Origin of the sequence: Streptomyces sp. R11 (genome assembly GCF_041051905.1) — a bacterium.
GTDB lineage: Bacteria > Actinomycetota > Actinomycetes > Streptomycetales > Streptomycetaceae > Streptomyces.
Genome location: NZ_CP163432.1, coordinates 3,934,067 through 4,352,500 on the forward strand (window position 1 = coordinate 3,934,067; position 418,434 = coordinate 4,352,500).

Annotated in this window: 396 protein-coding genes, 2 tRNA genes, 2 rRNA genes, 13 pseudogenes and 1 riboswitch; of the genes and pseudogenes, 187 read left to right on the forward strand and 226 right to left on the reverse strand. The window is 70.2% G+C overall.

Features of this window, described 5'->3' with window-relative positions:
- Positions 1–29 precede the first annotated feature (29 nt).
- Positions 30–1,037, forward strand: coding sequence for a helix-turn-helix transcriptional regulator (locus AB5J55_RS17815; protein WP_369271638.1), 1,008 nt, complete (start codon positions 30–32; stop codon positions 1,035–1,037).
- A gap of 179 nt (positions 1,038–1,216) precedes the next feature.
- Here AB5J55_RS17815 and AB5J55_RS17820 read toward each other — a convergent pair whose 3' ends face one another.
- Both AB5J55_RS17820 and AB5J55_RS17825 read right to left on the reverse strand, forming a co-directional pair.
- Positions 1,217–1,891, reverse strand: a complete 675-nt coding sequence (locus AB5J55_RS17820) for a TetR/AcrR family transcriptional regulator (protein ID WP_369271639.1) — start codon at positions 1,889–1,891, stop codon at positions 1,217–1,219.
- A 367-nt stretch (positions 1,892–2,258) separates the two neighbouring features.
- Positions 2,259–3,257: an RNA polymerase sigma factor RpoD/SigA gene (locus AB5J55_RS17825; RefSeq protein ID WP_369271640.1), complete on the reverse strand. Its 999-nt coding sequence runs from the start codon at positions 3,255–3,257 to the stop codon at positions 2,259–2,261.
- Positions 3,258–3,426: 169 nt separating this feature from the next.
- Between AB5J55_RS17825 and AB5J55_RS17830 the strand changes: the two genes are divergently transcribed.
- Positions 3,427–3,957 (forward strand): N-acetyltransferase family protein, encoded by a 531-nt coding sequence (locus AB5J55_RS17830; protein WP_369271641.1) that lies wholly within the window; start codon positions 3,427–3,429, stop codon positions 3,955–3,957.
- A gap of 22 nt (positions 3,958–3,979) precedes the next feature.
- Here the strand turns inward: AB5J55_RS17830 and AB5J55_RS17835 are convergent, their stop codons facing one another.
- Positions 3,980–4,768, reverse strand: coding sequence for a dioxygenase (locus AB5J55_RS17835; RefSeq protein WP_369271642.1), 789 nt, complete (start codon positions 4,766–4,768; stop codon positions 3,980–3,982).
- A gap of 118 nt (positions 4,769–4,886) precedes the next feature.
- Here AB5J55_RS17835 and AB5J55_RS17840 point away from each other — a divergent pair, with 118 nt between their 5' ends.
- On the forward strand, positions 4,887–5,423 hold the full coding sequence (locus AB5J55_RS17840; protein WP_369271643.1) for a MarR family winged helix-turn-helix transcriptional regulator: 537 nt from the start codon (positions 4,887–4,889) through the stop codon (positions 5,421–5,423).
- 121 nt (positions 5,424–5,544) lie between these two features.
- On the opposite strand, the gene AB5J55_RS17845 is transcribed toward AB5J55_RS17840, so the two are convergent.
- On the reverse strand, positions 5,545–7,086 hold the full coding sequence (locus AB5J55_RS17845; RefSeq protein ID WP_369271644.1) for an MFS transporter: 1,542 nt from the start codon (positions 7,084–7,086) through the stop codon (positions 5,545–5,547).
- A 155-nt stretch (positions 7,087–7,241) separates the two neighbouring features.
- Positions 7,242–7,886 carry a TetR/AcrR family transcriptional regulator gene (locus tag AB5J55_RS17850; RefSeq protein ID WP_369271645.1) on the reverse strand — a complete coding sequence of 215 codons (645 nt, stop codon included), beginning with the start codon at positions 7,884–7,886 and terminating at the stop codon, positions 7,242–7,244.
- Between the two features lie 265 nt (positions 7,887–8,151).
- Between AB5J55_RS17850 and AB5J55_RS17855 the strand changes: the two genes are divergently transcribed.
- Together AB5J55_RS17855 and AB5J55_RS17860 are read left to right on the forward strand one after the other, a co-directional pair.
- Positions 8,152–9,432, forward strand: a complete 1,281-nt coding sequence (locus AB5J55_RS17855; protein ID WP_369271646.1) for a M6 family metalloprotease domain-containing protein — start codon at positions 8,152–8,154, stop codon at positions 9,430–9,432.
- A gap of 451 nt (positions 9,433–9,883) precedes the next feature.
- Positions 9,884–11,553 (forward strand): annotated as a pseudogene (locus tag AB5J55_RS17860) (IclR family transcriptional regulator C-terminal domain-containing protein).
- A 211-nt stretch (positions 11,554–11,764) separates the two neighbouring features.
- Here the strand turns inward: AB5J55_RS17860 and AB5J55_RS17865 are convergent.
- Positions 11,765–12,370, reverse strand: coding sequence for an NADPH-dependent FMN reductase (locus AB5J55_RS17865; RefSeq protein ID WP_369271647.1), 606 nt, complete (start codon positions 12,368–12,370; stop codon positions 11,765–11,767).
- Between the two features lie 204 nt (positions 12,371–12,574).
- Here AB5J55_RS17865 and AB5J55_RS17870 point away from each other — a divergent pair.
- Positions 12,575–12,647 (forward strand) — tRNA-Arg (locus AB5J55_RS17870).
- A 603-nt stretch (positions 12,648–13,250) separates the two neighbouring features.
- Positions 13,251–13,331 (forward strand): hypothetical protein, encoded by an 81-nt coding sequence (locus tag AB5J55_RS17875; RefSeq protein ID WP_369276219.1) that lies wholly within the window; start codon positions 13,251–13,253, stop codon positions 13,329–13,331.
- 138 nt (positions 13,332–13,469) lie between these two features.
- Here AB5J55_RS17875 and AB5J55_RS17880 read toward each other — a convergent pair whose 3' ends face one another.
- The 7 genes from AB5J55_RS17880 to AB5J55_RS17910 form a co-directional block, all read right to left on the reverse strand.
- A complete protein-coding gene (locus tag AB5J55_RS17880) occupies positions 13,470–13,874 on the reverse strand; it encodes a hypothetical protein (RefSeq protein ID WP_369271648.1) in 405 nt (134 codons plus the stop codon).
- Complete coding sequence (locus AB5J55_RS17885; protein ID WP_369271649.1) at positions 13,871–14,329, reverse strand: hypothetical protein; 459 nt, start codon at positions 14,327–14,329, stop codon at positions 13,871–13,873. The genes AB5J55_RS17880 and AB5J55_RS17885 overlap by 4 nt, the downstream gene beginning before the upstream one ends.
- Positions 14,330–14,415: 86 nt before the next feature.
- Positions 14,416–15,258, reverse strand: coding sequence for a helix-turn-helix domain-containing protein (locus tag AB5J55_RS17890; protein ID WP_369271650.1), 843 nt, complete (start codon positions 15,256–15,258; stop codon positions 14,416–14,418).
- The gene (locus tag AB5J55_RS17895; RefSeq protein WP_369271651.1) at positions 15,255–15,788 is read right to left on the reverse strand and encodes a DUF6879 family protein; all 534 of its coding nucleotides are present in this window, start codon (positions 15,786–15,788) and stop codon (positions 15,255–15,257) included. The genes AB5J55_RS17890 and AB5J55_RS17895 overlap by 4 nt, the downstream gene beginning before the upstream one ends.
- Before the next feature lie 2 nt (positions 15,789–15,790).
- Positions 15,791–15,994, reverse strand: coding sequence for a hypothetical protein (locus AB5J55_RS17900; protein ID WP_369271652.1), 204 nt, complete (start codon positions 15,992–15,994; stop codon positions 15,791–15,793).
- A 166-nt stretch (positions 15,995–16,160) separates the two neighbouring features.
- Positions 16,161–16,520, reverse strand: a complete 360-nt coding sequence (locus AB5J55_RS17905) for a hypothetical protein (protein ID WP_369271653.1) — start codon at positions 16,518–16,520, stop codon at positions 16,161–16,163.
- A gap of 11 nt (positions 16,521–16,531) precedes the next feature.
- Positions 16,532–17,842, reverse strand: a complete 1,311-nt coding sequence (locus AB5J55_RS17910) for a hypothetical protein (RefSeq protein ID WP_369271654.1) — start codon at positions 17,840–17,842, stop codon at positions 16,532–16,534.
- A 1,003-nt stretch (positions 17,843–18,845) separates the two neighbouring features.
- Between AB5J55_RS17910 and AB5J55_RS17915 the strand changes: the two genes are divergently transcribed.
- A complete protein-coding gene (locus tag AB5J55_RS17915) occupies positions 18,846–19,364 on the forward strand; it encodes a hypothetical protein (RefSeq protein WP_369271655.1) in 519 nt (172 codons plus the stop codon).
- A gap of 773 nt (positions 19,365–20,137) precedes the next feature.
- Positions 20,138–20,649: pseudogene (locus AB5J55_RS17920) on the forward strand (diacylglycerol kinase family protein); the annotation flags it as partial.
- A 345-nt stretch (positions 20,650–20,994) separates the two neighbouring features.
- Here AB5J55_RS17920 and AB5J55_RS17925 read toward each other — a convergent pair.
- Together AB5J55_RS17925 and AB5J55_RS17930 are read right to left on the reverse strand one after the other, a co-directional pair.
- Positions 20,995–21,564, reverse strand: a complete 570-nt coding sequence (locus tag AB5J55_RS17925) for a potassium channel family protein (RefSeq protein WP_369271656.1) — start codon at positions 21,562–21,564, stop codon at positions 20,995–20,997.
- Positions 21,561–22,139: a hypothetical protein gene (locus tag AB5J55_RS17930; RefSeq protein ID WP_369271657.1), complete on the reverse strand. Its 579-nt coding sequence runs from the start codon at positions 22,137–22,139 to the stop codon at positions 21,561–21,563. Before AB5J55_RS17930 ends, AB5J55_RS17925 begins: the two co-directional genes overlap by 4 nt.
- 66 nt (positions 22,140–22,205) lie before the next feature.
- On the opposite strand from AB5J55_RS17930, the gene AB5J55_RS17935 reads away from it, so the two are divergent.
- The 5 genes from AB5J55_RS17935 to AB5J55_RS17955 all read left to right on the forward strand — a co-directional run bounded on the left by AB5J55_RS17935 (position 22,206) and on the right by AB5J55_RS17955 (position 26,870).
- Positions 22,206–22,673 (forward strand): AI-2E family transporter, encoded by a 468-nt coding sequence (locus tag AB5J55_RS17935; RefSeq protein WP_369271658.1) that lies wholly within the window; start codon positions 22,206–22,208, stop codon positions 22,671–22,673.
- Between the two features lie 37 nt (positions 22,674–22,710).
- A complete protein-coding gene (locus tag AB5J55_RS17940) occupies positions 22,711–23,232 on the forward strand; it encodes a hypothetical protein (protein ID WP_369271659.1) in 522 nt (173 codons plus the stop codon).
- Positions 23,233–23,460: 228 nt separating this feature from the next.
- Complete coding sequence (locus AB5J55_RS17945) at positions 23,461–24,771, forward strand: cation:proton antiporter (protein WP_369271660.1); 1,311 nt, start codon at positions 23,461–23,463, stop codon at positions 24,769–24,771.
- A gap of 207 nt (positions 24,772–24,978) precedes the next feature.
- Positions 24,979–25,305: a carboxymuconolactone decarboxylase family protein gene (locus AB5J55_RS17950; protein ID WP_369271661.1), complete on the forward strand. Its 327-nt coding sequence runs from the start codon at positions 24,979–24,981 to the stop codon at positions 25,303–25,305.
- Positions 25,306–25,439: 134 nt separating this feature from the next.
- Positions 25,440–26,870: a DUF2252 domain-containing protein gene (locus AB5J55_RS17955; RefSeq protein ID WP_369271662.1), complete on the forward strand. Its 1,431-nt coding sequence runs from the start codon at positions 25,440–25,442 to the stop codon at positions 26,868–26,870.
- A gap of 551 nt (positions 26,871–27,421) precedes the next feature.
- On the opposite strand, the gene AB5J55_RS17960 is transcribed toward AB5J55_RS17955, so the two are convergent.
- From AB5J55_RS17960 to AB5J55_RS17980, 5 genes are all read right to left on the reverse strand, one after another.
- The gene (locus AB5J55_RS17960; RefSeq protein WP_369271663.1) at positions 27,422–28,192 is read right to left on the reverse strand and encodes a transposase; all 771 of its coding nucleotides are present in this window, start codon (positions 28,190–28,192) and stop codon (positions 27,422–27,424) included.
- Between the two features lie 40 nt (positions 28,193–28,232).
- A complete protein-coding gene (locus AB5J55_RS17965; RefSeq protein WP_369271664.1) occupies positions 28,233–28,487 on the reverse strand; it encodes a MafI family immunity protein in 255 nt (84 codons plus the stop codon).
- A gap of 160 nt (positions 28,488–28,647) precedes the next feature.
- A complete protein-coding gene (locus tag AB5J55_RS17970; protein WP_369268656.1) occupies positions 28,648–29,418 on the reverse strand; it encodes a transposase family protein in 771 nt (256 codons plus the stop codon).
- A gap of 129 nt (positions 29,419–29,547) precedes the next feature.
- Positions 29,548–30,009, reverse strand: coding sequence for an ArsI/CadI family heavy metal resistance metalloenzyme (locus tag AB5J55_RS17975; protein WP_369271665.1), 462 nt, complete (start codon positions 30,007–30,009; stop codon positions 29,548–29,550).
- Between the two features lie 28 nt (positions 30,010–30,037).
- Complete coding sequence (locus AB5J55_RS17980) at positions 30,038–31,402, reverse strand: NAD(P)-binding domain-containing protein (protein WP_369271666.1); 1,365 nt, start codon at positions 31,400–31,402, stop codon at positions 30,038–30,040.
- 204 nt (positions 31,403–31,606) lie between these two features.
- Here AB5J55_RS17980 and AB5J55_RS17985 point away from each other — a divergent pair, with 204 nt between their 5' ends.
- Entirely contained in the window at positions 31,607–31,984 is a 378-nt protein-coding gene (locus AB5J55_RS17985; RefSeq protein WP_369271667.1) for an ArsR/SmtB family transcription factor, read from the forward strand.
- A 72-nt stretch (positions 31,985–32,056) separates the two neighbouring features.
- On the opposite strand, the gene AB5J55_RS17990 is transcribed toward AB5J55_RS17985, so the two are convergent.
- Together AB5J55_RS17990 and AB5J55_RS17995 are read right to left on the reverse strand one after the other, a co-directional pair.
- A complete protein-coding gene (locus AB5J55_RS17990) occupies positions 32,057–32,446 on the reverse strand; it encodes a TSUP family transporter (protein ID WP_369271668.1) in 390 nt (129 codons plus the stop codon).
- The gene (locus AB5J55_RS17995) at positions 32,391–32,597 is read right to left on the reverse strand and encodes a DUF6000 family protein (protein WP_369276220.1); all 207 of its coding nucleotides are present in this window, start codon (positions 32,595–32,597) and stop codon (positions 32,391–32,393) included. Before AB5J55_RS17995 ends, AB5J55_RS17990 begins: the two co-directional genes overlap by 56 nt.
- On the opposite strand from AB5J55_RS17995, the gene AB5J55_RS18000 reads away from it, so the two are divergent.
- From AB5J55_RS18000 to AB5J55_RS18015, 4 genes are all read left to right on the forward strand, one after another.
- Positions 32,568–32,732, forward strand: coding sequence for a hypothetical protein (locus AB5J55_RS18000; protein WP_369271669.1), 165 nt, complete (start codon positions 32,568–32,570; stop codon positions 32,730–32,732). The genes AB5J55_RS17995 and AB5J55_RS18000 overlap by 30 nt on opposite strands.
- Positions 32,733–32,841: 109 nt before the next feature.
- Positions 32,842–33,561, forward strand: a complete 720-nt coding sequence (locus AB5J55_RS18005) for a hypothetical protein (RefSeq protein WP_369271670.1) — start codon at positions 32,842–32,844, stop codon at positions 33,559–33,561.
- A gap of 358 nt (positions 33,562–33,919) precedes the next feature.
- A complete protein-coding gene (locus tag AB5J55_RS18010) occupies positions 33,920–34,252 on the forward strand; it encodes a hypothetical protein (protein WP_369271671.1) in 333 nt (110 codons plus the stop codon).
- Positions 34,253–34,681: 429 nt separating this feature from the next.
- Complete coding sequence (locus AB5J55_RS18015; protein ID WP_369268656.1) at positions 34,682–35,452, forward strand: transposase family protein; 771 nt, start codon at positions 34,682–34,684, stop codon at positions 35,450–35,452.
- 246 nt (positions 35,453–35,698) lie between these two features.
- Here AB5J55_RS18015 and AB5J55_RS18020 read toward each other — a convergent pair whose 3' ends face one another.
- Complete coding sequence (locus AB5J55_RS18020) at positions 35,699–36,214, reverse strand: hypothetical protein (RefSeq protein ID WP_369271672.1); 516 nt, start codon at positions 36,212–36,214, stop codon at positions 35,699–35,701.
- 108 nt (positions 36,215–36,322) lie between these two features.
- Between AB5J55_RS18020 and AB5J55_RS18025 the strand changes: the two genes are divergently transcribed.
- Positions 36,323–37,090: a transposase gene (locus AB5J55_RS18025; RefSeq protein WP_369271673.1), complete on the forward strand. Its 768-nt coding sequence runs from the start codon at positions 36,323–36,325 to the stop codon at positions 37,088–37,090.
- A gap of 217 nt (positions 37,091–37,307) precedes the next feature.
- Here the strand turns inward: AB5J55_RS18025 and AB5J55_RS18030 are convergent.
- Both AB5J55_RS18030 and AB5J55_RS18035 read right to left on the reverse strand, forming a co-directional pair.
- Positions 37,308–37,496, reverse strand: a pseudogene (locus AB5J55_RS18030) (DUF6000 family protein); the annotation flags it as partial.
- 184 nt (positions 37,497–37,680) lie between these two features.
- Positions 37,681–38,448 (reverse strand): hypothetical protein, encoded by a 768-nt coding sequence (locus AB5J55_RS18035; RefSeq protein ID WP_369271674.1) that lies wholly within the window; start codon positions 38,446–38,448, stop codon positions 37,681–37,683.
- An 814-nt stretch (positions 38,449–39,262) separates the two neighbouring features.
- On the opposite strand from AB5J55_RS18035, the gene AB5J55_RS18040 reads away from it, so the two are divergent.
- From AB5J55_RS18040 to AB5J55_RS18065, 6 genes are all read left to right on the forward strand, one after another.
- On the forward strand, positions 39,263–39,466 hold the full coding sequence (locus tag AB5J55_RS18040; RefSeq protein WP_369271675.1) for a hypothetical protein: 204 nt from the start codon (positions 39,263–39,265) through the stop codon (positions 39,464–39,466).
- A 347-nt stretch (positions 39,467–39,813) separates the two neighbouring features.
- Entirely contained in the window at positions 39,814–40,080 is a 267-nt protein-coding gene (locus AB5J55_RS18045) for a hypothetical protein (protein WP_369271676.1), read from the forward strand.
- A gap of 121 nt (positions 40,081–40,201) precedes the next feature.
- The gene (locus AB5J55_RS18050) at positions 40,202–40,504 is read left to right on the forward strand and encodes a hypothetical protein (protein ID WP_369271677.1); all 303 of its coding nucleotides are present in this window, start codon (positions 40,202–40,204) and stop codon (positions 40,502–40,504) included.
- 400 nt (positions 40,505–40,904) lie between these two features.
- Positions 40,905–42,146, forward strand: a complete 1,242-nt coding sequence (locus AB5J55_RS18055; RefSeq protein ID WP_369271678.1) for a PP2C family protein-serine/threonine phosphatase — start codon at positions 40,905–40,907, stop codon at positions 42,144–42,146.
- A 465-nt stretch (positions 42,147–42,611) separates the two neighbouring features.
- The gene (locus AB5J55_RS18060; protein ID WP_328881042.1) at positions 42,612–42,833 is read left to right on the forward strand and encodes a hypothetical protein; all 222 of its coding nucleotides are present in this window, start codon (positions 42,612–42,614) and stop codon (positions 42,831–42,833) included.
- A 48-nt stretch (positions 42,834–42,881) separates the two neighbouring features.
- Positions 42,882–43,085 (forward strand): hypothetical protein, encoded by a 204-nt coding sequence (locus AB5J55_RS18065; protein WP_369271679.1) that lies wholly within the window; start codon positions 42,882–42,884, stop codon positions 43,083–43,085.
- Positions 43,086–43,092: 7 nt separating this feature from the next.
- On the opposite strand, the gene AB5J55_RS18070 is transcribed toward AB5J55_RS18065, so the two are convergent.
- Entirely contained in the window at positions 43,093–43,998 is a 906-nt protein-coding gene (locus AB5J55_RS18070) for a hypothetical protein (RefSeq protein WP_369271680.1), read from the reverse strand.
- Between the two features lie 221 nt (positions 43,999–44,219).
- On the reverse strand, positions 44,220–45,092 hold the full coding sequence (locus tag AB5J55_RS18075; RefSeq protein WP_369271681.1) for an alpha/beta fold hydrolase: 873 nt from the start codon (positions 45,090–45,092) through the stop codon (positions 44,220–44,222).
- A 107-nt stretch (positions 45,093–45,199) separates the two neighbouring features.
- On the opposite strand from AB5J55_RS18075, the gene AB5J55_RS18080 reads away from it, so the two are divergent.
- Positions 45,200–45,766: an ABATE domain-containing protein gene (locus AB5J55_RS18080; RefSeq protein ID WP_369271682.1), complete on the forward strand. Its 567-nt coding sequence runs from the start codon at positions 45,200–45,202 to the stop codon at positions 45,764–45,766.
- Positions 45,767–45,886: 120 nt separating this feature from the next.
- Here AB5J55_RS18080 and AB5J55_RS18085 read toward each other — a convergent pair whose 3' ends face one another.
- The 3 genes and pseudogenes from AB5J55_RS18085 to AB5J55_RS18095 form a co-directional block, all read right to left on the reverse strand.
- Positions 45,887–46,720, reverse strand: coding sequence for an SAM-dependent methyltransferase (locus tag AB5J55_RS18085; RefSeq protein ID WP_369271683.1), 834 nt, complete (start codon positions 46,718–46,720; stop codon positions 45,887–45,889).
- Positions 46,721–46,873: 153 nt separating this feature from the next.
- Positions 46,874–47,514: pseudogene (locus tag AB5J55_RS18090) on the reverse strand (response regulator transcription factor).
- Positions 47,478–48,068: pseudogene (locus tag AB5J55_RS18095) on the reverse strand (sensor histidine kinase); the annotation flags it as partial. The pseudogenes AB5J55_RS18095 and AB5J55_RS18090, both read right to left, overlap by 37 nt.
- 4 nt (positions 48,069–48,072) lie before the next feature.
- Between AB5J55_RS18095 and AB5J55_RS18100 the strand changes: the two are divergent.
- The 3 genes and pseudogenes from AB5J55_RS18100 to AB5J55_RS18110 form a co-directional block, all read left to right on the forward strand.
- Positions 48,073–48,843: pseudogene (locus AB5J55_RS18100) on the forward strand (winged helix-turn-helix domain-containing protein); the annotation flags it as partial.
- Positions 48,844–48,853: 10 nt separating this feature from the next.
- Positions 48,854–49,357 carry a glutathione peroxidase gene (locus tag AB5J55_RS18105; RefSeq protein WP_369271684.1) on the forward strand — a complete coding sequence of 168 codons (504 nt, stop codon included), beginning with the start codon at positions 48,854–48,856 and terminating at the stop codon, positions 49,355–49,357.
- 66 nt (positions 49,358–49,423) lie between these two features.
- Positions 49,424–50,296, forward strand: a complete 873-nt coding sequence (locus tag AB5J55_RS18110) for a MerR family transcriptional regulator (protein ID WP_369271685.1) — start codon at positions 49,424–49,426, stop codon at positions 50,294–50,296.
- A 141-nt stretch (positions 50,297–50,437) separates the two neighbouring features.
- Here the strand turns inward: AB5J55_RS18110 and AB5J55_RS18115 are convergent, their stop codons facing one another.
- The 3 genes from AB5J55_RS18115 to AB5J55_RS18125 all read right to left on the reverse strand — a co-directional run bounded on the left by AB5J55_RS18115 (position 50,438) and on the right by AB5J55_RS18125 (position 52,849).
- Positions 50,438–50,629 carry a DUF397 domain-containing protein gene (locus AB5J55_RS18115; protein WP_004000436.1) on the reverse strand — a complete coding sequence of 64 codons (192 nt, stop codon included), beginning with the start codon at positions 50,627–50,629 and terminating at the stop codon, positions 50,438–50,440.
- A 215-nt stretch (positions 50,630–50,844) separates the two neighbouring features.
- Positions 50,845–51,702, reverse strand: a complete 858-nt coding sequence (locus AB5J55_RS18120; protein ID WP_147999839.1) for a helix-turn-helix transcriptional regulator — start codon at positions 51,700–51,702, stop codon at positions 50,845–50,847.
- Between the two features lie 391 nt (positions 51,703–52,093).
- Positions 52,094–52,849, reverse strand: coding sequence for a GPP34 family phosphoprotein (locus tag AB5J55_RS18125; protein WP_362388045.1), 756 nt, complete (start codon positions 52,847–52,849; stop codon positions 52,094–52,096).
- 253 nt (positions 52,850–53,102) lie between these two features.
- Between AB5J55_RS18125 and AB5J55_RS18130 the strand changes: the two genes are divergently transcribed.
- Together AB5J55_RS18130 and AB5J55_RS18135 are read left to right on the forward strand one after the other, a co-directional pair.
- On the forward strand, positions 53,103–55,715 hold the full coding sequence (locus AB5J55_RS18130; protein ID WP_369271686.1) for a D-alanyl-D-alanine carboxypeptidase: 2,613 nt from the start codon (positions 53,103–53,105) through the stop codon (positions 55,713–55,715).
- A gap of 197 nt (positions 55,716–55,912) precedes the next feature.
- Positions 55,913–57,769: an MFS transporter gene (locus AB5J55_RS18135; protein ID WP_369271687.1), complete on the forward strand. Its 1,857-nt coding sequence runs from the start codon at positions 55,913–55,915 to the stop codon at positions 57,767–57,769.
- 14 nt (positions 57,770–57,783) lie between these two features.
- Here the strand turns inward: AB5J55_RS18135 and AB5J55_RS18140 are convergent, their stop codons facing one another.
- A complete protein-coding gene (locus AB5J55_RS18140) occupies positions 57,784–58,623 on the reverse strand; it encodes a hypothetical protein (protein WP_369271688.1) in 840 nt (279 codons plus the stop codon).
- 93 nt (positions 58,624–58,716) lie between these two features.
- Here AB5J55_RS18140 and AB5J55_RS18145 point away from each other — a divergent pair, with 93 nt between their 5' ends.
- Complete coding sequence (locus AB5J55_RS18145) at positions 58,717–59,502, forward strand: SDR family oxidoreductase (RefSeq protein ID WP_369271689.1); 786 nt, start codon at positions 58,717–58,719, stop codon at positions 59,500–59,502.
- A 126-nt stretch (positions 59,503–59,628) separates the two neighbouring features.
- Complete coding sequence (locus AB5J55_RS18150) at positions 59,629–61,209, forward strand: sodium:solute symporter family protein (RefSeq protein ID WP_369271690.1); 1,581 nt, start codon at positions 59,629–59,631, stop codon at positions 61,207–61,209.
- A 139-nt stretch (positions 61,210–61,348) separates the two neighbouring features.
- On the opposite strand, the gene AB5J55_RS18155 is transcribed toward AB5J55_RS18150, so the two are convergent.
- The 3 genes from AB5J55_RS18155 to AB5J55_RS18165 all read right to left on the reverse strand — a co-directional run bounded on the left by AB5J55_RS18155 (position 61,349) and on the right by AB5J55_RS18165 (position 64,111).
- Positions 61,349–62,464: an ADP-ribosylglycohydrolase family protein gene (locus tag AB5J55_RS18155; RefSeq protein ID WP_369271691.1), complete on the reverse strand. Its 1,116-nt coding sequence runs from the start codon at positions 62,462–62,464 to the stop codon at positions 61,349–61,351.
- A gap of 164 nt (positions 62,465–62,628) precedes the next feature.
- The gene (locus AB5J55_RS18160) at positions 62,629–63,450 is read right to left on the reverse strand and encodes a helix-turn-helix domain-containing protein (RefSeq protein ID WP_369271692.1); all 822 of its coding nucleotides are present in this window, start codon (positions 63,448–63,450) and stop codon (positions 62,629–62,631) included.
- 226 nt (positions 63,451–63,676) lie between these two features.
- Entirely contained in the window at positions 63,677–64,111 is a 435-nt protein-coding gene (locus AB5J55_RS18165; protein ID WP_369271693.1) for an ATP-binding protein, read from the reverse strand.
- 114 nt (positions 64,112–64,225) lie between these two features.
- Between AB5J55_RS18165 and AB5J55_RS18170 the strand changes: the two genes are divergently transcribed.
- The 3 genes from AB5J55_RS18170 to AB5J55_RS18180 are packed head-to-tail and all read left to right on the forward strand — an operon-like array spanning position 64,226 to position 65,858.
- A complete protein-coding gene (locus AB5J55_RS18170; protein WP_369271694.1) occupies positions 64,226–65,038 on the forward strand; it encodes a Scr1 family TA system antitoxin-like transcriptional regulator in 813 nt (270 codons plus the stop codon).
- Positions 65,035–65,226 carry a DUF397 domain-containing protein gene (locus tag AB5J55_RS18175; RefSeq protein WP_369271695.1) on the forward strand — a complete coding sequence of 64 codons (192 nt, stop codon included), beginning with the start codon at positions 65,035–65,037 and terminating at the stop codon, positions 65,224–65,226. Before AB5J55_RS18170 ends, AB5J55_RS18175 begins: the two co-directional genes overlap by 4 nt.
- Positions 65,223–65,858 (forward strand): class I SAM-dependent methyltransferase, encoded by a 636-nt coding sequence (locus tag AB5J55_RS18180; protein ID WP_369271696.1) that lies wholly within the window; start codon positions 65,223–65,225, stop codon positions 65,856–65,858. Before AB5J55_RS18175 ends, AB5J55_RS18180 begins: the two co-directional genes overlap by 4 nt.
- On the opposite strand, the gene AB5J55_RS18185 is transcribed toward AB5J55_RS18180, so the two are convergent.
- Positions 65,794–68,994 carry a tetratricopeptide repeat protein gene (locus AB5J55_RS18185; RefSeq protein ID WP_369276221.1) on the reverse strand — a complete coding sequence of 1,067 codons (3,201 nt, stop codon included), beginning with the start codon at positions 68,992–68,994 and terminating at the stop codon, positions 65,794–65,796. The two genes, AB5J55_RS18180 and AB5J55_RS18185, sit on opposite strands and share 65 nt — an antisense overlap.
- A 109-nt stretch (positions 68,995–69,103) precedes the next feature.
- On the opposite strand from AB5J55_RS18185, the gene AB5J55_RS18190 reads away from it, so the two are divergent.
- On the forward strand, positions 69,104–69,610 hold the full coding sequence (locus tag AB5J55_RS18190) for a DUF2165 domain-containing protein (RefSeq protein ID WP_369271697.1): 507 nt from the start codon (positions 69,104–69,106) through the stop codon (positions 69,608–69,610).
- 51 nt (positions 69,611–69,661) lie between these two features.
- On the opposite strand, the gene AB5J55_RS18195 is transcribed toward AB5J55_RS18190, so the two are convergent.
- The 3 genes from AB5J55_RS18195 to AB5J55_RS18205 all read right to left on the reverse strand — a co-directional run bounded on the left by AB5J55_RS18195 (position 69,662) and on the right by AB5J55_RS18205 (position 73,906).
- Positions 69,662–70,213 carry a hypothetical protein gene (locus AB5J55_RS18195; RefSeq protein ID WP_369271698.1) on the reverse strand — a complete coding sequence of 184 codons (552 nt, stop codon included), beginning with the start codon at positions 70,211–70,213 and terminating at the stop codon, positions 69,662–69,664.
- Between the two features lie 90 nt (positions 70,214–70,303).
- Positions 70,304–72,916, reverse strand: coding sequence for a bifunctional FO biosynthesis protein CofGH (locus AB5J55_RS18200; protein ID WP_369271699.1), 2,613 nt, complete (start codon positions 72,914–72,916; stop codon positions 70,304–70,306).
- A 141-nt stretch (positions 72,917–73,057) separates the two neighbouring features.
- Positions 73,058–73,906, reverse strand: a complete 849-nt coding sequence (locus AB5J55_RS18205; protein WP_369271700.1) for an LLM class F420-dependent oxidoreductase — start codon at positions 73,904–73,906, stop codon at positions 73,058–73,060.
- A 216-nt stretch (positions 73,907–74,122) separates the two neighbouring features.
- On the opposite strand from AB5J55_RS18205, the gene AB5J55_RS18210 reads away from it, so the two are divergent.
- Complete coding sequence (locus AB5J55_RS18210; RefSeq protein ID WP_369271701.1) at positions 74,123–75,646, forward strand: CehA/McbA family metallohydrolase; 1,524 nt, start codon at positions 74,123–74,125, stop codon at positions 75,644–75,646.
- Positions 75,647–75,679: 33 nt separating this feature from the next.
- Here the strand turns inward: AB5J55_RS18210 and AB5J55_RS18215 are convergent, their stop codons facing one another.
- Positions 75,680–76,507, reverse strand: coding sequence for an endonuclease/exonuclease/phosphatase family protein (locus AB5J55_RS18215; protein WP_369271702.1), 828 nt, complete (start codon positions 76,505–76,507; stop codon positions 75,680–75,682).
- A 111-nt stretch (positions 76,508–76,618) separates the two neighbouring features.
- On the opposite strand from AB5J55_RS18215, the gene AB5J55_RS18220 reads away from it, so the two are divergent.
- On the forward strand, positions 76,619–77,011 hold the full coding sequence (locus AB5J55_RS18220) for a nitroreductase/quinone reductase family protein (protein WP_369271703.1): 393 nt from the start codon (positions 76,619–76,621) through the stop codon (positions 77,009–77,011).
- 15 nt (positions 77,012–77,026) lie between these two features.
- On the opposite strand, the gene AB5J55_RS18225 is transcribed toward AB5J55_RS18220, so the two are convergent.
- The 6 genes from AB5J55_RS18225 to AB5J55_RS18250 form a co-directional block, all read right to left on the reverse strand.
- Positions 77,027–77,824 carry an alpha/beta fold hydrolase gene (locus AB5J55_RS18225; RefSeq protein WP_369271704.1) on the reverse strand — a complete coding sequence of 266 codons (798 nt, stop codon included), beginning with the start codon at positions 77,822–77,824 and terminating at the stop codon, positions 77,027–77,029.
- Between the two features lie 62 nt (positions 77,825–77,886).
- Positions 77,887–79,350 carry an aldehyde dehydrogenase family protein gene (locus AB5J55_RS18230; RefSeq protein ID WP_369271705.1) on the reverse strand — a complete coding sequence of 488 codons (1,464 nt, stop codon included), beginning with the start codon at positions 79,348–79,350 and terminating at the stop codon, positions 77,887–77,889.
- The gene (locus AB5J55_RS18235) at positions 79,347–81,077 is read right to left on the reverse strand and encodes an amidohydrolase family protein (protein WP_369271706.1); all 1,731 of its coding nucleotides are present in this window, start codon (positions 81,075–81,077) and stop codon (positions 79,347–79,349) included. Before AB5J55_RS18235 ends, AB5J55_RS18230 begins: the two co-directional genes overlap by 4 nt.
- Before the next feature lie 122 nt (positions 81,078–81,199).
- On the reverse strand, positions 81,200–82,318 hold the full coding sequence (locus tag AB5J55_RS18240) for an LLM class flavin-dependent oxidoreductase (protein WP_369271707.1): 1,119 nt from the start codon (positions 82,316–82,318) through the stop codon (positions 81,200–81,202).
- Between the two features lie 117 nt (positions 82,319–82,435).
- The gene (locus tag AB5J55_RS18245; RefSeq protein ID WP_369271708.1) at positions 82,436–83,206 is read right to left on the reverse strand and encodes an SDR family NAD(P)-dependent oxidoreductase; all 771 of its coding nucleotides are present in this window, start codon (positions 83,204–83,206) and stop codon (positions 82,436–82,438) included.
- A gap of 12 nt (positions 83,207–83,218) precedes the next feature.
- Positions 83,219–84,127 (reverse strand): LLM class F420-dependent oxidoreductase, encoded by a 909-nt coding sequence (locus tag AB5J55_RS18250; protein WP_369276222.1) that lies wholly within the window; start codon positions 84,125–84,127, stop codon positions 83,219–83,221.
- 314 nt (positions 84,128–84,441) lie between these two features.
- Between AB5J55_RS18250 and AB5J55_RS18255 the strand changes: the two genes are divergently transcribed.
- Complete coding sequence (locus AB5J55_RS18255) at positions 84,442–85,320, forward strand: hypothetical protein (RefSeq protein ID WP_369271709.1); 879 nt, start codon at positions 84,442–84,444, stop codon at positions 85,318–85,320.
- 52 nt (positions 85,321–85,372) lie between these two features.
- Here AB5J55_RS18255 and AB5J55_RS18260 read toward each other — a convergent pair whose 3' ends face one another.
- Positions 85,373–86,614: an amidohydrolase family protein gene (locus AB5J55_RS18260; RefSeq protein ID WP_369271710.1), complete on the reverse strand. Its 1,242-nt coding sequence runs from the start codon at positions 86,612–86,614 to the stop codon at positions 85,373–85,375.
- Between the two features lie 200 nt (positions 86,615–86,814).
- On the opposite strand from AB5J55_RS18260, the gene AB5J55_RS18265 reads away from it, so the two are divergent.
- Both AB5J55_RS18265 and AB5J55_RS18270 read left to right on the forward strand, forming a co-directional pair.
- A complete protein-coding gene (locus AB5J55_RS18265) occupies positions 86,815–89,778 on the forward strand; it encodes a BTAD domain-containing putative transcriptional regulator (RefSeq protein ID WP_369271711.1) in 2,964 nt (987 codons plus the stop codon).
- 194 nt (positions 89,779–89,972) lie between these two features.
- Complete coding sequence (locus AB5J55_RS18270) at positions 89,973–90,134, forward strand: hypothetical protein (protein ID WP_369271712.1); 162 nt, start codon at positions 89,973–89,975, stop codon at positions 90,132–90,134.
- Positions 90,135–90,293: 159 nt separating this feature from the next.
- Here AB5J55_RS18270 and AB5J55_RS18275 read toward each other — a convergent pair whose 3' ends face one another.
- Entirely contained in the window at positions 90,294–90,668 is a 375-nt protein-coding gene (locus tag AB5J55_RS18275) for an ATP-binding protein (RefSeq protein ID WP_369271713.1), read from the reverse strand.
- Complete coding sequence (locus tag AB5J55_RS18280) at positions 90,665–90,892, reverse strand: hypothetical protein (RefSeq protein ID WP_328881000.1); 228 nt, start codon at positions 90,890–90,892, stop codon at positions 90,665–90,667. Before AB5J55_RS18280 ends, AB5J55_RS18275 begins: the two co-directional genes overlap by 4 nt.
- 138 nt (positions 90,893–91,030) lie before the next feature.
- Between AB5J55_RS18280 and AB5J55_RS18285 the strand changes: the two genes are divergently transcribed.
- From AB5J55_RS18285 to AB5J55_RS18300, 4 genes are all read left to right on the forward strand, one after another.
- Positions 91,031–91,885, forward strand: a complete 855-nt coding sequence (locus tag AB5J55_RS18285) for a helix-turn-helix domain-containing protein (protein ID WP_369276223.1) — start codon at positions 91,031–91,033, stop codon at positions 91,883–91,885.
- Positions 91,866–92,072 (forward strand): DUF397 domain-containing protein, encoded by a 207-nt coding sequence (locus AB5J55_RS18290; RefSeq protein ID WP_328880999.1) that lies wholly within the window; start codon positions 91,866–91,868, stop codon positions 92,070–92,072. Before AB5J55_RS18285 ends, AB5J55_RS18290 begins: the two co-directional genes overlap by 20 nt.
- A gap of 171 nt (positions 92,073–92,243) precedes the next feature.
- The gene (locus AB5J55_RS18295; protein ID WP_369271714.1) at positions 92,244–93,239 is read left to right on the forward strand and encodes an endonuclease domain-containing protein; all 996 of its coding nucleotides are present in this window, start codon (positions 92,244–92,246) and stop codon (positions 93,237–93,239) included.
- Between the two features lie 179 nt (positions 93,240–93,418).
- Positions 93,419–94,786: an O-antigen ligase family protein gene (locus tag AB5J55_RS18300; protein WP_369271715.1), complete on the forward strand. Its 1,368-nt coding sequence runs from the start codon at positions 93,419–93,421 to the stop codon at positions 94,784–94,786.
- 294 nt (positions 94,787–95,080) lie between these two features.
- Here the strand turns inward: AB5J55_RS18300 and AB5J55_RS18305 are convergent, their stop codons facing one another.
- Positions 95,081–96,679: a FadD3 family acyl-CoA ligase gene (locus AB5J55_RS18305; protein ID WP_369271716.1), complete on the reverse strand. Its 1,599-nt coding sequence runs from the start codon at positions 96,677–96,679 to the stop codon at positions 95,081–95,083.
- Positions 96,680–96,774: 95 nt separating this feature from the next.
- Here AB5J55_RS18305 and AB5J55_RS18310 point away from each other — a divergent pair, with 95 nt between their 5' ends.
- From AB5J55_RS18310 to AB5J55_RS18320, 3 genes are read left to right on the forward strand one after another with little or no spacing between them, the layout of a single operon-like run.
- The gene (locus tag AB5J55_RS18310; RefSeq protein ID WP_369271717.1) at positions 96,775–97,932 is read left to right on the forward strand and encodes a lipid-transfer protein; all 1,158 of its coding nucleotides are present in this window, start codon (positions 96,775–96,777) and stop codon (positions 97,930–97,932) included.
- A gap of 7 nt (positions 97,933–97,939) precedes the next feature.
- On the forward strand, positions 97,940–98,356 hold the full coding sequence (locus AB5J55_RS18315) for a Zn-ribbon domain-containing OB-fold protein (protein ID WP_369271718.1): 417 nt from the start codon (positions 97,940–97,942) through the stop codon (positions 98,354–98,356).
- On the forward strand, positions 98,353–99,129 hold the full coding sequence (locus AB5J55_RS18320) for an enoyl-CoA hydratase/isomerase family protein (protein ID WP_369271719.1): 777 nt from the start codon (positions 98,353–98,355) through the stop codon (positions 99,127–99,129). Before AB5J55_RS18315 ends, AB5J55_RS18320 begins: the two co-directional genes overlap by 4 nt.
- A 1-nt stretch (position 99,130) precedes the next feature.
- Here the strand turns inward: AB5J55_RS18320 and AB5J55_RS18325 are convergent, their stop codons facing one another.
- The 3 genes from AB5J55_RS18325 to AB5J55_RS18335 form a co-directional block, all read right to left on the reverse strand.
- The gene (locus AB5J55_RS18325) at positions 99,131–99,640 is read right to left on the reverse strand and encodes a hypothetical protein (protein WP_369271720.1); all 510 of its coding nucleotides are present in this window, start codon (positions 99,638–99,640) and stop codon (positions 99,131–99,133) included.
- Positions 99,641–99,817: 177 nt separating this feature from the next.
- Entirely contained in the window at positions 99,818–102,187 is a 2,370-nt protein-coding gene (locus tag AB5J55_RS18330; RefSeq protein ID WP_369271721.1) for a PQQ-binding-like beta-propeller repeat protein, read from the reverse strand.
- Between the two features lie 234 nt (positions 102,188–102,421).
- Positions 102,422–103,171: a VOC family protein gene (locus AB5J55_RS18335; protein WP_369271722.1), complete on the reverse strand. Its 750-nt coding sequence runs from the start codon at positions 103,169–103,171 to the stop codon at positions 102,422–102,424.
- 122 nt (positions 103,172–103,293) lie between these two features.
- Here AB5J55_RS18335 and AB5J55_RS18340 point away from each other — a divergent pair, with 122 nt between their 5' ends.
- The gene (locus AB5J55_RS18340; protein WP_369271723.1) at positions 103,294–103,941 is read left to right on the forward strand and encodes a TetR family transcriptional regulator; all 648 of its coding nucleotides are present in this window, start codon (positions 103,294–103,296) and stop codon (positions 103,939–103,941) included.
- 69 nt (positions 103,942–104,010) lie between these two features.
- Here AB5J55_RS18340 and AB5J55_RS18345 read toward each other — a convergent pair whose 3' ends face one another.
- A complete protein-coding gene (locus AB5J55_RS18345; protein ID WP_328880988.1) occupies positions 104,011–104,463 on the reverse strand; it encodes an Lrp/AsnC family transcriptional regulator in 453 nt (150 codons plus the stop codon).
- Positions 104,464–104,545: 82 nt separating this feature from the next.
- Between AB5J55_RS18345 and AB5J55_RS18350 the strand changes: the two genes are divergently transcribed.
- Positions 104,546–105,172, forward strand: coding sequence for a LysE family translocator (locus AB5J55_RS18350; protein ID WP_369271724.1), 627 nt, complete (start codon positions 104,546–104,548; stop codon positions 105,170–105,172).
- 3 nt (positions 105,173–105,175) lie between these two features.
- Here the strand turns inward: AB5J55_RS18350 and AB5J55_RS18355 are convergent, their stop codons facing one another.
- Positions 105,176–105,667 carry a nitroreductase family deazaflavin-dependent oxidoreductase gene (locus AB5J55_RS18355; protein WP_369271725.1) on the reverse strand — a complete coding sequence of 164 codons (492 nt, stop codon included), beginning with the start codon at positions 105,665–105,667 and terminating at the stop codon, positions 105,176–105,178.
- The gene (locus AB5J55_RS18360) at positions 105,664–106,950 is read right to left on the reverse strand and encodes an acyl-CoA dehydrogenase family protein (RefSeq protein ID WP_369271726.1); all 1,287 of its coding nucleotides are present in this window, start codon (positions 106,948–106,950) and stop codon (positions 105,664–105,666) included. Before AB5J55_RS18360 ends, AB5J55_RS18355 begins: the two co-directional genes overlap by 4 nt.
- 91 nt (positions 106,951–107,041) lie before the next feature.
- Between AB5J55_RS18360 and AB5J55_RS18365 the strand changes: the two genes are divergently transcribed.
- From AB5J55_RS18365 to AB5J55_RS18375, 3 genes are read left to right on the forward strand one after another with little or no spacing between them, the layout of a single operon-like run.
- Positions 107,042–108,214, forward strand: a complete 1,173-nt coding sequence (locus tag AB5J55_RS18365; protein ID WP_369271727.1) for an acetyl-CoA acetyltransferase — start codon at positions 107,042–107,044, stop codon at positions 108,212–108,214.
- A 22-nt stretch (positions 108,215–108,236) separates the two neighbouring features.
- Entirely contained in the window at positions 108,237–108,662 is a 426-nt protein-coding gene (locus AB5J55_RS18370) for a pyridoxamine 5'-phosphate oxidase family protein (protein ID WP_369271728.1), read from the forward strand.
- A 36-nt stretch (positions 108,663–108,698) separates the two neighbouring features.
- On the forward strand, positions 108,699–109,367 hold the full coding sequence (locus AB5J55_RS18375; protein ID WP_369271729.1) for a pyridoxal 5'-phosphate synthase: 669 nt from the start codon (positions 108,699–108,701) through the stop codon (positions 109,365–109,367).
- A gap of 71 nt (positions 109,368–109,438) precedes the next feature.
- Here the strand turns inward: AB5J55_RS18375 and AB5J55_RS18380 are convergent.
- The 5 genes and pseudogenes from AB5J55_RS18380 to AB5J55_RS18400 form a co-directional block, all read right to left on the reverse strand.
- Positions 109,439–109,630, reverse strand: a pseudogene (locus tag AB5J55_RS18380) (serine/threonine protein kinase); the annotation flags it as partial.
- Between the two features lie 109 nt (positions 109,631–109,739).
- Positions 109,740–110,612, reverse strand: a complete 873-nt coding sequence (locus AB5J55_RS18385; protein WP_369271730.1) for a GNAT family N-acetyltransferase — start codon at positions 110,610–110,612, stop codon at positions 109,740–109,742.
- 183 nt (positions 110,613–110,795) lie between these two features.
- Complete coding sequence (locus tag AB5J55_RS18390; RefSeq protein ID WP_369271731.1) at positions 110,796–111,410, reverse strand: GNAT family N-acetyltransferase; 615 nt, start codon at positions 111,408–111,410, stop codon at positions 110,796–110,798.
- Between the two features lie 23 nt (positions 111,411–111,433).
- On the reverse strand, positions 111,434–111,832 hold the full coding sequence (locus AB5J55_RS18395; protein ID WP_369271732.1) for a Zn-ribbon domain-containing OB-fold protein: 399 nt from the start codon (positions 111,830–111,832) through the stop codon (positions 111,434–111,436).
- A gap of 10 nt (positions 111,833–111,842) precedes the next feature.
- Positions 111,843–112,292 carry a DoxX family membrane protein gene (locus tag AB5J55_RS18400; RefSeq protein ID WP_369271733.1) on the reverse strand — a complete coding sequence of 150 codons (450 nt, stop codon included), beginning with the start codon at positions 112,290–112,292 and terminating at the stop codon, positions 111,843–111,845.
- Positions 112,293–113,011: 719 nt separating this feature from the next.
- Between AB5J55_RS18400 and AB5J55_RS18405 the strand changes: the two genes are divergently transcribed.
- The 4 genes from AB5J55_RS18405 to AB5J55_RS18420 all read left to right on the forward strand — a co-directional run bounded on the left by AB5J55_RS18405 (position 113,012) and on the right by AB5J55_RS18420 (position 119,187).
- A complete protein-coding gene (locus AB5J55_RS18405) occupies positions 113,012–114,217 on the forward strand; it encodes a flavin-containing monooxygenase (protein WP_369276224.1) in 1,206 nt (401 codons plus the stop codon).
- 176 nt (positions 114,218–114,393) lie between these two features.
- Complete coding sequence (locus AB5J55_RS18410) at positions 114,394–115,926, forward strand: flavin monoamine oxidase family protein (protein WP_369271734.1); 1,533 nt, start codon at positions 114,394–114,396, stop codon at positions 115,924–115,926.
- Between the two features lie 143 nt (positions 115,927–116,069).
- Entirely contained in the window at positions 116,070–118,295 is a 2,226-nt protein-coding gene (locus AB5J55_RS18415) for an acetate--CoA ligase family protein (RefSeq protein ID WP_369271735.1), read from the forward strand.
- A gap of 70 nt (positions 118,296–118,365) precedes the next feature.
- The gene (locus tag AB5J55_RS18420; protein ID WP_369271736.1) at positions 118,366–119,187 is read left to right on the forward strand and encodes an enoyl-CoA hydratase/isomerase family protein; all 822 of its coding nucleotides are present in this window, start codon (positions 118,366–118,368) and stop codon (positions 119,185–119,187) included.
- A gap of 9 nt (positions 119,188–119,196) precedes the next feature.
- Here AB5J55_RS18420 and AB5J55_RS18425 read toward each other — a convergent pair whose 3' ends face one another.
- On the reverse strand, positions 119,197–119,949 hold the full coding sequence (locus AB5J55_RS18425; protein WP_369276225.1) for a hypothetical protein: 753 nt from the start codon (positions 119,947–119,949) through the stop codon (positions 119,197–119,199).
- Positions 119,950–120,231: 282 nt separating this feature from the next.
- Between AB5J55_RS18425 and AB5J55_RS18430 the strand changes: the two genes are divergently transcribed.
- A complete protein-coding gene (locus AB5J55_RS18430) occupies positions 120,232–120,849 on the forward strand; it encodes a flavin reductase family protein (RefSeq protein ID WP_369271737.1) in 618 nt (205 codons plus the stop codon).
- A gap of 69 nt (positions 120,850–120,918) precedes the next feature.
- Here the strand turns inward: AB5J55_RS18430 and AB5J55_RS18435 are convergent, their stop codons facing one another.
- A complete protein-coding gene (locus tag AB5J55_RS18435) occupies positions 120,919–122,223 on the reverse strand; it encodes an MFS transporter (RefSeq protein ID WP_369271738.1) in 1,305 nt (434 codons plus the stop codon).
- A 71-nt stretch (positions 122,224–122,294) separates the two neighbouring features.
- Here AB5J55_RS18435 and AB5J55_RS18440 point away from each other — a divergent pair, with 71 nt between their 5' ends.
- Entirely contained in the window at positions 122,295–123,314 is a 1,020-nt protein-coding gene (locus AB5J55_RS18440) for a GlxA family transcriptional regulator (RefSeq protein ID WP_369271739.1), read from the forward strand.
- On the opposite strand, the gene AB5J55_RS18445 is transcribed toward AB5J55_RS18440, so the two are convergent.
- The 4 genes from AB5J55_RS18445 to AB5J55_RS18460 form a co-directional block, all read right to left on the reverse strand.
- Positions 123,222–123,569, reverse strand: a complete 348-nt coding sequence (locus AB5J55_RS18445; protein WP_369271740.1) for a hypothetical protein — start codon at positions 123,567–123,569, stop codon at positions 123,222–123,224. The genes AB5J55_RS18440 and AB5J55_RS18445 overlap by 93 nt on opposite strands.
- 109 nt (positions 123,570–123,678) lie before the next feature.
- Positions 123,679–124,728, reverse strand: a complete 1,050-nt coding sequence (locus tag AB5J55_RS18450; RefSeq protein WP_369271741.1) for a Zn-dependent alcohol dehydrogenase — start codon at positions 124,726–124,728, stop codon at positions 123,679–123,681.
- A complete protein-coding gene (locus tag AB5J55_RS18455; protein ID WP_369271742.1) occupies positions 124,728–125,879 on the reverse strand; it encodes an acyl-CoA dehydrogenase family protein in 1,152 nt (383 codons plus the stop codon). The genes AB5J55_RS18450 and AB5J55_RS18455 overlap by 1 nt, the downstream gene beginning before the upstream one ends.
- Before the next feature lie 82 nt (positions 125,880–125,961).
- The gene (locus tag AB5J55_RS18460; RefSeq protein ID WP_369271743.1) at positions 125,962–126,873 is read right to left on the reverse strand and encodes an SDR family NAD(P)-dependent oxidoreductase; all 912 of its coding nucleotides are present in this window, start codon (positions 126,871–126,873) and stop codon (positions 125,962–125,964) included.
- A gap of 96 nt (positions 126,874–126,969) precedes the next feature.
- Here AB5J55_RS18460 and AB5J55_RS18465 point away from each other — a divergent pair, with 96 nt between their 5' ends.
- Entirely contained in the window at positions 126,970–127,896 is a 927-nt protein-coding gene (locus AB5J55_RS18465) for a cyclase family protein (protein WP_369271744.1), read from the forward strand.
- 401 nt (positions 127,897–128,297) lie between these two features.
- Here the strand turns inward: AB5J55_RS18465 and AB5J55_RS18470 are convergent, their stop codons facing one another.
- The 3 genes from AB5J55_RS18470 to AB5J55_RS18480 all read right to left on the reverse strand — a co-directional run bounded on the left by AB5J55_RS18470 (position 128,298) and on the right by AB5J55_RS18480 (position 131,280).
- Positions 128,298–128,774, reverse strand: coding sequence for an ATP-binding protein (locus tag AB5J55_RS18470; RefSeq protein WP_369271745.1), 477 nt, complete (start codon positions 128,772–128,774; stop codon positions 128,298–128,300).
- A gap of 493 nt (positions 128,775–129,267) precedes the next feature.
- Entirely contained in the window at positions 129,268–130,143 is an 876-nt protein-coding gene (locus AB5J55_RS18475; RefSeq protein WP_369271746.1) for an acyl-CoA dehydrogenase family protein, read from the reverse strand.
- Between the two features lie 3 nt (positions 130,144–130,146).
- On the reverse strand, positions 130,147–131,280 hold the full coding sequence (locus tag AB5J55_RS18480; RefSeq protein WP_369271747.1) for an acyl-CoA dehydrogenase family protein: 1,134 nt from the start codon (positions 131,278–131,280) through the stop codon (positions 130,147–130,149).
- Between the two features lie 156 nt (positions 131,281–131,436).
- Here AB5J55_RS18480 and AB5J55_RS18485 point away from each other — a divergent pair, with 156 nt between their 5' ends.
- Positions 131,437–132,945 (forward strand): class I adenylate-forming enzyme family protein, encoded by a 1,509-nt coding sequence (locus tag AB5J55_RS18485; protein ID WP_369271748.1) that lies wholly within the window; start codon positions 131,437–131,439, stop codon positions 132,943–132,945.
- 3 nt (positions 132,946–132,948) lie between these two features.
- On the opposite strand, the gene AB5J55_RS18490 is transcribed toward AB5J55_RS18485, so the two are convergent.
- Together AB5J55_RS18490 and AB5J55_RS18495 are read right to left on the reverse strand one after the other, a co-directional pair.
- Positions 132,949–133,461, reverse strand: a complete 513-nt coding sequence (locus tag AB5J55_RS18490; protein WP_369271749.1) for an EF-hand domain-containing protein — start codon at positions 133,459–133,461, stop codon at positions 132,949–132,951.
- Between the two features lie 175 nt (positions 133,462–133,636).
- Positions 133,637–134,017, reverse strand: coding sequence for an STAS domain-containing protein (locus AB5J55_RS18495; protein WP_328880941.1), 381 nt, complete (start codon positions 134,015–134,017; stop codon positions 133,637–133,639).
- Between the two features lie 347 nt (positions 134,018–134,364).
- On the opposite strand from AB5J55_RS18495, the gene AB5J55_RS18500 reads away from it, so the two are divergent.
- Together AB5J55_RS18500 and AB5J55_RS18505 are read left to right on the forward strand one after the other, a co-directional pair.
- A complete protein-coding gene (locus AB5J55_RS18500) occupies positions 134,365–134,949 on the forward strand; it encodes a sigma-70 family RNA polymerase sigma factor (RefSeq protein WP_369271750.1) in 585 nt (194 codons plus the stop codon).
- Positions 134,950–135,053: 104 nt separating this feature from the next.
- Positions 135,054–136,325 carry a zf-HC2 domain-containing protein gene (locus tag AB5J55_RS18505; protein ID WP_369276226.1) on the forward strand — a complete coding sequence of 424 codons (1,272 nt, stop codon included), beginning with the start codon at positions 135,054–135,056 and terminating at the stop codon, positions 136,323–136,325.
- A gap of 168 nt (positions 136,326–136,493) precedes the next feature.
- On the opposite strand, the gene purU is transcribed toward AB5J55_RS18505, so the two are convergent.
- Both purU and AB5J55_RS18515 read right to left on the reverse strand, forming a co-directional pair.
- Positions 136,494–137,375 (reverse strand): formyltetrahydrofolate deformylase, encoded by an 882-nt coding sequence (purU, locus tag AB5J55_RS18510; protein WP_369271751.1) that lies wholly within the window; start codon positions 137,373–137,375, stop codon positions 136,494–136,496.
- An 82-nt stretch (positions 137,376–137,457) separates the two neighbouring features.
- Positions 137,458–137,958: a hypothetical protein gene (locus AB5J55_RS18515; protein WP_369271752.1), complete on the reverse strand. Its 501-nt coding sequence runs from the start codon at positions 137,956–137,958 to the stop codon at positions 137,458–137,460.
- A gap of 117 nt (positions 137,959–138,075) precedes the next feature.
- Between AB5J55_RS18515 and AB5J55_RS18520 the strand changes: the two genes are divergently transcribed.
- Positions 138,076–139,383 carry an ABC transporter substrate-binding protein gene (locus tag AB5J55_RS18520; RefSeq protein ID WP_369271753.1) on the forward strand — a complete coding sequence of 436 codons (1,308 nt, stop codon included), beginning with the start codon at positions 138,076–138,078 and terminating at the stop codon, positions 139,381–139,383.
- 40 nt (positions 139,384–139,423) lie between these two features.
- Here AB5J55_RS18520 and AB5J55_RS18525 read toward each other — a convergent pair whose 3' ends face one another.
- Both AB5J55_RS18525 and AB5J55_RS18530 read right to left on the reverse strand, forming a co-directional pair.
- Complete coding sequence (locus AB5J55_RS18525; protein WP_369271754.1) at positions 139,424–141,277, reverse strand: hypothetical protein; 1,854 nt, start codon at positions 141,275–141,277, stop codon at positions 139,424–139,426.
- Positions 141,278–141,479: 202 nt separating this feature from the next.
- Positions 141,480–142,865 carry a transcriptional regulator gene (locus AB5J55_RS18530; RefSeq protein ID WP_362387929.1) on the reverse strand — a complete coding sequence of 462 codons (1,386 nt, stop codon included), beginning with the start codon at positions 142,863–142,865 and terminating at the stop codon, positions 141,480–141,482.
- 318 nt (positions 142,866–143,183) lie between these two features.
- On the opposite strand from AB5J55_RS18530, the gene AB5J55_RS18535 reads away from it, so the two are divergent.
- The 3 genes from AB5J55_RS18535 to AB5J55_RS18545 all read left to right on the forward strand — a co-directional run bounded on the left by AB5J55_RS18535 (position 143,184) and on the right by AB5J55_RS18545 (position 146,268).
- Entirely contained in the window at positions 143,184–143,846 is a 663-nt protein-coding gene (locus AB5J55_RS18535) for a bifunctional DNA primase/polymerase (RefSeq protein ID WP_369271755.1), read from the forward strand.
- Between the two features lie 65 nt (positions 143,847–143,911).
- Positions 143,912–144,679, forward strand: a complete 768-nt coding sequence (locus AB5J55_RS18540; RefSeq protein WP_369271756.1) for an ABC transporter ATP-binding protein — start codon at positions 143,912–143,914, stop codon at positions 144,677–144,679.
- Positions 144,676–146,268 (forward strand): transporter, encoded by a 1,593-nt coding sequence (locus AB5J55_RS18545; RefSeq protein ID WP_369271757.1) that lies wholly within the window; start codon positions 144,676–144,678, stop codon positions 146,266–146,268. The genes AB5J55_RS18540 and AB5J55_RS18545 overlap by 4 nt, the downstream gene beginning before the upstream one ends.
- Before the next feature lie 133 nt (positions 146,269–146,401).
- Here the strand turns inward: AB5J55_RS18545 and AB5J55_RS18550 are convergent, their stop codons facing one another.
- Both AB5J55_RS18550 and AB5J55_RS18555 read right to left on the reverse strand, forming a co-directional pair.
- Complete coding sequence (locus AB5J55_RS18550; RefSeq protein WP_369276227.1) at positions 146,402–147,289, reverse strand: alpha/beta fold hydrolase; 888 nt, start codon at positions 147,287–147,289, stop codon at positions 146,402–146,404.
- Between the two features lie 685 nt (positions 147,290–147,974).
- Entirely contained in the window at positions 147,975–148,667 is a 693-nt protein-coding gene (locus tag AB5J55_RS18555) for a metal-dependent transcriptional regulator (RefSeq protein ID WP_062703554.1), read from the reverse strand.
- 243 nt (positions 148,668–148,910) lie between these two features.
- Here AB5J55_RS18555 and AB5J55_RS18560 point away from each other — a divergent pair, with 243 nt between their 5' ends.
- Positions 148,911–149,666: an SIS domain-containing protein gene (locus AB5J55_RS18560; protein ID WP_369271758.1), complete on the forward strand. Its 756-nt coding sequence runs from the start codon at positions 148,911–148,913 to the stop codon at positions 149,664–149,666.
- A gap of 44 nt (positions 149,667–149,710) precedes the next feature.
- Here AB5J55_RS18560 and AB5J55_RS18565 read toward each other — a convergent pair whose 3' ends face one another.
- Together AB5J55_RS18565 and pdxH are read right to left on the reverse strand one after the other, a co-directional pair.
- Positions 149,711–151,141, reverse strand: a complete 1,431-nt coding sequence (locus AB5J55_RS18565) for a PAS domain-containing protein (RefSeq protein WP_369271759.1) — start codon at positions 151,139–151,141, stop codon at positions 149,711–149,713.
- 478 nt (positions 151,142–151,619) lie between these two features.
- Complete coding sequence (gene pdxH / locus AB5J55_RS18570) at positions 151,620–152,288, reverse strand: pyridoxamine 5'-phosphate oxidase (RefSeq protein WP_369271760.1); 669 nt, start codon at positions 152,286–152,288, stop codon at positions 151,620–151,622.
- Between the two features lie 288 nt (positions 152,289–152,576).
- On the opposite strand from pdxH, the gene AB5J55_RS18575 reads away from it, so the two are divergent.
- Together AB5J55_RS18575 and AB5J55_RS18580 are read left to right on the forward strand one after the other, a co-directional pair.
- Positions 152,577–153,677 carry a citrate synthase 2 gene (locus AB5J55_RS18575; protein ID WP_369271761.1) on the forward strand — a complete coding sequence of 367 codons (1,101 nt, stop codon included), beginning with the start codon at positions 152,577–152,579 and terminating at the stop codon, positions 153,675–153,677.
- Between the two features lie 251 nt (positions 153,678–153,928).
- Positions 153,929–155,395, forward strand: a complete 1,467-nt coding sequence (locus tag AB5J55_RS18580; RefSeq protein WP_369271762.1) for a serine/threonine-protein kinase — start codon at positions 153,929–153,931, stop codon at positions 155,393–155,395.
- 16 nt (positions 155,396–155,411) lie between these two features.
- On the opposite strand, the gene AB5J55_RS18585 is transcribed toward AB5J55_RS18580, so the two are convergent.
- The 8 genes from AB5J55_RS18585 to AB5J55_RS18620 are packed head-to-tail and all read right to left on the reverse strand — an operon-like array spanning position 155,412 to position 165,499.
- A complete protein-coding gene (locus AB5J55_RS18585; protein WP_369271763.1) occupies positions 155,412–156,035 on the reverse strand; it encodes a TetR/AcrR family transcriptional regulator in 624 nt (207 codons plus the stop codon).
- The gene (locus AB5J55_RS18590; RefSeq protein WP_369271764.1) at positions 156,023–156,757 is read right to left on the reverse strand and encodes an enoyl-CoA hydratase family protein; all 735 of its coding nucleotides are present in this window, start codon (positions 156,755–156,757) and stop codon (positions 156,023–156,025) included. Before AB5J55_RS18590 ends, AB5J55_RS18585 begins: the two co-directional genes overlap by 13 nt.
- Positions 156,754–158,331: a 4-coumarate--CoA ligase family protein gene (locus AB5J55_RS18595; RefSeq protein ID WP_369271765.1), complete on the reverse strand. Its 1,578-nt coding sequence runs from the start codon at positions 158,329–158,331 to the stop codon at positions 156,754–156,756. The genes AB5J55_RS18590 and AB5J55_RS18595 overlap by 4 nt, the downstream gene beginning before the upstream one ends.
- Positions 158,332–158,368: 37 nt before the next feature.
- Positions 158,369–159,508: an acyl-CoA dehydrogenase family protein gene (locus AB5J55_RS18600; protein WP_369271766.1), complete on the reverse strand. Its 1,140-nt coding sequence runs from the start codon at positions 159,506–159,508 to the stop codon at positions 158,369–158,371.
- A gap of 55 nt (positions 159,509–159,563) precedes the next feature.
- Positions 159,564–161,405: a biotin carboxylase N-terminal domain-containing protein gene (locus AB5J55_RS18605; protein ID WP_369271767.1), complete on the reverse strand. Its 1,842-nt coding sequence runs from the start codon at positions 161,403–161,405 to the stop codon at positions 159,564–159,566.
- A 4-nt stretch (positions 161,406–161,409) separates the two neighbouring features.
- Positions 161,410–163,008, reverse strand: coding sequence for an acyl-CoA carboxylase subunit beta (locus AB5J55_RS18610; RefSeq protein ID WP_369271768.1), 1,599 nt, complete (start codon positions 163,006–163,008; stop codon positions 161,410–161,412).
- Positions 163,005–164,708, reverse strand: coding sequence for an acyclic terpene utilization AtuA family protein (locus AB5J55_RS18615; RefSeq protein WP_369271769.1), 1,704 nt, complete (start codon positions 164,706–164,708; stop codon positions 163,005–163,007). Before AB5J55_RS18615 ends, AB5J55_RS18610 begins: the two co-directional genes overlap by 4 nt.
- Positions 164,705–165,499, reverse strand: coding sequence for a TIGR03084 family metal-binding protein (locus AB5J55_RS18620; protein WP_369271770.1), 795 nt, complete (start codon positions 165,497–165,499; stop codon positions 164,705–164,707). The genes AB5J55_RS18615 and AB5J55_RS18620 overlap by 4 nt, the downstream gene beginning before the upstream one ends.
- Positions 165,500–165,740: 241 nt before the next feature.
- On the opposite strand from AB5J55_RS18620, the gene AB5J55_RS18625 reads away from it, so the two are divergent.
- On the forward strand, positions 165,741–166,688 hold the full coding sequence (locus AB5J55_RS18625; RefSeq protein WP_369271771.1) for a hypothetical protein: 948 nt from the start codon (positions 165,741–165,743) through the stop codon (positions 166,686–166,688).
- Between the two features lie 291 nt (positions 166,689–166,979).
- On the opposite strand, the gene AB5J55_RS18630 is transcribed toward AB5J55_RS18625, so the two are convergent.
- The 3 genes from AB5J55_RS18630 to AB5J55_RS18640 form a co-directional block, all read right to left on the reverse strand.
- Positions 166,980–167,942: a DMT family transporter gene (locus AB5J55_RS18630; protein WP_369271772.1), complete on the reverse strand. Its 963-nt coding sequence runs from the start codon at positions 167,940–167,942 to the stop codon at positions 166,980–166,982.
- 145 nt (positions 167,943–168,087) lie between these two features.
- Positions 168,088–169,212, reverse strand: coding sequence for a lipid II:glycine glycyltransferase FemX (locus tag AB5J55_RS18635; protein WP_369271773.1), 1,125 nt, complete (start codon positions 169,210–169,212; stop codon positions 168,088–168,090).
- A 196-nt stretch (positions 169,213–169,408) separates the two neighbouring features.
- Positions 169,409–172,291 carry an FAD-binding and (Fe-S)-binding domain-containing protein gene (locus AB5J55_RS18640; protein ID WP_369271774.1) on the reverse strand — a complete coding sequence of 961 codons (2,883 nt, stop codon included), beginning with the start codon at positions 172,289–172,291 and terminating at the stop codon, positions 169,409–169,411.
- Between the two features lie 181 nt (positions 172,292–172,472).
- Here AB5J55_RS18640 and serC point away from each other — a divergent pair, with 181 nt between their 5' ends.
- A complete protein-coding gene (gene serC / locus AB5J55_RS18645; RefSeq protein WP_328880914.1) occupies positions 172,473–173,591 on the forward strand; it encodes a phosphoserine transaminase in 1,119 nt (372 codons plus the stop codon).
- Between the two features lie 57 nt (positions 173,592–173,648).
- Here the strand turns inward: serC and AB5J55_RS18650 are convergent, their stop codons facing one another.
- The 4 genes from AB5J55_RS18650 to AB5J55_RS18665 form a co-directional block, all read right to left on the reverse strand.
- Complete coding sequence (locus tag AB5J55_RS18650) at positions 173,649–174,743, reverse strand: serine hydrolase domain-containing protein (RefSeq protein ID WP_369271775.1); 1,095 nt, start codon at positions 174,741–174,743, stop codon at positions 173,649–173,651.
- Between the two features lie 137 nt (positions 174,744–174,880).
- Positions 174,881–176,431 (reverse strand): cellulase family glycosylhydrolase, encoded by a 1,551-nt coding sequence (locus AB5J55_RS18655; protein ID WP_369271776.1) that lies wholly within the window; start codon positions 176,429–176,431, stop codon positions 174,881–174,883.
- Between the two features lie 128 nt (positions 176,432–176,559).
- On the reverse strand, positions 176,560–177,381 hold the full coding sequence (locus tag AB5J55_RS18660; protein ID WP_369271777.1) for an ABC transporter permease: 822 nt from the start codon (positions 177,379–177,381) through the stop codon (positions 176,560–176,562).
- A complete protein-coding gene (locus AB5J55_RS18665) occupies positions 177,378–178,367 on the reverse strand; it encodes an ATP-binding cassette domain-containing protein (RefSeq protein WP_369271778.1) in 990 nt (329 codons plus the stop codon). The genes AB5J55_RS18660 and AB5J55_RS18665 overlap by 4 nt, the downstream gene beginning before the upstream one ends.
- Before the next feature lie 101 nt (positions 178,368–178,468).
- On the opposite strand from AB5J55_RS18665, the gene AB5J55_RS18670 reads away from it, so the two are divergent.
- On the forward strand, positions 178,469–179,281 hold the full coding sequence (locus AB5J55_RS18670) for a TetR/AcrR family transcriptional regulator (RefSeq protein WP_369271779.1): 813 nt from the start codon (positions 178,469–178,471) through the stop codon (positions 179,279–179,281).
- Here AB5J55_RS18670 and AB5J55_RS18675 read toward each other — a convergent pair.
- Together AB5J55_RS18675 and AB5J55_RS18680 are read right to left on the reverse strand one after the other, a co-directional pair.
- A complete protein-coding gene (locus AB5J55_RS18675; protein ID WP_369271781.1) occupies positions 179,278–179,637 on the reverse strand; it encodes a hypothetical protein in 360 nt (119 codons plus the stop codon). The genes AB5J55_RS18670 and AB5J55_RS18675 overlap by 4 nt on opposite strands.
- 712 nt (positions 179,638–180,349) lie before the next feature.
- Entirely contained in the window at positions 180,350–181,324 is a 975-nt protein-coding gene (locus tag AB5J55_RS18680; RefSeq protein ID WP_369271782.1) for a WD40 repeat domain-containing protein, read from the reverse strand.
- Positions 181,325–181,456: 132 nt separating this feature from the next.
- On the opposite strand from AB5J55_RS18680, the gene AB5J55_RS18685 reads away from it, so the two are divergent.
- Positions 181,457–182,131, forward strand: coding sequence for an SGNH/GDSL hydrolase family protein (locus tag AB5J55_RS18685; RefSeq protein WP_369271783.1), 675 nt, complete (start codon positions 181,457–181,459; stop codon positions 182,129–182,131).
- Here the strand turns inward: AB5J55_RS18685 and AB5J55_RS18690 are convergent.
- On the reverse strand, positions 182,119–182,865 hold the full coding sequence (locus tag AB5J55_RS18690) for an aminoglycoside adenylyltransferase family protein (RefSeq protein WP_369271784.1): 747 nt from the start codon (positions 182,863–182,865) through the stop codon (positions 182,119–182,121). The genes AB5J55_RS18685 and AB5J55_RS18690 overlap by 13 nt on opposite strands.
- 115 nt (positions 182,866–182,980) lie before the next feature.
- Between AB5J55_RS18690 and AB5J55_RS18695 the strand changes: the two are divergent.
- The 3 genes and pseudogenes from AB5J55_RS18695 to AB5J55_RS18705 all read left to right on the forward strand — a co-directional run.
- Positions 182,981–183,211 (forward strand): annotated as a pseudogene (locus AB5J55_RS18695) (Uma2 family endonuclease); the annotation flags it as partial.
- Positions 183,212–183,224: 13 nt separating this feature from the next.
- A complete protein-coding gene (locus AB5J55_RS18700) occupies positions 183,225–183,887 on the forward strand; it encodes a 1,4-alpha-glucan branching protein (protein WP_369271785.1) in 663 nt (220 codons plus the stop codon).
- A 30-nt stretch (positions 183,888–183,917) separates the two neighbouring features.
- Complete coding sequence (locus AB5J55_RS18705; RefSeq protein ID WP_369271786.1) at positions 183,918–184,907, forward strand: aldo/keto reductase; 990 nt, start codon at positions 183,918–183,920, stop codon at positions 184,905–184,907.
- A 145-nt stretch (positions 184,908–185,052) separates the two neighbouring features.
- Here AB5J55_RS18705 and thpR read toward each other — a convergent pair whose 3' ends face one another.
- Positions 185,053–185,625 (reverse strand): RNA 2',3'-cyclic phosphodiesterase, encoded by a 573-nt coding sequence (gene thpR, locus AB5J55_RS18710; protein ID WP_369271787.1) that lies wholly within the window; start codon positions 185,623–185,625, stop codon positions 185,053–185,055.
- Positions 185,626–185,650: 25 nt separating this feature from the next.
- On the opposite strand from thpR, the gene AB5J55_RS18715 reads away from it, so the two are divergent.
- Positions 185,651–186,169, forward strand: coding sequence for an N-acetyltransferase family protein (locus AB5J55_RS18715; protein ID WP_369271788.1), 519 nt, complete (start codon positions 185,651–185,653; stop codon positions 186,167–186,169).
- Positions 186,170–186,216: 47 nt separating this feature from the next.
- Here AB5J55_RS18715 and AB5J55_RS18720 read toward each other — a convergent pair whose 3' ends face one another.
- Together AB5J55_RS18720 and AB5J55_RS18725 are read right to left on the reverse strand one after the other, a co-directional pair.
- Positions 186,217–187,572: an MFS transporter gene (locus AB5J55_RS18720; RefSeq protein WP_369271789.1), complete on the reverse strand. Its 1,356-nt coding sequence runs from the start codon at positions 187,570–187,572 to the stop codon at positions 186,217–186,219.
- Positions 187,573–187,596: 24 nt separating this feature from the next.
- Positions 187,597–188,034 (reverse strand): MarR family transcriptional regulator, encoded by a 438-nt coding sequence (locus tag AB5J55_RS18725; protein WP_328426930.1) that lies wholly within the window; start codon positions 188,032–188,034, stop codon positions 187,597–187,599.
- Positions 188,035–188,189: 155 nt separating this feature from the next.
- Between AB5J55_RS18725 and AB5J55_RS18730 the strand changes: the two genes are divergently transcribed.
- Entirely contained in the window at positions 188,190–188,372 is a 183-nt protein-coding gene (locus AB5J55_RS18730) for a CopG family antitoxin (protein WP_369271790.1), read from the forward strand.
- Between the two features lie 26 nt (positions 188,373–188,398).
- Here AB5J55_RS18730 and AB5J55_RS18735 read toward each other — a convergent pair whose 3' ends face one another.
- A complete protein-coding gene (locus AB5J55_RS18735) occupies positions 188,399–189,850 on the reverse strand; it encodes an NCS2 family permease (protein WP_369271791.1) in 1,452 nt (483 codons plus the stop codon).
- Positions 189,851–189,999: 149 nt separating this feature from the next.
- Here AB5J55_RS18735 and AB5J55_RS18740 point away from each other — a divergent pair, with 149 nt between their 5' ends.
- Complete coding sequence (locus AB5J55_RS18740; protein ID WP_369271792.1) at positions 190,000–190,296, forward strand: DUF2530 domain-containing protein; 297 nt, start codon at positions 190,000–190,002, stop codon at positions 190,294–190,296.
- A 103-nt stretch (positions 190,297–190,399) separates the two neighbouring features.
- A complete protein-coding gene (locus AB5J55_RS18745; RefSeq protein WP_369271793.1) occupies positions 190,400–192,796 on the forward strand; it encodes a cation-translocating P-type ATPase in 2,397 nt (798 codons plus the stop codon).
- A gap of 99 nt (positions 192,797–192,895) precedes the next feature.
- Here AB5J55_RS18745 and AB5J55_RS18750 read toward each other — a convergent pair whose 3' ends face one another.
- The 3 genes from AB5J55_RS18750 to AB5J55_RS18760 form a co-directional block, all read right to left on the reverse strand.
- On the reverse strand, positions 192,896–193,795 hold the full coding sequence (locus AB5J55_RS18750; protein ID WP_369271794.1) for a hypothetical protein: 900 nt from the start codon (positions 193,793–193,795) through the stop codon (positions 192,896–192,898).
- A gap of 225 nt (positions 193,796–194,020) precedes the next feature.
- A complete protein-coding gene (locus AB5J55_RS18755; RefSeq protein ID WP_369271795.1) occupies positions 194,021–194,956 on the reverse strand; it encodes a hypothetical protein in 936 nt (311 codons plus the stop codon).
- A gap of 200 nt (positions 194,957–195,156) precedes the next feature.
- Positions 195,157–195,675 (reverse strand): FG-GAP repeat domain-containing protein, encoded by a 519-nt coding sequence (locus tag AB5J55_RS18760; RefSeq protein ID WP_369271796.1) that lies wholly within the window; start codon positions 195,673–195,675, stop codon positions 195,157–195,159.
- Between the two features lie 217 nt (positions 195,676–195,892).
- On the opposite strand from AB5J55_RS18760, the gene AB5J55_RS18765 reads away from it, so the two are divergent.
- A complete protein-coding gene (locus tag AB5J55_RS18765; RefSeq protein ID WP_369271797.1) occupies positions 195,893–196,249 on the forward strand; it encodes a DUF6086 family protein in 357 nt (118 codons plus the stop codon).
- 84 nt (positions 196,250–196,333) lie between these two features.
- On the opposite strand, the gene AB5J55_RS18770 is transcribed toward AB5J55_RS18765, so the two are convergent.
- On the reverse strand, positions 196,334–199,471 hold the full coding sequence (locus AB5J55_RS18770; RefSeq protein WP_369271798.1) for a sacsin N-terminal ATP-binding-like domain-containing protein: 3,138 nt from the start codon (positions 199,469–199,471) through the stop codon (positions 196,334–196,336).
- 198 nt (positions 199,472–199,669) lie between these two features.
- Between AB5J55_RS18770 and AB5J55_RS18775 the strand changes: the two genes are divergently transcribed.
- Complete coding sequence (locus AB5J55_RS18775; protein WP_369271799.1) at positions 199,670–201,799, forward strand: RNase A-like domain-containing protein; 2,130 nt, start codon at positions 199,670–199,672, stop codon at positions 201,797–201,799.
- 21 nt (positions 201,800–201,820) lie between these two features.
- Positions 201,821–202,477, forward strand: a complete 657-nt coding sequence (locus tag AB5J55_RS18780; RefSeq protein ID WP_369271800.1) for a contact-dependent growth inhibition system immunity protein — start codon at positions 201,821–201,823, stop codon at positions 202,475–202,477.
- 414 nt (positions 202,478–202,891) lie between these two features.
- Here AB5J55_RS18780 and AB5J55_RS18785 read toward each other — a convergent pair whose 3' ends face one another.
- Both AB5J55_RS18785 and AB5J55_RS18790 read right to left on the reverse strand, forming a co-directional pair.
- Positions 202,892–203,623 (reverse strand): hypothetical protein, encoded by a 732-nt coding sequence (locus tag AB5J55_RS18785; protein WP_328426920.1) that lies wholly within the window; start codon positions 203,621–203,623, stop codon positions 202,892–202,894.
- 123 nt (positions 203,624–203,746) lie between these two features.
- Positions 203,747–203,965 (reverse strand): DUF397 domain-containing protein, encoded by a 219-nt coding sequence (locus tag AB5J55_RS18790; protein ID WP_369271801.1) that lies wholly within the window; start codon positions 203,963–203,965, stop codon positions 203,747–203,749.
- Positions 203,966–204,048: 83 nt separating this feature from the next.
- On the opposite strand from AB5J55_RS18790, the pseudogene AB5J55_RS18795 reads away from it, so the two are divergent.
- Positions 204,049–204,598 (forward strand): annotated as a pseudogene (locus AB5J55_RS18795) (Uma2 family endonuclease).
- Between the two features lie 43 nt (positions 204,599–204,641).
- Here AB5J55_RS18795 and AB5J55_RS18800 read toward each other — a convergent pair.
- Positions 204,642–205,568, reverse strand: a complete 927-nt coding sequence (locus AB5J55_RS18800) for a DUF3027 domain-containing protein (RefSeq protein WP_369271802.1) — start codon at positions 205,566–205,568, stop codon at positions 204,642–204,644.
- Positions 205,569–205,892: 324 nt separating this feature from the next.
- Here AB5J55_RS18800 and AB5J55_RS18805 point away from each other — a divergent pair, with 324 nt between their 5' ends.
- The 4 genes from AB5J55_RS18805 to AB5J55_RS18820 all read left to right on the forward strand — a co-directional run bounded on the left by AB5J55_RS18805 (position 205,893) and on the right by AB5J55_RS18820 (position 209,492).
- Positions 205,893–207,320, forward strand: a complete 1,428-nt coding sequence (locus AB5J55_RS18805) for an MFS transporter (protein WP_369271803.1) — start codon at positions 205,893–205,895, stop codon at positions 207,318–207,320.
- Between the two features lie 81 nt (positions 207,321–207,401).
- A complete protein-coding gene (locus AB5J55_RS18810) occupies positions 207,402–207,899 on the forward strand; it encodes a DUF2771 domain-containing protein (protein ID WP_369271804.1) in 498 nt (165 codons plus the stop codon).
- A gap of 14 nt (positions 207,900–207,913) precedes the next feature.
- On the forward strand, positions 207,914–208,642 hold the full coding sequence (locus AB5J55_RS18815) for a futalosine hydrolase (protein WP_369276228.1): 729 nt from the start codon (positions 207,914–207,916) through the stop codon (positions 208,640–208,642).
- On the forward strand, positions 208,632–209,492 hold the full coding sequence (locus AB5J55_RS18820; RefSeq protein ID WP_369271805.1) for a 1,4-dihydroxy-6-naphthoate synthase: 861 nt from the start codon (positions 208,632–208,634) through the stop codon (positions 209,490–209,492). Before AB5J55_RS18815 ends, AB5J55_RS18820 begins: the two co-directional genes overlap by 11 nt.
- 112 nt (positions 209,493–209,604) lie before the next feature.
- Here AB5J55_RS18820 and AB5J55_RS18825 read toward each other — a convergent pair whose 3' ends face one another.
- Positions 209,605–209,988, reverse strand: a complete 384-nt coding sequence (locus AB5J55_RS18825; protein WP_328426909.1) for a cold-shock protein — start codon at positions 209,986–209,988, stop codon at positions 209,605–209,607.
- Between the two features lie 165 nt (positions 209,989–210,153).
- On the opposite strand from AB5J55_RS18825, the gene AB5J55_RS18830 reads away from it, so the two are divergent.
- A complete protein-coding gene (locus tag AB5J55_RS18830) occupies positions 210,154–210,405 on the forward strand; it encodes a hypothetical protein (RefSeq protein WP_369271806.1) in 252 nt (83 codons plus the stop codon).
- Here AB5J55_RS18830 and AB5J55_RS18835 read toward each other — a convergent pair.
- The 3 genes from AB5J55_RS18835 to AB5J55_RS18845 form a co-directional block, all read right to left on the reverse strand.
- Positions 210,381–211,025, reverse strand: a complete 645-nt coding sequence (locus AB5J55_RS18835; protein ID WP_369271807.1) for an HAD family hydrolase — start codon at positions 211,023–211,025, stop codon at positions 210,381–210,383. The two genes, AB5J55_RS18830 and AB5J55_RS18835, sit on opposite strands and share 25 nt — an antisense overlap.
- A gap of 77 nt (positions 211,026–211,102) precedes the next feature.
- Positions 211,103–212,116 carry a hypothetical protein gene (locus AB5J55_RS18840; protein ID WP_369271808.1) on the reverse strand — a complete coding sequence of 338 codons (1,014 nt, stop codon included), beginning with the start codon at positions 212,114–212,116 and terminating at the stop codon, positions 211,103–211,105.
- 75 nt (positions 212,117–212,191) lie between these two features.
- Positions 212,192–213,802, reverse strand: a complete 1,611-nt coding sequence (locus AB5J55_RS18845; protein WP_369271809.1) for a substrate-binding domain-containing protein — start codon at positions 213,800–213,802, stop codon at positions 212,192–212,194.
- 210 nt (positions 213,803–214,012) lie between these two features.
- Here AB5J55_RS18845 and AB5J55_RS18850 point away from each other — a divergent pair, with 210 nt between their 5' ends.
- Together AB5J55_RS18850 and AB5J55_RS18855 are read left to right on the forward strand one after the other, a co-directional pair.
- The gene (locus tag AB5J55_RS18850; RefSeq protein WP_369271810.1) at positions 214,013–216,550 is read left to right on the forward strand and encodes a helicase-associated domain-containing protein; all 2,538 of its coding nucleotides are present in this window, start codon (positions 214,013–214,015) and stop codon (positions 216,548–216,550) included.
- Positions 216,551–216,902: 352 nt separating this feature from the next.
- Entirely contained in the window at positions 216,903–217,121 is a 219-nt protein-coding gene (locus AB5J55_RS18855; protein ID WP_369271811.1) for a hypothetical protein, read from the forward strand.
- Here the strand turns inward: AB5J55_RS18855 and istB are convergent.
- A complete protein-coding gene (istB, locus tag AB5J55_RS18860; RefSeq protein WP_369271812.1) occupies positions 217,099–218,316 on the reverse strand; it encodes an IS21-like element helper ATPase IstB in 1,218 nt (405 codons plus the stop codon). The genes AB5J55_RS18855 and istB overlap by 23 nt on opposite strands.
- Before the next feature lie 130 nt (positions 218,317–218,446).
- On the opposite strand from istB, the gene AB5J55_RS18865 reads away from it, so the two are divergent.
- Positions 218,447–220,090, forward strand: coding sequence for a DNA repair helicase XPB (locus AB5J55_RS18865; RefSeq protein ID WP_369271813.1), 1,644 nt, complete (start codon positions 218,447–218,449; stop codon positions 220,088–220,090).
- A 5-nt stretch (positions 220,091–220,095) separates the two neighbouring features.
- On the opposite strand, the pseudogene AB5J55_RS18870 reads toward AB5J55_RS18865, so the two are convergent.
- Together AB5J55_RS18870 and AB5J55_RS18875 are read right to left on the reverse strand one after the other, a co-directional pair.
- A pseudogene (locus AB5J55_RS18870) lies at positions 220,096–221,097 on the reverse strand (glycosyltransferase 87 family protein); the annotation flags it as partial.
- A 109-nt stretch (positions 221,098–221,206) separates the two neighbouring features.
- Positions 221,207–221,386 (reverse strand): hypothetical protein, encoded by a 180-nt coding sequence (locus tag AB5J55_RS18875; RefSeq protein WP_328880869.1) that lies wholly within the window; start codon positions 221,384–221,386, stop codon positions 221,207–221,209.
- Positions 221,387–221,731: 345 nt separating this feature from the next.
- Here AB5J55_RS18875 and AB5J55_RS18880 point away from each other — a divergent pair, with 345 nt between their 5' ends.
- Positions 221,732–223,780: a UvrD-helicase domain-containing protein gene (locus AB5J55_RS18880; protein WP_369271814.1), complete on the forward strand. Its 2,049-nt coding sequence runs from the start codon at positions 221,732–221,734 to the stop codon at positions 223,778–223,780.
- A gap of 225 nt (positions 223,781–224,005) precedes the next feature.
- Here AB5J55_RS18880 and AB5J55_RS18885 read toward each other — a convergent pair whose 3' ends face one another.
- On the reverse strand, positions 224,006–224,701 hold the full coding sequence (locus AB5J55_RS18885; RefSeq protein ID WP_369271815.1) for a copper homeostasis protein CutC: 696 nt from the start codon (positions 224,699–224,701) through the stop codon (positions 224,006–224,008).
- 273 nt (positions 224,702–224,974) lie between these two features.
- On the opposite strand from AB5J55_RS18885, the gene AB5J55_RS18890 reads away from it, so the two are divergent.
- From AB5J55_RS18890 to AB5J55_RS18905, 4 genes are all read left to right on the forward strand, one after another.
- The gene (locus tag AB5J55_RS18890) at positions 224,975–225,637 is read left to right on the forward strand and encodes a hypothetical protein (RefSeq protein ID WP_369271816.1); all 663 of its coding nucleotides are present in this window, start codon (positions 224,975–224,977) and stop codon (positions 225,635–225,637) included.
- Between the two features lie 28 nt (positions 225,638–225,665).
- Positions 225,666–226,784, forward strand: coding sequence for a GNAT family N-acetyltransferase (locus tag AB5J55_RS18895; protein WP_369271817.1), 1,119 nt, complete (start codon positions 225,666–225,668; stop codon positions 226,782–226,784).
- Between the two features lie 40 nt (positions 226,785–226,824).
- Positions 226,825–227,256, forward strand: a complete 432-nt coding sequence (locus AB5J55_RS18900; protein ID WP_369271818.1) for a PPOX class F420-dependent oxidoreductase — start codon at positions 226,825–226,827, stop codon at positions 227,254–227,256.
- A 93-nt stretch (positions 227,257–227,349) separates the two neighbouring features.
- Positions 227,350–227,823: a carboxymuconolactone decarboxylase family protein gene (locus tag AB5J55_RS18905; protein WP_369271819.1), complete on the forward strand. Its 474-nt coding sequence runs from the start codon at positions 227,350–227,352 to the stop codon at positions 227,821–227,823.
- 83 nt (positions 227,824–227,906) lie between these two features.
- Here the strand turns inward: AB5J55_RS18905 and AB5J55_RS18910 are convergent, their stop codons facing one another.
- Positions 227,907–228,176: a DUF4031 domain-containing protein gene (locus AB5J55_RS18910; protein WP_328426892.1), complete on the reverse strand. Its 270-nt coding sequence runs from the start codon at positions 228,174–228,176 to the stop codon at positions 227,907–227,909.
- 4 nt (positions 228,177–228,180) lie between these two features.
- A complete protein-coding gene (locus AB5J55_RS18915; RefSeq protein WP_369276229.1) occupies positions 228,181–228,579 on the reverse strand; it encodes a hypothetical protein in 399 nt (132 codons plus the stop codon).
- Positions 228,580–228,642: 63 nt separating this feature from the next.
- On the opposite strand from AB5J55_RS18915, the gene AB5J55_RS18920 reads away from it, so the two are divergent.
- The 3 genes from AB5J55_RS18920 (at position 228,643) to AB5J55_RS18930 (ending at position 231,479) form a co-directional block, all read left to right on the forward strand.
- Positions 228,643–229,563 carry a MurR/RpiR family transcriptional regulator gene (locus tag AB5J55_RS18920; RefSeq protein WP_369271820.1) on the forward strand — a complete coding sequence of 307 codons (921 nt, stop codon included), beginning with the start codon at positions 228,643–228,645 and terminating at the stop codon, positions 229,561–229,563.
- Positions 229,564–229,645: 82 nt separating this feature from the next.
- Positions 229,646–230,593 carry an N-acetylmuramic acid 6-phosphate etherase gene (murQ, locus tag AB5J55_RS18925; protein WP_369271821.1) on the forward strand — a complete coding sequence of 316 codons (948 nt, stop codon included), beginning with the start codon at positions 229,646–229,648 and terminating at the stop codon, positions 230,591–230,593.
- Between the two features lie 43 nt (positions 230,594–230,636).
- On the forward strand, positions 230,637–231,479 hold the full coding sequence (locus tag AB5J55_RS18930; RefSeq protein ID WP_369271822.1) for an aldo/keto reductase: 843 nt from the start codon (positions 230,637–230,639) through the stop codon (positions 231,477–231,479).
- Here the strand turns inward: AB5J55_RS18930 and AB5J55_RS18935 are convergent.
- Positions 231,476–231,739 carry a hypothetical protein gene (locus AB5J55_RS18935; RefSeq protein ID WP_369271823.1) on the reverse strand — a complete coding sequence of 88 codons (264 nt, stop codon included), beginning with the start codon at positions 231,737–231,739 and terminating at the stop codon, positions 231,476–231,478. The genes AB5J55_RS18930 and AB5J55_RS18935 overlap by 4 nt on opposite strands.
- Before the next feature lie 117 nt (positions 231,740–231,856).
- Between AB5J55_RS18935 and AB5J55_RS18940 the strand changes: the two genes are divergently transcribed.
- From AB5J55_RS18940 to AB5J55_RS18955, 4 genes are read left to right on the forward strand one after another with little or no spacing between them, the layout of a single operon-like run.
- A complete protein-coding gene (locus AB5J55_RS18940) occupies positions 231,857–232,696 on the forward strand; it encodes a Scr1 family TA system antitoxin-like transcriptional regulator (RefSeq protein ID WP_369271824.1) in 840 nt (279 codons plus the stop codon).
- The gene (locus tag AB5J55_RS18945) at positions 232,680–232,883 is read left to right on the forward strand and encodes a DUF397 domain-containing protein (protein ID WP_369271825.1); all 204 of its coding nucleotides are present in this window, start codon (positions 232,680–232,682) and stop codon (positions 232,881–232,883) included. Before AB5J55_RS18940 ends, AB5J55_RS18945 begins: the two co-directional genes overlap by 17 nt.
- Positions 232,884–232,909: 26 nt before the next feature.
- Complete coding sequence (locus tag AB5J55_RS18950) at positions 232,910–233,434, forward strand: DinB family protein (protein ID WP_369271826.1); 525 nt, start codon at positions 232,910–232,912, stop codon at positions 233,432–233,434.
- 48 nt (positions 233,435–233,482) lie between these two features.
- Positions 233,483–234,058 carry a hypothetical protein gene (locus AB5J55_RS18955; RefSeq protein ID WP_369271827.1) on the forward strand — a complete coding sequence of 192 codons (576 nt, stop codon included), beginning with the start codon at positions 233,483–233,485 and terminating at the stop codon, positions 234,056–234,058.
- 19 nt (positions 234,059–234,077) lie between these two features.
- Here AB5J55_RS18955 and AB5J55_RS18960 read toward each other — a convergent pair whose 3' ends face one another.
- From AB5J55_RS18960 to AB5J55_RS19030, 15 genes are all read right to left on the reverse strand, one after another.
- Positions 234,078–235,553 carry an MFS transporter gene (locus AB5J55_RS18960; RefSeq protein WP_369271828.1) on the reverse strand — a complete coding sequence of 492 codons (1,476 nt, stop codon included), beginning with the start codon at positions 235,551–235,553 and terminating at the stop codon, positions 234,078–234,080.
- 192 nt (positions 235,554–235,745) lie between these two features.
- The gene (locus AB5J55_RS18965) at positions 235,746–237,005 is read right to left on the reverse strand and encodes an aminotransferase class I/II-fold pyridoxal phosphate-dependent enzyme (RefSeq protein ID WP_369271829.1); all 1,260 of its coding nucleotides are present in this window, start codon (positions 237,003–237,005) and stop codon (positions 235,746–235,748) included.
- A 119-nt stretch (positions 237,006–237,124) separates the two neighbouring features.
- A complete protein-coding gene (locus tag AB5J55_RS18970; protein ID WP_369271830.1) occupies positions 237,125–238,507 on the reverse strand; it encodes a condensation domain-containing protein in 1,383 nt (460 codons plus the stop codon).
- Between the two features lie 44 nt (positions 238,508–238,551).
- Positions 238,552–240,114 carry an amino acid adenylation domain-containing protein gene (locus AB5J55_RS18975; protein ID WP_369271831.1) on the reverse strand — a complete coding sequence of 521 codons (1,563 nt, stop codon included), beginning with the start codon at positions 240,112–240,114 and terminating at the stop codon, positions 238,552–238,554.
- Positions 240,107–240,394, reverse strand: coding sequence for a phosphopantetheine-binding protein (locus AB5J55_RS18980; protein ID WP_369271832.1), 288 nt, complete (start codon positions 240,392–240,394; stop codon positions 240,107–240,109). Before AB5J55_RS18980 ends, AB5J55_RS18975 begins: the two co-directional genes overlap by 8 nt.
- A gap of 59 nt (positions 240,395–240,453) precedes the next feature.
- Positions 240,454–241,206 (reverse strand): thioesterase II family protein, encoded by a 753-nt coding sequence (locus tag AB5J55_RS18985; RefSeq protein WP_369271833.1) that lies wholly within the window; start codon positions 241,204–241,206, stop codon positions 240,454–240,456.
- Positions 241,207–241,259: 53 nt separating this feature from the next.
- The gene (locus AB5J55_RS18990; RefSeq protein ID WP_369271834.1) at positions 241,260–242,042 is read right to left on the reverse strand and encodes a hypothetical protein; all 783 of its coding nucleotides are present in this window, start codon (positions 242,040–242,042) and stop codon (positions 241,260–241,262) included.
- A 59-nt stretch (positions 242,043–242,101) separates the two neighbouring features.
- Positions 242,102–242,758, reverse strand: coding sequence for a hypothetical protein (locus AB5J55_RS18995; RefSeq protein WP_369271835.1), 657 nt, complete (start codon positions 242,756–242,758; stop codon positions 242,102–242,104).
- Positions 242,759–243,266: 508 nt separating this feature from the next.
- Positions 243,267–244,037 (reverse strand): dihydrodipicolinate synthase family protein, encoded by a 771-nt coding sequence (locus AB5J55_RS19000; protein ID WP_369271836.1) that lies wholly within the window; start codon positions 244,035–244,037, stop codon positions 243,267–243,269.
- Between the two features lie 19 nt (positions 244,038–244,056).
- A complete protein-coding gene (locus AB5J55_RS19005) occupies positions 244,057–245,223 on the reverse strand; it encodes an aminotransferase class I/II-fold pyridoxal phosphate-dependent enzyme (protein WP_369271837.1) in 1,167 nt (388 codons plus the stop codon).
- Between the two features lie 62 nt (positions 245,224–245,285).
- Positions 245,286–246,152, reverse strand: coding sequence for a hypothetical protein (locus tag AB5J55_RS19010; RefSeq protein ID WP_369271838.1), 867 nt, complete (start codon positions 246,150–246,152; stop codon positions 245,286–245,288).
- Positions 246,153–246,277: 125 nt separating this feature from the next.
- Complete coding sequence (gene blsE / locus AB5J55_RS19015; protein ID WP_369271839.1) at positions 246,278–247,270, reverse strand: cytosylglucuronate decarboxylase; 993 nt, start codon at positions 247,268–247,270, stop codon at positions 246,278–246,280.
- 51 nt (positions 247,271–247,321) lie between these two features.
- Positions 247,322–248,143: a phosphotransferase enzyme family protein gene (locus AB5J55_RS19020; RefSeq protein WP_369271840.1), complete on the reverse strand. Its 822-nt coding sequence runs from the start codon at positions 248,141–248,143 to the stop codon at positions 247,322–247,324.
- Positions 248,140–249,327, reverse strand: a complete 1,188-nt coding sequence (locus tag AB5J55_RS19025; RefSeq protein WP_369271841.1) for a DegT/DnrJ/EryC1/StrS family aminotransferase — start codon at positions 249,325–249,327, stop codon at positions 248,140–248,142. Before AB5J55_RS19025 ends, AB5J55_RS19020 begins: the two co-directional genes overlap by 4 nt.
- Positions 249,311–250,648 (reverse strand): hydroxymethylcytosylglucuronate/cytosylglucuronate synthase, encoded by a 1,338-nt coding sequence (locus AB5J55_RS19030; protein ID WP_369271842.1) that lies wholly within the window; start codon positions 250,646–250,648, stop codon positions 249,311–249,313. The genes AB5J55_RS19025 and AB5J55_RS19030 overlap by 17 nt, the downstream gene beginning before the upstream one ends.
- Positions 250,649–251,107: 459 nt before the next feature.
- Here AB5J55_RS19030 and AB5J55_RS19035 point away from each other — a divergent pair, with 459 nt between their 5' ends.
- The 4 genes from AB5J55_RS19035 to AB5J55_RS19050 all read left to right on the forward strand — a co-directional run bounded on the left by AB5J55_RS19035 (position 251,108) and on the right by AB5J55_RS19050 (position 254,931).
- Positions 251,108–251,638 (forward strand): nucleoside 2-deoxyribosyltransferase, encoded by a 531-nt coding sequence (locus AB5J55_RS19035; RefSeq protein WP_369271843.1) that lies wholly within the window; start codon positions 251,108–251,110, stop codon positions 251,636–251,638.
- Between the two features lie 14 nt (positions 251,639–251,652).
- On the forward strand, positions 251,653–252,801 hold the full coding sequence (locus AB5J55_RS19040) for a hypothetical protein (RefSeq protein WP_369271844.1): 1,149 nt from the start codon (positions 251,653–251,655) through the stop codon (positions 252,799–252,801).
- A gap of 257 nt (positions 252,802–253,058) precedes the next feature.
- Positions 253,059–253,661 carry a hypothetical protein gene (locus AB5J55_RS19045; protein WP_369271845.1) on the forward strand — a complete coding sequence of 201 codons (603 nt, stop codon included), beginning with the start codon at positions 253,059–253,061 and terminating at the stop codon, positions 253,659–253,661.
- 13 nt (positions 253,662–253,674) lie between these two features.
- Positions 253,675–254,931 carry an MFS transporter gene (locus AB5J55_RS19050; protein ID WP_369271846.1) on the forward strand — a complete coding sequence of 419 codons (1,257 nt, stop codon included), beginning with the start codon at positions 253,675–253,677 and terminating at the stop codon, positions 254,929–254,931.
- A 21-nt stretch (positions 254,932–254,952) separates the two neighbouring features.
- Here the strand turns inward: AB5J55_RS19050 and AB5J55_RS19055 are convergent, their stop codons facing one another.
- On the reverse strand, positions 254,953–255,726 hold the full coding sequence (locus AB5J55_RS19055; RefSeq protein ID WP_369271847.1) for a phosphotransferase: 774 nt from the start codon (positions 255,724–255,726) through the stop codon (positions 254,953–254,955).
- A gap of 250 nt (positions 255,727–255,976) precedes the next feature.
- On the opposite strand from AB5J55_RS19055, the gene AB5J55_RS19060 reads away from it, so the two are divergent.
- Together AB5J55_RS19060 and AB5J55_RS19065 are read left to right on the forward strand one after the other, a co-directional pair.
- Positions 255,977–257,767 (forward strand): amino acid adenylation domain-containing protein, encoded by a 1,791-nt coding sequence (locus AB5J55_RS19060; protein WP_369271848.1) that lies wholly within the window; start codon positions 255,977–255,979, stop codon positions 257,765–257,767.
- A 34-nt stretch (positions 257,768–257,801) separates the two neighbouring features.
- Complete coding sequence (locus AB5J55_RS19065; RefSeq protein WP_369271849.1) at positions 257,802–259,652, forward strand: hypothetical protein; 1,851 nt, start codon at positions 257,802–257,804, stop codon at positions 259,650–259,652.
- A gap of 79 nt (positions 259,653–259,731) precedes the next feature.
- On the opposite strand, the gene AB5J55_RS19070 is transcribed toward AB5J55_RS19065, so the two are convergent.
- The 9 genes and pseudogenes from AB5J55_RS19070 to thrC all read right to left on the reverse strand — a co-directional run bounded on the left by AB5J55_RS19070 (position 259,732) and on the right by thrC (position 269,733).
- Positions 259,732–260,742, reverse strand: a complete 1,011-nt coding sequence (locus AB5J55_RS19070; protein ID WP_369271850.1) for a LuxR C-terminal-related transcriptional regulator — start codon at positions 260,740–260,742, stop codon at positions 259,732–259,734.
- Positions 260,743–260,880: 138 nt separating this feature from the next.
- Positions 260,881–261,990 carry a hypothetical protein gene (locus AB5J55_RS19075; RefSeq protein WP_369271851.1) on the reverse strand — a complete coding sequence of 370 codons (1,110 nt, stop codon included), beginning with the start codon at positions 261,988–261,990 and terminating at the stop codon, positions 260,881–260,883.
- Between the two features lie 40 nt (positions 261,991–262,030).
- Entirely contained in the window at positions 262,031–262,948 is a 918-nt protein-coding gene (locus tag AB5J55_RS19080; protein WP_369271852.1) for a pyridoxamine 5'-phosphate oxidase family protein, read from the reverse strand.
- Positions 262,949–263,175: 227 nt separating this feature from the next.
- Positions 263,176–263,876, reverse strand: a pseudogene (locus tag AB5J55_RS19085) (LuxR C-terminal-related transcriptional regulator).
- Between the two features lie 150 nt (positions 263,877–264,026).
- Complete coding sequence (locus tag AB5J55_RS19090; protein WP_369271853.1) at positions 264,027–265,154, reverse strand: NADH:flavin oxidoreductase; 1,128 nt, start codon at positions 265,152–265,154, stop codon at positions 264,027–264,029.
- A gap of 282 nt (positions 265,155–265,436) precedes the next feature.
- Positions 265,437–267,059: a chaperonin GroEL gene (gene groL, locus AB5J55_RS19095; protein WP_369271854.1), complete on the reverse strand. Its 1,623-nt coding sequence runs from the start codon at positions 267,057–267,059 to the stop codon at positions 265,437–265,439.
- 371 nt (positions 267,060–267,430) lie between these two features.
- Positions 267,431–267,637: a cold-shock protein gene (locus tag AB5J55_RS19100; protein WP_007493268.1), complete on the reverse strand. Its 207-nt coding sequence runs from the start codon at positions 267,635–267,637 to the stop codon at positions 267,431–267,433.
- Positions 267,638–268,087: 450 nt separating this feature from the next.
- Entirely contained in the window at positions 268,088–268,363 is a 276-nt protein-coding gene (locus tag AB5J55_RS19105; RefSeq protein WP_148000006.1) for a MoaD/ThiS family protein, read from the reverse strand.
- A gap of 83 nt (positions 268,364–268,446) precedes the next feature.
- Complete coding sequence (gene thrC, locus AB5J55_RS19110) at positions 268,447–269,733, reverse strand: threonine synthase (RefSeq protein ID WP_369271855.1); 1,287 nt, start codon at positions 269,731–269,733, stop codon at positions 268,447–268,449.
- Between the two features lie 18 nt (positions 269,734–269,751).
- Positions 269,752–269,909: riboswitch (SAM riboswitch) on the reverse strand.
- Positions 269,910–270,068: 159 nt separating this feature from the next.
- On the opposite strand from thrC, the gene AB5J55_RS19115 reads away from it, so the two are divergent.
- Together AB5J55_RS19115 and AB5J55_RS19120 are read left to right on the forward strand one after the other, a co-directional pair.
- On the forward strand, positions 270,069–271,013 hold the full coding sequence (locus AB5J55_RS19115; RefSeq protein WP_369271856.1) for a glucosyl-3-phosphoglycerate synthase: 945 nt from the start codon (positions 270,069–270,071) through the stop codon (positions 271,011–271,013).
- 108 nt (positions 271,014–271,121) lie between these two features.
- Positions 271,122–272,624 (forward strand): trehalose-6-phosphate synthase, encoded by a 1,503-nt coding sequence (locus tag AB5J55_RS19120; protein ID WP_369271857.1) that lies wholly within the window; start codon positions 271,122–271,124, stop codon positions 272,622–272,624.
- A gap of 279 nt (positions 272,625–272,903) precedes the next feature.
- Here the strand turns inward: AB5J55_RS19120 and otsB are convergent, their stop codons facing one another.
- The 3 genes from otsB to AB5J55_RS19135 all read right to left on the reverse strand — a co-directional run bounded on the left by otsB (position 272,904) and on the right by AB5J55_RS19135 (position 275,641).
- On the reverse strand, positions 272,904–273,743 hold the full coding sequence (gene otsB, locus AB5J55_RS19125; protein ID WP_369271858.1) for a trehalose-phosphatase: 840 nt from the start codon (positions 273,741–273,743) through the stop codon (positions 272,904–272,906).
- Positions 273,744–274,038: 295 nt separating this feature from the next.
- Complete coding sequence (locus AB5J55_RS19130; protein ID WP_369271859.1) at positions 274,039–274,290, reverse strand: DUF3263 domain-containing protein; 252 nt, start codon at positions 274,288–274,290, stop codon at positions 274,039–274,041.
- A gap of 58 nt (positions 274,291–274,348) precedes the next feature.
- Complete coding sequence (locus AB5J55_RS19135) at positions 274,349–275,641, reverse strand: ABC transporter substrate-binding protein (protein WP_369271860.1); 1,293 nt, start codon at positions 275,639–275,641, stop codon at positions 274,349–274,351.
- 98 nt (positions 275,642–275,739) lie between these two features.
- Between AB5J55_RS19135 and AB5J55_RS19140 the strand changes: the two genes are divergently transcribed.
- From AB5J55_RS19140 to AB5J55_RS19150, 3 genes are all read left to right on the forward strand, one after another.
- On the forward strand, positions 275,740–276,684 hold the full coding sequence (locus tag AB5J55_RS19140) for an ROK family protein (protein ID WP_369271861.1): 945 nt from the start codon (positions 275,740–275,742) through the stop codon (positions 276,682–276,684).
- 131 nt (positions 276,685–276,815) lie between these two features.
- On the forward strand, positions 276,816–277,922 hold the full coding sequence (nagA, locus tag AB5J55_RS19145; RefSeq protein ID WP_369276230.1) for an N-acetylglucosamine-6-phosphate deacetylase: 1,107 nt from the start codon (positions 276,816–276,818) through the stop codon (positions 277,920–277,922).
- Between the two features lie 144 nt (positions 277,923–278,066).
- Positions 278,067–278,996, forward strand: a complete 930-nt coding sequence (locus tag AB5J55_RS19150; protein WP_369271862.1) for a 1-phosphofructokinase family hexose kinase — start codon at positions 278,067–278,069, stop codon at positions 278,994–278,996.
- Here the strand turns inward: AB5J55_RS19150 and AB5J55_RS19155 are convergent, their stop codons facing one another.
- Together AB5J55_RS19155 and cdgB are read right to left on the reverse strand one after the other, a co-directional pair.
- Positions 278,997–279,959 carry a CBM35 domain-containing protein gene (locus AB5J55_RS19155; RefSeq protein ID WP_369271863.1) on the reverse strand — a complete coding sequence of 321 codons (963 nt, stop codon included), beginning with the start codon at positions 279,957–279,959 and terminating at the stop codon, positions 278,997–278,999. It abuts the gene before it with no gap.
- A gap of 120 nt (positions 279,960–280,079) precedes the next feature.
- A complete protein-coding gene (gene cdgB, locus AB5J55_RS19160) occupies positions 280,080–281,738 on the reverse strand; it encodes a diguanylate cyclase CdgB (protein WP_369271864.1) in 1,659 nt (552 codons plus the stop codon).
- Positions 281,739–282,119: 381 nt separating this feature from the next.
- Between cdgB and AB5J55_RS19165 the strand changes: the two genes are divergently transcribed.
- Together AB5J55_RS19165 and AB5J55_RS19170 are read left to right on the forward strand one after the other, a co-directional pair.
- On the forward strand, positions 282,120–282,689 hold the full coding sequence (locus tag AB5J55_RS19165; RefSeq protein ID WP_369276231.1) for a flavin reductase family protein: 570 nt from the start codon (positions 282,120–282,122) through the stop codon (positions 282,687–282,689).
- A 66-nt stretch (positions 282,690–282,755) separates the two neighbouring features.
- Positions 282,756–283,262, forward strand: coding sequence for a GNAT family N-acetyltransferase (locus AB5J55_RS19170; RefSeq protein WP_369271865.1), 507 nt, complete (start codon positions 282,756–282,758; stop codon positions 283,260–283,262).
- Here AB5J55_RS19170 and AB5J55_RS19175 read toward each other — a convergent pair.
- The 3 genes from AB5J55_RS19175 to arfB form a co-directional block, all read right to left on the reverse strand.
- A complete protein-coding gene (locus tag AB5J55_RS19175) occupies positions 283,249–284,214 on the reverse strand; it encodes a sigma-70 family RNA polymerase sigma factor (RefSeq protein WP_369271866.1) in 966 nt (321 codons plus the stop codon). The two genes, AB5J55_RS19170 and AB5J55_RS19175, sit on opposite strands and share 14 nt — an antisense overlap.
- Before the next feature lie 85 nt (positions 284,215–284,299).
- Positions 284,300–284,500: a hypothetical protein gene (locus AB5J55_RS19180; RefSeq protein ID WP_369271867.1), complete on the reverse strand. Its 201-nt coding sequence runs from the start codon at positions 284,498–284,500 to the stop codon at positions 284,300–284,302.
- Between the two features lie 80 nt (positions 284,501–284,580).
- A complete protein-coding gene (arfB, locus tag AB5J55_RS19185; RefSeq protein ID WP_369271868.1) occupies positions 284,581–285,018 on the reverse strand; it encodes an alternative ribosome rescue aminoacyl-tRNA hydrolase ArfB in 438 nt (145 codons plus the stop codon).
- Positions 285,019–285,177: 159 nt separating this feature from the next.
- Between arfB and AB5J55_RS19190 the strand changes: the two genes are divergently transcribed.
- The 3 genes from AB5J55_RS19190 to AB5J55_RS19200 all read left to right on the forward strand — a co-directional run bounded on the left by AB5J55_RS19190 (position 285,178) and on the right by AB5J55_RS19200 (position 287,353).
- Entirely contained in the window at positions 285,178–285,753 is a 576-nt protein-coding gene (locus tag AB5J55_RS19190) for a TerD family protein (RefSeq protein WP_107906089.1), read from the forward strand.
- A 142-nt stretch (positions 285,754–285,895) separates the two neighbouring features.
- Positions 285,896–286,873, forward strand: a complete 978-nt coding sequence (locus AB5J55_RS19195; protein WP_369271869.1) for a GNAT family N-acetyltransferase — start codon at positions 285,896–285,898, stop codon at positions 286,871–286,873.
- Positions 286,874–286,879: 6 nt separating this feature from the next.
- Positions 286,880–287,353, forward strand: coding sequence for a hypothetical protein (locus AB5J55_RS19200; protein WP_369271870.1), 474 nt, complete (start codon positions 286,880–286,882; stop codon positions 287,351–287,353).
- A gap of 31 nt (positions 287,354–287,384) precedes the next feature.
- On the opposite strand, the gene AB5J55_RS19205 is transcribed toward AB5J55_RS19200, so the two are convergent.
- Positions 287,385–288,791, reverse strand: a complete 1,407-nt coding sequence (locus tag AB5J55_RS19205; protein ID WP_369271871.1) for a M1 family metallopeptidase — start codon at positions 288,789–288,791, stop codon at positions 287,385–287,387.
- 75 nt (positions 288,792–288,866) lie between these two features.
- Here AB5J55_RS19205 and AB5J55_RS19210 point away from each other — a divergent pair, with 75 nt between their 5' ends.
- Entirely contained in the window at positions 288,867–289,367 is a 501-nt protein-coding gene (locus tag AB5J55_RS19210; RefSeq protein ID WP_369276232.1) for a hypothetical protein, read from the forward strand.
- A 280-nt stretch (positions 289,368–289,647) separates the two neighbouring features.
- Here the strand turns inward: AB5J55_RS19210 and AB5J55_RS19215 are convergent, their stop codons facing one another.
- Positions 289,648–290,367 carry a pentapeptide repeat-containing protein gene (locus AB5J55_RS19215; protein WP_369271872.1) on the reverse strand — a complete coding sequence of 240 codons (720 nt, stop codon included), beginning with the start codon at positions 290,365–290,367 and terminating at the stop codon, positions 289,648–289,650.
- Between the two features lie 204 nt (positions 290,368–290,571).
- On the opposite strand from AB5J55_RS19215, the gene AB5J55_RS19220 reads away from it, so the two are divergent.
- From AB5J55_RS19220 to AB5J55_RS19230, 3 genes are all read left to right on the forward strand, one after another.
- A complete protein-coding gene (locus AB5J55_RS19220) occupies positions 290,572–291,741 on the forward strand; it encodes an FAD-dependent oxidoreductase (RefSeq protein ID WP_369271873.1) in 1,170 nt (389 codons plus the stop codon).
- Positions 291,742–291,813: 72 nt separating this feature from the next.
- Positions 291,814–292,794, forward strand: a complete 981-nt coding sequence (locus tag AB5J55_RS19225; protein ID WP_369271874.1) for a zinc-binding dehydrogenase — start codon at positions 291,814–291,816, stop codon at positions 292,792–292,794.
- Positions 292,795–292,850: 56 nt separating this feature from the next.
- A complete protein-coding gene (locus tag AB5J55_RS19230) occupies positions 292,851–294,347 on the forward strand; it encodes an MFS transporter (RefSeq protein WP_369271875.1) in 1,497 nt (498 codons plus the stop codon).
- A gap of 91 nt (positions 294,348–294,438) precedes the next feature.
- Here the strand turns inward: AB5J55_RS19230 and AB5J55_RS19235 are convergent, their stop codons facing one another.
- Positions 294,439–295,845: an NAD(P)/FAD-dependent oxidoreductase gene (locus AB5J55_RS19235; RefSeq protein WP_369271876.1), complete on the reverse strand. Its 1,407-nt coding sequence runs from the start codon at positions 295,843–295,845 to the stop codon at positions 294,439–294,441.
- 54 nt (positions 295,846–295,899) lie between these two features.
- Here AB5J55_RS19235 and AB5J55_RS19240 point away from each other — a divergent pair, with 54 nt between their 5' ends.
- On the forward strand, positions 295,900–296,787 hold the full coding sequence (locus AB5J55_RS19240; protein WP_369271877.1) for an aminoglycoside phosphotransferase family protein: 888 nt from the start codon (positions 295,900–295,902) through the stop codon (positions 296,785–296,787).
- A 58-nt stretch (positions 296,788–296,845) separates the two neighbouring features.
- Here the strand turns inward: AB5J55_RS19240 and AB5J55_RS19245 are convergent, their stop codons facing one another.
- From AB5J55_RS19245 to AB5J55_RS19270, 6 genes are all read right to left on the reverse strand, one after another.
- On the reverse strand, positions 296,846–298,090 hold the full coding sequence (locus AB5J55_RS19245; protein WP_369271878.1) for a wax ester/triacylglycerol synthase domain-containing protein: 1,245 nt from the start codon (positions 298,088–298,090) through the stop codon (positions 296,846–296,848).
- A gap of 27 nt (positions 298,091–298,117) precedes the next feature.
- Positions 298,118–299,326 carry a beta-ketoacyl synthase gene (locus tag AB5J55_RS19250; RefSeq protein WP_369271879.1) on the reverse strand — a complete coding sequence of 403 codons (1,209 nt, stop codon included), beginning with the start codon at positions 299,324–299,326 and terminating at the stop codon, positions 298,118–298,120.
- On the reverse strand, positions 299,323–299,616 hold the full coding sequence (locus tag AB5J55_RS19255) for a phosphopantetheine-binding protein (RefSeq protein ID WP_369271880.1): 294 nt from the start codon (positions 299,614–299,616) through the stop codon (positions 299,323–299,325). The genes AB5J55_RS19250 and AB5J55_RS19255 overlap by 4 nt, the downstream gene beginning before the upstream one ends.
- A 26-nt stretch (positions 299,617–299,642) precedes the next feature.
- Positions 299,643–300,932 (reverse strand): WS/DGAT domain-containing protein, encoded by a 1,290-nt coding sequence (locus AB5J55_RS19260; RefSeq protein WP_369271881.1) that lies wholly within the window; start codon positions 300,930–300,932, stop codon positions 299,643–299,645.
- A gap of 74 nt (positions 300,933–301,006) precedes the next feature.
- Complete coding sequence (locus AB5J55_RS19265; RefSeq protein ID WP_369271882.1) at positions 301,007–301,288, reverse strand: hypothetical protein; 282 nt, start codon at positions 301,286–301,288, stop codon at positions 301,007–301,009.
- 74 nt (positions 301,289–301,362) lie between these two features.
- Entirely contained in the window at positions 301,363–302,163 is an 801-nt protein-coding gene (locus AB5J55_RS19270) for a hypothetical protein (RefSeq protein WP_369271883.1), read from the reverse strand.
- A gap of 421 nt (positions 302,164–302,584) precedes the next feature.
- Here AB5J55_RS19270 and AB5J55_RS19275 point away from each other — a divergent pair, with 421 nt between their 5' ends.
- From AB5J55_RS19275 to AB5J55_RS19285, 3 genes are all read left to right on the forward strand, one after another.
- Positions 302,585–303,070 (forward strand): hypothetical protein, encoded by a 486-nt coding sequence (locus tag AB5J55_RS19275; RefSeq protein ID WP_369271884.1) that lies wholly within the window; start codon positions 302,585–302,587, stop codon positions 303,068–303,070.
- 211 nt (positions 303,071–303,281) lie between these two features.
- Positions 303,282–303,578, forward strand: a complete 297-nt coding sequence (locus AB5J55_RS19280) for a hypothetical protein (RefSeq protein ID WP_369271885.1) — start codon at positions 303,282–303,284, stop codon at positions 303,576–303,578.
- Between the two features lie 280 nt (positions 303,579–303,858).
- Entirely contained in the window at positions 303,859–304,164 is a 306-nt protein-coding gene (locus AB5J55_RS19285; protein WP_369271886.1) for a hypothetical protein, read from the forward strand.
- 147 nt (positions 304,165–304,311) lie between these two features.
- Here AB5J55_RS19285 and AB5J55_RS19290 read toward each other — a convergent pair whose 3' ends face one another.
- From AB5J55_RS19290 to AB5J55_RS19310, 5 genes are all read right to left on the reverse strand, one after another.
- Entirely contained in the window at positions 304,312–304,662 is a 351-nt protein-coding gene (locus AB5J55_RS19290) for a hypothetical protein (RefSeq protein WP_369271887.1), read from the reverse strand.
- Between the two features lie 335 nt (positions 304,663–304,997).
- Positions 304,998–305,309, reverse strand: a complete 312-nt coding sequence (locus AB5J55_RS19295) for a hypothetical protein (RefSeq protein WP_369271888.1) — start codon at positions 305,307–305,309, stop codon at positions 304,998–305,000.
- Between the two features lie 172 nt (positions 305,310–305,481).
- The gene (locus AB5J55_RS19300; protein ID WP_369271889.1) at positions 305,482–305,844 is read right to left on the reverse strand and encodes a hypothetical protein; all 363 of its coding nucleotides are present in this window, start codon (positions 305,842–305,844) and stop codon (positions 305,482–305,484) included.
- A 333-nt stretch (positions 305,845–306,177) separates the two neighbouring features.
- Positions 306,178–306,414, reverse strand: coding sequence for a hypothetical protein (locus AB5J55_RS19305; RefSeq protein WP_369271890.1), 237 nt, complete (start codon positions 306,412–306,414; stop codon positions 306,178–306,180).
- 232 nt (positions 306,415–306,646) lie between these two features.
- A tRNA-Thr gene (locus AB5J55_RS19310) sits at positions 306,647–306,721 on the reverse strand.
- 217 nt (positions 306,722–306,938) lie between these two features.
- Here AB5J55_RS19310 and AB5J55_RS19315 point away from each other — a divergent pair.
- From AB5J55_RS19315 to AB5J55_RS19325, 3 genes are all read left to right on the forward strand, one after another.
- Positions 306,939–308,030, forward strand: a complete 1,092-nt coding sequence (locus AB5J55_RS19315) for an ABC transporter ATP-binding protein (protein WP_369271891.1) — start codon at positions 306,939–306,941, stop codon at positions 308,028–308,030.
- Positions 308,031–308,264: 234 nt separating this feature from the next.
- Positions 308,265–308,723, forward strand: a complete 459-nt coding sequence (locus AB5J55_RS19320; RefSeq protein WP_369271892.1) for a hypothetical protein — start codon at positions 308,265–308,267, stop codon at positions 308,721–308,723.
- Positions 308,724–308,825: 102 nt separating this feature from the next.
- Positions 308,826–309,557 (forward strand): NDP-sugar synthase, encoded by a 732-nt coding sequence (locus AB5J55_RS19325; RefSeq protein WP_369271893.1) that lies wholly within the window; start codon positions 308,826–308,828, stop codon positions 309,555–309,557.
- Between the two features lie 336 nt (positions 309,558–309,893).
- On the opposite strand, the gene AB5J55_RS19330 is transcribed toward AB5J55_RS19325, so the two are convergent.
- The 6 genes from AB5J55_RS19330 to AB5J55_RS19355 form a co-directional block, all read right to left on the reverse strand.
- Positions 309,894–311,540 (reverse strand): DoxX family membrane protein, encoded by a 1,647-nt coding sequence (locus AB5J55_RS19330; RefSeq protein ID WP_369276233.1) that lies wholly within the window; start codon positions 311,538–311,540, stop codon positions 309,894–309,896.
- Between the two features lie 134 nt (positions 311,541–311,674).
- The gene (gene rlmB, locus AB5J55_RS19335) at positions 311,675–312,616 is read right to left on the reverse strand and encodes a 23S rRNA (guanosine(2251)-2'-O)-methyltransferase RlmB (RefSeq protein ID WP_369271894.1); all 942 of its coding nucleotides are present in this window, start codon (positions 312,614–312,616) and stop codon (positions 311,675–311,677) included.
- A gap of 99 nt (positions 312,617–312,715) precedes the next feature.
- A complete protein-coding gene (cysS, locus tag AB5J55_RS19340) occupies positions 312,716–314,116 on the reverse strand; it encodes a cysteine--tRNA ligase (RefSeq protein ID WP_369271895.1) in 1,401 nt (466 codons plus the stop codon).
- A 121-nt stretch (positions 314,117–314,237) separates the two neighbouring features.
- Complete coding sequence (gene ispF, locus AB5J55_RS19345) at positions 314,238–314,759, reverse strand: 2-C-methyl-D-erythritol 2,4-cyclodiphosphate synthase (RefSeq protein WP_369271896.1); 522 nt, start codon at positions 314,757–314,759, stop codon at positions 314,238–314,240.
- On the reverse strand, positions 314,749–315,525 hold the full coding sequence (gene ispD, locus AB5J55_RS19350; RefSeq protein WP_369271897.1) for a 2-C-methyl-D-erythritol 4-phosphate cytidylyltransferase: 777 nt from the start codon (positions 315,523–315,525) through the stop codon (positions 314,749–314,751). The genes ispF and ispD overlap by 11 nt, the downstream gene beginning before the upstream one ends.
- Before the next feature lie 286 nt (positions 315,526–315,811).
- The gene (locus tag AB5J55_RS19355; protein ID WP_003953493.1) at positions 315,812–316,294 is read right to left on the reverse strand and encodes a CarD family transcriptional regulator; all 483 of its coding nucleotides are present in this window, start codon (positions 316,292–316,294) and stop codon (positions 315,812–315,814) included.
- A gap of 623 nt (positions 316,295–316,917) precedes the next feature.
- On the opposite strand from AB5J55_RS19355, the gene AB5J55_RS19360 reads away from it, so the two are divergent.
- Positions 316,918–317,625: a DUF461 domain-containing protein gene (locus tag AB5J55_RS19360; RefSeq protein WP_369271898.1), complete on the forward strand. Its 708-nt coding sequence runs from the start codon at positions 316,918–316,920 to the stop codon at positions 317,623–317,625.
- Between the two features lie 145 nt (positions 317,626–317,770).
- On the opposite strand, the gene AB5J55_RS19365 is transcribed toward AB5J55_RS19360, so the two are convergent.
- A complete protein-coding gene (locus AB5J55_RS19365) occupies positions 317,771–318,451 on the reverse strand; it encodes a response regulator transcription factor (RefSeq protein ID WP_015659563.1) in 681 nt (226 codons plus the stop codon).
- Entirely contained in the window at positions 318,448–319,791 is a 1,344-nt protein-coding gene (locus AB5J55_RS19370; RefSeq protein WP_369271899.1) for a sensor histidine kinase, read from the reverse strand. Before AB5J55_RS19370 ends, AB5J55_RS19365 begins: the two co-directional genes overlap by 4 nt.
- Positions 319,792–320,147: 356 nt before the next feature.
- Between AB5J55_RS19370 and phoU the strand changes: the two genes are divergently transcribed.
- The 3 genes from phoU to AB5J55_RS19385 all read left to right on the forward strand — a co-directional run bounded on the left by phoU (position 320,148) and on the right by AB5J55_RS19385 (position 322,493).
- On the forward strand, positions 320,148–320,849 hold the full coding sequence (phoU, locus tag AB5J55_RS19375) for a phosphate signaling complex protein PhoU (protein WP_369271900.1): 702 nt from the start codon (positions 320,148–320,150) through the stop codon (positions 320,847–320,849).
- 143 nt (positions 320,850–320,992) lie between these two features.
- Positions 320,993–321,157, forward strand: a complete 165-nt coding sequence (locus AB5J55_RS19380; protein ID WP_369271901.1) for a hypothetical protein — start codon at positions 320,993–320,995, stop codon at positions 321,155–321,157.
- Between the two features lie 373 nt (positions 321,158–321,530).
- The gene (locus AB5J55_RS19385; protein ID WP_369271902.1) at positions 321,531–322,493 is read left to right on the forward strand and encodes an alpha/beta hydrolase; all 963 of its coding nucleotides are present in this window, start codon (positions 321,531–321,533) and stop codon (positions 322,491–322,493) included.
- A 67-nt stretch (positions 322,494–322,560) separates the two neighbouring features.
- Here the strand turns inward: AB5J55_RS19385 and AB5J55_RS19390 are convergent, their stop codons facing one another.
- Both AB5J55_RS19390 and AB5J55_RS19395 read right to left on the reverse strand, forming a co-directional pair.
- A complete protein-coding gene (locus AB5J55_RS19390) occupies positions 322,561–323,052 on the reverse strand; it encodes a hypothetical protein (protein WP_369271903.1) in 492 nt (163 codons plus the stop codon).
- Between the two features lie 149 nt (positions 323,053–323,201).
- On the reverse strand, positions 323,202–323,963 hold the full coding sequence (locus tag AB5J55_RS19395) for a phosphoglyceromutase (RefSeq protein ID WP_062723775.1): 762 nt from the start codon (positions 323,961–323,963) through the stop codon (positions 323,202–323,204).
- Positions 323,964–324,138: 175 nt separating this feature from the next.
- Here AB5J55_RS19395 and AB5J55_RS19400 point away from each other — a divergent pair, with 175 nt between their 5' ends.
- Positions 324,139–325,401: an MDR family MFS transporter gene (locus AB5J55_RS19400; protein WP_369271904.1), complete on the forward strand. Its 1,263-nt coding sequence runs from the start codon at positions 324,139–324,141 to the stop codon at positions 325,399–325,401.
- Between the two features lie 8 nt (positions 325,402–325,409).
- On the opposite strand, the gene AB5J55_RS19405 is transcribed toward AB5J55_RS19400, so the two are convergent.
- Positions 325,410–325,847 (reverse strand): DUF2000 family protein, encoded by a 438-nt coding sequence (locus tag AB5J55_RS19405; protein ID WP_369271905.1) that lies wholly within the window; start codon positions 325,845–325,847, stop codon positions 325,410–325,412.
- A 49-nt stretch (positions 325,848–325,896) separates the two neighbouring features.
- Between AB5J55_RS19405 and AB5J55_RS19410 the strand changes: the two genes are divergently transcribed.
- A complete protein-coding gene (locus AB5J55_RS19410; protein WP_369271906.1) occupies positions 325,897–326,703 on the forward strand; it encodes an AraC family transcriptional regulator in 807 nt (268 codons plus the stop codon).
- On the opposite strand, the gene AB5J55_RS19415 is transcribed toward AB5J55_RS19410, so the two are convergent.
- The 3 genes from AB5J55_RS19415 to mshA all read right to left on the reverse strand — a co-directional run bounded on the left by AB5J55_RS19415 (position 326,682) and on the right by mshA (position 330,381).
- Entirely contained in the window at positions 326,682–328,385 is a 1,704-nt protein-coding gene (locus AB5J55_RS19415) for a glycosyl hydrolase family 28-related protein (protein WP_369271907.1), read from the reverse strand. The two genes, AB5J55_RS19410 and AB5J55_RS19415, sit on opposite strands and share 22 nt — an antisense overlap.
- 165 nt (positions 328,386–328,550) lie before the next feature.
- Positions 328,551–329,051, reverse strand: coding sequence for a YbjN domain-containing protein (locus AB5J55_RS19420; protein ID WP_369271908.1), 501 nt, complete (start codon positions 329,049–329,051; stop codon positions 328,551–328,553).
- Positions 329,044–330,381, reverse strand: a complete 1,338-nt coding sequence (gene mshA, locus AB5J55_RS19425; protein ID WP_369276234.1) for a D-inositol-3-phosphate glycosyltransferase — start codon at positions 330,379–330,381, stop codon at positions 329,044–329,046. The genes AB5J55_RS19420 and mshA overlap by 8 nt, the downstream gene beginning before the upstream one ends.
- A 439-nt stretch (positions 330,382–330,820) precedes the next feature.
- Here mshA and AB5J55_RS19430 point away from each other — a divergent pair, with 439 nt between their 5' ends.
- The 3 genes from AB5J55_RS19430 to AB5J55_RS19440 all read left to right on the forward strand — a co-directional run bounded on the left by AB5J55_RS19430 (position 330,821) and on the right by AB5J55_RS19440 (position 334,624).
- On the forward strand, positions 330,821–331,639 hold the full coding sequence (locus tag AB5J55_RS19430; protein WP_369271909.1) for a class I SAM-dependent methyltransferase: 819 nt from the start codon (positions 330,821–330,823) through the stop codon (positions 331,637–331,639).
- 246 nt (positions 331,640–331,885) lie between these two features.
- Positions 331,886–332,968, forward strand: coding sequence for an NlpC/P60 family protein (locus AB5J55_RS19435; RefSeq protein ID WP_369271910.1), 1,083 nt, complete (start codon positions 331,886–331,888; stop codon positions 332,966–332,968).
- A 354-nt stretch (positions 332,969–333,322) separates the two neighbouring features.
- Positions 333,323–334,624, forward strand: coding sequence for a PP2C family protein-serine/threonine phosphatase (locus tag AB5J55_RS19440; RefSeq protein WP_369271911.1), 1,302 nt, complete (start codon positions 333,323–333,325; stop codon positions 334,622–334,624).
- A 214-nt stretch (positions 334,625–334,838) separates the two neighbouring features.
- On the opposite strand, the gene AB5J55_RS19445 is transcribed toward AB5J55_RS19440, so the two are convergent.
- The 3 genes from AB5J55_RS19445 to AB5J55_RS19455 all read right to left on the reverse strand — a co-directional run bounded on the left by AB5J55_RS19445 (position 334,839) and on the right by AB5J55_RS19455 (position 336,771).
- The gene (locus AB5J55_RS19445; RefSeq protein WP_369276235.1) at positions 334,839–335,171 is read right to left on the reverse strand and encodes a DUF2516 family protein; all 333 of its coding nucleotides are present in this window, start codon (positions 335,169–335,171) and stop codon (positions 334,839–334,841) included.
- Between the two features lie 141 nt (positions 335,172–335,312).
- The gene (locus AB5J55_RS19450; protein WP_369271912.1) at positions 335,313–336,011 is read right to left on the reverse strand and encodes a hypothetical protein; all 699 of its coding nucleotides are present in this window, start codon (positions 336,009–336,011) and stop codon (positions 335,313–335,315) included.
- Positions 336,012–336,081: 70 nt separating this feature from the next.
- Positions 336,082–336,771, reverse strand: a complete 690-nt coding sequence (locus AB5J55_RS19455; protein WP_369271913.1) for a helix-turn-helix domain-containing protein — start codon at positions 336,769–336,771, stop codon at positions 336,082–336,084.
- Positions 336,772–336,963: 192 nt separating this feature from the next.
- Here AB5J55_RS19455 and AB5J55_RS19460 point away from each other — a divergent pair, with 192 nt between their 5' ends.
- Positions 336,964–337,854: a GNAT family N-acetyltransferase gene (locus tag AB5J55_RS19460; RefSeq protein WP_369271914.1), complete on the forward strand. Its 891-nt coding sequence runs from the start codon at positions 336,964–336,966 to the stop codon at positions 337,852–337,854.
- Here AB5J55_RS19460 and AB5J55_RS19465 read toward each other — a convergent pair.
- Positions 337,819–339,036 carry an MFS transporter gene (locus AB5J55_RS19465; protein ID WP_369271915.1) on the reverse strand — a complete coding sequence of 406 codons (1,218 nt, stop codon included), beginning with the start codon at positions 339,034–339,036 and terminating at the stop codon, positions 337,819–337,821. The two genes, AB5J55_RS19460 and AB5J55_RS19465, sit on opposite strands and share 36 nt — an antisense overlap.
- A gap of 152 nt (positions 339,037–339,188) precedes the next feature.
- Between AB5J55_RS19465 and AB5J55_RS19470 the strand changes: the two genes are divergently transcribed.
- Both AB5J55_RS19470 and AB5J55_RS19475 read left to right on the forward strand, forming a co-directional pair.
- Entirely contained in the window at positions 339,189–340,124 is a 936-nt protein-coding gene (locus AB5J55_RS19470; protein ID WP_369271916.1) for an NAD-dependent epimerase/dehydratase family protein, read from the forward strand.
- A gap of 160 nt (positions 340,125–340,284) precedes the next feature.
- Complete coding sequence (locus AB5J55_RS19475) at positions 340,285–341,175, forward strand: NAD(P)-dependent oxidoreductase (RefSeq protein WP_369271917.1); 891 nt, start codon at positions 340,285–340,287, stop codon at positions 341,173–341,175.
- Here the strand turns inward: AB5J55_RS19475 and AB5J55_RS19480 are convergent.
- Positions 341,138–341,725, reverse strand: coding sequence for an HAD domain-containing protein (locus AB5J55_RS19480; protein ID WP_369271918.1), 588 nt, complete (start codon positions 341,723–341,725; stop codon positions 341,138–341,140). The two genes, AB5J55_RS19475 and AB5J55_RS19480, sit on opposite strands and share 38 nt — an antisense overlap.
- Positions 341,726–341,928: 203 nt before the next feature.
- Here AB5J55_RS19480 and AB5J55_RS19485 point away from each other — a divergent pair, with 203 nt between their 5' ends.
- A complete protein-coding gene (locus tag AB5J55_RS19485; protein ID WP_369271919.1) occupies positions 341,929–342,768 on the forward strand; it encodes a nitroreductase/quinone reductase family protein in 840 nt (279 codons plus the stop codon).
- Between the two features lie 28 nt (positions 342,769–342,796).
- On the opposite strand, the gene AB5J55_RS19490 is transcribed toward AB5J55_RS19485, so the two are convergent.
- The 4 genes from AB5J55_RS19490 to AB5J55_RS19505 all read right to left on the reverse strand — a co-directional run bounded on the left by AB5J55_RS19490 (position 342,797) and on the right by AB5J55_RS19505 (position 349,102).
- On the reverse strand, positions 342,797–344,800 hold the full coding sequence (locus tag AB5J55_RS19490; RefSeq protein ID WP_369271920.1) for an AAA family ATPase: 2,004 nt from the start codon (positions 344,798–344,800) through the stop codon (positions 342,797–342,799).
- A gap of 50 nt (positions 344,801–344,850) precedes the next feature.
- The gene (locus AB5J55_RS19495) at positions 344,851–345,474 is read right to left on the reverse strand and encodes a TetR/AcrR family transcriptional regulator (RefSeq protein ID WP_369271921.1); all 624 of its coding nucleotides are present in this window, start codon (positions 345,472–345,474) and stop codon (positions 344,851–344,853) included.
- A 237-nt stretch (positions 345,475–345,711) separates the two neighbouring features.
- On the reverse strand, positions 345,712–347,835 hold the full coding sequence (locus AB5J55_RS19500; protein WP_369271922.1) for a phosphotransferase: 2,124 nt from the start codon (positions 347,833–347,835) through the stop codon (positions 345,712–345,714).
- Between the two features lie 394 nt (positions 347,836–348,229).
- The gene (locus AB5J55_RS19505; protein ID WP_369271923.1) at positions 348,230–349,102 is read right to left on the reverse strand and encodes a GntR family transcriptional regulator; all 873 of its coding nucleotides are present in this window, start codon (positions 349,100–349,102) and stop codon (positions 348,230–348,232) included.
- Positions 349,103–349,275: 173 nt separating this feature from the next.
- Between AB5J55_RS19505 and AB5J55_RS19510 the strand changes: the two genes are divergently transcribed.
- Entirely contained in the window at positions 349,276–349,458 is a 183-nt protein-coding gene (locus AB5J55_RS19510; RefSeq protein ID WP_369271924.1) for a hypothetical protein, read from the forward strand.
- Here AB5J55_RS19510 and AB5J55_RS19515 read toward each other — a convergent pair.
- Together AB5J55_RS19515 and AB5J55_RS19520 are read right to left on the reverse strand one after the other, a co-directional pair.
- Complete coding sequence (locus AB5J55_RS19515; RefSeq protein ID WP_369271925.1) at positions 349,449–350,168, reverse strand: HAD family hydrolase; 720 nt, start codon at positions 350,166–350,168, stop codon at positions 349,449–349,451. The two genes, AB5J55_RS19510 and AB5J55_RS19515, sit on opposite strands and share 10 nt — an antisense overlap.
- A 29-nt stretch (positions 350,169–350,197) precedes the next feature.
- Entirely contained in the window at positions 350,198–351,076 is an 879-nt protein-coding gene (locus AB5J55_RS19520; RefSeq protein WP_369271926.1) for a winged helix-turn-helix domain-containing protein, read from the reverse strand.
- 153 nt (positions 351,077–351,229) lie between these two features.
- Here AB5J55_RS19520 and AB5J55_RS19525 point away from each other — a divergent pair, with 153 nt between their 5' ends.
- On the forward strand, positions 351,230–351,418 hold the full coding sequence (locus AB5J55_RS19525; protein ID WP_369271927.1) for a hypothetical protein: 189 nt from the start codon (positions 351,230–351,232) through the stop codon (positions 351,416–351,418).
- 38 nt (positions 351,419–351,456) lie between these two features.
- Here the strand turns inward: AB5J55_RS19525 and AB5J55_RS19530 are convergent, their stop codons facing one another.
- Complete coding sequence (locus AB5J55_RS19530) at positions 351,457–352,371, reverse strand: winged helix-turn-helix domain-containing protein (protein WP_369271928.1); 915 nt, start codon at positions 352,369–352,371, stop codon at positions 351,457–351,459.
- Between the two features lie 174 nt (positions 352,372–352,545).
- On the opposite strand from AB5J55_RS19530, the gene AB5J55_RS19535 reads away from it, so the two are divergent.
- Positions 352,546–352,725, forward strand: coding sequence for a hypothetical protein (locus tag AB5J55_RS19535; RefSeq protein WP_328426638.1), 180 nt, complete (start codon positions 352,546–352,548; stop codon positions 352,723–352,725).
- Positions 352,726–352,950: 225 nt separating this feature from the next.
- On the opposite strand, the gene AB5J55_RS19540 is transcribed toward AB5J55_RS19535, so the two are convergent.
- Together AB5J55_RS19540 and AB5J55_RS19545 are read right to left on the reverse strand one after the other, a co-directional pair.
- Positions 352,951–354,216, reverse strand: a complete 1,266-nt coding sequence (locus AB5J55_RS19540) for a GNAT family N-acetyltransferase (RefSeq protein ID WP_369271929.1) — start codon at positions 354,214–354,216, stop codon at positions 352,951–352,953.
- Positions 354,217–354,377: 161 nt separating this feature from the next.
- Positions 354,378–354,989, reverse strand: coding sequence for an aerial mycelium formation protein (locus tag AB5J55_RS19545; protein WP_369271930.1), 612 nt, complete (start codon positions 354,987–354,989; stop codon positions 354,378–354,380).
- A gap of 159 nt (positions 354,990–355,148) precedes the next feature.
- Here AB5J55_RS19545 and dtd point away from each other — a divergent pair, with 159 nt between their 5' ends.
- On the forward strand, positions 355,149–355,574 hold the full coding sequence (dtd, locus tag AB5J55_RS19550; protein ID WP_369271931.1) for a D-aminoacyl-tRNA deacylase: 426 nt from the start codon (positions 355,149–355,151) through the stop codon (positions 355,572–355,574).
- Positions 355,575–355,879: 305 nt separating this feature from the next.
- Positions 355,880–356,002, forward strand: a complete 123-nt coding sequence (locus tag AB5J55_RS19555) for a hypothetical protein (RefSeq protein WP_369271932.1) — start codon at positions 355,880–355,882, stop codon at positions 356,000–356,002.
- 3 nt (positions 356,003–356,005) lie between these two features.
- Here AB5J55_RS19555 and AB5J55_RS19560 read toward each other — a convergent pair whose 3' ends face one another.
- The 6 genes from AB5J55_RS19560 to AB5J55_RS19585 all read right to left on the reverse strand — a co-directional run bounded on the left by AB5J55_RS19560 (position 356,006) and on the right by AB5J55_RS19585 (position 360,814).
- On the reverse strand, positions 356,006–356,971 hold the full coding sequence (locus tag AB5J55_RS19560) for a folate-binding protein YgfZ (protein ID WP_369271933.1): 966 nt from the start codon (positions 356,969–356,971) through the stop codon (positions 356,006–356,008).
- 10 nt (positions 356,972–356,981) lie between these two features.
- The gene (locus tag AB5J55_RS19565) at positions 356,982–357,461 is read right to left on the reverse strand and encodes a Fur family transcriptional regulator (protein ID WP_369271934.1); all 480 of its coding nucleotides are present in this window, start codon (positions 357,459–357,461) and stop codon (positions 356,982–356,984) included.
- A gap of 16 nt (positions 357,462–357,477) precedes the next feature.
- Complete coding sequence (locus AB5J55_RS19570) at positions 357,478–358,053, reverse strand: FABP family protein (protein WP_369271935.1); 576 nt, start codon at positions 358,051–358,053, stop codon at positions 357,478–357,480.
- A 243-nt stretch (positions 358,054–358,296) separates the two neighbouring features.
- Positions 358,297–359,226, reverse strand: a complete 930-nt coding sequence (locus AB5J55_RS19575; RefSeq protein ID WP_369271936.1) for a hypothetical protein — start codon at positions 359,224–359,226, stop codon at positions 358,297–358,299.
- A complete protein-coding gene (locus AB5J55_RS19580; protein WP_369271937.1) occupies positions 359,223–360,104 on the reverse strand; it encodes a hypothetical protein in 882 nt (293 codons plus the stop codon). The genes AB5J55_RS19575 and AB5J55_RS19580 overlap by 4 nt, the downstream gene beginning before the upstream one ends.
- Positions 360,101–360,814, reverse strand: coding sequence for a hypothetical protein (locus AB5J55_RS19585; protein ID WP_369271938.1), 714 nt, complete (start codon positions 360,812–360,814; stop codon positions 360,101–360,103). The genes AB5J55_RS19580 and AB5J55_RS19585 overlap by 4 nt, the downstream gene beginning before the upstream one ends.
- A gap of 132 nt (positions 360,815–360,946) precedes the next feature.
- On the opposite strand from AB5J55_RS19585, the gene AB5J55_RS19590 reads away from it, so the two are divergent.
- Positions 360,947–361,309, forward strand: coding sequence for a DsrE family protein (locus AB5J55_RS19590; RefSeq protein WP_369271939.1), 363 nt, complete (start codon positions 360,947–360,949; stop codon positions 361,307–361,309).
- 43 nt (positions 361,310–361,352) lie between these two features.
- Here the strand turns inward: AB5J55_RS19590 and AB5J55_RS19595 are convergent, their stop codons facing one another.
- From AB5J55_RS19595 to AB5J55_RS19630, 8 genes are all read right to left on the reverse strand, one after another.
- Positions 361,353–361,616: a DUF3099 domain-containing protein gene (locus AB5J55_RS19595; protein ID WP_369271940.1), complete on the reverse strand. Its 264-nt coding sequence runs from the start codon at positions 361,614–361,616 to the stop codon at positions 361,353–361,355.
- Between the two features lie 88 nt (positions 361,617–361,704).
- Entirely contained in the window at positions 361,705–361,992 is a 288-nt protein-coding gene (locus AB5J55_RS19600) for a DUF1416 domain-containing protein (protein WP_328426615.1), read from the reverse strand.
- Between the two features lie 74 nt (positions 361,993–362,066).
- Positions 362,067–362,906 carry a sulfurtransferase gene (locus AB5J55_RS19605; RefSeq protein ID WP_369271941.1) on the reverse strand — a complete coding sequence of 280 codons (840 nt, stop codon included), beginning with the start codon at positions 362,904–362,906 and terminating at the stop codon, positions 362,067–362,069.
- Between the two features lie 124 nt (positions 362,907–363,030).
- On the reverse strand, positions 363,031–363,111 hold the full coding sequence (locus tag AB5J55_RS19610) for an Ms5788A family Cys-rich leader peptide (protein WP_350751515.1): 81 nt from the start codon (positions 363,109–363,111) through the stop codon (positions 363,031–363,033).
- Between the two features lie 226 nt (positions 363,112–363,337).
- The gene (locus AB5J55_RS19615; RefSeq protein WP_369271942.1) at positions 363,338–364,075 is read right to left on the reverse strand and encodes a DUF2993 domain-containing protein; all 738 of its coding nucleotides are present in this window, start codon (positions 364,073–364,075) and stop codon (positions 363,338–363,340) included.
- Positions 364,076–364,284: 209 nt separating this feature from the next.
- The gene (locus AB5J55_RS19620; RefSeq protein ID WP_369271943.1) at positions 364,285–365,520 is read right to left on the reverse strand and encodes a hypothetical protein; all 1,236 of its coding nucleotides are present in this window, start codon (positions 365,518–365,520) and stop codon (positions 364,285–364,287) included.
- A gap of 2 nt (positions 365,521–365,522) precedes the next feature.
- On the reverse strand, positions 365,523–365,777 hold the full coding sequence (locus tag AB5J55_RS19625) for a MoaD/ThiS family protein (protein ID WP_030052141.1): 255 nt from the start codon (positions 365,775–365,777) through the stop codon (positions 365,523–365,525).
- Positions 365,778–365,814: 37 nt separating this feature from the next.
- Positions 365,815–366,711, reverse strand: a complete 897-nt coding sequence (locus AB5J55_RS19630; RefSeq protein WP_369271944.1) for an alpha/beta hydrolase family protein — start codon at positions 366,709–366,711, stop codon at positions 365,815–365,817.
- 180 nt (positions 366,712–366,891) lie between these two features.
- On the opposite strand from AB5J55_RS19630, the gene AB5J55_RS19635 reads away from it, so the two are divergent.
- The 8 genes from AB5J55_RS19635 to AB5J55_RS19670 all read left to right on the forward strand — a co-directional run bounded on the left by AB5J55_RS19635 (position 366,892) and on the right by AB5J55_RS19670 (position 374,877).
- Positions 366,892–367,671 (forward strand): winged-helix domain-containing protein, encoded by a 780-nt coding sequence (locus AB5J55_RS19635; RefSeq protein ID WP_369271945.1) that lies wholly within the window; start codon positions 366,892–366,894, stop codon positions 367,669–367,671.
- A gap of 117 nt (positions 367,672–367,788) precedes the next feature.
- On the forward strand, positions 367,789–368,811 hold the full coding sequence (locus tag AB5J55_RS19640) for a LacI family DNA-binding transcriptional regulator (protein WP_369271946.1): 1,023 nt from the start codon (positions 367,789–367,791) through the stop codon (positions 368,809–368,811).
- 235 nt (positions 368,812–369,046) lie between these two features.
- Positions 369,047–370,111, forward strand: coding sequence for a S1C family serine protease (locus tag AB5J55_RS19645; RefSeq protein WP_369271947.1), 1,065 nt, complete (start codon positions 369,047–369,049; stop codon positions 370,109–370,111).
- A 30-nt stretch (positions 370,112–370,141) separates the two neighbouring features.
- On the forward strand, positions 370,142–370,366 hold the full coding sequence (locus tag AB5J55_RS19650) for a hypothetical protein (protein ID WP_369271948.1): 225 nt from the start codon (positions 370,142–370,144) through the stop codon (positions 370,364–370,366).
- Positions 370,367–370,441: 75 nt separating this feature from the next.
- Positions 370,442–371,179 carry a response regulator transcription factor gene (locus AB5J55_RS19655; RefSeq protein ID WP_369271949.1) on the forward strand — a complete coding sequence of 246 codons (738 nt, stop codon included), beginning with the start codon at positions 370,442–370,444 and terminating at the stop codon, positions 371,177–371,179.
- The gene (locus AB5J55_RS19660; RefSeq protein ID WP_369271950.1) at positions 371,176–372,609 is read left to right on the forward strand and encodes a sensor histidine kinase; all 1,434 of its coding nucleotides are present in this window, start codon (positions 371,176–371,178) and stop codon (positions 372,607–372,609) included. The genes AB5J55_RS19655 and AB5J55_RS19660 overlap by 4 nt, the downstream gene beginning before the upstream one ends.
- A 112-nt stretch (positions 372,610–372,721) precedes the next feature.
- On the forward strand, positions 372,722–373,948 hold the full coding sequence (locus tag AB5J55_RS19665) for a pectinesterase family protein (protein WP_369271951.1): 1,227 nt from the start codon (positions 372,722–372,724) through the stop codon (positions 373,946–373,948).
- A gap of 230 nt (positions 373,949–374,178) precedes the next feature.
- Complete coding sequence (locus AB5J55_RS19670; RefSeq protein ID WP_369276236.1) at positions 374,179–374,877, forward strand: carbonic anhydrase; 699 nt, start codon at positions 374,179–374,181, stop codon at positions 374,875–374,877.
- Positions 374,878–374,898: 21 nt separating this feature from the next.
- Here AB5J55_RS19670 and AB5J55_RS19675 read toward each other — a convergent pair.
- The 3 genes and pseudogenes from AB5J55_RS19675 to AB5J55_RS19685 form a co-directional block, all read right to left on the reverse strand.
- Positions 374,899–375,381 (reverse strand): annotated as a pseudogene (locus AB5J55_RS19675) (ATP-binding cassette domain-containing protein); the annotation flags it as partial.
- Between the two features lie 119 nt (positions 375,382–375,500).
- On the reverse strand, positions 375,501–376,751 hold the full coding sequence (locus AB5J55_RS19680) for a DUF2993 domain-containing protein (RefSeq protein WP_369271952.1): 1,251 nt from the start codon (positions 376,749–376,751) through the stop codon (positions 375,501–375,503).
- A gap of 81 nt (positions 376,752–376,832) precedes the next feature.
- On the reverse strand, positions 376,833–378,647 hold the full coding sequence (locus tag AB5J55_RS19685) for a bifunctional UDP-sugar hydrolase/5'-nucleotidase (RefSeq protein WP_369271953.1): 1,815 nt from the start codon (positions 378,645–378,647) through the stop codon (positions 376,833–376,835).
- 152 nt (positions 378,648–378,799) lie between these two features.
- On the opposite strand from AB5J55_RS19685, the gene mshD reads away from it, so the two are divergent.
- The 12 genes from mshD (at position 378,800) to pstB (ending at position 391,601) form a co-directional block, all read left to right on the forward strand.
- Positions 378,800–379,726 carry a mycothiol synthase gene (gene mshD / locus AB5J55_RS19690; protein ID WP_369271954.1) on the forward strand — a complete coding sequence of 309 codons (927 nt, stop codon included), beginning with the start codon at positions 378,800–378,802 and terminating at the stop codon, positions 379,724–379,726.
- A 102-nt stretch (positions 379,727–379,828) separates the two neighbouring features.
- A complete protein-coding gene (locus tag AB5J55_RS19695) occupies positions 379,829–380,233 on the forward strand; it encodes a GntR family transcriptional regulator (protein ID WP_369271955.1) in 405 nt (134 codons plus the stop codon).
- Positions 380,230–381,117 (forward strand): ABC transporter ATP-binding protein, encoded by an 888-nt coding sequence (locus AB5J55_RS19700; RefSeq protein WP_369271956.1) that lies wholly within the window; start codon positions 380,230–380,232, stop codon positions 381,115–381,117. Before AB5J55_RS19695 ends, AB5J55_RS19700 begins: the two co-directional genes overlap by 4 nt.
- Complete coding sequence (locus AB5J55_RS19705; protein WP_369271958.1) at positions 381,114–382,109, forward strand: ABC transporter permease; 996 nt, start codon at positions 381,114–381,116, stop codon at positions 382,107–382,109. Before AB5J55_RS19700 ends, AB5J55_RS19705 begins: the two co-directional genes overlap by 4 nt.
- The gene (locus AB5J55_RS19710; protein ID WP_369271959.1) at positions 382,106–383,050 is read left to right on the forward strand and encodes a hypothetical protein; all 945 of its coding nucleotides are present in this window, start codon (positions 382,106–382,108) and stop codon (positions 383,048–383,050) included. The genes AB5J55_RS19705 and AB5J55_RS19710 overlap by 4 nt, the downstream gene beginning before the upstream one ends.
- Positions 383,051–383,333: 283 nt before the next feature.
- A complete protein-coding gene (locus AB5J55_RS19715; RefSeq protein WP_369271960.1) occupies positions 383,334–385,571 on the forward strand; it encodes an RNA degradosome polyphosphate kinase in 2,238 nt (745 codons plus the stop codon).
- A complete protein-coding gene (locus tag AB5J55_RS19720) occupies positions 385,552–386,730 on the forward strand; it encodes a CHAD domain-containing protein (RefSeq protein WP_369271961.1) in 1,179 nt (392 codons plus the stop codon). The genes AB5J55_RS19715 and AB5J55_RS19720 overlap by 20 nt, the downstream gene beginning before the upstream one ends.
- A 55-nt stretch (positions 386,731–386,785) precedes the next feature.
- Complete coding sequence (locus tag AB5J55_RS19725) at positions 386,786–387,208, forward strand: NUDIX hydrolase (protein WP_369271962.1); 423 nt, start codon at positions 386,786–386,788, stop codon at positions 387,206–387,208.
- A gap of 245 nt (positions 387,209–387,453) precedes the next feature.
- Entirely contained in the window at positions 387,454–388,581 is a 1,128-nt protein-coding gene (gene pstS, locus AB5J55_RS19730; protein WP_369271963.1) for a phosphate ABC transporter substrate-binding protein PstS, read from the forward strand.
- A gap of 141 nt (positions 388,582–388,722) precedes the next feature.
- Entirely contained in the window at positions 388,723–389,730 is a 1,008-nt protein-coding gene (gene pstC / locus AB5J55_RS19735; RefSeq protein WP_369271964.1) for a phosphate ABC transporter permease subunit PstC, read from the forward strand.
- The gene (gene pstA / locus AB5J55_RS19740; RefSeq protein WP_369271965.1) at positions 389,727–390,782 is read left to right on the forward strand and encodes a phosphate ABC transporter permease PstA; all 1,056 of its coding nucleotides are present in this window, start codon (positions 389,727–389,729) and stop codon (positions 390,780–390,782) included. Before pstC ends, pstA begins: the two co-directional genes overlap by 4 nt.
- Positions 390,783–390,824: 42 nt before the next feature.
- Positions 390,825–391,601 (forward strand): phosphate ABC transporter ATP-binding protein PstB, encoded by a 777-nt coding sequence (gene pstB / locus AB5J55_RS19745; RefSeq protein WP_369271966.1) that lies wholly within the window; start codon positions 390,825–390,827, stop codon positions 391,599–391,601.
- Positions 391,602–391,909: 308 nt separating this feature from the next.
- On the opposite strand, the gene AB5J55_RS19750 is transcribed toward pstB, so the two are convergent.
- Positions 391,910–392,908 carry an anion permease gene (locus AB5J55_RS19750; protein WP_369271968.1) on the reverse strand — a complete coding sequence of 333 codons (999 nt, stop codon included), beginning with the start codon at positions 392,906–392,908 and terminating at the stop codon, positions 391,910–391,912.
- Between the two features lie 9 nt (positions 392,909–392,917).
- Positions 392,918–393,538: a DUF47 family protein gene (locus AB5J55_RS19755; RefSeq protein ID WP_362388253.1), complete on the reverse strand. Its 621-nt coding sequence runs from the start codon at positions 393,536–393,538 to the stop codon at positions 392,918–392,920.
- A 239-nt stretch (positions 393,539–393,777) separates the two neighbouring features.
- Here AB5J55_RS19755 and AB5J55_RS19760 point away from each other — a divergent pair, with 239 nt between their 5' ends.
- On the forward strand, positions 393,778–394,143 hold the full coding sequence (locus AB5J55_RS19760) for a metal-sensitive transcriptional regulator (RefSeq protein ID WP_369271969.1): 366 nt from the start codon (positions 393,778–393,780) through the stop codon (positions 394,141–394,143).
- Positions 394,144–394,151: 8 nt separating this feature from the next.
- Here AB5J55_RS19760 and AB5J55_RS19765 read toward each other — a convergent pair whose 3' ends face one another.
- Both AB5J55_RS19765 and AB5J55_RS19770 read right to left on the reverse strand, forming a co-directional pair.
- On the reverse strand, positions 394,152–394,328 hold the full coding sequence (locus AB5J55_RS19765; protein ID WP_369271970.1) for a hypothetical protein: 177 nt from the start codon (positions 394,326–394,328) through the stop codon (positions 394,152–394,154).
- 110 nt (positions 394,329–394,438) lie between these two features.
- The gene (locus AB5J55_RS19770) at positions 394,439–395,281 is read right to left on the reverse strand and encodes a hypothetical protein (RefSeq protein WP_369271971.1); all 843 of its coding nucleotides are present in this window, start codon (positions 395,279–395,281) and stop codon (positions 394,439–394,441) included.
- Positions 395,282–395,846: 565 nt separating this feature from the next.
- On the opposite strand from AB5J55_RS19770, the pseudogene AB5J55_RS19775 reads away from it, so the two are divergent.
- Positions 395,847–397,429: pseudogene (locus tag AB5J55_RS19775) on the forward strand (FAD-binding oxidoreductase).
- A gap of 47 nt (positions 397,430–397,476) precedes the next feature.
- Here AB5J55_RS19775 and AB5J55_RS19780 read toward each other — a convergent pair.
- Positions 397,477–398,187: a phosphatase PAP2 family protein gene (locus tag AB5J55_RS19780; protein ID WP_369271972.1), complete on the reverse strand. Its 711-nt coding sequence runs from the start codon at positions 398,185–398,187 to the stop codon at positions 397,477–397,479.
- A gap of 197 nt (positions 398,188–398,384) precedes the next feature.
- Complete coding sequence (locus AB5J55_RS19785) at positions 398,385–399,407, reverse strand: bifunctional lytic transglycosylase/C40 family peptidase (RefSeq protein ID WP_328880727.1); 1,023 nt, start codon at positions 399,405–399,407, stop codon at positions 398,385–398,387.
- Positions 399,408–399,561: 154 nt separating this feature from the next.
- Here AB5J55_RS19785 and AB5J55_RS19790 point away from each other — a divergent pair, with 154 nt between their 5' ends.
- Complete coding sequence (locus AB5J55_RS19790; RefSeq protein ID WP_369271974.1) at positions 399,562–399,909, forward strand: DUF1330 domain-containing protein; 348 nt, start codon at positions 399,562–399,564, stop codon at positions 399,907–399,909.
- A gap of 73 nt (positions 399,910–399,982) precedes the next feature.
- Here AB5J55_RS19790 and AB5J55_RS19795 read toward each other — a convergent pair whose 3' ends face one another.
- Complete coding sequence (locus AB5J55_RS19795) at positions 399,983–400,735, reverse strand: PIG-L family deacetylase (protein ID WP_369271975.1); 753 nt, start codon at positions 400,733–400,735, stop codon at positions 399,983–399,985.
- A 129-nt stretch (positions 400,736–400,864) separates the two neighbouring features.
- On the opposite strand from AB5J55_RS19795, the gene AB5J55_RS19800 reads away from it, so the two are divergent.
- Positions 400,865–401,281 (forward strand): hypothetical protein, encoded by a 417-nt coding sequence (locus tag AB5J55_RS19800; RefSeq protein WP_369271976.1) that lies wholly within the window; start codon positions 400,865–400,867, stop codon positions 401,279–401,281.
- A gap of 26 nt (positions 401,282–401,307) precedes the next feature.
- Here AB5J55_RS19800 and AB5J55_RS19805 read toward each other — a convergent pair whose 3' ends face one another.
- Positions 401,308–402,240, reverse strand: a complete 933-nt coding sequence (locus AB5J55_RS19805; RefSeq protein ID WP_369271977.1) for an oxidoreductase — start codon at positions 402,238–402,240, stop codon at positions 401,308–401,310.
- A gap of 90 nt (positions 402,241–402,330) precedes the next feature.
- Between AB5J55_RS19805 and AB5J55_RS19810 the strand changes: the two genes are divergently transcribed.
- A complete protein-coding gene (locus AB5J55_RS19810; protein WP_369271978.1) occupies positions 402,331–402,933 on the forward strand; it encodes a TetR/AcrR family transcriptional regulator in 603 nt (200 codons plus the stop codon).
- A 152-nt stretch (positions 402,934–403,085) separates the two neighbouring features.
- Here AB5J55_RS19810 and AB5J55_RS19815 read toward each other — a convergent pair whose 3' ends face one another.
- Positions 403,086–404,045, reverse strand: a complete 960-nt coding sequence (locus tag AB5J55_RS19815) for an alpha/beta hydrolase (RefSeq protein ID WP_369271979.1) — start codon at positions 404,043–404,045, stop codon at positions 403,086–403,088.
- Between the two features lie 172 nt (positions 404,046–404,217).
- Between AB5J55_RS19815 and AB5J55_RS19820 the strand changes: the two genes are divergently transcribed.
- The 7 genes from AB5J55_RS19820 (at position 404,218) to AB5J55_RS19850 (ending at position 412,346) form a co-directional block, all read left to right on the forward strand.
- Positions 404,218–404,676: a MarR family winged helix-turn-helix transcriptional regulator gene (locus AB5J55_RS19820; RefSeq protein ID WP_369271980.1), complete on the forward strand. Its 459-nt coding sequence runs from the start codon at positions 404,218–404,220 to the stop codon at positions 404,674–404,676.
- A 363-nt stretch (positions 404,677–405,039) separates the two neighbouring features.
- On the forward strand, positions 405,040–405,348 hold the full coding sequence (locus tag AB5J55_RS19825; RefSeq protein WP_003991275.1) for a hypothetical protein: 309 nt from the start codon (positions 405,040–405,042) through the stop codon (positions 405,346–405,348).
- A 225-nt stretch (positions 405,349–405,573) separates the two neighbouring features.
- The gene (locus AB5J55_RS19830; RefSeq protein WP_369271981.1) at positions 405,574–406,407 is read left to right on the forward strand and encodes a hypothetical protein; all 834 of its coding nucleotides are present in this window, start codon (positions 405,574–405,576) and stop codon (positions 406,405–406,407) included.
- Positions 406,397–407,734: a hypothetical protein gene (locus tag AB5J55_RS19835; protein ID WP_369271982.1), complete on the forward strand. Its 1,338-nt coding sequence runs from the start codon at positions 406,397–406,399 to the stop codon at positions 407,732–407,734. Before AB5J55_RS19830 ends, AB5J55_RS19835 begins: the two co-directional genes overlap by 11 nt.
- Entirely contained in the window at positions 407,731–409,287 is a 1,557-nt protein-coding gene (locus AB5J55_RS19840) for an SCO6880 family protein (RefSeq protein WP_369271983.1), read from the forward strand. The genes AB5J55_RS19835 and AB5J55_RS19840 overlap by 4 nt, the downstream gene beginning before the upstream one ends.
- Positions 409,288–409,293: 6 nt before the next feature.
- Positions 409,294–410,709 carry an ATP-binding protein gene (locus AB5J55_RS19845; protein WP_369271984.1) on the forward strand — a complete coding sequence of 472 codons (1,416 nt, stop codon included), beginning with the start codon at positions 409,294–409,296 and terminating at the stop codon, positions 410,707–410,709.
- Between the two features lie 8 nt (positions 410,710–410,717).
- Positions 410,718–412,346, forward strand: coding sequence for a type IV secretory system conjugative DNA transfer family protein (locus AB5J55_RS19850; RefSeq protein WP_369271985.1), 1,629 nt, complete (start codon positions 410,718–410,720; stop codon positions 412,344–412,346).
- 43 nt (positions 412,347–412,389) lie between these two features.
- Here AB5J55_RS19850 and AB5J55_RS19855 read toward each other — a convergent pair whose 3' ends face one another.
- Positions 412,390–412,953: a GNAT family N-acetyltransferase gene (locus AB5J55_RS19855; RefSeq protein WP_369271986.1), complete on the reverse strand. Its 564-nt coding sequence runs from the start codon at positions 412,951–412,953 to the stop codon at positions 412,390–412,392.
- Between the two features lie 86 nt (positions 412,954–413,039).
- Between AB5J55_RS19855 and AB5J55_RS19860 the strand changes: the two genes are divergently transcribed.
- A complete protein-coding gene (locus tag AB5J55_RS19860) occupies positions 413,040–414,290 on the forward strand; it encodes a sensor histidine kinase (RefSeq protein WP_369276237.1) in 1,251 nt (416 codons plus the stop codon).
- The gene (locus tag AB5J55_RS19865) at positions 414,287–414,967 is read left to right on the forward strand and encodes a response regulator (protein ID WP_369271987.1); all 681 of its coding nucleotides are present in this window, start codon (positions 414,287–414,289) and stop codon (positions 414,965–414,967) included. The genes AB5J55_RS19860 and AB5J55_RS19865 overlap by 4 nt, the downstream gene beginning before the upstream one ends.
- A gap of 53 nt (positions 414,968–415,020) precedes the next feature.
- On the opposite strand, the gene rrf is transcribed toward AB5J55_RS19865, so the two are convergent.
- Positions 415,021–415,137 (reverse strand): 5S ribosomal RNA (gene rrf / locus AB5J55_RS19870).
- 85 nt (positions 415,138–415,222) lie between these two features.
- A 23S ribosomal RNA gene (locus tag AB5J55_RS19875) occupies positions 415,223–418,344 on the reverse strand.
- Positions 418,345–418,434: the final 90 nt, after the last annotated feature.

The following is a 418,434-nucleotide window of genomic DNA, read 5'->3' on the forward strand; positions in this document are numbered from 1 at the left end:
TGTCCTACTTGTAGGGGATCCTCGGATGCATGACGACGGATACTCCGGCACGGCTCCTGACTCTTCTCTCCCTGCTTCAGACGCCCCGCGAATGGCCCGGCGGCGAACTCGCCGACCGGCTCGGGGTGTCCAGGCGTACGGTGCGGCGGGACATCGACCGGCTGCGGGAGCTGGGATATCCCGTGCAGGCGACCATGGGTGCCGACGGGGGCTACCGCCTTGTCGCCGGCAAGGCGATGCCGCCGCTCGTCCTCGACGACGAGGAGGCCGTGGCGATCGCGGTCGGGCTGCGGGCGGGGGCCGGGCACGCGGTGGAGGGGGTGGAGGAGGCGTCCGTGCGGGCGCTGGCGAAGCTGGAGCAGGTGCTGCCCTCGCGGCTGCGGCACCGGGTGTCCACGCTGCAGGCCGCGACCACGCCGCTGACCAGTGGGGACGGGGCGAGTATCGCGCCCGAGACGCTGACCGTGATGGCGGCGAGCGTGGCGGGGCAGGAGCGGTTGCGCTTCGCGTATCGGGCGGGGGACGGGACGGGGTCGCGGCGGCTGGTCGAGCCGTATCGGCTGGTGTCGACGGGGCGGCGCTGGTACCTCGTCGCGTACGACCTCGACCGGGGGGACTGGCGGACGTTCCGGGTCGACCGGGTGAGCGAGCCGTTCGCCACGGGGGCGCGGTTCGCTCCGCGGGAGTTGCCCACGGGCAGTGCGGCGGAGTATCTGCGGCAGTCGATGTGGCGGCGGCAGGGGACGTACGAGTTCGCGGTCACGTTCGCCGCGTCCGCCGAGGTGGTGAGCGCTCGGTTGCCGGGGTGGCTGGGGGTGCCCGAGCCGCTGGGGGCGGAGCGGTGTCGGTTGCGGGGGACCACGGGTGATCCCGTTGAGTGGATGGGGGTGCGGTTGGCGATGGTGGGGTGTGAGTTCGTGGTGGAGGCGCCGGAGGAACTGGTGCTGTGCGTACGGGAGTTGGGGGGGCCGGCTGGGGCGGGGGGGGGGCGCCCGGGGCCGGGTGAGTGGAGTGCCTGCGACGGCCCGCTCGGGTGAGTGGGGGTGCGGGTAGCGCCTGCGGGTGTGGGGTGGTCGGGGCCGTGCCGGGGGTGTCCGTCCTCGGCCGGGCGGTTGCTGTCGGGCAAGAGGGGCTGTCTCTTGACGCCCGCCGCTGCGGGCGGACACCTCCCGGCACGTCCCCTTGCCGCCGTACGCGGGTGCCGCGCCGACTCACCTCAGCTTTGCGGCTGTACGTCGTCCCATGGGAAGTCCCTCAGCGACTCCAGGTTGTGCATCGCCAGGGCCGCCGGGCCCTCCGGGCCCTCGGGTGGGGCGTCGCCCGCTGCCCAGGCTTCTACGGCCACCCGCATTGAGGCGGCGGCCACCGCGGCTGCGAAGTGGAGGGAGGGAGAGGGGCGTTCGGCAACGTTGTCGTCGTTGCCTGGGCCCGCTGCTCTCGCGGCCAGTACCTCCGCCAGTGTCGTCTCCGACTCGTGGCAGACCTCCGCCCATACCTTTCTGAGCGCGGGGCTTGAGATGGCCAGGCGGACCAGGGTGCGGACCCAGTCCCAGGAGGCTGCTGAGACTGCCGTGCCGGGGGTGAGGGTGTGGAGGGCCGCGTGCTCCAGGGCCTGGGGCAGAGGGAGGTCGGGTGGGGCCGCGCGGACTGCTTCCGACCAGCGGGCGGCGCCGGCCGCGTAGAGGGGGGCCACCGCCTCTTCCTTGGTGGCGAAGTAGCGGTAGAAGGTGCGCGGGGCGATGCCGGCGGCCTGGGCGATGTCCTCGGCTCGGGTGGACTTCAGGCCGCGTTTCACGAAGAGGCCGGCCGCGGCGCGGGCGATCTCCATACGGGTTGCTGCCTTGCGCCGCTCCGTGAGGGACGGGGAGGAAGCGGGGGTGGGACTGCTCACGTTCGGCAGGCTATGCCCATGTGACACAATCTGCCATTCGGGTGGGCCACCCCGTGGTTCAGGTACGGGGTGGCCCGCCCTTCCAGGCCTGCCCCGATGTGAGAAAGAGCCGGGCCCGGCACCCAGGGGGGTTGGGCGCCGAAGCCCGGCTCGGGGAAAGTCCCGGCGCCGGGGGGAGTGCGTCGGGACTTGGTCGGTGGGACCCGGTGCGTTGCGGGTCAGTGTCCTCGGAGGCTGAACTCCCTTGCCTTGAGGTCTTGTTCCCGGGGTCCTGTCGGTTGAAAGCGGCGTTACGCGCCATGTTTGCGCGGTCTTTCGCCACCCGGCGTACGCGGCCGCACCCTATGCACGCCCTGTGCCCGTGACGTTACGCGGCGGCGTCGAAGCCGGTGCTGCGCGCCAGCTTCTTCAGCTCCAGCAGGGCGTGCTTCTCGATCTGCCGGATGCGCTCGCGGGTGAGGCCGTGTTCCTTGCCCACCTCGGTCAGGGTGCGCTCGCGACCGTCCTCGATGCCGTACCGCATCTTGATGATGGACGCCGTGCGCTGGTCGAGGCGGCCGATCAGGTCGTCCAGCTCCTCGCTGCGCAGGAGGGTGAGGACCGACTGCTCCGGGGAGACCGCGGAGGTGTCCTCCAGCAGGTCGCCGAACTGGGTCTCGCCCTCGTCGTCCACCGACATGTTCAGGGAGACCGGGTCGCGGGCCCAGTCCAGGACGTCCACCACGCGGTCCGGGTTCGAACCGAGCTCGGCGGCGATCTCCGCGGGCTCCGGGTCGCGGCCGTGTTCGCGGTTGAACTCGCGCTGCACTCGGCGGATGCGGCCCAGCTCCTCGACCAGGTGGACGGGGAGGCGGATGGTGCGGGACTGGTCGGCTATGGAGCGGGTGATCGCCTGGCGGATCCACCAGGTGGCGTACGTGGAGAACTTGAAGCCCTTGCGGTAGTCGAACTTCTCCACCGCGCGCACCAGGCCGGCGTTGCCCTCCTGGATCAGGTCGAGGAGGGGCAGGCCGCTGCGCGGGTAGCGGCGCGCCACCGCGACGACCAGGCGGAGGTTGGAGCGGATGAAGATGTCCTTGGCCCGCTCCGCGTCGGCGACCAGGGCTTCCAGCTCCTCGCGGGTGGCGTCCGCCCTGGCCTCCTCGTAGCCGTCGAGGACCTGCCTTGCGAACACACCCGCCTCGATGATCTGTGACAGCTCGACCTCTTTGGCTGCGTCGAGAAGCGGCGTGCGCGCGATCTCGTCGAGGTACATGCCGACCAGGTCGCGGTCCGCGATCTCGCCGCCATGGGCGCGAACACTGCGTGCCTTGTCGACGGTCTCGCCGGTGGCGGACTGACGACGGGCGACGGCACGGGTTGCCATGCGTGCTCCCTTGCGATGTGGGCGGGCGGGTGATTCGTAAACGCTTGGGACTCTTCTCGAGTGCCCTGCATCCGATGGAAACAACGACTGGAATCAGGACAGAATTCCCAACCCACCCCCATATTTTTCTGATCTTGCAGTACCCTGTCCGGCCACACGAGGAGGCCCGATGCCGTCGGCACGTACAGAGGTGCAGGTCAGACCGGGAGTCGAGAGTGACCTCGAAGCCCTCACCGACATCTACAACCACTATGTACGTGAGACGCCGATCACATTCGATACCGCGGTCTTCACGCCGGAAGAGCGCCGCCCTTGGCTGCTCTCCCACCCTGAAGACGGCCCGCACAGGTTGATGGTTGCCACGGAGAGGGCTCCCGGGGGCGACTCACAGCGGATTCTCGGCTACGCCACATCCAGCGCCTTCCGGCCGAAGCCCGCCTACGAGACCTCCGTCGAGGTGACCGTCTACGTCGCGCCGGACGCCGGCCGGCGAGGTGTCGGCACCCTCCTCTACAAGGCCCTCTTCGAGGCCCTGGCCGTGGAGGACGTGCACCGCGCCTACGCTGGTATCGCCCAGCCGAACGAGGCGTCCACCCGGCTGCACGAACGGTTCGGCTTCCGGTACGTCGGCACGTACCGCGAGGTGGGCCGCAAGTTCGGCCGGTACTGGGACGTCGCCTGGTACGAGAAGGAGCTGTGAGCCGGGCCGGAAGGCCGCACCCTCAGCCGAACTGCACCGAGCGCTTCGCCAGCCCCATCCAGAACCCGTCGATCACCGACTTCTGCGTCGCCTCCAGCTCACCGGCCGCGTCCGCCGCGCCCATCGTCACGAACAGCGGGGCGAAGTGCTCGGTGCGCGGATGGGCGTAGCGGCCGGCCGGAGCCTTGTGCAGGAAGTCCAGCAGGGCGTCCCAGTCGCGGTTCTCCAGCGCCCGGCGGCCCCAGTCGTCGAACTCCACCGACCACGCGGGTATTCCGCCCTGCCGCAGGGCGGCCAGGTTGTGGGTGAAGAAGCCGGAGCCGACGATCAGCACGCCCTCGTCGCGCAGGGGCGCCAGCTTGCGGCCGATCTCCATGAGCCGCACCGGGTCGAGGGTCGGCATGGAGATCTGCAGCACGGGGATGTCGGCGGTGGGGTACATCTCGACGAGGGGGACGTACGCGCCGTGGTCGAGGCCGCGGTCCGGGATGTCCTGCACGGGGATGCCGGGGGCGCGCAGCAGCTTGCGTACGGACTCGGCGAGTTCGGGAGCGCCGGGGGCCGCGTACTTGACCTGGTAGTAGTGCTCGGGGAAGCCCCAGAAGTCGTAGACGAGCGGAACGGTCTCGGTGGCGCCGATGGCGAGCGGGGCCTCCTCCCAGTGGGCGGAGACCATGAGGATCGCCTTGGGGCGCGGCAGGTCGGCGGACCAGGCGGCGAGCTCGGCGGGCCAGACCGGATCGTCCGCGAGTGGCGGGGCGCCGTGGCTGAGGTAGAGGGCGGGCATGCGCTCCTGAGTGGCGGCGGACATGACGGCGGCTCCCTCCGGGACTTGAAGCCATTTGCTTCAAATCTAAAGCTTCTCTACCCAAAAGACGGTACGCCGCGGTAGTTAAAATTTCAAGGAGAGCTCTCGTACAGTGGAGTACATGAATACGGCATCGACCTCCGCGCCACCCTCGCCCGACCCCGCATCCGCGGCGCAGCCGCGCTGGCTCACCGACGAGCAGCAGCGCGTCTGGCGCACCTATCTGGATGCGACCACCCTGCTCGAGGACCATCTGGACCGTCAGCTGCAGCGGGACGCGGGCATGCCGCACATCTACTACGGGCTGCTGGTCAAGCTCGCCGAGTCCTCGCACCGCCGGCTGCGGATGACCGAGCTGGCGATGTACGCGAAGATCACCCGCTCCCGTCTCTCGCACGCCATCGCCCGGCTGGAGAAGAACGGCTGGGTCCGGCGCGAGGACTGCCCCGACGACAAGCGGGGCCAGTTCGCGGTGCTGACCGACGCGGGCCTCGAGGTGCTGCAGCAGACCGCGCCGGGCCATGTGGAGGCCGTGCGACAGGCGATGTTCGACCGGCTGACCCCGGAACAGCAAAAGGCCCTCGGAGAGATCATGCGGATCGTCGCCGAGGGCCTGCAGCCCAGCGAAGCGGGTGCGGACCTGCCCTGGCTCCGCTGAACCGCTCATTCAGGGAGCCGGGGCAGGTCCTGGGGGTCGTACGTACGGAGCGTCCCCATCCCCGTACGTACGCCTGGCCCGAAGGGGTGGGCCGACGGTGGCCGTCGGCCTCGGTGCGGCGTCAGTGCGCGACGACCGGCACCGGCACCTCGTCCTCGGCGCCCTCCTCGGAGGACGCCACCGTCGTGCCGCCCGGGCGGCCGGCGTTGACGAAGGTCAGAGCGATGACCGCGGCCGCGACCAGGATGCCGACGGCGAACCAGATGGCGCTGGTGTAGCCCTGCACCATGGCCTCCAGCTGGACCAGCTGCTGCTGGGACCGGCTGGTGGCACCGGCGATGTGGTCGGCGACGTACGCCGTGGTGGCCGAGGCGGCGATCGTGTTCAGCAGCGCCGTACCGATCGCGCCGCCCACCTGCTGCGAGGTGTTCACCATCGCGGAGGCGACACCGGCGTCCTGCGGCTTGACGCCCTGCGTGGCCAGCGACATCGCCGGCATGAACGCGGTACCCATACCGAGGCCGAGCAGCAGCATCGCCGGCAGCAGGAGCGCGGCGTACGAGGAGCCGATCTCCAGCTGGGTCAGCAGCAGCATGCCGAGGGCGGCGACCAGGAAGCCGGGGCCCATCAGCAGCCGCGGCGCGACCCGGGTCATCAGTCGGGTGCCGATCTGGGTGGAACCCGTGATCATGCCCGCGATCATCGGCAGGAAGGCGAAGCCGGTCTTGACCGGCGAGTAGCCCTTCACGATCTGCAGGTAGTAGGTCAGGAAGAGGAACAGGCCGAACATCGCGATGATCGCGAGGCCGAGTGAGAGGTAGACACCGCCGCGGTTGCGTTCGGTGACCACGCGCAGCGGCAGCAGCGGGGCCTTGACCTTGGCCTCGACCAGGACGAAGGCCGCCAGCAGCACACCGGAGGCGACGAACATGCCGACCGTCAGGGAGTCGCCCCAGCCGTTGGACTCGGCGCGGGTGAAGCCGTAGACCAGCGCGACCAGGCCGAGGGTGGACAGGATCACGCCCGGGATGTCGAGCGCGGAGCGGTTGCGGGCGCCCTTGGGCTCACGGATGACGAACCAGGCACCGGCCGCGGCGAGAACGGCGAACGGGATGTTCACGAAGAACGTCCAGCGCCAGTCCAGGTACTCGGTGAGGAAACCGCCGAGGATCAGACCCACGGCACCGCCACCACCGGCGATCGCACCGTAGATACCGAACGCCTTCGCACGCTCCTTGGCGTCCGTGAACATCACGGCGAGCAGCGACAGCGCGGCCGGGGCGAGCAGGGCGCCGAAGACACCCTGGAGGGCGCGGGCGCCGAACATCATGGCCTCGTTGGTGGCCGCGCCACCCAGTGCGGACGCGGCGGCGAAGCCGGCCAGACCTATGACGAACGCCCGCTTGCGGCCCCAGAGGTCGGCGATACGGCCGCCGAACAGCAGCAGACCACCGAAGGCGAGGGCGTAGGCCGTGACGACCCACTGCCGGTTGCCGTCGGAGATGCCCAGGTCCTGCTGGGCGGAGGGCAGGGCGATGTTCACGATGGTCGCGTCGAGCACGACCATCAGCTGGGCCAGTGCGATGAAGACGAGCGCTTTCCAGCGGTTGGGATCGACGGCACCGAGGGTGCCGCCGGGAGCCTTTACGGCCGTTTCAGACATGGGTCTACCCACTTCGGGACTTCGTGACGGAAAAAGTGAAAGAAAAGGGGACGGCTCGTCGGCTGTGACGGCCGGTGAGAGTTGGTGGCTTTGCGATTCGGTCTATCGGCTGCTGTGGTGCTCTGATGACTGCCGTTGTGCTCTGAACTGATCGGTCAGGCCTGGCGCAGGTCCTCCATGGTCAGCGGCGTGCCCGGCAGGGCGGAACGGGCCGGGGCCCGCAGTCCGTCCAGGAACAGCTGCAGATGGCGGTGGACGTAACGGTCGGCGATGTCGCAGCCCGTTCCGGCCGGGGGCCGGCTGAGCTGGGCGGCGGCGATCATGAGGTCGCCGACGTCCACGTCGGAGCGGAGCTGGCCGGCCGTCTTGGCCCGGTCCATGATCGCCCCGATCAGCTGCTCGACCCGCTCCCGCGAGGCCTCCAGATCCGGGTGGTGCTGGTCGAACGTGCTCTGGACCATCGGGCACAGCGCACTGATCCGCTCATCGGCGGCCGTGTGCACGAAGCGCTCCAGAGCCTCGAAGGCATCCCCCGTCTGAGCGAGCGCGAGCTCGGCCGCCGCGGCCGTACGGTCCATGACGGAGCAGACGACCTCGCGGACCAGCGCGTCGCGGTCGGGGAAGTTGCGGTACACCGTGGCATTGCCGACGCCGGCCCGGCGGGCGATGTCGTCCAGCGGCACATCGGGGCCGAGCTCGACGAACATCTCCCGGGCGGCGGTGACGATCCGCTCCCGGTTGCGCAGGGCGTCGGCGCGCGGCCGGGTCGCCTTGCGCGGTGCGGGGGTTGCGGTCTGCACGGCGTACTCCTGAGTTCTGCTGGTGGCGATCCGGGGAGGCTGTCCCCGTTTCGCTCGGACACATGACTAAACGGGGAGGGGATCCCCGGTTATTTCCCAAACCCTCAATGAATCTCTTGTGACCTGAGTCACAATCTCGCTCGCCTCCCGCGGCCGCGGACCCACGTTCGGTCTCCTTCAACGCGCGCACGCGCAGCCCCCGACACAGGGTGATCGAGAGGGTGCAGTACGCAGTCGGCGGCTGCCATGGACGAGAGGCCCATGCATGCAGCCGAGCAGTCGGATACGCCCCCGCCGTGTGGCCGCCCTTGCCTCCGTGACCGCCCTCACCCTGGCGGTCAGCACCTCGGCAGGCACCGGGCACCTCACGGCGGGGACCTCCACGGCGGCCGGAGCGAGCCCGATCCCACCGGGCCACTCCGCGGCTCTCGGCCCTTGCATGATCAGCGGCCGGCCGACGGTCCAGATGTCGGAGGGAGTACCGACACCGCGCGGTTACGCCCGCTCCACCGGAACCGTCCGCGCCCTCACCCTGATGGTCGACTTCCCCGACGCGCCCGGCACGGGCAAGGCGCTCGACCGTTTCGCGGAGTTCTTCCCGCAGACCCAGAAGTGGTTCCGCACCAGTTCCTACGGCCGCCTCGACTACCGCCCCGACACCCCGATACCCCGCTGGCTGCGCATGCCCAAGTCGTTCCGGGCGTACGGCATAGAGCGCGGCGCGCCCTTCGACCCCGGGTACCGGCAGCTGGTCCAGGACCTCGTGGTCGCGGCCGACCCCAAGGTGGACTTCCGGTCGTACGACTTCCTGAACGTCCTGGTGACCCCGAACGCCGGCCCGTCGGCCCTGGACACGGTCCTGTCGGTGACCTTCGCGGGCAACACCGAGGCCCCGGTGGCCGACGGCGTCTCGGTGACCAACGCGTCCTTCGTCTACTCCCGCCAGGACGACGGCTCCGGTACCTACCACCGCACCGGCTACCGGGTCCTCCCCCACGAGAACGGCCACGTCTTCGGCCTGCCCGACCTGTACACCGCCGAGGGCGGGGGCGCGGTCGGTCACTGGGACATCATGAGCGAGGACTGGGGGGCCAACAACGACCTCCTCGGCTGGCACAAGTGGAAACTCGGCTGGCTCGACTCGGCCCAGATACGGTGCGCGGCCACCCCCGGCAAGGCCGAGTACACCCTCACCCCGCTGGCCCGCACGGGCGGCCCCAAGCTGGTGTTCGTCCCCCTGAACCGCCGCACCGGCTACGCCATCGAACTACGCACCCGCGAGGGCAACGACGAGGCCGTCTGCCGCCCCGGCATCCTGATCTACAAGGTCGACGCCGACGTCGACACCGGCATGGGCCCGGTAAAGGTCCTCGACTCCCACGAGGACAGCGGCGGCTGCACCCGCAGCCCGAACGTCCACGCCGAACTCTCGGACGCGACGTTCGTGCCGGGGGAGGAATTCCGGGCGAGGAGAGGGGGGTGCGGGTGGCGGTGGTGGGGGCGGATTTGGCGGGGGGGGTATCGGGTGCGGGTTTCGCGGGGGTAGGGGACTTGGGGGTTGGGGGGTGTTGGGGATGGGGGCTGTTGGCTTGCGGGGGGGGTGGGCGCTGGGCTTGAGGATCCGGTGCTGGCGGTCGGGGCGCTGGGCTTGAGGATGGGTGCTGGCGGTCGGGCGCTCGGCATGAGGATGGGTGATGGCGGTCGGGGCGCTCGGCATGAGGATGGGTGCTGGCGGTCGGGGCGCTCGGCATGAGGATGGGTGCTGGCGGTCGGGGCGCTCGGCATGAGGATGGGTGCTGGCCGGTCGGGGCGCTCGGCATGAGGATGGGGTGTGGCGGTCGGGGCGCTCGGCCATGAGGATGGGTGCTGGGGGGCCTGGACATGGGGGTGGACCGAGTCGCCGCCGTACGCGCGCGTGAATCGAACCGAATCGGTTCGCATTACGGTTAGGCCTGCCGCGACCGCCGTACCGGAGAGCCGATGCCAGCGAAGACGACCTGGACGACCGTGCCGTGCCGGTGGAGGCGGTCACGCCGCTGATCCGTGGGGTCGGGGTGCTGTGGCGGCTGACGGAGGCGGGCGGGACGCTGAGCGCGAGCGGTCTGGAGCGGGCGACCGGACTCGCACGCTCCACGGTGGACCGGATCGCGTCCACGCTCGCGCGCATGGGATAACGTCCGCCTCGACGGCCGCGACGTGATCCTGGCGCCCCGAGTGATGGAACTGGGGCAACGCCTACCTGGCCGCCCTCGGTCTGCCCCGCCTCTCTCACCTCCCACGCGGACGCCCTCGCGGACGAGTTGGACGAGTCGGTGTCGCTGGCGGTCGCCGACCGCGACGGCATCCGCTTCATCCACCAGGCGACCCGCCGCCGCGCGATGTCCCTCAGCTTCCGCATCGGCGACCTGCTCCCGGCCGAACGCACCGCGCCGGGCCCGCTGTTCGCAAACCGAGTGGACGGCCGCGGCAGTGGCAGGCCTGGCGCGAGCGCCGGGCGGCGGGACCCGGAGGACCGCGGCTATCCCGCCGTACCGCCGCAACCGCACCCGTCCCCCGACGAGGACTTCGAACGCCGGTCGGCGCGGGCGCGGAAGGACGGCTGGGCGCTGGACGACCAGTTGATCGAGCCGGGTCTGGTCGCCGTGTCCGTACCGGTGAGGGACCCCCGGGCGGGCGGCGGTATCGCCTGCGTGGCGAACGTCGTCAGCCACACCAGCCGACACACGGCCGCGGACCTGCGCGACACGCTCCTCCCCCGCCTGCGGGCCACGGTGGCGAAGATCGGAGCACGAACTGCGCGAGGCGCCGCAGCCGCAGTCGCAGCGCGGGGCGGCGCCGGCGGGGCTGGCGGCCTGGACCGGTGCCTCCAAGCAGGAACTGGGCAGGGAGTTCGTCGAGTCGCTGGCCCGCGGGCTGACCGTACTGACGGCCTTCGGCGAGGGCCGGGCTGAGCTGACACTGACGGACGTGGCACGGGCGACAGGACTGGCGAGGGCCACCGCACGCAGGGCCCTCATCACCTACGAGCACCTGGGCCTGGTACGCCAGTCCGGCAACCGCGCCTTCGCCCTGACCCCACGCGTACTGTCTCTTTGGCTTCCCACCCCTGTCCGCACCTCCCTCCCCCAGATCGCGGCCCCGCACCCTGACCGAACTGGCCACCCGCGGCCACGAGTCGACGTCCCTGTGCGGTGCTGACGCCGTCGGGCGACGAGATCCAGTACACGGCCCGCGCCGCGACCGGCCGCGTGATGAGCGTCGACGTCACGGTGGGCACGCGGCTGCCGGCGTACGCGACATCGCTGGGCCGGGTCCTACTGGCGGATCTCCCGTCCGCAGACCGCCACTTGGGCCCCCTCGCCCCCCTCACACCGCACACCACAACCGACCCCGCGACCCTGACGGCCACGCTGGACGACGTCCGGACGCAGGGATACGCCCTGGTCGACGAGGAGTTGGAGGCCCGGTCTCCGCTCGGTGGCAGTACCGGTACGCGACCGCACCGGCCGCGTCGTCGCCGCCGCCCTGAACGTCGCGATGCATGCGGCTCGGCGGTCGGTGGAGGAATGCGTGCGGGAGGTGCTTGCCGGAGTTGGTGGGGGCGGCGGGGCGGGTGGAGGGGGATCTTCAGGTGGCGGGGAGGTTTGCTCGGGTGGGGGTGAGGTGAGGGGGGGCTGGGGTTGGGGGGTGTGATGGTCGAGGGCCGGGGGTTGAGGTGTGAGGTCGAGGGCGGGGGTTGAGGTGTGAGGTCGAGGGCCGGGGGTTGAGGTGTGAGGTCGGGGGCCCGGGGTTGAGGGTTGAGGGTTGGATCAGGTGGCCGGGCTCGGGGTTGAAGCCGGCGGCCAGGGGGCCGGGGGCCGGGGGGATGATCGGGCGCCTCAGCCGTCGTACGGCCTGGCGGCCCGGCCCTCCCGCAGGGTCAGCCCCCACCAGGCGAGCTGGTCCAACAGCACGGCGGCAGCCTTGGCGGTGCCGTCCTGGTCGTGCGGGCGCCCCTCGTCGTCGAACTGCTCCCAGGCCATGTGGAAGCTGACGGTGTCGCGCAGCGTGACCGCGTGCAGCTCTGCGAAAACCTGCCGCAACTGCTCAACCGCCCGCTGACCGCCGGCCATACCGCCGTACGAAACGAAGCCGACCGGCTTGGCTCGCCACTCCCGGTAGACGTAGTCGATGGCCAGCTTGAGGGAGGCGGGGTAGCCGTGGTTGTACTCGGGCGTCACGACAACGAACCCATCGAGCCCACCGATCCGCTCGGCCAGCGTCGGAGCATCGCCGGGCCCCGCGGCCCGCTCCAGCGTGAGCTTGAGCTCGTCGGCGAGGGCGGGCTCGGACAGATCGATGACATGCGTCTCCATGTCATCACGCCGCCCGATCTCGGAGACGAACCACTGGGAGACCTTGTCGGCGAAACGGCCGGGGCGGACGCTGCCGATGAGGACGCCGATCCTGAGTGGGGGCTGGGATGACTGGTGGGTCCGGGACATGGAGGTGCCTCGTTTCGGTAGCCGGGAGTGACCGCGATCGGCCCTGTGTGGGGCCCGCGCAAGAAACGTAAAATCTCAAGTCAACTTGAGGTCAAGGGCGACTGAGGCCGGGACCCGAGGAAGATCGACAAGGCGCGCCGCCGATCCCCCACAACCGGGGCGAACCCCGAGGGACGCATCCGCTACGCTGTCAGGGCACCTTCCGCCTTCGTAGCTCAGGGGATAGAGCACCGCTCTCCTAAAGCGGGTGTCGCAGGTTCGAATCCTGCCGGGGGCACAGCTTGCGTAGCAGGTCAGGGCGTTACAGGCCCCTCGTTCAATTCGAACGGGGGGCCTGCTTCATGATCGAATGCCACATGGATGCCACATCCCCACACGATCTTGTCCGGCCTCACCCATTCGGGGACTGGACTTCGTGCACGCGGCACGTAGAGACGCGCCGACGGGAAGGGCTGGTACCTCTCCCCACGCGCGCCAGTGACGCGCTTCCCGTACTCCTGTGAGATCCGGCGGGGAGGCCGGCCTAACGGGCGAAGGCCCTCACCGGGATTATCGATGAGGGCCTTCGTACGTACCAACGTAGACCGCCCCGGGGGCATTCACTCCCGGGGCGGGACGCCTTGACTGAGTCTTAGCGTCTAACGACCGAAAAGGCGGAGACGCGTACGCCAATCCGGTCGCTCCTGTAATCCGGGGGTGACCGCCCGTCCCGCTGCCGGCGCCGTCGGCGGTGCAGCCCCAGCCAGGCAGAGACAACGAGTCATGATCGTTACAACTTGGGCGGGTGCCCCTCGATCCCGAACCCGACTGGTTACTCCCACGGCGACGGGAGATCGGGGCGCGCATCCGGACAGCTCGGCTCACGGCCAACCTGACTCAGGTGCAACTCGCCGAGCACATCGGCCGCGACCACCGCACCGTGCACCGATGGGAGTACGCCGAGCGCGTACCCAAGGGCTAAAATGCTGCTCGTCGCGGCCACCGTCGGCATGCCGATCGAGGAGCTGGTCAAATGAGCGGTCGCCCCCGCGGGGGAATGTCCGGGGACGACCGCCCGTCCCGCTGCCGGCGCGGTCGGCGGTGCAGCCGGGAGCAGGGGCTACATGCGGGTACCGATCGCGACCCGGTCGTTGGCCGCGAGGACTGGCAGGGCCCTCATCAGGATGAGCAGGCGGCGCTCGTCCAGGCTTTCGAGGGCGGTCAGCGGCGTGATCCCGATGCCCACCATCGACAGCACCAGGCCCAGGAACGCCCGCTCCTCCTCATTGAGGCCGAGGGTGTAGACGCGCCCCATCAGCCCCTCCCAGTTGGCCTTGAGGCGTCCGGCCTTCTTGACGACGAGGGCCGCGCGCACGCTGTCCCGGGCGAGAATCCCGCCCTCCTCGGCCATGGCCTGGGCGGCTGCCCGGCCACGACCGCTCTGGGCTGATTCGACGAGCAGCTGGCCGAGCGTAGGGACGTCCGTCTCATTGGCTGGCTCTGTTCGGGTCTCGTTCATCGTCACGATGCCTCCGCGGGGACTCGGTACCCGCCAGGGCCGAACGCGGCGGCGAGTACGACAGGGTCAGTGAGTTGCCCGGAGCCGTCAGGGTGCGTGATCCACATGCGACCCTCGACCTGCTGACCGGTCGGCGGGCAGTCCAGGCACCAGCCCGCCGGCTTCACTACCAGCCCCCGCACGTCGGCCAGTTCCTCGGCCGCATCCAGGGGGACCAGCCACCACAGCGCATCCATCAACTGGTCAGCGAGGACCGGCCCCCGCTGCTCTGCGCGGATTCGGACCAGCTTCGGATACCCGGACGTGAGCCGGGCCTCGGCGACGAGCCACTCCTCACCGGAGGGGATGGGGGCGAGTGTCTTGGCGTCCCATACATCTCGGACGAGGTTCGGGTGCGGGCAGCAGTTGGCGAGCCACGTGTCCCCGGCCTCGTACTGCTGGGTGAACGTTAGTAGGGCCATGACCTGGACCGTAGGCAGGGCCATTGTGGCAACGCGTGCCGATTGCGCGCGATTGCGAACGTGCCCGGGGAGTTGAGGCGGATTGCCTACGTGAGCTCGAGGGCGGCCCGTGCGCGGGCGATGAGCCGGTGGGCCTGTGCTCCCTCCACGGCGCTCTTGTCGAGGCGATCCCACACCCGCCCGTACAGGGCGACGTCGTCGTCGGATTCGAGCGTGAACTCGGTGTTGATGGTCTCCACGATCACGCGGTCCTCGTCGAAGATCCAGAACCCGTGTTTGGGGGTGAGCGTCAGCTGGACGCCGAACGGGATGATGCCGAGTGAGACGGAACTCATGCCGATCAGGCCGACCAGTCTGTCCAGTTGCCCCGCCATAGCCTCAGCCGGACACACCAGGGCGTGCAGCGCGCCCTCCCAGATGAGGACGCGGAAGAGCTTGCCCGGCTGGTAGAGCACTTCCTGGCGCTGCATGCGGGCGTTCACGGCCGCCTCGGTATCGCGAGGCGACTGCATGAGCTCGGCGTTGTGGATCAGCAGATGACGGGCGTACTCCGGGGTCTGGAACAGTCCCGGAATGACGGTGGCCTCGTACCCGCGGATGATGGCGGTCTGCCGGTACTCGACGACGTACCGGTCCTGCACGGCGCGGTGCCCCTTGGTCAACTGGCGGCGCCAAGAGCGCTGCTGGGACTCCATCCCGCGCAACCGGCTCTGAAGGTCGGCGGCCTCGGCCGGGGCGCCAGCGGCCTGCGCCCACGCATCGAGGTCGGCGGCTGTGGCGGTCTGCTTGCCGGTCTCCAGCCGGGAGACCTTCGAGCGCTGCCAGCCGAGGCGCTCGGCCATGTCCTTGCCGTTGAGGCCGGCCTCGGCGCGCAGCTCTCGGAGCCGCGCGCCGAGGGCGACCCTGGCGCTCTGAAAGTCCGTGCTCACACAGACGAACGTACCTGCGCCCACACCTCAGCAGTAGGGACAGCGGCGCGCCACGCAGCGTCGCGCGCCCGGCAGGCGGCGAGCACTTCCGCGGGGTCGTCGACCAGCTCGACGCCGGTGGTGGTGTCGGTGTCGTCGATGTGCATGCGGACCAGGGTGCGCGAGTCGAACAGCCACAGGTCGTAGTCCGGCAGGTCCAGCTGTACAGCCTCGGCGCGGGTGAGTACGCGGATGTCCTCACCCGCGGCCACGTTCCCAGCCGCTGTCGCCATGAGGAACCGCTGCCCGTCCGTGGGCGGCTCGTCGATGATGCGCACACGGGAGAACCGGGCACCTCGCCCGGCCTTCGCACGCACGTTGACGTTCCACGGATGGTCCGGCTCCGGCTCCGGGAGGACACCGCGCATGAACGCCTGGAACCGGGCTCCCTCCCGGTCGGAGGCGTAGGCGCGGCGCGTCTCCAGCCGGAAGGCGGTGTGCTCGAACTCCGTGAACAGGTGGGTGATCTCCTCGAAAGGGATCAGCGGCACGGTTACTCCTTGGGGGCGAAACGGGTGAGCAGCTCGCGCGGGATGACGACGAACGTCTCATGCTCGCCGACGTCGCGCAGCTGCGCGAGGTGCTCAGGGTCGGTGAGGTGGTCGCCCTGGACGACGATGTCGCCAGTCTCCTCGACCTCGTACAGCGTGGGGCAGTTCCCGTGCTCCGATGTGGTGCCGATGAACCTGAGCGTCATGTCGCCCTCCATCTGGGGTGGTTGGGGACCAGCATGCGCGAGCGGCCCGGAGTGCGGGCACGGATTGCGGCAGATTGCTCGGGCTGCACGGCAGTCCTTGGCTGGCGCGCAATCGGGCATGACAAAGCGGCCCCGCCCTCCGGGAAGAGCGGGGCCGCTGTGGCGGTCAGGCGGTTGTGTTGTCGGTGACGAGTCCGAGGTTGGCGAGCGCTGTGAGTAGGGATGCCAATGCGGCGTTGCCGCCTCGGGAGCCGGTGACGACCGGTTTCGTGGTGGCTGCGGCGCCGTAGAAACCCAGCGTGGTGCCGAGGTGGCGGAGCATCAGGGTCACAATCACCGAGTCATCGGTGGTCCACTCGTTCGCTGCGGAGCGGCGCCAGTTGGTATCGCGCGCCGTCGATCCGGATCCCGCCTCGATAGTGCCGTTGGCGAGGATCCGCCACCGGTCGAACGTATCCCCTGTGACGCCTCCGCCGAACGCGGGAGTCCCGGCCGCAGCCACGTTGTTAGTGACGGTCCCGGTCATCGTCCCGCCCGTCAGCGGCAGGAAGGTCCCGCCACCCACGTGCCGGGGGTCCCGCTGGTGGTGCACAACCACCACGTCCCAGCCGAGTCCTGCACGGTGTCGCCAGCTGTCCACGCGCCCGCGGTAGGGGCGCCGGCCGCGGTGCGGCGGCCCATGATACGGACCGCTGCCAGGCCACTGCTCGCGACATCGACGGGCCCGGTGTAGTGGCCGCCCGCGAGAAAGGCATTCCCCTGCTCGATGTTCTGCACGCGGACCAGGCAGTCGCCAACGACGGTGTCAAGGTTGGAGACGTCGCTCGACAGAGTCGCCACGGCGGCCGTCGTCGCCGCGCCGATCGCAGCCGGGCTGACCGGGTCCGTGCCGCCGCTCGCGTGGGAGCTGGCGTGCGCCGTCGGTGTGCGGGCGTTCGTTGTGGTCGGGTCGTCGGAGCGCAGTGCCACGTCCGGCCCCGCCCCGGCCGCGCCGAGCGGCGGCTGAGGACCAGCTGGCCCCTGCGGCCCGGCCGGGCCGGGCGGACCTTGCACGAGGACGTACTCCCCGTCGTCCGCCCCGGCCGGGGTGAGGTCGGCGATGTCGACAGTGCCGAGCGCGGCAGGCAGCGAGATGTATAGGGCGTCGTCGCCCGTCTCGACGCGGTACGTCCAGCCCGTCGGCGTGAACCCTGCGGCGTCTGTCGCCACAAGCTCACGGGTCCAGTGACCAGCGGCGTCGGGGGTGACGACGGGATCGTTGTCGACGACGACGTCATGTTCGGCGGAGCCGACGCGTCCCGGCACGGGCCGGATACGGATGGGTACCGGGTTGCCCGCGCCGTCAGCGAGGGTCTGGTGTCCGGTCAGGGTGACGGCCGGTCCGGGCGGTCCTTGCTCACCCCGCGGTCCCTGCTCACCTGCTGCACCCTGCTCCCCCTGGGGACCTTGCTGACCTTCCGGTCCGGGCGGGCCCTGCTCGCCGGGCTCACCCGGTGTGCCGTCCGTACCGTCGGTCCCGTCCGTTCCGGGCGTGCCGGCCTCGCCCGGAGTACCGTCCTGCCCATCGCGGCCAGGGGTGCCCGGCTCACCCTTCGGGCCGGGAATCGGCACCAGCACCTCGGCCCGGTCGGGCAGGTCGTCCACTGCCACAGACGGGTCAGGTGCGACGGGCGTCTTCCCCTCGCCCTTAACCTGCTCCCGCAGCTCGGCTACCGCTTCCTCACGCGCGGTTGCCTCGGCGTCGATGCGGCCCCAGATGATGACGACCGCGCCGGACAGGGCGACCAACCAGCACAGCACCGCCACGGGGCGCCAACGGCGGGCCAACGCCCGCTCTGTCCGGGTCACGCTTGTCCTCCGAGTTGGATAACCAGAGAGCGGAGCCGGGCGATCTCCGCCTGATCTACGGCATGTTGTGCGCTGAGCTGCGCGCGCTCTGCTTTCAGCTCGGCGCGCTCAGCCTTGAGTTCGGTTCGCTCCTCTTGGAGGTCGCCAGTCAACGAGGTGTAGCCGGTAAGGGCGTTCTCGCCCCTCCTGCCGAGGTACGCCACCAGCCCGCCGACGACCACGCCTACGCCCACGAGGAGGCTGCCGAGGGTGGTGGGTCCAACAGGTGTCTCCTAGACGCCGCGCGCCAGAGGCGCTGTTCTTTGTGCCGAACGCCCGCGCCATCATGCGCTTCAGCAGGGTGCCACCGGCAGCGATCCCGGCCGCCGCCATCGTTTCCCAGAACGAGGCGCGGAACATGTCGGCCGGGCCCGCGGCGACCGCGATGCCGCCCGCGGCGACAACGGCTGTCGCGAGGGTCCGCTCAGCGAGGTCTCTCGCGTACGTCTTCGCCGTCTTCACGACGGTCTCGGCGTCGGGCAGGTTGATGCTGCTGGACATAGGTTCCTCACTTGGATTCAAGCCCCGTCGGTCCGGCGGGGAATGGGTAGTCCCGCCACCGCAGCCCGCAGGCCCCAACGCAGCCCCCAGCCGTCGCGCACTTGGGATAACAGGACTTGACAGCACCCCTAAGGTCCCTCAGCTCCCCCATGCTTTACAGCCCCTCAGTGCTTGAGCTTCCATCCCCTTGGCCACCGGCACCAGGTCGTTCGTACAGTGGCGCGCTCCACCTGGACGCCATGAACCACGCCCGCTCCACGGTGTGTGGGCCGACGGCGACGGGATAGAAGCCGAGGTGAGTAGTGGGTTGAGGCATGGAGGATCTGTCACCGTCGGGGATTGTTGCACTTGGCCAGGTCACGACTGCGACCATTGAGGAGTGACTTCAACTCCCCTATGGGTACCGCTAGTAGTCGCTGGTGTCGGCGTCGTAGCGACGCTGGTCGCAGGGACCGTTGGCGCTTTGATCACGCAGCGCTGGTCAGACCGCCGCGAAACAGTCGCCTGGGAGCGGGAGCGACAGCGCGAACGCGAAAGCTGGGCTCATGAGGACGAGGCCCGCACGTTCGAGCACCGCCGACGGGCGTATGTGGAATTCTATGAAGCGGTAAAAACGCTGGCCAGGACCGCCTACAACCATTGCTACGGCTTCACAGAAGAGCCTGAGCTGGAGGAGGGCTGGCAGTCTGATGCTTTCGCCAAGCTCGCGCAGTTGCAGTTCTACGCCGATCGGGCCGTAGCCGCTGCTGCTTCCGCTGCCTACAGCGCCGCCTGGTCGTGGGGTCAGTACGGTGTACACGATGCTCCCGACGACCCTAGCTTCTACGAACGGCAGCAGAAGTTCGACGATGCTGAACTTGAGATGCTCCTCCTTATGCGAGAGAGCCTGTCGATTCCGGAAGCTGACCTGACACTTCCACCTCCTGGCTACAGCTACCAGGGGGACCAAGGCGGAGACGGGCATCGGGGGGGCCATGGCTGATGACAGTGACGTCCTTATTGAGTTCTGGAAGTCGCAGTGTGACCAGGCGCGGCAGGTGGAGAACCAACGCGCGGTCCTGACCAACATCGTGATTCTGGTAGCAGCGGCCGGGCTGGGGTTCATCGCACAACAAGGGCTGCGACCCTCAGTCCTGGTCGTCACGGTTCCCATGACGTTGCTTGGGTCGTACGGGGCATTGGCATGCATGAAGTACCGGGAGCGGAATGCTCTACACAACGCACAAGCCGTTAGCCTCCGGAAGAAGCTTGACACTCTGCACCCCGCCGTTTCTATAGGTGCAACGTGGGCCGAGGTCCAACGCGATCAACAAGCGAAGTTCCCTCGGCTATTCAGAGTGCGTCTATTCATGCTGTGGGTGGCTCTTCACACAGGCATCGCCGTGGGGGGCTGCTTGTTGAGCGTTTGGGCGCTGCTGCTGTAACCGGCCCAGCCCCCAACCGCTCGAACCGTGACACCGGCTCTGCCGTTCTTCCCCGTGCCACAACCGCGCCAGATGGGGCGGGGACTCACGGGCAACCGCGGTCGCCGACGGGGCGGCAGAAAGTAGACGCCGAAGTCATTATCCCGCAGGTCAGGCTTCAACTCGCCCCACCTCGCTTCTAAAGCGGGTGTCGCAGGTTCGAATCCTGCCGGGGGCACCAGCCGAAAGGCCCCGGACCGATCATGGTCCGGGGCCTTTGACATCTACTTCTGACATCAGCGGGGTCGGTCACTGACGACCGGGCCGCCGCTTTCGCAATAGCCGGTCCACCTACGCAGCGGTGGTGCAAAGTCCCGCCTACCGCGACGACAAGGTCCGCACCATCCTCCAGACGCTTCCCGACCTGCTGACCCACGGACGCGGGCCCCGGCTGACCGTCCACGCTGCGGACACAGCCATCGACGGACCCCAGGCCGCGCTTGTCAGCAACAACCCCTACGGGATGGGCGACCTCGCCGGCCTCGGACGCCGTGAGGTCCTGGATTCAGGTGCCCTCGGCGTCCTGGGCGTCGACGTCGACAACGCCGCGCAGGCAGCCGAGTTGCTCGCGAAGAGGCACGTGCCCGGCCTCACCAGCCTGACCGCCCAGGAGGTCGTCATCGACGCGGACGAGCCCGAGTTCGAGGCCGGGGTCGACGGTGAGGCACTGACCCTGCCGACGCCCGTACAGTGCACGATCCACCCCCGGGCTCTGCGCGTACGCGTACCACGCCACCGGCCCGGCGTTCCCCGGACGAGGGCCGACATGGACTGGCGGCGACTGGGAAGCTGGCACTGAGTTGAGGAGCCGTCGTCCTTCCGGACGTGATCGGTAGGCCCGTCTGCGAACGCCACCGACTGACCAGCCTGCAACGAGGTCGGTTGCGCGCCGAACAGGGCGTGGTGGTCAGCCGGAGGTCCCCGGCACGACTCAGGGCGTTTTGCAGCGGACCGCTTCGCACTCATGTTCCTGTTTGGTGCCCGTGCTGCTTCGACCGGGCTGGGCGGGTTCGTTCTTTCGCCCCGTGGCCTTCTCGGTGCTGCGACCGTCCGCGGTGAGGCTGTCCGGGTCGGTGCGGTCGGCACGGCCGGCGGGGCCGCTTGCTCGATACTGCCCTGCGCTGCTGACCCACGCTCCTAGCGGTGGATCTATTCGGGGGGCTGTGCGCCGGAGACGCCTCCCGGTTTTCGGCTCCGACCGACAGCGCCCATGATGATCTTGATCGCAAGCCCGAGGATGACGAGATCAGCGATCATCTGCCCGGTGACCACGAGCCGAGCAGCCTCGCTCTTGGCCGTAACGTCACCGAACCCGACCGTCGCGAAGACGGTAACGGCGAAGTACAACCCGTCGGCGTGCGTCAGTGGCCCGCCGAAGTTGCTGGCCGACATTGCCGCCATGACGACATAGGTGCTGGCGAACAGCAGCAGGAAGAACGGAACACTGGTGGTCAGGGCTTCGACGGCCCGCAGTCCCGGGAACGTTGACCGGAAGATCGAGCGCACTTGAAACGCGACCAACCCGGTGAACACGATCAGCCCGACCACCAGCATCGTGACGGCGAACCAGGCCGAGGAATGGTCCAGGGGCAGCAGAAAGTACAAGGTCACCAGCGCGGTGGCGGATCCCGCGATCCGCAGAACAACCCGCACGATCATGCGGCGCGGGAGTCTGGCCTCACGCCGGGTGTCCGGCCCGGGGCCGGCGCTGTCAGTCACTGGTCGCGGTGTGTGGGGGAGGGCTCACCGACAGCGGCGCGCAGCCAATCGTGAGCACTACCGGGGTCGAGGGTGGCGAGAAACTCTGTGAGCGAGCCATCCCAGCTCTCTTTCGCACGTTCGGCCGCTGCAGCAGCGACCATCTGCCGTGTGTCCGTGTCCTTGCAGCGAACCAGCGTGATGGCGGCATCGGGGCCGGCTTGCGCGAGGATCCTGTGGGCTTGCTGCGCGTTGGATCCGACGTGACCTTTGCGCACTCCAGCGGCGTGGGCCCCGACCCTTGCCCCTTTCAGCGTCGCGAACAGACCCATGAATCCGACCATCCATGCGAGGGAAAGGCGGAACAGGGCGTTCACGAAACCGTTGGCCGTCAGCACGCGAGACTGGGTCACCCTCAGCGAGCCGTCGGCGTTTCCTCTGATCACAACAGCAGTCGTGCCGCCCGTGCGGGCCTTCCTGCGGAAACCTCGCCCGAGTGACACCAGCATGCGTTCGGCGCGATGGCGGTTGTCGAAGCTGGCGATGACTACCGATTCCTGCCCAGGTTGCGCGACCGAGGTGGTCTCCGACGTCATGGGGAGTCCTTCGCAGCCGAGGGACCGAGATCAAGACCTGGCTGAGGGCACAGCCACGCCTGCTCGATGGGCTTGCTGTCTCATTTTAGCTGCTCAGAAGCCCTTCGCTCTATCGATCATGCACCGGTTCGAGCGTGGCGGCTCGGCCGGGTGCTTCTCGCGCTGATCGACGCCGTGCTCATCTTCACCGGACTGGTGATCCTCGGCGTGCCCGGGGCTGCCGGGCTGCTCGCCCTGGCCGATGGCGGCACATGGCACGGCTTGCGGGCCCTGGGTGTGGTCGTGGCCGTCCAGGCCATGGAGGGGAACTTCCTGCAACGGTTCATCCAGAGCCGCACGGTGTCCCTGCGCCCGGCCACGGTGATGACCGCCAGCGAGGCAGGTGAACGGGATGCGGGGAGTGCCGCGGTTCCACACCCGAAGGCTCAGGTCAGCAGACCCGGGTTTCCGAGTGCCGCCGTCGCTGCCAGAGCCGGCGTCCGCTACGTCACCCGGGTGCGGCGTCCTGCTGGTACGGCTGGCCGGGTTGGCTGACGCTGGACGGAAAAGTGCCGGCGAGGTGGGAGAAGCAATGGAGCGCCAGACCAACCGATGTGTTGCTGTCGGGGTGGCCGTCATGCTCGGCTGGGCCGGTCTGACCGGCTGCTCGTCGGACGACGAGTCTCCGATCTCCCCCGCCTCCTCGGCGGCTTCTGTTGTGAAGTCGGGGGCGTCGGAGCTTGCCTCTGCGGCCAGCAGCGCGGCAGCGTCCGCGGTGGCTTCTGCGGCCGCTTCCGCGGAGGCGGCTGCCTCGTCTGCGCTGAATGAGGTGAAGGGCGGCCTGGACGCCAAGTCGGACGTCACCCTGGGCAGCGTCGCGACGGACTCCGACGGCAAGGCAGAGGTCCCGGTGACCATCGCCAACCACGACTCGAAGTCGAGGAGCTACATCATCGTGGTCAATTTCAAGGACCAGTCGGGCAACTTGGCCGACGTGGTCGTCCTCGACGTCTCCCAGGTCGCCGCAGGCAAGACCGCCAAAGCCACAGCTCGGAGCAACCGCGACCTGACCGGCACGGTGACCAGCGAGGTCCGCGACGCATTGCGGTACTGACACCACCCAGCCGACCCGTCGGGCGGTGACGCAGGCGGGCCCGCGACGCGTGTCGGTGCCGCACTCGGGATCCGGCCTCGCGCCACACTGATCCTTGATCGGCCGTCGCGGTGCCCGAGGCTCCGATGCCCCCGTGCAAGAGCAGGTGCGAGGTGAGCGGGTCCGCGCAGCACGCTCCCTCTGCTCCGTGGGCAACGGCTGTGCGTTGCTACAGGAAGCGTGGGCGTCATGAGTGGTGGCAGCGCATGGACCGGAGCCGCGGTCGCGGCCGTCACCGCAGGCTACGCACTGTTCTCGCGCCGCCTGGCCTCGACGCCGGTGTCGGCTCCGATGGTGTTCACCGGCTTCGGCGTGCTCATCGGACCGATCGGGCTCGACGTTCTCGACCTGGGCCACGACGCCGGCCCGGTACTGACGTTGATCGAGGCCGCCCTGGCCCTGCTGCTCTTCACCGACTCGATGACGGTACGACGACGCGACCTGCGCACGGGCGGCTTCCTGCCCCTGCGTCTGCTGGCGATCGGCCTGCCGTTGAGCATCGGAGCGGGGTGGCTGCTGGCGTGGCCCTTGTTTCCCGGCCTGACCCTCTGGGAGTTCGCGCTGCTGGGCGCGGTTCTCGCCCCCACCGATGCAGCGCTCGGCAAGACCGCCAGTTCCAGCCCACGTGTCCCGGCTCTGGTGCGCCACGGGCTCAACGTCGAAAGCGGGCTGAACGACGGCCTGGCGCTGCCGTTCTTCCTCATGTTCCTCGCCGCGATCCCCGGCACGATCGCCTCCGAGGAGGGCGTGGAGGGAGTGTTCTGGCGGGCACTGGCGGTCAGCACCGCGGTGGGGCTGACCTTCGGTTGGGTCGGAGGGTGGCTGCTCACCCTCGCGCGGGCCCGGGGCTGGGTGACGGGTGAATGGCAGCAGGTGGTGGTCCTAGCGGTGGCGTTCTGTGCGTACAGCGTGGCGACGGCCATGGACGGGAGCGGCTTCATCGCCACCTGGATGGGCGGGTTCGCGTTCGGCGTCGCACTGCGCCAGGGCGAGCCGACAGGTGCGGAGTCGGCCAAGGAGCGGCCCGCCGGCCTGGCCGAGTACGCGGGCGGGTTGCTGGGGACCCTGAGCTTCCTGGTCTTCGGCGCGGTCCTGCTCGGCCCCACACTGGAGCACCTCGACTGGCGGATCCTCACATACGCCGTGCTCAGCCTGACGGTGGTCAGAATGCTCCCGGTGGCCCTCGCGCTGGCCGGCACCGGCATGCGGCTTCCTACTGTGGCCTACGTCGGCTGGTTCGGACCCCGCGGCCTGGCCTCCGTGGTCTTCGGGCTCCTCCTGGTGGAGGACCACGTGCCCGGGATCGAACTGATGGGCCGGGTCATCGCGGTCACCATCGGCCTCAGCATCCTGCTGCACGGTATGTCGGCCCCGTACTTCGCCGACCGCTACGGGAACTGGTACGACGCCGTAAAGACCACCACCCCCGGCCTGCGCGAGGCCCAGGACGCGTCGGAAGGCTTCGGCAGACAGCACGGCGGCTCACGACGCCTGCGCTGACCGGGCGGGACCTGTCGGCGCGGTCCGCCACCGTCAACCCGGGTGGCCACGGTCCCGCATCCGGCCGGATGATCACCGGCGCGCCCTCCCTCAGGCGCCAGGCCCGGATGAGTTCTAGGGTTGAGGGAGTCCCGAGGGCGCGGAAATCCGTTCCCTCCGTCCGCCTCCTCCACTCGGGCCCTGAAACAGACCAGGAGGGCATGTGACATGTCCACTGCATCGGAAACCCCAGTCCTGGACACCCTCGCCGCCATGACGGTCGACTCGATCGAGCGATGCGGGCTGGCCCCGGACATGCTCCTGCTCACGCGTATCGCGGCACTCGCAGCCTCGGACGCCCCGCCGATCTCCTACGCGGCCCATATCGACCCTGCCCTCAGGACCGGCGTGACCGCAGACCAACTGCAGGACGTCCTGGTCGCCATCGCGCCCATCGTGGGCACGGCCCGCGTCATGACGGCAGCGGGCAACATCGCCGCAGCGCTCGGCATCGCCATCGCAGTCGCCGATGCCGAGATCGAGACACAGGGCTGAGGAGCAGACACCTACCCGGCATCGACGATCCGTACGGCCGGCATCGGGCAGAAGGTCACAGAGCTGCCCCTTCTGCCCGACGTGCCCCGTGCCGGGCGTCCCTACGGCCGCAGGTCCAGGCAGGAGGGTCTTCGATGTCCCAGAACGCGACCACGGCCATGCGCGCCACACCTCACACCACGCCCGAGGATCGCGCAGCTCTCGGCAAGGCGGCGCGGCGCCGCTCGCCGCGGTCGGGCCACGGCGTGTTCAAGCCGTATCCCGACCGGCCGGACCCGCTGGCGATCCTTCAGGCGCAGTCCGCGGCACGGGTGCCCGAACTCGTCCCGATCCGCTACGGCCGGATGATGGAGTCCCCGTTCCGCTTCTACCGGGGCGCCGCCGCGATCATGGCGTCCGACCTGGCCGACACCGCGGTCTCGGGGGTCACGGCACAGTTGTGCGGGGACGCGCACATGCTGAACTTCCGTCTGCTCGCCTCGCCCGAGAGGCAGTTGATGTTCGACATCAACGACTTCGACGAGACGCTGCCGGGCCCCTGGGAGTGGGACGTCAAGCGACTCTCGGCGAGTCTTGTCATCGCGGGCCGGGAGAACGGCTTCGACGACGACGAGCGCGCCCGCATCGTGAGCTCCACGGTCCGCTCGTACCGCGAGGCGATGATCCGCTTCGCGGGCATGGGCAACCTCGACGTCTGGTACGCGAAGATCGACGCGGACCTCCTGGAGTCCCTGGCCACGGGCCGGCTTCACAAGCGTGGCCAGAAGAACCTGGCCCGCGCCATGGCGAAGGCTCGTACCCGCGACAGCCTGCAGGTTTTCGACAAGCTCACAGAGATGGTCGACGGCGAGCCGAGGATCGCGGCGGATCCCCCGCTGCTCATCCCGGCCGGCGACCTGCTGCCGGACGTCGAACGCAACGCGCTGGAGCGCCAGTTCCGCGGTCTCATCGAGCGGTACGGCCGCACTCTCGCCTCCGACCGGCGCGCACTCCTGGCGGATTACCGACTGGCCGACGTCGCCCGCAAGGTGGTCGGCGTCGGCAGCGTCGGCACCCGATGCTGGATCTTCCTCCTGCTCGGCCGGGACGACCAGGACCCGCTCTTCCTCCAAGCCAAGGAGGCCGACACCTCCGTACTCGCCGAACACGTCGGCACCAGCCGGTACCGCAACCAGGGAGAACGGGTGGTCTCGGGCCAGCGGCTGATGCAGGCCACGAGCGACATCTTCCTCGGCTGGGAACGGGTGGACGGCATCGACGGCAAACAGCGCGACTTCTACGTCCGTCAACTGCGCGACTGGAAGGGCATCGCCATGCCCGAGAGGATGCGACCGAAGGACATGCAGGCATTCGGCGAACTGTGCGGGGTCACCCTGGCCCGCGCGCACGCCCGGTCCGGCGACCGCATCGCGATCGCCTCCTACCTGGGCAGCGGCGACTCGTTCGACCGGGCACTGGCCACCTTCGCCGAGGCATACGCCGACCAGAACGAACGCGACCACCAGGCCCTGGTCGACGCCGTGCACGCGGGCCGGCTACCCGCGGAGGAGCTACCGACTGCCTGACCCGGGGGCACGCTCGGCTCGCCCTGCCCGCTCCGCAAGATCGGCTGGGTTGAAGTGACTCACTCCTATCAGGGCTACAAGCGCTGCGGCCTCGCCTCATCCGCTCTTCGGTCCCTGCGCCACGCCTATCCCGGAGTCCAGTGGCACGCGGCAGGCGGGCACTTCCGCGAGGCCGAGCCCTTCTGGGATTCCGTCAGCCTTGACGTTCCCGGCAGTTGCACCGAGCGGAAACGGTGTCATCACATCGAACCCCGATGAGCACGATGCGCGTGCACGCGACCTCACACCAGGGCCGTGGATAGAGGCCTCAACCGCAGGAGTCCGGTGACGCGGGCTGCACCACAACCGCACCAGAATGTGCGGGGACCAGCGGCGAATCACGTGAAAGCCAACGCCAGCGGCGAGACCACACCCCCGATCGTATGCCCAGGTCAACGCCCGAACCACCCCCAAGTGATCGCAGCTTCCCAAGCTGAGAGCGCGAGTTCGCCCAGCTAAGCGATGTCCCGTAAATGATCGCTAGCGCGCTGGGTGATCTGTGTGTTCCTCAGTCACCCGGCGAGGATCAGGTTGTGCAGGCGAGCGATTCCGAGCATTGCGTGGTGGACGCCGTCGCCCTTGAGGCGGCAGTCGCGCAGGATCCTCCAGGTCTTCATGCGAGCGAAGGCATGCTCAACGCGGGCCCGGACTTTGCGGTGGGAAGCGTTGTGTTCCTCTTTCCAGCCGGGGAGTTCGGGCTGGCCCTTCTCGCGGCGGTGCGGGATGACCAGACCGGTGCCCCGGTAACCGCCGTCCGCGATCACCGTGGTCTTCCCAACAGCATCCTTGGCGCCGGACAGTTCCCATGCCTTGCAGTCGTTGCGGTTGCCGGGCAGCGGCCGGCCGACGGCGACGACGAAACGGGTGTCGGCGTCGATGACAACCTGGTGGTTGGTCGAGTAGCGGTAGTTCTTCGACTGCTCGGCGATGGTGTGGTCGCGGGTGGGGACCAGGGTGCCGTCCACGATCAGAACGGCGTCCTTGCGGAACCGCTTGCGCTGCTGGAGCGCGAGCGACGGACCGAGGTGGTTGATGATGCGGTTAGCGGCCGACTTGGACACCCCGAACAGCGGCGCCAGCTGCCGCAGCGTCAAGTTGGTCCGCCAGTACGCAGCAACCAGCAGAACCCGGTCCTCCAGCGGCAGACTCCACGGCCGACCCTTGCGGACGGAGTCCGCACCCTCGCGCCGCAACATGGTGATCAACTTGCCGAACTGTCGCAGGCTCAGCCCGGTGAACAGGGCTATCCAAGACGGCTCCGCCGCCGTAATCACACCAGCCACGGCAAGGATCATCCTCCGTCAAGATCGCCAGTGGCGGAGGTCAGTCGATCAACAACTCGTCAAGGCGCTGGACGGAATGCGGCGTGTCCATCTCATCGGCCATAGCTACCAGGCTCGCGTGGTACTGCCGGGTGATGGGTAGAGCGTCCTCGTAGATCCATGAGCACATGGTGTCGAACGCCAACGCCTCCTCACCATGTGACAGCAGATGGCGCACATCCGTGATGACCGCCTCCGAGGTCAGCGGCGAGTCCTCAAGCAGCGCCGCCACCCGCGCGCGATACGAAAGGCTCACGAGCTGCCCCCATGCCATGGACGAAGGGATCGGTGACCCCACATCCTCGCTGGGCAGCCGGTGGCTGTCGACTCTCCTGATCAGTTACGGGACAGCCCTTAAAGGGTGTTGCACAAGGCCGTGTTTGGGCAGGTCAGGGCGTGTGACTGCGGTCTTCTGGTCATGATGCGAGGGCGAGGTTGTGCATGTGGGCGACGGCTTGGACGGCGTGGTGGAGGCCGTCGCCGTGCTGTCGGCAGTCGCGGAGGATCTTGTGGTTCTTCATGCGTCCGATCACATGCTCCACCCGGGCACGCACCTTGCGGTGGGCGGCGTTGTCCGCTTCCTCGCCTGCCAGCAGGGGCCGGCGCGGGCGTTTGCGGTGCGGCACGACCATCCCACAGTTGAGGTAGGCGCCGTCGCCCAGGACGGTCACGCCCTGGCAGTGCTGGGCCAGGCCGGAAGCGCGCCAGGCGTGGGCGTCTGCCGTGGTGCCCGGTGCCGGTCGGGCCGCTGCGATCACGAGGCGGGTGTCGGCGTCGACGATGACCTGCACGTTCGCGGAGAAGCGGTAGTTGCGGCTGGACGCGCCGACCTTGCGGTCGCGGACCGGGATCAGGGTGCCGTCCACGATCCACAACCGGTCCGCGGCGTCGGCAGGGCGGGAGACGGGTTCCAGTGCGAGCAGCGGACCGAGACGTTGGATCACCCGGCACACGGTGGACGAGGACACTCCGAACAGCGGTCCTAGTTGCCGCATGGTCAGGTTCGTCCGGTAGTACACCGCGACCAGCAGCACCCGCTCCGCCAGCGGCAGGCTCCACGGCCGGCCCTGCATCGTGCCGTTGCCACCGCGCTCCCGCACTGCCTTGAGCAACCGCGAAAACTGCGTCAAGCGCAGCCCCGTGAACGTCTCCACCCACACCCGTTCAGCCCTCAACACCCCAGCCATACAACGGAGATGCCCTGATCACGGCCTTGTGCAACACCCTTTAGGCAGCAAGAAGGGCCGCGCGAGGCCGTGACCGGTCCCCCGTGCCGGTCACGGCCTCGCTGGTGTGAAGGTCGGTCAACGCCCGGATCAGCAGCAGCCGCCCGCAGCGACCGGTTCCTTCGAGTCGGTGTCGGCCGAGGCAGGGATGCAGCAGGTGCTGTCCTGCTGTTTGGCCAGGGAGTTGGCGTCGGCCTTGACAACGTAGACCTCCCAGGGTTCCTGGCCGGGGCCGTGGACCCAGACTTTGTCCTGGAGGGCGTAGCAGCAGGTGGTGTCGTTCTCCTCGGTCGTCGCCAGGCCGGCCTCGCTCAGGCGGGCGGTGGCGGCGTGAACGGCCTCCGTCGACGCCACTTCGACGCCGAGGTGGTCCAGGCGGGTGTCCTGGTCCGGGGTGCCTTCGATCAGGACGAGCTTGAGCGGGGGCTCGGTGATGGCGAAGTTGGCGTAGCCATCGCGGAGTTTGGCGGGCTCGGCGCCGAAGAGTCGGCTGTAGAAGGCGATGGACGCGTCGAGATCCGGGACTCGCAGGGCCAGCTGTACACGGGACATGGCGATCCTCCTTGTGCAGGTGTGGGGGTCAGCAGCCGCCGGACGTGGATGCCGGGGCGCCGACTCCGATCTGGAGGGTGGTGGGGGCGGCGCAGCATCCGCCGCCGGACTCCTCGGAGTTCTCCGGCTCGTCGAACAGGCCCGCGCCGCCGCACACGCCCGTTTCCGGGAGGGTGAGTTCGACGCGCTCGGCGGCCTCCTGGTCGCCTGCGATGGAGGCGGTGATGGAGCGGACCTGCTCGTATCCGGTCATGGCGAGGAACGTCGGGGCGCGGCCGTAGGACTTCATGCCGACCAGGTAGACGCCCTGTTCCGGGTGGGAGAGCTCGTTGACGCCGTGCGGGTAGACGGTGCCGCAGGAGTGGACGTTGGGGTCGATGAGCGGGGCGAGTGCGGTCGGGGCCTGGAGGCGCTCGTCGAGGCCGAGGCGGAGCTCGCAGAGGAAGCCCAGGTCGGGGCGGAAGCCGGTGAGAACGATGACCTCGTCGACCGGGTCGAGGCGTCGGCCGTCCTCCGCGACGAGGACGAGCAGTTCGCCGTCGCGTGCCACCGCCTGTGTACGGAAGCCGGTTACCGCGCTCGCGTGGCCGGCTTCGACGGCGGCCTTGGCTCGCAGGCCGAGTGCGCCGCGGGCGGGGAGCTGGTCGGCCTCGCCGCCGCCGAAGGTGTTGTCACTGATTCCGCGACGCAGGATCCACACCGCGTGTGTGCCGTCGTTCTCCTTCGCGAGGTCGGCGAGGAGGGCGAGGGCGGTGAAGGCGGAGGCGCCCGACCCGACGACAGCGGTGCGCTTGCCCGCGTACCGGGCGCGAACGGCCGGGTCGCTCAGGTTGGGGACGCGGTAGGTGATGCGGTCGGCGGTCTTCTTCTCGCCGAGGGCGGGCAGGCCGTCGGCGCCCATCGGGCTCGGCACGGACCAGGTGCCGGAGGCGTCGATGACCGCGCGGGCGGTGATCCGCTCCTCATCCCCGTCGGAGGACCGGATGTGCACGGTGAACGGCTGCTCGTCGCGGCCGGAGTCGACGATACGGTCGCGGCCGGCGCGGGCGACGCCGGTCACTGTGGCGCCGTAGCGGACCTTGTCGCCGAGGATGTCGGCGAGGGGCTGGAGGTAGCGCTCGGCCCAGTCGCCGCCGGTCGGGTAGCTGGAGGCGTCGGGGCGGATCCAGCCGGTCGGGGCCAGGAGCTTCTCGGCGGCCGGGTCGACGAGTTCGCCCCAGGTCGAGAACAGCCTCACGTGCGACCACTCGCGTACCGCGCTGCCCGCAGCCGTGCCGGCCTCCAGGACCAAGGGTTCGATGCCGCGCTCGACGAGATGGGCAGCGGCAGCCAGGCCGATGGGACCGGCGCCGATGACCACGACGGGCAGCTGGTCGGTGGTGAGCGCGTTCACGAGATTCCCCTTTGTTTCGACATCCGTCGATCTCTTGCGCTGCCAAGCATTACACCTGTATCGATGAGCGTCAACATAGACATTCATCGAATCTAGAGACCAGCATGGAACGGCTCGGCGTAGCGGCGCTCGGGACACGCCACCTCCAGGACCTGAGACTTCCGACCCTCGCATCACTAGTTCGACATGTGTCAACATAGATGCATGTCGAATGCGAAGGTGCTGCCGCTGTTGGAACCCGCCCCCGGCGAGGCTGTGGCGGCGTGCTGCCCACCGGTCACCGAGCGCCCCTTCACCGCGGAGGAGGCCGAGACGGCTGCACGGATGTTCAAGGCGCTCGGCGACCCGGTGCGGCTTCGGCTTTTCTCGGCTGTGGCCTCGCACGAGGGCGGCGAGGCATGCGTGTGTGACATCTCCGACGTGGGCGTCTCCCAGCCGACCGTCTCCCACCACCTGAAGAAGCTCAAGGAAGCCGGGCTGCTCACCTCCGAGCGGCGCGGCACCTGGGTGTACTACCGAGTCGAGCCGACGGTCCTCGCGGCGATGGGGCAGCTGCTGATCAAGGCCGCGCCAGCCGCCTGAGCTGCGGTAACGCAGGGGCGATGTCGCAGGCTCAGTCGTGACGGACCAGTTTGGCCGCGGAGATGAGCAAGATCAGGGCCAGGGCGGGAATGAGGACCAGGTCCGGAACACGCCGAGCAACAGCCCACCCAGCATCGCGCCTGCGATCGAGCCTGCGGCCATGACCAAGGTGAAGCGAAGGTTGGCGCCCAGCACCGCGAAGCTGCCGTCACGGCTGTAGCGGGCGAAAGCCACCAGCATGGTCGGCAAGGACACCAGCAGTGACAGGCTGCCTGCCGTTTTGATGTCCACCGCGAACAGCAGGACGATCGTCGGGATCAGCAATTCACCCCCGGCCACGCCCATGATCGCCGCCACCACTCCGATCCTGACAGCAACTCCCCAAGCTGATGGTGCTGAGCGGCGATCACCCTGATTCTTCAAGGCCATCGTCGTAGGCCGTGCAGTGTCTGGCGCTCTCATCGACGAAAGCGCAGAGCTGACCGATGAACTTCCGGTAGCTCTCGGGAGCGCCGCAGTCCTTGGTAGGCGGTCCGTTGATCCACTGCTGCCAGAGGCCGCCCGGCGTGAGGAATCGGGCCGCATGGTCGGCACCGATCCTGGCATCGAGCAGGAGAAGCGTGCCAAGGGCGGCTGCCCGGTCCTAAAGGGTGTTGCACAACGGCGATCTCGCTCAGATCCAGCCACCGACAGCAAGGTCAACTGCCCGAATATGCATGCCTTCCTGCCGTCTTGGAACGCCGCATGAAGGAGACCCGGAAGATCGACCAGGCGTTGTGCAACAGCCTTTAAGGCTTGTCCCGCAATGCGCATGAGGTGGCAGGGGCAGGCGTGGGAGCAACAGCCATACTCAACGTGTGACGATCACGGATGCTGACGATCTGCTGCCAAACCCATGGGATCTGTTGGCGGGGGCCGACTGGGCTTTGCTCGAGCATGCCTGTGGGTCGGCCGCAGGAACCCCTGCTCTGCTGGCCGGACTGTTGGCGGACGACGCCGGCGCGCAGGCCAGGGCTCTGCGGCACCTCAACGACCCGGTGCATCACCAGAACACTATCTACTCCGCGACCGTGCCTGCGGCACTGTATGTGGCGGCGATCCTCAGCGACCCGCGCACGGGCACCGTTGTAGCCGACCGTGACGGCCAAGCCCTTCCGCTGCGCGCTGCCTTGTTGGCCTGGGTGACGTCGGTGGCCATCGAGGTCGACAGCGAGGCAGAGGCGAAAATGGCAGATGTGGGGCTTTGCCTGGAGGAGCATCCAGAGTCCGTCCAGGTCCGGGCACTGCGTCCCAGGCTCTTCCAGGCTGTCTCTGCTTTCCTCCACGCTCCAGACCTTGCTGTTCAGGAAGCGGCCATTGCTGCGGCTGTTTCGCTCCTGGACGCCCCGGAGCTCGTTCAGCAGCGTGCCCTTCTTACGCCGCTGGTCCGTGATGTGTTGGTCTCCAGCGACAACCGTTCGTATCGCTTCATTGCTGGCCGTGGTCTCAAGTCCTGGGGAGAAGGCACAGATGTGCTGCCTGACGATCAAGACGCAGATCTGTGGGCGGGCGGCTGCAGCAGCGGACCGCCCTTTTGACCGCGATCTCCACGGAGGGGTGATCGCCTCTCCTCGGCCAGTGTGATGCCATGATCACGCTGTGAAGGGCTCCGCCCGCGGGTCTACCGGATGACGATCTGGGCGGGTGGCAGCGAGCAGCACGCAGCCACGTCCTGGCCCGAAAGGCTCAGCCCTCGCTCTCCTTCACCCCCATCCCCTCGGCCTGTGCGCGAGGGGAGCGTTTCTCGAGGACTGCCGTGACCATCGTGCGCAGCACACCGGGCCTCGCCGTGTCCATGCTCGGGAGCCCTGACATCTGTCAGGGTCCCTCCCGCCTGCCTGTCTCCTAGCCTTTCGCGCAGGACGCCCGGCACAGGGCGGAACAGAAGGGCAGGACATGAAGATCCTCTGGAAACGCGCACTCGTCACCGGAGCAGCGGGGATCGCTCTCGCTGGCGGAACCGGTCTTGTGACCGCCTCACCCGCGGCGGCCGCGGAGGGAAATGTGCTGCAGTGCAGGGCCTGGGTCGCGGACAATCGCGCCTACGGCGAGTGCTTCAACCCCGGGACGCAGCTGCATGCGTTCTCCGTACACGCCATCTGCGGCTGGTCCCCGGACGCTTACTCGAATTGGTACTACGTGACGCCGGGCGGGACCACCACTGTCAGTATCGGCTGCGGCCCGTTGAGCACCGGCGTCGGCGGCGCGGCCATCGAGTACGGCGGCTGAGCGTCCCGGAACACCCAGATCCATCAAAAGCCCCCTAGACGGTCGATGAAGATCTTGGGTTATGGCCCTGCCACGTGAGCGGCAGGGCCAGACTCGTCATGTGGCCATAGGCGAGTGGGTCGGCGAGATGGTCGGGCCAAACGTGTGGGAGACCTGACGGGATCTGGTCCCGGCCGGGGGCGTGTTCGCGTTCCCGACCGAGCATCGTAGCGAGCTCTTCCCGGCTGAGATGTCCGCGGACACGTATCCGTCGACGAACGGACGCCCGAACGTGCCGCCACAGACCCTGCTTCCGCCACGATCATCTTGCAGGCCCTGCACAGGCTGTCGGACTTCGAAACGGCCCAGGAACTGCGGTTCTCCCGTTCGCTGTCACTCTCTTCGACTAAAGGGTGTTGCACAAGGCCGTGATCAGGGCATCTCCGTTGTATGGCTGGGGTGTTGAGGGCTGAACGGGTGTGGGTGGAGACGTTCACGGGGCTGCGCTTGACGCAGTTTTCGCGGTTGCTCAAGGCAGTGCGGGAGCGCGGTGGCAACGGCACGATGCAGGGCCGGCCGTGGAGCCTGCCGCTGGCGGAGCGGGTGCTGCTGGTCGCGGTGTACTACCGGACGAACCTGACCATGCGGCAACTAGGACCGCTGTTCGGAGTGTCCTCGTCCACCGTGTGCCGGGTGATCCAACGTCTCGGTCCGCTGCTCGCACTGGAACCCGTCTCCCGCCCTGCCGACGCCGCGGACCGGTTGTGGATCGTGGACGGCACCCTGATCCCGGTCCGCGACCGCAAGGTCGGCGCGTCCAGCCGCAACTACCGCTTCTCCGCGAACGTGCAGGTCATCGTCGACGCCGACACCCGCCTCGTGATCGCAGCGGCCCGACCGGCACCGGGCACCACGGCAGACGCCCACGCCTGGCGCGCTTCCGGCCTGGCCCAGCACTGCCAGGGCGTGACCGTCCTGGGCGACGGCGCCTACCTCAACTGTGGGATGGTCGTGCCGCACCGCAAACGCCCGCGCCGGCCCCTGCTGGCAGGCGAGGAAGCGGACAACGCCGCCCACCGCAAGGTGCGTGCCCGGGTGGAGCATGTGATCGGACGCATGAAGAACCACAAGATCCTCCGCGACTGCCGACAGCACGGCGACGGCCTCCACCACGCCGTCCAAGCCGTCGCCCACATGCACAACCTCGCCCTCGCATCATGACCAGAAGACCGCAGTCACACGCCCTGACCTGCCCAAACACGGCCTTGTGCAACACCCTTTAAAGGGTGTTGCACAACGGCGTGACCGCTAGATTCCCGCCATGATCCGGCCTGCCAGACTCTTCGCTTTGTCCGGTTTCCTGCCGACTGGCAGCGCACATTGATCTTGCTTGCGAGCTGCTGCCCGATCTTCCCGGCCCTTGTGCAACACCCTTTAAAGGCTGTCCCGCAACCCTCCTGCGCGGTGTCAGGATTCGTTGCAGTCCCGTGTGGCGGCCAATTCGCGCTGCTGGGCGTCGGTAGCCTGACGCCACTCGTCCGCGACGTCGCGGGTTTCATCCAGGGCTGGATCACGACTCCCGTCGGGTGCATAGGCCGGGGATCGATCTGCACGTAGCGGCACGTGGGCGCAGTACCACGCCCGCTTGGCGCCTGCTCGCTCCGCTTCCGTGCCCGTCCGGAGATAGCCGAGCAGTGCCGTCAGGACCCGACGGCGCCCGAATGCGTAAACCGCCGGCTCGACGAACCAGCGGCAGAAGCTGGGGTCCGGGTCGTAGACAGCTGCGGCCATGAGCGGGGCGAAGAACTCCTCAGACAGGCCGGCGCTCTCCAGCAGCGGCTTGCGGACCGCATGTGCCAGGTGCCGAGCACGGCGATCTTCCGGCATGTCTGCCCCGGTCCCCAGGTCTAGCAGTCGAGCCACTTCGGCGGCGCAGGACAGGAATGAACGTGCTGCCTTCTCATGGCGGTCGTCTTCGGCCATGACACGATTCTGGACTGATCAACGCCTATGTGACACCAACGCGTTGGTCTCCGCTTCGTGATCTACAGCCTGTCGTTAGCTGCTTCTCCAAAGTGAAACGATCACTTTGTGGCTGGTGTGATCACGGCGTCGATGCCGTCCTGGATAGAGCCCTTCACCGGGCTGACCCCGCGCTGCTTCGCCAAGCTGGTAGCCGAGGTAAGACGCCAGCAAGTTGCAGATCGACAGCGCGGGCGTCCCTGGAGCCTGCCGCTGGAGGACCGAGTCCTGCTGGTCACGGCATACTGGCGCACGAACTTGACGATGCGACAGCTGGGACCGTTGTTCGGGATTTCCCAGTCGGCCGCAGACCGGATCATCGACCACCTCGGTCCGCTGTTGGCACTCCGGCAGCGAAGGCGGTTCCGTAAGGACACTGTGCTCATCGTGGACGGAACCATGGTGCCGACCCGCGACCGCACGATTGCCGAGCAGTCCAAGAACTATCGCTACTCCACAGCCCACCAGGTCGTCATCGACGCCGACACGCGCCTGGTCGTCGTGGTCGGTCGGCCCTTGCCCGGGAACCGGAATGACTCTCGCGGTTGGGAAGAGTCCGGAGCTAAGGCTGCTGTCGGTACCACCATGACGATCGCCGACGGCGGCTACCAGGGGACCAGCCTGGTCATCCCACACCGACGCGAAAAGGGGAGCGACCTGCCAGCCTGGAAGAGGGAACACAACCGGTCCCACAAGCGAGTTCGCGCCCGCGTCGAGCACACCTTCGCCCGAATGAAGGGCTGGAAGATCTTGCGCGACTGCCGCCTCAAGGGCGACGGCGTCCATCTCGCCATGCTCGGCATCGCCCGACTGCACAACCTCGTCCTCACCGGATAGGCAACGACCTTCGCATGGCAGCCGAGCCCGCCCGCACCAACTCGAAGATCACTTACGGGACAACCTTTAAAGGCTGTTGCACAACGGCGATCTCGCTCAGATCCAGCCACCGACAGCAAGGTCAACTGCCCGAATATGCATGCCTTCCTGCCGTCTTGGAACGCCGCATGAAGGAGACCCGGAAGATCGACCAGGCGTTGTGCAACAGCCTTTAGCAGAGGTCGGGGCGCAGCAGGTAGCGGTCGAGGTAGGCGACCAGGAGGCCAGCGTCTGCGGAGGCGCCGAAGGTGGCAAGAGCTACGCAGTATGCCTGCCCTGCGTAAGGTCCTTCGCTGGCGAGCAGGAGTTCGCCGAGGCGTTCACGGAATTCGGTCCTGTGGGCAACGGCGATGAGCCAGGCGGCCGTAGCGAGCGAGGTACAGCAATCGCAGCAACTGACGATGACCGACAGCCATTCTGCCGGAGCAGAATGGGGTCGAACTCCTAAAGCGGGTGTCGCGGGTTCGAATCCTGCCGGGGGCACCAGCCGAAAGGCCCCGGACCGATCATGGGCCGGGGCCTTTTGACTGCAGGTGTGACGGCTGTGGCTCTCAGCGCACGTCGACGAAGTCGCCTGTGGCGCTGACCGCCGAAGTGGTGGACGTGCCTGCGAAGGACCAGCGCCAGTAGCCGTCTGCCGCTGCCGTGACCTTCGTCGACAGGTTGCCTGTCGAGTTGGTGTAGACCGTCTTCAGGGTCGTGTAGGTCGTGGTGCCCGCCTTGCGGAACTGCAGCTTCACGGGCTGGTTGGTGTAGCCCGCGTAGACGCGCTTGTCCCAGTTGGCGCGGGCCAGCTTGCCCGTGACCGTGATCGCCTTGCCCTTGGCGACCGGCTCGGGACCGGCATTGACACTGAGTGTGCCCCGCCGCAGGACCGAGTGCTTGGTGGCGCCGCCGTTGTTGTAGAGGTCGCCGTCCTTGGACTGGAGTTGGACGGTCACGTCCCACCTGCCCGCGAGGGTGTTGCGGGGCACGCCCCAGCCCGAGTCGAGCTTGAAGGTGAGCTTGCAGGTGGAGGTGGTGGCATTGACCGCGGTGCAGGTCGGGGCGCCGTGGTACGACCAGTAGTCGTCGCCGACCTCCCGGTCGATCTGGAGGAACGCGAGGTCCTTGCTGATGCCAGAGTCGTCCGAGGCGGTCACCGAGATGGTGAACGACTCGCTCTGGGAGGTGCCGAGGACGATGGGCTTGCCGCCGTTCACGGACAGCTTCTGGATCACCACGCCGGTCTCCGTCGCGTAGGCGGCCGGGGCGGTGACGGCGGAGGCGGAAAGCGCCAGGGCGCCGGTCAGGACGGCACCTATGGATTTCATGCGCATGAATCCCCAATTGGTTCGGGCCTGCCCCGGCCGTGATTCCCCCCCGGCCGCAGGCATGGCAGATGGGGCGAGAATAGGGCACCCGCGCAGCTCAGCCGACGTCGGAGTGCGGACCCCGACCCCCTTGTCCGATGCATCGCAAGGCGTAGGCGGCTGCGGGCTTGTGTTCGCAGGAGGCGTTCGAGCGCCGTACGCCCTCGACTACGGGCGACAGGAAGGTCTCACACCCGCTGGCTGATCAGGCGGGCGCTTCTGTGAGACACCCGCTGACCAACTCGTCGATCCATGGGACTGCCGTCAAGCTGCGGGCAGAGGGTTGCAGCGGCGCCAACTCCACCCTGCCCGTGAATCGGCCACCCACTTGACCGGCGAGCCAGTGGACGCGGGCGATCTGGTCGCCGTTCCGGTCTCGGGCGTGAACGTGGACGGTGTGGTCCTGCGACGGTTCGTCCTGGTAGAGGTCCCGGCAATTGACCGTCGGCGTGAGGTAGGCGTACTTCTGCGAGATCGCTTCCAGCCCGGCTTCGGGAACCGCAGGCCATGCGTCACCTGCCAACCGGGCTGCGCTGGACGGGATTCCCCCCGAGTTGCACATCTGAATCCGCCCCCCCGGGCAATGCCTTGGGTGATCGCGCCACTCGATGCGAAAAACTCGCATCACCCATCCGAGGGACCGTGAGCCTAGTCCGATGCGCCCAACATAGGTCCTGACAAAAGAGGCGCCACTATGGGTCTCAAGCAGGAGGCCCGCACCACCGAACGGGCTTGGCGGCAAGATCGGTGGGGCGGGCACTGAGTACCAGGAGGTACCGCTATGAGTGTGACTCCGACCCGCTCCGTACTGTCAATCGCTCGCCCGAGGGACTGGGCGGCCCTGCTCATCGTCATCGTGATCGTCTATGTCCCGACGACGCAGATCCAGGACATCCTGACCAGCCTGATCGCCCTGTCAGGAGTACTCGTCTCGGGCTCGGCAGTAAGGGCCGTATCAGCGCGACAGCCGCTGTCGACCACCTGAGACCGAATGGGCTCGATCGGGCCGGCACGGGGTCCCACCCGGAAAGCCGGGAGAAGGGCCGGCGTTCCCCTTGCGTGCCCGATCGAGCAGGCGGTGTGTCTGGTTCTGCTGTGGCGTGCGGTCCGAGCAACACGCGTGCCACTAATGCTGCGACCGCCCTGCAGACAGTGCAGATTCGCCCACAGCGGCGAGGGCGGTGAGGACGGCGGCGGCAGGCCAGGTCACGGTCTCTTGTGCTCCGTATTCCGGCTGACCCAGCACCGTGCGATCCGCGCGGCGCCTTCGGTGGCGCGCCACGTGGTGAAAGGGGACGCTGGGTGCGGGGGTACGTGATGGAAAGGCACCCCATGGCCGAGACCAGCGCAGACCACAAGGCTCACACGCCGTTCTTTTCCCGCCCCGGTGTCCGCCGCCTCATACCGTTCGCTCTGATCACCGCGATCGCTCTGGTCTTCATCTTCGAGAACAGCGCGAGCGTCGAGATCCGCCTTCTCATCCCGAAGGTGACCATGCCGCTGTGGGGTGCCCTTTTGATCGCCTGGGGCCTCGGCATGCTGGCCTGCGCCTTCACTGTGCGTCGACGGCCGAAGCGGCATTCACGACAGCAGCGGTAAAGGTGCGCGGGTGTTGCACGAATGGCCCGCCCCGAAGTGCCTGGTAGGCCCGAGCTACTTAGCGTCGTCGTGCGCGCCCCGCGCAGAGGGCAGCGCGGCGCGGCTATTGAGAGGCACCTTCATGGCAGTCGTGATGACTTTCGTCTGGCCCGAGATCACGCCCGAGTTGTACGACGCGGTGCGCAAGCGGGTGCGCTGGGAAGAGGAGTCCCCGGACGGGTGCGTGCTGCACGTGGCGTGGTTCGCGGCCGATGGCTTCCACGTGCTCGACATCTGGGAGTCGGAGGAGCACTTCGCCCGGTTCATCGCCAGCCGGATCGAACCTGTACTCAAGGGCGAACTGGGGGTGAAGAGCGACCCCCAGCCGGAGTTCTTCCCGCTGCACAGGCGCTTCGTCGCCCCGGGCGTCAGCGGTGCTGCCTGACGCCCGCGCCAGCGAACTCCGTCCGCTCTCCCGTGCCAGGGCCCGGGCCTTCGTCGCCGTGCGAGGACCCCGGCGCGCCACGCTGCGCCCCCTTGGCTGACGACCGTTACGGGCCCTCACCTTCCCTCACGCCGGCCGGGAAGTCCGCTGTCGCTGGTCCATGGACGCGCAGCACCCGGCTTCGGGCATGCACGGGTGCTACGTAGCGCCTGCTGGAGAGCGAGGAGGGCCTCCCGGAGCCATGTCCCCTCGCCCCAAGCCTCTTGTGGCGGCGGGCGTTTGGGGGCGACATGCTCGTTGCCTCGGGGCACCGCGAGCCGGGACACCGGGCAAACACCCTATGGACAGAGCCGCCCATTGAGCGCCCCATCCCTCCGGGACGAAGGGAAACAGAACAGCGATGACGGACGGTGGGCGGAAGCCGGACCGGAGCGGGGTGGACCGGTCGGAGGGGTTTGGCGAACGACTGCTGGGTGTGCTGCTGGACCGGGCGCACGAGATGCCGCCGGAGTTGATCGCCCCACTCGTCGCGGAAGAGGTGGCCAGAGTCGGGGGGCGGGACGTCTCCATCCTCCTGCAGGACTACGAACAGGTGCTGCTGGTGCCGCTGCCGGGCCGGAGGCTGAGGGTCGGCAGCCCCGAGCCGGTCGAGGACTCCCCGGCCGGCGAGGCGTTCCTGAGCCGCAGAGCGGTGGAGGTGCCGCAGGACGGCAGTGTGCGGATGTACCTGCCGCTGCTGGACGGCAGCGACCAGATCGGCGCGATGGCCGTCACTCTGGACGACGTCGATGACGACGACCGGCGGTTGCTCCGCAGACTCGCCGGTCTGGTCGCGGACATGATCGTCACCAAGGACGCCTACACCGACCTGTTCTTCCAGACCCGTCGCAGCGCCCCGATGAGCGTGGCCGCGGAGATCCAGTGGTCGTTGCTGCCCCCGCTCTCGATGACTGTTCCGCAGGTTGAGGTGGCCGGAATCCTGGAGCCCGCCTACGACGTGGCCGGCGACAGCTTCGACTACGCCCTCAACGGCGACATCCTTCACGTGGCCATGATCGACGCGATGGGCCACGGGCTGGACGCGGCGACCATGGCGACGGTGGCCATCGGCGCCTATCGCCACACGCGACGGGCCCATACGGACCTGTCCCAGGTGTACGCGTTCATGGACAGGGCCATCAATGAGCAGTTCGGCCACGACCACTTCGTCACCGCACAGATGATGTTTCTGAACATCGCCACAGGCAGGCTGCATTGGGTCAACGCCGGCCACCCGGCTCCGTTCCTGATCCGCGACCGCGCTGTGGTGGACCGACTGGAGAGCCCGACGACCTTGCCGGTCGGCTTCGGCGGTGAGACGCCGATGGTCAGCGAGCGGATGCTGCAACCCGGGGACCGGCTGCTGTGCTTCACCGACGGCCTGATCGAGGAGCACCAGACCGGCGGGGAACAGTTCGGTGAGGAGCAGCTCATCGAGTGGACCAACCGCGTCCTCCGCGACCGCACCGAAGTACGGGCGGTGGTGCGGGCGCTCTCCCACGCCCTGAAGCAGGAACGTGGCGGCAGCACGAGCGACGACGCGACCATCTTCCTCATCGAGTGGCGGGGCGGCGACGCCGATCATCTCGCCGCCCTCGATTGAGCCCGCTATATCCAATGACCCGTCTCTGTAGAGCTACGGACCGGACGGGCGCCCCTCCCCAGCCTCACTCCCGAAACGGGTACCGCAGGTTCGAAGCCTGCCGGGGGCACAGAGATGCACCAGCTCAGAGGAGCTTCCGTCCGTCGGGCGGATCGGCGCGCCTGGACGACAGCCCCGCGTGGGCCGGGCTTGGCCTGGGTCTGTATCCGGGCTTCCCCACTGCACCCGGGCTTCGCGGCCGGGCACCGGCGCCCGGCGCTGATCTACACGATTCGGGCGTGACCCGACTGGCCGCTGATTCTTGGGGGCGAGCGACTCCAGAGGGCCTCACCAGATGAATCCCCTGGTCAGCGGCATTGAGCTCCATCTCATCCGAAAGGTGATCGCTCCCGTCCGCGTCCGTGCCGGGCATTGGACGTGGACAGGGGCAGCGAAGGGGTTGCTCGTAGGCGCATACTGGGTCCGATGACAAAGCCTGCTGCTCCGAAGCGTCACTTGCCCACCAGCCCCTTCAAGGCCCCGGTCGCGCCTGCACCCAAGCACTTCGCAGTGGGCGACAAGGTCACCCACGACATGTACGGCCTCGGTCGTGTGATCGGTATCGAGGCCGGAATCGCCGCGCTCGTCGATTTCGGATCCACGCCGATACGGATCTTGAGCCCGTACGCCAAGATGACCAAGCTGTAGTACCGCTCTGTGCCCGGACACGGCACAGCAGGTCCCCCGCAGGGACCTGTGACGAAGGAGAGACCTCTCATCGAACTGACCTCGCTGTTCTCCGCTCCGGAAGGGCAGCCCCGCCGTTCCGACGCGGCATCGCCGCCTCCGGCGACCAACCCCTTCCAGGCCCCGGACTTCGGGGAAGACGAGAGCTTCCCGCTCGACGACGCACAGGAGCCCGCCTCGGGCACGCGTGCCACCGGGCCCAAGGCGGCTTAACAGCGCTTCACGGGCTCTCCGCCTCCAGCCCCTCCACCTCACCCGCAGCTCCCTCCGCCCGCCGCCGAACCTCGCGAAGCCGGCGGTCGGCTGTGCGGGCCTCGTTGCGGGCCTCCTGTTCGGCGGTGCGGGCCCGTTGGTGTTCGGTTTTGGCGTGTTGTAGCTCGGCGGTCAGTTCGGTGACGCGCTGTTGCGTCTCGTCGAGGTGCTTCTTCGCTGCGAAGGCCTGGCGGGTTGCGGTTGCCGTCTCGTCTTCCTGAGCCCGGAGTTCTCGTGCGGCCTTGTCGGCGGCCTTGCGGGCCTGGGCGAGGCGGCGGCGGTGTTCCTTGTCGGCCTTGGTGTCGCGAGGGGTGGGCCGCCGAGTGCGGGACTCAGCGGTCGGAGACGGTGGGGTACGGCGGGCGGTCGCGGGGGCCGTCACCGCCGGGAAGTCCGTCGCCGAACTGAAGGGCTTGGTGAGTCTGCCGCTCGCCCATGCGCGGGCCGCCTCGGGGTCCGCGAGGGCGGCGTGCAGGGTGCTCTCGACCTCGTGGCGGGCGGCGTCGCTGATCGGGTGGCCCGCCTGAGCGGCGAGTTGTCCGGCCTGCCGGGACAGCTCGCCGATCAGGATCCGTTGCTGTCGGCCGAGCTCGCGCAGCTGCGCCCCGTCCAGGTCCTGGTGGGCCTGCCTGAGGCCTTCGCCGAGGCGGAGCAGCGGCTCGACCTCGCTGCGGCGCTCGCGGACCAGGAGGTTGCTGGCCCAGGCCGACAGGCTCGGGCGGCGTAGCTTGCCGATCTCGGTTGCCAGGGCACGGTCACCGGACGTGCGCGCTGCGGCCGCCCGTGCGGCGCGGGTGGGGATGAACTCCTCCGGTCGCAGGCCGTACAGCTCGTCGGCGACAGCGTCCAGGTCCACGTCCCGGTCCCGGTCCATCGGCATCCCTCCCTGCGTCCCTCCTCCCTGCGCCCCTCGCCACGTCACAGAGGTCAACAGAGACCCGTGTCGATTTTCGCACCTTTAGCGCCTATTTGCGGCAACGGTCGAACGGCGGGCACGGGCATCGCAGACACGCGCATGGCAGGCACCAGGCATGACGGGCGCCGGCATGGCGGGCACCGGGCACGGCCGGCACCGGCACGACCGGCCCGGTCACCTCACTTCCAGGCGCGGTCCGCGAAGTCCGCGATCAGCGGGGCGATCTCCCCCAGGTGGGTCTCCAGAGCGAAGTGGCCGGTGTCGAGGAGGTGGAGTTCGGCGTCGGGGAGGTCGCGGAGGTAGGCGCGGGCGCCCAACTCGGTGAAGAAGGGGTCGCGGGCTCCCCAGGTGATGAGGGTGGGCGGGGTGTGGCGGCGCAGCCAGGCGTGCCAGGTGTCGTAGCGCTCGACGTTGGAGTGGTAGTCGAAGAGCAGGGCCTGCTGGGCGTCCTTGCGGCCCGGCTGGTCCAGGAAGTGCTGGTCGAGGGTCCAGCCGTCCGGGGCGACCAGGTCGGGGGTGGCGACGCCGGTCTCGTACTGACCGCGGGTGGTCTGGAGGGTGAGCATGTCCTGGATGGCGTCGTGGGCGCCGGGCGTCTGCGGGGTCAGGCTGAGCAGGTCGCGGGCCATCTCCGAGAGGCCCTCCTCGTACGCGTTGCCGTTCTGGACCACCAGTCCCGCTATCCACTCGGGGTGGCGTTCGGCGATACGGAAGCCCACGGGGGCGCCGAAGTCGAAGACGTACATCACGAAGCGGTCCAGGCCCAGGCGCTGGACGAAGGCCTCGGTGATGTCGGCGAGCCTGTCGAACGAGTAAGTGAAGTCGTCGGGGGCCTGCGTGTGGCCGGAGCCGGGGTAGTCCGGGGCGATCAGCCGGTAGTCCGCGCCGAGCGTGTCGATGAGGCCGCGGAACTGGTGGGAGCCGGATGGAAAGCCGTGCAGGAGGAGCAGTACGGGGGCGTCGGTGCGGTCGGGGAGGGACTCCCGGTAGAAGACGCGGACCCCCTCGATCTCCAGGTGGCGATGGACGGTGCGGGCGGTTGCAGCAAGCACGCCTGACCCCTTCCTAATTGCTTCTTCGGCGGTGGATGCATTAGTTACAGCTCCGGTATAACCCTGAGTCGACTAACGCGTCAACCTGCTCATGTAGCATTAGCCCTATGAGCGATCCCCAACCGCTGACCGGAGAACCCCTGGCCCTGGACCTGGTCAACACCCGCACGGCCGTCGGCGACCTGCTGACCACGCCGCGCGACCTGCGGGCCTGGTGGGAGCTCCAGGACGACCGCCTCCCGGAGGCCGTACCGCAGGAAGGCACCGGAGTCACCGCCGCCGACCTGGCCGCGGTGCTCGCCGTACGGGAGCACACCGCCCGCGCCCTCGATCACGTCCGCCGGGGCGAGCAGCCCCCGGCCGCGGACGTGGCGGCGCTCAATGACGCGCAGCGGGCCGCGCCCGCGATCCACGAGCTGGCGTGGGACGGGTCGGCGGTGGTCGCCACGCGGCGGCGAGAGGGGGCGCCGGGGCTGCGGCTGGCCGCCTGCCTCGCGGAGGCTGCCGCCGAGCTGCTGGCCGATCCGGCGGTCGCCAGGATCCGGAAATGCGAGGCCGACGACTGCGTGATGGTCTTCCTTCCCACCCATCCGCGCCGCCGCTGGTGCTCGGCCGCCCGCTGCGGCAACCGGATGCGCGTCGCCCGCCACTACCAGCGCCACAAGACCGGCTAGGCGACCGAAGCCGGAGCAAGGCGGCCGGAAACGCGCGCACCGCGCCTCAGAGCCTCCGCGCCTCAGAGCCGGCGCACCACACCTCAGAGCTTGCGCACGTCAGAGCTTGCGCACCGCGCCTCAAAGCTTGCACCCCACCCCGCAGTACGCGTCGACCGCCGCCGTCGCCGGGTCCGTCGGGCCCTGGGTGTCGGGGCGCCACTCGGGGACCTGGACGATGCCCGGGTCCACCAGGTCCAGGCCGTCGAAGTAGGCGGCGATCTCGCCGATGCTGCGTACGTGGTACGGCACGGCGCCGCTCGCGTTGTACGCCTGCGACGCGGCGATCATGCCCTCGCTGGTGGCCGTGCTGTCGCTGACCACCAGGTGACTGCCCGAGGGCAGGCCGGCCAGGAGGCGCCGCACCAGGTCGCACGCCAGGTCGTGGTCGGCGACGTGGCCGAGGGTGTTGAGGATCATCAGGGCGACCGGGCGGGAGAGGTCGAGCGTGGCTCCGGCGGCCTCCAGGACGGCCTCGGGGTCGTACAGGTCGGCGTCCAGGAACGTCGTCATGCCCTCCGGGGTGCTGGTCAGCAGGGCGCTCGCGTGGGCCAGCACGACGGGGTCGTTGTCGACGTACGCGATCCGGGCGTCCGGGGCCACGCGCTGGGCCACCTGGTGGGTGTTGTCGGCGGTCGGCAGGCCGGTGCCGACGTCCAGGAACTGCCGTATGCCCACCTCGCCGGCCAGGTGGCGTACGGCACGGCCCAGGAAGTGGCGGCTGGTGACGGCCACGTCGGCCAGCCCCGGGAAGATCTTCTTGATCTCGTCCCCGATCCGCCGGTCGACCTCGTAGTGGTCCTCGCCGCCGACGAAGTAGTTCCAGAAACGGGCCGAGTGCGGCTTGGCGGTGTCGATCCTGGCCCGGGCCTCCGCAGCGGCGGCGCCGATCGGGGTGGTGGGGTCGTCGGGCACGGTGGGGCCTCCTGCGGGGTCGGTGGGGGACGTCGCCGGTGATTCAAACAGCAATCAACGTAGGCCAACTCGCCGTGCCCATAGGGAAGTTGAGCAGATACGCCTCACACACCGTGAAGTTTTGGCCACACCCCCCGGCCCTCCGGCCGCCCCTCACTGATCCAGATACGCCAGCACCGCCAACACCCGCCGATTGTCGGCGTCCGCCTGCAGCAACCCCAGCTTGGTGAAGATGTTGCCGATGTGCTTCGCGACGGCCTTCTCCGTGATGAACAGGCCTTGCGCGATACCCGCGTTGGAGCGCCCCTGCGCCACCCACTCCAGAACCTCGCGCTCGCGTTCGGAGAGGCTGCCCACCGCCTCGTCGCGCTCCTTGCGGACCAGGAGCTTGGAAATCACCTCGGCGTCCATCGCGGTGCCGCTCTCGGCCACCCGGCGGATGAAGTCCAGGAACTGGGCGCCGTTGGTGACCCGGTCCTTCAGCATGTAGCCGACGCCCCGGCCGCCGTCCGCCAGCAACTCACGCGCAGCGGCTCCACGTACTGCGACAGCAGCAGGACCGGCAGATCCGGCATCCGCTCACGGGCCGTCAGCACAGCCCGCAGCCCCTCGTCGGTGAACGTAGGCGGCAGCCGGACGTCGACGACCGCGACGTCCGGCCGCTCGCTGACGAGCGCGTCCAGCAGTTCCGTACCGTTGTCCACGGCGGCGACGACCTCGTGGCCGTGGGCGCCGAGCAGGCGGATGAGTCCGTCCCTCAGGAGGAAGTGGTCTTCGGCGAGGGCAATACGCACGGCAGCTCCATCGTCACCATGGTCGGTCCGTTGACGGGGCTGCTCACGGCCAGCACCCCGTCGAAGGTGGCGAGCCGGTGCTCGATGCCCCGCAGGCCGCTGCCGCGCGAGGCGTCGGCGCCGCCGTGCCCGTCGTCGGTGACGGTGACGCGCAGCATTCCGCGATCGTAACGAAGTTCGATCCACGCCCGTTCGGCGCCGGAGTGCTTGGCGACGTTGGTGAGGATCTCCGAGACGGCGAAGTACGCGGCGGACTCGACCGGCATCTCGGGGCGGCCCGGCAGGTCGACCTCGACCTCGGTGCGGACCGGGCAGACCATCGCCAACGCCCGTACCGCGTCCGCGAGTCCGCGGTCGGCGAGGACCGGCGGGTGGATGCCGCGGACCAGGTTGCGCAGTTCCTCCAGCGCCTTGGAGGAGGACTCGCGCGCCTCGATGAGCAGGGCGCGGACCGCCCCGGGGTTGGTCTCCAGCAGGTGTTCGGCGGCGTTCAGGGTCATGCCCATCGCCACCAGGCGGGCCTGGGCGCCGTCGTGCAGGTCGCGTTCGATACGGTTCGCCGACTTCCTCACCCCGACCCCGAGGGACGGCGAGACCATCGAGGAGGGCGTCGCACGGGTGCGCGCGGCCGGCCCCCGCCAGGCCCGCGCCAACCTCACCGTCTCCCTCGCCGGCCCCCTGCCCGCCGTACTGGACCGCGACGACCTGCCGGAACGCGCCGCCGCGCTCCTCGAGTGCGTCTGGACCGAGACCGTACGGCCGGACTGGGACCGGCGCCGGCGCGTCCTGGAGGCGGACGTGGTCGCCCGGACCGCGCAAGTGAGCCGGGGCGCTGGGCGGCCTGGACTCTCCCCCAGAGGGGGACCCCCAGCGCCTTGGGCGCACCCGCCGGCTCGGTGACAACCGGCTCCAGGTGAACCTGCACGAGTACCCGCCCCGCGAGATCTCCGGCGCCGAGCTCGTCTTCGTGCCGGTCACGCCGAAGGGCGGCTGGGTGCCCTGGGAGGCGCCCGAGCGGTACGCCGTGGTCTACCCCTGTGCGGGCGCGCTCACCGACCCCGGCGCCCGGAGCGTCCCCGCGGGCCTCGGCGCGCTGCTCGCGCCCGCGCGCGCCGAGGTGCTCGTCCTCCTCGACTCCCCGCTCAGCACCACCCAGCCGGTCGCGGTGACCGGGCAGGGGCTGGGCTCGGTCGGGCGGCATGTGCGGGTGCTGCTGGACGCGGCGCTGGTGGAGCGGCGGCGGGCGGGGCGGTCGGTGCTGTACGAGCGGACGGCCGCGGGGACGTCCTCGTCGAGGCCCGGCACCTGCCCGACACGTACCGGAGTTAGCATCCGTTTCATGACGACCACTGACAGCAGCTCCCCCCTCGACGTCGACATCGATGCCCTCCAGGGCGGCACCGCCGATCTCGCCCAGTACGCGGGCAAGGCCGTGCTCATCGTGAACGTGGCCTCCAAGTGCGGCCTGACCCCGCAGTACTCCGGCCTGGAGAAGCTCCAGGAGCAGTACGCGGAGCGCGGCTTCACCGTGCTCGGCGTGCCGTGCAACCAGTTCCTCGGGCAGGAGCCCGGCAGCGCCGAGGAGATCGCCGAGTTCTGCTCGGCGACGTACGGCGTGTCCTTCCCGATGACCGAGAAGGTCGAGGTGAACGGGGAGGGCCGGCACCCGCTGTACGAGCGGCTCGTCGGCCACGCGGATGCCGAGGGGCACACCGGGGACATCCGCTGGAACTTCGAGAAGTTCCTGATCGGCCGCGACGGCAAGGTCGTCGCCCGCTTCTCGCCGCAGACCGAGCCGGAGGCGGCGGAGGTCGTGGCCGCGGTGGAGTCCGCGATCAAGTAGCACGGGTTGACCTTGCCCCTGGGGCAGAGCCGAGCGTCCTTGTCGCCGGGCGGAACAGGCCGCCCGGTGACGGAGGATGAGGCCGTGGACGACGAACTGCTCACCATCGGCGCGTTCGCCGCGCGGGCCAGGCTGTCGGCCAAGGCCCTGCGGCTGTACGACCGCCTCGCACTGCTGGCCCCGGCGCACGTCGACGAGCTCAGCGGCTACCGCTACTACCGCGCCGACCAGGTCGAACGTGCCCGTCTGGTGGCGCTGCTGCGCCAGCTGGACATGCCGCTCGCACGGATCGCGGAGATCGTCGAGGCCCCGGACGGGGCCGCGGCGGCCGCCCGGCTCGACGTGTACTGGGCGGATGTCGAGGCGCGGGTGGCGGGGCAGCGGACGCTGGCCGAGTACCTCCGTGGACGACTGTCGGGGAGGAGCTCCGAGATGTACGGGAAGTTCGTGGTCGAGACGGTCGAGGTGCCCGAGCAGGTGCTGATCACCGAGACGCGGCATGTGCTGGCAGGTGAGTTGCCGGCGTGGATCGGAACGTCGCTGGGCCGGCTGGAGTCGGCGGCGCAGGAGTGCGGCGGCATCACGGCGCCACCGTTCGTCGTCTACCACTCCGACGTGTCGACGGAGAGCGACGGGCCGGCCGAGTCGTGCGTGCCGGTGGCCGACGAGGCGGCGGCGCGGGCGTGGCTCGAGAAGCAGGGCCGGACGCGGGAGACGACGGTACGGGTGGAGCCGGCCCAGCGGCTCGCCTACACCCGGATCACCAAGGCGCAGGTGGCCCATCCGCAGATCCTGGCCGCCTTCGAGGCGGTGGAGGAGTGGATGGCGAAGGAGGGGCTGTGGCAGGCGGGCCCGTGCCGCGAGGTGTACTTCGTTCAGGACTGGGACGGTGCCGGGGCACAGGACCCGGTGTGCGACGTGGCGTTCCCGGTGAGGTGATCCGGCCCGCCCTCGGGTGAGGGCACGGCCGAGCCCTCTCGGCAAGGACGGCGGGCTGGTCGAGAGGGCTCTTCCTGTGGTGCTTGTGCAGTTGTCGATCGTGCGGTCGGTTGAGGGGTGAGGATCAGCTAGACCCGCCCCTTACGCCTTGACCGACGCCACGAAGGTGTTCCACGCGTCCGCGGGGAACGCCAGGACCGGGCCCTCGGGAACCTTGGAGTCCCGTACCGCCATGGCCGCAGCGACCGGTGACTTGACCTCGACGCACGCGCCGTTCCCTGTGGAGTACGAGGACTTGGTCCACGTGTCCGTGGCACCCTGACGAATTGCCATGTTTGCTCCGAATTGCCAGATGTTGAGTTGCTGTCACCGCGCCGCGTGTCCGGATCGGACCCCGCAGCGCGATTCGCGCCAACCTTGTTGCTCGGTGGCGTGATCGACGCTACTCGCCAACATCGGCCGACGAAGCGACTATTCACTCGGCTGGGTGGCATATTCCAGTGGAGTCTTCCGCCCCGGCCCGGGGACGGTGTACCGTACGGCGCTTCTCAACGCGCGTACTCCTTGGCGATGTCCGCGATGAACTGCCGCGACTGCTCCACGTTCAGGGCCTGCGCCCTCAGGTGCTCGTACATCACGCTGTACTTCTGGACGTCGTTCGCCTTCTCCAGGTACAGGTCGCTGGTGACGCCCTCGATGTAGACGACGCTGGAATCGGCCGCGTCCGGGAACTCGAGGATCGCGTACTGCCCGTTGAGGCCCGGGTGGGCGCCCATGTCGAAGGGGATCACCTGCACGGTGACGTGCGGCAGCTGGGACTGCTCGACGAGCTGCTCCAACTGGTCGCGCATGAGGGAGCGGTTGCCGACGACCCGGCGCAGGGCGGCCTCGTCCAGGACGGTCCACAGCCGGAGCGGGTTCTCCTCGGTGGAGATTCGTTCCTGTCGGCGCATCCGCACCTGGACCCGCTTCTCGATCTCGGTCTGGGCCGTCTCCGGCAACGCCCCGGCGATCAGGGCCTCCGCGTACTGCTTCGTCTGCAACAGCCCCGGAACGACCTGCGGGTCGTACACCCGCAGACTCGCCGCGTCCGTCTCCAGCCCGATGTAGACGCTGTAGGGGATGTCGCCGAAGGAGTGCCACCATCCTTGCTGGCGCGAATCCTTGGCCATCTGCATCAGGGAGTCGACGATCCGGTGGTCCTCCACCTCATAGACCCCGCACAGATCGCGGACGTCGCGCTGGCTGATGCTGCGCCGGCCGTTCTCCAGCCGGCTGATCTTCGACTGCGACACCAGCAGCCGCTCGGCCACTTCTTCGGCCGTCATGCCCTTGAGCTCCCGGAGCCTGCGCAGCTCCTGGCCCAGCCGGCGTCGCCTGACGGTGGGATTGACATTGGACGCCACGGGACGTGCACCTCCGGCTGCCTGCCTGCGATTGCCACTTTGCGTATCTGCTGTTGAGCAGACTGCCACCAAGGTGCTTACTACCGCTGGGAAACGGTGGATATGCGCTGGATACACGCCAGTTCGCCAGGACCCCCGCACATGCGGCCGCGCGGGGCGGCGGGACCGATGCCGTCGTCCGGGCATCCGGTCCCGTCACCCCGCGCGGACCAGCGGCTCCCGAACCGGTCTCGGTGACTGCGGTGCGGCGCTGCACGTGGCGTGCGAGTGCGTGCGAGTTCGAGCGTGTGAAGCGTGGCGGTGCGTGGTGGTGCGTGGTGCGTGGTGCGTGGTCGAGCAAGCCGGGCGCGGAGCCCGGGTGATCCGGTGGTGCGGGTCGTGGAACTGCGGCTCAGTGGGCCACGACACGCGCCATGGATCCGCGGCGCGGCTGCACCGGAACACCGCGGGCGGGTTCCGCTGCGGCCCTGCCTCCGGGGGCGGCCTGACGGCCGGCCGGGGCCGGGCTGCGGCGCGGCTGTGCCGCCGCACCGTTCTGGACGTCCATCACTGCGTGCGCGACGAGACCGCCCATGGGGTCGTGCCTGATCAGGTCCCTGAGCCGGGACCGGGACGACCGTCCCTCGTTCCCCGGATACAGGTGCTTGCCGAGGCCGACCGCGTGTGCCAGTGCGGCGAGTGCCGCGGTCCGCGGGTCCGGCGGTACGCCGGTGCGGATCGCGGAATCCAGCCGGGCCCTGATCTCCCGGCTGATGGCGTTGTCCGTCGCCTGATAGCGAGTCGTCGGCAACACCCCGCACATCTGACCGGCCACGGCATGCACCATGCCGCACCGCTCCAGATGCGAGAGGTAGGTCTGGCGCAACCCCAGTCGGGGCCCGCCGATCCAGTGGACGGCACGCACGGGAGCGCCACGCCTTCGCAGCAACTCCAACGCACAGTCCAGTGTTGGATCTCCAGTCGGCCGTGGGGCTACCACGGCGATACGATCCCCGTCTGGGGCTATCCGTCCGGCCAGCGCCAGCTCCACTAGCTGTGCTCCGGCCAGACCGAGGTCGAGCGACTGCGGCTGTGCGGTGGTACCCGTGGTCGGGTCCAACGCCAGCAGCAGAAGCTCCTCCGGAAGTGTTCTGCGGCTCCTGCCCATCCATGCCTCCCCGCGTGGATGAAAGACAGGGTGACCCCTCTCACATTCATCTGTCGAGGGTGCGTGACCGGTTCGTAAGGGAACCGGTAGGTATGTCGTTCTCGTCTACCGGATGAGTTGAGTGCCGCGCACAGGACACTGGTACATGGTTCGGACAGCGGCACGGGGGGTCGTACGGGCACGGTGTCCGAGTGACGGCTCACTGTTCGGACGCCGCACGGAGGCCGTGCGGCGGCACATGGAGGAGGCATCGGTGGCGGGCGAGTCCCCCGACAGGTCGAAGCAGCGCGAGTCGTCGGCAGAACCGACGTCGGGGAGCGCGGTCCCGGTTCCCGAACCCGAGGGTCCCACCCGGCAGGACGCCGGCGAACGACGCGACCCACGCCTCGCGGTGGCCCGCGAGGCCACGGCGCCGCGCGGTGGCGTCGATACGGCGACGAGGGTCCTGTCACGAGAGGACCTGGACGCGGTGAGGACGCGGCTGGAGGAGGCGGGGGGCACCGCCGAGGACGCCGAGGGCGAGGACGCTGCCGCGGGCAGCTCCGAGGGCGCGGACACGGTGGCTGACGACGCCGCGAGCGCGGACGCTTCGGCGGACAGCACCGAGGACACGGACGCTTCGGCCGACGACGACGCGAGCGAAGACGCTACGGCCGACAGCACCGAGGACACGGACACCGCGGCCGACGACGACGCGAGCGAAGACGCTACGGCCGACAGCACCGAGGACACGGACACCGCGGCCGACGACGACGCGAGCGAAGACGCTACGGCCGACAGCACCGAGGACACGGACACCGCGGCCGACAGCACCGAGAGCGGGGACGCTTCGGCCGACGACGCCCGCGAGGCGGGGGCGGTGGTCGGGGCCGCGGAGGCGGAGAGCGAGTCCTCCTCGACCGTCGAGGGTGCGGAGCCCGCGGCCGGGAAAGACGCGGGGAGCGCGGAGGACATCTCTGCGAGCGCCGACGCGACGGACGCCGACGGCTCGCCCGCCGAGGGTGACGATCGGCTGAGGGCGGCCGTGGCGGCTTGGGTGGCCTCCTCGGACGACGACGAGGCCGAGGGTGAGGACAAGGGCGCCGCGGACGACTCGGGTGAGCCCTCCGATGCCTCCGAGGCTTCCGACGCCCACGAAGCCGCTGACGCCGACCCGGACGACTCCCCAGAGTCCGCCGAGGGCAGTACGCCTGACGCACCCGCAGCCGCAGCCGCCGACGGCGAGGACGCCCCCGCGGGGCCCCCCGCAGCCGACGACGAGAGCCGCACGGGTGGCGCGGGTGGGAACACGAAGGCCGAAGGCGAAGCCGAGGCCAAGGCCGTCGATCAACCCACCGCCATCTTCAAGACCGTCCGCCCCGCCAAGCAGCCCCCGGTGGACCAGCCCACCACCACGCTGAAGGCCCCCGCGCCGGAGACCCCCTCCGAGCGCACCAGCAAGTTCGTCGCACTCAAGCCCGACATCAAGCCGGACGCCCCCAAGGCCCCGACCTCGACCCCGACCCCGGAAACGCCGAAGGCCCCCGCGCCGGACGCCACCGCCGTGGTCCCCCAGATCGGCCCCGAGCGCACCACCCAGCAACCCCTGCCCCCCAGGCCCCCGCTGGACCTGCTCGCCGAGCTGACGAACACGCCGCCGCCCCCGGACACCCCGGTCCGCACGGCCATCCGGCGGGTCAAGATCTGGACCCCGCTGGTCCTGCTGCTCGCGATCGTCTTCGCGGTCGTGCAGAACGTGCGCCCGCTCCCGGACCCCACCCTCGACCTCACCGCGAAGGACAGCTACACCTTCGACGGCAGCAAGGTCGACATCCCCTGGCCCACCGCGGGCCAGGCCGCGCTGGACGTCGACGGCATCGGCAGCTTCGGCTCCTCCGGTGACCAGAAGCCCGTTCCGATCGCCAGCGTCGCCAAGGTCATGACCGCGTACGTCATCCTCCGCGACCACCCCCTCAAGAGCGGCGCCGAGGAACCGAAGATCAAGATCGACCAGGCCGCCGAGGACCAGTCGGACGCCGGCCAGGAGTCCACCGTCGACGTGACCGCCGGCGACGAGATCTCCCAGCGCGAGGCACTGGAGAGCATCCTGATCGCGTCCGCGAACAACGTGGCCCGTCTGCTGGCCCGTTGGGACGCCGGTTCGGAGAAGGCGTTCGTCGAGAAGATGAACGCCGCCGCCGAGGACCTCGGCATGACGAACACGACGTACACCGACCCGTCCGGGCTCAACAACACCACCGTGAGCACGGCCGTGGACCAGGTGAAGCTGGCCAAGGCGGCCATGAAGTACCCCGCCTTCCGCGAGGTCGCCGCGATGATGTCGTACGACGACTACAAGGGCAAGAACCACGGCAACTGGAACCAGTTGGTCGGCAGGAACAACGTCGTCGGCATCAAGACCGGCACCACCACCTCCGCTCTCGGCAACCTCGTGTTCGCCGCGAAGAAGGAGATCGGCGGCGAGACCCGCACCATCGTCGGCGCCGTGGTGCGCCAGCCCGACACGGGCAGCGGCATCCTCGCCGCCGCTCTCGACTCGGGCGACAAGCTCATCCGCGCCGCGCAGGACACGCTGGAGTCGGCGACGATCCTGAAGAAGGGCGACGTCGTCGGGTACGTCGACGACGGCCTCGGCGGCCGCACCCCGGTCGTCGCCACCAAGGACGTCACGGCGGTCGGCTGGTCGGGCCTGAAGGTGAAGCTGACCTTCGCCTCCGACCCGGTACCGCACACCGCGACGGCCGGCACCAAGGTGGGCACGCTCACCGTGGGTGACGGCAGCAGCGGCGCGGTCAAGATCCCGGTCGCCCTCCAGTCGGAGCTCACCGAACCGGGCTTCACGGACAAGCTGACCCGCATCGCCTGACGCGGGGGCGACATCACGGCACCCTGACGCAGCCCGCCGACAGCGCCTGTCGGCGGGCTGCGTGCTAGCGTCACGAATCGGGCAGGTCGTCGCCCACAAGGCGCGGCCGGGGAACCTTCAGGGACATGGCCGACAACACGCGGGAAACGGGACGCGGCCAGAACAGAAGACGGGACAGCACGGGGAGTGCCTCACACGTGGCCACTGCGGAGCCGACACGCGCCGACGACGCCGATCCGGGACGGGGAGCCGGCCCGCGAATACGCGTACCCGCGCCACGCTCGGGAGATGGTCCGAGCCGCACGGAGGACAGACCGCCCTCGCGTCTGACCGCCGCTTTCCTCACCCTGCGTGAGCGCCTGCTGCGCCACCCGGTGCTGTCGATCACGACCCTGGCCGGGCTCCTTCACATCCTCTGGTTCTTCACGTTCGCAAGCAGCGGGGGCGACCTCGCGGCCCAGGACGCGTGGGCCGAGTTCGTCGGCCGGCATCCGGACTCGGCGTACAACCTCGCCTGGTACGGCGGTATGCACCCGGTGTCGTACAGCGTGGTGTCGCCGTATCTGATGTCGGTGCTCGGTGTCCGTACGACGATGATGATCGCGGGGACGATCTCCGCGGGTCTGCTGACGCTGGTCCTGCTGCGCAGCCGGGCGGTGCGCAATCCGCTGTGGGCCTCGTTCGCCGGGGTCCTCGGGCTGACCGCCAACGCGATCTCCGGGCGGGTGACGTACGGGCTCGGCACGATGTTCGCGCTGGGCGCGGTCGCCGTCGTGTTCTGCTGGCCGTACCGCTGGCGCTACAAGCGCTGGGCGAAGGCGCTGTGCGCGGCGCCGCTGGCCGCGCTCGCGACCATGTCGTCGCCGGTCGCGGGGCTGTTCGTGGGCTTCGTGGCGGTGGCGCTGTTCCTCCAGAAGCGGCGGCCGGGCGCGTGGGCGCTGGGGCTGGCGCCGGCGGCCGTGGTCGCGGTGTCGGCGTGGCTGTTCCCCTTCTCGGGCACCCAGCCGATGGTGATCGGCTCGGTGCTGCTGCCGCTGCTGTTCGCCGTCGTCACCTTCTTCCTCGTGCCCGAGGAGTGGAAGACGGTCCGGCTGGTGTCCGCGGTCTACGGCCTCGCGGTCGTGCTGGTCTGGGTGGTCAGCTCGCAGATCGGCTCCAACATCACGCGCCTGGCGATGCTGTTCGCGGGGACGGCCCTGGTGGCCGTGCTGCCCTACACGGTGCCGCGCTCACGCAAGTGGTACACGGCGGTGCTGGCCCTGCTCACCTTCGCCGGGTGGATCGGCTACAAGACGGTCGACGACATCATCCACGCCGCCCCCGCCGCCTCCTGGGCGCGCGAGCTGGCGCCGCTGGTCAACGAGCTCCAGGAGGTCGGCGCCGAGAAGGGCCGGGTGGAGGTCGTGCCGGCCCGCTCGCACCGCGAGGCGTCCGCGCTCGCCCCGTACGTCAACCTGGCCCGTGGCTGGAACCGCCAGGCCGACATGGAGCGCAACCCGCTCTTCTACGACGACACCCTCAACTCCGCGAACTACCGCGAGTGGCTCAAGCGCTGGGCCGTGCACTACGTGGTGCTGCCCAAGGACGAGCCGGACGGTTCGGGGGCGGAGCGTGAGCGGGAGCTGGTGCAGCGCGGGCTGCCGTATCTGAAGCAGGTGTGGGGCGACGCCAACTGGCAGCTGTTCGAGGTGACCGCCCCGGCGCCGCTCGCCGAGCCGAACACCGTCGTCGAGCGGGCCGAGCAGGGCGAGATGACGATGCGGGTGAGCAAGCCGGGGCCTGTCCTCATCCGCATCCCCTACTCGCCGTGGCTGAGCCTCGTCGACGCCGACGGCAAGAAGCTCGACCCGCCGAAGGAGACGGAGGCGTCCAAGAGCCGTCCCGAGGGCCGGCCGAAGTCGTACGACAACGTCAACGGCTGTCTGATGGAGACGGAGGAGGACGCGCTCGGCGACAAGTGGACGATGCTGCTCGCTCCGCGGGCGGGCGAGTACCGGCTCGCGGCGCCGTACGCGTTCTCGCGCGGGACGACGTGTCCGGAGGAGCTGCGCTGACCGGCCTGCGCTGATCAGCGCAGGTCGGCCACATACCGGTCGGTGCCGGGCACCGTGGGGATGAACGGCGCCACGAGTTCCACCCGCCCCAGCCCGGCCTCCTCCACCACCGTGTCCGGGCCCGTGAAGTGGGCTTCCCAGCACTCCCTCGGGTCCGCCTCCAGGAACCACAGCAGGGTCAGACGGGTGTCGACGCCCTCGACCTGCTTGACGTACGACATGCGGTCGAGCGGCAGGGGCGTGGGCCGGAAGATCGTCACCATCGCCGTCGGGGAGCCCGCCAGACGTTTGGGGAGGTGACGGGAGCGCAGCCACTCCAGCAGTTCGGTGCGCTGCTCCGGTGAGTCGGCGTCGATGACCTGCACCACCAGGCCCGCGTAGGGGTGGTCCAGGGCGTGGAAGTCGCGGGGGCCCGCCGCGCCGTCGCGGTACACCGTCGCCTCGTGGTCCTGGAACGCCGTGAAGACGTGGGTGCGGTCCTGGTAGACGCGGGCGTCGCGGTTGAGGCGCTTGTTGATGCCGACGGTCCAGCGCATGTGGTCGGCGTAGCGGCCCGCGGTGATCCAGTACGTGGAGATGTAGCAGCCGGCGGTCACCGGCTGGGCGATCGCCGACTTCTCGGGGTGGCGCAGGAGCTGGAGGTCCCTCGTCGCGACCCAGCGGCGGCCGGCGTACATCCAGGGCATCGCCATCGCGCCGGCGTAGTAGTGGTCGTCCTCGTACCAGCGGTTGTAGGCGTACTCGTGGCCCGGGTGCGGTTCGACCATGGTGATCAGGGCGTGGCCCGGGTGGACTCCGTACGGGCCGACGGCGGCCAGTTCGGCGTACGTCTCGCTGCGGGTGTCCTCGCTCATGCCGTTCCCTTCCTTCCGGTGGCTTCCGTCCTCCCTCGGACGCCCATACTCTGACGCTCCGTCAGATAATCCGCCAGAGCCTGGGAGGCCTTGATGTCACTGCTCAACGGCAAGACCGTCGTCGTCTCGGGAGTCGGCGCCGGGCTGGGCCATCAGGTCGCCGCAGCGGTCGTACGGGACGGCGGGAACGCCGTGCTCGGGGCGCGCACCGAGGCGAACCTGGCGAAGAGCGCCGGCGAGATCGATCCCGACGGGGCGCACACGGCGTACCTGGCGACCGACATCACCGACGAGCGGCAGTGCGAGGCGCTGGCCGCGTTGGGGCGGGAGCGGTTCGGCGGGATCGACGGCGTGGTGCACGTGGCCGCCTGGGACTCCTACTTCGGCGGGCTGGAGGACGCCGACTTCGCCACCTGGCAGTCGGTCATCGACGTCAATCTGCTGGGCTCGCTGCGGATGACGCGGGCCTGTCTGCCCGCGCTGAAGGAGGGCGGCGGGTCGGTGGTGTTCATCGGGACGCAGTCCGCGGTCGCCGCCCCCTCGCAGGTGCGGCAGGCGGCGTACGCGGCCTCGAAGGGGGCGCTGACGAGCGCGATGTACTCGCTGGCGCGGGAGTTGGGCCCGCACCGGATACGGGTGAACACCGTGCTGCCGGGCTGGATGTGGGGGCCGCCGGTCCAGGCCTACGTGCAGTTCACCGCGCACACCGAGGGCGTCGAGGAGTCCGAGGTGCTGGGGCGGCTGAGCGAGCGGATGGCGCTGCCCGACCTCGCCACGGACGGGGATGTGGCGGACGCGGCGGTGTTCCTGGCCTCGGACAGGGCGCGGGCGATCACCGGACAGTCACTGCTGGTCAACGCAGGGGAGCTGATGCGATGAGTTCACATAGATGAACCAAGACCAGTATGCCGAATGATTTTGCCTCCCCTTGACCTGACGCCAGCTTGTCGTGTTCACGCGACAGCGCCCACGATGAGCGCCGGGCTGAACCCTGGGAGGGCGCACATGAACGGTCTCGACTGGGCCGTGCTCATCGGCTATTTCGGCGTGATGGTGGCGATCGGCGTCTGGTCGCACAAGCGGGTGGACAACGTCAGTGACTTCTTCACCGCGGGCGGCAAGATGCCGTGGTGGCTGTCCGGCATCTCGCACCACATGTCCGGATACAGCGCGGTGATGTTCACCGGGTACGCGGGCATCGCCTACACCTACGGCGTCACGTCCTTCGTCACCTGGTCCTTCCCCATCGCGCTGGGCATCGCCATCGGGTCGAAGCTGTTCGCACCGCGGATCAACCGGCTGCGGTCGCGGCTGCATGTGGCGTCTCCGCTGGAGTATCTGAAGAACCGATACGACCTGAAGACCCAGCAGGCGCTGGCCTGGTCCGGCATGTTGCTGAAGATCGTGGACGTGGGCGCGAAGTGGGCCGCGATCGCCACCTTGTTGTCGGTGTTCACGGGTGTGTCGCTGAACCAGGGCATCCTCATCACCGGCACCATCACGGCCATCTACTGCACCATCGGCGGCCTGTGGGCGGACGCGCTGACCGAACTCGGCCAGTTCATCATCCAGTTGCTGGCCGGCGTCGCGATGTTCATCGCGGTCATCATGGAACTGAACGACAAGGGCATCGGCTTCTTCGAAGCCTGGGACCGGCCGGAGCTCCAGGGCCACGGTGAGCCGCTGGTCGGGCCGTACGGAACCGTCTTCCTGCTCGCGTTCCTCTTCATCAAGCTCTTCGAGTACAACGGCGGCATGCTCAACCAGGCCCAGCGGTACATGGCCACGGCCACCCCGCGGGAGGCGGAGCGGTCGGCGCGGCTGTCCGCGGTGCTGTGGCTGGTCTGGCCGGTGGTGCTGTTCTTCCCGATGTGGATGTCGCCGCTGCTGGTCGAGTCGCAGAAGGCGGACGGCTCGGACTCGTACGGGCTGATGACCGAACAGCTGCTCCCGCACGGCCTGTTGGGCCTCGTCATCGTCGGCTTCTTCTCGCACACCATGGCCATGTGCTCCTCCGACGCCAACGCGATCGCGGCCGTGTTCACCCGGGACGTGGCGCCGGTGCTGTCGAAGCAGGCGCGGGCGTGGGGCGAGCGGTCCGGCCTGATCGCGGCCCGGGTCACCACGGTCGTCTTCCTCGGCCTGTCCATGGCGGTGGCGACCCAGGTCAACTCCCCCACCTTCAAGGACATCATCACCGTCGTGATCAAGTGGGTCGCCGGACTCATGGGCCCGATCGCCATCCCGATGATGCTGGGCCTGCTGCGCCAGTTCCGCCGCTCCGGCCCGACGGCGGCACTGACCAGCTGGTCGATGGGCCTGCTCGCCTTCTGGCTGGTCAACTACCCGATCAGCTGGCAGATCGAGGGCGGGGTGCCCCTCCAGTACCAGGTCTCCATCCCGCTGGCCGTGTCCTTGGTCCTGTACATCCTCATCGGCTTCATCAAGCCGGAGGACACCCCGGAGCGGCTCGCGATCGTCGAGCGGATCAACACGGACGGGGACGGGGGCGCCGCGGCGGCGGTGCCGGCGCAGGCGGACGCGGACACGGACGCGAGGGAGGACGTGGTCCGCACGAAGGACTGAGGGGCGGGAGGCCCCGGGAAACGGGCAGAGCCGGGCCCAGGGGAACGGGCACAGGCAAGGGCGGTCACCGCGCACAGGTGGCCGCCCTTGCCGCTGCCCGCCGCCGGGACGGCATACCCGAAGGAAGCTGCGCATCCGCTCAGCCGCGCGGATACCTCGCCAGCCACCCCGGGGACGCTCCCGCCGGGCTGTGCAGTGCTGGGCCCTGGGTCATTTCCATGGCGAAGTCGTCGGCGAGTTCGAGGATGGTGGGGCGGCCCTCCAGTTCGGCGAGCCAGGCCGGGGGGAGGGCCGTTTCGCCGTGGAGGGCGCCGAGGAGGCCGCCGGTGAGGGCGGCCGCGGCGGCGGAGGGGCCGTCGTGGTTGACGGCGAGGCAGAGGCCGTGGCGGACGTCCTCGCCGACCAGGGCGCAGTACACGGCGGCCGCAAGCAGCCCGTCCGCCGAGCCGTCGGCCGCGAGTTCCTCCACCCGGGCCGGGGTGGGCATGCCCTGTCGTACGGCACCCAGCGCGTGCTGCAGCGCGTCCGACACGGGCTCGTGTCCGGGCCGCACGGCCAGCAGCGCGAGCGCCCGCTGCACGGCCCCGTCGAGGCTCTCCCCGCAGGCGAGCCCATGCACGATCACCGCGTACGCGCCCGCCGACAGGTAGGCGACGGGGTGGCCGTGGGTCTGCGCCGCGCACTCCACGGCGAGCTGCACGACGAGTTGCGGCTCCCAGCCGACGAGCAGTCCGAAGGGCGCGGAGCGGGCGGCGGCCTCAGGCCCGAGCTCGGTGGCGTTCTTGGGCGCCTCCAGGGTGCCCATGGCCTCGTCGCCAAGGCCGAGCAGGAGCGCGCGGGTGGGGTCGCGGCGGGCGTACAGCCACTCCTCGCGGGCCAGCCAGCCGTCGTCCTTGCGGCGCTCGTCGGGGCCCCAGTCGTGTTGCGTGGCGGCCCACCGCAGATACGCCCGGTGCAGATCGGTCGGCGGATGCCAGGCCCCGGTGTCCCGCCGGACCTGCGCCCTTATCAGCCCGTCCACACTGAACAGCGTGAGCTGCGTGAGGTGCGTCACGGCACCGCGCCGCCCGTAACCGAACCCCAGATCCAGGAGACCCTCGGCGCCGTACTGCTCCCGGATCTCGTCCAGCCCCAGCCCGTCGACCGGCGCCCCGAGGGCATCCCCGACGGCCACGCCGAGCAGCGTGCCGCGCACCCGGCTGCGGAAGTCCTGCTGCTCGGTGCGGCCCCAGACGGCGCCGGCTATCGCACCCATCAGGACCTCCCCGTTGCAGCGACCGTGTGTACGACGGTTCGCCACTGTAATCGACCGGGGACGGTCGGTTCAGGGGGCAGATCGGAATGCGGAATGTGCCCGAGGTGGACCTGAGTGGTCCGGAGTGATCAGTTATGACCCGTACAGGGCTGACGTCCGACTCTCTACGCCGCCACACCCACCGGACGGCAGTCCCGGCAGCGGCCCGGGCCTGGTGAACGGAACGCCCGGTCGCATCCCTCGCAGGTCTGGAGTGGGTCCGGGCGGACGGGGGTCGGGGGGTGTGCCGGGGCGGGGAGCGGTGGTGGCAGCAGCGCTCGGAGGCGGTGGGCGAGGAACGCCGCCGGGTTGAGGATGGGGTCCTTGGGCAGGGCGTTCGTCAGGGTGCGCTGCACGGAGGTGGGCGGGACGCCCCTGTCCAGCCAGGCGGAGACGGCCGGGGCCAGGCGGTGTACGTCACGTTCGGCCAGCAGCAGGCGGGGGTCGTGGGCGCGCAGTCCCGCGAGGACATCCAGGGCGGCATCGAGGACGGCATCGGAAGCGGCACTGGATGCGGAGGCCGACGTCTTCGAGCCGGGGGACAGCGGAGCCGGGCGGGGTGCGGCGGGCTCCATCGCGGCTCGGGCCGCGGCGACGCCCGGCCTGTTGTACGAGATCGTCCGGGTCACGACTCGCCCCGATTGAAGACGCTCCTTGGTGCGTGCCAGGTATCCGTGTGCCTCCAGCTCCCGCAGGGCGGCGGCGACACGGATCTCCCCCTCCGGGAACTTAGCGGCCAGCGTCTTGATCCCGACCGGGGTCCGGGCGGGCAGCGACTGGATGTGGACCGCCAGCCCGATCGCCGTCAGGGACAGCTCGGGGTGCTGGGCGAGGTGGTTTCCGACCACGACGAACTGGTCGTGGTGGGGTTCGTTGACGTGCTCGACGCCTCCGGCGGAATGGCCGGACTTGGCGCGCGCGGGCGCGCTAGGCTGAATCTCAGTCATTGGGGAAGGTGTCGACTTCCTCGGTGTCAGGCCCTCGCATTGGGATGCCAGTCCCGGCGGGGGCCGATTCATGTGTGCGGTTGTCTCTGGGTGACGCTGCACCACCAAAACCCCTGCGCGCCAGCCGAGTTGGCGATATTCACCCCTGCGGGTGATCGACGGGGGCGGTGGGGGTGGGTTCGGTTCTTTCCCCGGTTCTTTGGTCTTTGCGTCGGGAGCCGCCGGGTCACACCCCTCCGCGATCCGGTGTCACTTCAGCCCACACGGTCTTGCAGTTGGCCGGGGCCTGATCGACGCCCCAACGGTCCGCGTACGCCGCCACGATCAGCAGCCCTCGACCCGACTCCCTCTCGCCACCCGCCGCGTCCCGGACCTGCGGGATCCGGTCGCCCCGGGCGTCGGTCACCTCGATGCGGAGGGGGCCGTCGGTGTGCAGCTTCAGCCTGAGCCGGAAGTCCCGTCCCGGGACGCGGCCGTGGAGTACGGCGTTCGACGCCAGCTCGGCCACGACGTGCACCGCACCCTCGAACGGCATGCCCCAGTCGTCCAGTTGGCGCTCGGTGAGCAGGCGCGCGAGTCGAGCACCTCTTCGAGTCGCGGACAGCTGAACCGTGAAGTGGCGCGTGGGGCAGGTGACTTGGGCGAGGGATTTCTGGCTCATGTCACCCAGCGTGGCGAACCGACTCCTACGCTGAACAGCGATGGCCTCCGTACGGAGCGTGACTGTACGGATGGCCGACGGGGTCGTACGGCTCGTACGTCGGGAGGGGAAGACGTGGAGGACGAGGAAGCCGAGGCCGTTCTCAGGACGGTCGGCCGGCAGATCAGGATGTGGCGCGAGGCCGCCGGGATGACCCAGGCCGAACTGGGCGCCGCCATCGGGTACGGCGAGGAGATGGTCTCGTCGGTGGAGCGGGGCCGGCGGATTCCCAAGCCGGACTTCCTGGACAAGGCCGATGAGGTGTTGGGGGCGGGCGGGAAGCTCTCGGCGATGAAGGACGACGTGGAGAGGGCCAGGTATCCGAAGAAGGTTCGTGATCTGGCCAAGCTGGAGGACGAGGCGGTCGAGTTGGGCGCCTACGCCAATCACAACATGCACGGCCTGCTCCAGACCCCGGAGTACGCACGGGCGTTGTTCGCCATGCGCCGACCCGCGCTCTCGGAGGAGGAGATCGACCGCCAAGTCGCCGCCCGCATGGCGCGGCAGCGCGTTTTCGAGCGGATGCCCGCCCCGCTCCTCACTTTTGTCCAGGAAGAGGTAACACTGCGGCGGCCTGTCGGAGGCAGAATGGTGCTACGACAGCAGCTCGAACACTTGTTGGAGATCAGTGCGTTGAGGCACGTCGCGATTCAGGTGATGCCCACGGACCGTGAGGACCACGCAGGAATGGGCGGGCCGATCAGGCTGCTGAAGCTCCAGGACGGCAAGACCTTGGGGCACTCCGAGGCACAGCTGCACAGTCGCGTGATCAGCGATCCCCGGGAGGTCCAGATCCTGGATATGCGCTATGGAATGATCCGGGCGCAGGCTCTGACGCCACGTGAATCGCTGGCCTTCATCGAGAAAGTCCTGGGAGAACAAACATGACCTCCACCCTGGAGTGGTTCAAGAGCAGCTACAGCAGCAACGACGGCCCTGATTGTGTCGAGGTCGCCATATCCCCCGCCGACGCCGGTGTCCACGTCCGCGACTCAAAGGACATGGACGGCGCACGGCTCGCATTCGAAGCGAGTTCCTGGGCGGAGTTCATCGGCAGCATGAGCACGATGCCGTGACCGACGAGTCTCAGGCACAGCGCGCCGCTGCCGTCTTCGACGCGCTGGGGCTCGCCTACGAGAGGGCGTTCGCGGGCTCGGAGACGCACCGGGCGTCGCTGGCCTGGCTGGTCGGGCGGCTCGAACCGGGCAGCAAGGTGCTGGACGTCGGTTGCGGGACCGGGCGCCCCACGGCCGAGACGCTCGCCGCGGCGGGCCATGGCGTGCTGGGGATCGACGTGTCTCCCGTCATGGTGGACCTCGCCACCCGGCAGGTGCCCGACGCCGCCTTTCAGCACGCCGACATCCAGCAAGTCCCGCTCCAGGACGGTGCGTTCGACGCGGTCTGCGTGTACTTCTCCCTGCTGCAGATGTCCCGCACCACGCAGGAGACTCTCGTGCGGCGGCTGGCACGGGCGCTGAGAGCGGGAGGCAGCATGGTGCTGGCGACCGTCCCGGCGGACGTGGAGGACGTCGAAGTCGTCTTCATGGGGCAGAAGGTGCGGGCGACCAGCTTCGCGGCCGAGGACTTCACCGGCATGGTCGCCGCGGCGGGACTGACGGTGCTGTCCGCGGAGACCGTACTGTTCACGCCTGACCATCCCGATGCCGGGCACGAGCCTCATCTGTTCCTGCACTGCGTGCGGGAGTAGCCGGTTCGGCCGCCAGGTGACGGAGCACGGCGGCCCGCTGGTCCGCGGCCCAGGCGTACGACGGATTGGCTGCCAGCACCCGGTCCAGATCCGCGAGCGCCTCCTCGTGGCGGCCCAGGTTGGCCAGCGAGGCGCCTCGGCTCGCGCGGGCGGAGTTGTAGTCGGGTTCCCGGGCGAGCGCGTGGTCGTAGTCGGCGAGGGCGTCCTCGTCGCGGCCGGCGGCGCGCAGGGCGTCACCGCGCTCGCAGCGGACCCAGGCCCAGTCGGGGTCCACCGCCACGGCCCGGTCGAGGTCGGCCAGCTGCCGTACGGGGTCGCCCATGGCTCGGTGGACCCGGGCCCGGCGTGTCAGGGCCCAGGAGTAGTCCGGCTTCAGCCGAACGGCCCCGTCAAGGTCCGCGAGCGCCTCGTCGAGATCCTCGCGACTGAGCCGGGTGGCACCGCGGGAGGCCAGCGCGAAGGCGTCGGCGGGGTTCAGCTCGAGGGCCCGGTCCAAGTCGCTGATCGCCTCGTCGTGGCGCCCCAGCACACGGTGGTACTCCCCGCGCAGGGCAAGGCTGCGGGGGTCGTCCGGAACCAGTTCGAGGGCCCGGTTCAGGAGGGCGACGGCCGCGCGCCGATCACCGGCGAGGTCCTGGGCGATGGCTCGGGCGCGGTAGGCACGGGCCGCCACGACGGGGTCCAGCGCGACCCGCCAGCCGGCATCGGCGGACGCGGCCTGCCAGGGGGTACCGGGCGAGGTCGTGGAGTGCGGCAACGCCTGGGCACGCTGATCCTGCGGCTCGGCCTGCGACGGCCGATCAGTTCGCTGCCCCGGCGGCTCGATCTGCGACGACTGGGCACCCTGACCCGGCGGCTCGATCTGCCACGGCTGGGCACGCTGACCCGGCGGCTCGGCCTGCCACGGCTGGACGCCCTGACCCTGCTGCTCGATCTGCGACCCCTCAGTTCGCTGCCCCGGCGGCTCGATCTGCCACGGCTGAGCGCCCTGACCCTGCGACTCGGCCTGCGGCCCCTCACTACGCTGCCCCGGCGACTCCGCCCCCGACGGCTGAGCACCCTGACCCTGCGACTCGGCCTGCGGCCCCTCACTACGCTGCCCCGGCGACTCCGCCCCCGACGGCTGAGCACCCTGACCCTGCGGCCCCTCACTACGCTGCCCCGACGGCTCGACCCGCGACGGCTGAGCACCCTGACCCTGCGATGCGGGCTGTTGCGTCCCACGTGACTGGGCGCCGGCCGAACTGCCCGGCCGGGTGGTCGCCGTGTCGTCCGCGGTGGCGGACCGCCTCCTGGCCAGCGATCCCCTTGCGGCGCCCCCGGTAACGGACCCTGCGGCCCCCAGCGAGGAAGCCGCGGCGCCCAGCCCGGAAGCCCTCGCGCGCCTGCGCCCGACAGCCCCCGCGCCCCTCCAACCGTAGCCCCCCACACCACTCCGCCCGGCTGCCCCCGCACCCAGCCCGGTGGCAGCCGCAGCCGCCATGCCGTACCCCGTGCCGGCCGCCCCCGCCCCCGCGGGCACCGGCGTCCGCTCGAAGCCCGTCGCCCGTAGTACCAGTTCGAGGGCCGCGGGCGTTCCGCCGCTGCCGAGGGCCGTCGCGAGCCGTCGGCCCCACTGGGACACCGCCCGGGTCTCGGCGTCCGATCCGGCCTCCACCAGGACCCAGGCCCACCGCTCGGCGACGGACTCACCCTGCTCGCAGGCGTCGACGACATCCCCGAGGACGCTCGTCAGCGCCGCCCGCTCCCCGGCGCACAGCAAGTGGTACAGCTCCGCCAGCCGAAGCTCCCGCCACGCCTCGTCCGCCCACAGCTCCTCGGCGTCCCTTCCGGCTTCCGCCTCGGCCCGCCATTCCCGGAACACGGCGGCGAGCGCCTGCTGCCGGGCCGCCCAGGTCCGGGGCGCCTCCTGCCGCTGCAACCGCAGCATCGGCGCCCGTACGACGTCGTGGTACCGGACCAGGCCGCCCCGCTCGCTGACGAACGGCAGTCCACGCAACCACGCGTACAGCCCGTCCAGTTCGGCGTCGGAGTCGGAGGCGCCCACGACCGCCCGGAACACATCCGCGTCCAGCCGCCGGGGCAGCGCGCACGCCAGCGCGACCGACCGCTGCACCGCGTCCTCCGCCCGCTTCAGGAACCACTCGACGGCCGTGGCGCTGGGGTCCCGCACGTCGGCCGGATCGGTGGGGCGGCTCTCCGCGAGGGTCGACACCAGCACCGGCAGGCCACCGGTCAGACGCAGCACCTCCCCCACCACGGGCTCGGCCACCACTCCCCTGCCCGCGAGCAGGTCGCGCGTCTCCGCCTCCGTGAACGGCAGGAGCGGAACGTCGGTCATGAAGTCGCCGAAGCCGCCCCAGCGGGTGGCGTCGAAGGGGAGTTGGCCTGCCGTCACCACGACGACCGTGGCCGGCAGCGGGCCGTACAGGTCCGAGGTCATCACGGCGTGCAGCCACGCGTCGAGGAACCGGCCGGTGCGCTCGTAGGTGTCGAAGAACAGGACGATCCACGGCACGGCGGAGGCAGCCTGGGCGAGTTCCTCCAGCAGCACCGGAGTGAGCACGCTCTCGGGGGCGAGTACGAGTCGGGCGTCCTCGTGGGTGCGGAAGCGGGCACCGAGTCCGGACCGCAACCGGTCCGCGCCCTGGGCGAGTTGTGCGGCGTCGACCGCCCCGGCGAAGGCGCCGACACCGGGCACCATGCCCAGTCCCACCAGGCCGGCCCGCGCCACCGCCATGCTGCCCGCCGAGGGTGCAGGCGGCTCGGACGGCGGCGCGGTGATCGCCGCCAGCTCCGCCTCGTGCCTGCGCTCCCGATGCGCGGCCAGCAGCCGGTCCAGATCCTTCAACCGCCGTCCCTGCGCGGCGAACTGCCGGCTCATCGCCTCCAGCGACTCCGGCACACTTCCCGCGTTATCGTCCACGAACGCGGTCAAGGCGCCGCGCTCCCGGGCGACTTGCTCCAGTTCGCGCAGCAGGAAGGACTTGCCGACACCGGCGTTTCCGTGCACGTGGAAGAGGAACCGGTGTCGCTCGTCCTCCGGCGGGATGTCCAAGTTCGCGCGGAAGGCCGCGCGTTCGGCACCGCGGCCCACGAATCCGGCACGACTGCGCCGGCCGATCAGCTCCTGCATCGACGGCCGCGCCTGTCCCACGCGTGGATCCTCCCGCTCGGCTGCCCTACGCCATCATTCTGGCTCAATGCCTATGGAGCACAGGGCCTCCACAGGGAAGATGACCATCATGTCAACGACACCCCCACGCAACGCACTCCATCTCGCGGCCACCCTCCTCACCGCGACCGTCGCCCTCTACACGGCCCTCGTCGCCTTCGGGAACATCACCGACTTCGGGACCAACCAGCAGTTCGTGCGGCACGTCCTGGCGATGGATACGACGTTCAAGGACGAGGACCTGATGTGGAGAGCCATCACCAGCAAGGGCCTTCAGGACGCTGCCTACGTCGCGATCATCGTCTGGGAGACCGTCGCCGCGCTCGTCCTCATATACGGCACCTGGCTGTGGCTGCGCCGCGACGACCTCAGTGCCCGGCGCTTCTCCACCTACGGTCTGCTGATGCTGATGCTGCTGTTCGGCGGCGGGTTCATCGCGATCGGCGGGGAGTGGTTCTCGATGTGGCAGTCGGCGGACTGGAACGGGCTCGACGCGGCGACGCGGGTGTTCCTGCTGAGCGGGGTCGTGCTGCTGGTGGTCAACCTGGCGTCCGGCAAGGAGAAGTCCGCCGGCTGAGCGGCCGGCCACCGGCTGACCGGGATCACCACTGCTGGAGCGGGATCGCCGCTACTTGACCACGACCACCGTCGTGCCCGTCTCCCCGAACGTCCACAGCGCCGCCCCGTCCGCCGCGCGCATCCGGACCCCGCCGGTCTGTTTGCCCGCGGCGGGCGGGGGCGAGGAGCCGTCGACGGCGTTGGAGAAGGCGATGGAGATGCCGGACTTCGCGGCGAAGTAGATGATGTTCTCGATCTGCACGCCGTCCGAGCCCGTGGTGGCCTCGTTGCGCGAGGACACCGTGTAGGTGCCGGGGTCCGGGTTCACGGTGCCCGGCCAGACGGTGAAGGTACGGCGGCTCGCGTCGCTCGCGTCGACCAGCCAGACCCGTTTCTCGGCGAGGGAGTAGACGACCCGGCGCCCGGTGCCCGAGCCGTCCGGTACGGCGGCGGGGGCGGCGGACTTCGTCGGGGCGGGAGTGGCCCCCGCCGCCGCCGACGCGCTCGGGCGGGCCGCCGCGGCCGTCGGGTGCGGCCCCTTGTCGGCCTGCATGGCGAGGACGGTGACGGCGGCTATCGCGCCCACCGTCAGACCGGTCACCCAGACCTTGGGAGCAGGCACGGGCACGCATCTCCTCAGCTACGGAACCCCTCCAGCGGGGGTCGGATCATCGTACCGACCCCCGCGACACGGTCCTGTGCCGTCTCCGTCTCAGTCCAGCACCGGCAACAGCTCCGGCAGGTGCCCGTCCGAGGCCGCCGCCGCCCGCTGCCGTTCCTGCGACACCTCGCCGTACAGCGTGGTGCGGGGCCTGGCCGGGCGCCCGGCCGCGTCGGCGACCGCCACCAGGTCGCGTACCGACTTGTACGAGCCGTACGACGACCCCGCCATCCGCGAGATCGTCTCCTCCATCAGCGTGCCGCCCAGGTCGTTCGCGCCCGAGCGGAGCATCTCCGCCGCGCCCTCGGTGCCCAGCTTCACCCAGCTGGTCTGGATGTTGGGGATCCAGGGGTGGAGCAGGAGACGGGCCATCGACGTCACCGCCCGGTTGTCCCGCATCGACGGGCCGGGCCTCGCGATCCCCGCCAGGTACACCGGCGCGTTGGTGTGGATGAACGGGAGTGTCACGAACTCCGTGAAGCCACCCGTGCGTTGCTGGATGCCGGCCAGGGTGCGCAGGTGGCCGAGCCAGTGGCGGGGCTGGTCGACGTGGCCGTACATCATCGTGGACGAGGACCGGATGCCGAGTTCGTGTGCCGTGGTGATCACCTCGATCCACGTCGCCGCCGGCAGCTTGCCCTTGGTCAGGATCCAGCGGACCTCGTCGTCGAGGATCTCGGCGGCGGTGCCGGGGACGGAGTCCAGCCCGGCTTCCTTGGCCGCCGTCAGCCACTCGCGGACGGACATGCCGGTGCGGGTGGCGCCGTTGACGACCTCCATGGGCGAGAAGGCGTGCACGTGCATGCCGGGGACCCGCTCCTTCACCGCCTTCGCGATGTCGAAGTACGCCGTCCCGGGCAGGTCCGGGTGGATGCCGCCCTGCATGCAGACCTCCACCGCGCCCACGTCCCAGGCCTGCTGGGCGCGGTCGGCCACCTGGTCCAGGGAGAGGGTGTAGGCGTCCGCGTCCGTCCTGCGCTGGGCGAAGGCGCAGAAGCGGCAGCCCGTGTAGCAGACGTTGGTGAAGTTGATGTTGCGCGTGACGATGTACGTGACGTCGTCGCCGACCGCCGATTTACGGACGTCGTCGGCGACCTTGCACAACGCGTCCAGCGCCGGGCCGTCCGCGTGCAGCAGCGCCAGCGCCTCCCCGTCGCTCAGCCGGGTCGGGTCGTCGGCCGCGGTCGCCAGTGCCTTGCGCACATCCGTGTCGATGCGCTCCGGCGCCATCCCGGGCGCCGCCGCCTCGCGCAGGGCACCCCAGTCGCCGTACACCTCGTCGAAGTCGTCGCGGCGGTCGGACGTACGGCCCTCGGTGTCGATCGTGGAGTGCAGATCCGTACGGCCGGAGGCGACGAAGACCTCCTCCGGCTCCTGCCACGGGTGTCCCTGGACGACGGCGTCCGCACGCGCCAGGCCCGTCTCCGGGTCGGCGAGTGCCCGGACGTGCGGGCGCAGTCGCGGGTCCAGCCAGGGCTCGCCGCGCTGGACGAACTCCGGGTAGACGCAGAGGCGTTCGCGCATTTCGAAGCCGGCCGCCGCCGAGCGCTCGGCGAGCTCCTCGATCTGCGGCCAGGGGCGCTCGGGGTTGACGTGGTCGATCGTGAGCGGCGAAACGCCGCCCCAGTCGTCGATGCCGGCGTGGATGAGGCGCTCGTACTCGGAGTCCACCAGGTTGGGCGGGGCCTGGAGGCAGGCGCTCGGGCCCATGATGTGCCGGGCGACGGCGACCGTGGCGACCAGTTCGTCGAGTTCCGCGTCCGGCATGCCGCGCATCGCGGTGTCCGGCTTGGCGCGGAAGTTCTGGATGATCAGTTCCTGGATGCCGTGGTAGGCCCGGGAGACCTTCCGGAGCGCGAAGAGGGACTCGGCCCGCTCCTCGTACGACTCCCCGATCCCGATCAGGATCCCGGACGTGAAGGGGACGGAGGAACGGCCGGCGTCCTCCAGGACGCGCAGCCGGACGGCCGGCTCCTTGTCCGGGGAGCCGTGGTGCGGGCCGCCCGGCTCGGACCACAGGCGGGTCGCCGTCGTCTCCAGCATCATGCCCATGGACGGGGCGACCGGCTTCAGACGCTGGAAGTCGGTCCAGGTCATGACGCCGGGGTTGAGGTGCGGGAGCAGGCCGGTCTCCTCCAGGATGCGGATGGAGATGGCGCGGACGTAGGCGATGGTGTCGTCGTAGCCGTGCGCGTCGAGCCATTCGCGGGCCTCGGGCCAGCGGTCCTCGGGCTTGTCGCCGAGGGTGATGAGGGCTTCCTTGCAGCCGAGGGCCGCGCCCTTGCGGGCGATGTCGAGGACCTCGTCCGGCGACATGAACATCCCGTGCCCGGCGCGGCGCAGCTTGCCGGGGACGGTGACGAAGGTGCAGTAGTGGCACTTGTCCCGGCACAGCCGGGTGAGGGGGATGAAGACGCTCTTCGAGTACGTGATGACACCGGCCCGGCCCGCCGCGTCAAGGCCCGCGTCCCGCACCCGGCCGGCGGACGCGACGAGGTCGTCGAGGGCCTCGCCGCGGGCCTGGAGCAGTACGGCCGCCTCGGAGACGTCGAGGGCGACGCCGTCACGGGCGCGTTTGAGGGCGCGACGCATGGAGTTCTCGGTCGGGCCGGTTCCGCCGGGGCGGTCGGTGGGGCCGGTTCCGGAGGTCTCGGGAGTCGTCATCCTTCGAGCATACGGTCGAGCTCCGCCAGTTCAGCGGGGCCGGGGTTGGTTCTGGGGAGCCGCGGTACGTTGCCGGGTGCGGGCCGGTCGTGGCTGGTCGCGCAGTTCCCCGCCCCCTGGGTTAGCTGCCCGCCCAGTCGGCTACACGTACTCGGCATACTCGTCCAACACCCGCAGAACGTCCGTCTCCGTCGCCGGAGGCAGCTGCACCACGACCTCCTCGATGCCGAGTTCCGCGTAGTGCCCGAGCTTGCCGGGGGTGGGGAACACGGCATACGGCACCACCTGGAGGGCGTTCGGGTCGCGGCCGGCGTCGGCCCAGACCGCGCGGAGCCGGGGTAGAGATTCGGACAGTCCGCGGCCACCGATCGGCAGCCACCCGTCGGCGTACTCGCTGATATGCGCGAACAGCTTCGGGCCGGCCGCTCCGCCGATGAGCGTGCGGGGGCCGTTGACCTTGGGGGCGCGCGGCTTCTGTACGGGTTTGGGGTAGGCGAGGCTCGCCCGTGCGGCGTCGAACTCACCGTCGTACGCGGTGGGTTCGTCCGCCCACAGGGCCCGCATCAGGGCCATCCGGTCCCGGACGAGGTCGCGGCGGGTGGCCCACTCGACGCCGTGGTCGGCGGCCTCCTCCACGTTCCAGCCGAAGCCGAGGCCGAGCGTGAAGCGTCCGCCGGACAGGTGGTCCAGGGTCGCGATCTGCTTGGCCAGGTCGATCGGGTCGTGCTGCGCGACCAGCGTGATGCCGGTGCCGAGGCCCAGCTGTTCGGTGACGGCGGCGGCCTGGCCGAGGGCGACGAAGGGGTCGAGGGTGCGGCCGTACTCGGGCGGCAGATCGCCGCCGGCCGGGTACGGGGTGGTCCGCTCGACGGGGATGTGGGTGTGCTCGGGCAGGTACAGCCCCGCGAACCCGCGCTGCTCCAGCTCACGCGCGAGCCGGGTCGGGGTGATGGTCTCGTCGGTGAGGAAGATCGTGACGGAGATGCGCATGACTGCATCTGTACCGTGCGGATGCCGCAATGTCGATACCGACCGGTCGGCACATACGGTTCTCCCCCTTCGGGCGCCCCGCGGAGCTTGGACAGCTCCCGATTGGCTGCCGATTCCCTTCCCTTGCACGGCAGTTCACGGCTGAATACCAGAGTTGCACGCACCACCCTGCACCACCCATGCCAAGTCCTTCACGACGACCTGGGGAGCAGCAGCATGTGCGAGGACGAGTACGCGGGCGCCGGCCTGGGAAGACGCGCTCTGTTCGTGACGGGCGCCGCCGCCGCGCTTACGTTGGGAAGCGTGACCTTCGCCAGAGGTGCCGACGACACCCAGGACGCCGAGACCCGTACCGTGCGGGGCACCCTGCCGCCCGGGTCCCCCGACTTCGTGTATCTGCCGGTCGAAGTGCCGTCCGGGGTGCGGGAGATCAAGGTCTCCTACTCCTACGAGAAGCCGTCCGTCCCCGCGGGCACCCCGGGCAACGCCCTCGACATCGGCATCTTCGACTGGCGCGGCACCGAGCTCGGCGGCCGTGGCTTCCGCGGCTGGTCGGGCGGGGCGCGCACGGAGTTCTTCATCCGGGCGGACGAGGCGACGCCGGGGTACATCCCGGGGCCGGTCCGGGAGGGCACCTGGCACATCGCCCTCGGCCCGTACACGGTGGCCCCGCAGGGGCTGCCGTACGAGGTCACCATCACGCTCGCCTACGGCGAGCCCGCCGAGCCCGTCGAGCCGACGTACCCGCCGGAGCGGGCGAAGGGGCGGGGGCGGGCCTGGTACCGGGGCGACTGCCATCTGCACTCCTGGTACTCAGACGGCCGCCGTACGCCCGCCGAGATCGCGGCCCTCGCGCGCGCGGCCGGCCTGGACTTCATCAACAGCTCGGAGCACAACACGCACTCGGCGCACGCGCACTGGGCCGACGCGGCGGGCGACGACCTCCTGATCATGCTCGGCGAGGAGGTCACGACCCGAAACGGCCACGTCGTGGCGCTCGGCATCGACCCCGGCACCTTCATCGACTGGCGCTACCGCGCCCGGGACAACCGCTTCGGCAAGTTCGCCCGCCAGATCCGCAGGTCCGGCGGTCTCGTCGTCCCCGCCCACCCGCACGCCACCTGCGTCGGCTGCAACTGGAAGTTCGGCTTCGGCGAGGCGGACGCGATCGAGGTCTGGAACGGGCCGTGGACCCCGGACGACGAGATGGCCCTGGCGGACTGGGACAGCACGCTGGTCGCGTCCGTGCGCTCGGGTTCGGACGCGTGGATCCCGGCGATGGGCAACAGCGACGCCCACCGCGACCCCGACCCGGTCGGCACGCCCCAGACGGTCGTGCTGGCGGACGACCTGACGCGGGAGGCGATCCAGGAGGGAATCAAGGCGGGGCGGTCGTACATCGCCGAGTCGAAGAACGTCTCGCTGACCTTCGGTGTGTCCGGTGGCAAGGGCGAGCACGCCGGCATCGGAGAGCGCCTGGAGGTCCCCCGCAGCACGCCGGTCACCGTCCGCCTGGAGGCCACGGGCGCACCGCGCTGCACGGTCCGCTTCGTCACCGACCAGGGCGTCCTGTTCACGAGCCCCCCACTGCCGGTCTCTGGCTCGGGTGTCGTGGAATGGCGCACGACCCCGGCCTACGCGGCCTACGTACGGGCGGAACTGCGCCACGAGACAGCGGTGGGCCCGCTGCCGGGGGCACTGGCGGCGGTCACGAACCCGATCTTCCTGGGGCGTTCGTAGGAGCTGTCGGCCCGTCGGCCGGGCGACCTGCTGTCAAGGCGTGGGCTCGGTCGCGAGGTCGGCGACCACGGCCGCGTGGTCCGAGGGCCAGACGCCGTCGACGGGGGCGGCGCCCGCCCGCCGGACGTCACGTACGTGGCCCAGGCCGTCCCTGCCGGGCGGGCCCACGTGGATGTAGTCGATCCGCACGCTCGGCTCCCGGCTGTCGGCGACGTACGGGTTCGAGCGGTCCCAGGTGGCGGCGGGGGCGTCCGGGGCGGCGTACTGCCAGGCGTCGAAGAAGACCTGGCCGGGTACGACCGGCGCGGTCCGGTAGCCGCCGAAGAGGCGGACCTCGTCGGAGTCGGGCCAGGCGTTGAAGTCGCCGGTGACGACCGTCGGAAACGGCGTGTCGCCCCGGTTCTCGGCGACGAACTCGGCGAGCGCGGCCACCTGTCGGCAGCGTACGGCCGAGCCGTGCAGGGCGGAGGTGAGGTGGGTGGTGCAGAAGGGGATGTCGTACGAGGGGGTGGCGAGGCGGGTGAACAGGGCGAGGCGGCCGTCGTCGACGGCCGGGGGCGCCGGCAGCCGCAGGGTCCGCTGAGCGACGACCGGCCAGCGGCTCAGCACGGCGTTCCCGATGTCGACCGTGTGGTCGCCGATCCGCCGGCGCCAGCGCTCGGGGGCGGGGGACGGGGCCCACGCCCAGTGCATGCCGAGTTCGGCGGCCAGCCACTCGGCCTGATTCTCGCGGTCGTCGGCCCACACCTCCTGCAGGCCGACCACATCGGGGCGCAGATCGCGCAGTTCGGCGAGAATCGCCTTCTGCCGGGCCTCCCAGGGCCCGAAGCGCCACCACAGGTTCCAGGTCACCACCCGCATGGGCCACCGTCTCTCATAGAGGAACCGTTCGAGTCCCCACCGTTCGTTCGATCTCCCGTGAGAGACATTGAAGAGCATCAGCACCGCCACGAGTCAGGAGAACGGCACACCATGTCCAGCCGCGCAGCGACGAAATACCGGAACGTCACGGCCTTCCAGCGGCGGCTCAACGCCGTGATGCGCCGCCTGCCGACCCAGACCCTGCTGGAGACCGCGGGCCGCACCTCCGGCCTGCCCCGCCGCACCCCGGTCGGCGGACGCCGGGTCGGGGACTCGTTCTGGCTGGTGTCGGAGTTCGGGGAGCGGTCGCAGTACGTGCGCAACATCAAGGCCGACGCGCGGGTACGGGTGCGGATCAGGGGACGGTGGCACACGGGCACGGCGCATCTGCTGCCCGACGACGACCCGATCGCCCGCCTGCGCGGCCTGCCCCGCGTCAACAGCGCCGGAGTGCGGGCGTTCGGGGCGGATCTGCTGACGATCCGGGTGGACCTCACCGACTGACGCGTACGGCGCCGGTCAGGCCGACGCCCGTTCGCACAGCTCCGTCACCAGCCGTGCGACGTCCCGCGGCGCCCGCAGCGTGGGGAAGTGGTCGCAGTCCGGGTGCCGGACCAGCCGGCAGCCGGGGATACGAGCGGCCATCGCCTCGTTGCAGCGGATCACCTCGGGCTGGTCCCGCTCGCCGAGCAGGAGCGTGCAGGGCAGGTCGAGTTCGCCCAGCCGGTCGAAGGCCCGCCCGCCCTCGGTCTCGTGGCCGTAGGTCGTGAACCAGGCGGGAATCGCCGCCCGCAGCAGGGGCTCGGCCTCGGTGTCGGGGTCGGCGCCCGCCGCGCCCCAGGTCCGCAGTGCGAAGGCGACCAGGCCGTCCATGTCACGGGCGGTGGCCAGCCGGCCGATCTCCTCGGTCACCTCCGGCGTCTCCAGGCCCTCGTAACCGTTGACGCCGGGCACCAGCAGACCCAGGGCCGCCACCTGGCCGGGGTCGCTCAGGGCCAGGTCGATGGCGGTTCTGGCGCCCATGCTGGAGCCGACCAGGACCACCCGGGTCAGTTCGAAGTGGTCCAGGACGCTCCTGAGGTCGTCGAGCTGGGTGTAGGAGACGGTGGGCGCCGGTGACCGGCCGAAGCCGCGGGCGTCGTACCGGATCACCCGAAGACGTCCGGCCGCCAGGCCGGTCAGTACGGGCTCCCACAGCCGGGAATCGCCGACTCCCGAGTGCAGCAGCACCACGGGCGGTCCGGCCGCGGCCCCGCCGTCCGGGCCCGCGTCGTCCACCCAGACCTCGCCGCCCTTGACCTGCACCATGTGTCCCATACGGATGACCCTGCCCGGTATACGGCTCCGGTGACAGCCTGCGTCCGGTCAATCCCCGCGGCTCACCCCGGCCACACGATCGCCTGCACCTCGCTGTAGGCGTGGAGCGCATACGAGCCGACGTCGCGGCCGACCCCGCTCTTCTTGAACCCGCCGAACGGCGCCTCCATGTTGCGGCCGACGGTGTTGATCCCGACACCGCCGGCCCGCAGCCGGCGGGCCACCCGGAAGGCGCGGGCCACGTCGCCGGACCAGACGTAGTCGATGAGGCCGTAGTCGCTGTCGTCGGCCAGGGCCACGCCCTCGTCCTCGTCGTCGAAGGGGATGACGACGACCACCGGGCCGAAGATCTCCTCGCGGGCCACCCGCATGTCGTTGGTGCAGTCGGCGAGCAGGGTCGGCGTGACGTAGAAGCCGGTGTCGAGGGAGGGACGTTCGCCGCCGGCGACGACCACCGCGCCTTCCTTGCGGCCGAGTTCGACGTACGACTCCACGCGGTCGCGGTGTGCCGCCGAGATCAGCGGGCCGACCACCGTGTCCGGCTCCCGGGGGTCGCCGACCTTCAGGCGTCCCGCGTAGCCGGCCAACTGCTCGACCAGCCGGTCGTACAGGCCCCGTTGGGCCAGCACCCGCGTCGGCGCCGTGCAGATCTGCCCGCTGTAGAAGGAGAACGTCGTCCCGATCCCGGCCACGGCGGACCCGAGGTCAGCGTCGTCGAGGACGACCGCCGCGCCCTTCCCGCCGAGCTCCATCAGCTGGCGTTTCATGTCCCGCCCGCAGACCTCGGCGATGCGCTGCCCGACCGCCGTGGAGCCGGTGAAGCTCACCATGTCGACGTCCGGGGAGGAGACGGCCGCCTCGCCGACCTCCACGGAACGCCCGCAGACCACGTTCACCACACCCGCCGGAGCCCCCGCCGCCTCCAGCGCCTCCGCCATCCGGTAGACGGACAGCGGATCCTGCGGGGCGGGCTTCACGACCACGGTGTTGCCCATGGCCAGCGCGGGCGCGATCTTGCCCGCCGGGTTGGCCCACGGGTTGTTGTACGAGGTGATGCAGGTGACGACCCCGACGGGCTGGCGGACGGCCAGCGCACCCATCACACCGGCCTTCCCCATCGGCCCCGCCTCGTTGATCTGCGGCGGGATCGCCCACTCGGCGGGCTCCACGCGCGCGTAGCGCCGGAACCGGGCCGCCCCGACGCCCACCTGCATGCCCCGGGCCGTCCCCGTGGTCGCCCCGGTCTCGGCCTGGGCCAGTTCGGCATACGGCACCAGGTGGCCGCGGATGATGTCCGCCGCCCGCCCCAGCACGGCCGCCCGTTCCTCGGGCGACGTACGCGACCACGGCCCGAAGGCCTCGCGGGCCGCGGCGCAGGCCGCGTTCACCTGATCCCGCGAGGCCTCCGGAGCCCACCCGACGGTCTCCTCGGTCGCCGGATCGACGACGGCGTAGTACCCGCCGTCCGGCTCCAGCCACGAGCCCCCGACGAACAACCGCTGCCGGTCGACCGGCTTGTGGCTCATCGGGTGGCCACCGTCCTGGTGTCCCGCCCCGAGCGCAGCACGCGCCCCGGCACGGCCCCGGTCACCACGTCGTCGCGGATCGCCTCGACGCCGTTGACCCAGACCGCCCGCACACCGATCGCCCTGGAGTCCAGCCGCGGGCTGTCACCCGGCAGGTCGTGCACCAGGGTTGCCTTGCCGGCGTCGATCCGCTCCGGGTCGAAGAGGACCAGGTCCGCATGGAAGCCCTCCTGGACACGTCCCCGGTGACGGAGGCCGAAGAGCCGGGCGGGGTCGTCGGTGAGCATCCTCACCGCCTGCTCCAGGCCGACCAGTTTCCGCCCGCGCAGACAGTCCCCGAGGAACCGGGTCGTGTACGGCGCCCCGCACATCCGGTCCAGATGCGCCCCGGCGTCCGAGCCGCCCAGCATGACGTCCTCGTGCCGCCACGTCTCGGCGCGCAGCGCCCAGGAGTCGGGGTCGTTGTCGGTGGGCATCGGCCACAGGACCGTACGCAGATCGTCCGCCGCGCAGATCTCGACCAGGCACTCGAAGGGCTCCTGCCCGCGCTCGGCCGCGATGTCCTGAACGACCCGTCCGGTCAGCCCCCGGTTCGCCTCGCTGTAGGTGTCCCCGATGACGTACCGCCCGAAGTGGGTGAGCCGCCGGAAGACTCCCGCCTCCTTGGACCGGGCCCGCAGCAGCATCTCGGCCCGTACGTCCGGGTCTCGGAGCTTGGCGATCCTCTCCTTGACGGGCAGCCCCAGGACCGGCCCCCACCCGGGGATCAGGTTCAGGGCGCAGAAGGTTCCCAGCGACATGTTCATCGGCGTGAGGATCGGCATGGTGAGCGCCACGATCCGGCCACCGGCCTTGCGGGCGCGCTCACTTGCCTCCAGCTGCCTGGGCACCCGCTCGGGAACCGCCGCGTCGATCGTGAGCACGTTCCAGTTCAGGGGGCGGCCGGCGGCGGCCGTCATCTCCACGAAGAGGTCGATCTCGTCGTCGCTGAACTGGTCCAGGCAGCCCGCCACGATGGCCTCGATCTGCGTGCCCTCGTGCTCCCCGACGGCCCGTGACAGGGCCAGCAGCTCGGCCGGTCCGGCGTGCCGGGAGGCCACCGGCTTCCCGTCGCCGTCGGAGTGCGAGGTCGACTGGGTGGTGGACAGCCCCCAGGCCCCCGCCTCCATGGCCTCCCGCAACAGCCCCACCATCGCGGCAAGCTGCTCCGAGGAGGGCTGCCCGCCCACCGCGTCCGGCCCCATGACGTATCGGCGCAGCGCGCAGTGCCCCACCATGAACCCCGCGTTGACGGCGATCCGCCCCTCCAGGGCGTCCAGATACTCCCCGAAGCTGCTCCAACTCCAGGGCGCCCCCTCCTCCAACGCCACCAGCGACATGCCCTCGACCTTGGACATCATCCGCCGCGTGTAGTCGGCGTCCTCGGGCCGCGCAGGGTTGAGGGGGGCCAGGGTGAACCCGCAGTTCCCCCCGGCGACCGTGGTCACCCCGTGGTTCAGGGACGGGGTGGCATACGGATCCCAGAAGAGCTGGGCGTCGTAGTGGGTGTGGGGGTCGACGAACCCGGGGGCGAGGATCAGCCCGGCGGCGTCCTCACTGGTGCGGGATTCCTCGGTGATCGTGCCGATGACGGCGATACGGCCATCGCGCACACCCACGTCGGCGGTGTAGGCGGGCGCGCCCGTCCCGTCGACGACGGTCGCGCCTTTGATGACGTGATCGAGCATGACGGTTCCTCCTCAGATTCCGAGTGCGGGCCGCGCCCGTTCAGGGCGTGGGGCTGTATCGATATGCGGCTCCGCCGCGTGGGCGCGACCAGCCCCCACAAACCCGCACCCGCCAACGGCGATCAGACACCCCTGCGGAACCGCGAAGTCCGATGCACGGGATCCGTGTCGATCTTCGGAATCACGTGCTCCCCGATCAACCGAATCGTCCGCAGCGTCTCCTCCTTCGGCACCCCCACCGGCAGCCCGAAGCTCAACTGATCGGCCCCGGCCTGCTCCCACCGCTTGCACTGCGTGAGCACCTCGTCCGGATCCCCGCAGATCAGCAACTCCTCCTCGATCAGCAACTCCACGAACTCCGGCGTGTACGGGGGCAGCGTCTCCGGCCACACCGGGAACCCCTCGGGGCGGGGAAACGTGTCGTGGTACCGGAACACCAGCGACGGCAGATAGTGCAGCCCGCCGTTCACGGCGGTCTCGATCGCCTCGGCGTGCGTCGGCGCGCAGATGGCCGTGGTGGTCACCATCACGTTGTCGTTGACGAAGTCACCGATCGGCTCGGCGTTCACGACAGCCGTCTTGTACTGCTCCAGCACCCACTCCATGTCGGAGACCTTCTGCACGCTGAAGCCGAGCACCCCGAGCCCCTTCTTCGCGGCCATCGCATACGACGGCGGCGATCCGGCGGCGTACCACATCGCGGGGTGCGACTTCCCGTACGGCTTGGGCAGCACCTTGCGCGGCGGCAGCGACCAGTGCTTGCCCTGGAAGCCGGTGTACTCGTCCTGGAGCCACATCTTGGGGAACTCGGCGATGGTCTCTTCCCAGATCTCCTTGGTGTAGTTCATATCGGTCACGCCCGGTATGAACCCGAGGATCTCGTGCGACCCTGCGCCGCGCCCGCTGCCGAACTCGAAGCGGTTCTCGGTGAGGTGGTCGAGCATGGCGACCTTCTCGGCCACCTTGACCGGGTGGTTGACCTGGGCGAGCGGGTTGAAGATGCCGGACCCCAGATGGATCCGCTCCGTCGCGTGCGCCAGGTACCCCAGGTACACGTCGTTGGCGGAGAGGTGGGAGTACTCCTCCAGGAAGTGGTGTTCCGACGCCCAGGCGTACTTGAAGCCGGACTTGTCCGCCTGGATGACGTATTCGGTCTCCTCCATCAGCGCCTTGTGCTCGGCGAGCGGGTCGGTTTCGGCGCGCTTGCCCACGTATCCCTGTACAAAGAGCCCGAATTCCAAGGAGGTTCACCGTCCCCACATAGTTTCTGACGTACCGTCAGATTCACTTTCCGCCGACTGTGGCACCGCTCCCGTGCACCGTCAATAGCTGACTGGCCATCAGATGAGGGCGGTGCATCAGATGACGCTCACCCCGGCCAGCCAGCCGCCGTCGATCACGAACGGCTGGCCGGTGATGTACGACGAGTCGTCCGACATCAGGAACAGCGCGAGCCGGGCCACCTCATCGGGCCGCCCGATCCGCCCCAGAGGCACGAGCTTGCGGTAGAGCCCGTCGAGGGCCTTCGAGGTCTCCTCGGGGTCCGCGCCCGGGTCCAGATGGGCCGGGTTGGACATGGCGGTGTCGATCGCGCCCGGGCACATCGCGTTGACCCGGATGCCGCGCGGCGCCAGTTCCAGCGCGGCGACGCGGGTGAGGCCGAGGATGGCGTGCTTGGTGGCCGCGTAGGTGCCCACGGCCGCCATGCCCGTCACGGCCGTGTAGGAGGCGGTGTTCACGATGGTGCCGCCGTCCTCCATCTCCGGCGCGACCGTCTTGACGCCGAGGAAGCAGCCGACCTGGTTGACCCGCACGACCTGCATGAACTCGTCGAGGGGCGTGTCGACGAGGGAGTTGAAGCGCAGGATGCCGGCGTTGTTGACCAGCCCGTCGACCCGGCCGTACGCCCTCTTGGCGGCGGCCACCGCGGCCTGCCAGTCCGTCTCCTCCCCCACGTCGAGATGCGCGTACAGCGCGCCGATCTCCTTCGCGAGTGCCTCGCCCTGCTCGTCGAGCACATCGGCGACGACCACCTCGGCGCCCTCCTCCCGGAAGAGCCGCGCCTCCTCCTCGCCCTGTCCGCGTGCCGCGCCGGTGACGATCACGACCCGGCCGTCCAGCTTGCCCATGGCTCACTCCAGTCACTGGTCGAGGTACGGGGCGACCTCGGCCCCGAAGGCGGTCATCTGGTCCACGAGTTCGTCCCGGCTCCGGCAGCGGAAGCGCACCTGGATCTGGTGCACGCCCATCGCGCGATAGGCCCGCAGGGACTCGGCGAGCGCCTCCGGCGCACCGGTGATCGTCCGCCGGCCCACCTCCCAGCCGGGCCGGCCCACGTAGAGCGGCTCGGTGATGGCGCCCACGACGATCGGCTCCTCGATGCCGGCCTCCGCGCGCAGCCGCCGCAGCGTGGCGATCTGCTCCGGCAGCCGGTCGCGCGGGTCGCCCTGCGGCAGCCAGCCGTCGCCCTTGAGCGCGGCCCGGCGTACGGCGGCTGGCGAGGATCCGCCGACCCAGACGGGTAGGCGCGGCTGGGCCGGCCGGGGCAACTGGCCGAGTCCCTCGAAGTCGTAGAACTTCCCGTGGTGCTCGGGGAACTCCTCCGGCCCGAGTGCGGCGCGCAGGGCGTCGATCGCCTCGTCGAGGACGGCCCCGCGCTGCCGGAAGTCGTGCCCGAGCGTCTCGAACTCCTCGCGCACATGCCCGGCGCCGACACCGAGGATCAACCGGCCGCCCGACAGGTGGTCCAGCGTGGCGTACTGCTTGGCGGTGGCCAGCGGGTGGCGCAGGCCGACGACGGCGACATGGCTGAGCAGCCGGACGCGCTCGGTGACGGCGGCGAGGTGGGCGAGGGTGGCGACGGGGTCGTACCAGATCGTGCTCATCGCGGGCGCGAGGCGGCGCGGAACGCCGACGTGGTCGCAGCTCGCGATGTAGTCGAAGCCGGCCCGGTCGGCGGCGACGGCGATCGCCCTCAGGTCGCCCGGGCCGGCGGCGGCTTCCCAGGGCTCGGCGTAGATCGTGCTCTGGGACTGGATCGGGAGTTGCATCCCGAACAGCGTCCGCCCGTCCGGCGGGACTTGGATGGACACGCACCCTCCTCGATCTGACGAACCGTCATATCTGTTCCGGGCGTCATCGTCGGGGCTGGCGCCGCAACAGACAAGGGGTGGAGGCGGAACTGCTGCGGCCCTCGCGGGGCGCTCGCCGGACCGGTGGAATGTCGCGAACTTCGTCCGATTGACCGCGATCCGTCGTGTTCGTGTCTCAGGCACGTCACCGGGTGAGGGCGGTCGGCGAGGGGTTCGTACTGGGCGGTGGCTGCCCGGGAGGTCCGGGCGCCGGGACAACGGGGAGACCGAGAATGATCCGCAACCGCATCGCCGCGATCGCCGCCACCACCGCCGCCGCGGCCCTGCTGCTGACCGCCTGCAACGGCACCGGCAACGCCGCGTCCGCCGCCCGCGAGGGGGCCGCCGCCGCCCAGGGGAGCCTGAGCTTCACCAGCGGTTCGGCCAAGCAGAACAATGCGGCCCCCGGCACCGGCGACTGGGCCAACAGCCCGGGGAAGCCGGCGAGCAAGCCGGTCGCCAAGAAGTGGGTGCAGCTGAGCGCGGCCCGGGCGGGCGACCTGAACCCGGTCGTCGTCAACGGCGCCGGCTTCACCCTCTACCGCTTCGACAAGGACACCGCGAACCCGTCCCGGTCGAACTGCGCCGGCGAGTGCGCCACCACCTGGCCGCCGGTCCTGGTCGCCCCCGGCGGCAAGATCTTCATCGACGGTGTGGACAAGTCCGACGTGGGCGTCGTCAAGCGCGCCGACGGCAACCTGCAGGTGACCGTCGGCGGCTGGCCGGTCTACCGCTTCAGCAAGGACCTCAAGCCCGGTGACACCAACGGACAGGGTGTGGGCGGCACTTGGTTCGGCGTGACGCCGGACGGCCAGAAGGCGGGAGCCGGGCAAGAGGACGGCGCCGGCGACGAGCAGGGTGGTGTGGCCCCCGCGACCAGCGTCACCCTCTCCGACGAGCGGAACTTCGGCGACCCCTCCGAGGGGCTGGCCGGTGCCGGATGCCAGAACGTCGGCCGCGACGACTCCGCCTCCTCCCTCCAGGCCGCCGGCACCCTGAAGATCTGGTCCGAGAAGGACTGCAAGGGCGACTCCAAGGTGGTTCAGGGCAACATCGCCGACCTGGCCTCGGTCGACTTCGACGACAGGATCTCGTCGGTGTTCCTCGGCTGACGCCGGCTGCCACGAGTTGCGGCCGCGGCCCCTTGACGGGACCGCGGCCTGCTCATGCCCTCCCGGGCCACAGCCCGTCGTCCGTCAGGCCCAGCAGATCGATCGCGTTGCGCCGTACGATCCGCTCGACCACGTCCGCGTCCAGGTGCCCCATCTGCGCCTCGCCGACCTCGCGCGACTTCGGCCAGGTGGAGTCGGAGTGGGGGTAGTCGGTCTCGTACAGGACGTTCCCGACGCCGATCGAGTCCAGGTTCCGCAGCCCGAACGCGTCGTCGAAGAAACAGCCGTAGACGTGGTCGGCGAACAGCTCGGACGGCGGCCGGTGCACCTTGTCGGCGACCCCGCCCCAGCCACGGTTCTCCTCCCACACCACATCGGCGCGCTCGAGGATGTACGGGATCCAGCCGATCTGCCCTTCGGCGTACATGACCTTGAGGTTCGGGAAGCGCTCGAACTTGCCGCTCATCAGCCAGTCGACCATCGAGAAGCAGCAGTTGGCGAAGGTGATGGTGGAGCCGACGGCGGGCGGGGCGTCGGCCGAGGTGGAGGGCATCCTGCTGGACGAGCCGATGTGCATGGCGACGACCGTGCCGGTCTCGTCGCAGGCGGCGAGGAACGGGTCCCAGTAGTCGGTGTGGACGGACGGGAGCCCGAGGTGCGGGGGTATCTCGGAGAACGCGACGGCACGCACGCCGCGTGCGGCGTTGCGGCGGACCTCCGCTGCCGCCAGCTCGGCGTCCCAGAGGGGGATGAGGGTGAGCGGGATGAGACGGCCCTGCGCGGCGGGGCCGCACCACTCCTCCACCATCCAGTCGTTGTACGCCCGGACGCCCAGCAGGCCCAGCTCGTGATCCTGCGCCTCGGTGAAGGTCTGGCCGCAAAAGCGGGGGAAGGTGGGGAAGCAGAGCGCGGACTGGACGTGGTTGACGTCCATGTCGGCGAGGCGGGCGGGGACGTCGTACGACCCCGGGCGCATCTGCTCGTAGGTGATGACCTCCAGCTTGATCTCGTCCCTGCTGTACCCGACGGCGGTGTCGAGGCGGGTCAGCGGCCGCTGCAGGTCCTCGTACACCCACCAGTCGCCGATCGGACCGTCGTCGCCCGGCCGGCCCATGACGGGCTTGAACCGCCCGCCCAGGAAGGTCATTTCCTTCAACGGCGCGCGAACTATGCGCGGGCCGGTGTCCTGGTACTTCTTCGGAAGCCGGTCCTGCCAGACCGTGGGCGGCTCGACCGTGTGGTCGTCGACGGAGATGATCAGGGGAAACGCGGTCTCGGTGTCCATGTCCGCCACGGTAGCGCCGATCTGACGGTCCGTCAGCTATGCAGAGGCGGCCCCGGGTGCGGCGGGGAGTGCCCAACGCCGTGCGGAGAGCACGTGAGGACCTTGTGATATCCCGCGCGCCTGGCTGTGATCACCCCCTCCACAGCTGACGCAACTGCCATGAACAAGGCAAACTGGCGGGGATGTAAACGGGTCCTAGGGGGACTGCGATGGACGGGGTACCGCGAGTGCCGGAGCAGAGGCGTCCTGGCTCCTCGACAGATACGGCGGAGCAGGCGGGTGCGCTGCGCTTCGGTGTGCTCGGCCCGGTACGCGCGTGGCGCGGCGAGGAACAGCTCCCCACCGGTTCTCCCCAGCAACGCGCCCTGCTCGCGGCCCTCCTGCTGCGCGAGGGCCGCACGGCGACCGCGGCGGAGCTGATCGACGCCCTGTGGGGCGAGGAGCCGCCCTCGCAGGCGCTGGCGGCGGTACGAACGTACGCCTCCCGGCTGCGCAAGGTGCTGGACCCCGGGGTCCTGGTGAGCGAGTCGGGCGGCTACGCGGTGCGCGGCCTGGCCGAGGGCGCGCTGGACCTGGCGGCGGCCCAGGAGCTGGCGGCGGAGGCGGAGAAGGCGCGCAACGCCGGGGATCTGTGCCATGCCCGGGAGGTGCTGGGCCGGGCGCTGGCGCTGTGGGACGGGGAGGTGCTGGCCGGGGTCCCCGGGGCGTACGCGGAGGCCCAGCGGGTCCGCCTGGAGGAGTGGCGGCTGCAGTTGCTGGAGTCCCGCCTCGACATGGACCTGGAGCAGGGCTGCCACGCCGAGGCGGTCTCGGAGCTGACGGCGCTGACGGCGGAGCACCCGCTGCGGGAGCGGCTGCGTGAGCTGCTGATGCTCGCGCTGTACCGCAGCGGGCGGCAGGCTGAGGCGCTGGCGGTGTACGCGGACACCCGCCGCCTGCTGGCGGACGAACTCGGCGTTGACCCACGTCCGGACCTGAAGGAACTCCAGCAGCGGATCCTGCAGGCCGACCCCGGCCTCGCGGAACCGTCGGCTCCGGTGGCCGACCCGCCGGTGATGCCGGTACGTCCCGCCCAGCTTCCGGCGACCGTGCCCGACTTCACGGGCCGTTCCGCCTTCGTCTCCGAGCTGAGCGACGTCCTCGCCTCGTCCGAGGGCCGGGTGATGGCGGTGTCGGCGCTGGCGGGCATCGGCGGGGTCGGCAAGACGACACTCGCCGTGCACGTGGCACACCAGGCCCGCTCGGCCTTCCCCGACGGGCAGTTGTACGTCGACCTGCAGGGCGCCGGCCCGCGGGCGGCGGAGCCGGAGACCGTGCTGGGGTCCTTCCTGAGGGCCCTGGGCACGGCGGACTCGGCCATTCCGGACTCACTGGAGGAGCGCTCGGCGCTGTACCGCTCGGTCCTGGACGGCCGCCGGGTCCTGGTGCTGCTGGACAACGCCAGGGACGCCGCCCAGGTACGACCGCTGCTGCCGGGCACCGAGGGCTGCGCGGCGCTGGTGACCTCCAGGGTCCGCATGGTCGACCTCGCGGGCGCCCACCTGGTCGACCTGGACGTGATGTCCCCGGACGAGGCGCTGACCCTCTTCACGAAGATCGTCGGCGAGGAGCGGGTGGCGTCCGAGCGGGAGGCGGCGCTGGACGTGGTCGCGGCGTGCGGCTTCCTGCCGCTGGCGATCCGCATCGCGGCGTCCCGCCTCGCGGCCCGCCGCACCTGGACCGTCTCGGTCCTCGCCGCCAAGCTCGCCGACGAACGCCGCCGGCTGGACGAGCTCCAGGCCGGCGACCTCGCGGTCAAGGCCACCTTCGAACTCGGCTACGGCGCCCTGGACCCCGCCCAGGCCCGCGCCTTCCGCCTCCTGGGCCTCGCGGACGGCCCGGACGTCTCACTGCCGGCGGCTGCGGCCGTACTGGATCTACCGGTGGCGGAGACGGAGGACCTGCTGGAATCACTCGTCGACACGTCACTGCTGGAGTCGGCGGCGCCCGGGCGGTATCGGTACCACGATCTGGTGCGGCTCTACGCGCGTGCGTGCGCCGAGCGGGACGAGTGGCCGCCGAGTGAGCGGGATGCGGCGCTGTCGCGGCTGCTGGACTTCTATCTGGCCACGGCGGCGGGGGTGTACGCGATCGAGCGTCCGGGGGATCGGCTGGTGGATCATCTGGAGCACGGGGAGTTCCCGGGCCTGCGCTTCAGCACGCGCCACGAGGCTCAGGACTGGCTGTACTCCGAGGCGAACTGCCTGCTGGCCTGCGCGGGTCAGTCCGTGCGCAGCGGCAACCTGCGCAGGGCTGTCGATCTCCTCTGGGCGGCGAAGGACCTGGCCGAGTCGGGCGCCAACTCCCGTGACTACGAGGCAGCGGCGACGGCCGCTCGCGATGCCGCTCAGGCGGCGGGCGACGTCCAGGCGGAAGGGCGCGCCCGGACGACGTTGACGGACGCCCATCTGGCGGCAGGGCGATTCGCCCAGGCCGACGAGGAAGTGAGCCGGGCCGCGGCTCTGGCACGGCAGATCAGCGATCCAGCCCTCAACAGCTGGGTGCCGAATCATCGCGGCGTGATCGCGGTCTACCGAAGCCGGCACGCCGAAGGGGCCGCCCATCTTCAGGAGGCCCTGACCAACTTCCGGGCGGACGGCAACCTGGCGGGTGAGGCCAACGCGCTGTGCAACCTCTCCCGTTCGCACCTTGCCATGGGACAGACGAAGAGCGCGATCGAGCTCGCGCGACAGGGCGTCAGTGTCTACGACCGCCTGGGCCACACCCTGCGGGGCGCCAACGGCCGCTACGCCCTGGGGCTGGCTCTTGCCCAGGCAGGAGAACCCACTCATGCCGTCGAGCAGTTGAGAGAGGCGCTTGAGGTCTTCCGAGACAGTCGCCAGCGCCTCTGGGAGGGCATGACGATCTTCCGGATCGCCGAGATACTGCTCACCGAGCGAAAGCCGGCCCAGGCCGCCACGCTCGCCGAACAGTCACTCGCCGTACTCCGCGACATCGGCGGGGACTGGCGGCGAGGGAACGTGCTCACCGTCCTGGGGCGCGCCCTGTACGGCATCGGGCAGCTCGACCGTGCGCAGGCCTGTTGGCGTGAAGCCCTGTCCATCTACGAGGATCTGGGCTCCCCGGAGGCCACGGAGGTCCGAGGCCTGCTCAGCCCCGTCGCCGCCGCTTAGCCCACCCGGCCTGCGTTCATCGTTCGTTTATCGCCTCCCGGCACTCTGAATGCCGTCGATCCGTCGCGTCGGGGGGCAGACGGATCGTCATGGAGGCCCACCGTTAAGGTGAACGGCCCTGACCAGCCCGTCCGGCGGCCCTCGGGGGAGTCGCCGGGCGGGCCTCGTCACCCAAGCCACAGGAGTTGAACAGCATGGCCGAAGAGAAGAAGTCCAACGGCACCGTCAAGCCGCTCGACACCCACATCACCGATGCCGACGACGGCACCGTCAAGCCGCTCGACACCCACATCACCGATGCCGACGACGGCACGGTCAAGCCGCTCGACACCCACATCACGAGCGAAGAGGCCTGACGGACCAGCACCCCACGGGAATCGGCCGCGGCGGCGCGGAGGGGAAGCCGCCGCGGCCGAGGCGTGTCAAGGGGCAGGCGCAGGCCAGCAACGCCAAGCCGTAAAGCGACTCCTCACGGATGGGGCCGAGCCCAAGCTCGGCCCCATCGCCGTGTCGTCTCACCCCTCACCACCCACCTCGCACCACACCGTCTTGCCCGACTCCCCCTGCACCACACCCCACCGCAACGCCACAGCGTCCAGCAACGCCAGCCCCCGGCCGGACTCGTCATCCCCCTCGGCGTACAGCAGAACGGGCCAAGCGCACGGGTCAGCGTCGGCGACCTCCACCCGGATGCAAGGGCCCGCGCGAGCCACGCGCACGGAAACAGGGGTGCCCTCCCCCACATGGCGGACGACATTTCCCACCAGCTCGGTCACACACAGCTGCACCTCGCCGCCGATGTCCCCAAACCGCTCCCGCACCGCGCGCCGCAACTCGGGCACCGCCTTGGACAACGCGAGCAGATCGACCTCCAGGCCCGCATCGTTCACCGGCCGGCCGCCTTGCGCAGCGCCGCGGCCAGCTGCCGTGCGGTTTCCGTGTTGCAGTTGCCGAGGGCGATCAGGCCGACCGGAGCGTGGTACGCGCCTGCGAAGGTCGGCAGGTCCACACGGAGAGACGGGAGGGTGATGTCGTGGGCGGCGAGAGCGTCGCGCAGTTCCTCGATGCATAGGGTGATGTCGTAGGCGGTGGGGGGATTCTGACGTGGCCTCATGCACGTACGCCTTCCTGTGCACTCTGTGACGATTCACTCACACAGTGACGCGGCGCGACGTACCGTGAAAGAGGTTCAGGTTCCCGAGCGTGAACTGTGGAACAGAGCACGGCACTTGTGGAGTGGGGGCGGCAGATCATGGTGCGGCGCAAGGACATCGACGGCTCGGAAAGCGTCCCGTGCTTCTACGGCAAGGAGTTGCGGTGGAAGCGGGAGAAAGCAGGGCTCACACTTCAGCAGTTGGTCGAGGGTAGCTTCTACGGCCAGAGTCACCTGAGTGAGATCGAACGCGGCGAGCGCCGTATGCCACGCGATCTGGCCGAGCACGTGGACCAGGTGCTGCAGACCGACGGCTTCTTCGAACGCCGCTGCGAGGACGTGCGTAAGGCCCGACGGAAGGGACACGCCTCGTACTTCGAGAAGGTGCTGGAGGCCGAGAAGCACGCCGAGGCCATCGAGGAGTGGTGCCCGACCCTCATCCCCGGTCTGCTTCAGACCAAGGCCTACGCACACGCGGTCGTACGAGCGACACACCCTCTCGAAGCGCAGGAGAAGACGGACGCGAAGGTGAACGCCCGTCTCGAGCGGGCCCACCTCTTCGACGAGGACCACGCGACACCCGAGTACTGGGCGATCCTGCACGAGTCGCTGCTGCGGCTGGCGATCCTTCCGCCGGAGCAGATGGCCGAACAGCTCGACCACATCGCGGCGTTGGCGCGTCGTCGCCGGATCACTCCACAGATTCTTCCGTGGAACTGCGGGGCGCATCCTTTCATGCTCGGCATGGCCAAGCTCATGACCTTCCCTGATGCCCCTCCCCTCGTATACACAGAGTCCCTCCACACTGGGGACACCATCGACGATCCGGCCCTCGTGAAGGAGTACCGCAAGTCGTACGATCGGCTCAGGGCCGCCGCTCTGCCGCCGGAGGCGTCCCTCGCCATGATCGAGGAAGCGGCTGAGGACTACCGAAATGGCAAGCACCGCCTTTGACCTGAGCACTGTGCGCTGGAGGAGAAGCAGCTACAGCAACGGCAGCGGCGGAGACTGCGTCGAGGCCGCCGAGGGCCTCCCCGCCATGGTCCCCGTCCGTGACTCCAAGACGGCCGAGGACGAGGGCCCCGTGCTCGTGTTCCCCCTGTCCGCCTGGACGGCCTTCGTCGCGGAGATCAAGCGCTGACGCGGTGTGACTGGCAGGTCCGTGCCACGCGGGTGACGTGATGGCCCAGGAACTGGCGCTGTGGTGGAACACAACTGCCTTTCTCCCGCTCATCTCCGGTTCCTCAGGACTTCGCCGCCGGGTTATCCACAGGGCTGGGCGGGAGGGGTCCTGCCTTCGGGACAGTGGGGCGTGGAACGCAAGGACTTGAGGGCGCTCGTCGACGGCGGTGTGTTGCTGACCTCGCGGGCGCTGGAAGCCGGCTGGCCTCGGGCGTCCCTGTTCCGGCGGCTCCGCTCGGAGGGGTGGGCCCCCGTTCAGGGCGGGGCATGGGCAGAACCGGGGAGGCAAGTCGACCTCGTCGTACGGCTGAAGGCGGCCCAGCTGGTCAGGCGGCAGCTCGTCGTGAGCCATGGCTCGGCTGCTCGCCTTTGGCAGATCGAGACGCTGGACGGCGGGAGGCCGGGCCGCGGGAGGCCGGCCGAGGATCCACGGCGTCCATTCCCTCTGGAATTCACCGACCCCGGGCTCAGCGCCCGGCAGGGCTTCGCCGGGGTACGGGTCCACCGCATCCCCCTCCCGCAGGTCGAGGTCGTCGAGCGGTCCGGCCTGCGCGTCACCGAGGTCCCTCGCACCCTCGCCGACCTCCTCCGAGCCGGCCCGAGGGACGATGCGCTCGTTGCTGTGGAGTCCGCGCTCACCTACCGCAGGGTCGGCGGCGCACGCCGCGCCCCGCTCATCGCGCCGGCCACCCTTGCCGTGGCCTTGGAGGCCCCGCTTCTCGGTGCCGGCAGGGCCCAGGAGTGGCTGGTGCTGCTCGACCCCCGTTCCGGCTCACCCGCGGAGACGATCGCCCGCCTGCGCATGCACGACGCCGGCCTCCATCCCGAAACTCAGGTCGAGGTGCGTACCCCCGACGGCCGTCGCCGCTATCTCGACTTTCTCTTCAGGGCTGAGGGACTGGCGATCGAGATCGAGGGCTACGCCTATCACGGCACTCGTGACGCCCATCGCCGTGACGTGGCCCGCTTCAACCAGCTCGCCCGGAGTCCGGACGTGCGGAGCCTACTGCGCTATACCGCCGAGGACGTCTTCCATCGGCCTCTACAGATGATCCGCGAGATCCGTGCCGCACTGAATACCGGTGGAGGCCGCTTCGGTCCTGGTCCGTGCGACCCGCCAGGTTGATTGGCGGATCTGTGTCAGCGTCAGTCCCAATTGCCCACTCTGGCGGGATGCTCGGTGGGACTCTCCTGCCAATCGCCCCCCTCCCGAGCCCGAGGGGGATCCGGCAGCCGTCAAGGATCCCCGGGCCGTTCGCCCGTCCGCAACCCGCCCGTCGTACCCGCCCGCCACGCTCGGGTGCCATGGCATCCGACCAGAGCTTGCCGGCCGGTCCCGGGCGGCCGTCGGCGATTGTCAGGTTCGTTCAGTTCGTGCCGCTGGGCGCGGTGGCCGTCGTGCTGCTCGACTCCGGCACCGACTTCTTCCCCGACGACCCCGTCGAGTCGGTCGTCGGGATCGTCACGCCGACGCGGCTCGCCCTGCTGGCCGGCCTGATCGCCCTCGTCGTTCCCGTACGGGGGCGGCCGCGGGCCCGGCTGCGGGACTTCCGGACGCGACTGGACGTGCCGATCGGCCTGCTGGTCGTGGCCGCGGGGGCGGCGACGTACCACGGCGGGCACGCCACGGCGCCGCTGCGCGGCCTGCTGACCGCCGTGTGCTGCTACTACCTGGTGGTCGGAGTGCGCCGTACGCAGACCGAGTCGTGGCGGGCGATCGGGATCCTCGCGCTGGCCGGCGTCGCGGCGGCCTCCACCACTGCCTTCTCCCAGGTGACCAACGAGACGCCGACCGGCTTCTGCCGGACCGGGCTGCTGACCGACGTCGCCTGTGACGCGGGCGGCGACGGCATCCTCATCCGGGCCACCGGGACCTTCTCCAACCCGAACCTGCTGGCCGCCTTCCTGGTACTGCTCCTCCCCTTCGCGCTGCTCGCCGCCGTGTGCGTGGACGAGCGCACGGCCCGTACGGCGATCGTGGTGCTGGTCGTCATCGGATACGGGGCCCTGCTGGCCACCTTCTCGCGGGCCGGGTACGTCGCCGCCGCCGCCGGGCTTCTCGTGCTCGGCGGCGCCTACTGGCCGGCGCCCCGGCTCGCCGACCGGGCACGGCGCCGGCTGTTCGCCGCCCTGGGTGCCGTGGCCCTGCTCGTGGTGGCCGGCGCCATCTGGGCCGTGTCCCGGGCCGGGAACTCACTGGGTGTGCGGGGACAGGCCTGGGAAGCCGCCCTGCAGATCGCCGCCGACAATCCCCTCGGCGTCGGACTCGGCCGCTCCGGCGCCGTCATATCCGCCACCGCGCCCGGCGACCGGGTCTTCGTGCACGCACACAACCTCTGGCTCAACCGGCTGGTGGAAACGGGGCCTCTCGGGCTCCTCGCCATGACCGCCGTGGCCGTCGTCGCCCTGTCCTGCGCGGCCCGCGCCGCCCGCGCCAAGTCGGTCATCGGGACGGTCGGACTGGCCTCGCTGACCGGGTTCTTCCTGGCGAGCATGATGGACCACCCGGCCAACCTGGACCGGATCGATGTCCTCCTGTGGTGCGTGCTCGCCGTCGTCCTGGCCGAGGCGCCGGCCGGGTGGCGCCGCGGCTCCGGTGCGCCCACGACCGTGGTCCCGGCGCAGGCGAAGCGGCCCCGGCACGGGCCCCAGCGCGTCGGTGCGGCGAGCTGAGGGTCGGGACTCGGGCGGCCAGAGCCTCTTGCCGGGCGACACTCCGGCTCCGATCCCCTTCCGGCCGGCCGTCCCCGCCTGAGTCCACGGACGGCCCCTGCCGCCGAACGGCCGGTGCGGCAACAGGCGGCTCCTCGTTCCGCGTGCGTGGCGGCATCCGAGGCCTGCGGAACTGCCGCCACGAGCCGCGTGCGCGTACGGCGGAGTCGATCACGTCGGGAACATGGTCCGGCAGACCCTTCAGAGCGAAGCCGCGGTGCGGGCTCGGGCTCCGCCCGAGGGCCGCCCGCGGTCCTACCCCGCGCGGCGCCCCGCCTTGCCCCGCAACTCCCCCTTCACCACCTTGCCGCTCGCGTTCCGCGGCAACTCCCCCAGGAACTCCACCGTCCGCGGCACCTTGTAGTTCGCCATCTCCCGCCGCGCCCACGCGATCAGGTCGTCCCCGGTGAGCACCGCACCGGGCCGCCGCACCACGTACGCCTTCCCGACCTCGCCCAGCCGCGCGTCGGGTACGCCGATCACCGCCACGTCCGCCACATCGGGATGCAGGCCCAGGAGCTGTTCTATCTCCGCCGGGTAGGCGTTGAAGCCGCCGACGATGTACATGTCCTTGATGCGGTCGGTGATGTGCAGGTTGCCCGCCTCGTCCAGCACGCCCACGTCGCCCGTGCGCAACCAGCCGTCCTCCGTCAGCACTTCGGTGGTGGCCGCCTCGTCCTCGTAGTAGCCGCGCATCACGTTGAAGCCGCGGACCAGGACCTCTCCGGGTGTGCCGGCGGGCGCCGGTACGCCCGTCGGGCCGACCACCCGCACCTCCGTGCCCGGGATCGCGCGGCCCGACGTCGACGCGATGACCGACGGGTCGTCGCCGCGCCGGCACATGGTCACGATGCCGCTGGCCTCGGAGAGGCCGTATGCCGTGAGGACCGTCTCGACGCCGAGTTCCCCGCGCAGTCGCTCCACCAGTTGCAGGGGCACGACCGCCGCGCCCGTCACCACGAGCCGCAGCGCGGAGAGGTCGTGGGCGTCGCGGGCCGGGTGGTCCAGGAGGGACTGGTGCAGGGTGGGCGGGCCCGGCAGGACCGACACCCGTTCCGCCGCGATGTTCGCCAGAGCCGTGCCGACGTTGAAGACCGGCTGGGGGATCATCGTCGCGCCCCGCATCAGGCAGGCGATCACCCCGGCCTTGTAGCCGAAGGTGTGGAAGAACGGGTTCACGATGAGGTAGCGGTCGCCCGGCCGCAGTCCCGCCAGGTCGCTCCACACCTCGTAGGCACGCAGGGTCTGTGCGTGGGTGATCACCGCGCCCTTCGGGCGGCCCGTCGTGCCGGACGTGAAGACGATGTCCGAGGGGCAGGAACCGTCCACGGCCTCGGCACGCGCGCGCACGTCCGCGGCGCTCACCCCGTCCCCGCTGGCCAGGAAGTCCTTCCAGGTACGGAAGTCCGCCGGGGCGTCGTCCGACAGCACGACGACCTGCTCCAGCTCCGGCAGCCCCGGTCCCTCCGCGACCGCCCTGCGCAGGGACGCCACATACGACGTTCCCAGGAACGTGCCCGTCACGAACAGCAGCCGCGCCCCGCTGCGCCGCAGCACATCGGCCGCCTCGGTGCCCTTGAAGCGGGTGTTCAGCGGCACCAGCACCGCCCCGGCCGACACCGCGCCCAGCGCCGACACGATCCAGTCGAGCGTGTTGGGGGCCCAGATGGCGACCCGGTCGCCCGGCGCGACGCCGTTCGCCAGGCAGGCCGCCGCCGAACGCTCGACGCGGGCGCCCAGTTCGGCGTACGAGATCCGCGTACGGCCCTCGACCACGGCCTCGACGTCCGCGTACCGCTCGGCCGCGGACCGGACGAGTTCCGGGATGCTGGCCCACTCCAAGTCACCGCGCACCACAGCCTCCAGACCCAGTAGCTGACTGACCGTCAGATTAGCTGTAGCCTGACGCCCTGTCAGCAGCCGCTTCAGCATGCGGAGGTGCTCGCAGCATGACCGGAGTCAACGGACTCAAGGACGCCACCGCGATCGTCGGCATCGGACAGACGCCCTTCGCCAAGCGGCTCGGCGAGGACGAGAGAACCCTCGCCTGCCGTGCCGTCGTGGCCGCCCTGGACGACGCCGGAATAGCGCCGGGCGAGGTCGACGCGCTCGCCAGCTACACCATGGAGGAGACCGACGAGGTCGAGCTGGCGAAGGCCGTCGGCTTCGGCGACCTCACCTTCTTCAGCAAGGTGGGGTACGGGGGCGGCGGTTCGTGTGCCACCGTCGCGCATCTCGCCGCCGCCATCGCCGCCGGGCAGGCGACGGTCGGGGTCGCCTGGCGGTCCAGGAAGCGGGGCAGCGGGCCCCGGCCCTGGCGCAACACCACCGCCCAACTGCCCACGCCCGCCCAGTGGACCCGGCCGTACGGCCTCCTTCGCCCCGTCGACGAGATCGCCATGCTCGCCCGCCGCTACATGCACGAGTACGGCACGACGCGGGATCACCTCTTCAACGTCGCCCTCGCCTGCCGGAACCGGGCCAACCAGAACCCCGCCGCGGTGATGTACGAACGGCCCCTGACCCGCGAGATGTACATGACCTCCCGGTGGATCAGCGAGCCCCTGTGCCTCTTCGACAACTGCCTGGAGACCGACGGCGCCCTGGCGTGCGTGATCGTCAGCCGGGAGCGTGCCCGGGACTGCCGGCACACCCCCGTCTATGTCCACTCCGCCGCCCAGGGGCTGCCCGCCCAGCACCACGGCATGGTCAACTACTGGAACGACGACCCGCTCACGGGGCCCGCGTGGACCGCGGCCCGGCACCTGTGGAAGCACGCCGACTTCACTCCGCAGGATGTGGACGTCGCCCAGATCTACGACGCGTTCACCGCGCTCATACCGCTCTCGCTGGAGGGGTACGGCTTCTGCGGGCGGGGCGAGGGCGGGGCGTTCACGGAAGGGGGCGCCCTGGAGATCGGCGGGCTGCTGCCCCTCAACACCGGGGGCGGCGGGCTCAGCGAGGCCTACGTCCACGGCTTCAACCTCATCAACGAAGGCGTCAAGCAGCTGCGCGGCACCAGCACCGCACAGGTCCCCGACGCCGCCACCTGTCTCGTCACCGCCGGCGAAGGCGTCCCCACCTCCGCGCTGCTCCTGAGGAGTTGATCGAAGGATGCTCTCCCCCGTCACCGACCCCGACGGCGCCCCCTTCTGGCAGTACGCCGCCCAGGGCGAGCTGCGTGTCCAGGCCTGCGCCGACTGCGGCGAACTCCGCTTCCCGCCCCGCCCCTGCTGCCCGCACTGCCAGTCCTTCGCGAGCGAGTGGCGGCAGGTCGGCGGGCACGGCCGGATCTGGTCGTACGTCGTCCCCCACCCGCCCCTGCTGCCGGACTACGCGGAGCAGGCGCCGTACAACGTCGTGGCCGTCGAACTCGCCGACGCGCCCCGCATCCGCATGGTCGGCAACCTCGTCACGGAACCCGGCGCCCCTCTCAACTCCCTCCCCCTGGACCGGATCCGCATCGGCGCAAGGGTCCAGGCCGTCTTCAGCGGGGCCGGCCTTGTGCAGTGGGTCCTGGAGCGGCCGTGAGCCCCGCTGTCAGGACCGAGACCGACAAGGACACCGGCGTCGCCGTCGTCACCCTCGACCGGCCGGATCGCCTCAACGCCATCGACCTCGCCATGCGTGACGAACTTGTGGCTGCGTGGCGGGCGTTGCGGTTCGACGACACCGTACGGGCCGTCGTGCTCACCGGGGCCGGGGAGCGGGCCTTCTGCACCGGGCTGGACCGGGAGGCCGTCGTCCCGCAGCCCAACTCGCCGTACATGACCGACGATCCGCTGCTGCGGGTCGGGCCGAAGGCGAACGACCTGTGGAAGCCGGTCGTCGCCGCCGTACGGGGCATGGCGTGCGGAGGCGCCTTCTACCTCCTGGGCGAGGCGGACTTCCTCGTCGCCGACCCGAGCGCCGCCTTCTTCGACCCGCACACCACCTACGGCATGGTCAGCGCCTACGAGTCGATGCTGACGGCGCTGCGCATGCCCTACGGAGAGGCCGCGCGGATGGCGCTCATGGGGAGCACGGAGCGGATGTCGGCGCGGCGGGCGCACGAGATCGGGTTCGTGTCGGAGGTCACCGAGCCCGGCGGGGCATTGGCCGCCGCGGTCGACTGTGCCGCCGTCATCGCCGGGTATCCCCCGGAGGGCGTGCAGGGGACCGTACGCGCGCTGTGGGCGGCCAAGGAGGCCGCCCTGGCCCACGCCTTCGCGCAGGCACCGCACCTGATCGCCCTCGGCAACCTGCCGGGCGAACGGCAGACGGAGCTGTTCCGGGCGCGGGGCCGCGAGTTCAGGACAAGGTGACCTAGTAGTGGTCGGACATGCGCATCGCGTCGCCCAGCTCGCAACTGCCGCCCGCGACGCTCTGCCTGGCGACGACGTCGATGGTGTCGGTGGCGCCGGCGTCGACGGTCAGGATTCCGGCGTTGGCCGTGTCCACCGCTGTGCCGGCCGAGTCCTTGAAGGTGACGGTGAACGTGTAGGAGTACGTCGTTGTCGTACTGCTGTTGGTGGCGCGGACGCGCGCGACGAGCCCCTTGGCCGCGTCGTACTCGCACTTCTCGATCTTCACGTCCGCGGTGTCCTCCGCGGACGGTCCCTCGCTCTCCACACCGCCACTGGATGACGAGCCCGTGTCGTAGTCGTCGTCATCGTCGTAGTACGTACTGCCGTCACTCGTGCCGCCCGAACTGCTCGACGAGCTGCTGGAGTTCGAGTTGCTGTCGCAGCCGCCGCCACTGGAGTGCCGTGCGCCCGTCAGGGCCACGACGACCCCCACGCAGACGGCCACAGCGCGGACATGGCGAAGCTTCACGTGGTCAACCCCCGTTGTCGTGATCGTGAGCACGTCACGTTAGCAGCGGCCGCATGGCAGGAACCGCTTACCCGGCGTAGCGTCTCGTGCAAGAGCGGTGAAGATGGCCGCCCTTTGTGGACGGCCGCCGTCCGGATCCCTTCCGTGCGCCGGTACGACGGCCGTCACAAGCGATGCCTACGCGGTGCGGGCTGTCCCCGTGCCCTTCTCGGCGTCCAGGGCGTACACGCAGCGGTCCTTGCTGCACGCGTACACGACGCCGTCCTGGACCACGGGCGAGCCGGTGATCTCGCCGCCGGTCGCGAGCTTCCAACGCAGCCGGCCGTCGTCGGCCTTCAGGGTGTACAGCAGGTGGTCGGTGGAGCCGAAGTGGATCCGGCCCTCCGCCACCGAAGGCGCGCCCACGATGTCGCCGCCCGCCTGGAAGCGCCACTTCGGCGTCCCGGTGACCGCGTCCAGGGTGTAGAGCCCCTTGCCGCTGCCGACATGGACGTGCCCCCCGGCCACCAGCACCGGATCGATCGAGGCGCGGGCCTCGGTGGCGATGCGCCAGCGGTCGCGGCCGTCGGTGGCGTCCAGGGCGTAGACCGTGCCGAGGTAGTCCGCGAGGTACACGCCACCGCCGGTCACCGCCGGGCCCGGCACGAAGGCCGGCGGGCACAGGAAGACCGCCGGGGCCTCGAAGTGCCAGCGGACCAGGCCGCTCACCACGTCGAGCGCGAGCACCCTCGTCCCCGCGGACACGTACACGTAGCCGTCGTGCGCCTGCGCCACCCGCACCGGCACCCCACCGCAGGAGGCGGCGTCGCCGATGGGGTACGACCAGCGCTCGTCGCCCGTCCGGGCGTCCAGGGCCTTCAGCCGGGCGTCCTGCCAGACGTACACCGTGCCGTCGTACAGCGCCGGTCCGGCCTCCGGGGACTCGAAGTCGCTCTGCGCCCCGGTGATCTCCCACAGTTTCTGGCCGTTGGATGCCTCCCAGGCCTGGACACCGCCGCCGCGCGTGCCGGTGATGACCGTGCCGCGCTCGGCCTTGAGGGAGTACACCCACGCGTCCGTCTGCAGACGCCAGAGGTCGGCGCCCTCGCGGCAGTCCAGGGCGAACAGGGTCGGGCCGTCGGAGGCGTGGATACGGCCGTCGGCGACTGCCATCGACCAGGCGACGTCCCGGGTCTTGAAGCGGCGGCGGCCGGTGGCCACGTCCAGGGCGTGCACCTCGAAGGAGGTGACGTAGACGAGGTCGTCGGCGACGGAAGGGGTGCCCCAGACGTCGTTCGACATGCGAAAACGCCAGGGCCGCCAGCCGGCCGCCGGTTCGGGGGCCACCGGCGGCGGTGCCGGTACGGCGGGGCCGACGGCAGGGTCCGTGCCGTTGACGCCGGGGCGGGGCTTGGACCAGGAGGCGACAAGGCCGGCTTCCGGCGGGGGCGCCTGCATGGCGGCGGCGCGGGCGTCGGCGACGCGGGGGCCGGGGCCGATCGGGACCGCGCCGCCGGCCAGCCGCACCGGGCCGGTGTCGGGGGCGCCGATCGGTACGGGCGCCGGCTGCGGGCCCGGAACCACCGGGTCGCGCGGGGGCGGGGGCGGAACCGGCGCGGGGGCGTTGCGGCCGCCGCTGCGGCCGGAGGACGGCGCGGGCTTGGCCGCCGGGCGGCCGCCTCGGCGCGTCTCGATCAGGCTCACCGCCCGCTCGGGCAGCCATGCGGACGCCGTACCGCTGTCGTCGGTGCCGGAGCCGAAGAGGTGGGGGGCGAGCTGGGCCTGGAGGTCGGCCGGGTTGGGGCGGGCCGTGGCCTCCATCTGCATACAGGACTCGATCAGCGGGCGCAGCTCGTCCGGGAGGCCTTCGAGGTCGGGGCCCTCGCGCAGCAGCATGAACACCGTCTCGACGGGGTTGGCGCCGTGGAAGGGCGGGTGTCCGGTGGCGGCGAACACCAGCATCGAGCCGAGCGAGAAGACGTCGCTCGCGCCGGTCACGCTGCGGGAGTCCTTCGCCTGCTCGGGCGACATGTAGGCGGGGGTGCCGACGGCGACGTTGGTCATGGTCAAACGCGTGTTCGACACGCCGGACGCGATACCGAAGTCGATGACTCTCGGGCCGTCCTCGACCACGAGCACGTTGGACGGCTTGAGGTCGCGGTGGACGAGACCGGCGCCGTGGATCGACTGCAGGGCCTCCGCCACGCCCGCCGCCAGCCAGCGCACCGCCTGGGCCGGGAGCGGCCCGCACTCGTTCACTATCTCCTCGAGGGAGGGCGCGGGGACGTACGCGGTGGCCAGCCACGGCACGGCCGCGCGCGGGTCGGCGTCGACGACCGCGGCCGTGTAGAAGCCGGAGACCGCGCGGGCCGCCTCCACCTCACGCGTGAAGCGGACGCGGAACAGCTGGTCCTCGGCGAGCTCCGTACGGACCGTCTTGATCGCCACGCGCCGCCCGGACGCCGAGCGCGCAAGATAGACCAGCCCCATGCCGCCGGCACCCAGCCGTCCGAGCACCTCGAACGGCCCGATCCTGCGCGGATCGTGCTGCGTCAGCTGATCCACCACTTTGCCTGCCACCTCCCCGTACGGGCCCCGTCACCCGCTTATGTACGCGACCCCGTGCAGCGTCTCACCACCGCACCGCCTCGGCGGCACGCACCCCGATTCTTCCTGTCCGGAGGCGTGGTGGCGAACCCGCGGGCGGAACGGGGTGTCTTGGGACAAAACCACAGCCTGCCACCCCACGGAAGCGCGGTTTCGCATAGTGGGACGCCTGAGCCACCGGAGGCAGGAGTGCCGTCACTCCTGGGGGACCCGCTCCAGAACGGCGAAGGACGCCCCCTGATCGTCGGTCACCACGGCGGCCCTCCCGTACGACGTTTCGAAGGGCGGCACCTGGATCCGCCCGCCGAGCCGGTTCACCGTGCCGAGGATCTCGTCGCAGTCCGTGACCCGGAAGTGGACGAGGAAGTGGGGCGGCATCATCGCCGAGAACCGTTCCGCGACCGCCGCCCGCCCGAAGTCCGGCTTCGCGTCCGGCCCGAACAGGGCGTCGGTGAAGAGCCCGCCGTAGAAGTCGTTGGCGACCTCGATGTCCCGCGCGTACAGCTCCACCCAACCGAAGGTGCCGACCTCGTGCCGGCGCCCGAACCCCGGGTGCTCGCCCTCCTGCCACAGCCCGAAGACGGCGCCCTCGGGGTCGGTGACCAGCGCGGCCGTCCCGAGATCCGCCCCGACCTCCACGGGCGCGGTGACCACCTGTCCCCCGGCGCTGCGGATCCGCCCGGTCAGCGCCCGCGCGTCCGGGGTGGCGAAGTACACCGTCCACACGGTGGGCATCCGCCCGTCCGTCTTGCGGGAGAGGGCGGCCACACGCTCGCCGTACAGCCGGGCCCATACGGTGGAGTCGTAGGCCTCCTCGAAGTCCCACCCGAAGAGCTCACCGTAGAAGCGCTTGCCCGCCTGCACATCGGCGAGCTGCGCCTCGACCCAGCACGGAACGCCCTCCGTGTATCCCGTTCCGTTCGCGGATGCCCTGTTTTCGGCCATGCGGCAAAAGTAACGGTGTCCTACGCACCTCGCAGACCAGGCACACCAGCCTCGCGATCCCCGTGCACCCCATTTGCAGTCGGCCGAATCGCGCCCCGATCACGCCTCGGTAAGCTGACGACATGACAGGACAAGTGCGTACCGTCGACGGCCGCGTGGCCGGTCGGCGTGGGCAGGCGACCCGGCAGAAGCTGCTCGACTGCCTCAGCGAGATGCTCAGCTCCTCCCCGTACCGGGACGTCAAAGTCATAGATGTCGCCCGGAAGGCGGGCACTTCGCCCGCCACCTTCTACCAGTACTTCCCGGACGTCGAGGGTGCCGTCCTGGAGATCGCCGACCAAATGGCCACCGAGGGTGCCGGGTTGACCGAGCTCGTGGAGGGCCGCAGCTGGGTCGGCAAGGCCGGCTGGCAGACGGCGCAGGAACTCGTCGACGGTTTCCTGGAGTTCTGGCGGCGAAACGACGCGATCCTGCGGGTCGTCGACCTCGGTGCGTCCGAGGGGGACAAACGCTTCTACAAGATCCGCATGAAGATCCTGAACTCGGTCAACAACTCCCTGGCCGAGTCGGTCACTCAGTTGCAGGCCAAGGGCAAGGTCGACAAGGACGTCAACCCGGCGGCGGTCGCGGGTTCGATCGTCGCGATGCTCGCGGCGGTGGCCTCGCACCAGAAGGGTTTCCAGACCTGGGGCGTCAAGCAGGCCGAACTCAAGCCGAACCTCGCCCTGTTGGTGCATCTGGGTGTGACCGGAAAGAAACCGACGAAGTAGCTCCCCGATTTTGAGCAAGTCCTGTCTGGCAGGCGGTGGTTCACCCGACGTGGGCCGCCGCCTGCCGTCCTATGCGGGCAGCGGACGGTCCCGTACGACGTGCTTCATCACCAGCGTCGAGGTGAGCCGCTGCACCCCCGGCAGGGTCGCCAGCCGCTCGTCGTACAGCCGCTGGAAGGCCGCGAGGTCGGCGGTGGCCACCCGCAGCAGGTAGTCGGGTTCGCCGAACAGCCGTTGCGCGTCCAGGACATGGGGGATGTCCGCGATCGCCCGCTCGAACTCGGCAACCGTGTCCCGGTCCTCCTGCCGCATGGACACGAAGACCAGCGCCTCGAAGGTCAGCCCCACCGCCGCCGGCTCCACCACGGCCCGGTAGCCGCTGATCGCCCCCGAGCGCTCCAGTTCCCGCAGCCGCCGGTGACACGGCGAGACGCTCAGCCGCACCCGCCCGGCCAGCTCGGTCACGGTCAGCCGCCCGTCCTGCTGCAGCTCAGCAAGAATCTTCCGGTCCACGTCGTCCATAGAGAAGATATTTGCCCACAACTCGCGATCATGAGCAAACTTCGACAACACTTTCGGGCCATTCCCGCCTAATGTCCCCACTATGGACTCCGGGCTGCTCCTTTCCTTCCTCGCCATCGACCTGCTGCTCGTCTGCGTGCCGGGCGCCGACTGGGCGTACGCGATCTCCGCCGGGCTGCGCGAGCGGTCACCGGTGATGGCGGTGACGGGTCTGGTCACCGGGTACGCGCTGCACACGGTCCTCGCGGTGGCCGGCCTCGCGGTGCTGGTGGCGAGCGAGCCGGGTCTGCTGACCGCGCTGACGGCGGCCGGCGCCGCGTACCTGGTCTGGCTGGGCTGGAGCGTGCTGCGCCGCCCGGGCACGCCGGGGACCTCCGAGGAGGCCGCGGCCCCGAGCAGTCCGGCCCGCGTCTTCCTGCGCGGCGCCACGATCAGCGGCCTGAACCCCAAGGGCCTGCTGCTCTACCTCTCGGTCCTGCCCCAGTTCCTGGTGGCGAAGGGCGACCACCTGCCGGTCCCCGCCCAGACCGCCGTACTCGGCCTGCTCCACATGGCGTGCTGCGCCGCCGTCTACCTGACCGTGGGCCTGGCCGCCCGCGCCGTCCTCGGCGCCCGCCCGGCCGCGGCGCGGGCAGTCACCCGCACGTCCGGGGCGGCGATGCTCGGAATCGGGGCCTTCCTGCTGGTGCAGCGCCTGGCGACGCTGTAGCGGTCACGGCGGTGCGGGATCCTCGCCCCGGCGGACGATCCTGAAGAGCCGGATCTCCCGCTCCACCCGGGCCTGATACGTGGCGTACGGCGGCCAGAACCCGAGCACCGTCTTCCAGGTGGCGGCCCGCTCCTCGCCCTCCAGCAGCCTGGCCGTGACGGGGATGTCGGTGCCCTTCCAGCTCACCTCGGCGTCCGGGTGGGCCAGCAGGTTGGCGGTCCAGGCCGGGTGGCCGGGACGGCCGAAGTTGGAGCCGATGAGGATCCAGGTGCGGCCGCCGTCCTCGGGCATGCACGCGAGCGGCGTACGGCGCGGCAGCCCGCTGCGGGCGCCCGTCGAGGTCAGGATCACGCCGGGCAGCATCTGGGCACTGAGCAGCACTTTCCCGCGGGTGAGCCGGTGCACGGCACGGTCGAGCGCGGGGATCAGATGGGGAGCGACCTTGGCGAAGCCCCGGGTCGAGGACACCTTCTGCACGAGCCGCACGCCGATCACACCGCCACCTCCCGCGCCCCGGGCGTCTCGAAGAGCCGGGCTCCGGCGGCGGCGTGCGCCCGCAGCCGGTGCACCGGCCCGAAGAGCAGCTCGTCGCCGGCGGCCCGCTTGAAGTACAGGTGCGCCTCGTGCTCCCAGGTGAAACCGATGCCGCCGTGCAGCTGGATCCCCTCGGCGGACGCGATCCGCAGCGCTTCCAGGGCCTGCGCGAGGGCGAGGCGCCCCGCAGGTGGGGCCGCGCTGGGTTGTTCGTTGTCCGCGGGTCCGTTGTGGCCGGTCGCGCCCGCGCGGCGGAGCCGCACATCGACACGGGTCGCGCCCCTCAGGGGCGTGGCAGCCCAGGCTGCGTAATAGGCCGCCGAGCGTGCCGCCTGCACCTGCACGTACACATCCGCCAGCCGGTGCTTCACCGCCTGGAACGACCCGATGGCCCGCCCGAACTGCTCCCGCTGTCCGACGTACTCCACGGTGCGCTCCAGCGCCCGGTCGGCGGCGCCCACGGCCTCACAGGCGAGGACGGCGGCGACCGCGTCCCCCGCACCGGCCAGGGCGCTCAGCACGTGAGCACCGTCCTCCTCGCCCAGCAACTCGGCTTCCACGTCCCGCAGTTGCACCCGCCCCTGCGGCCGGGTGGCGTCCAGGGCGGTCTGCCGCACCCGGACGACCCCCGCCGCACCCCCCGGCACCAGGAACAGCAGCGTGCGCGACCGGGCGAATCCCCCGGCGTGCGCGGCGACCACCAGCAGCCCCGCGCTGTGCCCGTCCAGCACCTGGTCGACCTGCCCGTACAGCCGCCAGCCGCCGTCCACCCGCCGCGCCTGCACGCCGCCGGCACGTCCGCCGCCGGCCCAGTCACCCCCGTTGCCTCCGGTCAGGGCGAGCGCGGCGGCCAGCGCGGTGCCCGGGACCGCGAGGGTGGCGGTGAGCGTGCCGGAGGCCAGGCGGGGCAGCAGGGCGGCGCGCTGGGTCTCGGTGCCGAGGGCGGCGACCAGGGGCGCGGCGAGGACGGCGGTGGCGAGCAGCGGGGAGGGCGCCAGCGCGCGGCCCGTCTCCTCGCAGGCGAGGGCGAGTTCGGTCGCCGTACCGCCGATGCCGCCGTACGCCTCGGGAAGGGCGAGCCCGGGCAGGCCGAGCTGCTCGGCGAGGGCGTTCCACAGGGCCGGGTCGTGTCCGGCGGGGGTGTCGACGGCGGCGCGCAGTTCGCGGGGCCCGCAGCGGCTGTGGAGCAGCTCGCGGAGGGTGCGGCGGATCTCGTCCTGCTCGGGGGTGAAGCTGGCGTCCATGACTCTTCCCTCCGTATCTGACGGGCCGTCATATTAGGAGGGTCGCAACGATATGCACAGAGGTTGGCCACAGAGAGGTTGGAGGCCTCGCATGACTCCCGGGAGCCGGAAAGTCGCCGTGGTCGGGGTGTCCCTCTCCGACTGCGGCCGGGTGGACGACGCGACCCCGTACGCCCTGCACGCCCAGGCGGCCCGCCGCGCCCTGGCCGACGCGGGGCTCGGCCGGGAGGTGGTGGACGGCTTCGCGTCCGCCGGGCTCGGCACTCTCGCCCCCGTCGAGGTGGCCGAGTATCTGGGGCTGCGCCCCACCTGGGTCGACTCCACCTCCGTCGGCGGCTCCACCTGGGAGGTGATGGCCGCCCACGCGGCGGACGCGATAGCGAGGGGGCACGCGAACGCCGTCCTTCTCGTCTACGGCTCGACGGCCCGCGCCGACATCAAGGCGGGGCGGCGGACGGGGAACCTGTCCTTCGGCTCCCGGGGCCCCCTGCAGTTCGAGGTTCCGTACGGTCACACGCTCATCGCCAAGTACGCCATGGCCGCCCGCCGCCACATGATCGAACACGGCACGACCATCGAGCAGTTGGCGCAGGTGGCGGTCCAGGCGAGGGCCAACGCGGCACTGAACCCGGACGCGATGTTCCGCGACCCGATCACCGTCGACGACGTCCTGGACGGGCCGGTGATCGCGGACCCCTTCACCAAGCTGCACTGCTGCATCCGCTCCGACGGCGGGGCGGCGGTGCTGCTGGCGGCCGAGGAGTTCGTACGGGACTGCCGTACGGCTCCGGTGTGGGTGCTCGGCACCGGGGAGCACGTCTCGCACGCGGCGATGTCCGAGTGGCCCGACTTCACGGTGAGTCCGGCGGCGGTGAGCGGACGGCTCGCCTTCGAGCGGGCCGGGGTGCGCCCGGAGGAGATCGACTTCGCCGAGATCTACGACGCGTTCACCTACATGACCCTCGTGACGCTGGAGGACCTCGGCTTCTGCGGGAAGGGCGAAGGCGGGGCGTTCGTGGAGAAGGGGCGGCTGCTGGTGCGGGGCGGGGAGCTGCCGGTCAACACGGACGGGGGCGGCCTTTCGGCCCAGCATCCCGGGATGCGAGGGCTGTTCCTGCTGGTGGAGGCGGTGCGGCAGCTACGGGGCGAGGGCGGGGAGCGTCAGGTGCGGGGGCCGGGCGGAGCGTTGCCCCGTCTGGGTGTCGCTTCGGCGACCGGGGGATGGTTCTGCTCGTCGGGGACGTTGGTACTGGGGAGGAATTGAGCCGATCGAGAGGACTGCAGGCATGGCCCTGACCCGAGAAGAACGCGAACAGTTCCTTGCCGAGCCCCATGTCGCCGCGCTGTCCGTCGACGCGGGCGCGGGGCGCGCTCCACTGACCGTGCCGGTCTGGTACCAGTACGAGCCCGGCGGCAACGTATGGGTCCTGACCGGGCTGGATTCCCGGAAGAACCAGCTGATCCAGGCGTCCGGCCGATTCACCCTGATGGTGGACCGCGTCGAACCCACCATCCGGTACGCGTCGGTCGAGGGCCCGGTCATCGACACGACCCCCGCCACCCTGGAACAGCTCCGGGAGGTCTCGGCCCGCTATCTCCCGGCCGAGAAGGTCGACGGCTACGTCGACTTCGCCTGGAAGAACCACGGCGAGCAGATCGTCATCCACATGCGGCCCGAACGCTGGGTGTCGTCCGACCTGGGTCAGCTGTGAGCCGGTACGGCCGCCGCGGCACGTGACAATCGATGCATGGGAGATGACCTTCTTCATGAGCTGCTGAGGTCGCTGCGGGTGTGGGACGCGGCGGTCACCGAGCTGCCTGCCTTCGACCCGGCCACCGCACCCGCCGACCCGCTCGCCCTGTTCACGGCCTGGTTCGCCGAGGCGGTGGCGGCGGGGCAGGTGGAACCGCACACCATGTCCCTCGCCACGGCCGGCGAGGACGGCCTGCCGGACGTGCGGACGGTGATGCTGCACGGCGCGGACGCCTCCGGCTGGTCCTTCGCGACCCACGCCGACAGCCGCAAGGGCCGCCAGCTGACGGCCCGCCCGTACGCGGCACTCGGCTTCTACTGGCCCGCCCAGGGCCGCCAGGTGCGGGTGCGGGGCCCCGTGACGGCCGCCCCCGCCCAGGACGGCCAGGCCGACCTGCACGCCCGCTCGACCGGCGCGCTGGCGGCGGCCCTGACCGGCCGCCAGAGCCAGGTCCTGGGGTCACTGGAGGAGTTGGCGCGGGCCTCCGAGTCGGCCTGGGAACGGGCAGGCCGCGAGCCCGACGCTCCCGTGCCGACGTGGACGCTGTACCACCTGCGCCCCGACGAGGTGGAGTTCTTCCAGGGCGACGCGAGGCGTCGGCATGTGCGGCTCGACTACCGGCGGACGGAAGGCGGTTGGGCCAAGGAGCTGCTGTGGCCCTAGAGGCCCGGCGGGCGCGTCAGGCGGGGTACTACTGCGCCTGCTCCCGTAGGTCGGATTCCGTTGACCGCGGTGTCACGGCGAGTGCGCTCGTGGAGCCGCTGGACCTCGTCGTCGTGCAGGTGCGGCGGGACGTGCAACTTCTTGAGGGCGACGTGCCGGTTGAGCAGTTCGTCCTCGGCCCGCCACACGGTGCCCATGCCGCCGCGTCCGACGCGCTCCACCAACCGGTAGCGGTTGGCAACGAGCCGCCCCAGTTCGGACACCCTCCCCAGATCGGACACCGCGAGACCTACTTCTGCCCGTACACCTGAGCACTCTTCGAACAGATTGCAGATGCACCTTAGCGGGCGTGGATTCGACGGCCCGGGACGCCTAGAAGCCCCGGGTCCCGCGGAAGTCGTACGCCGCGAAGTCGGCCACCGCCCGGTAGCCGATGCGCTGGTAGAGGCTGTTGCTCGTCTGGTTGGCGAGGTCCGTGAAGAGCAGTACCTCGCGCACCCCGGAGGCGAGCACGGCCCGGCTGACCTGGGCCGTGGCCGCGCCCGCGTAGCCGCGTCCGCGCAGGTGGGCCGGGGTGTAGACGGGGGCGACCCGGACCTGTCCGGCGACCACCGGGGTCACGCCGGCCATGGCGAGGGGGGTGCCGTCCGCGTCCTCCCAGAAGGTGATGCCTCCGTAGGAGATCCGTGAGTCGGCCCATGCTGCGGCGTCACGGGCGGCGTGGTCGCCGACGGCCTCGATGAACTCCTCGTACCAGCACGTCAGTTGCTCCCGGTCCTCCTTGCCCGCGACCCGCGCCCGGCCCGCCGGGAGGGGCTGCGGCAGGGTCAGGTTGCCGAGTCGGTACAGGCGTTGGCTCTGGCTGACCGAGGCCCGGCCACCCGCGTGCCGGCGCCAGGCGGTTGCGAAGGCCTCGGCGGTCTCGCGGGCCGCGATCACACCGGGGACCGAGTGACCCAGGGCGACCAGGTGGGCGGCGAGGGAGTCGGCCTCGTCGGGGGTGAGCGGGGTGACGTTCAGCCGGTAGGGCGGGGTGCGGAAGTAGGCGGCCCGTACCTGCCCGCCCACCTCCAGCACCCCGAAGACCGGCGCCTCGTCGCCGTACGCACGCAACCCGCTGGTGCGCAGCGTCTCGGTCACCGTCAGGACGACGGTGTGCAGATCGGGGCGTGAGCGCAGAAAGCCACCGGCGTGGGCGAGGAAGCCGGTGAGATCCTGGGTGCAGTACCAGTCGTCCGGGCGCATACCTCATGATCCCGCGCCCCGGCGCCGACTGTGCACCCTTTTCCGCTGTGGACACCAAGCCGACACAAGACCCCACTCCCAGGCGGGGGTTGAGAGGCTCGGGGTTCACGGGTCTACGGGTCCACAGGTTGACGTCCGGGTCGGGATCGCGGTCCGGTTCCGGGGTTGGATGCGGGCCGAGGCCTAGGCCCTGTCCGGGTCCGAGTCCGTCGCCAGTCGTGCGTGCAGATGTACGTCCCGGTACGCATCCTGCCGCCCCGCCTCCCACATCGCGCCCCGCAGGGTCCCCTCGTACCGGAACCCGCACCGCTCGGCGATACGGCAGGAGGAGTCGTGCCCGACGGCATGGCCGAGTTCGAGCCGGTACAGGCTCAGGCCCGGCTCGGCGAGGGCCCACTGGGTGACGAGGGTCAGCGCGTGGGTGGCGACACGGCGGCCGCGGGCCTCGGGGAGAACCCAGTAGCCGACGCGGGCGGAGCGCATGACCCGGTCGATGAGGTTGACGCCGATGTGCCCGAAGGGGGTACCGGTCGACGCGTCGGTGACGCAGTACGACACGGAGGAGCCCTCCCGCATGTTCCGTGCCGTGTCGCGGAGGGATTCCAGGGCGCTGGCGGGATCGGTCCCGATGCTCAACGGCGTGTTCCAGCGCCGGAACTCCGGATCGCTGCGGCCCCGGAACCAGGTCGCGGCGTCGGCCTCGGAGTCCGGGTCCCAGGGGCGCAGGCGCAGGCCGTGGCCGTGCAGGTCGGGGTGGGGGTGCGGGTGGCCGGCGGGGCGTATGTCGGTGTGAGGCATACGGCCATTGAAACCCGCGCCGGTCAGCCGGCAGCGCGGAACACCGGTACGCCCTCCCGGAAGACCACCGACAGCTGCATCCCGGCCCGCAGCCGCCCGGGGTCCCCGCAGTCCACGACCTCGGTCATCATCCGCGGCCCCTCGGCGAGATCGACGACGGCGGCGACGTACGGCGTCCGCTGCCCGAAGGGCGGCAGGTCGTTGCGGTGCACGACGGACCAGGTGTAGAGGGTGGCCCGACCGCCGGCCGGCTCCCACGTCACGTCCTCGCTCCAGCAGTGGGGACAGAACTCGCGGGGGTAGTGGTGGGCGCGCGCGCAGGCGCGGCACCTGCGGATGAGCAACTGCCCCTGCGCCGCGGCGTCCCAGTAGGTGCGGGTGAAGGCGTCGGCCTCGGGGATGTCGTACCGCTGCCCGCTCATCGGAGGTCCCTCATCGGAACAACCCCAGCGCGCTGTCCACCGACCACGACTGCCACGACATCCCGAACAGCGCGACCACCGAGATCAGCGCCATCATCGAGTTCTGCCCCTGCTCACCCCAGTCGTGGATCATGAGGGTGAAGTAGAGGACGTTGAGCAGCAGCCCGCCGACGAGGGCGATCGGGGTCAGGAACCCGAGGATGAGCCCGAGCCCGAGGGCGAGCTCCGCGTACAGCACGACGTACGCCATCGTCCGCGGCCGGGGTGACACGACGGCCTCGAAGCCGGACCGTACGGCGTTCCAGCGGTGCTTGGCCGCCACCTCCGCAGCCCAGGAGATCCCCGCCCCCTCGAACCAGCTCTTCTTGTCCTTGTGCCGCCAGCTCTCCAGCCACCACAGCCCGAGGCCTATTCGGAGCACGGCCAGCCATTCCGCACCTGTGAGCCAGATCGCGTCCATGGATCTGACGGTACGTCAGATAAGAGGAGCCTGACAATCGCCTGTGCACCCCTGATGAGTCCCACGGATTGTTGGCAATCTCGTCCACAGTTCGGCTGGGTTCACAGACGCAAGCCCAGGACACCGAGTGAGCCGAGGGCAAGCGGGTGGCGAGCGACATCCCCGCCACGTTGCGCCTGATGAACCCGATGTCCTTCCTGGTCTCGAAGCCCAACCCCCACCGCACCAAGCACTGGTGGATCCGCCTCGGCACCAACGGCTCCGACACCTCCCACACCGTCTCCACCAACCTCGCCGCCGCCGCACACACCCTCGGCGACGACGTGAGCCATCTCTACTACTGGGACGAGGGCCACGGCGCCAACTCGGACCCGGGCGACTTCATCGCGCGGGTCGCCGGGATCAGCGGCCGCAAGACCGAGCGCGCCACCGGTCGGCCCCCTCGGGCAGCCCTTCCGCGGCCGGGCGGCCGGCCCCTCAGGACGCGGTACCGGTTTCCCGTCATGACTCCGGCCACCGCCCCGGGACGCCGAGCTCCCGCCTACCTGCGGGGCCCGGCGTCCTGCCATGCCCCCCATCCCCAACCCCCACGCCACCCCCACAACCAGGAGACCTACGCCACAGATCCCACCCGCCCCTCCTACAGCCGTGATCGATCCGCAACCAATTCCGGGCTTGACCGAGACCCATCAACCGGCTGCGTGATTACGCTCCCGAACATGGCCGACTCCATAGCGTCCCCGACCCCCACGGACCGCCCCGTCTACGTCATCGGCGGCGGCCCCGGCGGACTCTCCGTCGCGCACACGCTGCGCGCTCGGGGACTGCGTGCGGTGGTGCTGGAGAAGTCGGACCGGGTCGGGGCCTCCTGGCGGCGCCACTACGACCGGCTCCATCTGCACACCACCCGACGGCTGTCGGGCCTGCCCGGGCTGCCGATTCCGCGTCGGTTCGGGCGCTGGGTGGCCCGGGACGACGTGTCGCGCTACCTGGAGCGGTACGCGGAGTTCCACGACCTGGAGATCGTCACCGGCGTCGAGGTCTCCCGCATCGAGCCCGCCCCCGACGGCTCCGGCTGGCTGCTGCACGCCACCGGCGGCCGTGAACTGACCGGCGCCGCCGTCGTCGTGGCCACCGGCCACAACCACACCCCGCGCATCCCGGACTGGCCCGGCCTGGACACCTACAGCGGTGAGTTCCTGCACGCCGGCGAGTACCGCAACCCGGCCCCCTACGCCGACCGCGACGTCCTGGTCGTCGGCATCGGCAACACCGGTGCCGAGATCGCCGTGGACCTGGTGGAGGGCGGCGCCTCGCGGGTGCGGCTGGCCGTGCGTACGGTGCCGCACATCGTGCGCCGCTCCACCGCCGGGTGGCCCGCCCAGCGCACCAGCATCCTCGTACGGCGGCTGCCGGTCGGTCTCGTCGACCGGCTCGCCAAGCCCGTGGCGAAGCTGAGCGTGCCGGACCTGTCGGCCCAGGGGCTGCCGCGCCCCGAGACCGGGCTCTACAGCCGGGTCAAGGAAGGCGCGATCCCGGTCCTCGACGTCGGCCTCATCGACGCCGTACGCAAGGGCCGTATCGAGATCGTGGCCGCCGTCGACGGCTTCGAGGACGGGAAGGTCCTCCTCGCCGACGGCACTCGCGTCTCGCCGGACGCCGTCATCGCGGCCACCGGTTACGTCCGTGGACTCGAAGGCCTCGTCGGCCATCTCGACGTACTGGACAGCCAGGGCAGACCAGTCGTCCACGGCGCCCGCGCCCCGAAACACGCGCAGGGCCTCTACTTCCAGGGCTACACCAACCCCATCAGCGGCAATCTCCGCGAAATGGCGATCGACGCGGAGAAGATCGCGAAGGCAGTCGCCCGCGGCGCTGACGGTGACAGGGACGGCGGCCGACGGGTCTCCCGACTGCCGGTCTGACGCTGGGCCCTCCGGCCTCTTCCTCCCTCGAACACCTCAACTCCCTTACGTGGATCCCGCGTTACTTGAGAGCCAGAAGTTACGCAAGGGCTGTACCGCGCCACCGCACGGAGCCAGAATGTGAGCCCTGTTCACCTTTCCGGCTCCACTCCCTCTCGCAACGACGGAGGACGCACGTGGCAAGCGAAAGACAACACCCCCGGGTTTCCGGGGCTTCTCCCGCCCCCAAGACCCCCAATCTCTCCCGCCGCTCCCTCCTCGGCAGCGCCGCCGCCGCAGCCGGTGCCGCGACTCTCACCGCGACCGGCGCCGGCACCGCCTCCGCGGCCACCCGCGACGTGGATGTCGCGATCGTCGGCGCCGGCCTGGCCGGCCTCACCGCCGCCCGCGATCTGGTGGCAGCCGGCAAGTCGGTCGTCGTCCTGGAGGCCCGCGACCGCGTGGGCGGCCGGGTGCTGGGCCTCGACCTGGCGGGCGGCGGCGTCACCGAGGGCGGCGGTGAGTTCATCGGCCCCACCCAGGACCGCATCAGGGCCCTCGCCGACTCCCTCGACGTTGAGACCTTCACCACCTACAACACCGGCAACAACCTCCTCTACAAGGACGGCAGGAAGACCCCCTACGCCACCGACGGCATCCTCGGCGCGGTCCCGCCCATCGACGCGGCCGGCCTCGCCAACGCCGCGATCGTGCAGGCCACGCTCAACGACCTGGCCAAGAAGATCCCGGTCGACGCGCCCTGGACGGCGGCGAAGGCCGACGAGTGGGACCGGCAGACCTTCGAGACCTGGCTGCGCGCCAACGCGGTCATCCCGTCGGCCAAGTTCCTCTTCGACGTGGCCTGTACGTCGATCTTCTCGGCCGAGCCCCGTGAACTCTCCTTCCTGTTCGTCCTCTTCTACATCGCCGCCGCCGGCAACGCGTCCACCCCCGGCACCCTGGAACGCCTCACCGAGACCGCGAACGGCGCCCAGGAACTGCGCTTCGTCGGCGGCTCGCAACTGGTACCGGTCAAACTCGCCGCCACCCTTGGCGACCGTGTGGTGCTGAGCGCCCCGGTGCGCACGATCGTCCGGTCCGGCGGCAGTTACGTCGTCACGGCCGACGGCATCACCGTCACCGCCAGGAAGATCGTCGTCGCCGTGCCCCCGCCCCTCGCTGCCCGCATCACCTACGCCCCTCTCCTCCCCGCCGCCCGCGACCAGCTCACCCAGCGCCTGCCGATGGCCTCGGTCGGCAAGGCGATCGCGATCTACGACACCCCCTTCTGGCGCGCCGACGGCTTCAACGGCCAGGTCGTCAGCGACACCGGCGTCATCAGCTCCACCTTCGACAACTCCCCGCCCGACGCCTCCTACGGCGCCCTGATGGGCTTCATCGAGGCCGACGAGGCCCGCAAGCTGGACGCCGCGAGCGAGGCGGAGGTCCGGGCGGCCGTGCTGAAGGACTACGCGACGTACTTCGGTGAAAAAGCGGCCTCCCCCACCTCCTTCGTGCTGCAACGCTGGAACAACGAGGCCTACACCCGCGGCGGCCCCGTCTCCATCGCCGCCCCCGGCGTTCTGACCCAGTACGGCCCAGCCCTGCGCAAGCCCGTCGGCGGTATCCACTGGGCCGGGACGGAGACCTCCACGCACTGGATGGGCTTCATGGACGGGGCGGTGCGGTCGGGAGAGCGGGTGGCGAAGGAGGTGCTGGCGGTGCTGTGAGCGGAGGCCCGCAGACCGGCGCCCCGACATCGATCCCGACATCGCGTCCAACTTTGTGTGCACAGCCGTTCCTGACATGGCGTCAGTTCCTTTAATCTGACACTGCGTCAGTTAATCGCTGTCACACAGGAGCGGGCGGACCGATGCTTGGATCAACCCACGGCACCCTCACCACCGACTCCCGCCGGGCCCGGGTCATCGCCTGTGGCGAGCAGCCCGGGCCCGCCGTCCACGGCCGGCCGGCCGAGGTCGACGATCTCGACGTCAGCGGCCGTCCGCTGTACTCCGACGTGCCCGATCTGGGCCGCTTCTTCCGGCCGGAGTCGGTCGCCGTGATCGGCGCCTCGGACGCCGAGGGCCGGCCGAACACCGGCGTCACCCGCCAGCTGATCGCCTGGTCCGAGCGGGTCGGCGCCCGGCTCCACCCGGTGCATCCGAGCCGCGCTTCCGTCTTCGGCATCCCCTGCTTCCCTTCCGTCGCCGACCTGCCCGAGCAGATCGACCTCGCCGTACTGCTGGTCGCCGACCCCCTTCCGGTGGTCGAGGAACTGGCCGAGGCCAAGGTGAAGTTCGCCGTCGTCTTCGCCTCCGGGTTCGCGGAGACCGGCGAGGAGGGCGCCGCCGCACAGGACCGGCTCACCACCGCCGTCGAACGGTCCGGCATGCGGCTGCTCGGCCCGAACACCAACCTCAACGCCTTCGAGCGGTTCCGGGACGACCTGGAAGGTCCCGCGATCGCCCTGATCACGCAGTCCGGCCACCAGGGCCGCCCCGTCTTCGCCCTCCAGGAGCTCGGCATCCGCCTGACCCACTGGGCGCCCACCGGCAACGAGGCCGACCTGGAGACCGCCGACTTCATCTCCTACTTCGCCGAGCAGCCCGACGTGGGCGCCATCGCCTGCTACGTCGAGGGCCTCAAGGACGGCCGCTCCTTCCTCCTCGCCGCCGATCGCGCCGCCCGCCGCAAGGTGCCCGTCGTCGCCGTGAAGGTGGGCCGCACCGAGACCGGAGCCCGCACGGCCGCCTCACACACCGGCAAGCTGACCGGCGCGGACACGGTGGTGGACGCGGCGATGCGGCAGTACGGGGTGATCCGGGTCGACGGCCTGGACGAACTCCAGGACACCGCAACCCTGCTGGCCCGCGCGCGGCCGCCCCGCGCCGACGGCGTCGTCGTCTATTCGATCTCGGGCGGCACGGGCGCGCACTTCGCCGACCTGGCGACCGAGGCGGGGCTGCCGCTGCCCGTGCTTTCGCAGGCCAAGCAGGCCGAACTGCACGAGTGGATACCCGAGTACCTGAGCGTGGCCAACCCGGTCGACAACGGGGGGCATCCGGTCGGGGACTGGCGCGGCCGGAAGATCATCGACGCGATCCTCGACGACCCGCAGGTCGGCGTCCTGATCTGCCCGGTCACCGGGCCCTTCCCACCCCTCAGCGACCGGCTCGTCCAGGACCTGGTGGACGCCGCCGAGCGGACGGACAAGCTGGTGTGCGTGGTGTGGGGGTCGCCGGTCGGCACCGAGCCGGCGTACCGCGACGTCCTGCTCGGCTCCTCGCGCGTGGCCACCTTCCGGACGGTGGCTAACTGCATCACCGCCGTCCGCGCCTACCTCGACCACCACCGCTTCGTCGCCGGCTACCGCTCCCCCTTCGACGAGGCCCCGCGCATGCCCTCGCCTTCCTTCCGCAAGGCGCAGGCACTGATACGCCCGGGCGAGCAGCTGAGCGAGCACTCGGCGAAGCAGCTGCTGCGGGCGTACGGGATCCGCGTCCCGCGCGAGCAGTTGGTGACCAGCGCGGCGGCGGCCGTACGGGCCGCGGGACTGGTCGGCTACCCGGTGGTGATGAAGGCGTCCGGCGCACGGATCGCCCACAAGACCGAGCTCGGCCTCGTCAAGATCGGGCTGACCTCCGCCAGCCAGGTCCGGGACGCCTACCGCGAGTTGACGGACATCGCCCGCTACGAGGACGTCTCCCTGGACGGTGTCCTGGTCTGCCAGATGGTCGAGCGGGGCGTCGAGATGGTCGTGGGCGCCACGCACGACGAGCTGTTCGGACCGACCGTGACGGTCGGGCTCGGCGGGGTGCTCGTGGAGGTGCTCGGCGACACCGCGGTACGTGTGCCGCCCTTCGGGGAGGAGCAGGCCCGCGACATGTGCGCCGAACTGCGCGGGCGGGCCCTCCTCGACGGGGTCAGGGGGCGGCCCCCGGCGGACCTCGACGCACTCGTGGAAGTCGTCCTGCGTGTGCAGCGCATGGCCCTGGAACTGGGGGACGGCCTCGCGGAGCTCGACATCAATCCGCTGATGGTGCTGCCCAGAGGGCAGGGCGCGGTGGCGCTGGACGCGTTGGTGGTGTGCAGCTGACATGAATGCCGACCGCAGGGATACCGACGGCAGGAATGCCGACCGCACGCATACCGACGCTGAGATGGACATGCCCGACTCCCCCCGTGTGCCCGGAAATTCCGTCGATTCATTGGTACAGCACGCCACTGACAACCAGGTCGGCCGCATCACCCTCAACCGCCCCGAAACCCTCAACGCCATCACCCCTGACCAGCGAGAACGCATTATCGAGCTGCTCGCGGACGCCTCCGCGGACCCCGACGTACGGGCCGTCGTACTGACCGGAACGGGCCGTGGATTCTGCGCCGGCGCGGATCTGCGGGGCGGGTCCGCGGCCGGTGAACGGGTCCCCGGCGATGTCGCCCGCACGATCCGCCTCGGCGCCCAGCGGCTGATCTCGGCCGTGCTCGACTGCGAGAAGCCGGTGATCGCCGCGGTGAACGGCACCGCGGCGGGCCTCGGCGCGCACCTCGCGTTCGCCTGCGACCTCGTACTGGCCGCCGAATCCGCCAAGTTCATCGAGGTGTTCGTACGACGCGGCCTCGTTCCCGACGGCGGCGGCGCCTACCTCCTCCCCCGCCTCGTCGGCCCCCAGCGGGCGAAGGAACTGATGTTCTTCGGCGACGCGCTCACCGCCGGCGAAGCGGAGCGGCTCGGCCTCGTCAACCGGGTGGTACCCGACGCGGAGTTGGACAAGACGGCCAGAGACTGGGCGGCCCGCCTCGCCACCGGCCCGACCCGCGCCCTCGCCCTCACGAAACAGCTCGTCAACACCTCCCTCGACTCCGACCGCACCACCGCCTTCGCGGCGGAGGCGGCCGCGCAGGAGATCAACATGGCGACGGAGGATGCCCGGGAGGGGGTGGCGAGTTTCGTGGCGCGCAGGAGCGCCGAGTTCAGAGGGCGGTGAGTGCGGGACTCAGTCCCGCACCAGGATCCACACCTCACCGGCGTCCGGGTCACCGAACTGGGCGAAGAGCTCGGGGGCCCCCTCCGTGCCACCGATCTTCCAGTACGTCTGCCGCCCGCATCCGCTCTCGAGTCGGACCACCACGGCCTCACGGTCACCGAATTTGCCTGTCGACCAGTTACCGGTGCCGTCGCACACGGTGTAGGGCGGGTCGGCGAGCCGGTCGCCGGACTCGGACTCGGACTCGGACTCGGTGGGCAGCTTGGTGAGCTCGGCCTTTCCGCCGGGTTCCAGCCGCAGCGCGGTTCCGTCTGCGCCACGCCAGACCCCGGTGAGCTGCCCGGCGGACAGCACGGGGGGCTGGTACCCGACGAGCCCCGTGAGGGTGCCCAGCACACCGCCGACGAACACCACCAGGAAGAGGGTGACGGAGGCGAACAGCGAGGGGAGCCACACGGCCCAGAACCCCTGTGGGCGGCCCTTGACCCGCGCGCGTCTGCGGAGGTACCCGAGGCCGAGCACCGGCATCACGCCGAGGGCAGCGAGGAGAGCCGCCGTGGTGGTGAACGGCCAGCCCCACAGCAGGCCGGCAAGTACCGCCCAGACCAACGCGAGCGCCACGGTGCACACCAGGTGCCAGGCCCATACAGGTCCGCGTACGTGACGAGCGGTGAGACGCGCGAGATGGTCCGCAGGCACGATGTGCGCGACGGCGTGCACGAGGCCGACGAACGGCATCACCAGCGGCGCCACGAAGAGCACGAAGCCCAAGGCGAGAAGATAGATGAGGCCGTACGAGCCGCCGTGGTCGCCGCCCTGCTGTGTCCCGAACCACCAGATGAGGCCGATCGCCGGAAACTAGCGCACACCGCGCCGGCCGCGTTCAGTTCGGCAAGCGACCGGATCGCACCGTCGGGTCTGTCACCCTCCGGGTCATCATCAGCTCCGTTTCCCCACCCCATACGCGCAGCGTACGCACGGTACGCCTGCGGCTTCGCACACCCCTTCCAATCTGACATACCGTCAGCTTCAATGGATGGCGTGATGGGACACGCAGGAATGGCCGCCGCCGCCGTCCGCTACCTCAGGTCGGCCGACGCACCGCCCGTGGAGGCGCTGCCGCGCCCGGCGCTGCGCTGTGTCGGTGAGGACGAGCGGGCACCGGTCCCGCAGGCCGAGTTCCGGCGGGTGCTCGGGAACTTCGCGTCTGGGGTGGCCGTTGTCACGGCACCTGCCACCGACCCACAAGTCACCGCCGACGCCCCCCAGGGCGCCGCCCCCGCCGGTTTCGCCTGTCAGTCCTTCTCCTCCCTCTCCCTCGACCCGCCCCTGGTCGCCTTCATGGTCGGCCGTACGTCGACGACGTGGCCGCGCATCGCCCGCGCGGGCGTCTTCTGCGTCAACGTCCTGAGCGCCGGCCAGGGCGAGTTGTGCCGTGCCTTCGCGATGAGCGGCACGGACAAGTTCGCCGGGGTCACGTACGACGCGGCCCCCGTGTCCGGCTCGCCCCGCCTGGCGGGCACGCTCGCGTGGATCGACTGCACGATCCACGCGGTGCACACGGGCGGCGACCACCTCATCGTCGTGGGACGGGTGGACGCCCTGGGGGCGAGCGACGGCGACGAGGCGCCGCTGCTCTTCCACAAGGGGCGGTTCCTCTAGACCGGCCGCCGCACCGACGCACCGCCGGTCGACCCATCCGGCACGCCACGGCCGCCCCTGGCAAGGCCGTCACGCCACCGCCACCACCGGCGAAGCCGGTCGCCGGATCACCAGCGCCATCAGCGCCGCCGCAGCGCACAGCGCGCCCGAGGCGTACCAGACCATGTCGTACGTCCCGAAGACGTCCCGCGCGACCCCGCCGAGGAAGGCCACCAGCGCGGCGCCGACCTGGTGGGAGGCGAGGACCCAGCCGAAGACGATGGCGCTGTCCTCGCCGTAGTGCTCCCGGCACAGGGCGACGGTGGGCGGGACGGTGGCGACCCAGTCGAGGCCGTAGAAGACGATGAAGAAGAGCATCGACGGGTGGACCGTGGAGGAAAGCAGCATCGGCAGGAACAGCAGGGAGATGCCGCGCAGGGCGTAGTAGACGGCGAGCAGTCGGCGGGACTCGAAGCGGTCGGTGAGCCAGCCGGAGGCGATCGTGCCGACCACGTCGAACACGCCGATGACCGCGAGCAGCGAGGCGGCGGCCGGGACGGGCATGCCGTGGTCGTGGGCGGCGGGCACGAAGTGGGTCTGGATGAGACCGTTGGTGGAGGCACCGCAGATCGCGAAGGTGCCGGCGAGCAGCCAGAAGGGGCCGGTGCGGGCCGCCGAGAAGAGCACCGTCACCGCCCGGCGCGCGGCGCCTCGTGCGGGGGGCGGCTTGGGCACGAACTCCTTCGCGCCGTACGGCTCCACGCCCACGTCGGCCGGGTGGTCGCGCAGCAGCAGCCAGACGAACGGGACCACCGCGAGGGCCGCGAGGGCGACCGTGACGGCGGCCGGGCGCCAGTTGCCCGCCTCGACCATCAGGGCCAGCACGGGCAGGAAGATCAGCTGGCCGGAGGCCGAGGCGGCGGTGAGGATGCCGGTGACCAGACCGCGCCGCTCGGCGAACCAGCGGTTGGTGACCGTCGCGGCGAAGGCCAGCGCCATCGAACCGGTACCGAGGCCCACCAGCAGGCCCCAGCACAGCAGCAGTTGCCAGGCGGCCGTCATCCACACCGTCAGGCCCGAGCCGATCGCGATCATCGTGAGCGCGACCGCGACCACGCGCCGCATGCCGAAGCGGTCCATCAGGGCGGCGGCGAAGGGGGCGGTCAGGCCGTACAGGGCGAGGTTGATGGAGACGGCGGCCCCGATCGTGCCGCGCGACCAGCCGAACTCCTCGTGCAGCGGGTCGATGAGCAGCCCCGGCACGGAGCGGAATGCGGCGGCCCCGATGATCGTCACGAAGGCGACGGCGGCGACGAACCAGGCACGGTGGATACGGTTACGACGGGGCTTCGGCGGGGTCCGGTCGACGGCGGCGGCTTCGGTTGTCTGCGTCACGACAACGAGCTTCGGGCCTGCGCCGCCGCGGATCCATTGGCCCGAAGGACAGCATTCGTTAGGATCGGGCCATGAGCCGAGAGCCGGAGTTCCGACCGCATCGCGTGGCCGTCCTCGCCCTGGACGGGCTGCTCCCGTTCGAGCTGGGCATCCCGCACCGCATCTTCGGCCGCCCCAAGGACGCCGAGGGACGGCATCTGTACGAGGTCGTCACCTGCTCGATCCGGCCACCCGGCCCCGTCAGGACGGACGCCGACTTCGACATCCAGGTGGGCAGCGGCCCGGAGGCGCTGGCCACCGCCGACACCGTGATCATCCCGGCGTCGTACGAGCTCGGCCCGGTCTTCGAGGAGGGCGTCCTCACCGACGAACTGGCCGCCGCGCTCGCCCACATCCGCCCCGGCACCCGGCTCGCCTCCATCTGCACCGGCGTCTACGTCCTCGCCGCCGCCGGCCTGCTCGACGGCCGCCCGGCCACCACGCACTGGGCCGACGCAGAGCGCTTCCAGCGACTGTTCCCGAAGATCAAGGTCGACGCGGACGTCCTGTTCATCGACGAGGGCGACGTGCTGACCTCGGCCGGCGTCGCGGCCGGGATCGACCTGTGCCTGCACATGGTCCGCCGCGACCACGGCACGGCGATCGCCAACGAGGTGGCCCGCCGCACGGTCGTACCGCCCCATCGGGACGGCGGCCAGGCCCAGTACATCCACCGCCCGGTCCCCGACCCGCAGCAGGCGTCCACGACCAACGCCCGCGCCTGGGCGCTGGGCCGCCTCCACGAGCCGATCCAGCTGCGCGACATGGCCGAGCAGGAGTCCATGTCCGTGCGGACCTTCACGCGCCGCTTCCGCGAGGAGGTCGGCGTCAGCCCCGGCCAGTGGCTCACCCAGCAACGCGTCGAACGCGCCCGGCACCTCCTGGAGTCCACCGACCTCTCGGTCGACCAGGTGGCCGCCGACGCCGGCTTCGGCACGGCCCAGTCGATGCGCCAGCACCTACAGACGGCGCTCGGCGTCACGCCCACCAACTATCGCCGCACCTTCCGCACCGGAAGCCAGACCGACGTCCAGGTCGCCGGCCGCACTTGAGCCGTCCCGCCGCGCCTCGCCCCACCAGCCGAGCGCCGTCAGGAGCAGGGTGAGCGCCACGCCGGCCACGATCGCCGTGGACGGCGTCACCACCTGGAGCAGGCCGCCCGCGAGGGAACCCGTCGCCGCGTAACCCGCACCGGCGGCCGCGTACATCACGGAGTAGCCCGCGGCCAGAGCGACCGGCATACGGGAGGCGACCGCGGTGCAGGCCCAGATCAGGACCTGCTTGGAGGCGACGTCTCGGTAGGTCATGAGATGACGGTAGGTGCCGCCGCTGACAACGCGGCAGCCGATTTCCGGGCCTGTGGAAAACGTCGTTCAGCCGGCCCCCGCAAGCGAACCGCCCCGCACAGACCGGAGCTCAGAAGGTGAGCACCCCCCGCGCCACCTTCCCCGCCTCCGCATCCGCCGCCGCCCTCTCGAACTCCTCGACCGGATACGTCTGCGTCACCAGCTCGTCCAGCAGCAGCCGCCCGTCCCGGTACAGCTCCGAGTACAGCGCGATGTCCCGCTGTGGCCTGGACGACCCGTACCGGCAGCCCAGGATGGACTTGTCGAGGTACATGGAGGACACGACGAAGGAGGCCTCGGCGCCGGCCGGCGGAACGCCCAGCAGGATTGCCTGCCCGTGCCGGTCGAGCAGGTCGACGGCCTGCCGTATGAGCTCCACCCGCCCCACGCACTCGAAGGCATGGTCCGCGCCCGTGGGCAGCAGTTCCCGCACGCCCTCCGTCGAGGTCAGGAAGTCCGTCGCCCCGAACTGCCGCGCCACCGCCTCCTTCGCCGGATTCGCGTCCACGGCGACGATCCGCAGCGCACCCGCGAGCCGCGCGCCCTGAAGGACGTTGAGGCCGATACCGCCGGTACCGATCACGAGCACGCTGTCCCCGCGGTCCACCTTCGCCCGGTTGAGCACGGCGCCCACGCCCGTCAGCACCCCGCACCCGATGAGCGCGGCCGAGGGCATGGGAATGTCCTTCGGGATACGGACCGCCTGGACGGCCTTCACCACGGTTCGTTCCGCGAAGGCGGAGTTGGACGCGAACTGGAACACCGCCTGCTCACCCCGCCGGAACGGCCGCCCCGGCCGCCCGATCGCATGCCGGCACATCGTCGGCCGCCCCCGGTCGCACTCCGCGCACGTACCGCAGTTGGCGAGCGTGGACAGAGCCACATGATCCCCGGGCTCGACATGGGTGACTCCCACACCCACCGCTTCCACGACTCCCGCGCCCTCATGGCCCAGCACCACAGGAACCGGGAAGGGTATGGTCCCGTCCACCACGGACAGATCGCTGTGGCACAGCCCGGCCGCCGAGATCGCGACCAGGACCTCGCCGGGCCCCGGTTCCCGCACCTCCAGATCGTCCACGACCTGCACCTGCTTGCCGTCGAACAGCACCCCGCGCATCAAACGACCCCCTTGGGCTCCCTGGGCAGACCGAGCACGCGCTCGGCGATGATCGTGCGCTGAACCTGATCGGACCCGCCGTAGATGGTGTCGGCCCGGGAGAAGAGGAACAGCTGCTGCGCCTCGTCGAGTTCGTACGGCGCCGAGGGCGACCACTCCCCGGGCCCGACCCCGGCAGCCGCGCCCCGCACCAGCACCGCCAGTTCCCCGAGCCGCTGATGCCAGCCACCCCACAGCAGCTTGGCCACGCTGGGCGCGCCCGCGTCCCCGGACCGCCCCAGGGTGCGCAAGGCGTTCCACCGCATCACCCGCAGCTCGGCCCACTGCCGCACAAGCCGCTCACGCACCACGGGATCCTCGACCGCCCCCGACTCCACGGCCGTCCGCACCACCTGCCCCAACTCGGCGGCGAATCCGACCTGCTGGGCCAGTGTCGACACCCCCCGCTCGAACCCGAGCAGACTCATCGCGACCCGCCAGCCACCGCCCTCGCCCCCCACGACGTGCTCCACGCGGGCGTGCGCCCCGTCGAAGAACACCTCATTGAAGTCGCTGGTCCCCGTCATCTGCCGAATGGGCCGCACCTCGATCCGCCCCGGCTGGTCCATCGGCACAAGAAGAAACGTCAGCCCGTGATGCCGACTCGATTCGGGATCCGTACGGGCCAGCACAAAACACCAGTCGGCCTCATGGGCCAGAGACGTCCAGATCTTCTGCCCGGTGACCCGGTACACCCCGTCCGGCCCGAGCTCGGCCTTGGTCCGAACCCCCGCCAGATCCGACCCGGCGCCGGGTTCGCTGTACCCCTGGCACCACAACTCGTCCCCCGCCGCGACCGCCGGCAGAAACCGCGCCTTCTGCTCCTCGGTCCCGTGCGCGACAAGCGTCGGCGCCAGAAGCTTCTCCCCGATGTGCCCGGTCCTCGGCGGCGCCCCCGACCGCGCGTACTCCTCGGCCCAGACGACCTGCTGGGTGAGGGTGGCGCTCCGGTTGCCGTATCCGCGCTCGGTCCAACCGAGCCCTATCCACCCGGCTTTGCCGAGCGTCCTTTCCCAGCTGCGACGATCCCGAGCGTCCTTGGCGTACTCATCGAGCCACGCCCGCGCTTCCGCACGAAACGCTTCGTCCTCCGCCGTGAACCCGAAGTCCATTGGGGTCTCCTCGTCATCTCCGGCATCTCCGGCATCTCCGGCATCTCCGGCCAGGAACAACGCCCCTTGTTCAGGGGAGCTCTCAGGCGTTGGGCCGCGCCCCCTCCGCCGCAGCCCGAGCCATCGCCTCCACCCGCTCCAGCATCGGCATCGGGTCCACCCCGACCGACCCCGGCAGGCACTCGGCAATCCGCTCCGGCGTCCAGCCCCCCTCGGCATACGCGGCACGCAGCTCCCGCGGCTGTGCCCATACCGCGATCTTCGGCCCGGCGACCGTGTAGACCTGCCCGGTCACCCCCTGCTCCCGAGCCCCGTCCGAGAGCAGGTAGACGACCAGCGCCGCGACGTCCTCCGGCTCCCCGATCTCCGCCAGTTCCATGGGAACCCCGGCCGACATCCGCGTACGAGCCACCGGCGCCACCGCATTGGCGGTCACCCCGTACCGGTGCAGGCCCAGCGCGGCGCTCCGCACGAGCGAGATGATCCCGCCCTTCGCGGCGCTGTAGTTGGCCTGCGACACCGACCCCTGATGGTTCCCGCTGGTGAACCCGATCAGGGTCCCGGACCGCTGCTCGCGCATGACCGCCGAAGCGGCCCGGAACACGGTGAACGTGCCCTTCAGATGAGTGGCGATCACCGGATCCCACTCCTCCTCGGTCATGTTGAACAGCATCCGTTCACGCAGGATCCCGGCGACACAGACGACCCCGTCGAGGCGTCCGTACGACGACAGCGCGACGTCGACCAGCCGCTGCCCGCCCGCCATCGTGGAGATGTCGTCGGCGACGGCGACCGCTTCCCCGCCCGCCGACTCGATCTCCTTGACCACGGCCTCGGCGACCGTGCTCGTGGGCGAGCCGCCCTCCACCGACACCCCGTAGTCGTTGACGACGACCCGCGCACCCTCGGCGGCGGCCGCGACCGCGACCGCCCGGCCGATGCCCCGCCCGGCGCCCGTGACGGCGACGACCTTGCCTGCCAAGAAGTTCCCCATGCCCCGGCCCCTTCCCGCAGTTTCTGACGGTCCGTTAGATTCGACTTGATTCTACGACCCGTCAGATACGCGGAGACAAGCCCCCGGGGAGGACTCATGTCACTACCGGACGCGTTCCACGACATCGCCAAACGCGTGAACAACTGGGGCCGTTGGGGAGCCGACGACGAGATCGGCACCTTGAACCTGATCACCGACGAGGTGGTCCGCGAGGCCGCTGCCTGCGTCCGCACGGGCCGTCGGATCCCCCTCGCACTGCCCCTCCAGCAGGACGGCGTGCAGACCGGGATGATCCCCGGACGCATCAACCCGCTGCACGCCATGGTGCAGATCAACCAGGAGATCTTCGGCCCGGGAACCGTCGCCTGCAGCGACGACGCCGTGACCATGGGCCTGCAGACCGCTACCCACTGGGACGCGCTCACCCATGTCTCGCACTCGGGCCGGCTGTACAACGGCCGTCCCGCCGACACCATCACCCCGCACGGCGGCGCCGAGTTCAGCGGCATCGACAAGGCGCGGCACATCGTCTCGCGCGGGGTACTGCTGGACGTGGCGCGCGCGCGTGGCGTCACGCGACTGGACGGGGAGCACGCGGTCACGCCGGAGGACCTGGAGGCGGCCGAGGAACTTGCGGGCACGCGCGTGCGCCGCGGCGACATCGTGCTGGTGAGGACGGGGCAGGTCCAGGTCTATCTCGCCGGCGACAAGCACGCGTACGGCTATCCGTCGCCGGGCCTGTCGATCCGTACGCCGGAGTGGTTCCACGCGCGCGATGTGGCGGCCGTCGCGAACGACACCCTCACGTTTGAGATATTTCCGCCCGAGAAAGATGATTTGTGGCTGCCCGTGCATGCGCTGGACCTGGTGGAAATGGGGATGATCCAGGGTCAGAACTGGAATCTCGAAGAGTTGTCCACAGCCTGTGGACAAGAGGCCCGCTATGCGTTCCTGCTGTCGGCGATGCCCGAACCCTTCGTCGGCGCCACGGGGACTCCGGTCGCACCCGTGGCCGTGCTCTGACGAGGTCGGCTGGCGGCGCGGCTTCCCCAATCGGCTCCACCCGAGCGGGAGGTGCCCCCATCCGCCCCGAGCACGGCACCGCGCGCCGCCATCCGACTCCGGCGTACCCGCCCCTGCCCTCCTGACCCCCGGGAGAACCGACGCCGAATCACGACCCACACTCGGCAAGGACCTCCGTCACCGAAGCCCTCGTCGTCCCCTCGCGGCGAATCGCTGACCACCAGCGTGATCAACCCAATACGCGGCGTCAACACCCAGTCGGCGATTTGTTACTTACGCCCTATTTGCAGGAGACGCGCATGGAAGCATGTCCAGGCGCACCGATGCTCCCCCCGAGCAGGAGGCACAGCGCGTTCTGCAACCGTGCACCGGATCCGGCGGAATTGCAGCCATGTGCGCCGTCACACCGCTTCGTACGCGAGCCCTTCGTAGGCCGAGGCCCCGCTCCCGTAGGCGGACGTCGCCCCCTGCGCCTTCGCGCCACGGTCCAGTTCGCACCAGATCCGCTTGCCGGCACCCTCGGAGCTCCAGCCCCACCGGTCGGCGAGGCCGTCGACGAGGGCGAGTCCACGGCCGCCCGTCGCGTCGCCGTCGACACATCGGGGCACGGGCGCACGGTCACTGCGGTCGGCCACCTCGAGCCGCACGGTGGCGCAGCCCTGCGCCGCTCCCTGCAGCGACAGCCGGAGCACGGCCGGACAACCGGTGTGCACCACGGCGTTGGTGACCAGTTCGGAGACGAGCAGGATCAGCGTCTCGGCGAGCGGCTCGTCAGCCTCTATCCCGGAACCCGCGAGCCGCGAGCGGGCCCACCGCCGGGCTCGTCCCACCTCAGCGGGATCGGGCCGGATCTCCAGCTGCACTTGAAGCACCTGCACCGCTCACACCATCCGAACCGGCGGACACATAGCCCCGCGCCTCACGAGGGCCACGATCCTAGCCATTCTTTTCATGGCCAGAACAATGGCCAAAGCCAGGGTCACGGAACGTGAATCCCTTAGCTGACAGCATGGTTGACGTACAGTCACCCCAACAAGCGCTTCGGGCATATTCCAGCGCGAAGGAGTACCCCTGCGGCATACTGTGCGACGCTTGTCGTGGGGAGTCGAACAGGCGGGGACAGAGCGCCCTCCCGCCCCGCAAGCAGCGGCGAGCACCGCCGGATCCGGGGCCGCCTCAAGGGCAACTCCGGGATGGCTCGTGCTCGGAACCACTCGCATCTCACACAAGGTACCGGAGCGGACGGCCGACTCCAGGCCGTGACGAGTCACACGTAGGACACAACCCGATATCAACGCTCCGTAATTCCGGTATGCCACAATCCGCGACACTCGCGCAGGCGCCTTCGGCGATGTCGCAGACCAGGAGCGCTTAGATCGGCTGTGCGAGGAGTTCGGCGGCCAGACTCTCCTCACTCACCGTAGTGTCGCCCGCACGGTGAGTCCGGACCCACGCACGCTTGAGATGCAGGTGGAGCTCGAACTCCCAGGTGAACCCCATGCCGCCGTGCACCTGGAGGCAGTCGCGGGCGCCGCGCACGGCGGCCTCGTCGGCGAGCAGCCGGGCGGTGTGGATGTCGGCCGGGTCGGCCGTGACGGCCGCCGCGTAGACGGCGGCACGGGCCGTCTCGGCGCGCACGAGCATCTCCGCACACAGGTGCTTGATCGCCTGGAAGGCTCCGATCGGCTGCCCGAACTGCTCACGCGTCCGGGCGTGTTGCACGGCCAGCTCGCACGCGCGTGTGGCGCCGCCCAGTTGCTCGGCCGCGGTAAGGAGGACGGCGACGGGGTCCACGGCGACGACCCCGGGGACCCGGTGCAGGGGCGTCAGCGGGTCCACCGACCGCAGGGGTGCGGCCCCCGCCGCGTCCCCCCGTACGACGTCCGCCTGCTCCAGCCACTCCACCAGCCCGTTGCCGACGGCCGCCACGACCGCCTTCCCGGTGGCCGCTCCAGGCACCGTCCCGGCCGCGAGGTGCGTCGCCACGAGGGGCCCCGGCAGCAGCGTCCGCCCTGCCTCCTCGAAGGCCAACACCGCCTCGGGCAGCCCGAGTCCGACGCCGCCTTGCGCCTGCGGCAGCCGCAGTGCGAAGAACCCGGCCGCGCCCAGCTCCCGCCACAGGGCACGGTCCAGACGGCCGGGCTCCTCGACGCCGGACCTGAGCTCCTGCGGGCCGAAGCGCCGCGCCAGCAGCTCGCGCACGCCGCCCCGCAACGCGAGCTGGTCCTCGGTCAGTTGGAAACGCATCCGTCACCGCCCCTTCGGCAGTCCGAGGATCCGCTCGGCCACGATGTTGCGCTGGATCTGCGAGGTGCCGGCGGCGATCGTGTACGACAGCGAGGACAGCCGGTCGAGCACCCATGACCGGTCCAGGTCCAGCGAGTCCGGGCCCAGTACCTCGGCCGCGGTGTCGTAGAGCTCCTGACGGGCGTGCGAATACCTCAGTTTGAAAACCGAACCCCCAACGCCGGGCACCCCACCGGTCCGCTCCGCCTCGCTCACGTTCCACTGCGTCAGCCGCCACAGCGCCCGGAACTCGGCGTTCAGCCGCCCCAGCCGCCGCCGGAGCGCCGGATCGTCCCAGCGCCCGTTCTTGCGTGCCTCGACGGCGAGTTCGCGCAGTACCCGCCGGCACGCGACGACCTCGCCGACGAAGGCCGTACCGCGCTCGAAGGAGAGGGTCACCATCGTCACGCGCCAGCCGTCGTTCTCGGCCCCGACCCGGTTGGCGACCGGCACCCGCACCTCGTCGAGGAACACCTCGGCGAACTCGGCCGACCCGGCGAGGGTCTTCAGCGGCCGCACGGTGATGCCCGGCGCGTCCATGGGCATGGCCAGCCAGCTGATGCCGCGGTGCTTGGGCGCCTCGGGGTCGGTGCGCACCAACAGCTCGCACCAGTCGGCCACTTCGGCATGGGAGGTCCAGATCTTGGACCCGCTCACCACATAGTCGTCGCCGGCCCTACGCGCGCGCGTGCGCAGTGCCGCGAGGTCGCTTCCGGCGTCCGGTTCGCTGAAGCCCTGGCACCAGACCTCGTCACCGCGCAGGATCGGCGGCAGCCAGCGGGCCCGCTGCTCGGCGGTTCCCTCGGCGGCGATGGTCGGCCCCGCGTGCAGCAGCCCGACGAACCCGGCGCCCACATAGGGCGCGCCCGCCTTCTCGGTCTCCTCCAGGAAGATCAGCCGTACGGTCGGGGAGGCGCCCCAGTGGACGTCGCCGTACCCGGCGTCGTGGAGCATGCGCTGCCAGCCGAGGTCGTAGGCGCGGCGCCCCGGCCAGTCGTCGGGGGACGGCTTCGGCGGCAGCTTGGGCAGCGCCTGGCGCAGCCACTCCCGCAACCGGGCGCGGAACTCCTCTTCCTCGGGTGTGTACGCCAGGTCCACGGACCGGTCCCCCTCCGCCGGAAGAGCACGTATCTGACGTTCCGTCAGATTCCATCACCACAGGAAGGCTAGACCCGCACCCCTGGACCGACAAGGCGGTGAGCCCTACGCTCTGCCCACGATCTGACTGACCGTCAGCTGATGCAGGGGGCTGTCATGAACGACACCGCTCACGCCCTGAGTTCCTCTCACACCCTCTGGGACCTGGTCACGGGCCGCGCCGACCGCACCCCCGACCGCCCCGCCCTCCTCCAGGAGGACCGCGAGCTGTCCTTCGGCGCCCTGCGCGCGCGTGCCGAGCGCGTGGCGGCCGGCCTCTACGACATGGGCGTACGCCCCGGCACGGTCGTCGCCTGGCAGCTGCCCACCCGTATCGAGACGGCCCTGCTGTCCTTCGCCCTGGCGCGCCTCGGTGCCGTGCAGTCGCCGGTCATCCCGTTCTACCGGGACCGCGAAGTGGGCTTCGCGCTGCGGGAGTCGAAGGCGGAGTTCTTCGCCGTGCCGGGCGAGTGGCGCGGCTTCGACCACACGGAGATGGCACGGCGACTGGGCGCGAAGGGCGTCTTCGAGGCGTACGACACCCTGCCCGACGGCGATCCCGCGGTACTGCCCCCGCCACCCGCCGAGGGCACCTCGGTGCGCTGGATCTACTGGACCTCGGGGACGACGTCCGACCCGAAGGGCGTCCTGCACACCGACCGCTCACTGATCGCGGGCGGCTCCTGCCTGGCGCACGCCCTGCGCCCCACGTCCGCCGACGTGGGCTCGATCGCCTTCCCGTACGCCCATATCGGCGGCCCGGACTACATGGTGATGCTGCTGCTGTACGGCTTCCCCGCGGTGATGTTCGAGCAGTTCGCGCTGCCGGACGCGCTGGAGGCGTATCGCCGGCACGGGGTGACGATGGCGGGCGGGTCCACGGCGTTCTACTCGATGTTCCTGACGGAGCAGCGCAAGCTCCCGGCCGGCGAGAAGGCCGTCCCCTCGCTGCGGCTGCTGGCGGGGGGCGGGGCGCCGAAGCCGCCGGAGCTGTATCACGCCGTGGTGCGTGAGATGGGGGTGCAGCTCACCCACGGTTACGGCATGACCGAGGTACCGATGATCACGATGGGGGCGCCGGACGACACGGCGCAGAACCTCGCGGCGACCGAGGGGCGGCCGCCGCGGGAGATGGAGATACGGATCGTGGACGGGGAGGTGCGGCTGCGCGGGGAGGCGGTGTGCCGGGGCTATCTGGACCCGGCGCAGACCGCCGCGGCCTTCGACGAGGAGGGGTTCCTGCGGACCGGCGACCTCGGGCGGCTGACGGACAGCGGGCATCTGGTGCTCACCGGCCGCCTCAAGGACGTGATCATCCGCAAGGGCGAGAACATCTCGGCGAAGGAGATCGAGGACCTGCTGCACCGGCATCCGGCGGTCGGGGACGTGGCGGTCATCGGCCTGCCGGACGCGGCGCGCGGGGAACGGGTGTGCGCGGTCGTGGAACAGCCGCCCGGCGCCGACGAGCTGACCCTGGAGGCGCTGACGTCGTATCTGCGCGGGGAAGGGCTGTCGACGCACAAGCTGCCGGAGCAGCTGGAGGTGGTGGACGCCCTTCCACGCAACGAGACCCTGCGCAAGGTGCTCAAGTACAAGCTCAGGGAGCGCTTCTCGAAGTCCGTCTAGATGTCACTCGGGAACGGTGAAGTAGCGGGCGAACGCGGTGACGGTCTCGTCCTCGGTCACCTTGCCGTCGCCGTCCGTGTCGAGCGTGGCGGCCGCCGCCTGGGCGACGTCCTGCGCCACACCGAGGCAGCCGAGCACGCGCGCGGTGTCGGTGACGGTGGCGGATCCGTCGCCGTCGGGGTCGGCCACGGCGAGGGCGGCGTGCAGGAAGGGGCGGGCGATCTCGGCGAACCGGTCCGGGTTGTCGCGCAGCCGCTTGACCGCGCCGTTCACGAACTCCTCGCGGGTGATGCGCTGGTCACCGTCCCGGTCCGCGATCCCGGCCATGCCCTGCCAGAACGCCTCGGCGCCGATGTAGAGCGCCTGGCCCTTGTCGGAACGGGCGGCGGTGTCGAACTCGGCGAGCACGGCCTTGGCCGCCGCGTTGAAGTCCTCGCGGTCGATGTAGCCGTTGCCGTCCTGGTCGAAGCCGGCGAACCGGGCCGCGATCCTGCGCTCGTACTCGCTGCTGACCATGTCTTATCAGGCCGCCTTACGTCATGTGGGGTGCATCTGCCACGGAGCGTACGACGCCGGGGGCCGCCCGGGCGCCGGAAAGCGGCGGTTGTGCCAAGACCGGGGGAATTTTGGGACAACGGTGTGGCACTTCCGAGGGCTTTCGGCAGGCCGACCTCAGGGAACCGGGGGCTGCTCAGGCCGACAGCGGCCGAGCGTCGTCCGCGACCGCCGCCGCCACGTCCGGGTACACCTCGAAGAGCCGGCGTACACCCAGCGCCCCCAGCACGCGGTTCACGTGCGAGCCGTCCACCGCGCCCTGCGCCGGGAGTATCAGCCGCAGGCTGCCCTGGCACGAGCGGATCAGCCGACGGGCGGCGATGAGGACGCCGACACCGCTGGAGTCGCAGAACAGGACCTCGGAGAGGTCCAGGACGAGGCTGTGGCGCCCCTCGGCCACCACGTCATGGATGTGCTGACGCATCACCGGCGAGGTCACCAGATCCAGCTCGCCCGACACCTGGAGCACAGCCCAGTCGCCTCGCTCGCCGCCGGTCACTTTCAACGTCACCACCACGCCCCTCGCTCGCCGAACCGGAAGCGATACCTACGCTTCCTTGCAGCCCGGCTGCCCAGCGGCTGTTCCCTGAAACACCGTCCGGAAAACGGTCACCGATCAGAAAAGGCTTGTTTCAATCGCATTCGATCCTGTTCGATCGAGTCTGATCGCACGATGGTCGGGTAGCCGACGAGTGCGAAGGCCGGGCGCGAGCTCCTCTATCACGAGTGCGAGGTACGTCACCAGCCATGACCGTTCAAGGGGCGCACATTGCGACAAAGGGGCGTGCGCTGTCAGACGTGCCGACTACATTCGGGGGGACGAAGGACGCACGCTGGACGGGGCGGACCGGTGAGGGGGGCCTGATGGCGAAGAAGGACGCACTGCCCCGCTGGGACCGCAAGATGCAGCAGCGTCTGGCGCGCGGCGAGGCGGCGGCCCTCGGCGAGCTCTACGACCGGTTCGCCTCGCTCGTGCACGGCCTCGCCCACACCGTGCTGGGCGACGAGCATGCCGCCGACCACATCACCCGTGATGTCTTCGCCCACGTCTGGGAGCACCCGGACAGCTACGACCCAAGGCAGGGCCCGCTGCGCTCCTGGGTCGCCACGCTGACCCACCGCCTGGCCGTGCAGCGGCTGCGCGCCACCGAGACCGCCGCCCTCGTCCAGGCCGGCCGGGGCTCCACCGAGGAGTTGGAGCGCAAGGTACGGCACGCCTCGGTCGCCGCCCGCGCCGACTACATCGTCCAGTCCATGCCCGTCCCGCTGCGCGCCGCCCTGGAGCTGGCCTACTTCCAGCGCCGCGACTACCGCCAGACCGCCACCGACCTCGGCGTCACCGAGGACGAGGCCCGCCGCCGCCTGCGCCTGGGCCTGCAACTGCTGTCCACCGCCCACGACGCGGGAGCCGCCCCCGGGGCGCCACCGGGATACGGGGGCGCGGTGTGAACGAGGCGCACGACAACTCCTCCCATGACCCCACCCCGGACAAGGATCATGAAAAGCACCAGGAGGAGAACGGCTTCGGAGAGGTCACCCGCGGAGCCGCCGGCATGAGCAGCGGCAACGGCGACGACCGGCACCCCACCCCGCAGCCGACCCCTGACCAGCCGCCCCGCATACCGCTCCCCCGCGCCTCCGTCGAGGACACCGGACGCCCTCTGCCCGCCCTGGAGGACCTCGGCGCTCCCACGCGCCCGGCCCCGCTCGTCCTCGAGCACCGCGTCCTGAAGGCACTCCTCGGCGCGTGGGCGCTGGCCGCCTGCTCGCCGGAGGAGACGGCGGCCGTGGAGGAGCACCTCGGCGACTGCGGTTCCTGCGCGGACGAGGCACGGCGGCTGCGCGAGGCCGTGGGCCTGCTGCACCCCGCCGAGAGCCTCGACCTGGACCCGGCCCTGCGCACCCGCGTCCTGCAGGGCTGCCTGGATCGCCGGCCGCCGCGCATCCCGGTGCCCGAGTGGGCGTCGCCGTACGACGCCGAGACGGCCCGCCTCGACGCCCTGCTGCAGGACTTCGGGGACGCCGAGTGGCACGCGCCCGTGCGGCTGCGGTGGTTCGAGAAGGACGAGCCGACGAGCCGCCGTACCACCGTTGCCGGCGTCATCGCCCATCTGCTGACGGTCGACGGGCTGGTGGCGCTCGCGCTGGGTCTGCAGGACCCGATGGGCGACGTCGCCGCGGACCGGCCGACCCCGTCCGGGCGCACGGAGGCGTACTGGCGGGCCTCGCACTTCCCGCCCACCCGCGCCGTGCGCGCACCCTGGCGCGAACAGACCCACGCCCTGGTCCGCACGGTGTCCTTCGCGGGCGGCGGCACCGGCAAACTGTCCGTGGCCTACGGCGACTTCGAGCTGCCGCTGCGCGACGCGATGCTGGACCGCGCCTTCGAGTGCTGGGTGCACGCGGAGGACATCGCCGACGCGGTGGACTATCCGTACGAGGCGCCGGTCGGCCGCGATCTGCACCACATGGTCGATCTGGCGGCCCGCATGCTGCCGACGGTGCTGGCCGCGCGGCGGCGGGCGGGGTTCGCGGCGCCGCCTGCCGACCGGCAGCGCCATCTCGTCCCAGCGGGAGAGCCTGGCCGTAGCCTGCGCCTGGAGATCGAGGGCTCCGGCGGTGGCGAGTGGCTGATTCCTCTGGACTCCCCGGCGGCGGTGGGCTCCGCCGAGCACGAGGTGGCCCACGTCGCTCTGGACGGGGCGGAGTTCTGCCGGCTGGCGGCGGGGCACGTGCCTCCGGCGGAAGCGGCGGCTGGGCAGGTCGGTGACCGGGAGGCGATCAGGGATGTGCTGTTCGCTGCGGCGAGCTTGAGCCGGATGTAGGGGGCGGCTGCGGTTTCGTCGGCGGCTGCGGGTAGTTCGTGGTTGCTCGCGCAGTTCCCCGCGCCCCTGAAGGCGCGTGCAGTGGACGCACCTCTTAGGGGCGCGGGGAACTGCGCGACCAGCCATCGACTGGCTGCAGCCGCCGGCGAGACAGAAGCCCCCGAGCTCCTAGGCGAACACGACCGTCCGCCGCCCGTTCAGCAAAATCCGCCGCTCCGCATGCCACTTCACGGCCCGAGCCAACGCCTGGCACTCCACATCGCGCCCGATCGCCACCAGCTGGTCCGGCGTGACGTCGTGCCCCACCCGCTCGACCTCCTGCTCGATGATCGGCCCCTCATCGAGATCCGCGGTGACGTAGTGAGCCGTGGCGCCGATCAGCTTGACGCCCCTGGCGTGAGCCTGGTGATACGGCTTCGCGCCCTTGAAACTCGGCAGGAAGGAGTGGTGGATGTTGATGATCCGCCCGCTCAGCTGCTTGCACAGGTCGTCGGAGAGGACCTGCATGTAGCGGGCCAGCACGACCAGCTCCACGCCCTCCTCGCGCACGATCTCCAGCAGCTGCGCCTCGGCCTCGGACTTGTTGTCCTTCGTCACCGGGATGTGGTGGAAGGGGATGTCGTACGACCCCACCAGCTCCGCGAAGTCCGTATGGTTGGACACCACCGCGGCGATCTCCACCGGCAGCGCGCCGATCCGCGCCCGGAACAGCAGGTCGTTCAGGCAGTGCCCGAACTTGCTGACCATCAGCACGACCCGCATCTTCTCCTCGGCCCGATGGATCTGCCAGTCCATCTGGAAGGAGTCCCCGATCGCCGCGAAGCTCGCGCGCAGCTTGTCCACCGTCACCGGCGACTCCGCCGAGAAGTGGACGCGCATGAAGAACAGTCCCGTGTCATGGTCACCGAACTGCTGGCTGTCCTCGATGTTGCAGCCGGTCATGAAGAGGTAGCTCGACACGGCGTGCACGATGCCCTGCTTGTCGGGGCACGACAGGATGAGGACGTACTGGTCGGCGGGGACCGCGGCTCGGGTGGACTGCTGGTTCATGCAGCACAGGGTCCCATATCCGGCCCCCTCGGCGGGCAGTCGTCCCGTTACGCGGACCGCTCAGCGGGCCCGGGCAGGTTCCTCACGCGGAGCGCGTCATGATCCGCAGCACCTCGAGGGTGCGCGGCGGGGCATCCGGGTCCTCGCCGTCGGCCATGGCCATCCGGACATGCGCGTCCCGCGCCGCCCGCACCGCCTCCGGCCACCCCTGGTTCTCGACGTACGCGGAGACCGCCGCGTCCGGGCCGACCTGGTGCATGATCCGCAGCACGCGCAGCACGGCGGTGTCGACGAGCGCCGCCTCCTGCGAGTCCCGGAAGATCGTGCCGACGTACTTCTCGGCGGACCAGTTGTCCAGCCAGGTGTCCTCGACGAGGCGGTACACGGCGTCGGTGACGTCGCCGTACCCGTCGACACCGGCCAGCCAGACGTCCCGCTGGAACGTCTGGTCGGAGAGCATGTGCAGCGCGGAGCGCACATTGCTGCGCCAGCGCCACCACGGCATGTCGTTGAGTGGCATGCCGCCCATGGTGGAGGAGCGACGGGCGCGACGGGAAGAGCTATCCGAACCTTGCACGGTCATCGATCGTACGTTCTCCTTCACAGCGGCCTCACCAGCCCCCGTAATTCACCTTCCGGTCACCCCGTGATAACCGAGGGTGATGCCGCGGTTTGTTGTGTGGCGGAATCGTGCGTGTCCATGACCGGCAGGCGACGCACCCGCAGCACGCTCCTCCCCACGATCACCGACCGGCCCGTCAGAGCAGCGGCTCGCTCCGCGGCTGCCGTGGTGGCGTGTGCGTCGCTCGCGGTCGGATGCGGGGTCATCCCCGGTGCCACGGGGGGCTCCGGGGATGACACGATCACGGTCATGACCTGGGCCCCGGAGGGCACCAAGGCGACCAACAAACCCGGCATGCCCGCCTTCGCGCAGGCGTACGCCCGCTGGATCAACGGCCACGGCGGCCTCGGCGGCCGCAAGCTCGAGGTCCTCACCTGCAACGACCGCAACGACAGCGTGGCCGCGGCCCGGTGCGCCGACCGTGCGGTCGAGGAGAACGTCGTCGCGGTCATCGGCTCCTACAGCCAGTTCGGCGAGACCTTCCTGCCCTCGCTGGAGAGCGCCGGAATCCCGTACATAGGCGGCTACGGCGTCACCAACGCCGAGTTCACCAGCCCGCTGTCCTACCCCGTCAACGGCGGCCAGCCCAGCCTCCTGGCGGGCCTCGGCAGGGAACTGTCCCGCTCGTGCGGCCCGGTGGCGCTGGTCCGCCCCGACAGCATCGCGGGCGACGAGCTGCCGCCGCTGCTCGACTCCGGGCTCCGGGCGGGCAGGCACCCGTCCTCGGCCGACCAACTGGCCGCGGAGGACGCCACGGAGTACGGGAGCCAGTCGGAGCGGGCGCTGGAGTACGCCACCACCGACCTGGCGGCGAAGGGCTGCGTGGTGCCCGCCCTCGGCGACCGCACCAGTACCTTCATGGACTCCTTCCGGCGCTCCCGCGAGGACTACCGCGACGTGCGCACCGCCACCGTCCTCGGCAGCGTCGACCAGACCGTGATCAACACGACCGGCGGGGCGTCGGTGTACGACGGTTCGTACATCTCCGGCTGGTACCCGGTCACGAGCGACCCGCGCTGGGACGCGATGAAGAAGGTGATCAGCGAGCAGGCCTTCGGCGACAACCGCATCGACCCCGCGGACGCCGGCGTGCAGACCACCTGGATCGCCTACACGGTGTTCAAGAAGGTCGTCGAGTCGCTGGGCGACGGCGAAGTGACCGCCAACTCCGTACGCGGGGCACTGAACAAGGGCCTGAAGGTCTCCACGGGCGGGCTCACACCGGCCCTCCAGTGGAAGTTCCAGGACGTCCTGGCCACCGTCGGCTATCCCCGTCTGGTCAACCGCAAGGTGACCCTCCAGGTCGTGCGGGACGGTCAGCTGGTGGCGGCCCGCAAGGGCTTCATCGACGTGACGAGCACGCTGCAGAACGCCGACGTGAACTGACCGCCCCGCCCTTCCGGGCGGTCGACGACCCCGCCCCCTACTACAGCTGGGTGGGCTGTCGCTCGGCCAGGCCGTACTTCTTGGCGATCGTGTTCCACAGCTGCGCGGCCGTCTTCTTCTCCGTGCTGGCGGTGCCGCTCGCGCGGTTGCCGGCCTGGGTCTGCCCGGTGGAGCGGGCCTGGCCCTTCTTGCAGAGCTGCCCCTTCTTGGCCGCCACCTGGTCCGCCCACGCCGCGTAGTGGTTGTCGGCGGACGCCGACGCCTGCCACGCCTTGTTCAGCGCGCTCGTCAGCTCGGTGTGGCTCGGGAGCTGGTCGACGGCGAGCTTGGACAGGTCGGTGACCAGCTGGTTGCGCTGCTTGGCCGCGCCCCGCAGGTCCGTGGCGGCCTGAGGGAGGTTGCTGCAGGACTTCACGTCGGCCACCGCGTTGATCACGGCGGTACGGCTGTCGCCGCTGTCGGCCAGCAGCTTGTCCAGGGCGACCGCCTGCTGCTCGGCCGGATCGTCGGACGGCGACGCCGAACCCTCGGTCGCCGGGGCCGTGGCGGAGACGGGCTTGTTGTCGTCGCCCTTCGGATCGTCCCCGCCCCCGCCGGCGAGCATCGCGCCCGCACCGATGCCGAGGACGGCGATCCCGATGCCGACGGCCGCGATGAGCGGCACCTTGGATCCCGTACGGCCGCCACCGCGGCCTCCGCGGCCGACGTCGTCGGTGCCCGGGCCGGACGGGCCGGGCGGGAAGTACCCCGACCCGTGCCGGCCCTGTGGCTGCGGTTGGGGATGCTGGATACGCGGCATCTGCTGGGTGGCACCGGCCGGGGCCGCACCGGCCGGCTCGCTGCGGAAGAGGTTGTCGAAGTCGGACAGCGGCTGCCGGCCCTGCCCCGCCTGCGGCGCCGCGCCCGGCTGACCCGTCACGGGCGGGATGAACTGCGTGGCGTCGGCATCACTCGCGGCAGCGGCCGGCAGCGGCCCGGCACCGCCCTGAGGACCGGCACCGCCGCCCTGCCGGGCCCGCCCCAGGATCTGCGTGTGCTCACTGGGCGCCTCGGGCGGCAACGCCCCGGGCCCCACCGGCGGGATGTACTGCGTCGCCCCTTCGTCGGCGGCGGGTGCGGCGACGGGAGGTATGTAACGGGTGGCCTGGTCCGCGCCCCCTGGGGCGGCGGCGACCGGCGGTATGTACTGGGTGGCGCCCTCGTCGGCCGCAGGCATCGGGGCCGCGTAGCCTCCCGAACCGGCCTGCGGGAAGGGCGCGTCGGCGCCCGGGGCTCCGTACTGCGTGCCCGGGTCACCGTGCCCGGCGGACGGCAGCGCGGCGCCCTGGCCGGGAGCGCCGTACGTCTGCGCACCGGCGGGCGGCAGCGCCCCGTGCGTGCCGTGCTGCCCCTCGGGCGGCAGCGGCGCGCTCGCGTACCCCTGACCGCCCGCGGGCGGCAGCGGCATCGACGACGGATCGCCGTGCCCGTACGGCTGCTGCGGCGCGGGCAGCTGCGACCCGGCCGGGCCGCCATGGCCGTACGACGGCGCGCCCTGCACGCCCCCGGCAGCGTCCGGCGCAGCGCCCCACTGCTGCGGGGGCGGCGACTGGTACTGCTGTTCCTGCCCGCCCCAGGACTGGTCGGGCGGGGTGCCCCAGGCCTGGCCCGGCGCGGCCGGCGGCGGAGCCGGGTGCTGGTTCTGGTCGGGTCCCCAGGGGGTGCCCCAGGCCTGCCCGCCGGGCGGTGCCGAGGGCGGGGGTGCGGTCGGCGGCGTGGCCGGTACCGACGTCGGCCGGCCGGCCTGCGCGCCCGTCATACCCGGCAGCAGCGGCTCACCACCGTCCGAGGGCAGCACGATGCCTTCGCGCGCGGGTCGCGCCGAGGGCTCCTCGCCCCGTCCACTCTGCGTCACCGGGACTCCTACTAATGGGGGACCTTGTGAATCGTCGGGTCACGCTACCGGCTCCGCCGAGCCGGGTGCCACGCCGCCCAGGACGTGACCTGGGTCCCTGTGACCGCCGTAACAATTCCGGGCCCCCATCCGCTATATACGTCCCCCTTTCGTCACCGTCGCCTTCATTTCCCTGCCGTTCACGCCCTGGTACCCCGCGGTTTCACGCCGCCGCCGGAAGGTCCAGCCGCGCCCCGAACTCCCTGACCACCGGCTCGTCCCGGTACGGCTCCAGGCGCTGCTGGAAGTCCTCCAGATACTCGGCGCCCCGGTTGGACCGCAGGGTCTCCAGCAGCTCCACGGCCTTCAGACCGGTGTGGCAGGCCTGCTCGACCTCGCGCTGCTGCACCTGTGCTGTGGCGAGCAGCACATAGCCGATCGCCCGGCGCCGCGCCTTCGTCTCCGGGAGGCCGGCCAGCGACTCCTCCGCGCGCCGCGCCGCCGCCTCGGCCTGGCCGAGGTCGCGGTGGCAGTGCGCCAACTCGTCGGCGAGATAGGCCTCGTCGAAGTGCGCGATCCACGCCGGGTCGTCCCCGGACTCCGGATCGGCCGTCTCCAGCGCGGTCACAGCACGTCCGGACGCCACCTGGGCGGCCCGTGCGTCGCCCATCAGCGCATGCCCTCGCGCCTCGGCCGCGTAGAACATCGCCTCAGCGCGCGGTGTCACGCGCCCCCGCGCCCCCTCCTGCGCCGCCCTCGCGAGCTGCGAGATCTCGCGCGGATTCCCGAGCTGCGCGGCGAGGTGACTCATGGAGGCGGCCAGCACGTACCCGCCGTACCCCCGGTCTCCCGCCGCCTGCGCCAGCCGCAGCGCCTGGATGTAGTACCGCTGGGCGAGCCCCGGCTGCCCGGTGTCGATCGCCATGTACCCGGCGAGCTCGGTCAACCGCGCGACGGCGGCGAAGAGTTCCCGCCCGATCGCCTCCCGGTACGACCCGGCCAGCAGCCCGGAGACGACACTGTTCAGGTAGTGCACGACGACCGGGCGCACATGCCCGCTGCCGTACTGATGGTCCAGGTCCACGAGCGCCTGAGTCATCGCGCGCACGGCCTGCACATCGGACTGCCCCACCCGCGGCCCCGCCGAGCGCGCCACCTGTGAGTCGGGCGACGAGATCAGCCAGTCGCGGCTGGGCTCGACCAGCGCGGACGCGGCGACGGACGAGCCGGACAGGAAGTCCCGGCGTCCGACGTCGCTGCGCCACAGCTCGCAGACCTGCTCGATGGCTCCCAGTACCGTCGGCGAGAACTGGAGACCGACGCCGGACGCGAGGTTCTTGCCGTTGGCCATGCCGATCTCGTCGATCGTGACCGTACGGCCCAGCTTGCGGCCGAGCGCCTCCGCGATGATCGCGGGCGCCCGTCCCCGCGGCTGCTGTCCGCGCAGCCAACGGGCCACGGACGTCTTGTCGTAGCGCAGATCGAGTCCGTGCTCGGCACCGCACATGTTGACCCGGCGGGCCAGCCCGGCGTTCGAGCAGCCCGCTTCCTGGATGAGCGCCTGCAGCCGTTCGTTCGGCTGTCGCGCGACGAGAGGCCTTGCGGCCATGGCGTACCCCCTGTGGCTGCGGTGCCTGCCCACGCACCGAGTTGATGTGTCTTCCACCACCGAATCCCACCCCGGGGCACTGGCTGTGCACCGCAAGATTCCGGCCGTGAAGATCAATGCCCCGTCGGCATACCGAAAATGCGAGGCTTGTGAGGATTGCCGGGGTAATGGCGGAAGCCGACCCCACAGTGGGCTACCCAGCTCCGACCACGGATCCTCCCGCGCGCCCCCACACGTGCACCCATGCGCCCCAGATGAGGAATCAATGCTCCTCCCCCGCGCGCGCTACGCCCGTAACTACAGGTGGGTGCGGGAGTTGTGTTCAGCGTGGAAGAGACGATCCCGGCCACCGAAGCCGCACAGATTCCGAAGCAGCGCGGCGAAACGCTGCTGGAGACCGCCGTTCGCTACGCCGAGGAGCGTCACTGGGACGTGTTCCCCGGGACCTGGCTGGAAGCCGTGGACGGCGTGCAGCTCTGTTCCTGCGGCGACACCGCCTGCCCCGCGCCCGGCGCGCACCCCGCACGCCCGGACTGGGCGACGCAGGCGACCGGGAGCGCGACGGTCGCCCGCCGGATGTGGCAGAAGCAGCCGAACGCGTCGATCCTGCTGCCGACGGGGCGCACCTTCGACGCGATCTCCGTCCCGGAGACGGCCGGGTTTCTCGCCCTGGCCCGTATGGAGCGGATGGAACTGACGCTGGGACCGGTGACGTTGACGCCGGACCGCCGGATGCACTTCTTCGTGCTGCCGGGGGCGTCGGTGAAGGTGGCGGAGCTGGTGCGCAAGCTGGGGTGGTCGGTCGGGTCGCTGGACCTGGTCGCGCTGGGCGAGGGGGCGTATGTCGCCGGGCCGCCCACGCGGTTCGGGTCTCGGGGGGCTGTGCAGTGGGCCTGTCGGCCCACGCCGGCGAACCGGTGGCTGCCGGATGCGGAGGAGTTGATCTCGCCGCTCGCGTATGCGTGTGGGCGCGACAGGTAGTACGGCGACTGCGGGTTGTTTGTGGCTGGTCGCGCAGTTCCCCGCGCCCCTTTAGTTTGGCCATCATGACGTCGGCCGTAAGTGTGCGTGGGCTCTGGAAGCGGTTCGGGCAGCAAGTTGCCGTTGCCGGGATCGATCTGGAGTTGCCCGCGGGGAAGTTCATCGGGCTCGTCGGTCCCAACGGCGCCGGGAAGACCACGACGCTCTCGATGGTGACCGGGTTGCTGCGGCCCGATCAGGGGTCCGTCTCGGTCGTCGGGCACGACGTCTGGCGGGACCCCGTCGAGGTGAAGGCGCGGATCGGGGTGCTGCCCGAAGGGCTTCGGCTCTTCGAGCGGCTCTCCGGGCGGGAGTTGCTCGCGTACACGGGGCGGTTGCGCGGGCTTCCCGGCGCCGAGGTCGACAAGCGGGCCACCCAGCTGCTGGACGTACTCGATCTGGCGGGGGCCCAGCACAAGCTGGTCGTCGACTACTCGACCGGTATGCGCAAGAAGATCGGCCTCGCGGGGGCGCTGCTCCACAACCCCGAAGTGCTCTTCCTGGACGAGCCGTTCGAGGGCGTCGACCCGGTCTCCGCCCAGACCATCCGGGGCGTCCTGGAGCGCTACACCGCCTCCGGTGCGACCGTCGTCTTCTCCTCCCACGTCATGGAGCTCGTCGAGTCACTGTGCGACTGGGTCGCCGTCATGGCCGCCGGGCGCATCCGGGCCCACGGCCCCCTCGCCGAGGTCCGCGGCGACGCGGCCTCGCTGCAGCAGGCGTTCCTCGAACTCGTCGGCGCGAACGCCCGCGACACCGGGTCCGACCTCGACTGGCTGGGCGGGGCCCGATGAGCGCCGACGTGACCGCAGTCGTCGTACGGCTGAAGCTGTCGCTGCTGCGGAACGGCCTGCGCCAGTCCGGTGGCCGGCGGGCCGCCTACATCGCCTCGGCCGTCGTGGTCCTGCTCTTCGCGGCGCTGCAGCTGCTCGGCCTGATCATGCTGCGCGGCACAGCGCACGCCGACTCGGTGGTCGTGCTCCTGGTGGCCGTCCTGGCGCTCGGCTGGGCCGTGATGCCGCTGTTCTTCCCCGGCGGCGACGAGACCCTGGACCCCACCCGGCTGGTGATGCTGCCGCTGCGCCCCCAGCCCCTGGTGCGGGCACTGCTCGCGGCCTCCCTCGTCGGCATCGGCCCCCTGTTCACCCTGTGCCTGTTCACCGGTTCGGTGATCGCGCTCGCGCGGGGCGGATTGGCGTACGTCGTCGCCGTCATCGCCGTCGTGCTGGCCCTGTTGGTGTGCGTGGCGCTCGCGCGGACCGTCGCCACGGCCAACATCCGGCTGCTGACCAGCCGTAAGGGACGCGATCTGGCGGTGCTGAGCGGGCTGGTCATCGCGATCGGGGCGCAGGTGGTGAACTTCGGGGCGCAGCGCCTGGGTTCGTCGGGGCTCGCACAGCTCGATCCGGTGGCGGATGTGCTGCGGTGGGTGCCGCCGGCGTCCGCGATCGGGGCGGTGGAGTCGGTGAGCGAGGGGGCGTACGGAACCGGTCTTCTCCAACTTGCCCTGAGTGTCGGCGCGTTGGTGGCCCTGATCGTCGTATGGTCACGCCACTTGAGCAAGCTGATGACATCCCCCGACGGTTCCACTCTCCAGGCGGTCACGGAGTCCGCCGTACGCGAACGGAACTCGACGGGCCTCGGCCGCCTCCTCCCGCCCGGCCGCACCGGCACCGTCATGGAACGCAGCCTGCGCTACGTCTGGCGCGACCCGAAGACCAAGGCGGCCTGGGTGACCTCGCTCGCCATCGGCCTGATCGTGCCCCTGTTCAACGCCCTGCAGGGCACCGGCTCGATCTACTTCGCCTGCTTCGCGGCCGGGATGCTCGGCATCCAGATGTACAACCAGTTCGGGCAGGACACGTCCGCGTTCTGGATGGTCGCGATGACGATCTCGTCCCCGCGGGACGCCTACGTCGAGCTGCGCGGCCGGGCGCTGGCCCTGCTGCTGATCACCCTCCCCTACGCCACCCTCGTCACCGTCCTGACGACAGCACTCCTCGGTGACTGGCCCAAGCTGCCCGAGGCCCTCGGCCTCTCCTTCGCCCTCCTCGGCGCCATGCTGGCGACCGGCGCGTGGACCTCGGCCCGCTTCCCGTACTCCATCCCCCAGGAGGGCTACAAGAACGTGGCCCCCGGCCAGACGGCCCTCGCATGGATCTCGATCTTCGGCGGCATGATGGCGGCGGCCCTCCTGTGCGCCCCCGTGATCGCGGTGACGATCTGGCTCAACGTGAGCGACGGCGGGGACGACTGGACCTGGCTTCTGTTGCCGGGCGGAGCGGCGTACGGGGCGGCGCTCACGCTGCTGGGCCTACGGCTGGCGGCTCCGAGGACGGCAGGACGCCTGCCGGAGATCCTGACGGCGGTGAGCAAGGGGTGACGGGGGCTTGATGGCGCAGAAGGCCTGCAACGCCCCCTGAGGGGCGCGGGGCTGTTTCGATATGCGGCTCCGCCGCGTGGGCGCGATCAACCACGTTCGACCCGCAGCCGCCGCCGAGCAGAAGGCCCCGAGCTCACAGGCGCCCGGAGTCCCCCGCGGAGCGCACCGCATCCAAGAACGGCTCGATCGCCGCGCGCCACCCCTCGGGCTGGTCGTAGTGCACAAGGTGACCCGCGTCGGCCACCTCCGCATACTCCCCCCGAGGCAGCACCCGCACCATCTCCTGAGCCTCGGCCCGCCCCAGCTCGCCATCCAGCCCACGCACAACCAGCGCCGGACACCGAACCTGGGCAAGCTCCTCCCAGTGCGCGTCGAACACCCACGTCTCCCGGGACCTGAGCATCTGGTCCGGATCGAAAACGGGCCGCCACCCGTCCTCGCACTCGTGCATCACCTCGGCGTAGAACTCGCCCCGCGCGGGATTCGGCCGCTCGACCCAGGGGTCGTCCTCGCCGAACCACTTGCGCACATCGGCCAGCGTGGCGAAGGGCACGGGCCAGGCCTTGAACCAGTCAGCCCACTCCCGCTGCGAGGCAGAGCCGAGCGCGGACGCCCGCATGTCGCAGATGATCACGCCCCCCACCAGGTCGGGCCGCCTCGCGGCGAGCTGCCAGGCGGTGAGCGCGCCCATGGCGTGGCCGATGAGGACGACGGGGGCGAGGCCCAGCTGCTCCAGGGCCGCCTCGGCGTCGTCGACGTACGCCTCGCGCGTGAAGGAGGCCTGCGAGGGCTTCTCGCTACGGCCGTGGCCGCGCTGGTCCAGCGCCACGGCACGGTGCCGCTCCGAGAGCCAGCGGGCGGTGGACGTCCAGTGCGAGGCGCGGCCCATCAGGCCGTGCAGTAACAGCACACCGGGCGTGCGCTCATGTTCCCTGGCGGGGTCGGTCTTGGGAGGGTCGCCGAACTCCCAGGCCGCGAGACGTACGCCGCCCGCGCCGGTCACGTCGATGCGCCGCACCATTGGTCCTGGCACCCCCCTAGCTCCGCTCGGACCGCTCGAGCCGACCGGTCCTGTGAACCGCGTCCTGCTTGCCGTACCTGTCGTGCCTGCCGTATCTGCCGCCGCTCCCGCGAGCACCACGTGCCACCTGCGTCGCACGCGTCGTGAATGCCCCCGGACGCGATGTGCATGTCCTGTGTGTCTGACGTGATCTTATGCGCACACTTCTGAAGCGCACGTTCCGCCTGACCTGTCACCGCAGACTATCGAACCCCTATTCGAAAATACGGCACTCGCGGCCAACACCCCTCATTCGAGTGACCCCCTTCAAGGATTGATCGCCGGCGTCGAGGGGAGATCTTCAGCGGGAGGCGGACCGCTCGGGGAAACCGGTCCGAGGGGATTGACCCTGAGAGCTCGGGGCTCCGGGTCAGCACAGGGGAGGACAGGCCCCGGCGCCATGTGGCGCCGGGGCCCTCTCCACACTCACGGCACATCGTCGCGCCCCCTCCCCGGCCGGACGCATCGCTGACGATGCCGGCCCAGAGATCTCAGGTCATATGCCTCATGCGACAGCCTCGCACGCGAATCGCCGGAGCGCTGCGATTCGACCTACTGGATCTTGGAATGGGCGAGATCCAGAATCGCCACAACTCCCGCTTGTTCACCGGGAGTTACACACCCGAGAAGCGAGAACGACCTGTCGTCAGCGCTTGGCGACGAACACATGGGAGGCGACGTCCGCCTCCAGCTCGGCCGCCTCGCCGCCGCTGCCCACCAGCACGCCACCCGCCGACTCGGTCACACTCACCACCGAGCCGGGCTGCACGCCGGCCCGACGCAGCGTGTACATCAGCTGCGCGTCCGTCTGGATCGGCTCACCGATCCGCCGCACGACGACCGTCTTGCCCTCGACGCCCGGGTCGAGGTCGGCCAGCGAGACCATGCCCTCGTCGAGGAACGGATCGGCACCGTCCTTCTCGCCGAGCTCCTCCAGACCGGGGATCGGATTGCCGTACGGCGACTCGGTCGGGTGCCGCAGCAGCTCCAGCACGCGCCGCTCCACGGCCTCACTCATCACGTGCTCCCAGCGACACGCCTCGGCGTGCACCTGCTCCCACTCCAGCCCGATCACGTCGACGAGCAGGCACTCGGCGAGGCGGTGCTTGCGCATGACGCGGGTGGCCAGCCGCCGGCCCTCGTCCGTCAGCTCAAGATGCCGGTCGGTCGCCACGGACACCAGCCCGTCACGCTCCATCCGCGCCACCGTCTGGCTGACGGTCGGGCCGCTCTGGTCCAGCCGCTCGGCGATACGGGCGCGCATGGGGACCACACCTTCCTCCTCCAGCTCGAGGATGGTGCGGAGATACATCTCCGTGGTGTCGATCAGTCCGGACATACGTGCCCCTCGATTAGCTCTGCGATTAGCTCAGCCGGAAGCGAGACAGCTCCACGGCGCGTGCGCTGGCCCTGCATTCAATTCTGCCGGATACCACTGACAACCGTGCCGCGCCGTTGAAACCAGCGGGTTACACGAGGGTATGCACCCGGCCCGGCCACCGGCGGCACACCGTATTGACACCACACTGGTCCAGACCGCACGGTGATCCGCAACACACGCCCACCCCCGAAGGGGCCCCGCATGAGCGACAGCAAGCCGGCCGACCAGTTCTTCGACGCCGCCATCGCCCTGCTCCAGCGGGCCCGCGACCAGGAGGCCGAGAACATCGAGGCGGCCGGCACCCTGCTCGCCGACACCGTCGCCGCCGGCGGCCGCCTCTTCGCCTTCGGCGCCGGTCACTCCTCCCTCGCCGCCCAGGACGTCGTCTACCGCGCGGGCGGCCTCGCCCTGATGAACCTGCTCGCCGTCCCCGGCGTCGTAGGCGTGGACGTCATGCCCGCCACCCTCGGCTCAGCCCTCGAACGCGTCGACGGCCTGGCAAGCGCGGTCCTGGACAGCTCCCCCCTCCGGGACGGCGACGCGCTCGTCGTCATCTCCCTCTCCGGCCGCAACGCCCTGCCCGTGGAGATGGCCATGAAAGCCCGCGCCCTGGGCGCGGTGGTCATCGGCGTGACCTCGGTGGCGTACGCCTCGGAGACGAGTTCCCGCCATGTCTCCGGCACCTACCTCAAGGACCACTGCGACATCGTCCTCGACTCGAAGATCGCGATCGGCGACGCGGAACTCACGCTCGACACCATCCCGGCCCCCTTCGCCCCCGCCTCCACGGTCGTCACCACGGCCCTCCTCCAGGCCGTCATGGCCACGGCAGCGGCCTCCCTCGCAGACCGCGGCATCGAGCCCCCGCTCCTGCGCTCGGGCAACGTCGACGGCGGTCACGACTGGAACGGCAAGGTGTTCGAAAAGTACGGCGACCGGATCTTCTACCGGCAGTAGCGACCGTCAGTAGCGACGCCGCACGACTAGACCCGCCCCACGACCTAGTCCCGCCCCACAACCCCCGCCAAATCCAGAGCGGCAGCGATCCGCACCGCCACATCCTCGGCATACACCGCATCGCTCCGCTCGAACGCACTGCGCCCGGCGCCCCGCAGAAACGTCACGACCCCCACCGTGCGCCCCCGACTCCGCAGCACCGCGCACAGCGCGTGCACCGAGTCCGCGGGCCACTGCCGCCCCACGGCCCACTCCCGAGCCCGCTCCGTCGGCATCCGGCCCGCATCGGCCCGCACCGACCCGGCCCGGGTCACGCACTGCAACGCCGGATGCCCCTCGGCGTACCGAACCGGCAGGCCGGCCTCGCCACCGAGCAGACTCGGCCCCGGCGCGCCCGAGGGCGTCACGGCGACCCGAACGAGTCGTACCGGCTCCGCGGCCTCCGCATCCGGCACCGCCCCGCCCGCGACCCGGTCGATCAGCGCGTGGTCGGCGAATCCGGCCAGCGCGAAGTCCAGGTGCACGGTCGCCGCGTCCGCGGGGTCCTCGCACTCCGCGGCGGCCCGCGCGGCCCGATGCAGCTGGTTGGTCCGGAACCGCAGCAGCGCGGCCTCCTGCTCCGCCTGCTTGGCGTCGGTCATGTCCTGGAAGAGCCAGCCCACCCCCAACGGCACCGGCTCCTCCGCGAGCGGAGAGGCCAGCCGTACGAAGCCGCACCGCCAGCACCGCCGCCGCTCGCCCTCCGGCGTCCGAACGCTCACCCAGATCTCGGCCGGCGCGGGCGGCGCACCCTCCGCCAGCACATGCGTGAGCGCGCTCTCCAGCTCCTCGACGCCCTGGGCGAGCAGATCCCCGAGGGGCCGCCCGAGCACGGACGTACGGCCGATACCCAGTGCCCGGGCCGCGTGCGCGTTCACCACCGCGGGCCGCAGATCGGCGTCGACGAGCACGACGCCCCACGACGCGTCCTCGAACAGCGCCTCGCTCAGCGCGATCGACCGCTCCAGATCGATCTGCGTGTGCACCTCACTGAAGGCGCAGTACACCCCGGCGGGCTTCCCGTCGGGCCCGCGGACGGCCGCCGACTGCGTCCGTACGAGAACCCGCCCGCCGTCCTTGGTCAGCAGGGCGAACTCGTGCACCTGCCGTCCCGGAGCGTGCATGGCGGACATCAGCCGCCCCTCCACCTCCTCGGCGTCGGCCTCGCGCACCGCCCACCCGGCGAACCCGTGCCGTCCCACGGCCTCGGCCGCACTCCACCCGAGGATCCGCTCCGCCTCACGGTTCCAATGGGTGACGACCCCGTCCGCGTCGAAGGCGCACAGGGCCGCGTCCATCCCGTCCAGCAGCGCGGCCAGCAGATCGGAACCGCCTGCCGAACCCTCGGAACCAGCCGACGAACCCTCCGGACCGTCCCGCTCGGGTTCGTCCGGTCCCAGCTCGTCGGTGGTCCCACTACGCCGGGAAGCACTCACCTGGACCCCCTGCCAAGCTGCGTCCGCACGTACGACGCGTCGGTTCGCTCACTCGCAATCATCTAACTGGAACGTGACGCAGCACACACCGAGTTCCCACAAGATTGAAGGAATCGTTGTGTGGCGGAAATCGGAAGATCAGACATGAGGCACGCTTCCCCTCCTCGCGTGCACCTCAATCTCGATGGAAAAAAGAGGTTGATCGGGGGCCGACATGCTTCCTAGGGTGTGGAGCACACGAGAAGGGAGGTGGTTCGGCAGATGTATGAATACCGGACGCGTGAGGTGGCTGCGGGCTAGCGGCCCGTCACCCCACCCAGTGCGGTGCCGGACCCGCACGTGACAGACGCGTGCAGCCGGCCCAATCCCAGGCAGTCACCCGACCCGCGAGCTCGCCGGTACGTCCGGCCGGCTCCTCCGCCACGGCGGAGGAACCCGAGCTCGCGGGTCGTCTGCGTCCAGGGCAGGCGCGCCGACCTCACGGACTCAGCCGCTCGACCCGCCAGCTCCCGTCCTGCTCCGCCACGTACCGCAGCCGGTCGTGCAGCCGGTTCTCCCGCCCCTGCCAGAACTCCACCGACTGCGGTGCCACCCGGAAGCCGCCCCAGTTCGGCGGCACCGGCACCTGATCGCCCTCGGGATAGCGCGCGGACAGTTCGGCGTACGAGGCGTCGAGGTCGGCGCGGGTGGCGATGACGGAGGACTGGGCGCTGGCCCAGGCGCCGAGCTGGGAGCCGTGCGGGCGGCTGCGGAAGTACGCGGCCGTCTCGTCGCGCCCGGTGCGCCGCGCCACGCCCGTGACGATGACCTGGCGGGCCATCGGATGCCAGGGGAAGAGCAGGGAGAGGTACGGGTTCTCGGCGAGGTCACGGGCCTTGCGGGAGTCGTAGTTGGTGTAGAAGACGAAGCCCTGCTCGTCGAAGTGCTTCAGCAGCACCGTGCGCGAGCTGGGCCGCCCCTCGGCGTCCGCGGTGGCGACGATCATCGCGTTCGGCTCGAAGAGGTGGGCCTCGGACGCGGCCTGCTTGAACCAGCGCGCGAACTGTTCGACCGGCGTGGCGGCCAGGTCGTTCTCGGCGAGGCCCTCGGCCCGGTACTGCTTGCGCATCGCGGCGGGGTCGAGGGGGACGGCGTCTCGGTCGGTCACGCGGTCATCCTGCCGTATGGGGCGGGCGCTGTACTGCGCGGTGCCTTCCTTCGGCGCACATGGCACTGAGTGCCGCAAGACCCTCCCGAAGATGACACTCAGGGACTATCGTGCTGTTGTCGTCGCGGTTGGGTGACCGCCGGCCGCACGGGGCATCACAGGGGTACACCCCGGACCGCGAGTCCCCGTGACCGTGGATCCAACGGGGCGTATGTCCCTCTCTGTCGAGGACACGTGGTCGTTCCACCCACAACCCCATCCGTCGCACACATCACGAGGAGCCGCCTGATGTCCGACTTCGTACCCGGACTCGAGGGAGTAGTCGCGTTCGAGACGGAGATCGCCGAACCGGATAAGGAGGGCGGCGCTCTGCGGTACCGGGGCGTCGACATCGAGGACCTGGTCGGCCATGTCTCGTTCGGCAACGTCTGGGGGCTGCTCGTCGACGGTGCCTTCCGGCCCGGTCTGCCGCCCGCCGAGCCGTTCCCGATTCCCGTGCACTCCGGCGACATCCGCGTCGACGTCCAGTCCGCGCTCGCCATGCTGGCTCCGGTGTGGGGGCTGAAGCCCCTCCTGGACATCGGTGAGGAGCAGGCCCGGGAGGACTTGGCCCGAGCCGCCGTCATGGCCCTCTCCTACGTCGCCCAGTCCGCGCGCGGTCAGGGCCTGCCCATGGTGCCGCAGCGCGAGATCGACAAGGCGCAGTCCGTCGTCGAGCGCTTCATGATCCGCTGGCGCGGCGAGCCCGACCCCAAGCACGTGGCCGCCGTCGACGCGTACTGGACGTCCGCCGCCGAACACGGCATGAACGCGTCCACCTTCACGGCCCGCGTCATCGCGTCGACCGGCGCCGATGTGGCCGCAGCGCTCTCCGGTGCCGTGGGAGCCATGTCCGGCCCGCTGCACGGCGGTGCCCCGTCCCGGGTCCTGCACATGATCGAGGAGATCGAGCGCACCGGCGACGCCGAGGCGTATGTGAAGCAGACCCTCGACAAGGGCGAACGCCTGATGGGCTTCGGCCACCGCGTCTACCGCGCCGAGGACCCCCGCGCGCGGGTGCTGCGCCGCACCGCCCGGGATCTGGGCGCACCCCGCTTCGAGGTCGCCGAGGCGCTGGAGAAGGCGGCGCTGGAGGAACTGCACAATCGGCGCCCGGACCGGGTTCTGGCCACGAACGTGGAGTTCTGGGCAGCCATCATGCTGGACTTCGCGGAGGTTCCGGCGCACATGTTCACGTCCATGTTCACCTGCGCCCGTACGGCCGGCTGGTCGGCGCACATCCTGGAGCAGAAGCGCACCGGCCGCCTCGTGCGCCCGTCCGCGCGCTACATCGGCCCGGGCCCGCGCGACCCGCGCGCGGTCGAGGGCTACGCCGACATCGCGCACTGAGCCGTGCATTGATCCACGCACTGACCCATGCACTGATCCACTGATCCCGAACGGTCGTCACGCGGAGCCGATCAACTCCGCGTGATGCCGCTCGGCCTCCGGTGACACCGGCATTCGGCATACGGACCGTGACTGATCCACTCCGCCAGTATGCTGGGGCGGCTGCGGCGCCTTCCACCATCACCCGTTCCCACGTGGTGAGTTCATGCCTGCGGCGATCGAGACGTCCCACGGCATGAGGATGAGAACAGGTGCTGATAGCGGGCCGTTACCGGCTGAGCGAGTCGATCGGGCGCGGTGGGATGGGGGAGGTCTGGCGGGCCTACGACGAGACGCTCGGCCGGCCCGTGGCCGTCAAGCTCCTGCTGCCCCAGGACTCCGATCCCACCGCCACGTCCCGGTTCCGTCTCGAGGCGCAGACGGCGGCGCGGATCGCCCATCCGAACGTGGTCGGCGTCCGGGACTTCGGCGAGCACGAGAACCGGCTCTTCCTGGTGATGGAGCTCGTCGAGGGCGACAGCCTCGCGCGCGTGGCGTCGCAGTTCGGCGCACTGCCCGCCGAACGCGTCGCGCGCATCGCCGCCCAGGCCGCCGCGGGCCTGGCCGCCGCGCACCGGCAGGGCATCGTCCACCGGGACATCAAGCCCGGCAATCTGCTCCTGGACGCCGACGGCACCCTCAAGATCGGCGACTTCGGGATCGCCCGCTTCCTCGACGACCCCGGCGCGGCACTGACCGCCACCGGTCAGATCGTGGGCACGAGCCTCTATCTCGCCCCCGAGCGGGCGCTGGGGAAGCCGGCGGGCCCGGCCTCCGATGTCTACGCGCTGGGCTGCGTGCTCTACCAACTGCTCACCGGACGCCCGCCGTTCCACGCCGACACCGCCGTCGCGATCCTGCACCAGCACCTGGACGCCGTGCCCGTACCGCCCCGCGAACTGGGCGTCCCGGGGCTTCCGCCCGCCTTCGAGAGCTACCTCCTCGGCCTGCTCGCCAAGGACCCCGAGCACCGGCCCGCCGCCCAGCAGGCCGCCGACTGGTTCGCCGACGGTGCCTGGTTGGGACGCCCCGAGCCACTGCCCGACGCAACGTCACCGTCCCGGAGGCCTGCGGTCGCGCCGGCGTCCGCCGCCGGGTCGCAGGTGGGCGACACCAGCAGTCCGACCACGTACATGCTGCCCTCCGCCCAAGGGCCGGCCGCCACCGGAAGATCGGGATCCCGGTCCCGGTCGCGATCGCAGTCCCGTTCCCGGTCCGGACCCCGGGCACCGAGCGCGGCGCGGCCCGGGGCCCTCGCGCTCCTCGTGCGCCGACCGCGGGTGGCGGCCACCGCGGCCGCGGCGGTGCTCTTCGCGGCCGCGATGCTCCTCGGCATGCTGTGGTTCTCCCCCGACAACACCGCGACGGAGGGCACGGACTCCGAGGCCCCGCCGAGCTCGCCCGCCTCCGCGTCCACATCCCCTCCGGTCTCGGTCCCGCCCCCGACCGCCTCCCCGATCCCGGCGGCGGAGACGGGCAGGGCCCCTGCCGAAGAGCAGGAAGAGTCGGATGAGGCGAGGCAGGAGGAGGAGAGGCGGAAGGAGGAGCTGCGGGAGCAGGCCAGGCAGGAGCAGGAACGGCTGGAGCAGGCCGAGCGCGAGCAGCAGGAGCTGGAACAGCAGCAGCAGCGCGAAGCGCCGCAGGACGACGACGGCGACGACGGGAGCGGCGACGACTGACTGCCGCCGGCGGGCCTCAGCCCAGCGCCTCCTCCAGCAGCAGCGCCCACTGCGTCACCACGCGGTCGCGGCGGGCCGCGTCGTCGGTGAGGAGGTTGGCGAGGCCCAGGCCGCGAGCCATGTCGAGCAGGCCCTGGACCGTCTCCCGCACGCCGGGGCGGGATTCGTCCGCGCCCAGCAGGTCAACGGCTATCCGGTGGGTCTCGCGGCCGACTCGGGCCTCCAGCTCCGTGACCCGAGGCCGTAGCTGATCCTCGTTGGAGGCGGCCACCCACAGGTGCAGGGCAGCGCGGAACAGGGGGCCCGTGTAGAGGTCCACGAGGGCGGAGACGATCGCGCGCCGGTCGCCCGCCGCACCCTGCGGGAACAGGGCGCGCAGGGCCGTCGAGCGTTCCTCGGCGACGTACTCGACCGCGGCCGTGAAGAGGTCCTCGCGGGTCGGGAAGTGGTGCTGGGCGGCGCCCCGGGAGACGCCCGCGCGTTCGGCGACGACGGAGACCGTGGAGCCCGCCCAGCCGTGTTCGGCGAGGCAGGCCACGGCGGCTTCCAGGAGGCGTTGCCGGGTGGCGCGGCTGCGGTCCTGCTTCGGAACGCGGTCGGCGCGGTCCGCGCGGTCGCCGACTGCGGTCACACCAGCCATGCGGGATCCCGTCTTTCGAGGAAGGCCGTCATCCCCTCACGGGCCTGGGGGGAGGAGAACAACCGGGCCGAGAGCGCGGTCAGGTCCGCCGCGTCCCGGTCGAAGGCTTCCAGCACCTTAGCCGTGAGCAGCGCTTTCGTCTCGGCCAGGGCCTGGGGGGAGGCCCGGCGCAGCCCGTCCAGGATGGGGGTCAGCGCCTCGTCGACGTCCTCGCCCGCCGCGGTCAGGAGGCCGATGCGGGCCGCCTCCGGCGCCGTGAAGCGTTCGCCGGTGAGGTAGTAGCGGGCCAGGGCGCGGGGGTCCGTACGGGGCAGGAGGGGCAGCGAGATCACCGCGGGGGCGACGCCGATGTGGACCTCCGAGAAGGCGAAGGTGGCCTGATGGGAGGCGGCCGAGATGTCGCAGGCGGCGAGCAGGCCCAGGCCGCCCGCGCGGACGTGGCCGGTGACGCGGGCGACGACCGGTTTGGGCAGTTCGACGATCTTCCTCAGCAGCGCCACCAGCGCGTCCGGCGGGGGCGGGTCGCGCAGGTCCGCTCCCGCGCTGAACGTGTTGCCGGTGTGGGTGAGGACGATCGCGCGTACGTCGGCGTCCTTGGCGCAGTCCGTCAGCGCGTCCGTCAGCTCGCCCACGAGGGCCGCCGAGAGCGCGTTGCGGTTGTGCGGGGAGTCGAGGGTGAGGGTCTCGACGCCCCGCGCGCGTGTACGCCCGATCAACGTCACTTGTCCTCCCTGAGTGCCCGCAGTTCGCGGCGCAGGATCTTGCCGGAGGCGGCCCTCGGGACGCCGTCTGTGAAGGTGACCTGGCGGACGCGCTTGTAAGGGGCGACCTGTTCGGCGACGTACATCATGACCTCCCCTTCGGAGAGGTCCGTGGCGGTCGGCTGGCGGACCACGTACGCGTGCGGGACCTCGTTGCCGTCGTCGTTGTAGACGCCGATGACCGCCGCGTCGGCGATGCCGGGGTGGGTGAGCAGGAGGGCCTCCAGCTCGGCGGGGGCCACCTGGAAGCCCTTGTACTTGATGAGTTCCTTGACCCGGTCCACGACGAACAGCCAGCCGTTCTCGTCCGCATGGCCCACGTCGCCGGTGTGCAGCCAGCCGTCGGTGTCGATCATCGCGGCGGTGGCGTCGGGGCGGCCGAGGTAGCCCTTCATGACCTGGGGGCCGCGGATGAGGATCTCGCCGGACTCGCCGGCGCCGAGGTCCTTGTCGGGGTCGTCGAGGGAGACGATGCGCATCTCGGTGCCGGCGATGAGCTTGCCGACGGTCCCGGCGGGCGCGTCGTGCATGGCGGCCAGGGGGACGACGTGGGTGCCGGGGGACAGTTCCGTCATGCCGTACGCCTGGCCGACCGGCGGCAGGCCGAGGCGCTGCGAGCAGGCGGCGGCGAGCTTCGCGTCCAGCGGCGCGGCGGCGCTGACGATGTACTTCAGCGACGACAGGTCGTAACTCGCGACCAGGGGATGCTTGGCGAGGGCCAGCACGATGGGCGGGGCCACGTACAGGCCGGTGATGCGGTGGTTCTGGATGGCCGCGAGGAAGGTCCCCAGGTCGAAGCGGGGCAGCACGACGACCGTCGCGCCCAGCCTCAGGGGCGCGTTCATCAGGGCGGTCAGGCCGTAGATGTGGAAGAAGGGCAGCACTGCGAGGATGCGGTCGCCGGGGCCGGCGGATATGGCGGGTTCGAGCTGGGCGAGGTTGGTGGCGATCTGGCGGTGCGTGAGCATCACGCCCTTGGGGATGCCGGTCGTGCCGGAGGAGTACGGCAGGGCCGCGACGTCCGCCACCGGGTCGAGGTCGACCTGCGGTTCGGGGGCGGCGGACGCCAGCATGTCGATGAGCGACCGGTGGCCGGGCGCGCTGTCGCACACGAAGATCTCCTGCACGCCGCCCGCGAGTTCGGCGGCCCGGCGTGCCGTCTCCAGCAGCGGTGAGACGGTGACGATCCAGCGGGCCGCCGAGTCCTTCAGCTGCTTGGCGAACTCCTCGGGCGTGGCGAGCGGGTGCACGGTCGTGACGGAGGCACCCGCGCGCGTGGCCGCGTAGAACGCGGTCGGGAAGGCGATGGTGTTGGGGCTGTGCAGCGCGAGGACGTCGCCCTTGCGGACGCCTGCCTCGGCCAGGCCGGCGGCCACGCGCCGGTGGAAGCGGTCGAGTTGCTCGTACGTGAGGGTGGTGCCGTCCGTGCCGTCGATGAGCGCGGGAGCGTCACCGAACTCGGCCGCCCGGCCCAGTACGAAATCGTGGATGGGGAGTTCTACGGCCGGGACGTCTGCGTACTCGCTGCGGAACACGGTTCCTCCTCGCGACACGGTGCCGACAGGGTGCCCTTCAGTACGACTTGGGCAGGCCCAGGGTCTGGTGGGAGACGTAGTTGAGAATCATCTCCCGGCTCACCGGAGCAATACGAGACACGCGCGCCGCGGTTATCAACGAGGCGAGGCCGAATTCGCGGGTGAGCCCGTTTCCGCCGAGGGTGTGCACGGCCTGGTCGACGGCCTTCACGCAGGCCTCCCCGGCCGCGTACTTCGCCATGTTGGCGGCCTCGCCCGCGCCGACGTCGTCGCCCGCGTCGTACAGGTAGGCCGCTTTCTGCATCATCAGGCGGGCGAGTTCGAGGTCGATGTGCGCCTGGGCGAGCGGGTGCGCGATGGCCTGGTGGACGCCGATGGGGGCCTTCCAGACGGTGCGGTCGCGCGCGTACTCGACGGCACGCGCGAGGGCGTACCGGCCCATGCCGATCGCGAAGGCGGCCGTCATGATGCGTTCGGGGTTGAGGCCGGCGAAGAGCTGTAGGAGCCCTGCGTCCTCGTCGCCGACCAGGGCGTCGGCGGGGAGGCGTACGTCGTCGAGGGTCAGCTCGAACTGCTTCTCGGCGGCGTTGAGTTCCATGTCGATCTGCCGGCGCGTGAAGCCTTCGGCGTCACGCGGGACGATGAACAGACAGGGCTTGAGGTTGCCGGTGCGGGCGTCCTCGGTGCGGCCGACGATGAGGGTCGCGTCCGCGATGTCGACGCCGGAGATGAAGACCTTGCGGCCGGTGAGGAGCCAGTCTCCGGTTTCCGGGTCGCGGCGTGCGGTGGTGGTGATGCGGTGGCTGTTGGAGCCGGCGTCGGGTTCTGTGATGCCGAAGGCCATGGTGCGGGTGCCGTCGGCGAGGCCCGGTAGCCAGTCACGCTTCTGTTCGTCGGTGCCGAAGCGGGCGATCACTGTGCCGCAGATGGCGGGTGACACGACTATCATGAGGAGAGGGCAGCCTGCGGCGCCCAGTTCTTCGAGGACGAGGGAGAGTTCGGCGATTCCGCCGCCTCCACCGCCGTATGCCTCCGGCAGGTTGACGCCGAGATAGCCGAGTTCGGCGGCTTCGGACCAGAGGGTTTCTCGGTCGTAGGTGCGGCCGTGGCGCTTGCCGAGGGCTGCTACGGCGGCTCGTAGGGCCTTGTGTTCTTCGGATTCGAGAGTGGTGGGCATGAGACTCCTCCCGGGTGCGGGTTGTGGGTGGCTGGTCGCGCAGTTCCCCGCGCCCCTAGGTTTCTTGCACCACCGCTAGCAATGAGCCGACCGTCACCTGCTGGCCAGGTACTACATGCAAGGCGCTCAGCGTTCCTGTGACCGGCGCCGCGATCTTGTGTTCCATCTTCATCGCCTCCAACCACAGCAGGGGCTGTCCGGCCTCCACGGCCGTCCCCTCCGTCAGGCCGTCGGCGACGCGGACGACCGTCCCCGGCATGGGCGCAAGGAGGGAACCCGGCGCATGCTGGGCCGTCGGGTCCGGGAAGCGGGGCAGGGCGGTGAGGCGGGTGGCGTTGACGTGGATCTCGTCGCCGTAACGGGCGATTTCGAAGTTCCTGCGTACGCCATCCACTTCGAGTACGACCAGGGCGGCGTCGGCGTGCAGGACGCGCACCCCGTCCGCCTCGAGGCCCGCGCGGTTGTGGCGGTAGTGGACCTCGTACTCCTCGCCCGCCATGACGTAGCGCTTGGCCTGCGGCCGTGAGGGCACGTTGCGCCAGCCGCCGAAGCGGGAGCGGCCGTGGGCGTCGGCGAGGGCGGCGGCCAGGGGGGCGTGCGGGTCCGGGGTCGGCTCGGTGAGGTCGGTGAGATGGCGGTCGTAGAAGCCGGTGTCCATGCGGGCGGACGTGAACTCCTCGTGGCGCAGGGAGCGTACGAGGAGGTCCCGGTTGGTGACCGGGCCGTGCAGCGTCGACCGGTCCAGGGCGCCGGCGAGCTTGCGGACCGCCTCCGCGCGCGTGGGTGCGTGGGCGACGAGCTTGGCGAGCATGGGGTCGTAGTGGACGCCGATGTCGTCGCCGTCGGTGAAGCCGGTGTCCAGCCGGACGCTGTCGGGTACGGCGAACCGGTGCAGCGTGCCGGTCTGCGGGGCCCAGTCGCGGGCCGGGTCCTCGGCGTAGAGGCGGGCCTCGACGGCGTGGCCACGCGCGCGTGGCGGGTCGTCGGCGAGGGCGTGGCCTTCGGCGACTCGGATCTGCTCGGCGACCAGGTCGATACCGAAGACGGCTTCCGTCACGGGGTGTTCGACCTGGAGGCGGGTGTTCATCTCCAGGAAGTGGGCTTGGTCGCCGGCCACCAGGAACTCGACCGTGCCGGCGCCGACGTAGTCGACCGCGCGGGCGGCGCGTACGGCCAGCGCGTGCAGCTCGTCGGTGAGGTGCGCGGAGAGTCCGGGCGCCGGGGACTCCTCGATCACCTTCTGGTGGCGGCGCTGCAGGGAGCAGTCCCGGGTGCCCAGGGCCCAGACCGTGCCGTGGGTGTCGGCGAGGATCTGGACCTCGACGTGGCGGCCGTTCTCGACGTACGGCTCGACGAAGACCTCACCGTCGCCGAAGGCGCTCGCGGCCTCGGAGCGTGCGCTGTCCAGGGCGGCGCTCAGGTCCTCCAGGCGGCGCACGATCCGCATGCCGCGCCCTCCGCCGCCCGCGGCCGCCTTCACCAGGACGGGGAGGTCGGCCTCGGTGACCTCCCCCAGAGGGGCCAGCCCCATCAGCTCCTTCGCCCGCGTCTTGGACGCCATCGCCTCGATGGCCTCCGGCGGCGGGCCGATCCAGGCCAGTCCCGCGTCGAGGACGGCGCGTGCGAAGTCGGCGCTCTCGGAGAGGAAGCCGTAGCCGGGGTGCACGGCGTCCGCGCCGGACGCCACGGCCGCCTTCACGATCAGTCCGGCGTCCAGATACGTGTCGGCCGGCGCCGCTCCCGGCAGCCGTACGGCCGTGTCGGCCACGCGCGCGTGGAGGGCGTTCGCGTCGGCGTCCGAGTACACGGCCACCGTCCGGATTCCCGACTCACGGCAGGTGCGGAAGACGCGGCAGGCGATCTCGCCCCGGTTCGCCACCAGAACAGAAGTAATCATTGCCTCACATCCGGAAGACGCCGAAGCCACCGCGTGCGCCCTCGTAGGGGGCCGTGTGGATGGCGGACAGGCACATACCGAGGACGGTGCGGGTGTCGCGCGGATCGATGACGCCGTCGTCGTACAGCCGCCCCGACAGGAACATCGGCAGCGACTCCGACTCGATCTGCTGCTCCACCATGGCGCGCAGCGCGGCGTCCCCCTCCTCGTCGTACGGCTGCCCCTTGGCCGCCGCGGACTGCCGGGCGACGATCGACAGCACGCCGGCGAGCTGTTGGGGGCCCATGACGGCCGACTTGGCGCTGGGCCAGGCGAACAGGAAGCGGGGGTCGTAGGCGCGGCCGCACATGCCGTAGTGGCCGGCGCCGTAGGACGCGCCCATGAGGACGGAGAGATGGGGCACGCGGCTGTTGCTGACCGCGTTGATCATCATCGCGCCGTGCTTGATGATGCCGCCCTGCTCGTACTGGCTGCCCACCATGTAGCCGGTGGTGTTGTGCAGGAAGAGAAGAGGGATGTCGCGCTGGTTGGCCAGTTGGATGAACTGGGCCGCCTTCTGGGACTCCTCGCTGAACAGGACCCCTTGGGCGTTCGCCAGCACGCCGATCGGATAGCCGTGCAGGGCGGCCCAGCCGGTGGTCAGGCTCGTGCCGTACATCGGCTTGAACTCGTCGAAGTCGGAGGCGTCGACGATCCGGGCGATGACCTCGCGCGGGTCGAAGGGGGTCTTGAGGTCGCCGGGGACGATGCCGAGGAGTTCGTCGGCGGAGTACTTGGGGGGTTCGGCGGGGCCCGGATCGCCGTACGCCTTGCGGTGATTGAGCCGGGCGACCACGCGCCGCGCCTGCCGCAGCGCGTCCGGTTCGTCCACGGCGAAGTAGTCCGCGAGGCCCGATACGCGCGCGTGCATCTCCGCGCCGCCCAGCGACTCGTCGTCGCTCTCCTCGCCGGTCGCCATCTTCACCAGGGGCGGACCGCCCAGGAACACCTTGGCGCGCTCCTTGACCATGATCACGTGGTCGGACATGCCGGGCACGTACGCGCCGCCCGCCGTCGAGTTGCCGAAGACGACCGCGACGGTGGGGATCCCGGCCGCCGACAGCCTCGTCAGGTCCCGGAAGATGGCTCCGCCAGGGATGAAGATCTCCTTCTGGGACGGCAGGTCGGCGCCGCCCGACTCGACGAGGTTGACGACGGGCAGCCGGTTGGCGAGCGCGATGTCGTTCGCGCGCAGGGCCTTCTTCAGCGACCAGGGGTTGCTCGCTCCCCCGCGCACGGTCGGGTCGTTGGCCGTGATCAGGCACTCCACGCCCTCGACGACACCGATGCCGGTGACGAGGGACGCGCCGACGGCGTAGTCGCTGCCCCAGGCAGCCAGCGGGGACAGCTCCAGGAAGGGCGTGTCGGGGTCGAGGAGCAGCTCGATGCGCTCGCGGGCGAGCAGCTTGCCGCGCTTGCGATGCCGTTCGACGTACTTGGGGCCGCCGCCGGCGAGCGCCTTGGCGTGCTCGGTGTCGAGGTCGGCGAGCTTGGCGAGCATGGTCTCGCGGTGGGCCCGGTAGTCGGGTCCGTTGGTGTCCAGGGTGGAGGGCAGGACGGTCACAGCAGACTCTCCGGGATGTCCAGATGACGGGAGCGCAGCCATTCGCCGAGGGCCTTGGCCTGCGGGTCGAAGCGGTGCTGGGCGGCGACGCCCTCGCCGAGGATGCCCTCGACGACGAAGTTGAGGGCGCGGAGGTTGGGGAGCGGGTGCCGGGTGACCTTCAGCTGACGACTCTCGGGGATGAGCTCCTGGAACCGCTCGACCGTGAGCTCGTGTGCGAGCCAGCGCCAGGCGTCGTCCGTCCGCACCCACACACCGACGTTGGCGTTCCCGCCCTTGTCGCCGCTACGGGCGCCGGCGACGAGGCCGAGCGGGGCGCGACGCGTCGGCTCCGCGGCGAGCGGTGGCTCGGGCAGCGGTGGTTGCGGCGCTTCCTCCAGTACGAGGGTGTCGTGGGCCGGCGGCACCGGGATACGACGGCCGTCGTGGAGGACGGCCACATGGTCGACGGCACCATGGGGGACGTACACATCCTCGAAGACCCCATACGGGGTGCCCTTTCCCGGTGGCGACAGCACATGGAAGCCGGGGTAGCTGGCGAGCGCCAGCTCCACAGCGGCTCCGCTCAGCACCCGGCCGACCTTCTCCTGGTCCTGGTCCCGGACGACCAGCCGGAGCAGCGCACTCGCGGTCTCCTGGGTCGAGGCGTCGGGCTGGTCGGTGCGGACGAGGTCCCAACGGACGTCGGCGGGACGTGACTTGGTGAACGCCTCGCTCATCTGCCGCCGCACAAGGGCGGCCTTCGCCTCGATCTCCAGTCCGGTCAGCACGAAGACGACCTCGCTGCGGAAGCCTCCGAGGCGATTGAGGCCGACCTTGAGGGTCGGGGGCGGGGCCTCGCCCCGTACGCCGTCGATACGGACCCGGTCGGGGCCGTCCTGGCTGAGCCGTACGGTGTCCAGCCGGGCGGTGACGTCCGGTCCCGCGTACCGGGCGCCGCCCGTCTCGTACAGCAGCTGGGCCGTCACCGTGCCGACGTCCACGAGGCCGCCGGTGCCGGGGTGCTTGGTGATGACGCAGGTGCCGTCCTCGTGGAGCTCGGCGAGCGGGAAGCCGGGGCGGGTGGCGCCGCCCTCGTCGAAGAACGCGTAGTTGCCGCCGGTCGCCTGTGCCCCGCACTCCAGCACGTGTCCGGCGACCACGGCGCCCGCGAGCCGGTCGTGGTCGCCGGGGCCCCACCCGAAGCGGGCGATCGCGGGGCCTGTGACCAGGGCCGCGTCCGTCACCCGCCCGGTGACGACGATGTCCGCGCCCGCGCTCAGACAGGCCGCGATGCCGAAGCCTCCGAGGTACGCGTGGGCGGCGAGGCTGCCCGGATATCGGTCCTTGAGGTCGTCTCCCTCGACATGGGCGACGCGTACGGGAATGCCGAGCCGGTCCGCCAACTTCCTTACGGCGTCGGCGAGTCCGGCCGGATTGAGCCCGCCCGCGTTGGCGACGATCCTGACGCCCCGCTCCTGCGCGAGCCCCAGGCACTCCTCCAACTGGCGCAGGAAGGTGCGGGCGTATCCGGCGCCGGGGTCCTTCAGCCGGTCCCGGCCGAGGATCAACATGGTCAGTTCGGCGAGGTAGTCGCCGGTGAGGACGTCCAGTTCGCCGCCGGTGAGCATCTCGCGCATGGCGTCGAAGCGGTCGCCGTAGAAGCCGGAGGCGTTGCCGATGCGCAGGACCGGCCCGGCCGATGGCGTGGGCGAGGTCACTGGGCCGCCCCCTTGGGCGCGCGGCCCGCGCCGGGCGGGCCCGCGAAGACCTGGGCGATGTCGAACCAGCGGTCGGCGTCGGGCCCTTCGGCGCGCAGGGCGAGGTCGTGGCGGTGGGCGCGCTGGGTGACCAGGAGGCAGAAGTCGAGGGCGGGGCCGGTGACGCGCTGCGAAGCGTCTTCGGGGCCGTATGCCCAGACCTCGCCGGAGGGCGCGACGAGTTCGACGCGGAAGGGGTCGGGAGGCGCCGGGAGCCCGTGCACGCCGAAGGCGAAGTCGCGGGTGCGTACCCCGATCCACACCACATGCCTGAGCCGGTCGGTGGGGGTGCGCACCACACCCAGCGCTTCGGCGACATCCAGACCGTGAGCCCAGGTCTCCATGAGTCGGGCCGTGGCCATGGAGGCGGCGGACATAGGAGGGCCGTACCAGGGGAATTTGATGCCGTGCGGTGCCTCACGCAACGCCGCGTCGAGGGCGGCCCGCCCTTCCCGCCAGCGCGCCAGCAGTTCGGCGGGCGGCAGCGCGGCCCCCTCCTCCGCGCCTTCGTCGACGAACGACCCCGGCGTCACCAGCGCCTTCTCCACCAGCGCGTGGAACGCCTCCACGTCGGTCACCGCCAGCAGCGCCGAGTGGTCCGTCCAGGCGAGGTGCGCGATCTGGTGGGCGACGCTCCAGCCGGGCGCCGGAGTCGCGAGCGCCCACTGCTCGGGGCTCAACTCGGCCACCAGTTGCTCGAGTTCCTCGCTCTCCTCGCGCAGATCGTCGAACACGGGCGTCGGATCGGACACGGGGCGCTCCCCTCGGGGCACGGCGGTGTGCGTGGGTGGTGCGGCGTGGTGCGGCGTGCTGCTCGGTGGTGCGGCGTGGTGAGGAGCATGGCAGCGCGCGCGAAAACAAGCAAGCATGCTTGCATTAATTGAGAAGTGTTCACCAGGGGAAGGGTGTCTGTGCGGCGTGCGATCAATACACTCGGCCGTCGCGCGTGTTGCTTCAGCAACGCATCGCTCACATCTCGGGGGAATCACAAGAATGAGCAACTGGAATCCGGGCGGGCAGCCACCCTTCAACCCGCAGGGCCAGCCGCCCCCGCCGCCGGCCGGAGGGTATCCGCCCAACGCGCCGTACCCGTACCCGCCGCAGCCCAACGCGCCGTACCCGTACCCGCCGTATCCGTACCTGCCGGCCGCCCCGCCCGGGCCCCTCACGCGGCTGTGGCGGCAGATCGGTCCCGTCCCCGTCGCACGCAGGGTGTTCAAGCCGTCCAGGCCCGGCATCGTCCAGGACCCGGTCGTGGCCCGCATGCAGCGGATCCGCACCTTGGTGGGGCTGGCGGCGGTCGTGTGGATGTCGGTCACCTACAAGCTCGCCGACTCGGTCAGGGTCGCCGACTCGGTGGGCAACGTCGCGAGCGACCGTCTGAACCAGTCCTGGATCAGCGTCCTGGTGCTCTGCGTGACCTTCCCGGTCGTCGTGGGCGTCCTGCTCGCCCAGGCCTCCGCCTCGGCCCGGCGGGAGCTGCTGCGCCGGGCGGCGAAGTGCTTCGGCGCGATGGTCGCCCTGGTGGCCGCGGTGTTCGTGTTCCCGGCCTCCGTGCTCACGGGCTTCGTCGAGGGCCGTTTCGCGACCAACCCGGTGATGACCGTCCTCACCTACACCGGCATCCTGCTCACCTTCGTGTGGGTGCTGCCCTTCGTCATCGCGGGTATCGGCCTGGCCCTCCTCCACGTGTTCCGCACCGCGGACATCCACGAGACGATGCCGCCGCTGCTGGCCATGACGCTGGTCTGGGAGATGGCCCTGATCGACCTGTTCACGGGCGCCTACACGGGCGTGCCGGTACCGGTCCGGATCCTGTTCATGCTCGGCGCCCCCCTCTCGGTGACGGCAGTGGGCCTGTGGGAACTGCGCCGACTGCGCGCCCATCACGGCATCGGCCTGCAGGGGCTGCTGATGCGGCAGGGGCCGGGGCAGGCGTGACGGTGGGGCGGCAAAAGCCGGCCCGAGCGGGGAAGGACCGCAGGGCCGCGACCCCGCCAAGCTCCTCCCCGCCGGCGCCTGCCCCGCCTGATCTGCGTCCCCGCCGCGCCCATGCACGCCGCCCCGCCCCGGTGACAGCCGCCGACCTGCAGGAACTGCGCCAACCGCGCGCGCACCATGCCACCGGTCGACAGAGACTGCTGATGTGCCAAGGCCAAGGCCCGGGACAGGCACGACACCGGTGCCGCAAGCTCGCCCCGACGGCCAAGGGCCGCCGGGCCGCGATCTCGCCTAAGCCTTCTCCGCCGGCGCCCTCCCCCGCCGCACCTGCGTCCGTACCGCGCCCATGCTCGCCGCGATGACCAGGGCGATGGCCAGGGCCTGCAGGGCGGAGAGGGACTGGTTGAGGATGAGGAAGCCGGCGGTGGCGGCGACGGCCGGTTCCAGGCTCATCAGGATGGCGAAGGTCGCTGCGGGGAGGCGGCGCAGGGCGAGGAGTTCGAGGGTGTAGGGGAGGACCGAGGAGAGGATGGCCACGGCCGCGCCCAGGGCGAGGGTGACGGGGTCGAGGAGCTTTGTCCCCGATTCGGCGATGCCCAGGGGGAGGAACAGTACGGCTCCCACCCCCATCGCCAGCGCCAGGCCGTCGGCCTGGGGGAAGCGTCGGCCCGTGCGGGCGCTGAAGATGATGTAGGCAGCCCACATGGCGCCCGCAGCCAGGGCAAAGGCGACACCTATGGGGTCGAGGCTGCCGAAGCCTCCGCCGCCGAGCAGGAAGACCCCGCCGAGGGCGAGTGCGGCCCAGACGACGTTGACCGCCCGGCGCGAGGACAGCACGGAGAGGGCGAGCGGGCCGAGCACCTCGAGGGTGACCGCGGGGCCCAACGGGATGCGGGCGACAGACTGGTAGAAGAGGCCGTTCATCGCGGCCATCGTGATGCCGAAGACGACCACCGTGCCCCAGTCCGTGCGGGAGTGGCCGCGCAGCCGGGGGCGGCAGATCAGCAGCAGGACGACCGCCGCGACCAGCAGCCGCAGCGCCACCACACCGAGCGCCCCGGCCCGCGGCATCAGGCTCACCGCCAGGGCGCCGCCGAACTGCACGGAGATCCCGCCGGCGAGCACCAGCCCGACGGGCCCGAAGGAGCCCCAGCGGCGCGGGCCGCCGGGCGTCGGCTCGGGAACGGCCCGGCCGCGGGTCGGCGAGGACGTGGCGGCTGCGGCGGCGACGGCTGCGGCATCAGGGGTACTCACGGGCGTTCCAGTACTCGGCTCGGGGGACTACGGTGTTCAGCGGGCTGTACCGCACAGTCCAAGGTAGTGGACATCGTCAGGTGTGTGAACCTGTTATGCCACTGTCCCAGAGTATGGACGGGCGGGCTCCGCCGACCCCGCCGAGCTACCGCCGTGCCATGTACAGATCCAGCGCCTTGTGCAGCAGCCGGTTGAGCGGGAAGTCCCACTCCCCCAGGTACTCGACGGCCTCACCACCCGCCCCCACCTTGAACCGCAGCAGGCCCAGCAGATGGTTGGACTCCTCCAGGGTGTCCGTGATGCCGCGGAAGTCGTAGACGGCGGCGCCCAGCTCGTGGGCGTCGGACATCATGCGCCACTGCATGGCGTTGTTGGGCTGGACCTCGCGCTTGTGGCTGGTGGAGGCGCCGTAGGAGTACCAGATGTGGTCGCCGACGGTGAGCATGGTGGCGGCGGCGAGGGTGTCGCCGTCGTGGTGGGCGAGGTAGAGCCGCATCCGGTCGGGGTGCTCGGCGGTGAGCGCGGTCCACATGCGCTGGAAGTAGGGCAGGGGGCGCGGGATGAAACGGTCGCGCTCGGCGGTCTCGGCGTAGAGCTCGTAGAAGGCGGGCAGGTCCTCGTAGCCGCCGCGCACGACCTTCACTCCGGCCTTCTCGGCCTTCTTGATGTTGCGCCGCCACTGCTGGTTGAGGCCGCGGTGGATGTCGTCCAACGACCGTCCGCCGAACGGCACCTGGCACACGTACCGCGGCTGCCCGGCCGCGAAGCCCTCCTCGCCGCCCGGCTCGGCCTGCCGCCAGCCGGCCCGCCGCAGCCGTTCGGCGATGTCGAGGGCGTCCTGTTCGTACGACGTCGGCTCCGCGTCCCCCAGCCGCCGGGCGGCCGGGTCGGCGATGGCCGCCTTCACCGCCTCGGTGCTCCAGCGGCGGACGACGACGGGTGGGCCCATCTTGACCGAGAAGGCGCCCTGCCGCTTGAGGTGAGCGAGCAGCGGTTCGAGCCAGCGCTCGCACAGGTCGGGGGCGTACCAGTCGACGAGCGGGCCCTCGGGGAGGTAGGCGAGGTACTTCTTCAGCTTCGGCAGCGGGCGGTAGAGCACGAGTCCGGCCCCCACCGGCCGTCCCTCCTCGTCGAACCATCCCAGGCTCTCCGCCCGCCAGTCCGGCTTCACATCTCCCCAGGACGGGACCTGCATATGGCTCGCGGACGGGCGGGCCGCGACGAACGCGAGATGTTCGTCGCGGGAGATGGACTGGACGCGGAGGGCCATGTGCGGGACTCCCTGTGGGCGGCAGTATCGGTGTCCGGCCAGCGTATGCAGCCGTCCCCGGCCCCGCGCGCGGAGCGCCGACGCGCGCGAGCCGCCGCGCTCCCGCGTCCAGCCCAGGCCGCCGACCCACCGGGAACACCCGATCCCCGGCCGTCGAGCCCCGCCACCCCGTCCGGAGAGCACTCGCCACCCCCGGTCACCCGTCCCCCTCCAACCGCTCCGCCAGCACCTCCGCCAGATGCCGCCCCGGCACACCCGTCAGCTGCTCCAACTGCGTCCGGCAGGAGAACCCGTCCGCCAGCACCACGGCGTCCTCCCCCGCTCCCCGCACCGCCGGCAGCAACCGCTCCTCCGCACACGCCACCGACACCTCGAAGTGCCCCTTCTCGAACCCGAAGTTGCCCGCGAGTCCGCAGCAGCCGCCGCTCAGGTCCCCGGCGAGCCCGGCCGCCTCGCGCAGCCGGCGGTCGGCCGCGTCCCCCAGGACCGCGTGCTGATGGCAGTGCGTCTGTCCGACCGCCGGCCGGTCCACGCGGGGCGGCGTCCAGTCGGGAGCGTGGCGCTCCAGCGTCTCCGCGAAGGTCAGGACGCGGTCGGCCAGGAGACGGGCCCGTGGGTCGTCGTGGAGGAGCTCCGGGAGGTCGGCGCGCAGGGCGGCGGCACAGCTCGGCTCCAGGACCACGACCGGGGCGTCCGTCGCCAGCACCGGTTCCATGAGGTCGAGCGTGCGCCGCAGCACCGCGCGGGCACGGTCGAGCTGGCCGGTCGAGAGGTACGTCAACCCGCAGCAGACCCGCTCCCGACCCCGTAGGAGGGACACCGGATCCAGCGCCACGGTCACCTCCGCACCGCCGCTCCCGGGCGGCGTCGTCAGCCGCACCGTCGGCGGGAGCGCCACCCGCAGTCCGGCGGCCTCCAGCACGCGTACGGCCGACTGCCCCACGGACGGCGTGAGGTGCTCGGTGAAGGTGTCCGGCCACAGGATGACCAGGTCACCGACCGAGTCGGCGGGAGGCTTCTCCCGCCGCTCCCACCACCGGCTGAACGTCCGCGCCGCCAGCCGCGGAATCCCCCGCTCGGGAGCGATCCCGCCGAGCTGTTTCGCCACCCGGGCCAACGGCCGTACGGCGGCCAGGGCGTTGACCAGCGCCGCGGTACGCGTGCGTGCCACGATGCGCAGCCACCGGGGCAGCCGCCCCATGCTGTGGTGCGCGGCCGGGCGGCGCCGTCCCTCGTAGTGGTGGTGCAGGAACTCCGCCTTGTACGTGGCCATGTCGACCTCGACGGGACAGTCGGACCGGCACCCCTTGCAGGCCAGGCACAGATCGAGCGCGTCCCGCACCTCCGTCGACCGCCACCCGTCGGTCACCAGTTCCCCGGCGAGCATCTCGTGCAGCAGCCGGGCACGCCCGCGCGTGGAGTGCTCCTCGGCGCCGGTGGCCCTGAAGGACGGGCACATGACCGCGGGGCCGCTCGCCGACGTCGTACGGCACTTGGCGACCCCGACGCAGCGCCGTACGGCCGCCGAGAAGTCCCCGCCGTCGGCCGGGTAGCCGAAGGCGACGTCCACGGGCTTGCTCGGCAGTACGGAGAAGCGGAGGTGGGAGTCGAGGGGGGCGGGGCGCACCAGCATCCCCGGGTTGAGCAGATCATCCGGGTCCCACACCCCCTTGGCCCGCTCGAAGAGGGCGACCATCTCCTCCCCGTACATCTTCGGCAGCAGCTCGGCGCGCGCCTGCCCGTCCCCGTGCTCCCCCGACAGCGAGCCCCCGTGCGCCACGACGACCTCGGCGAGTTCCTCCGAGAAGCGCCGGAAGCGACCGACACCCGCCTCCGTCAGCAGGTCGAAGTCGATACGGACGTGGATGCAGCCGTCCCCGAAGTGCCCGTACGGCGTCCCGCGCAGCCCGTGCGCGGTCAGCAGCGCGCGGAAGTCCCGCAGATACGCCCCTAGGCGCTCGGGCGGCACCGCGCAGTCCTCCCAGCCGGGCCAGGCCTCACTGCCGTCCGGCATCCGGGTCGCCGTACCGCTCGCGTCCTCCCGGATGCGCCACAGGGCCCGCTGCCCGGCCGGATCGGTGACGACGACCGCGTCGACGACATCGGCGGCCCGCACGATCCCCTCCGCACGCGCGCGTGCCTCGCTCTCCGACTCCCCGCCCGTCTCCACGAACAGCCACGCCCCGCCCCGCGGCAGCACGGCGGAGGCCGACTCCGGCACCAGGTCCTCCGCCATGCCCTCCACGGTCAGCGGCCCGTACGGCAGCAACCCGGCCGCGGCTTCCGCGGCGGCGCTCTCGTCGGGGTACGCCAGCACGGCGAGCGCACGCGCGCGTGGCGCCTCCACCAGCCGTACGGCCGCCTCGGTGAGGATCCCGAGGGTGCCCTCGCTCCCGCAGAAGGAACGGGCGACGTCGGCGCCGTTCTCGGGCAGCAGGGCGTCGAGCGCGTATCCGGAGATACGGCGGGGCAGTTCGGGGAAGCCGGTCCGCAGCCGGGTCAGGTCCCCCTCCACCAGGTCCCGCAGCCCCTGCGGCGCACCGGCCCACCCCTGCCCGAGCCGCAACCGCTCCCCACGCCCGCTGATCACGTCCAGCTGCCGCACGCTGTCCGCGGTCGTCCCCCACGCCACCGAGTGCGAGCCGCAGGAGTTGTTGCCGATCATTCCGCCGAGCGTGCAGCGGCTGTGGGTGGAGGGGTCGGGGCCGAAGCGGAGTCCGTGCGGGGCGGCGGCATCCTGGAGCCGGTCGAGGACGAGGCCGGGCTGGACGACAGCGGTACGGGTGTCCGCGTCCAGGGACACGAGCCGGTTCATGTGCCGGGTGAAGTCCAGCACGACACCGGTGCCGGTGGCCTGTCCCGCGATCGAGGTACCTCCGCCGCGTGCCACGACCGGCACCATGTGGTCCCGGCACACCTCCAGCACGGCGGCGACGTCGTCGGCGTCCTGCGGCGCCACCACACCCAACGGGACGCGTCGGTAGTTGGACGCGTCCATGGTCGTCAACGCCCGGGAGGTGACATCGAACCCGACCTCGCCCCGGACGACGGTACGCAGCGCAGCTTCGAGATCCGTCATCCCTCCAGCAAACCAGCCGACGTCCGGCATTCCAGCCCGTCCGGCGTTTGAGGACGAGGCCGTTCAGGCCGAAGCGGGGGTCCGGGGGCGGCAGCCCCCCAGGTCCGACGCCCGCCGAAACGCCGTCTCACCCGACGGACGAGGTTTCACCAAGGTTTCCCGAAACGGCTACGCTCCCACCGTGGCTGAGATCCAGATTCCCGCTGACATCAAGCCCGCCGACGGACGTTTCGGCGCGGGCCCCTCCAAGGTGCGGACGGAAGCGCTGGACGCGCTGGCCGCCACCGGAACCTCCCTGCTCGGCACCTCCCACCGCCAGGCCCCGGTCAAGAACCTGGTCGGCCAGGTGCGCGAGGGCATCAGCGAGCTGTTCCAGCTCCCCGACGGCTACGAGGTCGTCCTCGGCAACGGCGGCTCGACCGCCTTCTGGGACATCGCGACGCACGGCCTGATCGAGAACAAGTCGCAGCACCTCACCTTCGGCGAGTTCAGCTCCAAGTTCGCCAAGGCCGCCAAGCTCGCCCCCTGGCTGGCCGAGCCGGACGTCATCTCCGCCGACCCCGGCACGCACCCGGAGCCGGTCGCCGCGGCGGGCGTCGACGTCTACGCCTTCACCCACAACGAGACCTCGACCGGCGTCGCCATGCCGATCAAGCGCGTGGCAGGTGCCGACGAGGGCTCGCTGGTCCTGGTCGACGCCACCTCCGGCGCCGGCGGCCTCCCGGTGGACGTGTCCGAGACGGACGTCTACTACTTCGCCCCGCAGAAGTCCTTCGCCTCCGACGGCGGCCTGTGGATCGGCGTCTTCTCCCCGGCCGCGATCGAGCGCGCCGAGCGCGTCCACGCATCGGGCCGCCACATCCCGGAGTTCTTCTCGCTGCCCACGGCGATCGACAACTCCCGCAAGAACCAGACGTACAACACCCCGGCCCTGGCCACCCTCTTCATGCTCAACCAGCAGCTGGAGTGGATCAACGGCCAGGGTGGCCTGGACTGGGCCGTCCGCCGCACCGCCACCTCCGCCCGCACCCTGTACGGCTGGGCCGAGGACATCAAGTACGCGAACCCGTTCGTCACCGACCCGGCCAAGCGCTCGGCGGTCATCGGCACGATCGACTTCACGGACGAGATCGACGCCGCCGCCGTCGCCAAGGTCCTGCGCGCCAACGGCATCGTCGACACCGAGCCCTACCGCAAGCTCGGCCGCAACCAGCTGCGCGTCGCGATGTTCCCGGCGATCGACCCCGCGGACGTCGAGGCGCTGACGAAGTGCGTCGACTACGTCATCGAGAAGCTGTAGTCGTTCTGCTACGACGACGAAGGGCGCCCGGCGAACACCGGGCGCCCTTCGTCGTACTCAGGCCGCGCCGAGCTCACCGAACAGGCGGAAGGTGAGGGCGTCGACCGGGCGGGCGGCGGTCGCGGTCTCCTCGCTGAAGGTGTTCACCATCATCACCACCGCCGTGCCGCTCTCCCGGCTGAACGCGGCGCAGGTGCTGAATCCGCCGGTGCCGCCGTTGTGCCAGGTCATGGTGCGGCCGTCGGGCAGCCGGCTCAGGTGCCAGCCGAGCCCGAGCCGCAGGTTCCGGTCCACCGTGAACCGGGGCCGCTGGGTCAGTTCGATGGCGTCCCGCAACGGCGAGCGCTCGGGCCGGAGTTGGGAGCACAGGAAGCGCACCATGTCATCAGCGGTGCTGTACATCGACGTCCCGGCCGCGCTGAGAACCTGGTCGTGCCAGTCAGGAACGGGCTCTCCGTCGAAATGCCCGACAGCCTTGCGGGACTCCATGTCCGGCCGCAGGGTCGTAGTGGTGTCCACCATGCCGAGCGGCGCCGCCACCCGGTGCCGCAGCATCGAGTCGACGTCGTCGAAGGCCAGCGCCTGGCCGAGCAGACCGAACCCAAGGTTCGAGTACGCGTGGACCTCACCCGGCTCGGTGCTCAGCTCCGTGCTGCGCAGTCCGGCGGCCAGGTCGTCGAGCGTGTAGTGCGCGTAGGGGTCGTACGGATCCGCCCCTGCGAGCAGGTTCGGCGGCAGGGAGGGCAGACCGGAGGTGTGGGTCGCCAGGTGGGCCAGGGTGATCCGCCGAGTCCCCTTGCGCGGTATGGGGAACCGGGCGGGCAGCACGAGTGGCGCGTCCAGGCGGGCTGCGCCCGTGCTCACGGCGCGCGCGAGTGCCGTGGCGGTGAGCGTCTTGGCTATGGAGCCGAGTTGGAACACCGTCCTGCCGTCCGGCGCCGCCCGCCCCACCGCCGCGCCCGCGCCCTCGACGTGTGTGCGCCGACCGTGGATGACTCCGCAGATCACACTGGGACTGCCTGCTGCCAGCGCCTGGTCCAGGTATCGCCTGACGAGCTTGGGCAGTGCGTCGTCGGCGGCTGCGGCGTTGCCGGGCAGCAGCGACGCGCCTGCCGCCGTCGTCGCCACGCCAAGAAACTTCCTTCGGTTCATGGATTGCTCCCCCGTCGAGATCACCAGCCGTTTCCACGAGATTACGTCATTACGTAATACCGAATCAAGCGCGATGATCCGACGACGAAGGGCACCCGGCAATCACCGGGCGCCCTCCTCGCGTACGGCCACCTTCCCTATGCGGCCGTACAGTTCACGCTCGGCGCACCCCCGCCCCCGGGCGCACCCCCGAACCCGAAGCTCACCGAACCGCCCACCGGGACCACCCCGTTGTGGACGGCGTTGGACGCGGTCACGGTCGCCCCTGTCTGGGCGTACGTCGCGTTCCACATGGACGTCACCCGCTGTGGTCCGCCCCAGGTCCAGGTCACCTTCCAGGAGTTGACCGGAGCCGTCCCCGTGTTGGTGACCTTCACCTCGGCGTTGAAACCGCCACCCCAGTCGCTGCTGACGGTGTAGACGGCGCTGCAGGCGGCCTTGCCTCCGCCGGGGTCGGGATCCGGGTCCGGGTCGGGGTCACCCCCGCCGCCGCCCGGGAATCCCGGCGCCTTGATGCTCGCCAGGTAGCCGTCCTTCACGGTGTCCACGGTCTGCCAGTCGTCCTTCAGGATCCCGCCCGTGTCACCGGAGTTGGGATTCCAGGACCAGAACGTCCAGTGGAACGAGTCCGCGCCGTACGCCGACGTCGACCGCAGGTACGTCACCAGCGCGGCCAGCCACTTCTGGTCCACCGTCGACTGGAGGGTCGTACCGAACTCGCCGAGCCAGACCGGGGCGATGTTCTGCTTGAAGAGGTAGCCCCAGTACCTGTCCCAGACGCCCGGCATGTTGTCGGGGAAGGACGGGTCGGTGAACCAGGGCTGCTGGGCCACGCTGGTGGCGTAGTCGTGGGCCGAGTACACGAGCCGGTTCGGGACGTCCAGCTGGACCGGGTACCGGGCCACGCCCATCAGGTTGCCGCCCCACCAGCCACTGACACCCTCGTACGACTGGACGCCCTCGACCATGATCAGCAGCTGCGGGTTGACGGACAGGACGGCGTTCCCGGCCCGTTGGGCCGCAAGGCGCCAGTCCCTGGTCGTGTCGCCGCAGCCCCAGCAGGCGGGGTCGTGGGGCTCGTTGTGCAGGTCGATGCCGACGACGGTCGGGGTGCCGGCGTAACGCGCCGCCAGCGCCTTGAGGTTGGCGATCCACGTCGACTCGGGCACGGACGCCGTGTACCAGAGCGCCGACTGGCCGCCCGCGTCGGGGCGATGCCGGTCGAGGACGATCTTCAGGCCGGCCTGACCGGCGTACGCCACGATCCGGTCCAGGACCTGCAGGGACGTCAGCCCCTGGAGGTCGGCATTCTTGCCGTCGGCGAAGTTGATGCCGTCCGGCATGGTGCCGGGCTTGAGGATGTCGTCACTGAAGGGCAGGCGCAGGGTGTTGTAGCCCAGCGACCTCATCTGGTCGAGCATGCTCTTGTAGTCGCGCGTCCACAGGCCGTGGACGACGTGGTTGCCGGTCTCGAAGCCGAACCAGTTGATTCCGGCGATACGGACCGGCTGCCCGGCCGCGTCCAGGATCTGCCGCCCGCTGGTGTGCCAGTAGCCGGCGCCGGCCTCGGCGGTCGCTCGAACGCCCGCCGACGCACCCGCCGCACCGGCCGACTGCGCACCGGCGCCCAGCGGTAACAGCAGAGCCACCGCGGCAGCGCACAGCGCTCTTCGCAAGCTGCGGAACATGTCCCTTGTTCCTCTCGGGAAGGCGCGGCCCCGAAACCGTTGGGAGCGCTCCCACGCACCGCGCACCTCCCAGGAAACTAACGCGCCATGGGCACGTCAAGGAGGTGCGCGGCATCCGCCCGTCCGAGTCAGCGGCTCAGCTTCTGGAACCTCCGCACCGCCAGCGGCAGGAAGATCGCCGTCAGGATCACCGGCCACACCCCCGCCATCAGCAGCGCGTGCTGCTCCACCCAGGAGTCCCCGCTCCCGGCCGGCACCCCGAACAGCTCACGGCTGGCCGCCGCCGTGGACGAGATCGGGTTCCAGGCCGCCACCCAGCCCAGCCAGTCCGGCATCAGCTGCGGCGCGACGTAGATGCTGGAGATCATCGTGAGCGGGAAGGCGACGGCGAACAGGCCGCCCGCGGCCTCCGGGTTGGGTACGAGCAGGCCCAGCCACACACCGATCCAGATCAGCGCGAACCGCAGCCACAGCAGCAGCCCGAACGCACCGAGGAAGCCGAATCCGCCGTCCGGGCGCCAGCCCATCGCGAAGGCGGTCAGCATCATGATCGCCAACTCCGCGCAGGCGGCCAGCAGATCGGTGATCCCGCGGCCGGCGACGACGGCCGACGAGGCCATGGGCATCGAACGGAAACGGTCGATGACGCCCTTCGTCGAGTCGTAGACGATGAGCGTCGCGGTGTTGATGAAGCCGAACGCCATCGTCATCACGAACATGCCCGGCATCAGGAAGTCCTTGTAGTCCCCGCCGCCGGGCACCTTCATGGCGCTGCCGAAGACATAGCCGTAGAGCAGGACGGACAGGATCGGGAAGCCCAGCTGCCAGGCGATGTTGACCGGTTGACGCTGATAGTGGGTCAGGCCGCGGCGGACGATGTTCCAGACGTCGGCGAGGGTCCAGTACAGCCGGCCGCGCGTGGCCGGGACGGTCAGGTCTACGGCGGTCATGCGACGGCCTCCTTCTCGGTCTTCTCGGTGCGGTGTCCGGTCAGGCGCAGGAAGACGTCGTCCAGGCTCGGCCTGCGCAGCCCGATGTCCTCGACCTGGACGCCCTCGTCCTGCAGCGTCCGCGCGACCTCCGTCAGGGCGGACACCCGGTCGGTGACCGAGGCGTGCACCCGCGACTCCTGCTCGTCCGCCTCGGGTTCGCCGTCCGAGACACGGGCGACCACCTTCACCACGCGCGCGATGTCGGACCGCTCGGCGACGACGACCTCGATACGGTCGCCGCCGACGAGGTTCTTCAGCCCGTCGGGGGTGTCGTCCGCGATGGCCCGGCCCTGGTCGATGACGGTGATGCGCGAGGCGAGCTTGTCGGCCTCCTCCAGGTACTGCGTGGTCAGCAGTACGGTCGTGCCGCTCGCCACCAACGCCCTCACGGAGGCCCAGACTTCACCGCGGCTGCGCGGGTCCAGTCCCGTCGTCGGCTCGTCGAGGAAGAGAACGGACGGGGCGAGGATCATCGAGGCGGCGAGGTCGAGGCGGCGCCTCATGCCACCGCTGTACTTGCCGACGCCCTTGTCGGCGGCGTCGGTCAGGTCGAACTGCTCCAGCAGCTCGACGGCCCGCAGTTTGGCCCGCTTGCCGCCGAGGTGGAAGAGCCGGCCGAACATCTCCAGGTTCTGCCGGCCGGTGAGCACCTCGTCCACGGCGGCGTACTGCCCGGTCAGCCCGATCCGTGCGCGCACCTCGCGCGGCTGCCGGGCCACGTCCAGCCCGGCCACCGTCGCCCGGCCGCCGTCCAGCCTGATCAGCGTGGACAGGATGCGTACGGCGGTGGTCTTGCCTGCGCCGTTCGGGCCGAGCAGGCCGTGCACCGTCCCCTCGCGGACGGCCAGGTCGAAGCCGTCGAGGGCACGCTTCTCGCCGTACCGCTTCTCCAGCCCCTCGGCCCGCACCGCGTAGCCGTCTCCGCCGTGTCCGTCGTCGCCCATGGGTCCCCCTCTCGATAGCCGAGCATCGCTAACTGAGTACACCGTACCCGATTACGCGTACACCGTACCCAATTTTTTTCGGAGGACTTAAGGTGAAGTGCATGACGAGCGGCAAGGGCGGCACCAGCGGTACGCAGACCAGCGGCAGCGGCGACATCGCGCGCACGATGGAGCTGCTGTGGGACACCGGCCGACGCCCGAGCCGGGGGCCCAAGCCGACCCTCACACTGGACCAGATCGTGGAAGCGGGCGTCCGGGTCGCGGACGCCGAGGGCCTGGAGTCGGTGTCCATGCGCCGCATCGCCACCGAGCTGGGCACGGGCACGATGTCGCTGTACCGCTACGTCCCCGGCAAGGCCGAGCTGCTCGACCTGATGCTGGACCGCGTCCAGCGCCCCTCGGAGAACCCGGCCGACCTCGGTGACGCCGGCTGGCGCTCGGCCCTGGAGGCCCTGGGTCGTGCGACCCTCGACCTCTACCGCCGCCACCCCTGGCTGCTCCAGGTCAACCAGTCCCGCCCGATCCTCGGTCCGAGCGCCCTCGACGGCATGGAGAAGGTCCTCGACCGCATCAAGCCGATGGGCCTGACCGATCCCGAGCTGATCTCCGCGATCATCATGATCGACGGCTACGTCGTCGGCGCCGCGCGCACCCAGCTGTACGCGCAGGAGGCGGAGCGCCGCACGGGCCTGACCGACACGGAGTTCTGGGAGGCCCAGGCCCCGATGCTGGAGAAGATCATGGCCTCCGGCCGCTACCCGCTGCTCGCCTCACTCGACGAGAACACCTGGGGCAACGAGTTCGACCACTTCGAGTTCGGCCTGCAACGGATCCTGGACGGACTCGAGGTCTTGGTCGCCCGGCGCGCCGGAACGGCCGGCGGGGCCGACAGCGAAGTGAAGGGGCAGCTCTAGGGACGCGCCATCGACGGCTCCGGCAGGCCCGGCAGGGCTTCGTGTCCAGCGAGGCTGAGCCTGACGCGGGTGTGGTCTTCCGCCTCGACGAACACCTGTTGCCCCCAGTGGGCGGTGAGGCGGTGCGCGACGGCGACCAGGCGGCGGCGGTCCTCCAGCGTGTACGCCGGGAAGCGCACCCAGCCCTGGTCGGCGATCCGGTTGCCGAGTTCGCTGAACAGGACCGACCGGACGCGCTGCTCTTCCTCGTCGGTGAGCGGCATGATGATGCTCTCGCTCTCCGCGGGCCGCGACCGGACGTTGTAGAGATCTCGAATCACGGCGCGGCTCGCAATCTGCTCGGGTCCGTTGGTCAAGGTCCGTTGCGCAGGGTCCATTTCGCGCGAGCTTGCCCACCGCGCGTCCTGTCGGCAGCCCCAGGGCGAGGCTGGGCCGACGGCTCCGCGAGCATGGCGATGAAGCTCAGGAGGCCCGCGGGGACGGCGACCAGGACGGCGTACCCGACCCGGTCGGCCACCCTCTGCCGCCGCGAGGGTTCCCGGCGGTGCTGCTCGCCGCGTCGGTCGCCCCGCGCGGCTTGATCGCCTGGTACGCGAAGAGGCACCGTGCTGCCCGCGCACCGTGAGCCGGACGGTGAGCCGGCCGGTGTGCACATCGCCCATGTACTTCCACTCGGAGCCCTTCTTGACCACCCGCGTGCGGTACTCCAGGGGGTAGGCGCGCAGCAACTTCTCGCACACCCTGAGCCGCGACCCACGCCCCAGCCGAGGCAACAGGAAGATCAGCACGAACATCCCGGCCGGGACGCCGAACACGGGCGGCGCGGCGTCGTACCCGCCCCAGTGCGCCACGAACGGCACCCGCGATCAGCCCGGCAGCGAGCGCAAGGCGCGCGGCGGTGTGCCGGTGGAGCAGCGTGCGGTTGTGTCTGAGCGCCTGGGCGATGTCGGGTGCCACGGGTGGGCTGTCCATGCTGAGCGCGAGGATCCTTCGAGCAAGATCGGCGGCCGGGGCCGGGTGACGTTATCGGGGCCCGTCTGCCCGTTCACCGATCGTGCGTGCTCTCCCTCATCCCCTCCGCAAGAGCCGCCGCAACCCGAACACGACCACACACGCGACGACCACGGCGATGGCACCGACCTTCAGATCGCCGGTCCGCCCGTTGTCCCCGCCGTCGTCGGACGAGGCCGAACCGCCGCCGCCCGAAGAGGAGTCGGAGGGGCCGGTGTCCCCGGGGGCGTCGTTCGCGACGACGGAGCTTCCGGCGCCCTCGCTGCCGAGCATGAGCTTGGTGCCGTCCGTCGAGTAGCTGGCGGACTCGCCCTGCCCGAGGGGCACGCTGATGCGCTCCAGCCGCTTGAGCTTGCCGCCGTTCCAGTCGTAGGCGACGCCGCCGAAGTAGCCGCGTACGGCGAGGGTCTTGCCGTCCGGGGAGAAGGCCGCGTCGGTGGCCCACATGTCGACGGGGACGGCGGGCTTGAAGACGTTCGTGCCGGAGGCGGAGAGCTCGGCCGGGCCCTCGTACAGGTGCCCGCCGTCCTCCTGCTTGTCGATGATGTAGACGCGGCCGGTCTTGGGGTGCACGACGAGCGACTCGGCGTCACGGGTGCCGTCGGAGTACTTCACCACGTACTGCGTGGCACGGATCGCCTGGTCCTTCAGCGTCTTGGGCTCGGGGAGGCGGTAGACCCACACATAGGGCCACTGCACACCGTCGTTGTCGCCGATGTCGCCGACGTAGAGCTGGTTGTCCGGGCCCATGGAGATCGCCTCCACGTCCCGCGGGGTGCCCACCCCGGTCATGGTGATCGTCGCGACCGTCTCGCCGGTCCTGCTGTCCACCGCGTAGAGGAAGGCGCCCGTGTCCTGGTCGTTGTGCGTCCAGTAGATGCCGGGGTGCTGTCGCGACGCGGCGAGGCCGCTGGACTCCGTGATGCGCGGGTCCTTGATCGTGAAGTCCTCGTCGCCGTCGGCGGCTGAGGCGGGCAGGGTGAGCGCACCGGTGAGGAGGACCCCGGCGAGAATGGCGAGCGGTCGACGCATGCCCCAAGCCTGCCATTCGGCCAGACCGTTCGGAGGCCGGGTCGGCGGGGGCGGCCCTGGGATGTGGGGGCGTGTCGGGCTTCACACCCCGCCCGGCCATACCGATGGGTAGCGATCGTCCATCATGAGCGGATGCTCAGGTTCATGCCCGTCGGCGACTCCCAGACCATCGGCAGCGCCGGCGAACACACGTGGCGCTACCGCATGTGGCAGCACCTGCGTGAGACGTACGGCGGCCCCTTCGCCCTCGTCGGCCCGCGCGAGACGCTGCACGACAAGGCGACGGACTCCCCCACCTCGTACGAGTACGCCGACCCCGACTTCCCCCGTGCGCACCTCGCCGGCTGGGGCGAGGGCTGGCTGCACATGGCGCCGGTGATCGGCGAGGCGGTGCGGTCGTGCCGGGCGGATGTGCTGCTGGTGTCGCTGGGCCTGATCGACCTCGGCTTCTACACGAACGCCGAGCAGACGGCGGAGAACGCCCGCAACTTCGTGGCCGAGGCGCGGTCCGCGAACCCCCGGGTGCGGATCGTCGTGCTGCCTGTGATCCCGAACGTCCGCGCCGAGTCGGAGGCGTCCTTCGCCGCCGAGGTCAGCCGTTTCAACGAGCTGCTGGCGAAGACGGTCGCCGACCTGGACGAGCCGCGCTCGCCGCTGCTCCTGGCGTCGCCTCCCCCGTCGTACGACATCAATCTCGACACGTACGACGGCACCCACCCGAACGCGAGCGGCGAGCACAAGATCGCGGAGGCCTTCGCGGAGGCGATGTACCAGGCGTGGGACCTGGGCGAGCCCTACGAGGTCTGACGCTCGATCGCCCGGACGAGGTGGTCGGCGCAGGGGCGCACGCCGGGGCGGACGTCGTCACCCCAGCGCTCCTCCTCGTCACCCAGGTAGATGGCACGGGCGTGCGCGAGGACGGGACGGTGTTCGGCGGGGAGCCGGGCGAGCGCCCAGTCGGCGGCGGCGTCCTTCGAGCGGATCGCCCCGGTGGCGAGGGTGGTCCAGATCCGGGCGAGGGTGAGCAGGACGTTGCGGGTGTCGGTGTCCAACTCCGCGAGCAGGTCGGGGACTCCGGCGGTGATCGCACTCCTGAGGTCTGCGGGTGGGACGGGGGCGAGGAGGTCGGCGGGCGGGGGGCCGTACAGCGGTGCGTCGGCGAGAAGCACCATGGTCAGGAGGGGCGCGAGGTCGGGCATGGGCTCGGGCCCGGGGACGGTCCCCCGCTCGTACTCGTCCCGCAGCCACTCCCCGTACAGGAACTCGCAGATGGGCGGATAACGCCACGGCCGTACGTCGTCCTGTACGACGACGATGAGCTCGACGGGGCGGGTGGCTCCACCGGACACCTTCAGCAACTCCTCGACGAGAACGCGGCGTTGTGCGTGGGTGGTCGGTTCGCTCACGACGACCAGGACGTCGATGTCACTGTGCGGGCGCAGGCCGCCGAGGGTGGCGGAGCCGTGGAGGTAGATGCCTAGGAGGCTGGTGCCGAAGGTGTGGCGGAGGAAGGGAAGGAGGGGGGCCTCTGGGGCCTGCATGTGAGCTTCATCTCCGTGTCACGGTCACTGTGCGTATCGTTGGAGTGCGCGGCTGCATCTGTCCGTGGGGCAGCCGGGTAGGAGCGCCACGATGACCGTCCTTGAAGACAGGATCAAGACATCGGCCGCAAACGACTACGGCCGAAAGAAACTCGCGTACGCGGAGGCCGAGGTCCCTGTCTACGTGATCGCCGACCCGTACCAGGGACGCTGCCACGTCTACACCGTCCCCAAGGACGGCACCTACGCCACCGAGACCCGGGTCGACTTCGGTACCGACGTCGACCTGACCGGCACGGTGGTCGACCTCGTCCTCAAGACCGAGGACTTCCCCCGCGACCGATGAAAAGCTGTGGGCCATGGCCGTCATCCACCACACCACCCTCAAACCGACCAAGCTCGAACTGCTCGCCTCCTGGCTGCCCACCCGCCCCTGGTACGTCGGCGCCGGTGAACCGGAGTTGACCAAGGCCGGCGGATTCCGGCTGGACGACCCCGCGGGCGAGGTCGGAATCGAGTTCATGGTCGCCACGGATGCCTCCGGCGCCCAACCGGTCCACTACCTCGTGCCGCTCAGCTATCGCGGCGCCCCCCTCGACGGCGCCGACCACGCCCTCGTCGGCACCATGGAGCACGGCGTGCTGGGGCAGCGCTGGGCCTACGACGGCTGCCACGACCCTGTGCTGGTAGACCGGTTGCTGGCCCTGATCGAGGGCCGGGCCCAGGCGCAGGCCCAGAGCATCAGCGACGCGCCCGACCGGGAGGTCACCCGCTCCTACACGGGTGAGGGCTCCCCGTCCGCAGCCGCCCGCACCGCCACGGCGACCGACGACCAGGACGGCACTGAGCTGCGCACGTCCGACGGCACAGTCGTGCTCCGCCTCCACCGGGTCCTGCGCCCCGCCGTGCAGGCCCCTCAGGACGCGGACGGTCACATCACCGGCGCCTGGCAGCTGCCGGACGGCACCAGAGCACGCGCCGTGTTCGCCGCCCTGCACACCACCCATCGGGACCTTGCCTAGAGCGCACTCCACGCGGCTAGCGTGCACTTCATGAAGTACACGCAGCTCGGACGCACGGGACTCAAGGTCAGCCGGCTCGTCCTCGGCACCATGAACTTCGGTCCGCAGACCGACGAGGCGGACAGTCACGCGATCATGGACGCGGCGCTGGACGCCGGCATCAACTACTTCGACACGGCGAACGTGTACGGCTGGGGCGAGAACAAGGGCCGTACCGAAAGCATCATCGGCACCTGGTTCGCGAAGGGCGAGCGGCGCGACAAGGTCGTCCTCGCGACCAAGGTGTACGGCAACATGGGCACGGAAGGCGAGCCGTGGCCCAACCACGACAAGCTGTCGGCCCTCAACATCCGGCGCGCCGTGGACGCCTCGCTCAAGCGGCTGCAGACCGACTACATCGACGTCTACCAGTTCCACCACATCGACCGCGCCACTCCCTTCGAGGAGATCTGGCAGGCGATCGACGTCCTCGTCCAGCAGGGCAAGATCCTGTACGTCGGCTCCAGCAACTTCCCGGGGTACAAGATCGCCCAGGCCAACGAGATCGCGGCGAAGCGCCACGGCACCATCGGCCTCGTCAGCGAGCAGTGCCTCTACAACCTCTTCGAGCGCCGCGCCGAGATGGAGGTCATCCCGGCCGCGCAGGACTACGGCCTCGGCGTCATCCCGTGGTCGCCGCTGCACGGCGGGCTGCTCGGCGGCGTCATCAGGAAGGAGGTCGAGGGCGGGCGGCGCAGCTCCGGGCGGGCCGCCGAAGTCCTCGCCGACCCGGCCGTACGCGCGAAGATCCAGGCGTACGAGGACCTGCTCGACAAGCACGGCCTGGAGCCCGGCGAGGCCGCCCTGGCCTGGCTGCTCACCCGGCCGGGCGTGACCGGCCCGATCGTCGGCCCGCGTACCGCCGAGCAGCTGGAGTCCGCGCTGCGGGCGGCCGAGCTCGAGCTGAGCGAGGAACTGCTGGCGGGGCTGGACGAGATCTTCCCTGGTCCGGGGCCGTCTCCGGAGGCCTTCGCCTGGTAGCAGTCACCGGGGGCGCAGCGGCGCTCGGCTGCCTACGCGTATCGCCTACCTGCCGAGCGCCGCCGCCAGCGCCACCACGACGAACATCAGCACAAGCACACCGGCCATGATCCGGTTCCTGGTTTTCGGGTTCACGGGTCCGAGCCTAACCGGCGCCTCCGAGCTGCCGGCGGGCGACCGCCTCGTACCGGGGCTGCTCGCCCGCCACCCCGGACGTCGGCAGGTGGCTGCGTACCAGCGCCAGCTCGTCCACCGTCCAGGTGCGGCTCGTGAATGCGTCGAGGGCCGCGACGTACGGCCGTACGTCCACCGCCGACCGGCTCCTCGCGACCGTCAGGTGAGGCTTGTAGCGCCGGTGCTCCCCCATCGGCACTCCGGCCTTGCGCGCCGCCGCCTCACTCCGGTCCGCCAGCAGCCGCAGGGTCGCCAGGTCCCCCTCCGCGCCCGCCCACAGCGCCCGCCCGTGCCCGAACTGGCCACCGCCGCGCAGCGCCAGCCGGAAGGGGGCCGTACGGTGCGCGACGCGCTCCAGGCGGGCCGACAGGTCCGGTACGAGGTCGTCGTCGACCTCGCCGTAGAAGGCGAGCGTGAAGTGCCAGCCGGGGCGGCCGGTCCAGCGCAGCGCGTCCGCGCCGGGCAGCTTCTTCAACTCGGCGACCTCGGTGGCCAGTTCCCGGGCCACGTCCTCGGGTGGCAGCACGGCGGCGAAGAGTCTCATGGGTCCAGCCTGGCACCATGACCGGATGACGATCACCATCAGAGAAGGCGGACCCGACGACCTCCCGGTGATACTCGGCATGCTCGACAGCTGTGTCGAATGGCTGGTCTCACAGGGGCGCACGGGGCAGTGGGGGACGAAGCCGCTGTCGGAGAGCGCGAGGACCGTGGAGTCGGTCACGCGGAGCACGGCAGGTGGCGAGGTCTTCATCGCCGAGGTCGACGGCGCGCCGGCCGCCACCCTCACCCTGGCCGACTCGCCCGGCCCCTCCCTGGCCCATCTCCCCTCGCCCGGCGAGCCCGAGCGGTACATCCACTGGCTCGCCTCCGACCGCCGCTTCAAGGGCCACGGCGCGGGCAGCGCCCTGCTCGCGCACGCCGCCGAGGTGACCCGACGGGCGGGCGTCTCGCTGCTGCGGGTGGACTGCTACGCGGGCGACGACGGCAAGCTCGTCCGCTACTACGAGAGCCACGGCTTCGTCCGCACCGAGACCTACCGGGGGACGGACGACTGGCCGGGGCAGGTGCTGGCCCGCCGGGTCTGAACGCCGGCAGGGGCGGGGCCCGCAGGCACCCGCCCCTCAAGTCGCCGTCAGGCAGCCGTGGCCAACTGCTCCCGCTCCCGCGGCACGAACCGCACCTGCGGATGCCCGTGGTTCCAGCCCACCGACAGCCGCAGGCCGCCGACGCGCGCCAGGACCAGTCCGATCGTCACGGCGGCGACGGCCGTGATCGCGCCGCCCACCGCCAGGCCCGCCCGCACGCCGTACGCGTCCGTGACCCAGCCGGCGATCGGTGCGCCCAGGGGTGCGCCGCCCATGAACACCATCATGTAAAGAGCCATCACCCGGCCCCGCATGCTCGGGTCGGTGGCCATCTGGATGCTGCTGTTGGCGGTGACGTTGACCGTCATGCCGAACATTCCTATCGGGGCCATGAGCAGGGCGAACAGCCACAGGGACGGGGCGAGAGCTGCCACGATCTCCATCGTGCCGAAGGCCACCGCACCCGCGACCAGCACCCGCATCCGGGCCGTACCGCGCCGGGCCGCGAGCAGCGCGCCGGCCAGGGAGCCGACCGCCATCAGGGTGTTGAAGAGGCTGTAGGAGCCGGCGCCCGCGTGGAAGACGTCGTCGGCGAAGGCCGACAGGTACACGGGGAAGTTGAAGCCGAAGGTGCTGACGAACCCGGCGAGGACGATGGTCCACATCAGCTCCGGCCGCCCGGCGACATACCGCAGCCCCTCCCGGAGCTGCCCCTTGCCGCGCGGCGCCCGCTCGACGACGTACAGCTCACGGTCCCGCATCAGCAGCAGGCCCGCGAGCGGCGCGACGAAGGACAGGCCGTTGGCGAGGAACGCCCAGCCGGTGCCGACGCCGGTGATCATCAGGCCGGCCACGGCGGGGCCGACCAGGCGGGCCGACTGGAAGTTCGCCGAGTTCAGGCTGACCGCGTTCTGCAGCTGGTCCGGGCCGACCATCTCGGAGACGAACGACTGCCGGGCAGGGTTGTCGACGACGGTCGCCAGACCGACGACGAAGGCGGCCAGGTAGACATGCCAGACCTGGACGTGCCCGGAGAGGGTGAGGACGGCCAGCGCGATGCCGGTGACGGCCATCGACGTCTGTGTGACGAGCAGCGTGCGGCGCTTGGGCAGACGGTCCACGAGGACGCCGCCGTAGAGGCCGAAGAGCAGCATCGGCAGGAACTGCAGGGCCGTCGTGATGCCGACGGCGGTTGCGGAGCCGGTGAGGCTGAGCACCAGCCAGTCCTGCGCGATGCGCTGCATCCAGGTGCCGGTGTTGGAGACGACCTGGCCGAGGAAGAAGAGGCGGTAGTTCCTGACCTTCAGCGAGCTGAACATCGAGGACTTGCGGGGCCCCGGGGCGGGCGGGGAGTCGTGGGTGGTCGGTGCGGGGGCGGAGTCTGCTCCGGATCCCGTACTCAAAAGGGTTCGCCTCCTCTTGGCTGCTTACAGGTGTGCGAGCTTCTCCAGCACGGGGGCGGCGGCGCGCAGTTTCGCCCACTCGTCCTCGTCGAGACCCTCGACCAGGGTGGCCAGGAAGGCGTTGCGCTTACGGCGGCTCTCCTCGAGCATCGCCTCGGCCTGCTCGGTCTTCGTGACGACCTTCTGGCGCCGGTCCTCCGGGTGCGGCTCCAGCCGGACCAGTCCCTTGGCCTCCAGCAGGGCGACGATACGGGTCATCGACGGCGGCTGGACGTGCTCCTTGCGGGCGAGCTCACCGGGGGTGGCCTTGCCGCAGAGGGAGAGGGTGCCCAGCACCGACATCTCGGTGGGGCTCAGCGACTCGTCGACCCGCTGGTGCTTGAGCCGGCGCGACAGTCGCATGACAGCGGAGCGCAGGGAGTTCACGGCGGCAGCGTTGTCGCCATGGGTAAGGTCCGACATGTTCTTTAGCGTAACTCATTACCCTCGCTAAAGACCACCAGGAGCACGCATGGATGCCCGTGAGCCGGGCCACTGAAGCGTGACATCACTCATATGGGTGATCCGGCAGCGGAACGTGACACACCGCACCGAAGAGTGCCGCGACCCTCGTGGTCATGGGGACCAGCGTGCTCAGCCTGCGAATAGACCATGAGCTGCTCGAACGGCTCCGACAGCATGCCGCGAAAAGAGGAATGAGCGTCCAGGACTATGTGGTCCGAACGCTCATCCGCGATGACTTCGACGAACGGTTCCAGGCCGCCGTGGAAGAGACAGAGAAGTTCTACGGGCGCATGTGAGCAACGGGCCCACGTGGGAGTCGGGCTTACGTGAGGCCCAGCGCCGGCATCAGGTAGTAGAAGCCGAACACCGCAGCCACGACGTACATCGCGATCGGCACCTCCCGGCCCCGCCCGGCGGCCAGGCGCAGCACCGCGAAGGTGATGAAGCCCATGCCGATGCCGTTGGTGATCGAGTAGGTGAACGGCATCATCACCATCGTCACGAAGGCCGGGATCGCGATCGTGTAGTCGGCCCAGTCGATCTCCTTGACGGAGTTCGCGAGGATCAGGAAGCCGACCGCGAGCAGGGCCGGGGTGGCCGCCTGGGACGGGACCATCGTGGCGACGGGCGTCAGGAACAGCGCCACACCGAACAGGGCGCCGGTGACGACGTTCGCGAATCCGGTCCGGGCGCCCTCGCCGACGCCTGCCGTGGACTCCACGAAGGCGGTGGTGGCCGACGAGGAGCTGGCACCGCCCGCGGCGACGGCGAGGCCGTCGACGAACAGGACCTTGTTGATGCCCGGCATCTGCCCCTGGGCGTCGGTCAGCTTCGCCTCGTCGCTGACGCCCATGATCGTGCCCATGGCGTCGAAGAAGCAGGACAGCAGGACGGTGAAGACGAAGAGGATGCCGGTCAGCGCGCCGACCTTGTCGAAGCCGCCGAACAGGCTGACCTCGCCGATCAGGCCGAAGTCGGGGCTGGCGACGGGGTTTCCGGGCCACTTCGGGGTCGTCAGGCCCCAGGACGGCACGTTCGCGACGGCCTCGATGACGACCGCGAGCACGGTCATCGCGACGATCGAGATGAGGATCGCGCCGGGGATCTTGCGCACGATCAGCGCGAGGGTGAGCAGCGCGCCGAGGATGAAGACCAGCACCGGCCAGCCGTTGAGGTGGCCGTCGCCGCCGAGCTGGAGCGGGACCGTGGTCTGGGCGACGTCCGGGATGCGGGAGACGAAACCGGAGTCGACGAGGCCGATCAGCATGATGAACAGGCCGATGCCGATGGAGATGGCCTTGCGCAGGCCGTAGGGCACGGCGTTCATCACGCGCTCGCGCAGTCCGGTGGCGACGAGCAGCATGACCACGAAGCCGGCCAGGACCACCATGCCCATGGCGTCCGGCCAGGACATCCGGGGCGCCAGCTGGAGCGCGACGACCGAGTTCACTCCGAGGCCGGCGGCGAGCGCGATCGGCACGTTGCCGATGACGCCCATGAGGAGGGTGGTGAACGCCGCCGTCAGCGCCGTCGCGGTGACGAGCTGTCCGTTGTCGAGCTGATGCCCGTACATGTCCTTCGCGCTGCCGAGGATGATCGGGTTCAGCACGATGATGTAGGCCATCGCGAAGAAGGTGGCGAGACCGCCGCGGATTTCACGGGGCAGCGTGCTGCCGCGTTCGGAGATCTTGAAGAAGCGGTCGAGTGCGCCGTAAGTGGGCCCGGCTCCCGGCTGTTCAGGGGTGGGGGCCTTGGCAGGAGCCGAGGTGGGCATGCTTTTGGTTGTTCCTACGAATAGAAGTGGTCAGACACAAACCGTTTCAGTATGAACATATAAGGGCTGGATCTGCTATCTCCGCGCGTAGATACGCGTGGACGCGATCGCTTCGTACCGGGATCCGATCGCCTCGTAAGCTGTCCCCCATGGCCGGTCTTTTCTCGGGATCCCCCAAGCACGAGGCGCCGGAGCCCCTGGAGGGCCCCGTGGTCGCCACCATCACCGGCGGCACGATCCTCTGGTTCGTCCTCTTCGTCGTCCAGCTCCCCTTCTACGGCTGGTTCGACGACCGCGGACAGGCCTGGTGGGTGTGGACCTGTCTGGCCGGCGGCGGGCTCGGGCTCATCGGCATCTGGTACGTCCGCAGGCGCGACGCCGCCCTCAAGCGGGCGGCGGCCCTGGAGGAGGGCCGGGAAAGCACGGGCGAACCCCAGTCGTCCTGAGGTACCGCGCCGTACGACCACGGCACGACGCCGGTCCTACTGCGGTCGGAACTTCCGTGCACTCGGCGGGTGAAGGCGTAGATCCGCACGTACCGTCGAAGGCATGACGCATACCGACGCGGGCGCCGAAGTGGACAACCCTGTGCACCCTGTTCGCGCCCCGGTGGCGACGGGCGGGCTGACCGCCGCCGAGGTGGCCGAGCGGGTCGCCCGGGGGGAGGTCAACGACGTTCCGGTGCGCAGCAGCCGGTCGATGACCGACATCGTCCGCGCCAACGTCTTCACCCGGTTCAACGCGATCATCGGCGTGCTCTGGGTGATCATGCTGTTCGTCGCGCCCATCCAGGACAGCCTCTTCGGCTTCGTGATCCTCGCCAACACCGGCATCGGGATCGTCCAGGAGTGGCGGGCGAAGAAGACCCTGGACTCGCTGGCCGTGATCGGCGAGGCCCGGCCCACCGTGCGGCGCGACGGGGTCGCCGACGAGGTCAGCACCTCGGAGATCGTGCTCGACGACCTGATAGAGATCGGGCCGGGCGACAAGGCCGTCGTGGACGGCGTGTGCGTCGAGGCCGACGGGCTGGAGATCGACGAGTCACTGCTCACCGGCGAGGCCGACCCGGTCGTCAAGCAGCCGGGCGACCAGGTGCTGTCCGGCAGCTTCGTCGTCGCCGGCGGCGGCGCCTTCCAGGCCACCAAGGTCGGGCGCGAGGCCTACGCCGCCCAGCTCGCCGAGGAGGCGTCCCGCTTCACGCTGGTCCAGTCCGAGCTGCGCTCCGGCATCTCCACCATCCTCAAGTACGTGACCTGGATGATGGTCCCGGCCGCGACCGGCCTGATCATCACCCAGCTCGTCGCCAAGGACAACGAGCTCGACGACTCGATCGCCCGGACCGTCGGCGGCATCGTGCCGATGGTCCCCGAGGGGCTGGTGCTCCTCACCTCGGTCGCCTTCGCCATCGGCGTCATCCGGCTCGGCCGCAAACAGTGCCTCGTGCAGGAACTGCCCGCCATCGAGGGCCTCGCCCGCGTCGACACCGTCTGCCTCGACAAGACCGGCACGCTCACCGAGGGCGGCATGGACGTCACCGAGCTGCGGCCCCTGGCCGGCAACGACGAGGAGTACGTGCGCAAGGTGCTGGGCGCCCTCGGCGAGTCCGACCCCCGCCCGAACGCCTCCCTCCAGGCCATCATCGACGCCTACCCCGACGCCGAGGACTGGCGCTGCACCGAGTCCCTCCCCTTCTCCTCCGCCCGCAAGTACAGCGGCGCCACCTTCAGCGAGGGCAACGGCGAGGCCAGTTCATGGCTGCTGGGCGCGCCCGATGTCCTGCTCGGCGCCGACGATCCCGCCCTGGCCGAAACCGATCGGCTGAACGAACAGGGGCTACGGGTCCTGCTGCTCGCCCGGGTGGGCCGCGACCTCGACGATCCCGAGGTCGCCGAGGGGGCCAAGCCCGCCGCCCTGGTCGTACTGGAGCAGCGGCTGCGGCCCGACGCCGCCGACACCCTGCACTACTTCGCCGAGCAGAACGTCCGCGCCAAGGTGATCTCCGGCGACAACGCGGTGTCGGTGGGCGCGGTGGCGACCAAGCTCGGGCTGACCGGCACGACGGTCGATGCGCGCCGGCTCCCGCAGGACCGGGACGGGATGGCGACGGCCCTCGACGAGGGCACGGTGTTCGGGCGGGTCACCCCGCAGCAGAAGCGGGACATGGTGGGCGCGCTGCAGTCCCACGGGCACACCGTCGCCATGACCGGCGACGGCGTGAACGACGTCCTCGCCCTGAAGGACGCCGACATCGGTGTGGCCATGGGCTCCGGGTCGGAGGCCACCCGCGCGGTCGCGCAGATCGTGCTGCTCAACAACAGCTTCGCGACGCTGCCGTCGGTGGTCGCCGAGGGGCGTCGGGTCATCGGCAACATCACGCGCGTGGCGACGCTGTTCCTGGTCAAGACCGTCTACTCGGTGCTGCTGGCGCTGATGGTGGTGTGCTGGCAGGTGGAGTACCCGTTCCTGCCGCGCCATCTGACGCTGCTGTCCACCCTCACCATCGGCGTCCCCGCCTTCTTCCTGGCCCTCGCGCCCAACAGGGAACGCGCGAAACCCCACTTCGTACGGCGGGTCATGCGGTACTCGATCCCGGGCGGGGTGGTGGCCGCCGTGGCGACGTTCGCGACGTACCTGATCGCCCGTCACTACTACACCGGTGAGGGCGCGCTGGACGCGGAGACCAGCGTCGCCACGCTGACGCTCTTCCTGATCGCGATGTGGGTGCTGGTCATCATCGCCCGGCCGTACACGTGGTGGCGGGTCGCGCTGGTGGCGGCGATGGGGCTCGGATTCCTGGTGGTGCTGGTGGTGCCGTGGCTGCAGGAGTTCTTCGCGCTGCGGCTGGTGGGCATGACGATGCCGTGGATCGCGGTGGGGATCTCGGCGGTGGCGGCGGTCACCCTGGAGTTCGCGTGGAGGTGGGTCGACCGCCGCGTTCCCGCCTAGGCCCTGTCGTTTGGCTTTGGACGGGAGGGATGACGCCGTGGGTCACCGCGCGACCGTTGTGGCTGGTCGCGCGGTTCCTCGCGCCCCTGGGGGGTTGTCCTACTGGACGTCGACGAAGTCGCCCGTGGCGTTGACCGCCGGGGTCGTGCTCGTGCCCGCGAAGCTGTAACGGAAGTAGCCGTCCTGAGCCGCGGTGACCGTGGTCTTCAGGTTGCCCGTCGAGTTGGACTTGATCGTCTTGACGGTGCTGTAGGTGGTGCTGCCCTTCTTGCGGAACTGCAGCTTCACCGACTGGTTCGTGTAGCCGTGGTACTTGTTGTCCTCCCAGTTCGCCCGGGAGAGCTTGCCGGTGACCGTGATGGTCTTGCCCTTCTTCACCGGCTCCGGCGAGGCGTTGACCGTCAGCTGGGAGTTGCGCTGGATCAGGGTGGTGGCGAGGCCGCCCTTGCGCTGGTAGCCGACCTTCGTGATGTCGAAGGTCTCGCCCGCCGGGTCCTGGCCGTTGAAGGCGGTGGCCTCCGCCGCGGCCGCCCAGGTACCGGCGTCCGAATTGCGGATTTCGTGGTCGCCCGGGTAGACGTCGATGGTGCCCTTGCAGTTGGCAGTGGTCGCGGAGGTCGCGGTGCACTTGGCCGGCTTGTTGCCGTAGAGCGTGTTCTCCGGGCTCGGGAAGGCACCCTTGTAGATATAGGGATCGGTGATGAAGTCGGCAGCGGCGATCTTGACGTCCGCTCCATGGGTCAACGTGTACGTCACCGTGGTGGAGACGTGGTTGGTCGTGCCGACCTTGACCGCCTTGGCGATCTTGAAGTTGGAGAAGGAGACGTTCAAGGCGTAAGGCTCACCCTCCTCGGGGGCCCTGCCGGATGCGGCGAGCGCTGCCTGGCGGATCTTCGCAACGTCCGCGCGGTAGGAGTCGTCGGCCTGTGCGGCCGGCACGGCGAGGACGGAGAGGGCCAGGGCGCCGGAGACGGCGGCCACGGTGGCTCTGATGCGCATGCGTTCCCCTGGTACGGAATGGGGCCCCGCTGGTCGTCGTTCCCTGCTTTGCTGGTCACATCGGGGCCCGGGTCATCGTGGGACCTGTTGGCCCATGTGATCAGATTGGCGGCGGGCGTCCCCGGTTGTGCGGCGAGTGCGCAATCTTCGTGAGCTTCGTCACGAACTCCCATCTGTGGCCGGGAGTTCGTGACGCTGCCCTTGTCTTTCCTACGGCGCTGCCTACTAATTCACGTCGACGAAGTCGCCCGTGGCGTTGACCGCCGGGGTCGTCGCCGTGCCCGCGAAGCTGTAGCGGAAGTAGCCGTCCGTGGACGCGGTGACCGTCGTCTTCAGGTCGCCGTACGAGTTCGTCTTGATGGTCTTCAGCGTGGTGTAGGTGCTGGAGCCCTTCTTGCGGAATTGCAGCTTCACCGACTGGCCGGCGTAGCCCGCGTACTTGTGGGTGTCCCAGTTGGCGCGGGTCAGCTTGCCGGTGACCGTGATGGTCTTGCCCTTCTTGACCGGCTCCGGCGACGCGTTGACCGTCAGCTTGGAGAAGCGCTGGAGCTTGGTGGTGGCCAGGGCCTCCTGCTCCGCGTAGCCGACCTTGCTCCAGTCGATGTCCTCGGCGAGCGGGTCTTGGTCGTTGAAGTCGTACGCGTAGCCGGCCGCCTTCCAGGTGGTGGCGTCGGCGTTCGTCAGCTCGAAGTCCGGGTAGACGTCGATGGTGCCCTTGCAGTTCGCGGTGGTGGACGAGGTCGCCGTGCAGACCGGCCACTCGTCGCCGTAGAGCAGGTTGTCCCACTCGCTGTAGGAGGCGCCGCGGTAGATCTCCACGTCCAGGTAGAAGTCCGTGGCGTTGAGGTCGATGTCCGCGGCGTGCGTGACCTTGTAGGTCACCGGCACGGTCACCCGGTTCGTCGTGCCTGCAACGATCGGCTTGCCACTGTTGACCTTCACGTTGGAGAAGGAGAGGGCCAGGGCGTACGGCGTACCCGCGTCCTGCGCGGTGTAGGCGCTGCGGGCGGACTCGCCGGGAGCCTGCCGCGCCGATTGCACGGCCTTCCGGACGTCGTCCTTGCCATACGAGGAACTGTCGGCGGCCTGCGACGCCGGCACGGTGAGGGCGGAGATGGCGAGGGCGCCCGAGACGGCGGCCACGGTGGCTCTGATGCGCATGCGTTCTCCACATGGAGAGGGCCCCGCGGTCCTCGGTCACGCTGTTCAGGGTCGCGCGGGGCTCAATTGATCAAGGAGTCTGTTGACTCGGATGATCAGATCTGCGACGGGGTCGGATGGTTGTACGAACCGTGGAGATTTTGTGTGCGGACGAGGGCCGCCCCGGAGTGCGGAGGCGGCCCTGTCGCTTGCGTGCGCTGCTAGACCTTCGGCCACATGGTCTTGCCGGCCGCCAGTGCACCCTTGCCGTCACCGGCGTACCAGCGAAGATCGCCGGTGGATCCCAGGGCCGCCAGGTCCGCCTTGCCATCACCGTTGAAGTCACCACCGACTACGGCTCGCATGGTGCCCCAGCTCTTCTCCGGCCACATCGAACGTGCCTTGTCGAAGGAGCCGTCGGCCTTGCCCGGGTAGAGGTGGAGCGAACCGTCGGCGGCGACGGCGGCTATGTCGTCCCGGCCGTCACCGGTGAAGTCGCCGGTGGCCATGTGCTTCTTCTTCCACGTCTTGTCCGGCCACATGGACTTCTTCTGGATCACCAGCTTGCCGGACGCATCCCGCTTGTACGTGTAGAGCGAGCCGTCGGGCCACTGGAAGAGGAGGGTGTCGCGGCCCGGCGTGCCGGTGCGGAGCGTGGCCACAGGCAGGCCGTCCTTCCAGGCGGCGTCGGTCCAGAGCCGTTCGTGATCCCAGAAACCGCCGACGGTGGGGAACGTCACGCGCTGCCGAGTCGGACTGGCTCGACGACAAGGTCAACAAGAAGCTCGTGGCCTACCTGAAGTGCCGGACGTTGCTCCCCGGGTACGAGAACGCCCCTATCGGCTTGCGATTCACGAAGTCCGGGATGGACCCGCGGTTCCGGGCCGCGCTGCATGAGCGGTTCGAGCAACTCAGGCAGCAATACCCTAGCCTCGACCTAAGACTGGAGATTGCAGATTGAGCTACCCATTCGAGTGCGGTGATGAGACGCTCTGGGACGCGGGTTACCACAGCGGACAGCTATATGCCTCCTTCGTCCAGGGAGCGTCCGAGTTTCTGGAGGTTCCGTCCGGTCTGACGCCTACCCGCGAGGGTGGCTGCGAGGTGGATCCGGCGGCGTTGCAGGACTTCACTGCACGGCTGTACCGGCTCTACTCCTCCACAAACAGCGACGTACTGCGTGGGCTCACGCAAGGCCTGCTGGTCACATCGCTCGTCCTGATGGAGCGGGTGGGCGGCGCCATCGCCCTCCGGCCCGAGCACGAGGCACACTTGAGAGAACAGATGACGGCCTTCGCACATTCCATGGCATAGCAGGCCGAGGCTCGCTGCCTGCGGCACGGTAAAAAGGGCGCCCCCGTGACTCCGGGGGCGCCCTCATGCGTAACGTTCACGCTCTCAGTCGAACCACCGATCCCGAGCCAGCTCCTCCGTCCGAGACGGATCCTCCAGCAACGCCGCCACCTCGAACCGTCGCGGCCACTGCCCCGCCGCCCAGGCGAGCCCCGCGGCGACGCCCTCCAGGGTCGAGGCGTGCAGGGTGCCGTCGTTCGTGTGGCGCCAGTCGATCTCCACGCCGTCGACGACGAGTTCCTCGTGCTCGACGTACGACCGGGGCGTCCGCGCCCCGAGCAGTACCCGTACGGGCTCCGGTACGTCGTGCTCGGTGCCCTCGGAGTCCACGTCGCCGGTGACGGACTCGCTCAGCCGGCGCACCTGGAACAGCTCGGCCAGCTCGGCGGCACGCGAAGGCCGTACGGGAAGCAGCGGCACACCCTCCGTGAACGGCAGCAGGTCGGGCGAGTCCACGACCACCGCGTCCGCCGCGTCCACCACCTCGACCCGCCCGTCGATCACGGCCCGCAGCTCGTCCGGCAGGGTCACCTGCTCGGGGTCGAGGTCGGCCAGGGCGCCGTACAGGGCGTGCAGCTGGGCGGAGGTGACGGGGCGGTCCGGGTCGGCGAGGCGGTCGAGCAGCTCGGCGCCGCCGCCCGGCTCGTCCAGCAGCGCGGCGACGGAGGTACGCACCCCGAGCGCCCGCAGCACCTGTTCGTCCTCGAAGCCGGTCGCGTCGGCCTCGTCGTACAGGCCGCGCAGCAGCGGGTCGCCACCGGAGGCAAGGAGCCCGGCCGGGCGGCGGCCGTCCAGCACCGGGTGACCGCGCAGCCACCAGGCGGTGTACGGCCGTACGACCTCGTGCGTGCCGTCGGGCAGCAGGATCCGCACCTGCTGGGTCAGCGCGTCCCGAAGTGGCGGCTGGGCGAGCAGGGCGAGGGCCTGGGGCCACTTGTCGTCGTCCACCAGGTCCAGGTCGCGTACGGCGATCAGCTCGGTGGCGACCGGCGGTACCGGTGTGTCCGGGAAGCGGTCGAGGATGTCCTCGCTCCACACGTCCACGGCGTCCAGCAGGCCCGCGTCGTCGGGCTCGGCGAAGTCGCCCTCACGCGGCTCCAGTTCGTCCGGGTCGAGGACGACGTCCGTGGCGCGCACGAGCGCGAAGTTCGCGAGGACACCACACGCCGCGAGCGGCTGCTCGCCCCACTTCTCGGCCAGTTCGGGGTCCACGGTGGCGAGTTCGCCGTCCCGCATGACCTGGTGGAAGGGGCTGCCGGGGAGGACGAGTTCACCGGCGGGCGCGGGCTCGCCCTCCTCGTCGGGCAGCGCGAGTGCGCCGAGCCAGGGCTCGTCACCGGGCTCCAGGCCTGCTTCGCGCACGAGGGCGAGGACGGTGTCGGCCAGTTCCTCGGCGTCGGGCGTGTCCTCTTCCCAGCTCAGCGCGCCTTCCTCGTCCAGGGATGCGGCGACCGCTGCGCGCACCTGGGGGGTGGTGAGGACCGCGCGGGGCGTGGCCGGCAGGGCGCCGAGCTTCTCCAGGAGCGGGTGGGCGGCGTCCGGGTGGGCGACCTTGAGGCCGAGGCGGGCCAGGATCTCCGGGTCGACGGGGGCGCCGTCGGAGGTGGGGAGCAGGATCTGCCGGGGGCCGATGGTGGTGCGCCCGTCGGCCAGCGGCACGGGGAGGCCGGACAGCCGGTCCGGGTCCACCCCGGCGAGGCTGTCGTAGAGCCGCCGCCACCAGCCCGGCGCCTTCTCCAGCCCGGCGAGGCGGTCGATCGCGTCGGTCAGCGGGACTCGGGCGACGCCCAACGTCCGCAGCTCCACACGCCGTTCGAGCCCGGCGGGGAGGAGGGTGGGCAGTACTTCGGCGAGGACTTGCACGGTGTCGGCGCCGGCGCCTTCGACCACCTCGGCGTCCCGGGGCCGCAGGGACTCGGGCAGCTCGGAGTCCTGCTCCTGCGGCTCGACGGCGGGCGGCAGGAAGGAAGTGCGGGGCAGGCGCTCCAGGATGGCCTGGCGCAGGGCGCCGTCGAGTTCGCCCTTGCCGAGCGGGCCGGGCACGAGGCCGATGATGCCGTCGCTCACCGGGCGCCAGTCGGCGAGCAGTTCGGCGTACGCGTCCGCCGCCCGCTGCACGAGGAAGTCGGTGAGCGGGCCGGGGGCGGCGTGCCGACGGGTGGTGTCGAGGGGGAACGAGGCGATGAGGAGGGCGGGGACGCCGAGGGCCTCGTCGCTGGGCGTCGGCGCGTGCACGACGGGGGCGGTGCGGGGCCGGGCGGGCGTGCTGTCGGCGGCGTTGACCGGGACGGCCCAGGTGAGCGACCAGTGGGGGCGCAGCCGCTCCTCGACCGGGCGGTCGGCGAGCAGTTCGGGCGTGAGCGGGCCGTGGGCGGCGGCCGTACGCCAGTGGGTGACGCCGTTGGCGGAGTCCTCCACGACCGCGAAGGGGCCGTCGGTACCACGGCGCAGGGTGCGCGGCTCGGCGTCGCCGACCTCGATCACGACCTCCTCGAGGCCGGGCAGGGCGAGGAGCAGGGCGTCGTCGACGGAGTGCAGCAGCCGCTCGGCGAGGTCGGCGGCCGCGGTGTCGCGCAAGGGGAGGATGACGACCGTGTCGTAGGGGTCCGGGGCGGTGCCCTCGGCGGCGAACGGCAGGCGCAGCAGCGGCACATGGCCGTCCCGCCGCCGGATCTCGTCCCCCAGTCCGGGGCTGTGTGCCGCGGTCTCCCGGGCCAGTTCGCGGGCCTCGGCGAGGGACCACCGGACACCGCCGTGCCGCCCGACGACGGCGGGTTCGTCGGTGACCGCGATCACGGACGCGAAGCCGACACCGAACCGGCCGACGGAGGCCGAGTCCCGCTTGGCGGAGGCGCGCAGGGTGGCCAGCGACTCGACGCCGCCCGCGTCCAGCGGAGCACCTGTGTTGGCGGCGACGAGAACACCCTCGCGGAGGGTGAGCCGGAGCTTTCCGGGCACTCCCGCTCTGGCGGCGGCGTCGGCGGCGTTCTGAGCGAGCTCGACGACGAGCCGGTCCCGGTACCCGCCGAGGACGAGGTCCTCCTCGGCGTTGGCGTCCTCCCGGAAACGGGCGGGACTGGTGGCCCAGGCGTCCAGCACACCGCGACGCAGGCGGGCCGTGCCGAACGGGTCGGCGCCTTCGGGTGCGGGCCGCACGAACTTGCTCACGTTGACTCTCCTCATCGGCGTGATGATGAAGGTACCGCCGATGGGAGGCGCGTGCGCTTCCCGCCCGCGGCGCTGCAGACGCGCCTTGCGACCTTCCCGGCCGTCCCACCGGACGGACGTCTCACAACTCCCTTGCCGCACCGGCAGTTGGCTGCCTAGCATCGCGTTCACTATCGCGAATCGATTGTTGTTCCGGTGCATCGGGGGCCTGGCGTGACGTTGGTGATGGCGGTGGCGGCCGTCTGGGGCGTACTGCAACTTTTCGCGATTTCCTCACCGACGCGTTCGGTGCGCCTGTCGACCGTGCTGCTGGCCCTGGCGGTGGGCGTGTACGGGTGCGGCGTGGCGACGGCGTTGGTGGAGTTCGCCTACACCCGTGTCTACGCGGAGCAGTCGGGCCGGTCACTGGTGACGGTGGTGAACACCACCAGCTACACGGTGGCTCCTTGGGTGGAGGAGTTGCTCAAGGTTTCCCCCTTGCTGCTGGCGGGGCTGAGCCTGCGGGTCCGCCGCCAGTGGGGGCTGACCGACTTCGTCGTGGTGGGCGCGGCTCTCGGGGCGGGTTTCGGGCTGCTGGAGGCGGTTCTCCGGTTCGGCTTGGACGCGGACCAGGCGATCACCCGCGGCGAGGGCTGGATCGTCCCCGACAGCCTGTCCCCGCCCTATGTGCCGGGCCTGGGTCAGGTGCTCACGTCGTGGCTTCCGGCCCCGTTCAGCCAGCTGGACCTGGGCGGCCCTCCGGCCACAGAAACGTTCACTCACCTGGTGTTCACGGCCATGGCCGGCTTCGGGGTCGGGCTGCTGTGGCGCGCGCACGGCTGGATACGCCTGCTGTCTATCCTCCCGATCGCGGCTGCCGCCGCCCACCACACGGTGAACAACTACGCGGTGCAGGAGCACTCCGCCGGGACCAGGGAATGGCTGGAGTCCCTGAACGGGCCGGCATGGGCCGCGCCACTCGTGTGCCTGGCCATCGCCATGGCCGCGGACCTGCGCCGACTCCACCGCGCCAAGGGCGCCATGCCCGACGTACTGCTCGCTTCCGAACGTGCCGACGGCGACAGCCTGGGAGCTCTGCTGCGGTACGCGGCCTGGCGTCTGCCGTGGAGCCTGCTGATCGTCCTTCGTTACGTCAGGCTGCGGCGCTCCTTGCTGTACGCAGCCGCCGAGTCGACGCCGCCCGGCGAAACGAGGGACCTACGTCGGGTCGTCGCCGGGATCACGGCCCGGATGGACGCGTCCGACAACCAGCGCGCGTGGCAGTCGCTGAACATCCGCGCGTGGCTGAAGGCGACCCGGGCGGCCCGGCGTACCCGCGAGCGATGGCTCCTGCTGATCCCGTGCGTGCTCATGCTCCCGGCACTGCTGTTCCTGGGCGTCGGCTCGTTCACCTCCACGGCCGGCCTCCAGGAGTACTTCAGTACCGGCGCGGGGCCGAAGATCCTCATGGGCTTCGGCATTGCCGCCCTGGCCTGGATCGCGTACCAGCTGGTCACCCTCTTACGCACCTGGCGTCCGGCATCGGCACAGCCGATGGGGGAGGTACTGGCGGCCCACCGCTTCCGTGTCGGAACGGCACTGGGGGCGGCGACCACCGGCGTCCTCCTACTGTGGCGCGGACTCGGCGCCGCGGGCCCCGACGGCAGGGCCATCCGCACCCTCCACCTCCTCGACGCCCTGAACACCTTCCTCGTCCACCTCGGCTTCGCCCTCCTCCTGCTCTCGCTGCTCGCCCTGTTTCCCCCGGGAGGGTTCGCGCTGGCCGGAGGCGGGATGGTCGGCGCGCTCACGGCCGAGGCGGCGCTCAGTGCCGGGGTGCTTGGTACGGCCGGCGTCGTGCTCATGGGGTTGGGCGCGTCGAACGGGTCCGGCGGGGACTACAACGCTTGGCCGAGGAGCAAACGCAAGGGGCGCCAGAAGCCGGAGCACCGGGCGGATGTCCGTGGGGACGAGGGGAAGAGCCTTGGGGGCAAGAGCAAGGCTCATACGATCGACAGGCACGTCGACAAGACCATTGCCGGGATGCGTAAGCGCTTCCGCGGAGACCCGGATCTCAAGTCGGACTCACGCTACGTCGACGTCGATGCGGCACAACGCTTTACGGACAAGACTCTCACCATCGAGACAAACCAACGGAAGGTATCTGCTTGGCTGGCCAATGGCGCGAAGGGAACGTTGCGGCTGGAGGCGAAGTTTCGCGAGCCCACAGGACTCCACCTCACGCGGTACGACTTCACCCACGGACAACCAACGAAGTGGGTGAACCGCGTTCGTGTCGTCCTCAAGGCTGACTCGTCGGCGGCATCCGGATACCGCGTCCTCACTTCGTTCCCTATGCCCTGAAACCCACTCTTGGAGCAAGCGATGAGTCAGGCACTCCCACCCGAGCCGCGATTCTACGAACTCAGCGAGCTGCTGGAGGCTTACGCGAACACCGGCTTCACATTCTCCGACACTCCAGAGACCCCGGGCCCTGGCCTGGCCTCATATCTCAGAATCGCTGCCCGTGACCCGGCGCGCGCATCGACGGCTGTCCATCAAATTGACGACCTGCTCTCCGTCGGACTCTTCTCCGACGAGATCGCGGATGACGTAGAGAACCTGCAGCACATCCGCCCTCCGATGGGCACCAGCGTGGAGCACTGCCTGCGCATCGCTCGGGACCACCTCAACCGCTTCCTGGAAGACCCATCGCGAGTCCCCCAGATGAACCCGCAGAACAACTGGGAGTGGAATGAGCGATTCCCCGAGTTGAGCCAATTGCTCGGCGGGCGCTTTCATCAAGATTTCTCATACTTCTATGATTCTCGCGATGCGGCTCTCGACGAATACATCAGCGAAGTCGAGCCGGAAACCCGCACACAGGCAGCACAGGAAATCAATGAACTTCTCACGATGGTGTCCTCGGATCAGGAGCTCGACACGGCAACAACAGCGTTGGGGCTCGACCTTCTGCCGCCGGAGGGGACGTCACTCCGGCAATGGCTGGAACTGATCCGCCGGCGAATCACTGCCGCGTAGCGATATCTGGACGTGGCGGAGCCCGGGAGTCGTATCCAGCTCCCGGGCCCCTGGGGATGCCACCCAATTGCGCACGCCGGCGGCGTTTAAGAGGTCGGATCAGTCATCATGCCGTCGTGTTCTTCCTTTGAACTACCGCACCACGCAAGAGGTGCAGGCGAGAGTCGAACTCGCATCCGACGGCGTTCGTCCGGCCTCGGTCGATCCGGCGATCGGCGGCAATGCTGAGACTGGAGCGAGAGTCTGAGATTGACCGCGGCTGTCCGCCCCGTTGGGCAGGCGCCGCTTCTTCAGGCTGAACTTCAGTGTCAGCTTGCGCTCATCGCGCGAACCGGTCCTCATCCCGGCCCGCGCCTGTTGCGCACCCCCGCGCTCGCACGCGGGGGCGATCATGGAGGCTACCCGTGACCGGCGTCAGCCGAACAGGTAGCCGAACACCGCGTCGCCGACCCGCTGATCGGTGACCTCGGCACCGTTGGCCTCCTCGCGGGCGAACTTCACAGCCTGCTGGAGCTTCTCGACCCGCTCCACCAGTTCATTGACCCGCCGCGCCGGAAGGGCCCCGGAGAACTTCACGGTCGTCCAGTACCCGATGGGCACGTCCTCGTAGTACACCTCGACCTGCGCCGGGTGCTTCTCCGTCGCCTCCGCCTTCACGTGGTTGCGCGGAACCTTCTTCGTACGGATCGTGCGGACCGGGTCCGTCTTCCACCAGTCCGTGGACGGGTCGGGGGACCACGACTCGGCGGCGTCGAGCGTGGGAAGCTTCTTCACGAAGGTGTGCAGGTCGGTGAGCTGCTTCTCCAGGAAGAGGAGGTAGCTGACCGGAACGTCGGCGACGACCGTCCGCCCGTCGACCGTGACGTCGGCGCGTGCCGAGCAGTTGGCCCAGTCCTTCGTGGCGGTCACGTCGAACAGCCGGGTCAGCGACGCGGACATCTCCCGCAGCACGTCCTCCGCCTGCACCTGCACACGCGTGGACTCGGGCGGCAGTTGCTCGCCCTCCTCGTCCTTCGGCTGGTACGTACGCGAGATACCTGCCAGCAGTGCGGGCTTCTGTACCTTGTGGTGCGCCGCGGTGATGTCCTGGAGCGACTTGCTCTTGACACCCTTTTCGACAGCGATGATCTGATTCAATTTCGCCACGAGATCCCCCTTCGAACAGGCAGAAACGTATCCCACCGGCTCGAACGCGTGCACTCCCTTTTCAGGTGACTCACAGGGCGTGAGAGTCAGCCTGTCCCGTCTGATCCGCCGCGCCCGCAGGAGTTAGGTACGGGAGTCGGCCGCGTACGACACGAAGTCGGCCCAGGCCTGCGGGGCGAGCGCCAGTCGGGGGCTGGTGTCGCGGTACTTGGAGTCGCGGACGTGGATCGTGCGGGGCGCTATCGCGATCTCGACGCAGGACTCGCCGTCGGTGCCGCCGCTGTAGCTGCTCTTGAACCACGCCAGCTCGGAGGCGTCCCAGGCAGAGGTGTTGCGGACCACGCTTCCCCCAAGCACTTGTATGGGCCTCAGCCCTCGGACGCGTAAGTGACGAATGCAGCCCAGGCCTTCGGGGCGAGCGCTGGATGATCCCGCCCAGGCCGAGCGGCTGGGAAGCGGACGACCTCGACCACCTCCCGCAAGCACCGCGGCACACCGAACTCATCGACGGAGCCCTGATCTTCAGGATGTCGCCGCAGCGGTCCTGGCACTCCCGGCTGGTGGAGAACCTGACCTTCGCGCTCAGGCAAGCGGCGCCCGAGGGCTTCGAGACGGAGCACGAGATGACCGTCCGGCTCGACAAGAAGAGCCGACCGGAGCCCGACGTCCTGGTCACCACCGCCGCATACGACCCCGACCGCACCTGGTACGCGCCCGCCGACGTCGGCCCTGGTCATCGAGGTCGTCTCGGAGGAGTCCGCGGACCGCGACCGGTCCCTGAAGCCCTTCAAGTACGCACAGGCCAGGATCCCTCATTTCTGGCGCGTCGAGGACGAGGCCGGCGCACCCACCGTCCACACCTACGAACTCGACACCATGACCGGCACGTACGTGGCCACCGGAATCCACCGTGAGCGTCTGAAGGCCGCCGTCCCCTTCCCGACCGACATCGACCTCAAGAACCTCGTGCCCTGACCTCGGCCGGGAAGAGAAGCCGTCGCCGGCTCCTCACCGCGTACTACGAGTGCCCCAGCTCCCCCGAGTCCCCGTCCGCCCCCACCGACACCGACCCCGAGTCCGGCGCCGGGCGCAACGGGAAGGGGTCCACGCGGGTCTCGTCGATCACCGGCGGAGCCGGGCGCGGGGGCTTGGGCATGATCGCGGCCTCGGAGTGGCCGCCGCAGCCGTACGTCAAGGACACCACGCGGCCGTCGGCCGGGGAGAACTCGTTGGCGCAGACGCCGAAGGCCTGGCCGAGGGAGCCGCCGATCGGAGCCAGGAAGCCGCAGGTGACGCAGGAGGCCGGGGCCGCCTGGGCCATGGGGGTCTTGGCGCCGTACCCCTCCTCCCAGCGGTCCGCGGCGACGTGCAGGCCGTAGCGGGACAGGACGCGGGCGCGGCGCATGCCGAGTTCCTCGGCGACGGCGGCGATCGAGCCGCGGGAGGGCGCCGCCGGCAGGTTCGCGGGGGCGGTCGCGGTGACGTCCGCGTCCTCCGCCTCGACCAGTTCGGCCATCTCCTGCGAGACCGGCGAGTTCGGTCCCGGTTCGTCCTCGCCGGTGTAGCCGGGCTCCAGGCGGAGGTCCTCGGCGTCCGTGGGAAGCAGGTCGCCCGGGCCCATGTCGCCGGGGCGCAGGCGCTCGCTCCACGGCACCCACTCGGGCGCGAGGAGGGCGTCCGGGCCCGGCAGGAGGACCACCTCGTCGAGCGTGACGACCTTCGCGCGTGAGGCGCGGGCCACCGTCACCGCCCAGCGCCAGCCGCGGTACCCGAGTTCCTTGCACTCGAAGAAGTGCGTGACAACGCGGTCGCCCTCGGAGACCAGACTCGAGTGCTCGCCCACCACGCCGGGGGCGGCGGCCTCCTCGGCGGCACTGCGGGCGAGGTCGACCGCCTCGGCGCACAGACGGTCGGGGGTGCGGCTTCGCGTTGTCGCTGCGCTCACAGGTATCGCTTCTCTCCTACGCCGTCTCTCGGGTGCGGTGCCTTGAGGCGACGGAGCAGACGGAGCGGACCTGTGGGCCGCGTCGACGTCCGCGTCCGAATCACGCTCGGGCGCACCTACGTCATCCATTGTGCGGGATGGCTGAGATACGCACGCTACCTGCTCGCGGGCGCTGGGCCTACACCGACGGCCCTTTCACCGTGCGCGGCGGGTGGCGGAACCTTTGCCACCGGGCCATCGGTTGCCCCGTACCGATCCGAGTCCCTGCCCCCCATACGCGCCGTAACCGCACTACCCACCCCCATCTCGGGGCACTATTGCGTCGTGGCAACCGCGAGGCAGCCCGGAGGAGCCACCGGCATCGGTGGCGCCAAGGGCGGCCGCAATCGAGGTGGCGGAACGGGCCGGAAGCGCGGCTCCCTCCGCGCGCTCGGCCGTGCCCTGCACTTTCCGTTCACCGGCCCGGCACGCGGCATCCGCAAGGCCACCCACGCGCACGGAGCCGGGGAGTCCGGCCTCGGCAAGCTGATCGAACTGCACGCGGTGAACGGCGCCGGGGACATGATGATCACCGTCGCCCTCGCCTCCACCGTCTTCTTCTCCGTCCCCACCGACGAGGCGCGCGGCCGGGTCGCCCTCTACCTCGGCATCACCATGGCGCCGTTCACGGTCCTGGCGCCCGTGATCGGCCCCCTCCTCGACCGCGTCCCGCACGGCCGCCGCGCCGCGATGGCCGGCGCCATGTTCGCCCGGGCGATGCTCGCGCTGGTGCTGGCCGGGGCCGTCGCCACGGGCAGCATCGAGCTGTATCCGGCCGCGCTCGGCGTCCTGGTCGCGTCCAAGGCCTACGGCGTCGTCAGAAGCGCCGTGGTCCCCCGGCTCCTGCCACCCACCTTCTCCCTGGTCAAGGCCAACTCCAGAGTCACCCTCGGCGGCCTCCTCGCGACCGGCATCGCCGCCCCCATCGGCGCGGGACTCCAGGCGCTCGGGCCGCGCTACCCGCTCTACGGCGCCTTCGTGATCTTCGTCGCAGGTACGATCCTGTCCTTCACCCTGCCGCCGAAGGTCGACTCGGCCAAGGGCGAGGACACCGCGCTACTGGCGGCCGACGAGCAGCATCTGCACGGGCCGCACCGCCGGCGTGTCAAGCGCCCCGGGCTGCGCACCGTCGGCATCGCCGTCACCCACGCCCTCGGCGCCAACGCCGCCCTGCGCTGCCTCTCCGGCTTCCTGATCTTCTTCCTCGCGTTCCTGCTGCGCGAGCACCCGATGTCCGGCCAGAGCGCGGCCGTGTCGCTGGGCATAGTGGCCGTCTCGGCCGGGGTCGGGAACGCGTGCGGTACTGCGGTCGGTGCCTGGCTGCGCTCCCGGTCACCCGAGATCATCATCGTGACGGTCGTGGGCTTCGTGCTGCTGGCGGCGCTCACGGCCGCGGCCTTCTTCGGCGCGGTCGTGGTGGCGTTCCTGGCGGCGACCGCCGGGTTCGCCCAGGCGCTGGCCAAGCTGTCCCTGGACGCACTGATCCAGCGGGACGTGCCCGAACTGGTCCGTACGTCGGCGTTCGCGCGCTCCGAGACGCTGCTGCAGGTGTCCTGGGTGCTCGGCGGCGCGATCGGCATCGTGCTGCCGCTGAAGGGCTCCCTGGGCCTGCTGGTCGGCGCGGCGATCGTCGCCACCGGCTGGCTGACCACCATCAAGGGCCTGATCGGCTCGGCACGGCACGGCGGCCACAGCCACCCAAGCGTGACCTGACGCGCCGTCCCCCCGGCCCGGCGCACGGCACGCCGCCCCCCGCGTAGAGAGAGCGTCACACGCGCCCGATAACCTTCGCCCATGACCACGCTGCCCCGCGGCGAAGCCGCTGATGTACTCCGCGTTGTGCGCCGCCGCCGCGCCCTCGCCGCCGCCGGCGCCGTTTCCGCCGGACTGCTCGTCCTGTCGGCCTGCGACAAGCCGACGCCGCTGGCCACGGTCACCGTCGGCAGCTCCTCCGTCCACTCGCAGGCCACCTGCGGCGGCGAGGGCAAGGCCGTGAAGACCGCCGACCTGGCCGGCTGCCTGAAGGACAAGGGCATCGAGTCCATCAAGGTGGACCCGGACGAGACCGTGCGCTTCGGTGTCGACCCGGAGATCGCGGACGAGGGCTGGACGATCCTCATGAACGGCCAGCCGCTCACCGACTCCAGCACGAAGACCTACCGCACCGTCCCGGGCAGCGTGTTCTTCAACGCCCAGTACGGCGCGAGCGGCGACTCCACGCTGGTCTCCATCAAGGAGGGCGAGCAGGACGTGACGGGCCTGTGGTCCTTCAAGCTCGAGAAGGACAGCTGATCCCTGCCGCTGGGCTGCACGTGCTGGTGGCCACCGCCGTCCCCGTGGAGAGGGACGCGGTGGCCCGGGCGTTCGCGGCAGCCGCGGACGAGGGACGCGTGCTGCTGGGGCCGGCCGACCCGGCACCGCATGCGACCGGGCTCGGCCGGCCGGTCATCGACCTCATCGCCGTCGGAGTGGGCCCCGCCCGGGCCGCGGCCGGCACCGCGTCGGCCCTCACCACGGCCGCCCGCGACGGCGCGCCCTACGGCCTGGTCGTCTCCACGGGCATCGCCGGCGGCTTCGCGCCCCACGCCCCCGTCGGCTCCCTCGTCGTCGCCGACGAGATCACCGCCGCCGACCTCGGCGCCGAGACCCCCGAGGGCTTCCTGCCCGTCACCGAGCTGGGCTTCGGCACCGTCACCCACCGTCCGCCCGAAGCACTCGTACGGGAAGCGGCGACCGCCACCGGCGCACGCCCCGGCGCCGTCCTCACCGTCTCCACGGTGACCGGCACCGCCGTCCGCGCCGCGCTGCTGCGCGAGCGCCACCCCACCGCCCTGGCCGAGGCCATGGAGGGCTTCGGCGTCGCCGAGGCCGCCGCCGCGCACGGCACGCCCGTGCTGGAGCTGCGCGCAATCTCCAACCCCGTGGGCCCGCGCGACCGCGCCACCTGGCGCATCGGCGACGCGCTGGCGGCCCTCACCGAGGCCTTCGGGAAGCTCACGCCCGTCCTGGAGAGTTGGCAACCACATGACCGGTGAACAGCAGCGACAGCCCCTGCGGATCGCGTACTCGCCCTGCCCGAACGACACCTTCGTCTTCGACGCCCTCGCCCACGACCGGGTGCCCGGCGCCCCCGCGCTCGACGTCACCTTCGCGGACATCGACATCACCAACGGCATGGCCGAGCGCGGCGAGTTCGACGTGCTGAAGGTGTCGTACGCCGTGCTGCCGTACGTCCTCGACGAGTACGCCCTGCTGCCCTGCGGCGGCGCGCTGGGCCGGGGTTGCGGCCCGCTGGTGCTGACCCGCGAGCCCGACGTGGACCTCAGCGGCCGTACGGTCGCCGTGCCGAGCGAGAAGTCGACGGCGTATCTGCTGTTCCGCCTGTGGGCCGCCGACACGCTGCCCTCCGGGGTGGGCGAGATCGTGGTCATGCCGTTCCACGAGATCATGCCCGCCGTGCGGGACGGGAAGGTCGACGCGGGGCTCGTCATCCACGAGGCGCGCTTCACGTACCAGAACTACGGGCTGCACAAGCTCGCGGACATGGGCGAGCACTGGGAGGCCACCACGGGGCTGCCCATCCCGCTGGGTGCGATCATCGCCAAGCGCTCCCTGGGCGCGGGGCAGCTGACGCTCCTGGCCGACTCCATCCGCACCTCCGTGCGGGCCGCCTGGGACGACCCGGAAGCCTCCCGCGCCTACGTGATGGAGCACGCCCAGGAGATGAACCCGGCCGTCGCCGACCAGCACATCGGCCTGTACGTCAACGAGTTCACGGCCGACCTCGGCAACGACGGCTACGCGGCCGTGCGGGGCCTGCTGACACGCGCGGCAGCGGAAGGGCTGACACCCGCTCTGGGACCCGAAGCACTGTCGTTCCCCTGACCTCATCCGGCCGTGCGCGGGCTGCACACACGTGCGGCGGCCGAGGGGCTGGTGCCGCCCCTCGGCCGGGATGCGCTGGCTTTCCCCAGGAATTCCCGGGGGTGCGCGGGAGCTATACGTCGAGCTGGTCGGCGACCGCGCGGAGGAGGCCGGCGATCTTCTTGCCGGCGGTCTTCTCGGGATAGCGGCCCCGCTCCAGCATCGGCGTGATGTTCTCGAGGAGGGTCGTCAGATCCTGGACGATGGACGCCAGTTCGTCCGGCTTCTTGCGCTGGGCCGCCGCGACCGAGGGGGTCGGGTCGAGGATGGTGACCGAGAGGGCCTGGTCACCGCGCTGACCGGCGACCACCCCGAACTCGACTCGCTGTCCCGGCTTGAGTACGTCGACTCCGGCGGGGAGGACCGAGGAATGGACGAAGACGTCACCGCCGTCGTCGCGGGAGAGAAAGCCGAAGCCCTTCTCGCTGTTGAACCACTTGACCTTGCCGGTAGGCACGTCTGTCCTCGTCCTCGTACTCGTCGGAAAACTGCTTCTGAAAACGGCTCTTGATAGCACTACAGCGGGTCGACCATGACCCGCCGCTACCAAGGCTAATGCTCCCGGAGCCGGTGACAAGACGTCGCCCGGTTGTTCCTTCGCGCAGGGAACTACTCTGGTCCGGTGCGTGACAAAACCCAAACGAATTCCGCCGCTCCCGGCGACCGGCTGATCCGTGCCGGTGCGGTCCTGTTCTTCATCGGTGCCGTGGCCACTCTGGTCACGGTGGCCCCGTTTTTGCTCGGTACGACGCCATTTCCGACCTACATGTTCGGACTGAGCATGCTGATGGGCGTCGGATTCCTCGTCGCCGGTGGCGGAGTGCTGCAGTCGGTCGCGGCCGGACGGCGTCAGGCGCGGGGCGCTTCGAGGTAGCGGGCCAGCCAGCCCGGGAACTCCGTCAGGTCCGTGAGGACCACGTCCGCGCCGAGCGCGCCGAGCTGATCCGTGCCGAACGGCCCCGTCGCCACCGTGACCGACAGGGCGTCGGCCGCGCGGGCGGCGCGTACGTCGCCCTCGTGGTCGCCGACGTAGACGCCCGCGTCGTGCTCGCGCAGGGCCACCGCCTTCTGCTCGGCCCAGAGATTGCCGATCACCGCGTCCGGTCCGATACCGAGGTGCTCCAGGTGCAGCTTGGCGTTCGGCTCGTACTTGGCGGTGACGACGATCGCGCGCCCGCCGGCGGCCCGTACGGCGGCGATCGCCTCACGCGCGCCCGGCAGGGCGGGGGTCGCGGCGATGGCGATCGTCGGGTACATCGCGCGGTACCGGTCGGCGATGGCCGGAACCTGCTCCGCCGGGAACCAGTTGACCAGCTCCTCCTCCAGCGGCGGCCCGAGCCGTGTGATCGCGAGGTCGGCGTCTATGTAGGTCCCCGTGCGCTCGGCCAGCGCCGTGTAGCAGGCGTGGATGCCGGGGCGGGAGTCGATGAGGGTCATGTCGAGGTCGAAGCCGACGGTGAGCCGGGGCGGGGTCGAGGAGGCCATATGCGCCATTGTGCCCAGGCCGGGGGCGGGGCAGACACCGGGTGGGTGTGACCTGCATCCACCTGGCGTCCGCACGTCGCGGACGCCTACTTCGCCCGCTGTGACCGCCAGACGATGAACAGCGCCGACGCCACCGCCGCCCCGCGCAGCACCCAGGGCCAGGTGTCCGAGAGGGCGGCGTTCATGTGGCCCTCGGCGATGGGATCGCCCCAGCGGCCGTTGGTGCGGCCCCACAGCCAGGCGACGCCGGCCGTGAGGGCGAGGCCGGGCAGGATCACGACCGCCCACTTGGTCTCGGCGTCGCTCAGGCGCCGGGAGCCCCAGGCGATGAGCCAGCCGAGCAGCAGGGCGATGAGGTTGCCGAGGACGGCGCCGGCGACGAGGAGAGCGGCGGAGAGCAGCAGGAGGGGGTTGCTCCAGCGGCTGGTGGGGAGCGTCGGGCGACGCGGGACGAGGCGGCGGCGACGGGGGGCGGAGACCGCTTCCGGAACGTCGGCCTCCTCGGCGGCGGCCTCCTCGGGCTCCTCGACGGGTGCCTTCTTGCGGAGCAGCGCCTCCTGCTCCTTGGCGGGCGGGCGCCTGAGCATCTCCGGGATCTCGACGCCGCCGACGAAGCCGGGGACGTCGTCGCCGGGCCCGAAGGCGCTGCTGTCCACCCGCCACCAGTCCGGCTGGAGCGCGCTGCCCCCGAGGTCGGCCGTGCTCGCGAGGTGGGGCGGCGGGGGCGCGTCGTCGGGTGCCGCCGGGGTCTGCCCGGGGCGCGGGCGCGGCACGAGCCGGCGCAGGCCCTTGGGGCGCTCCTCCTCGGCGTGCTCGTCCCGGCGCTCCGGTTGTACGGGTACGGAGGTCACCGGCGCCTGCGGTGCGGGGGCGCCACCCCCGGCGGCCGCGACGATCTCGTCCGGGGTGCCGAGCCGGGCGATGATGCGGCGGACTGCGGCAGGGCTGTCGACGGCGGCCCTGGCACGGCGCCGGTCGATCTCGCCCCGCAACTCGTTGACCAGACGCATGCGGGTTGCCGACGGCAGCTGACGCTGCTGAGCCACGTCACCGACGCGGCTCAGATACTGGTAGACGACCTGGTCGCTCTCGATCCCCACGAAGTCCCCTCCGGGGTGGGTGTGCTGAAGCCCCGTGGGGACGACGTTAGCGCAGCACAGGGTGTGCGGTGCGGGTCAGACCGGCCGGCACTCCCCCGCGTCCTGCGCCTCGGAGCACAGGCCGTGGCCGTGCTCGTGCAGGATGTCGCGGCCGCTCTGCTGGGTGAGGAAGTTCAGGAAGGCCGCCGCGACGGAGCCGGCGGGCGCCTCGCCGTAGGTGTAGGCGAACTCGGTCTGCCAGTAGGGGTAGTTGGTGTCCTCGACGCCTTCCGCCGTGGGTTCCCTGCCGTCGATCTTCAGCTTGACGAGCCGGTCTGCGGCCTTGTGGCCGGCGACTCCCGCGGCCTCGCTGTAGCCGATGGCGCCGGGCGTCGAGGCGCTGGTGTTCAGCATGGTGTCCGTGCTGGTGACCTCGCAGCGGCCGTACCGGCCGGACTTCAGGGCCGCGCAGTCGGTCACCGTGAACTGGGGCGGCTCCCTGCCGTCCAGGACCTTGGCGACGAGGGTGCTGCGGGTGCCGGAGCCGGGGTCGCGGTTGACCAGGTGGACGGGGACGTCGTTGCCGCCCACCTGGGACCAGTTCGTCACCCGGCCGGCGAAAAGGTCGCGGATCTGGGCCAGCCTCAGGTTCTCCACGCCCGCGTCCTTGTTGACGACGAGGGTGAACACGGAGAAGGCGACGGGCTCGGGGACCAGCCGGGGGTGGCCGTCGGAGGCGAGGCCGTCGGTGAACGCGATGTGGTCGGCGAGGCCGTCGCCGACCTGGATCTCGGCGTTCTTGCCGGCCTGGTCCAGGTCGGTGACACCGTCGGTGCTGCCCTTGAAGGTGTCGTCGGCGAGCGGAATCGACACGCCCGCCCCCTCGCACCGCTTGAGGTAGTCCTCGGCGGCGGCCCGCACGGCGGGTGCGAAGGCGGTGGAGCCGTGCAGGCGGAGGGTGCCGCCGACGCAGTCCAGCGGGGGCCTGCGGTCCTCGCGCAGGAACAGCGTGAAGAACGCCTGGAGGGCCACAGCCGCCGTCAGGAACGCGATGGCGAACCAGGCCGGCCGGGAGGCGAACAGGTGGCTCTCGGTCCTGGCCAGCTTGAACCGGAACACCTTCACCAGCGGGTCGAACCAGCGCCGGTCGGTACCGACGGCGCCGACGATGTCCGGCTTGGGGAAGGGGTCGGCGCCGTCGTCGCCCTGCCAGCTCTCCAGGATCACCAGCACCTTGTACTCGGCGCCCCGGGGCAGCTTGACCTTCGGCAGTTCGATGACGCCCTCGCGCCTGGCCGGGTTGTTGCGGAAGCCGAAGCCCGGGGCCCCGCGCCTGAAGAAGCGGCGCAGCTCGCGCTGGCTCAGCTCGGTGACCACCAGCCCCGCGACCTGCCGGCGGCGGAAGGTGACCCATATGCCGCTGGGGTCGTTCTCGTCGGTCAGGTAGTCACTGGCCTCGATGGGGGCGGATCCGGCGTTCTCGATGCGCAGCAGGACGAAGGACGGGTCCTTCAGCCGGTGGCCGTCGCGCTGCAACTGCTCCAGGATCTCGGCGTGCTCGGACTGCGTGTCGTCCGCGGCGAGGGTGTCCATCTGCACCCGGTAGCCGAGCCGCTTGCGGCCGACGATGGCGAACTCCCACAGGAATGCCGCGACGGGGAACGTGAGACTCAGGATCGCGATCCACTGCTCGACCTGCTCGCTCACCGCTGGAACCCCCAATTCCATTGAGCCGTGAAGTAGTTGACCGGGAGCCCAGGGTGACGAGAGGGGACGACGGGTTGCCAGAGGTGCCGGATTCCTCCGGATGATGTTCATCCGGAGGCCATATGCGAAACGTTCCGTTCGCCGTCCGGGCGGCGGTCCGGACGGACGGCACACCCCCTCCTCCGGCCCCCACCCGCTAGATTTGGTCGGATGAGCGACCCGGCTGCACCGCCCCGTTCCCTCGCGGAAGCCCTCCGCGTGCGGGACGACGCCTCCCTGGCCGTGCTGCTGCGCAGCCGGCCCGATCTCATCACCCCCGTCCCCACCGACCTCACGCAGCTGGCGACCCGGGCCGGCACCCGGGCGTCCGTGGTGCGCGCCCTGGAGCGGCTGGACCGGTGCGCGCTGCAGACGGCGGAGGCGCTGGCGGTGGCGGCCGATCCGGCGACGTACGACGAACTGCTCGCGCTGATGGCCGGGGACGAGGGCGATCCTGCGGTCGCCCGGGCACTGCCGCACGCCCTCGCGACGCTGCGCGACCAGGCCCTGGTCTGGGGCGCCGACGACCGGCTGCGGCTCGTGCGCACCGCACGTGAGCTGCTCGCGCCCTCACCGCAGCACCCCTCCCCCACCGGGCTGGGCCCGACCGTGCGGGAAGCCACCGCGGGCATGTCGCCGGGCCGTATCCAGGAGATCGTCACGACGGCCGGGCTGCCCTCGACCCACGACGCCGTGTCCGCGGTGTCGTCGCTCACGGCCCTGTTCGGCGACCGGCGGCGCATGGCGGCCCTGCTCGCGGGTGCGCCGGAGGAGTCCCGGGAGGTCCTGTCCCGGCTCGTGTGGGGGCCGCCGTACGGCCAGGTCACCGCCGACCCCGCGCCCCGCCTGCGCTGGCTCCTGGACCGCGGCCTCCTCCTCCCGACGGCACCCGGCACGGTCGTACTCCCCCGCGAGGTGGCCCTGCATCTGCGGGCCGGCCGGGCGCACCGCACCACCGAGCCGTTGCCGCCGCCGGTCGAGGCGAGCGCAACGCACCGTCCACAGGTTGTGGACGCGACCGCGGCCGGGCAGGCGTACACGGCGCTGGCGACCGTCGAGGAGCTGCTGAAGGACTGGGACGAGGGCGGTCCGACAGTGCTGCGGGCGGGCGGCCTGAGCGTGCGCGACCTCAAGCGCACCGCCGTCGCCCTCGACGTGTCCGAACCCCTGGCCGCCTTCTGGGTCGAGCTCGCCTACGCCTCCGGCCTGCTGGCCTCCGACGGCGAGGCCGACGAACGGTACGCGGCGACCCCGGCCTACGACGAGTGGCTGGAGCAGCCCGCCGCGCAGCGCTGGGCACTTCTCGCGGAGACATGGCTGACGGCGACACGCACGTCGGGGGTGATCGGCGGGCGGGACGCCAAGGACCGTACGTTGTCGGCGCTGGGTCCGGGCCTGGACCGCTCCGCCGCGCCCGAGGTACGCCACCGGGTGCTGACCCTCCTCGCCGGACTGCCGGAGGGCGCGTCGCCGTCCGCCGAGTCGGTACTGGCCCGGCTGCGCTGGGAGCGGCCGCTGCGCGGACCCCAGCGGGACGACGACCTGCGCGGCCGCCTCGCCCAGTGGACGCTCGGCGAGGCGGAGATGCTGGGGATCACGGGGCGCGGGGCGCTGTCGGCGCACGGGCGGGCGCTGTTGGGGATGCCGCTGCCGGAACCCGTGCCCGAGGAACCGGCCGGTCCCGGCGACAAGCTCCCCGTGCATCACCGCCCGGCCCCGCCGCCCGAGCCCCTCTCCCCCGCCGAGCAGGCCACCGCCTCGGCCACCGCGGCCCGGCTGCTCGCCCCGCTCCTCCCCGAGCCGCTCGACCACGTCCTCCTCCAGGCCGACCTGACGGCCGTGGCGCCCGGGCCGCTGCAACGGCCGCTCGCCGCCATGCTGGACGTGCTCGCGGACGTGGAGTCCAAGGGCGGCGCGACGGTGTACCGGTTCACACCCGGATCGGTGCGGCGCGCCCTGGACGCCGGGCGCAGCGCCTCCGACCTGCACGCCTTCCTCGCCGAGCACGCCCGTACGCCGGTACCGCAGCCACTCGCGTACCTGATCGACGACGTGGCCCGCAGGCACGGGCATCTGCGCGTGGGCGCCGCGTCGGCGTACGTCCGCTGCGACGACGACGCGGTGCTGAACGAGATCCTCGCCGACAAGCGGGCCGCGGGCCTGCGTCTGCGCCGCCTGGCGCCGACGGTGCTGGCCGCCCAGGCGGACCCGGCCGCGCTGCTGGAGGGCCTGCGCGCGATGGGCTTCGCGCCGGCCGCCGAGTCGGCCGAGGGCGACGTCCTGATCACCCGCGCCGACGCCCACCGCACCCCGCCGCGCACGGCACCCGAGCCGGTCCGGGACGGCCCGCCGACGCCGGACGCCACCCTGCTGGCGGCCGCGATCCGCGCCATCCGGGCGGGCGACCTCGCCTCCACGACACCGCGCAAGCCCGCCGCCACCGGCGACTCCGTCGCGGTGACCGGCGGCGAGCTGCCCCGCACCACCTCCGCCGAGACCCTCGCCACCATGCAGGCCGCCGTCCTGACCGGCGAGGCGCTGTGGATCGGGTACGTCAACGCCGAGGGCGCCGCGAGTCAGCGCGTCATCGCGCCGGTGCGGGTCGAGGGCGGGTTCGTGACGGCGTACGACCACACCGCGGACGAGGTGCGGACGTATCCGCTGCACCGGATCACGGGAGTCGCCGAGCTGGCCGACGACGCGGGCTGAGCCACTCGTTCGGGCGTAGGCGCGGGTTCATGCACGCCACGCCGGATCCTTCCCACTCTTGAATGACCTTGAAGGGCCTTCCGCATCGCGCCGCGGGGCGCCGGGCAGCCACCCGGTGTCCTGTGCAAGCAACTGAAAGGGAGTCCCCATGCGAGCCGTTCGCCGAGTCGCCGCCGTCCTGACCGCCACCGCCGCGATGATCGGCGCCGCCGCCACCCAGGCCGCCGCCATCGGCATCGATCTCGGCGGGGGCCTGACCCTCTGACGAGTCCCGCCCCCGTTCCCGGGCCGGCCCCAGTCCCCTGGGCCCGGCCCGCTCATCCATCGGCTTCAGAAAGGCCCCGAAGTCCTCATGCGTCCCAAGCACCCCGCCCGTTCCGCAGTCGCCGCCTCCGCCGGCGTCCTGCTCTCCGCCGCCGCGCTGGTCGCCGCGCTCGCGCCCGAGGCCGCCGCGAACCCGTCCGCGCTGCCGCTGCCTCTTCCCGTCGCCGCCGCCGAACCGCTGGTCACCGAGGGGCTCACCATCGAAGGACCGCTGGTCAACAACATCACTCTGCCCACGCTGAAGTAGCGCGCCGCATCCGGTAGCTGTCGCCGTCGATCCGTACGAGCTCGGCGTGGTGGGCCAGCCGGTCCACCATCGCGAGCGCGGAGGGGCCGCCGAAGATCTCGTCCCAGCGGCCGAGCGGGCGGTCACTGGTCACGATCAGCGAGCCCCGCTCGTAGCGGTGCGCGACCAGTTGGAAGAACAGCGGCGCGGTCCCCGCCTCGAAGGGGGTGTAGCCGACCTCGTCGACGATCAGGACGGCGTGCTCGTCGAGCGCGTCCAGCTCCTCGGCGAGCCGTCCGGCATCCCGTGCGCCGGCCAGCCGGGCGGCCCACTCCGCGGCGGTCGCGAACCGCACCGAGTGGCCGGCCTGGCAGGCCCGTACGCCGAGGCCGACGGCCAGATGCGTCTTGCCGGTGCCGGGCGGTCCGACGAAGACCACGTTGCGGCGGGCGGCGACGAAGTCCAGCTTGCCGAGCCGGGCCACGGCCTCCCGGTCGAAGGAGCGCGGGTGCTCGGAGTCGAACTCCTCCAGCAGCTTTCGCGCGGGGAAACCGGCGGCGCGCACCCGCTCCTCGGCGCTCGGCTCGTCGTCACGCGCCGTGGCCTGCGCCGGGACGAAGACCTTCGTGGCGGGTTCCTCGGGGATGTGCGCCTGGTGCGCGTGCTGACCGACCCGCTCACTTTGCGCGGCCATCGGCCCCGACATGTACGCCAGGATCGCCGCCGAGGCGATGAACGCCATGTGGATGACCGTGCCCCACAGCAGTGCGTGCCGCGAGGTGTGGTGGACGTCCACGAACATCTGGAGCAGATGGACCGAGGAGATACCTACGATGGCGGTGGCGAGCTTGACCTTCAGCACGTTGGAGTTGACGTGCGAGAGCCATTCCGGCTGGTCGCGGTGGCCCTGGAGGCCGATGCGGGAGACGAACGTCTCATAGCCGCCGACGATCACCATGATCAGCAGGTTGGCGATCATGACGACGTCGACGAGCTTGAGCACGGCGAGCATGACGTAGTTCTCGGTCGCCTGCCCGGTCACACAGCGGAGGATTAAGGCCCACAGCTCGTTGAAGAACTTGTAGACGTACACCCCCTGGGCGGCCACGAGGCCGAAGTAGAGCGGGGCCTGCAGCCAGCGGGTGGCGAACAGGGCGTACCCGAGGGTGGTGGTCGTGGGGGACGGATCACGCGAGATGGGCTGCACGGTCGGCATTCTTCGCAGCCACCGCCGTACAGGTGAAACCACGCCACTCACAGGAATGAAAAGACATCCTGTAGGACTCCGGAAATGATCAGGCACACTGGACGTTTGGTCGAGTGGTCGAGCGGAAGGACGTACGCACGTGAACGGACCACTGATCGTCCAGTCGGACAAGACCCTGCTCCTGGAAGTCGATCACGAGCGGGCCGATGACTGCCGTCGGGCGATCGCCGCGTTCGCGGAGCTGGAGCGGGCACCCGAGCACATCCACACCTACCGGGTGACGCCGCTCGGCCTGTGGAACGCCCGCGCGGCCGGGCACGACGCCGAGCAGGTCGTGGACGCGCTGGTCACGTACAGCCGCTACCCCGTGCCGCACGCGCTGCTCGTCGACATCGCCGACACGATGGACCGCTACGGCCGTCTGACGCTCTCCAAGCACCCCACGCACGGCCTCGTCCTCACCACCACCGACCGCCCGGTCCTGGAGGAGGTGCTGCGCTCGAAGCGGGTCGCGCCGCTCGTCGGCGCCCGCATCGACCCGGACACCGTCGCCGTGCACCCCTCCGAGCGCGGCCAGATCAAGCAGACGCTGCTGAAGCTGGGCTGGCCCGCCGAGGACCTCGCCGGTTACGTCGACGGCGAGGCGCACCCGATCGAGCTGAACGAGGACGGGTGGGCGCTCAGGCCCTACCAGAAGCAGGCCGTGGAGAACTTCTGGCACGGCGGCAGCGGGGTCGTGGTGCTGCCGTGCGGCGCCGGCAAGACCCTCGTCGGCGCCGGCTCCATGGCGCAGGCGAAATCGACCACGCTCATCCTCGTCACGAACACCGTCTCGGCCCGGCAGTGGAAGCACGAGCTGGTGAAGCGGACGTCGCTCACCGAGGAGGAGATCGGCGAGTACAGCGGCACGAAGAAGGAGATCCGCCCGGTCACCATCGCCACGTACCAGGTGCTGACGACGAAGCGGAAGGGTGTCTATCCGCACCTGGAGCTCTTCGACTCCCGGGACTGGGGGCTGATCCTCTACGACGAGGTGCACCTGCTGCCCGCGCCGGTCTTCAAGTTCACCGCGGACCTCCAGGCCCGCCGCCGCCTGGGCCTGACCGCGACCCTGGTCCGCGAGGACGGCCGCGAGTCGGACGTCTTCTCCCTGATCGGCCCGAAGCGGTTCGACGCGCCCTGGAAGGAGATCGAGGCGCAGGGGTACATCGCGCCCGCCGACTGCGTCGAGGTCCGCGTCAACCTCACCGACTCCGAGCGGCTCGCGTACGCCACCGCCGAGCAGGAGGAGAAGTACCGCTTCTGCGCGACGACAGACACCAAGCGGAAGGTCACGGAGGCCATCGTCCGCCGGTTCGCCGGGCAGCAGATCCTGGTCATCGGCCAGTACATCGACCAGCTCGACGAACTGGGCGAACATCTGAACGCCCCGGTCATCAAGGGCGAGACCTCCAACGCGCAGCGCGAGAAGCTCTTCGACGCCTTCCGGGAGGGCGAGATCAGCGTCCTCGTCGTCTCCAAGGTCGCGAACTTCTCCATCGACCTGCCGGAGGCCACGGTCGCCATCCAGGTCTCGGGCACCTTCGGCTCCCGCCAGGAGGAGGCCCAGCGCCTCGGCCGGGTCCTGCGCCCGAAGGCCGACGGCCACCAGGCCCACTTCTACTCGGTCGTCGCCCGCGACACGATCGACCAGGACTTCGCCGCCCACCGCCAGCGCTTCCTGGCGGAACAGGGGTACGCGTACCGGATCATGGACGCCGACGAGATCCTGGCGGAGGGGTAGCCGACCAGAAGGGCGAGGCCGAGCAGCGCGCAGAGCGCGTACGGTGACGCCAACGGCTGCTGCCACCAAGGCAGTTGGAGGTCCCGGGGGCCCTCGTGCGGGAGCAGCCATATCGTGCGGGTCGTGAAGAGGAGGGCCGTTGCCGCCGCGAGGCGGGAGCGGCCCTCCGTCAGCAGTACGGCGGTCAGCGGGACGCACCACACCCAGTGGTGGGACCAGCTGATCGGCGAGACGAGCAGGGCGGTGAAGGCCGTCAGGAGGAGCGCGTGGCTCTCCTCGGCGGCCCGCGCCGCCAGCCACAGGCCGGTGACCGTGATCGCGGCGGCCGGGAGAGCCCAGGCGAGGCCCGGCGCCGGGTCGCCCAGAGCGCGGGCGACCATCCCCTGCAGGGACTGGTTGTCGACGATCCAGACCTTGCCCACGCGGTCCGTCTCGTAGAGGCGGCGGGTCCAGTAGTCGAGGCTCGCCGAGGGCAGAGCGAGGGCGCCGAGCGCGACCGTCCCCGCGAGGGCCGCCGCAGCCGTGCCCGCCTCCCGGCGTCGCCCGCGCAGCAGCAGATACGCGATGAAGATCGCCGGAGTCAGCTTGATCCCGGCGGCGATGCCGACCGCCGCGCCCTTCCAGCGGGCGCCCGTCGGTCGCGTGAGGTCCCACAGCACCAGGCAGACCAGGGCGAGGTTGACCTGGCCGAAGAGCAGCGTCTGGAGGACCGGCTCCAGCCAGAGGGCCGCTGCGGTGGTGGCACACAGGGCGGGCAGGCGGAGCTTCGCAGGGCCGCCTGCCAGCCGGGCGGAGAGGTGGACGAGTACGGCGAGCATGAGCGCGTTGCCCGCCAGGAAGGTCGCTTTGAGGGTGGCGAGGGGGATCAGCGCCGTCGGGACGAAGAGGAGGGCCGCGAAGGGCGGGTAGGTGGCGGGGAGCTGCCACTGCGTGACGGTGAAGCCGTAGAGATCCTCGCCGCGGAGGACGGCTTCGCCTTCCGCCCGGTAGACCAGCGCGTCGGCCATCGGGAGGGGCTGGTGGGTGCAGAGTGTCGTGAGAGCGAGTAGGGAAACCGCCAGAAGGCAGTAGGGAGTTGCGGAATGTGATCGGCGGGTCACTCAGTGACCCTAGGCGTCACTTACGGCGGACGCCCGCCTCCTCGCCGTACTCACCGAGGACGATCACGTCGAAGGCCGCACCTGCGAACACCTTGACGGCACGCAGGGCTTCACCGAGGCGATGACGGTGGTGCCCCTGGAGCGCTGTGGCTCCGCGGGGGCCCACGGGTGCTGGGTGGATGGTTGCTGCGCTCATGTCTCCATGATGGGTTCGCGGGCATAAAGACGGCATCGGCCTGCGGACCGAAGCGGCGTACCGCCCCCGTACGCCTCCGGGCGGATGCCGTCCCCCCAGGGAGGAGGCGCGTCCCCTAGGGGTCGGAGGGGCCTCGGACGGAGATCGGACGGAGACCGGACGGGGACCGAATCGGGAGGACGAACGGGGGTCGGATGGGGGGTCGGAATATTCGTTGGCGATCGCCTTTCCCCTTCGCCTAAAATCTCCGCTCTTGCCCGCCTCCCCCGCGGAGTGCCGCCGCCCGGACGGAAACCGGTCGGCTCTCTCGATCACCTACCTGTAGGTCCCTCCGGAGGCACCCCCTTGTCCACGCCCGCCGACGACCCACTCGCCCCGCTCTCGCGAGAGCGCTCCCACCTGGCCGTGTCCCGTGCCGCCCTGCGTGCCATGCGCGAGGACGTCGAGTCCCTCGACATCAGCGATGTCACCGCGAACTGGGTCAACGCAGAAGTGCTCGCCCACCAGATCGACGAGCGCATCAAGGCCCTGGCCGACCTCAGCCACACCCCGCTGTTCTTCGGCCGGCTCGACTACCTGCACGCCCCCGGCGCCTCCGAGGCCGAGGGCGCGGAGGGCGAGCGCTTCTACATCGGGCGCCGGCATGTGCACGACGCCGAGGGCGACCCGATGGTCATCGACTGGCGGGCGCCGGTGTCCCAGCCGTTCTACCGGGCGTCCAAGAAGGACCCGATGGACATCGCGCTGCGCCGCCGCTTCGGCTACACGGGCGGTGACCTCACGGCGTACGAGGACGAGCACCTCTCCGACCCGGCGGAGGCCGCCCGCACCAGCAAGCTGCTCCAGCAGGAGATCGAGCGCCCGCGCGTCGGCTCGATGCGGGACATCGTGGCGACGATCCAGCCGGAGCAGGACGAGATCGTACGGTCGGGGCTCGGCGGCACGGTGTGCGTGCAGGGCGGTCCGGGCACGGGGAAGACGGCGGTGGGCCTGCACCGGGTGGCCTACCTGCTCTACGCCCACCGCGAGCGTCTCGCCCGCACCGGCACGCTCGTCATCGGGCCGAACAGGTCCTTCCTGCACTACATCGAGCAAGTCCTCCCGGCACTCGGCGAGTTGAGTGTCCGGCAGGCGACGGTGGACGACCTCGTGGCGCACGTCGAGGTGCGCGGCACGGACGAGGCGGCGGCGGCTGTGATCAAGGGCGACGCGAGGATGGCGGAAGTGCTGCGGCGCGCGGTGTACGCGCACGTGACCATGCCGACGGAGCCGGTGGTCGTCGTGCGCGGATCGCGGCGGTGGCGTGTTCCGGCATACGAACTCGAAGAGACCGTCCGCGAGTTGCTCGCCCGCGACATCCGCTACGGCGCTGCCCGCGAGGCCCTACCGCAGCGCATCGCGCACGCCGTGCTGGTGCAGATGGAGCGGTCGGGGGAGGCGCCGGACGACCGGGTGCAGGACGCGGTGGCCCGCAACAGCGCGGTGAAGGCCGCGGTCAAGGCGATCTGGCCGCCGGTCGATCCGGCGAAGCTGGTGTTGCGGCTGCTCGCCGACGCGGACTTCCTGGCCGAACACGCGGCCGGGATCCTCGACGAGGACGAGCAGAAGACGATCCTGTGGGCTGAGCCGGCGCGGTCGGTGAAGGCCGCCAAGTGGTCCGCGGCGGACGCGGTGCTGATCGACGAGGCGAACGACATCGTGGCCCGTACGTCGTCCCTGGGCCACGTCGTGCTCGACGAGGCGCAGGATCTCTCGCCGATGCAGTACCGGGCGGTGGGCCGGCGTTGCACGACCGGTTCGGCGACGGTGCTGGGGGATCTGGCGCAGGGTACGACGCCTTGGGCGACGCGGAGCTGGGACGAGGCGTTGGCCCACCTCGGCAAGTCGGAGGGGGTCATCGAGGAGCTGACGGCCGGATTCCGCGTCCCGACGGACGTCATCGCCTACGCCTCCCGCCTCCTCCCCCACATCGCGCCCGGCCTGACGCCGGTGGCGTCGATCCGTGAGAACCCGGGGTTCTTCGAGGTCCGCAAGGTGTCGGAGGCGTCTGAAGTCATCGCCGCGTGCGAGGAGTTGCTGCGCCGGGAGGGGTCGATCGGCCTGATCGCCGCGGATGCGCGGGTTCCGGTGCTGGCGGAGGGGCTCGCGGCTGCGGGGATCACGTATCTGGCGCCCGGCGAGGAGACGACCGAGCAGACCCGGCTGACGCTGGTACCGGCGTCGCTCGCGAAGGGTCTGGAGTACGACTATGTCGTCCTGGACGAGCCGCAGGCGGTGGTGGACGGGGAGCCGGACGAGCGGACGGGGTTGCGGCGGTTGTATGTCGCGCTGACGCGGGCGGTGTCGGGGTTGGTGGTGGTGCATGGGGGGCCGTTGCCGGGGCAGTTGGCGTGACGGGTCCCTCCGGGGGTTGGCCGGGGGGCGGGGTCGGGGGTGACGGTTTGCGTCGGGGCGCGGGTGCGTGGGGGCTGGTTGTGTCGGGGCGCGGGTGCGTGGGGGCTGGTCGCGCAGTTCCCGCGCCCCTGAGGGGGTGGCAGGGGCCGTAGGTACGAGCGGTCCTGTTCCTGGGGGACGGGCCTCGCGACCCGCCCCTCCCGCCGAGCCCCCCGTCGGCCCCGCCTACGAAACGCCGTCCAGCACAGCCCGCCACTCGGCCACCGCCCCTACCGAAACCGGCCCCTCCCAGCCGTGCGGACGGGCCGCGCCGCCGATGTGGAAGGCGTCGATGCCGGCGGTCAGCAGGGTCGGCACGTGGGCGAGTCGCAGCCCGCCGCCCACCAGGATCCGCTGCTCGTACCCGGGCTCCCCGGCCCTCACCGCCTCGGTGAGCAGGACGGCGAGGCCGTCGTCGACGCCGGTCGGCGAGCCGGCCGTGAGGTAGGTGTCCAGGCCCGGCATGCCGTCCAGCTGCTTGCGCAGCGCGTCCCGGTCGGCGGCCCGGTCGATGGCCCGGTGGAAGGTCCACCGGCACCCGTCCAGCTCACTCACCACCCGCTCGACGGCCTCGAGGTCCACCCCGCCGTCGGCGTCGAGAAACCCGAGCACGAACTCGTCCGCGCCGGCGTCCCGCAGCTCCCGCGCCACCCGCACCAGCCGCCCCACGTCCCCCGCCGCGAACCCGTCCGCCAGCCTCAGCATCACGCGCAGGTCGATGTCGACGGCGGCCCGGATCCCGGCGAAGGTCTCGACCGGCGGGGTGAGCCCGTCGGCGGCCATGTCGGTGACCAGTTCGAGCCGGTCCGCACCCCCGGCCTGGGCGGCGACCGCGTCCTCGACGCCGAGGGCGATCACCTCCAGGACTGCACGCTTGCTCATGGGACCCCATTCCTCGGCATTCGACGACGGCTACAGGTCTAGTCCAATCCAAGGGTACGGGGCGAAGGCTCGCCCGAGGACGCGCAGGGTCACCCGAAGATGTTCAGCTCCCCCCCCCCCCCCGCCAGCTCGTACGACGCCCTCTCCGCCGACCGCGCGACCAGGCCCCCACACACACCCGCACCCCGACACCAACCGCCACCACCCCCGAACCCACGAAACCCACCACCCACCCACCCAGGCAATCCCCACCACCCCCGCGACAATGACCCCATGGCCGACCTCCACACCCCCGCCGCCCTCGACACCCTCCGCACCCGCTTCACCCAAGCCCTCAACGCAACCCGCTCCCCCGCCACCACCCCCGACCCCACCCCCTACGCCGAAAGCCTCCTCACCCGCTGGCAGGAACCGCAGCGGCACTACCACACGCTCACCCACCTCACCGCGGTCCTGGACCGCATCGACGAGCTGGCGGGGCACGCCCGCGACGCGGACGTCGTGCGGCTCGCCGCCTGGTTTCACGACGCGGTGTACCTCCCCGACCGCTCGGAGAACGAGGAGCGCTCGGCCCGCCTCGCCGAACGCGCCCTCGTGGAAGTCGGTGTCCCCGCGGAGCGGACCGCCGAGGTGGCCCGCCTCGTCCGGCTCACCGTCAGCCACGCCCCGGCGCCGGACGACCCCGACGGCCAGGTCCTGTGCGACGCAGACCTGGCGATCCTCGCGGCGCCGCCGTCCGCGTACGCCGCGTACACGGCCGCCGTCCGCGAGGAGTACCACTTCGTCCCGAACGACGCCTTCCGTGCGGGCCGCGCCGCGATCCTGCGCCAACTCCTGGACCTGCCGAGCCTGTTCAGCACGCCGTACGGACGGGAGAAGTGGGAGGCCACCGCCCGCTACAACCTCGCCGCCGAGCTGGAAATGCTGTCGCTCTGACGAGCCCCGCCGCCGTAGCCTGCACGGCATGCGAGACATGGGCGGGGAACGCGTACAGGAAGCCGTGGCGAGCTGCGTGGCGCTGCTGCGGACGGCGGTGGACCGGGACTGGGGCGGGGCGAAGGCCGGGCGGCTGGAGTGGAGTTGCCATCAGACGGCGTTCCACATCGCCGAGGACCTCATCGCCTACGCCGCCAACCTGGCCGGCCGCGCCCAGGACGACTACGTCCCCTTCGAGATCACCCTCGACGAGGGCACCGACAACGAGGGGCTGGTCCACGTCATCGAGACGACCGGCGCCCTCCTCACCGCAGCCGTCCGCACCGCTCCCCGCGAGGTCCGCGCCTTCCACCCGTACCCCTTCCGCAGCGCGAACCGCGAGGGCTTCGCCGCGATGGGCGTCGCCGAAGTGCTGCTGCACACGCACGACATCGCCGAGGGACTCGGGGTGGCGTACGAACCGCCCGCCGAGCTGCCCGGGTTCGTCCTCACGACGATCTTCCCGCACGTCCGGCCCGACCCCGACCCCTGGCACACCCTGCTCTGGGCCACCGGCCGTGGCGACCTGCCCGGCCGCGCGCCGGTCACCGAGTGGCGCTGGCGCAACAACCTCGTCCTCCCCACCGACCGCCTCACCCTCCAGGGCGTCACCCCCGCGGCCGCCGCCGACCTGAGCGCGGGCGGCGACGGCGGGTTCACGTGGGTCGTCGGCGGCCCCTTCGAGGGGACGCGGGAGGCCGCCGGGATGACGTCGAAGGCGTACGAGGAGGGAATGCACCGCCCCGAGTTCGGCCTGTTCGTCCTCGTCCGGCGGGAGGACGGCCTCGCGGTCGGCGGCATCGGCTTTCACGGCGCCCCCGACGAGGACGGCACGGCGGAGGTCGGCTACGACCTCGTGGAGGGCGTCCGCGGACGCGGCTACGCGAGCGAGGCGCTGAGCGCGCTGTCGGAATGGGCCCTGGCCCGGGACGACGTACGCCTCCTTCGCGCGGCGATCCATGACGACAACGTCCCGTCACAGCGCGTCGTCTCCCGCGCCGGTTACGTACGCACGGCCGTCGAGGAGGAGCGGGCGGTACAGGAGCAGCACGACATGGACCACTCCCTGCGGCTCTACGTCCGCCGCGGGCATCCCGGGGCGGCCTAGCCTGGGGCGGAGCCGACCCGCACCGTCGCAGGGAGCCGTCATGTCGTTCACCGCCGAGGAGATCGCCTACCTCACCTCGAACCCACTCGCCCGTCTCGCCAGCCTCTGCGCGGACGAGCAGCCCGACGTGGTCCCGGTGGCCCTGGAGTTCGACGGGACTCACTTCTGGGTGGGCGGCCCCGGCGAGGAGGTCCTCGGCACCCGCAAGTTCCGCAATGTCGCCCGCGGCCGCGACAAGGTGGCCTTCGTCGTGGACGACATGGTCTCCGTCGAGCCGTTCGTCGCCCGCGGCATCCGGGTGTACGGCGTCGCGGACGGCCCCGTGGAGCGGGTCGGGATGGTGGGGCCCGGCCACTACCTGCGCATCACGCCGACGCTGTCATGGAGCTGGAACCTGTCGGACCCGCCCCGGCCGGTCGGGGAGTCCTGGTACCCCATGCGTCGAGCCGAGCACTCCGCCCCGAACCCGTAGGCCGTGACTCAGGTCACATCCACTCATGTCACATCGCTCCGAGCCGGTCCGTCATAGCTGTGTAACCACCGACGAACGGCAAGGGAGTTGGCCATGAGCGCCCGACTGAACATCTTCGGAATCCCCAGCGCCGGCAAGATCATCAAGCACATCACCTCGGCGAGCAAGGTGGTGCACGACTCGACTCTGCCGGTCACCACCCAGCACCTGGTGACGCTCCGCGCCAGCCAGATCAACGGCTGCGGCTTCTGCACCGACATGCACAGCAAGGACGCCGTCGCAGCGGGCGAGGACTGGCTGCGCCTCAATATGGTCGCCGCCTGGCGGGAGGCCACCTGCTTCACCGAGGCCGAGCGCGCCGCCCTCGAGCTGGCGGAGGAGGGCACGCGCATCGCCGACGCGGCCGGCGGGGTCTCGGACGAGGTGTGGGACAACGCCGCCAAGCACTACGACGAGGAGCAGCTCGCCTCCCTGGTGTTCCTGATCGGCCTCATCAACGCCTTCAACCGGATGAACGTCCTCATCCAGCAGCCGGCCGGCGACTACCAGCCCGGCCAGTTCGCGTAGCCCGGACACATTCCGCCGACCCAGGGGGCGGCCAGAAGGGCCAGGGGGCGGTCAGGGGGCCCAGGGGGGCGGTCAGGGGGGCGTCAGCCCGCCTCCCGCCCCTTCGGCCTGCGCAACCCCGCCCCCTGCAACAGGCGCACCACCTCACGACTGCTGACCTCCACGGCACCCGCCCGCACCGCATCGGCATAGCGGTGGGACGGGACGTCGTAGTGGTCCCGCTCGAAGGCCCGCCGCGGTACGCCCAAACCGTCGGCGAACGCGTGCAGTTCGTCGTACGACAGGTCGCTCACGAGGTGCGACCACATCCGCCCGTGCCCCGGCCAGGTCGGCGGGTCGATGTAGATCGTCACGGCGTCACGCGCTCTCTCCCGAGGGCCGCGCCCCGCCCGCGCCGGCCGCCCCCAGCGACCCCACCGCCGCGACCTTCACACCCGCCTTGTGGCACACCCAGTGCGGATCGGGCCCCAGCTCCGGCTCGACCTCCAGCGCATGCGGATCACCGGCGCCGCACACCGGGCACAACGGCCAGCGCCCGAACCGGTCCAGCAGCGCGTCCTGCACGTCCTGGGCGACCAGCCCGGCCACGAACTCCACACCGTCCGGCCACTGCTCCACCCACCAACGCCGTTGCACGACCGACTCCTCGACCAGCGACACGACGTCCGCCTCGGCGACCTCGCCCGCGACCAGGTCGGCGAGCACGAGGGCGCGGGCCGTGTGCAGCGCCTGTTCCAGCGGGCTGAGCGGACTGATGGGTTCCATGGTCCTATTGTGCGCACTCTTGACCACGGCACGGGGTGGAAATATTTTTCAAAGGTGAGCAATGACGTGAAGGAAACTTTCGGCCGCGCGGGGCCGACCGGTCCGGCCCCGGCGCCCGCCGCCCTCGCGGCCAAGGTGCGCACCCTCGCCCCGTCGATGACCCGCTCCATGCAGCGCGTCGCCGAAGCGGTCGCGAACGATCCGGCGGGATGCGCGGCCCTCACGGTCACCGGCCTGGCCGAACTCACCGGCACCAGCGAGGCCACCGTCGTGCGCACCGCCCGCCTCCTCGGCTACCCCGGCTACCGCGATCTGCGCCTGGCCCTCGCCGGCCTCGCCGCCCAGCAGCAGTCGGGCCGCGCCCCCGCCATAACGACCGACATCGCGGTGGACGACCCGATCGCGGACGTGGTGGCGAAGCTCGCCTACGACGAGCAGCAGACCCTCGCCGACACGGCCGCCGGCCTCGACACCGCCCAGCTCGGAGCGGCCGTATCGGCTGCCGCCGCCGCCCGCCGGATCGACGTGTACGGCGTCGGGGCGTCCGGGCTGGTCGCCCAGGATCTCGTCCAGAAGCTGCTGCGGATAGGGCTCATAGCCCACGCGCACAGTGATCCGCACCTCGCCGTGACGAACGCGGTGCAGTTGCGGGCGGGTGACGTGGCGATAGCCATCACCCACTCCGGATCGACCGGGGACGTCATCGAGCCGCTGCGCGTGGCGTTCGAGCACGGCGCGACGACCGTCGCGATCACCGGGCGTCCGGACGGGGCCGTCACCCAGTACGCCGATCACATCCTCACGACGTCCACGGCGCGGGAGAGCGAGCTGCGGCCGGCGGCGATGTCGTCCCGGACCAGTCAGCTGCTCGTTGTGGACTGCCTGTTCGTGGGGGTGGCGCAGCGGACCTATGACACGGCGGCGCCCGCGCTGGCCGCGTCCTACGAGGCGCTGGCGCATCGGCACCGCAGATAGACCGTGGGCCCGACGGTTCCCCACGCCCCTTTGCCTTTGGGTCGGAACAGCACACCGGAAACTGGAAAGAGCCGCCTGCGCCATGACCTCTCCATCCAACCCCCGTGATCTCCGCGCCGAGTTGGAGACCCTGACCACCGAGGCGTTCCGCCCCGAGCTCGCCGAGATCGACCGTCTCCCCACCCTGGACATCGCCCGGCTCATGAACGGCGAGGACGCGGCCGTGCCCACCGCCGTCGCGCGGCGCCTCCCCCAGATCGCCGCCGCCATCGACGCCATCGCGGAACGGATGGCCCGGGGCGGCCGCCTCATCTACGCGGGCGCGGGCACCGCCGGGCGCCTCGGCGTGCTCGACGCCTCCGAGTGCCCGCCCACCTTCAACACCGACCCCTCCCAGGTCGTCGGCCTCATCGCGGGCGGCCCCGAGGCCATGGTGGTCTCGGTCGAGGGCGCCGAGGACTCCAAGAACCTGGCCCGCACCGACCTAGACGCCCTCGCGCTCACCCCCATCGACACGGTCGTCGGCATCTCCGCCTCCGGACGCACGCCGTACGCCATCGGCGCGGTCGAACACGCACGCACGCAGGGCGCGTTGACGATCGGCCTGTCCTGCAACCCGGACAGCGCCCTGGCGTCGGCCGCCGAGCACGGCATCGAGATCGTCGTGGGCCCGGAACTCCTCACCGGCTCCACGCGCCTGAAGGCGGGCACGGCCCAGAAGCTGGTCCTCAACATGCTCTCGACGATCACGATGATCCGTCTGGGCAAGACCTACGGAAACCTGATGGTCGACGTCCGAGCCTCCAACGACAAGCTACGAGCCCGCTCCCGCCGCATCGTCGCCCTGGCCACCGGCGCCGACGACACCGACATCGAACGAGCCCTGACCGAGGCGGGCGGCGAGGTGAAGACGGCGATCCTGATCCTCCTGGCAGCCGTGGACGGCCCTACGGCGACCGGGCTTCTCGATGCGGCGAAGGGGCATCTGCGGGCGGCGATGGGCGCGGCCGGGCGGCCGAAGAGCAGCTGACCGGACGCGTCCGTCGTATCAACTCCCCTGTTAGCGTGGCTACATGACGGCACCGAAGACGTTCCGCATCGGCGGCGATCTGGAAGTTCGACGGCTCGGGTTCGGGGCCATGCATCTGCGGCCGGAGACCGACGAGGCCCGGGCCGGCCACCTCGCGGTCGCCCGGCGGGCCGTCGAACTGGGCGTCACACTGATCGACACGGCGCACATGTACGGCTGGGGAGCGAACGAGGATCTCCTCGCCGAGGCCCTGCACCCGTACCCGGCCGACCTCGTGATCGCCACGAAGGTCGGCATCCGCCACACCACCTCGGGCGAGGGCTGGCGGCACGCGGGCGAACCCGCCGACCTGCGCGACCAGGTCGACGAGGCCCTGCGCCGCCTCCGCCTCGACCGCATCGAACTGCTCCAGCTCCACCGGCTCGACCCCGGCGTACCGCTTGCCGACCAGCTCGGCGCGCTGCGCGACCTGCGCGCCGAGGGCAAGGTGGGCCGGATCGGCCTGTCCGAGGTCACGGCCGCCGAGCTGGCCGAGGCGCGGACCGTCGTCGACATCGCGAGCGTCCAGAACCGCTACAACCTCCTCGACCGCGAGCACGAGTCCGTACTCCAGGCCTGCGAGGAGGCGGGCATCGCCTTCCTGCCGTGGCGGCCGGTCGCCGCCGGACAGTCGGGGGCGAAGGCCGAGATCGCCGCGGTGGCAAAGGAACTGGACGCCACCCCGACGCAGGTCGCCCTCGCCTGGCTCCTCGCCCACTCCCCGGTGATCGTCCCCATCCCGGGCACGACGAGCCTCGCGCACCTGGAGGAGAACCTCGGCGCGGACGCCGTCCACCTCACCCAGGAGCAGTACCACCGTCTCAACCGCGCCTCCGAGGCTGCCTAACGCGGCAGCCTCCCCTCCCGGTTGACCTGCCTCACCCGCGCCAACAGCTCCTCCTTCGTCGGCGCGGGCTCCACGGGCTCGCCCCGCAACACCGCCGCCAGCCGCTCCGCGGTCCGCACATTGCAACGCCCCAACTGGACCAGCGCGAACGGCTCTTCACCGGCGCCGGTCACCGGGTCCACACACAGGGACGGCAGTACGACACCCACGCCCCTGAGAGCCTCCCGCAGCGACAGCACGACTTCCTCGGTCGACCGCACGTATGCCCCACCTCTCCACGCAGAGTTTGCGATTCACAACACAGCGTGTCGGTCACGGCTCTAGCCTGGCCAGACGGGGCGCCCCAACAACCTCGTCTGGTGGACCGGGAGTTGCACATGCCAGCACCGAAGGATCTCGATCCGTCGTCGTCGCCACGCGCACTGCTGGGGGCGGAGTTGCGCCATGCGCGCGAGAAGAAGGGGCTCAGTCAGGACGCCCTGGGCCTGAAGCTGTTCGTGAGCGGCGCGTTCATCGGCCAACTGGAGGCGGGAACGCGGCGATTGCGGCCCGACATGGCCGTGATGGTGGATGAGGTGCTGGAGACGAAGGGCTTCTTCACGCGGAACTGCGGGGCGGCCAACAAGTCCAGGTATCCGGAACACTTCGCGGAGGCGGCGGAGGCCGAAGCCGAAGCCACGGCGATCAGGCAGTACGCCCAGCTGCTCATCCCCGGACTGTTGCAGACGCCTGCGTACGCACGGGCCGTGTGCCGCGCCTACCAGCCGACGGCTCCGAAGGAGAAGATCGAGGAGTTCGTGGCGGCCCGGATGGAGCGCACCCGACTCCTCGACGATCCAACAGATCCGTTGTTGTGGGCGGTGATTGACGAGGCCGCCCTGCGCCGAGTGACGGGCGGGCACGAGGTGATGGCGGAGGCACTGCGCCGCATCGCCGACTTGAGCCGCAGGGGTCGGGTCCTCGTTCAGGTGCTGCCGTTCGGTGCGGGAGCACACGCGGCAATGGAGGGCTCGATCAAGCTGATGGACTTCGAGGACGCTCCTCCGCTGGTGTACTTCGAAGGGGTCGGCACCGGACGGCTTGACGACGACCCGGCCACTGTCAGGCACCTGAGATTCACCTACGAACTCCTCACAGCCTGCGCACTCTCGCCGCAGAAGTCCCTAGCCCTGCTCGAGGCGATGGCGCAGGATTACGCCCATGAGGAGCATCCCTGAGTACGACCTGGACGGCGTGACCTGGCACAAGTCCAGCTATAGCGGCGGCAGTGGCGGCGACTGCCTCGAAGTCACCCACGACCTCCCCACCCTCATCCCCGTCCGGGACTCAAAGCACCCCCACGGCCCCAAGCTCATATTCACCGCACCCGCCTGGTCCGCCTTCGTCAATGAGGTCAGAAGCTGACCTAATCGGCTCCTACCGTGACTCTCATGACTGAGACCACGCACAACACCGAGCGCGCCGACCTGCTGGAGACGCTGGCCAAGCACCGGTACTTCCTCCGCTTCACCGCCCGCGACCTCACCGACGAGCAGGCCGGACAGCGGACCACCGCCAGTGAGCTGTGCCTCGGCGGCCTGATCAAGCACGTCACGTCGACGGAACGGAACTGGGCGGACTTCATCGAGCACGGCCCGTCGGCGATGGGTGACTTCGACTCCATGACCGAGGCGGACTTCGCCCGGCGGGCCGACGAGTTCCGGATGCTGCCCGGCGAGACGCTGGCCGGTGTGCTGGCCGAGTACGAGAAGGTCGCCCACCGCACCGACGACTTGGTCGCCGGCCTGCCCGACCTGAACGTCTCCCACCCGCTCCCCAAGGCCCCGTGGTTCGAGGCCGACGCTCGCTGGTCGGCCCGCAGGACGCTGCTGCACATCATCGCGGAGACCGCCCAGCACGCCGGGCACGCCGACATCCTCCGGGAGTCCCTGGACGGGGCGAAGAGCATGGGCTGACGTCGGGCCGTTGGCGAAGAGCCGAGGACTTCGCACACACTGGCACCCATGAACCACGCCCAGCTGACCGCCCTGGGCCGCGCCCTCCGCCTCCTCGGCGAGCACGGCGAGGCCCTCACCGCCACCACCCCGGATGCCAAGCTGCACGAGGTCAAGGCGGACCTGCGGCGCGCTCTCGATCTCCTGGACGAGAGCGTGTCCACGGCCGCCCCGACCACCCGCTGCCCGGAGCATCCGGGCGGCCCGGTCGACGCGGCGGCCCCCGACCTCTGTCTGCTCTGCGAGACCCGCCGCCGGGCGGCCCGCCGCTCCGAGTACAACGGCACCGGCCCGGCGGCCCCCCGTTCCCCCGAGCACACCGCCCCGTCCCGCTACGGCGTCCGGGGCGACCGTCCACAGCCCCAGCAGCGCTGGCTGCCGGAGCTGTGGAACGGGCAGGAGTGGCAGCTGTGCGGCACGCCGCGCCGCGACCGCCGGGAGGCCGAGCTGTACATCGCCGCCCAGCGTCGCGGGCCGCGCCCCGCGATGGCCTACCGGCTCGTGCACGAGTTCACCGACTACGAGGTGCTGCGCGTGTGGGGCACGCCGGTGAAGGTCGACATCGAGCCGCTGGGCAACCTTTAGCCGCAGCCGGCCGCGGCCACTACTTGGCCGTCGCTCCCGCCGGCGCCGCCGCCGGCGCCACGGGTTCCTCGACGGCAGCCGGGCCGGCCTTCGGAATGAACGACGCCACCACGAACGCCAGCAGCGCCGCCCCGGCGCCCACCGCAAGGACCACCTTGAAGCCGTTCTCGGACGGGAGGGCGTACCCGCCGAGGTTCGTCGTCATCTGGGCGAGGATCACGCCCGCGACGGCGCTCGCGGTGGACGTACCGAGGGAACGCATCAGCGTGTTGAGGCTGTTCGCGGCGGCCGTCTCCGACGCGGGCACGGCGCTCATGATGAGGGCGGGCATCGAGCCGTAGCCGAACCCGACGCCGGCGCCGATGATGCAGGCCACCAGGACGAAGTGCCAGACCTCGGACATCAGGACGATGTTGAGGCCGTAGCCCACGGCCACGATCAGGACGCCGATCATCAGCGTGACCTTCGGGCCCTTGGCCCGCGAGATGGCCGCCGACACCGGGGCCGTCGCCATCATCACCAGGCCGGACGGGGCCATGCACAAGCCCGCGACCAGCATCGACTTGCCGAGGCCGTAGCCGGTCTGCGCGGGGAGCTGGAGGAGCTGCGGGATGACGAGGCTCATTGCGAACATCGCGAAGCCCACGGCGATCGAGGCCAGGTTGGTGACCAGCACCTGACGCCGGGCGGTCGTCCGCAGATCGACCAGCGGCTGCTCGGTACGCAGCTCCCACCAGCCCCAGGCCGACAGGATCACGACGGAGGCGGCGAACAGACCGAGCGTCGTGCCACTGCCCCAGCCCCAGTCGGCGCCCTTGGAGATGGCCAGGAGCAGGCAGACCAGTCCCGCCGCCATCCCTATGCCGCCCACCAGGTCGAAGCGCCCGCCGGTGCGCACCTTCGACTCGGGCACGAACAGCACCACGCACACCAGCGCCACGACACCCATGCCGGCCGACGTCCAGAACAACATGTGCCAGTCGAAGTTGTCCGCGATGAGCGCGGCGGCGGGCAGGCCGAGCGCGCCGCCGATGCCCAGGGAGGCACTCATCAGGGCGGTCGCGGAGCCGAGGCGCTCGGCGGGGAGTTCGTCGCGCATGATGCTGATGCCGAGCGGGATCACACCGGAGGCCAGGCCCTGGAGCGCCCGTCCGACGATCATCGGGACCAGCGCGTCGCTGAGCGCGCAGACCACGGATCCGGTCACCAGCAGTACGACGCTGACCAGCAGCATCCTCCGCTTGCCGTACATGTCGCCGAGCCGCCCCATCACCGGCGTGGCGACAGCGGCGGCGAGCAACGTGGCCGTGACCGCCCAGGCGGTGTCCGACGCCGGGGCGTCGAGCAGCCGGGGCAGCTCCGGGACGATCGGGATGACCAGGGTCTGCATCAGGGAGACGACGATCCCGGCGAAGGCCAGCACCGCCACCACGGCGTTCGACCTCGGCGGGGCGCCGCCCCCGGCCTCGGCGGGAGGGGCAGGGAGGTGGGACATGGCGGGGCCTCCGTCGGCGTACGAACATGAAGGTACGTAATTGACCAAGGCAACCTTAAGTCAGTTGATTGACTTACTCAACCGAGGCAGTTCAGGGCTGGCTCTGCCATCGACGGGACGCCGGCTGACCTGCCGGTCATCCTGGCGATGGCCTGCGCGATCCGGCGCAACCGCCATAACGGGGCTCCGGCTTCAGCGGTTGTCGCGTATCCGCATGCTTCCGGCACGCATGTCGCCCAGCGTTTCCGCGATCACTTCGACGCCGGCGGTAATGGTGTCGGCGTCGGGAGTGACGCTGACACGGAAGCACTGACGCGTATGAAGACCCAGCCCCCGGCTGTGCTCGGGTTCGGTGAAGAAGTGCCGGCCTGGTACGACGAAGACGCCCCTGGCCTTCAGGGCCTCATACAGCGCCAGGTCGTCGAACCACTCCTCGTCCACCCAGACCCAGAAGAACATGCCGCCCTCGCCCTCGTGCAGCCGCCATGCGATGTCGGCGGGAAGGCGGTCCAGGAGCAGCGACTTCACGAACTTCCTGCGCTGGGTGTAGAACGGGCCTATCTCCAGGGCCACAAGGGAATCGAGGACGTCCGAATTCAGGGCGCGGGCCAGCGCGGCCTGGACCAGCTGTGGCGCGTGCAGCGTGGAGTTGGCCATGCAGGAGACGATCGGGGAGATGTACCGCTCGTCCGCGATGGCGAATCCGAGACGCTCTCCCGGAAGTCCGGTCTTGGAGAGCGAGAAGACGTTGATGACGCGGTCGTGTCGCAGTGGGGGCGTCGTCACCTCGCCGATGCGGGGGAAAGGCGCGCCGTACGCGTTGTCGATCATCAGAGGTACGTCGTGGGCCTCGGCGGCGGAGACGAGGCTCCGGATCTCGTCGGGCGCTGCGCATCGGCCGGTCGGATTGCTCGGGGTGGACAACAGCATCAGTCCGACGTCGGTCAGCCTCTCGACGGCGGGCATGTCGAAGAGATACCGGAACGAGCGCTCATCCTGCCGTTGCAGGATCGGTTCCACCCCGGCGACTCCTCCGGGCACCAGGGAAAGCCCCTGGTAACCGGTGTAGTCCGGCGTCATGGGCAGCACCAGCTTTGTGTCACGGACCTCGCCGGGCCCGGTGAACAGCGTCGCGGCGATGAAGCAGAGCATTTGGCTACCGGGCCCCACCACGACGTTCTGGGGTCCGATGTCCCAGCCGTAGTGCCTGTTGAAGTAGCCGACGATCGCGTCTATGAGTGTGGGCAGCCCCCGGGACGGACCGTACTGGCAGCTGACCGCCCCGAAGCTGTCATCCAGTGCCTCGGCAGTCATGCGCCGCCAAGTGTCGCTGACCTCCGGTATGTCTGCTGGGTTTCCTATGCCGAGATTCAGCCACTCCCGACCCGTGGCCGAGCCCATGGAGGTGGCGATGTCCTCCATGATGAGCCGCAGCCCCGACAGCCTCGCCATCTTGTTTCCCGCCCGAGAGAGCCCCACTACGTCATGTCCTTTCTGTCGATGCAATGGCGGGCAGGTGCGCGGCATGGCCGAGTGAAGTTCCCTCCGCCGAGCGCTCCGGCCGGAATTCCTCAACGAAGCTGACGATTTCCGGGGGCAGGGCTTTGGCCGGGTTTCTTCGGCGCGGCATCCCCGACACCCGGGCGTGCCCCCTCCCCGATGCCGTCGACCAGCCACGCCACCGTTCCGTCCGGGTTGTCACAGACCCTGTCGAGCAGGGCCAGGAAGTCATCCGTGACCCGCTCGACCACACCGGCGGGGAAGAGGTCGACCGCGTAGTCCAGGAATCCGCGATAATCCCGGTCCTGTGCCACAAGGGTGAAACACAGGTCGAACTTCGAGACCCCAGAGTCCATATAGACGCGCCGAGCCTCCAGCCCGGGCAGCCGCATCCGTGACGGCTGGGCGTCATCGACCACGAGCACCGTGCGGACCATGCCTCGGCCGCCGACTTGGCCACGTCGCCGTGTCATGCCGACCAGTTCGCCGTACGAGATGTCCTTGTACGTGATCGCTTCGTGGGCGCGGGTGCGCACGTGGGCCACCAGCTTCGCGAAGGACGCGTCGGCGTCCACGGTCACACGCAGCGGCAGCAACGCAATCATCGGAGCCATCACTTGGTCGTGGCTGGCGGAATCGCGGTGCGAGACAGGCGTGCCCAAGACCACGTCCTGCGCGCCCTCGGCCGCGTGCAGCAGCACAGACACGATGGATGCGAATACGGCGAACGGCGTGACACGAAGTCGTCGGCACACAGCTCGTACGCGCTGAGCTGTCTCGGCGTCGACTTCGAAGGTGATTCTCCCCCCGCGATCCGGGGGCTCGCCGCCCGCGCCGGCCGGTGCCAGAGTGTCATCAACGGCGAGGGTGCTGGCCGCATCCGGGGACAGTTCGCGCAGGTTCTCCCGCCAATAGGCCCGCACCGCAGGGTCTCTCGGGGTCGACTTCCTGGCCAACGCGTGGGCGCCCGGCTGCAGTTCCACTGGAGCAACCGCTACAGGGCGCCGCTCGACGTAAGCCCGATAGTGCTCTTCGAATTCCCGTTCCAAGGTGTGCAGTGCCCAGCTGTCGACCACCAGATGGTGCAGCTGGACGACGAGGACCGTCGTATGCTGCGCCACCTCGACCAGCGTGGCCCTTATGGGGCACTCGGCCACGTCCATGGGACGACGCACCAGTTCTTTCAAGGTGTCGTCGAGGGACGCGGCGGCGCAGGACACGGTCTCCAGTTCCAGTCCGTGCTTCTCGGGAAGAACCCTCTGCACCAAGCGGTCGTCGTCCAGGCCGAACCGACTGCGCAGCCCCTCATGGCGCGCCACGATCCGCTCCAGTGCCCAGTGCACAGCACCCCGGTCGAGGGCGCCTTCGAGACGGTAGACCCATGATTCGATGTAGCGGGACCCGCCGTCCCGCAAATGGTCGTCCAGCCAGATCGCTTCCTGTTCGGCCGTCAACGGGTAGACGCCCGGACCGGTTGGCACCTGCTGTTCTCGGCCCTTCAAGGCCGACCGCCCCGAGAGCTCGCCGCCATCCGCCGCAACTCGGCCTGATCGGCCTTGCCGTTCGCCGTCACGGGAAAGCGGTCCAGCCTCCGGATCACGCGCGGCACCAAGTAGTCGGGCAGAAGGAGGGACAGCGCACGGCGCAGCTCTCGCTCGCCCAGGAGGCCGTCGGTGTCCCCGGAACCGTCCACCGACTGCGCCACGTAGCACAACGCCAGGCCGCTCACCTGACCGTCCGGTGCGCTGAGCGGTACCACGATGCACTCGCGGACGCCTTCGATTCCACGAGCGGCGTTTTCGATCTCGGCCAACTCGATGCGGTATCCGCTGATCTTCACCTGGCGATCGCGCCGGCCTCGGAACTGCAGCACACCCTCGTCGTCGACGAGCCCGAAGTCACCGGTGCGATAGATGCGTACCGGAGAACCGTCGATCTCCACCGTGGGGAACTTCTCCGCCGTCATCTCCGGCTCGTCCAGGTAGTGCACGGCGAGACCGGTTCCCGCGACGCACACCTCGCCTGTCTCGCCGGCGGCACAGGGCGTGTCCGTTGACGAGAGGATCAGCACGGTCGTGCCTGGCACGACACTGCCCACCGGGATGCCCTCAGCGATGTCGCAGTCCTGCGGACGGATGAGGTGTGTTGTGGTGAGCATGCAGTTCTCGACGGGCCCGTACCCGTTGCGCAGCGGTATCGACGGGTGGCGCTCAAGGAAGGTCCGCACGTGTCCGGGGGACAGCTTCTCGCCACCGATGAGCATCTGCCGCACCCCGGTGAAGCAGTCCACGTCCTCGTCGACGAAGAGATTGAAGAGCGAGGTCGTCAACCACACCGTGTCCACGCCAACGGTGTGGATCAGCTCTCGAAGCGTGTTCGGCAACAGGTGCCCCTGCGGAACGAGAACCGCGCATCCGCCGGTGCTCAGCTGGCCCCACAGCTCGAACGCATACATGTCCCACGCGATGGCCGCTGCCTGCGGTGTGACGTGCCCCGGCCCGAAACCCGCGAGGCCGTGGGGTCCGAAGAGCCGGGTGACGGCACGGTGCGGGACGACGACGCCCTTGGGACGACCGGTGGTGCCCGAGGTGAAGAACACCGTCGCGGGATCGGCCGCGGTGACGTGAGCCGGGGTGAAGGCGGAAGCCCTGGCCGCCGGCTCGGTGAGGTCTTCGAACTCCACGCGGAGGACCTCGGCATCTGCCTCGACCTCCGTGGCGGGTCCGGTGACGACAACCTTCGGTGCCGTCTGCGCGAAGATCGCCGCCTGGCGGTCGGCCGGCCAGTCCGGGTCGATGTTGGCATAGGCCGCTCCGCACTTGAGCACAGCGAGCTCCACGGCGACCAGCTGAGGAGAGCGGGGCAGGACGAGCGGGACGATCTGCCCGGGGCCCGCCCCATGGGCGGCCAGCAGCGCGGCGTAGGCGTCCGAGGCCGCGTCGAGGACCCCATAGCTGATGGCTGAACCATCAAGGATCAGCGCAGGAGCGTCGGGCTGCTCGGCGGCGTGGCGGGAGAACGAGGCGTGGATCAACGACGCGGCTCCGCCCGGCTCAGACATGTGCCTTCTCCGCCTCGGTCCGCAGCTCCTGGACGAACTCGTGCAGGACATCATTGGAGAAGAACCAGAGCGGCAGCGCCTTCATGCCGAGGACTCGTTCGATCCGTGTGCAGATGCGGATCGCTTGCAGGGATGTTCCGCCGAAGTCGTAGAAGCTGTCGTCACGGCCCACTCGGTCCACGTCGAGTACCTCGGCCACGATGTCCGCCACCTGCTTTTCGAGCTCGTCCTGTGGAGCCTCGTAGGGAGCCTCCACGAAATCCTCGCGTCCGGCCGTCATGGGCATACTCCTCGCTTTCTCGAATAAAAGGCATACGGGCGATTGCCGTGTATGGTCGGTCAGTTTCTGCAGTACGGGGCGAGCGCCGCGGCGATTTGGGAGTGCACCGCTGCGGGGGAGTCAAAGATCGCGAAATGTCCGCCGGGCAACGCGTGAAGCGCGAATTCCCGTACGGTGTGTATCGCCCAAGGCTCTGTCAAGGCCACATCCGCGCACTGGTCGTCGATCCCGGCGAAGGCGGTGATCGGAATGTCCAAGGGCGGTTCCACTGCGTACGCGTAACCTTCGTTGACGGAGAAATCGGCGGCCAACAGAGGCTGGAGCAGAGCGAGCAGACCCGGCTCGGCAAGGACCTCCTCCGGTGTGCCGCCGAGCTGACGCAGCAGGCCGGCCAGCTCGACCAGGTCCATGTCCGCCAGGTCGTGCCTGGTGAGAGGAGTCTGCGGAGCGCATCGCCCGGACACGAACAGATGGACCGGCAGGGGACCGTCGATCCGACGCAGCTCACGCAGCGTCTCGAAGGCGCACAGCGCCCCCGTGCTGTGACCGAAGACGGCGTACGGCGCCCGCACCGAGTCGGTGATCACCTTCGCGAGCTCTTTGGCCAGCGGCTCCACGCTCGTGAACGGTTCCTCCCCGCGTCGTCGCTCACGACCGGGAGGCTGGACCGGGCACGCCGCGATCTCGGGCGGAAGGCCCTGTCCCCAACTCCTGTACGAGATGGCACCGGCACCTGCGTGCGGCAGACACAGGAGCGTGATGTCGGCCTCCGAATGGGGGCCGAACGGCAGCCAGGGATTCCCCTTCGTCATGCTGTCCCCAAGGATCGTGTGCGCGTCTGTGAATTCCCCCCGCGGCCCATCGTTCAGCGAGCCAAGCTGGTTTGACGGATATGGGAAAGAATGGAGTCCCGTGTGGCGGCCTCGCTGGACGGATCGTTCCCCACGCTGTCGACGACGACCGACTTCGTCGCCGCCGCGCCCGGCCAGTCGCCCTGGAACGGATGATCGCGGGAAACGATGTGGAGTACGTCGCCGTTCCAACGCGGAGCGGCGTTGTTGTGAGCGGCGATGAGATGGGTGATCCAGCCCACGTAGTGCTTGATGAACAATTCGGCCGAGTCCTGGACCTCCTCGATGCTCGCCCCGTCGTCGGCCATCGTTTCCATGGCGAAACTCCGCAGGATATTCCGAACTTCTTCGATGGTCCGGAACGGGTCGTTGCGCAGCGCCTCGGCGGAGAAGAGAAGGCCGCACGAAGCCGCGTCGAGGGCCGCGACCGCCTCGTCGCCGCCGAAGGCGGCGAACGCGGTACGGCACTCCTCCTCGACCGCCTCAGCCGGACAGGGCCCGCTGTCCAGGAGGATCAGCGTCGGCGCCGTTCCCCGCTCGGCGGTCAGCTGCGCCGCAGCCTCCTGCGCGAGATGTCCCGCCATGCAATACCCGATGACGCCGACCACCAGTGACGGTTCGACGCCGGAATTCCTGACCAGTACCCGCGCATATGACTCGGCGTACAGCTCATCGGGCAGCTCGCTCTTCATCGCATAGCGAACATCGAATCCGTCGTCTTCCAGTCGCATGTCACTGACATGCTTCGTATCCCGGCGCCCGGGGTAGTCGAACACAAGGAGCTGGGGTTTCTTCATAAACCTATGAGCCCAATCTGTAAGGTAGCCCGACTTTCAAGGAGGGGAGAGCGCGGCCCTCACCAGCTCGTCGCTCCCCGGAAGGTCCCCGGTGCGGGCATGCCGGGTGCCGGCGGCAGCACCGGAAAGAGCGGGCTGATGCTGGACGCCGCGCACCAGCTGTCGCTCCCCGATGACCGGTCGCACCAGTGGATCCGCTCCCAGCGCAGCGCGGCGGCGTTCAACTCGACCAACGCCCGGTAGATCTCGGCGGCTTCCGCGAGGCGGCCGTCCTGCGCAGCGACGGGAGCCTGGCGTTCAGTCAGCCGGCCGAGGTAGTCCCAGTCGGTGGCGCCGGCCGACTCGACCGCGCCGACGAAGGCCTCCCAGAGGTCCGCCGCCACCTGCCGAAGCCTCCCGAGCAGTTCGGTTTCGCGACCGGTCGACGGGCACCGCCGCTGCGGCCCGGCGGCGGCCGCCTCGAAGGCCCGCCTGTTCCCGCCCACGAGGCTGACCACCTTCGCCGAGCCGCTGTCGTCGGGTGTCCGGCACCCTTCCACGGCCGGGTACTGCCGGCTCTCCGGGAGCTCCCGGCCGAGTGCCGCCACCGAGCAGGCGAAGTCGATCAGCCGGACTGCTCGTCGGACGCTGTGGACCGCCAGGTGGAAGTCGCGGACCTCAACGCAACGTGCCGCCAACGAGAGGCCGTCGACCGAATGGGCGGCAATGAATTCCATGAGTGGCCGGGCCGCCGACGAAAACGGCCGCCGCGGGAGTCCGCTCCCGGGCACGTCCCCTCCAGAACCGTCCACGGTGTTCCTCTCCTGTGCTCGGGTACCGGCGCCGGCCTGGAATGGCCGGCTGCCCGTCCTCCTCCGTCACTGCCAGCCGGTGTCGGTCAGCGACATGACGGCCCGGGGAGCCGCCGAAGCATCGACACGCCCGGGGGCGGGGTGAGTGGTCCCCGACACGGAAACGACCACCGCCGAAACGGCGAGAACGACGGCGACAAGAGCAGACGAAAACTTCGCGGACATGATTTGTTCCCCCTAAGAAAAGCTCTCAGATTTCTTCGAGCTCAACCTCTGAAACGGAGTGCACATATCACTCTCAACGCACTGACCGGTTCAGTGAACGAAGAATTTCCGGACACCTCAAGAATCACCCAGCTCCCAACTGCACCGCAACACACGGGTACTGACCACAAGTGCGCACGGAACTTGAAGCTACCGACCGGCCGACCGCTCAGCTCGATTCCGCCAGGGCTGCCGTCCGCAACACCCCCTGGCGCACAAGGGCTTGCTTGGTCCGGGCGACATAGTCCGGATCGAACAGGCCGAGTTGGCGACAGGTGTCGGTGACCGTGTCCTGAAGCCCGGGGGTCGGGCGGGCCGCGAACCGACTGCAGAGCTCCGGCTCGATCAGGGCCAGCGGTCCGATCAGCCCGGCAACCCCGGGCGTGGCGGTTAGGAGGTCCTCCCAGCCCTGATACACGTCGACATCCCCCACCGCGTGCACCAGCGACCGCGTCACCTGGGGGGCTCGGCTGGACTCCTTCACGCCGACGACGTTGGGCAGCGAGCACACCGCAACCAGCGTCCCAAGGTCCAGCTCGATGCCGCTGACCACGCTCTCGTTGTAGAGATGGACGGGGATGTCGAGGGATGCCGCGATCCGCGCGTACGCCCGGTACACCTCCCGCCGGCCGCGGCCGGCCGACGACGGCGGGCCCACGAAGACTCCCGCGGCACCATGCTGAGCCGCCCAACGGCCCCGGGCCAGTACTTCTTCCGGGTCAGCGCACTGGATGCCGGTGAGCACCGGCAGGCCGTCGGCCGCCTCCAGAGCCGCAAGATTGACGGTGCGCCAGCTCTCCGGATCCAGCTGCCAACCCTCGCCACAGCTGATGGTGGGCACCACGGCCCGGACGTGCGGGCGCACCCGGGCCACCAGGGCCCGCACACAGGCCGGGGAAACCCGTCCATCGGCGTCGAACGGCGTGATCAGCGGAGCCATGACCCCGCCTGGACGCCACTCACCCATGACGCACCACCACCTCGCGCAGTCGGCGCATGGAGGCGGCGAACTCCTCCGGGTCGCGGGCGAGCGCCACGCGGATCCACCGCTCGCCCCGCTCCGGACGGCTCCAGAAGAAGAAGGTGCCCGGCAGCACGTGGACACCCGCGTCGGCCAGTTCCTGCTGCAGTTCGGTCGCCTTGGGGGCGCTCTCGGCCAGCTCGAACCAGGCAACGCTGACAGGGACTGCGGGCTCCTGGTGATGCAGCACGGTGCCTTGAGTGAGTTCCCGGGCCAGTGCCCGGTTCGTCGACAGCACGTCGGACACGGACGCGAACCCGTCCGCCATGGAGTCCTTGATGTACTGGGTGAGCACGTTGAGGGTGAACGGGGAGACGTTCAGCAGCACGCTGGTGTGAATGTTGTACAGGTCGGGATGGATGTCGGCACTCGACGTGATCAAGGCGCACTTGGCGTCCTGCACCGGCCAGGTCTTGCCGGTGTCCTCCATCGCGATGTAGCTGACGCCGGACGCCTCCAGGATCTCGTATACGTCGATCCGCCCGCCGGGAGAGCCGAGCGCGAACGCGGCGAAACAGAGGTCGAGGACCAACAGGCGGTCGTTCTCCCGGCAGAACCGGACCACCTCCTCGAAAATCCGCCGGCCGCCGCTCAGCAGGCTGTGACCGGTGGGGTTATTGGGATCGACGAGGAAGACGGCCTCGGTGCGGGGCTGCTGCGCCAGTTGGTCATAGACGGTGTCCGGGGACGACAACACCTGCTCCGGCAGAGGCACCAGCTCGATGTCGAGGTTGACCAGCAGATCGCGCAGATTGTCGAAGCACGGTTCGATCAGCGAAACGCGCGCGCCGCGCCGCTTGAGGTACATGCCGGCGATCACGGTGGAGATGGAAGCGGCGTAGGTCAGCAGTGTCCGGTTGAGGCCGAGAGCGGTGTGCTGGCCGCGGAAGCGGAAGAACGTATCGATGAAGCGCTGTTCGAACGTGCTCTGCTTGCCCGCTTCCGACTCGTACCAGAGCTGGGGCAGCGACGCCACGATCTGGCGCTGGCCCGGGGACTGGGACTGGTGGGTGTGGGCGTCGGCCAGGTTGTGCTCCGAGCGCAGGGCCCGAATCTCGTGCTGAGTGAGGTCAGCGGCGCTCACGGACAGGGCGGTGCCAGACATGGTGCTCCTTGGACGGTTCAACGGCTTCGGTCGGACGGTCGAAGCAGGGGGAACGGTGTGGGTCAGACCGGCGCGAGACACAGTTGCCGGATCTGTCGGGCGAGCTGCGTCGCGCCGCCGAGCGCTCCCGCCCGGCCTGTGTCCACGGGCCAGACGTCCGGTGTCACGATCAGGTCCGTACGGTCATCGGCTCCACCGACCAGGACGCCGAGGGCTTCCCGGACGCGTGACTGTCGGATGCCGACGGCAGGCAGCAGCCGCAGGGGCAGATTTGCGGACTGGGCGAAGGTCGTCGCCAGCAAGGTCGGCCCGGCCACCAGCAGGTCGGCCCGACGCAGGGCGCGGGGCCAATCGGCGACGTCGACCCGCGTGAAGGCGAACTCGCCCAGCCGGCTCGCCAATCGGGCCCAGTCCGCTGCGGCCAGGTCGGTCAGTACCGGAACCGGCCCCGCGGCCGGGCCCCCTTCGCGCAGCGCGGAGCGCAGGGCCGCCACGGTCTGTTCCGGGTCCGGGCAGCCGCCGGTCAGCTGGACGGCCGGGCCGTCTCCGCCGGCCGAACGGACCCGCCTCGGCGGAGCCACGTTGGCCACCTGGATCTCGGACCGGGCGAACTGCTTTTCCCGGCTGCACGACTGGGTCAGCCAGCTCGGCACCTGCCAGCTCACGATGGTCGCGGACACATCGGCCGTGCCCGGGTCACCAGGGGCGGCTCCGGCGGGGTGCAGGTAGACGGTGGGCAGGCCGGCCGCCATCAGTTCGGCGCACCGGTCCGGATCTCCCACGACCAGGGCGGCCGTTGCGGAGACGTCCGCGCGGGCCCGTCGGAACTCGGCCAGGTGGGCGGTCACGAACTCCAGGTCGGCTGCGGCCTCCAGGTCGTCGGGGCGTGCGTGGAGGACGAGTGAGGGCCCGTCGTCGGGTGTGGTCAAGGCATGCTCCTCGGTGGGTGATGACACGCTCGTGGAGGCGAGCAGGGGGAGGCCGGCAAGGTGAGCACGCTGGTCGGGACGTTCAGGTTGGGAGCGGCCGTGGCCCGGACCTCCAGGGGTCGGTGTCAGTAGTGCCAGGCCGGGACGGCTCCGAGCCGGGCCATGTCGTCGCTGTAGCCCGCAGCCGTGGTCGAGCAGCCGTTGCACACGCGTGGTCCTTCGGTCCGGAAGAGCTCGGCGTGCTTGCGCAGTGCGGGGCTGTCGAGGAACACACGTCCTTGCTCGTCCCGCAGCGGTGCTCCCCCGGGCCCGTCGCCGTCCCGGTGCGGCAGACAGCTGCAGCCGAACGCGCGCCCCTGCTTGGGGTCGAGATAGATCACGTCGTCGGTGACGTAGCAGAGCGGGAGCGAGGCCCGCGGGGTGACGCCCTGGTCGAAGAAGGCGTCCTGCTCCTCGGGCGTGTCCCCGTAGAACCGCTTCCCGAGCGGGACCAGGACCTGCTCCGGATCTCCGGTGTAGATCGGGTCGCACACCCGCAGCACGTCCTCGCGCGAAGGGTAGGTGATGGTGCGCTCCAGCTTGAGCGCCGACAGCTCCCACTGGCTCACGCCGGCTTCGGTGAGCACCCGCTGCAACTCGGGCAGCTGCTCGTAGTTGTGCGGCCCCGCCACGGTGTTGACCCGGGTGAGGATGCCGGCGGCCCTGGCCGCACGCAGTCCCTCCAACGCGCGGTCGAAGCAGCCCGGGGTTCGACGGTAGACGTCGTGGGTCGCCCCCGAGGAACCGTCGATGCTGACCACGATCTGCGCGAGTCCGGCAGCGGCCAGGGTGTCGACCATCTGTGGCAGTCGGAAGCCGTTGGTGATCAGCGACATCCGCATGCCCGCCGCGGTGCCGGCCTCGACCAGCTGCACGACCTGCCGGTGCATCAGGGGCTCGCCGCCGGTGAATCTGACGTAGCCCACTCCGGCGTCGACGGCCTGAGGCAGGAGCTCGGCGAAGTCGTCCACGGTGAAGCGGTAGCTGTCCCGTGAGAGCGCGAACTCGCACATGAAGCAGTCCGCGTTGCAGGCCTCCAGAATCCTGATGAACAGGTAGCGGTGACGATCACCACTCATCGTGTCTCTCCTTGAGTCGGGTGTTCCGGGAATCGGACAGCGGGTCGGGGGTCAGCCACGGCCCCACCTCCCGCGGCGCAGCCGCTCCTTCACCACGTCGGCGATCCGGGCACTGGTGCCGGTGGGAAAGACGCCACCCACCTCCAGCGCCACGTGCCGGGCGAGGAGGTGGCCGGCGACCAGGTCGAGGTCGGGCTGCCGTCGGGCGTGGGCCCGGTATCCGGGCAGGAGGTGGTCCAACTGGTCGGGGGCGAGCTGGCCGAGGTCGCTCTCGGGGCTGGCCGCGCGTGCGTCGGTCCAATCGAGGACCAGGGCGACCCGCCCCCCGCGGGAGACCAGGTTGGGCGAGCGGAAGTCGCCGTGCCCAGCCACCTCGCGGCTGGTCCGCCAGTCCTCGGCCGCCTGTCGGAGCAGGGCATCGGCCCAGGACCCCTCAGGGATGCCCACTGCCCTGCCTCCGCGCAGGGCAGTGTCGTAACGTGCTCTCCGGCGCGGCAGGTTGTGGGCCTCCTGGGGGAACCGGTGCCCCGACACGGTGTGCAGCGAGGCGAGCGTCTCACCCGCCGCGGCGAGGCCCGACCGGCTCTCCACCGGCACACCCGCGACGTGCCGATACACCAGGTAGGGGCGTCCGTCGGCCAGCACTCCGCTGCCCGCCTCCTCGGGCGCGGGCACGCCGTGGCTGCGGGCCACCCGCCAGCAGCTCAGCTCCTGTGCGGTGTCCAGCGGCCAGGACCTGCCCACCCGCAGCACGAGTTCGGAGCCGATGTAGACCGTGCAGTTGCCGCCGTGCATCAGGCGCACGTCGCGTACGCCCGAGTCTCCGCACCGCCGCAACACCTCCGCCGCCCGGTCGAGCTCGCCGGCGCTCATCCCTTCAGCAGCTCCGCCGTGGCGGCCGCGATCCTCCGGGCGTCCTGAGGGCTCATCTGGGTGCCGAGCACCAGGGTCCGGTCCCACAGGGCGCGCTCGGTGCCGAGGAGGTGCTCCTCACGCTCACCCCACCAGCCCCGCGAGGTCATCCAGGGCTTGACCCACGGCATGCCGATCAGGGCGGGGTAATGCCAGCCCGGGATGCCCTCGGCGACCAGCGCGTCCACCAGCCAGTCACGGTGGCCTGCCCACTCCTCGTCGAGGATGAGCGCCACATCGAACCAGGCCGGAGTGCAGTCGAGGCCGACGGCCGGCCGAGCGGTGCGGATCCCGGCCGCGTCGAAGATCTCGAACATGGCGTCGGCCGTGGCGTTGCGCGCGGCGACCCGCTCGGGCAGTTGCCGCAGGGCGGCATGGGCCAGGATCGCCTCGATCTCACCGCCGCGGAAGTTGTACCCGGGGAAGACTCCCTCGAAGTTGCCGGACTTGCCGTGGTGCCCGTAGGTGCGCATCCGCCAGTCGATGTCCGGGTCGTCATAGACGTTGAGGCCACCCTGCCCGGCGGTGACCAGCTTCTTCGTAGAACCCGCGAAGGAGCCGATCTCGCCGTACGCGCCCACCGGCTTTCCGCGCAGCGTGGCGCCGTGTGCCTGGCCACCGTCCTCGACCAGGTACCGCGCACCGGAAGAGCGCCGGATGGCTTCGACGTCGGCCACATTGCCGAAGAAGTGTGTGATCAGAGCCGTGTGCACGGGGGTTCCGTCGGTCCACTCCGCCACTTCGTCGATGCACTGCAGCGTGTCGGGATGGGTCGGCAGGAAGACCGGGCGGGCCCGGAGGTGATAGATCGCGTTGAGGCTGGCCACGAAGCCCGAGTCGCTCAGCGCGACCGGCGTGCCCTCATCGACCCCGAGGGCGAACAGCGCGGTCTGCAGCGCGGCGGTCCCGGACTGATGGAAGAAGGCGCGGTCACGGCCTATCAGCGCCGCGAAGTCCGCCTCCAGGCGCTTGCTGTGCGGGCCTCCGCCCCAGTAGACGGTGCGCCGGGTGCGGATCAGCGCGGCCACGTCGTCGGCCGCCTCGGCGACGATTCCGGTGTCTTCCCAGGGGAGTTCGTCGAACCGGGGGGTGCCGCCGTTGATCGCCAGGGACCGGTCCTGCTTGAGTTCATCGGGATGCCGCATGGGCATATGTCTCCATCTCTCGCGCGTCGCTAAGCTGGTTGTGAATACGCAAAGTTGCTGCGGCTGGAGGGCGGACGCCCGCGTGCCCGGGCCGCGTCCGCTCGACGACCAGGTCCACGATGTCGGCCACCTCGGTGGCACCGTCGCCCCCGGTCGATCCGGAGAACGGCGCCATCCGGGCGCCGGGCCGGCCTGAGGCCTCGATGGCCTCGCTCAGCCGGGCGGTGAGCCAAGAGCTGTGCTCGGACCGCCGTTCGGCGGCGGCCGCGATGCACCCGTAGAGGTAGCGGACGGCTTCCGCCTCGCCGCGCGCCCTGTGCGCGTCGAGCACCGCTTCGTCCACCATGTCCGCCGGCCAACCGACCACGATCCGGGGATCGACCTGACCCGCGACGTCGGCCGCGTTGACGATCTGGCTGAGGTTCTGCGGTGGGAGCACCACGCAACGCTGGTTCAGTGAGGCCGTCTCGAGCAGGGTTGTGCGCCCGGGCGAGGTGACGACCAGTTCGGCCGTGCGCAGCGCTTCCAGGAACTCCCCGCGAGGCAGCCGCCCTCCACGGATCGAGAGCCCGGTCGCCGCGGACGTCCGCGGCAGCCGCTCAAGGTCCAGATTGCCCGTGGTGATCACTTCCCGGAAGCCCTGGTCCCGCAACGCCGTGAGGGCGCTCTCCAGGACGAGCGACAGATAAGCGTTGTCGTCGCCGTCGCGGAACGGGGACTCCAGACCACCCAGGTTGAGGACCGCCCGGCCGGGCACCGGCGCCGGTCCGTCGTCCCCGGCCATGCCGACCACCGGCCCGACCCAGTGCAGCGACCGGATGCGCCGCAGCGACGGCCAGCAGGCCTGAGGCAGTGCCGGACACAACTGGGCGCAGTAGGCCTCGACGTCGACGGGCAGTTCGTCGCGGTCCGTCCAGAGGAACGGGAGGCTGTCCAGGTACACCACCGGCACCCCCACCGACTGGAGCCGGGAGGCCAGTTCCGGATCGAGCACCACCAGGGCGGCCGAAATGCGACGGGCCGCGACCAGCGCGGCAAGCTCCCCGTCGTCGGCCGGCACGTCCAGCCAGGCGTCGATCGGGTGCGCGCCCAGCACCGGCCGTCCAAGCGCCGAGGCCAGTCCGACAAAGCCGAGACGATCGCCGTGCCTGGCACGCAATACGTCCATGACAGCGGCGATCTTTCCGACGCTGCCCCAACCGAACTGCACGCCGGCGATTGCGACGACAGGTTCTTCTCCATGGGCCGAGAAAAGCGACCCGGTGCTGGTCATGTATCCCCCCATGCGGGCAGAAACTTCCGGCCGGGCGGCCCTCGCCATCTGGGCCGAATCATCCGGTCAAGAATTCAGACTGCCTTTTGCGGCAGCCCGTAGAGATACTCCACACTCCGGCTGAGCGAGTCCACCGAAAGCTACTGACCACAAGTGGCCGACAGACTTGCTGACACTGACCAAGCCGTTCTTCAGGCGCCTGATCAGCTAAGATCTGGCTTACCGCGGCGGCTGATGGCGAAAGCCGATGACGGACGGTTGCAGACTGCGGACCGAATCCGTAACAGGAAACGAATGTGTTGACAGCCTCCAGCAATCGCCCCTAACGTCATCCGCACCACAGCGCCGATGACAATTGGCGTCGGGAGAACGGCACTTTTCTCTGGAGCACATTCGAGTGCTTCACGCATGCCGGCGAACCTTCCCGGAAGCGTGCGGCCCCTATTGGATCGAGTGCCGCTACCAATCTCCAGTTCTTTCCATTCATTCCACTCAAGAGGTGACACCTTGCAGGCTGCCCCAGTCCAGGTAAGCGTCGATCTCGCGGGAATCAATGTCTTCGTCGGCGGGCCTATCCAGTACGCGATCGAGGACGACGGGTTCTACTCGCCACTTCGCCGCACGCTTCACGGCATCATCGAGGCGGTCCAGGAAGCCAACGGCACCGTTTTCTCGGCCCACGTCGCCGAGAAGTTCGGAGTCGACACCCCGCTGTTCTCCCCCCAGCAGGTCTCGGTTCGGGACTTCGACTGGATGCGCCGGTGCGACGTCTTCGTTCCGGTGCTGCCCGTGCTGGGGGACGACCTGCTGCGTACAGACGGGACGCACGTCGAGATGGGCTGGGCATCGGCGCTTCGCAAGCCCATCATGCTGGTCACGCGGCAGCCCATGGCGTCCAATGCGAGTCACCTGCTCCGCGGTCTGCCGGAGATCGCCGAGGTATCGCTCTTCGATGACATCGAAGTGACCGAGAATCCCGGAACACTGCTCGAGTCGATCGCACGGTCCACCCGCCATGCGGTCCGCGCGGCTTCTTGACAGGAAGAAGCATCATGACTGACGGGTACTTTGAACGTGACTGGGTGATCCGCTGGCTCTTGAAGAACCTGGGTCTCACGGTCTCGGCCGAAAGTCCACTGCGCGGTGACATCGATTCACTCCTCATGGCCGAACTCCTGACCGCGGCGGAGTACGAGCTGTCCCGCGACGCCTGGTCCGATTTCACGCCGGCATGCTTCGACACGGTCGAAACGCTGTCGCAGCACCTGGCGAACTCCCCGGCGGGCGTGGAGAAACACTGGTACCGACCGCTCGACGAGACCGGCCGCCTCGGAGCGGCTCACGACGGCTTCGACCGGGCCCGCACATCACTCGGAGATGTCGTCGTCGGTGCGGCCACGAGGCCCGCCGCCACCGGCAGGACCGGCAGCGTCATGTTGGTCGGCGAGCCTGCCGTGGCGATCACGGATCTCGTCGCCGACCTCGACGCGGCTGTGGCCGCTTTCGATCCGACCTCGGTGTGGTACCCGATGCTCACCAATGCCGGCACCGGTCGTGACCACCCGCAGAATGTCGCCTCGTCGCTGGAGACCGGTCGCCTGCAGCATGCGGCATGTCTGGAGCTGCTGGAAGAGCTCGACGAACGTCCTGACGGCCTGTACTGCGGCATCGGATACGCCTACCGACGGGAACCGGCACGGCGATGGGACAGCGCGGGACGGCTTGAGGCCTACCGGGTCTGGGAGGCCGTGTGGTGCGGACCCACCGAGAACGCGCCGACGGCGATGGCGGAGATCAAACGCGCGGTCGCGGCCGTACTTGACCGGTTCTCGAAGGGCGACTGGGCGCCGGCGCTCGACGGCTTCACGCCCGGCGTGACGCGGAAGAGCGAATGGACGGTTGCGGACGACGAGCCGCGTGCGGGGATGGCCGTGTCGTCGCTGAACGACCACGGTACGACGTTCGTGCGCGACGGCCGGTCGAGCTTCTGCCTGGGCGTCGGAATCGACCGCCTGGCCGACCTGGACCTGCTGTGGGCACACACGAACGAACGGACGATCCCGGACGGCGACCCGGGCGCCGGGACGGCCGTGTCGTCGCCGAACGACCACGGTACGACGTTCGCCCGCAACAGCGGACCGAGCTTCTGCCTGGGCGTCGGAATCGACCGCCTGCACCCCACCGGACTGGATCTGCTGTGATCGACACAATGCAACAGTGGGGTCTGGCCGGCCGCAGGATGACGGCTGCAGGCGAGGGGACGCCGGCGATGTGGCGGGACTCGGGCCTCGTCCCCTGCCCCGGCGATCGGGGAGCGGGGATCGTTCTCGGCTCATTCGGCGACCGGATCGATGAGTTGCTCACCGCCCCCGCGTTCGCCACGCAGCCTTGCATAGGGCAGAGTTCCGGGGATGTCAGACAGCTGCCCGTCAGCGTCGTCTGGGAGGTTTTGCTCCCGATGCTGCTCGCGGCCGGCAAGCCGAGCGACGTGGTCGTCCGGATCAATCTGGCCGAGGAACAGCTGAAGTACCCGCGCCGAGCCGAGCAGTTCGCGCACGTCGCGGACGCGGTGGCGACCGCGACGAAAGAACTCGCGGACCAGCTGGGCCTACCGAGCAAGGTAGAGGTCAACACTCGCCCCCCGGCGTCCGCCGCCTCGGTCGACACATCGACGCTGTACGGGATCTTCGCCCCGTTCCAACCCGACATCGACCACCCACGGGGCTTCCAGAACGAGGACGACATCCTCATCGCGTTCACGTGGTACCTCGCCCGCTACCGCGAACTCCCCGACGGCGCCTGCATCGTGGAGGGAGCCCACATGGTCGACGCCGTTCGAGCCGCGCTGGGCCCTGACGCCCCCTACCTGGCGGCCCTCGCCATGCCCGCACCGAGCGGGCGGGCATGCCTCGTCCAGGACGCACCGGTGGGCGAGAGGATCACCATGACGAACCTTGAGGCCCTGCCGCTCGACTGGTGGCCGGAGCGGGTCGTCCAGTCCGTCTTCGGGAGAAGTCTCCGGGCACTCGCCCTCGATTTCCGTGACAGCTTGACGTCCTGAGAATTGGATCACGATGAAGACTGGTAACCAGCTGAGGGTTCTCGCCGCAGTCCGTTGGGTGCATCTGCCGTTTCTCCTGGCCTTCGTCGGTCGACTGCCCCTGTACATGACCTCTGTCGCGCTGGTGCTGTGGACCGATGCGGCAGGTCGGTCCGCCGTTCTCGGTGGGTTCTACGTCGCGATGCTGAACTTCGGGGTCGCGGCGGCAGCTCCCTGGCTCGGCCACCTGGCGGACCGACGCAGTCGCCCCTTCGCCCTGCGCCTCACCGGCATCGTGCATCTGCTGGCGCTGGGAGCGTTGTCCCTCCAGTCCCCGTCCTTCGTGCCTCTGAACGCAGTCCTCTGTCTGTTGGCCGGACTGTCGACACCGCCGATCGGCTCCGTGCTCCGGTCGATGGTCACGGATCGGGCGCAGGACGACGAGCGAGACGCGATCTTCACCGCCGAGGCCATGGCCGGATCGCTGTTCGCGATACTCGGTCCCCTGGCGCTCTCGGGTTTTCTCCTGTTCGGCGGCGCTCAGACGGCGCTGACTGCTGGAGCCGTCCTCCTGGGTGGATCGGCCGTCGGGCTGTCGTTCCTCCCGATCATGCGCACTGTCCCCCGGGCGCCGGAATCAGGCGAAAGCAACGAACGCGGATCACACGGCGCACTCGCCCCGCTGCGGCAGCGCGGATTTCGCGCACTGACCATCCGGATGGTCATCGAGGCGATCGCGGGCGGTGTGGAGCAGGTCGCGGTTCCGGCGTTCGCGGTGTCGATCGGTTCCGCGGCGCTGACCGGTCCCCTGTGGGCCATCTCCGGCGGCATCGGCCTGGCCGCGGGGGCCGCGTACGCCGTCAGGACATGGCGGATGCCCAAGGAGACGCTGTACTGCATCGGTGTCACGGGCCTGGCCGTGTCGTACCTGGTACCCGCTTTCGCGTATTCCTTCACCACGATGGTGCTGGCCCTGTCAGCGGGCGCCATCCTCGTGGTGCCCGTGATCGCGACGGAGTACGACCTCGTGGCGCGCACGGTGCCGGAGACGCAACGCAACAGTGGCTTCGCCATCATGACGTCCGCAGCCATCTGTGGCACAGCGATCGGAGCGCAGACCGGCGGCTTCGTGATCGTGCACAGCGATTACCGAGGTGCGTTCGTCTTCGCGGCGGTCCTCGCCGGCCTTGCGGCGCTCATGTCCTGGCGGAGTCGCAAGCTGTGGGCCAAACCTTTGACCCCCGCGGTCGCGCCGGCGCTCCCCGCGGCGCTCGAAGGCTCGGGCCGATGAACGAAATGGAGCCGATCCATCTCACGCCCCGCCGAACAGCAGGCCACGGTTCTCCTGAAGCCAGTGCGCTTCGTCGCGCATCTCAGTCGCATCGCCCCGTGCCAGGAAGCAGGCCCATGGTTCGATTCCGCGCGCGCCCAGGTGTTGGATGCGTTCGGCTTCGCGTTCCTGAAGCCCTTCCAAGGCGTCCAGCACGGCTGGCGGCTGCGCTCCGTAAGCGGAGCAGAGAACCGCGAGGCGGGTACGCAACACCGTCATGCCGGTGACGCCTGCATCCCGTTCGGGATTGGTGGGGCGCAACGGCACTGCGTACCAGGCGAGTTGCGCCAGGTCGTCGATGGCGTATCCGGGTGCCGCGAAGTCCCAGTCGATGAAACCGGTCAGGCGGTCGCCGTCCCAGATGGAGTTCCACGGGCCGAGGTCGCCATGCCGGATCACCATGCCCGGCTTCCATTCCTCTTCGCGCAGCTGCCAGCGAGTGCCGGGCGAAGGCCGGAAATCACGCACGGCGTGGTGGTAGTCCCGCAGCCAGTGCCCGAGTTCCACCAGTCCGTGCGTAGAGCGCAGAAAAGGAGGCCAAGGCTTGAAGGCAGGCTCCCCGTGGAGCAGGGACAGCACCTCCTCCTGGCCTTCCACGCCCAGCGCGCGCGGCGCTTTGCGGAAGCCCACCGCCTCCAAGTGCTGCAACAGCGAATGCACCGCCGGCGTCCACTCCCTCACGGGGCGTCTGATGGTGTCGCCGACCCGCCGAACCGTGGTCACGCTGCCCTGGTCGCTGGCGCCGTCCTCAATCACCCAGCGATGATAACTCCCGTCACTTGCACGTCGGTTCAGCCGATCCCCCGGACCGGCCGCAGAGAGGCGGCGGGTGGGGGCGTGGCCCCGACCCTTGATTTCCGGCGCCTTCAAGTTGCCCGCGCACTTGTTGTCAGCACCATTGCGTTGTCACGCAACCGGACGCCGAACAATGCTTGCCGCATCGGGAATTCCGAATTCAAACACGGCCGAGCCACCCCGCCCCCCGACCCTCCCAGGAGATATCGCCGTGACCGCATTTGCCCGACCGGCCGCCGACGCCGGGACTCTGACCGGGCTCTTCGCTGCCGCTGTCGCTCGATTCGCCGACCGGCCGGCGGTCTCCGACGACCAGCAGACGCTGACGTACGCGGAACTGGACCGACGCTCCGACGTCCTCGCCGACACCCTGCGCGGGCACGGCGTCGCGGCCGAAGACCGCGTCGGCCTCTACCTGGAGCGCTCCGTCGATGTCTTCGTGGCCGTCCTCGGCATAGTGAAGGCGGGTGCCGCCTACGTCGCTGTCGACACCCGGTACCCCGTGGCCCGCCGGGACCTGATGCTCACGCGCAGCGGCGCGAAGCTCGTGGTGGCCCAGCCGGAACGGCATGACGACCTGAGCGCTCTCGCCCTCGACGTACTGCCGTTCCGCAGCCAGCCGACCACCGAGGTGCGACCGGGCTCCGACGACCATGCGACCCCCGCCGGCGCCGCGAGTGTCGTCTTCACCTCGGGGTTCTCCGGGACGCCGAAGGCCCTCACCCTGGAGCACCGCAACATCGTGTCCTTCGCCATCAACCCGGGTCTGCCTCGGCTGCTTCCCGAGGATCGCGTCGGCCAGATCTCCAGCCCCTCATCCGGCGCTTTCCACTTCGACATGTGGGCGACGCTCGCACACGGCGCAGAAGTGACCGTGCTGCCGCCGGTCCCTGAGCTGCTCGACGCGGACTTCCAGCGTGAGATGAAGCGCCGGCGCATCACTGCGATGCTCGTCCCGGCCGTGGTCGTCAACCACGTCGTACGGGCGGACCGCGACGCGTTCGCCTCGCTGCGCGTCCTCCAGGCCGACGGGGACGTTCTCCTGTCGTCGGTCTGCCGAGACCTGCTGGCCGGGAAGTTCGAGGGCGAGCTGTACCACCTCTACGGTCCCGCCGAGATCACCACCGCCTGCACCGCGCAGCGTGTGACGGCCGTCGAGGCCGAGCTCGACACCGTTCCCATCGGCCGGCCGCTGCACGGTGTCAATGTGTACGTCCTCGGCCCCGACCGGCAGTCTGTCGCCCCGGGCGAAACCGGGGAACTTTACGTGGGCGGCCCCGGTGTCGCTCGTGGCTACCTCGACGCGGCCGGCCTCACCGACGAGCACTTCGTACCCACCCCGTTCGCCCAGGGCCCGGCGCGGCTCCACCGCACCGGCGACATGGTCCGCGAACGCGCCGACGGGAGCCTGGAGTTCGTTGGCCGAGCCGGGTCACGGATCGAGATCCACGGTCACCGCGTCGAGCCCGGTGATGTGGAGCGCGGGCTGTGCCGCCACCGCCAGGTGCACGAGGCCGTCGTGCTGCCCTCCGGCGAGGGATCCGAACGCCGCCTGGCGGCGTTCGTCGTCCTCGACGACTCGCTCCCCATGAAGGAACTGCGCGCCTACGCCGAGGCCGAACTGCCCGACTTCATGGTGCCCGGCCACTTCATCCCCGTGCCCGAGATCCCTGCTGGCGACCACGGCAAACGTGATGTGCGGCGACTCCAGGAACTCCTCGACCAGCACCACGCACGGCAGCAGGACCACACCGCTCCGGCGACCGAGACCGAGCGTCTCCTGGCGGAGGTTTGGGAGTCGCTCCTGGGCACCGAGGGCGTGGGCGGCAACGACGACTTCTTCCAGCTCGGCGGCCACTCCCTGCTCGCCTTCCGCATGCAGAGCCGGATCAAACGTGAACTCGGGGTGATCCTGGATTACCGCACGGTGGTCGCCAACCCGGTCCTGTCCGCTCTCGCCGCCGAGATCGACGCTGCAAAGAACGAGGTGGACTTCCTTTGAACCAGATACAGAAACACGAGAGAGGCGATGCGCCGTGACGTCCACCGAGCGCAGTGAGATGTTCAATCCGTGCGACACCATCGCTGCCCTGTCTCAGGCGGCCACTCGTTTTCTTGACGGACAGTCGAAGGCAGTTCCCTTCCTCGCCTCCGACCGCCCCGACCTGCGTGTGTCGGCCGGCAGGGCCGAGGACCTCTACGGCACGGTCCACGTTCCGGAACCCGCCGACACGGGCCTGGACCTCCTCGGCGACGCCCCCGAGGCGGACGCCGTCCGTGTCCTGCTGCGCCCGCTGGCACGCACCTGGACGACGGACCCCGCGTTGGCGTCCGGTGCGCGCTCGCTGCTCATCTGCGGTCTCTACCAGAACCTGTTGTCGGAGATCGTGGCGCCACTCGTGGGCTACTGCGCGCCCCGCCCAGGGGTCTCCGTGCTGACCGGCAGGGATCTGGCGTCCGTGAGCTGGATGATCGCGAAGCAGTACGCCCGGGTGAGGCCGGACGTCACTCGGCAAGCGCTGCTCACCAGCCAGGACGTCGTGGACGACCCGCCGAAGGACGTGGAGGTGTTGTCCTACGAGGACTTCCAGACCCGTGACATCCGCGGATTCCTGTCCGCGTCGCCATGGCGGCGCCTGCAGTTCCAGTCACACGGGAAGGACCAGGTCCTGCTCCTGGGGGACTGGGCGCTGTCCGGAGTCAGCGACGTCGACGCGCCCGAAGGCCCCGTCACACTGCGGCCTCGATTCGGCTACGGCTACCCGGACCCCGAGAACAAGCTCAAATTCATTCGGTTCTCCGAGTTCGTGGCGGCCGAACTGATATTGAGTTCCTGTCACAGCGGTCCGTTCCCCGACACCGGCTCCTACGCCGTGCGCTACCAGATGGTGCTGGCGGCCATCGACGGCACCGCGCAGACCGTCGTCGCCGCCGTCACGAACAGCCAGGTCGGGATGCCGGAGTCGGCGCAGTTTCTCGCCCAGCACGACTCCGGCGCGGACATGGCGGCCGTGCTCAACGCCAGCATCGCCGACGTCAACCCGTACGGCGTCTTCCTGCGGCACGGCGTGCAGTGGGAACCGAACGGTTCGGCGGCGGTCATGGCGGCCGTCAGCGCCGGCGATCAGAAGCAACAGGAGACCGACAAGCTCCTGGCCCTCGCGCTCGACCGGGCCGTGGGATGGACGGAGAGCGGGATCCTCCCCGCCGACCACCCGTCGAAGGCGGCCTGCGCCAGGTTCCTGAAGAAGTACACCCGGCTGCTGTGCCGGACGTCCGCCACCGAGTCGGAGCGCATCCATGCCCAGCTGGTGCGCGATCTGGCCGCGTTGGACCGCTCCATCGCCGAACGGATCGCGACCGACCCGGACGATCCGATGATGGACTACCCCGACTACTGGGCCGATCGCAGCGTGGTCCGCTCGACGCCCGAACAGGTGGCGTGCGACACCTGCGGAGACATCGCGCAGAAGTTCATCCGAACCGGCAAGAGCCGCGTCATCCCGGACGTCGAGGTCGTCGGGTGCCTGCGCTGCGGCGACGGCGACTTCCGTCCTGCGTACGGCCCGGCCGTGATCACCAGGTCACCCGTGAGCACATGCATGGGTGCGTCGGTGACCGTGCAGCTCGAAATCTCGCAGGCCAGGAACGGCACAGTGCACTACGGCTTCTACACCCCTTCCTACCTCACCGACTACACCCTCCACGCCCCCTTGCGTTCCACGGCGATCGAGAAGGCCGACGTGTTCACGGACCGGTTCACCCTGACCCTGGGCGAGTCTGTCGTCCCGCAGATGTACTACTACACGGTGTACGCGGTCCAGGACCTGAGCATCAGCATCGCCCGCCACAACCTCGGGGTCCGACCGGGCCCGGCTCTCCCTTGAGGACCCTCCATGCCGAATCGCCTCGTCGGCGGCGCGGTTGATCCACTTCACCGGCTCGGCGCAGGCTGCGGCAGACCTGTCAGACGGCGGTGTCCTGCTGGGCGCCGTCGGTCCAGGACGTGTCGATCCAGCCGAGCCTGGCGGCGAGCATGCCGGCCTGGAAGCGACTGTCGGCTCCCAGCTCGGCGAGAATCTCGGAGATGTGACGACGGCAGGTGCGGGTGGACATGTTCATGCGCCTGGCCACCACCTCGTCCTTGGCACCGGCTGCCATCTGCCGGAGGATGCCGGCCTTGATGTCGTCGATGGTCTCCCCGTAGCCGACCCGGGTGTAGACGAACGGCGTCGCCAGCCGCCAGGTCTGTTCGAGTGACTGGTACAGGTACTCCACGACCGCGGGCTCGCGGATGATGACGGCGCCGCCTCCGCGGTCCCTCCGATCGGCCAGGAAGGCAACCTCGCGGTCGAATATGACGACCCGTTCGATGATCCCGGAGGCGGTCCGGATCTCGGACCCGGCCGCCTGCATGATCGAGAAATGGCGCTGCACCCCGGGGCTCGACAGCACGGTGTGTGGATAGATCGTCCGCATCCGTACGCCGCGCTGCAGCAGAGCCAGGTCGCGTGGACGGCTGTCGGCGACGGCACTTTCCTGTAGCGCTTCCGGCTGAGCCGTGAGCACCTCGCTCACGCAGTTCTGCCCGGCGTGGCTCAGCAGCGAGCGGATGAGCTGGAGGTCGTTGCTCCGTTCGACCGCCTGCGCTTGGTCGCCGAAGCCACCCAGCGAGTCGTAGGCCTCCTGCAGGCCCTCGATTCCCGCGCGGACCTGCTCCGACTCGGCGTGCAGCCTGCTGATCTCCGCGGCGCGCTGGGCAACGGAAGCGGTGAGCGCGAGTCGCGGGTTGAGTACCGACACCACGCCCGTGCCGGACTCCACGCTCACCAGGTGCAGGGAGACGAGGATGTCGATGTCGGCATCGGTGAACGTGTCGGCGCCGGCCGACGACTCGCCGCCGAGCAGAGTGTTGCGCGGTGCCGAGCCGCCGCTCTCGACCAGAAGTCTGTAGAGCCTCTCGGCACTTGCGGTCACGGCATGTGGCATCGACATGGCATCCCCCTGGGCCGTGGTCGGCCGGAACCATGATGACCGGCACGCCTAAATGGGTTGAGTACCTGCCTAGGGCCGGTCTCTGAAGTGGATCAAGGTCACGCGTTGATCATACAATCTTCAGATCCTTGCCACGGGTATACGAGCAAGTTCGAGTCCGGCGTCGATACCGGATGATCTCCAACTGCGACTGAGATGACGGGCCATCAAACGCACGTCCGTCGTGTCCAGCGTCGGTCGCGACGAACCCTCGTGGACCATGTCCAGGGCCGGCACGAGCAGGTCGGAGAACAGCTCACACCATTCCGCGAACGAAGTGACGTCGCGTCGACCGAGTTCGACGATCCTTTCGGAGAATCCAAGGTACGTGATGGCTTCATCGAGTTGGGCGGCGAGCTCGTCCAAAGCGCGATTGTCGAACGACGACGGAGCCGGCGAATCGAAGATTTCCTGCCAGTCCGGCCCATCACTCAAGGCGAGAGCCAGGAGGAAGCGGTATTTCGCCAGTTCGAGCTCGGCATTCGCCCAGCTGTAGCTGATGAGGTCGTCGAGGTCGACCAGTTCCGCCACCCACCGCACACGCGGCGCGCGGCGTGGCCCCAGACAGACTTCAAGGAACTCCCGGACATGACGCACAGGGCCGGAGCACGCGGCGTCCGGCGTGAGGAACACCCCGCGGTCCTCGGTCTCCCGGAAGAACTCGTCCGGGCTCGGCGCCGTTTTGTAGTCGCCCCCCGCGAGCAGTATGTACTCAGGCGTCATCGCCAGCCCGAGGCTCGGCTTGTACAGACTGGCGATGCGCCGCGGGACGACGGTGCGGCTTCCTTTGCCAGACCGCCGCGCGTACAGGGTCGGGAGTGTGGTGAGTACCCGGCCGAACACCCATACCCAGCGCCAGTCCAGCTCCTCGTGGCCGTACCGGCGGTGGAAGGCCTCGCGAATCTCCGCGACGCCCTCGAGGACGTCGGGCCAATCGGCCTGCATGCTACGCAGCGCTGAGACGTTCATGTCGTAGCCGGACCGAGAGCCGGAGTACGGACAGCGGCGCATCTCATAGGGGACGCCTTCGCGTACCCGGGCGGCGGCGTACCGCTCGCCGAGTGGGCGGCCGTCGTCCCCGTAGAGCAGCCTCGAGACGTCGAAGCCGAGGATGTAGAACTCGCAGAGTTCCCAGACTCGGTCGGGCGACGGCGGCTGACCCTTGTCGGCCAGGTCGTGCGCTGCGGACACGCGGATTCCTCCCAGTGGTGCGGGCGTCAGGAGCAGGTCATCAATCGAGGACGGGGGTGTGCCGGGACCGGTCGTAGCCGCTGAGCTCCACCGGCATCGGGAGCGGTACCCGCCGCCAGGAACGCGGCGTGAAGCGCCAGAAGCGGCCGTTGCCTCCCGATCGTTCCGCCTCGTCCTCCCAGTGCGTGGTCGACGAACCCGTCAACACGACGAACTCGTCACCGGCGACGAAGCCGATACTCGCCCGCGGCTCCAGCAGGAGGTTGCCGATGGTCTGGTACATGGCGTTTCCGGCGAAGTCCGGGATCTCGAACGTGTTCCGCGCGACCTCGCGGATGAACCCCGGGTCCCCGCTGCGGGTCGCCGCGTCGAGCTGGCCCTGCGGATTTGCGGTGCCGACGAAGACCAGCGATGCCTGGCACAGCAGGGCGGCGTCGGCCCGGGTGATCGACCGGCCGCGGGTCGCCGCCTTCGGACAGACCTGCTTCGACGACGTCAACTGCTGACGGACCAGGTACTTCTTGCAGTTGGGGAACGCCTCGAGGATGGACACCTCGAGCGGGTCGGTGCGGGAGTCCACGACCTCACCGTTGACCCGGAAGCGTCGACGCGTGTACGGATCGAGGTACACGAGACCGATCCTGCGATCTCGTCGCAGGTTGTCGAACAAGGCGTCCTCGGAGCTGACGGCCGCGCGCGGGATCGTGAGACCCGACGAACCGAGCGCGCCGAATGCCCCGGCATCGACGGCGAGCAGCGACAGCATCGGTGCGCCGTTCGGACCAATCGTCGTTGCCACGGCAATGCGTGCGGAATCTATGAGTGATCGTCCACCCTCCGCGAGGAACGGCTTGACGACTGGTCCGAGACATTCCGCTTCGACTGTCTGGCCGGCCCGGATCTGAGCAGTCAGCTCACCGGAATGGAAATTCGCCGGCCGGTCGGAATCCCGTGGCATTTTCCCCCGATTCGATTTGTACGACAAACGATGCACGCGATGTTAGGCACGGGTCCAGTGGTGATCAAGAAACTTCCGGTGGCAAGAACTGGCATGGTGTCAACGTGTCACCGAGTCGCGGCCGCCACCAAACCTGCCGGAAGAGGAAGGCCGGTGCAGCCCAGGCTCTGCTGCAGCAGGCAGCAGGAGCCTCCGATGCTGACACGCCCCTTGGGACGCCGCACGCATCAAGCAGCCGGCCGGACCAGTCCGGACTCGTAGGCGAAGGTCACCGCCTGGCCCCGGGCGCGGGCACGGGCGCCGATCTTGGCAAGGATGTGGCTGACGTGCGACTTCACGGTGGTCGGCGCGATGCACAGGCGCTCGGCGATCTCGGCGTTGGACCAGCCCGACGCCACCGCCGCGAGGACGTCGCGGTCGCGTCCGGTGAGGATGCCGAGGCCGATGTCCTGTTCGAGGGGGCGCGTGGTCCGTGACTGACGGACGGCGTCGATGAGGGCGCGGGTCAGGCCTGGGGCGATGACGGCGTCTCCGGCGGCCACGACACGGATGGCCGCGGTCGTTCGATCGGGGCGGTGTCGTCGAGGAGGAATCCGCCGGCCCCGGCGCGCAGGGCGGCATAGGCGTCCGCCTCGCGTCCGGCCGGGGTCAGAACGAGAACGCGCGGCGGCGCCTCCGCTTCGGTGGGCGCCAGGACACGGGGCAGGGCCGTGGGGCGCGCGATACGCCGGATGGCCTCGATGGCGTCGTTCACCGAGGGGCGGCCGGTCATGAGGACGACGTCGGGACGGAGCGCGGCACTCCGGGCGACCGCGTCGGCCCCGCTCGCGGCTTCGCCGACGACGGTCAGGTCGGGCTCGGCGGTCAGGAGGACGCGCAGGGCGAGGCGTTGCAGAGACTGGTCGTCGACGAGGAGCACCGAGACCATGTCTGTCTCCTCTCCGGCGGCGGTAGGAGCCACTCCCCATACTGAACGAAACGGTTTCGTACATCAAAGTCCTATGGCTCACCCCCGCCACGCCGGGCGCCGGAGAGACTCAGAGGCCTCATCTCTCCGACGCCGACAACGAGTTGGGCCTCAGCTCAGCGTCTTCAGCGACGCCGCGTCATACGGCGCCAGCTCCTCGAAGCGGCCGCCCAGCACCTTCGCCGCCCACTCGGGGTCCTGGAGCAGCGCCCGGCCGACGGCGACGAAGTCGAACTCCTCCGCCTCCAGACGGTCCAGCAGGTCGTCGATTCCCTTGACCCCGGAGCCCTGGCCGGCGAACGCGCCCAGGAACTCGCCGTCCAGGCCGACCGAGCCGACGCTGATGGTGGGCCTGCCGGTCAGCTTCTTCGTCCAGCCGGCGAGGTTCAGGTCGGAGCCGTCGAACTCCGGGACCCAGTAGCGGCGGGTGGAGGCGTGGAAGGCGTCGACGCCGGCCGCGGCGAGCGGGGCGAGGATGGCCTCCAGCTCCTCGGGGGTCTCGGCGAGCCGGGCGTCGTAGGCCTCCTGCTTCCACTGCGAGTAGCGGAAGATGACCGGGAAGTCCGCGGAGACCTTCTCGCGTACGGCGGCCACGATCTCGGCCGCGAACTTCGTACGGGCGACCGGGTCACCGCCGTACGCGTCGGTGCGGCGGTTGGTGCCGCCCCACAGGAACTGGTCGACGAGGTAGCCGTGGGCGCCGTGCAGCTCCACGCCGTCGAAGCCGATGCGCTCGGCGTCCGCGGCGGCCTGGGCGAACGCGCCGATGACGTCGTCGAGGTCGCCCTGGGTCATCGCCTTTCCGGTGGGCTCGTCGGCGCCGATGCGCAGACCCGAGGGGCCGACGGCGGGGGCCTCGGCGAAGGGCGGCTGGCCCTGCTTGCGCACCATGCCGATGTGCCACAGCTGCGGCACGATCGTGCCGCCCGCCGCGTGCACGGCCTCGGCGACCTTCGCCCACCCCGCCAGCTGCTCCGCACCGTGGAAGCGCGGCACCCTGTCGCTCTGCCCGGCCGAGTCGTGCCCGACGTACGTGCCCTCGGTGACGATGAGACCGACGCCCGCGGCGGCGCGGCGCGAGTAGTACGACACGACGTCCTCGCCGGGCACGCCGCCCGGCGAGAACATGCGCGTCATCGGCGCCATCACGATGCGGTTGGGAACGGTCAGACCGTTGATCACGGTCGGCCGGGACAGGATCTGGGCCGCACGGGAGGCGGTGGGCTGGGTGACGGTCACGTGGGGAGCTCCTTGGAAGCGGGGTCGGTAAACCGGTCAGTATGTGCACGCGCATTGTTGCACCACCTTAAGCAACCGGTCACGCGAGGCCGCGCATTCCCGAGGAGGAGGGTTTTCTCAGGGGCGTGCGGCACCCGCCGCTCAGGGGCGCGGGGAACTGCGCGACCAGCCCCAACGCTCCCGCACCCGCCAAAACACCCGAGGGCGGCACCCCCTGTCGCAACAGGAAGTACCGCCCTCGGCAAGGACGTTGATCAACCGGAGTCGAAACCCCGCGGTCGATCAGAAGTCCATGTCACCGCCCGGCATACCGCCACCGGCAGGCGCGGCGGCCTTCTCCGGCTTGTCGGCGATGACGGCCTCGGTGGTGAGGAACAGCGCGGCGATCGACGCGGCGTTCTGCAGCGCGGAACGCGTCACCTTCGCCGGGTCGATGATGCCCTCGGCGATCATGTCGACGTACTCGCCGGTCGCAGCGTTGAGGCCGTGGCCGACGGTCAGGTTGCGCACCTTCTCGACGACGACGCCACCCTCGAGACCACCGTTGACGGCGATCTGCTTCAGCGGGGCCTCGAGCGCGAGCTTCACGGCGTTGGCGCCGGTCGCCTCGTCACCCTCGAGCTCCAGCTTCTCGAACACCTGGGAGGCCTGCAGCAGGGCCACGCCACCACCGGCGACGATGCCCTCCTCGACGGCCGCCTTGGCGTTGCGCACGGCGTCCTCGATGCGGTGCTTGCGCTCCTTGAGCTCCACCTCGGTGGCGGCACCGGCCTTGATGACCGCGACACCGCCGGCGAGCTTCGCCAGGCGCTCCTGCAGCTTCTCGCGGTCGTAGTCCGAGTCGCTGTTCTCGATCTCGGCGCGGATCTGGTTCACCCGGCCGGCGACCTGCTCGGAGGAGCCGGCACCGTCGACGATGGTGGTCTCGTCCTTGGTGATGACGACCTTGCGGGCCTTGCCCAGGAGGTCCAGGGAGGTGTTCTCGAGCTTGAGACCGACCTCCTCGGAGATGACCTCGCCACCGGTGAGGATGGCGATGTCGTTCAGCATCGCCTTGCGGCGGTCACCGAAGCCCGGGGCCTTGACGGCGACGGACTTGAAGGTGCCGCGGATCTTGTTGACGACCAGGGTCGACAGGGCCTCGCCCTCGACGTCCTCGGCGATGATCAGCAGCGGCTTGCCCGACTGCATGACCTTCTCCAGGAGCGGGAGCAGGTCCTTGACAGAGCCGATCTTGGAGTTGGCGATCAGGATGTACGGGTCGTCGAGCGACGCCTCCATCCGCTCCATGTCGGTGGCGAAGTACGCCGAGATGTAGCCCTTGTCGAAGCGCATACCCTCGGTGAGCTCCAGCTCCAGACCGAAGGTCTGGGACTCCTCGACGGTGATGACGCCTTCCTTGCCGACCTTGTCCATCGCCTCGGCGATGAGCTCGCCGATCTGGGTGTCGGCGGCGGAGATGGAGGCCGTGGAGGCGATCTGCTCCTTGGTCTCGACGTCCTTCGCCTGCTCGAGCAGGGCGGCGGAGACGGCCTCGACGGCGCGCTCGATGCCGCGCTTGAGGGCCATCGGGTTGGCGCCGGCGGCTACGTTGCGAAGGCCTTCCTTGACGAGGGCCTGGGCGAGAACGGTCGCCGTGGTCGTACCGTCACCGGCGACGTCGTCCGTCTTCTTGGCGACTTCCTTGACCAGCTCGGCGCCGATCTTCTCGTACGGGTCCTCGAGCTCGATCTCCTTGGCGATGGAGACACCATCGTTGGTGATCGTGGGGGCGCCCCACTTCTTCTCGAGGACGACGTTGCGACCCTTGGGGCCGAGCGTCACCTTGACGGCGTCCGCGAGCTGGTTCATGCCGCGCTCGAGGCCGCGCCGCGCCTCCTCGTCGAACGCGATGATCTTGGCCATGTGAAGTGGTCCCTCCAGGACTGGGGGTGATTCCTTCGGACCGCGCCCGCGCCCGCGACGGACGGCTCACATGCCTCGTGGTTCCTTGCCCCACCCGGCCTGCGGGCCTCACCGACCCGGTCCTTCTTTGTCACTCTCACCTTCAGAGTGCTAACGCCAATGATTAGCACTCGGGGTAGGCGAGTGCAAGCGGCTCTCGGGTATCGGGCGGCGCGCTCTGCGGTGCGCGAACCGGGGCGGGCGGCGTCGGGGCAGAGCCCGGGCAGGCCCCGGACAGGACCCGTGCGACCCCGGACATGGCGAAGGGCTCGCACCCCGGGAGGTGCGAGCCCTTCGAAGAAGAACGTCGCTGCTGTTAGTCGACGCGTGCTTCAGCCGGTGGCCAGACGGACCATGTCCGCCTGCGGCCCCTTCTGGCCCTGCGAGATCTCGAAATCGACCCGCTGACCTTCCTCCAGGGTGCGGTAACCGTCCATCTGGATCGCGCTGTAGTGGACGAAAACATCCGCACCACCGTCGACCGCGATGAAGCCGTACCCCTTCTCCGCGTTGAACCACTTGACGGTGCCCTGAGCCATGCCTAACTCCCCTATTACTGGCCCTTGCACAGATCCACACTTCGCGGATCCGGGTCAGACCTCACCCCCCATCGGTCGGGGGCGTGCGCCGGAACGCGTCGACCGCGGCTGAATGTATCTGCCCAACTGCCGTCTGCAACAGGTCAATCGGACGAGAAATCCGGGCACGACCGGTCGGGAATGTGGGGACAATTCCGCTGACTTCAGGTCAAGTCGGACCCGGCATAAGGAACAAAAGCCGCAAAAAACCCGCACACTTTGGCTACTTCTTGTCGGGCTTGCGGCAGAAATCAAGGGCAGCCGACCAGTGGATCGGCGGCACGTTCCCCAACTGTACCTCGCTCAACCACACAGAATTGCCCCCTCCGCTTCTCTCACGGAGGGGGCAATTCGATGAACTCTTGGTTACCGGTGTTACCGATGGTAATGATCGGTCATTCGGTCAGCCTGTCAGCCGCCGGCGACGGCCGGAATGATGGAGACGCCGGCACCGTCCGGAGTCGCGGTCTCCAGACCCTGCTCGAAACGGACGTCGTCGTCATTGACGTACACGTTGACGAACCGACGCAGCTTGCCCTGGTCGTCGAGAACCCGGGCGGCAATCCCCGTGTGGTTCTTCTCCAGGTCGGCGATGACCTCGCCGAGGTTGGCACCCTCGGCGGCGACCTCGGCCTGGCCACCCGTGTAGGTGCGCAGGATGGTGGGGATGCGGACGTTGACGCTCATGAATATGACCTCCGGTCGGGTATCGCCCTCAGGGGCGCGGGGAACTGCGCGACCAGCCCCCGCCGGCCCGCAGACGAGAACGACTAGCCGAGTCCGGCCTCGCGGAACGATTCCAGGTTGGGACGAATCGTCGCAGTCAGCCCAGTGCCGGCCACCGCGTCCAACGTCTTCAGCCCATCGCCGGTGTTGAGCACGACAGTCGTGAGGCTCGGGTCCAGCACACCGCTCTCGATCAGCTTCTTCGTGACACCCACGGTCACTCCGCCGGCGGTCTCCGCGAAGATGCCCTCGGTCCGGGCGAGGATCTTGATCGCGTCGACGACCTGCTCGTCCGTCACGTCCTCCACGAAACCGCCCGTGCGGCGCGCGATGTCCAGGACGTACGGACCGTCGGCCGGGTTGCCGATCGCCAGCGACTTGGCGATGGTGTTCGGCTTCTGCGGCCGGACGACGTCGTGGCCCGCCTTGAACGCGGTCGACACCGGCGAGCACCCCTCGGCCTGCGCGCCGAAGATCTTGTACGGCTTGTCCTCGACGAGCCCGAGCTTGATCAGCTCCTGCAGACCCTTGTCGATCTTCGTGAGCTGCGAGCCGGAGGCGATCGGCACGACCAGCTGGTCCGGCAGCCGCCAGCCGAGCTGCTCGCAGATCTCGTACGCCAGGGTCTTGGAGCCCTCGGCGTAGTACGGCCGCAGGTTGACGTTGACGAAGCCCCAGCCCTCACCGGCCGGGTCGCCGATCAGCTCGGAGCAGAAACGGTTCACGTCGTCGTAGTTGCCCTCGATGCCGACGAGCTCGCCGCCGTAGACCGCGGCCATGACGACCTTGCCCTGCTCCAGGTCGTGCGGGATGAACACGCAGGACCGGAAGCCGGCGCGGGCGGCGGCGGCGCCCACCGCGCCGGCGAGGTTGCCGGTGGAGGAGCAGGAGAGGGTGGTGAAGCCGAAGGCGCGCGCGGCCTCCAGGGCCTGGGCGACGACGCGGTCCTTGAAGGAGTGCGTCGGGTTGCCGGAGTCGTCCTTGACGAACAGCTTGCCGGCGTCGACGCCGAGCTCGTTCGCGAGGTTGTCGGCCTCGACGAGCTTGGTCCAGCCGGGGTTGATGTTCGGCTTGGTGGCCACGTCGGCCGGGACGGGCAGCAGGGGCGCATAGCGCCAGATGTTCGCGGGGCCCGCTTCGATCCGCTTGCGGAGCTCCTCGGTGTCGTAGGCCGAGAAGTCGTAGGCGATCTCCAGCGGGCCGAAACACTCCTCGCACGCGAAGACCGGTCCGAGGGGTACCCGGTGACCGCACTCGCGGCAGGACAGCGCCGCGGCGGGACCAAGGTCTACGGTGGAGTCGGTGGTGCTTGCAACAGTCTGCACAGCCATGTGAGGCGAGGCCCTTTCTCCTCATCTTCCTCACGACGCATCTCGCCGTGAGACGGATTTGGCACCTTCCCTAGCCGGGAGCCTCGCGGAGACGATCGACAGTGATCGCCACGAGACCGGCTGGAGGGTTGCCGGGGCTTCATCGGGCCGTTTCCCTCTGCCCCTCTGGATGAGCTGTATTCGGTTGTCAACTACGGGCGACCTCGGACATGCGATGGTCACCCGCGTTGTTCAAGACTGTAACCGAAGGCCAGGACAGTTGAGATAGTCGTCCGAACCGCGAGATGGATCACACGATTACCTGCTGTGATCACGACAGTGAGGAGTCGCCGACTGTGCTGGAAGAAGTCGAGCGCTGGCTGAGCACCCGCTCCTGGTCCGCGACCGATCGCCCGCTCCACCACATACTGGCCGCCAAACAGCGTACGGGCCAGTCGGTCTCCGTCGTGCTGCCCGCGCTGAACGAGGAGGAGACGGTCGGCGACATCGTCGCGATCATCCGTCACGACCTCATGCAGCAGGTCCCGCTGGTCGACGAGATCGTCGTCGTCGACTCCGGGTCCACGGACCGCACCTCCGAGGTGGCCGCCGCGGCGGGCGCCACCGTGGTGCACCGGGACGCGATACTCCCGCGCATCCCGGCCATGCCCGGCAAGGGCGAGGTCCTGTGGCGCTCCCTGCTCGTCACGACCGGGGACATCGTCTGCTTCATCGACGCGGACCTGAAGGAGTTCTCCTCCGACTTCGTCTCCGGGATCGTCGGCCCGCTGCTCACCGACCCCGGGGTCGACCTGGTCAAGGGCATGTACGACCGTCCCCTCGGCGGCGCGGCCGGACAGGGCGGCCGGGTGACCGAGCTGATGGCGCGCCCGCTGCTGAACATGCACTGGCCGCAGCTGGCCGGTTTCGTGCAGCCACTGGGCGGCGAGTACGCGGCCCGCCGCTCCCTGCTGGAACAGCTCCCGTTCCCCGTCGGGTACGGCGTGGAGCTGGGCATGCTGGTCGACGCCCTGCATCTGGTGGGCCTGGACGCGCTGGCCCAGGTGGACGTGGGCGTCCGCAAGCACCGCCACCAGGACGGACAGGCCCTGGGCCGGATGTCCGCCGCGATCTACCGCACGGCCCAGCTGCGGCTGGCGCGCGGCCATCTGGTCCGGCCGGCGTTGACTCAGTTCGAGCGGGGCGAGGACGGGTTCGAGCCGCGCACGTACTCCGTGGACACCGAGGAGCGGCCGCCGATGGTGGAGATCGCCGAGTACGCGAAACGGAAGGTCGCGTAACGTCCGATACCGGGCCATACGCCGGGCAGGGCCACTGATCGTATACGGATCGGCCACTGAGTGGAACCGTACGTTTGAGCGTTTCCGGGCCGGGCTAGGTTGAGGCGTATGGCTTCCACGCAGGGTGCTGCCAAGGTGCTGGTCGCGTCGAATCGCGGCCCGGTCTCGTACGAGGTGCGCGAGGACGGCTCGCTGCACTCCAAGAGGGGCGGTGGCGGACTCGTCTCCGGGCTGTCCGCGATCGGCCCGGACACCGACGCGCTGTGGGTGTGCTCGGCGCTGTCCGACGGCGACCGGGAGGCGGTGCGGCGCGGCGTCGGCGAGGACGGCGTGCTGATGCTGGACATCCCGGCCGACGTGCACGCGGACGCGTACAACGGCATCGCCAACTCGGTCCTCTGGTTCGTCCACCACATGCTCTACCAGACCCCGCTGGAGCCGGCCTTCGACGCGGAGTTCCGGCGCCAGTGGGAGTCGTACGAGACGTACAACCGTGCCTTCGCGCAGGCGCTGGCCGACCGGGCCGCGCCCGGGGCGGCGGTGCTGGTGCAGGACTACCACCTGTGCCTGGTCCCGGGGATGCTCCGGGAGCTGCGGCCGGATGTCAGGATCGGGCACTTCTCGCACACGCCGTGGGCGCCGCCGGAGTACTTCTCCATGCTTCCGGACGACATCCGCTCCCAGCTCGTGTGGGGGATGCTGGGCGCCGACCGGCTGGGCTTCCTCACGTGGCGGTGGGCGAGGGCGTTCATGGCATGCGCCGAGGCCGTGGACCGCGAGCGGATCTTCCCGTCGTGGCCGAGCGGTGCCCCGGCGTCCGTCCAGCACACAGCGACCGGGCGCCCCCCGCAGCGGACCACCTGGATCGGCGTGCACGGCCTGGGCGCCGACGCGGAGTTCCTGCGCGCCCGCTCCCACGAGGCCGATGTCGAGGAGCGGATGGCCGCGCTGCGTTCGGAGATCGGCACAGCGCCGGACGGGACCGCCCGCCGGACCGTCGTCCGCGTCGACCGGACCGAGCTGTCCAAGAACATCGTGCGCGGCCTGCTGGCATACCGGCAGCTGCTCGACGACCACCCCGAGTGGCGCGAGCGGGTGGTCCACGTGGCGTTCGCCTACCCCTCCCGCCAGGACCTGGCGGTGTACCGGGACTACACGGCCGAGGTCCAGCGGTTGGCGGATGAGATCAACTCCGCTTACGGCACTCCGACGTGGACCCCGATCGTCCTGCACGTCAAGGACGACTTCGCCCGCTCCCTCGCCGCGTACCGCCTGGCTGACGTGGCCCTCGTCAACCCCATCCGGGACGGCATGAACCTCGTCGCCAAGGAGGTGCCGGTCGTCTCCGACGAGGGCTGCGTCCTCGTGCTGTCGCGCGAGGCGGGCGCCTTCGCGGAACTGGGCGAGGACGCGGTCGCCGTCAACCCGTATGACGTGATCGGCACGGCGACCGCCCTGCACGAGGCGCTGTCCATGGGCCCGGAGGAGCGCGCGGAACGCTCGAAACGGCTGGCGGAGGCAGCTACGGCGTTGCCGCCGGCTCAGTGGTTCCTGGAGCAGTTGGGGGCGTTGGAGGACGGGGAGCCGGGGATCGCTGGGCGGGGGGAGTGAGCGGCGGGGGCGCGGTTCGGCTGGTTCGGATCGCCTGATGGCGATCACCGACGGCGGCTTGCTCACGGCGAGTGTCTGAACCAGGTTGCCCCTGCGCGGCGACTGCCTGCGGCAGCTTGCCCGACCTGATCGTCTGGTTCAGGTCGCCTGCGTGGCGATCACTTGGATCGGGCCGGCTGACTGCGATCGCTCGGACCCAGCTCGTCTCACGGCGGCCCCCTGCTGCAGCCCGCCCGCCACGACCGGCTGCAGCAGCTTGCCTCGCGGTGGCCCTCTGGATCAGGTGGCCTGCGTGGCGATCGCCTGGAGGAGTCGTACGACGCCCTCCGGGCCTGCGACCACGACGTCCGCTCTCTCCGAGAGTTCGGTGACCTCCTCGCTGCCGCTGCAGACCAGGAGGCCGGGGGTGCCGTCGGAGCGGAGTTTGTCGACGGCGGCGTAGGCGGGGAGGTCGCCGAGGTCGTCGCCGGCGTAGAGGACGGACCGGGCGCCGAGTTCGCGGACGTATTCGCTCAGCGCGACGCCCTTGTCCATGCCGGGTGGGCGGAGTTCCAGGACCATCCGACCGGGTTCCACGATGAGGCCGTTGCGGGTGGCGAGGTCGGTGAGCGGGGCTCGGAGGGCGTCGAAGGTGCCCTGAGGGTCGGACGCGCGGCGTGTGTGCACGGCCAGGGCGTGCCCCTTGTCCTCGATCCAGGTGCCCTGCGCTGCGGATTCGAGGAGGCCCGGCAGGGCGGCGCGGACTGCTGCGACGCCGGGGTGGGGATCGGGGGCGGTGACCTCGCCGCTGACGGCGTCCCAGCGTTCGGCGCCGTAGTGGCCCAGCACGACGAGGTGCTCCAGGCCCGGGGTGTCGGCGAAACCGCCGTACTTCACGGCGACCTCGGCCGGACGGCCGGTGATCACCGCGACCGCGGCCACCTTCGGGGCGAGTGCGGCCAGTGCCGGGATGGCGTCGGGGTGGGCTCGGGCCTTTTCGGGGTCCGGGACGATGGGAGCGAGGGTGCCGTCGAAGTCCAGCGCGATGAGTGAGCGCGCGGGGTGGGTGAGGATGGCGGCCAGGCCGTCGCGGCCGGGCTGGGTCGTGGGGGTCGGGAGGGGATCCTTGTGACTGCCCATGGGGCGACCTTATCGGGGGACGGGTGCGGGCTGGGGGTTCTTCGCCCCCGCCGCCCCTACCCGTCCCGTCCTCGAAGGGGCTCCGCCCCTTCGAGGACGGCCAGGGGGCCCTGCCCCCTGGACCCCCGCTCCTCAAACGCCGGAGGGGCTGATTTTCCCGGCCCAGGTATTTCAGCCCGTCCGGCGTTTGAGGACGAGGCCGTTCAGGCCGAAGCGGGGGTCCGGGGGCGGCAGCCCCCAGGTACGGGACGGGTAGGGCGGCGGGGGCGAAGAACCCCCACCGCACCGCCGCGCGTCACCGCTCCCCCCGCCGCCCCTCCCGAACCCGCCGCAACCGATTCACCGTCACCGGATCATGCGCCAGCGCCCGCGGATCATCCAACAGCGCGTTCAGCAGCTGGTAATACCGCACCGGAGCCAGCCCCAGCCCCTCCCGTATCGCCCGCTCCTTCGCCCCGGGCCCCGAGAACCCCCGCCGCTCCAGCGCAAGAATCGCCCGCTCACGCTCGGCGAGCACGGCGGCGGCCTCGGGCTGCTCCTGGTCCATGTGCCGCACCGTAACCCACCCCACTGACAGCCGAGCCGACAGCCGAGCCGGCCGGAAACTACTCCGCGCTCTCCGCCCGAGTGGCCCCCGACTGCAGCTGCCCCAGAATCGCCGACGGGCTCCCCCCGGACGCCACCGTCCTGCCGATGCTCTTCTTGACGTCCGCGCTCACCGCGGCCCAGGACGTCCGGCCCACGGGATAGAGCTCGGAGAGCGGGAGCTGGTCGAGGAAGGGCTTGAGGGCGGCGTCCTGGTCGGCCCCGGCCATCACCGTGGACGCGGAGTTGGTGACGGGGAGCAGGTTGTACTCCCGGGAGAAGTCCAGGACGTTCTGTTTGCCGTAAGCGAAGTCGAGGAACTCCCCCACCTGCTCGGCATGGCCGTTCTGCTTGAAGGCCATCATCCAGTCGGCCACACCCATGGAGACCTTGGTCGGCCCCTCCAGCCCGGGCATGGGCACCATGCCGAACTTCACGCCCTTCTTCTCGGCCATCTGCATCAGCGAGGGATGGCCGTTGAGCATGCCGACATCCCCCGCGGCGAAGGCGGAGAACGCGTCGGCCCGGTTGAGCTCCCCGGGCGGGACCGGCCCCGTGAGCCCCTTGCCGACCAGGTTGTTCTTGAGCCAGTTGAAGGTGGCGACGTTCTCCGCGGAGTCGATGCTGTACGTACCGGTCTCCGCGTCGGTGTACCCGCCCCCGCCGCTGAGCAGCCACTGCATGGTCTCGGCCTGCGCCTCCTCGGCACCGAGCGGCAGCGCGTACGGGTACTTCACGCCCTCCGCCTTGAGCACCTCGGCGTCGGCGGCCAGCTCCTTCCAGGACGTCGGCGGAGTGAGGCCGGCGTCCTCGAAGAGGGACTTGTTGTAGAAGAGCAGGCGCGTGGAGGAGGCGAACGGGATGCCGTACTGGACGCCGTTCACCTGCCCCGCATCCGCGAGCTGCGAGACGAAGTCGGCCTGGACGGGGATGGAGAGCAGTTCGTCGGCCTCGTAGAGAAGGCCCTTCGCCGCGTAGTCGGCGTACGCGCCGATCTGCGCGATGTCCGGCGCCTCCCCGGCGTCGACCATCTTCTTGACCTTGGCGTCGACGTCGTTCCAGGAGTACACGGTGACGTCGATCTGCACGCCGTCGTGCTGCTCCTCGTACTCCTTGACGAGCCTGTCCCAGTACTTCTGGGAACTGTTCGCCGCACTGTCCCCGTAGTCCGCGGCGACCAGCTTCAGCGTCACCTCGTCCGAACCACCGGTCAGCCCACAGCCGCCCAGAACCGCCGACAGGCCCAGCGCGGACACCGCCGCGATCGTTCCCGTACGTCTACGCCGCTGCACGTAAAACCGCCCCACACCCATGTTCGAAACTTTCGAAACGTCATACATATTGCCCCCATAAGGTCTACACCACGTAAGTGGACTAGACCTCTCGCGGGTACGCAAGACACACTGTTCCCGTGAGACACGTCATCGCCCTCGATGTGGGCGGCACCGGGATGAAGGCCGCCCTGGCGGCAGCGAGCGGCGAGCTGCTCCACCAGGCCCGCCGCCCGACCGGGCGCGAGCGCGGCCCGGACGCGGTCGTCGAGGGCATCCTCGACTTCGCCGGCGAGCTGCGCGCGTACGGCGAGGAACGCTTCGGCGAGCCCGCGGCCGCCGCCGGCATCGCCGTCCCCGGCATCGTCGACGAGGAGCAGGGCATCGCCGCCTACTCGGCCAACCTGGGCTGGCGGGAGGTACCCCTGCGGCGGCTGCTCACCGACCGGCTCGGCGGCGTGCCCGTCGCCCTCGGCCACGACGTGCGCACCGGCGGTCTCGCGGAGGGCCGGATCGGCGCGGGCAAGGGTGCCGACCGTTTCCTGTTCGTGCCGCTCGGCACCGGGATAGCCGGCGCCATCGGCATCGACGGCCGGGTGGAGGCGGGTGCGCACGGCTTCGCAGGCGAGATCGGCCACATCGTCGTACGGCCGGGTGGAGCACCGTGTCCCTGCGGGCAGCGCGGCTGCCTGGAGCGGTTCGCGTCCGCGGCGGCGGTGAGCGAGGCGTGGGCCGCCGCGTGCGGGGACCCGGAGGCGGACGCGGCGGACTGCGCCAAGGCCGTCGCGTCCGGTGATCCGAACGCCGTACGGGTCTGGCACGGGGCCGTGGACGCCCTGGCCGACGGCCTGGTCACCGCGCTCACCCTGCTGGACCCGCGCACACTGATCATCGGTGGCGGACTCGCCGAGGCGGGGGAAACCTTGTTCACACCGCTGCGGGAGGCCGTCCGGCAGCGGGTCACGTTCCAGAAAGTGCCCTCCATAGTCCCCGCAGCCCTGGGCGACACCGCCGGATGCCTGGGTGCCGGCCTCCTGGCCTGGGATCTCCTCGACCAAACCGACCGCACGGAGGTAACTCCCTGATGGCAGCCGACCTAGGGGCGCGGGACAGCGCTGAATCTGCGGCTACCGCCGCGCGGGCGCGACAAGCCACAACGAGCCCGCAGCCCGCAACGAGCAAGGTGCCCCTCGTCCTCTCCGGCGCCAACGTGGTCATGCCGACGGGAACCCGCAAACAGGGCCAAGTGATCGTCGACGGCACCCGCATCGCCGGCACGGCCCCGGAAAACGCCCACCGCATCGACCTCACCGGCCACTGGCTCCTGCCAGGGTTCGTGGACATCCACAACCACGGCGGAGGCGGAGCCTCGTTCACCTCGGGCACCGCAGACGACGTGGTCACCGGCATCCACACCCACCGCCTGCACGGCACCACCACCCTCGTCGCCTCCACCGTCACCGGCGACATGGGCTTCCTCGCCCAGCGCGCGGGCCTGCTGTCCGAGCTGGCCGAGCAGGGCGACATCGCCGGCATCCACTTCGAGGGCCCCTTCATCTCCCCGTGCCGCAAGGGCGCGCACTCCGAGGAGCTGCTGCGCGACCCCGACCCGGCGGACGTGCGCAAGCTGATCGACGCGGCGCGCGGCCACGCGACGATGGTCACCCTCGCCACCGAACTTCCGGGCGGCATCGACTCCGTACGGCTGCTCGCCGAGCACGGAGTGATCGCGGCGATCGGGCACACGGACGCGACGTACGAGCAGACGGTGGAGGCGATCGACGCGGGCGCCACGGTCGCCACGCACCTCTTCAACGCGATGCCGCCGCTCGGCCACCGCGAGCCGGGCCCGATCGCCGCCCTGCTGGAGGACGAGCGGGTGACCGTCGAGCTGATCAACGACGGCACACATCTGCACCCGGCGGCGCTGGAGCTGGCGTTCCGTCACGCGGGCGCGGACCGGGTCGCGTTCATCACGGACGCGATGGACGCGGCCGGCTTCGGCGACGGCCGCTACATGCTCGGCCCGCTGGAGGTGGAGGTCGCCGACGGCGTGGCCCGCCTCGTGGAGGGCGGCTCGATCGCGGGCTCGACCCTCACGCTGGACCGGGCCTTCAAGCGGGCGGTGACGATCGACCGGCTGCCGGTCGAGGACGCGGTGGCGGCGCTGTCGGCCAATCCCGCCAAGCTGCTCGGCCGCTACGACCGCATCGGCTCCCTGGAGCCCGGCAAGGACGCCGACCTGGTGGTGCTGGACTCCGACTTCGACCTCAAGGGCGTGATGCGCCGGGGCGAATGGGTGGTGGATCCCCAACTGAGGTGATCTGTCCTGCTGTTGAGGGCGGTGGTTGTCCTGCCAGACTGGGACGGCCGCCGCCCTTTTGGCATGATCGGCAGCTGCCGGCAGGAACAACCGGCAGACGGACGGCACACGCATGCCGAACTCTTCGGGGGAGGTCGAGTACAGGTGATCCTCACTGTCACTCTGAACACCGCTCTCGACATCACCTATCGCGTACGGTCCCTGCGCCCCCACGCCTCCCACCGCGTCTCCGGGGTGACCGAACGCCCCGGCGGCAAGGGTCTGAACGTGGCCCGGGTGCTGGCGGCCCTCGGCCACGAGGTGACGGTCACGGGCTTCGCGGGCGGTGCGACGGGCCGCGTGGTCCAGGACCTGCTCGCGGCCACGCCGACCGTGGTGGACGCGCTGGTCCCGGTGACGGGAGCGAGCCGCCGGACGATCGCCGTGGTGGACGAGCTCACCGGCGACACGACCCAGCTCAACGAACCCGGCCCGACGATCACTCCTGCCGAGTGGTCCGCCTTCCAGGAGGCCTACGAGGACCTCCTCGCCTCGGCCGCCGCGGTGGCCCTGTGCGGCAGCCTGCCACCGGGCGTACCGGTCGGGGCGTACGCCGGCCTGGTCCGGTCCGCGAGGGCCGCGGGCGTTCCCGTCCTGCTGGACACCAGCGGCGAGGCCCTGCGCCGGGGCGTCGCCGGCCGCCCGGACATCATCAAGCCCAACGCCGACGAACTGGCCGAACTCACTGGCTCCCACGAGCCGTCGCGCGCCACGCAGGACGCGCGCCGCCGGGGCGCCCGTACGGTGGTCGCCTCCCTCGGCAAGTCCGGCCTCCTGGCCGTCACCCCCGAGGGCCGCTGGCAAGCCACCCCACCGACCCGCCTCCACGGCAACCCGACCGGCGCGGGCGACGCGGCGGTCGCGGGCCTGCTGTCGGGCCTGGTGGAACGCCTCCCCTGGCCGGACCGCCTGACCCGAGCGACGGCGCTCAGCGCGGCGAGCGTCGTCGCACCGGTGGCGGGGGAGTTCGATCGGGGGGTCTATGAGGAGTTGCTGGGGCGGGTGGCGGTGACCGGGGAGGTCACCGCCGCGTGATCAGGAACTGGACTTGACCCAGCCCTTCACCAGCCACATCTGGTCGAGCAGGGCGTCGCACTGGTTGCCCTGCTCGCAGGACACCTTGATCGTGTTCGTGCCCTTGTTGAGCTGGACGTAGTTGTAGGTCTTCGTCCAGCCCTTCTCGTAGTCGCCCTCGGGGCCGCCCGCCCAGTTCTTCAGGTCGACCGGGGTGTTGGCGGGTGTGCCGTTGACCGTGAGCGTGGCGTTCTGGTCCTTGCCCGGGACGCTGTAACCGACGTAGACGGTGTACTTGCCCTTCTTGGGAATTCCGTCCACGTTCCAGCTGACCGAGGAGCCGACCGCGTTGAACCCGGTGACGTAGACGCCGCCGTCCGCCCTGGCGCCCTTGATGTCGGACGCGGTGGTGGCGCCGCCGGCGAGGGCCAGCGCCTTGGCGTCGATCGTCGGCAGGTCGTCCTCGGCCGCCTGGCTGTTGCTGTTCGACGGGCTCGGCGCGCTGCTCTCCTGGGACTGCGTCGGGGTCGACCCCGTGTCACCCCCCGCCTCGTCCTTCTCGCCGTCGCCGCCCAGCATCGCCACGCTGATCCCGATGACGACCGCCGCGACGACCGCGATGGCGCCGATCAGCAGGCCCTTGGTGTTGGGGCCGCCGCGGCCGCCCGAGCCGTGGCCGCCGCTGTAGGACGGCTGCTGGCTGGCCGTGGTCACGCCGCCGGGGTGTGTCTCCGGGGCCGCGTAGTGGGCGTTCGGCTGGCCGTACGTGCCCTGCTGTTGCGGTATCTGGCCGTACGCGGCCGTGGGGGCCTGCTGGCCGTACTGACGCTGTCCGACCGGGCGCACACGGTTCACCGAACCCGGGTAGCCGTAGCCCCCGCCACCGGACGGCGGCTGGGCGCCGTTGGCCTGCCCGTCGGCGTAGAGGTAGCCGAACGGGTCGTCGTCCTCGGGCGTAGTGGCGCCGTTGTCGCCGGACGTCATCCCTTGGTACTCCTCACCAGGTGCGGGCGGATGCGATACGTGTGGTCAGAATGGCGAGCCTACCCGCTCCTGATGGCCCAAACGGGTGACTCGGATCGCATCAGCTCGCTGACCTGGTGGTTACCCGGCGCGCCTGTGTTGTTTGGGACGAGATCGTTTCTCTACGTACATCCGCTCGTCAGCGGACTTCAACACTTCGTCCGCAGTCATTCCGCAGTGTGCCCACCCGATGCCGAAGCTGGCGCCCACGCGGACCGCCCGCCCCTCGGCGCGGATCGGCTGGATGATCTCGTTGCGCAGGCGTACCGCGAGGTCCTGGGCGTCCGCCTTGCCGAGCCCGTCGGCGAGGATCACGAACTCGTCGCCGCCGAGCCGGGCCACGGTGTCGCCGTCGCGGACCTGGCGGGACAGGCGCCTGGCCACCTCGATGAGAACCGCGTCACCCGCGTTGTGCCCGAACCGGTCGTTGATCGACTTGAAGCCGTCGAGGTCGCAGAAGAGCACCGCGAGCCCCTTGGCGCCGTCGTCCCGCTCACCCTCGACCGGCGCGACGGTGTGCACGTGGTGGTCGTAGGCGTCGAACGCCGCCACAGCCGGCCGGAAGTCGAAACCGTGGCCGTTGGCGTCGTAGGCCGGGTGGCCGTAGGCCGCGTCGACCGACTCCAGGGCGGCACCCGGGTGCGTGGAGCGCTGACACAGCCGCGAGGCGAGGCGGGAGCGCAGCTCGGCGGAGTTCGGCAGCCCGGTGAGCGAGTCGTGCGAGGCGCGGTGGGCGAGCTGGAGCTCGCGGCGCTTGCGCTCCTCGATGTCCTCGACGTGGGTGAGCAGGAAGCGGGGCCCGTCGGCGGCGTCGGCGACCACGCTGTTGCGCAGCGAGACCCAGACATAGGTGCCGTCGCGGCGGCCGAGCCGGAGCTCCGCGCGGCCCCCCTCGGCGGACGTCCGCAGCAGCGTGCCGATGTCCTCGGGGTGGACGAGGTCGGAGAAGGCGTAGCGGCGCATCGCGGAGGCGGGGCGGCCGAGGAGGCGGCACAGCGCGTCGTTGGTACGCAGGATCCGGCCATGCTGGTCGCCGCCCATCTCGGCGATGGCCATGCCGGACGGGGCGTACTCGAAGGCCTGCCTGAAGCTTTCCTCACTGGCACGCAGGGCCTGCTGCTCGCGCTCCAGGCGGACCAGCGCCCGCTGCATATTCGCGCGTAGACGTGCGTTGCTGATGGCGATCGCTGCCTGGAACGCGTACATCTGGAGCGCCTCGCGCCCCCATGCGCCCGGCAGCCGCCCGTTGCGAGGCCGGTCCACGGACAGGACCCCGATCAACTCGCCGCACGCGCTGCCCTGCACGCCGGGCGTGTACATCGGGGCGAAGAGGCGGTCCGAGGGGTGCCACTCGTCCTCGAAGCGAGGCGCGGGACCGTCGGTGTACCACTGCGGGACGTCGTCGTCGTCGAGTATCCAGCCCTCGGTGTGCGGGATGAAGACCAGGTCGCCCCAGCGCTCGCCCATGCTCAACCGGCGCTCCCAGGAGTCCCGGGAGCCGACGCGGCCGGTGATGAGGGCCTCGGCGGCGGGGTTGCCGGAGAAGGCGGCGACGACGAGATCGCCGTCGGGGCGTACGAGGTTGACGCACGCGAGCTCATAGCCGAGGCCGTTGACGACACCGTCGGCAACGGTCTGCAGCGTGTCCGCCAGGCTGCGGGCCGTGTTCATGTCAGCCATGACCTGGTGCAGTTGCCGCAGGGTCGCAAGACGGACATACGGCTCCGACTCGGTCTCCATGCTCGCCCTCCCCCCGAGACCTCGCAGCGAATCAAGGGTTCTACTTCGGCGTAACTTCCCTTGCTAGTCCCCGCCACTGAATCACAGCGCGCTGCTCACTCGGTACACAGGGTCAACAATTAATGGCCCTTGTGACTCAAGTCACAGGTAAACGTGAACAATTGAGCGGTGTTTCTGCGTTTTTCCTGTGCGTTTACTGAACGCAAACTTTGTGCGTGTGTGGAGATGCCAACGAAACGGTCTTGATCAGGTACGTCAGTCGCCCGTCCATGGTCCTAGGACCACCTCCCGGTCCGTTCTCGGGCGAAGGCCCGATGCCAGGTGCGCGGTGCCGACATTAGCGTTTTCGGCGTGCCGAACACTTCCCCGCCCGCGCCGCCCGTGACCGCCGTCCTCCCCGCCTCGCGCAGTGCCGCCGGGCATGCTGAGGGAGTGAGCAACGACGAGTTCCGTGCCGCCATGTCGCGGCTGGCCGCCGGTGTGGTCCTGGTGACCGCGCTGGAGCCGCCGCTGGACCCGGACGACCCGCACGCACCCGTCGGCGAGGACGTCGGCATGACGGCCACGGCGTTCATGTCGGTGTCCCTGGACCCGCCGTTGGTCCTGGTCAGCGTGCGCGAGGGGTCACGCATGGACGACCTGCTCGACGAGCAGCCCCTGTGGGCTGTCTCGGTCCTCGCCGAGAGCCAGCGCCACATCGCCGGCCGCTTCGCCATGAAGGGCCGCGTCAGCGACCGCCTGCTGTTCGCCGACATCCCGTACGTCCGCGGCCAGGAGACCGGCGCCCCGCTCGTGGGCGGCGCCCTGGCCACCCTGGAGTGCCGCACCGAGCAGCGCGTGACGGCCGGCGACCACACCCTGGTGATCGGCCGCGTCCTGTCGGCCTCTCTGCCGAGTGCGAACGGGGGGCCGCTTACGTATTTCCGGGGCCGTTACCGGCAGTTGGGATGATCTCCGCTGACGGAACCGTTCGCAATTCCATGGCGGGGAACTGATCATCCGCCTTACGGTGCCGGGATGACGTCGAACACTTCAGCGCCACGCCTCGAAGAAATCACACCCGCGAACTTCGAGGCCGCCACCGGCATACGCGTGCGTCCTGAACAGGAATTCGCGGTCTCCCCGGTGATGCAGTCCCTGGCCGAGGCGTACGTCCACCCCGCGGGCGTCGCCTGGCCCCGCCTGATCGTCGACGGCGACCGCCCGGTCGGGTTCCTGATGGCCTTCTTCGACATCGACTGGCGCGGCGACGGCACCCTCCTGCGCTCCGGGCTGTGGCGGCTGAACATCGCCGCGGACGAACAGGGCCGGGGGTACGGCCGGTTCGCGGTCGAGTCGGTGGCCGCTGAGCTGCGCCGCCGGGGCGGCAGGCAGCTCTACGTCACCTGGCACCCCGGCCCGAACGGCCCGGAGGGCTTCTACCTGGGCCTCGGCTTCCGACCCAACGGCGAGACGAGCGAGGGCGAGACGGTGGGCGTGCTGGAACTGGACCGGACCGGCCCCGCACCGGCTAGACCGGCCTGACGTCGAGCAGGGACACCCGCTCGGGGTCCGTCACGATGTCGATCACGGCGATCCGGTCCCGTACGAACGCAAACCTGAGCGCCCGTTCCACCCGCCCGCCGACCAGTACGACGGCCCCCATGGCACCGTCGACCAGCATGAGCCGCGCGACACCGGCGAGCGACCCGTACGTCGCCGCACCCCGCGCCACCGCCGCCGCACCCGTGGCCACCCCGGCCTCGGCGCGCGCGATGACGTCCGGGTCCAGGACCTCGAGCAGCCCCTCGAAGTCACCCTCCCGCGCGGCGGCGAGGAAGGCTCCGACGACCTCCCGCTGCCTGCGCCGCCCGGCCGGGCCGGCCTCGTGCACATCGGCGCCCCGCACCCGGCGCCGGGCACGGCTGGCGAGCTGCCGCGCCGCGGCGGGCGTACGGTCCACGACGTCCGCGACCTCCTCGAACGGCACCCCGAACAGGTCGTGCAGCACGAACGCCAGCCGCTCGGCAGGCGTCAGGGTGTCCAGTACGACGAGCAGGGCGACGCCCACCGAGTCGGCGAGGAGGGCGTGCTGCTCGGGGTCGGCGGCGGTGCCGGGCACGGACGCACCGGGACCGGAACTCGCAGTCGCGCCGTCCAGCGGCTCCTCGGCACGGGACTTGCGCGACCGAAGCATGTCGAGGCAGACCCGGCCCACGACGGTCGTCAGCCATCCCCCGAGATTGTCGATCCGGGTGGTGTCGGACCGGCTCACCCGAAACCACGTCTCCTGCACCGCGTCCTCGGCCTCCACGACCGAGCCGAGCATCCGGTGGGCAACAGCACGGAGGTGTCCGCGGTGCGCTTCGAAGCGCAGGGCGAGAAAGTCGCTGTCCCGAAATCCCGTGTCCCGAAAGCCGGTGTCCCGAAAGCCGGTGTCCCGAAAGCCGGTGTCCCGAAAGCCGGTGTCCCGGAAGCCGGTGTAGTCGCCGCTCATCTGTCCCAGCCTCTCGTCGCGGTCCGTCGTCACTGCGTTGACGGATGGGGGGACGGGGATGTGACAGCGGGGCCTCGCCCTCCCCCTAGACGGCGGAGGTGAGCCCGGCCCCAGGAACGTCGGGGCTTGATGCGGGCGCCACGGCGGCGGCTTCGGGCGCGGGCGTGGCGACCGGGGTGGCGATTGCGGCGACGATGGCGAGGACGGCGACAGCGCGCAGGGTCCACTTCAGCACGATGAGGATCCGATCCGGACGTGTGACGGCATGCGCCTCGATCGTCGCCACCGATCCGGTGCCCGGGGATCGTCCGAAGGTCGCGACCGTATCCCCCGCACGGCGGAGACGGCAGGCGGCGCCGACCCGGACTACGTCCAGCCCTGCCCCGCCCGTCCTCGCTTGGTCTCCGAGCGCTGCTTCTTCTCCCTCAGCCGGCGTTCGTTGATGCCGCGGGGGATGCGGGTCGGCGTGCGCGGCTTGGGTGGCGGGGCCGTCGCCTCGGCGAGGAGGGCGGCGAGGCGGACTGCGGCGGTCTCGCGGTTGCGCCACTGGGAGCGGTGCTCGGAGGAACGGACGGTGAGGACACCGTCGACGAGGCGGGACGCCAGCCGCTCCAGCGCCCGCTGCTTCCACACCTCTGGCAGCGCCTGCGTGCCCGCCAGGTCGAACCGCAGCTCGACCTGGGAGTCACTGGTGTTGACGTGCTGGCCTCCAGGGCCGCTCGACCGCGAGAAACGCCACATGAGCTCGGCCTCGGGCAGGGAGACGGAGCCACGGATGACGTACGGACCAGACATGCCGTCCATGTTCCCGCTTCTGTCCGGTCCACGTCACGCGAATATCCCCTACGGGTGCTCTTTGGCAAAGAAAGTAAAGACACCTGGAACTTGAGGTACCCCTCCCTGCGTTCATAGGGGTAGCTGTAGCTTCTAGCCGTACCGCAACGAGGGAAGGGACTCCCAACAATGGCTGTAAGCCTGTCCAAGGGTGGCAACGTCTCGCTCACCAAGGAGGCACCGGGCCTGACCGCCGTCACCGTGGGCCTCGGCTGGGACGTCCGCACCACCACCGGCACGGACTTCGACCTCGACGCCTCGGCGATCGCGGTCAACCCCACGGGCAAGGTCTACTCGGACGGACACTTCGTCTTCTTCAACAACAAGCAGACCCCGGACCAGACGATCGTCCACACCGGTGACAACCGCACCGGCGAGGGCGCGGGCGACGACGAGGCGATCAACGTCAACCTGGCCGGTCTCCCGGCCGACGTCGACAAGATCGTCTTCCCGGTCTCGATCTACGACGCGGAGAACCGCTCGCAGAACTTCGGCCAGGTCCGCAACGCCTACATCCGCATCGTCAACCAGGCCGGCGGGGCCGAGATCGCCCGCTACGACCTGTCCGAGGACGCGGCCACCGAGACCGCCATGGTCTTCGGCGAGCTCTACCGCAACGGTGCCGAGTGGAAGTTCCGCGCCGTCGGCCAGGGCTACGCCTCGGGCCTGGTGGGCATCGCGCAGGACTTCGGCGTGAACGTCTGACGGACGCCTCGCTGTGCAGGAACCCCTGGCTTCGGCCGGGGGTTTCCGGCGTTCAGGGACTTCGGTCGTCCAGGGGATCGGTCGTCCAGGGGATCGATCATCCCCGTCTTCGATCGTTCATGTCTTCGATAGGTTGCCCCACGTGATCCTCGACCCGCTCCCCCTCAGCCCCGACCACGACATCCCGGCCCCGCTCCTCACCGAGCTCACCGCGCTCTACGCCTCCAACCATGAGTTCCACGCGCTCAGCGGCGAGTTCCCGGACCCGGACGACGTACGGCCCGAGCAGGTGGCGGCCGCGCTGGCCGACGAGTTGGCCAACCCTGACGTGGAGGTCCTGCTGGCCCGCAGCGCCGGGCAGCTGGTCGGGATCGTGATCACGCTCGCCCGGCACCCGGACCCGTCCGACCCCGACCCGTGGATCGGCCTGCTGATGGTGGACGCGAGCGCCCAACGCCAGGGGCACGGACGCCGCTTGGCCGCCCTGGTGGAGGACCGCCTGCGCACCGCGGGCCGTACGGCCGTACGCCTTGCCGTCCTCGACAACAACCCCGACGCCATCGCCTTCTGGACCGCCCTCGACTACGAGGTCGTCGGCTACGGCGAGGACCTCCAGCTCGGCCGCGCCTGCACGGTCCTGCGCAAGCCGCTCACCGATCCCGACAGCGCCCCGCGCACCCCACGCCAAGCCGCCCGAGTCGCCGTACTCGACCCGGAGGGCTCGGTCTTCATGTTCCGATACGACAACGCCGAGGTCGGCGTCCACTGGGCCCTCCCCGGCGGCGGCCTGGAGGCGGACGAGACGCCCCAGGAGGGCGCCCTGCGCGAGCTGCGCGAGGAGACCGGCTGGACCGACCTCGAACCCGGCCCCTTGCTCTGCACCTGGGAGCACGACTTCACCCACTCCGGCACCCCCGTCCGCCAGCACGAGCACATCTACGTCACCCGGGGCCCACACCGAAACCCGACCGGTCCCGACCTCCCCGCTGCCCACGCGGCCGACGGCATCCTCACCTGGCAGTGGTGGCCCCGAGCAGACCTCGCCAAGGCCCCGGAACCCCTGTGGCCCCCGGACCTGGCGCGCCTTCTGGACGAGTGGGAAGCGGGCAGGGGGGCCTGAACCGGCGTGGACTGGACGCCCCTGGCAGGCACCGCCCTCGGCGCGTTGGTCGGCGTCGGCTCGACGCTGCTCGCGGACCGCGCCCGCTGGCGCCGAGACCTGGCCGACCGGACCCGGCAGGAACGCCGACAGATCTATGTGACGGTCCTGACGAAGTACCGCCTGGCCTACGAGGCCATGCACGCGGCCGCGGTCACCAACCGCGACCAGACGGAGGCGGCACGGGAGACGGCCGTACGCGAGGCGTTCAGGTCCTCCGGCTGCGACGAGGCCCGTGAGACCGCCCTGATCTGCGCGCCGCAAGAGATGTCCGACCTGCTCGAGGACGTCTACGCGACCCTGCGGGACCTCCAGGACGGGTTCGCAGCCGGTGATCCACCGCTCGACTCCCCACAGTTGCAGGAGCGGCGGCTCAAGCACGCTGAGGCGATATGGGCGGTCCGAGCGGCGATGCGGCGGGATCTCGAGCGCGGATCCTGAGCAGCTGCCTGTGCGGGCCGACGGGCCGGCGTCACGGTTGTTCGGGCTTTCCTTCGCCGTACAGCCAGTCCTCCCAGACGGACGTGAAGTCCTCGTCCGGGGCCATCTTCTCCACGTACGCCGTGAAGTCCCCGGTGTCCGCGTTCCCGTGCCGGTGGTCGGCCGTCCAGCCCTGGACGATGTCGTAGAAGGTGTCGTCACCGACGGCCTGGCGGATCTTGTGGAGGACCATCGCGCCGCGCTGGTAGACCGGGTCGCCGGAGATGTGCGCGGCGCTGGTGGGCTTGGCGGGCGGGAAGGACCAGAGGTCCTCGTACTCGTCCTCGCCGTGGTCGTACAGGGCGTCGAAGGACTCCTGCGCGCTGTCGCCGCCGTTGTCCTCCTGCCACAGCCACTCGGCGTACGTCGCGAAGCCCTCGTTCAGCCACATGTCCCGCCAGCTCTCCGGCGTCACGGAGTTGCCGAACCACTGGTGGGCCAGCTCGTGGACGAGCAGCTCGGTGCCGGGGGCGCCGGGGAAGACGGGCCGGTTCTGGGTCTCCAGGGCGTAGGCGGAGGCGTTCTCGCGGGCGACGATCGCGCCCGTGGAGGAGAAGGGGAAGGGCCCGAAGTTGTACTCGGCCCACTCCACGATCTCGGGGAGCCGTGCCAGGACTTCGCGGCTGGAGCGGGCCTGGGAGGGGGCCACGGCCGTGTAGACGGGCAGCGCGCTGCCGGCCGCGCCCGGCACGCTGGAGCGGCGGATGTCGTAGTCCCCGATGGCGAGCGTGGTCACGTAACTCGCCATCGGCTCGGCGGTGCGCCAGCGGAACGTCGTACGGCCCCCGTCGGTGGTCCGCTCGGCCAACTCACCGTTGGAGACCACCTGGAGCCCCTCCGGGACGGTCACCGCGATGTCGTACGACGCCTTGTCGGACGGGTGGTGATTGCCGGGGAACCACGCCATGGACCCCGTCGGCTCCCCGAGCGCGAGCGCACCGTCGGCGGTGGGGAGCCACCCCTCCTCCGAGCCGTCCGGGTCGGTGATGGTCTGCGGGGTGCCGGAGTAGCGGACGGTGAGCCGGAAGGTCTCGCCCTTGTCCAGCTCGTCGCGCGGCCGGACGACGACCTCCTGGCCGTTACGGCTCCACCGGGCACGCTCGCCCTCCACCGTGACCCGCTCGACGTCCATGCCCTTCAGATCGAGGTCGAAGGCGGAGAGGTCCTTGCCCGCACGTGCGGTGATCTCGGCGGTGCCGGTGAGGTGGCGGTCGTCGGGGTCGTAGGCGAGGTCGAGGTCGTAGTGCCTGACGTCGTAGCCACCGTTGCCGGCCTTGGGGAAGTACGGGTCGCGCACACCGGAACCACCGGGGGTGCCGTGGACGCCGCCGCACGCGGTGAGGACGAGGGCGAGCAGCCCACAGCCGATGGCCGGGACAACAGGAACGGAACGGGACACACCAGCGATCCTATGAGCGCGGGCCGCCGCACCTCGCATCCGTACCCGGCACCGACCCGTGACACCATCACCCCCGTGCTCGACATCGGCTACGCCCTCTCCAACCGCTTCCCGGACCCCCCGCAGACGGACTACCGTCGCGCGGACGTCCGTGCCCTGCGCCACGACCTGTTCTGCGGCGACGTCTACCTCGCCGACACCAAGGCGGACCGGGAGTTGTCCACAGCCTGGGGATGGGTGCCGGTGCTCGACTTCGCCTGGGCCCTGTGCGACATCGCGGAGCTGCTGGACCAGGACCCGGCCGGCTCCCGCGCCTCCCGCCCCCAGCACGCGGAACTGGACTTCACCGAGTCCACCGACCGCATGCTCTTCGAGCGCCGCTTCGGCTGGGTCGACATCGAGGCCGACTGGATGCGGGCGGAGGAGCCCCCGCTGACCTTCTCGCACGCCGAACTGCGCCGTGAGGCCCGCGACTTCCTGCACGACCTGATCGCCGACCTGATCGACCTGCACGAGGACCTGGCCGAGAACCCGGCGATCTGGACCCTGCAGGCCCGCTTCCCCAGGCCGGCGTAGCTCCCGCTTCACCGGAGCGGCGAACGGGCCGCGGACGCCGGTGGGGCCCAACGGACAACGAAGGAGCCCCATCCCGCACAACGCGGGATGGGGCTCCTGATCCGAGCGCCGGGCAGGCCTTGCACCTGCATCTCCCCGCAGGAAGCGGGACGTCTTTCCTTGGACCACCAACGCAACACCGACCACCGGGAGTTCCGGCGAGCAGCTCAAGATCAACCATACCCCATCCGTCCAGGCACCGCACACCGGCCGGCCACCAGCCCCCTGATCGCCCCGGGGCCTACTCCTCGGCCTCCACCCGCACCCCCACCGCCGCCGCCAGCACCGGCGCCAGATCCAGCAGCTGCGAAGGACTGATCACCGCCCCGGCCAGCCGGTCCACCCCCCGCGTGATGTCCAGCTCGCCCACCCTGCGCAGGTCCACGTCCGTCAGGGTCACCCCGGTGAGGTCCGCCCCCTTCAGCGCGCAGTCCACGAACTCCACCCGCTCCAGCTTTGCGCCCCCGAAGTCCGGCTCGACCAGGACGCAGCCCTCGAAGACGACGTCTCTGAGCTCGGCCTTGCGCATGTTCAGGTAGTCGATCTTGCCGCCTCGGATCACGACCCGTTCCAGGACGGCCCCGTGCAGCTGCACCCCACCCAGGCGTGCGTCCACCAGCTCCACGTCGCGCAGGGTCGACTCGGCGAGGTCGGTCCCCACTCCCCGCGGGCCCGTGAGCAGCGAGTCGAGGATGCGGGCGTGGTGAAGTCTCGTCTCGTCCAGGGCGCAGTCCCGCAGCGCGCAGTCCATGAAGCGGGCGCCCCCGCCGTCCTGTCCGGTGAGGTCCTCCTCCCGGAACTCCAGGCCGTCGTAGTCCCCGTCCGGCTCCAACTCCCCCTCCCGGAACGGCTCCAGCCGCGGCAGCCGCACCTCCGGCCGCCGCGCACGCTTCACGCCACCCCTGCCCGGACCGCCCGCCCCACCGGAACCGCCGCCCGCACCCATCGCTCTCCTCGCCATGCCCCCATGCTGCACCCCACCACTGACAATCCCTTCGACCTGCGCCGACTCCCGCGAAGCTCGCGCTGACTCGGCAACGCGGCCGGCCGACACCGCCGCGACCCCGCACGCCCACCACCCCATGTCACATTCCGGGCCCCCGGGACCGTCGTACTCACAGAACAGGGAAGCAAGGCGACCCGAGCACGAGGGAGACCCCCAGCCATGCACCGCATCACCGTCATCGGCGGCGGCTTCGCCGGACTCACCGCGGCCATCACCGCCGCAGAGGCGGGCGCCAAGGTCACCGTGTACGAAGCCCACCACACCCTCGGCGGGCGGGCGCGGACCGCCGAGGGGCCGTACCGGACGAACGAAGGACCACACGCCCTCTACAACGGAGGCCCGCACTGGGCCTGGCTCAAGCAGCGGGACCTCATCGGGCCGCTCGCGCCGATCCCGCCCCTGGAGGCCGCCCGGCTGCGGCTGCGGCACCGGGGCGTCCTGCGCCGTACCCCGCCGTTCGCCATGCTCAAGCTGCTGCGCCGGGGACTGCCGCAGGCGCCCGTGGACGTCGACTTCATGACGTGGGCCACCGGGATCGCCGGTGAGGAGGGCGCCCGTGCCGCCGCGCACTACTCCGCCGTCGCGCTGTTCCATCATGACCCCGGCGCCCTGTCAGCGGCGTTCGTGCAGGAGCGGCTGCGCCGGGCCACCAAGTTGCCGCCGGAGGCGCACTACCCGCGCGGCGGCTGGGCGAGCATGATCGACCGGATGGCGGCCCGGGCGTGGAACCTCGGGGTGCGGATGGAGACCCTCTCCCGCATCGACAGCCTCGACGACCTGACAACCGACGCGCCCGTCGTCGTCGCGACCTCACTCGCCGCCGCCCGCCGCCTCCTCAGGGACGACTCGCTGACGTGGACCAGCGGGCGTACGGCACTGATCGACCTCGCCGTGCGTACCCGGCGCGGGGATGCCTTCGCCGTCTCCGATCTCGACGAGACCGGGTGGCTGGAGCGGTTCACCGCGCAGGACCGGTCGCTGGCGCCGGCCGGTGAGCAGCTGATCCAGGGACAGATCCCGATCGCCCCGCACGAGGGCAAGGGGGCCGGCATCGCGCGCGCCGAGCAGCTCCTCGACCTCGGCTTCCCCGGCTGGCGCGAGCGCGTCACCTGGCGGCGCGAGTCCGTGGCGAGCGGCCGTACCGGGGCCGTCGATCTGCCCGGCACCAGCTGGCGCGACCGCCCGGCCGTCGACCGGGGCGACGGGCTCTACCTGGCGGGGGACCAGGTCGCCGCCCCCGGCGTGCTGTCCGAGGTCTCCTTCAACAGCGCGCTCACGGCCGTCTCCCTGGCCCTCGGCCGGAACGCCCTTGACCTCAAGCAAGCTTGAGGTTGGAGGCTGCTCCCGACAGCTTCCGAGCACATGGCCCGTCCACGTGGCCCGTCTCATGGGGGGATCCCGATGCACGCCATCCGTCTGCACTCCTTCGGCCCGGCCGAGAACCTCACCCACGAGGAGCTCGACGACCCCGTACCAGGACCCGGCCAGGTCCGGATCGCCGTGGCGGCGGCCGGTGTCCACCTGCTCGACACGGCCCTGCGCCAGGGCATCCAGGGCCCGGCGCCCGAGCCGCCGGCGCTGCCCACGATCCCCGGCCGTGAGGTCGCCGGAGTCGTCGAGTCCCTCGGTGAGGGCGTCGCGCGGCTCTGGCTCGGCAAGCGCGTCGTCGCCCACCTCGGGTTCGCCCCGGGCGGCTATGCCGAACTCGCCGTCACGGACGTCGACCGCGTCCACGAGATCCCGGAGAACCTCGACTTCGCCGAGGCCGTCGCCATGATCGGCACGGGGCGTACGGCGATGGGGATCCTGCAGTTCGCCGAGCTCGGCCCGGCGGCCGTGGCCCTGGTCCCGGCGGCGGCGGGCGGCATCGGCACACTGCTCGTGCAGTACGCGAAGAACGCCGGCGCCGTCGTCGTGGGGCTGGCCGGGGGACCGGAGAAGGCGGGCCGGGTACGGGACAACGGCGCCGATCTCGCCGTCGACTACACGGACCCGGCGTGGCCCGGGAAGGTCCGCGCCTTCCTGGGCGGCCGGGGTGCCACGGTCGTCTTCGACGGCGTCGGCGGCGACGTGGCCCGCGAGTGCGTCGCCCTGCTCGCGCCGGGCGGCAGGCACCTCGTCTTCGGCTGGTCCGGCCAAGGGCTGCACGACGGTGAGCCCTACCTGGTCGACGGCGTCTCCGAGAACGTCCTCGGCCCCGCCATGATGCGCCGGGCCGGCGGCCCCAACCCCGTGCAGACCCTCGAACTGCGCGCTCTCGCCGAGGCCGCAGCCGGCCGCCTCACCCCGGCCGTGCAGCGCTTCCCGCTCGCCGACGCGGCAGCCGCGCACCGCGCGCTCGAAACCCGTGCGACCACCGGAAAGGTGGTGCTGGAGCCGTGACCGGCAACAGGCACTCCCCAGATGCGATACGCCCGGAATCATGGTCTTCCGACCGGGTGACCGTCACCCGAACGGGTGAACACGCCCAGGACGTCGACCCCCGCCGCTGGTGGGGTCTGGTGATCATCGCGCTCGCGCAGCTCATGGTCGTCCTGGACGCGACCATCGTGAACATCGCCCTCCCGTCCGCGCAGGAAGACCTCGGGATATCCGACGGCAACCGGCAGTGGGTGATCACCGCATACACCCTGGCCTTCGGCGGACTGCTCCTGCTCGGCGGCCGGATCGCCGACCTGGTGGGCCGCAAACGCACCTTCGTCATCGGCCTCGTCGGCTTCGCCGCGGCCTCCGCGCTGGGCGGTGCCGCCACCACGGCCGGCATGCTCTTCGGCGCCCGCGCCCTCCAGGGTGTCTTCGCCGCCGTACTGGCCCCGTCGGCGCTGTCGTTGCTGACGACGACCTTCACCGACCCCAAGGAGCGCGGCAAGGCCTTCGGCATCTACGGCGCGCTGGCCGGCAGCGGAAGCGCGATCGGGTTCATCGTCGGCGGTCTGCTCACCGAGTACCTGGACTGGCGCTGGTGCCTGTACGTCAACGTGCCCATCGCGGTGATCGCCGTCTTCGGCGCGCTGGCCCTGCTCCACGACAGCCCCGGCCACGCGGGCGCCCGCCTCGACGTGCCCGGCGTGCTGCTCGGCTGCGGCGGCCTGGTCGCCATCGTCTACGGGTTCGCCGAGGCGGAGCCGCGCGGCTGGACCGACCCGATGGTCCTGACCCTCTTCGTGGTCGGCGTCGCCCTCCTCGCCGGCTTCGTCCGGTGGCAGACCAGGGCCCCGGTGCCCCTGCTCCCGCTGCACATCATCAAGGACCGCAACCGCGCCGGCTGCTTCCTCACCATGGCGCTGGCCGTCATCGGGATGTTCGGTCTCTTCCTCTTCATGACCTACTACCTCCAGGTCATCCTCGACTACTCGCCCGTGATGACCGGCCTCGCCTTCCTCCCCCTCACGGCCGCGATCATCACCGGCTCCACCCAGATCGCCGCCCGGCTCCTGGACCATGTCGCGCCACGCCTCCTCATGGCCCCGGGCGCCCTGCTGGCCGCGATCGGCATGGTGCTCCTGACCCGGCTGACGGTGCACTCCTCCTACGCGAGCGACATCCTGCCCGCCCTGATCCTGATGGGCCTCGGCATGGGCCTGATCTTCATGCCGGTCTTCGCCACGGCGACGGCCGGCGTGGCCCCGCAGGACTCCGGCGTGACCTCCGCGACCGTCAACACCTCGCAACAGGTGGGCGGTTCGATCGGTACGGCCCTGCTCAACACCATCGCCACCACCAGCAGCGCCGCCTACATCACCGCCCACCTGACCGACCCGGCCCAGCGAGCCCCGGTCACCGAGGAGGGCATCGTGCACGGCTACACCGTCGCCATCTGGTGGGCCGCCGCCATCATGCTCCTGGCCGGTGTGATCGCGGCCCTGATGGTGACGGCGAAACCCCCGAAGCAGGGCGCCGCACAGGAGACGCCGATCCCGGAGTCGGTGGCCTGACCGCCACCCCCGACCGGCCTCCAGAAACGGGGGGAGGGCCCCACCGGACCGCGGAGCCCCTCCCCCACCCACCGCCCCGGCGGCGGGCAGGTCAGTGCCGCCCGGCCACCCGGTCAGCCACCCGGGCCAACCGGGACGACTCCCCCGCACCGCTGAGCCGCTCCCGCCGGTCGGCGGCCCGGTAGGTGGCGTACAGGCCCTGCACACCGAGCCACCGGAACGGCTCCGGCTCCCACTTGCGGACCTTGTGCCCGACCCAGGGCAGATCGATCAGTTCGGTCTGCAGGCCCTGTCCCGAGTCCAGTTGGACGAGATCGCGGAGCGTGCGCGCGGCGAGGTTGGCGGTGGCCACGCCCGAACCGACGTAGCCGCCCGCCCAGCCGATCCCCGTCGACCGGTCCAGGGTGACGGTGGCGCACCAGTCGCGCGGTACGCCCAGTACGCCCGACCAGGCGTGGTCGACGCGCACCCCGGCCAGTGCCGGGAAGAACCCGACGAGTATCTCCCGCAGGGCCTCGATGGTCTCGGGCTGCGTCCGACCGTCGTTGTCGGTGCGCGAACCGAAGCGGTACGGCACCCCGCGCCCGCCCAGCGCGATCCGCCCGTCGGCGGTGCGCTGCGCGTACATGTAGGTGTGCGCCATGTCGCCGAGCGTCTCCAGGCCCGCCCAGCCCACCGACTCCCACTGCTCCGGCGACAGCGGCTCGGTGGCGATCATCGACGAGTTCATCGGCAGCCAGGTCCGCCGCTGGCCCTTGAGGCCCGCGGTGAAGCCCTCGGTGCAGCGCAGGACGTAGGGCGCGCGGACGGTGCCGTACGGGGTGACCGCGTGCTTGGGCCGGATCTCCGTGACCGGCGTCAGCTCGTGGATCGTCACGCCCAGCGCCTCGACGGCCGCCGCGAGCCCCTTGACCAGCTTGACGGGGTGCAGGCGCGCGCCGTGCGGCGTCCACGTCGACCCGACCGCGTCGGCCACCCGGATCCGCTCGGCGGTCTCGCGGGCGCCGTACAGCTCGCGGTCCTTCTCGCCGTACGACAGCTCGTGCGCGTGGAACGCCTTCAACCGCGCCAACTGGGCGGGCGTACGGGCGACTTCAAGCACCCCACCCTTGTGGATGTCGGCGTCGATGCCCTCTTCCGCGGCGGCCCGTACGACCTCGTCGACGGTGTCGTTCATGGCGCGCTGCAGCCGTACGGCGGCCTCGTGGCCGTGCAGCTTCGCGTACCGGTCGCGGCCCGCGATGCCGTTGTACAGCCAGCCGCCGTTGCGTCCGGAGGCGCCGTAGCCGCAGAACTTCTGTTCCAGGACGGTGATCCGCAGGAAGGGGACGGCCTTCTTGAGGTAGTACGCCGTCCACAGTCCCGTGTACCCGCCGCCGACGATCACCACGTCCGCGGAGGTGTCCCCCGCGAGCGGCTCACGCACCGAGGGGAGGCCGTCGTGCGCGTACCAGAAGGAGATGGCGCCGTTCACGGCACCGTTGACCGAGCTGCTCATGGGAGGACGTTAATTCGCGTGGGCCGATTCCGGCAGCCCAGTAGGGTCCGCAAAGTGATCGACATTCCGCAGGAGCTCGCCGCATCACAGCACGAGTACAACGGGGAGGCGGGCCGCGCCTTCATCGCCGGGCTCCCGGACCTGACGGCCGGGTTCCTCGACCGCTGGGAGCTGACGGTCGACGGAAGGCCGATGCACGGGGTCAGCGCCCTGGTCCTGCCCGTGACCCGCCGGGACGGCACCCCGGCCGTGCTGAAGCTGCAACTCCTCGACGAGGAGAGCGAGGGCGAGCCGGTCGCCCTGCGCCTGTGGGACGGCGACGGGGCGGTACGCCTCCTCGACCACGACGAGCCCACCGGCACCATGCTCCTCGAACGCCTCGACTCGTCCCGCATGCTCGCGCACCAGCCGGACATCCACGAGTCGGTCCTGGTCATCGCCCGCCTGCTGGCCCACCTCACGTCCCTGACGGCACCCGCCGGCCTGCGCCGCCTCGGCGACATCGCGCAGGACATGCTGGAGCAGACGCCCGGTGCCCTGAAGCACGTCCCGGACCCGGAGGCCCGCCGTATCGTCGCCGACTGCGCGGCCGCCGTACGCGAAGTCGTCGCCGAACCGGGCGACCGCCTGCTGCACTGGGACCTCCACGACGAGAACGTCCTCGCCTCCGCACGCGCCCCCTGGCTCGCCATCGACCCCAAGCCCCTCGCCGGCGACCCGGGCTTCGAACTGTGGCCCGCCCTCGCCAACCGCTTCGACGCCGACGACATCCGCTGGCGCTTCGACGCCATGACCGACGTCCTCGCCCTGGACCGCGCACGCGCGCGTGCATGGACCTACGGCCGACTCCTGCAGAACTGCCTCTGGGACATCGAGGACGGCCGCCCACTGGACGAGGAGCAACTGGAAATCGCCAGAAGGCTCCGCCCGCCGCGCGGCTGACCTCGCCCCACGCGGGCGAGGTCGTCGCCCGCCGACCGCGCCTGACCGGACGCCGCCCTCAACCCACCCACGCGGCAGCCGCCGCCACCGCCTTCAGTTCCTGGGCGACCGCGTCACCGATCATCTCGGCGTCACCGGCACGCAGGTGGCTGACGACGGTGAGTGTGTAGGCGTCGGCGGTGTGCACGAGGCAGAGGTTCGCCGTGCCGGGTGGGGACAGCTGCGGCAGGGGAACGATGCGGGCCAGCGGGCGGCCGTGCAGGCGGCTGGGGTTGTCACGCCACTTGAACGCGGTGCACAGACTCGTCGTGAGCTCGGGGCGGGCCAGCCGCTCGGCCATCACCCCGGCGAGCCACGGCACGGTCCGTGCGGCGCCCTTCAGCGCGGGAAGGAACGCGCGGTGGGCGTCGCAGCGGCGGTCGAACCCGGCGACCTCGTCCTGGCACGCCTGCAGCCGGGCCACCGGGGACTCGACGTCGACGGGCAGCGGCATGCGCAGCGCGGTGACGCCGTTGCCGAGTTGGCCCGCGTTCTGGCGGTTCCGCAGGTCGACCGGCACCGTGGCGTAGAGGGGCGTCGGTGCCTTCGGCCAGGTCCGCAGGGGCCCGTAGCAGGCGTGCAGGGCGCCCGCGTACGCGCTCAGCAGCAGCTCGTTGAGGGTCGCTCCGCGCCCCCCGGCCGGTTGACGTCGGGCGGCCCGCATCACCTGCGGGTCCAGCTCGACCACGGCCACCGAGGGCCGCAGTTCGGGCGTCGCGGGCAGGGGCTGGCCGGGGAACCCGATGCGCCGCAACTCCCGGTACACGGTGCCGGCACCGACGCGGGACCGCTGTCGCACGACCGCGGCGGGGTCCGCCCCGGCCGGGACGCCGGGCCGCGGGGTCACGGCGTCGTCCATCAGCAGCCGGAACAGCGTCTCCAGGGATCTGCCGTCCAGCAGCGCGTGATGGGCGAGCAGCACGATGCCCTGCCGCGTGACCAGCAGCCGCCACAGGGGCCGTTCGGCCGGCAGCAGGTCACTGACGCCGTCGGTGAGCAGGGACCGCAGGTCCTGGTCGGTGGCGGCGACGTGCGCGACGGGATCGAACGGCCGGGCCGTCCGCCACCGATGGCCCGACAGCGCGGCCGGTCCGCCGGGGCGCCGGAGCACCAGGCTCATCCGGTCCAGCCCGCCCCACCGGTCGCGGACCCGGGACCGCACCTGCGCCAGGTCGAACGGCGCACCGGGAAACACCGCGGCGATACCGATCGTCCCCGGCATCCCGTTGCGCAGGTGCCCTTCCTCGACGGCGGTCAGCCGCATGCTCCACAACCTCTCGTGCTCTCGTGATCAACCGCGGGGTGAGTCGAACACGACGCAGGCGTTGTGACCGCCGAAGGCGAAGCTGTTGCTGAGCACCGGCCCGTCCAGGATCTTGCGCGGTTCACCGGTGACCACGTCCAGTTCGCACCGGGGATCCAGCCGCGTCAGATGGGCGGTCGGAGGCGCGAGCCCTTCCCGCACCGAGCAGGCCGTGATCACGGCCTCCAGCGCTCCCGCCAGCCCCAGCCCGTGCCCGGTCACGGCCTTGGGCGCGGTGACCGGCACCGCACGCGGGCCGAACACGGCCGCGATGGCCTGCGCTTCCGCGAGGTCGTTCAGCTCGGTGCCGGTGCCGTGCGCGTTGACGTGGGTGACGGCGTCGGCCGTCGTACCGGCGTCGGCGAGCGCCTGCTCCATGCACGCCCGGGCTCCCGCACCGTCGGGATGCGGTGCCGTGAGGTGGTGGGCGTCGGAGGTACGTCCGTAGCCGGTCAGCGTGGCGTAGATCCGGGCGCCCCTCGCGCGGGCGAGGTCCAGCCGCTCCAGCACCAGGAACGCGGCCCCTTCGGCGAGGACGAACCCACGCCGCCCGATGTCGAACGGCCGTGACGCCGAAGCGGGTTCCTCGCAGTCGGTGACCATCGCACCGGCCCGCCCGAAGGCCAGCGCGGTCGTGGGCGTCAGCGGGCTGTCATGGCCCCCCGCCACCACCACGTCCGCGCATCCCGCCCGGATCATCTGCATCGCCTCACCCACCGCATGCGTGCCCGAGGCACAGGCGGTGGAGATCGTCAGACTGGGTCCGGTGATGCCGAGGCGGGCACTGACCCAGTAGGCACCCGCGTTGTTCATCAGCCGGGGCGCGTAGAGCACATCGGGATGCCCGATGCCGTTCTCCTGGCTGATCACCCCGCCGTACCCGGTACCGGTGACCACCGCCCGCCGCCCGGGACCGACGTGCAGTCCGCCGGCGTCCTCCACGGCGTCCACGGCCGCGCACACGGCCAGCTGCACCGACCGGTCGGCCCGTCGTACCTCCTTGGGCGCGAGATAACCGGTGGGGTCGAAGTCGGTCATCGGACACGCGGGGTAGCGGACCACGCCCTTGTCGTCGAACGCGTGCAGCCGCGTCGCCGAGCGGCACTGCACGAGACTCTCCCAGAGCGCCGCCGGGCTCGCTCCGGCCGCGCAGCGAACTCCCAGGCCGGTCACGGCGACGGCCGGTCGGCCGGTCATCGGGCGAGGGGGGTGCGGGCGGCAGGGGTACGCATCCGCACGATGAGGTCGGCGACATCACCCACGGTGGACACCGCGGCCTTGTCGGTCCCCCGCAGGGACACCCCGAACAGCTCCTCCGACGCCGCCTCCAGTTCGGTGATGTCCAGGCTGTCGGCTCCCAGGTCGGCGACCAGCCGGGCCTGCGGGACCACCGCCTCCGGCGGCACCGACATCACCCGCGCGCACAGCGGGCGCAGCGCTTCCCATACGTCGTCGTGTTCCGCTACGCCGCCGTGTTCCGCTTCCATGCAACTGCCTCCATCTCCTGGTGCCGTCAGGGCACTGACGGCGTCGCCATCCGGGCCCATGCCTCGAACTCCGTGACGACCGCCTCCGCGAGCCGTCCCGCGTCGTTCGGGCGCAGGTTGCACACCACGGTGAGCGTGAACGCGTCCCCCGCCTGGGCCAGGGTGAGGCTGACGGTGCCCGGGTACTGCAGAGGCGGCAGCCCTACCGTGCGCACCAGCCGGCGGCCCTGGAAGGTGCTCGATCCGCCGGGCCACTTCATGGCCGTGGTCGCGGTCGCCGCGAAGCAGGAGTGCCGGCTGCGGCCGGCCAGAAACCTGGTGACCCAGGAGCCCGTCCGGCGAACCGCTTCTGCGGCGGGGAACAGCACGTTCGCGTGGACGGCGGCACGGTCGGGGACGGTGGCCATCGCGGCCTGACAGGCCCGCAGCCGTGCCACGGGACCCTCCACGTCGACGGGCAGCGGAACCCGGATCACCGTGAGGGTGTTCCCGAGTTCCCCCGTGTTCGCGCGACTGCGCAGGTCACACGGTACGGCCGTGTAGACGGGCTCGTCCCGCTGCCGCCACCGCCGCACCGGACCGTACTGCGCGCGCAGTGCCCCGGCCACCGCACCCACCAGCAGCTCGTTCAGCGTCGCACCGCGGCCGTCGGCCGGTTGCCGGCGTGCGGATCGGACCGTGTGCGCGGGCAGTTCCGTCACCGCGACCGAGGAGCACGCCTGCCCCGGCGGCCGCATCGGCAGGGACTGCCCCGCGGCCGCCATCGTCCTGAGCTCGCGGCCCGCCGCCCGCAGCCCGGTCCGCGCGAGCGGCACCGGCCGGGCCGACTCCCGTGCCGTCACGGGGCCGTCCATCAACGAGCGCATCAACGTCGCCAGGGAACGCCCGTCCAGCAGCGCGTGCTGGGCCACCAGCGCCAGGGCGAAGTCACCACCGTGCGTCGCGTCCGGAACGACGAAGAGCCGCCAGGGCGGCACCCCGCCGGCGAGCGGCCGGTTGACGCTCTCCGCCCACAGGTCGTCCAACTTGTGCCGTGCCACGGCGACCTGCACGACGGGATCGAACGGCCCAGGTACGACCCACCGCACACGCCCTGACCGCCCGGGCCGCCCGAACAGCCCCGGCTGCGCCGTCGCGCCACCGCTCTTCGGACCCTCGAGCACGCAGTTCATCCGCTCCATGCCCGCCCACCGCTCGGCGACGAGGGCCCGCACCTGATCCACGTCGGGCTGCTCGCCGGAGAGGACCGCCGCCAGGCCGATGACTCCCGGACACCCGTTGAACAGCAGCATCTCGTCGGCATAGGACAGTCTCATGCGGTCTCTCCGGCTCGCAGTCCAAACGCCCGCCCCGTGATGGAGCGGGCGTTGAACCGAATACTTCCTACGGTCTACTTGAGCGCTCCGCTGTTGCAGCCCATGTCCGAGCCGAGGTGGCTGGGCTGCGCGCCCGGGGAGCCTTCGCCGTTGAGGGCGTTGCCCAGCGCGCCGTTGATGAGACCGAGGCTGCCGAGGACGTCGATGTTCATGTCGTGCGAGCGACACTCGATGCCCTGCGTGATGTCGACGTCGTGGGCCCGCGCCTCACCGTGGGCGACGGCGGTGCCGACACCGAAGGAGCCGACACTGCCGAGGACGGCGCCCATGAGGGCGACCTTCTGAAGCTTGCGCATTTCTTCTCCGTTGGTCGAGCGGATGTGGGGTGCAGCGAAACGCTGTGGAACGGTGGAGACTTACGGAACGGCTGTCAGCCCAGCCGGGGCAGACCCAGCTGGCCCACCGGCGGCGCCGCGACCTGGCCGAGGCCGAGCCCGGGCACCTGCGGTGCGCTGGCCGGCGAGATCAGCGGGTTGATGAGCGGGTTCACCTCAGGGTTCACCTGCGGGTTCACCTGCGGAGCGACCTTCGGCGCGGGCTCCGGGTTGAAGACCTGCGGTGCGGAGACCTGCGGAGCGACCTGCGGCATCACCTGCGGTGCCGTCTGCGGGGTGACCTGCGGCACGACCTGCGGAACGGACGGCTGGGAAGCGGCCGGCGCCGAGGACTGCGGCGAGCCGGAGGCCTGCGCGAAGCCGCCCGAGGTGGCCGAGGCGGAGGCGTAACCGGACTGCTGCTGCGGGGCCGGGGCGGGCGCCGGGGCCGGGGCGGGCGCCGGGGCCGGAGGCGCGTAGTGGGGCGCCGGCTGTGGACGCGTGACCTGGGCGGTGCCCGTCGACCTGGTCACCGCCGTCGCCTGCGGAGCACTCTGCTGGGGCGGCGCGTACTGAGGAGCGGGCGCCGGTGCGTACTGGGGCGCCGCGTACTGCGGGGCAGGCGCCGGGACGTACTGAGGTGCCTGGTACTGAGGAGCGGGCGCCGGTGCGTACTGGGGCGCCGCGTACTGGGGAGGAGGCGCCGGAGCGTACTGAGGCGCCTGATACTCAGGAGCGGGCGCCGGAGCACCGCTGTACCCGACGGGATAGTCGGCGGCCTCGCTGACGCCGGCGCCGATGGCGGTCAGACCGCCGGCCGCTGCTACGACGAGCGCGGCCTTGTGAAGCTTGCGCATGGAACCCTCGGCCCTTCATTACCTGTACAGGGAAATCCGTTGTATTCAGTGCAGTCGTGCGTGCGCTCAGTCTGATATTCGTACTGCGCCCTTACAGGGGTAATGCCTGAGCTGTCATGTGGACTTCACGCCGGAGCAGGCAGCGGATCCCTTTCCAGATCGCTGCCCTCTCCTCAGCTGGCAACGACTTCCCTCCGGCCAGGTCACGGGATACGAATTCCCGTCACTCCATTGCCATCGATCCGATAAAAGGCTCTGCGGCTTGTCGACGAATAACACCCTCTGGCAAACGGGTGACCGCGCCCCGACTCACGTGACCCGCCCGGCAATTGGCTCGTTCCCCCCACAGGGTCGGAGCGATGGTCCATCGCAGCCGCATTTCATACGTTCCACGCACAGGTCAATGAAGGGCCGGGGTTCCATGCGCAAGCTTCATCAGGTCGCGCTCGTCGTAGCAGCAGCCAGTGGTCTGTCGGCCATCGGAGTCGCGCCCAGCGTCGCCGGCGACGTACCCCTCGGGTACGGCGGTGCTCCGGCACCCGTTGGACAGCCGGACACCCAGGCCGCCTCGTGGACCCGTTCACAGGCGACCGCACAGTCCTCCAACTCGCCGACCACGCACCGGCAGGCGGCCCCGGCTCCGCAGCGGGGCGCCGAAGTCAGCCCGCAGGTCAACCCCCAACTGAGCCCGAAGATCAGCCCGCAGGTCAACCAGCAGCCCGCCACGGCGCCGGCCGGCCCGCTGGAGCAGGCCAACCTGTTCCGCCCGTACCAGGAGTGCAGCCCGCAGTCCGTGCTCAACGCGGCCGTCCCCGTCGCCGTCCTCGCCGCCGCCGAGACCCGCGGCGTCGACTGCGACCAGGCCAACAGCCAGGCGAACTCCTTCGCTCACGCCCAGTCGCGCTAGGGCGCACGGCTCGAGGAGCTCAACGAGCCGCCGTGACCAGCACTTTCTCTCCACGCCACGGCTGGCGCTGCGGCTTCCGGGTGCTTCTGCCACGAGATCATCAGCCCCGGCGTGCCTCCGGGACATAACGGGATACTTCGTATTAATCTTCCGTAACTGTACGAAGTCGATCTCCTACAGATCGCACCCACCTCACTCCACCGGAGATGACATGCACAAGCTTCGCAAGGCTGCCGTCGTGGCCGTGGCCATCGGCACCGTCGGATTCCTGGGCGCCGGGACGGCCACCGCCGACGGCGGCCACGGCGGCCACGGCGGCAAGGACGGGGGCAAGTTCAGCGTCCTGCAGAGCTCCAACTGCAAGTCGCACGACCTGAACGTCGACGTCCTCGGCCAGGTCGGCGTGCTCAACGGCCTGCTGGGCAGCGCGCTCAACGGCGAGGGCGACCCGGGCGCGCAGGACACGCACCTCGGCTCGTCGATGGGCTGCAACAACAGCGCCTTCTGATCCAGGCACTGACGGTCGCCTAGTCGACCTAAGCGGGACAGGTCCCGGTACCGAGCCTCAGGCCCGGTACCGGGACTCTTTTTCGTTTCACACATACACACCCCAATTCGCTCCAATTCCTTATAACAATATGAATTTCTTATCCATCGGCCAAGATGGTGAGACTTTCCCTGATTCGGCGTGCCGCCGAATTCTTCGAAATATTTCCTATTAGCCTCCGTAACTGTTCGAAGTCGATCTCTCCAGGGATCGCACCCACTCCACTCCACCGGAGATGAATATGCACAAGCTCCACAAGGCCGCCGTCCTGGTCGCCGCTCTCGGGAGCGTCGGACTCCTGGGCGCCGGCGTCGCCCACGCCGACGGAGGCGGCTGGGGCCACAAGGACAAGGGCACGGGCTCGAGCTTCAGCGTCCTGCAGAGCAGCAACTGCAAGTCGCACGACGCCAACGTGGACATCCTCGGCCAGGTCGGCATCGCGAACGGCCTGGGCGGCAACCTGCTGAACGGCGAGGGCAACCCCGGCACGCAGGAGACCGGCCTGGGCTCGTCCATGGGCTGCAGCAACACCGTCGGCGGCAAGTGACGTAGCGCCGCACGCTCCCCCGGTGCCCCGGCCCCAGGCCGGGGCACCGGTCTTTTCCCGGCCGGGCACGGCCCCGGAAAGAACGAAATGCCGGACCGGGCTCATGCCCGGTCCGGCATCGTGTGCTCGCGCCTCGTAAAGCGCGCCTCAGAAGTCGAATTTGGGGAGCTTGACGCCCTTGGGCAGCTCCGCCCGGTTGTTGCATTCCACGACCGGGCCGCTCGCCGTGGACCCGTCCTCCGCCGTGCGACCCTCGGGCTGCGTGAAGCGCGGCCGCTCCGTCGTCGAGCAGTCGTGCTTCTGCTGGACGACATATCCGTTGCGCTTGTCCTTGTGGACGACCTCGCTCTTCTTGACGCAGACGATGTCCCCCTGCGCGGTGATCGTGCAGGCACCCTTGGGGTCTTCGTCGGCGTACGCCGGCGCGGCACCGCTGTAGATCACGGCGAGAGCCCCGAGGAGCCCCGAGACGGTTGCGATCTTCTGTCGACCGATCATGTACGGCGTTCCTTTGCAAGGAGAAGGTCGAATACGGAAACTGCTGCAGCCCGGACGCGCACCCTGATGGGTCTGCCGCGCGTCCGGGCTGCATTTGCTAAGGGTGTTGTCCAGCACACCGTCGAAAACAGCTCGATCCGGTCCAGGAGCTGGGGTGCGGATCGCGCGATATGCATAACGGTGTTCCGACGGATTTCGATGCGCTCGTCGCGACGCTCCGAGGCGATGCCCTAAGGGGCCGACTGCGGCTCGCAGTTGGGAGCCACCAGCCCCGCGGTGGTCACGACGACATTCGCAGTGCCCTGAAACTCGCGCACCGAACCCTCGGCACTTCCTTACTGAGCGGCGTACGGAGCGGAGTACTCGCCGTAGCCGTACTCCGGCGCGGCGGCCTTGGGAGCGGCCTCCGGCGCAACCTGCGGGGCAGCCTCCGGAGCGACCTGCGGGGCAGCGTGCGGAGCGGCCTGCGCCTTGTCGGCCGGAACGCCCCACGTGGCAACGGCGTTGGCCGTCGAGGTGGACACCGCGGAGACGATCTGGCCGTCAAAGCCGTCGCCCTCGTGAGCGAAGGCACTGCCGGCGGCACCGAACGCGGACAGCCCTGCGACCGCTGCGGCTACGACCGCAACGCGCTGAAACCTGCGCATAGTTTGACCCTTTCTTCCCGGGCACGAAGCCCTGGTTGACTACTTAATGTGAGCATATACAAACGAACCGTAGCAATTTGGGACCTTTAGCCCTTATCTGTGTCGTGTCGGCATACGAAACGGCGGATGGCCGGACCGGGTTGACCCGGTCCGGCCATCCGCCGTTGGAGGCTCAGCCCAGGATGCGGGAAAGCAGCGGGCCGCCGTCGTTCGTGTCACTGGCGTCGGTGGCCGGCACGGGCGACATTTCGGCGCAGGTGATGTGGGGGCCGATCCGCGTCTGCCCGTTGGACAGAAGTCCGGGAGTGGGCAGGGTCAAGGGCTGGGTGGGCTGGCAGTTCACCGACCGGCGGACGATGAACCCGTCCCCCTCGGGGGTCTGCCCCTGGACCTGCTGGGTGCAGATGATGTTGCCCTGGGAGTCGAGCGAGCAGACGCCCGGGCCCGCCGCGTGGGCCTGGCCGGCGCCGAGACAGGTCATGGCGAGGCCACCGAGAAGCCCGGTGACAGCCGCGATCTTCTTTCCGTTGAACATGTGTTGCGTCTCCTTTTGCGGGGGGTGCCCGAGCGCAATACACCGCGAACCGGCCGCGCCGGGCCCTGGGGAAATCGGAGAGACGGGTCCCCGCGTCCGGTTCATGTCCCAGACGTTCGGGGCCGTTTCGCTAGAAATGAAGGACCGACCTGAGGGTGACTGGTCCTCGGGGAACCAACCGCTCATCGGTGCGCCGGAGTTCAGGACAGCAGCGAACGCATACGGGCCCACGGAGCGGCCTCGCGCTCCGGGCAGCCGCACATGAACGGGCCCCCTCGGGGGTGACCCCGAAGGGGCCCGCGGAAGGCGTCGCGCACGACTAAGCCGCCGACCTCAGCCAGTGAAGGCGTTGTTGAACTGGCCGCAAGTGGTGTCGAAGGTCTCGGACAGACCGAGCACCGCGACCGGGATGGAGGCCTCGCCAACCGTCTGGGGGCTGCACTCCTGGTAGGGGCGGTAGAGGTCGGACACGCTCGGCCCGCTCTCGTACGCGACACCGGTACCGGCACCGATGGCGGACAGGCTGCCGGCCGCCGCTGCGACGATCATGACCTGGTGAAGCTTGCGCATGGAACCCTCGGATTTCATTACATGTACATTGAGGCTGATTGCCTACTGTGACTGAACGAACACTAGCAGTAGCGATGCTAATCCACTTTGAGCATGTCCCGTGTCACAGCGGGGACATGGAGGTGTTCGAAGGTGCATTCGCGGACCGGCAAAGCCGCTCGGCGGGCGAATGAAATGAGGGGATGAAAAACGAACCGCGGGGCGGTGTCCTCGACAACCGCCCCGCTGATTGAGCCCCCTGTCGGATTCGAACCGACGACCTGCTGTTTACAAGACAGCCGCTCTGGACCAGCTGAGCTAAGGAGGCCTGCGCGCGCCGTCACGCACGCGCCCGTGCAGTGTACCCAGGTTCCGAGTGGGCCCTGTCGAAAATTTCCGCGAAGTTCACATGCCCTCGGGTACTGACAGATCAGGCGAACGCCAGGTACCGTCCAGAGCCAGTCCGCACATGTGGACTAAACCAACCACCTTCCTACAACGGATCGTCCGGCACGTTCCTGCCGGTAGAAGGGGGCCCATTCACCATGGCCACTGTCTCGTTCGACAAGGCGACCCGGATCTACCCGGGTTCCGAGAAGCCCGCTGTTGACGCGCTCGACATCGAGATCGAGGACGGGGAGTTCCTCGTTCTGGTCGGCCCGTCCGGCTGCGGCAAGTCCACCTCGCTCCGGATGCTCGCGGGGCTCGAGGACGTGAACGCCGGCGCCATCCGCATCGGTGACCGCGACGTCACGCACCTGCCGCCGAAGGACCGGGACATCGCCATGGTGTTCCAGAACTACGCGCTGTACCCGCACATGACCGTCGCCGACAACATGGGCTTCGCGCTCAAGATCGCCGGCGTGCCGAAGGCGGAGATCCGTCAGAAGGTCGAGGACGCGGCGAAGATCCTCGACCTCACCGAGTACCTCGGTCGCAAGCCGAAGGCGCTCTCCGGCGGTCAGCGCCAGCGTGTCGCGATGGGCCGCGCCATCGTGCGTGAGCCGCAGGTCTTCCTCATGGACGAGCCGCTGTCCAACCTGGACGCCAAGCTCCGTGTGTCGACCCGTACGCAGATCGCCTCGCTGCAGCGCCGTCTCGGCATCACCACCGTCTACGTCACCCACGACCAGGTCGAGGCCATGACGATGGGCGACCGCGTGGCGGTCCTCAAGGACGGTCTGCTCCAGCAGATCGACACCCCGCGCAACATGTACGACCGCCCGGCCAACCTCTTCGTCGCCGGCTTCATCGGCTCCCCGGCCATGAACCTGGTCGAGGTCCCGATCACCGACGGCGGTGTGAAGTTCGGCAACTCGGTGGTCCCGGTCGACCGCGACGCGCTGTCCGCCGCCACCGACAAGACCGTCACCGTCGGTGTCCGTCCCGAGCACTTCGATGTGGCCGGCGCCGACTCGGACCAGGGCCTCGCGGTCACCGTGAACGTCGTCGAGGAGCTCGGCGCCGACGCGTACGTCTACGGCACCGCCAAGGTCGGCGGCGACGACTCCAAGGACCTCGTCGTCCGTGTCAGCGGCCGTGACGTCCCGGAGAAGGGCAGCACGCTGCACGTCGTCCCGCGCGCCGGCGAGACCCACGTGTTCGCGACCTCCACGGGCGCGCGGCTCTCCGACTGAGCGAGCGCCGACGCCTGAGGCAGAGGCGGCACAACCCCGGGTAATTCACCCAGGTTGACGAAGAGGGCCCCGCAGAGCGCTGCGGGGCCCTTCTCGTTGTCGACAAATACCCCGGCATACCCGGCCATTTCGAGCGCTGTACGTCAACGCGCCGCAGGGGAAGAGGCACCTCTTCGTCCCTCGAAACGGTGACCAAATGTCGCCATATCAGTACTGAACGCTACCCTCACTCGCGTGAAGCACTCCACCATCCAACAGACACGACGCGGCCAGCGGGGCCCCGCCCGCCAGCTCGGCCGCACTCTCGCCCTCGTCCTGCCCGTCGTCCTGGTGCTCTCCGGGACGCTCGCGGTCACCCGGGTCAACTGGTCGGGGAACCCCTCGGACTCGGTGCTGACCGCGACCGACGTCTCGAGCGCGCGTGACACCAAGAACGCCGCTCCGCGCGCCCCTCAGGACGTGCTGCGCGACCAGCTCCTGACCGAGCTCCAGGAGGAGGACCCGGGCGTCGCCCTCACCCACCTCCAGCAGGCCGTCCACGACCGTCCGTCGCTGGGGCGGCACTGCGCCTCGATCGCCCGTGCGCTGGGGCGTGCGGCGGTCCGTGTGTACGGACCCACGCGGGCGCAGTCGTATGCCCGGCCCGTCTGCGACACCGCGTTCGCGTCGGGGGTGGCGGCGGCGCACGGCTAGCCATCCCCTTTTCGGAGAACACTCCGCTTCCGGACCGTAACGTCTGATTAAGGAACGGTTGCAGGTGAATGCCGTGAGCGGGGCGCCGCGTACAGTTCGGTCATGACTGATCCGAACGCCGCGTCCCGCCCCGTTCAAGCCGTTGTCCTGGCCGGTGGCCAGGGTTCCCGGCTGCGCCCGTACACCGACGATCGGCCCAAGCCGATGGTGGAGATCCCCGGTACGGGGACGCCGATCATCGGCCACCAGCTCACCTGGCTCGCCGAAGAGGGCGTGACCGACGTGGTGGTCAGCTGTGGGCATCTCGCCGAGGTGCTGCAGGACTGGCTGAAGTCGGCCGAGCTGCCGGTGCGGGTCACGACCGTCGTGGAGACGGAGCCGCTCGGGCGGGGTGGTGGTCTGAAGTACGCGGCGGCGCATCTGCCGCATCCGGACCGGCCCTGGTACGCGACCAACGGTGACATCTGGACCCGTTTCTCGCTGCGCGACATGGCGGACTTCCATGCGGAGCGCGACGCGGTCGCGACGCTGGCGCTCGCACGGCCGCGGATTCCCTGGGGTGCGGTGAAGACGGACGGCTTCGGGCACATCACGGACTTCATCGAGGCGCCGCCGTCGACCTTCGAGATCAACGCGGGCGTCTACGTCTTCTCCCCCGCTTTCGCCGGCCTCCTCCCCGAGCGCGGCGACCACGAACGCACGACCTTCCCCCACCTGGCCCGCGAACGCCGCCTGGCCGGGTTCCCGATCCCGCAGGGCGCGTACTGGCGCGCCATCGACACGGCGAAGGACCTGACGGAGGCGGCGAAGGAACTGGCGGCGCTGGGGCGCTGACGCCTCCGGCGGTTGCGGCGGGATGCCTGCGGCGGCCTGTTCCGCCCCTTCACCCCCGCCAGGGGGCTGCGCCCCCTGGACCCCCCTCTCGGCCTTGACGGCTTCGTCCTCAAACGCCGGACGGGCTGACATACCTGGGCCGGCACCCAGAGCGCCCTCGGCACGATGCATAGCCCCCTGCGGGCGGCTGAAAGGCCTGGGTCGGCGCCGAGAAGCATCGGTAGGTGTGGCGTGGCGATGGGCCCCGCACAGGAAGTCTGTGCGGGGCCCATCGGGTTTGTGGTGCTCGGGGTCAGCCGGTGGACGAGGGGTCGAGTAGAAGGTCCACCGGCAGGGTTACCCCAACAGGCCACCCACCAGGCCGGGTTCGTCGGCGTCGGAGCCGCCCGTGGAGCCGCCGCCGGAGGAGGGCCCCCCGGAGGTCGGACCGGTGCTGGTGCTGGGCGCCTCGTCGGCCGGAGCCGACTGCTGGGGCGGAGCCTGTCCCCCAGTGCCCTGCGTCTGGCTGGGCGTACCCGCCCCGGCGCTGCCCGTGTCGCTGGTCGCGCCCGGTGTCGTAGCGGCGCCGGACGGCGTGGCCGCCCCCGACGTGGCGCCCTGCGTGGGCGAGTTGGAGGCCGACGGCGTCTTCTTGTGCCGTTGACCGGGCTCCTGCGGCAGCGGGGAGCCCGGCAGTTCGTTGCGCGGGGCCTCGCCGGGACCGGGGACGACGACGCGGTCGGCGTCTCGGACCGCGCCGCCGAGCAGCGAGCCGATGAGGAGGGTCAGGCCGGTGACGATCACCGTGACCAGGGCGCCGCGGCGCAGGACGTAACTGCGGAGCTCCCAGATGTCGGCACGGGGGCCGAGGCGGCGCCAGGCCATACCCGCGAGGCGGCCGTCGATCGAGTAGACCGGGGCGCCGGCGATGATCAGGGGCGACCAGGCGGCGAGGTAGATGATGTCGGGCGCGTCGTAGACCGGGACGCTCTTCCAGCTGACGGTGACCAGGAGCGCGGCCGACAGCAGCGCGCCGAGGACCGCGGCGACCCGCTGCCAGCATCCCAGGACCGTGAGGACGCCCACGATGACCTGGAAGAAGGCGATGACCAGGCCGGAGCCGACCGGGTGCTCCAGGGCGAACTGGCGGAGGGGCTCGGCCACTTCCCACGGGTGCAGGGTGTTGAGCCACTTCACCATCGAGCCGCGCTTGCCGCCGTCGAAGTAGACGGGGTCGCAGAGCTTGCCCATGCCGGCGTAGATGGAGATGAAGCCGAGGAAGACGCGGAGCGGGAGGAGGACGACGCCGAGGTTCATGCGGCGGCCGGGGTAATAGGCGTGCCGGGCCGGATCGTCGCCGCCGGCGGGCCGCTTGAGGGGCGCGTCGGTTGCGTGCGTGCTGTGGGGGTCTTGCGCGAACTCCTCGTCTTCGTAGACGAGTTCCTCGTCGTATGCGCTCTCGACCGTGCGCATGTTGGGCAGGAGCCGGGTTTCGAGGGATTCGTGCGTGCGCTGGGCGCCGACGATCGGCGTCTCGACGGTCCGTGACAAGTCGTCGTCGTAGCCGACGTCGTAGCCGTCATAGCCACCGACGTCGACCCGTGGGATGACCTGGGTGGCTCCGCCGAGGCCGGGGGCCGGCTCTTCGCCGTGGCGGACGCTGCCGTCCCGCACGGCCTGGAGCAGGCGGTGGGCGCCGGTGTCGTCGGGCGCGGACGTGCCGTTCCATACGGCGACTCGGCGGCGGGCGCCGGTGGCCGCGCCCGCTCTGCCGGCCGCGCCGACGACGGGGATGCGGGTGGTGTCCTCGGTGGCGCTCAAGTGCCGTGCGATCCTGGGGGATTTGGTGCGCCCGGTCGACGCGCCCAGCAGCACGCGGAAACTCGCGTGATTGACGATGATCTGCGCCGGATCGCTCGGCACCTTCACCATGCTCAGCGCGGGAGCGTCGTCGTATCCCGACGAGCGGTCCCCCGTGGGTGTGCGGGGTGTTCTGGTGTCCACACTCAACTAACCGAGTGACGTGTGCTTAGGACACTGCCTTGACCGGCCCGATCTGTCCGGACCCCGTCAAGGATGCGCAGGTCGCACCACTGTCACCGGAATTACCCCGCACGGGTGACGCCACGGACGCGTGTTCAGCTGCGTCGGCGAGCCGCCTCGTAGAGGACGATCCCCGCCGCCACACCGGCGTTGAGGGACTCCGCGCCGCCCGGCATCGGGATGCGGACGCGGAAGTCGCACGTCTCGCCCACCAGTCGGGACAGGCCCTTGCCCTCGCTGCCGACCACGATGACGACCGGGCCTTCCAGGGCTTCCAGGTCGCCGAGTTCGGCCTCGCCGTCGGCGGCGAGGCCGACGACCACGATGCCCGCCTTCTTGTACGCCTCCAGGGCGCGGGTCAGGTTCGTGGCGCGGGCGACGGGGGTGCGGGCCGCGGTGCCGGCCGACGTCTTCCAGGCGCCGGCCGTCATGCCGGCCGCTCGCCTCTCCGGTACGACGACGCCGTGGCCGCCGAACGCGGAGACCGAGCGGACCACGGCACCCAGGTTGCGCGGGTCCGTCACGCCGTCGAGGGCGACGATGAGCGGGTCCTCGCCCTCGTCCGCGGCCGCGTCGGCCAGCTCCTCGGGGTGGGCGTACTCGTACGGCGGGACCTGGAGGACGAGACCCTGGTGGTTGAGGCCGTTCGTCATGCGGTCCAGCTCGGGGCGCGGGGCCTCCATGAGGTTGATGCCGCCGCGCTCGGCGGCGAGCTGGAGGGCCTCGCGGACACGCTCGTCGTTGTCGATGAACTGCTGGACGTAGAGCGTGCTCGCGGGCACCCCCTCGCGCAGCGCCTCGACGACGGGGTTACGGCCGACGACCAGCTCGGACGTGGACTTGCCGCCACGGCCCCGGGGTGCGGGGCGGCGTGCGGTCTGCTTCGCCTTGGCGGTGGCGACGCGGTTCTTCTTGTGTCCCTTGCGCATCTCGGCGGGCGGGGTCGGCCCCTTGCCCTCGAGGCCCCGGCGTCGCTGGCCGCCACTGCCGACCTGCGCGCCCTTCTTGCCGGACATGCGGCGGTTGTTCGCGGCCATGACCTACCTGTCTGTCGTGAGGCGTTCGTATGTACGTCTATGCAGTGTGCCGCCCGGAGGGCCGGGCGGCACAATCGATCTTCCGGGAACCGGAATCCGTCAGCGTGGGCCGAGGGTCCAGCGGGGGCCCTGCGGACCGTCCTCGATGACGAGACCCGACTGCTTGAGCTGGTCGCGGATGGCGTCGGCGGTGGCCCAGTCCTTGCGGGAGCGGGCCGCCTCGCGCTGGTCGAGGACCATGCGGACCAGGGTGTCGACCACGCCGTGGAGGTCCTCTCCGCGGTCGGACTCGCCGGCCCAGTGCTCGTCGAGCGGGTCCAGGCCGAGGACGCCGAGCATGGCGCGGACCTCGGCGAGGCGGGCCACGGCGGCTTCCTTGTCGTCGGCGGCCAGCGCGCTGTTGCCCTGGCGGACGGTGGTGTGGACGACGGCCAGCGCCTGCGGGACTCCGAGGTCGTCGTCCATCGCCTCGGCGAAGGCGAGCGGCACCTCGGGGGACGGCTCGACGACGTGCCCGGTCATCTCGACCACGCGCTGCACGAAGCCCTCGATGCGCGCGAACGCCGACTCGGCCTCGCGCAGGGCCTCCTCGCTGTACTCGATCGTCGAGCGGTAGTGCGGGGTGCCCAGGTAGTAGCGCAGGACGATCGGGCGCCACTGCTTGACCATCTCGGAGACCAGGACGGAGTTGCCGAGCGACTTCGACATCTTCTCGCCGCTCATGGTGACCCAGGCGTTGTGCACCCAGTACTGGGCGAAGTCGTCGCCGTAGGCCTTGGCCTGGGCGATCTCGTTCTCGTGGTGCGGGAAGATCAGGTCGAGTCCGCCGCCGTGGATGTCGAAGGCGGAGCCGAGGTACTTGTGGGCCATCGCCGAGCACTCCAGGTGCCAGCCCGGGCGGCCCCGGCCCCAAGGCGTCTCCCAGTCGGGCTCGCCGGGCTTGGCGGCCTTCCACATCGCGAAGTCGCGCGGGTCCCGCTTGCCGGTGATGCCCTCCTCGGTGGGCTGCCGCATCTCGTCGAGGTCCTGCCGGGACAGCTCCAGGTAGGAGGGCCAGGAGCGGACGTCGAAGTAGACGCTGCCGTCCGCCTCGTAGGCGTGTCCGCGCTCGATGAGCCCGCGCATCATCTCGACCATCTCGGTGACATGGCCGGTGGCGCGGGGCTCGTACGTCGGCGGGAGGCAGCCGAGTGCGGTGTAGCCGTCGGTGAAGGCGCGCTCGTTCTCGTAGCCGATGGACCACCAGGGGCGGTTCTGCTGCTCCGCCTTCCAGATGATCTTGTCGTCGATGTCCGTGACGTTCCGGATGAACGTGACGTCGTAGCCGCGGTACTCGAACCAGCGGCGCATGATGTCGAAGTTGAGCCCGGAGCGGATGTGCCCGATGTGCGGTGCGGCCTGCACGGTGGCGCCACAGAGGTAGATCGAGACACAGCCCTGCTGGAGCGGGGTGAAGTCACGGATCTGCCGGGCGCTGGTGTCGTACAGGCGAATAGTCACGACACCAGGGTAGTGGGCGGATGGGAGTGCCTGGTGCGTAAGTGCGGTTTGGTCGTTCGTGGTCACTCGCAGGCCCGTGGGGGCGGGTCGGGCCCGCGCTGAAAGGGCCCGCCGACCGGCCTCAGCCGACCCGGACCACCAGCGCCGTCGCCACCGCCATCAGTCCCTCGTCACGGCCCGGGAAGCCGAGGCCATCGGTGGTCGCGCCCGACACCGACACCGGGGCTCCGGCCGCCTCCGACAGGACCTTCTGGGCCTCGTCGCGGCGCTTGCCGATCTTGGGGCGGGGGCCGACGACCTGGACCGCGACATTGCCGATCCTGAAGCCCGCCTCGCGCACGATCCGGGCCGCCTCGGTGAGCAGTACGACGCCCGGGGCGCCCGACCACTCGGGGCGCCCCGTGCCGAAGTGCTGTCCCAGGTCGCCGAGGCCGGCCGCCGAGAACAGCGCGTTGCAGGCGGCGTGGGCGACGACGTCCGCGTCGGAGTGGCCGGCGAGACCCGGCCCCTCGCCCTCCCACTTCAGGCCCGCGCACCACAGCTCGCGGCCATCCTCGAAGGCGTGGATGTCGGTGCCGATGCCGACCTGGGGAAGCAGGGGCTCACCCGGCGGCAGCCGGAGACCGGATGCGTCAGAAGCCATCGTTCAGCCTCCGGCGCGCCAGGACCGCCTCCGCAAGGACCAGGTCCAGCGGGCGCGTGACCTTGAAGGCCTCCTCGTGGCCGGGCACGACCACGACGGTGAGGCCGAGCTGCTCGACCATGCTCGCGTCGTCGGTGACGTCGTCGGTCACCGTCTCGTGCGCACGGATCAGCGTCGCGCGGTCGAAGCCCTGCGGAGTCTGTACGGCACGCAGGCGGGCGCGCTGCAAGGTGGCCACCACCGGTTCGGGCTCGTCCGTGCCGCCGGTCGGCTCGACCTCCTTGACCGTGTCCGCGAGCGGCAGCGCGGGGACCACGGCCTGCGCCCCGTCCCGTACCGCCTCGATCACCGCGTCCACCGTGTCCACCGGCACCAGCGGGCGGGCGGCGTCGTGCACCAGGACGATGTCGTGCTCCGGCGGCAGCGCGTCCAGGCCGAGCTTCACGGACTCCTGACGGGTCTCGCCGCCGGGGACCACCAGGAAGTCGGTGCGCTCCGGCAGCGCGTGCGCGTCCAGCAGGCTCTTGACCTCGGCGGCGCCGTCGGGCGGGGCCACGACGACCACCAGGGAGACGGCCCGGGACGCGGCCATCGCGCGCACGGCGTGGATGAGCATGGGCGTGCCGTTCAGCGCGCGCAGCGCTTTGGGGGCACCCGGACCGAGGCGTACGCCCTTTCCGGCGGCCGGGATCACGACGGCGGTACGGGCCCCGGCACGGGTGTCGGCGGGGACACCCGTGGGCGAAGGACGCGAAACGTCAGACATCGGTTCCTGTCAGGTTTGTGTGCTCTGCCTACGTGGGTATGGCCTCAAGCGTGCCGGGTGGGCCTTTCTTGACCGAACCCTTCCGTGACATCGGTCGAGTCGGCTGCCCGGACCCGGCACATCAAGTATCGGGGGCGCCCCCGAGGTAGGACGTACCGCGCCTGTGAGCGAACATGCCGCAGCGCCCGGCGACAGCAATTACGTCATCGGGCACCGCGGCACTTCTTTGAAAAAAATCAGCACACCGCTGAATCTACTGTGCTGAAACTGAGGCGGATGTACCGCGTCAGGACGCGAGAACCTCGTCGAGCAGCGCCTCGGCCTTGTCCTCGTTGGTGTTCTCCGCGAGCGCGAGCTCGCTCACCAGGATCTGGCGTGCCTTGGCGAGCATGCGCTTCTCACCGGCGGAGAGTCCGCGCTCGCGCTCACGACGCCACAGGTCACGCACCACTTCCGCGACCTTGATGACATCGCCGGAGGCGAGCTTCTCCAGATTTGCCTTGTATCGACGCGACCAGTTCGTGGGCTCCTCGGCGTACGGCGCGCGCAGCACCTCGAAGACCCGGTCCAGCCCGTCCTGACCGACCACATCACGCACGCCGACGAACTCCGCATTGTCCGCTGGCACACGTACCGTCAGGTCACCCTGGGCGACCTTCAGCACCAAGTAGGTCTTGTCCACGCCTTTGATCTGGCGAGTTTCGATGGCCTCGATCAGCGCGGCCCCGTGATGGGGATAGACCACGGTGTCGCCAACCTTGAACGTCATGTGACAGGTACCCCTTCCGTGGCTATCCAGGGTAACACGGAAACTGCGGGTTCTGAATGGCGTTTTCGCAGGTCAGGGCATATCTCGGGGCTTGACAACTCCAACAGGAACGTGCTGCGCGGGCCGAGCGGGAGAAAGTATTCGCAGGTGGGAGCGGCTCTGCGGGCGAGGTGAAACGCGTACGTTACACACATCCAGAGACGCCTCCGAGTGGCTGAACGTCCACATATGTCCGGTTCCAAGTGTGCGACTTCCGCTACTCCGTTCGGCGTCCCGAGTCACCTCCCGGGCGAATCCGGAATTGATCACAGCCAGGTCGGCGGCACATCTGGTGATCAATTCCGGGAGGGTCGCGCATTCCTTCACGGAAATTTTGCGCGGGCTTGCGAGACGTCTTATGTGAATGACGGACAGAGCTCCGGGCAAAGTGACAACCGGGCCACTTGTGGGTGACGGGAAGGGTGGCGGAAGAGGCGCTTCGGACGTACTTCCACAGCTCATCGCCGCTCGGGGGAGGGTCGGGTGCGGTAGCGCGGGAACGGCTCGGTAACCTAAGGCCGCTGACAGACACTTAGGGCGGCACTTCGCGCCCGCCCCGTTCGAGTCAAGGAGTTGCCGCCGCCGTGAGCAGCAGCCTTCGACGCGGCGCCCTCGCCGCCGCCGCCATCACGTTCTCGATCGCCGCGCTCTCCGCGTGCGCGGCCGGCAACAACGCGCAGACCCTGGAGATCAAGCCGGACAACGCAGCCACCAGCGTCGGCGACATCAAGATCCAGAACGCCATCGTCATCACCCAGCCCGACCTGGAGTCGACCGGCCCGGCCGCGATCTCCGCGACCCTGTTCAACTCCGGCAGCTCCGCGCAGACGCTGGACTCGATCAAGGTGGCCGGCACCTCCAAGAATGCCGAGCTCAAGCCCGCCAAGGGCGGCAGCCTGACCATCCCGGCCGGCGGTTCGCTGATCATCGGCGGCAAGGACAACGCCGCGGCCGTGCTGCCCAGCAGCCGCGAGGCCATCCAGGACGGCAACGCGCAGAAGATCACCTTCACCTTCAGCAAGACCGGTGACGTGAGCCTGCGCGCCTTCGTCGTCCCGGCCGAGAGCTTCTTCGAGAGCTGGGGCCCGAGCGAGGTCCCGGCGACGCCGGGCACCACGTCCTCCCCGACCGGCTCGCCGGCCGGAACCCCGGGCGAGGGCGCGGAGGCCACCCCGACCGACGGTGCGGCCGGGAGCGCGACTGAGACCGGCGGTGCGGCCGGGGACGGAGCGGCGTCCGGCGACACGGCGACCCCGAGCGACAGCGCCTCGCAGACGGTCTCCGGGCACTGAGCGGCCGTACGGCGCGGGATCGTCGTACGGCGCCTGCACAGTCGTAGAAAAGGGCGGGACCCCCGGAATCGGAGGTCCCGCCCTTCGACGTACGTGGCGACCGTGTTCTCGGTCCTTACGGCCGCGTCCTTGCTACGGCAGCGGTTTACGGCTCGAACTTGTAGCCGAGGCCGCGGACCGTCACCAGGTACCGCGGCGCGCCCGGGTCCGGCTCGATCTTGGCGCGCAGGCGCTTGACGTGGACGTCCAGGGTCTTGGTGTCGCCGACGTAGTCGGCACCCCAGACGCGGTCGATGAGCTGCATACGGGTCAGGACGCGGCCCGCGTTGCGCAGGAGCATCTCCAGGAGGTCGAACTCCTTGAGCGGGAGGTCGACCTTGGAGCCGGAGACCGTGACCACGTGGCGGTCGACGTCCATCCGGACCGGGCCCGCCTCCAGGGCGGCCGGGGTCACCTCCTCCGGCTCGCCGCGGCGGCGCAGGACGGCCCGGATACGGGCGACCAGCTCGCGCGAGGAGAACGGCTTGGTGACGTAGTCATCGGCTCCTATTTCCAGGCCGACAACCTTGTCGATCTCGCTGTCCTTGGCGGTGACCATGATCACCGGGACGTTGGATCGGCCGCGCAGCTGGCGGCAGACCTCGGTGCCCGGCAGGCCGGGCAGCATCAGGTCGAGGAGGACGAGGTCGGCGCCGTTGCGCTCGAACTCGTCGAGTCCGTCGGGCCCGGTGGTCGCGACGGCGACCTCGAAGCCCTCTTTGCGGAGCATGTACGACAGGGCGTCGGAGAAGGACTCCTCGTCCTCGACGACGAGCACACGGGTCACGGAAGGACCTCCGGGGCGGAAAGCGTTTCGTACGCGGTTGAGTCAGCGGGTGAATCGGGGGTGGTGCGGTGATGGGATGGGGCGGCGGACGGCCCGGCCTCGTCGTCGAGATCGGGGTGCTGCTGTGCGCGGTCGCGGGCCGCACCCGCCTCCGGCAGCCGCAGGGTGAACGTGGAGCCCTGTCCCTCGGAGCTCCACACCGTGACCTCCCCGCTGTGTGAGGCGGCCACGTGTTTGACGATCGCGAGACCGAGGCCGGTGCCGCCTGTGGCACGGGAACGGGCCGGATCCACGCGGTAGAAGCGCTCGAAGATGCGCTCCTTGTCCTTGTCCGAGATGCCGATGCCCTGGTCGGTCACGGCGATCTCGATATTGTCCCCGCCCGGGGCGCTGACCCGGCGCGCGGCGATGCCGACGCGGGTGCGGGCGGGCGAGTAGTTGACGGCGTTCTCGACGAGGTTGCCGAGCGCGGCGGCGAGCTGGCCGCGGTTGCCCCAGATGCTGAGGTCGGAAGTGGCGCCCGGCTGTCGCCCGCCACCGCCCTGATCGGGCCCTTCGGGCGCCCATACGTTCGAGGCCATGGTGATCTGCTTCGTCCCGGCGGCGTGCCGGCAGCGGTCCATGGCCTCGGCGACGAGCTCGTCGACGCGGACGGGCTCGGCGTCCTCCAGCGGGTCGTCGTTCTGCACCCGGGAGAGGTCGATCAGTTCCTGCACCAGGTTGGTCAGCCGGGTCGCCTCGATCTGCATGCGCCCGGCGAAACGCTGCACGGCCTCCGGGTCGTCGGAGGCGTCCATGACTGCCTCGGACAGCAGGGAGAGTGCGCCGACCGGTGTCTTCAGCTCATGACTGACGTTCGCGACGAAGTCACGCCGCACGGCCTCTATCCGCCGGGCCTCGGTGAGGTCCTCGACGAGGAGGAGGACGAGGCGGGAGCCGAGGGGCGCGACGCGAGCGGACACGGCGAGGGCCTCGCCGCGTCCGGTGCCACGCCTGGGCAGATCCAGCTCGACCTGCCGTATCTCACCGTCGCGTCTGGTGTCCCGGGCCATCTGGAGCATGGGCTCGACGGAGAGCTTGCCGCCGCGCACCAGACCGAGGGCGTACGCCGCCGAGCTCGCCTTGACGACGGCGTCCCCCTCGTCGAGTACGACGGCGGAGGAGCGCAGCACCGACAGGACCGTGTCCACGCCGGGCGGCAGGACCGGGTCGGTGTGCAGAGAGGTTCGGGTGGGTCGCTTCAGGTCGCGTTCGCTCCAGCGGAACGCCAGCATGGCGATGACACCGGTAAGCACCCCGGCGATCGCTGCCGCTGCGGCGACCGCCGCGTTCACGTCCATGCACCCAGGTTAGGCATGACGCAGGCAGTGGCCACAGCCGTCGGAGTGCGACCTCGAACACTCGTCGCCCAGAGTTCACCTTGGAGCCAGTGCTGGTTCATTTGGGGTGGCGGAAACGGACGCGTACGGACCGGATCGTGGATGCGTGGGGTTCGCACAGGCGGTTTAGCTTGGGATCACACTGGCGGTTTCACGACAGTCCGACTGACGTTTTCGCGACAGTCTTACTGTCGGAGGGCATGACCGTAAGACTTCCGGTTCAACGGGATTCGACAAGATCCGACTACAGGACTGCCGGTCCGACGACAGTCTCCTGGCCCCGGAACCCCCGAGGCTCACGTTAGAGAGGGACCCTGATGCGGGACGCGTACCACGAGGAACTGGACTCGATCGGCGACGGTCTGGTGGAAATGGCCCGGCTGGTCGGCTCGGCGATCGGGCGCGCCACGGCGGCGATCCTCGACACCGACCTGAAGCTGGCCGAGAGCGTGATCGAGGCCGACCAGAAGGTCGACGACCTCCAGCACGACCTGGAGGCCCGGGCCATAGCCCTGCTGGCGCGCCAGCAGCCGGTGGCGACGGACCTCCGTATCGTCGTCACCTCGCTGCGCATGTCGGCGGACCTGGAGCGCTCGGGCGACCTGGCCCAGCACGTGGCGAAGCTCACGCGGCTGCGCTACCCGGAGCGCGCGATCCCACAGGACCTGCACGCCACCATCCTGGAGATGGGTCAGCTCGCGCAGCGCCTGATGGCGAAGGCGGCCGAGGTGATCGTCACCAAGGACGTCGACCTCGCGCTCCAGCTGGAGCAGGACGACGACGCGATGGACCTCCTCCACCGCACCCTCTTCCAGCACCTGATGGACGAGCGCTGGAAGCACGGCATCGAGACGGCGGTCGACGTGACCCTGCTCGGCCGCTACTACGAGCGGTACGCCGACCACGCGGTGGCCGTGGCGAAGCGTGTGGTGTTCCTGGTGACGGGTGAGCACGCCGATGAGCTGCAGCCCGACATCCAGCCGGACATTCAGCCGGTTTCGGACGCCGAGGGCGCCTGAGGCGTACTGGGGCGGGCCGGGTACGCCGGGAGGGCGGGGAGGGCGGGGGCCTGTTCGGGGCATGCGCAAGCCTCCGTGCGCCGTTGATGCGCCCAGCGGGGCGGGCATGGAATGGGCACAGGCACCAGCCCCGAGGAGGGACCATGGCCGAATCCCCCAGCACTCCCGGTACGACGCCCGACCCCACCCAGGAACGCCCGACCGAGCAGCCCGCCGACCTCAGGAGCCTCCCGCTCGTCGCCGCGTGCGGCTGCGGCTCCGGGTGCGGGTGCGGGTGCCAGTCGGGGAATCCCTGCCAGTGCGGGTGAGGGTGCGGGCGCGGGTGTAGGACGCGGAGGCAGCGCGGCGTACGGCGCCGCGGATCTTGTGTTGCTGTCGGGGCTCCGGTGCGGCTTTCGCGGCGGGGCCCTTTGCCGTCGTCGCCGCAGCGCATACGGGACGGGGCAGGCAGCGGGCACGGGCGGTGCTGCATACGCCTGCCTCTGCAGGTCCTGATACCTCGTCTGCTTCCGGTCGAGGCTTGTACGGCGCGCGTCTAGGATGGGGCGTATTGCCCCATCGAGGGCTTGACCGGGGCTCCGCCCGGAGCCCGGGCCCGCGGCGGCTTCGACGCCCCAGGGCAGTCACCACGTGCCCGCCGCTCATTACTTTGGGCTTCTCAGCACTGCCAGGAGCATTGCCATGACTGCTCAATCTGCCTCGATCATCCTGGAGCGCCCGGCGCAGGAGCTGGCCGACGCGACCTCGCACCATCCCTTCCTGTACGAGCTGAAGCCGGTCGAAGCACGCAAGGTCCTCGACGACCTGCAGGCCGCGCCGGTCGACAAGCTGCCGGTCGACGAGGAGTGGATCACCGTAGCGGCCTCCGTCGGCGACGTTCGGGTGCGCATCGTCAAACCGCAGGGCGCCACCGGGACATTGCCCGTCGTGCTGTACATGCACGGCGGCGGCTGGGTACTGGGCAACGCCGCCACCCATGACCGCCTGGTACGGGAGTTGGCGGTCGGTGCCAACGCGGCGGTGGTCTTCGTGGAGTACACCGCCTCGCCGGAGGCCCACTACCCCGTGGCCATCGAGCAGGGCTACGCCACCGCACAGTGGATCAAGCGTGAGGGAGCGTCGAAGGGCCTGGACGCCCGGCGCATGGCGGTGGCCGGCGACTCGGTCGGCGGGAACATGACGGCCGCGCTCGCCCTGATGGCCAAGGAACGCGGTGACGTCACCTTCGTGCAGCAGTCGATGTACTACCCGGTCACGGACGCGGCCATGGACACCATGTCCTACGACCAGTTCGACACCGGCTACTACCTCAGCCGCAAGGCCATGGAGTGGTTCTGGGACGCCTACACCACCGACCCGAACCAGCGCGCGGAGATCACCGCCTCTCCCAACCGCGCCACCACCCAGCAACTCGCCGGCCTGCCGCCCGCCCTGCTGATCGTGGACGAGGCCGACGTGCTGCGCGACGAGGGCGAGGCCTACGCCGCCAAGCTGCGGGCAGCGGGCGTCCCGGTCACCACGGTGCGCTACGACGGCGCGGTGCACGACTTCATGATGCTCAACTCGCTCAGCGAGACCCGGGCCACCCGAGCAGCCGTGGACCAGGCCATCTCGTTCCTGCGCGACGCCCTCGGGACCACCTAGCCAAGCGCCGCTTCCGGCGAGAGGCGGGGCCGGCAGCCGAGATGCCCAGGGGCACCGTGCGCCGGGATCACAGGGCGTCGATCTGCCACGCGATCACGCCGGTCGCCCCCTCGGCGCCATCAACACTGATACGGATCGGCTTGCCGGCAGTGATCGGCTGCTGCACCACTGACTCATCGCAGGGCACCGTGGTCCCCGTTCCAGCGCCCGCAGGCACGAACTCCAGCTGTGCGCTGCCGCTGCCGGCACACACCAGGTTGAGCCGGTAGGTCTTCCCCTTGCTGAGGCCGGGCTCGGTGTGGACACCGTCGGTCACGCGTGCCACGCCGGCCTCGACCATTGCCCCGTTGTGGACGGCGGCAAGAGCCGCCCGGGCCTGCTCGGTGAGTTCCTTCTCCGAGGGCTGAGCTGCCGGTCGGGGCCGACTCGGCGCAGGCGACGGTGAGTTCGCGGCGCCGTCCGCGCCGCTCTCGGACGCTGTGCAGGAGGTGAGCAGGAATGCCGACACCACCACAGCGCACCCGGCGAGCCGGGACGCCCGCAGGCTCGAGTAGGTCATGACTTGGTTTCCCCGTACTTCCAGGTCGGTCCGGCGGGCGGCAGGAGCTGCTCGTCCGGGTGCCCGAGAGGGCCCAGCAGCGCCGTTGGGCCCCCGCCCTGCCAGGAACCGGCAGTTCGGGGGCCCAACGGCCTGGAGTCTTTGTGGAGTTACTTCTTCTTGCCCTGGTTCTTGACCGCCTCGATGGCCGCCGCGGCAGCCTCCGGGTCCAGGTACTTGCCCCCCGGCGTCACCGGGTTGAAGTCGGCGTCGAGTTCGTAGTACAGCGGGATGCCCGTGGGGATGTTCAGGCCCGCGATGTCGGCGTCGGAGATGCCGTCGAGGTGCTTGACCAGGGCGCGCAGGGAGTTGCCGTGGGCGGCGACCAGGACCGTGCGGCCGGTCAGGAGGTCGGGGACGATGCCGTCGTACCAGTACGGGAGCATGCGGACGACGACGTCCTTCAGGCACTCCGTGCGGGGGCGCAGCTCCGGCGGGATCGTCGCGTAGCGCGGGTCGTCCGACTGGGAGAACTCCGTGCCGTCCTCGAGGGGCGGGGGCGGGGTGTCGTAGGAGCGGCGCCACAGCATGAACTGCTCCTCGCCGAACTCGGCGAGGGTCTGGGCCTTGTCCTTGCCCTGGAGGGCGCCGTAGTGGCGCTCGTTCAGGCGCCAGCTGCGGTGGACCGGGATCCAGTGGCGGTCGGCCGACTCCAGCGCCAGCTGGGCCGTGCGGATCGCTCGCTTCTGGAGGGACGTGTGGACCACGTCGGGGAGGAGATCGGCGTCCTTCAGGAGCTCGCCACCGCGGACTGCCTCCTTCTCGCCCTTCTCGTTGAGGTTGACGTCCACCCAGCCGGTGAACAGGTTCTTCGCGTTCCATTCGCTCTCGCCGTGGCGGAGGAGGATCAGCTTGTACGGTGCGTCGGCCATGCGTCCGAGCGTAATCCACGGCTTTGGCCGGGTGCGCCCCGCGCCCGAAAGGCGGACGGTTGACGGGATCTGTTAATCCATTGGTCTCGCCGGCGAGTGCGCTTGTAAGTTGCGGATACCTACTGAGCCGCTTACATCCGGTTGCGCGCATCCGGGTACATCCGGGGGAACCCCTATGCCACTCGCCGCCCTGAGACGTGCCACCCGGGAGACCGTCTCCGGGCTGCCCCGCGAGTTCTGGTGGCTGTGGACCAGCACACTGGTCAACCGGCTCGGGGCATTCGTCGCCACTTTCATGGCCCTGTACCTCACCCTCGACCGCGGGTACTCCGCCACGTACGCCGGTCTCGTCGCCGCGCTGCACGGTCTCGGCGGGGTCGTCTCGTCGATCGGGGCCGGCGTCATGACCGACCGGCTCGGGCGGCGGCCCACCCTCCTCGTCGCCCAGGCCTCCACCGCGGTCTCCGTGGCCGTGCTCGGGTTCGTGCACCATCCCGTGGCCATCGCCGCCGTGGCGTTCGTCGTCGGTGCCGCCTCCAACGCCTCCCGGCCCGCCGTGCAGGCGATGATGGCCGACATCGTGCGGCCCGAGGACCGGGTGCGGGCCTTCTCCCTCAACTACTGGGCCATCAACCTCGGGTTCGCGATCTCCTCCATGGCCGCCGGGTTCATCGCCGAGGTCAGCTACCTCGCCGGATTCCTGATCGAGGCGGGGATGACGGCCGTCTGCGCGGTCGTGGTGTTCGTCAAGCTGCCGGAGTCGCGGCCCGAGCGCACGAAGGCCGAGAAGGCGGGCCAGGACGAGGTGCGGCTCGGGACCGTACTGCGCGACCGGCGCTTCATGAGCGTCGTCGGGCTGTCCTTCCTCGTCGCCCTGATCTTCCAGCAGGGCTCGGTGGGACTGCCGGTGGCGATGGGCGAGGCCGGGTTCTCCGCCGCCGACTACGGCCTCGCCATCGCCGTCAACGGTGTCCTGATCGTCGCGCTGCAGATCCCGGTCACCCGGTTCATCGAACGCCGGGACACGGGACGGATCCTCATCGTCTCGTCCCTGCTCGCCGGGTACGGCTTCGGCCTCACCGCCTTCGCCGGGTCGGTCGGCGTCTTCGCGCTGACGGTGTGCGTGTGGACGCTGGGCGAGATGCTGAACGCGCCCACCCAGACCGGCCTCGTGGTCCGCCTCTCCCCCACTCAGGGGCGCGGGCGCTACCAGGGCATGTACACCATGTCCTGGTCGGTCGCGGCCCTGGTCGCGCCCCTGATGTCCGGCCTCGTCATCGATCGTTTCGGCGCCGAGTGGCTGTGGGGGCTGTGCGCGGTCGTCGGGACGGCGGCGGCGATCGGATACGGCAGCCTGATGCGCCGCCTGCCCATGGAGGAACCGGCCACCGCCGGCAGCACGGCCGACGCGAAGCCGGAGGTCAGTCCGGCCGCCTGAGAACCCGATCACGGATGCATCCGCGCCCCCTTGATCACCTTGTCCACCGCGTTCCTCGGCCCGTACACCGCCAGGCCCACCAGGTCGAGCTCGCCCGTCGGCACCGCCCGTACCGCAGCCCGGTTGTCGCGGTCGTTGCCCGTCGTGAAGAGGTCGGAGGTGAAGACCGCGCGCGGGAGGGAGCGGGAGAGGGTGCGGGTGTGGGCCGTCGTCAGGCTCTCCTTGGTGGCCTCGAAGACCAGGACCGGCTGGCGGAACATCGGCAGGTAGGGCACGCCGTCGGCGTCCTCGGACGGCTCCCCGACCACCTCGGGGAGCTGCGTCCCCAGGCCGCTGACCAGGAAGGCCGTGACGTTCAGCCGCTGCCAGGTCTCCAGGTCCTCGCGCAGCAGGACGGCGATCTTGGTGTCGAAGCGGACGGGTTCCGTGGTGCTCGTGTCGTTCATACGACGAGACTGGCGGCCGCCGTGCACCTGCGTCTTGTACGTTCTTTGCATGGCCGCCGCACGGGATCGCCAGGAAGTCTCCGCGTGGCGCCCCTCCGTCCCGGGCGTCACCGAGGTCTTCCACGCCCACTTCACCGAGTACGCGTACCCGATGCACGTGCACGAGGCGTGGACGCTGCTCATCGTCGACGACGGAGCCGTCCGCTACGACCTCGACCGGCACGAGCACGGCACCCCGCACGACACGGTGTCGCTCCTCCCGCCGCACGTCCCCCACAACGGCTCCCCCGCCACCCCGCACGGCTTCCGCAAGCGGGTGCTGTACCTGGACGGCACCCGGCTGGGGGACGACCTGATCGGGCCGGCCGTGGACTCCCCCGACCTGCGTGATCCCGTCCTGCGGCTGCGCGTCGGCCAGTTGCACGCAGCCCTCGCGCAGGCCGGCGACGAGCTGGAGGCGGACAGCAGGCTGACCCTCATCGGCGACCGGCTGCGCGCCCATCTGCGGCCCGGGACCCCGGTGGACATCCCGCGGCGCGACCCCGTCCTCGCCCGCCGGCTGCGTGAACTCCTCGACGAACGCGTCGTCCGGGGCATCGCCCTCGACGAGGCCGCCGCGCTCGTCCAGGCCCATCCCGCCCATCTCGTGCGGTCGTTCAGCACCGCGTACGGCATCGCCCCGCACCAGTACCTGATGTCGCGGCGCGTCGACCGTGCCCGCCGGCTGCTGCTGGAGGGCCGGTCGCCGGCCGAGGTGGCCGCCGCGACCGGGTTCTACGACCAGTCCCATCTCACCCGGCACTTCCGGAAGCTGGTGGGCGTGCCGCCGGGGCGCTATCGCAGCAGCTCGCGCTGAGCGTCGTACAGATTGCGCGGGCGCACGGCGTCCGTCGTGCCGTACAGCTCCAGGCGGGAGTGGAGGTCGCCCGCGAAGTCGGGGACGTCGATCTGGTCGAACTCCCTGACCTCGTTCAGGCCGACGGTGGCGGAGTACGGGGCCAGGCCGTCGAGGCGGATCATGCCCGCGCGGCCGTTCGTCACCCGGACGTTCCAGTGCGTGAAGCGCGCGCCGAACAGCGGGCCCGCGCTCGCGTCGCCGCCGTGGCGGCCGTCGTTGTGGACGGTGATGTCGGTGCGGACATTGGCGAAGGGCAGGCCGCGGTGGCTGTCGAACGTGCCCATCCGCATGTCGCCGCGCGACCAGACGTTGTGGGAGGACAGGCCCTCCACGTTGATGCCGTGCAGCTGGGTGCCGGAGGGGGCCGGGGTCGTGCGGGCCTCGATCGTGAAGTCCTCGATCAGGTTGTCGTGCGAGCCCTCACGGCAGAAGTAGGGGTGGTGGCTGCCACGGCCCGCCACGCGCGTGCGCCGGAGCGTGCAGGCGGAGGCGGCCACCAGGCCGAAGCCGTTGTCGACGTGGCGGACGGTCACGTCGTCGGCCCAGCAGTCGTAGGCGCACTGGAAGACGACGCCGTTGTGGCCCTTGTCCAGGAGGTGGGGCTGCTGCGGTGTCTCCGTCGCCTCCAGGGTCAGGCCCTCGACACCCGATCCCGTCAGCTCCTTGACGTGGGTGGTCAGTTGCGGGTCCCACTCCGGGCGTACGTCGAGCGGGAGCGGGCGTTCGAGGGTGACCTTGCGGCCGTGGACCCGGACGATGCGGACCGGCCATTCGTAGGGAACGTACGACGTCAGCTTCGTCTTGTCGTCCCAGGTGTACGCCTCGGGGCCCGCGCCGCCGCCGCACATGTGCTCCAGGAGGGTGTGGGCGGCGTCGTCGGCCAGGCGGAGGAGGACCAGGGCGCCGGGGCGGAGTGCCGACGGGTCCTTGACCGTGACCGTCCGGTCGCCCTGCCGCGCAGGTTCGACCCTCGTCAGCGGGCGCCACTCGTCGCGCCGGTTGCCCGTCCAGCCCTCGAAGGGCCAGGCCTTCGCCCTGATCGCGGCGACCAGGGAGTCCCAACGGGCCGTCGGGGCCAGCCAGATGAGGCCGCCCGCCCAGGACCAGGACGACTTGTCGCCGCCGTAGCGGGAGCCGTAGACGCCGATCAGTTCGGTGAGGTTCTTCGTCGCGAAGAGTGTCGTACGGCCGCTGCCGGCGCCGCGGAGGACCACGTTCGAGTGGCCGATGCGGATCACGTCGTCGATGCGGAACGTGCCGGGCGGGATGGTGACCGTGCCACCGCCGGCCCTTCCGGCGGCGGCGATGGCACGGTTGATCGCGGGGGCGGAGTCGGTCGTGCCGTCCGCCACGGCACCGAAGTCGCGCACGTCGGCGACGACTCGGGGGCGGGGGAAGCGGCGCGCTCCGCTGCGGTGGCCGGCCCTGCCGACGTAGGGGATCTGGGGGTGGGTGAGGGGGGTGCGGGTGAACTCGCGCCAGAGGGGCGGGACTTCCGCGGCGGCCGCGGTCGTCCGTGCGGTACCGGTCGTCACGCCGGTTGCGGTGCCGGTCGTCGCGCCGAGCGCCACGGCCGTGGTCCCGATGAGCAGGGTCCGTCTGGTGAGATGCGCGTTGCCCATGTCCGTGCGCCCTTCCATGCGGCTCTTCATGGATGTGAACGACGTTCAGAAGTGCGTGTGGGCGTGAGCATGCCACGGCCCCTTCGGGGTGGGGAAGGGGTCGTACCGGGTGAGTTGGTGCGGACCTTTATGCCAGGCTCGGCTGGTCTCAGCGGGCTCGGCCGGGCTCGGCCGGTCGCTACGTCAGTCCGTCGGGCGCTGGGTCAGGTGTGTGAACGCGTCGAGATTCCGCGTCGACTCGCCGCGCGAGACGCGCCACTCGTACTCCTTGCGGATCGCGGACGCGAAGCCCAGCTCGAGGAGGGTGTTGAAGGCGCCGTCCGCCGCCTCCAGGACCTGCCCGAGGAGGCGGTCGATCTCGTCGGGGGTGACGGCGGCCAGCGGCAGCTTGGCGGTGACGTAGATGTCGCCGAGCTGGTCGACGGCGTAACTCACGCCGTAGAGCTTGAGGTTGCGCTCCAGGAGCCAGCGGTGGACGCCGGGCTCGTTCTCGTCGGGGTGGCGGATGACGAAGGCGTTGAGCGACAGGGAGTGGCGGCCGACGATCAGGGAGACGGTCGTCGAGAGCTTGCGAGTGCCGGGGAGCTTGACGACGTAGGTGCCGGGGGTGGGCGTCTCCCACTCCAGGTCCGCGTCCTTCAGGGCGGCCTCTACGACCTGCGCTGCCTTCTGTACGTCAGCCATGGTGGGAGCGTACGCGACGCCGGTAGGCCTGGGTCGCGGCCGTGTAGACGTCCGCCGTGGCGGCCGCCGAGGTGTCCCAGCCGAAGGACTGGGCGTGCCGGGCGGCGGCCTCACCCATCCGCGGGGACAGGTGCGGGTCGTCGGCGAAGGCGCGCAGCACGCGCGCGTAGTCGGCCGGATTGTGGCCCTGGACCAGGAAGCCGGTACGGCCGTCCCGGACCGCCACCGGCAGGCCGCCCACCGCGGCCGCCAGCACGGGTGTGCCGGCCGCCTGCGCCTCGATGGCCACCAGGCCGAAGGATTCGCTGTACGACGGCATGACCAGCAGCGATGCCGCCCGGAACCAGTCCGCGAGCTGCTCCTGGCCGACGGGCGGCCGGAACCGTACGACATCCGCGATGCCCAGGCGTGCGGCCAGCTTCTGCAGGCCCTCGGGCTTGGCGAGGCCGCTGCCGCTGGGACCGCCCACGATCGGGACGTGGATGCGGGAGCGCAGCTCGGGGTGCTCGTCAAGGAGCACGGCAACCGCGCGGAGCAGGATGTCCGGGGCCTTCAGGGGCTGGATGCGGCCTGCGAAGAGCGGGATCAGGGCGTCCTGCGGGAGGCCCAGGCGGGCGCGGGCGGCGGCTCGGCCGTCGGCGGGCGAGAAGCGGGTGAGGTTCACGCCGGGGTGCACCACGGCGACCTTGTCGGGGTCGGCGGCGTAGTGCCGTACGAGTTCGTCGGCCTCCTCGGCCGTGTTGGCGATCAGACGGTCGGCGGCCGTGACGATCTGGGTCTCGCCGATGACACGGGCGGCGGGCTCGGGGGTGTCACCGTCGGCCAGGTTGGCGTTCTTGACCTTGGCCATGGTGTGCATGGCGTGCACCAGGGGGGCGCCCCAGCGCTGGGCGGCGAGCCAGCCGACGTGGCCGGAGAGCCAGTAGTGGGAGTGGACGAGGTCGTAGTAGCCGGGGCGGTGGCCGGCCCAGGCCTGCATCACGCCGTGCGTGAAGGCGCACAGCTGGGCGGGGAGGTCCTCCTTGTTGAGTCCCTCGTAGGGGCCCGCGTCGATGTGGCGGACCAGGACGCCGGGAGCCAGGTCGACGGTGGGCGGGAGGCCCGTGGCCGTCGTGCGCGTGAAGATCTCCACCTCGATGTTGATCGCGGCGAGGCGCTGCGCGAGTTCGACGATGTAGACGTTCATGCCGCCCGCGTCGCCGGTGCCGGGCTGGTGGAGCGGGGAGGTGTGCACGGAGAGCATGGCGACGCGGCGGGGGCGGCGGTGGAGCCTGAGTCGCGAGGGGGCCGCCGGGGAGCGGTGCCTGAGCCTGCTGACGTACTGGCTCACGTGGCGTTCCTCCTTGGCTGCGGGCATGCCTGGTGGAGGGTGCGAGCGCCCTCCAAGGCGGTGCAACACCGGAGGAAGGGGTTCCCATTCCGGGTGGGGTGGTTTTTGCCGAGGCATTACCGGGGGTCGCTCAACTGTTCGGGGCCTGGGTGCGTGGGGGGTGAGTGGGCGGGGGTGGGTGCGTGGGGGTGGCTGGTGCGGATGCCTGCGGCGGCCTGTGGCGCTGGGTGGGGGGTTCGCGTTGCGCACTCGTTCGTCGTGGGTCGGGGCCGCGCCGGGGGTGTCCGTCCTCGGTCGGGCGGCTGCTGTCGGGCAAGAGGGGCTGTCTCTTGACGCCCGCCGCTGCGGGCGGACACCCCCCCCCCGGCACGGCCCCTGCTCGCCGTTGCGCCAGTGCGGGTGGCCTTCCGCCTGATGGCGGCCACTTACCCTCGTATGCATGACATCCCGCGCCTTCGCCCGCCCTGTGGGCACCGTTACGCGCGGGACCACCAATCCGAATCGGCTGCGCCGTATGGATCGCTGGATCGCCGTGACGCATGGCGCGGAGCTGCGGCGGGCCGGGGATGCCGTCGCGGTCGACCTCGGGTACGGCGCTGCTCCCTGGACGGCGGTGGAACTGCTCGGCCGGTTGCGTTCCGTCGCGCCGCGCGCGCGTGTGGTCGGCGTGGAGATCGAGCCGGCGCGGGTCGCGGCCGCGAAGCCGTACGAGCGGGAGGGGCTTGTCTTCCGCCACGGCGGGTTCGAGATCCCGGTCGTGCAGCGGCCTCTGCTCGTGCGCGCCGCCAATGTGCTGCGGCAGTACGAGGAGGATCAGGTAGCCGAGGTCTGGGAGCGGCTGTGTGGGCGGCTTGCGCCGGCCGATCCGGTGACGGGGGCACGGGGCGGGCTGCTCGTCGAGGGGACCTGCGACGAGATCGGGCGCCGGCATGTGTGGGTCGCGCTCGGGCCCGAGGGGCCGCGTACGGTGACCTTCGCGACCCGGCTGGGCTCGCTCGAGCGGCCGTCGGACCTCGCCGAGCGCCTGCCGAAGGCACTGATCCATCGCAACGTCCCCGGCGAACCGGTCCACGCCTTCCTGCGCGACTTCGACCGCGCCTGGGCGGCCGCAGCGCCCTACGCGTCGTACGGGGCACGCCAGCGGTGGATCCGGGCGGTGCGGGACCTCACGACTGATTGGCCGGTGACGGACGGGCCGGCTCGGTGGCGGCAGGGTGAAGTGACGGTGCGGTGGGAGGCGTTGGCGCCGGCGGGCTGATCCGGTCCGGCACCGGGCGACGGGGGGTCAGGCCCGTGGGGTCAGCTGACGGGACCCCAAATCCACCGCCTGACTCACCACCCCGCAGGGAACGATCTCCGGGAGTCGTTCGTCACAAAGGCGGGGAGATCGGGGTGACGAGGAGGGAACGGGGGGAAGCAGACCTCTGTCGCTTTGCGCGTCGTCGTGGCACGATCCCCCGGACGTTCTATGTTACTGACGGGACATCAGTTTGGGGGAAGTGGTATGGGTTCGGGCAAGCGCGGCCTGATCGCAGCGGCTGTGACCGTCGTCTGTGCGGTCACCGTACTCGCGGCACCAGGCACGGCCTTCGCGGCTCCCTCCCCGACGCCCAGCACGTCTCCCTCCTCGTCGGCGCCGGCCACCGTGTCGAACAAGGACCTCGAGGCCGTCCGCAAGAAGCTGGAGAAGCTCTACCACGACGCGGCCGTCGCCACCGACGAGTACAACGCCGCCGAGGAGGCGGCCGAGAAGCAGTCCGCCGAGATCGTCTCCCTGGCGAAGGAAATCGTCAAAGGCCAGGAGAAGCTCGCCGAGCTGAAGAAGCGCGCGGGCGCCGCGGCCGCCGCCCAGTACCGCTCCGGCGGACTGCCCGACGAGGCGCACTTGATGCTCAGCGACGACCCGCAGGCGTTCCTCGACGGCACCGGCCGAGTGCTGCAGGGCCAGCGCGCGACCAAGGGGCTGCTCGCGGAAATGACCCGCACCCAGCAGGACTTGGAGCAGTACGCCAAGGACGCCTCCGCCCAGTGGCAGAAGCTGGAGGCGGGCCGCAAGGCCAAGGCCGCCGCCAAGAAGAAGATCAAGAAGCAGATCGCGGCGGCCGAGGAGCTCGAATCCCAGCTGGAGGAGGAGGAAAAGGAGCGCCTCGCCGAGCTGGAGGAGCAGGCCGCATACAAGGCCCAGACCGCCTGGCTGGACTCCGGCATCCTCAAGGACATCAAGGGCAAGGCCTCCGAGAAGGGCCGGGAGGCCCTTGAGTACGCCACGGCCCAGCTCGGCAAACCGTACGAATGGGGCGCCGAGGGGCCCAAGACCTACGACTGTTCAGGCCTGACGTCACAGGCCTGGGCGAGCGCCGGGCGCGGGATTCCGCGGACCTCGCAGGAGCAGTGGAAGCAGCTGAAGCGCATCGACATCAAGGACATGCGCCCCGGCGACCTCATCATCTACAACGCCGACGCCAGCCACGTGGCCATATACGTCGGCGACGGCGCGATCGTCCACGCCCCGCGCCCCGGGCGGACGGTGACGGTCGCGGGGGCCGGCACGATGCCGATCCTCGGGGTGGTTCGACCCGATGCGTAAGCATTGGGGCGACTTGTGATGTCCGGGTCGTGCCGGGGGGTCCCGCAGGGGATATGGGTGCTTATGGCGGGCGGTTCAAAGGACTTGTGACCGGCGACTCGTGACCCGCACCACGTGACCCACCCCACGCCGCACCGGCGCCAAACCGTGCACCGACGTGACCTTCGTCATCCCTGCTCCTGAGCCACCCTGTCCAACTGCGGTACGGAACGCGGCATATGACAGTGGCCAGCTTCCATACGGCGTGCCCCACACCATTCCGCTGCGGCGCCGACAACCGCTATGGTCCCCGTCGGTGGATCGAGGACCCTCGTTCCCACCATGCCCTCGGGGGGAGGGAAGGAACTCAAAACGATGCCCGTACCCATACCGCGGCAGAGAGCGATCCCGGCCGTGGAGAGTGGTCAGGCGCCGGCCGCGTCCCCAGGCGGCTCCTCCATGGAAGAGGCTCCGCGTAAGGAATCAAAGGTCGAGAACAACACCCACACCAATCTGACGCTGCTGCTGATCGAGGACGATCCCGGCGGCTCGACGGTCGTGCCCGAGATGCTCGACGCGGCCGGCAAGCCGATCCGTGTGCGCACCGCCCGCAACCTCACCGAGGCCGGACGGCTGCTCACCGACGACGTCCACTGCATCCTGCTGGACCTCGCGCTGCCCGCGCCCGGCGCAACCGGCGACGAGGACGAGCTGGGTGTGCTCAAGCACGTACTGGAGCTCGCGCCCCGGCACGCCGTCCTCGCGCTCACCGCGTCCGGTGACGCCGAGCGCGGCGCGGAGGCCGTGCGCGTCGGTGCGCAGGACTACCTCTTCCGGGACGAGCTGGACGGGCGGCTGCTGAGCCGGGCGATCCGGTACGCCGTGGAGAGGAAACGTTCCGACACGGCCGAGCGACGGCTGGCCGAGGGCCGGCTGCGGGCCCAGGAGAACCGCCGCCTGGAGCGCGGCCTGCTGCCGACGCCGCTGCTGGAGGGCTCCTCGCTGCGGTTCGCCGCGCGCTACCGTCCGGGGCGCTCACGTGCTCTGCTCGGCGGTGACTTCTACGACGTCGTGCGCACCGCCGACGGCACGGTGCACGCCATGATCGGCGACGTCTGCGGCCATGGGCCCGACGAGGCCGCGCTCGGTGTGGAGCTGCGCATCGCCTGGCGGGCGCTGACCCTGGCGGGGCTGTGCGGGGACGAGCTGCTGGGCACGCTGCAGCAGGTCCTCGAGCACGAGCGGGCCGACGACGAGATCTTCGCGACGCTGTGCACGGTGGATATCGCGCCTGACGGTCGGCGTGCCGGGCTGTGCCTGGCGGGTCACCCGTCTCCTCTGCTCGCCCGGCCCGGGCGGGCTGCGCGGCTGCTGCCGTACGACAACAACGGGCCCGCGCTCGGGCTGCTGCCCGGGGCCCGGTGGCCTCGGATGCAGGTGGAGCTGGGAGCGGAGTGGAGCCTGATGCTCTACACCGACGGCCTCATCGAGGGTCGGATCGGCGAGGGCCGGGAGCGGCTGGGCCAGGACGGGATGGTGGCGATGGTGCGGCGGCAGCTCTCGGAGGGGCTGCGGGGGGAGGCGTTGCTGCGGGCCGCCGTCAATGAGGTTCGGAACCTCAATGGGGGCGAGCTGGCCGACGACGTGGCTGTGCTGTTGCTGGACCGGACGACGTGAGCGGGGGCGCGCCGCGGATCTACGTGAGCGAGGGCGCGCCGCGGATCCACGTGAGCAAGGGCGCGCCACGGGTCGGCGAGAGCGGGGGGCGCGTCCCCAGGGCCCTGTCGTCTGCCGACTGCTGATGCGGTGTGGCTGGTCGCGCCCACCCGGCGGAGCCGCACATCGGTACAGCCCCGCGCCCCTTACGGGGCGCTGCCACTCGGGGTGCTGATCAGCGGCCGCCGTTCCACGGACCGTACGGGCCGTCGCTGCTGGAGCCCTTTCTGCTGCGACCGCCGCCCGGCAGGGCCTTGATCGCGGGGCGTACGTCCACCATGTACACGATCGTCGCGATGAGGCCGATGATCGGCAGGAACGACAGGATGTTGAAGATCAGGTTCACCACGAAGGCGAGCCCGAGGATGAGCAGCCAGAACGGCTTCGTCTTCTTGTCCGCCGCGCGGTAGGCGTCCTCGCGGCGCGTGGCCGCATCGATCAGTGCGAAGCCGCTGAAAAGGATCAGGGCCATACTCAGCAGCCACATGAACCCCGCGAAGCCCTGCATCAGCACAACGTCCACCACCCGACTCGGCTCATACCTACGCGCTCACCGTACCCGCAACCGCAAGCCGGCTACCCGAACAACGGGCCGAGCACTCCGTAAGTGCCCGGCCCGTGTTCCACAGCCCCTTTTCACCCGTCCGTATTACTTGGCGGGCGGCGTGGTCTTCTTGGCGGCGGGCTTGCGCGCCGGAGCCTTCTTGGCCGGGGCCTTCTTGTCCGAGGCGGCCTCGGCGGCGGGCTGCGGCACGACGGGCTTGGCCTCGGTGGGCTTGGCCTCGGCCTTGACCTCGACCGGCTCGGCCTTCGGCTCGACGGCGATCGCGAACTCCTCGATCTCCTCGGCGGCCTCGCCACGCCAGGTCTTCACGGCCTGCTCGCCGTGCTCGGCGACCTTCTCGTAGGTCTCGCGGGCCTTCACGGCGTACTCGGCGGCGACACCGATGGTGCGCAGCGCGAAGTCCTGGGCGCTCTCGCCGAACTTCTTCAGATCGGCGTCGAGGCTGGTGCCGAGCTTCTTGACGTCCGCGTCCAGGTTGCTGCCGAACTTCTTGAAGTCGGCGTCCAGGCTGCTGACGAACTCGTTGACCTTGGTCTGGAAGCTCTCCTGCGCCTCCTTGGCCTTGGCACCTGCCTCCTTGGCGCGGGCGGTGGCCTTGTCCTGGACGGCCTTCGGGTCGGTGTTGCGAACGGCCTCGAACCTGGCCGGCGCCTGGGAGCGCAGCTGCTCCACCAGGCTGGGCACCTTCCGGGCCTGCTGGAGAGCCAGGTCGGCGGTGCCGGCGGCGAAGTAGAGCGGGGTCGGGTCGCTGAGGGTCTTACGCAGGTCGTCGGTGATGGCCATGGTGGGTGGTCCTCCCGGGTTGCTTTCAGGTGAGGGTTGGGTCCCGCGGTCGGCCTGCCGGTGTGCGTGGTCAGCCGGCCGACTGCCGGGGGTTGTTCGGGTTCTCCGGGTCGGCGTCACTGCCGTCGGACGTATGGGTCGTGCGGGTACGGCGTGCGGCGGACTTGCGGCCGCCCGCCTTGGCATTGCTGCCGTCCGTGCGGGTCTTACGGCTGCGGCGTACGGCGGCGTCACTGCCCTGAGCATCCGCCGCGTCGTCGCGGCCGCCGTCGTCGTGGCCGTCGCTGTGCTGGGGGGCCACCGCACCGTGGTCCGTCGAGACGGCCTCGACCAGGTCGACCGTTTCAGCCGCCTCGATCGCCTCGGCGGCCTCATGTGCCTCGTCGGCATCGCCCGCCTCGGGGGCTATCCCGAATCCGTTCTCCTTGCGGAAGGATTCGTAGATCTGGAGCAGCACCTGCTTCTGCCGCTCGTTCAGCGTGGGATCGGCGATGATGACGGCGCGCGTCTCCACCTCGTCCCGGTCCCGCTCGGCGTCGAGGATGCCGGCCCGCACATACAGCGTCTCGGCGGAGATCCGCAGGGCCTTGGCGACCTGCTGGAGCACCTCCGCGCTCGGCTTGCGCAGCCCGCGCTCGATCTGGCTCAGGTACGGATTGGACACCCCGGCGGCATCGGCGAGTTGCCGCAACGACAGCTGCGCATTGCGCCGCTGGTCGCGCAGGTACTCACCGAGATTGCCGACGTTGAGCGATGCCATGCCTCCACCTTGCCCCACCTTCGCTAACTATTGCAAGCACCTGCTTGCAAAAGTGCGCCACGCCACGTGACGGCCACTCAGATGGGCCACACCGTCGCAGTCGGCCCGCTGCGGGGCACGTCCCGGCATCCTCCCGCCCCGCCCTGGCTGAAAACGACAGGGCACACCCGCAGGCACGCGGAATCATGAAGTATGCGACCGGATGGCTGGCACCTCAGCGATGACGTCGACGACTTCCTCGCCCGGGCCGGAGGCTTCCTGCGCTCGCGGCCCGGCCCGCACGTCATGCAGTTGACGTGGGCCGAGAGAGTGCGGACGCGCGGGGCGGACGCCTTCGGCACCGAGGCCCCGGTCTTCGGCATGCTGGAGCGGGCGGGCGAGGTCCGCGCGACCTTCTACCAACTCCCACCCCGCGCGATGGGCCTCTCCCCGCTGTCGCCCGAGCAGGCCGACTCCCTCGCCGCCCGCCTGGCCGCCCTCGGGCACTTGCCGCCCTCCGTCAACGCGGACCACGGCACCGCCACCGCTTTCGCCGAGGCCTGGCAGCGGCACACCGGGGCGACGGCGAAGCTCCGCGACACGCGGCTGCGTCTGTACCGCCTCGGCACGCTCACGCCACCTGAGCCGATGCCGACGGGCCGGGGCCGCGTCCTGGGCGAGCAGGACTTTGAGCAAGTCATGTTCTGGTGCGGCGAGTTCGCCAAGGCCGTCGGGGAAGTCGTCTCCATCGACGCCGGCTCCTGGGCGAGCACGCGCTTCGCCGACAAGCGCTACACACTCTGGGAGACCCCGGACGGCACTCCCGTCTCCATCGCCGGCATGAACCCGTTGATCGGCGGCCAGATCCAGGTGGACATCGTCTACACCCCGGCCGACCTGCGCGGTCACGGCTACGCGGGCGCCGTGACGGCCGAGGTGAGCCGGGCCGCGCTGACCGCGGGCGCGAAGGACGTCGTGCTGTTCGCGGACCTGGCCAACCCCAAGAGCAACGCCCTCTACCAGCGCCTCGGCTACCGCACGCTCACCGACTGGTCCGCGTACGACTTCTCAGGCTCCGGTGCGGAGCCTGCGCACCTGGGGTGAGAGCAGGGCGGCCGTGGTGGCCAGGACGATCAGGGCCGCGCAGCCTGCCAGGGCCCTGTCGGTGCCCACGACGGCCGCGACGGGGCCGGCGGCCAGCAGCCCGAGCGGGGCGAAGGCCAGGGAGCCGAACCAGTCGTAGGAACTGACGCGCGACAGGGCCCGCTCCGGGATCTCCCGCTGGATGGTGGTGGCCCACAGCACGCCGAAGACGTCGCTTGCGATCCCGGCGCCGAGCATGGCCGCGGCGATCAGCCATACCGGGGCTTCGGCGCTGAGCAGGGCGATCGGCAGGGCGGCCGGAAAAGTGCACAGCACGGCCACCAGAATCGGACGCTTCACCCGCACGCGGGCCGCGAGTCCCGCGCCGGCGATGGTGCCCACGGCCTGTGCCCCCACGATCACCGACCACGCCCGCGCCCCACCGAGGTGCTGCTCGGCCGCCAGGGGGCCGAGCACCCCGACGTTGGCGTTGAGCGCGGCGACGACGACGGCGTACTGGGAGACGACGACCCACAGCCACTGCCGGGAGGCGAACTCCTGCCACCCCTCTCGCAGATCGGCCCAGCCCGACGCCCTCTTGCGCGGCCGGGCGGCCACTCTCAGCGGGGCGATCAGCGCGGCGCTGAGGACGAAGGACGCCGCGTTGAGCGCGAGTGCCCAGCCGGCGCCCACCAGCGCCACGGTCACCCCGGACAGCGCCAGGCCCAGCAGGAGGGCACTGTTGGTGCCCATCCGCAGCAGCCCGTTGGCCCGTTGCAGGCGATCCGCGGGCACGATCAGCGGTATGAGGCCGTCCATCGCCGGGGCGAACAGGGCTGTCGACGTGCCGGCCGCCACCGCGAGCAGGCACATCGCCACCAGCGGTGCGTGCCCGGTCAGCACCATGGCCGCCAGCCCCGCGTAGGACCCCGCCCCCACTGCATCGGCCAGCACCATCAGTCCCGACCGCGACATACGGTCCGCGATCACCCCGCCGGCCAGGACGAACACCAACTGTGGCAGCGCCTGGCAGGCCACCACCAGTGACAACCGCCCTGCGCCGGCGCCCGGCAGGGCAAGCACCGCGAACGCCAGCGCGACCCGCGCGAAGCCGTTGCCCAGCACGGAGACGACCCGTGCGCAGGCGAGCCGGACGAACCGCGGGTCGCGCCACAGCGGCGCCCGAACCGAAGACACTGTCACGGCCCGGCACCCTAAGGCGGCCGAGACCGACGCCGACCCGAACCGGCCACGGAGGTGGACACCCGCATCCGGTCGGCCGCCGTGTCACAAAACGCGCGGCCGGCTCGTCCAAGGTTTCGTGGAGGTATTCCGGAATCGGGACGGTGAGTGTCATGCGGGTGTTCGTGGCAGGCGGGACCGGGGTCATCGGACGGCGGCTGGTGCCGCAGCTCGTGGAGCGGGGGCACCACGTGACGGCCACGACGACGAGCGCGGCCAAGCTGGGTCTGCTGAAGGAGCTGGGTGCGGACGGGGTCGTGATGGACGGGCTCGATGCCGTGTCGGTCCGTGAGGCGGTGGCGGCGGCGCGGCCGGACGTGATCGTGCACCAGATGACGGCGATCTCCATGCCGCACTCCGGCAAGCCGGACATCAAGCACTTCGACCGATGGTTCGCCACCACCAACCGGCTGCGCACCGAGGGAACGGACCACCTGCTGGCCGCCGCCGAGGCGACGGGCGTCCCCCACTTCGTCGCGCAGAGCGCCGCCATCTGGAACGGCATCCGTGAGGGCGGCTGGGTGAAGACCGAGGAGGACCCGCTGCCCGTGGAGACGGGCAGGCTGCACGCGCTGGCGGAGGGCATCCGCCACATCCAGGACGTCGTCCTCAAGGCCGACGGGACGGTCCTGCGCTACGGCGGGTTCTACGGTCCGGGAGCCACCGACGACCAGGTCGAACTCGTACGCAAGCGGCAGTTCCCGCTCGTCGGAGGCGGCACCGGCTACTGCTCCTGGGTGCATCTCGACGACGCGGCGAGCGCCACCGTACTGGCCGTGGAGAAGCAGGCGCGGGGCGTGTTCAACATCGTCGACGACGAACCGGCCCCGGCCAGTGAGTGGCTGCCGTATCTGGCCGACTGCGCGGGCGCGAAGCCTCCGCTTCGGGTGCCGAAGTGGCTGGCGCGGCTGCTGGCCGGCGAGGTGGCGGTGCTGATGATGACCGAGGGACGCGGGTTCTCCAACGCCAAGGCCAGGCGGGAGCTCGGCTGGGAGCCGCGCTACCCGTCGTGGCGCCAGGGGTTCCGGGAGGAGCTGGTGCGGTCGTAGCCGCGGGCGCCCATACGCACTTTTTTGTGCGTACTTGGCAGCGCTCCGCCGCCGACCGACCCTGAAGTCGGGTGATCGACTTCCTGGTCCCTCGCGCTCGTTCCTCGCGCCCGTCGCGCTGCCGCATCGTCCTCAAGGGAGCTCCATCGTGGATACGTCCATGCCCGCATCGTCCGCCGTCACCGTGCTCGGTCTGGGACCGATGGGACGGGCGCTGGCCGGCGCCTTCCTGGCTGGGGGTCTGCGGACCACCGTGTGGAACCGCACGCCGGGCAAGGACGGGGAGCTGCTCGGCCGTGGGGCGGTCGGGGCGCGGTCGGCGGCGGAGGCGGTCGGTGCGAGTGAGCTGGTCGTCGTCTGCGTGGTGAACTACGACGCCGCCGACGCCGTCCTGCGGCAGGACGCCGTGACCGGCGCGCTCAAGGGCCGTACGGTCGTCAACCTGACCGCCGACACGCCGGCCCGCGCCCGGGACACGGCTGCGTGGGCGGCCGCGCACGGCATCCGCTATCTGGACGGCGCGATCATGACGCCGACCACGACCATCGGGACGCCCGACGCGGTGTTCCTGCACAGCGGCCCCGAGGACCTCTACCGCGAGCACCGGCCCGTCCTGGACGTGCTCGGCGGCACCCACACCCACCTGGGCGAGGACGTCGGCCGCGCCGCCGCCTTCGACATCGCCCTGCTCGACATCTTCTGGACGGCCGCGTCGGGCTACGCGCACGCCCTGGCCGTGGCGCGGGCCGAGGGCATCACCGCACGGGAACTGGCCCCCTTCGCACAGGGCATCGGCGCGATCCTGCCGCCGATGTTCGAGGAGCTCGCGGGCGACGTCGACGACGGCACCTACTCCGGCGAAGGCAACCCGATCACGTCCGCCGCCTCCTCCATGGCCCACATCGTCGAGACCTCCGAGTCGCACGGCATCGACGCGGGCGTCATGCGCGCGGCCGAGGGTCAGGCCCGCCGGGTCATCGGGCTCGGACACGGCACCGACGGCTTCATCCGGGTCACCGAGCTGCTGGGGCGCCGCTCCCAGGCGGGATGACCCACTCCTCCAGTACCTCGAAGTCCCGTTCGGTGAGCCCGTGGCGGTGGTCGACGCGGTGAAGGAGGGCCGGCGCGGCGTGGTGGGCGGCCACCCAGGCCCGGTCGGCGTCGGTGATCTCGTCGTCGACCCAGAGGAAGGGGCGGCCGGCGGCCCAGGAGACCAGCGGCCGCGTCTTCCAGTGCAGGCCACGGGGTCGGCCGAGGTCGGACCCGGGATCGGGATCTGGATCTGGATCTGGATCGGGACGGGATCCGGTGGCGGAGCCGGGCTCGTCGTCCTCGTCCGGCCAGTCCATCACCGGCAGCGGGGGCAGGCCCAGCCACGGGGCGATGCAGGTGTTCGCGTCGTCCAGCCAGGTCGTGGCCCACACCAGCTCGCAGCCGAGGCCGGCGAGCCGCGTCAGACGGGCGCCCAGTGCCGGGTCGATACGGGCGAGCAGGGGGTGGTCGGCACTCTGCGGCAGGGCGCGGACCGGCTCGTACAGCTGGTACGGCCGTTCCGCCCCGAAGGGGATCAGCGTCCCGTCGACGTCCAGGAAGAGAAGCATCAGAAAAAGGATCTACCCCGGCCGGGGTGCTGCGCTACTGTCGGCCGTATGACTGCCGGGTCGGCCTTGTGCCGTGATCGAGTTGGGTGTTGCCCGGCCTCTGAGTGAGGCTGCGGCGGCGGGCCAGGAGCCCGCCTCTTTCTCTTCGCCTTCCATCCGCACGAAATCCAGCGACGGAATCCAGCGGCAGAGAAAGAGAGAGAATGCCCAACGACTTCAATCAGCAGGTCATCGACGAGTTCCGCGCCAACAAGGGCCGCGTCGGCGGCTACTTCGAGGGCGCCCGACTGATCCTCCTCACCACCACCGGCGCCCGCACCGGCCGCCGCCACACCACCCCCGTCGGCTACCTCCCCGACGGCGCCGACCGCATCCTGGTCATCGCCTCGGCCGGCGGCGCCCCCAGCCACCCGGCGTGGTTCCACAACCTCCTCGCGAACCCTCAAGTCACCATCGAGAGCGGCGCGTTCACCTACGAGGCGCGGGCGGTCGTACTCGACGGCGAGGAGCGTGACCGGGCCTTCACGCGGGCCGTGGAGGCGGATCCTGGCTGGGCGGAGTACCAGGAGAAGACGCGGCGGGTGATCCCCGTGGTCGCCCTGCACGAGATCGCCCAGGGCGGACCCCCGAACATCAACGCCTCGTCCATGGGCGAGGCCATCAAGGTCGTCCACGACGCCTTCCGCCGCGAACTCGCCCTGATCCGCGAGGAGATGGCCAAGGACGGCGCCACTCTGGGCGCCCAGCTCCGCGTCAACTGCCTGACCTTCTGCGCCGGTCTGCACAACCACCACACCGGCGAGGACGTGGCCCTGTTCCCGTTCCTGGCCGACCGGCACCCCGAGTTCGCCCCCACCCTGGCCCGGCTCGGGGAGGAGCACGAGCGCATCGCCGCCCTCGTCGAGGACCTGCGCCTCGCCGTGACCGCCGACCACCCGGACCCGGCCACCGCCCGCGGTGAGGTGGCGCGCCTGACGGCGGAGCTGGAGGCGCATCTGACGTACGAGGAGGAGCAGTTGATACCGGTGCTGGACGCCTCGTAGGGAAGCACGGGAGGCCGTCAGCGATTTTTCAGAACGGCAACGGCCTCCCGTACACCACCTCCAAACCCGTCACCGCCCGCGTCACCACCACGTACAGCCGCTGCAACCCCCGCTCCTCCGCCGCCACGATCGCCGCCGGCTCCACGGCGACGACATGGTCGTACTCAAGCCCCTTCACCACACTCGCCGGTACGACGGTCACCCGCGCGCCCAACTCGTCCGCGCCCCCCGCCTCGATCCCGGCCGCCGCCAGCGCCTCCCGAACCCGGTCCGCGTCCGCGTCGGCCGCGACGACCCCGACGGACCCCTCCCGGCCCAGCGCATCCCGTACGGCCCCGACGACCGCCGCCGGCAGATCGCCGTCGGCCTCCCGGAACCGCAGCTCCCCGTCCCCCCGCAGCGAGTGAGCCGCCGGTACCTCCACATCCAGCCGCTCCAGCAGCCGGTTGGCCAGCGCCAGCACCGCGCCGGGCACCCGGAACCCCGTCGTGAGCGGTACGACCACCGCGTCCGGCTTCCCCAGCTGCCCCAGCACGCTCTCCCACGACCGCGCCGCCCACGGCGTCGTCCCCTGTGCCAGATCCCCGAGCACGGTCATCGACCCGAAGACCGCCCGCCGCGCGATCGCCCGGCACTCCATCGGTGACAGATCCTGCGCCTCGTCCACGACGACATGGCCGTATCCCTTCGGATGCTCGACGAGCCCCGCCACCTCGTCCAGGAGCACGAGATCGGCGGCCGACCAGCGCGCCGACTTCCACGACCGCGGCGGCTTCGCCCACAGCAGCGCCTTCTGCTCGTCCGCGTCCAGAAGCCCGTCGGCGGCTGCCTCCAACGCCCATGATTCGCCGAGCAGTTGAGCCACGACTTCCTCGGGCCGCACCCGTGGCCATACGGCATCGACGTACGCCCCGACCGCCCGCGCCCGCGAGATCCTGTGCACCCACGCGTTGCTCCGCGGCCCGGCCCGCCGCTCGGCCTGCTCCTGGATTCGCCGCACCACCCGCGTACGCACCCGCTCCCGCCCGACGCCGTACGGCGGCGCCTCGGCCCGCACCCCCGCGACGATCCGCATCAGTTCGTCCTCCTGAACCCGCCACCGATACGAACCGTCGGTCAGCACGAGGGGGTCGACACGGGGCGGGCCCCCCACCCTCGCGTACAGCGCCTTCCGCAGCACCTCCGCCATCCGGACGTCGTGCTTGAGACCGGCAGCCCTCTCGTCATCCACCCGGGTGACCGGATGCCGGGCGATCTCGTCCCGCAGCGTGGACTGCCGTACGCCGGTCTCGCCGAGGGCGGGCAGCACCTCGGAGATGTACGACAGGAAGGTCGGGTTGGGCCCGAGGATCAGCAGGCCGCCGCGCCGGATGCGCTGCGGGTGGGTGTAGAGCAGGTACGCGGCGCGGTGCAGGCCGACGGCGGTCTTGCCGGTGCCGGGTGCGCCCTGCACACACACGGAGACGGCGAGGTCACCTCGTACGAGATCGTCCTGCTCGGGCTGGATGGTGGCCGCGATGTCCCGCATGGGCCCGACGCGGGGCCGTTCGATCTCCCGGGCGACGATGTCGCTGACGCGCGACTCGCCCCGGTCGAGGTGCTCGTCCTCCAGGCCGGTGAGGTCGGCTGAGTCGCCACGGCTCCCGGGTGCCCAGCCGAACCGCCGCCGTACGTTGACGCCCTGCGGGTCGCGCGCACTGGCCTGGTAGAAGGCGCGGGAGACGGGAGCCCGCCAGTCGACGACGAGGGGCGGGGCGGCGACGTCCTCGCTGATCCGCATCCGTCCGATGTGCAGCGCCTGCCGATCGGCGTCCAACCGCCCGAAGAACAAGGGCCCTACGGGCAGCTCCCGCATCGCCTTCGCCCGGCTGCGCAGCCGGTAACCGAGCACCTCGGCGTCGGCACCGGAGGCGGAGACGTCCTCGGCGGTGACGACATGCTCCTGGGCGCCGTCGACCATGGCGGCGAGGGCGGTTCGGCAGCGGTCGTGGTGGGCGCGTTCGCGGGCGAGCTCGTGATGCAGTGACGTCATTCCAAGGAGCGTACCGAATAACGTGACCGAGTTAAATTTTTTACCGAGCGTCACCCATGGTTTCGCCGACCCACGGCAGGCAACCCCGCCTCCAACAGCCCGAACGCCCGCTCGGCCGCCGCCACCGCATCCCCCCGTACATCCGCCGCCCGCTCCCCCGCCGCGATCCGCCGCCAGTTCTCCTGCGCGAGAATCCGCTGCACGGCGACGATCTGCCCGGCGGCCAGCCGCCCGTCCAGCCCTCCGCCCAGAGCCTCGGCGAGCGCGGCCTCCGAACGCTCCAGATAACCGAACAGCCGGGCTGCCAGCGCGGGTGTCCCGTACAGCAGCGACTGATAGGCGAGCACCTCGGGATGATCATTCAGCCCGGTGATGGGGTCACACCGCTCCAGCCCGTCGAGAAAATGCCGCCGCAACGCCGCGACGGGCGAGCTGCCCCCCTGCCGCACCACCCGGGCCGCCTCGCCCTCATGATCGGCGAACCGGTACAGGACGAGGTCCTCCTTCGCCGGGAAGTACCGGAACAACGTCGGCTTGGAGATCTCCGCAGCGGCGGCGACCTCGGCCACGGAGACGGCGTCGAAGCCCTTTTCGAGGAAGAGGCGGATGGCGGTGTCGGAGACGGTTTGGTACATCCGCTGCTTCTTGCGCTCGCGCAGGCCGGTCTCACTCATGGTGTCGAGCGTACGCACTGCCGCCACGACCGTCCTCGGCCCGCCCCGCGGCCTAGGCCCTGTCGTTTGGATCATCTCGGCGTCGCGGGCCCTGGCACGCACATCTGCCGCGTTGTCGTCGGTCGCCGACGCTCCGCGTCGACTCCCTCCTCCGCCTTGCAGCTGCACGCACCAGACCCCGCTCGGGTCCGCCAAGAGGAACCGACCTCACAGCCGAGCTGATCCATACGACAGGGCCTAGGCCAGGGCCCGGGCCAGGTACGGATTCGCCGTGGGGCGGCTCGGGACGCCGAGAGCGGAGGTCGCGGCGTCGAGAGTCATCGCGTACGAGTCGACGGCCCGGCGGACATTGGGGACGTCGAGGCTCGCGCCGGTCACCAGCCGGTCGAGATCGACGTACGCGGACCGGACGATCTCGATCCAGCGGTAGACCCGCCAGTCCTTGCGCCAGCCGCGGGTATGACAGGGATCCAGCTTCCACTCCCAGCGGCGGAACATCCGATCCCGGATCTCCGGCCTGGTGGGTGTGAGATGCATGTGCCGGACCAGGTCGTAGAGAGGGTCGCCCACCAGGGCCATCTCCCAGTCGATGAGGGTCAGCGCCATGCCGTCGTCACGGCGGACGAGGTTCCACGGGTTCAGGTCGCCGTGCAGCAGGGCCGGTTCCCGTTCCCTCACCTCGTGGCGGGCCAGGATCTGGTGCAGGTTGTCCGCGTCGGGCAGACCCAGCTGGCGGGCCAGTTGCTGCGACTTCTTCGGCAACTCGCGGACCATCAGGACGAGTTGCTCTCTGAGCCAGCGATGGAAGCCACCCTCGCCGGCAGCCGGATCGACATGCTTGTAGTTCACTCGGGTCAGGGCGCAGAGCTGGTCGACCAGCGCATCAGCCTCGTGCGGCAGCAGGCCGTTCACCGGATGGCTGGGGGGCCGGCCGATGTCGCGCGGTCCGACGTACGTGTGGATGGTGAAGCTGTCCTTCGGATAGCTCTCCCCCAGCGCGAGGACACGCGGTGCTGCCACATCGACGCGGGAATCCTCAATGGCGCGCAGCACGGCATGCTCACTGAGGAAACTCGGCTCCCGGCGACAGAAGTCGGGCACCCTGCGCCGTACGACCACGGGAAAGTCAACGCCGGGCACCACGACCACCGAGTTGAGGTGCGCCGTTCCCTTGAGAACCCGGTCGGCGGGGGCCTCGCCTTCCGCCACCAGAGCCTCGCGCACGGCGGTGGAGGGGAAGTCCGGATGCTCGGGGAGCCGCGAGTCCGGCTGCCACTCGAACGCCTTCAGAGCCCAGTCGAGGCTGGCCCCGACCCGGTCGCTCCGGGACGCCCACCAGCGGAACAGGGCCCGCTCGGTCTCCCGCTCGCCCGGCACGTTCCTCAAACGCAGCGGCTCCGCCGCCGCCTCCACCGCACTGCGCACCGCCCGCGTCGCCTCGTCCAGGCTCTTCTGGGTGAAGGAGCCGATCAGAGAGCCGGCGGCGCGCATCACATCCGGGAAGACGGACTGCGCCCGCTCGAAGGCGATGTAGTGCTGCAGGTCCCTGGCCAGGCCGCCCACGGCGGCAGGACGGACCCTGCGCATGGCCGTCGCCCAGGCGGCGATCACCTCGGGCCACTGGTCGGTCGGGTACCGCATGCGCACCAGGTGGGTCGCCAGGTCGTGCAGCGGGTCGCCGTAGGTCGCCAGTTCCCAGTCGACGCAGATGAGGGGGGCGACTCCGGAGTCGTAGGACAGGATCAGGTTGTCACGGTGCAGGTCGGCGTGGAGCAGACTGTACGGCCGCCGGGTCATGGCGGGAACGCGTTCGGCGAACCTCAGCAGGGCGTCCTCGGGGATGCCCAGAGCGGCGAACAGACCTCCGAACAGCGTCCAGTTGGGCTTTCTGATCTGCTCGTCCGCGAGATGGGCGAGCGCACGGAGGAACCCCTGGCTGTCAGCGTTGCTGCTGGGCCAGACGGAGGGCAGGGGTGGCAGGGCCCCGCGCCGCACGTGAGGCATCTGGGCGAGCAGATCGGCCATCGCCTCGACGAGCAGGGCGTCGACGGGCTTGCCGTTCCCGCAGACGCTGGACAGCGGTACGCCTTCCACATAGCTGTGGATCGCGAAGTCCTCGCCATGGAACAGGCACTCGGGGGCGTGCGGCACGAGCCCCTTGATGGCGTCGAGGATCTCCGCCTCGTTCTGCCAGGTGCGGATCACCACTGGCAGGGCCTCGGCCTCGGCGCGGCGAATCCGCACGGTGACGGGCGTGCCGACCTGGCGATCGAGCAGGTCCGCCAGGGGTTCCGTCAAGGGCAACAGGTAGTTCGCGTTGTGGTACCCACTGGTGGCCTGGCCCTCCTTCGCTGCGCCCACGAACGCCGCGCAGACGCCTTCGAGACCTCCGTGCGTGGCGCGCCCCCCGACGGAGAGACGGGGATCAGGAGGTGCGGCCACTGGCTGCTCCGGTACAGGAGGAGGGATGGTAGGCAAACGTTAAGCACGGGACGGGAGCCATGCATGCCGGCGAGACGCTCACGAAGGCCGATTCCCACTGGTGCGCGTGAGGTCTGTGTGTTGTCGCTCGAGGTCGTCCACCATCGGCCTGTTGACCGCTTCATACGAACGAAGCCAAGCGTTTGCTCAGTCGGTGCGGGCATGCTACAGGAAGCACAGCACCCACTACGGCGAGACTGACGTTGCCACGCTCACCGGAATGGCGGCGCCCAACTCCACACCGCGCCCCGCATGGGGCTCTGTGTTCTCGCCCCTACTCCGACAGCAGCTTCCAGACCGAGTCGAACCACTTCTGCATGCTGTCCACGAACACCGTGCCCGAGGAATCGGGGTCCTCGTCCTTCACATGGTGGGTCAGCGTCGCGTTCAGGCCCAGGACGTCGAGTGCTGTGAGCACTTCGTCGTCCTCCAGCATGATCTTGCGCTCGATCACCTCATACGGCCCGTGCAGCGCTTCGGCGCCGTTGAACAGGTAGAGCTTGAAGGCCGGGGTGAGCGGCGCCCGGCGGATCTCGACGTCGACCGACGGCACCAACCCTTCGGCCTGGAGGGACGCGAGCGACTCCCGCAGCGACTTCGCATGCCGCTCCGTGATGTCGTGCAGCCGCTCCCGCAACCGCGGATCCCCCTTGTCGTCCTTGACGCGGGGATACGGCAGAGACTGCGTCTCGGCGGGCAGGAGCATGCGCAGGGTGATGCGTCCGGGGCTGATGGAGCGGCCGCGGATGCGGTCGGCCTGCTGCTGGATGCGCCAGTACAGGGACTCGGAGGTCAACGTATAGACGTCCAGGGTGACTTCGGGCTGCTCGAAGGCCTCGCTGATGAGGGACTCAAGGGTGATGCCGCGGCGCGACCGGGTGGCCTTGGGGGTCGGCGAGTGTATCCGCTGGGTCTTGATCACCCGGGACCCGCTGCCCTGCCGTGATTCGATCCAGCCCTCGTCGACCAGTTCCCGCAGGGCCCGTTGGACGGTGTCCCGGGAGACGCCGAACTCCTCCGCCAGGTCGCGCTGGGAAGGCAGATAGGAGCCCGGCGAGTACGGCCCGTCGGTCATACGGGCACGCAACTCGTCGGCGACCCGCTGATACTCCGGGCCACCGCTGTCACTGGGCTGCTGCGCATCCACACCTCGACCGTACCGCTTTCAGTCCACCCGCAAACCAGCATCCAGTCAACCCGCCTGCCACACGGGCCGGTTGGTTAAGGGATCAGTCAGACCGGGCAGACCACTCGCAAGCCAATCAGTCCAATTGGACGGGTTGTTGGAGAGTTGCGGGAAAGCGGAAGGGAGGTGGGGGAATGCTTCTGCTTCAAGTCTCCAGGGGACTCGTCGAGCTGGCCCTGGGCATGCACGCGCAGACGAAGCTCGGCGGCGTCGGTGTGCTGCTCCTGCTGGCGGTGGGGGTGGGCATACGGGCGCGGCGCGTCGGTCTGGCCGTCGGGGCCGCCATGGTGTTCACGCTGCTGATGATTCAGGCCTGAGCCCGGACCAGTGTCAGGACCGACGACAGCGTGGCCACGACCGTCGTGGCCCCTGCTTCCCGCAGCAGCTTCTCCTTGCGCGGATTACGCGCGTAGCCGAGGAACGCCACTCCGGCGCTGTTCGCGGCGGCGAGGTCCGAGGGCGTGTCGCCGATCATCAGGGCGGACGAGCGTGCCGCCCCCATGGCGCTCAGGGCCCGGTTGAGGCAGTGCGGGTCCGGCTTGAGGTGGTGGAGGTCCTGGGTGCGGCCGTAGATGTGCGGGCTGAAGCAGGAGAGCAGGCCACGGCCGTCGAGGTACGTGCGGACCACCCGGGGGGAGTTGTTGGTGGCAATGGCCAGCCGGGACCCGACGGCCGTCCAGGTGCGTATCAGCGGGTCCGCGTACTCGGTGGGCATCGCGGAGGAGGTCGCCCGCAGTTCCTCCTGGGTGAGACGTTCCTCCAGCTCCGCGACCAGGTCGCTGCCGGGGTGCCGGCGGTCGACGGCGCGCAGGACGACGTGGGGGTCCAGCAACTCCCGCTCGGCGTCGGTCAGCAGTCCGTGCAACCCCCGCCCCTCCAGCCACTCCACCAGCTCGGCCGCCACCCGCTCCGCGGAGTGCCCCGCGAACAGCCGGCAGATCGGGCCGTCGAAGTCCCACAGCACGACGCGGGCGCGCGTGATCAGTTCGCGGAGTCGTTCCGTGTCGTTCTCGGTCTCTGCTGTCACCTGTTCAGTCTGCTTCGTATCAGAAGTCACTAGGAGAGTGTCAGGTCAGTGGTGATGGTTTCCCAGAGGGCGTCGAACCACTTCTGGGATTCCCCCACGAAAGCGGCGTCGCGCTGGCCGGCCTGCTTGACGAAGGAGAACAGGAGGGACTGGGAGCCCAGGGCGTCGTACATGTCCAGGGTGCGGCTCTCGTACTCCTCCTGGCGTTCGGTCAGGACGTAGTAGCCGATCAGCGCTTCGTCGCCGTTGAGGAGGTAGAGCTTCACCGGGGGTGTGAACGGCAGGGCGCGGAAGGTGACGTGGACGTCGATGCCGTGGGTGGCGCGGATGGCCTGGAGGTTGTGGCGGAGCACCTGGGCCTGGGCGTTGCGCATCGACAGCCAGCGTTCGTGGACCGGGTCGTCGTCCCCCCGCCCGTCCACCAGCACCGGAAAGGCGAGATGGATGTCCCGGGACGGCAGCAGGAGCCGGACGTCGATCGACTCGGGGTGGATCGAGCCCTCGTGGATCAGACGGAGGGGCTCGCCGAGGGCCAGCATCAGGGTTTCCGAGGTGTGGCATACGACGTCCACGCGGACGTGCGGCGCGGCGAAGGCCTCCGTCAGGCGGGGGGCCAGGCTGACCATCGTCGGCTGGGGGGCGCCCCGGGTGGGGGCAGGCAGGGCGATGCGCGGCGGGCTGCCCTTGCTGACGTTGGTGAGGAGGCCGTCCTCCTGGAGTGCGCGCAGGGCCTGGCGGACGGTGCCTCGCTCCACGCCGAACTCCTCGGCCAGCTCGGCCTGGGTGGGCAGGCGGTCGCCCGCCTTGAGCTCTCCGACGCGGATCCGTTCCCGCAGGATGTCGGCGATCTCCTGCGGCGAGAGTCTCCTGCTGCCGTTCACTGCCACGTTCTCCTGAGTCACGACCAAACGCTACAACTCTCACCCATCTATGGGCAGTTGTTTGTAGCTTGTTTCAAAGTAGGGGCCAAGTGGGGACAACTTAGTTGGAGTTGGCGCCAAGTTGGTTGAGTTGGCGGAAGTAATCCTTCCATCCCCAGAAGCCCGAAGGGGGAAACACCGATGCCCGTCCTCGCACTCCTCTCCGCCGTGTTCGTCGTCGGCGTCGAGCAGACCCTCCAGTGGAAGTACGGTGCCACCGGCATCGTCGGCCTGCTGCTGCTCACCATAGGCATCAAGGCCAAGAGCCCGACCGTCAGTTCGATAGGGGCCGTCGTCCTCGCGATCCTGCTCTCGGGTCCCGCCCTATGACAACGACAAACACTCAGGTCAAACACTGTGGGGGATGATCAGCTCGTGAGCAGCAGCTCCGAACTGATCGTCTCCCACAGCGCGTTGAACCACACATGCGACTGCTCCACGAACGTCGTGTCCCGCAGCGCGGCCCCCTGCTCGAAGGCGAACAGCGTCGACTGGATGCCGGGGGCGTCGTACATCTCCAGGTGCTGCTGGCCGATCTCCACCTCGCTGCGCGCCAGCGTGTAGTAGGCGAAGAGCGCCTCCGTGCCATTGAGGAGGTAGAGCTTCACCGGCGGCGTGAAGGGCAGCGCTCGGAAGGTGACCTGCACATCGATGCCGTGCGTGGCGCGCAGCGCCAGCAGATTGTGCCGGAGCACCTGGCCCTGGGCGTTGCGCTGGACGAGCCAGCGCCGGCGCAGCTGTACGTCGTCGTCGGCCGAGCCGTCCACCGGCGTCGGGAACGCGAGCGAGATGTCGCGGCTCGGCAGCATGACGCGGACGTCGACCTTGGCCGGTTTCAGCTGTCCGGCGTGGATCTGGCGGAGCGGTTCACCCATGGCGAGCGTGAGGGAGACCGAGGTGAGGCACAGCGCGTCGATCTCGACGTGCGGGGCGGCGAAAGCGGCCGCTATCCGCGGGGCGAGGGCCACCATGGTCGGCTGCGGTGCGGCTCCGGGGCCGGTCAGCGCCCTGCCGAGGTCGGGGGCGACGGTCGCCGGGGCCCCTTTGGACACGTTGGTGAGCAGATGCTCCGACTGCAGAATGCGCAGCGCCTGCCGTACGGCTCCGCGCTCGACACCGAACTCGTCCGCCAGCTTGGCCTGGGTGGGCATGCGCTGGCCGGGCTGCAAGGCGCCCGAGGTGATGCGGGCGCGCAGTTCATCGGCCACGTCCCGATGTGACTTCTGTGGCCGCTGTGAACTCTTCCGCCCATTGACAGAGGCGTGTTTCGGCTCCACGACCAAACACTACAACTTCCCGCCATCTTTAGGCAGTTCCGGGGATGGTGGTTATGAGACGTTCCAAGCGGTCATAAGTACAGTGAAGTTGGTCGCCAACTTGAGCAACATGGTCAAACTTCAGGAGGGTTGGCCACCAGAGTCGGTTCTGTCGACCACCGTCCCCGAAAGGAGACCGGCATGCCGCTCATCTACCTCGCTGTCGCCGCGCTCGTCATTGGATTCGAGCAACTCATCCAGTGGAAGTACGGGCCGATGGGCATCATTGCCTTTCTCGCCCTGACCATCGGCATCAAGGCCAAGAACACCATGATCGGCGGCATCGGCGCGGTGATCCTCGTCATGCTGCTCGCCCACTAGGCCTTCCCGCGAAGGCCCGGCGACCAGGTTCGGCCGTCCGGGCTCCCTTCCGGAGGGGAGCCGGGAGCCCGGTCGGTCAGCACAGCCACAACTTCACACCGACAACCGAATACCGATCGCACAGCCACAACCGCTCGGCCCAACCGGATACGGGCGCACAGCCCACCACCACAACTGAACAGCTCGCTACGGATGAGCAGACCTGTCACCGGCAGAGAGGAGACCTCAGAAAACGTCTGGGCACCACGGTCGCCTGGACGTACGCAGCAGGGCGTCGGCCACCCGGGCGGCGCCCGCTCGTTCTTCCCGCACCCGCCCCAGCGCGGTGAGCCGTACGGCGGACTCGTCTCCGAGCCACAGGCTGCTCAAGTCGGCCACGTCGAGGGTGAGTTCGGGCGCCGCCGTGGTCGGCGTACAGGAGGCCCCGTCGGTCGAAGCCTCCAGCAGGTAGCGTCCGCCGGCCAGTCCGCCCCCGTCCACGACCTCCAGCACCAGCGACCCCTGCCCCTCGTACGTCCGCGCCTCCAGCGCCCGTACGACATCCAGGATCCGCACCCACAGCCAGTCCGCCAGCGTCGTGACCCTGGCCGCCCGCGGATCGGGGAGGTAGAGGGGCAGGAGGTCGTCTGGAGCCCGCCAGCCGCTCTTGACCGTCATGATCCAGTCGATCGAGCACAGGTAGCGCCACAGGGCACGCTCGGCGTCCGGGGTGGCCGCGATGAGCCAGTCGACGGTCGCCGTGTTGAGCGGCTGCTTGCCGTCGCCCCAGTGGTCGTCCGCCTTGTACGACGCCAACCCCTGGACCTCGCCGCCCGCCGAGCGGTACACGGCGAAGAAGGGCTCGGTCCACGGGGACCTGTCCAGGCGCAGCACCCCGGTGTTGACCTGCCACCAGCGCTCGTCCCGGTCGACGGCGCCCGGCTGGGCACGACGCACCCGCTCGTACAGCTCCGGGCCGATCTTGCGTACGTCCGCGCCGTCCACGATGTCGATTCGGCCGCCGTCCTCGGGGCCGGACCACCTCGGGTCGAGGCCGGTGCGGGTGACGTCCACGGTCCACTGGGCCGTGGAGGTGGCGGGGCCGAAGCCGTAGCGGCCGTAGATCGGGTACTCGGCAGCGATCAGGGTGGCGACGACGTCGCCGCGGTCCTTCGCTGCGGCCAGGTCGTGGGCCATCATGCGGGTGAGCAGGCCGCGGCGGCGGTGGGTGGGGGAGACGGTGACGTTCGAGATGGCGTCGGCGGGGACGGGGGCGCCGCCGACCGCGGTGATCTCCTGCGCGAAGGAGCGGAAGGTCGCCACGCAGCGGCCGGTGTCGAAGGCGCCGAGGGTGCGGGACGGGACGATGTACGACGCGCGGTCGGCGACTTCTGTCTCGGAGACGTCGGGGCTGCGCAGGAAGCCGGTGTTCAGGGCCCGGGTCCAGTCGGGGATGTCGGCCTCGGTGATCGGGCGGACGTCTATGGGGGTGGGAGGTTCGGGACGGCTCATGGGGTCACGGTAGGTGGGCGGGCGTGGGGTGTCGCCGGGTTTTACTCGCGCTCGAACTCCCCCGGAGGGGGCACCCCCTCGCTGTCCGAAAGGCAAAGCCCCCTCCGCGTGGGTGGGGGCTCGCCGCGAGCGCCGGACCTCGGATACCTCCTACCGGGCTGCTACGTCAGCAGGTCGTCCACCTGTGCCTCACCGTCCCGGTACCGCCGCGTGATCTCCGCGCTGCAGTCGTCGGCCGTCCGCTGCAGGCGTTGGCGGCGGCGGGACACCTGCTGCTCGTAGCGGACGAGACGTCCCATCGCGGTGTTCAGCTCGGCGTCCGTGCGGGCCTCGAGGTCCGAGAGTTCGACCTCGGCCAGCATTTCGGCCGCCAGCAGCCGGTACTCCTCGCTCTGCGGGGTGCCCAGTGTCACGTGGCGAGCCGAGGAGCGGTGGCGGGCCGGGGCGTCGGTCAGGATCTCCGGGAGGCGGTCGACGACGGACGCCGCGCCCGCCGGCGAGCGCCGTGCCACCTCCGCCCGCAGGATGTCGATCCGCCCCTGCAGCAGCCGTCGTACGTAACTCAGATCCGCCTCGTCGCGCTGGGCGTCCCGGCGCAGGGTGCGCAGCTCGGGCAGGCTGAGTGCGGTCAGGTCGTGCTCGGGCGGTTCCACGGGCAGCCGCGGGCCCGGATCCTCGGCGGTGCGCTGCGTGGGCGGCCGCAGGCCGTCCAGCTGGGCCGCGTGACTCAACACGACAGCCCCAGGAGGCTGCCCTGAACTCGGTGTGCTCATATGCCTCTACCGTCCCCTCGACCGGCGTGTGGAAGCATGGTGCCATCCCAACTGGCAACAATGTGACCGAGTGCCCCCGAACGGGCCCAGATGGGGGGTTAAGGATCAAAAAAGAAACCCCCAAAGAGGCCACTCCCCCGCACACGGCATGATGGCCGCATGCGAGCTGTGGTGCAGAGGGTGGACGGCGCGAGTGTCGTCGTGGACGACGAGACGGTCGGGGAGATCGACGGCGAGGGGCTGTGCGTACTCGTCGGCGTCACGCACGAGGACACCAAGGAGAAGGCGGCCCAACTCGCCCGCAAACTCTGGTCGATCCGCATGCTGCACGACGAGAGGTCCTGCAGCGACATCGACGCCCCGCTCCTCGTCATCAGCCAGTTCACCCTGTACGGCGACGCGCGCAAGGGACGCCGGCCCACCTGGAACGCCGCCGCCCCGGGCGATGTCGCCGAGCCGCTCGTGGACGAGGTCGTCGCCCAACTCCGCGCCCTGGGCGCGACGGTGGCGACGGGCCGGTTCGGGGCCAAGATGCGGGTGGGCTTGACAAACGACGGCCCGTTCACGGTGCTGATCGAAATCTGATCACCTACTGATCACTTCCGATCGAGATCCGGTCATCGCTGCCAATCGTCCTGGGGGGCCATGCAGAGATCCGCGTATGTCACCGGAGTCGCTCTGCTCGCACTGGTGGCCTGCTCGGCGGAGGCGAAGACCGAGGCCGGCACCAAGGGGAGCACGGAGAAGCAGGCCCCGACGGATCCTCTTGCCTCTCCCTGCACGGCGATAGACCGCACTGCTCACCACGGCGCAGACGCCGAGCGGCTTCGAGGTATACCGAACCCCACCAGGGTCCCACCGTCGTACGCGTTCAGGGAGTGATCACGTACGTGCAGTCCGAGACCCTCTTCGGCCCGGGCCTGACCGACCGGCAGCGCGAAGAGCTCACCCCCGAACCCCAGGAGCAGCTCATCCGCGCCCAGGTCGCCAAGATCGAACAAACCCTGCGCTAGCGGTCAGGGCTCGACCACGGTCTCCTGCGCCGCGGCCGTCGTGTCCGCCATCAGCGGCGCGTCCACCGGCACGTTCCGCTTGACCAGCGCGAGCGCGACCGGGCCGAGCTCGTGGTGCCGTACGGACGTCGTGATGAAACCGATCTTGCGGCCGTCGGGGCCCTCGTCGGCGAGGCGGATCTCGGTGCCGGGCACCGGCAGGTGCACCTCGCTGCCGTCGAGGTGCAGGAAGACCAGCCGGCGCGGCGGCTTGCCGAGGTTCTGGACCCGGGCGACGGTCTCCTGGCCGCGGTAGCAGCCCTTCTGAAGGTGCACCGCGCTGTCGATCCAGCCCAGCTCGTGCGGGATGGTGCGGTGGTCGGTCTCGAAGCCGAGGCGCGGGCGGTGGTGTTCGACGCGCAGCGCCTCGTAGGCGAGGATCCCGGCGGGCGGACCGGCCTTCTCCGCGTACGACTCCAGCTCGGCACGCGGGAGGAACAGGTCGCGGCCGTACGCCGTCTCGCGTACGACGCCGCCCTCGGGCACCTCGGCGATGGACCCGGCGGGCAGGTGCACGACCGCGAAGTCGGCGGTCCGGTCGGCTACTTCGACCTGGTAGAAGAATTTCATCGACTCCAGGTACGCGATCAGGGCGTCCTGTGTGCCGGGCTCGACATGGACCCAGACCGTAGTGCCGTCGTCGACCAGGTACAGCGCGTGCTCGATGTGGCCGTGCGCGGAGAGGATCAGCGCCTCGGTGGCCTGGCCCACCGGGAGATCGCTGACGTGTTGCGTGAGCAGCAGATGCAGCCAGCTCAGCCGGTCCTGACCGGTGACGGCGATCACTCCGCGGTGCGAGAGGTCGACGAACCCGGTTCCGTCGGCGAGGGCACGCTGCTCGCGGAACAGGTCGCCGTAGTGGGCGGCGACGCCTTCGTCCACGCCCTCGGCGGGCACGGCGCCGGGCAGGGTCAGCAGGGGGCTCTTCATGGGCACAAGCCTACGACTCGGTAGTTGAACTCTTGCCGTTCGAGCCCTGGGCCGAACGGTCCTGCCGATCTGTACGCTCCGCGCAGTCCTTGCAGCGGCCGAAGATCGCGAAGTGCTTCATGTCCGTGTCGAACCCGAAGGTGTCGCGCAGTTTCGCCGTGAAATCCGCGGCCACCGACACATCGGCCTCGATCACGTTGGTGCAGTCGCGGCACACCAGGTGGAGGTGATGGTGCCGGTCCGCCAGGTGATACGTCGGCGCGCCGTGCCCGAGGTGGGCATGGCTGACCAGCCCTAGCTCCTCCAGGAGCTCCAGGGTCCGGTACACGGTGGAAATGTTGACCCCCGACGCCGTTTTCCTCACTTCCACGAGGATGTCGTCGGGGGTCGCATGCTCAAGGGTGTCCACGGCTTCCAGGACAAGCTGACGCTGAGGCGTCAGCCGGTAGCCGCGCTGCCTGAGGTCGCTCTTCCAGTCGGTGCTCACCACACCCAAGAGTCTAGGACTACTTGAAGAAAGCGATGCCGTCGTCCGGCATGTCATCGGGAAGGGCCTTCGCCCAGCGCTCGACGTCCTCCGGGGTGACGACCTTCTTCAGGTGGGCCGACATGTAGGGACGCAGCTCGACCTCTGGGGTCTGCTTCTCGCCGACCCACATGAGGTCGCTCTTGACGTAGCCGTACAGCCGCTTGCCGCCGGTGTACGGGCCGGAGGCGGCCGTGCGGGCCACCGCGTCCGTGACCAGGTCGATCTGCGGCTTCTTGTCCGCCAGCTCGCCGTACCAGATCTCGACGACGCCGTCGTCGCGGACCATGGTGACCTCGACCTTGCGGTCGGCGTCGATGCGCCAGAAGCCGTACTCGGACTCCAGCGGCTTCACCTTGTTGCCGTCGTTGTCCAGCACCCAGGTGTGGGACCGGTACTCCAGGAAGTCCCGGCCGTCGTGGGTGAAGGTGACCTCCTGCCCGAAGTTGCACTTCTCGGAGCCGGGGAAGTCGTGCACGCCCGCGCCCGCCCAGCTGCCGAGCAGGAAGGCGAGGGGGACGAGGTCCTTGTGAAGGTCGGACGGGATCTCGATCATGAGCAGCTCAGAAGTCTCGTACGTCGGGTGATGGGGATCAGCGCTGGCCCTGGTACAGCTTCTTCACGGCCAGCCCGGCGAAGGCGAGGACGCCGACGCAGACCAGGACCAGCAGGGCTTCGAAGAAGATCTCCACGGGGTTGCTCCTCGATTGAGCGGAGAGTGGGCGGTACGTACACAGGGCCGGGCCCCAGCTTACGCGGCCGGGGACCGGCCCTCCGTGTGAGGTGGGCCCTCGCGGGATCAGCCGAGCAGCTGGCTCTGCAGGACCACCGTCTGCTGGAAGGGGACGGCCGCGGCACCGCCCTTGCGGGACTGCACGACCAGCCCCAGGACGTCACCCGACACCAGGTACGCCTGCCGGACCTGCTCGGCGCCGTACGGCTTGGCCTCGGTGTAGGCGTAGTGCCGTACGTCGACGACCTCGGCCTCGGTGGGGAACTCCTCGTCCAGGTGCACCTCGGCGGCGCCGCGCAGGGCGTGCTGGGGTGAGTCGTAGCTGGTGAAGTGGTCCTGCTGGAGCACGTCGGCCACCTGGGCGGACTCGAACTGCAGCAGGTAGATCCGGGTGCGCGTGCCGTCCGGGGTGGTCCAGCCGCGGGCCGCTATGTGCCGCAGGGCGTGGTCCTTGAGCACCTGGGCGAGGGCCTCCCGGTCCTCCGCCGACTCGTACGCCGCCAGGAAGTCCTTCGTCGCCAGCCAGCCGTTGCGTCCGCTCAGCTCCTTGTCCGCCTCGTCCGTCCTGGCCCCCGCGGGCGCCGCCAGCAGCAGCTTGCGAAGGTCCGCGTGGTGCAGGGCGGCCGCGTTCTCCTCGGCGAAGGGCGCGGGGCTGCCGGAGGGCAGCGGCGGCTTGGTGATCGCCGGGTAGGCCCAGCGCCCGTCCGCCTCGGTCTCGAGACCGGGTACGTCCGTACGCTCCATCCGCGTGATGCCGTACGCGGTCGAGGCGCCGACGGCGGCGAAGACGACGACGGTGGCGGTCCAGCGCAGGACGGCGCGCAGGACACGGCGATCCTTCTTCACCGGAACCACCGGGTTCTCCGGGCTCACCGCGCCCACCGGGTTCTCCGGATTCACCGGATTCACCGGGGGAACGGCAGGAACGGGGGGTGCCTCCGGCATCGGCGGTGCGTCGGCGACGGGCGCCGTCGCGATGGGCTGCTGCTCGGTCATACGGCCTTCCCCGGGTCGTCGATGCGGTCGAGCTGTCGGGTGACGAACATCCCGATGCTGTTCAGGTCGAGCGGCCGGATGCCCGACGCGGTGGCGCTGATCAGCACGTCTCCCGAGTAGGCCGCGCAGAACACCCGGTCGAGCTTCTCGTCGTCGACCTTGGGTGTCAGGAAGCACTTGGCGTTCTTGTGGCCCTCGATCTTCGGGCCCTTGCGGAAGATGCCGATGGCGGAGAGGAACTCGTTCTGGGCGGTCGCGACCTCCCGTGCGTCGTCGCGGCTCTCCATCCGCGCCAGTACGACGCTGACGGAGAACGCCGTCTTGTGGTGGACGGCGTAGGGGTCGGCGTTGTAGTAGCTGCGCATCGCCATGCCCTTGAGGCTCCGCTTGTCGAGCTGCTTCTCCAGCTTCCGGCGCTCGCTGCGGGGCAGGTCCTTGAGCGACTCCTGGCGCAGGGCGGTGGCCTGACGGCCGCTGAGCTCGGCGCCGGAGCCGAACTCCCCGAGGTCCGGACCGCGGGTGTAGCCCTTCTCGTCGTACGGCAGCAGCAGGCCGGCCAGCCCCGTGGCCGGCCCCTTCGCCGCCTCCGCCTTGCCGTCGGCCGCGGCGGGCTTGGGGAACTTCCATGTGGGCGCGCCCGCATCGCGGTCGGCGTCCTGGACGGTCACCACGGTGTAGCCGGCACCGCCGACGACGGCACCTAGCAGCAGCACGGTCCCGGCGAGGGCGGCGATGCGCGAGGCGCGCGGCCGCTTGGGGCCGGGGCTCGCGGGGAGGTTCTCGGGGCTGGAGAGGATCTCGGCGCCGTCGGCGGTCGGCAGGGCCTCGGGGCTCGGGAGTCCCTCGGGGCTCCGAACTTCCTCAGGTGTCTCGCTCACAGCCGGCCCACCTGCCGCTCGGCCAGGTCCATGATCTTCTCCTTGGGGATCGGCTTGGTGTCGTAGACCCAGATGTCCATCGCGATGTCACCGCGCCAGGCGTGCGCCTCGGCCGAGTACAGCGGGAGGTAGCCGGGCTTGCGATCCGGGGTGTCGTGCACGTACGCCACGCCGTCGCCCGTGCCGGGAATGGGCCAGCTGCGGGTGTCGGACTCCTCCTCGGCCCAGTAGTGGGCGCCCTCGGCGTTCTCGGCGGCCGACAAGGCCTGCTCCTGGCGGTACTGCACCAGGTGGATCACGACGTTCTGCGTGCTGCCCACCCGCCAGCTCGTACCGGCGGCACGGCGGAACTGCTCCTCGATGAGGTTGCCGACGGCCTCCTCCGGCTTCTCGAAGGTCTCCGCGTATTCGGCGAGGTCCATCCAGCCGTCCGTGCCCAGCTCGAACACGGTGTCCCGCGTGCCCTTGGGCCGCTTGAGCAGCAGCTTGCGCAGGTCGCCGTCGGTCTTCACCCGACGGTCCTCGGCGGCGGACAGCGGCTCGACCTCGCCCGTGGCCTGCTTGACCACGGGCTGGGACAGGGGCGGCAGCTTCGTGGGCTCGCGGTCGGCCTGCACGAGATAACCGGTGCAGGTCCCGGCGACGACCCCGAGCACGACGGCTCCGGCGATCAGCAGTGCCGTACGCCCCCGTCGGCGGGGCCGGGGCACGGCCTCGCCGACTTCTCCAGATTCATCCAAAACGTCCCCCCACGGAACGTGAAGTGCGCATTCCGTATGCGCGCGCCCAGGAGACCCATGGCCAACGCACCAGGTTGTAAGGGAGTTGATTACGATTCGGCCATGGCGAAGAAGCTGGTGATCAAGGTGACGGCGGGGGCCGATGCCCCCGAACGCTGCTCACAGGCGTTCACGGTGGCGGCGGTGGCGGTGGCCAGTGGCGTCGACGTCTCCGTGTGGCTGACCGGCGAGTCCGCCTGGTTCGCCCTCCCGGGCCGTGCCGCCGAGTTCGAACTCCCGCATGCGGCCCCGCTCCCCGATCTGATCGACTCCGTCCTGGCCACCGGCCGCCTCACCCTGTGCACCCAGTGCGCGGCCCGCCGGGACATCACGGAGAAGGACGTCATCGAGGGCGTACGGATCGCGGGCGCGCAGGTCTTCGTGCAGGAGGCCCTGGGAGACGACACGCAGGCGCTCGTCTACTGAGACAGCCACGCGCCTCGCGGCGGGCCGCACCGCCGGGGGCCGCTCACTGCCGCGGCCGCTTCTTGCCGTCCAGTTCGTCCCACCACTCGTCGGACTGGGGGTCGCCGGACGGGTCGTCCCACCAGCGGTCCTCCGGACCGCGGCGGTTGGCGACCATGGCGGCGAGCGGCGGGATGACCATGGCGACCACGCACATGCCCACGGCCACCGGGACCGACCAGAGGCGTACGACGCCCCAGGCCAGGACGAAGAGCGTGATGCAGGTCCCCATCATGGCGAAGTACCGGTGACGTCGCCGTGCGTACATGACTCCAGCGTAAATCCGCACAGGACGAAGGGCCGCACCCCAGGCGTCCAACCCGCGGGGTGCGGCCCTTCGGCCGATCAGGAGTGCCTCAGACCGCGATCGCGATCTCCGCCAGGCCGCCCTGCTGGGCGACGACGGTACGGTCGGCGGTGGCGCCGGGGACGAGTGCGCGCACGGTCCAGGTGCCCTCGGCCGCGTAGAAGCGGAACTGGCCCGTGGCGGAGGTGGGGACCTCCGCGGTGAACTCGCCGGTCGAGTCCAGCAGACGGACGTAGCCCGTCACCGGCTCGCCGTCGCGGGTCACCTGACCCTGGATCGTGGTCTCACCGGGCTTGATCGTCGAGGCGTCGGGGCCGCCGGCCTTCGCTCCACACATGTCTTTCTCCAGAAGGGGTCTGACCGGAAGGAAGGCCGGTCGGGATTTGCGGGTCTGAGCTCTTGCTACGGGGCTTACTTGTTGGCGCCGAGCTCGATCGGCACGCCGACGAGGGAGCCGTACTCGGTCCAGGAGCCGTCGTAGTTCTTGACGTTCTCGACGCCGAGCAGCTCGTGCAGGACGAACCAGGTCAGCGCGGAGCGCTCACCGATGCGGCAGTAGGCGATGGTGTCCTTCGCCAGGTCGACCTGCTCCTCGGCGTAGAGCTCCTTGAGCTCGTCGTCCGACTTGAAGGTGCCGTCGTCGTTGGCGTTCTTCGACCACGGGATGTTGCGGGCGGACGGGACGTGGCCCGGACGCTGCGACTGCTCCTGCGGCAGGTGGGCCGGCGCAAGCAGCTTGCCGCTGAACTCGTCGGGCGAACGGACGTCGACCAGGTTCTGCGAACCGATGGCCGCCACCACGTCGTCACGGAAGGCGCGGATGGAGGTGTCCTGGGCCTTGGCCTTGTAGTCGGTCGCGGGGCGCTGCGGAACCTCTTCGACCAGCTCGCGGGCGTCCAGCTCCCACTTCTTGCGGCCGCCGTCGAGAAGCTTGACGTTCTCGTGGCCGTAGAGCTTGAAGTACCAGTAGGCGTACGACGCGAACCAGTTGTTGTTGCCGCCGTACAGGATCACCAGGGTGTCGTTGGCAATGCCCTTCGCCGACAGGAGCTTCTCGAAGCCCTCCTGGTCGATGAAGTCGCGGCGGACCGGGTCCTGCAGGTCCGCGGTCCAGTCGATGCGGATCGCGTTCTTGATGTGGTTCTTCTCGTAGGCGGACGTGTCTTCGTCCACCTCCACGATCGCGATGTTGGGGTCGTCCAGGTGGTCCTGGACCCAGTCGGCGTCGACGAGGACGTCGCTGCGGCTCATGCTCTTTCTCCTCCGGGGCAGTTGCGGCGGGGCGTGCGAGTGTGAGGGGTGCGTGCTCGGACCGAGACGACGCACCTGTGCCCTGGTCAGGGCAGCGGGGAAACGCAGAAGTCGGAGCTTCCGCTCAGAAGGGGCGACAGAGCATGGCGGCAACGCGGCAGAGGTCTACTGCCCGCCGCTTCGTGAGATCCGCCTGTCGCTTCATGGGCTCGATCGTAGGGACGGACAGGCGGGCGTGTCACCGGCGTGTCGCATGCTGAGACGAGATTGTCCGGGATGCGGGATGCAAGGACCGTGGAGGCAGCCCCGACCGGGCCTCCGAGCGGATGCATCGGCGGCCACATCTACGGTGCGGACGGCACCGTCTCACCAACCGGACAACGGCAGCTGGGCGCCAGAGCCCCGACCCGAGTCTGACGCCGGTCCCCGTACTACCCGGCGAGGCGGACGTTCGAACCCTTCACCGTGATCTCGACGCCGTCCTTCGCCGCTTGGACGCTGTCGAGCTGGATGCCGCCGGGGAGGCCGTCGATCTTCTGCTCGAAGTCGGTGATCGCACGGGCCCGGTCCTCGGCGATGTCGGCACCGCCGAAGTTGGGCAGGGTGTCGGCCTTCACCCGCACGGTGTCGCCCTGCGCGGAGACCGAGCTGAGGACGTAGACCGGGTTGGGGAGCTTGGTGCCGAGGACGGTGGCCTCGACGGCGACCTTGATCTTGCCGTTGCCGCCGTCGGAGAGGCCGACGACGTTCGCGGTGACGCCGGGGGCGACCTGGGTGGGCTCGGACTTGGCGGTCTTCAGCAGCTCGGCGTAGGTGATGGACGCGGTGCCGGAGGCGGTCGTCGCGGTGGCGGAGCTGTAGTCCCCGGAGAACTCGACGCCCTTCATGTTCGCCGTGAGGTCGTCGATCCGGATCGTCGTGCCGTCGGTGCCGGCGGTGGCCTCGTAGTCCTTGATCCCCACCTCGACGTCGTCCAACGAGCCGCTCGCGACCTGCGTGAGGAACGGGAACCCCTTGATGGACACGTCCGGGGCGGCGGCAAGGTTCTCGCTCGCCTGAAGCTTCCCGGCCGCCTCATCCTCGGCGAACCCGACGGCCAGCCGGTCGGCCAGCACGAAGAGGCCGCCCAGGATCACGACGACTATCAGCAGTATCCGCAGGGCGCGCATGTTGTGGTGTTCCCCCCACCTCGGCGTACGTCAACGACGCGAGGGTAACCCTGCGGCGGGGTTGACCGGCGAATTGTCGATCATCTGTGACAGGGGGTCTGCCTGCGGGCCCCTGCCCCCAGCGGCTTCGCCTCTCGATGCCAATCCAGGCATCCCAGCCCGTCCGGCGTTTGAGGACGAGGCCGTTCAGGGCAAGGGAAACCCCCGCCTCAGACCAGCGCCCGCCCCAGCAGATAGACCGCCGGAGCCGCCGCCGCCAACGGCAGCGCAACCCCCGCCGTGAAGTGCACGAACCGAGACGGGTAGTCATAGCCGGCCACCCGGTGGCCGATCAGGGCACACACTCCGGCCCCGACCCCGAGCACCGCCCCGCCGGACTCCATCCCCGTCATCGCACCGACAACAGCCCCCGCCCCGGCCCCCGCCAGCAGAGCGGCCACCACAGAAGCCACCGTCGGCAACGGCAACGCCCGCGCCAGCACCGCGACAGCAACCGCCGCCGCTCCGACGCTCACCGCATCCGACTCAGCCGCGAGATACCCCGCCGCGACGATCGCCAGCGCCGCCGAGACAACCGTCGCCATCAGCCCGTACATCCGCTCGTCCGGATCGGCGTGCGAACGAAGCTGCAGAACCAGGGTGAGCAGCACCCAGACACCCAGCGTGCCGAGGATCGCCGCAGGCGCCCCGTCGGCCACCAGCAACGCCACGTCCGCCGCCAGCGCGCCCGCGAAGGCCAGCGCGATGCCCTGCCGGGCGGGCCACATGCCGTTCAGCCGGAACCAGCCGGCAGCCGTCACGGCCTGGAGGGCGACAAGGGGCACCAGCAGGGCGTACGGCCCGACCGCAGCCGCGACCGAGAGCAACAGCCCCAGCAGCGCGGTGAGCGCGGCCGGCTGAAGCCCGGGCTCGATGATCGGGGACCGGCCCTCCAGCCGGGCCCGCTGGGCGTCCGTGACACGGGTGTTGCCGGCGACGGTCGCGGGACCGTAGTCGGGGCCGTCACCGGTTCCTGCCGCCGCCTCGGGCCGGGGGGCCTGGGCGTGGGACGGCTGAGCGTGGGATCGCTGAGCGTGGAACTGCTGACCATGCCCCTGCTGGGCACGCCCCTGCGGCTGAGCGGCAGCATGCCGCCCCTGCGCCTGGGCCTGTGCCTGCGGCACCCCGTCCCACCCCTGGGCCTCCGAAGCACCGCCGTACCCCGCATACGCCCCCGCCCCCTGCGAGGGCAGGTAAGACGTCTCCGCCGCCGAGGCCGGCGGCTGCACCTGGGTCTCCCAGGTCTGCCCCTGCCACTGCTGCGTGTACTGCTGGGCGGCCTGCGGGTCGTCGTACGCCTGCTGCCCCGGCCACGCCTGCGGCGCGGTCGGCTGCTGCGGCTGCTGCTGCTGATACGGGTCGTACCCGTCGTAACCGTCGTACCCCTGATACGGCTGGTCGGTCATCGTCACCCTCCTGCGAACGGCGGGAGCACCTCGACCGTGCCGCCGTCGGCCAGCCGTACCGTCTCATGTTCGCGGGTGCCCACGGGGTCACCGTCGACGAGGAAGGAGCATCGCTGCAGGACGCGCACGAGTTCACCGGGGTGTCGCTCGCGTGCGGCGTCGAGCGCCTCGGCGAGGGTGGCCGCGTCGAACGGCTCCTCGGCGATCCCGGCCGCGGCCTTCGCGGCGGCCCAGTAGCGCACCGTGACCTTTGGCATCCGGTTCCTCTGTCGATCGGCTGTGTACCCCGTCAGGCTAGCCGCCCCGTGCGGCGGCCCAGCCCCCGATCCGGGCCAGCAGTTCCTCGGAGGCCGCGTGCTCCGCATGGCCCATGCCGGGCTCCAGCCAGAGTTCGCCGTGGTCACCGGCCGCCTGGGCCAGCATGCGGGGGTGGTCGAGGGGGAAGTAGCCGTCCAGCTCACCGTGCACGATCAGCAACGGCGTCGGCGCGATCTGCGGGACCGCCTCCACCGGGGACATCGGCACGGGGTTCCAGTCCCGGTGGTGGATCCGGGTACGGAAGCCGTAGCGGCCCACCAGGCGCCCCTCGGGCCGGGTCACCAGCCAGTGCAGGCGGCGCATGCGGGGCGTACCCCGGTAGTACCAACGCGCGGGCGCGCTCACGGCCACCACCGCGTCCGTACGCGCACCGCGACCCCCGTGCGCCCCGAGCCTCCCCAGCTCCTCGCCGGCTCCGCCGTTCTGTCCGTACAGCGCCGCGTGCCGCAGGACCACCGAGCCGCCCATGGAGAAGCCGATGGTCGCCACGCGTGTGTGCCCGAGTTCGCGGGCCCATCGCACCGCGGCCGCCAGGTCGAGCACCTCCTTGTCCCCGACCGTGGACCGCCCGCCCGACCCGCCGTGCCCGCGGAAGGAGAAGGTGACGACGGCCGCGTGCCGGGTGAGGGCCTGCGCCACCCGTCGTACGTGCGGCCGGTCCACATCGCCGGTGAACCCGTGGGCGACGACGAACACCAGATCACGGGCAGGTGGACGTGAGGAGTCGTATACGACCGCACCCGGGTCGTATACGGAATCGATCGTCACGCCGTCATCCGTGTGCAGAAACGTCCGCATAGGTGTACGTCTGGCTGTCTCAGAGTTCGGACGAACCGTAGATCGTGCCACATGACCTGCCGGACCAATGCTCATGTGGGCTATTCTGCTGGGCAGAGGACTCGGGCAGCGTAGCCCCCGGGTCCTTTTGTGCTTTCGGAAGCGTTGTATACGACGCGGGAAACCTCAGGTGACCGCAGGTGTACGGGGCCCCGGGATCGCAGAGCAGTTCCGTACCGCACACGTCCTCGCAGGGACCGAGGAGGAACCAGACGTATGAGTTCTCTGCTGCTCCTGACCAACGCCCTCCAGCCATCGACAGAGGTGCTTCCCGCACTCGGCCTGCTGCTGCACAACGTGCGCGTGGCTCCCGCGGAAGGCCCGGCACTCGTCGACACCCCGGGTGCCGACGTCATCCTGATCGACGGACGCCGCGATCTTCCGCAGGTCCGCAGCCTGTGCCAGCTGCTGCGCTCGACCGGGCCCGGCTGTCCGCTCGTCCTCGTCGTCACCGAGGGCGGCCTTGCCGCGGTCACCGCCGACTGGGGCATCGACGACGTCCTCCTCGACACCGCCGGCCCCGCCGAGGTCGAGGCGCGGCTGCGGCTTGCGATGGGCCGTCAGCAGATCGTCAACGACGACTCCCCCATGGAGATCCGCAACGGCGACCTGTCGGTCGACGAGGCCACCTACAGCGCCAAGCTCAAGGGCCGGGTCCTCGACCTCACCTTCAAGGAGTTCGAGCTCCTGAAGTACCTCGCCCAGCACCCGGGCCGCGTCTTCACACGCGCGCAGCTCCTCCAGGAGGTCTGGGGGTACGACTACTTCGGCGGCACCCGAACGGTCGACGTCCACGTACGACGGCTGCGCGCCAAGCTCGGACCCGAGCACGAGTCGCTCATCGGAACCGTCCGGAACGTCGGTTATCGATTCGTTACGCCCGAGAAGGTGGACCGCGCCGCCGAGGAAGCCAAGGCCAAGGCTGACCGGGCAAAATCGGCGGATGCGGACGAGATGGCCGCCCTGGACGGCGCCGAGGTCCGTGCCGACGCCTGACGGGCGCCCGGACGGGGTGTCGCGGGCGTGGTGCGCGCGCAGGAGAGTGACGGTGGAGCGGCAGGCAAGCTCCTTCACGCCCTGCCCAGAGCAGGTCCATCCGCGTAGACTCCGCGCGTGGCCAAGGTGACTCGCGATGACGTCGCACGGCTGGCAGGTACCTCCACTGCCGTCGTCAGCTACGTCATCAACAATGGACCCCGGCCGGTCGCCCCGGCCACGCGCGAGCGTGTCCTCGCCGCGATCAAGGAACTGGGGTACCGGCCCGACCGGGTCGCCCAGGCCATGGCCTCGCGGCGCACGGACCTCATAGGCCTGATCGTTCCGGACGCCCGTCAGCCCTTCTTCGGGGAGATGGCGCACGCGGTCGAGTGGGCCGCGGCCGAGCGCGGAAAGATGGTGCTCGTCGGCAACTCCGACTACGTCGGCGAGCGCGAGGTCCACTATCTGCGCGCCTTCCTGGGCATGCGGGTCTCGGGGCTCATCCTCGTCTCGCACGCCCTGAACGACCTGGCCGCCGCCGAGATCGAGGCGTGGGACGCCAGGGTCGTCCTGCTCCACGAGCGGCCCGAGGCCATCGACGACGTCGCCGTCGTCACCGACGACCTGGGCGGCGCCCAACTCGCCGTACGCCACCTCCTCGAGCACGGCAACGAGTACGTCGCCTGTATGGGCGGCACCGCGGAGACCCCCGCGGTCGGTGACCCGGTCTCCGACCACGTCGAGGGCTGGCGGCGCGCGATGGCCGAGGCCAAGATCCCCACCGAGGGGCGGCTGTTCGAGGCGCCGTACAACCGCTACGACGCGTATCGCATAGCGCTCGACCTTCTCTCCGGGCCGCAGCGGCCGCCGGCGATCTTCTGCTCGACCGACGACCAGGCGATCGGCGTGCTGCGTGCGGCGCGGGAGTTGCGCATCGATGTGCCGGGGGAGCTGGCTGTCGCCGGCTTCGACGACATCAAGGAGGCGGCGTTGACGGATCCGCCGCTCACCACCATCGCCTCGGACCGGTCGGCCATGGCTCGGGCCGCGGTGGATCTCGTGCTCGATGACGGGCTTCGTGTTGCGGGCTCTCGGCGGGAGCGGCTGAAGGTGTTTCCGTCGCGGCTTGTCGTCCGACGGTCGTGCGGGTGCGCATAGCGCCATGGAGCTTCGGCCCGGGGGGCGACCACCGGTCGTGCGTTGCTGGTCGCGGCCCACGCGGCGGAGCCGCAGATTGACACAGTCCCGCGCCCCTGGGTTGCCCTCTCTTAAGCCATTCTGAGAAGGCTCGACCCACCGCCAGAACCATCTTTACATCGGGCATACGGCCTTCTGCCGGGCTTCTCAGGCGGCACTCAGGAAGCTCTCATGGTCGGGCGACAAGCTCATTGCCATGACCGAGAGCTTCCGCCGCAGCGGCGATTACGAGAACCCGTACCAGGGCGCCCAGCAGCAGCACGCCTCCTCCCCCGTGAACCCGGAGTGGCCGCCCCCGCCGGCGTACCGGCCGTCGGCGGAGCAGGCGGGCGGCGGAGCCCCCACCGCTCTCCTGACCGAGCCCGTCGCACACCAGCCGAGGTCACGGCGCCGGCCCCGCGGCCCCGTCGCGCTCCTCGCCGCCGTCGCGATCGTCGCGGCGGCGATCGGTGGCGGCACGGCGTACGGCATACAGGAGCTGACCGGCAGCGACACCGTCGCCGCGTCCAGCTCCACCAGCACGAACGTCGTCCCGTCCAGCCAGAAGGGCACGGTCTCCGGGGTCGCCAAGGCGGTCAGCCCGAGCATCGTCGAGATCAACGCGGCCTCGAACGCCGGGTCGTCCACCGGCTCCGGCGTGATCATCACCAGTGACGGCGAGATCGTCACCAACAACCACGTCGTCGCCGGTGCCTCCTCGGTCAAGGTGACGACCAACGACGGCAAGGAGTACACGGCCGAGGTCGTCGGCACCGACAGCAGCAAGGACCTCGCGCTGATCAAGCTGCAGAACGCGTCCGGCCTGCAAGCGGCCACCCTCGGCGACTCCTCCGGTGTCCAGGTCGGCGACCAGGTCGTGGCGATCGGCTCCCCCGAGGGCCTCACCGGCACGGTGACCAGCGGCATCGTGTCCGCGCTCGCCCGTGACGTGACCGTGTCGACGGACGAGGGCCAGCAGCAGCAACAGCAGCAGGGCGGCGGCGGATGGCCGTTCGAGTTCGGCGGTCAGGAGTTCAACGGCGACACGGGTTCGTCGACGACGACGTACAAGGCGATCCAGACGGACGCCTCCCTGAACCCCGGCAACTCCGGCGGCGCGCTGATCGACATGAACGGCAACATCATCGGCATCAACTCCGCGATGTACTCGGCCGCCGGCTCGAGTTCGTCCAACGCGGGCAGCGTGGGCCTGGGCTTCGCCATCCCGATCAACACCGTCAAGTCCGACCTGGCGAAGCTGCGGTCGGGATCCCAGAGCTGAGCCGCGCTCACCGAGCCGAAGGGGTACCCCATGATCAAGCAGCTGGAGAAGGTCGGCCTGGTCGAGCACACCGCGGCCGGTGTCGGACCGGCCGACCTCGTCCTGGCCCTGGCGGTCGCCGGCGCCCTGCACGCGCCCACCGCCCCGTCCCGGGCGCCGGAGGTGGCCACCGCCCGCCCGGGCACGGCTCGCCGGACGGCCGCCGCCCGCAGCCGCCGCCGTACCGTACGAGGCTGGGAAAGCATGCGAGGCTGAAGGCGTCCAGCCCACTCAGCCCGCTCAGCGCCTGTCCTGCCCTCCCGTCCCACCGCACCCGAGGATCCCGAGCCCATGAGCCCCGCCGACGGCGACCGTGACCCCCAGCGCATCCTGATCGTCGACGACGAGCCCGCGGTGCGTGAAGCACTCCAGCGCAGCCTCGCCTTCGAGGGATACGACACGGAGGTCGCGGTCGACGGCGCGGACGCGCTGGAGAAGGCGACCGCCTACCGGCCCGACCTGGTGGTCCTCGACATCCAGATGCCCCGCATGGACGGTCTGACCGCCGCCCGCCGCATCCGTGGCGCAGGCGACATGACGCCGATCCTCATGCTGACCGCCCGCGACACCGTCGGCGACCGCGTGACCGGACTCGACGCCGGGGCCGACGACTATCTGGTCAAGCCGTTCGAACTGGACGAGCTGTTCGCCCGGGTCCGCGCGCTGCTGCGGCGCAGCTCGTACGCGGCGGCGGCCGGTGCGGGCGCGGTGGAGGAGGACGAGGCGCTGACCTTCGCCGACCTGCGCATGGACCTCGCGACGCGCGAGGTCACGCGGGGTGGGCGGCCGGTGGAACTGACCCGTACGGAGTTCACGCTGCTGGAGATGTTCATGGCGCATCCGCGCCAGGTGCTGACGCGTGAGCAGATCCTCAAGGCGGTCTGGGGCTTCGACTTCGAGCCGTCGTCGAACTCGCTGGACGTGTACGTCATGTATCTGCGCCGCAAGACCGAGGCGGGTGGCGAGCCGCGGCTCGTGCACACGGTGCGGGGTGTGGGGTATGTGCTGCGACAGGGCGGCGCGGAGTGAGCAAGGTGTTCCGCCGGTTCCGGTCACTGCCGATTCGCTCGCGGCTGGCGATGCTGGTGGCGGCGGCGGTGGCGTTTGCGGTGGCGGCGGTTTCGGTGACCTGTTGGTTCATCGTGCAGGGGAAGCTGTACGAGCAGCTGAACGGCGACCTGAAGGACATGGCGCGCAGGCCCGGCACGGTCGCGTCGCTCCTGCAGAGCTGTACACAAGACCCTCAGGGGAACAGCCAGGTGTTCCTGGGCCGGACCGACTACGTCCAGGCGATCAAGGAGGACGGCGCCCCCTGCGTCGACCCGAACTCTCCGGGCACGGTCAACGTCACCGGCTCCGACCAGGACGTGATCAAGGGCGCGAACGCCAACGAGGTCTCCTTTCGTAACGGCACCGACGATGACGGCAACGCCGTTCGCGTGCTGACCCGGTACCTGGGCGTGGACCAGAACGACTCTCAGGGGGTCGCCCTGCAACTCGCGGTCCCCCTCAAGGGCACCGAGTCCACCCTCAACGAACTCGCCCTCATCCTCCTCCTCGTCTCCGGCGTAGGGGTGGTGGGTGCAGGCGCCGCCGGCCTCGCAGTCGCCCGCGCCGGCCTCCGCCCCGTCGACAAGCTCACCGAGGCCGTCGAGCACGTGGCCCGCACCGAGGACCTGAACGTCCGTATCCCGGTCGAGGACGACGCCGAGGACGAGGTGGCCCGGCTGTCCCGTTCCTTCAACTCCATGACGTCCGCCCTGGCCAGCTCCCACGAGCTCCAGCAGCAGCTCATCGCCGACGCCGGCCACGAACTGCGCACCCCCCTCACCTCGCTGCGCACCAACATCGAGCTGCTCACCCGCAGCGAGGAGACGGGCCGCCCGATCCCGGAGGCGGACCGCAAGGCCCTCCTCGCGTCGGTCAAGGCTCAGATGACCGAACTGGCCTCCCTGATCGGCGACTTGCAGGAACTGTCCCGATCGGAGGGCCAGCGCGGTGAGCGCGTGCAGGTGATCTCGCTGGAGGACACGGTCGACGCGGCCCTGCGCCGGGCCCGGCTCCGCGGCCCGGAGCTGACGATCACCGCCGACCTCCGGCCCTGGTACGTACGGGCGGAACCGGCGGCGCTGGAGCGGGCGGTCGTCAACATCCTCGACAACGCCGTGAAGTTCAGCCCCGAGGGCGGCACCGTCGAGGTGCAGCTCACCGACGGAGTCCTCACCGTCCGCGACCACGGTCCCGGCATCCCCACCGACGAACTCCCCCACGTCTTCGACCGCTTCTGGCGTTCGCCGAGTGCACGCGCACTGCCGGGTTCGGGCCTGGGCCTGTCGATCGTGGCGCGTACGGTGCAGCAGGCGGGCGGCCAGGTCACCCTGGCCCACGCGCAGGGCGGCGGCATGGTGGCGACCGTACGCCTGCCGGGTGCGCCGACGGCTCCGCCGGAGACGCCGTAGGTCGCTCCCGAGGCCCTGGCGGGAGGGCGAACGGCTCTCCCGGGGCGGCAACCTTTCCGTGCGAGGCGGCGACTGATCCGCGGACCATCCCCCGCACGGAACGGATCGCCGTATGAGTGAGCAGCACAGCAAAGCGCGTCACCGCAGAGGCAGGAAGGCCCTTGCGGTCGGGTTCCCGCTGGCCCTGACCGCCGCCGGCGCCCTCGCCTATGGCACCGACCTCGGCCTCGTCGGCGCCGCGCAGGCGTCCGCCGCGTCCGCCGCCGCCCCCGCCTGGGCCACCGCCACCGCCGACGGATTCGCGTCCGTCAACTCGCTGGGTCAGAACGGCACTTACAGCAGAGGGGACGGGCAGACCGTGACCGTCCGGACGCAGGCCGCGACGACACTCACCGTCGCAAAGGACGGCAGCGGGCAGTACCGGACCGTGCAGGCCGCGGTGGACGCCGTACCCGCGAACAACGCGTCCCGTGTCGTCATCTCCGTGAAGCCGGGGACGTATCGCGAGGTCGTGAAGGTTCCGGCCGACAAGCCGCACGTCACCATCCAGGGCACGGGCGGCAGCCGCAAGGACACGGTCATCGTCCACGGCAACGCGGCGGGCATGCAGAAGCCGGACGGTTCGGGGACCTACGGCACCCCGGGCAGCGCCACCGTCTCCCTCCAGTCCGACGACTCGCAGCTGCGCAAGCTCACCGTCACCAACGACTTCGACGAGGCCGCCAACCAGTCCCTGGCCGGCCACCAGGCCGTGGCGCTGCTGACCTCCGCCGACAAGATCTTCCTCGACGGGATCATCGTCAACGGCGACCAGGACACCCTGGAGCTGGAGACCGCCGCCAAGGACAAGCCGGGCCGCGTCTACATCGCCAACTCCTACGTCACCGGCAACGTCGACTTCATCTTCGGCCGGGCGACGGCCGTCGTGGACAAGTCCGTCATCACGCTGAAGAAACGTTGGAACGGCACGTCGGCCGGGTACGTCACCGCGCCGAGCACCCCCGCCAACCGCAAGGGCATCCTCATCAACCGGTCCACCGTCAACGGCGACGTGGCGGACGGCAGTTTCCACCTCGGCCGCAACTGGCACCCCGGCGGCGACACCACCGTCGACCCCCAGACCACGATTCGGGACAGCACGCTGAGCGCGGCCGTCAAGTCCACGCCCTGGTCGGACATGGGCGGCTTCTCCTGGAAGGACGACCGTTTCGCCGAGTACCGGAACTCCGGCCCGGGCTCCGGTTCCGCGAGCTCCGAGCGGCCCCAGCTGACCGACGCCCAGGCCGCCGGACAGGAGGTCGCCGACTGGCTGGGGGACTGGACCCCCACGGCGTCCTGAGGTCCTGCGGCGACCGCTCAAAGTCAAGGCGGGCGCGGGAGAACGTCAAGGGCTGTCCAACGTTCGATCATGAGTTCCCCGCGCTCGACCATGATTCAGCAACGTGAACGTTTGTTCCGATGCTCGGGCGTACGTTCCACGCCGTGAACTCCGACAGATCCGTCGGCGCCCAGCCGACCGCGGCCGCCCACCAGCGGTTCGCCCTTGCCTCTCCCGCCCGCCGCGCACTCCTGCGGTTCGGGCTGACCGGGGCGGCGGCGCTGGGGGCGACCGCAGCCCTCGGCACGGCTCCCGCCTCCGCCACCACCCACACATCCCCCACCACCACCGCCTCGCGTCGCCGACCCGGCACGCCGGAGGAGGCCCTGCGGGAGCTCGCCGCGGGCAACCGGCGCTGGCGCACCTTCCGTCAGCACCACCCCGACGAGTCGCCCGCCGTACGCCAGAGCCTGACGTCGGGTCAGCACCCCTTCGCCCTCGTCCTCGGCTGCATCGACTCCCGGGTCCCTCCGGAGCTGGTCTTCGACCAGGGCCTCGGCGACCTGATGACCGTGCGCTCCGCCGGCGAGGTCCTCGACGAGGCCGTACTCGGCAGCGTCGCCTACGGAGTGCTCGAGCTGAACATCCCCCTGGTCATGGTCCTCGGCCACCAGTCGTGCGGCGCCGTGAAGGCCGCCGTCGAGTCGGACCTGTCCGGCGAGCGGCTGCCGGCCCACATCCAGTACATCGCCGACCGGATAGCCCCGAACATAGACCGCACCCAGGAGGGCGACGCCCGCATCGACTCCACCATCGACGCCAACGTACGGGCGATCCGCACCCACCTCGCGGCGGAACCGGACCTCGCCGCGAAGGTGGCCTCCGGCCAACTGGCCATCGTGGGCGCCCGTTACGAGCTGACGACCCAGCGGGTCCATCGGGTCGGCTGACGGCAGGGAGCGGCGGCGGGGTCAGCGCCCGAGGACGAGGGTCTCCTCCGTGGGCACGCCCGGCACCGGCCCCGCCAGCCCCTTGTACACCCCGCCCCGCGCCACCAGCTCCGCGTGCGTACCCGCCTCCACCAGCCGCCCGTCGTCCACGACCAGCACCCTGTCCGCATCCGGCGCCAGGCTCAGGTCGTGGGTGATCACGAGGGTCGTACGGCCGGACATGAGACGGCGAAGCGGCTGTACGACCTGGCGGGCGGCCACCGAGTCGAGGCCGGCCGTCGGTTCGTCCAGGACCAGGACGGGGGCGTTGCGCAGCATCGCGCGGGCGATCGTGAGCCGCTTGAGCTGACCGCCGGAGAGCGTGGCCGTGCCGGGGGCGATGCGGGTGTCGTATCCCTCGGGGAGCGCGGCGATGAACTCGTGGGCCACCGCCGCGCGCGCCGCCCCCTCGATGTCCCCGTCGCTCGCGCCCGGTCGGCCGCACGCGATGTTCTCGCGGACGGTGAAAACATTACGGGAGCCCGATCCGGAAAATCGCCAATTCCGCTGAGACCTCGATTAATTGAGCCTGAGAGGGTTTTCAGGGAATTCCCGGAACTAATCGCGAACTCACACAGAATTGATTACCGGCGCCCCACCGCCAGCCCGGCCCCCTCCAACCGCACCCTGATCCCGTCCTCCTCCACCCGCACATCCCGCAGCCGCACGTCCCCGCTCGGCGGTTCCGGAAGGCGGAAGCCCAGGGAGAGCTGGTCGGCGAGGACCGGGCGGGTCAGGCGGGGGAGGGCGTCGAGGAGGGCGGGGTCGAAGCCGAGGAGTTTGAGGAGCTGGGGGTGGTCGAGGGCCAGGTCGATGAGGTTCAGGCGCATGGCCTGGCGGATGAAGCGCGGCGTACCGGTCAGCTCGGTGAGCTTGGACTCGTGGCGCAGGGCCTCGCGGACGACTGAGTCGGGCACGCCCAGGCGCCGTACGACGGACGGGACGGACAGCAGCGCCTTCGCCTTGCGGGTCTCCTGGGCCAGCCGGGCCGCCGAGGCGCGGCTCAGGTGCAGGCCCTCCGAGGTGCGGGCGCCGGGGCGGTACGTGGCCAGGTCGCCGATGTCCAGACGCATGCCGCCGATGTGGGTGGCGATGCCGCGGTCGCCGTTGCGCAGGATGCGGGCCTCGGCGCGCAGGTTGAGGTCGTGGCCGGCGACCGGCAGGGTGCCGCGGGCCCGGATGCGGTCGTGGCCCTCTCCGGTGAAGGTGACCTGGGACGCGCCGAGTTCACGGTTGAGGTCCGCGAAGGAGAGCAGGACGTCGCCCTCCAGCTCGGGGACGTCGGCGCCGCGCACCGACAGCGGACCGTCGGTGTCCAGCCGTACGTCTCTCGCCGTCGCCGTCACCTGGGCGAGCGAGATCCGGTCGGCGGCCACGTCGGGGACCGTCACCTTCACCGAGTCCAGCCGTTCGTCGGCGAGTTGGGTGAGGAAGGGAAAGCCGCCGATCTCCACCTCGGGAGCGGCCGCGAGGTCCAGGCGGGTCTTGAGGGTGTCCGCCGCTTTGCGCTCGGCGTAGAGGAGGGCCCAGCGGTCGGCGAGGCTGAGGAATGCGGCGAGGACGACGAGGCCGACGACCGCCTTCATCGCGAACGGAAGTCCCGCGAAGCGGCCTTTGCGCCGGCGACGGCCGTTGCGGCGGTGATTGGGCGGGGCCCAGGGGTCGTCCTGGGCCGCCGCTGCGTCCGCTTCATCCGTTCGGTCCGGCTCGTCCGGTACGTCGTCGTGGAGGAATTCCTCCAGAGGACCGCCGTCCAGTCTGCCGAGCTCCTCGTACGGGTTCGCATAGGGAGCGTTTGGATGGGGATGCGCCGTTATGTGGTGGGGGGAACGCATCGGCCCATCCGACCATGCGCACGCCCCCCACCCGCAACCTCTACCGGAGGTTTGCGATCTAGTTCACGCTACTTCACTTCACTACTGCACTACCGTGATCCGGTTCGCCGCCGGCGGGGCGATCGGGTTCGTCGCCGAGGAGTTGGCCGTCAGGTACTTCTCCAGCACCGTCAGGTCGTCCGTCCCGACCAGGTCGTTCGTGCCCTGGCCCAGCGTCGGGAAGCCGTCGCCGCCGCCCGCGAGGAAGTTGTTCGTGGCGACGCGGTAGGTGGCCGTCGGGTTGATCGCCTCGCCGTTGAGCTTGATCGAGTCGGTCACCACACGGTCCGCGCCCGACTTCGTCAGGTCCAGCGTGTACGTCAGGCCCGAGGAGATCTGCAGAACCTTCGGCGAGGCCGCGTTCGTCCCGCTCACCTGCTCCTTGAGCACCTGGATCAGCTGCGCGCCGGTGAGGTCCTGAAGGTTCACCGTGTTGGAGAACGGCTGGACGGTGAAGCCCTCGGCGTACGTCACCACACCGTCGCCTTCGGCGCCCTTCGCCGCGTAGGTCAGCGGCGCCCGGATGCCGCCGGGGTTCATCAGCGCCAGATCCGTCTCCGGGTCCAGCTCCTTGCCGTACGCGAGCTGCGCGTCCGCGATCAGGTCGCCGAGCGGGGACTCGGTGCCGGCGCTCGGGATGTCGGCGGAGATGTAGCCGATCGCGCGGTTGCCGATGGGCGCCGCGAGGGTGTTCCACCTGCTGATCAGCTGGGTCATGTCGGGCGCCTTGGGGACGTCCCGGGTGACCACACGGTTCGCGGACTTCACGGCCGTACGGGCGATGTCGCCGGTGTAGCGGTCGTACGTCAGGGTGGTGTCCGTGTAGAGGCGGCCGAAGGACGCCGCCGACGTGACCATGCGGGGCTTGCCCGACGGGTCGTCGATCGAGCAGACGTACGCGGCGTGCGTGTGGCCGGTGACCAGTGCGTCGACCTGCGGCGTGATGTTCTTGGCGATGTCGACGATCGGGCCGGAGACGCCGTCGCCCGCGCCCGGGGCCTCGCAGTCGTAGTTGTACGAAGCGGAGGCCGGGGCACCGCCCTCGTGGATGAGGGCGACGATCGACTTCACGCCCTGGCGCTGGAGCACCTTGGCGTACTTGTTGATCGTCTCGACCTCGTCCTTGAACTTCAGGCCCTTGACGCCCTCGGCGGAGACGACGCCCGGCGTGTCCTCCAGGGTCACGCCGATGAAGCCGACCTTGACGTCCCGCTTCTTCCACACCCAGTAGGGCTTGAGGATCGGCTTGCCGGTCTTCTCGTCGAGGACGTTCGCGGCGAGGTAGGGGAAGTCGGCGCCCTCGAACTTCTTGTCCGAGTAGCAGCCGTCCTTCGGGTGGCAGCCGCCGTTCTGCAGGCGGGCCAGTTCCTTGGCGCCCTCGTCGAACTCGTGGTTACCGACCGAGGTGACGTCCAGGTCGAGCTTGTTCAGCGCCTCGATGGTGGGCTCGTCGTGGAACAGGCCCGAGATCAGCGGGGAGGCGCCGACCATGTCGCCGCCGGCCGCGGTGATGGAGTACTTCTCGCCTTCGCGCGCCTGGCGCAGATGCGTGGCGAGGTACTCCACGCCGCCCGCGTCGATGGTCTTCGTCGTGCCGTCCGCCTGCAGTTCGGTGACCCGGCCGGAGGAACCGGCCGGCGGCTCCAGGTTGCCGTGCAGGTCGTTGAAGGACAGCAGCTGGACGTCCTGGTAACGGCTGTGCTGGTGCCCGTGGCCGCCCTTGTCCGAGCCCTCGCCCGCCGACGCCGTCGCGGGCAGCGCCGCGGCCAGAGCGCCCACGGTGGCGAGACCGGCGGCGGTCGCGATCAGTGCGTACGTACGGCGTCTGCGGTGCTGCTGGTGGGATGTGGCTGACATCCGCCCCCCTGTGAGTCGTGAGTCGTGAGTGACATGGCCCCGTCGGGCGGCAGCCTAGAGTCAACGCGCGTAGCGCGACAGGGGGTTCCGGGTTACAGGCTGGTTGCTTCTGTGCCGGGACTTTGGCGGAGGCGCCCCTTACCCTCGTACGCATGACCAGCGACGACACCGCACACCCGCTTCCGACCCGTTCCATCGAGACCCATCTCGCGCCCTCCCCGGAGCAGACCGAGGCCGTGCTCGAACTGCTCGCGGAGGCCGCCCGGAACGACGGGCAGCAGGCGGTGTCCGAGCAAGGACGGCTGCAACTGCGTGGCGGGGAGCGCGAGGGCGTGTCGCATCTGCTGCTGACGGTCGGCGGCGAACTCGTCGGCTACGCCCAGCTGGAGGACACCGACCCGGTGGAGGCCCCCGCCGCCGAACTGGTCGTCCACCCCTCGCACCGCGGTCACGGCCACGGCCGCGCGCTGGGCTCGGCCCTTCTCGCCGCGTCCGGCAAGCGGCTGCGGGTGTGGGCCCACGGCGGCCACGCCGCCGCCCGCCACCTGTCCCAGGTCCTCGGCCTCACGCTGTTCCGCGAACTGCGCCAGATGCGCCGCTCGTTGACGGATCTGACGCTGCCGGACCCGGTGCTCCCCGAGGGCGTGACGGTGCGCGCCTTCGAGCCCGGCCGGGACGACGCGGCCTGGCTCGCGGTGAACGCCGCCGCCTTCGCCCACCACCCCGAACAGGGCTCCCTCACCCAGCGCGACCTCGACGACCGCAAGGCCCAGCCGTGGTTCGACCCGGCGGGGTTCTTCCTGGCGGAACGGGCCGGCGAGCTCATCGGCTTCCACTGGACGAAGGTCCACGCGGAGGAGGGGCTCGGCGAGGTGTACGTCCTCGGCGTGCGACCTGGCGCGCAGGGCGGCGGCCTGGGCAAGGCCCTGACGACGATCGGGCTGCGGCATCTGGCGGCACAGGGGCTGCCCACGGCGATGCTCTACGTCGACGCCGACAACAAGGCGGCGGTGTCGGTGTACGAACGGCTCGGGTTCACCACGTACGAGACGGACCTCATGTACCGGACCGAGACGTGACATCCGGCAGATAAGGGCAGATAAGGGGCGGCGATCTTGACGCCGCCCCTTTCTTTGCACCACCCTTTCACTACTCAATTAGTGAAATGGTGGTGGAAGCGGATGGTCGAGTACCGCATCGACCGGCGCTCCGGCGTCGCCACCTATGTGCAGATCGTCCAGCAGACCAAACAGGCCCTGCGCCTGGGCCTGTTGGAGCCGGGCGACAAGCTGCCCACGGCCCGTGAGGTCGTCGAGGCAACCGCCATCAACCCCAACACCGTCCTCAAGGCCTACCGCGAACTGGAACGCGAAGGCCTGGTCGAGGCACGCCGGGGGCTCGGCACGTTCGTACGGCGCGGACTGAACACCGCACCGGCCGACTCGCCTCTGCGCACCGAACTGGACGCGTGGGCCCTACGGGCCCGCGAGGCCGGGCTGGACCGCGACGACGTGGACGCTCTGTTCACTTCCGTACTGGACACGCACTTCAAGCTGGACACGCATCTCAAGGGGGACGAGTCATGACCGAGACCGCCATCGAGGCGGCCGCGCTGGGCAAGAGGTTCGGGCGGCGCCGCAAGCGGGCGCTGGACGGCTGCGACTTCCGGCTCCCCGCGGGGACCGTGTGCGCGGTCGTCGGACCGAACGGCGCGGGCAAGTCGACCCTGCTCTCGCTCGCCGCCGGTCTGCTGCCCCCCACCGACGGCACGATCACCGTCCTCGGCCAGGCCCCGGCGGCGGCCCGCGAGCGGATCGCGTACGTCGCCCAGGACAAGCCCCTGCACCCCCAGCTCACCATCGCCGACACCCTGCGCTTCGGCCGCGAGCTGAACCCCGGCCGCTGGGACGACCGGGTCGCCGAGCGGATCGTCGCCGAGGGCGACCTCGACCCGGACGCGAAGATCCGCACGCTCTCCGGCGGCCAGCGCACCCGCGTCGCGCTCGCCCTCGCCCTCGGCAAGCGCCCCGAACTGCTGCTCCTGGACGAGCCGATGGCCGACCTCGACCCGCTCGCCCGGCATCAGCTGATGGCCACGCTCATGGCCGACGCGGCCGAGCACGGCACCACGGTTGTCATGTCCTCGCACGTCGTGGCCGAGCTGGAGGGCGCCTGCGACCACCTCCTGCTGCTAGGCGCCGGCCGGGTCCGCCTCGCCGGCCCGCTGGACGACCTGCTCGCCGCGCACCGGCTGGTCACGGGCCGGGCCGACACGTCCCTGGACCCGCACACCGTGGTCGAGTCCCGCACCACGGGACGTCAACTCACCGCACTCATACGCCCCGAGGGCCCCGTCGGCAACGCATGGCAGACCACCGCCCCGACCCTGGAGGAGCTGGTCCTGGCGCACCTGCGCGCCCCCGAGGCCCCGGCGCTCCGCCTCGACGACGTGCGGGAGGCCGCCGTATGACCACCGTGACGATCGAGACGTCCACCACCGCCACGCCTCCCCGCGGGCCGCGCGGCCTGGTCTGGACGATGCTGCGACTGCACCGCTCGGCGCTGTGGTTCTGGGTGATGCTGGTGGCCGTGGCCGCCGGGGCGCTGCTGTGGGCGTACGGCCCGGGGGCGGACGCCGTCTGGGCCGCGTTCCGGAAGATGGGCTGCGCCTCGGCGCAAGAGGGCATGGGCTGCGACTTCACGGACCCCGCCGCCGTGCGGTACGACACGGTCGTCGGCGTCGGCGCGGGGCTGCTCGCCCTCACGCCGTTCCTCACCGCCGCCTGGGCGGGCGCCGGCCTCATCGGGCGCGAACTGGAGAGCGGAACCGCCCAGTTGGCGTGGACGCAGTCCGTCTCCCCGGCCCGCTGGCTGGCCGCCAAGGTCACCGTCCCGGCCGCCCTGCTCGTCTCCGGCACGCTCCTGCTCACGCTGCTGCACCGCTTGCTGTGGTCCGCGGACGCTCCGCTGCGGCTGGCGACCTCGCGCCGGTGGGACGACGGCACCAGCTTCGTGGCCAACGGCACCCTCGCCACCGCCTACGCCCTCCTCGGCCTCGCCGTCGGCATCCTCGCGGGCGTGCTCCAGCGCCGCGCCCTGCCCGCGCTCGCCACGGCGGTCATCGGCCTTGCGGTCCTGCTGCAGGCGCTCGCCACGCTGCGGCCGCATCTGTGGCCCGTCGAGACGCTCGTCAACAAGGACGAGTACCCGCCGTACACCGGCATGGTCGTCGGCGAGGGCGCCCTCACCTCCACCGGCGCCCGCGTCTCGGACCCCATCTGCGTCGACGACGCCAAGTGCCTCGCCGACCACGACATCGTGGGCTTCTACCGCGACTTCCACCCCTCGTCGCACTTCTGGCCGCTGCAGCTGATGGAGACGGGCATCGCCCTCGCCGTCGCGGCGCTCGCGGTCCTGATCGCCTTCCGGCTGCTGAAGCGGCGTACCGGAGCCGCCGTATGACGACCGCGCTCACCACCACGACCGCCCCCGCCGACCGCACCCCGCGCGGGCCGCGGGGCACGGTCTGGACCGTCCTGCGGGTGCACCGCACGGCGCTCGTGTTCTGGGCGCTGGCCCTGCTCGGCGCGACGGCCGTGCTGATCTGGATGTACGTCATCGGCGACGAGGCCCGCAGGGGCCACGTCCCGTGCATGACACCGGCCCGCGACGGCTTCCCCGGCTGTGCGTCCATCGAATCGATCACCGTGGACGACGTCTACGCCAGCTGGATCGAGACGGTCACCAGTGCCCTGACCTACACGATCCTGCCCGTGGCCGCCTGGGCCGGCGGCGCGCTCATCGGCCGCGAGCTGGAGAGCGGCACCGCGCGGCTCGCCTGGACCCAGTCGGTCACCCCGACCCGCTGGCTGGCGGCCAAGCTCGCCGTCCCGGCCGTCCTGCTGACCATCGGTACGGGCGGACTCGTCCTGCTGAACAACTGGGCGCGCGGCGACGGCGACCCCGACCTGGTCGGCGACTGGTACAACGCGGACGTCTTCATCGGGACCGGCCCGACCGCCGTCGGCTACACCCTGGCCGGCCTCGCGCTCGGCGCACTCGCCGGGCTGCTGCTGCGGCGGGCCCTGGCCGGCGCCGGGGTGGGCTTCCTGGCCGCGCTCGTCCTGTGCGGCGTGCTGGAACGCTTCCGCGAGGACCTGTGGCCGGCGGTCACCCGCAGCCAAGCCGGTGAGTTCGAGCTGCCCCGATCGGCCTGGCAGCTGGACTGGGACACGACCTGGGGCCGGCATCCCGGAGAGGGCGAACCAGTGGCCACCAGCGCCACTTTCCACCCCCAGTCCCACCACTGGCCGATCCAGTACGTCGAAACCGGCATCCTGCTGGCCGTTGCCGCCGCCGCGACGCTCGCCGCCTTCCGGCTGCTGCGCCGCCGCACGCCGTAGCTCGCGCCGCACGTCCCTCACGGGGGAAGGGACGTGCGGTCCGGACAGCCGCCCGGCGATGTAGACGTCCGCGAGCCGCCCCCCGCTATCCCGCACGCCATGTCTCCGTAACCATTGGTTCAGACGGGCTTGCGACGCTCACCCAATGACCCCCGCCGTGCCAGAGCCTTCTCCGCACCCGGGAGGGAGCGCGAGGAACGGGGCCGCCCGACGCCTCCCCGCCAAGCTCCCGCCCGCGCTTTCCGACGCGCCCATAAGCCTGGACACGCGGAACAATGGGCATATGAGCCAGTCCTCGAACGCCCAGGCAAAGGTCCAGCACGCGCAGCCCTCCGTGGGCTCCATTGCGGCGCACCGTCCGCACGGGGTCACCTCGGCAGTGGTCTCCGACCTGGAACCCGACATCGATGCCGACCTCGACGCGTACGAGGTCACCGAGATCGACGGCGTCCAGTTGCCCCAGGGCCGTTTCCTGGACCGGGAGCGCAGCTGGCTCGCGTTCAACGAGCGCGTCCTCGAACTCGCCGAGGACCCGAACACCCCGCTCCTCGAACGGGCGAACTTCCTGGCGATCTTTGCCAGCAACCTGGACGAGTTCTTCATGGTCCGGGTGGCCGGTCTGAAGCGCCGTATCGCCACCGGTGTCGCCACCAGGTCCGCGTCCGGCCTGCAGCCCCGCGAGGTCCTGGAGATGATCTGGGCCCGCTCCCGCGAGCTGATGGCCCGGCACGCCGCCTGCTACCACGAGGACGTCGCCCCCGCGCTCGCGGAGGAGAGCATCCACCTGGTCCGCTGGAGCGAGCTGACGGAGAAGGAGCAGGCCCGCCTCTTCACCCTGTTCCGGCACCAGATCTTCCCGGTCCTGACCCCGCTGGCGGTCGACCCGGCACACCCGTTCCCGTACATCTCCGGCCTGTCCCTGAACCTGGCCGTACGGGTCCGCAACCCCGTCACCGGCACGCCGCACTTCGCCCGCGTGAAGGTGCCGCCGCTGCTCTCCCGCTTCCTGGAGGCCTCCCCCGGCCGGTTCGTCCCGATCGAGGACGTCATCGGCGCGCACCTGGAGGAGCTGTTCCCGGGCATGGAGGTGCTGGAGCACCACGCCTTCCGGGTCACCCGCAACGAGGACCTGGAGGTCGAGGAGGACGACGCCGAGAACCTCCTCCAGGCCTTGGAGAAGGAGCTCATGCGGCGCCGCTTCGGGCCGCCGGTGCGCCTGGAGGTCGAGGAGAACATCAACCAGGAGGTCCTGGACCTGCTGGTGCGCGAGCTGAAGATCAGCGAGGCCGAGGTCTACCCGCTGACCGGCCCCCTGGACCTCACGGGCCTCTTCCGCATCGCCTCCATCGACCGGCCCGAGCTGAAGTACCCGAAGTTCGTCGCGGGCACCCATCGCGACCTCGCCGAGGTCGAGTCGGCGTCCGCGCCGGACATCTTCGCCGCGCTGCGCAACCGGGACGTGCTGCTGCACCACCCGTACGACTCCTTCTCGACGTCCGTGCAGGCCTTCCTGGAGCAGGCGGCCGACGACCCGGACGTCCTCGCGATCAAGCAGACCCTGTACCGGACGTCCGGCGACTCCCCCATAGTCAACGCCCTCATCGACGCCGCCGAGGCCGGCAAGCAGGTCCTGGTGCTGGTCGAGATCAAGGCCCGCTTCGACGAGCACGCCAACATCAAGTGGGCGCGCAAGCTGGAGGAGGCCGGCTGCCATGTCGTCTACGGCCTCGTCGGCCTGAAGACGCACTGCAAGCTGTCGCTGGTGGTCCGCCAGGAGGGCGACACGCTACGGCGCTACAGCCACGTCGGCACCGGCAACTACCACCCGAAGACGGCGCGGCTGTACGAGGACCTCGGCCTGCTGACCGCCGATCCGCAGGTCGGCGCCGACCTGTCCGACCTGTTCAACCGCCTGTCCGGCTACTCCCGCCGGGAGACGTACCGCCGTCTGCTCGTGGCCCCCAAGTCCCTGCGTGACGGCCTGATCTCGCGGATCAACAAGGAGGTCCAGCACCACCGTGCCGGGCGTCCCGCCTATGTCCGCATCAAGGTCAACTCGATAGTCGACGAGGCGATCATCGACGCCTGCTACGCCGCCGCCCAGGCGGGCGTGCCGGTCGACATCTGGGTCCGCGGCATCTGCGCGATCCGCCCGGGCGTGACGGGACTGTCGGAGAACATCCGCGTCCGCTCGGTCCTCGGCCGCTTCCTCGAGCACTCCCGGGTCTTCGCCTTCGGCAACGGCGGCGAACCCGAGGTGTGGATCGGCAGCGCCGACATGATGCACCGCAACCTCGACCGCCGTATCGAGGCCCTGGTCAGGGTCACCGACCCGGCCCACCGCGCCGCGCTCAACCGGCTCCTGGAGACCGGTATGTCCGACACCACCGCGTCCTGGCACCTCGGTCCGGACGGCGATTGGACCCGGCACGCGACGGACGCGGAAGGCCAGCCCCTGCGCAACGTCCAGGAGATGCTCATAGACGCCCGGAGGCGCCGGCGTGGCACAGCAACACCTTGATCCGACGGACCCGATGGCCGGGGCTGTGACCGGGGACGCCCTCGCGGGCTACCTGCGCGCCCAGGCCACGGAGTTCCTCCGAGCCCTGCGCATGCACCGGGAGACCGGCGGCGGCACGGCCAACGGTGGCTCGGAGGAGTCCGTCGACGCGGCGAGGGCGCTGCGCCGCTCGGCCCGCCGCATCAGCGCCAGCCTGCACACGTTCCGCCCGTTGCTGGACACCGACTGGTCGGAGGCCATCCGCCCCGAACTGGCCTGGCTGTCGGGCACGCTGGCGATGGAACACGCGTACGCGGCCCGCCTGGAGCGCCTGCTCCTGGCGCTGCACCGGTTGTCGGGGGCGGCGGTGCTGCCCGCGCAGACGGGGGTGGCCGGCGTGCCCGGCGTGCCCGGCGCCGCGGCCGTGCCCGGCGCGAGCAGGGCCGCGGGGAGCGGTGATGCGTCCGCGGGCAGCCGTGGCTCTGGAGCCGGCCCCAGAAAAGGGGAATCCGCTGAGGCCGGTCCCCCGGCCCACCCGGCGGCCACCCCGGAACGCGGCAACCTGACAGTCGGCGCGGCAAAGGCGGGCGCACTGCTCGAACGCCAGCTCACCCTGGCCCGGACGCGAGCGCACAGCACCGCACTCCAGGCCCTGGGCAGCAGCCGTTTTCACGCCGTGGCCGACAACATCGCCGTTCTGGCCAGCGAGGTCCCCCTCACCCCGGCCGCGGCGACCGCCGATCTGCGCCCCCTCGCGGGCGCCGCCGAGGAGCGGCTCACCGACGCGGTGACGGCGCTGCCCCTGGTGACCGCGGGCCACCCCTACAACGCCGAGGCCCTGATCCACGGACTGTCCCCGGACCCGGCCCCGCATCCGCAGGACGCGCCCTGGCACCAGGTCCGCCTGCTGCTGCGCCTGCACCGCTACGCCCGCGAGGTGCTGCACGGCGACGGCGGCCCGGTGGACGTACGGCTGCTGGCGACCGGGCAGTCCCTCAACCGGCACCGCGACGCCTCCGAGGCCGCGGCCGCCGCGGCCCAGGCGGCCCGCACCCCGCGGATCGCCCCGGCGACGGCGTACGCCCTCGGCGTCCTGCACGCCGACCAGCGGCACGAGGTGGAAGCGGCGCGGTTCGCGTTCCAGCAGTCCTGGGAGCGACAGACGGTGGGCACGCCGTAGGCATCCCTGAGACGGGAACTCCTGAATCAGGAACTCCCGAAGGAGGCTTCATCCGGTGACGCACGCGAACGACCTCACCGTCCAAGCGGCCGGCTGCGTCCTGTGGCGCCGTTCGCCGGTAGACGGTGAGCTGGAGATATGCCTCATCCACCGGCCGAAGTACGACGACTGGTCCCATCCCAAGGGAAAGCTGAAGCGTGGCGAGGCACCCCTGGCCGGTGCGCTGCGCGAGGTCGCGGAGGAGACAGGGCACTCCGCCAGGCCGGGCACCGAGCTGCCGACATTGCGGTACATGGCGAACGAGCGCCCCAAGGAGGTCCGCTACTGGGCGGCCGAGGCGGGCCCCGGCACGTTCACCCCGAACGACGAGGTGGACCGCATGCTGTGGCTCTCGCCCACGGCCGCCCGCAGCCGCCTCACCCAGCCGAGAGACCGCTCCCTCGTGGACGCCCTGCTGGAGTCGCTGCGCCCGGCATAGTCCGCAACAACCCCCCACAAAGCCTCGGAATGCGCCCGTGTCCTCAACGTAAGCGTTCCGTGACCTCACCGCACCGTCCCCAGGGGTTCACCCCCCGTTCATTTACGCCCATCGGCGCCTTCACCTGTTCTGCCTAATTTCGGCCTTGCACGATGACGGACCGCGTCGGGGGGACGAGTCCGCATCACCCATTCTTCGCACGCCGCCGAATTCAGGACGGCGGCTCCTGGAAGGAACTCTTTCAAGTGAAGCTTCAGCGCAAGAACCGGCGGGCTCTCGCTCTCGGCGCTCTCGCCGTCTCCGGCGCCCTGGCCCTCACGGCGTGCGGCTCCGACGACACGGGCACCAACGGCGGCGGCGACTCGAGCGCCAGCGCCGGCGCCAGCAACATCAAGTGTGACGACGCTCAGGGCCAGCTGCTCGCCGACGGCTCCTCCGCGCAGAAGAACGCGATCGACGCCTGGGTCAAGCAGTTCACCGCCGCCTGCAAGGGCGTTCAGATCAACTACAAGGGCGGCGGCTCCGGCGCCGGCGTCACCGCGTTCACGCAGGGCCAGGTCGCCTTCGCCGGCTCCGACTCCGCGCTGGACGAGGAGGAGATCACCGCTTCCAAGAAGATCTGCTCCGGCGGCCAGGGCATCGACCTGCCGATGGTCGGCGGCCCGATCGCGGTCGGTTACAACGTCCCGGGTGTCGAGAACCTGGTCCTGGACGCGCCGACCCTCGCCAAGATCTTCAACGACAAGATCAAGAACTGGAACGACGAGGCGATCGCGAAGCTGAACCCCGACGCGAAGCTTCCCGACCTGAAGATCCAGGCGTTCCACCGCTCGGACGAGTCCGGCACCACGGACAACTTCACCAAGTACCTGATCGCCACCGCCAAGTCGGAGTGGCCGTACGAGGGCGGTAAGGCCTGGCAGGCCAAGGGCGGCCAGTCCGCCGCCGGCTCCTCCGGTGTCGCCCAGCAGGTCAAGCAGACCTCCGGCGCCATCAGCTACATGGAGCTGTCGTACGCCAAGGACGGCATCAACGCGGTCCAGATCGACACGGGCGCCTCCGCCCCGGTCGAGGCCACCACGGCCAACGCCTCCAAGATGATCGCCGCTGCCAAGCGTGTCGGCACCGGCAAGGACATGGCGCTGGAGCTGGACTACGCCACCAAGACCGACGGGGCCTACCCGATCACCCTGGTGACGTACGAGATCGTCTGCGACAAGGGCAACAAGTCCGAGACCCTGCCCGGCACCAAGGCGTTCCTGCGCTACATCGCCTCCGAGGACGGCCAGAAGATCCTCGAGCAGAACGACTACGCCCCGATGCCCGAGGAGATCATCTCCGAGGTTCGTACCACCATCGATGGCCTGAGCTGACCTGAGTGCGGTGCGGTCCGGGCCTGAAAAGGCCCGGACCGGACCGCACCGTCCGGTGCACCGCCGCCCGGAGCCGTACACCACCTACGGCTCCACCGAGCCACCGCAGACCCGCGTGGCTCCGCAGACCGGAGAAACCCGATGGACATATCGACACAGAGCACCCAAGCACCTCCCCCCACTCCACAGCCCGCGACCGCGGACCAGAAGCGCGCCGCCCGTGGCGCCACCCGGCCCGGTGACCGGGTCTTTCTCGCGTTCTCCCGCGGTTCCGGCATCTTCCTGCTGGTGATCATGGCCGCCATCGCGGTCTTCCTCACCTACCGCGCGACCCTCGCGATCAGCAAGGACGACGCCAACTTCCTGACCGCCTTCGAGTGGAACACCGGCACGATCCCGCCGAAGTTCGGCATCGCGGTCCTGGTCTACGGCACGATCATCTCCTCGATCATCGCCATGGTCATCGCGGTCCCGATCGCCGTCGGCATCGCCCTGTTCCTCACCCACTACGCGCCGCGCAAGCTCGGCGGCCCCATCGCGTACGTGATCGATCTGCTCGCCGCCGTGCCGTCCATCGTGTACGGCCTGTGGGGCGCCCTGATCCTCGTACCGAACATGGACGGCCTCTTCGGCTGGCTGGATCGGTACCTCGGCTGGACCGGGATCTTCTCCTGGGACGGCGGCGCACCCCGCTCGATGCTGACGGTCGGCATCCTGCTCGCGATCATGATCCTGCCGATCATCACCAACGTGAGCCGCGAGGTCTTCCGCCAGGTCCCGCAGATGCACGAGGAAGCGGCCCTGGCGCTCGGCGCCACCCGCTGGGAGGTCATCCGCATGTCGGTCCTCCCCTTCGGCCGCTCCGGCGTCATCTCCGCCTCGATGCTCGGCCTCGGCCGCGCCCTCGGCGAGACGATGGCCGTGGCCACCGTGCTCTCCCCCGACTTCGACATCCACGCCAGCCTGCTCAACCCGGGTGGCGGAACCTTCGCCCAGAACATCGCCAGCAAGTTCGGTGAGGCGTCCGAGTTCGGCCGTGACGCGCTGATCGCCTCCGGCCTGGTCCTCTTCGTCATCACCCTGCTGGTCAACGGCGCGGCCCGCGCGATCATCGCCCGCCGCAAGGAGTACTCGGGGGCCAACGCATGAGCCACGCACTCGCCGACAAGCCCAGCAGCCTGCGCGGGGCCCGTCTGCCCAAGTGGTCCCCGTACGCCATCGCCGGCGGCTCCATCGCCGTCGCGGTCGGCATCGGCCTGGGCGCCGGCCTCGACAGCCGGATCCAGTGGGGGCTGATCGCCAGCCTCCTGTTCATCCTCGGTACGTACGTCATCGCCGCCCGCGTCGAAGGCCGCCGTCAGGCCAAGGACCGCATCGCCACGACGCTGGTCTGGGTGGCCTTCATCCTCGCCGTCATCCCGCTGGCCTCCCTGGTCTGGGCGACCGTGCAGCGCGGCGTGAAGGTCCTCGACGTCTACTTCCTGACCCACTCCATGGGCGTCGTCGCCGACTCCGAGCCGGGCGGTGGCATCTACCACGCCATCCTCGGCACGCTGGAGCAGGTCGGCCTCGCCACCCTGATCGCCGCGCCGGTCGGTGTGCTCACCGCGATCTACCTGGTGGAGTACGGGCGGGGCAACCTCGCCCGGGCCATCACCTTCTTCGTCGACGTCATGACGGGTATCCCGTCGATCGTCGCGGGTCTGTTCATCCTCAGCCTCATGCTGATGATGGACATGCAGCCCTTCGGCTTCGCCGGTTCGCTGGCGCTGGCGATCCTGATGATGCCGGTGGTCGTCCGCTCCACGGAGGAGATGCTCAAGCTCGTCCCGAACGAGCTGCGCGAAGCCTCCCTGGCGCTGGGCGTGCCCAAGTGGCGCACCATCCTGAAGGTGGTCGTACCGACCTCCATCGGCGGCATCACGACCGGCATCATGCTCGCGGTCGCCCGTATCACCGGTGAGACCGCGCCGGTGCTGCTGCTGGTGTTCGGCAACAGCTTCATCAACTCGAACCCGTTCGAGGGTGCCCAGGCGTCGCTGCCGCTGTACATCTACCAGCAGTACGCGAACAGTGCCGGGTCGTCGGCGGCGTACGACCGTGCCTGGGCGGCATCGCTCACGCTGATCGCCTTCGTGATGATCCTCAACCTGCTGGCCCGCGGGATCGCCCGCTGGAAGGCCCCGAAGACCGGTCGCTGACGCGGCCACGGCGACTGATCCGAATTTGGAAGTGAAGTAGACATGGCCAAGCGAATCGACGTAAGCGGGCTCACCGCCTATTACGGCTCCCACAAGGCAATCGAAGACATCTCGATGACGGTCGAGCCCCGCTCGGTGACGGCCTTCATCGGCCCGTCCGGCTGCGGCAAGTCGACGTTCCTGCGCACGCTGAACCGCATGCACGAGGTGACGTCGGGCGGCCGTGTGGAGGGCAAGGTCCTCCTGGACGACGAGGACCTGTACGGCGCCGCCATCGACCCGGTGTCGGTGCGCCGTGAGGTCGGCATGGTGTTCCAGCGTCCGAACCCGTTCCCCACGATGTCGATCTTCGACAACGTGGCGGCGGGCCTGCGGCTGAACGGCAACTACAAGAAGAGCGAGCTGCAGGACGTCGTAGAGAAGTCCCTCAAGGGCGCGAACCTCTGGAACGAGGTGAAGGACCGCCTGAACAAGCCGGGTTCCGGCCTCTCCGGTGGTCAGCAGCAGCGTCTGTGCATCGCTCGTGCGATCGCGGTCGAGCCCAACGTGCTCCTCATGGACGAGCCCTGCTCGGCCCTGGACCCGATCTCCACCCTCGCCATCGAGGACCTGATCGGTGAGCTGAAGGAGCGCTTCACGATCGTCATCGTGACGCACAACATGCAGCAGGCGGCGCGCGTCTCGGACCGCACGGCCTTCTTCAACCTCTCCGCCGTGGGCCAGCCCGGCAAGCTGATCGAGATCGACGACACGGAGCGCATCTTCTCCAACCCGTCGGTCCAGGCCACGGAGGACTACATCTCCGGCCGCTTCGGCTGACAGACCCCTCGCGGTGCTGCATGGCGGTGCCACCGCGAGGCAGATAAAGGGCCCGCCCCCTGGCTCCCGGGGGGCGGGCCCCTGTCTGTGCGGTGGGGGCGCGTAGCGCCTGCCGGTGGTTGTGGGACGGCGCCAGGGGACTTCTCGGCGCCGGTGTCCAGGCACTTCAGCCCGTCCGGCGTTTGAGGACGAGGCCGTTCAGGCCGATGGGGGTCCAGGGGGCGCAGCCCCTTGGCCGGGGTCGAAGGGGTTGCGCCCCTTCGAGGACGGGACGGGTAGGGGCGGCGGGGGCGAAAGAAACCCGGCGCCTACAGGAACGCCAGGTTCACGACCCCGAACGCGCCCGCCGCAACGAGCGCAGCCGCAGGCATCGTGATGAACCACCCGAGCACGATGTTCTTGGCCACACCCCATCGCACGGCATTCACCCGCTTCGTCGCCCCGACACCCATGATCGCCGAGGTAATGACGTGCGTCGTGGAAATCGGCGCCTTGAACAAGAACGCCGTAGTGAACATGATCGACGCCCCCGTCGTCTCCGCAGCAAACCCCTGCGGCGGATCAAGCTCAATGATCTTGCGCCCGAGCGTCCGCATGATCCGCCAGCCACCCGCATACGTCCCGAGCGACAGCATCACCGCACAAGCGATCTTCACCCACACCGGAATCGGATCGCCGTAGTCCTCGACATCGGCGATGACCAGCGCCATCACCACAATGCCCATCGTCTTCTGCGCATCCTGCAGACCATGCCCGAGCGCCATCCCGGCAGCAGAAACGGTCTGCGCTATCCGGAACCCGCGCTTGGCCTTGTGCGGATTCGCCCGCCGGAAGATCCACATGATCGCCGTCATCACGAGATAGCCCGCGCACAGCCCGACAATGGGCGACACGAACATCGGGATGACGACCTTCTCCAGCACCCCGCTCCAGTACACCGTCGTACCACCGGCCAGCGCCGCCCCCACCATGCCGCCGAACAGCGCGTGCGAGGAGGAGGACGGCAGACCGTAGTACCAGGTGATCAGGTTCCAGGTGATCGCGCCCACCAACGCCGCGAAGAGGATCCCCATCCCCTTCGAGCCTTCCGGCGTCTGGATCAGCCCCTCACTGACGGTCTTGGCGACGCCGGACCCCAGGAAGGCACCGCCGAGATTCATCACCGCGGCCATCGCCAGCGCGGCCCGAGGCGTCAGGGCCCGCGTCGACACGGACGTGGCGATGGCGTTCGCCGAGTCGTGGAAGCCGTTGGTGTACGTGAAGAAGAGCGCAACCGCGATGGTCACGACCAGAGCAAAGGTGTCCATGGGAGGGTCTCAGGACTCCTTGACGGCGATGGTCTCCACCGTGTTCGCCACGTGCTCGAAGGCGTCCGCCGCTTCCTCCAGGACATCCACGATCTGCTTGAGCTTGAGGACCTCGATCGCGTCGTACTTGCCGTTGAAGAGGTGGGCGAGGAGCTTGCGGTGTATCTGGTCGGCCTGGTTCTCGAGGCGGTTGACCTCGATCCAGTACTCCGTGAGGTTGTCCATGGTGCGCAGGTTCGGCATGGCCTCGGCCGTCAGCTCCGCGGCCCGCGCCAGCACCTCGATCTGCTGCTCGACGCCCTTGGGCAGTTCCTCGACGTTATAGAGGACAACCAGGTCGACGGCCTCCTCCATGAAGTCCATGATGTCGTCGAGGCACGACGCGAGCTTGTAGATGTCCTCGCGGTCGAACGGCGTGATGAACGAGGAGTTCAACTGGTGGAAGATCGCATGCGTGGCATCGTCACCTGCGTGTTCCGCGGCCCTCATACGCTCTGCGATCTCGGCCCGGCCGGCGGTGTCCGCCCCGAGCAGTTCCATCAGGAGTTTCGAGCCCGTGACGATGTTGTCCGCGGAGGCGGCAAACATGTCGTAGAAGCTCGTCTCCCGGGGGGTCAGACGAAATCGCACGTGGGGTCCTCAAGAAGCATCGGTTTCGGTCAGGCTGATGCTAGGCGCATCATCCGGCCACGGCTAATGGGCCGTCCTCCAGTGTCGCCCATCAGGCACAGTGGTCGGCACGGGGGCTGCCCAGTGGTCCAGTCCAGCGGCCGAATCACGGCGTCGGCCACAGGGCCCCTATACCCAGCAAAGTTCGATACGATATACCCAGTAGGGGTATGTGACGCGGTTTATGTCTGGAGGACGCGATGACGACCACCGAGGCCGGCGCGGGTGCACCCTCCGCCGCTGATCAGGCCACCACCGAGGTCGTGACGGACCACGACCGGGGCATCCACGGCTACCACAAGCAGAAGGACGAGCACCTCAAACGCCTGCGGCGTATCGAGGGCCAGATCCGTGGCCTGCAGCGCATGGTCGACGAGGACGTCTACTGCATCGACATACTCACGCAGGTGTCCGCCTCGACCAAGGCCCTGCAGTCCTTCGCCCTCCAGCTCCTGGAGGAACACCTGCGCCACTGCGTCGCCGACGCGGCCCTCAAGGGCGGTACGGAGATCGACGCCAAGGTGGAGGAGGCCACGAAGGCGATCGGCCGACTGCTGCGGACGTGAGGGACGCCTCACTGACCGCCGGCGTCGCGCTCCTCGGCGACTCGCAGCACCTCGTCGATGTCCTCCAGGCTGAGCCGGTCCTCACGAGCGGCCGAGGCCGCGATGATCAGCTCTCCGCACAGCTCGATCTCGGCGAGGGCCACGTAGTCCTGAACTGCCGTACCGCCGACCGGAGCCACGTGCATCACCTCTTCTCTGCCGTTACCGACTTCCTAGAGTAGGGAGCGGCCTACACACCGCGCATGGCACGGAAGGGCTAGTTCTTGACGCCCGTCACGTACCCCCGCGGCGACCCTCACTCCTCGGCGATCTTGCCCGCATAGATGTCGCCACCGTCCGGCAGCCGTACGTCGACGGGGGACCCGAAGTCGTACAGCAAGGTCGTCGAGGCCACGGCGACGGCGCTCTGCTGCTGCCCGTTGACGAAGCTGAACCGGTGCCGCACCTTGCGGATCCGCCCCTCGTCATCGAGATAGACGTCGAACGGTACCTCGTCCGTGGCGAACCCTTTCGCCGCCGCCGCCAGGGACTCCGCGTTCCCGTCGGAGGCCTCCCGCGCGGCAACCCGCAGGTCAGCCGTTCCCCGGTAGTGCCGCACCGCCGTCCCCGCGACCTCTTCGTCCCCCACATACTTCGCCGTCCGAGCCCCGCGCAGCACCTCCGCCGCTGCGTACGGATCGGTCGCCCCACCGGTGACGAGGTTCCCGTCGGACAGCGACCGCGTCTCGACGCGCACCCATTTGTCGGCGGGCACCCCGGCACCGCGGTTCTTCATGAACAGCGCCCCGGGAGCGAGGAGCTCCACGATCGGCCGCTGCGCGGGCGCGCCCGCCGGATCCTGCGGCAGCAGCACCTTCAGCCGCCCCACCTGCCGACGGAAGTCGTACACACCTTCACCCCGGATGGTGACCCGCGTCCCACCGGTGGCCATCTCCATGGACGTACGGGCCTTGGAGGACCGGGCCCCGGCCAACGCATCGGCTGCGCGCCGCACGACCTTCACGGCATCCCCGTCCCGCGAGTCGTCGACAGCGGCCCCGCTCTCCGCCACGCAGCCGCTGCCCGCCAGGCAGACACACAGAACCCCTGCCGCAACGCCCGCCCCACGCCTCTGCCTGTGCTGCTGCCGCTCCGTCATCGCCTGCCTACCCCCAGCCGGTACGTCCGTCACGGGCCCCCTGTCGTTCCGGATAACGACGGGTGGGTGCCCTCGTAACGCACGCGGGAGGCGTTGCGTCTACTTGCCCTGGGTAACGTTGCCGCCGTGGCGCAGAAGGACGAACCAACGTCTCCCCAAATCCCCGACGACCCCTCGAACCACCGCACGACAACAGTGGAGAAGGGCCACTTCTGCACAGCCCACTGCACCTGCGGCTGGCGCGGCCCCGCGAGACGTGCCCGCAGCCTGGCCCGGGCGGATGCGGAGGGGCATGTGAGGGGTTGAACGGCGGCCGCCCGTCCGGCTGCCCGGCGCGCACGGGCATTTCAGCCGGTCCGGCGTTCGAGGACGAGGCCGTTCAGGCCGATGGGGGTCCAGGGGGCGCAGCCCCCGGGCGGGGTCGAAGGGGCGGAGCCCCTGGGGACGGGACGGGTGGGGGCGGCGGGGGCGAAAGAACACCCGATCTCCACCCAGGTCATCCCCCACCCCATGGAACCCCGCCCGCCACCACCCCGTCTCGTTCCACGAACCCCCAGGAGGCGACATGGAACGGCGCACCTTCATCGGCGGCACGGCAGCAGCCGTAACCGCCCTGACGGCAACGGCGTGCAACAGCAGCTCGGGCACCGGCACCGGCGCAGAAACAGCCACCGGCACAACCACGAGCAGCACGGGCACCGGCACCCGCACCCAAACCACCGCCACCAGCAAATCCGCCGCCAACTGGACCGCCCTCGCCCAGGACCTGGACGGCCCTCTCATACGCCCCGGCGACGCCTCCTGGAAATCGGCCCACCAGCTCTACAACACCCGCTTCGACACCCTGAAGCCCGCCGCGGTCGCCTACGTCTCCCACCCCGACGACATCCGCACCACCCTCGCCTACGCCCGAGCCACAACCTCCACGTCGCCATACGCAACGGCGGCCATTCCTACGGCGGTTGGTCCTCCGGCAACAACCGCCTGATCCTCGACGTCTCCAAGCTCAACCGCATCCGAGCCACCGGCAACACCGCAGTGGTCGGCGCCGGTTCCAAGCTCATCGACGTCTACCGAGCCCTCGCCGCCAAGGGCGTCACGATCCCCGCCGGCTCCTGCCCCACCGTCGGCGTCTCCGGCCTCACCCTCGGCGGCGGCCACGGCGTCACGTCCCGCGCCTACGGCCTGACCTGTGACAGCCTCACCCAGGCCACCCTGATAACCGCCGACGGCAAGCAGCTCACCGCCAACGCCACCACCAACAAGGACCTCTTCTGGGCCCTGCGCGGCGCCGGCAACGGCAACTTCGGCGTAGTGACGGAACTTCACTTCAAGACCCACCCCGCCCCTCAGGCCGTAACGGCATACATGACCTGGCCCTGGTCGAAGGCGACCGCGCTGATCAAGGCCTGGCAGGAGTGGGGGCCGGCCCAGCCCGACGAGATCTGGTCGTCCCTGCACATCTCGAACCACGCCGGCGGCACCCCCACGATCTCCGTCGCCGCGTTCTCCCTGGGCACGTACCGCGAACTCCAGAACGCGGTGGACCGCCTCGCCGACCGCCCCGGCGGCCCCGGGCCCGCGAGGAGCGTCTCACTCAAGCGCCGTTCGTACGAGGAGTCGATGGAGCTGTACGCGGGCTGCTCGTCCTTCTCCACGGACGCGCAGTGCCACCTCCCCGGCTCCACTCCGGGTCGCTCCCCGCAGGGCAAGCTGGGCCGGGAGACGTACGCGGCGAAGTCGGACTTCTTCGACCGTTCGCTCTCCGCGGCGGGCATCCAGACCCTGCTGAAGCAGCTGCAGTCGGTGCGCGGCGGCGCCGGCAGCATCGCCTTCACAGCCCTCGGCGGAGCCGTCAACCGCGTCTCCCCCACCGCGACGGCCTTCGTACACCGCCGCTCCCGCATGCTGGCCCAGTACATCGTCTCCTGGCGCGCCGGCACGACGGGCACCACGGCCCAGGCCTGGCTGACAACGGCCCACGACGCCATGCGCCCCCACGCCTCGGGCGCCGCCTACCAGAACTACTCCGACCCGACCCTGAGGAACTGGCGCAAGGCGTACTACGGCGACGCGGCAACCCGCCTGACAAGGCTGAAGAAGCAGTACGACCCGCAGGGCTTCTTCACATACCCGCAGGCGCTCTAGCCCTGCGGGCGGGGCCTCCGGACCAGCGGCAGCCGGCGCGATGGCAGCTAGGCCGCGAGATCCCGCTCCTCAGCCCCCGCCGTCTCCTTCCGGGCCTCCGGAATCACCGCTCCCTGTCCGCCCGCCCGGGACTGCCCCCGCGCCTTGATCAGCCGGCCACCCCTCGGCGACCGTTCGACGGCGGACATCACGGGTGTCAGCAGGGCCATGGCCGGCGGTGACAGCAGGAGGGCGACGGCGGTGCCGAGGGCGAAGCCGCCGATGACGTCGGTCGGGTAGTGCACGCCCATGTAGATCCGGCAGAACCCTTCGAGGAGAGCGAGGGCGATCCCGGCAAGGCCGAACTTCCGGTTGGCGACGAACAGCCCGACCCCCAGGGCCATGGCGATCGTCGCGTGGTCGCTCACGAAGGAGTAGTCGGTCTTGCCGCTCACCAGGACCTCGAGCCCCTGGTGATCACGGAACGGCCGGGGCCGCTCGACGAATCCCCGTATGGGCACGTTCACCAGCACCGCGATCCCGGCAGCCAGCGGCGCCCACACGAGCGCGGCGACGGACGAGGCGGCGTCCTCGTCACCGCGGCGCCGCACCGACCACCAGCACCACACCACGAGCAGCACCATGGCGAGCACCAGCCCGTACTCACCGACGTACTCCATGACCCGGTCGAACCAGCGCGGCGCATCCTTGGCCAGGCCATTGATGTCGAAGAGCAGGTCGACGTCGGGGTTCGACCCGGATTCTGCGAGTCCAGCCATGATGCCGCGGCCCCTTCGTCGTCTCTCCGGCGCATCGTGCGTACGCCGCTCCGCCCACCCCCGTGGTTGTAGATCCGGCTACGACACCAGGAACGCACGGCCCCTGTTGATACGTTCCACACTCCACTGAATGATCACGCAGACGTTATCGAAGAGAGACCCATCGCCGCAGCTCAGGGGGTGGGTTCACGCTCCGTCTACACCGTCGTGGGCAGCGCTTTCGCGCCATCTTCGGTCACCCGGGTCGCCCCGAAGTAGTCCGGGGTGTCGATCGGGTCGAACCGGATCACAGCACCCGTTCTCGGCGCGTCGATCATGTACCCGCCACCGACATAAATACCCACATGCCGGATGGCCCGGGAGTTGGTGAGGTCGTCCGAGAAGAACACCAGATCTCCCGGCAGCAGTTCCTCCCTGGCCGGATGCGGCCCCGCGTTCCACTGGTCGTTGGCGACCCGCGGCAGCGTTATCCCGACGCTCTCGTACGCGGCCTTCGTCAACCCCGAGCAGTCGAACCGCCCGTTGTCCTCAGCAGTGCCGTCACCACCCCAGAGGTAGAGCGTGCCGAGCTTCTTCTGGGCGTAGTAGATGGCGCCGGCGGCCTGCTTGCTGGGATCGACACGACTGACGGGCGCGGCGAAGCTCTGCTGCAGTGTCGTGATCGTCTTGACGTAGTTCTGGGTCTCCTTGTACGGCGGCACACCCTTGTACTTGATGACCGCGTACGCCCCCGCGTTGTAGGACGCGAGCATGTTCTTCGTCGGGTCGCCGGGTACGTCCTTCACGTACGAGGCGAGCTTGCAGTCGTACGACGCGGCCGACGGAATCGCGTCATTCGGATCCCAGACGTCGCGGTCGCCGTCCCCGTCACCGTCCATCCCGTGCGTGGCCCAGGTCCCCGGGATGAACTGCGCGATGCCCTGCGCCGCGGCCGCGCTCTGCGCCTTCGGGTTGAACCCGCTCTCCTGGTACAGCTGGGCGGCGAGCAGCGCGGGGTTGATGGCGGGGCACAGGTTGCCCCACTTCTGCACGAGCGCCGAGTAGGCGGCCGGCACGGCCCCCTTGGCCAGCGCTTTGGACGCTCCGCCCACTCCGCCGGCGAGGTTCCCGGCGACGATGTAGACCCCGACGACGAGCAGCATCACGAAGCTGAGCCCCGCCGCGAGTGCGGCGCCCGCCACGATCCATGCCTTACGCACCGTCAACCGCCCCTCGCCCACCGGGATTCCGCCCGCGCCAGTCTATGAGCTTCCCACTGCGAATCCGCGGCAACCGATGCAGCCATGAGCGGCATTACCTCAGCGGTAATCGATCCCCCACGACCCGCGTGCCAGCATCGGCACCACAGGGAGCCCGACCGAACGGAAGGACACCATGCCCGCCTACGCCATTGCTCACCTGCAGGAAGCCGCCCCGCACCCGGAGATCGCGGAGTACATCGAGCGCCTCCCGGCCACCTTCGAACCGTACGGCGGCCGCTTCCTCGTACACGGCGCGCAGCACGAGGTGAAGGAGGGCAGCTGGCCCGGACACGTCGTGATGATCGGCTTCCCGGGGATCGGCGAGGCGCGGTCCTGGTGGGACTCGCCGGCCTACCGCGAGATCGCACCACTGCGCTCCCGGCACATCGAGGGCGACATCATCCTGGTCGAGGGTGTCCCCGAGGACTACGACCCGAAGGCCACCGCGCGGACGGTCCGCGACGCCGCGTCCGCCAAGTAGCGTTCAGCGCTGCCGGCTTGCCGGGGTGAGCACTTCGACGGGGGGCCGGTCGTTCGAGCGGCCGGTCAGGCGGTCAGTTCCGTGCGGCCCGGCGCACGCGGGAGACCGGATCCTGCCGGATGTACCACTCGGTCGCCAGGATCCGCTCGCGTACGGCCGCCGGGAAACCGGCCAGCAACCCGGGTGCCGCCCCTCGCTCCACCTCGGTGCGGTGCGCCAGTACGGCCGCCCACTTCCGGTCCAGCCAGGGGCGCACGTCGACGGTCGCGGTGATCCGGTCGTCCGACACGGTGTTCATCCCCTTGCCCGCACGGGCCAGTTCCTCCAGGGCGGGGAGCGCCGAGTGCGGATGGGTGGCCAGGTAGAGGGCGCTCGGCTGCCAGGGAACGCCGGCGTCCGGATGGAGCCGCTCGAGGCCGGCCTGCTGGACCGCGAGGGTGGTCACGCGGTGGGTGTGCACATGGTCGGGGTGCCCGGTCAGGCCGCCGTACGCGTCATGGGTGAGCACGATCCGCGGCCGGAACTGCCGTATGTGAGCGACCAGCCGCCCCACCGATTCGTCGAGCGGCGCATCGCACAGCCGCGGGCGACCGGGGGCGGAGTGCGGCGCCCCGGCATCGGCATAGCCGAGCATCCGCGGCTCACCGGCACCGAGAATCCGCAGCGCCTCGGCGAGTTCGGCGCCGCGCTGCGTCTCGGGGGCCCAGGTCGCCGTCACGACGGCCGTGCGGGCACCGGCGGCCGCGTGCCGGGCGAGGACTCCGCCCGCGAAAAGGGCCTCGTCGTCCGGGTGCCCGAACACCCCGAGCAGGCTCGGCAACGACATCGTCCGACCACCTCCGCGTACGGCCTACCCCTGAGTACGCATACTCAGGCACGAGGTCATCCGGCACGGCAGGCTGGGCATCGAACGAGCAACTGACCGACTCCGGACGCGACTTCAAGGGGAACGATCGTGAGACGAACCAGCCGTGCCCTGGCCGTGACGGCCCTCGTGGCCTGCGCGCTGACCGGCGTGGCGGCGGGCCCTGCCGCCGCATCGACCGATGTCCTGCTGCCCCATCCGGGGCCGGAGGGGCTGCTGTGGGTGGAGGAGCAAACAGGGGACGGCGGAGCCGTGTCCGGCGGCGCGTGGGAGGGGTTGCCGACCGTGCTCACGGTGGCGTGCGAGGGCGGCGGCGAAGTGCGGGTGACGATGTCGCAGGAGACCGAGACCGCCGCGTTCTCGGTCGACTGCCCCGCCGGGGAGGCCGGGGTGGGCTCCGTGACCATGGCTCCCGGCGTGGTCCGCTCCGGGTCCTTCGTGATCGCTGTCGACGCCTCGGCGGACGACATCCGCTGGGCCCTGACGGTGACGCAGCCGGAGTCCTGACCCAGCCCGGGGGGCGGCGGGGCACCTTATCGTTCGGCCGCCACCCGGTCCATCGCCCCCAACGGCCAGCTCACGCCCGTCAGTTCCTCCGACACCGTCCACAGCCGCCGCGCCACCTCCGCGTCACTGGCCGCCGTCGTCCGCCCGACCAGCGTCGGGGCGCCCCGCATCTCGCCCAGCCCGTCGGGTCCGACGTAGCTCGCACCGGGGAGGTCCTGGGTCGCGGCGTACAGCGTCGGCAGCGCGCCCGCCTTGTCGTCCTGTGCGAAGACCCTGTTGCCGATCCTCATGAAGGCCCGCATCACCGGACTCCCCGCGTGGCTCTGCAGATTGGTGGCGGCATAGCCGGGGTGGGCGGCCAGGGCGCGGACCGGGGAGCCGGACTCCGTCAGGCGGCGCTGGAGTTCCAGCGTGAACAGGAGGTTCGCCAGCTTCGACTGGGCGTACGCGCGATTGGGGTGGTAGGCGGACGTCCAGTTCAGGTCCTCGAAGCGGATCCTCGCGCCGGACCACCGATGGGCACCGGAGGACAGCGTCACGACCCGGTCGGTGACGTACGGCAGAAGCAGGTTCGTCAGCGCGAAGTGGCCCAGATGGTTGGTGCCGAACTGCATCTCGAAGCCGTCCGCCGTCCGCTGCTGCGGCAGCATCATCACGCCGGCGTTGTTGATCAGCAGATCCAGCGGCCGCCCCTGCCACGCATCGGCGAACTCCCGCACGGAGGCCAGATCCGCCAGGTCCAGGCGTCGCACCTCCGTACTGCCGGTCACGGTCGCGGCGGCGGCCCGGCCCCGCTCGAGGTCCCGTACGGCGAACACGACGTGCGCGCCGGATCGGGCCAGCGCGTCGGCCGCGGTGAGGCCGATGCCGCTGTTGGCACCGGTGACGACGGCCGTGCGGCCGCTGAGGTCCGGGAGGCTGGTCGCGTCCCACGTCTTCTTCATCGTTTTGTCAGCCATACTCCCGAATGTAGGCGTTGCCAACAATGCTGTCAATGACAACAATGATGACGACGCCAACAAAGATGGCACCGACAACATCAAGCTACGATGGTGCACATGCCCGAGAGCCGCCCCTACCACCACGGAGACCTGCGCGCCGCCCTGCTCGCCGCAGCCGAACGCACCCTGCGCGACAAGGGCGTCGGCGCCCTCTCGCTCCGCGAACTGGCCCGCGAGGTCGGCGTCAGCCACGCCGCCCCCGGCCGGCACTTCAAGGACAAGCAGGCCCTGCTCAACGCCCTGGCGCTGGCCGGCTACGAGCGGCTCGGGCGGGCCCTGGGCGCGGCCGACGACCCGGCACTCCCCCTGGAGCCCCGCCTCACCGCTCTCGCCCGGACCTACCTCGGCTTCGCCATCGACAACGCCGAGCTGCTGGAGCTGATGTACGCCCGCAAGCACGAGCCGGGCGCCTCGGAGCAGATGGCCGCCGCGGTCGAGCAGACGATCGGCAGCCTCGAACGGGTCCTCGCGGACGCCCAGCAGCGGGGCGAGATCGTCGAGGGCACCCCGGAGGAACTCACCTTCGTCACGGGCGCCGCCCTCCACGGCATGGCCGCCTTCATCGCCGGCGGCATGCTGACCCCCGAGGCGGCCCTGGCCGGCGTCGACGGCTTGGTCCACCACTTGCTGCACGGCCTCAGGCCCCGCTGACAGCCACTCAAAGACCCTGCGCCGCAACGCCCTGAAGGAGCGCGGGGCTGCGTCGACATATGCAGCCCCGCCGCAGGGCGCGACCAGACCCAACGAGCCCCGCACCCCTGCCGAGCGGTCCGCACCCCTACGGCACTACCGCCCCAGGCCGCTCAGCCGCCGAAGACCCCCTTCAGCACACTCACCGCCTGCCCGATCGCCGCCTCCGCAGCCCGCGTCCCCCGCAGCGCGTTCAGCATCACGAAGTCATGGATGATGCCCTGATACCGCACCGCGGTGACCGGCACCCCGGCCTCACGCAGCTTGTTCGCGTACGCCTCCCCCTCGTCCCGCAGCACATCGGCCTCGGCCGTGATGACGAGCGCCGGCGGCAACCCCCGCAGCTGCTCGACACCGGCCCGCAGCGGCGACGCCGTGATCTGCGCCCGCTCCGCCTCGTCGGTCGTGTACTGGTCCCAGAACCACTGCATCGCGTCCCGGCGCAGGAAGTACCCCTCGGCGAACTGCTGGTACGAGCCGGTGTCGAACGCCGCGTCCGTGACCGGGTAGAAGAGCACCTGCTGCACCAGCGGAACGTCCCCGCGCTCCTTGGCCATCAGCGTCAGCGCGGCAGTCATGTTGCCGCCCACCGAGTCACCGGCCACAGCGATCCGGCTCGCGTCCAGGTCCTTGCCCGCGCCCTCGGCGACGACCCACCGCGCGACGGCGTAGTTCTGCTCCACGGCGACCGGGTAGCGGGCCTCGGGCGAGAGGTCGTACTCGGGGAAGACGACCGCGGCACCGGCGCCGACGGCCAGCTCGCGCACGAGACGGTCGTGGGTGTGGGCATTGCCGAAGACCCAGCCCGCGCCGTGGATGTAGATGATCACCGGGAGCGCCCCGGTGGCCCCGGCCGGGCGGACGATCCGGGCCTTGACCTCGCCGGTCGGCCCACCGGACACGGTGACCCACTCCTCGTCGACGGCGGGCTTGGCGATCTCCCCGGACTGCACCTCGTCGACGGTCTTGCGCCCCTCGGCCGGCCCCAGGTCGAACAGGTACGGCGGATTGGCGGTGGCCTCGACGAAGGCCTGCGCGGCGGGTTCCAGAACGGGACGGACGGGTTCGGTCATGGCGAACTCCTCGGATCGGGGCACCGCACGGGAACGGCGGCACGAGATGAACGTAGCGCGCGATTAAGTCGTGCGCAACCGATTAGGGGTCGATGGATTTGGGCTCGATAGAATCGAGGGGACACGAATACCCGAAGACACAAGACCCCTGACACGAGACCCAGGAGCCGTGATGAGCCGAGCCACCGAAACGCCCCCGGAAGACGGCTCCCTCCTCCTGGACGACCAGCTCTGCTTCGCCCTGTACGCCGCCTCCCGCGCCGTCACCGCGCGCTACCGGCCCCTCCTCGACGAGCTCGGCCTGACGTATCCGCAGTACCTGGTCATGCTCGTCCTCTGGGAGCAGGACTCGATCTCCGTACGCGACCTCGGCACGGCCCTCCAACTGGAGTCCAGCACCCTGTCCCCACTGCTCAAGCGCCTCGAAGCGGGCGGCCTGCTGAGCCGCGAACGCCGCCCGGACGACGAACGCTCGGTCGCCATCCGCCTCACCGACGCCGGCGCCCGGCTCCGCGACCGCGCGACCACCGTCCCGCTCGCCATCGGCGACGCCATGGGCCTGACCCCCGAGCAGGACGCCCTCGCCAAACAGCTCCTCCGGCTGATCACCGCGAACGTCGCCGAGAACTGACCGGCCGTCACCATGCCCGGCGGCCACGGGCGGTCGTGGCACCCTGCCTGGGGATGTTCACGCATCGGCGATAACCTTCACCCGCAGAACACCGGCACGACCCCCTCACCCGACCACCCGTCAGAAGCGGCACCCGGCGTGAAGAAGGCTAACGACGGAACCACACGACAGGTTCCGCTCAGGCCTCGTTGCCCGGCGTGACCTGCCGTGATACACAGAGTGACCGTACGAGGTTTTCGTACGAATCCCGCCCATCAATGACGCCAAGTCGACATACGACAGCGCCATCGTCGGCGAGAATGAGACCTGACCTCTGCGCACCGCAGGGGACTGCGGAACTACCCAACAGGGGCGGTGACTTACATGCTCTTTGCGGCCGATAAGGGCGATATCAACACCATCATCGGCGGGATCGCTCCGGACTGGGGCCCCTTCGGCAGCCTGGGCAACGAGGCGAAGGTGATGATCGAGGTCGTGATGGCTGTGGCCATCCTGCTCTGCCTCGGCATCGCCATCTGGGGGGCGGCCAAACAGCGCATCGGCGCGACCGCACTGCGCGACACGTTCAGCGCCGAGCAGGGCAAAGGTCTCATCATCGCCGGGCTGACGGGCGTCTTCATCATCGGCTCACTGGGCACGCTGTTCACGATCGTGTACGGCATGGCCGTCTAGCCGCCTCAGTCGCGCGCACTTGCTCGCACCGCTCCTTCCCCTCCATCTCCTCCGTCCGCTCCGGGCACGCCCGGTCCCCCTCGTCCCCCACCCACCCGTCGTGCCCACCGGCTGAGGTTGCGTTTCCCTGATGTCGAGTCACCACACCGCGCCCATGCGGGAACCAGCACGGCTACCGTCGTACTCCAACGTGTTGTTGTCCGACGTCGAGGGGGCGTACGCGGCATGAGTCTCGGAGACGAGCGGGAGGGCTCCGGCGGTTACGGAGGCACGGGCCAGACCCGTACGCGCCTGCCCGAAAGCGGTGGTGACGCGTACGGGAGCGCGCGGCGGGGCGGCCGTTCCTCGTCCCGGAGCCTGGTCACCGTGGTCGGCGTGGTCGTCCTCCTCATCGCCGCGATCGCCTTCGCGAACCGTGGAGGCGACGACTCCGGTTCCACGAGCGGGGACGAAAACCAGCCGAAATCCTCGACGACGGCGGCCACGGGGACGCGGCCGGTGGACGGCAAGGCGGCGGGGATTCCTGGGGGGTTCGCGCGGGATGAGCAGGGGGCGGGGAGTGCGGCGGCCAACTACTCCGTAGCGCTGGGGTCGGCCGAGATGTTCAACACGGCCAGACGGCACGAGATCGTCACCACCGTCTACGCCCCCGATGTCGCGACCGGCCGACAGGCCGACCTGGATCGCGCGTACTCCAGCGAGAGCTTCCTGGCAAACATCGGCCTCAGCAGTGACGGCGCGGCGCCGGCGGGACAGACGTTCATCTCCCGGGTCATCCCGGTGGGCACCAAGGTCACCTCGTTCAGCGCGAGTGCCGCCACCGTCGAGGTCTGGTACACCTCGCTCTTCGGCCTGTCCGGCAACGGCTCGACCAACCCGGTCTCCGAAAGCTGGTACACCACGACCTACCAGCTGAAGTGGGTCGGCAACGACTGGAAGGTCACCGACTTCCAGCAGAAGGACGGACCCGTACCGGTCGGGCGGGACCAGAGGGCCTCCACTGCCGACGACATGACGAAGGCCGTCGAGGAGTACGGAGGGTTCACGTATGCGCGCTAACCGCCGCTTCCTCAAGGTCACCGCGGCCCTCGCCGCCGTACAGACCAGTGCCGTGCTGCTGGCCACACGTGCCGTGGCCGCACCAACCCCCACGCCCACGCCCTCGGCGAGCAACGACCCCTGTGACCTAATCCGCGGCCCCGCCAAGGACTACTGCGAAAAAGACAACGGCACCGGAGGCGGCGGCGGAGGCGGCGGATCCAGCCCCCTCACCGACCCCACCTCCACCCTCGACCCCCTCTCATCCCTCGCCAAGGGCTGCGCCGAAGCCGCCGCCTGGACCGTCGACAAGCTCAGCGAGGCCGTGAAGGAGACCGCGAACGTCGACTTCACGAACACGAAGTTCCTCCAGCAGTACGCGGTCGTCTTCGCGGCGTCCACGATCCTCACCCTGCTCCTGTGGCTGCTGGCCGTGGCCAAGCGAGCCGTCCGCGGCGTACCTCTCAGCACCGCCATCTCCGAGGCGATCGGCTTCCTCTGGCTGACGGTCCTGGCGTCCGCGTTCACGCCGCTGATCCTCTACACGGTCGTATCGGCCACGGACGGCATCACGGACGTCCTCGCGAAAACGACCGGCGATCAGACGGACACCTTCTTCGGCACCTTCTCCGGCGCCCTGGAGAAGGGCGAGGACATCGGCGGCGGCCCGATCATGCTGATCGTGGTGTCCCTGGTCTCCATCCTCGCCGCCGGCGTCCTGTGGCTGGAGCTCGTCATCCGCGCCGCCCTGCTCTACGTCGGCGCCCTCCTCGGCACCGTCGTCTACGCCGGCCTGGTCGACAAGAACCTGTGGGGCCACGTCCGCCGCTGGGCGGGCATCATGATCGCCGTCATCCTCGTGAAGCCGGTCATCGTCATAGTGCTCGGCCTGGCCGGCGCCCTGTCCGCCGACGACGGCCCGAACGCCTTCTCGGCCGTGGTCTCCGGACTGGCCATCATCCTGCTCGCCATCTTCGCGAGCGCGATGATCTACCGCTTCGTCCCCGGCTTCGGCGACGAGCTCGCCGGCTCCCGCAACAACCGCATCATGCGGGGCGCCGAAGGCAAGGCCGCCGCGGTCATCAGCTCCCCGGCGACCCTCGTCGCCCAGGGCATCAAGACACACAGCTCCCGCGCGGACAACAAGGGCGGCGGGGGCCAGTCCGGCTCCTCCCCCCGCCCCTCCAACCCCGCCTCCGGCGGCGTCGCCGCGCACAGTTCGCGCTCCTCGAACGGCGGCGGATCTGTCCCCTCCGCCGCACCCGCCCCCCGCTCGAGCAGCGCGGTGAACACCCCTCACGCCGGCAATACCCGCAGCAGCAATCGTTCAGGAGGTGACGGGCGTTGACGACCGAGTCCCATGTGTCCCATCCGGTCACGCCCCGCCGTACATATCTGATCGGCCGCGCCCGGCCGAACGCGATCGTCGGCCGCAACCGCGAGACCGGCGAGATCGCGCTGATCATCGGGGGCGCGTTCCTCGGCATGATGTGCGGACTCCTCGTCCCCGTCCTGTCCCTGCGCATCGTGCTGCTGATGGGCTTCCCCCTGCTCGCGCTCGGCGCCGTCTACGTGCCGTACAAGCACCGGACCATCTACAAGTGGTTCGAGATCAACCGCAGCTACAAGCGCACCCTGCGCCAGGGCACCACCTACCGCTCCGGCGCAGTGGAAGCCGGCACCGGTCTCGACGGGCGCGAGGTCGAGGTCGGCCCGCCGCCCGGGATCGGCCGTATCACCTGGCTGGCCGCCCCCTTCGGGCCCGACGAGATCGCCGTGCTCCTGCACGCCGACCGCCGTACGGTCACGGCCGCGATCGAGATCGAAGGGCCCGGCGTCGGCCTGCGCGACTCCGAGGACCAGGAAGCCCTCGTCGACCGCTTCGGCACCCTCCTCAAGCACGTGGCCAACGGCGACGGCTTCGTCACCCGGCTGCAGATGCTCGCCCGCACCCTGCCCGCCGACCCGGACGCCCACGCCAAGGACGTGGCCGTACGCGGCGACGAGCGGGCCCCGGGGTGGCTGCAGCAGTCGTACGACCAACTCCAGTCGATGGTGTCGACGAGCAGCGAGCAGCACCGCGCATACCTCGTCGCCTGCATGCACTTCACACGCGAACTGGCCGCCGAGGCCCAGGCGATGGCCCGCGCGGCCCGCCCGCACGGCGGCAAGGTCGACCGGGACTCCGGCCTCGCGGTCGTCATGGCACGCGAGCTGACCGACATCTGCTCGCGCCTCCAGGAGGCCGACATCCGCGTACGCCAGCCCCTCGGGCAGGGGCGTCTGGCCTCGCTCATCCACTCCATGTACGACCCGGACCACCCGATCGACCACATCCAGGCGATGACGAAACGCAACGCCTGGCCGGCCGAACTGGACGCCATGGAACCGACGTTCCTGCAGGCGAAGACCCGCGAGTCCTCCACGCGGGCGCCCTGGTGCCACGCCACGGCCTGGGTGAAGGAGTGGCCGATGACCCCGGTGGGCGTCAACTTCCTGGCACCGCTGCTCGTCCACACCCCGGACGTCATCCGTACGGTCGCCGTGACGATGGACCTCGAACCCACCGAGGTCGCCATCGAACGCATGCTCACCGAGAAGACCAACGACGAGGCGGAGGCCAGCCGCGCCGCCAAGATGAACCGGACCGTCGACCCGCGCGACATCGCCGCCCACAACCGCCTCGACCAGCGGGGCGAAGACCTCGCGAGCGGCGCCGCCGGCGTCAACCTGGTCGGCTACATCACCGTTTCCTCCCGCTCCCCCGAGTCCCTGGCCCGGGACAAGAGGACCATCCGGGCGTCGGCCGGAAAGTCGTATCTGAAGCTGGAGTGGTGCGATCGCGAGCACCACCGGGCATTCGTGAACACACTCCCCTTCGCCACCGGCATTCGGAGGTAGGACCTGATGCGGGACCCGCTGTCCGTCCTCACCGACGCCTTCACGTCCTTCCTCTTCGGGAAGGTGGAGACGACGCGGCTGCCGGTGCGCACGTCGACGGGCCAGGCCCAGGCGGTCTACCTCCCGACCGCCGCCCCCGGCCTCGGCGACTCGGGCGTCATCATCGGCCGCGAGGTCTACTCCGGAAAGGGCTACATCTACGACCCCTTCCAGCTCTACGGCCAGCAGCTCCCGGCCCCGCACTGGCTGGTCCTCGGCGAGTCCGGCAACGGCAAGTCGGCGCTGGAGAAGACGTACGTCCTGCGTCAGCTGCGTTTCCGCGACCGCCAGGTCGTCGTCCTCGACGCCCAGGGCGAGGACGGCGTCGGCGAGTGGAACCTCATCGCGCAGGAGTTGGGGATAACCCCCATCCGCCTGGACCCGACGGCCGCCCTGGACATGGGCATTCGGCTCAACCCGCTCGACCCCTCGATCACGACGACGGGCCAACTGGCCCTGCTCCGCACGATCATCGAGGTCGCGATGGGCCACGGCCTCGACGAGCGCTCCGGCTTCGCACTGAAGGTCGCGCACGCGTACGTCAACGAGACCATCCTCGACCGCCAGCCGGTCCTGACCGACATCGTCGAGCAGCTACGGCACCCCGAGCCGGAGTCGGCAGAGGCGATGAACGTCGCCATAGACGACGTACGCGCGTGGGGCCTGGACGTCGCTCTGGTCCTGGACCGTCTCGTCGACGGTGACCTCAGGGGCATGTTCGACGGCCCCACGACGGTCGGCATCGACCTCGACGCGCCGCTCATTGTGTTCGATTTGTCCCACATCGACCGCAACTCGATCGCCATGCCGATCCTGATGGCGATCGTCGGCGTTTGGCTGGAGCACACCTGGATCCGCCCCGACCGGAAGAAGCGCATCTTCCTGGTCGAGGAGGCCTGGCACATCATCAACAGCCCCTTCGTGGCCCAGCTCTTCCAGCGCCTGCTGAAGTTCGGCCGCCGGCTGGGGCTTTCCTTCGTGGCCGTCGTCCACCACCTGTCCGACGTCGTCGACGGCGCGGCGGCGAAGGAGGCCGCCGCGATCCTGAAGATGGCATCGACCAGGACGATCTACGCCCAGAAGGCCGACGAGGCGAGAGCGACGGGCCGCGTGCTGGGCCTGCCGCGCTGGGCGGTGGAGATCATCCCCAGCCTCACCCCGGGCATCGCGGTGTGGGACGTCAACGGCAACGTCCAGGTGGTCAAGCACCTGATCACCGAGACCGAACGCCCACTGGTCTTCACCGACCGCGCGATGACCGAGTCGTCCGCCGACCGCGAACTGACCGACGACGCCCTGCGCGCCGCCGAGTTGGAAGCGGAGGAACGGGCGGCGGCCTTCGTGGAGCAACACCTTGGCGACTCCGAATCGACGGTGGCGTAGGGGGCAGCGTGAGACCGGACGACCGCAGGGAACACCGGTACACCCGGGACAGTGGAGGCAGTCAGGGAGGCATCCCTGACGGCCTGTTGATCGGCCTGCTCGCCTTCCTCCTGGGCATGACACTGCTGGTCTGGACGGCGACGGGCCTCGCGGGCCTGTTCTCGCACGGCTCCTGGCCCTCCGGCGTCACCTTCGCCCGCACGCCCCTGGCCATGCGCTCCCTGGTCGCCCAGCCCCACGACATCCCGGGCGCGTGGCCGGAGACACCGGACGGACAGCTGTCGGGGTACGGCCTGTTCTGGGGGCTGTTCATCGGGCAGTTGATGGTCCTGGTCGTGTTGACCGTGTTCGTGCTGGGGACCGTGGCACGGTGGCGCGCGGTCAGGGCGGGGCGGCGCGCAGGGGAAACGGGGCGCGTGGGCAAGACAGAGGCAGAGGCTGCAGGGAAGGCGGCCGTGGCGGGGAAGACGGACAACGCGGTACGGCCCGGCTTCTCATCGGCCCCTGAGCCCGCTCCAGCACCCGTACACGGCGACGTACCGGCGCCGCGGACGGAAGCGGAGCCGATGGCCGCGATGCCGATGACTGCAGCGACCACAGCAGCGACGGCAGCAGCGACGGCAGCGGCCTCGGAGACAGCGGCGGTACGCAGCGAAGTGCCGGCGCCCGACGCCGGACCCCACACCGCGCTGCTCACCGAACGGGCGGGCGCGTGGGAAAAGATCCATGCAGCCCCGAGGGAAAGCCGCCAAGCCACCGCAACCCAGGCGGTACGCGACGCGGAAGGCCCCGCCTTCGTAGTCACGTCGAACCCCACGGTCTGGCAGGACTCAAAGGACGCCCGCGCGAAACTCGGCCCGGTCCTCCTCTACGACCCCACCCACCTCTGCGACACCCCGGCCCGCCTCCACTGGTCCCCCACAACGGGCTGCGAGGACAAGCAGACCGCGGTCTCACGAGCGGCGGCACTCCTGACCCCGGTCCGCCCCAGCTCCCGCCTCGACCAGGCGGTCAGCGACACCGCCGAAACGCTGCTGCGCAGTTACCTGCACGCCGCCGCCATCGACGGCCGCACCATCCGCCACGTCCACCGCTGGTCCCAGGGCACCCAGATCCAGGACGCCGTACGCATCCTGCGCACGAACCCGAAGGCGGCCCCGGGCGCGGCAGGCGAACTCGAAGCGGCCCTCACCGCCCACCCCGAACGGCGGGACATGGCCCAGGAGTTGACGACGAGGGCGCTCTCCGCCCTCTCCACGGTCAACATCCGGGAGGCCTGCACTCCAAACCGAACTGATGCCCTCACCTTGGATTCCTTCGTCCATGAAGGGGGCACGCTTTATGTGGTGGGTGAATCCATCGAGGACCCCCGAGCCAACCCCGGCGCCATGCCACTCCTGACGGCCCTTGCCGCAAGCGTGGTCGAGCGCGGCCGGCGCATGGCCGAACGGTCATCCTCCGGTCGCCTCGACCCACCAATGACGCTCGTCCTGGACGACGTCGCCGCCGTGGCTCCACTTCCCCAGCTCCCGGAGCTGCTGGCCACCGGAGCGGACCGGGGCATGCCGACCCTGGCCCTGCTCCGGTCCCGGGAACAGGCGCGCTCCCGCTGGCCCCACGACGAACTCCCGGCATAGCCGAACAGCCGGTGCAGGCCGGCCGATCACCGAACCCGGCCCCCTACGGCCGCTCGATGACGAACTCCAACTCGACCTCCGCCGCCCCCTCACCCAACGGCACGGTCACCCCACTCGGCTCGAACCCGACCTTCCGGTAGAACCGCTGCGCCCGCCCGTTCTCCTCGTGCACGATGAGCCGCACCCGCTCCGCGCCCCGCGACCACGCCCACTCCAGGCCGGCGTCGAAGAGCACGTCGGTCAGCCCGCTCCCCCGCTCCTCGGGCCGTACGAACACGGCGACGACATGCCCCTGCTTCCGCTCCACCGCAAAGCCGGCCCAGTCGGTCGTCCCCGGCTCCTCGACCAGCACGGTCAACGTCCCGACCCAGGCCCCGTCCGGCCCTTCGGCGATGATCTGCTGCGCCCCGTCGGCCCCCTCGCACGCCCCTGCAGCCCGCTCCTGCCAGAAGGAGTCGGGCCGGGCAACGGCCTGCTCGTACGTCTCCAGAAACGCGAGCGGCGCGACGGGATCCTGCAGCGCGGCAAGCCGCAACTCCTTGGCGGCGGGCCACTCGTCGGCACGGATGGACCGGATGACGTAGGCCCCGGGGTTTGTGGTGCTCATGGTCGCCACCGTAGTACCCGGGTAGGACATCGCTCATCCGGAATCCTGCCCAGGGTCCTGTGCCGGCCACCACCGGCCCCCGCAGGATGGACCACGTGACGCACGAGCGAGCGACGACGGAGCCACTCACCCAGCACATCCAGCGCATCAGCCGACGCGTACGGGCCTTCGACGGACGCCATCCGCTCGTCTGGGACCTGCACCTCACCGGCTTCTGGGTGCTGGCAGCGCTGATCGACTACCACGGCGACGGCTGGCTCAACGTGGCCCGCGACCGCGACAACCCCGGCTGGCTGGTCCTCACCCTGAGCCTCGGCCTGTCCGTCCCTCTCCTCGTCCGACGCGCCCACCCCCGCGCCGCACTCCTGGCCATAGCCCCGTTCGCCCTGGTCAACGCCTGGACCGGCATCGCTCTCCAAGCGGTCCTGCTCCAGCTGCTCGTCGTCTTCCACATCGCCCTGCGCCGCCCGCCCCGCAACCTCTGGTGGGCGACGGCCCTGATCACCGCGCCCGTCGCCGTGATGGCAGCCCGTCACCCGCAGGGAACCCCGGACAAGGACATCGTCCCGGTACTGATGTCCATCGCCGTCGCGGTGGCCATCGGCATCACGGTCCGCACCCGCCGCGACCACACCGAGGCCCTCGAGGACCGCGCCCGCCGCCTGGAGATCGAACGCGACCAGCAGGCCCAGCTCGCCGCCGCAGCCGAACGAGCCCGTATCGCCCGCGAGATGCACGACATCATCGGCCACAACCTCTCCGTCATCACCGGCCTGGCCGACGGCGGCCAGTACGCGGCCGCCAAGTCCCCGGAACGCGCCACCCAGGCCCTCCACGCCATCGGCACCACCAGCCGCCAGGCCCTGGCCGAACTACGCCGCCTCCTCGACGTCCTACGCGACGACGAACACCCCCGAGCACCCCACCCGGAGCTGACCCCCCAACCCACCCTCACCGACCTGAACCAACTCCTCGACGGCGTACGCGCCGCGGGCCTCCCCATCCAGACCACGACCCACGGCACCCCCAGCCTCCCCCCGGGCCGCCAACTCACCGTCTACCGCGTCATCCAGGAAGCCCTCACCAACACCCTCAAACACGGCGGCCCCCACACGACCGCGCACATAGAGCTCTCATACGAGGAGAAGGGCGCCGTCACCGCGACCGTGACCGACACCGGCAGTGGCGGACCGGCCGAACCCACCCGCGGTCGCGGCCTGCCCGGAATGCGCGAGCGAACGGCCCTGTACGGCGGCACACTTGAGGCCGGCCCCCGCCCGCACCCCGAGCAGGGCTGGCGCGTCCACCTGCATCTCCCGGAGGAATCCCCGCAGTGACCACCGTCCTCATAGCCGACGACCAGCCTCTCCAGCGCTTCGGCTTCCGAATGCTCCTCGAAAGCCAGGACGACATGACGGTGGTGGGCGAAGCCGCCAACGGCGGCGAGGCGATCCGCATGACCGCGCAACTACACCCCGACGTGATCCTCATGGACGTCCGCATGCCCGGCCTGGACGGCATCGAGGCCACCCGCCGCATCACCACCACCGGCGACCGCACCAGAGTCCTGATCCTCACGACCTTCGACCTCGACGAGTACGCCTACGCCGGCCTCCGCGCAGGCGCCTCCGGCTTCCTCGTCAAGGACGCTCAGCCGGAGGAACTCCTCTCAGGTATCCGCGCAGTCGCCACCGGCGACGCGGTGGTCGCCCCAAGCCTGACCCGCCGCCTCCTCGACGCGTACGCCCACCACCTACCGACGCAAGGCCACGCCAACGGCCAGGAACCGTCACCGCTGGACCACCCCCGCCTCTCTCCCCTCACCGACCGCGAACGCGAGATCCTCTCGGTGATCGGCAAGGGCTGGACCAAAACGGAGATAGCCGCCCGCCTCCACCTCGCCGAGTCGACGGTAAAGACCCACGTGGGCCGCATCCTCGCGAAGACCGGCTCACGGGACCGAATTCAGGCGGTGATTCTGGCGTACGACACAGGACTGGTACAGCCGTCCTGAGCCACAAACGCAGAAAGGCCCACACCATAAGGTGTGGGCCTTTCTCACAATTTGTTCGGCGGCGTCCTACTCTCCCACAGGGTCCCCCCTGCAGTACCATCGGCGCTGTAAGGCTTAGCTTCCGGGTTCGGAATGTAACCGGGCGTTTCCCTCACGCTATAACCACCGAAACACTATGAAACTGTCAGCCGCACCGCATGTGGCCATACGGGGCTGTTCGTGGTTTCAGAACCAACACAGTGGACGCGAGCCTCTATGGACAAGCCCTCGGCCTATTAGTACCGGTCACCTCCACACGTTACCGTGCTTCCAGATCCGGCCTATCAACCCAGTCGTCTACTGGGAGCCTTACCCCATCAAGTGGGTGGGAATACTCATCTCGAAGCAGGCTTCCCGCTTAGATGCTTTCAGCGGTTATCCCTCCCGAACGTAGCCAACCAGCCATGCCCTTGGCAGAACAACTGGCACACCAGAGGTTCGTCCGTCCCGGTCCTCTCGTACTAGGGACAGCCCTTCTCAATATTCCTACGCGCGCAGCGGATAGGGACCGAACTGTCTCACGACGTTCTAAACCCAGCTCGCGTACCGCTTTAATGGGCGAACAGCCCAACCCTTGGGACCGACTCCAGCCCCAGGATGCGACGAGCCGACATCGAGGTGCCAAACCATCCCGTCGATATGGACTCTTGGGGAAGATCAGCCTGTTATCCCCGGGGTACCTTTTATCCGTTGAGCGACGGCGCTTCCACAAGCCACCGCCGGATCACTAGTCCCGACTTTCGTCCCTGCTCGACCCGTCGGTCTCACAGTCAAGCTCCCTTGTGCACTTACACTCAACACCTGATTGCCAACCAGGCTGAGGGAACCTTTGGGCGCCTCCGTTACTCTTTAGGAGGCAACCGCCCCAGTTAAACTACCCATCAGACACTGTCCCTGATCCGGATCACGGACCCAGGTTAGACATCCAGCACGACCAGAGTGGTATTTCAACGACGACTCCCCCTGAACTGGCGTCCAGAGTTCACAGTCTCCCACCTATCCTACACAAGCCGAACCGAACACCAATATCAAACTGTAGTAAAGGTCCCGGGGTCTTTCCGTCCTGCTGCGCGAAACGAGCATCTTTACTCGTAGTGCAATTTCACCGGGCCTATGGTTGAGACAGTCGAGAAGTCGTTACGCCATTCGTGCAGGTCGGAACTTACCCGACAAGGAATTTCGCTACCTTAGGATGGTTATAGTTACCACCGCCGTTTACTGGCGCTTAAGTTCTCAGCTTCGCCAGGACGAATCCTGACTAACCGGTCCCCTTAACGTTCCAGCACCGGGCAGGCGTCAGTCCGTATACATCGCCTTACGGCTTCGCACGGACCTGTGTTTTTAGTAAACAGTCGCTTCTCGCTGGTCTCTGCGGCCACCCCCAGCTCAGGAAGCAAGTTCCCTCACCAGTGATGGCCCCCCTTCTCCCGAAGTTACGGGGGCATTTTGCCGAGTTCCTTAACCATAGTTCACCCGAACGCCTCGGTATTCTCTACCTGACCACCTGAGTCGGTTTAGGGTACGGGCCGCCATGAAACTCGCTAGAGGCTTTTCTCGACAGCATAGGATCATCCACTTCACCACAATCGGCTCGGCATCAGGTCTCAGCCTTGTGTGCGACGGATTTACCTACCGCACGGCCTACACCCTTACCCCGGGACAACCACCGCCCGGGATGGACTACCTTCCTGCGTCACCCCATCACTCACCTACTACCAGCTCGGGTCACCGGCTCCACCACTCCCCTCAACTCCGAAGAGATCAGGGCGGCTTCACGGGCTTAGCATTACTGGATTCGATGTTTGACGCTTCACAGCGGGTACCGGAATATCAACCGGTTATCCATCGACTACGCCTGTCGGCCTCGCCTTAGGTCCCGACTTACCCTGGGCAGATCAGCTTGACCCAGGAACCCTTAGTCAATCGGCGCACACGTTTCTCACGTGTGAATCGCTACTCATGCCTGCATTCTCACTCGTGAACCGTCCACCACTGCCTTCCGGCGCGGCTTCACCCGGCACACGACGCTCCCCTACCCATCCATACACCCGTTGGGGCTATTTGTATGAATGACACGACTTCGGCGGTACGCTTGAGCCCCGCTACATTGTCGGCGCGGAATCACTAGACCAGTGAGCTATTACGCACTCTTTCAAGGGTGGCTGCTTCTAAGCCAACCTCCTGGTTGTCTCTGCGACTCCACATCCTTTCCCACTTAGCGTACGCTTAGGGGCCTTAGTCGATGCTCTGGGCTGTTTCCCTCTCGACCATGGAGCTTATCCCCCACAGTCTCACTGCCGCGCTCTCACTTACCGGCATTCGGAGTTTGGCTAAGGTCAGTAACCCGGTAGGGCCCATCGCCTATCCAGTGCTCTACCTCCGGCAAGAAACACACGACGCTGCACCTAAATGCATTTCGGGGAGAACCAGCTATCACGGAGTTTGATTGGCCTTTCACCCCTAACCACAGGTCATCCCCCAGGTTTTCAACCCTGGTGGGTTCGGTCCTCCACGAAGTCTTACCTCCGCTTCAACCTGCCCATGGCTAGATCACTCCGCTTCGGGTCTTGAGCGCGCTACTACATCGCCCTATTCGGACTCGCTTTCGCTACGGCTTCCCCACACGGGTTAACCTCGCAACACACCGCAAACTCGCAGGCTCATTCTTCAAAAGGCACGCAGTCACGAGATACGTGCAAGCACGTATCCGACGCTCCCACGGCTTGTAGGCACACGGTTTCAGGTACTATTTCACTCCCCTCCCGGGGTACTTTTCACCATTCCCTCACGGTACTATCCGCTATCGGTCACCAGGGAATATTTAGGCTTAGCGGGTGGTCCCGCCAGATTCACACGGGATTTCTCGGGCCCCGTGCTACTTGGGTGTCTCTCAAACGAGCCGCTGACGTTTCGACTACGGGGGTCTTACCCTCTACGCCGGACCTTTCGCATGTCCTTCGCCTACATCAACGGTTTCTGACTCGTCCTGTTGCCGGCAGACAACAGAAGAGAGATCCCACAACCCCGTATACGCAACCCCTGCCGGGTCTCACACGTATACGGTTTAGCCTCATCCAGTTTCGCTCGCCACTACTCCCGGAATCACGGTTGTTTTCTCTTCCTGCGGGTACTGAGATGTTTCACTTCCCCGCGTTCCCTCCACTTGCCCTATGTGTTCAGGCAAGGGTGACAGCCCATGACGACTGCCGGGTTTCCCCATTCGGAAACCCCCGGATCAAAGCCTGGTTGACGACTCCCCGGGGACTATCGTGGCCTCCCACGTCCTTCATCGGTTCCTGGTGCCAAGGCATCCACCGTGCGCCCTTAAAAACTTGGCCACAGATGCTCGCGTCCACTGTGCAGTTCTCAAACAACGACCAGTACACCGTCACACACCACCACAGTGGTGCTACACCGGCGCCGGCAAC

What these genes read in the sequence shown, in the direction of transcription:
- AB5J55_RS18895 (WP_369271817.1), top strand. Translation starts at nt 225,666, where the DNA reads ATGCGAGACATGGGCGGGGAACGCGTACAGGAAGCCGTGGCGAGCTGC.
- AB5J55_RS19255 (WP_369271880.1), bottom strand. Translation starts at nt 299,616, where the DNA reads ATGGAAGCGGAACACGGCGGCGTAGCGGAACACGACGACGTATGGGAA.
- AB5J55_RS19680 (WP_369271952.1), bottom strand. Translation starts at nt 376,751, where the DNA reads ATGCGTTCCCCCCACCACATAACGGCGCATCCCCATCCAAACGCTCCC.
- AB5J55_RS18370 (WP_369271728.1), top strand. Translation starts at nt 108,237, where the DNA reads ATGGCCCTGACCCGAGAAGAACGCGAACAGTTCCTTGCCGAGCCCCAT.
- AB5J55_RS18015 (WP_369268656.1), top strand. Translation starts at nt 34,682, where the DNA reads ATGGCTGGGGTGTTGAGGGCTGAACGGGTGTGGGTGGAGACGTTCACG.
- AB5J55_RS18265 (WP_369271711.1), top strand. Translation starts at nt 86,815, where the DNA reads ATGGACGGGGTACCGCGAGTGCCGGAGCAGAGGCGTCCTGGCTCCTCG.
- AB5J55_RS18225 (WP_369271704.1), bottom strand. Translation starts at nt 77,824, where the DNA reads ATGGGACACATGGTGCAGGTCAAGGGCGGCGAGGTCTGGGTGGACGAC.
- AB5J55_RS18290 (WP_328880999.1), top strand. Translation starts at nt 91,866, where the DNA reads ATGGCAAGCACCGCCTTTGACCTGAGCACTGTGCGCTGGAGGAGAAGC.
- AB5J55_RS18550 (WP_369276227.1), bottom strand. Translation starts at nt 147,289, where the DNA reads ATGGTGCGGCGCATCGACGTGACCGGCGCGGGCGGCGTACGTCTCGCG.
- AB5J55_RS18680 (WP_369271782.1), bottom strand. Translation starts at nt 181,324, where the DNA reads ATGCGTCGACCGCTCGCCATTCTCGCCGGGGTCCTCCTCACCGGTGCG.
- AB5J55_RS19135 (WP_369271860.1), bottom strand. Translation starts at nt 275,641, where the DNA reads ATGGGTGTGGGGCGGTTTTACGTGCAGCGGCGTAGACGTACGGGAACG.
- AB5J55_RS18900 (WP_369271818.1), top strand. Translation starts at nt 226,825, where the DNA reads ATGTCGTTCACCGCCGAGGAGATCGCCTACCTCACCTCGAACCCACTC.
- AB5J55_RS19435 (WP_369271910.1), top strand. Translation starts at nt 331,886, where the DNA reads ATGGGTTCGGGCAAGCGCGGCCTGATCGCAGCGGCTGTGACCGTCGTC.
- AB5J55_RS18640 (WP_369271774.1), bottom strand. Translation starts at nt 172,291, where the DNA reads ATGACGGATCTCGAAGCTGCGCTGCGTACCGTCGTCCGGGGCGAGGTC.
- AB5J55_RS18165 (WP_369271693.1), bottom strand. Translation starts at nt 64,111, where the DNA reads ATGAGCCAGAAATCCCTCGCCCAAGTCACCTGCCCCACGCGCCACTTC.
- AB5J55_RS18475 (WP_369271746.1), bottom strand. Translation starts at nt 130,143, where the DNA reads ATGCGTTTCCAACTGACCGAGGACCAGCTCGCGTTGCGGGGCGGCGTG.
- AB5J55_RS17815 (WP_369271638.1), top strand. Translation starts at nt 30, where the DNA reads ATGACGACGGATACTCCGGCACGGCTCCTGACTCTTCTCTCCCTGCTT.
- AB5J55_RS18050 (WP_369271677.1), top strand. Translation starts at nt 40,202, where the DNA reads ATGGCAGTCGTGATGACTTTCGTCTGGCCCGAGATCACGCCCGAGTTG.
- AB5J55_RS17975 (WP_369271665.1), bottom strand. Translation starts at nt 30,009, where the DNA reads ATGTCCCGTGTACAGCTGGCCCTGCGAGTCCCGGATCTCGACGCGTCC.
- AB5J55_RS19490 (WP_369271920.1), bottom strand. Translation starts at nt 344,800, where the DNA reads ATGACGTCACTGCATCACGAGCTCGCCCGCGAACGCGCCCACCACGAC.
- AB5J55_RS18730 (WP_369271790.1), top strand. Translation starts at nt 188,190, where the DNA reads ATGGGGACCAGCGTGCTCAGCCTGCGAATAGACCATGAGCTGCTCGAA.
- AB5J55_RS19665 (WP_369271951.1), top strand. Translation starts at nt 372,722, where the DNA reads ATGAGTGAGCAGCACAGCAAAGCGCGTCACCGCAGAGGCAGGAAGGCC.
- AB5J55_RS18485 (WP_369271748.1), top strand. Translation starts at nt 131,437, where the DNA reads ATGAACGACACCGCTCACGCCCTGAGTTCCTCTCACACCCTCTGGGAC.
- otsB (WP_369271858.1), bottom strand. Translation starts at nt 273,743, where the DNA reads ATGGGCAGTCACAAGGATCCCCTCCCGACCCCCACGACCCAGCCCGGC.
- blsE (WP_369271839.1), bottom strand. Translation starts at nt 247,270, where the DNA reads ATGAGTGGTGATCGTCACCGCTACCTGTTCATCAGGATTCTGGAGGCC.
- AB5J55_RS17935 (WP_369271658.1), top strand. Translation starts at nt 22,206, where the DNA reads ATGGGCTTGCTGTCTCATTTTAGCTGCTCAGAAGCCCTTCGCTCTATC.
- AB5J55_RS18770 (WP_369271798.1), bottom strand. Translation starts at nt 199,471, where the DNA reads ATGAGGAGAGTCAACGTGAGCAAGTTCGTGCGGCCCGCACCCGAAGGC.
- AB5J55_RS17855 (WP_369271646.1), top strand. Translation starts at nt 8,152, where the DNA reads ATGCAGCCGAGCAGTCGGATACGCCCCCGCCGTGTGGCCGCCCTTGCC.
- AB5J55_RS19415 (WP_369271907.1), bottom strand. Translation starts at nt 328,385, where the DNA reads ATGGAAGGGCGCACGGACATGGGCAACGCGCATCTCACCAGACGGACC.
- AB5J55_RS19825 (WP_003991275.1), top strand. Translation starts at nt 405,040, where the DNA reads ATGCTCTTTGCGGCCGATAAGGGCGATATCAACACCATCATCGGCGGG.
- AB5J55_RS19470 (WP_369271916.1), top strand. Translation starts at nt 339,189, where the DNA reads ATGCGGGTGTTCGTGGCAGGCGGGACCGGGGTCATCGGACGGCGGCTG.
- AB5J55_RS19455 (WP_369271913.1), bottom strand. Translation starts at nt 336,771, where the DNA reads ATGGCATCGCTCAACGTCGGCAATCTCGGTGAGTACCTGCGCGACCAG.
- AB5J55_RS19510 (WP_369271924.1), top strand. Translation starts at nt 349,276, where the DNA reads ATGCTTCTGCTTCAAGTCTCCAGGGGACTCGTCGAGCTGGCCCTGGGC.
- AB5J55_RS18300 (WP_369271715.1), top strand. Translation starts at nt 93,419, where the DNA reads ATGGCATCCGACCAGAGCTTGCCGGCCGGTCCCGGGCGGCCGTCGGCG.
- nagA (WP_369276230.1), top strand. Translation starts at nt 276,816, where the DNA reads ATGCCGACGGGAACCCGCAAACAGGGCCAAGTGATCGTCGACGGCACC.
- AB5J55_RS19480 (WP_369271918.1), bottom strand. Translation starts at nt 341,725, where the DNA reads ATGCTTCTCTTCCTGGACGTCGACGGGACGCTGATCCCCTTCGGGGCG.
- AB5J55_RS19270 (WP_369271883.1), bottom strand. Translation starts at nt 302,163, where the DNA reads ATGCGCAAGCTTCACAAGGCCGCGCTCGTCGTAGCAGCGGCCGGCGGT.
- AB5J55_RS19385 (WP_369271902.1), top strand. Translation starts at nt 321,531, where the DNA reads ATGACTGCTCAATCTGCCTCGATCATCCTGGAGCGCCCGGCGCAGGAG.
- AB5J55_RS18855 (WP_369271811.1), top strand. Translation starts at nt 216,903, where the DNA reads ATGCGTCCCAAGCACCCCGCCCGTTCCGCAGTCGCCGCCTCCGCCGGC.
- AB5J55_RS18560 (WP_369271758.1), top strand. Translation starts at nt 148,911, where the DNA reads ATGAGCGACAGCAAGCCGGCCGACCAGTTCTTCGACGCCGCCATCGCC.
- AB5J55_RS19355 (WP_003953493.1), bottom strand. Translation starts at nt 316,294, where the DNA reads ATGACGTTCAAGGTTGGCGACACCGTGGTCTATCCCCATCACGGGGCC.
- istB (WP_369271812.1), bottom strand. Translation starts at nt 218,316, where the DNA reads ATGCCGACCGTGCAGCCCATCTCGCGTGATCCGTCCCCCACGACCACC.
- AB5J55_RS19005 (WP_369271837.1), bottom strand. Translation starts at nt 245,223, where the DNA reads ATGTCTGGCACCGCCCTGTCCGTGAGCGCCGCTGACCTCACTCAGCAC.
- AB5J55_RS18940 (WP_369271824.1), top strand. Translation starts at nt 231,857, where the DNA reads ATGCCAGCACCGAAGGATCTCGATCCGTCGTCGTCGCCACGCGCACTG.
- AB5J55_RS19440 (WP_369271911.1), top strand. Translation starts at nt 333,323, where the DNA reads ATGCCCGTACCCATACCGCGGCAGAGAGCGATCCCGGCCGTGGAGAGT.
- AB5J55_RS18450 (WP_369271741.1), bottom strand. Translation starts at nt 124,728, where the DNA reads ATGCGCGGGGTGCTGTTCGACGGCAAGCAGGTGCAGGTCGTGGACGAT.
- AB5J55_RS18750 (WP_369271794.1), bottom strand. Translation starts at nt 193,795, where the DNA reads ATGCGCATCAGAGCCACCGTGGCCGCCGTCTCCGGCGCCCTGGCCCTC.
- AB5J55_RS18155 (WP_369271691.1), bottom strand. Translation starts at nt 62,464, where the DNA reads ATGGGTGCGATAGCCGGCGCCGTCTGGGGCCGCACCGAGCAGCAGGAC.
- AB5J55_RS18530 (WP_362387929.1), bottom strand. Translation starts at nt 142,865, where the DNA reads ATGGCCGCAAGGCCTCTCGTCGCGCGACAGCCGAACGAACGGCTGCAG.
- AB5J55_RS18685 (WP_369271783.1), top strand. Translation starts at nt 181,457, where the DNA reads ATGCTCAGGTTCATGCCCGTCGGCGACTCCCAGACCATCGGCAGCGCC.
- AB5J55_RS19750 (WP_369271968.1), bottom strand. Translation starts at nt 392,908, where the DNA reads ATGGACACCTTTGCTCTGGTCGTGACCATCGCGGTTGCGCTCTTCTTC.
- AB5J55_RS18220 (WP_369271703.1), top strand. Translation starts at nt 76,619, where the DNA reads ATGTCCAGCCGCGCAGCGACGAAATACCGGAACGTCACGGCCTTCCAG.
- AB5J55_RS17945 (WP_369271660.1), top strand. Translation starts at nt 23,461, where the DNA reads ATGAGTGGTGGCAGCGCATGGACCGGAGCCGCGGTCGCGGCCGTCACC.
- AB5J55_RS17905 (WP_369271653.1), bottom strand. Translation starts at nt 16,520, where the DNA reads ATGACCGGGACCGTCACTAACAACGTGGCTGCGGCCGGGACTCCCGCG.
- AB5J55_RS18755 (WP_369271795.1), bottom strand. Translation starts at nt 194,956, where the DNA reads ATGCGCATCAGAGCCACCGTGGCCGCCGTCTCGGGCGCCCTCGCCATC.
- AB5J55_RS19815 (WP_369271979.1), bottom strand. Translation starts at nt 404,045, where the DNA reads ATGACCGAACCCGTCCGTCCCGTTCTGGAACCCGCCGCGCAGGCCTTC.
- AB5J55_RS18545 (WP_369271757.1), top strand. Translation starts at nt 144,676, where the DNA reads ATGAGCGCCGACGTGACCGCAGTCGTCGTACGGCTGAAGCTGTCGCTG.
- AB5J55_RS18465 (WP_369271744.1), top strand. Translation starts at nt 126,970, where the DNA reads ATGTCACTACCGGACGCGTTCCACGACATCGCCAAACGCGTGAACAAC.
- AB5J55_RS18990 (WP_369271834.1), bottom strand. Translation starts at nt 242,042, where the DNA reads ATGAAGAAACCCCAGCTCCTTGTGTTCGACTACCCCGGGCGCCGGGAT.
- AB5J55_RS19040 (WP_369271844.1), top strand. Translation starts at nt 251,653, where the DNA reads ATGACTGACGGGTACTTTGAACGTGACTGGGTGATCCGCTGGCTCTTG.
- AB5J55_RS18540 (WP_369271756.1), top strand. Translation starts at nt 143,912, where the DNA reads ATGACGTCGGCCGTAAGTGTGCGTGGGCTCTGGAAGCGGTTCGGGCAG.
- AB5J55_RS18650 (WP_369271775.1), bottom strand. Translation starts at nt 174,743, where the DNA reads ATGAACCGAAGGAAGTTTCTTGGCGTGGCGACGACGGCGGCAGGCGCG.
- AB5J55_RS19795 (WP_369271975.1), bottom strand. Translation starts at nt 400,735, where the DNA reads ATGTCGTTGCCGAGCCTGCTCGGGGTGTTCGGGCACCCGGACGACGAG.
- AB5J55_RS19120 (WP_369271857.1), top strand. Translation starts at nt 271,122, where the DNA reads ATGGCTTCCACGCAGGGTGCTGCCAAGGTGCTGGTCGCGTCGAATCGC.
- AB5J55_RS18585 (WP_369271763.1), bottom strand. Translation starts at nt 156,035, where the DNA reads ATGGCTGGTGTGACCGCAGTCGGCGACCGCGCGGACCGCGCCGACCGC.
- AB5J55_RS17940 (WP_369271659.1), top strand. Translation starts at nt 22,711, where the DNA reads ATGGAGCGCCAGACCAACCGATGTGTTGCTGTCGGGGTGGCCGTCATG.
- AB5J55_RS18875 (WP_328880869.1), bottom strand. Translation starts at nt 221,386, where the DNA reads ATGAGCGCAGCAACCATCCACCCAGCACCCGTGGGCCCCCGCGGAGCC.
- AB5J55_RS17900 (WP_369271652.1), bottom strand. Translation starts at nt 15,994, where the DNA reads ATGACGCTCAGGTTCATCGGCACCACATCGGAGCACGGGAACTGCCCC.
- pstC (WP_369271964.1), top strand. Translation starts at nt 388,723, where the DNA reads ATGGACATATCGACACAGAGCACCCAAGCACCTCCCCCCACTCCACAG.
- AB5J55_RS19525 (WP_369271927.1), top strand. Translation starts at nt 351,230, where the DNA reads ATGCCCGTCCTCGCACTCCTCTCCGCCGTGTTCGTCGTCGGCGTCGAG.
- AB5J55_RS19260 (WP_369271881.1), bottom strand. Translation starts at nt 300,932, where the DNA reads ATGAGACTGTCCTATGCCGACGAGATGCTGCTGTTCAACGGGTGTCCG.
- AB5J55_RS18715 (WP_369271788.1), top strand. Translation starts at nt 185,651, where the DNA reads ATGACGATCACCATCAGAGAAGGCGGACCCGACGACCTCCCGGTGATA.
- AB5J55_RS18430 (WP_369271737.1), top strand. Translation starts at nt 120,232, where the DNA reads ATGGGACACGCAGGAATGGCCGCCGCCGCCGTCCGCTACCTCAGGTCG.
- AB5J55_RS17985 (WP_369271667.1), top strand. Translation starts at nt 31,607, where the DNA reads ATGTCGAATGCGAAGGTGCTGCCGCTGTTGGAACCCGCCCCCGGCGAG.
- AB5J55_RS18055 (WP_369271678.1), top strand. Translation starts at nt 40,905, where the DNA reads ATGACGGACGGTGGGCGGAAGCCGGACCGGAGCGGGGTGGACCGGTCG.
- AB5J55_RS18520 (WP_369271753.1), top strand. Translation starts at nt 138,076, where the DNA reads ATGACCGGCAGGCGACGCACCCGCAGCACGCTCCTCCCCACGATCACC.
- AB5J55_RS19595 (WP_369271940.1), bottom strand. Translation starts at nt 361,616, where the DNA reads ATGTACGCACGGCGACGTCACCGGTACTTCGCCATGATGGGGACCTGC.
- AB5J55_RS19615 (WP_369271942.1), bottom strand. Translation starts at nt 364,075, where the DNA reads ATGCGCGCCCTGCGGATACTGCTGATAGTCGTCGTGATCCTGGGCGGC.
- AB5J55_RS19405 (WP_369271905.1), bottom strand. Translation starts at nt 325,847, where the DNA reads ATGAACGACACGAGCACCACGGAACCCGTCCGCTTCGACACCAAGATC.
- AB5J55_RS19220 (WP_369271873.1), top strand. Translation starts at nt 290,572, where the DNA reads ATGCACCGCATCACCGTCATCGGCGGCGGCTTCGCCGGACTCACCGCG.
- AB5J55_RS18215 (WP_369271702.1), bottom strand. Translation starts at nt 76,507, where the DNA reads ATGCGGGTGGTGACCTGGAACCTGTGGTGGCGCTTCGGGCCCTGGGAG.
- AB5J55_RS19820 (WP_369271980.1), top strand. Translation starts at nt 404,218, where the DNA reads ATGAGCCGAGCCACCGAAACGCCCCCGGAAGACGGCTCCCTCCTCCTG.
- AB5J55_RS18345 (WP_328880988.1), bottom strand. Translation starts at nt 104,463, where the DNA reads ATGGACGACGTGGACCGGAAGATTCTTGCTGAGCTGCAGCAGGACGGG.
- AB5J55_RS19860 (WP_369276237.1), top strand. Translation starts at nt 413,040, where the DNA reads ATGGACCACGTGACGCACGAGCGAGCGACGACGGAGCCACTCACCCAG.
- AB5J55_RS19570 (WP_369271935.1), bottom strand. Translation starts at nt 358,053, where the DNA reads ATGATCGAGATCCCGTCCGACCTTCACAAGGACCTCGTCCCCCTCGCC.
- groL (WP_369271854.1), bottom strand. Translation starts at nt 267,059, where the DNA reads ATGGCCAAGATCATCGCGTTCGACGAGGAGGCGCGGCGCGGCCTCGAG.
- AB5J55_RS19575 (WP_369271936.1), bottom strand. Translation starts at nt 359,226, where the DNA reads ATGACCGAGCAGCAGCCCATCGCGACGGCGCCCGTCGCCGACGCACCG.
- AB5J55_RS18445 (WP_369271740.1), bottom strand. Translation starts at nt 123,569, where the DNA reads ATGACCTACCGAGACGTCGCCTCCAAGCAGGTCCTGATCTGGGCCTGC.
- AB5J55_RS19835 (WP_369271982.1), top strand. Translation starts at nt 406,397, where the DNA reads ATGCGCGCTAACCGCCGCTTCCTCAAGGTCACCGCGGCCCTCGCCGCC.
- AB5J55_RS18995 (WP_369271835.1), bottom strand. Translation starts at nt 242,758, where the DNA reads ATGGAATTCATTGCCGCCCATTCGGTCGACGGCCTCTCGTTGGCGGCA.
- AB5J55_RS19170 (WP_369271865.1), top strand. Translation starts at nt 282,756, where the DNA reads ATGACGTCGAACACTTCAGCGCCACGCCTCGAAGAAATCACACCCGCG.
- AB5J55_RS19655 (WP_369271949.1), top strand. Translation starts at nt 370,442, where the DNA reads ATGAGCCCCGCCGACGGCGACCGTGACCCCCAGCGCATCCTGATCGTC.
- AB5J55_RS19370 (WP_369271899.1), bottom strand. Translation starts at nt 319,791, where the DNA reads ATGGACGTGAACGCGGCGGTCGCCGCAGCGGCAGCGATCGCCGGGGTG.
- AB5J55_RS18235 (WP_369271706.1), bottom strand. Translation starts at nt 81,077, where the DNA reads ATGCTCGATCACGTCATCAAAGGCGCGACCGTCGTCGACGGGACGGGC.
- AB5J55_RS19810 (WP_369271978.1), top strand. Translation starts at nt 402,331, where the DNA reads ATGGTGCACATGCCCGAGAGCCGCCCCTACCACCACGGAGACCTGCGC.
- AB5J55_RS18250 (WP_369276222.1), bottom strand. Translation starts at nt 84,127, where the DNA reads ATGCAACTCCCGATCCAGTCCCAGAGCACGATCTACGCCGAGCCCTGG.
- AB5J55_RS17825 (WP_369271640.1), bottom strand. Translation starts at nt 3,257, where the DNA reads ATGGCAACCCGTGCCGTCGCCCGTCGTCAGTCCGCCACCGGCGAGACC.
- AB5J55_RS18375 (WP_369271729.1), top strand. Translation starts at nt 108,699, where the DNA reads ATGGGAGATGACCTTCTTCATGAGCTGCTGAGGTCGCTGCGGGTGTGG.
- AB5J55_RS19625 (WP_030052141.1), bottom strand. Translation starts at nt 365,777, where the DNA reads ATGCCAAAGGTCACGGTGCGCTACTGGGCCGCCGCGAAGGCCGCGGCC.
- AB5J55_RS18500 (WP_369271750.1), top strand. Translation starts at nt 134,365, where the DNA reads ATGGCGAAGAAGGACGCACTGCCCCGCTGGGACCGCAAGATGCAGCAG.
- AB5J55_RS19600 (WP_328426615.1), bottom strand. Translation starts at nt 361,992, where the DNA reads ATGTGTGGAGCGAAGGCCGGCGGCCCCGACGCCTCGACGATCAAGCCC.
- AB5J55_RS18670 (WP_369271779.1), top strand. Translation starts at nt 178,469, where the DNA reads ATGACGAGCGGCAAGGGCGGCACCAGCGGTACGCAGACCAGCGGCAGC.
- AB5J55_RS19190 (WP_107906089.1), top strand. Translation starts at nt 285,178, where the DNA reads ATGGCTGTAAGCCTGTCCAAGGGTGGCAACGTCTCGCTCACCAAGGAG.
- AB5J55_RS18655 (WP_369271776.1), bottom strand. Translation starts at nt 176,431, where the DNA reads ATGTTCCGCAGCTTGCGAAGAGCGCTGTGCGCTGCCGCGGTGGCTCTG.
- AB5J55_RS19855 (WP_369271986.1), bottom strand. Translation starts at nt 412,953, where the DNA reads ATGAGCACCACAAACCCCGGGGCCTACGTCATCCGGTCCATCCGTGCC.
- AB5J55_RS19590 (WP_369271939.1), top strand. Translation starts at nt 360,947, where the DNA reads ATGGCGAAGAAGCTGGTGATCAAGGTGACGGCGGGGGCCGATGCCCCC.
- AB5J55_RS18635 (WP_369271773.1), bottom strand. Translation starts at nt 169,212, where the DNA reads ATGGCCCTCCGCGTCCAGTCCATCTCCCGCGACGAACATCTCGCGTTC.
- AB5J55_RS19650 (WP_369271948.1), top strand. Translation starts at nt 370,142, where the DNA reads ATGATCAAGCAGCTGGAGAAGGTCGGCCTGGTCGAGCACACCGCGGCC.
- AB5J55_RS18690 (WP_369271784.1), bottom strand. Translation starts at nt 182,865, where the DNA reads ATGCAGGCCCCAGAGGCCCCCCTCCTTCCCTTCCTCCGCCACACCTTC.
- AB5J55_RS18890 (WP_369271816.1), top strand. Translation starts at nt 224,975, where the DNA reads ATGGCCGACCTCCACACCCCCGCCGCCCTCGACACCCTCCGCACCCGC.
- purU (WP_369271751.1), bottom strand. Translation starts at nt 137,375, where the DNA reads ATGAACCAGCAGTCCACCCGAGCCGCGGTCCCCGCCGACCAGTACGTC.
- AB5J55_RS18270 (WP_369271712.1), top strand. Translation starts at nt 89,973, where the DNA reads ATGGCCGAAGAGAAGAAGTCCAACGGCACCGTCAAGCCGCTCGACACC.
- AB5J55_RS19685 (WP_369271953.1), bottom strand. Translation starts at nt 378,647, where the DNA reads ATGTCAGCCACATCCCACCAGCAGCACCGCAGACGCCGTACGTACGCA.
- AB5J55_RS18010 (WP_369271671.1), top strand. Translation starts at nt 33,920, where the DNA reads ATGAAGATCCTCTGGAAACGCGCACTCGTCACCGGAGCAGCGGGGATC.
- AB5J55_RS19105 (WP_148000006.1), bottom strand. Translation starts at nt 268,363, where the DNA reads ATGAGCGTCAACGTCCGCATCCCCACCATCCTGCGCACCTACACGGGT.
- AB5J55_RS17885 (WP_369271649.1), bottom strand. Translation starts at nt 14,329, where the DNA reads ATGGCCCTACTAACGTTCACCCAGCAGTACGAGGCCGGGGACACGTGG.
- AB5J55_RS19630 (WP_369271944.1), bottom strand. Translation starts at nt 366,711, where the DNA reads ATGAGCATTGGTCCGGCAGGTCATGTGGCACGATCTACGGTTCGTCCG.
- AB5J55_RS19805 (WP_369271977.1), bottom strand. Translation starts at nt 402,240, where the DNA reads ATGGCTGACAAAACGATGAAGAAGACGTGGGACGCGACCAGCCTCCCG.
- AB5J55_RS19045 (WP_369271845.1), top strand. Translation starts at nt 253,059, where the DNA reads ATGCTGCTCGCGGCCGGCAAGCCGAGCGACGTGGTCGTCCGGATCAAT.
- AB5J55_RS19080 (WP_369271852.1), bottom strand. Translation starts at nt 262,948, where the DNA reads ATGCCACGGGATTCCGACCGGCCGGCGAATTTCCATTCCGGTGAGCTG.
- AB5J55_RS19560 (WP_369271933.1), bottom strand. Translation starts at nt 356,971, where the DNA reads ATGAAGAGCCCCCTGCTGACCCTGCCCGGCGCCGTGCCCGCCGAGGGC.
- AB5J55_RS18200 (WP_369271699.1), bottom strand. Translation starts at nt 72,916, where the DNA reads ATGACGACTCCCGAGACCTCCGGAACCGGCCCCACCGACCGCCCCGGC.
- AB5J55_RS18360 (WP_369271726.1), bottom strand. Translation starts at nt 106,950, where the DNA reads ATGGACGCCAGCTTCACCCCCGAGCAGGACGAGATCCGCCGCACCCTC.
- AB5J55_RS18405 (WP_369276224.1), top strand. Translation starts at nt 113,012, where the DNA reads ATGGCCGACTCCATAGCGTCCCCGACCCCCACGGACCGCCCCGTCTAC.
- AB5J55_RS19390 (WP_369271903.1), bottom strand. Translation starts at nt 323,052, where the DNA reads ATGACCTACTCGAGCCTGCGGGCGTCCCGGCTCGCCGGGTGCGCTGTG.
- AB5J55_RS17830 (WP_369271641.1), top strand. Translation starts at nt 3,427, where the DNA reads ATGCCGTCGGCACGTACAGAGGTGCAGGTCAGACCGGGAGTCGAGAGT.
- AB5J55_RS18145 (WP_369271689.1), top strand. Translation starts at nt 58,717, where the DNA reads ATGTCACTGCTCAACGGCAAGACCGTCGTCGTCTCGGGAGTCGGCGCC.
- AB5J55_RS18335 (WP_369271722.1), bottom strand. Translation starts at nt 103,171, where the DNA reads ATGGCCGAAAACAGGGCATCCGCGAACGGAACGGGATACACGGAGGGC.
- AB5J55_RS19445 (WP_369276235.1), bottom strand. Translation starts at nt 335,171, where the DNA reads ATGCAGGGCTTCGCGGGGTTCATGTGGCTGCTGAGTATGGCCCTGATC.
- AB5J55_RS18700 (WP_369271785.1), top strand. Translation starts at nt 183,225, where the DNA reads ATGGCCGTCATCCACCACACCACCCTCAAACCGACCAAGCTCGAACTG.
- AB5J55_RS18060 (WP_328881042.1), top strand. Translation starts at nt 42,612, where the DNA reads ATGACAAAGCCTGCTGCTCCGAAGCGTCACTTGCCCACCAGCCCCTTC.
- AB5J55_RS18780 (WP_369271800.1), top strand. Translation starts at nt 201,821, where the DNA reads ATGAGTCAGGCACTCCCACCCGAGCCGCGATTCTACGAACTCAGCGAG.
- AB5J55_RS18950 (WP_369271826.1), top strand. Translation starts at nt 232,910, where the DNA reads ATGACTGAGACCACGCACAACACCGAGCGCGCCGACCTGCTGGAGACG.
- AB5J55_RS19705 (WP_369271958.1), top strand. Translation starts at nt 381,114, where the DNA reads ATGACCACCGTGACGATCGAGACGTCCACCACCGCCACGCCTCCCCGC.
- AB5J55_RS18440 (WP_369271739.1), top strand. Translation starts at nt 122,295, where the DNA reads ATGAGCCGAGAGCCGGAGTTCCGACCGCATCGCGTGGCCGTCCTCGCC.
- arfB (WP_369271868.1), bottom strand. Translation starts at nt 285,018, where the DNA reads ATGGACGGCATGTCTGGTCCGTACGTCATCCGTGGCTCCGTCTCCCTG.
- AB5J55_RS19380 (WP_369271901.1), top strand. Translation starts at nt 320,993, where the DNA reads ATGGCCGAATCCCCCAGCACTCCCGGTACGACGCCCGACCCCACCCAG.
- AB5J55_RS17845 (WP_369271644.1), bottom strand. Translation starts at nt 7,086, where the DNA reads ATGTCTGAAACGGCCGTAAAGGCTCCCGGCGGCACCCTCGGTGCCGTC.
- AB5J55_RS19610 (WP_350751515.1), bottom strand. Translation starts at nt 363,111, where the DNA reads ATGAAGCGACAGGCGGATCTCACGAAGCGGCGGGCAGTAGACCTCTGC.
- AB5J55_RS17865 (WP_369271647.1), bottom strand. Translation starts at nt 12,370, where the DNA reads ATGTCCCGGACCCACCAGTCATCCCAGCCCCCACTCAGGATCGGCGTC.
- phoU (WP_369271900.1), top strand. Translation starts at nt 320,148, where the DNA reads ATGCGGGACGCGTACCACGAGGAACTGGACTCGATCGGCGACGGTCTG.
- AB5J55_RS18310 (WP_369271717.1), top strand. Translation starts at nt 96,775, where the DNA reads ATGACCGGAGTCAACGGACTCAAGGACGCCACCGCGATCGTCGGCATC.
- AB5J55_RS18315 (WP_369271718.1), top strand. Translation starts at nt 97,940, where the DNA reads ATGCTCTCCCCCGTCACCGACCCCGACGGCGCCCCCTTCTGGCAGTAC.
- AB5J55_RS18955 (WP_369271827.1), top strand. Translation starts at nt 233,483, where the DNA reads ATGAACCACGCCCAGCTGACCGCCCTGGGCCGCGCCCTCCGCCTCCTC.
- AB5J55_RS19315 (WP_369271891.1), top strand. Translation starts at nt 306,939, where the DNA reads ATGGCCACTGTCTCGTTCGACAAGGCGACCCGGATCTACCCGGGTTCC.
- AB5J55_RS18820 (WP_369271805.1), top strand. Translation starts at nt 208,632, where the DNA reads ATGACCGGTGAACAGCAGCGACAGCCCCTGCGGATCGCGTACTCGCCC.
- AB5J55_RS17950 (WP_369271661.1), top strand. Translation starts at nt 24,979, where the DNA reads ATGTCCACTGCATCGGAAACCCCAGTCCTGGACACCCTCGCCGCCATG.
- AB5J55_RS18390 (WP_369271731.1), bottom strand. Translation starts at nt 111,410, where the DNA reads ATGCCTCACACCGACATACGCCCCGCCGGCCACCCGCACCCCCACCCC.
- AB5J55_RS19700 (WP_369271956.1), top strand. Translation starts at nt 380,230, where the DNA reads ATGACCGAGACCGCCATCGAGGCGGCCGCGCTGGGCAAGAGGTTCGGG.
- AB5J55_RS19300 (WP_369271889.1), bottom strand. Translation starts at nt 305,844, where the DNA reads ATGTTCAACGGAAAGAAGATCGCGGCTGTCACCGGGCTTCTCGGTGGC.
- ispF (WP_369271896.1), bottom strand. Translation starts at nt 314,759, where the DNA reads ATGGCTTCTGACGCATCCGGTCTCCGGCTGCCGCCGGGTGAGCCCCTG.
- AB5J55_RS19620 (WP_369271943.1), bottom strand. Translation starts at nt 365,520, where the DNA reads ATGACCGACCAGCCGTATCAGGGGTACGACGGTTACGACGGGTACGAC.
- AB5J55_RS19295 (WP_369271888.1), bottom strand. Translation starts at nt 305,309, where the DNA reads ATGCGCAGGTTTCAGCGCGTTGCGGTCGTAGCCGCAGCGGTCGCAGGG.
- AB5J55_RS18980 (WP_369271832.1), bottom strand. Translation starts at nt 240,394, where the DNA reads ATGACGGCCGGACGCGAGGATTTCGTGGAGGCTCCCTACGAGGCTCCA.
- AB5J55_RS17840 (WP_369271643.1), top strand. Translation starts at nt 4,887, where the DNA reads ATGAATACGGCATCGACCTCCGCGCCACCCTCGCCCGACCCCGCATCC.
- AB5J55_RS18210 (WP_369271701.1), top strand. Translation starts at nt 74,123, where the DNA reads ATGTGCGAGGACGAGTACGCGGGCGCCGGCCTGGGAAGACGCGCTCTG.
- AB5J55_RS19710 (WP_369271959.1), top strand. Translation starts at nt 382,106, where the DNA reads ATGACGACCGCGCTCACCACCACGACCGCCCCCGCCGACCGCACCCCG.
- AB5J55_RS19645 (WP_369271947.1), top strand. Translation starts at nt 369,047, where the DNA reads ATGACCGAGAGCTTCCGCCGCAGCGGCGATTACGAGAACCCGTACCAG.
- thpR (WP_369271787.1), bottom strand. Translation starts at nt 185,625, where the DNA reads ATGAGACTCTTCGCCGCCGTGCTGCCACCCGAGGACGTGGCCCGGGAA.
- AB5J55_RS19845 (WP_369271984.1), top strand. Translation starts at nt 409,294, where the DNA reads ATGCGGGACCCGCTGTCCGTCCTCACCGACGCCTTCACGTCCTTCCTC.
- AB5J55_RS19535 (WP_328426638.1), top strand. Translation starts at nt 352,546, where the DNA reads ATGCCGCTCATCTACCTCGCTGTCGCCGCGCTCGTCATTGGATTCGAG.
- AB5J55_RS19695 (WP_369271955.1), top strand. Translation starts at nt 379,829, where the DNA reads ATGGTCGAGTACCGCATCGACCGGCGCTCCGGCGTCGCCACCTATGTG.
- AB5J55_RS18960 (WP_369271828.1), bottom strand. Translation starts at nt 235,553, where the DNA reads ATGTCCCACCTCCCTGCCCCTCCCGCCGAGGCCGGGGGCGGCGCCCCG.
- AB5J55_RS18080 (WP_369271682.1), top strand. Translation starts at nt 45,200, where the DNA reads ATGAGCGATCCCCAACCGCTGACCGGAGAACCCCTGGCCCTGGACCTG.
- AB5J55_RS17835 (WP_369271642.1), bottom strand. Translation starts at nt 4,768, where the DNA reads ATGTCCGCCGCCACTCAGGAGCGCATGCCCGCCCTCTACCTCAGCCAC.
- AB5J55_RS18070 (WP_369271680.1), bottom strand. Translation starts at nt 43,998, where the DNA reads ATGGACCGGGACCGGGACGTGGACCTGGACGCTGTCGCCGACGAGCTG.
- AB5J55_RS19715 (WP_369271960.1), top strand. Translation starts at nt 383,334, where the DNA reads ATGAGCCAGTCCTCGAACGCCCAGGCAAAGGTCCAGCACGCGCAGCCC.
- AB5J55_RS18625 (WP_369271771.1), top strand. Translation starts at nt 165,741, where the DNA reads ATGAGCAACTGGAATCCGGGCGGGCAGCCACCCTTCAACCCGCAGGGC.
- AB5J55_RS19460 (WP_369271914.1), top strand. Translation starts at nt 336,964, where the DNA reads ATGCGACCGGATGGCTGGCACCTCAGCGATGACGTCGACGACTTCCTC.
- AB5J55_RS19765 (WP_369271970.1), bottom strand. Translation starts at nt 394,328, where the DNA reads ATGCACGTGGCTCCGGTCGGCGGTACGGCAGTTCAGGACTACGTGGCC.
- AB5J55_RS18725 (WP_328426930.1), bottom strand. Translation starts at nt 188,034, where the DNA reads ATGTCGGACCTTACCCATGGCGACAACGCTGCCGCCGTGAACTCCCTG.
- AB5J55_RS18255 (WP_369271709.1), top strand. Translation starts at nt 84,442, where the DNA reads ATGATCCGCAACCGCATCGCCGCGATCGCCGCCACCACCGCCGCCGCG.
- AB5J55_RS19265 (WP_369271882.1), bottom strand. Translation starts at nt 301,288, where the DNA reads ATGCGCAAGCTTCAGAAGGTCGCCCTCATGGGCGCCGTCCTCGGCAGT.
- AB5J55_RS19475 (WP_369271917.1), top strand. Translation starts at nt 340,285, where the DNA reads ATGCCCGCATCGTCCGCCGTCACCGTGCTCGGTCTGGGACCGATGGGA.
- mshD (WP_369271954.1), top strand. Translation starts at nt 378,800, where the DNA reads ATGACCAGCGACGACACCGCACACCCGCTTCCGACCCGTTCCATCGAG.
- AB5J55_RS18125 (WP_362388045.1), bottom strand. Translation starts at nt 52,849, where the DNA reads ATGGGCAGGAGCCGCAGAACACTTCCGGAGGAGCTTCTGCTGCTGGCG.
- AB5J55_RS18810 (WP_369271804.1), top strand. Translation starts at nt 207,402, where the DNA reads ATGACCACGCTGCCCCGCGGCGAAGCCGCTGATGTACTCCGCGTTGTG.
- rlmB (WP_369271894.1), bottom strand. Translation starts at nt 312,616, where the DNA reads ATGGCCGCGAACAACCGCCGCATGTCCGGCAAGAAGGGCGCGCAGGTC.
- AB5J55_RS18660 (WP_369271777.1), bottom strand. Translation starts at nt 177,381, where the DNA reads ATGACCGCCGTAGACCTGACCGTCCCGGCCACGCGCGGCCGGCTGTAC.
- AB5J55_RS18930 (WP_369271822.1), top strand. Translation starts at nt 230,637, where the DNA reads ATGACGGCACCGAAGACGTTCCGCATCGGCGGCGATCTGGAAGTTCGA.
- AB5J55_RS19325 (WP_369271893.1), top strand. Translation starts at nt 308,826, where the DNA reads ATGACTGATCCGAACGCCGCGTCCCGCCCCGTTCAAGCCGTTGTCCTG.
- AB5J55_RS18605 (WP_369271767.1), bottom strand. Translation starts at nt 161,405, where the DNA reads ATGATTACTTCTGTTCTGGTGGCGAACCGGGGCGAGATCGCCTGCCGC.
- AB5J55_RS18415 (WP_369271735.1), top strand. Translation starts at nt 116,070, where the DNA reads ATGCTTGGATCAACCCACGGCACCCTCACCACCGACTCCCGCCGGGCC.
- AB5J55_RS18400 (WP_369271733.1), bottom strand. Translation starts at nt 112,292, where the DNA reads ATGGACGCGATCTGGCTCACAGGTGCGGAATGGCTGGCCGTGCTCCGA.
- AB5J55_RS18020 (WP_369271672.1), bottom strand. Translation starts at nt 36,214, where the DNA reads ATGGCCGAAGACGACCGCCATGAGAAGGCAGCACGTTCATTCCTGTCC.
- AB5J55_RS19830 (WP_369271981.1), top strand. Translation starts at nt 405,574, where the DNA reads ATGAGTCTCGGAGACGAGCGGGAGGGCTCCGGCGGTTACGGAGGCACG.
- AB5J55_RS18385 (WP_369271730.1), bottom strand. Translation starts at nt 110,612, where the DNA reads ATGCGCCCGGACGACTGGTACTGCACCCAGGATCTCACCGGCTTCCTC.
- AB5J55_RS19050 (WP_369271846.1), top strand. Translation starts at nt 253,675, where the DNA reads ATGAAGACTGGTAACCAGCTGAGGGTTCTCGCCGCAGTCCGTTGGGTG.
- AB5J55_RS19235 (WP_369271876.1), bottom strand. Translation starts at nt 295,845, where the DNA reads ATGAGCAGCTCGGTCAACGGTGCCGTGAACGGCGCCATCTCCTTCTGG.
- AB5J55_RS19000 (WP_369271836.1), bottom strand. Translation starts at nt 244,037, where the DNA reads ATGGCTCCGCTGATCACGCCGTTCGACGCCGATGGACGGGTTTCCCCG.
- AB5J55_RS19780 (WP_369271972.1), bottom strand. Translation starts at nt 398,187, where the DNA reads ATGGCTGGACTCGCAGAATCCGGGTCGAACCCCGACGTCGACCTGCTC.
- AB5J55_RS18045 (WP_369271676.1), top strand. Translation starts at nt 39,814, where the DNA reads ATGGCCGAGACCAGCGCAGACCACAAGGCTCACACGCCGTTCTTTTCC.
- AB5J55_RS18515 (WP_369271752.1), bottom strand. Translation starts at nt 137,958, where the DNA reads ATGACCGTGCAAGGTTCGGATAGCTCTTCCCGTCGCGCCCGTCGCTCC.
- AB5J55_RS19290 (WP_369271887.1), bottom strand. Translation starts at nt 304,662, where the DNA reads ATGATCGGTCGACAGAAGATCGCAACCGTCTCGGGGCTCCTCGGGGCT.
- AB5J55_RS18420 (WP_369271736.1), top strand. Translation starts at nt 118,366, where the DNA reads ATGCCCGACTCCCCCCGTGTGCCCGGAAATTCCGTCGATTCATTGGTA.
- AB5J55_RS18945 (WP_369271825.1), top strand. Translation starts at nt 232,680, where the DNA reads ATGAGGAGCATCCCTGAGTACGACCTGGACGGCGTGACCTGGCACAAG.
- AB5J55_RS19420 (WP_369271908.1), bottom strand. Translation starts at nt 329,051, where the DNA reads ATGGCTGACGTACAGAAGGCAGCGCAGGTCGTAGAGGCCGCCCTGAAG.
- AB5J55_RS19030 (WP_369271842.1), bottom strand. Translation starts at nt 250,648, where the DNA reads ATGGCGAGGGCCGCCCGGCCGGAAGTTTCTGCCCGCATGGGGGGATAC.
- AB5J55_RS18340 (WP_369271723.1), top strand. Translation starts at nt 103,294, where the DNA reads ATGACAGGACAAGTGCGTACCGTCGACGGCCGCGTGGCCGGTCGGCGT.
- AB5J55_RS18600 (WP_369271766.1), bottom strand. Translation starts at nt 159,508, where the DNA reads ATGCCCACCACTCTCGAATCCGAAGAACACAAGGCCCTACGAGCCGCC.
- AB5J55_RS18460 (WP_369271743.1), bottom strand. Translation starts at nt 126,873, where the DNA reads ATGGGGAACTTCTTGGCAGGCAAGGTCGTCGCCGTCACGGGCGCCGGG.
- AB5J55_RS18000 (WP_369271669.1), top strand. Translation starts at nt 32,568, where the DNA reads ATGGTCGGCACCGATCCTGGCATCGAGCAGGAGAAGCGTGCCAAGGGC.
- AB5J55_RS19485 (WP_369271919.1), top strand. Translation starts at nt 341,929, where the DNA reads ATGCCCAACGACTTCAATCAGCAGGTCATCGACGAGTTCCGCGCCAAC.
- AB5J55_RS19155 (WP_369271863.1), bottom strand. Translation starts at nt 279,959, where the DNA reads ATGACGTCCGGCGACAACGGCGCCACTACGCCCGAGGACGACGACCCG.
- AB5J55_RS18040 (WP_369271675.1), top strand. Translation starts at nt 39,263, where the DNA reads ATGAGTGTGACTCCGACCCGCTCCGTACTGTCAATCGCTCGCCCGAGG.
- AB5J55_RS17970 (WP_369268656.1), bottom strand. Translation starts at nt 29,418, where the DNA reads ATGGCTGGGGTGTTGAGGGCTGAACGGGTGTGGGTGGAGACGTTCACG.
- AB5J55_RS18505 (WP_369276226.1), top strand. Translation starts at nt 135,054, where the DNA reads ATGAGCAGCGGCAACGGCGACGACCGGCACCCCACCCCGCAGCCGACC.
- AB5J55_RS19635 (WP_369271945.1), top strand. Translation starts at nt 366,892, where the DNA reads ATGAGTTCTCTGCTGCTCCTGACCAACGCCCTCCAGCCATCGACAGAG.
- AB5J55_RS18455 (WP_369271742.1), bottom strand. Translation starts at nt 125,879, where the DNA reads ATGGACTTCGGGTTCACGGCGGAGGACGAAGCGTTTCGTGCGGAAGCG.
- AB5J55_RS18975 (WP_369271831.1), bottom strand. Translation starts at nt 240,114, where the DNA reads ATGTCTGAGCCGGGCGGAGCCGCGTCGTTGATCCACGCCTCGTTCTCC.
- AB5J55_RS18905 (WP_369271819.1), top strand. Translation starts at nt 227,350, where the DNA reads ATGAGCGCCCGACTGAACATCTTCGGAATCCCCAGCGCCGGCAAGATC.
- AB5J55_RS17955 (WP_369271662.1), top strand. Translation starts at nt 25,440, where the DNA reads ATGTCCCAGAACGCGACCACGGCCATGCGCGCCACACCTCACACCACG.
- AB5J55_RS19540 (WP_369271929.1), bottom strand. Translation starts at nt 354,216, where the DNA reads ATGAGCCGTCCCGAACCTCCCACCCCCATAGACGTCCGCCCGATCACC.
- AB5J55_RS18150 (WP_369271690.1), top strand. Translation starts at nt 59,629, where the DNA reads ATGAACGGTCTCGACTGGGCCGTGCTCATCGGCTATTTCGGCGTGATG.
- AB5J55_RS18115 (WP_004000436.1), bottom strand. Translation starts at nt 50,629, where the DNA reads ATGGCAATTCGTCAGGGTGCCACGGACACGTGGACCAAGTCCTCGTAC.
- AB5J55_RS18160 (WP_369271692.1), bottom strand. Translation starts at nt 63,450, where the DNA reads ATGACTGAGATTCAGCCTAGCGCGCCCGCGCGCGCCAAGTCCGGCCAT.
- AB5J55_RS19430 (WP_369271909.1), top strand. Translation starts at nt 330,821, where the DNA reads ATGACATCCCGCGCCTTCGCCCGCCCTGTGGGCACCGTTACGCGCGGG.
- AB5J55_RS18740 (WP_369271792.1), top strand. Translation starts at nt 190,000, where the DNA reads ATGGCCGGTCTTTTCTCGGGATCCCCCAAGCACGAGGCGCCGGAGCCC.
- AB5J55_RS18245 (WP_369271708.1), bottom strand. Translation starts at nt 83,206, where the DNA reads ATGGGCAAGCTGGACGGCCGGGTCGTGATCGTCACCGGCGCGGCACGC.
- AB5J55_RS19100 (WP_007493268.1), bottom strand. Translation starts at nt 267,637, where the DNA reads ATGGCTCAGGGCACCGTCAAGTGGTTCAACGCGGAGAAGGGGTACGGC.
- AB5J55_RS18365 (WP_369271727.1), top strand. Translation starts at nt 107,042, where the DNA reads ATGACTCCCGGGAGCCGGAAAGTCGCCGTGGTCGGGGTGTCCCTCTCC.
- AB5J55_RS18190 (WP_369271697.1), top strand. Translation starts at nt 69,104, where the DNA reads ATGTCAACGACACCCCCACGCAACGCACTCCATCTCGCGGCCACCCTC.
- ispD (WP_369271897.1), bottom strand. Translation starts at nt 315,525, where the DNA reads ATGTCTGACGTTTCGCGTCCTTCGCCCACGGGTGTCCCCGCCGACACC.
- pstA (WP_369271965.1), top strand. Translation starts at nt 389,727, where the DNA reads ATGAGCCACGCACTCGCCGACAAGCCCAGCAGCCTGCGCGGGGCCCGT.
- AB5J55_RS18885 (WP_369271815.1), bottom strand. Translation starts at nt 224,701, where the DNA reads ATGAGCAAGCGTGCAGTCCTGGAGGTGATCGCCCTCGGCGTCGAGGAC.
- murQ (WP_369271821.1), top strand. Translation starts at nt 229,646, where the DNA reads ATGACCTCTCCATCCAACCCCCGTGATCTCCGCGCCGAGTTGGAGACC.
- AB5J55_RS18205 (WP_369271700.1), bottom strand. Translation starts at nt 73,906, where the DNA reads ATGCGCATCTCCGTCACGATCTTCCTCACCGACGAGACCATCACCCCG.
- AB5J55_RS18745 (WP_369271793.1), top strand. Translation starts at nt 190,400, where the DNA reads ATGACGCATACCGACGCGGGCGCCGAAGTGGACAACCCTGTGCACCCT.
- AB5J55_RS18140 (WP_369271688.1), bottom strand. Translation starts at nt 58,623, where the DNA reads ATGAGCGAGGACACCCGCAGCGAGACGTACGCCGAACTGGCCGCCGTC.
- AB5J55_RS18105 (WP_369271684.1), top strand. Translation starts at nt 48,854, where the DNA reads ATGACGACCACTGACAGCAGCTCCCCCCTCGACGTCGACATCGATGCC.
- AB5J55_RS18280 (WP_328881000.1), bottom strand. Translation starts at nt 90,892, where the DNA reads ATGAGGCCACGTCAGAATCCCCCCACCGCCTACGACATCACCCTATGC.
- AB5J55_RS19760 (WP_369271969.1), top strand. Translation starts at nt 393,778, where the DNA reads ATGACGACCACCGAGGCCGGCGCGGGTGCACCCTCCGCCGCTGATCAG.
- AB5J55_RS19770 (WP_369271971.1), bottom strand. Translation starts at nt 395,281, where the DNA reads ATGACGGAGCGGCAGCAGCACAGGCAGAGGCGTGGGGCGGGCGTTGCG.
- AB5J55_RS18035 (WP_369271674.1), bottom strand. Translation starts at nt 38,448, where the DNA reads ATGCGCATGAAATCCATAGGTGCCGTCCTGACCGGCGCCCTGGCGCTT.
- AB5J55_RS19395 (WP_062723775.1), bottom strand. Translation starts at nt 323,963, where the DNA reads ATGGCCGACGCACCGTACAAGCTGATCCTCCTCCGCCACGGCGAGAGC.
- AB5J55_RS18835 (WP_369271807.1), bottom strand. Translation starts at nt 211,025, where the DNA reads ATGGCGCATATGGCCTCCTCGACCCCGCCCCGGCTCACCGTCGGCTTC.
- AB5J55_RS18555 (WP_062703554.1), bottom strand. Translation starts at nt 148,667, where the DNA reads ATGTCCGGACTGATCGACACCACGGAGATGTATCTCCGCACCATCCTC.
- AB5J55_RS19400 (WP_369271904.1), top strand. Translation starts at nt 324,139, where the DNA reads ATGCCACTCGCCGCCCTGAGACGTGCCACCCGGGAGACCGTCTCCGGG.
- AB5J55_RS19020 (WP_369271840.1), bottom strand. Translation starts at nt 248,143, where the DNA reads ATGAGCGCCGGCGAGCTCGACCGGGCGGCGGAGGTGTTGCGGCGGTGC.
- thrC (WP_369271855.1), bottom strand. Translation starts at nt 269,733, where the DNA reads ATGGCTGTGCAGACTGTTGCAAGCACCACCGACTCCACCGTAGACCTT.
- AB5J55_RS18705 (WP_369271786.1), top strand. Translation starts at nt 183,918, where the DNA reads ATGAAGTACACGCAGCTCGGACGCACGGGACTCAAGGTCAGCCGGCTC.
- AB5J55_RS19410 (WP_369271906.1), top strand. Translation starts at nt 325,897, where the DNA reads ATGGCCGCCGCACGGGATCGCCAGGAAGTCTCCGCGTGGCGCCCCTCC.
- AB5J55_RS19245 (WP_369271878.1), bottom strand. Translation starts at nt 298,090, where the DNA reads ATGCGGCTGACCGCCGTCGAGGAAGGGCACCTGCGCAACGGGATGCCG.
- AB5J55_RS19280 (WP_369271885.1), top strand. Translation starts at nt 303,282, where the DNA reads ATGCACAAGCTTCGCAAGGCTGCCGTCGTGGCCGTGGCCATCGGCACC.
- AB5J55_RS18965 (WP_369271829.1), bottom strand. Translation starts at nt 237,005, where the DNA reads ATGGCGAGGCTGTCGGGGCTGCGGCTCATCATGGAGGACATCGCCACC.
- AB5J55_RS18350 (WP_369271724.1), top strand. Translation starts at nt 104,546, where the DNA reads ATGGACTCCGGGCTGCTCCTTTCCTTCCTCGCCATCGACCTGCTGCTC.
- AB5J55_RS18665 (WP_369271778.1), bottom strand. Translation starts at nt 178,367, where the DNA reads ATGGGCGACGACGGACACGGCGGAGACGGCTACGCGGTGCGGGCCGAG.
- AB5J55_RS19130 (WP_369271859.1), bottom strand. Translation starts at nt 274,290, where the DNA reads ATGGACCAGGAGCAGCCCGAGGCCGCCGCCGTGCTCGCCGAGCGTGAG.
- AB5J55_RS19215 (WP_369271872.1), bottom strand. Translation starts at nt 290,367, where the DNA reads ATGGCGAGGAGAGCGATGGGTGCGGGCGGCGGTTCCGGTGGGGCGGGC.
- AB5J55_RS19025 (WP_369271841.1), bottom strand. Translation starts at nt 249,327, where the DNA reads ATGCGGCATCCCGATGAACTCAAGCAGGACCGGTCCCTGGCGATCAAC.
- AB5J55_RS17990 (WP_369271668.1), bottom strand. Translation starts at nt 32,446, where the DNA reads ATGAGAGCGCCAGACACTGCACGGCCTACGACGATGGCCTTGAAGAAT.
- AB5J55_RS19250 (WP_369271879.1), bottom strand. Translation starts at nt 299,326, where the DNA reads ATGACCGGCCGACCGGCCGTCGCCGTGACCGGCCTGGGAGTTCGCTGC.
- cdgB (WP_369271864.1), bottom strand. Translation starts at nt 281,738, where the DNA reads ATGGAGACCGAGTCGGAGCCGTATGTCCGTCTTGCGACCCTGCGGCAA.
- AB5J55_RS19305 (WP_369271890.1), bottom strand. Translation starts at nt 306,414, where the DNA reads ATGCGCAAGCTTCACCAGGTCATGATCGTCGCAGCGGCGGCCGGCAGC.
- AB5J55_RS17930 (WP_369271657.1), bottom strand. Translation starts at nt 22,139, where the DNA reads ATGACGTCGGAGACCACCTCGGTCGCGCAACCTGGGCAGGAATCGGTA.
- AB5J55_RS19275 (WP_369271884.1), top strand. Translation starts at nt 302,585, where the DNA reads ATGCGCAAGCTTCATCAGGTCGCGCTCGTCGTAGCAGCAGCCAGTGGT.
- AB5J55_RS18490 (WP_369271749.1), bottom strand. Translation starts at nt 133,461, where the DNA reads ATGGTCAGCAGCGAGTACGAGCGCAGGATCGCGGCCCGGTTCGCCGGC.
- dtd (WP_369271931.1), top strand. Translation starts at nt 355,149, where the DNA reads ATGCGAGCTGTGGTGCAGAGGGTGGACGGCGCGAGTGTCGTCGTGGAC.
- AB5J55_RS19545 (WP_369271930.1), bottom strand. Translation starts at nt 354,989, where the DNA reads ATGAGCACACCGAGTTCAGGGCAGCCTCCTGGGGCTGTCGTGTTGAGT.
- AB5J55_RS18230 (WP_369271705.1), bottom strand. Translation starts at nt 79,350, where the DNA reads ATGAGCCACAAGCCGGTCGACCGGCAGCGGTTGTTCGTCGGGGGCTCG.
- AB5J55_RS18850 (WP_369271810.1), top strand. Translation starts at nt 214,013, where the DNA reads ATGAGCGACCCGGCTGCACCGCCCCGTTCCCTCGCGGAAGCCCTCCGC.
- AB5J55_RS18735 (WP_369271791.1), bottom strand. Translation starts at nt 189,850, where the DNA reads ATGCCCACCTCGGCTCCTGCCAAGGCCCCCACCCCTGAACAGCCGGGA.
- pstB (WP_369271966.1), top strand. Translation starts at nt 390,825, where the DNA reads ATGGCCAAGCGAATCGACGTAAGCGGGCTCACCGCCTATTACGGCTCC.
- AB5J55_RS19495 (WP_369271921.1), bottom strand. Translation starts at nt 345,474, where the DNA reads ATGAGTGAGACCGGCCTGCGCGAGCGCAAGAAGCAGCGGATGTACCAA.
- AB5J55_RS19605 (WP_369271941.1), bottom strand. Translation starts at nt 362,906, where the DNA reads ATGAGCCGCAGCGACGTCCTCGTCGACGCCGACTGGGTCCAGGACCAC.
- AB5J55_RS19790 (WP_369271974.1), top strand. Translation starts at nt 399,562, where the DNA reads ATGCCCGCCTACGCCATTGCTCACCTGCAGGAAGCCGCCCCGCACCCG.
- AB5J55_RS18285 (WP_369276223.1), top strand. Translation starts at nt 91,031, where the DNA reads ATGGTGCGGCGCAAGGACATCGACGGCTCGGAAAGCGTCCCGTGCTTC.
- AB5J55_RS18575 (WP_369271761.1), top strand. Translation starts at nt 152,577, where the DNA reads ATGTCCGACTTCGTACCCGGACTCGAGGGAGTAGTCGCGTTCGAGACG.
- AB5J55_RS18985 (WP_369271833.1), bottom strand. Translation starts at nt 241,206, where the DNA reads ATGACGAAGGGGAATCCCTGGCTGCCGTTCGGCCCCCATTCGGAGGCC.
- AB5J55_RS19450 (WP_369271912.1), bottom strand. Translation starts at nt 336,011, where the DNA reads ATGGCCATCACCGACGACCTGCGTAAGACCCTCAGCGACCCGACCCCG.
- AB5J55_RS18185 (WP_369276221.1), bottom strand. Translation starts at nt 68,994, where the DNA reads ATGCAGGAGCTGATCGGCCGGCGCAGTCGTGCCGGATTCGTGGGCCGC.
- AB5J55_RS19285 (WP_369271886.1), top strand. Translation starts at nt 303,859, where the DNA reads ATGCACAAGCTCCACAAGGCCGCCGTCCTGGTCGCCGCTCTCGGGAGC.
- AB5J55_RS18395 (WP_369271732.1), bottom strand. Translation starts at nt 111,832, where the DNA reads ATGAGCGGGCAGCGGTACGACATCCCCGAGGCCGACGCCTTCACCCGC.
- AB5J55_RS19225 (WP_369271874.1), top strand. Translation starts at nt 291,814, where the DNA reads ATGCACGCCATCCGTCTGCACTCCTTCGGCCCGGCCGAGAACCTCACC.
- AB5J55_RS19175 (WP_369271866.1), bottom strand. Translation starts at nt 284,214, where the DNA reads ATGAGCGGCGACTACACCGGCTTCCGGGACACCGGCTTTCGGGACACC.
- AB5J55_RS18175 (WP_369271695.1), top strand. Translation starts at nt 65,035, where the DNA reads ATGACCTCCACCCTGGAGTGGTTCAAGAGCAGCTACAGCAGCAACGAC.